415 protein-coding genes, 16 tRNA genes and 4 pseudogenes (2 of these 435 cut by a window edge) are annotated in these 461,373 nt (G+C 44.0%); 245 read left to right on the forward strand and 190 right to left on the reverse strand.

Going from position 1 to position 461,373, the window contains the following annotated elements; genetic code table 11:
• A protein-coding gene (locus IPL34_RS09015; protein ID WP_296840889.1) for an RtcB family protein crosses the window boundary here: on the reverse strand, positions 1–1,021 show its 5' portion. The gene continues 209 nt to the left of window position 1, outside the view; the window shows 1,021 of its 1,230 coding nt (coding positions 1–1,021); the start codon lies at positions 1,019–1,021; its stop codon lies off the left edge, out of view.
• A gap of 269 nt (positions 1,022–1,290) precedes the next feature.
• On the opposite strand from IPL34_RS09015, the gene IPL34_RS09020 reads away from it, so the two are divergent.
• Complete coding sequence (locus IPL34_RS09020) at positions 1,291–1,698, forward strand: histidine triad nucleotide-binding protein (RefSeq protein WP_296840892.1); 408 nt, start codon at positions 1,291–1,293, stop codon at positions 1,696–1,698.
• Between the two features lie 12 nt (positions 1,699–1,710).
• Here the strand turns inward: IPL34_RS09020 and IPL34_RS09025 are convergent, their stop codons facing one another.
• From IPL34_RS09025 to IPL34_RS09045, 5 genes are all read right to left on the reverse strand, one after another.
• Positions 1,711–2,856 carry a glycosyltransferase family 1 protein gene (locus IPL34_RS09025; protein ID WP_296840894.1) on the reverse strand — a complete coding sequence of 382 codons (1,146 nt, stop codon included), beginning with the start codon at positions 2,854–2,856 and terminating at the stop codon, positions 1,711–1,713.
• 72 nt (positions 2,857–2,928) lie between these two features.
• Positions 2,929–3,960 (reverse strand): sensor histidine kinase, encoded by a 1,032-nt coding sequence (locus tag IPL34_RS09030; protein WP_296840897.1) that lies wholly within the window; start codon positions 3,958–3,960, stop codon positions 2,929–2,931.
• Positions 3,957–4,622: a response regulator transcription factor gene (locus IPL34_RS09035; protein WP_296840899.1), complete on the reverse strand. Its 666-nt coding sequence runs from the start codon at positions 4,620–4,622 to the stop codon at positions 3,957–3,959. Before IPL34_RS09035 ends, IPL34_RS09030 begins: the two co-directional genes overlap by 4 nt.
• An 18-nt stretch (positions 4,623–4,640) precedes the next feature.
• The gene (locus IPL34_RS09040) at positions 4,641–5,312 is read right to left on the reverse strand and encodes a DUF2202 domain-containing protein (protein WP_296840901.1); all 672 of its coding nucleotides are present in this window, start codon (positions 5,310–5,312) and stop codon (positions 4,641–4,643) included.
• 27 nt (positions 5,313–5,339) lie between these two features.
• Positions 5,340–6,005 (reverse strand): DUF2202 domain-containing protein, encoded by a 666-nt coding sequence (locus tag IPL34_RS09045; protein ID WP_296840903.1) that lies wholly within the window; start codon positions 6,003–6,005, stop codon positions 5,340–5,342.
• A gap of 419 nt (positions 6,006–6,424) precedes the next feature.
• Here IPL34_RS09045 and IPL34_RS09050 point away from each other — a divergent pair, with 419 nt between their 5' ends.
• From IPL34_RS09050 to IPL34_RS09125, 16 genes are all read left to right on the forward strand, one after another.
• Entirely contained in the window at positions 6,425–7,525 is a 1,101-nt protein-coding gene (locus IPL34_RS09050) for a cytochrome-c peroxidase (protein ID WP_296840906.1), read from the forward strand.
• 222 nt (positions 7,526–7,747) lie between these two features.
• A complete protein-coding gene (locus tag IPL34_RS09055) occupies positions 7,748–8,107 on the forward strand; it encodes a diacylglycerol kinase (RefSeq protein WP_296843055.1) in 360 nt (119 codons plus the stop codon).
• Between the two features lie 235 nt (positions 8,108–8,342).
• Entirely contained in the window at positions 8,343–9,788 is a 1,446-nt protein-coding gene (gene ccoN, locus IPL34_RS09060; RefSeq protein ID WP_296843056.1) for a cytochrome-c oxidase, cbb3-type subunit I, read from the forward strand.
• Positions 9,789–9,799: 11 nt separating this feature from the next.
• Complete coding sequence (ccoO, locus tag IPL34_RS09065; RefSeq protein ID WP_296840908.1) at positions 9,800–10,558, forward strand: cytochrome-c oxidase, cbb3-type subunit II; 759 nt, start codon at positions 9,800–9,802, stop codon at positions 10,556–10,558.
• Positions 10,559–10,600: 42 nt separating this feature from the next.
• Entirely contained in the window at positions 10,601–10,816 is a 216-nt protein-coding gene (locus IPL34_RS09070) for a cbb3-type cytochrome c oxidase subunit 3 (RefSeq protein ID WP_296840910.1), read from the forward strand.
• 3 nt (positions 10,817–10,819) lie between these two features.
• Complete coding sequence (gene ccoP / locus IPL34_RS09075) at positions 10,820–11,746, forward strand: cytochrome-c oxidase, cbb3-type subunit III (protein ID WP_296840912.1); 927 nt, start codon at positions 10,820–10,822, stop codon at positions 11,744–11,746.
• A gap of 114 nt (positions 11,747–11,860) precedes the next feature.
• Positions 11,861–13,894, forward strand: coding sequence for a site-specific DNA-methyltransferase (locus IPL34_RS09080; protein WP_296840914.1), 2,034 nt, complete (start codon positions 11,861–11,863; stop codon positions 13,892–13,894).
• Positions 13,895–13,896: 2 nt separating this feature from the next.
• The gene (locus IPL34_RS09085; RefSeq protein WP_296840916.1) at positions 13,897–15,024 is read left to right on the forward strand and encodes a PDDEXK nuclease domain-containing protein; all 1,128 of its coding nucleotides are present in this window, start codon (positions 13,897–13,899) and stop codon (positions 15,022–15,024) included.
• Between the two features lie 6 nt (positions 15,025–15,030).
• Positions 15,031–17,967 (forward strand): DEAD/DEAH box helicase family protein, encoded by a 2,937-nt coding sequence (locus IPL34_RS09090; RefSeq protein WP_296840918.1) that lies wholly within the window; start codon positions 15,031–15,033, stop codon positions 17,965–17,967.
• Positions 17,968–18,200: 233 nt separating this feature from the next.
• Positions 18,201–19,610, forward strand: a complete 1,410-nt coding sequence (gene ccoG, locus IPL34_RS09095) for a cytochrome c oxidase accessory protein CcoG (RefSeq protein WP_296840920.1) — start codon at positions 18,201–18,203, stop codon at positions 19,608–19,610.
• 18 nt (positions 19,611–19,628) lie between these two features.
• Positions 19,629–20,483: a FixH family protein gene (locus IPL34_RS09100; protein ID WP_296840922.1), complete on the forward strand. Its 855-nt coding sequence runs from the start codon at positions 19,629–19,631 to the stop codon at positions 20,481–20,483.
• Positions 20,462–22,882: a heavy metal translocating P-type ATPase gene (locus IPL34_RS09105; protein WP_296840924.1), complete on the forward strand. Its 2,421-nt coding sequence runs from the start codon at positions 20,462–20,464 to the stop codon at positions 22,880–22,882. The genes IPL34_RS09100 and IPL34_RS09105 overlap by 22 nt, the downstream gene beginning before the upstream one ends.
• 126 nt (positions 22,883–23,008) lie before the next feature.
• A complete protein-coding gene (ccoS, locus tag IPL34_RS09110) occupies positions 23,009–23,215 on the forward strand; it encodes a cbb3-type cytochrome oxidase assembly protein CcoS (protein WP_296840926.1) in 207 nt (68 codons plus the stop codon).
• A 261-nt stretch (positions 23,216–23,476) separates the two neighbouring features.
• Positions 23,477–24,409 carry a LysR family transcriptional regulator gene (locus IPL34_RS09115; protein WP_296840929.1) on the forward strand — a complete coding sequence of 311 codons (933 nt, stop codon included), beginning with the start codon at positions 23,477–23,479 and terminating at the stop codon, positions 24,407–24,409.
• A 113-nt stretch (positions 24,410–24,522) separates the two neighbouring features.
• Positions 24,523–24,903: a Crp/Fnr family transcriptional regulator gene (locus IPL34_RS09120; protein WP_296840932.1), complete on the forward strand. Its 381-nt coding sequence runs from the start codon at positions 24,523–24,525 to the stop codon at positions 24,901–24,903.
• Positions 24,904–24,917: 14 nt separating this feature from the next.
• Complete coding sequence (locus IPL34_RS09125) at positions 24,918–25,994, forward strand: AI-2E family transporter (RefSeq protein WP_296840934.1); 1,077 nt, start codon at positions 24,918–24,920, stop codon at positions 25,992–25,994.
• Positions 25,995–26,146: 152 nt separating this feature from the next.
• Here IPL34_RS09125 and uvrB read toward each other — a convergent pair whose 3' ends face one another.
• Positions 26,147–28,156: an excinuclease ABC subunit UvrB gene (uvrB, locus tag IPL34_RS09130; protein ID WP_296840937.1), complete on the reverse strand. Its 2,010-nt coding sequence runs from the start codon at positions 28,154–28,156 to the stop codon at positions 26,147–26,149.
• A gap of 144 nt (positions 28,157–28,300) precedes the next feature.
• On the opposite strand from uvrB, the gene IPL34_RS09135 reads away from it, so the two are divergent.
• A complete protein-coding gene (locus tag IPL34_RS09135; protein WP_296840940.1) occupies positions 28,301–29,476 on the forward strand; it encodes a pyridoxal phosphate-dependent aminotransferase in 1,176 nt (391 codons plus the stop codon).
• A 5-nt stretch (positions 29,477–29,481) separates the two neighbouring features.
• Positions 29,482–30,240: a hypothetical protein gene (locus IPL34_RS09140; protein WP_296840944.1), complete on the forward strand. Its 759-nt coding sequence runs from the start codon at positions 29,482–29,484 to the stop codon at positions 30,238–30,240.
• Positions 30,241–30,286: 46 nt separating this feature from the next.
• Here the strand turns inward: IPL34_RS09140 and IPL34_RS09145 are convergent, their stop codons facing one another.
• Positions 30,287–30,889 (reverse strand): hypothetical protein, encoded by a 603-nt coding sequence (locus tag IPL34_RS09145; RefSeq protein WP_296840947.1) that lies wholly within the window; start codon positions 30,887–30,889, stop codon positions 30,287–30,289.
• On the reverse strand, positions 30,890–33,442 hold the full coding sequence (locus IPL34_RS09150; protein WP_296840950.1) for a penicillin-binding protein 1A: 2,553 nt from the start codon (positions 33,440–33,442) through the stop codon (positions 30,890–30,892).
• Positions 33,443–33,742: 300 nt separating this feature from the next.
• Between IPL34_RS09150 and pilM the strand changes: the two genes are divergently transcribed.
• Genes pilM through IPL34_RS09190 form a run of 8 tightly spaced genes read left to right on the forward strand, consistent with a single transcriptional unit; the run spans position 33,743 to position 41,800 of the window.
• Positions 33,743–34,795 carry a type IV pilus assembly protein PilM gene (pilM, locus tag IPL34_RS09155; protein WP_296840953.1) on the forward strand — a complete coding sequence of 351 codons (1,053 nt, stop codon included), beginning with the start codon at positions 33,743–33,745 and terminating at the stop codon, positions 34,793–34,795.
• Positions 34,796–35,368 (forward strand): PilN domain-containing protein, encoded by a 573-nt coding sequence (locus IPL34_RS09160; protein ID WP_296840956.1) that lies wholly within the window; start codon positions 34,796–34,798, stop codon positions 35,366–35,368.
• A complete protein-coding gene (locus tag IPL34_RS09165; protein ID WP_296840958.1) occupies positions 35,365–36,048 on the forward strand; it encodes a type 4a pilus biogenesis protein PilO in 684 nt (227 codons plus the stop codon). Before IPL34_RS09160 ends, IPL34_RS09165 begins: the two co-directional genes overlap by 4 nt.
• Positions 36,049–36,058: 10 nt before the next feature.
• Entirely contained in the window at positions 36,059–36,601 is a 543-nt protein-coding gene (locus IPL34_RS09170) for a pilus assembly protein PilP (RefSeq protein ID WP_296840961.1), read from the forward strand.
• 29 nt (positions 36,602–36,630) lie between these two features.
• Positions 36,631–39,000: a type IV pilus secretin PilQ gene (locus IPL34_RS09175; RefSeq protein ID WP_296840964.1), complete on the forward strand. Its 2,370-nt coding sequence runs from the start codon at positions 36,631–36,633 to the stop codon at positions 38,998–39,000.
• 48 nt (positions 39,001–39,048) lie between these two features.
• Positions 39,049–39,600 (forward strand): shikimate kinase, encoded by a 552-nt coding sequence (locus IPL34_RS09180; protein WP_296840967.1) that lies wholly within the window; start codon positions 39,049–39,051, stop codon positions 39,598–39,600.
• Entirely contained in the window at positions 39,581–40,657 is a 1,077-nt protein-coding gene (gene aroB / locus IPL34_RS09185; protein WP_296840970.1) for a 3-dehydroquinate synthase, read from the forward strand. The genes IPL34_RS09180 and aroB overlap by 20 nt, the downstream gene beginning before the upstream one ends.
• Before the next feature lie 3 nt (positions 40,658–40,660).
• Positions 40,661–41,800, forward strand: a complete 1,140-nt coding sequence (locus IPL34_RS09190) for a deoxyguanosinetriphosphate triphosphohydrolase (protein ID WP_296840973.1) — start codon at positions 40,661–40,663, stop codon at positions 41,798–41,800.
• A 30-nt stretch (positions 41,801–41,830) separates the two neighbouring features.
• Here IPL34_RS09190 and IPL34_RS09195 read toward each other — a convergent pair whose 3' ends face one another.
• Positions 41,831–42,799, reverse strand: coding sequence for a hypothetical protein (locus tag IPL34_RS09195; protein WP_296840976.1), 969 nt, complete (start codon positions 42,797–42,799; stop codon positions 41,831–41,833).
• Positions 42,800–43,098: 299 nt separating this feature from the next.
• Here IPL34_RS09195 and IPL34_RS09200 point away from each other — a divergent pair, with 299 nt between their 5' ends.
• Positions 43,099–43,638, forward strand: coding sequence for a cytochrome b/b6 domain-containing protein (locus IPL34_RS09200; RefSeq protein ID WP_296840978.1), 540 nt, complete (start codon positions 43,099–43,101; stop codon positions 43,636–43,638).
• A 75-nt stretch (positions 43,639–43,713) separates the two neighbouring features.
• Here IPL34_RS09200 and IPL34_RS09205 read toward each other — a convergent pair whose 3' ends face one another.
• From IPL34_RS09205 to IPL34_RS09215, 3 genes are read right to left on the reverse strand one after another with little or no spacing between them, the layout of a single operon-like run.
• Positions 43,714–44,802: a BMP family ABC transporter substrate-binding protein gene (locus IPL34_RS09205; RefSeq protein ID WP_296840980.1), complete on the reverse strand. Its 1,089-nt coding sequence runs from the start codon at positions 44,800–44,802 to the stop codon at positions 43,714–43,716.
• 35 nt (positions 44,803–44,837) lie between these two features.
• Complete coding sequence (locus IPL34_RS09210; protein ID WP_296840982.1) at positions 44,838–46,202, reverse strand: 8-oxoguanine deaminase; 1,365 nt, start codon at positions 46,200–46,202, stop codon at positions 44,838–44,840.
• Positions 46,199–46,777: a chorismate lyase gene (locus IPL34_RS09215; protein WP_296840984.1), complete on the reverse strand. Its 579-nt coding sequence runs from the start codon at positions 46,775–46,777 to the stop codon at positions 46,199–46,201. The genes IPL34_RS09210 and IPL34_RS09215 overlap by 4 nt, the downstream gene beginning before the upstream one ends.
• Before the next feature lie 135 nt (positions 46,778–46,912).
• Here IPL34_RS09215 and IPL34_RS09220 point away from each other — a divergent pair, with 135 nt between their 5' ends.
• From IPL34_RS09220 to IPL34_RS09250, 7 genes are all read left to right on the forward strand, one after another.
• Positions 46,913–48,463 carry an ATP-binding protein gene (locus IPL34_RS09220; protein ID WP_296840986.1) on the forward strand — a complete coding sequence of 517 codons (1,551 nt, stop codon included), beginning with the start codon at positions 46,913–46,915 and terminating at the stop codon, positions 48,461–48,463.
• 272 nt (positions 48,464–48,735) lie between these two features.
• Complete coding sequence (locus IPL34_RS09225) at positions 48,736–50,118, forward strand: TIR domain-containing protein (RefSeq protein ID WP_296840988.1); 1,383 nt, start codon at positions 48,736–48,738, stop codon at positions 50,116–50,118.
• A gap of 138 nt (positions 50,119–50,256) precedes the next feature.
• Complete coding sequence (locus IPL34_RS09230) at positions 50,257–50,940, forward strand: SDR family oxidoreductase (RefSeq protein WP_296840990.1); 684 nt, start codon at positions 50,257–50,259, stop codon at positions 50,938–50,940.
• Positions 50,941–51,279: 339 nt separating this feature from the next.
• On the forward strand, positions 51,280–51,708 hold the full coding sequence (gene tnpA / locus IPL34_RS09235) for an IS200/IS605 family transposase (protein WP_296839491.1): 429 nt from the start codon (positions 51,280–51,282) through the stop codon (positions 51,706–51,708).
• Positions 51,709–51,898: 190 nt separating this feature from the next.
• Positions 51,899–52,213, forward strand: a complete 315-nt coding sequence (locus IPL34_RS09240; RefSeq protein WP_296840992.1) for a YceI family protein — start codon at positions 51,899–51,901, stop codon at positions 52,211–52,213.
• Positions 52,210–52,491, forward strand: coding sequence for a YceI family protein (locus IPL34_RS09245; RefSeq protein ID WP_296840995.1), 282 nt, complete (start codon positions 52,210–52,212; stop codon positions 52,489–52,491). The genes IPL34_RS09240 and IPL34_RS09245 overlap by 4 nt, the downstream gene beginning before the upstream one ends.
• A 207-nt stretch (positions 52,492–52,698) precedes the next feature.
• Positions 52,699–53,274, forward strand: a complete 576-nt coding sequence (locus IPL34_RS09250; protein ID WP_296840998.1) for a hypothetical protein — start codon at positions 52,699–52,701, stop codon at positions 53,272–53,274.
• Between the two features lie 474 nt (positions 53,275–53,748).
• On the opposite strand, the gene IPL34_RS09255 is transcribed toward IPL34_RS09250, so the two are convergent.
• From IPL34_RS09255 to IPL34_RS09280, 6 genes are all read right to left on the reverse strand, one after another.
• Positions 53,749–54,303 carry a YidB family protein gene (locus tag IPL34_RS09255; protein ID WP_296841001.1) on the reverse strand — a complete coding sequence of 185 codons (555 nt, stop codon included), beginning with the start codon at positions 54,301–54,303 and terminating at the stop codon, positions 53,749–53,751.
• A gap of 32 nt (positions 54,304–54,335) precedes the next feature.
• Positions 54,336–54,794 carry a peptidoglycan-binding protein LysM gene (gene lysM / locus IPL34_RS09260; protein ID WP_296841004.1) on the reverse strand — a complete coding sequence of 153 codons (459 nt, stop codon included), beginning with the start codon at positions 54,792–54,794 and terminating at the stop codon, positions 54,336–54,338.
• A 149-nt stretch (positions 54,795–54,943) separates the two neighbouring features.
• Positions 54,944–55,699 carry an NlpC/P60 family protein gene (locus IPL34_RS09265; RefSeq protein WP_296841007.1) on the reverse strand — a complete coding sequence of 252 codons (756 nt, stop codon included), beginning with the start codon at positions 55,697–55,699 and terminating at the stop codon, positions 54,944–54,946.
• A gap of 313 nt (positions 55,700–56,012) precedes the next feature.
• Positions 56,013–57,077, reverse strand: a complete 1,065-nt coding sequence (gene arsB, locus IPL34_RS09270; RefSeq protein ID WP_296841012.1) for an ACR3 family arsenite efflux transporter — start codon at positions 57,075–57,077, stop codon at positions 56,013–56,015.
• A gap of 4 nt (positions 57,078–57,081) precedes the next feature.
• Positions 57,082–57,492: an arsenate reductase ArsC gene (locus tag IPL34_RS09275; RefSeq protein WP_296841015.1), complete on the reverse strand. Its 411-nt coding sequence runs from the start codon at positions 57,490–57,492 to the stop codon at positions 57,082–57,084.
• A 284-nt stretch (positions 57,493–57,776) separates the two neighbouring features.
• A complete protein-coding gene (locus IPL34_RS09280; protein ID WP_296841017.1) occupies positions 57,777–58,421 on the reverse strand; it encodes a hypothetical protein in 645 nt (214 codons plus the stop codon).
• Positions 58,422–58,579: 158 nt separating this feature from the next.
• On the opposite strand from IPL34_RS09280, the gene IPL34_RS09285 reads away from it, so the two are divergent.
• The gene (locus tag IPL34_RS09285) at positions 58,580–59,362 is read left to right on the forward strand and encodes an alpha/beta hydrolase (protein ID WP_296841019.1); all 783 of its coding nucleotides are present in this window, start codon (positions 58,580–58,582) and stop codon (positions 59,360–59,362) included.
• Between the two features lie 121 nt (positions 59,363–59,483).
• Here IPL34_RS09285 and IPL34_RS09290 read toward each other — a convergent pair whose 3' ends face one another.
• The 13 genes from IPL34_RS09290 to IPL34_RS09350 all read right to left on the reverse strand — a co-directional run bounded on the left by IPL34_RS09290 (position 59,484) and on the right by IPL34_RS09350 (position 77,064).
• On the reverse strand, positions 59,484–61,379 hold the full coding sequence (locus IPL34_RS09290; protein WP_296841022.1) for a propionyl-CoA synthetase: 1,896 nt from the start codon (positions 61,377–61,379) through the stop codon (positions 59,484–59,486).
• A gap of 22 nt (positions 61,380–61,401) precedes the next feature.
• A complete protein-coding gene (prpF, locus tag IPL34_RS09295; RefSeq protein WP_296841025.1) occupies positions 61,402–62,589 on the reverse strand; it encodes a 2-methylaconitate cis-trans isomerase PrpF in 1,188 nt (395 codons plus the stop codon).
• A gap of 134 nt (positions 62,590–62,723) precedes the next feature.
• A complete protein-coding gene (gene acnD, locus IPL34_RS09300) occupies positions 62,724–65,333 on the reverse strand; it encodes a Fe/S-dependent 2-methylisocitrate dehydratase AcnD (protein ID WP_296841028.1) in 2,610 nt (869 codons plus the stop codon).
• 138 nt (positions 65,334–65,471) lie between these two features.
• Complete coding sequence (gene prpC / locus IPL34_RS09305) at positions 65,472–66,620, reverse strand: 2-methylcitrate synthase (RefSeq protein WP_296841031.1); 1,149 nt, start codon at positions 66,618–66,620, stop codon at positions 65,472–65,474.
• 11 nt (positions 66,621–66,631) lie between these two features.
• Entirely contained in the window at positions 66,632–67,522 is an 891-nt protein-coding gene (gene prpB, locus IPL34_RS09310; protein WP_296841033.1) for a methylisocitrate lyase, read from the reverse strand.
• The gene (locus tag IPL34_RS09315; RefSeq protein ID WP_296841036.1) at positions 67,519–68,202 is read right to left on the reverse strand and encodes a GntR family transcriptional regulator; all 684 of its coding nucleotides are present in this window, start codon (positions 68,200–68,202) and stop codon (positions 67,519–67,521) included. The genes prpB and IPL34_RS09315 overlap by 4 nt, the downstream gene beginning before the upstream one ends.
• A gap of 227 nt (positions 68,203–68,429) precedes the next feature.
• The gene (locus IPL34_RS09320; RefSeq protein WP_296841039.1) at positions 68,430–69,314 is read right to left on the reverse strand and encodes a caspase family protein; all 885 of its coding nucleotides are present in this window, start codon (positions 69,312–69,314) and stop codon (positions 68,430–68,432) included.
• A gap of 37 nt (positions 69,315–69,351) precedes the next feature.
• Positions 69,352–69,804, reverse strand: coding sequence for a hypothetical protein (locus IPL34_RS09325; RefSeq protein ID WP_296841041.1), 453 nt, complete (start codon positions 69,802–69,804; stop codon positions 69,352–69,354).
• A gap of 18 nt (positions 69,805–69,822) precedes the next feature.
• A complete protein-coding gene (locus IPL34_RS09330) occupies positions 69,823–71,163 on the reverse strand; it encodes an SUMF1/EgtB/PvdO family nonheme iron enzyme (protein WP_296841044.1) in 1,341 nt (446 codons plus the stop codon).
• Between the two features lie 23 nt (positions 71,164–71,186).
• Positions 71,187–73,160, reverse strand: a complete 1,974-nt coding sequence (locus tag IPL34_RS09335; protein WP_296841047.1) for a caspase family protein — start codon at positions 73,158–73,160, stop codon at positions 71,187–71,189.
• 311 nt (positions 73,161–73,471) lie between these two features.
• A complete protein-coding gene (locus IPL34_RS09340) occupies positions 73,472–73,642 on the reverse strand; it encodes a hypothetical protein (protein WP_296841050.1) in 171 nt (56 codons plus the stop codon).
• 236 nt (positions 73,643–73,878) lie between these two features.
• The gene (locus tag IPL34_RS09345) at positions 73,879–75,231 is read right to left on the reverse strand and encodes a sigma-54 dependent transcriptional regulator (RefSeq protein WP_296841053.1); all 1,353 of its coding nucleotides are present in this window, start codon (positions 75,229–75,231) and stop codon (positions 73,879–73,881) included.
• 3 nt (positions 75,232–75,234) lie between these two features.
• Positions 75,235–77,064 (reverse strand): ATP-binding protein, encoded by a 1,830-nt coding sequence (locus IPL34_RS09350; protein ID WP_296841056.1) that lies wholly within the window; start codon positions 77,062–77,064, stop codon positions 75,235–75,237.
• A 351-nt stretch (positions 77,065–77,415) separates the two neighbouring features.
• Between IPL34_RS09350 and IPL34_RS09355 the strand changes: the two genes are divergently transcribed.
• The 7 genes from IPL34_RS09355 to IPL34_RS09385 all read left to right on the forward strand — a co-directional run bounded on the left by IPL34_RS09355 (position 77,416) and on the right by IPL34_RS09385 (position 85,538).
• Positions 77,416–77,718: a hypothetical protein gene (locus IPL34_RS09355; RefSeq protein WP_296841059.1), complete on the forward strand. Its 303-nt coding sequence runs from the start codon at positions 77,416–77,418 to the stop codon at positions 77,716–77,718.
• Between the two features lie 51 nt (positions 77,719–77,769).
• A complete protein-coding gene (locus IPL34_RS09360) occupies positions 77,770–79,113 on the forward strand; it encodes a hypothetical protein (RefSeq protein WP_296841062.1) in 1,344 nt (447 codons plus the stop codon).
• Positions 79,114–79,190: 77 nt separating this feature from the next.
• Positions 79,191–80,345: a hypothetical protein gene (locus IPL34_RS09365; RefSeq protein ID WP_296841065.1), complete on the forward strand. Its 1,155-nt coding sequence runs from the start codon at positions 79,191–79,193 to the stop codon at positions 80,343–80,345.
• Positions 80,346–80,355: 10 nt separating this feature from the next.
• The gene (locus tag IPL34_RS09370) at positions 80,356–82,917 is read left to right on the forward strand and encodes a molybdopterin-dependent oxidoreductase (RefSeq protein WP_296841067.1); all 2,562 of its coding nucleotides are present in this window, start codon (positions 80,356–80,358) and stop codon (positions 82,915–82,917) included.
• Between the two features lie 12 nt (positions 82,918–82,929).
• Positions 82,930–83,688: a 4Fe-4S dicluster domain-containing protein gene (locus IPL34_RS09375; RefSeq protein WP_296841070.1), complete on the forward strand. Its 759-nt coding sequence runs from the start codon at positions 82,930–82,932 to the stop codon at positions 83,686–83,688.
• On the forward strand, positions 83,681–84,454 hold the full coding sequence (locus tag IPL34_RS09380) for a molecular chaperone TorD family protein (RefSeq protein ID WP_296841072.1): 774 nt from the start codon (positions 83,681–83,683) through the stop codon (positions 84,452–84,454). Before IPL34_RS09375 ends, IPL34_RS09380 begins: the two co-directional genes overlap by 8 nt.
• 10 nt (positions 84,455–84,464) lie before the next feature.
• Positions 84,465–85,538, forward strand: coding sequence for a 4Fe-4S dicluster domain-containing protein (locus IPL34_RS09385; RefSeq protein ID WP_296841075.1), 1,074 nt, complete (start codon positions 84,465–84,467; stop codon positions 85,536–85,538).
• 20 nt (positions 85,539–85,558) lie between these two features.
• On the opposite strand, the gene IPL34_RS09390 is transcribed toward IPL34_RS09385, so the two are convergent.
• The 4 genes from IPL34_RS09390 to IPL34_RS09405 all read right to left on the reverse strand — a co-directional run bounded on the left by IPL34_RS09390 (position 85,559) and on the right by IPL34_RS09405 (position 88,902).
• On the reverse strand, positions 85,559–85,792 hold the full coding sequence (locus IPL34_RS09390) for a hypothetical protein (RefSeq protein ID WP_296837418.1): 234 nt from the start codon (positions 85,790–85,792) through the stop codon (positions 85,559–85,561).
• Positions 85,793–85,838: 46 nt separating this feature from the next.
• Positions 85,839–86,696: an IS4 family transposase gene (locus tag IPL34_RS09395; protein ID WP_296838856.1), complete on the reverse strand. Its 858-nt coding sequence runs from the start codon at positions 86,694–86,696 to the stop codon at positions 85,839–85,841.
• Between the two features lie 205 nt (positions 86,697–86,901).
• Positions 86,902–87,642, reverse strand: a complete 741-nt coding sequence (locus tag IPL34_RS09400) for a hypothetical protein (RefSeq protein ID WP_296841077.1) — start codon at positions 87,640–87,642, stop codon at positions 86,902–86,904.
• Between the two features lie 180 nt (positions 87,643–87,822).
• On the reverse strand, positions 87,823–88,902 hold the full coding sequence (locus IPL34_RS09405) for a hypothetical protein (RefSeq protein WP_296841079.1): 1,080 nt from the start codon (positions 88,900–88,902) through the stop codon (positions 87,823–87,825).
• Positions 88,903–89,085: 183 nt separating this feature from the next.
• On the opposite strand from IPL34_RS09405, the gene IPL34_RS09410 reads away from it, so the two are divergent.
• A complete protein-coding gene (locus IPL34_RS09410) occupies positions 89,086–89,883 on the forward strand; it encodes an NAD-dependent protein deacetylase (protein ID WP_296841082.1) in 798 nt (265 codons plus the stop codon).
• Between the two features lie 6 nt (positions 89,884–89,889).
• On the opposite strand, the gene IPL34_RS09415 is transcribed toward IPL34_RS09410, so the two are convergent.
• A complete protein-coding gene (locus IPL34_RS09415; protein WP_296841084.1) occupies positions 89,890–90,462 on the reverse strand; it encodes a hypothetical protein in 573 nt (190 codons plus the stop codon).
• Positions 90,463–90,692: 230 nt separating this feature from the next.
• Between IPL34_RS09415 and IPL34_RS09420 the strand changes: the two genes are divergently transcribed.
• From IPL34_RS09420 to IPL34_RS09435, 4 genes are all read left to right on the forward strand, one after another.
• Positions 90,693–91,907: a hypothetical protein gene (locus IPL34_RS09420; RefSeq protein ID WP_296841086.1), complete on the forward strand. Its 1,215-nt coding sequence runs from the start codon at positions 90,693–90,695 to the stop codon at positions 91,905–91,907.
• A gap of 34 nt (positions 91,908–91,941) precedes the next feature.
• On the forward strand, positions 91,942–92,742 hold the full coding sequence (locus IPL34_RS09425) for a mechanosensitive ion channel domain-containing protein (RefSeq protein WP_296841090.1): 801 nt from the start codon (positions 91,942–91,944) through the stop codon (positions 92,740–92,742).
• A 264-nt stretch (positions 92,743–93,006) separates the two neighbouring features.
• On the forward strand, positions 93,007–93,648 hold the full coding sequence (gene rnt, locus IPL34_RS09430; RefSeq protein ID WP_296841092.1) for a ribonuclease T: 642 nt from the start codon (positions 93,007–93,009) through the stop codon (positions 93,646–93,648).
• Positions 93,649–93,864: 216 nt separating this feature from the next.
• Positions 93,865–95,916 (forward strand): DEAD/DEAH box helicase, encoded by a 2,052-nt coding sequence (locus tag IPL34_RS09435; RefSeq protein ID WP_296841095.1) that lies wholly within the window; start codon positions 93,865–93,867, stop codon positions 95,914–95,916.
• Here IPL34_RS09435 and IPL34_RS09440 read toward each other — a convergent pair.
• Positions 95,906–96,649 carry a metal-dependent hydrolase gene (locus IPL34_RS09440; protein WP_296841097.1) on the reverse strand — a complete coding sequence of 248 codons (744 nt, stop codon included), beginning with the start codon at positions 96,647–96,649 and terminating at the stop codon, positions 95,906–95,908. The two genes, IPL34_RS09435 and IPL34_RS09440, sit on opposite strands and share 11 nt — an antisense overlap.
• 2 nt (positions 96,650–96,651) lie before the next feature.
• The gene (gene lepB / locus IPL34_RS09445) at positions 96,652–97,557 is read right to left on the reverse strand and encodes a signal peptidase I (RefSeq protein ID WP_296841100.1); all 906 of its coding nucleotides are present in this window, start codon (positions 97,555–97,557) and stop codon (positions 96,652–96,654) included.
• A 214-nt stretch (positions 97,558–97,771) separates the two neighbouring features.
• Between lepB and IPL34_RS09450 the strand changes: the two genes are divergently transcribed.
• From IPL34_RS09450 to IPL34_RS09485, 8 genes are all read left to right on the forward strand, one after another.
• Positions 97,772–100,030, forward strand: a complete 2,259-nt coding sequence (locus tag IPL34_RS09450; RefSeq protein WP_296841103.1) for a KR domain-containing protein — start codon at positions 97,772–97,774, stop codon at positions 100,028–100,030.
• 109 nt (positions 100,031–100,139) lie between these two features.
• A complete protein-coding gene (recA, locus tag IPL34_RS09455) occupies positions 100,140–101,201 on the forward strand; it encodes a recombinase RecA (protein ID WP_296841107.1) in 1,062 nt (353 codons plus the stop codon).
• Between the two features lie 30 nt (positions 101,202–101,231).
• Positions 101,232–101,711, forward strand: a complete 480-nt coding sequence (locus IPL34_RS09460) for a regulatory protein RecX (RefSeq protein ID WP_296841110.1) — start codon at positions 101,232–101,234, stop codon at positions 101,709–101,711.
• Positions 101,698–104,319 carry an alanine--tRNA ligase gene (gene alaS, locus IPL34_RS09465; RefSeq protein ID WP_296841113.1) on the forward strand — a complete coding sequence of 874 codons (2,622 nt, stop codon included), beginning with the start codon at positions 101,698–101,700 and terminating at the stop codon, positions 104,317–104,319. The genes IPL34_RS09460 and alaS overlap by 14 nt, the downstream gene beginning before the upstream one ends.
• 52 nt (positions 104,320–104,371) lie before the next feature.
• Entirely contained in the window at positions 104,372–105,592 is a 1,221-nt protein-coding gene (locus IPL34_RS09470; protein ID WP_296841116.1) for an aspartate kinase, read from the forward strand.
• A gap of 295 nt (positions 105,593–105,887) precedes the next feature.
• On the forward strand, positions 105,888–106,085 hold the full coding sequence (gene csrA, locus IPL34_RS09475) for a carbon storage regulator CsrA (RefSeq protein ID WP_296841119.1): 198 nt from the start codon (positions 105,888–105,890) through the stop codon (positions 106,083–106,085).
• Positions 106,086–106,164: 79 nt separating this feature from the next.
• Positions 106,165–106,257 (forward strand) — tRNA-Ser (locus IPL34_RS09480).
• A gap of 78 nt (positions 106,258–106,335) precedes the next feature.
• A tRNA-Arg gene (locus IPL34_RS09485) sits at positions 106,336–106,412 on the forward strand.
• Between the two features lie 184 nt (positions 106,413–106,596).
• Here IPL34_RS09485 and IPL34_RS09490 read toward each other — a convergent pair.
• Positions 106,597–106,902, reverse strand: coding sequence for a YhbY family RNA-binding protein (locus tag IPL34_RS09490; protein WP_296841122.1), 306 nt, complete (start codon positions 106,900–106,902; stop codon positions 106,597–106,599).
• A 47-nt stretch (positions 106,903–106,949) separates the two neighbouring features.
• Between IPL34_RS09490 and rlmE the strand changes: the two genes are divergently transcribed.
• The 9 genes from rlmE to IPL34_RS09535 all read left to right on the forward strand — a co-directional run bounded on the left by rlmE (position 106,950) and on the right by IPL34_RS09535 (position 116,043).
• The gene (gene rlmE / locus IPL34_RS09495; RefSeq protein ID WP_296841124.1) at positions 106,950–107,570 is read left to right on the forward strand and encodes a 23S rRNA (uridine(2552)-2'-O)-methyltransferase RlmE; all 621 of its coding nucleotides are present in this window, start codon (positions 106,950–106,952) and stop codon (positions 107,568–107,570) included.
• Positions 107,571–107,613: 43 nt separating this feature from the next.
• Positions 107,614–109,542 carry an ATP-dependent zinc metalloprotease FtsH gene (gene ftsH / locus IPL34_RS09500; protein ID WP_296843057.1) on the forward strand — a complete coding sequence of 643 codons (1,929 nt, stop codon included), beginning with the start codon at positions 107,614–107,616 and terminating at the stop codon, positions 109,540–109,542.
• Between the two features lie 164 nt (positions 109,543–109,706).
• Entirely contained in the window at positions 109,707–110,858 is a 1,152-nt protein-coding gene (locus IPL34_RS09505) for an RNA-guided endonuclease TnpB family protein (RefSeq protein ID WP_296841126.1), read from the forward strand.
• Positions 110,859–110,912: 54 nt separating this feature from the next.
• Positions 110,913–111,716, forward strand: a complete 804-nt coding sequence (gene folP / locus IPL34_RS09510; RefSeq protein WP_296843058.1) for a dihydropteroate synthase — start codon at positions 110,913–110,915, stop codon at positions 111,714–111,716.
• Positions 111,717–111,767: 51 nt separating this feature from the next.
• Entirely contained in the window at positions 111,768–113,099 is a 1,332-nt protein-coding gene (gene glmM, locus IPL34_RS09515) for a phosphoglucosamine mutase (RefSeq protein ID WP_296841128.1), read from the forward strand.
• A gap of 89 nt (positions 113,100–113,188) precedes the next feature.
• Positions 113,189–113,947, forward strand: a complete 759-nt coding sequence (tpiA, locus tag IPL34_RS09520) for a triose-phosphate isomerase (protein WP_296841131.1) — start codon at positions 113,189–113,191, stop codon at positions 113,945–113,947.
• A 7-nt stretch (positions 113,948–113,954) separates the two neighbouring features.
• The gene (gene secG, locus IPL34_RS09525; RefSeq protein ID WP_296841133.1) at positions 113,955–114,467 is read left to right on the forward strand and encodes a preprotein translocase subunit SecG; all 513 of its coding nucleotides are present in this window, start codon (positions 113,955–113,957) and stop codon (positions 114,465–114,467) included.
• A gap of 15 nt (positions 114,468–114,482) precedes the next feature.
• Positions 114,483–114,568: transfer RNA gene (locus IPL34_RS09530), tRNA-Leu, on the forward strand.
• A gap of 215 nt (positions 114,569–114,783) precedes the next feature.
• Positions 114,784–116,043, forward strand: a complete 1,260-nt coding sequence (locus IPL34_RS09535; RefSeq protein ID WP_296841135.1) for a hypothetical protein — start codon at positions 114,784–114,786, stop codon at positions 116,041–116,043.
• 37 nt (positions 116,044–116,080) lie between these two features.
• Here the strand turns inward: IPL34_RS09535 and ppc are convergent, their stop codons facing one another.
• Entirely contained in the window at positions 116,081–118,900 is a 2,820-nt protein-coding gene (ppc, locus tag IPL34_RS09540) for a phosphoenolpyruvate carboxylase (protein WP_296841137.1), read from the reverse strand.
• Between the two features lie 78 nt (positions 118,901–118,978).
• Complete coding sequence (locus IPL34_RS09545) at positions 118,979–119,467, reverse strand: hypothetical protein (protein ID WP_296841139.1); 489 nt, start codon at positions 119,465–119,467, stop codon at positions 118,979–118,981.
• Positions 119,468–119,752: 285 nt separating this feature from the next.
• Here IPL34_RS09545 and IPL34_RS09550 point away from each other — a divergent pair, with 285 nt between their 5' ends.
• Positions 119,753–120,370: a phasin family protein gene (locus IPL34_RS09550; protein ID WP_296841141.1), complete on the forward strand. Its 618-nt coding sequence runs from the start codon at positions 119,753–119,755 to the stop codon at positions 120,368–120,370.
• Between the two features lie 186 nt (positions 120,371–120,556).
• Here the strand turns inward: IPL34_RS09550 and phaR are convergent, their stop codons facing one another.
• A complete protein-coding gene (gene phaR / locus IPL34_RS09555; RefSeq protein ID WP_296841143.1) occupies positions 120,557–121,024 on the reverse strand; it encodes a polyhydroxyalkanoate synthesis repressor PhaR in 468 nt (155 codons plus the stop codon).
• Positions 121,025–121,204: 180 nt separating this feature from the next.
• Complete coding sequence (phbB, locus tag IPL34_RS09560; RefSeq protein ID WP_296841145.1) at positions 121,205–121,933, reverse strand: acetoacetyl-CoA reductase; 729 nt, start codon at positions 121,931–121,933, stop codon at positions 121,205–121,207.
• A 405-nt stretch (positions 121,934–122,338) separates the two neighbouring features.
• Here phbB and IPL34_RS09565 point away from each other — a divergent pair, with 405 nt between their 5' ends.
• From IPL34_RS09565 to IPL34_RS09660, 20 genes are all read left to right on the forward strand, one after another.
• Positions 122,339–123,076, forward strand: coding sequence for a poly(R)-hydroxyalkanoic acid synthase subunit PhaE (locus tag IPL34_RS09565; protein ID WP_296841147.1), 738 nt, complete (start codon positions 122,339–122,341; stop codon positions 123,074–123,076).
• Between the two features lie 21 nt (positions 123,077–123,097).
• Complete coding sequence (phaC, locus tag IPL34_RS09570) at positions 123,098–124,147, forward strand: class III poly(R)-hydroxyalkanoic acid synthase subunit PhaC (RefSeq protein WP_296841150.1); 1,050 nt, start codon at positions 123,098–123,100, stop codon at positions 124,145–124,147.
• Between the two features lie 111 nt (positions 124,148–124,258).
• Positions 124,259–124,335 (forward strand) — tRNA-Pro (locus IPL34_RS09575).
• Positions 124,336–124,374: 39 nt separating this feature from the next.
• A tRNA-Arg gene (locus IPL34_RS09580) sits at positions 124,375–124,451 on the forward strand.
• 20 nt (positions 124,452–124,471) lie between these two features.
• Positions 124,472–124,547 (forward strand) — tRNA-His (locus tag IPL34_RS09585).
• 92 nt (positions 124,548–124,639) lie between these two features.
• Positions 124,640–124,724 (forward strand) — tRNA-Leu (locus IPL34_RS09590).
• Positions 124,725–124,799: 75 nt separating this feature from the next.
• Complete coding sequence (gene tig, locus IPL34_RS09595; RefSeq protein WP_296841152.1) at positions 124,800–126,128, forward strand: trigger factor; 1,329 nt, start codon at positions 124,800–124,802, stop codon at positions 126,126–126,128.
• A gap of 38 nt (positions 126,129–126,166) precedes the next feature.
• Entirely contained in the window at positions 126,167–126,778 is a 612-nt protein-coding gene (gene clpP / locus IPL34_RS09600; RefSeq protein WP_296841154.1) for an ATP-dependent Clp endopeptidase proteolytic subunit ClpP, read from the forward strand.
• A 264-nt stretch (positions 126,779–127,042) separates the two neighbouring features.
• Positions 127,043–128,338 (forward strand): ATP-dependent Clp protease ATP-binding subunit ClpX, encoded by a 1,296-nt coding sequence (clpX, locus tag IPL34_RS09605; RefSeq protein WP_296841156.1) that lies wholly within the window; start codon positions 127,043–127,045, stop codon positions 128,336–128,338.
• 135 nt (positions 128,339–128,473) lie between these two features.
• Positions 128,474–130,906, forward strand: a complete 2,433-nt coding sequence (gene lon / locus IPL34_RS09610) for an endopeptidase La (RefSeq protein ID WP_296841158.1) — start codon at positions 128,474–128,476, stop codon at positions 130,904–130,906.
• Between the two features lie 166 nt (positions 130,907–131,072).
• A complete protein-coding gene (locus tag IPL34_RS09615) occupies positions 131,073–131,345 on the forward strand; it encodes an HU family DNA-binding protein (protein WP_020559886.1) in 273 nt (90 codons plus the stop codon).
• A 17-nt stretch (positions 131,346–131,362) separates the two neighbouring features.
• A tRNA-Val gene (locus IPL34_RS09620) sits at positions 131,363–131,438 on the forward strand.
• Positions 131,439–131,446: 8 nt separating this feature from the next.
• Positions 131,447–131,523 (forward strand) — tRNA-Asp (locus IPL34_RS09625).
• A 49-nt stretch (positions 131,524–131,572) separates the two neighbouring features.
• Positions 131,573–131,649: transfer RNA gene (locus IPL34_RS09630), tRNA-Asp, on the forward strand.
• A 45-nt stretch (positions 131,650–131,694) separates the two neighbouring features.
• Positions 131,695–131,770: transfer RNA gene (locus IPL34_RS09635), tRNA-Val, on the forward strand.
• A gap of 4 nt (positions 131,771–131,774) precedes the next feature.
• Positions 131,775–131,851 (forward strand) — tRNA-Asp (locus tag IPL34_RS09640).
• Positions 131,852–131,989: 138 nt separating this feature from the next.
• The gene (locus tag IPL34_RS09645; RefSeq protein ID WP_296841161.1) at positions 131,990–133,873 is read left to right on the forward strand and encodes a SurA N-terminal domain-containing protein; all 1,884 of its coding nucleotides are present in this window, start codon (positions 131,990–131,992) and stop codon (positions 133,871–133,873) included.
• Between the two features lie 97 nt (positions 133,874–133,970).
• Positions 133,971–135,257, forward strand: a complete 1,287-nt coding sequence (gene mtaB / locus IPL34_RS09650) for a tRNA (N(6)-L-threonylcarbamoyladenosine(37)-C(2))-methylthiotransferase MtaB (RefSeq protein WP_296841164.1) — start codon at positions 133,971–133,973, stop codon at positions 135,255–135,257.
• Positions 135,254–135,835, forward strand: coding sequence for a hypothetical protein (locus IPL34_RS09655; RefSeq protein ID WP_296841167.1), 582 nt, complete (start codon positions 135,254–135,256; stop codon positions 135,833–135,835). Before mtaB ends, IPL34_RS09655 begins: the two co-directional genes overlap by 4 nt.
• Positions 135,836–136,153: 318 nt before the next feature.
• A complete protein-coding gene (locus IPL34_RS09660; RefSeq protein ID WP_296841170.1) occupies positions 136,154–136,768 on the forward strand; it encodes a hypothetical protein in 615 nt (204 codons plus the stop codon).
• Positions 136,769–136,776: 8 nt separating this feature from the next.
• Here the strand turns inward: IPL34_RS09660 and IPL34_RS09665 are convergent, their stop codons facing one another.
• The 5 genes from IPL34_RS09665 to IPL34_RS09685 form a co-directional block, all read right to left on the reverse strand.
• Positions 136,777–137,244, reverse strand: a complete 468-nt coding sequence (locus tag IPL34_RS09665) for an EVE domain-containing protein (RefSeq protein ID WP_296841173.1) — start codon at positions 137,242–137,244, stop codon at positions 136,777–136,779.
• 74 nt (positions 137,245–137,318) lie between these two features.
• The gene (locus tag IPL34_RS09670; protein ID WP_296841176.1) at positions 137,319–137,819 is read right to left on the reverse strand and encodes a hypothetical protein; all 501 of its coding nucleotides are present in this window, start codon (positions 137,817–137,819) and stop codon (positions 137,319–137,321) included.
• Between the two features lie 71 nt (positions 137,820–137,890).
• Positions 137,891–138,481: a 5-formyltetrahydrofolate cyclo-ligase gene (locus IPL34_RS09675; RefSeq protein ID WP_296841178.1), complete on the reverse strand. Its 591-nt coding sequence runs from the start codon at positions 138,479–138,481 to the stop codon at positions 137,891–137,893.
• Positions 138,482–138,663: 182 nt separating this feature from the next.
• The gene (locus IPL34_RS09680; protein WP_296841179.1) at positions 138,664–139,257 is read right to left on the reverse strand and encodes an FHA domain-containing protein; all 594 of its coding nucleotides are present in this window, start codon (positions 139,255–139,257) and stop codon (positions 138,664–138,666) included.
• 13 nt (positions 139,258–139,270) lie between these two features.
• Positions 139,271–140,344, reverse strand: a complete 1,074-nt coding sequence (locus IPL34_RS09685; protein ID WP_296841180.1) for a transglycosylase SLT domain-containing protein — start codon at positions 140,342–140,344, stop codon at positions 139,271–139,273.
• A 238-nt stretch (positions 140,345–140,582) separates the two neighbouring features.
• On the opposite strand from IPL34_RS09685, the gene IPL34_RS09690 reads away from it, so the two are divergent.
• From IPL34_RS09690 to IPL34_RS09710, 5 genes are read left to right on the forward strand one after another with little or no spacing between them, the layout of a single operon-like run.
• Positions 140,583–141,371, forward strand: a complete 789-nt coding sequence (locus IPL34_RS09690; protein ID WP_296841181.1) for a methyltransferase domain-containing protein — start codon at positions 140,583–140,585, stop codon at positions 141,369–141,371.
• A complete protein-coding gene (gene rnhA / locus IPL34_RS09695; RefSeq protein WP_296841182.1) occupies positions 141,364–141,819 on the forward strand; it encodes a ribonuclease HI in 456 nt (151 codons plus the stop codon). The genes IPL34_RS09690 and rnhA overlap by 8 nt, the downstream gene beginning before the upstream one ends.
• Positions 141,820–141,821: 2 nt before the next feature.
• On the forward strand, positions 141,822–142,526 hold the full coding sequence (gene dnaQ, locus IPL34_RS09700; RefSeq protein WP_296841183.1) for a DNA polymerase III subunit epsilon: 705 nt from the start codon (positions 141,822–141,824) through the stop codon (positions 142,524–142,526).
• A complete protein-coding gene (locus IPL34_RS09705; RefSeq protein ID WP_296841184.1) occupies positions 142,527–143,201 on the forward strand; it encodes a Fe2+-dependent dioxygenase in 675 nt (224 codons plus the stop codon).
• Positions 143,201–143,824, forward strand: a complete 624-nt coding sequence (locus IPL34_RS09710; RefSeq protein ID WP_296841185.1) for an NAD(P)H-dependent oxidoreductase — start codon at positions 143,201–143,203, stop codon at positions 143,822–143,824. The genes IPL34_RS09705 and IPL34_RS09710 overlap by 1 nt, the downstream gene beginning before the upstream one ends.
• 88 nt (positions 143,825–143,912) lie before the next feature.
• On the opposite strand, the gene IPL34_RS09715 is transcribed toward IPL34_RS09710, so the two are convergent.
• A complete protein-coding gene (locus IPL34_RS09715) occupies positions 143,913–144,158 on the reverse strand; it encodes a GlsB/YeaQ/YmgE family stress response membrane protein (RefSeq protein ID WP_296843059.1) in 246 nt (81 codons plus the stop codon).
• A gap of 233 nt (positions 144,159–144,391) precedes the next feature.
• Here IPL34_RS09715 and IPL34_RS09720 point away from each other — a divergent pair, with 233 nt between their 5' ends.
• The 5 genes from IPL34_RS09720 (at position 144,392) to IPL34_RS09740 (ending at position 147,837) form a co-directional block, all read left to right on the forward strand.
• Positions 144,392–144,985, forward strand: coding sequence for a transposase (locus IPL34_RS09720; RefSeq protein WP_296841187.1), 594 nt, complete (start codon positions 144,392–144,394; stop codon positions 144,983–144,985).
• A 4-nt stretch (positions 144,986–144,989) separates the two neighbouring features.
• Positions 144,990–145,139 (forward strand): hypothetical protein, encoded by a 150-nt coding sequence (locus IPL34_RS09725; RefSeq protein WP_296841189.1) that lies wholly within the window; start codon positions 144,990–144,992, stop codon positions 145,137–145,139.
• The gene (locus IPL34_RS09730; RefSeq protein WP_296835791.1) at positions 145,136–145,420 is read left to right on the forward strand and encodes a hypothetical protein; all 285 of its coding nucleotides are present in this window, start codon (positions 145,136–145,138) and stop codon (positions 145,418–145,420) included. Before IPL34_RS09725 ends, IPL34_RS09730 begins: the two co-directional genes overlap by 4 nt.
• A gap of 345 nt (positions 145,421–145,765) precedes the next feature.
• Positions 145,766–146,722 (forward strand): esterase-like activity of phytase family protein, encoded by a 957-nt coding sequence (locus tag IPL34_RS09735; protein WP_296841190.1) that lies wholly within the window; start codon positions 145,766–145,768, stop codon positions 146,720–146,722.
• Positions 146,719–147,837: a trypsin-like peptidase domain-containing protein gene (locus tag IPL34_RS09740; protein ID WP_296841192.1), complete on the forward strand. Its 1,119-nt coding sequence runs from the start codon at positions 146,719–146,721 to the stop codon at positions 147,835–147,837. Before IPL34_RS09735 ends, IPL34_RS09740 begins: the two co-directional genes overlap by 4 nt.
• Before the next feature lie 60 nt (positions 147,838–147,897).
• Here IPL34_RS09740 and IPL34_RS09745 read toward each other — a convergent pair whose 3' ends face one another.
• Positions 147,898–148,566, reverse strand: a complete 669-nt coding sequence (locus IPL34_RS09745; protein ID WP_296841193.1) for an HAD family phosphatase — start codon at positions 148,564–148,566, stop codon at positions 147,898–147,900.
• Between the two features lie 109 nt (positions 148,567–148,675).
• On the opposite strand from IPL34_RS09745, the gene IPL34_RS09750 reads away from it, so the two are divergent.
• On the forward strand, positions 148,676–149,173 hold the full coding sequence (locus IPL34_RS09750) for an RNA pyrophosphohydrolase (RefSeq protein ID WP_296841194.1): 498 nt from the start codon (positions 148,676–148,678) through the stop codon (positions 149,171–149,173).
• A gap of 79 nt (positions 149,174–149,252) precedes the next feature.
• Here IPL34_RS09750 and IPL34_RS09755 read toward each other — a convergent pair whose 3' ends face one another.
• Positions 149,253–149,684 (reverse strand): CopD family protein, encoded by a 432-nt coding sequence (locus IPL34_RS09755; protein ID WP_296841195.1) that lies wholly within the window; start codon positions 149,682–149,684, stop codon positions 149,253–149,255.
• A complete protein-coding gene (locus tag IPL34_RS09760) occupies positions 149,684–150,187 on the reverse strand; it encodes a TlpA disulfide reductase family protein (RefSeq protein ID WP_296841197.1) in 504 nt (167 codons plus the stop codon). Before IPL34_RS09760 ends, IPL34_RS09755 begins: the two co-directional genes overlap by 1 nt.
• 467 nt (positions 150,188–150,654) lie before the next feature.
• Here IPL34_RS09760 and IPL34_RS09765 point away from each other — a divergent pair, with 467 nt between their 5' ends.
• Both IPL34_RS09765 and erpA read left to right on the forward strand, forming a co-directional pair.
• Positions 150,655–151,218, forward strand: a complete 564-nt coding sequence (locus IPL34_RS09765) for a polymer-forming cytoskeletal protein (RefSeq protein ID WP_296841199.1) — start codon at positions 150,655–150,657, stop codon at positions 151,216–151,218.
• 81 nt (positions 151,219–151,299) lie between these two features.
• Positions 151,300–151,644 (forward strand): iron-sulfur cluster insertion protein ErpA, encoded by a 345-nt coding sequence (gene erpA / locus IPL34_RS09770; protein WP_296841202.1) that lies wholly within the window; start codon positions 151,300–151,302, stop codon positions 151,642–151,644.
• A 74-nt stretch (positions 151,645–151,718) separates the two neighbouring features.
• Here the strand turns inward: erpA and glnD are convergent, their stop codons facing one another.
• Entirely contained in the window at positions 151,719–154,358 is a 2,640-nt protein-coding gene (glnD, locus tag IPL34_RS09775; RefSeq protein ID WP_296841204.1) for a [protein-PII] uridylyltransferase, read from the reverse strand.
• Positions 154,355–155,152, reverse strand: a complete 798-nt coding sequence (map, locus tag IPL34_RS09780) for a type I methionyl aminopeptidase (RefSeq protein WP_296841205.1) — start codon at positions 155,150–155,152, stop codon at positions 154,355–154,357. Before map ends, glnD begins: the two co-directional genes overlap by 4 nt.
• 192 nt (positions 155,153–155,344) lie before the next feature.
• Between map and rpsB the strand changes: the two genes are divergently transcribed.
• From rpsB to IPL34_RS09865, 17 genes are all read left to right on the forward strand, one after another.
• Positions 155,345–156,127 carry a 30S ribosomal protein S2 gene (gene rpsB, locus IPL34_RS09785; RefSeq protein WP_296841207.1) on the forward strand — a complete coding sequence of 261 codons (783 nt, stop codon included), beginning with the start codon at positions 155,345–155,347 and terminating at the stop codon, positions 156,125–156,127.
• Between the two features lie 67 nt (positions 156,128–156,194).
• A complete protein-coding gene (gene tsf, locus IPL34_RS09790; protein ID WP_296841209.1) occupies positions 156,195–157,076 on the forward strand; it encodes a translation elongation factor Ts in 882 nt (293 codons plus the stop codon).
• Positions 157,077–157,189: 113 nt separating this feature from the next.
• Positions 157,190–157,909: a UMP kinase gene (pyrH, locus tag IPL34_RS09795; RefSeq protein WP_296841211.1), complete on the forward strand. Its 720-nt coding sequence runs from the start codon at positions 157,190–157,192 to the stop codon at positions 157,907–157,909.
• 4 nt (positions 157,910–157,913) lie between these two features.
• Positions 157,914–158,471 carry a ribosome recycling factor gene (gene frr / locus IPL34_RS09800; protein WP_296841213.1) on the forward strand — a complete coding sequence of 186 codons (558 nt, stop codon included), beginning with the start codon at positions 157,914–157,916 and terminating at the stop codon, positions 158,469–158,471.
• Positions 158,471–159,211: a polyprenyl diphosphate synthase gene (gene uppS / locus IPL34_RS09805; protein ID WP_296841214.1), complete on the forward strand. Its 741-nt coding sequence runs from the start codon at positions 158,471–158,473 to the stop codon at positions 159,209–159,211. The genes frr and uppS overlap by 1 nt, the downstream gene beginning before the upstream one ends.
• The gene (locus IPL34_RS09810) at positions 159,204–160,016 is read left to right on the forward strand and encodes a phosphatidate cytidylyltransferase (RefSeq protein WP_296841215.1); all 813 of its coding nucleotides are present in this window, start codon (positions 159,204–159,206) and stop codon (positions 160,014–160,016) included. Before uppS ends, IPL34_RS09810 begins: the two co-directional genes overlap by 8 nt.
• Before the next feature lies 1 nt (position 160,017).
• Entirely contained in the window at positions 160,018–161,190 is a 1,173-nt protein-coding gene (ispC, locus tag IPL34_RS09815) for a 1-deoxy-D-xylulose-5-phosphate reductoisomerase (protein ID WP_296841216.1), read from the forward strand.
• 4 nt (positions 161,191–161,194) lie between these two features.
• Positions 161,195–162,562 (forward strand): RIP metalloprotease RseP, encoded by a 1,368-nt coding sequence (gene rseP, locus IPL34_RS09820; protein ID WP_296841217.1) that lies wholly within the window; start codon positions 161,195–161,197, stop codon positions 162,560–162,562.
• A gap of 2 nt (positions 162,563–162,564) precedes the next feature.
• Complete coding sequence (gene bamA / locus IPL34_RS09825; protein WP_296841218.1) at positions 162,565–164,847, forward strand: outer membrane protein assembly factor BamA; 2,283 nt, start codon at positions 162,565–162,567, stop codon at positions 164,845–164,847.
• Between the two features lie 97 nt (positions 164,848–164,944).
• Entirely contained in the window at positions 164,945–165,589 is a 645-nt protein-coding gene (locus tag IPL34_RS09830; protein ID WP_296841219.1) for an OmpH family outer membrane protein, read from the forward strand.
• A gap of 3 nt (positions 165,590–165,592) precedes the next feature.
• Entirely contained in the window at positions 165,593–166,648 is a 1,056-nt protein-coding gene (gene lpxD, locus IPL34_RS09835) for a UDP-3-O-(3-hydroxymyristoyl)glucosamine N-acyltransferase (protein ID WP_296841220.1), read from the forward strand.
• Between the two features lie 14 nt (positions 166,649–166,662).
• Positions 166,663–167,112 carry a 3-hydroxyacyl-ACP dehydratase FabZ gene (gene fabZ / locus IPL34_RS09840; RefSeq protein ID WP_296841221.1) on the forward strand — a complete coding sequence of 150 codons (450 nt, stop codon included), beginning with the start codon at positions 166,663–166,665 and terminating at the stop codon, positions 167,110–167,112.
• Positions 167,109–167,885 carry an acyl-ACP--UDP-N-acetylglucosamine O-acyltransferase gene (gene lpxA, locus IPL34_RS09845; RefSeq protein ID WP_296841222.1) on the forward strand — a complete coding sequence of 259 codons (777 nt, stop codon included), beginning with the start codon at positions 167,109–167,111 and terminating at the stop codon, positions 167,883–167,885. The genes fabZ and lpxA overlap by 4 nt, the downstream gene beginning before the upstream one ends.
• A gap of 16 nt (positions 167,886–167,901) precedes the next feature.
• Positions 167,902–169,053: a lipid-A-disaccharide synthase gene (lpxB, locus tag IPL34_RS09850; protein WP_296841223.1), complete on the forward strand. Its 1,152-nt coding sequence runs from the start codon at positions 167,902–167,904 to the stop codon at positions 169,051–169,053.
• 16 nt (positions 169,054–169,069) lie between these two features.
• Positions 169,070–169,621, forward strand: coding sequence for a hypothetical protein (locus IPL34_RS09855; protein WP_296841224.1), 552 nt, complete (start codon positions 169,070–169,072; stop codon positions 169,619–169,621).
• Positions 169,612–170,178, forward strand: coding sequence for a ribonuclease HII (gene rnhB, locus IPL34_RS09860; protein WP_296841226.1), 567 nt, complete (start codon positions 169,612–169,614; stop codon positions 170,176–170,178). The genes IPL34_RS09855 and rnhB overlap by 10 nt, the downstream gene beginning before the upstream one ends.
• A 76-nt stretch (positions 170,179–170,254) precedes the next feature.
• Complete coding sequence (locus tag IPL34_RS09865) at positions 170,255–171,187, forward strand: recombination-associated protein RdgC (RefSeq protein ID WP_296841228.1); 933 nt, start codon at positions 170,255–170,257, stop codon at positions 171,185–171,187.
• 59 nt (positions 171,188–171,246) lie between these two features.
• Here the strand turns inward: IPL34_RS09865 and msrA are convergent, their stop codons facing one another.
• Entirely contained in the window at positions 171,247–171,861 is a 615-nt protein-coding gene (gene msrA / locus IPL34_RS09870; RefSeq protein WP_296841231.1) for a peptide-methionine (S)-S-oxide reductase MsrA, read from the reverse strand.
• Positions 171,862–171,891: 30 nt separating this feature from the next.
• Positions 171,892–172,812: a cation diffusion facilitator family transporter gene (locus IPL34_RS09875; protein WP_296841233.1), complete on the reverse strand. Its 921-nt coding sequence runs from the start codon at positions 172,810–172,812 to the stop codon at positions 171,892–171,894.
• A gap of 204 nt (positions 172,813–173,016) precedes the next feature.
• Between IPL34_RS09875 and rlmD the strand changes: the two genes are divergently transcribed.
• Both rlmD and IPL34_RS09885 read left to right on the forward strand, forming a co-directional pair.
• Positions 173,017–174,360: a 23S rRNA (uracil(1939)-C(5))-methyltransferase RlmD gene (rlmD, locus tag IPL34_RS09880; RefSeq protein WP_296841235.1), complete on the forward strand. Its 1,344-nt coding sequence runs from the start codon at positions 173,017–173,019 to the stop codon at positions 174,358–174,360.
• Between the two features lie 19 nt (positions 174,361–174,379).
• Positions 174,380–174,604 (forward strand): DUF2798 domain-containing protein, encoded by a 225-nt coding sequence (locus tag IPL34_RS09885; protein WP_296841237.1) that lies wholly within the window; start codon positions 174,380–174,382, stop codon positions 174,602–174,604.
• Here the strand turns inward: IPL34_RS09885 and IPL34_RS09890 are convergent.
• The gene (locus IPL34_RS09890) at positions 174,571–176,523 is read right to left on the reverse strand and encodes a S8 family serine peptidase (RefSeq protein WP_296841239.1); all 1,953 of its coding nucleotides are present in this window, start codon (positions 176,521–176,523) and stop codon (positions 174,571–174,573) included. The two genes, IPL34_RS09885 and IPL34_RS09890, sit on opposite strands and share 34 nt — an antisense overlap.
• A gap of 262 nt (positions 176,524–176,785) precedes the next feature.
• Complete coding sequence (locus tag IPL34_RS09895) at positions 176,786–178,960, reverse strand: S8 family serine peptidase (protein ID WP_296841241.1); 2,175 nt, start codon at positions 178,958–178,960, stop codon at positions 176,786–176,788.
• A gap of 246 nt (positions 178,961–179,206) precedes the next feature.
• On the opposite strand from IPL34_RS09895, the gene ligA reads away from it, so the two are divergent.
• From ligA to IPL34_RS09920, 5 genes are all read left to right on the forward strand, one after another.
• Positions 179,207–181,234, forward strand: coding sequence for an NAD-dependent DNA ligase LigA (gene ligA / locus IPL34_RS09900; RefSeq protein ID WP_296843060.1), 2,028 nt, complete (start codon positions 179,207–179,209; stop codon positions 181,232–181,234).
• 59 nt (positions 181,235–181,293) lie between these two features.
• A tRNA-Gly gene (locus IPL34_RS09905) sits at positions 181,294–181,369 on the forward strand.
• A gap of 34 nt (positions 181,370–181,403) precedes the next feature.
• Positions 181,404–181,479 (forward strand) — tRNA-Gly (locus IPL34_RS09910).
• A gap of 37 nt (positions 181,480–181,516) precedes the next feature.
• A tRNA-Cys gene (locus IPL34_RS09915) sits at positions 181,517–181,590 on the forward strand.
• A 19-nt stretch (positions 181,591–181,609) separates the two neighbouring features.
• Positions 181,610–181,695 (forward strand) — tRNA-Leu (locus IPL34_RS09920).
• A 203-nt stretch (positions 181,696–181,898) separates the two neighbouring features.
• Here IPL34_RS09920 and IPL34_RS09925 read toward each other — a convergent pair.
• From IPL34_RS09925 to IPL34_RS10005, 17 genes are all read right to left on the reverse strand, one after another.
• Positions 181,899–182,075, reverse strand: a complete 177-nt coding sequence (locus IPL34_RS09925; protein WP_296841243.1) for a hypothetical protein — start codon at positions 182,073–182,075, stop codon at positions 181,899–181,901.
• Positions 182,076–183,416 (reverse strand): hypothetical protein, encoded by a 1,341-nt coding sequence (locus tag IPL34_RS09930; RefSeq protein WP_296841245.1) that lies wholly within the window; start codon positions 183,414–183,416, stop codon positions 182,076–182,078.
• Between the two features lie 2 nt (positions 183,417–183,418).
• A complete protein-coding gene (locus IPL34_RS09935) occupies positions 183,419–185,449 on the reverse strand; it encodes a replication endonuclease (protein WP_296841247.1) in 2,031 nt (676 codons plus the stop codon).
• On the reverse strand, positions 185,442–185,627 hold the full coding sequence (locus IPL34_RS09940; protein ID WP_296841249.1) for a hypothetical protein: 186 nt from the start codon (positions 185,625–185,627) through the stop codon (positions 185,442–185,444). Before IPL34_RS09940 ends, IPL34_RS09935 begins: the two co-directional genes overlap by 8 nt.
• Positions 185,624–185,944, reverse strand: a complete 321-nt coding sequence (locus tag IPL34_RS09945; RefSeq protein WP_296841251.1) for a helix-turn-helix domain-containing protein — start codon at positions 185,942–185,944, stop codon at positions 185,624–185,626. The genes IPL34_RS09940 and IPL34_RS09945 overlap by 4 nt, the downstream gene beginning before the upstream one ends.
• Positions 185,941–186,180, reverse strand: coding sequence for a hypothetical protein (locus IPL34_RS09950; protein ID WP_296841253.1), 240 nt, complete (start codon positions 186,178–186,180; stop codon positions 185,941–185,943). Before IPL34_RS09950 ends, IPL34_RS09945 begins: the two co-directional genes overlap by 4 nt.
• A complete protein-coding gene (locus IPL34_RS09955) occupies positions 186,177–186,419 on the reverse strand; it encodes a hypothetical protein (RefSeq protein ID WP_296841255.1) in 243 nt (80 codons plus the stop codon). The genes IPL34_RS09950 and IPL34_RS09955 overlap by 4 nt, the downstream gene beginning before the upstream one ends.
• Positions 186,416–186,781 carry a hypothetical protein gene (locus IPL34_RS09960; protein ID WP_296841257.1) on the reverse strand — a complete coding sequence of 122 codons (366 nt, stop codon included), beginning with the start codon at positions 186,779–186,781 and terminating at the stop codon, positions 186,416–186,418. The genes IPL34_RS09955 and IPL34_RS09960 overlap by 4 nt, the downstream gene beginning before the upstream one ends.
• Positions 186,778–187,518 carry a hypothetical protein gene (locus tag IPL34_RS09965; RefSeq protein WP_296841259.1) on the reverse strand — a complete coding sequence of 247 codons (741 nt, stop codon included), beginning with the start codon at positions 187,516–187,518 and terminating at the stop codon, positions 186,778–186,780. Before IPL34_RS09965 ends, IPL34_RS09960 begins: the two co-directional genes overlap by 4 nt.
• A gap of 418 nt (positions 187,519–187,936) precedes the next feature.
• Positions 187,937–188,224 carry a hypothetical protein gene (locus IPL34_RS09970; protein WP_296841262.1) on the reverse strand — a complete coding sequence of 96 codons (288 nt, stop codon included), beginning with the start codon at positions 188,222–188,224 and terminating at the stop codon, positions 187,937–187,939.
• Between the two features lie 2 nt (positions 188,225–188,226).
• Positions 188,227–188,859 (reverse strand): phage terminase small subunit, encoded by a 633-nt coding sequence (gpM, locus tag IPL34_RS09975; protein WP_296841263.1) that lies wholly within the window; start codon positions 188,857–188,859, stop codon positions 188,227–188,229.
• A gap of 2 nt (positions 188,860–188,861) precedes the next feature.
• Positions 188,862–189,926: a phage major capsid protein, P2 family gene (locus tag IPL34_RS09980; protein ID WP_296841265.1), complete on the reverse strand. Its 1,065-nt coding sequence runs from the start codon at positions 189,924–189,926 to the stop codon at positions 188,862–188,864.
• Positions 189,927–189,944: 18 nt separating this feature from the next.
• Entirely contained in the window at positions 189,945–190,700 is a 756-nt protein-coding gene (locus IPL34_RS09985) for a GPO family capsid scaffolding protein (RefSeq protein WP_296841267.1), read from the reverse strand.
• Positions 190,701–191,317: 617 nt separating this feature from the next.
• A complete protein-coding gene (locus IPL34_RS09990) occupies positions 191,318–191,935 on the reverse strand; it encodes a ProQ/FINO family protein (protein ID WP_296841269.1) in 618 nt (205 codons plus the stop codon).
• A 139-nt stretch (positions 191,936–192,074) separates the two neighbouring features.
• On the reverse strand, positions 192,075–192,338 hold the full coding sequence (locus IPL34_RS09995; RefSeq protein ID WP_296841270.1) for a type II toxin-antitoxin system YafQ family toxin: 264 nt from the start codon (positions 192,336–192,338) through the stop codon (positions 192,075–192,077).
• Positions 192,325–192,588, reverse strand: a complete 264-nt coding sequence (locus IPL34_RS10000) for a type II toxin-antitoxin system RelB/DinJ family antitoxin (RefSeq protein WP_296841271.1) — start codon at positions 192,586–192,588, stop codon at positions 192,325–192,327. Before IPL34_RS10000 ends, IPL34_RS09995 begins: the two co-directional genes overlap by 14 nt.
• A 56-nt stretch (positions 192,589–192,644) precedes the next feature.
• Positions 192,645–193,934, reverse strand: coding sequence for an integrase family protein (locus tag IPL34_RS10005; RefSeq protein ID WP_296841272.1), 1,290 nt, complete (start codon positions 193,932–193,934; stop codon positions 192,645–192,647).
• A 425-nt stretch (positions 193,935–194,359) separates the two neighbouring features.
• Between IPL34_RS10005 and IPL34_RS10010 the strand changes: the two genes are divergently transcribed.
• Positions 194,360–195,007, forward strand: coding sequence for a hypothetical protein (locus IPL34_RS10010; RefSeq protein ID WP_296841273.1), 648 nt, complete (start codon positions 194,360–194,362; stop codon positions 195,005–195,007).
• On the opposite strand, the gene IPL34_RS10015 is transcribed toward IPL34_RS10010, so the two are convergent.
• On the reverse strand, positions 194,991–195,284 hold the full coding sequence (locus tag IPL34_RS10015; protein WP_296841275.1) for a hypothetical protein: 294 nt from the start codon (positions 195,282–195,284) through the stop codon (positions 194,991–194,993). The two genes, IPL34_RS10010 and IPL34_RS10015, sit on opposite strands and share 17 nt — an antisense overlap.
• Positions 195,285–195,513: 229 nt before the next feature.
• Between IPL34_RS10015 and IPL34_RS10020 the strand changes: the two genes are divergently transcribed.
• From IPL34_RS10020 to IPL34_RS10030, 3 genes are all read left to right on the forward strand, one after another.
• Positions 195,514–197,745 carry an N-acetylmuramoyl-L-alanine amidase gene (locus tag IPL34_RS10020; protein WP_296841277.1) on the forward strand — a complete coding sequence of 744 codons (2,232 nt, stop codon included), beginning with the start codon at positions 195,514–195,516 and terminating at the stop codon, positions 197,743–197,745.
• Positions 197,746–197,839: 94 nt separating this feature from the next.
• Positions 197,840–198,568 (forward strand): MipA/OmpV family protein, encoded by a 729-nt coding sequence (locus IPL34_RS10025; protein ID WP_296841279.1) that lies wholly within the window; start codon positions 197,840–197,842, stop codon positions 198,566–198,568.
• A 1-nt stretch (position 198,569) separates the two neighbouring features.
• Positions 198,570–198,719 carry a hypothetical protein gene (locus IPL34_RS10030; protein ID WP_296841281.1) on the forward strand — a complete coding sequence of 50 codons (150 nt, stop codon included), beginning with the start codon at positions 198,570–198,572 and terminating at the stop codon, positions 198,717–198,719.
• Positions 198,720–198,730: 11 nt separating this feature from the next.
• On the opposite strand, the gene kynU is transcribed toward IPL34_RS10030, so the two are convergent.
• A complete protein-coding gene (gene kynU / locus IPL34_RS10035) occupies positions 198,731–199,924 on the reverse strand; it encodes a kynureninase (protein WP_296841283.1) in 1,194 nt (397 codons plus the stop codon).
• A gap of 307 nt (positions 199,925–200,231) precedes the next feature.
• On the opposite strand from kynU, the gene IPL34_RS10040 reads away from it, so the two are divergent.
• The 5 genes from IPL34_RS10040 (at position 200,232) to IPL34_RS10060 (ending at position 204,073) form a co-directional block, all read left to right on the forward strand.
• Entirely contained in the window at positions 200,232–201,089 is an 858-nt protein-coding gene (locus tag IPL34_RS10040; RefSeq protein WP_296837415.1) for an IS4 family transposase, read from the forward strand.
• Positions 201,086–201,370 carry a hypothetical protein gene (locus tag IPL34_RS10045; RefSeq protein ID WP_296835791.1) on the forward strand — a complete coding sequence of 95 codons (285 nt, stop codon included), beginning with the start codon at positions 201,086–201,088 and terminating at the stop codon, positions 201,368–201,370. The genes IPL34_RS10040 and IPL34_RS10045 overlap by 4 nt, the downstream gene beginning before the upstream one ends.
• 143 nt (positions 201,371–201,513) lie before the next feature.
• Positions 201,514–202,143: an RNA ligase family protein gene (locus IPL34_RS10050; protein WP_296841286.1), complete on the forward strand. Its 630-nt coding sequence runs from the start codon at positions 201,514–201,516 to the stop codon at positions 202,141–202,143.
• Positions 202,140–203,402, forward strand: a complete 1,263-nt coding sequence (locus IPL34_RS10055; RefSeq protein ID WP_296841287.1) for an AAA family ATPase — start codon at positions 202,140–202,142, stop codon at positions 203,400–203,402. The genes IPL34_RS10050 and IPL34_RS10055 overlap by 4 nt, the downstream gene beginning before the upstream one ends.
• An 86-nt stretch (positions 203,403–203,488) precedes the next feature.
• Positions 203,489–204,073, forward strand: coding sequence for a hypothetical protein (locus tag IPL34_RS10060; RefSeq protein ID WP_296841289.1), 585 nt, complete (start codon positions 203,489–203,491; stop codon positions 204,071–204,073).
• 51 nt (positions 204,074–204,124) lie between these two features.
• Here IPL34_RS10060 and phoB (IPL34_RS10065) read toward each other — a convergent pair whose 3' ends face one another.
• The 4 genes from phoB (IPL34_RS10065) to tgt form a co-directional block, all read right to left on the reverse strand.
• The gene (phoB, locus tag IPL34_RS10065; protein ID WP_366931096.1) at positions 204,125–204,823 is read right to left on the reverse strand and encodes a phosphate regulon transcriptional regulator PhoB; all 699 of its coding nucleotides are present in this window, start codon (positions 204,821–204,823) and stop codon (positions 204,125–204,127) included.
• A 79-nt stretch (positions 204,824–204,902) separates the two neighbouring features.
• Positions 204,903–206,216, reverse strand: coding sequence for a phosphate regulon sensor histidine kinase PhoR (gene phoR, locus IPL34_RS10070; protein ID WP_296841292.1), 1,314 nt, complete (start codon positions 206,214–206,216; stop codon positions 204,903–204,905).
• 3 nt (positions 206,217–206,219) lie between these two features.
• Complete coding sequence (phoB, locus tag IPL34_RS10075) at positions 206,220–206,915, reverse strand: phosphate regulon transcriptional regulator PhoB (RefSeq protein ID WP_366931097.1); 696 nt, start codon at positions 206,913–206,915, stop codon at positions 206,220–206,222.
• Between the two features lie 98 nt (positions 206,916–207,013).
• Entirely contained in the window at positions 207,014–208,141 is a 1,128-nt protein-coding gene (gene tgt, locus IPL34_RS10080) for a tRNA guanosine(34) transglycosylase Tgt (RefSeq protein ID WP_296841297.1), read from the reverse strand.
• A 111-nt stretch (positions 208,142–208,252) separates the two neighbouring features.
• On the opposite strand from tgt, the gene IPL34_RS10085 reads away from it, so the two are divergent.
• Positions 208,253–209,590 carry an outer membrane protein transport protein gene (locus IPL34_RS10085; RefSeq protein ID WP_296841299.1) on the forward strand — a complete coding sequence of 446 codons (1,338 nt, stop codon included), beginning with the start codon at positions 208,253–208,255 and terminating at the stop codon, positions 209,588–209,590.
• Between the two features lie 63 nt (positions 209,591–209,653).
• Here IPL34_RS10085 and parE read toward each other — a convergent pair whose 3' ends face one another.
• On the reverse strand, positions 209,654–211,552 hold the full coding sequence (gene parE / locus IPL34_RS10090) for a DNA topoisomerase IV subunit B (RefSeq protein ID WP_296841301.1): 1,899 nt from the start codon (positions 211,550–211,552) through the stop codon (positions 209,654–209,656).
• A gap of 254 nt (positions 211,553–211,806) precedes the next feature.
• On the opposite strand from parE, the gene IPL34_RS10095 reads away from it, so the two are divergent.
• The 5 genes from IPL34_RS10095 (at position 211,807) to serS (ending at position 215,928) form a co-directional block, all read left to right on the forward strand.
• Positions 211,807–212,088, forward strand: coding sequence for a hypothetical protein (locus tag IPL34_RS10095; protein WP_296841303.1), 282 nt, complete (start codon positions 211,807–211,809; stop codon positions 212,086–212,088).
• A gap of 200 nt (positions 212,089–212,288) precedes the next feature.
• Positions 212,289–212,798 carry a hypothetical protein gene (locus tag IPL34_RS10100; RefSeq protein ID WP_296841304.1) on the forward strand — a complete coding sequence of 170 codons (510 nt, stop codon included), beginning with the start codon at positions 212,289–212,291 and terminating at the stop codon, positions 212,796–212,798.
• A 240-nt stretch (positions 212,799–213,038) separates the two neighbouring features.
• Positions 213,039–213,527, forward strand: coding sequence for a hypothetical protein (locus IPL34_RS10105; RefSeq protein ID WP_296841306.1), 489 nt, complete (start codon positions 213,039–213,041; stop codon positions 213,525–213,527).
• Positions 213,528–213,662: 135 nt separating this feature from the next.
• Positions 213,663–214,580: a restriction endonuclease gene (locus IPL34_RS10110; RefSeq protein ID WP_296841309.1), complete on the forward strand. Its 918-nt coding sequence runs from the start codon at positions 213,663–213,665 to the stop codon at positions 214,578–214,580.
• A gap of 76 nt (positions 214,581–214,656) precedes the next feature.
• Positions 214,657–215,928, forward strand: a complete 1,272-nt coding sequence (gene serS, locus IPL34_RS10115) for a serine--tRNA ligase (protein WP_296841311.1) — start codon at positions 214,657–214,659, stop codon at positions 215,926–215,928.
• A gap of 63 nt (positions 215,929–215,991) precedes the next feature.
• Here the strand turns inward: serS and IPL34_RS10120 are convergent, their stop codons facing one another.
• Positions 215,992–216,942, reverse strand: a complete 951-nt coding sequence (locus IPL34_RS10120; RefSeq protein WP_296841313.1) for an AEC family transporter — start codon at positions 216,940–216,942, stop codon at positions 215,992–215,994.
• Between the two features lie 333 nt (positions 216,943–217,275).
• On the opposite strand from IPL34_RS10120, the gene IPL34_RS10125 reads away from it, so the two are divergent.
• Positions 217,276–218,742: a DegQ family serine endoprotease gene (locus IPL34_RS10125; protein ID WP_296841315.1), complete on the forward strand. Its 1,467-nt coding sequence runs from the start codon at positions 217,276–217,278 to the stop codon at positions 218,740–218,742.
• A 42-nt stretch (positions 218,743–218,784) separates the two neighbouring features.
• Here the strand turns inward: IPL34_RS10125 and rng are convergent, their stop codons facing one another.
• From rng to holA, 7 genes are all read right to left on the reverse strand, one after another.
• On the reverse strand, positions 218,785–220,299 hold the full coding sequence (gene rng, locus IPL34_RS10130) for a ribonuclease G (RefSeq protein ID WP_296841317.1): 1,515 nt from the start codon (positions 220,297–220,299) through the stop codon (positions 218,785–218,787).
• A gap of 160 nt (positions 220,300–220,459) precedes the next feature.
• Complete coding sequence (locus IPL34_RS10135; RefSeq protein WP_296841319.1) at positions 220,460–221,038, reverse strand: nucleoside triphosphate pyrophosphatase; 579 nt, start codon at positions 221,036–221,038, stop codon at positions 220,460–220,462.
• An 11-nt stretch (positions 221,039–221,049) separates the two neighbouring features.
• Complete coding sequence (rlmH, locus tag IPL34_RS10140) at positions 221,050–221,523, reverse strand: 23S rRNA (pseudouridine(1915)-N(3))-methyltransferase RlmH (RefSeq protein WP_296841321.1); 474 nt, start codon at positions 221,521–221,523, stop codon at positions 221,050–221,052.
• Between the two features lie 13 nt (positions 221,524–221,536).
• Positions 221,537–221,899: a ribosome silencing factor gene (gene rsfS / locus IPL34_RS10145; protein WP_296841322.1), complete on the reverse strand. Its 363-nt coding sequence runs from the start codon at positions 221,897–221,899 to the stop codon at positions 221,537–221,539.
• On the reverse strand, positions 221,900–222,529 hold the full coding sequence (gene nadD, locus IPL34_RS10150) for a nicotinate-nucleotide adenylyltransferase (RefSeq protein WP_296841323.1): 630 nt from the start codon (positions 222,527–222,529) through the stop codon (positions 221,900–221,902).
• Positions 222,526–223,782 (reverse strand): glutamate-5-semialdehyde dehydrogenase, encoded by a 1,257-nt coding sequence (locus IPL34_RS10155; RefSeq protein ID WP_296841325.1) that lies wholly within the window; start codon positions 223,780–223,782, stop codon positions 222,526–222,528. The genes nadD and IPL34_RS10155 overlap by 4 nt, the downstream gene beginning before the upstream one ends.
• A gap of 11 nt (positions 223,783–223,793) precedes the next feature.
• Positions 223,794–224,816: a DNA polymerase III subunit delta gene (gene holA / locus IPL34_RS10160; protein ID WP_296841326.1), complete on the reverse strand. Its 1,023-nt coding sequence runs from the start codon at positions 224,814–224,816 to the stop codon at positions 223,794–223,796.
• A 194-nt stretch (positions 224,817–225,010) separates the two neighbouring features.
• Between holA and IPL34_RS10165 the strand changes: the two genes are divergently transcribed.
• From IPL34_RS10165 to IPL34_RS10180, 4 genes are all read left to right on the forward strand, one after another.
• Positions 225,011–225,538, forward strand: coding sequence for a hypothetical protein (locus tag IPL34_RS10165; RefSeq protein ID WP_296841327.1), 528 nt, complete (start codon positions 225,011–225,013; stop codon positions 225,536–225,538).
• Between the two features lie 161 nt (positions 225,539–225,699).
• Positions 225,700–226,749, forward strand: coding sequence for a peptidoglycan-binding domain-containing protein (locus IPL34_RS10170; protein ID WP_296841328.1), 1,050 nt, complete (start codon positions 225,700–225,702; stop codon positions 226,747–226,749).
• A 48-nt stretch (positions 226,750–226,797) separates the two neighbouring features.
• Positions 226,798–228,273, forward strand: coding sequence for a helicase HerA-like domain-containing protein (locus IPL34_RS10175; protein ID WP_296841329.1), 1,476 nt, complete (start codon positions 226,798–226,800; stop codon positions 228,271–228,273).
• Positions 228,274–228,277: 4 nt separating this feature from the next.
• A complete protein-coding gene (locus IPL34_RS10180) occupies positions 228,278–229,246 on the forward strand; it encodes a hypothetical protein (protein ID WP_296841330.1) in 969 nt (322 codons plus the stop codon).
• 232 nt (positions 229,247–229,478) lie between these two features.
• On the opposite strand, the gene IPL34_RS10185 is transcribed toward IPL34_RS10180, so the two are convergent.
• From IPL34_RS10185 to IPL34_RS10200, 4 genes are all read right to left on the reverse strand, one after another.
• Positions 229,479–230,321 (reverse strand): HNH endonuclease, encoded by an 843-nt coding sequence (locus IPL34_RS10185; protein ID WP_296841331.1) that lies wholly within the window; start codon positions 230,319–230,321, stop codon positions 229,479–229,481.
• Positions 230,322–230,651: 330 nt separating this feature from the next.
• Positions 230,652–230,990 carry a tRNA-binding protein gene (locus IPL34_RS10190; protein ID WP_296841333.1) on the reverse strand — a complete coding sequence of 113 codons (339 nt, stop codon included), beginning with the start codon at positions 230,988–230,990 and terminating at the stop codon, positions 230,652–230,654.
• Positions 230,991–231,818 (reverse strand): urease accessory protein UreD, encoded by an 828-nt coding sequence (locus tag IPL34_RS10195; protein ID WP_296841334.1) that lies wholly within the window; start codon positions 231,816–231,818, stop codon positions 230,991–230,993.
• Positions 231,808–232,008: a hypothetical protein gene (locus IPL34_RS10200; RefSeq protein WP_296841335.1), complete on the reverse strand. Its 201-nt coding sequence runs from the start codon at positions 232,006–232,008 to the stop codon at positions 231,808–231,810. Before IPL34_RS10200 ends, IPL34_RS10195 begins: the two co-directional genes overlap by 11 nt.
• Positions 232,009–232,187: 179 nt before the next feature.
• On the opposite strand from IPL34_RS10200, the gene IPL34_RS10205 reads away from it, so the two are divergent.
• A complete protein-coding gene (locus IPL34_RS10205; RefSeq protein WP_296841336.1) occupies positions 232,188–232,508 on the forward strand; it encodes a heavy metal-binding domain-containing protein in 321 nt (106 codons plus the stop codon).
• Positions 232,509–232,575: 67 nt separating this feature from the next.
• On the opposite strand, the gene IPL34_RS10210 is transcribed toward IPL34_RS10205, so the two are convergent.
• The gene (locus tag IPL34_RS10210) at positions 232,576–233,220 is read right to left on the reverse strand and encodes a hypothetical protein (protein WP_296841337.1); all 645 of its coding nucleotides are present in this window, start codon (positions 233,218–233,220) and stop codon (positions 232,576–232,578) included.
• Positions 233,221–233,504: 284 nt separating this feature from the next.
• Here IPL34_RS10210 and IPL34_RS10215 point away from each other — a divergent pair, with 284 nt between their 5' ends.
• Together IPL34_RS10215 and purU are read left to right on the forward strand one after the other, a co-directional pair.
• The gene (locus IPL34_RS10215; protein WP_296841338.1) at positions 233,505–234,095 is read left to right on the forward strand and encodes an intradiol ring-cleavage dioxygenase; all 591 of its coding nucleotides are present in this window, start codon (positions 233,505–233,507) and stop codon (positions 234,093–234,095) included.
• Between the two features lie 75 nt (positions 234,096–234,170).
• Positions 234,171–235,022 (forward strand): formyltetrahydrofolate deformylase, encoded by an 852-nt coding sequence (gene purU / locus IPL34_RS10220; protein WP_296841339.1) that lies wholly within the window; start codon positions 234,171–234,173, stop codon positions 235,020–235,022.
• Between the two features lie 149 nt (positions 235,023–235,171).
• Here purU and IPL34_RS10225 read toward each other — a convergent pair whose 3' ends face one another.
• The 6 genes from IPL34_RS10225 to yajC form a co-directional block, all read right to left on the reverse strand.
• A complete protein-coding gene (locus tag IPL34_RS10225; protein ID WP_296841340.1) occupies positions 235,172–238,285 on the reverse strand; it encodes an efflux RND transporter permease subunit in 3,114 nt (1,037 codons plus the stop codon).
• Positions 238,282–239,985, reverse strand: coding sequence for an efflux RND transporter periplasmic adaptor subunit (locus IPL34_RS10230; protein WP_296841341.1), 1,704 nt, complete (start codon positions 239,983–239,985; stop codon positions 238,282–238,284). The genes IPL34_RS10225 and IPL34_RS10230 overlap by 4 nt, the downstream gene beginning before the upstream one ends.
• Positions 239,986–240,076: 91 nt before the next feature.
• Complete coding sequence (locus IPL34_RS10235; protein WP_296841342.1) at positions 240,077–241,681, reverse strand: phosphoethanolamine transferase; 1,605 nt, start codon at positions 241,679–241,681, stop codon at positions 240,077–240,079.
• A gap of 69 nt (positions 241,682–241,750) precedes the next feature.
• Positions 241,751–242,698 carry a protein translocase subunit SecF gene (gene secF / locus IPL34_RS10240; RefSeq protein WP_296841343.1) on the reverse strand — a complete coding sequence of 316 codons (948 nt, stop codon included), beginning with the start codon at positions 242,696–242,698 and terminating at the stop codon, positions 241,751–241,753.
• A gap of 11 nt (positions 242,699–242,709) precedes the next feature.
• Complete coding sequence (gene secD, locus IPL34_RS10245) at positions 242,710–244,563, reverse strand: protein translocase subunit SecD (RefSeq protein ID WP_296841344.1); 1,854 nt, start codon at positions 244,561–244,563, stop codon at positions 242,710–242,712.
• A 78-nt stretch (positions 244,564–244,641) separates the two neighbouring features.
• Positions 244,642–244,971, reverse strand: a complete 330-nt coding sequence (gene yajC / locus IPL34_RS10250; protein WP_296841345.1) for a preprotein translocase subunit YajC — start codon at positions 244,969–244,971, stop codon at positions 244,642–244,644.
• A 165-nt stretch (positions 244,972–245,136) separates the two neighbouring features.
• On the opposite strand from yajC, the gene IPL34_RS10255 reads away from it, so the two are divergent.
• Positions 245,137–246,105 carry a hypothetical protein gene (locus IPL34_RS10255; RefSeq protein WP_296841346.1) on the forward strand — a complete coding sequence of 323 codons (969 nt, stop codon included), beginning with the start codon at positions 245,137–245,139 and terminating at the stop codon, positions 246,103–246,105.
• A 41-nt stretch (positions 246,106–246,146) separates the two neighbouring features.
• On the opposite strand, the gene IPL34_RS10260 is transcribed toward IPL34_RS10255, so the two are convergent.
• Complete coding sequence (locus IPL34_RS10260) at positions 246,147–247,013, reverse strand: ion transporter (RefSeq protein ID WP_296841348.1); 867 nt, start codon at positions 247,011–247,013, stop codon at positions 246,147–246,149.
• 303 nt (positions 247,014–247,316) lie between these two features.
• Here IPL34_RS10260 and IPL34_RS10265 point away from each other — a divergent pair, with 303 nt between their 5' ends.
• Positions 247,317–248,324, forward strand: coding sequence for a quinone-dependent dihydroorotate dehydrogenase (locus IPL34_RS10265; RefSeq protein WP_296841350.1), 1,008 nt, complete (start codon positions 247,317–247,319; stop codon positions 248,322–248,324).
• An 18-nt stretch (positions 248,325–248,342) separates the two neighbouring features.
• On the opposite strand, the gene IPL34_RS10270 is transcribed toward IPL34_RS10265, so the two are convergent.
• Positions 248,343–248,774: an Lrp/AsnC family transcriptional regulator gene (locus tag IPL34_RS10270; RefSeq protein WP_296841351.1), complete on the reverse strand. Its 432-nt coding sequence runs from the start codon at positions 248,772–248,774 to the stop codon at positions 248,343–248,345.
• Between the two features lie 183 nt (positions 248,775–248,957).
• Here IPL34_RS10270 and IPL34_RS10275 point away from each other — a divergent pair, with 183 nt between their 5' ends.
• The 3 genes from IPL34_RS10275 to IPL34_RS10285 all read left to right on the forward strand — a co-directional run bounded on the left by IPL34_RS10275 (position 248,958) and on the right by IPL34_RS10285 (position 251,073).
• On the forward strand, positions 248,958–249,350 hold the full coding sequence (locus IPL34_RS10275; RefSeq protein ID WP_296841352.1) for a DUF3461 family protein: 393 nt from the start codon (positions 248,958–248,960) through the stop codon (positions 249,348–249,350).
• A 329-nt stretch (positions 249,351–249,679) separates the two neighbouring features.
• Positions 249,680–250,339: an outer membrane beta-barrel protein gene (locus tag IPL34_RS10280; RefSeq protein WP_296841354.1), complete on the forward strand. Its 660-nt coding sequence runs from the start codon at positions 249,680–249,682 to the stop codon at positions 250,337–250,339.
• Between the two features lie 140 nt (positions 250,340–250,479).
• Positions 250,480–251,073 carry a hypothetical protein gene (locus tag IPL34_RS10285; protein ID WP_296841355.1) on the forward strand — a complete coding sequence of 198 codons (594 nt, stop codon included), beginning with the start codon at positions 250,480–250,482 and terminating at the stop codon, positions 251,071–251,073.
• Here the strand turns inward: IPL34_RS10285 and IPL34_RS10290 are convergent.
• From IPL34_RS10290 to IPL34_RS10300, 3 genes and pseudogenes are all read right to left on the reverse strand, one after another.
• Positions 251,070–251,303 (reverse strand): hypothetical protein, encoded by a 234-nt coding sequence (locus IPL34_RS10290; protein ID WP_296837418.1) that lies wholly within the window; start codon positions 251,301–251,303, stop codon positions 251,070–251,072. The two genes, IPL34_RS10285 and IPL34_RS10290, sit on opposite strands and share 4 nt — an antisense overlap.
• 2 nt (positions 251,304–251,305) lie before the next feature.
• Positions 251,306–251,448 (reverse strand): annotated as a pseudogene (locus IPL34_RS10295) (transposase); the annotation flags it as partial.
• A gap of 47 nt (positions 251,449–251,495) precedes the next feature.
• Positions 251,496–252,206, reverse strand: a complete 711-nt coding sequence (locus IPL34_RS10300; RefSeq protein WP_296841356.1) for a transposase — start codon at positions 252,204–252,206, stop codon at positions 251,496–251,498.
• Positions 252,207–252,302: 96 nt separating this feature from the next.
• On the opposite strand from IPL34_RS10300, the gene IPL34_RS10305 reads away from it, so the two are divergent.
• Positions 252,303–253,922 carry a hypothetical protein gene (locus IPL34_RS10305; protein WP_296841357.1) on the forward strand — a complete coding sequence of 540 codons (1,620 nt, stop codon included), beginning with the start codon at positions 252,303–252,305 and terminating at the stop codon, positions 253,920–253,922.
• A 39-nt stretch (positions 253,923–253,961) separates the two neighbouring features.
• On the opposite strand, the gene pbpC is transcribed toward IPL34_RS10305, so the two are convergent.
• From pbpC to IPL34_RS10325, 4 genes are all read right to left on the reverse strand, one after another.
• Complete coding sequence (pbpC, locus tag IPL34_RS10310) at positions 253,962–256,358, reverse strand: penicillin-binding protein 1C (RefSeq protein ID WP_296841358.1); 2,397 nt, start codon at positions 256,356–256,358, stop codon at positions 253,962–253,964.
• A 217-nt stretch (positions 256,359–256,575) separates the two neighbouring features.
• Complete coding sequence (locus tag IPL34_RS10315; RefSeq protein ID WP_296841359.1) at positions 256,576–262,353, reverse strand: MG2 domain-containing protein; 5,778 nt, start codon at positions 262,351–262,353, stop codon at positions 256,576–256,578.
• 329 nt (positions 262,354–262,682) lie between these two features.
• A complete protein-coding gene (locus tag IPL34_RS10320) occupies positions 262,683–269,141 on the reverse strand; it encodes a hypothetical protein (RefSeq protein ID WP_296841360.1) in 6,459 nt (2,152 codons plus the stop codon).
• Positions 269,142–269,256: 115 nt separating this feature from the next.
• Positions 269,257–270,696 (reverse strand): OmpA family protein, encoded by a 1,440-nt coding sequence (locus IPL34_RS10325; protein WP_296841362.1) that lies wholly within the window; start codon positions 270,694–270,696, stop codon positions 269,257–269,259.
• A gap of 618 nt (positions 270,697–271,314) precedes the next feature.
• Between IPL34_RS10325 and hemB the strand changes: the two genes are divergently transcribed.
• Positions 271,315–272,319 (forward strand): porphobilinogen synthase, encoded by a 1,005-nt coding sequence (gene hemB / locus IPL34_RS10330; RefSeq protein WP_296841364.1) that lies wholly within the window; start codon positions 271,315–271,317, stop codon positions 272,317–272,319.
• Positions 272,320–272,428: 109 nt separating this feature from the next.
• On the opposite strand, the gene IPL34_RS10335 is transcribed toward hemB, so the two are convergent.
• Positions 272,429–273,820, reverse strand: a complete 1,392-nt coding sequence (locus IPL34_RS10335; RefSeq protein WP_296841365.1) for a GntP family permease — start codon at positions 273,818–273,820, stop codon at positions 272,429–272,431.
• Positions 273,817–274,884 carry a patatin-like phospholipase family protein gene (locus IPL34_RS10340; protein WP_296841366.1) on the reverse strand — a complete coding sequence of 356 codons (1,068 nt, stop codon included), beginning with the start codon at positions 274,882–274,884 and terminating at the stop codon, positions 273,817–273,819. The genes IPL34_RS10335 and IPL34_RS10340 overlap by 4 nt, the downstream gene beginning before the upstream one ends.
• 167 nt (positions 274,885–275,051) lie before the next feature.
• Between IPL34_RS10340 and IPL34_RS10345 the strand changes: the two genes are divergently transcribed.
• The 9 genes from IPL34_RS10345 (at position 275,052) to IPL34_RS10385 (ending at position 286,392) form a co-directional block, all read left to right on the forward strand.
• Positions 275,052–275,444 (forward strand): MerR family DNA-binding transcriptional regulator, encoded by a 393-nt coding sequence (locus IPL34_RS10345; RefSeq protein ID WP_296841368.1) that lies wholly within the window; start codon positions 275,052–275,054, stop codon positions 275,442–275,444.
• Between the two features lie 35 nt (positions 275,445–275,479).
• Positions 275,480–276,604, forward strand: coding sequence for a thiolase family protein (locus IPL34_RS10350; RefSeq protein WP_296841370.1), 1,125 nt, complete (start codon positions 275,480–275,482; stop codon positions 276,602–276,604).
• Entirely contained in the window at positions 276,605–278,929 is a 2,325-nt protein-coding gene (locus IPL34_RS10355) for a 3-hydroxyacyl-CoA dehydrogenase/enoyl-CoA hydratase family protein (protein ID WP_296841372.1), read from the forward strand. It abuts the gene before it with no gap.
• 2 nt (positions 278,930–278,931) lie between these two features.
• Positions 278,932–280,722 carry an acyl-CoA dehydrogenase C-terminal domain-containing protein gene (locus IPL34_RS10360; RefSeq protein ID WP_296841374.1) on the forward strand — a complete coding sequence of 597 codons (1,791 nt, stop codon included), beginning with the start codon at positions 278,932–278,934 and terminating at the stop codon, positions 280,720–280,722.
• 12 nt (positions 280,723–280,734) lie between these two features.
• Entirely contained in the window at positions 280,735–281,520 is a 786-nt protein-coding gene (locus IPL34_RS10365; RefSeq protein WP_296841376.1) for an enoyl-CoA hydratase-related protein, read from the forward strand.
• A complete protein-coding gene (locus IPL34_RS10370) occupies positions 281,517–282,335 on the forward strand; it encodes an NAD(P)-dependent oxidoreductase (protein ID WP_296841378.1) in 819 nt (272 codons plus the stop codon). Before IPL34_RS10365 ends, IPL34_RS10370 begins: the two co-directional genes overlap by 4 nt.
• Before the next feature lie 47 nt (positions 282,336–282,382).
• Entirely contained in the window at positions 282,383–284,053 is a 1,671-nt protein-coding gene (locus IPL34_RS10375) for an AMP-binding protein (protein WP_296841380.1), read from the forward strand.
• A gap of 101 nt (positions 284,054–284,154) precedes the next feature.
• Positions 284,155–285,828, forward strand: a complete 1,674-nt coding sequence (locus IPL34_RS10380; protein WP_296841382.1) for an electron transfer flavoprotein-ubiquinone oxidoreductase — start codon at positions 284,155–284,157, stop codon at positions 285,826–285,828.
• 147 nt (positions 285,829–285,975) lie between these two features.
• On the forward strand, positions 285,976–286,392 hold the full coding sequence (locus tag IPL34_RS10385) for a MaoC family dehydratase (protein WP_296841383.1): 417 nt from the start codon (positions 285,976–285,978) through the stop codon (positions 286,390–286,392).
• 107 nt (positions 286,393–286,499) lie between these two features.
• Here IPL34_RS10385 and IPL34_RS10390 read toward each other — a convergent pair whose 3' ends face one another.
• Positions 286,500–287,147 (reverse strand): TetR/AcrR family transcriptional regulator, encoded by a 648-nt coding sequence (locus IPL34_RS10390; RefSeq protein WP_296841384.1) that lies wholly within the window; start codon positions 287,145–287,147, stop codon positions 286,500–286,502.
• Between the two features lie 152 nt (positions 287,148–287,299).
• On the opposite strand from IPL34_RS10390, the gene IPL34_RS10395 reads away from it, so the two are divergent.
• The 3 genes from IPL34_RS10395 to der all read left to right on the forward strand — a co-directional run bounded on the left by IPL34_RS10395 (position 287,300) and on the right by der (position 291,098).
• Positions 287,300–288,838: an FAD-dependent monooxygenase gene (locus IPL34_RS10395; protein ID WP_296841385.1), complete on the forward strand. Its 1,539-nt coding sequence runs from the start codon at positions 287,300–287,302 to the stop codon at positions 288,836–288,838.
• A gap of 152 nt (positions 288,839–288,990) precedes the next feature.
• Positions 288,991–289,611: a Uma2 family endonuclease gene (locus IPL34_RS10400; RefSeq protein WP_296841386.1), complete on the forward strand. Its 621-nt coding sequence runs from the start codon at positions 288,991–288,993 to the stop codon at positions 289,609–289,611.
• A gap of 56 nt (positions 289,612–289,667) precedes the next feature.
• A complete protein-coding gene (gene der / locus IPL34_RS10405) occupies positions 289,668–291,098 on the forward strand; it encodes a ribosome biogenesis GTPase Der (protein ID WP_296841388.1) in 1,431 nt (476 codons plus the stop codon).
• A 3-nt stretch (positions 291,099–291,101) separates the two neighbouring features.
• On the opposite strand, the gene ampD is transcribed toward der, so the two are convergent.
• The 3 genes from ampD to IPL34_RS10420 are packed head-to-tail and all read right to left on the reverse strand — an operon-like array spanning position 291,102 to position 292,439.
• Positions 291,102–291,692, reverse strand: coding sequence for a 1,6-anhydro-N-acetylmuramyl-L-alanine amidase AmpD (gene ampD, locus IPL34_RS10410; protein ID WP_296841389.1), 591 nt, complete (start codon positions 291,690–291,692; stop codon positions 291,102–291,104).
• Entirely contained in the window at positions 291,692–292,030 is a 339-nt protein-coding gene (locus tag IPL34_RS10415; protein ID WP_296841390.1) for a thioredoxin domain-containing protein, read from the reverse strand. The genes ampD and IPL34_RS10415 overlap by 1 nt, the downstream gene beginning before the upstream one ends.
• Before the next feature lie 46 nt (positions 292,031–292,076).
• A complete protein-coding gene (locus tag IPL34_RS10420; RefSeq protein ID WP_296841391.1) occupies positions 292,077–292,439 on the reverse strand; it encodes a lysozyme inhibitor LprI family protein in 363 nt (120 codons plus the stop codon).
• A 375-nt stretch (positions 292,440–292,814) separates the two neighbouring features.
• On the opposite strand from IPL34_RS10420, the gene IPL34_RS10425 reads away from it, so the two are divergent.
• From IPL34_RS10425 to IPL34_RS10440, 4 genes are all read left to right on the forward strand, one after another.
• A complete protein-coding gene (locus IPL34_RS10425) occupies positions 292,815–293,819 on the forward strand; it encodes a TRAP transporter substrate-binding protein (protein ID WP_296841392.1) in 1,005 nt (334 codons plus the stop codon).
• Between the two features lie 132 nt (positions 293,820–293,951).
• Positions 293,952–294,575, forward strand: coding sequence for a TRAP transporter small permease (locus tag IPL34_RS10430; RefSeq protein ID WP_296841393.1), 624 nt, complete (start codon positions 293,952–293,954; stop codon positions 294,573–294,575).
• A complete protein-coding gene (locus IPL34_RS10435) occupies positions 294,572–295,855 on the forward strand; it encodes a TRAP transporter large permease (RefSeq protein ID WP_296841394.1) in 1,284 nt (427 codons plus the stop codon). Before IPL34_RS10430 ends, IPL34_RS10435 begins: the two co-directional genes overlap by 4 nt.
• A 10-nt stretch (positions 295,856–295,865) precedes the next feature.
• Entirely contained in the window at positions 295,866–296,357 is a 492-nt protein-coding gene (locus tag IPL34_RS10440) for a universal stress protein (RefSeq protein ID WP_296841395.1), read from the forward strand.
• A gap of 63 nt (positions 296,358–296,420) precedes the next feature.
• On the opposite strand, the gene IPL34_RS10445 is transcribed toward IPL34_RS10440, so the two are convergent.
• From IPL34_RS10445 to IPL34_RS10460, 4 genes are all read right to left on the reverse strand, one after another.
• A complete protein-coding gene (locus IPL34_RS10445; RefSeq protein WP_296841396.1) occupies positions 296,421–296,708 on the reverse strand; it encodes a type II toxin-antitoxin system RelE/ParE family toxin in 288 nt (95 codons plus the stop codon).
• The gene (locus tag IPL34_RS10450; RefSeq protein WP_296841397.1) at positions 296,708–296,980 is read right to left on the reverse strand and encodes a type II toxin-antitoxin system Phd/YefM family antitoxin; all 273 of its coding nucleotides are present in this window, start codon (positions 296,978–296,980) and stop codon (positions 296,708–296,710) included. Before IPL34_RS10450 ends, IPL34_RS10445 begins: the two co-directional genes overlap by 1 nt.
• An 85-nt stretch (positions 296,981–297,065) precedes the next feature.
• Positions 297,066–297,488 (reverse strand): hypothetical protein, encoded by a 423-nt coding sequence (locus IPL34_RS10455; RefSeq protein WP_296841398.1) that lies wholly within the window; start codon positions 297,486–297,488, stop codon positions 297,066–297,068.
• A gap of 10 nt (positions 297,489–297,498) precedes the next feature.
• Positions 297,499–301,236, reverse strand: a complete 3,738-nt coding sequence (locus IPL34_RS10460; protein WP_296841399.1) for a leucine-rich repeat domain-containing protein — start codon at positions 301,234–301,236, stop codon at positions 297,499–297,501.
• Positions 301,237–301,382: 146 nt separating this feature from the next.
• On the opposite strand from IPL34_RS10460, the gene selD reads away from it, so the two are divergent.
• Together selD and mnmH are read left to right on the forward strand one after the other, a co-directional pair.
• Complete coding sequence (gene selD, locus IPL34_RS10465) at positions 301,383–302,423, forward strand: selenide, water dikinase SelD (RefSeq protein WP_296841400.1); 1,041 nt, start codon at positions 301,383–301,385, stop codon at positions 302,421–302,423.
• Between the two features lie 4 nt (positions 302,424–302,427).
• Complete coding sequence (mnmH, locus tag IPL34_RS10470; RefSeq protein ID WP_296841401.1) at positions 302,428–303,531, forward strand: tRNA 2-selenouridine(34) synthase MnmH; 1,104 nt, start codon at positions 302,428–302,430, stop codon at positions 303,529–303,531.
• Here the strand turns inward: mnmH and IPL34_RS10475 are convergent.
• Entirely contained in the window at positions 303,509–305,146 is a 1,638-nt protein-coding gene (locus IPL34_RS10475) for an alpha-D-glucose phosphate-specific phosphoglucomutase (protein WP_296841402.1), read from the reverse strand. The genes mnmH and IPL34_RS10475 overlap by 23 nt on opposite strands.
• Before the next feature lie 50 nt (positions 305,147–305,196).
• Here IPL34_RS10475 and IPL34_RS10480 point away from each other — a divergent pair, with 50 nt between their 5' ends.
• The gene (locus tag IPL34_RS10480; protein ID WP_296841403.1) at positions 305,197–305,679 is read left to right on the forward strand and encodes a DUF1249 domain-containing protein; all 483 of its coding nucleotides are present in this window, start codon (positions 305,197–305,199) and stop codon (positions 305,677–305,679) included.
• A gap of 310 nt (positions 305,680–305,989) precedes the next feature.
• A complete protein-coding gene (locus tag IPL34_RS10485) occupies positions 305,990–306,499 on the forward strand; it encodes a Fe-S cluster assembly transcription factor (protein ID WP_296841404.1) in 510 nt (169 codons plus the stop codon).
• Between the two features lie 27 nt (positions 306,500–306,526).
• On the opposite strand, the gene IPL34_RS10490 is transcribed toward IPL34_RS10485, so the two are convergent.
• Together IPL34_RS10490 and IPL34_RS10495 are read right to left on the reverse strand one after the other, a co-directional pair.
• Entirely contained in the window at positions 306,527–307,297 is a 771-nt protein-coding gene (locus IPL34_RS10490; protein WP_296841405.1) for a metallophosphoesterase, read from the reverse strand.
• Between the two features lie 150 nt (positions 307,298–307,447).
• Positions 307,448–307,831, reverse strand: a complete 384-nt coding sequence (locus tag IPL34_RS10495) for a DUF423 domain-containing protein (RefSeq protein WP_296841406.1) — start codon at positions 307,829–307,831, stop codon at positions 307,448–307,450.
• A gap of 26 nt (positions 307,832–307,857) precedes the next feature.
• Here IPL34_RS10495 and IPL34_RS10500 point away from each other — a divergent pair, with 26 nt between their 5' ends.
• The gene (locus IPL34_RS10500; protein WP_296841407.1) at positions 307,858–308,394 is read left to right on the forward strand and encodes a hypothetical protein; all 537 of its coding nucleotides are present in this window, start codon (positions 307,858–307,860) and stop codon (positions 308,392–308,394) included.
• A 7-nt stretch (positions 308,395–308,401) separates the two neighbouring features.
• On the opposite strand, the gene IPL34_RS10505 is transcribed toward IPL34_RS10500, so the two are convergent.
• Positions 308,402–309,082 (reverse strand): class I SAM-dependent methyltransferase, encoded by a 681-nt coding sequence (locus IPL34_RS10505; RefSeq protein WP_296841408.1) that lies wholly within the window; start codon positions 309,080–309,082, stop codon positions 308,402–308,404.
• 11 nt (positions 309,083–309,093) lie between these two features.
• Positions 309,094–309,297 (reverse strand): SlyX family protein, encoded by a 204-nt coding sequence (locus IPL34_RS10510; RefSeq protein WP_296841409.1) that lies wholly within the window; start codon positions 309,295–309,297, stop codon positions 309,094–309,096.
• A gap of 176 nt (positions 309,298–309,473) precedes the next feature.
• Here IPL34_RS10510 and IPL34_RS10515 point away from each other — a divergent pair, with 176 nt between their 5' ends.
• From IPL34_RS10515 to IPL34_RS10525, 3 genes are all read left to right on the forward strand, one after another.
• Positions 309,474–309,770 (forward strand): hypothetical protein, encoded by a 297-nt coding sequence (locus tag IPL34_RS10515; protein ID WP_296836435.1) that lies wholly within the window; start codon positions 309,474–309,476, stop codon positions 309,768–309,770.
• Between the two features lie 180 nt (positions 309,771–309,950).
• The gene (locus tag IPL34_RS10520) at positions 309,951–310,751 is read left to right on the forward strand and encodes a transposase (RefSeq protein ID WP_296841410.1); all 801 of its coding nucleotides are present in this window, start codon (positions 309,951–309,953) and stop codon (positions 310,749–310,751) included.
• Between the two features lie 193 nt (positions 310,752–310,944).
• Positions 310,945–311,292: a Uma2 family endonuclease gene (locus IPL34_RS10525; RefSeq protein WP_296841411.1), complete on the forward strand. Its 348-nt coding sequence runs from the start codon at positions 310,945–310,947 to the stop codon at positions 311,290–311,292.
• Here IPL34_RS10525 and IPL34_RS10530 read toward each other — a convergent pair.
• Positions 311,188–312,291, reverse strand: a complete 1,104-nt coding sequence (locus IPL34_RS10530) for a transposase (protein WP_296841412.1) — start codon at positions 312,289–312,291, stop codon at positions 311,188–311,190. The two genes, IPL34_RS10525 and IPL34_RS10530, sit on opposite strands and share 105 nt — an antisense overlap.
• 133 nt (positions 312,292–312,424) lie before the next feature.
• On the opposite strand from IPL34_RS10530, the pseudogene IPL34_RS10535 reads away from it, so the two are divergent.
• Positions 312,425–312,751 (forward strand): annotated as a pseudogene (locus IPL34_RS10535) (Uma2 family endonuclease); the annotation flags it as partial.
• Positions 312,752–312,824: 73 nt separating this feature from the next.
• Here IPL34_RS10535 and IPL34_RS10540 read toward each other — a convergent pair.
• From IPL34_RS10540 to IPL34_RS10550, 3 genes are all read right to left on the reverse strand, one after another.
• Positions 312,825–313,289 (reverse strand): hypothetical protein, encoded by a 465-nt coding sequence (locus IPL34_RS10540; RefSeq protein WP_296841413.1) that lies wholly within the window; start codon positions 313,287–313,289, stop codon positions 312,825–312,827.
• Positions 313,290–313,391: 102 nt separating this feature from the next.
• Positions 313,392–313,802: a ubiquitin-conjugating enzyme E2 gene (locus IPL34_RS10545; protein WP_296841414.1), complete on the reverse strand. Its 411-nt coding sequence runs from the start codon at positions 313,800–313,802 to the stop codon at positions 313,392–313,394.
• A gap of 115 nt (positions 313,803–313,917) precedes the next feature.
• Positions 313,918–315,297 carry a HEPN domain-containing protein gene (locus tag IPL34_RS10550; RefSeq protein WP_296841415.1) on the reverse strand — a complete coding sequence of 460 codons (1,380 nt, stop codon included), beginning with the start codon at positions 315,295–315,297 and terminating at the stop codon, positions 313,918–313,920.
• Positions 315,298–315,421: 124 nt separating this feature from the next.
• Between IPL34_RS10550 and tnpA (IPL34_RS10555) the strand changes: the two are divergent.
• A pseudogene (gene tnpA / locus IPL34_RS10555) lies at positions 315,422–315,849 on the forward strand (IS200/IS605 family transposase).
• A 420-nt stretch (positions 315,850–316,269) separates the two neighbouring features.
• Here tnpA (IPL34_RS10555) and IPL34_RS10560 read toward each other — a convergent pair.
• Both IPL34_RS10560 and IPL34_RS10565 read right to left on the reverse strand, forming a co-directional pair.
• Entirely contained in the window at positions 316,270–316,878 is a 609-nt protein-coding gene (locus IPL34_RS10560; protein ID WP_296841416.1) for a 2OG-Fe(II) oxygenase, read from the reverse strand.
• Between the two features lie 11 nt (positions 316,879–316,889).
• Positions 316,890–319,640, reverse strand: coding sequence for a bifunctional acetate--CoA ligase family protein/GNAT family N-acetyltransferase (locus IPL34_RS10565; protein ID WP_296841417.1), 2,751 nt, complete (start codon positions 319,638–319,640; stop codon positions 316,890–316,892).
• Positions 319,641–319,694: 54 nt separating this feature from the next.
• Here IPL34_RS10565 and IPL34_RS10570 point away from each other — a divergent pair, with 54 nt between their 5' ends.
• Positions 319,695–320,633 carry a histone deacetylase family protein gene (locus tag IPL34_RS10570; RefSeq protein WP_296841418.1) on the forward strand — a complete coding sequence of 313 codons (939 nt, stop codon included), beginning with the start codon at positions 319,695–319,697 and terminating at the stop codon, positions 320,631–320,633.
• A 217-nt stretch (positions 320,634–320,850) separates the two neighbouring features.
• On the opposite strand, the gene phaC (IPL34_RS10575) is transcribed toward IPL34_RS10570, so the two are convergent.
• Positions 320,851–323,121: a class I poly(R)-hydroxyalkanoic acid synthase gene (phaC, locus tag IPL34_RS10575; RefSeq protein WP_296841419.1), complete on the reverse strand. Its 2,271-nt coding sequence runs from the start codon at positions 323,119–323,121 to the stop codon at positions 320,851–320,853.
• 215 nt (positions 323,122–323,336) lie between these two features.
• Here phaC (IPL34_RS10575) and asd point away from each other — a divergent pair, with 215 nt between their 5' ends.
• The 3 genes from asd (at position 323,337) to pyrE (ending at position 325,580) form a co-directional block, all read left to right on the forward strand.
• Positions 323,337–324,185, forward strand: coding sequence for an archaetidylserine decarboxylase (gene asd, locus IPL34_RS10580; protein WP_296841420.1), 849 nt, complete (start codon positions 323,337–323,339; stop codon positions 324,183–324,185).
• Positions 324,186–324,352: 167 nt separating this feature from the next.
• Positions 324,353–324,820, forward strand: coding sequence for a pentapeptide repeat-containing protein (locus IPL34_RS10585; protein WP_296841421.1), 468 nt, complete (start codon positions 324,353–324,355; stop codon positions 324,818–324,820).
• 118 nt (positions 324,821–324,938) lie between these two features.
• Entirely contained in the window at positions 324,939–325,580 is a 642-nt protein-coding gene (gene pyrE / locus IPL34_RS10590) for an orotate phosphoribosyltransferase (protein ID WP_296841422.1), read from the forward strand.
• Between the two features lie 27 nt (positions 325,581–325,607).
• On the opposite strand, the gene IPL34_RS10595 is transcribed toward pyrE, so the two are convergent.
• Both IPL34_RS10595 and IPL34_RS10600 read right to left on the reverse strand, forming a co-directional pair.
• A complete protein-coding gene (locus IPL34_RS10595) occupies positions 325,608–327,074 on the reverse strand; it encodes a cytochrome c peroxidase (protein ID WP_296841423.1) in 1,467 nt (488 codons plus the stop codon).
• Between the two features lie 144 nt (positions 327,075–327,218).
• Entirely contained in the window at positions 327,219–327,470 is a 252-nt protein-coding gene (locus IPL34_RS10600; protein WP_296841424.1) for a helix-turn-helix domain-containing protein, read from the reverse strand.
• Between the two features lie 471 nt (positions 327,471–327,941).
• Here IPL34_RS10600 and IPL34_RS10605 point away from each other — a divergent pair, with 471 nt between their 5' ends.
• A complete protein-coding gene (locus tag IPL34_RS10605) occupies positions 327,942–328,799 on the forward strand; it encodes an IS4 family transposase (RefSeq protein ID WP_296837415.1) in 858 nt (285 codons plus the stop codon).
• Positions 328,796–329,080: a hypothetical protein gene (locus tag IPL34_RS10610; protein ID WP_296835791.1), complete on the forward strand. Its 285-nt coding sequence runs from the start codon at positions 328,796–328,798 to the stop codon at positions 329,078–329,080. Before IPL34_RS10605 ends, IPL34_RS10610 begins: the two co-directional genes overlap by 4 nt.
• Before the next feature lie 778 nt (positions 329,081–329,858).
• On the opposite strand, the gene IPL34_RS10615 is transcribed toward IPL34_RS10610, so the two are convergent.
• Positions 329,859–331,898 carry a cation:proton antiporter gene (locus tag IPL34_RS10615; RefSeq protein WP_296841425.1) on the reverse strand — a complete coding sequence of 680 codons (2,040 nt, stop codon included), beginning with the start codon at positions 331,896–331,898 and terminating at the stop codon, positions 329,859–329,861.
• A gap of 210 nt (positions 331,899–332,108) precedes the next feature.
• Between IPL34_RS10615 and IPL34_RS10620 the strand changes: the two genes are divergently transcribed.
• Positions 332,109–332,801 carry a glutathione S-transferase N-terminal domain-containing protein gene (locus IPL34_RS10620; protein ID WP_296841426.1) on the forward strand — a complete coding sequence of 231 codons (693 nt, stop codon included), beginning with the start codon at positions 332,109–332,111 and terminating at the stop codon, positions 332,799–332,801.
• A gap of 38 nt (positions 332,802–332,839) precedes the next feature.
• Here the strand turns inward: IPL34_RS10620 and pmbA are convergent, their stop codons facing one another.
• The 6 genes from pmbA to IPL34_RS10650 form a co-directional block, all read right to left on the reverse strand.
• A complete protein-coding gene (gene pmbA / locus IPL34_RS10625) occupies positions 332,840–334,186 on the reverse strand; it encodes a metalloprotease PmbA (protein ID WP_296841427.1) in 1,347 nt (448 codons plus the stop codon).
• A gap of 15 nt (positions 334,187–334,201) precedes the next feature.
• Positions 334,202–335,647: a metalloprotease TldD gene (gene tldD / locus IPL34_RS10630; protein ID WP_296841428.1), complete on the reverse strand. Its 1,446-nt coding sequence runs from the start codon at positions 335,645–335,647 to the stop codon at positions 334,202–334,204.
• 89 nt (positions 335,648–335,736) lie between these two features.
• Positions 335,737–336,564: a carbon-nitrogen hydrolase family protein gene (locus IPL34_RS10635; protein WP_296841429.1), complete on the reverse strand. Its 828-nt coding sequence runs from the start codon at positions 336,562–336,564 to the stop codon at positions 335,737–335,739.
• Between the two features lie 106 nt (positions 336,565–336,670).
• Entirely contained in the window at positions 336,671–337,504 is an 834-nt protein-coding gene (ygiD, locus tag IPL34_RS10640; protein ID WP_296841430.1) for a 4,5-DOPA dioxygenase extradiol, read from the reverse strand.
• Positions 337,505–337,623: 119 nt separating this feature from the next.
• The gene (locus tag IPL34_RS10645; protein ID WP_296841431.1) at positions 337,624–337,938 is read right to left on the reverse strand and encodes a hypothetical protein; all 315 of its coding nucleotides are present in this window, start codon (positions 337,936–337,938) and stop codon (positions 337,624–337,626) included.
• A gap of 463 nt (positions 337,939–338,401) precedes the next feature.
• Complete coding sequence (locus IPL34_RS10650) at positions 338,402–340,102, reverse strand: AAA family ATPase (protein WP_366931037.1); 1,701 nt, start codon at positions 340,100–340,102, stop codon at positions 338,402–338,404.
• Positions 340,103–340,233: 131 nt separating this feature from the next.
• Here IPL34_RS10650 and recB point away from each other — a divergent pair, with 131 nt between their 5' ends.
• The gene (gene recB / locus IPL34_RS10655; RefSeq protein WP_296841432.1) at positions 340,234–343,869 is read left to right on the forward strand and encodes an exodeoxyribonuclease V subunit beta; all 3,636 of its coding nucleotides are present in this window, start codon (positions 340,234–340,236) and stop codon (positions 343,867–343,869) included.
• Positions 343,870–343,995: 126 nt separating this feature from the next.
• On the opposite strand, the gene IPL34_RS10660 is transcribed toward recB, so the two are convergent.
• Positions 343,996–344,460: a hypothetical protein gene (locus tag IPL34_RS10660; protein ID WP_296841433.1), complete on the reverse strand. Its 465-nt coding sequence runs from the start codon at positions 344,458–344,460 to the stop codon at positions 343,996–343,998.
• A gap of 89 nt (positions 344,461–344,549) precedes the next feature.
• Between IPL34_RS10660 and recD the strand changes: the two genes are divergently transcribed.
• Positions 344,550–346,289: an exodeoxyribonuclease V subunit alpha gene (gene recD, locus IPL34_RS10665; protein WP_296841434.1), complete on the forward strand. Its 1,740-nt coding sequence runs from the start codon at positions 344,550–344,552 to the stop codon at positions 346,287–346,289.
• An 83-nt stretch (positions 346,290–346,372) separates the two neighbouring features.
• Positions 346,373–346,822, forward strand: a complete 450-nt coding sequence (gene msrB / locus IPL34_RS10670; protein ID WP_296841435.1) for a peptide-methionine (R)-S-oxide reductase MsrB — start codon at positions 346,373–346,375, stop codon at positions 346,820–346,822.
• Positions 346,823–346,965: 143 nt separating this feature from the next.
• Here msrB and IPL34_RS10675 read toward each other — a convergent pair whose 3' ends face one another.
• Genes IPL34_RS10675 through IPL34_RS10685 form a run of 3 tightly spaced genes read right to left on the reverse strand, consistent with a single transcriptional unit; the run spans position 346,966 to position 348,521 of the window.
• Entirely contained in the window at positions 346,966–347,133 is a 168-nt protein-coding gene (locus tag IPL34_RS10675) for an AAA family ATPase (protein ID WP_296841436.1), read from the reverse strand.
• Between the two features lie 3 nt (positions 347,134–347,136).
• The gene (locus IPL34_RS10680; RefSeq protein WP_296841437.1) at positions 347,137–347,436 is read right to left on the reverse strand and encodes a hypothetical protein; all 300 of its coding nucleotides are present in this window, start codon (positions 347,434–347,436) and stop codon (positions 347,137–347,139) included.
• A 44-nt stretch (positions 347,437–347,480) separates the two neighbouring features.
• A complete protein-coding gene (locus IPL34_RS10685; protein WP_296841438.1) occupies positions 347,481–348,521 on the reverse strand; it encodes a metal-dependent hydrolase in 1,041 nt (346 codons plus the stop codon).
• A 157-nt stretch (positions 348,522–348,678) separates the two neighbouring features.
• On the opposite strand from IPL34_RS10685, the gene IPL34_RS10690 reads away from it, so the two are divergent.
• The gene (locus tag IPL34_RS10690) at positions 348,679–348,942 is read left to right on the forward strand and encodes a TIGR03643 family protein (protein ID WP_296841439.1); all 264 of its coding nucleotides are present in this window, start codon (positions 348,679–348,681) and stop codon (positions 348,940–348,942) included.
• A gap of 54 nt (positions 348,943–348,996) precedes the next feature.
• Entirely contained in the window at positions 348,997–349,458 is a 462-nt protein-coding gene (locus IPL34_RS10695; protein ID WP_296841440.1) for a DUF3429 domain-containing protein, read from the forward strand.
• 69 nt (positions 349,459–349,527) lie between these two features.
• Here IPL34_RS10695 and IPL34_RS10700 read toward each other — a convergent pair whose 3' ends face one another.
• The 4 genes from IPL34_RS10700 to IPL34_RS10715 form a co-directional block, all read right to left on the reverse strand.
• Positions 349,528–351,867, reverse strand: a complete 2,340-nt coding sequence (locus IPL34_RS10700) for a VWA domain-containing protein (protein ID WP_296841441.1) — start codon at positions 351,865–351,867, stop codon at positions 349,528–349,530.
• A gap of 13 nt (positions 351,868–351,880) precedes the next feature.
• A complete protein-coding gene (locus IPL34_RS10705; RefSeq protein WP_296841442.1) occupies positions 351,881–352,687 on the reverse strand; it encodes a CbbQ/NirQ/NorQ/GpvN family protein in 807 nt (268 codons plus the stop codon).
• A 90-nt stretch (positions 352,688–352,777) separates the two neighbouring features.
• On the reverse strand, positions 352,778–353,131 hold the full coding sequence (locus IPL34_RS10710) for a ribulose bisphosphate carboxylase small subunit (RefSeq protein WP_296841443.1): 354 nt from the start codon (positions 353,129–353,131) through the stop codon (positions 352,778–352,780).
• A gap of 26 nt (positions 353,132–353,157) precedes the next feature.
• Positions 353,158–354,579: a form I ribulose bisphosphate carboxylase large subunit gene (locus tag IPL34_RS10715; RefSeq protein ID WP_296841444.1), complete on the reverse strand. Its 1,422-nt coding sequence runs from the start codon at positions 354,577–354,579 to the stop codon at positions 353,158–353,160.
• A gap of 272 nt (positions 354,580–354,851) precedes the next feature.
• Here IPL34_RS10715 and IPL34_RS10720 point away from each other — a divergent pair, with 272 nt between their 5' ends.
• The gene (locus IPL34_RS10720) at positions 354,852–355,784 is read left to right on the forward strand and encodes a LysR family transcriptional regulator (RefSeq protein WP_296841445.1); all 933 of its coding nucleotides are present in this window, start codon (positions 354,852–354,854) and stop codon (positions 355,782–355,784) included.
• Here IPL34_RS10720 and IPL34_RS10725 read toward each other — a convergent pair.
• Positions 355,765–356,190: a hypothetical protein gene (locus IPL34_RS10725; protein WP_296841446.1), complete on the reverse strand. Its 426-nt coding sequence runs from the start codon at positions 356,188–356,190 to the stop codon at positions 355,765–355,767. The genes IPL34_RS10720 and IPL34_RS10725 overlap by 20 nt on opposite strands.
• A 3-nt stretch (positions 356,191–356,193) precedes the next feature.
• Positions 356,194–356,535: a hypothetical protein gene (locus IPL34_RS10730; protein ID WP_296841447.1), complete on the reverse strand. Its 342-nt coding sequence runs from the start codon at positions 356,533–356,535 to the stop codon at positions 356,194–356,196.
• A 210-nt stretch (positions 356,536–356,745) separates the two neighbouring features.
• On the opposite strand from IPL34_RS10730, the gene IPL34_RS10735 reads away from it, so the two are divergent.
• From IPL34_RS10735 to IPL34_RS10750, 4 genes are all read left to right on the forward strand, one after another.
• A complete protein-coding gene (locus IPL34_RS10735) occupies positions 356,746–364,332 on the forward strand; it encodes a CshA/CshB family fibrillar adhesin-related protein (RefSeq protein ID WP_296841448.1) in 7,587 nt (2,528 codons plus the stop codon).
• 75 nt (positions 364,333–364,407) lie between these two features.
• Positions 364,408–365,358 carry a thiamine-phosphate kinase gene (gene thiL / locus IPL34_RS10740; RefSeq protein ID WP_296841449.1) on the forward strand — a complete coding sequence of 317 codons (951 nt, stop codon included), beginning with the start codon at positions 364,408–364,410 and terminating at the stop codon, positions 365,356–365,358.
• A gap of 75 nt (positions 365,359–365,433) precedes the next feature.
• Complete coding sequence (locus IPL34_RS10745; protein ID WP_296841450.1) at positions 365,434–366,171, forward strand: SPOR domain-containing protein; 738 nt, start codon at positions 365,434–365,436, stop codon at positions 366,169–366,171.
• Positions 366,172–366,389: 218 nt separating this feature from the next.
• Positions 366,390–368,099, forward strand: a complete 1,710-nt coding sequence (locus tag IPL34_RS10750; RefSeq protein WP_296841451.1) for an AAA family ATPase — start codon at positions 366,390–366,392, stop codon at positions 368,097–368,099.
• Here IPL34_RS10750 and IPL34_RS10755 read toward each other — a convergent pair.
• Positions 368,086–369,501 carry a deoxyribodipyrimidine photo-lyase gene (locus IPL34_RS10755; RefSeq protein ID WP_296841452.1) on the reverse strand — a complete coding sequence of 472 codons (1,416 nt, stop codon included), beginning with the start codon at positions 369,499–369,501 and terminating at the stop codon, positions 368,086–368,088. The two genes, IPL34_RS10750 and IPL34_RS10755, sit on opposite strands and share 14 nt — an antisense overlap.
• Before the next feature lie 132 nt (positions 369,502–369,633).
• On the opposite strand from IPL34_RS10755, the gene udk reads away from it, so the two are divergent.
• The 10 genes from udk (at position 369,634) to IPL34_RS10805 (ending at position 379,762) form a co-directional block, all read left to right on the forward strand.
• Positions 369,634–370,260 carry a uridine kinase gene (gene udk, locus IPL34_RS10760; RefSeq protein WP_296841453.1) on the forward strand — a complete coding sequence of 209 codons (627 nt, stop codon included), beginning with the start codon at positions 369,634–369,636 and terminating at the stop codon, positions 370,258–370,260.
• Positions 370,261–370,291: 31 nt separating this feature from the next.
• Positions 370,292–371,374 carry a hypothetical protein gene (locus tag IPL34_RS10765; RefSeq protein WP_296841454.1) on the forward strand — a complete coding sequence of 361 codons (1,083 nt, stop codon included), beginning with the start codon at positions 370,292–370,294 and terminating at the stop codon, positions 371,372–371,374.
• Positions 371,375–371,621: 247 nt separating this feature from the next.
• Positions 371,622–372,143, forward strand: coding sequence for a hypothetical protein (locus tag IPL34_RS10770; RefSeq protein ID WP_296841455.1), 522 nt, complete (start codon positions 371,622–371,624; stop codon positions 372,141–372,143).
• Positions 372,144–372,382: 239 nt separating this feature from the next.
• Positions 372,383–373,372 carry a BMP family ABC transporter substrate-binding protein gene (locus IPL34_RS10775; protein ID WP_296841456.1) on the forward strand — a complete coding sequence of 330 codons (990 nt, stop codon included), beginning with the start codon at positions 372,383–372,385 and terminating at the stop codon, positions 373,370–373,372.
• Positions 373,362–374,909: an ABC transporter ATP-binding protein gene (locus tag IPL34_RS10780; RefSeq protein WP_296841457.1), complete on the forward strand. Its 1,548-nt coding sequence runs from the start codon at positions 373,362–373,364 to the stop codon at positions 374,907–374,909. The genes IPL34_RS10775 and IPL34_RS10780 overlap by 11 nt, the downstream gene beginning before the upstream one ends.
• Positions 374,906–376,009, forward strand: coding sequence for an ABC transporter permease (locus IPL34_RS10785; RefSeq protein ID WP_296841458.1), 1,104 nt, complete (start codon positions 374,906–374,908; stop codon positions 376,007–376,009). Before IPL34_RS10780 ends, IPL34_RS10785 begins: the two co-directional genes overlap by 4 nt.
• Positions 376,006–376,983, forward strand: coding sequence for an ABC transporter permease (locus IPL34_RS10790; RefSeq protein ID WP_296841459.1), 978 nt, complete (start codon positions 376,006–376,008; stop codon positions 376,981–376,983). The genes IPL34_RS10785 and IPL34_RS10790 overlap by 4 nt, the downstream gene beginning before the upstream one ends.
• An 8-nt stretch (positions 376,984–376,991) precedes the next feature.
• Entirely contained in the window at positions 376,992–377,828 is an 837-nt protein-coding gene (locus tag IPL34_RS10795) for a 2OG-Fe(II) oxygenase family protein (RefSeq protein WP_296841460.1), read from the forward strand.
• Between the two features lies 1 nt (position 377,829).
• Complete coding sequence (locus IPL34_RS10800; RefSeq protein ID WP_296841461.1) at positions 377,830–378,435, forward strand: 2OG-Fe(II) oxygenase; 606 nt, start codon at positions 377,830–377,832, stop codon at positions 378,433–378,435.
• Positions 378,436–378,538: 103 nt separating this feature from the next.
• Complete coding sequence (locus IPL34_RS10805; protein WP_296841462.1) at positions 378,539–379,762, forward strand: threonine/serine exporter family protein; 1,224 nt, start codon at positions 378,539–378,541, stop codon at positions 379,760–379,762.
• 59 nt (positions 379,763–379,821) lie between these two features.
• On the opposite strand, the gene IPL34_RS10810 is transcribed toward IPL34_RS10805, so the two are convergent.
• Together IPL34_RS10810 and IPL34_RS10815 are read right to left on the reverse strand one after the other, a co-directional pair.
• Positions 379,822–380,781: an SH3 domain-containing protein gene (locus tag IPL34_RS10810; protein ID WP_296841463.1), complete on the reverse strand. Its 960-nt coding sequence runs from the start codon at positions 380,779–380,781 to the stop codon at positions 379,822–379,824.
• An 89-nt stretch (positions 380,782–380,870) separates the two neighbouring features.
• Positions 380,871–381,542: a glutathione S-transferase gene (locus IPL34_RS10815; RefSeq protein ID WP_296841464.1), complete on the reverse strand. Its 672-nt coding sequence runs from the start codon at positions 381,540–381,542 to the stop codon at positions 380,871–380,873.
• A gap of 205 nt (positions 381,543–381,747) precedes the next feature.
• Here IPL34_RS10815 and IPL34_RS10820 point away from each other — a divergent pair, with 205 nt between their 5' ends.
• Together IPL34_RS10820 and IPL34_RS10825 are read left to right on the forward strand one after the other, a co-directional pair.
• The gene (locus tag IPL34_RS10820; protein WP_296841465.1) at positions 381,748–382,632 is read left to right on the forward strand and encodes a LysR family transcriptional regulator; all 885 of its coding nucleotides are present in this window, start codon (positions 381,748–381,750) and stop codon (positions 382,630–382,632) included.
• Between the two features lie 57 nt (positions 382,633–382,689).
• Positions 382,690–383,406, forward strand: coding sequence for a gamma-glutamyl-gamma-aminobutyrate hydrolase family protein (locus IPL34_RS10825; protein ID WP_296841466.1), 717 nt, complete (start codon positions 382,690–382,692; stop codon positions 383,404–383,406).
• A 38-nt stretch (positions 383,407–383,444) separates the two neighbouring features.
• On the opposite strand, the gene IPL34_RS10830 is transcribed toward IPL34_RS10825, so the two are convergent.
• Positions 383,445–384,719, reverse strand: coding sequence for a transposase (locus IPL34_RS10830; protein WP_296841467.1), 1,275 nt, complete (start codon positions 384,717–384,719; stop codon positions 383,445–383,447).
• A 242-nt stretch (positions 384,720–384,961) separates the two neighbouring features.
• Here IPL34_RS10830 and IPL34_RS10835 point away from each other — a divergent pair, with 242 nt between their 5' ends.
• Positions 384,962–387,412, forward strand: a complete 2,451-nt coding sequence (locus IPL34_RS10835; RefSeq protein WP_296841468.1) for a COR domain-containing protein — start codon at positions 384,962–384,964, stop codon at positions 387,410–387,412.
• 6 nt (positions 387,413–387,418) lie between these two features.
• Here IPL34_RS10835 and IPL34_RS10840 read toward each other — a convergent pair whose 3' ends face one another.
• Positions 387,419–388,003, reverse strand: coding sequence for a Uma2 family endonuclease (locus IPL34_RS10840; protein WP_296841469.1), 585 nt, complete (start codon positions 388,001–388,003; stop codon positions 387,419–387,421).
• Positions 388,004–388,158: 155 nt separating this feature from the next.
• On the opposite strand from IPL34_RS10840, the gene murJ reads away from it, so the two are divergent.
• From murJ to htpX, 5 genes are all read left to right on the forward strand, one after another.
• A complete protein-coding gene (gene murJ / locus IPL34_RS10845) occupies positions 388,159–389,715 on the forward strand; it encodes a murein biosynthesis integral membrane protein MurJ (protein ID WP_296841470.1) in 1,557 nt (518 codons plus the stop codon).
• A gap of 116 nt (positions 389,716–389,831) precedes the next feature.
• Entirely contained in the window at positions 389,832–391,517 is a 1,686-nt protein-coding gene (locus IPL34_RS10850; RefSeq protein ID WP_296841471.1) for a DUF945 family protein, read from the forward strand.
• A 116-nt stretch (positions 391,518–391,633) separates the two neighbouring features.
• Entirely contained in the window at positions 391,634–392,500 is an 867-nt protein-coding gene (gene trxA, locus IPL34_RS10855) for a thioredoxin (protein WP_296841472.1), read from the forward strand.
• A 121-nt stretch (positions 392,501–392,621) separates the two neighbouring features.
• Positions 392,622–394,862, forward strand: coding sequence for a DNA topoisomerase IV subunit A (gene parC / locus IPL34_RS10860; RefSeq protein WP_296841473.1), 2,241 nt, complete (start codon positions 392,622–392,624; stop codon positions 394,860–394,862).
• 19 nt (positions 394,863–394,881) lie between these two features.
• A complete protein-coding gene (gene htpX / locus IPL34_RS10865) occupies positions 394,882–395,757 on the forward strand; it encodes a protease HtpX (protein ID WP_296841474.1) in 876 nt (291 codons plus the stop codon).
• A 55-nt stretch (positions 395,758–395,812) separates the two neighbouring features.
• Here the strand turns inward: htpX and IPL34_RS10870 are convergent, their stop codons facing one another.
• Positions 395,813–400,039: a hypothetical protein gene (locus IPL34_RS10870; RefSeq protein WP_296841475.1), complete on the reverse strand. Its 4,227-nt coding sequence runs from the start codon at positions 400,037–400,039 to the stop codon at positions 395,813–395,815.
• Between the two features lie 205 nt (positions 400,040–400,244).
• On the opposite strand from IPL34_RS10870, the gene IPL34_RS10875 reads away from it, so the two are divergent.
• Entirely contained in the window at positions 400,245–401,441 is a 1,197-nt protein-coding gene (locus IPL34_RS10875; protein WP_296841476.1) for a hypothetical protein, read from the forward strand.
• Positions 401,442–401,711: 270 nt separating this feature from the next.
• Positions 401,712–402,614, forward strand: coding sequence for an Rpn family recombination-promoting nuclease/putative transposase (locus tag IPL34_RS10880; protein WP_296841477.1), 903 nt, complete (start codon positions 401,712–401,714; stop codon positions 402,612–402,614).
• Between the two features lie 294 nt (positions 402,615–402,908).
• Here IPL34_RS10880 and IPL34_RS10885 read toward each other — a convergent pair whose 3' ends face one another.
• On the reverse strand, positions 402,909–403,076 hold the full coding sequence (locus tag IPL34_RS10885) for a hypothetical protein (protein WP_296841478.1): 168 nt from the start codon (positions 403,074–403,076) through the stop codon (positions 402,909–402,911).
• A 284-nt stretch (positions 403,077–403,360) separates the two neighbouring features.
• Positions 403,361–403,804 (reverse strand): hypothetical protein, encoded by a 444-nt coding sequence (locus tag IPL34_RS10890; RefSeq protein ID WP_296841479.1) that lies wholly within the window; start codon positions 403,802–403,804, stop codon positions 403,361–403,363.
• A 93-nt stretch (positions 403,805–403,897) separates the two neighbouring features.
• Between IPL34_RS10890 and IPL34_RS10895 the strand changes: the two genes are divergently transcribed.
• Positions 403,898–405,057, forward strand: a protein-coding gene (locus tag IPL34_RS10895; RefSeq protein ID WP_296841480.1) for an IS3 family transposase whose coding sequence is annotated in 2 segments (ribosomal slippage) — positions 403,898–404,147 and positions 404,147–405,057 — 1,161 coding nt in all. Because the reading frame shifts where the segments join, the coding sequence is not laid out codon by codon here.
• Positions 405,058–405,398: 341 nt separating this feature from the next.
• On the opposite strand, the gene IPL34_RS10900 is transcribed toward IPL34_RS10895, so the two are convergent.
• From IPL34_RS10900 to IPL34_RS10910, 3 genes are all read right to left on the reverse strand, one after another.
• Positions 405,399–405,758, reverse strand: a complete 360-nt coding sequence (locus IPL34_RS10900; RefSeq protein ID WP_296841481.1) for an ankyrin repeat domain-containing protein — start codon at positions 405,756–405,758, stop codon at positions 405,399–405,401.
• A gap of 59 nt (positions 405,759–405,817) precedes the next feature.
• Positions 405,818–406,261: a hypothetical protein gene (locus IPL34_RS10905; protein ID WP_296841482.1), complete on the reverse strand. Its 444-nt coding sequence runs from the start codon at positions 406,259–406,261 to the stop codon at positions 405,818–405,820.
• Between the two features lie 427 nt (positions 406,262–406,688).
• Positions 406,689–407,075 carry a hypothetical protein gene (locus IPL34_RS10910; protein WP_296841483.1) on the reverse strand — a complete coding sequence of 129 codons (387 nt, stop codon included), beginning with the start codon at positions 407,073–407,075 and terminating at the stop codon, positions 406,689–406,691.
• Positions 407,076–407,312: 237 nt separating this feature from the next.
• On the opposite strand from IPL34_RS10910, the gene smc reads away from it, so the two are divergent.
• Entirely contained in the window at positions 407,313–410,822 is a 3,510-nt protein-coding gene (gene smc, locus IPL34_RS10915) for a chromosome segregation protein SMC (RefSeq protein ID WP_296841484.1), read from the forward strand.
• A gap of 14 nt (positions 410,823–410,836) precedes the next feature.
• Entirely contained in the window at positions 410,837–411,520 is a 684-nt protein-coding gene (locus IPL34_RS10920) for a cell division protein ZipA C-terminal FtsZ-binding domain-containing protein (RefSeq protein ID WP_296841485.1), read from the forward strand.
• On the opposite strand, the gene IPL34_RS10925 is transcribed toward IPL34_RS10920, so the two are convergent.
• Positions 411,474–414,206: a DUF349 domain-containing protein gene (locus tag IPL34_RS10925; RefSeq protein ID WP_296841486.1), complete on the reverse strand. Its 2,733-nt coding sequence runs from the start codon at positions 414,204–414,206 to the stop codon at positions 411,474–411,476. The two genes, IPL34_RS10920 and IPL34_RS10925, sit on opposite strands and share 47 nt — an antisense overlap.
• Before the next feature lie 18 nt (positions 414,207–414,224).
• Positions 414,225–416,285 (reverse strand): annotated as a pseudogene (gene metG, locus IPL34_RS10930) (methionine--tRNA ligase); the annotation flags it as partial.
• 109 nt (positions 416,286–416,394) lie between these two features.
• On the opposite strand from metG, the gene IPL34_RS10935 reads away from it, so the two are divergent.
• The gene (locus tag IPL34_RS10935) at positions 416,395–417,024 is read left to right on the forward strand and encodes a trimeric intracellular cation channel family protein (RefSeq protein WP_296841487.1); all 630 of its coding nucleotides are present in this window, start codon (positions 416,395–416,397) and stop codon (positions 417,022–417,024) included.
• 61 nt (positions 417,025–417,085) lie between these two features.
• Here IPL34_RS10935 and IPL34_RS10940 read toward each other — a convergent pair whose 3' ends face one another.
• The 3 genes from IPL34_RS10940 to IPL34_RS10950 all read right to left on the reverse strand — a co-directional run bounded on the left by IPL34_RS10940 (position 417,086) and on the right by IPL34_RS10950 (position 421,589).
• Positions 417,086–418,234, reverse strand: coding sequence for a glycosyltransferase (locus IPL34_RS10940; protein ID WP_296841488.1), 1,149 nt, complete (start codon positions 418,232–418,234; stop codon positions 417,086–417,088).
• A gap of 72 nt (positions 418,235–418,306) precedes the next feature.
• Positions 418,307–419,842 (reverse strand): hypothetical protein, encoded by a 1,536-nt coding sequence (locus tag IPL34_RS10945; RefSeq protein WP_296841489.1) that lies wholly within the window; start codon positions 419,840–419,842, stop codon positions 418,307–418,309.
• A 106-nt stretch (positions 419,843–419,948) separates the two neighbouring features.
• Positions 419,949–421,589, reverse strand: coding sequence for a hypothetical protein (locus IPL34_RS10950; RefSeq protein WP_296841490.1), 1,641 nt, complete (start codon positions 421,587–421,589; stop codon positions 419,949–419,951).
• Positions 421,590–421,768: 179 nt separating this feature from the next.
• Here IPL34_RS10950 and dsbD point away from each other — a divergent pair, with 179 nt between their 5' ends.
• Positions 421,769–423,679 (forward strand): protein-disulfide reductase DsbD, encoded by a 1,911-nt coding sequence (gene dsbD / locus IPL34_RS10955; protein WP_296841491.1) that lies wholly within the window; start codon positions 421,769–421,771, stop codon positions 423,677–423,679.
• A 376-nt stretch (positions 423,680–424,055) separates the two neighbouring features.
• Entirely contained in the window at positions 424,056–424,508 is a 453-nt protein-coding gene (locus tag IPL34_RS10960) for a TlpA disulfide reductase family protein (protein WP_296841492.1), read from the forward strand.
• Here the strand turns inward: IPL34_RS10960 and IPL34_RS10965 are convergent.
• Entirely contained in the window at positions 424,450–425,340 is an 891-nt protein-coding gene (locus IPL34_RS10965; RefSeq protein ID WP_296841493.1) for a methyltransferase domain-containing protein, read from the reverse strand. The two genes, IPL34_RS10960 and IPL34_RS10965, sit on opposite strands and share 59 nt — an antisense overlap.
• Before the next feature lie 39 nt (positions 425,341–425,379).
• Here IPL34_RS10965 and IPL34_RS10970 point away from each other — a divergent pair, with 39 nt between their 5' ends.
• Genes IPL34_RS10970 through IPL34_RS10980 form a run of 3 tightly spaced genes read left to right on the forward strand, consistent with a single transcriptional unit; the run spans position 425,380 to position 427,693 of the window.
• On the forward strand, positions 425,380–425,598 hold the full coding sequence (locus tag IPL34_RS10970; protein ID WP_296841494.1) for a DUF4266 domain-containing protein: 219 nt from the start codon (positions 425,380–425,382) through the stop codon (positions 425,596–425,598).
• Positions 425,589–426,803, forward strand: coding sequence for a DUF3570 domain-containing protein (locus IPL34_RS10975; RefSeq protein WP_296841495.1), 1,215 nt, complete (start codon positions 425,589–425,591; stop codon positions 426,801–426,803). Before IPL34_RS10970 ends, IPL34_RS10975 begins: the two co-directional genes overlap by 10 nt.
• 2 nt (positions 426,804–426,805) lie before the next feature.
• Entirely contained in the window at positions 426,806–427,693 is an 888-nt protein-coding gene (locus tag IPL34_RS10980; RefSeq protein ID WP_296841496.1) for an FAD:protein FMN transferase, read from the forward strand.
• A 14-nt stretch (positions 427,694–427,707) separates the two neighbouring features.
• Here IPL34_RS10980 and IPL34_RS10985 read toward each other — a convergent pair whose 3' ends face one another.
• The 7 genes from IPL34_RS10985 to IPL34_RS11015 form a co-directional block, all read right to left on the reverse strand.
• On the reverse strand, positions 427,708–428,244 hold the full coding sequence (locus IPL34_RS10985; RefSeq protein WP_296841497.1) for a hypothetical protein: 537 nt from the start codon (positions 428,242–428,244) through the stop codon (positions 427,708–427,710).
• A gap of 10 nt (positions 428,245–428,254) precedes the next feature.
• Positions 428,255–428,596: a zinc ribbon domain-containing protein YjdM gene (locus IPL34_RS10990; RefSeq protein WP_296841498.1), complete on the reverse strand. Its 342-nt coding sequence runs from the start codon at positions 428,594–428,596 to the stop codon at positions 428,255–428,257.
• Positions 428,597–428,664: 68 nt separating this feature from the next.
• On the reverse strand, positions 428,665–429,234 hold the full coding sequence (locus IPL34_RS10995; protein ID WP_296841499.1) for a 3'-5' exonuclease: 570 nt from the start codon (positions 429,232–429,234) through the stop codon (positions 428,665–428,667).
• Complete coding sequence (locus tag IPL34_RS11000) at positions 429,231–429,485, reverse strand: hypothetical protein (RefSeq protein WP_296841500.1); 255 nt, start codon at positions 429,483–429,485, stop codon at positions 429,231–429,233. The genes IPL34_RS10995 and IPL34_RS11000 overlap by 4 nt, the downstream gene beginning before the upstream one ends.
• A gap of 156 nt (positions 429,486–429,641) precedes the next feature.
• The gene (locus IPL34_RS11005) at positions 429,642–430,001 is read right to left on the reverse strand and encodes a hypothetical protein (RefSeq protein ID WP_296841501.1); all 360 of its coding nucleotides are present in this window, start codon (positions 429,999–430,001) and stop codon (positions 429,642–429,644) included.
• Between the two features lie 78 nt (positions 430,002–430,079).
• A complete protein-coding gene (locus IPL34_RS11010; protein ID WP_296841502.1) occupies positions 430,080–430,514 on the reverse strand; it encodes a GNAT family N-acetyltransferase in 435 nt (144 codons plus the stop codon).
• An 11-nt stretch (positions 430,515–430,525) separates the two neighbouring features.
• Positions 430,526–430,939, reverse strand: coding sequence for an ML domain-containing protein (locus IPL34_RS11015; RefSeq protein ID WP_296841503.1), 414 nt, complete (start codon positions 430,937–430,939; stop codon positions 430,526–430,528).
• Between the two features lie 230 nt (positions 430,940–431,169).
• Here IPL34_RS11015 and IPL34_RS11020 point away from each other — a divergent pair, with 230 nt between their 5' ends.
• From IPL34_RS11020 to modB, 3 genes are all read left to right on the forward strand, one after another.
• Positions 431,170–431,514: a LysR family transcriptional regulator gene (locus tag IPL34_RS11020; protein WP_296841504.1), complete on the forward strand. Its 345-nt coding sequence runs from the start codon at positions 431,170–431,172 to the stop codon at positions 431,512–431,514.
• 64 nt (positions 431,515–431,578) lie between these two features.
• Positions 431,579–432,370: a molybdate ABC transporter substrate-binding protein gene (modA, locus tag IPL34_RS11025; protein ID WP_296841505.1), complete on the forward strand. Its 792-nt coding sequence runs from the start codon at positions 431,579–431,581 to the stop codon at positions 432,368–432,370.
• Positions 432,354–433,040 carry a molybdate ABC transporter permease subunit gene (modB, locus tag IPL34_RS11030; RefSeq protein WP_296841506.1) on the forward strand — a complete coding sequence of 229 codons (687 nt, stop codon included), beginning with the start codon at positions 432,354–432,356 and terminating at the stop codon, positions 433,038–433,040. The genes modA and modB overlap by 17 nt, the downstream gene beginning before the upstream one ends.
• Before the next feature lie 28 nt (positions 433,041–433,068).
• Here modB and rep read toward each other — a convergent pair whose 3' ends face one another.
• Positions 433,069–435,066, reverse strand: a complete 1,998-nt coding sequence (rep, locus tag IPL34_RS11035) for a DNA helicase Rep (protein WP_296841507.1) — start codon at positions 435,064–435,066, stop codon at positions 433,069–433,071.
• A gap of 16 nt (positions 435,067–435,082) precedes the next feature.
• The gene (locus IPL34_RS11040; protein WP_296841508.1) at positions 435,083–436,003 is read right to left on the reverse strand and encodes a DMT family transporter; all 921 of its coding nucleotides are present in this window, start codon (positions 436,001–436,003) and stop codon (positions 435,083–435,085) included.
• A 204-nt stretch (positions 436,004–436,207) separates the two neighbouring features.
• On the opposite strand from IPL34_RS11040, the gene IPL34_RS11045 reads away from it, so the two are divergent.
• Positions 436,208–437,461 carry a tetratricopeptide repeat protein gene (locus IPL34_RS11045; RefSeq protein ID WP_296841509.1) on the forward strand — a complete coding sequence of 418 codons (1,254 nt, stop codon included), beginning with the start codon at positions 436,208–436,210 and terminating at the stop codon, positions 437,459–437,461.
• A gap of 77 nt (positions 437,462–437,538) precedes the next feature.
• Here the strand turns inward: IPL34_RS11045 and IPL34_RS11050 are convergent, their stop codons facing one another.
• On the reverse strand, positions 437,539–438,546 hold the full coding sequence (locus IPL34_RS11050) for a hypothetical protein (protein ID WP_296841510.1): 1,008 nt from the start codon (positions 438,544–438,546) through the stop codon (positions 437,539–437,541).
• Between the two features lie 101 nt (positions 438,547–438,647).
• Between IPL34_RS11050 and IPL34_RS11055 the strand changes: the two genes are divergently transcribed.
• Positions 438,648–439,505: an IS4 family transposase gene (locus IPL34_RS11055; protein ID WP_296837415.1), complete on the forward strand. Its 858-nt coding sequence runs from the start codon at positions 438,648–438,650 to the stop codon at positions 439,503–439,505.
• The gene (locus IPL34_RS11060; protein WP_296835791.1) at positions 439,502–439,786 is read left to right on the forward strand and encodes a hypothetical protein; all 285 of its coding nucleotides are present in this window, start codon (positions 439,502–439,504) and stop codon (positions 439,784–439,786) included. Before IPL34_RS11055 ends, IPL34_RS11060 begins: the two co-directional genes overlap by 4 nt.
• On the opposite strand, the gene IPL34_RS11065 is transcribed toward IPL34_RS11060, so the two are convergent.
• Complete coding sequence (locus IPL34_RS11065) at positions 439,775–440,437, reverse strand: SEFIR domain-containing protein (RefSeq protein ID WP_296841511.1); 663 nt, start codon at positions 440,435–440,437, stop codon at positions 439,775–439,777. The genes IPL34_RS11060 and IPL34_RS11065 overlap by 12 nt on opposite strands.
• Before the next feature lie 168 nt (positions 440,438–440,605).
• On the opposite strand from IPL34_RS11065, the gene IPL34_RS11070 reads away from it, so the two are divergent.
• Positions 440,606–441,325 (forward strand): hypothetical protein, encoded by a 720-nt coding sequence (locus IPL34_RS11070; RefSeq protein WP_296841512.1) that lies wholly within the window; start codon positions 440,606–440,608, stop codon positions 441,323–441,325.
• An 8-nt stretch (positions 441,326–441,333) separates the two neighbouring features.
• Here IPL34_RS11070 and IPL34_RS11075 read toward each other — a convergent pair whose 3' ends face one another.
• Both IPL34_RS11075 and IPL34_RS11080 read right to left on the reverse strand, forming a co-directional pair.
• A complete protein-coding gene (locus tag IPL34_RS11075; protein WP_296841513.1) occupies positions 441,334–441,522 on the reverse strand; it encodes a hypothetical protein in 189 nt (62 codons plus the stop codon).
• Positions 441,515–441,829 (reverse strand): BolA family transcriptional regulator, encoded by a 315-nt coding sequence (locus IPL34_RS11080; RefSeq protein WP_296841514.1) that lies wholly within the window; start codon positions 441,827–441,829, stop codon positions 441,515–441,517. Before IPL34_RS11080 ends, IPL34_RS11075 begins: the two co-directional genes overlap by 8 nt.
• 177 nt (positions 441,830–442,006) lie before the next feature.
• On the opposite strand from IPL34_RS11080, the gene IPL34_RS11085 reads away from it, so the two are divergent.
• The 8 genes from IPL34_RS11085 to IPL34_RS11120 are packed head-to-tail and all read left to right on the forward strand — an operon-like array spanning position 442,007 to position 450,031.
• Positions 442,007–442,978 carry a MoxR family ATPase gene (locus IPL34_RS11085; RefSeq protein WP_296841515.1) on the forward strand — a complete coding sequence of 324 codons (972 nt, stop codon included), beginning with the start codon at positions 442,007–442,009 and terminating at the stop codon, positions 442,976–442,978.
• Positions 442,979–443,896 (forward strand): DUF58 domain-containing protein, encoded by a 918-nt coding sequence (locus IPL34_RS11090; RefSeq protein WP_296841516.1) that lies wholly within the window; start codon positions 442,979–442,981, stop codon positions 443,894–443,896.
• Positions 443,893–444,384: a DUF4381 domain-containing protein gene (locus IPL34_RS11095; RefSeq protein ID WP_296841517.1), complete on the forward strand. Its 492-nt coding sequence runs from the start codon at positions 443,893–443,895 to the stop codon at positions 444,382–444,384. Before IPL34_RS11090 ends, IPL34_RS11095 begins: the two co-directional genes overlap by 4 nt.
• 1 nt (position 444,385) lies before the next feature.
• Complete coding sequence (locus IPL34_RS11100; protein ID WP_296841518.1) at positions 444,386–445,366, forward strand: VWA domain-containing protein; 981 nt, start codon at positions 444,386–444,388, stop codon at positions 445,364–445,366.
• Position 445,367: 1 nt separating this feature from the next.
• On the forward strand, positions 445,368–447,173 hold the full coding sequence (locus IPL34_RS11105) for a VWA domain-containing protein (protein ID WP_296841519.1): 1,806 nt from the start codon (positions 445,368–445,370) through the stop codon (positions 447,171–447,173).
• On the forward strand, positions 447,167–448,516 hold the full coding sequence (locus IPL34_RS11110; RefSeq protein ID WP_296841520.1) for a BatD family protein: 1,350 nt from the start codon (positions 447,167–447,169) through the stop codon (positions 448,514–448,516). The genes IPL34_RS11105 and IPL34_RS11110 overlap by 7 nt, the downstream gene beginning before the upstream one ends.
• Positions 448,517–448,560: 44 nt before the next feature.
• Complete coding sequence (locus tag IPL34_RS11115; RefSeq protein WP_296841521.1) at positions 448,561–448,902, forward strand: hypothetical protein; 342 nt, start codon at positions 448,561–448,563, stop codon at positions 448,900–448,902.
• A 10-nt stretch (positions 448,903–448,912) separates the two neighbouring features.
• Positions 448,913–450,031: a hypothetical protein gene (locus IPL34_RS11120; protein WP_296841522.1), complete on the forward strand. Its 1,119-nt coding sequence runs from the start codon at positions 448,913–448,915 to the stop codon at positions 450,029–450,031.
• A 41-nt stretch (positions 450,032–450,072) separates the two neighbouring features.
• Here IPL34_RS11120 and IPL34_RS11125 read toward each other — a convergent pair whose 3' ends face one another.
• From IPL34_RS11125 to IPL34_RS11135, 3 genes are all read right to left on the reverse strand, one after another.
• Complete coding sequence (locus tag IPL34_RS11125) at positions 450,073–450,585, reverse strand: dual specificity protein phosphatase family protein (protein WP_296841523.1); 513 nt, start codon at positions 450,583–450,585, stop codon at positions 450,073–450,075.
• 67 nt (positions 450,586–450,652) lie between these two features.
• Entirely contained in the window at positions 450,653–451,948 is a 1,296-nt protein-coding gene (locus IPL34_RS11130; RefSeq protein WP_296841524.1) for a VWA-like domain-containing protein, read from the reverse strand.
• The gene (locus IPL34_RS11135) at positions 451,941–452,984 is read right to left on the reverse strand and encodes an AAA family ATPase (protein ID WP_296841525.1); all 1,044 of its coding nucleotides are present in this window, start codon (positions 452,982–452,984) and stop codon (positions 451,941–451,943) included. Before IPL34_RS11135 ends, IPL34_RS11130 begins: the two co-directional genes overlap by 8 nt.
• A gap of 357 nt (positions 452,985–453,341) precedes the next feature.
• Between IPL34_RS11135 and IPL34_RS11140 the strand changes: the two genes are divergently transcribed.
• The 5 genes from IPL34_RS11140 to ispF are packed head-to-tail and all read left to right on the forward strand — an operon-like array spanning position 453,342 to position 455,839.
• Positions 453,342–453,689, forward strand: coding sequence for a septum formation initiator family protein (locus IPL34_RS11140; protein ID WP_296841526.1), 348 nt, complete (start codon positions 453,342–453,344; stop codon positions 453,687–453,689).
• On the forward strand, positions 453,682–454,395 hold the full coding sequence (gene ispD / locus IPL34_RS11145) for a 2-C-methyl-D-erythritol 4-phosphate cytidylyltransferase (RefSeq protein WP_296841527.1): 714 nt from the start codon (positions 453,682–453,684) through the stop codon (positions 454,393–454,395). The genes IPL34_RS11140 and ispD overlap by 8 nt, the downstream gene beginning before the upstream one ends.
• A 3-nt stretch (positions 454,396–454,398) precedes the next feature.
• Positions 454,399–454,986 (forward strand): NAD(P)H:quinone oxidoreductase, encoded by a 588-nt coding sequence (gene wrbA, locus IPL34_RS11150; protein ID WP_296841528.1) that lies wholly within the window; start codon positions 454,399–454,401, stop codon positions 454,984–454,986.
• On the forward strand, positions 454,983–455,348 hold the full coding sequence (locus IPL34_RS11155) for a DUF2069 domain-containing protein (RefSeq protein ID WP_296841529.1): 366 nt from the start codon (positions 454,983–454,985) through the stop codon (positions 455,346–455,348). Before wrbA ends, IPL34_RS11155 begins: the two co-directional genes overlap by 4 nt.
• 17 nt (positions 455,349–455,365) lie before the next feature.
• Positions 455,366–455,839 (forward strand): 2-C-methyl-D-erythritol 2,4-cyclodiphosphate synthase, encoded by a 474-nt coding sequence (ispF, locus tag IPL34_RS11160; RefSeq protein ID WP_296841530.1) that lies wholly within the window; start codon positions 455,366–455,368, stop codon positions 455,837–455,839.
• A 51-nt stretch (positions 455,840–455,890) separates the two neighbouring features.
• Here ispF and IPL34_RS11165 read toward each other — a convergent pair whose 3' ends face one another.
• From IPL34_RS11165 to IPL34_RS11185, 5 genes are all read right to left on the reverse strand, one after another.
• On the reverse strand, positions 455,891–456,352 hold the full coding sequence (locus IPL34_RS11165) for a cache domain-containing protein (RefSeq protein WP_296841531.1): 462 nt from the start codon (positions 456,350–456,352) through the stop codon (positions 455,891–455,893).
• 297 nt (positions 456,353–456,649) lie between these two features.
• Positions 456,650–457,822, reverse strand: coding sequence for a slipin family protein (locus IPL34_RS11170; RefSeq protein ID WP_296841532.1), 1,173 nt, complete (start codon positions 457,820–457,822; stop codon positions 456,650–456,652).
• Between the two features lie 306 nt (positions 457,823–458,128).
• Positions 458,129–459,520 (reverse strand): O-antigen ligase, encoded by a 1,392-nt coding sequence (locus IPL34_RS11175; protein ID WP_296841533.1) that lies wholly within the window; start codon positions 459,518–459,520, stop codon positions 458,129–458,131.
• Positions 459,517–460,839, reverse strand: coding sequence for a hypothetical protein (locus tag IPL34_RS11180; protein ID WP_296841534.1), 1,323 nt, complete (start codon positions 460,837–460,839; stop codon positions 459,517–459,519). The genes IPL34_RS11175 and IPL34_RS11180 overlap by 4 nt, the downstream gene beginning before the upstream one ends.
• On the reverse strand, positions 460,839–461,373 hold the 3' end of the coding sequence (locus IPL34_RS11185) for a polysaccharide biosynthesis tyrosine autokinase (RefSeq protein ID WP_296841535.1). 2,477 nt of this gene lie beyond the right edge of the window; the window shows 535 of its 3,012 coding nt (coding positions 2,478–3,012); the start codon falls outside the window, past its right edge; it ends in the stop codon at positions 460,839–460,841. The genes IPL34_RS11180 and IPL34_RS11185 overlap by 1 nt, the downstream gene beginning before the upstream one ends.

Consider the following 461,373-nt stretch of genomic DNA (forward strand, 5'->3'; position numbering starts at 1 on the left):
CCGCGCCGTGGCTGCAACTGCAAAAACTTTCCTCATTACCCAGCCCGCGCACAATGAAGGATTTCGCCCCCATACTGCCCGGAATAATCCCAAGCTGACCCTTTTGCGCACTTACCGCACCTTTACGTGTTACCCACACATCCTTACCGTAGTGGTGTTCGCGGCTAATGTAGTTGTGGTGGCAATTCACCGCCTCCACGTCCGCTGTGAACGGGATCGTCAACACTTCGCGGATCGCCTGTAAAGTACGCGCCATCATCAGCTCGCGGTTGGCTTGCGCGAAATCCTGCGCCCATGCCACCGCTTCCACATAGTCGCGGAAATGCGGGCTACCTTCGGGAATGTAAGCTAAATCCTTATCCGGTAGGTTAATGAAATAGCGTTCCATATCCTTTTTTGCCTGCTCGATAAAGTGCGTACCGATAGCATTGCCTACCCCGCGTGACCCGCTGTGTAACATCACCCATACAGTTTGGGTTTCATCCAAACACACCTCGATGAAATGGTTGCCTGTACCCAACGTCCCCAAGTGCTTTAGATTATTGGTGTTTTTTAGGAAGGGATGCTTCTCGCACAAACGCTGGAAACCTGCACTTAAAGCCAGCCATTTTTCTAATACGTCTGCGGGTGGATCACCCCAGCTTCCAGTATCGCGTTTACCACGAGTCGCCACCCGTCCATGCGGAATCGCTTGCTCAATCTTATTGCGCATGGTTTCCAAGGAATCAGGTAAGTCAGTACCCTTTAAAGTGGTTTTCGCTGCCATCATCCCACAGCCCAAATCCACACCCACCGCCGCTGGAATCACCGCGCCAATAGTGGGAATCACACTGCCAATGGTCGCACCTTTACCCAAATGCACATCGGGCATGGCGGCTACCCATTGGTGAATGAAAGGCATTTTGGCAATATTGAGTAATTGCTTTTTAGAGTTGTCGTCAAAGGGAACGCCTTTTGTCCACGATTTAACGGGGGCGTGACCTTCTTCGTAGAGAACTTCGTAGTTACCAGTAGTAGTCATTATGTGCTCCTTACTTAACGCTGGTTATGCGAGATATATAGCAAGTGGTATGCCAAGGAGTTTTAAAATATAAGATATTGATATTATTATGTATTTTAAGTGTAGTTGGTCTTAATGCTACTAAGCTCTTGGCTAGGAATATCCAAATAAATAAGTTTTTATCCTGAAAAATATTCATTAGCTAGCTATTGAATTGATGCTGGCTTATTAGAACCAGCAATCGTCTCAAGGGTGGTTTCAAGGATTTCCTTTGCTAAGGACTGAGTAATTTGAATATCATTTGCTCTAGTGGTAGTGAACAACGTTTTAATAATAGCTGGGAGCTTAGGATGCAAAATCGCTGTGTATTTTGTCGTATTGTTCAAGGGATTGAACCAGCGCGTATTTTATATCGGGATGAAGAGGTGATTGCGTTTCGTGATATTAATCCTCAAGCGCCTTTTCATGCTTTAGTTATTCCTACTCAGCATATTGCGTCCTTGAATGATATTGAAGTTGCGCAAGATAGGGTCTTAGGTAAGTTATTTTTGGTGGCTAAGCAAATTGCTCATGGCGCAGGCTATACAGAAAGCGGTTATCGAGTGGCGATGAATTGTGGGCGTGATGCGGGGCAAACCGTCTTTCATATTCATCTGCATGTGCTAGCCGGACGTTTCTTAACTTGGCCTCCGGGTTAATCAGCGTTTAGCTTATTGGAGCTTAGTAGTAGCGGCTTGTTGTAATAGCTGATGCAGTTGCTCAGTGACTTGATACCAATCTAAGGTTAAGGCAGTTGCTCGTGCATGGGTGGCTATAGTGGCGCGGTGAGACGCTTGAGCGGCTTGAAGCGTTTGTTCAATAAAGGCAGCATGATCTCCAAACGGCACAACCCAACCATTGACTTCGTGCTGAATATGCTCTTGCGCTGCCGCATAATTAAAAGCCACGACTGGCAAACCACTCGCCATTGCCTCAGTAATCACATTACCAAACGTTTCACTGAGGCTGGGATATAAAAATAAATCACCACTAGCATAATGTTGAGCTAGCGCTACGCCGGTTTGCATTCCGGCAAAGTGTGCAAAGGGATAAGTTTTTTGTAAACGTGAGCGTTCAGGTCCGTCACCGACTACTAAAAACTGGGCGTTAGGCTGAGTGTGTTGCAAGCGTTGAAATGCTTGAAAGGCTAAATCTAAATTTTTCTCATGCGCTAAACGAGCAACTAATACTACTAATAAATCGGTGTTACTCACCCCTAAGCGCTGGCGTAAAGCGTTACTGCGTTGGTTTGGATTAAATAAATCGGCATCAATCCCGCGTGCGAGTAAGGCAAGATTTTTATAGCCTTTGGTGCTCAAGTACTGGCATAGACTTTGGGTAGGGACGAGAGTAAATAGGGTTTGATTATGTAAAGAACGTAGATAGCGGCTGGCTAAGTTTTTGAAAATACCCAGACGATAATAGTCACTGTATTGATCAAAGTGAGTGTGAAAGTCGCTAATCACCGGAATTTTTAATGTTTGGGCTATCCATAAAGCGGCATAACCTAAAGGCCCTTCAGTAACAATTTGTACCACATCAGGGCGTTGTTGCTTCCATAAGCGATACAATAAATAAGCAGCCGGTGCACCTAATCTCACTTGAGGATAAAACGGTAAGCGCCAACTGGCTACTAAATGCTCGCTGAAATCCGGTCTAACACTTGCCTGATCTTGCTGACTTTGACGGGGGCGAATCAGTTGCACGCAATAACCAAACTCGCTGTGGAGGCGATGTACCAATTGAGCAATAGTATGTGCGACTCCATTAATTTCAGGCGGCCAAGTTTCGGTTACCACGGCAAGGGTTAAAGCCATATAAGGTGCTCATTCTCATGGGTGAGTCAGTACCTTAAAGCTTTTAGACTACGAATTTATGACAACTTCAATTTATTTCAGTGCAATAGCTACTTGTGCTTTAAATCCGCCCAATTGAGTGGAGCGCCCCAAGCTCAAATGCCCACCATACAGTTTAGTAATATCTTGGCAAATACCTAAGCCCAAACCATGCCCACTCACACTCTCATCTAAACGTATGCCGCGTTGGGTGAGTTGGGTTAAAGCGACTGGATCTAGTCCAGCACCATCGTCCTCAATCGTAATTAAAATGTGTTGCTCAGCTAGTTCAAAACTCAAATGAATCTGCTGCTTTGCCCATTTAAAGGCGTTATCTAATAAATTACCCAATAGTTCGAGCATATCTTCCCGATCACCAAAGCGTGGTAATGGAGAGGGAATACTTAAAGTCACCTGTTTGGGGTTATGGGAATAAATTTGCTTGAGCACTTGGAGTAGGGGGGGGATTTCAGTATGGGCATCAAAGCGTTGGGCATTATTGCCCATGCCTGCCATACGTGCACGTTTGAGTTCACGCTCAGTCAATTGACGAATGCGCTCGACTTGTAATTCGAGCACTTGACGCGCTAGAGCTGGAATGGATTCTTGATCTAATTGTTGCAGCAATAAATTCAGCGGTGTTTTGAGAGCGTGTGCCAAATTACCCAGTGCGTGACGTGAGCGTTCTAGGCGTTCATGCAGTAAATGAATTAAATGATTAATCTCCTGCACTAAGGGCTGAATTTCACTAGGAACGGCTGTGCTGAGTTGTTGCACCTTACCTGTTTCTAAGTGTTTTAATTCGGTTTGTAACCATTGAAAGCGTTTAAAACTATGGCGAATCACTAGACTTTGCACTAAAAGCACAATACCTATGGCTATCACTGCCATAAAAGGAAATAACCATTGAAAGCGCCGCATGTGAGTGAGAGTACTCACCTCTAGACTATTAAGGCATTGAGTGGCTACAAGCCATTCGGTAGGGCGTGGTAGGGTATAACCAATTAGCCACATTAACCCCATGACTAAGATTAAAGTAATGGCTAATTGCCATTGTAATTGAGCTTGTAAAGATCGAGTCATCATGTGATTAAGCTATAACCTTGTCCACGTTTGGTCACAATTCGGTCTGTACCAATCATGCGGCGTAAATGTCTAACATAGACCTCAATCACATTACTATCACGGTCAGTATCATACTCATACACATGATCGGTGAGGCGGCTTTTGGTGAGGATTTGATTGGGGTGCAGCATGAAATACCGTAATAAGCGAAACTCTTTGCCCGTTAATTCATGGGTCATACCATCAGCCGTCGTTACCGTTTGATGGTCTTCATCGAGCTTCAGTCCACAACAATCTAAGATATTATTAGGTGTCACGGCTTGATGAGCGCGACGGATTAGGGCTTGGATACGTACCAGTAATTCTTCAAAGTGAAAAGGCTTACCTAAATAATCATCGGCTCCGGCTTTAAAACCATCGACGCGCTCATGCCAAGCATCACGCGCAGTTAGGACAATCACCGGAGTAAGAATAGGTTTGGCTCGCCACGCTTTGAGTACTTCAATACCATTTTTTTGTGGCAAGCCTAAATCGAGAATAATCGCATCATAATCGATTTCCTCGCCCATAAACTGACCATCCATGCCATTATGGGCGAGGTCGACGGCAAAACCAGCAGCTTTAAAGCGTTGTTGAAGGAGGGTTGTGAGCTCTTGGTCATCTTCAACAATCAATAAGCGCATAATAGTTTACCTCAGTGATTAATAAGCACCCGCTCCTTGTCCACGCCCCATACCGCGTCCCATGCCTTGACCATGACCCATACCGCCATGTCCCATACCTTGACCGTTACCGCGTTCTTGGGGGCTAGTGAGAATAGCTTGCACCTCATTGTCTAGGAGTACTTGTGCTTTATATAAAATCCCTTGCGCCGCCAGTTGGGAGGCAAAAGCACGTAAATGATTACGTGAGCCACGCATCAATTCTTCATACACTTGACGGCTTTGTGGGTCTTTAGTGTCAGCCAGCGCTTTTTGTAAATCGGCAATATCGGTTTCCTCAACTAGACCACCGACCTGCAAAGCGTCTTGGGGTGATTTAAGACCCTGAGCTAGTAATTGATTATACAAAGCCTGTAGTTCTGGATTATTAAATTTACCTACGGTTTCATTCACTACCGGATTTTGTTTGAGATAGCTTTGAATCAATTGCTTCATGCTATCAAAGTGTCTTTGCTCGGAGGAAGGGATGTTTTTTAAGGGCATTAAGTCCCATTTGGCGCCCAAGCTCAAATACAGGTCACGGGCTAATTTTTCCTCTTCTAACATATAATTAGCGTGTTGTTGTTCAACGCTAGTGGCTGCTTGAATATAGTACGACATACTCATTCCTACCATTAAAGTAATACTGGTGATTAAGGTTTTGAGTTGCATATTAATTACTCCTTAGTGGGTAAAGTCTTAGGCTTTACCGCATTGCTCTTGTGGTTGTTCGAGAATGCTATTAACAGTGGTACTAGGCAGCACTTGAGCGTTATAACTCACCCCTTGTTGGGTTAAGGCAATAACGAAGCTGCGTAAGTGATTGCGTGAACCACACATTAGGCGTTCATAAGTTTGAATTACCGCCGCTTGATTAGTACCTTGTTGTACCTGTTGAATAGCTTGTTGTAAGTCTTGAATATCCAGCTCCTCGATATAGGCTCCAACTTTTAAGCCTTCCGAAGCTGAGATAGCTCCTTGAGTAGTTAGGCTTTGATAGAGTAGAGCCAGCTCGGTATCGGTAAATGCACCGACTGTATTAGCCAATACGGGATCGGCTAGACCCACTGCACTCAAAAGCTTTTGCATGCTATCCATATGTTTTTGCTCGGATTGGGTGGCAATCGTGGCAAAAGGATTAATCTTCCAAGTCTGATCTAAAGTTAAGTACACATCGCGGGCTAACTTTTCTTCTTCACGTATATAGGTGGCGGTTTGAGCCTCATCAGCACTGAGGGTTTGCAGTTGGCTATAGTCAATGGCATTACCACCTTGTCCTTGACCAGCACTTGAGCCATCACTACCGCCACAACCACTTAATGCGATTACGACACTCAACGTTCCTATTAACTTACCAAAGCCCATGTCTACTCCTTACTTTCTTTAGGTTTTACTTTAGTAACTACTGTAAGGCGGCTATCTGAAATGAAGCTGAAAAAAATCATCCAGCCTTAACACCAAAGTGAGTGATTTTTTAATGCTCTAACAGGAGTGAGGCTTAGCCTTAAATGGTTCTTAAGTAGCTCTTAAGTTAGCTCAGTTATTGGAGTACTGGAATCTAATAAGGGTGGCATAAAGGAGGCTGTTGGCTAACGATTTGTTGTTTTTTTGAGATATTGACATCTATTTTAGTAAAGAAAATTGACTTTTTTAAAGGTTGATAAGGCTATCTTTTTGTAAACTAAAACCAGCTTAAATTCCTACTGATTAAGGAAGGCTTTTGTTACTAATCAAATAGTTAGCAAGAGCTGGCGTATGTTATAAGTTTATAAGGGATAAAGACCATGAAACTGGGTAAAGTAGTATTAGCATTGGCAATCGCTTTGGCACTGCCGACTGCTTGGGCAGCCGATGCACCTCAAGCAGAGCGTGATCCATTATTTAAGCCAATCGAGGCTGTCGCTCCTAAAGATCCTGCTAAAGTAGAGTTAGGTAAAAAGCTGTACTTTGATCCACGTTTATCTAAGTCTGGTGCTATTTCTTGTAATTCTTGCCATAACTTAAGTATGGGGGGGACAGATAATCTCACTTCCTCTATCGGTCATAAATGGCAAGAAGGTCCTATTAATTCGCCGACCGTATTAAACTCTAGCCTCAATATCGCGCAATTCTGGGATGGTCGTGCTAAGGATTTACGTGAGCAAGCAGGTGGTCCTATTGCTAATCCTATGGAAATGGCTTCCACCCATGAGCATGCGGTAGCAGTGGTTTCCTCTATGCCACAATATCGAGATGAGTTTAAGGCAGTATTTGGTAAAGACACGATTGATATTGGGCAAATTACCGATGCAATAGCTGCATTTGAAGAAACCTTAGTTACGCCCGATTCAAAGTTTGATCAATGGCTGAAAGGGGATGATAGCGCTCTGAATGAAGTTGAAATGAAGGGCTATCAATTATTTAAGAGCAGCGGTTGCGTGGCTTGCCATAATGGGGTAGCTATTGGTGGTAATAGCTTCCAGAAAATGGGGGTAGTAGAGCCGTATAAAACCGATAATGCAGCCGAAGGGGTGGCGGGCTTAACTAAGAAAGATGAAGATCGCTTCAAGTTTAAAGTGCCTACCTTGCGTAACGTAGAAATGACCTATCCTTACTTCCATGATGGCGCGGCTCAGACCTTAGAAGAAGCCGTCACTATTATGGGCAAATTACAATTGGGTAAAAGCTTTACTGAAGAAGAAGTAGGGCAACTGGTGGCGTTCTTAAAAACCTTAACGGGTAAACAACCTGAGTTTGCAATGCCAGTATTGCCGCCTTCTACTAATGATACACCTAAGCCTGTGCCTTTTGATGTGGTAGAAGTAAAGGCCTCAGATGCTACTTTAGTTCAACCGCCTAAAGAAGAACCTAAGGCAGAAGAACAAAAAACTGAGCCAGCTAAATAAAGCGGATTAGCTCTTAAAATTAACTGAATCCTCTTGGTTTTGCCCCAGCACCGCGCTGGGGCATTGTTTTAGCAGCTTTGATAAATCCACTAGCCCACGATAATAACGCTTCTTATTGCTTAGTAAGTCTGCTATTTTTACGCCCTTTCTTAGTGCCAGATAATCCTCCTCTGCCTGTCCCTGTCTAACACCCTTGGTTGATTAAGGAGTTGAGTAGTGCCTGTGGTTAAAGCAAAACATGGTGTGCAACGATTTACTAATGCCCTGAAATATTCAAGGCAGGGCTTAAGCGCTGCTTGGCGCGGTGAAGCTGCTTTTCGTGAAGAAGTGATTGCTTTGCTGTTGAGTATTCCTTTAGCGCTTTGGCTAGGTGATACGCCTTTAGAGCAGGTATTACTCATTGGTAGTGTTTTATTAGTATTAATAGTTGAGTTATTAAACTCAGCGGTTGAGGCGGTGGTGGATCGTGTCGGTGAGGAGCGTCATGAATTAGCCGGGCGTGCTAAGGATATGGGTTCTGCTGCGGTATTATTAAGCATATGCCTGAGTGCATTGATCTGGTTAGGTATTTTGCTAAATTGATAAAAGTCAATGTCAAGTCATATAAATTTAAACTTGTCAAGTTTCATCTATTCAAGTTGGCATATTAAGATTCTCTTAAATGGGTTTTTGTTGTATCCTTGGCTGTCAGATGTGTGTTTTCACACAGGTCGCGCATAGGTTAGAAAGAACGTTGCCAACGCAAAGATTCCATCCACTGATTACGCTGCCAATAGGAATTCGGTTTTAAATTTTAAGTTAATGTTGAGGGCAAATGATGGCTCATAGTGCAGTAGCTCCATCAGAGCAATATAACTATGAAATCGTAAAGAAATTTGCGATTGCTGCGATTGTCTGGGCTTTGGCAGGGATGACTGCCGGTGTATATATCGCGTCAGAATTGGCATGGCCGTTTTTGAATTTCGATATCGCCCAGATAACTTTTGGACGCTTACGTCCAGTGCATACTAGCGGAGTTATTTTCGGTTTCGGTGGTAATGCGTTGTTTGCAACGTCTTATTATATAGTACAGCGTACCTGTCAGGCTCGCTTAGTCGGTGGTAATTTCTGGCCTAATTTCACCTTCTGGGGCTGGAATCTTGCTTTAGCCGTGGCAGGTACAGGCTATTTATTTGGTATTACTCAAGGTCGTGAATATGCTGAGCCTGAGTGGTATGTCGATATTGCGATTGCAGTCGTATGGGTAGTTTATTTCTTAATCTATACCTTGACTTTAATGCGTCGTAATCAACCTCATATCTATGTTGCTAACTGGTTCTTTATGTCTTTTATCTTAGCAACAGCGTTACTGCATATCTTCAATAACCTTGCTATGCCTATCGGCTTCTTAAGTGTGAAGTCATATAGCTTGTTCTCTGGCGTGCAAGATGCCATGACTCAATGGTGGTATGGTCATAATGCGGTAGGTTTCTTCTTAACAGCCGCGTTCTTAGGGATGATGTATTATTTCGTACCTAAGCAAGCAGGTCGTCCGGTTTACTCTTATCGCTTATCTATCGTGCATTTCTGGGCGTTAAGCTTTATGTATATGTGGGTAGGTACTCACCATTTACACTGGACTGCTATTCCCGATTGGACTTCATCCTTAGCCGCTGCGTTTTCGATTCTGTTATTGATGCCTTCTTGGGGTGGTATGATCAACGGTATCATGACCCTTTCAGGTGCTTGGGATAAATTACGCACTGACCCTATCATGTTATTCTTAATCACTTCATTGTCTTTCTACGGTATGTCTACTTTTGAAGGTCCAATGATGTCATTAAAAAGTGTAAATGCGCTCTCTCACTATACTGACTGGACGGTAGGTCACGTACATTCGGGTGCTTTAGGTTGGGTGGCGATGGTATCGATTGGTTCGTTCTATCACATGATTCCACGTATTTGGAACACTACCATTTACAGCACTAAGCTGATTTATGTGCACTTCTTCTTAGCCACTATCGGTACTATCTTATACATCACTGCTATGTGGGTATCCGGTATCGGTCAAGGTCTGATGTTACGTGCCTTTGATGAGTTCGGTAACCTCTCCTATTCATTTATTGAAACCGTTGCATTCATGCATGGTCCATTAGCGGCGCGTGCTATTGGTGGTATGTTCTTTTTAACAGGTATGATCATCATGGCTTATAACGTTTATATGACGATTGTACGTGCTAAGCAAGAAGCTCCAGTTCCTGTTGCCACTACTGCCAAAGCCTAAGGAGAGCCTAGATGTTTAAACACGAAAGTATTGAAACGAACTCTGGTTTGCTCATTGTTCTAACCCTAGTAGCCATTGGTATTGGGGGGTTAGTGGAGATTGTGCCGCTGCATTACATCAATAACACGATAGAAAAGGTACAAGATCCTGAAACAGGATTGGATATGGTACGTCCTTACACGCCATTAGAGTTGCGTGGACGTGACATCTATATTCGTGAAGGTTGTTATACGTGCCATTCGCAAATGATTCGTCCTTTCCGTGACGAAGATTTGCGTTATGGTCATTACTCACTGGCGGCGGAGTCTAAATATGACCATCCGTTCCAGTGGGGTTCTAAGCGTACTGGTCCTGATTTAGCGCGGGTTGGTAAAAAATACTCGAATGAGTGGCATGTACAACACTTGATCGCTCCACGTTCCGTTGTCCCTGAGTCTATTATGCCTAACTATCCTTGGTTAGCAGAAACAGAACTCGCTTATGGTGATATACAAGAGCGTATGGTAGCTCTCAAGAAAGTGGGTGTACCTTACTCTCTGACGCAAGAAGAGTATCAATCTAATGTGAAACAATTTGGTGAAGAAGTCGCCAAGAAACTAGACATTAAAGCAGCCGAAAAGAATCTGATGGCAGATGCCGCAGCCGGTAACTTTGATGGTCAAGCCAATCGTATTACTGAGATGGAAGCGCTCGTAGCTTATCTGCAAGTACTCGGTACGATGGTGGACTTTACCAAGTTTGATGAAGATTATTTCATCCAATTCCGTTAATTAGGACAAGTTTGTGGTCAGTATAACGCTAAGGAAATTATCATGTTAACGAATGCTTGGTTATGGCTCACTGATTTAGGAAATAGCAAGGTACTCGCTTTACTGATTTTTTTCGTAACGTTTGTAGGTATTGTGCTTTATGTGTATACCAATCGCCAACGTAGTGAGCGTTTAGAATCCTATAAATTCTTACCGCTACAAGACGATGATGCACCTCAAGTTCCTCACGCTGAGCAACAAACTAAAGGTGAGAAGTAAATTATGGCGAATCCTGTAAAAGACCCTCTGACTGGTGCCGAAACTACTGGTCACGTTTGGGATGAAACCTTACAAGAGTTTAATAATCCGTTACCCACTTGGTGGATATGGACATTCTACGGCACGATTATTTTCGCGCTGATCTACTGGATCGTATATCCGAGTTGGCCGATTGCTGATAGTTATACTAAAGGTATCGGTAGCATTGATTATAAAAATGCCCAAGGTCAAGAGACTACACGTCACTGGAATATGCGTTCATTACTCGCTAAAGATATGCAAGAAAGTGAAAGTGCTCTGAAACAAAAAGAGTATCTCACTAAAGTATCGGCGGCGTCTTATGAGCAAATCGCCCAAGATCCTGATATGAGTGCTTTCGTGCGTTCTTATGGTAAAGGCGTATTTGGTGATAACTGTGCTGCTTGCCATCAAACTGGTGCGAATGGTGTGGTCGGTTTATTCCCTAACTTAGTCGATGATGATTGGTTATGGGGCGGTAAAGCTGAGCAAGTCGAGCAGACGATTCTGCACGGTCGCTTAGGTTATATGCCCCCTTATAAAGAGACTTTAAGCGACGCTCAAGCCGATGATACCGCGCAATATGTGATGAGCCTATCAGGCTTAGAGCATAATGCGGATGCAGCGAAGCGTGGCGAGGTGATCTTTAAAGGTGAAACGGGTGGTTGTTACTATTGCCATACTACTGAAGGTAAAGGCTTAACCTCTCAAGGTTCAGCTAACTTAACTGATAAAGTATGGACTATTGCTAATATTCCCGCCGCTACCGATGCTGCCGCTCAAACTAAAGCGATTAAAAATGTCATTCTGAATGGTGTACAACGTCAGATGCCTGCTTTTGGTCAGCGTTTAGATGCTACTGAAATTAAGGTATTAGTCGCTTACTTAGGTCAAATGTCAGCTAGTAAGTAAACCTTACATTACTGCCTTAGCGCGTTATAAAAAAGCCGGATTTGTTCCGGCTTTTTTATTTTTAATGCTTTTGTATTAAACTGAAACACTCCATTACCCCCACGAGGTCAGTGCATGAACCCTATTATTGATGCGGTGGATTTATCTTCTTTGAATATTACCGAGTTGCAAAAGCAAAAGCTTAAAGCGCTTTTTCCAGAGGTATTTACTGAGGGGAATAAAATAGATTTTGACCGCTTAAAGATGACGTTAGGTGAGGTGGTTGAGGTTAATAAAGAGCGTTTTGGGATGAGTTGGGCGGGTAAAGCGGATTGCTTTAAGACTATTCAACAGCCCAGTATTGCCACACTGGTGCCTGCAAGGGATGAAAGTGTAGATTTTGATAGCACTGAAAATGTGTTTATTGAGGGTGATAATCTTGAAGTATTGAAGTTGTTGCAAAAGAGTTATTTGGGTAAGGTGAAGATGATTTATATTGATCCTCCTTATAATACTGGCAGTGATTTTATTTACCCTGATAATTATAGTGAAAATTTAGAGACTTATCTTGAATATACGGGGCAAGTTGATGGGGAGGGGCGTAAGTTTAGTACTAATGTGGAGACGGATGGACGTTTTCATAGTAAGTGGATGAATATGATGTATCCACGTCTTTTTTTGGCAAAGAATTTGTTAAGAGAGGATGGGGTTATTTTTATTTCGATTGATGATAATGAGGCTCATAATTTAAGAGCACTATGTAATGAGATTTTTGGTGAGGAGAATTTTTTAGCTCAATATTTCATAAAAGTTAGGTATGAAGGAAAAACTTTAGTTGAAGATATGGACTTTCAAAAGCTGATTGAAAGTGTTTTAATTTATCGAAAAAGTATGGAGTTTAAACCTAAAAAAATTTCTAGTGAGTATAGTTTAGATAAATTTTGTTATGAAATCGTTGAGATAGGAAGTCCTATAGTAACTGAAATTGGAGGAAAAAAAGTAGAAATATTCTCTCAGGATAAATATAAAATTTTGCCGTGTTCACCATCAATAAAGGGGCTTAAAGAAATATGGGCTTCTGGTAAAATCCTAGATGGTAATTCTTCTGGACGATTTTTCAGGGATTATTTATCAGGTAGATCAGATAATGATGGTTTAAATATACTCTACAAGGTTTATGGAATTGGAGATGACGGGTTAGGTTATCGTTATTTTACTGGACCGAAAAAATTAACGGCTACTAAAGGAAAATATTTTCAAGGTGTACCACTGAATGTTGCGGACAGCTTTGATTCTAGCTCTAAAGAAAGCCCAATAGTTACATATTATGATTTTTCAGATGCTTTTGGTAATTGTAGGCATGAGGGTGGAGTTGATTTTAGAAGTGGAAAAAAACCAGTTAGATTTATTCAAAAATTATTTGACATAGTTGATTGGTCTAGTAGTGATATTGTATTAGATTTTTTTGCTGGTTCTGCTTCTACTGCCCATGCAATAATGGATTTTAACATCCAAGAAAAAAATAATATAAATTATATTTGTGTTCAGTTGCCGGAGGTAACATATGATTTAATAGATGGGTCAAAAAAAGCTAAAAAAGAATCACAATTTGCCTTTGATGCTGGTTATGAGAAAATTTCTGAAATCAGCAAAGAGCGTATTCGTCGTGCGGCTGCCAAAATCAAAGCCGAACAATTAGAAACACAAGCAAAACCCGACTTATTTGATGACGGTACAGCTAATACCGTACTCGATTTAGGTTTTCGCGTATTCAAACTGCAAAAATCCAATTTTAAGGTATGGGATGCCAATACCCCCAAAGACCCCGAAACCATTCAACAAGCCCTTGAATTACACGTTGATCATATAGACCCTAGCGCCTCCCAAGAAGCGATTTTATTTGAATTGCTCTTAAAATCAGGTTTTGAACTCACCACACCCATTAAAAATCTCACCTTGGCTAACAAAGAAGTGTATAGCATTGCGAACAATGCCTTACTCATTTGCCTAGACAAAGCCCTCACCCCTGAAGTGATTAGAGCAATGGCAGAACTCAATCCGTCACGAGTGATTTGCTTGGATGAAGGTTTTCAAAACAACGATCAACTCAAAACCAATGCCGTTTTGATCATGAAAAGCCAAAGCGTAAACGATTTTAGAACGGTGTAAGTATGAGCAATAGTTTTGATACATTGGTGCTTGGGATTGCTGACACTAGCCGCTACTTTCAGCAACAAGCACAAAAACAGGTCAATGTGGCACTTACTCTCCGCAATTGGCTGATTGGTGCGTATTTGGTTGAGTATGAGCAACAAGGGCAAGACAGAGCAGAATATGGTGAAAAACTATTGCCAAAATTGGCTAGCTCGCTACAAAACAAAGGTTTCAAAGGACTTAGCGTGTCTAACTTGAGGTCGTTTCGGCAATTTTATCTAGCCTATCCGCAAATTATTCAGACAGTAACAGAACAATTTGCCATGATAGGCTTTCCTGCTGAAAAACTATTGTTGAACCTATCAAATAAAATAGCCTTATCTACCAGCAAAGCAATTCAACAGACACCGCCTGTTGAATTGCTAACGCATCCTCATACGCTCATAAATTGCTTGAGTTTTTCGCATATCATCGAATTACTCAAAGCCGACTTACCGCTCAAACGCATTTTCTACGAAAGCCAAGCTATACAAAACAATTGGTCAGTACGCGAATTACAACGCGCTATGAATAGTATGTTGTTTGAGCGTACAGGACTAAGTACCGACAAAGCGGCTGTTGTACAAAAACACGCACAAGGCACAGGCTTAACGGCTGAAGATGTATTTCGTAATCCGTATATGCTGGAGTTTTTAGGCTTATCCGAAAAAGCCGAATATAGTGAATCTGATCTTGAGCAAGCGATTATTGATCACTTGCAAAGCTTTTTACTGGAAATGGGCAAAGGTTTTTGTTTTGAGGCAAGACAAAAGAGGATCACCTTTGGCAACACCCACTATCGCATAGACTTAGTGTTTTACCATCGTATTTTGAAGTGTCATGTATTAGTAGATTTAAAGTTGGGTGAGTTTGACCATGCGGACGCTGGGCAAATGAATGTATATCTCAACTATTACCAAGAAAATGAAATGAGTGAGGGCGATAATCCGCCCATTGGTATTATTTTATGTGCTAGTAAAGACTCTCAATTAGTTAAGTACGCTACCACAGGTATGGCGCAACAACTTTTTGTGTCTCAATACCTTATCCATTTACCCAGTGAAGCCGAACTCACCCAATTTATTCAGCAAGAACACCTAAAGTAACGCATTATGAAAATTAAGTTTGATAGCTCCCAAGCCTACCAACAACAAGCGGTTGCTGCTTTTACAGGATTGTTTGAAGGTCAACCACTGAATCAAGGCGATTTTACCGTAACGATTAATGCCCAAAATCAGTCAGTGAGTAACAACTTGAGTTTGTTTGCCGTAGAGTTGGGAGCAATCAGTAATAATATTGCCTTGCATCCAGACGACATTTATAAAAACCTTGTGAGTGTTCAAGAGCACAACGATATTGAACCAATCAGTCGCGCTGAGTTTGATAAAAACGGCTTAAATTTTTCGGTAGAAATGGAAACAGGTACAGGTAAAACTTACGTTTATTTACGTACCATTTTTGAATTAAGCCAAAAGTATGGCTTTAAGAAGTTTGTCATTGTTGTGCCCAGCGTAGCGATTCGTGAGGGCACACTTAAAAATCTCGAAATGACGGCTGAACACTTCAAAAGCCTGTATAACAATATCGAGTTTGAGCATTTTGTTTACGACAGTAAAAAAGCCAGTCGTTTGCGCCAATTTGCCAGTAAGAATATCTTGCAAATTATGGTGATTAACATTGATGCCTTCCGTAAAGATTTTTCGGATAGTGAAGATACCAAAAAAAGTAATGTGATCTTTAAGGAGAGCGACACGCTATCAGGGCGTAAGCCGATTGAGTTTGTTCAAGCCACTCAGCCCTTGGTCATTATTGACGAGCCGCAAAGCGTAGATAACACGCCAAAAGCACAAGAAGCCATAAAAGCGCTCAATCCTGCCTGTATTTTGCGTTTTTCAGCCACCCATAAAAATCCCTATAATCTTGTTTATAAGCTCGATCCTGTTAAAGCCTATGAGCTACGTTTGGTGAAACAGATTGTGGTTGCCTCCGTACAAGGTGAAAATGCCCAAAATGCGGCTTATATCAAGCTGCTGGAAGTGGATAATAAAAAGGGTATTCGGGCAAAAGTACGCATTCAAGTACAAGGCAATAATGAGGTAAAAGAAAAAGATATTTGGGTTAAGCAAAACGATGATTTGTACCTAAAATCCAATGAGCGCTTTATGTATAAAGAAGGCTTTCAGGTATTAGAAATTAGTGCTGAACCCGATAACTCGTATATTGATTTTAACTCTGGGCGCATCATGCTCGGTCAAGAGCAAGGTGGGATTAAAGAGGATATTGCTTCCGTTCAAATAGAGCGCACTATTCGTAAACATCTTGATAAAGAACTGCAACTCAAAGATAAAGGCATTAAGGTCTTGAGCTTGTTTTTTATTGATAAAGTAGCGAACTACCGTATTTATGATGAAGAAGGCAAGGCGCAAAAAGGCAAATTTGCCCAGCAATTTGAAGATCATTATAACAGGCTCATCGCTTTACCTCAGTACAAGGCTTTAGGACTGCATCCCGTCGAAACGCTGCATAACGGCTATTTTTCAGCAGATAAAAAAGGTGTACTTAAAGACACCAATGGCAGTACACAAGCGGACGATGATACCTATAGCTTGATTATGAGGGAGAAAGAAAAGCTGTTATCAATGGATACCCCATTGAAGTTTATCTTTTCGCACTCTGCCTTGCGTGAGGGTTGGGATAATCCAAACGTTTTTCAAATTTGTACCCTCAATGAGACGCAATCTGTCACCAAAAAACGCCAAGAAATAGGGCGTGGTTTGCGCTTGCCCGTCAATAAAGACGGTGTGAGAGTTTTTGACGATACCATTAACAAGCTCACCATTATCGCCAATGAAAGTTATGATGCTTTTGCGGCGAGTCTGCAAAAAGAATACGAAGAAGATTGCGGTGTGACCTTTGGTAAAGTGCCAGTACACGCCTTTAAGAATCTTGTCACGATGGTGGAGGGTGAAGAAAAAGCCTTTGATACCGAACAAACCCAGCAAGTGTTTGCTGAGTTGGTAAAAAGTGGCATTTTGGATAAAAACGGAAAAATTACCGATAAGTTCACTCCTAGCAAACAAGGCTTTACCTTGGGCTTATCGGCTGATTTTGCTCCCCAAGAATCGGCAGTGATAGAAGTTTTACAAAGCTATGAACTATCACGCCACATTCGCAAGGATGAAGAACCGAAGCGAATGCGGCTCAATAAACAAGTCTTTCTTGATCCTGATTTTGAGATTTTGTGGGAAAAAATTAAGTACAAAACCACTTATAACGTGAAGTATGAAACCGCTGATTTGATTAAGGTTTGTGCAAATGCTATTCGTATCATGTCAAAGATTGAGGCGGTAAAGGTCGTCTATCGTGAGGATAGTGTGAGTGTTGAGGTAAAAGGTGTCACGACAACCAATATTCGCAATCAGGATGTGAACATTGAATACACAGGCAGCTTGCCGGATATGTTGGCATACCTACAAAAACAAACCGAACTCACCAGACGGACGCTAGTTGAGATTATTAAGCAAAGTGGGCGCATTGCTGAGTTTGCTATCAATCCGCAACGGTTTATGGATGAGGTTGCCACAATTATTAAAAAAGAGCTGCATAAGTTGATGATTAACGGCATTGAGTACGAAAAGCTCACCGTTGGTGAAACGTATTATCGTATGGGGCTGTTTGAAGACGATGACCTCAAAGAATACTTTGAGCAATGTATTCGTGTACAAAAATCCGTTTTTGAAACAATACCTTATGATTCAGAGATAGAGCGTAAATTTGCCGAAGTTCTTGATGAGCGCGAAGATATTAAGCTGTTTGTAAAGTTGCCCTCTTGGTTCAAAATCGAAACACCCATTGGCACATATAACCCTGATTGGGCGATTGTGAAGAAGGGTGATGAGAAGTTGTACCTTGTTCGTGAGACGAAGGGCGATACCTTTAAAGCCAAAGGTGGTCGTGCTGGGGAGGCTGAAAAAATTCATTGTGGACGCAAACATTTTGAGGCGTTAAGCGTGGATTTTGAGGTGGTGTCAAGCGCTAGCGCGATTTAGAGTAGATTTTTCATGGTTTTATTGGGTTTAATCAAAGTGCTTATAGTCCATCTTATGCTTCACTAAGCGGCTAGGTTTTTGGGTGCTACATGACAAAATAATTTCTTCAGTATTGGAAATTATCATACTTGTAATATTAGAAGATGTTAAAATACCCCTTCTTCTTCACAAAGTAGTCACGGTGCTCACTAAACAACGCCACTACTTTTTTCATTTGGAGCGTAAGAGTCTTCATGAGTAATGAACAAATTATTCAACCCCATACTAAAGTACAACCCCGTAGTGTACAGGGGCGCTTTAGAACCCTTAAAACAGGCATTTTAATCTTTGCTTATGCCATGTTTTTCATTCTACCGTGGTTACGTTGGGAGCGACCTTACGGTCCAGATCAACTGATTTTATTCGATATTCCAGCGCGGCGTTACTACCTGTTTGATCTCGTCATGCATGCCCAAGATGTATTCTGGCTAACCGCCTTATTATTCTTGGCTGCGGTATTATTGTTCTTTGTGACCACCTTACTAGGGCGGGTATTCTGCGGTTATTTCTGCTTTCAGACGCTGTGGGTCGACGCCTTCCGTTTCATCGAAAGCAAAATTCAAGGGGATCGGGTAGCGCGTATTCGTTTGGATAAACAACCTTGGAATGGTGAAAAAGTCCTTAAAAAAGGCGGTACTCATGCCCTATGGTTATTGCTCTCCTTCTGGACAGGTTTAACCTTTGTGCTCTATTGGGGTGATGCTTTTGAATTAACGGCGCAATTCTTTACCGGACAAGCACCTACTGCTGCCTATGGAACTGCATTTATTCTAATGACCACTACCTATTTAGCCGCAGGTTGGATGCAGGAATATGTTTGTATTCACATTTGTCCGTATTCACGTTTTCAAAGTGTGATGTTTGATATTGATACCTTGATTGTGTCCTATGACAAAAATCGCGGCGAGGGTACAACAGGGCGTATTAAACCTATCAAAGATATGCGTGAGCGTGACAACCGTGTGGCACAGGGACATGGTGATTGTATTGATTGTGGTTATTGTGTGCAGGTATGTCCTACCGGAATTGATATTCGAGATGGCTTACAGATTAGCTGCATCCATTGCGCTCTATGTATTGATGCTTGTGACTCCATTATGGATAAACAAGGCTGGCCGCGTGGTCTAGTACGCTATACGTCAGAAAATGAATTGGGTGGTAAGAAAACACAATTCTTAAAACTGCGGACTGTGGGCTATGGTATTGCGACCTTATTAGCATCGGTTTATCTGGTATGGATGATTAGCTCGACTAAGCAGCTAGAGTTATCCATTGTGCAGGTGCGTAATCCACTCTTTGTAACACTCTCTGATGGACGAGTGCGCAATAGTTATGAGGTTAAAATTAATAATAAGGCGATGGCTCCCGCGCGTTATAAGCTCGAATTAGAGGGTTTAGAGGGTGCTGAGTTGAGTTTGGGCAATAATGTCAGTGATATTGTAGTAAAACCGGATAGTAGTCTGCGTCTTTATGCACAGGTGATTTATATGCCCCCGACCACGGGTAGTATTAGCAAAAATCGGGAATTTACCTTTAAACTAACGCCTCTTGAAGGTGAAGTGCAGCAACCTGAAGTGGTTATTTCCCATTTTATGTTGCCTTAAGGTATTGGATAATCAGGCATGGAAAATCAAAGTCTACTTTTAACATTAACACTAGGAACGGGGCTTTCTTTTGTGCTGTTCTTTGTGTTTTATCTAGGGTTAAAGCTCAGTAGTAAGCTCTCTAGTTTATTAACCATTTTAGCGGTAGAAATTATTTATATCCCGCTAGTGGCGCTGAATTGGCCCGGATTAGATGTCTTTGCGATTCATTTTGCCTTTTTTACTATGGTTCCTTATGGCTTGGGGATGATTACCAGTCAGCGCGACACCCAACGCCGTTATGATAAGTTGCAAGGTCGCCCAATGGATACTCCAGCGCAAAAATGGCGTATCCATTGGGTTCCTGCCACTATTGTAGGATTTTTTATAGTTTTGGCTTGTGTGGATGCGCTGATCATTACGCTAGCTAATAAGGGTGCAGATACGAGTTTTATGCAGCGCTTTTTGCCGGAACCTCGCTCTGGGAATGCTCCCACTTCGACCTTTCCGGGGGTGGTTTCACATAACTATAAAGAAAAATATGACCAATTTAATAGCTATATCAATCAATTAAAAGCCCAACATGATCGCGGCTGGAAGCTTACCGAAGGTTGGCAGTCCAAACCCATAGTGGGGCAAGATACTCCTTTTAAAGTGAGCTTAGTGGATCGTGAAGGTAAACCTATCACTCAAGGGCAAGCACAAGTTATTTTTCTTAGACCCTCTAATCAAAAACTAGACCAAACCCTAGATTTAGCAGAAACAGCGCCCGGACAGTATGGCACGCAAGTACAATTACCAGAGCCGGGCTTATGGCAACTGGTGATTAAAATTCAACAAAATAATCAGCTACATGAAGTGAAAGGCACAACGTGGGTTCAACCAGCCTCTTAAATTCGGGATGCTTTCACTGTGGTTTACCGATTCCAGAAGGTACTATTTATAGTGCAGAGGTATTAGGGGAAACGCGTCAATTTTGTTGTATGGGTTGCCAAGCAGTCGCTGAGGCGATAGTCGCTAATGGATTGACCGATTTTTATCGGTTTCGTACTGATGTGAGTACTAAACCAGAGGCGCTAGTACCGGAGGCTTTACGTCAATTACAGATTTATGATGAGCCGGAGCTACAAAAAAGCTTTGTACAGGTTAAAGCAGGCGAGGAGCGTGAGGCGGCTTTAATCATGGAGGGCATTGTTTGTGCTGCCTGCGTGTGGCTCAATGAACATCATGTCAAACACCTCCCCGGTGTATTAGATTTTAGAATTAATTACTCTACCCATCGCGCCACCTTGCGTTGGGACAATTCCCGTGTGGTCTTAAGCACCATTCTCAAAGCCATTTCTGATATTGGCTATTTAGCTCATCCCTTTGACCCCGGACGTATGCAAGCCCTGCAAAAGAAGGAAAAATCCATAGCCCTGCGACGGGTCGCTGTGGCAGGGCTAGGTATGATGCAGGTGATGATGATTGCCGTGGCGATGTATGTGGGAGCCTACTCGGATATGACTGAAGGCATGCGTGGCTTTCTACGCTGGATCAGTCTAATCATGACTATCCCAGTAGTCTTTTATTCTGCGGGGGTGTTTTTTACCTCGGCGTGGCGCGATTTGCGACGTGGACGCTTCGGGATGGATGTCCCGGTATCTATTGCCATAGCCGTTGCTTTTAGCGCTAGTGTGTGGGCAACGCTTTACAATACGGGTGAAGTGTATTTTGATTCGGTGACGATGTTTACCTTCTTTTTGTTGACAGGGCGTTTCTTAGAAATGCAGGCACGACATAAAGCAGGACAAGTCGCTGAAGAGTTAGTCCGCTTATTACCCGCTACGGCGATACGTTTACGTGACGGTGAACAACAAGTGGTGGCTGTTAATGCTTTAGAGATTAATGATCAGGTATTAATCAAGCCCGGCGAAATTGTGCCAGCCGATGGCATAGTGTTAGAGGGGATTAGTAGTATTAATGAGTCCCTTTTGAGTGGTGAAAGCTTACCAACTACTAAGCAAATAGGTGATACATTAGTAGGGGGTACGGTTAATTTAGAAAGCCCACTGGTGATGCAGGTACAAAAAGTCGGGGACAGTACGGTACTCGCGGCTATTATTCGTCTTTTAGAGCGAGCGCAATCGGAAAAGCCACAATTAGCACGGTTAGCTGAAAAAGTAGCTTCTCGCTTTGTGCCGCTAATTCTGATCACTGCGGTAGCCGTCTTTAGTTCTTGGCAGATGCAGGGTTCTAATGAAGCGTTCTGGATTGCTTTATCGGTATTGGTGATTACTTGTCCTTGTGCCTTTTCCTTGGCGACCCCCGCCGCGTTAACAGCCGCCACAGGTTTACTAACCTCACAAGGGGTGCTTACTACTCGTGGTCATGCTTTAGAAACCTTGGCACAAGTGACGCATGTTGTTTTCGATAAAACCGGAACCTTGACCACAGGGCATTTGGTATTAACTGCCACCCAGCCTCTAGGGACGTTAAACGTGGAGGACTGTTTAAATGTAGCCGCAGGTTTAGAGCGTGTTTCTGAGCATCCGATGGCTCAAGCCTTATTAGTCAGTGCAACCAATCCTTCTGCCGTACAAAACGTTCAAGCCTATTCGGGACGTGGTTTAGCAGGGCAGTGGAATCATGCCACGATTAGAATTGGAACGACGGATTTTGTTGCTGAATTGGTGGGCTTAGAACCGCCTAATACGCATACCGATTCTAGTCAATCCATTATTTGGCTAGGGCAACAAGGTATGTGGTTAGCCCAGTTTTCCCTGCAAGATCATATCCGTGCCGATGCTCAACAAGCCGTTCAAGCGTTGCACCAACAAGGTATTAAAGTGTCCTTACTCAGCGGTGATCATCCCCATGTAGTCACCAAGGTAGCTGAGCAATTGGGTATTAAACAAGCCCTAGGTGCACAATTGCCGGCCGATAAGTTGGCGTATTTAAAGCAGCTCCAAGAGCAGGGCGAAATTGTGGTGATGGTCGGTGATGGTGTGAATGATGCACCGGTTCTTGCCGCAGCTCAGGTGTCATTAGCGATGGGTAGTGGTTCACAATTAGCCCAAGCGAGTGCGGATATGGTGTTATTAAGTGAGCATCTGGAGCGCATTCCCTATGCGATTACGACCGCAAAACGTATGCAAACCATTATTAAGCAAAATTTTGCGTGGACGATTGGCTATAATTTAATTGCTATTCCTATTGCAGCCCTAGGTTGGGTCGCTCCTTGGCTTGCAGCTATTGGTATGTCTATGAGTTCCTTAATTGTAGTCCTCAATGCTCTAAGGCTTAAAAATTAATAATCTAGCGCGTGATAAATTGTGATAATTTTCATATAGAAAATTGAATAGCAACGTTTCATTAATTCAAATTAGATGATACATTAATTCTAAACCACTAATCCTAATGAAAGAGAATGATCTACTATGGATGCTCTTTATATGCTGATTCCTATTGCTATAGGAGTCATGTTTGTGATCGTAATCGCTTTTATTTATACGGTGAAAAGTGGTCAATATGATGATCTGGAGGGACCAGCGCATCGTATTTTAATGGATGATGATGATCCCCGTATTCCGCATCAATCTACTGAACCCCAACCAACCAGCCCCTCAGATAAATTGAAAGAGTAGTAGCTGATTTTTGCATTAGTGTTTAATTTTAAGCCTTTTGTCAAAAATTTTGCTATCCACTACGCATAACTGACTGAGATGTCCTATTCTCAGTGGTAGGTTGCTGTATAGAAAGAGTTTATTAATGTGTTGTTTTATCCGTAAACCAAGTGTTTATATCCGGTAAGGGATGACCGGATAGCCGTAACGTCGCACCATAAGCGTTATCAGGATGGGTGGTGTCGTGCTGGCTAAAAATCTCAACAAGGAGAATTGTTTTTTATGTCAGATAGAAGGTTACAGGTCTTTCATGCTGTTGCAAGACTCTTAAGTTTCACTAAGGCTGCTGAAGTATTGCATATGACACAGCCTGCCGTGACTTTCCAAATTCGTCAATTAGAGGATCAATTTGATACCCGTTTATTTGATCGTACCCATAATCGCGTCACTTTAACCGAAGCGGGGCAAATAGTTTTTGAATATGCGGAGAGGATTTTTGAGCTTTATAACGAAATGGAAAATGCCATTCGTGAAATGACGGATGATATTAGTGGTTCACTGACCATCGGTGCTAGCACGACGATTTCCGAGTATATGCTACCGGCATTATTAGGTGATTTTAAATCTAAAAACTCGGATGTGAAATTACGCCTACGCGTATCTAATACCGAGGGTATTGTGTCAATGGTGGAAAATAATGTCATTGACCTCGGTGTGGTTGAAGGACCTGTTTCTAATAAAAACTTATTGGTCGAAGTGTGCCGTCACGATGAGCTGGTATTAATTGTGCCGCCCCATCATGAATTAGCGGGCAAGAGTTCGGTATCTGCCAAAGATATTCTGAAACATCCTTTTATTTGCCGTGAAGAAGGCTCAGGTACGCGTGAAGTCACCTTAGACTATATGAGTGCACAAGGTATTGATAAACACTCCCTCAGTAGTTGCTTAGAGTTAGGGAGTCCAGAAGCCGTCAAAGGGGCCGTTGAGGCTGGAATGGGGGTCTCGATAGTGTCTAGTGCCTCGATTAGTAAAGAGTTACGCTTAGGTAGTTTAGTACCCGTTAAACTTGACCCGCCTTTAGCACGCGATTTTTCGTTTGTGCGTCAGCGTCAAAAGTTCAAAGTACCTGCTATGGAAGAGTTGCTAGAGTTTGCCCGTAATTATTGTCAAAAAGCGCAACAAGAAGATCTGGTCAACAACCCTCCTTTAGCTTAGCTGAGGGATGGTTGTACTGAGTAAGATGAGATTAAATGCAAACTAAACTATCAAAGGGTAAGCAGTTCTAAGATAATAAGCGCAGTTTTATTCTCTTTGAGTAGTTGAGATACATGTTACTAGGTTCACTCGCATCCCAAAAGCTCTCAGCTAGAGAGCAAGAGCTATTAAATCTGTTTCAATCTCTTGAGGACAGTCAGCAAAGCACCTTGTTGGCTTTTGCTAGCTTTTTAGTGAGTCGCCAAGCTCCTGCTCCTGATAAGACTCTGCCCACCCCTCAACTATTACGTAGACCCGAACAAGAAAGTGTTGTTAAGGCACTTAAGCGTCTTAAGGCTAGTTACTTTATGTTAGAGAGCGATGTATTACTACATGCCTCCTCAGCCCTCATGACAGAACACATTATGCAAGGTCGTCCTGCTGCGGAAGTGATTGATGAGCTAGAGCAATTATTTGCTAATACTTATCAACAATTGGTACTTAAAAATAGCTAAAGCTGAGGCATACTGTGCTTAAACTTATTAATGATTGGTATAACCAACACTTTTCTAATCCTCAGGTCGCTATATTAGCCTTAGTGTTGTTAATTGGCTCCAGTATTATTATTTTTACGGGTGATATTCTTAAGCCCATTTTAGCGGCTATTATATTAGCCTATTTACTAGATGGTGGCGTGGAGTGGCTAAGGCAATTAAAAATACCACGCATGATAGCCGTATTCATTATATTTAGTTTATTTCTGTTGTTGGTGACTTTATTGCTTTTTGTTTTAGCTCCAATGCTCTTAAAGCAGGCTTCACAGTTTGTGGTAGCAGTTCCTAATATGATCTCTACAGGGCAACAGGCTTTAATGCTCTTGCCTGAAAAATACCCCAATATTATTTCCGAGCAAGTAGTCTTAGAAATATTGAACTCTATTCGGACTAATGTTACTCAAGCCTCACAACAAGTATTAAGTTTCTCGATTGCTTCAGTATTTGATCTGATTGCTTTGATGGTCTATATGGTGGTAGTGCCGTTATTAGTATTTTTTTTCTTAAAAGATCGCAATACTATCTTGCAGTGGTTTGGTAATTTCTTACCAGCAGATCGTTCATTAGTGTCTAAGGTATGGAAAGAGTTAAATACTAAAATTGCAGGCTATGTACGCGGTAAGTTTCTAGAAATACTAATTGTGTGGGTAATTACCTTTATTACCTTTTTATTTTTTGGCTTGCAATACGCCATGCTCCTATCTTTCTTAGTAGGATTGTCGGTATTGATTCCCTTTGTGGGTGCGGTAGTAGTTACTATTCCAGTAGTGGCGGTGGCTTACTTTCAATGGGGTTATACCAATGATTTTATTTATGTGGTAATAGCCTATGGGATTATTCAGTTCTTAGATGGTAATTTATTAGTGCCCTTATTATTTTCAGAAATGGTTAATTTACATCCCGCCGCTATTATTATAGCTGTATTATTTTTTGGTGCGATTTGGGGTATTTGGGGGGTGTTCTTTGCTATTCCTTTGGCGACCTTAATTCATGCTATTATTAATGCATGGCCAGCTAGTCATGCCAGTGAAAGTGATTCAGTCAGCTACTAAATGAAAAAGTGCTCATCAATATCCAGCTAAAAGTAATCCTGTGTTTATGGAGCAGTCTTGGCGGCAGGAGTGCCGCCTTGAAGCATACAGGGATGTATTTACCGCGTCTGCGGAGGAAAGGCAGGGTACTTTTGGCTCCAGTACTTATAAGTCTAATCTAAACCAAATACTTGAGCGCGTAATGCTGCAATTTCATCGCGCATTTTAGCAGCTTGCTCAAACTCTAAATTCCGCGCATGGGCAAACATTTTATCTTCTAAAACTTTAAGCTGTTTAAGTGCACGCTCCGGTGATAAGGCACGATAATCGGCGTGCGTTTCAGCCACTTTCTTCTCGCCTTTCTTATTACGATGAATAGTGGCATAAGCCCCTTCCATAATATCCGCAATACGTTTTTGAATAGTGGTAGGCGTAATACCATGTGCCGCGTTATATGCAATTTGTTTAGCACGGCGACGCTCGGTTTCGCGCATAGCTGCTTTGATCGAGTCGGTGATTTTATCGGCATATAAAATCGCTTTGCCCTCAGCATTACGTGCGGCACGCCCAATCGTTTGAATCAATGAGCGCTCAGAACGTAAAAAACCTTCTTTGTCAGCATCCATAATAGCGACTAAAGTCACTTCCGGTATATCTAAGCCCTCACGCAATAAATTAATGCCAATCAGCACATCAAATTCACCCTTACGCAGGTCACGAATAATCTCCACGCGCTCCACCGTATCAATATCCGAATGTAAATAGCGTACTCGAATATCATGTTCCATCAGGTATTCAGTTAAATCCTCTGCCATACGTTTAGTCAACGTTGTTACTAGCACGCGCTCATTCTTTTTCGCTCTTAGGGTAATTTCTGACATGACATCATCCACCTGCGAGAGAATCGGGCGTACTTCAACGATAGGGTCAACTAAGCCAGTGGGACGCACCACTTGCTCAGCAATATTATCCGAATGTTCCAGTTCATAAGCGCTGGGTGTGGCTGATACGTGAATCACTTGAGTGAGTAATTGTTCAAATTCGTCAAAGCGTAAGGGGCGATTATCCAACGCAGAAGGCAGACGAAAACCATATTCGACTAATGTGGTTTTACGCGAGCGGTCACCTTTATACATCCCCCCAAACTGTGGAATAGTGACGTGTGATTCATCGACAAAAATAATCGCATTTTTAGGCACATAGTCGAATAAACAAGGGGGCGGGGAACCGGCGGGACGCTTGGATAAATAGCGCGAGTAATTTTCAATCCCAGAGCAATAGCCTGTTTCTAAAATCATTTCAATATCATAAGTAGTCCGTTGCTCTAAGCGTTGAGCTTCTACCAGTCGGTTCTCATTGCGTAATACCTCCAGACGTTCTTTAAGCTCAGCTTTAATATGCTCGACCGCTTCTAATAATACTTCACGCGGGGTGACATAGTGGGTTTTAGGATAAATCGTAGCACGCGGTACTTTACGCAATACCTCACCCGTGAGCGGATCAAAATAGCTTAGCGTTTCAATTTCATTGTCAAATAGCTCAATGCGTATCGCTTCTTTATCCGAGTCAGCGGGATGAATGTCGATCACCTCACCGCGTACTCTAAACGTACCGCGTTGTAAATCTAAGTCATTGCGAGTGTATTGCATCTCGGCTAAGCGCCTTAAAAGTGTGCGCTGATCAATCTGATCGCCACGCACTAAAAGCAGGAGCATTTTCATATACGATTCGGGATCACCCAAACCATAAATCGCTGAAACAGTTGCAACAATGATGGAGTCGGGGCGCTCCATCAAGGCGCGGGTTGCGGCGAGGCGCATTTGCTCGATATGATCATTCACGGCGGCATCTTTTTCGATATACACATCTTTAGAGGGTACATAGGCTTCAGGCTGATAGTAATCGTAATAGGATACGAAGTACTCTACGGAGTTTTGCGGGAAAAAGGCTTTCATTTCCCCATAAAGTTGTGCGGCTAGGGTTTTATTATGTGCCAAAATGATAGCCGGACGTTGAGTGGTCTGAATCACATTCGCCATAGTGAACGTTTTACCTGAACCGGTTACCCCTAATAGCGTCTGATGGAATAGACCCTGATGGAGTCCATCGACTAAAGAGGCTATGGCGGTCGGTTGATCGCCTGCTGGGGCGTATTGCGTCGCTAAAGTAAAGGCTTTTGACATAGGATGCACTTTTTCGTTTATAACTAGGCGTTAGTTGCAGTAAAATGCCCGCCGCTTTGTGAGCGCTCTTGGGGTCAGGGGCGGACATCACAGTATATCATTGATTGCTTTCCCACCTTAATAGTTAATGGTTGTAATAGGAAATTGAATATTCAATTAGCACAACGAGTAGGGCGCGTTAAACCCTCACCCACCTTAGCGATCACCGCATTAGCCGCGCAACTCAAAGCACAAGGGCGCGATATTATTGGCTTAGGCGCAGGCGAACCCGACTTCGATACGCCTGATTATATTAAGCAAGCCGGTATTGAAGCGATTAATAAAGGGCAAACTCGCTATACGGCAGTCGATGGTATTCCGACTTTAAAACAAGCCGTGCTAGATAAATTTAAACGTGACAATGGCTTAGGTTATACCCTGAAACAAGTACTGGTGTCCTCTGGTGGTAAACAAAGTTTTTATAATCTGTGCCAAGCCTTTTTAGAGGCGGGTGACGAGGTTATTATTCCAGCACCTTACTGGGTGTCTTATCCTGATATGGTGCTGTTGGCTGAAGGTGTACCCGTCATTATTACCGCAGGGCAAGAGAGTCACTTTAAACTTTCAGCAGAGCAATTAGAGGCAGCGATTACCCCACGCACTAAAATGTTCGTGATCAATAGCCCCTCCAATCCAACCGGTATGGCTTATACCGCTACTGAGTTGGCAGCGCTGGGTGAAGTATTACGCCGCCATCCACAGGTGTTGATTGCCTCAGATGATATGTACGAGCATGTGTTATTTGCGGGTAAACCGTTTGTGAATATTCTGAATGTGTGTCCCGACTTATACGAGCGCACCATTGTGTTAAATGGAGTGTCTAAAGCGTACTCTATGACTGGGTGGCGCATTGGTTATGCAGCAGGGCCACAAGATTTAATAGCAGCGATGAATACGGTGCAATCACAAAGCACCTCTAATCCTTGCTCTATCTCTCAAGTAGCCGCTACCGTGGCACTCAATGGCGATTTGAGTTTCACGCAAATGATGGTAGCTGAGTTTGAAAAGCGTCATGCCTTTGTATGCAAAGCCTTTAATGCGATGAATGGGGTAGAGTGTTTACCTGCTGATGGTACTTTTTATAGCTTCCCGAATGTAAAAGGCATGATGGAGCGTTTAGCCATGAAAACGGACGCTGAACTATCGAGCTATATACTGGATAAAGTCGGTGTAGCGGTCGTACCGGGTTCAGCCTTTGGTTTGGATAATCATATTCGTATCTCCTTTGCGACCAGTATGAAAAATCTGGAAGGGGCAATGGAACGGATTGCTGCTATTTAATAAGAATGCCTAAACGCCTACTGCATTGCTTACCAGAAGGCTGTAGCCATGTATGGTGGGGGCGCTGGTTAAATGCAGCAGGGCGTTTATTGGGCCTACATGGACGCTCTTTATTTATCCCTCCGAGTGCTAGCTCGACTACTTCTCATTCGTTGCGCCCGTTGGTGCTGTTTATGGGAGGCTCTGCGGATAGTCGGCATAAAGTCTTGCTGAATCAAGTTTTTAAGCGCTACTACGCTGCTCATGCAGCTACTCAATTGCTAGGTTATGGCACTTTTCATCAGGTCCATACCTTTATTCAATACCTCCAAGCCCACTATCAAGTGGGGCAAAAAATCGTCTTAATAGGGCATTCCTATGGAGGGTATGGAGTCATGAGTGTCACACGGCAGCTTAATGCACGGGGCATTCCAGTGGAGCTGTTGATTACGCTCGATCCAGTAGCCTGTTCGATTGTGATTCACGATCCATTATTAGGTGATCCAGTCAGTGCTCGGCAGTGGCAGCCTAGTGAGTTGCTAAACGAGTGGATAAATATCTATGTTGATTATGAGGCTATGCAGCCCTTTGCCAAACAGATCGGTTTGCCCAATATCGTGGCTTTAAAAGGTGGACCATTAAAGGCCTGTCAGTTTGCTACCAGTAATAGCGTTTTACCTATGGAGTGTTTAGGTCAGGAGCGCTATTTATTAGATGCGCATCAATGGGCAGACGCAATGTTTTATGGCATGGGTTTAGAGCAGCGTGTAGCAGAGGTGGTTTAAGTCGTGGTAGCAAGTCATTATCTGCTTTAGTCAAGAGAGATGAAAGTTAATCCATACCCTCCAATAACTCCCGTACCTTATGCGGTTCTGCGCGGCGCATGCCTTTACCTGTAATCGGACTCAGGGCAGCACTGGCAAAGCGTGGATCATCGGGAATCACCAGTAACTCTACCTCCACCTCATCTACGTAGAGGCGAAACAGCGGGTAGTAATCCTGCTTCTTACCATAATTCAGACGGCGTTCTTGGGTCTGAAAGGGGATTTGATGATCGTCTAAATACATCATCACTTCTTCCGGTGCATTAGCGCGTAATTGTAAAGTCACCGCTGATAAAGGTCCCGCAGTGCCTTCTAAAGCAGAACCTACCAATACCGGATGGAAGTCTTTTAAAAAGCTCATTGCCTCTAAAGCGATTTCACGATGATGCCGCAAAATAGCGGGTTGAGTATCGGCTTCAAATAAACGGATATGATCGTGTAGCGCTTCCTCAACTTCCTCATTGGTGGGTTGTAAATAGGACTGTAATTGTCCGAAGCGCTGTGCTGCTTTAGTTTTGGCTACCTTATAATCACGGTAACCCTCATCGTAAATTAAGCGAGCCGCTTCGGCGGCAATTTGGTGGCGTAAGTCTTGAGTATTGCTATACATTTAAAATATTTGTTCAGGTATTTCGACAGCTTCCGAGCGGGGTTGAACTGGGCGCACGGGGCGCGTGGGCTTAGGTCTCGGACGTTCATTATCAACCCTTGTGCGCGGTGTGTAAACCGTAGAATCGACTTCAGGGCTAACCTCGGTTAGTGCTGCGGTGCTTTTATACTCAAAGCGCGGGATGGGTGGAGTATAGCTATTAGGTTGTCCCGCATTAATGACGACTTTCTCGCCCGCATTGAGCGCCGTGGTTGCGTCATTTGGATTAGCATGGAGTATTGGCTCTGCGGTTTTAAGTCCTTCGGGGGCAACCCAAGCAACATCGGGACTATCACCTAACACACTTGCCATCAATTGAGTCCACACTGGCAAAGCGGCATTAGTTCCGGTTTCACCCTCACCGAGTTCTTTCATATCATCAAAACCCATCCAACTCACTGCACTATAGTCTGGAGTAATACCACAAAACCAAGCATCTTTTTGGTCGTTAGTGGTTCCGGTTTTGCCACCAATCGCTTGACGTTTCAGGATTTTAGTAGCGCTTACCGCTGTCCCTTTTTGGGTAACTTCTTGTAAGACCTGCACAGTAAAGTAATGAGTACGCTCATCCATAATGCGTTTAGCCGCTGGTTGCACGCTGGTGGCGAGTAAGGGATGAATATTATCGTTTTGCGTAGTGCAGTACTCCACATTATCGCCACAGGCGCGAGCGGGGCGGGCATTAAATAGTACTTCACCATTATTATTGGTAATACGGGTAATAAAATAAGGCTCAACTTTATAGCCCCCATTAGCAAACGTAGCATAGGCGCTAGCCATTTGTAGTGGGTTAGTCATAGCTGTACCTAAGGCTAAGGTGTAGTTATTAGGTAAGTCTTGAGGGGCAAAGCCAAAGCGCGTGGCATAATCAATCAGGGATTGCACACCTATAGCTTTTAATAGGCGTACTGACACTAAATTACGTGATTTAGCTAAGGCTTCGCGTAAAGTCGTAGGGCCAATATAGCTACCGCCATAGTTTTGTGGAGTCCAATTGCCACTGGTAGTGGGAATAGTAATAGGCGCATCATTCACAATACTATCGGGCGTATACCCTTGGGTAAAAGCGCTGGCATATAGAAAGGGCTTAAAACTGGAACCGGGTTGGCGGCGTGCTTGAGTGGCGCGGTTGAATTTGGATTGTTGATAATCAAACCCGCCGACAACGGCTTTAATAGCGCCATCTTTGGCGTCTAGTAATACGGTTGCACCACTCACTTCTGGGAGTTGGCTTAATTTTAGGCTGCCGTCGTCTTCAGTACTTAAACGTACTAGGTCACCCGCTTTTAAAACCTCATTCACCCGCTTAGGTTTAGAGCCACGCCGATCTGCGGAAATAAAAGGTCGCGCCCAGTCTACTTGTGGCAGAGCTAACGTTATTTCATCATCGGTACTGAGTAATAAACGCGCTTGTTTAGCTGAACTTTCTAATACAATCGCGGGTTGTAAGCCACCCAAAGTCTGATAGTTAGAGAGTTCACTTAATAAAGCTTCGCGGCTTTTAAAATCGCTTAAATTGAGTTTGACCTCAGCCCCTCGATAGCCATGCCGTTGATCATAATCTATTAAATGAGTGCGTACTGCTTGCACGGCGGCTTGTTGGGTTTTGGGGTTTAGTGTGGTGTAAACATGATAGCCTTGATTATAAGCGTCTTGTTGACCAAAACGTTCAATTACTGCTAAGCGTACCATTTCCACAAAATAAGCCGCATCCGCATTCATTTCAGTACGATGCACCGCAGCCGTGTTGGGGCTAGCAAGCGCTTCTTGATAGGCAGCCTCGGTAATATAGTTTTGCTGCAACATGCGCAATAAAATGTAATTTCGCCGCTCCATTGCCCGCGTAGGATTCACAATCGGATTATAAGCGGAAGGTGCTTTGGGTAAGCCCGCAATCATTGCCATTTCTGCTAGTGTGAGTTCCTGTATCGTTTTACCATAATAGGTTTCTGCCGCCGCCCCAATACCATAGGCACGATTACCTAGATAAATCTTATTCAAATACAGCTCTAAAATTTCCTGTTTAGAAAGGTTTTCTTCGATTTTTAGCGCTAATAAGGTTTCTTTCAGTTTGCGGTCAACAGTTTTTTGGCTGCCTAAAAAAGCATTGCGGGCAAGCTGCATAGTAATAGTACTCGCGCCTTGACTCGCACTTCCGGTAGACAATACCCCTTTCAAAGCACGCGCCACGCCTTTAAGGTCTATCCCATTGTGTTCGTAAAAGCGTGAGTCCTCGATAGCAATAAATGCATTGATCAGTTGGGGAGGGATAGCATTAAAAGCAAGAGGGCGGCGTAGCTCATCCCCATACTCGGCGAGTAGCTGTTGATTTTGATCATAAATGCGCATAGGCACTTGTAGCTCAATTTGATGTAGTGCGGCTTTATCAGGTAAACGGGGCGCATAGTATAAATACAATAATACTAAGCCTAATAAGCCAGTCATCAACAGTGATAATAGCGAGCCGAGCCAAGCACTCACTATAAAGGTTAGAAAGCGACCGATTAGAATCATTATTATGCCGAGTCCCTGAATAACATAATGCTTTAGCCAAGTATGCCATGCTGGGGGTGAACCGTTGTTGTACAGCGTGCTCCTTTTTGTTCGGTGGGAGAAAGTGCTTGAGTTATGAGTATTTTTAGTAGCTTTATAAAGTCACTAGAACAGTGTTTGTGCGTTTCCCGCTCATCAGAAAGAGCGGAACGTTTAATAGAGTCAAGGTAGACTTGAGCCTATAAACAGTCGCCCTAATTTAAGCTGGCTTACCCTAAAAGCGCTTAAGGCTAATTTTTAATAATAAGAGCGAGACAACCCGTGTTTTCTTTCTATCGTCGTAAAACAAACTTATTAGGCATTGATATCAGCTCCTCCGCCGTTAAGCTGGTGGAGATGGCACGTAAGGGGCGTGACTACCGTATTGAAAGCTATGCGGTAGCGGCTCTGCCCGAAGGGGTCTGCAATGAAAAAGACATTGTTGAACCGGAACCGATTGGTGATGCGATTCGCAAAGTCATTAAAGACAGCCGTACTCGTTTGCGCCATTGTGCTCTAGCCATTCCTACCTCGATGGCGATTAATAAAATTATCACTATGCCTGCTAGCATCCCGCTGGCTGAAATGGAGACCCAAATCTCTTTAGAGGCGGATCAGCATATTCCTTATGCGATGGAAGAGGTCAATTACGATTTTGAGGTCTTAGGGCCTTCTTTTAATAATCCCAACACCGTCGATGTATTACTGGCGGGTACGCGCACTGAAAATGTCGAAGTCCGAGTCGCAGCGGCAGAAATGGCTGGTTTAACGGTAGACATTGTAGACACCGAAACACATGCCTTGGAGTTGGTATTACGTACCTTAACCGATGAGCTAAATCAGTACGAGTCCGTTGCAGTGGTCGATTTTGGTGCAACCATGACCGGAATTACCGTATTTGAAAAAGGGCGTTTGACTTTTTCGCGTGAGCAGGCATTTGGAGGGCGACAATTAACTGAGCAGATTATGCACCGTTATGGTTTGACTTGGCATGAAGCGGGACTCGCTAAAAAAGAAGGTAATCTACCTGAAAATTATATTTCTGAAGTATTAGAGCCTTTTAAGGAAAATATGGTGCGGCATTTACATCGCTTTTTGCAGTTTTATTATGCATCGAGTCAGCGCGATAGCGTCAATCAAATTTTAATCAGTGGTGGTTGCTCACGTATTCCGGGGGTGGATGAGCAGATTCAGTCAGTAATTGGTACACCCGTTAAAATCGTCAATCCTTTTCAAAAAGTGGCATTAAGTAATAAAGTGAGTCCTATCCGCTTTACTAATGATATGCAAACTTTATTAGTGGCAGCCGGTTTATCCTTAAGAGGGATTGTGTAAATGGCTAGTTTGAATTTATTACCTTGGCGTGAGCGCGAGCGTGAGCGTAAAAAGAAAGAGTTTATAGCTTTATTATTAGGTACGATAGGTTTAGGCGCAGGTTTAATTTTTTTAGCTAATACCTATGTAGAAAATACGATAGAAAAACAAGAGGCGCGGAATAGCTTCCTTCAAAATCAAATTAGTGTATTAGACAAAAATATTGAAAAGATTAAAGATCTAGATACCACCCGTAAGGCATTATTAGATCGCATGTCCATTATTGAGGATTTGCAAGGTCACCGCCCCGCTATTGTCCATTTATTTGATGAAATAGCCACTGCTTTACCGCAAGGTATGTATTTGACTAGCTTAAATCAAACCGGTGATTTAATTCGTCTCACCGGTAAAGCAGAGTCTAATGCACGGGTTTCAAGTTACATGAATCGTTTAGATCAATCACAGTGGTTGAGTTCCTCTAATTTAAATCTGATTAAGATTGAAAAAGAGGCTCAGGATAAAGATGATAATAGTAAATTGCGTGATTTTAGTTTAGAGGTGTATCAAAAAACACGACGCGGTGATAAGTCATGAAACTACAAGATTTTAACTACCTAGTCGAAGATCCCGCTAGTGTGTCATGGTCGGTTAAGCTCATTGCGCTACTGATGGTATTAGGCTTTGTGTTATTTGCGGGCTACCATTTCATGATTGTAGAGCGCGTTGAAACCTTAAAGACAGTGGCTGCTAAAGAGGATGAGCTTAAGCAGACTTTAGAGTCGCGCCAACGTCGTGCCAGCCAATTGGATAGCTATGAAAAGCAATTAGAGGAAATGCAAAATTCATTTGGTAATTTGCTGCAACAATTGCCTAGTAGTACAGAAATTCCGGCTTTGATTGTGGATATTTCTGAAAAAGGCATTACCAATGGCTTAGAAATTGAGTTATTTGAACCCGCAGCAGAAACTCAAAAAGAATTCTATGCGGAAAAACCTATTAAAATTATTGCATTAGGTAGCTACCGCGAGCTGGCTATGTTTGTGAGTGATATTTCTGGCTTACCGCGTATTGTTACTATTCACGATATTAAGCTAGGTTTTGCCGAAGACCCTGATAAGCTTAAAGATAAGAAAAACGATAAAAATACTAATTTGATGGTCAATGAAAAGCCTATTAGCCGCCTAAGAATGGAGGCGGTCATTAAAACTTATCGTTATTTGGATGAAAGTGTTAAGCAAAAGGCTGAAAAGCCTAATAGTGAAAAGAAGAGTTAAGGTGATAGTTATGCCCATTAAACATTATAATAACAGCGGTATCATCTTATTAGCCCTCGCCTTATTAGCAGGATGCTCCAATGATCTGACGGATTTGGAAGCCTATGTCGAAAAAGTTAGAATGCGTGAGCCTGCTCCTATTGAGCCATTACCCACCATAAAGCCTTATGTACGCTTTATTTACCCCAGTCATGAAAATGACCCCTTTAGTATGGCGAATGTGGCTCATGAAAATATAGTAGAGCAGCAGGTAGTAAGCTCGGTTAAAATTGACGAAAACCGTACTCCTGAGTTTTTAGAAAGTTTCCCACTTGACTCATTAAAAATGGTAGGAACAGTACGTCAAAATAATGAACTTTGGGCTTTGATCCAAATTCCGGGTGGGACTATTCACCGCGTACACCGTGGAAATTACTTAGGTTTAAATCGTGGTAAAATTTTAAAAATTGAAGAGGCGCGAGTTAATCTACTAGAGATTGTGGATAATGGTTCTGGTGGTTTTAAAGAGCAGGAAAACTCAATCGCCCTATTTGACCCCAAAAATAAAGGCTAAGAGTGCCGTATAATAAAGGTTAGCTAATAATGAAAACAATGAAGCAACTTTACCTTGTTGCCGTAATGGCGGCCGTACTTGGCTCCACTAGCCCTGTGTTAGCTGCACCCAATCAGTTGCAAGCAGTACAGGCCAGTTTAGTCGGTGGTAAAACCGAGTTGAGTTTACAATTTAATACCCCGATTGCGACTCCTCAAGGGTTTGTGATGGATAACCCTCCCCGTCTAGTGTTTGATTTTCCAGACGTGGCGGTCAATCCGGTAGTACGGCGTAATCAAGTCAGTGCGGGTGTGGTGCGTAATGTCAAAGCGGTCAATAGTAAAGGTCAAACACGAGTGGTGATTGAGTTAGAACAGTTTGCTGACTACGGCGTGGACATGCAATCGGCTAATCGTATGCTGTTAACCTTTAAAGGGGCTGGCCATAGCGCCCCTAATGACTCAACTAGACGGTTTAGAGCGGCTGAAGCACAACCTGCTTTAGACTTAGCGGAAGTACCCTTAGGAGGGGCTAGTAGTTACGATTATTATCAAGATGCTAGCCAATCTGCCCAATTAGCTAGCCAACAGCAGTATGTAGCGCACCAACCCCAACCTGTGAGATCAGCTCCAGCACCGGCGCAATACCGCAATTTACCGCCTGCTCAATCTAAAACTCAGTTCAAGCCCTATGCAGCGGCTCCACAGCATTATAATGCGGCGCAAACGGGGCGTTTTGTGACGACTCCCGCGTTACGTGGTTTGGATTTTAGACGCTCACCGAATGGTGGGGCGCGTTTGATTTTAGATTTACCAAGTACAGAGGCCACTATTCGTGAGACTAAAAGCGGTTCATCTCTGGCTTTGCGTTTAGAGGGCAGTACCATTCCGGGACATTTGCGTAATCGCTTGGATGTCACTGATTTTGCGACACCTATCTCGTATATTCAGGTGAAGCAAGAAGGCGATACCGGAGTGATTACCTTAAGCACCAATGGTATTCCTTATAATCACCGCATTGAGCGTCAAGGTGCACGCGTAACGGTACACATTGAGCCTATTCGTAATAGTCAGGTGAGTACCGCCCAAGTGCAAGTAGGAGGTAATGCTAATAACCCAGAGGCTACTACTAAGAAAAAGAAAGAGTTTACCGGCGAAAAGCTTTCTTTAAATTTCCAAGATATTGAAGTACGCGCAGTTCTACAATTACTCGCTGATTTTACTGATAAAAATATCGTGGTGAGTGACTCAGTAACCGGCAATATTACAGTGCGCTTAAAAGACGTTCCTTGGGATCAAGCTCTGGATATTGTGTTAGAAACCAAGAATCTAGGCATGCGTGAAAATGGCAATGTGATTTGGATTGCCCCGCAAGCCGAGCTAGAGGCTAAAGAAGAGCAAGTATTACAAGTTGCGAAGCGTAAGGTGGAGTTGGAGCCACTGATTACCGAGTATATTCCAGTCAATTTTGCTAAGGCGGCGGATTTAGCCACACTGATTCAAAAGCGCTCAACCGATAAGAATCACTCTTTATTATCGGAGCGTGGCAATGTGTCCGTGGATGAGCGTACTAATACTCTATTGATTCAAGATACTGCTACCCGCGTGCGTGATATTCGTGAATTGATTAAAGCCCTAGATGTTCCCGTGCAGCAAGTATTGATTGAGTCACGCATTGTGACGGCTACCGATGAGTTTGGTAAGCAATTAGGCGCTAAATTCGGGGTCAATCCACAGTGGAAAAATAAAGATAGCATGGGTCTAGGTAGCGGCAATTTAAATGCAGCGGTCGATAAATATAATGGCAAAGAAATAGGTTTAGGTGATCTATTGAGTGTCAATATGCCTGTAACCGGTGCGGCGGGTAGTTATGGTTTTGCCATTCTAGCTAAAGACTTTATGTTGGAATTAGAACTCTCTGCCTTGCAAGCTGAAAGTAAGGGTGAGGTGATTGCAACCCCACGGGTGATTACTTCTAACCAAACCAAAGCCATTATTGAGCAAGGGGTGGAAATTCCTTACTTACAAGACTCTTCTAGTGGTGCGACTAACGTAGCCTTTAAGAAAGCGGTATTGAGCTTGGAAGTCACGCCCCAGATCACGCCAGATGAGCATATCTCGATGGATTTACGAGTCAATCAAGATACCGTAGGTGCGGTTTATGAGAAAATCCCTAGTATTAACACGCGCGAAATTCAAACCCGTGTTATGGTCAGTAATGGTCAAACAGTAGTGTTGGGTGGAGTACATGAGGATATACGCCTCAATACTGTGAAAAAAGTGCCGGTATTTGGTGATTTACCAGTAGTGGGTCAGCTATTCCGTAATACCGATAATAGCAATGAAAAGCGCGAGTTACTGATCTTCGTCACTCCGAAAATTATTGATTCCAGTAAAACTACTGCGATGAATAAGCGTTAATAGGCGTAGGGGCTTGATTCCCGCGCTTAGTGCTGGCATAACTCCACCATGCAAGAGAATATTATTCTGGTGGGGTTGATGGGCGCGGGCAAGTCCACCATAGGTAAACAATTAGCGCGACGGCTAAAGCTGGAGTTTTTTGATTCTGATCGTTATTTAGAGGAAAAAACTGGCGTTAGCATTCCCACGATTTTTTCTATTGAAGGTGAATCTGGTTTTCGTGATCGAGAAGAAGAAGTAATCGCCGAATTGACTGCTAAACGCGGCATTATCTTAGCGACCGGAGGTGGCTCGATTCTACGTGAAGTGAATCGCCAGCGCCTGATGCAACACGGTATTGTGATTTATCTTAAAGCTAATCCTGAACAGCTTTATGAGCGTATTAAACACGATACTTCACGCCCTTTAATGCAAACCGCTAATCCATTGCAGACTTTACGTGATTTACTGAAAGCGCGTGAGCCTTTTTATACAGAAGTGGCTGATTTGATTATCTTATCTGGAAGACAGCGCTTATCAGCAGTCTTACGCGACATTCAAGCAAAACTCCCCCTCGTTGCAGCTAATAAAGGAATTAATCATGCAAACATTGCAAGTTGATTTAGGGGAGCGCAGTTACCCTATTCATATTGGTCAGGGTTTATTGACTCAATCTCATCTGCTTCGACCTCATATTCACGGCAAGCGAGCGGTGACTATTTCTAATACTACCGTAGCTCCTTTATATCTAGACTCAGTACAGAATGCTTTAGAGGGATTCACTACTTCAGCGCATCTTATGCCTGATGGTGAGGAGTACAAAACACTCGATACTTGCAATACTATTTTCACCCATTTACTAGAAAACAAAGCGGATCGTAAAACAACCCTGATTGCTTTAGGGGGCGGAGTCGTGGGGGATATGGTAGGTTTTGCAGCAGCAGCCTATCAGCGTGGCGTTAATTTTATTCAAGTACCTACTACCTTACTCTCGATGGTGGATTCTTCGGTGGGGGGCAAAACAGGGGTCAATCATCCGCTGGGCAAAAATATGATTGGCGCATTTCATCAGCCCCAATGCGTGATTATTGATACCGATACTCTCAATACCTTACCGGATCGAGAACTCAGTGCGGGTATTGCTGAGGTTATTAAATACGGTTTGATTCGTGATACTGAGTTTTTAGCATGGCTTGATACGCATATGGCGCAATTAGTCGGACGTGATCCTGAGGTATTAGCGGAAGCGATTTTCCGTTCATGTCAGCATAAAGCCGAAGTGGTAGCCGCAGATGAGCGTGAAGAGGGTGAACGCGCTTTGTTAAATCTAGGACATACTTTTGGGCACGCGATTGAAGCCGCAATGGGCTACGGTAATTGGCTGCATGGTGAGGCAGTAGCGGCGGGTATGGTAATGGCAGCCGAGCATTCGATGCTCATGGGTTGGATTACCCCCGCAGAAGTACAATGGATTCGTGAGCTATTACAACGCGCTAATTTGCCTATCGAGCCACCCAGTAGCATGACGGGTGCTGATTTTAAACAATATATGTCAGTGGATAAGAAAGTACTCGATGGCTCATTGCGTTTAGTGCTACTGCAAAAAATAGGTAGGGCCATAGTGACTACTGATTTTCACGAAGGTGCGTTAAATCAAGTTCTCAATCGCGAGCTTTAGATCATGATAGCTAATTATGCGGCTAAACCAGAATTGAGTCGGGGGCGGCGCTTCCCAGAGCCTGCCCCTCTCTATCGCAGCGAATTTCAACGCGACCGTGATCGCATTATTCACTCCAAAGCGTTTCGTCGTCTTGAGTATAAAACCCAAGTATTTGTGAATCACGAAGGTGATCTATACCGCACTCGCTTGACTCATTCGCTAGAGGTCGCACAAGTTGCGTGTGCGGTTGCGCGTAATATGGGTTTGAATGAGGATTTAACCGAAGCAATTGCACTAGCACATGATTTAGGGCATACCCCGTTTGGTCATGCGGGTCAGGATGCTTTGAATGGGTGTATGAAACTATTTGGTGGGTTTGAGCATAATTTGCAATCCTTACGCGTGGTGGATCACTTAGAGACTTCTTATGCGGAGTTTGATGGCTTAAATCTCACCTTTGAAACGCGTGAAGGTATTTTAAAACATTGCGCTGTAAAAAATGCCGCGATGTTAGGCGATGTAGGTGAGCGCTTTCTGACTAAAACTCAGCCGAGTTTAGAGGCACAAATTGCGAATTTAGCCGATGAGATTGCCTATAATAATCATGATATTGATGATGGTATCCGTTCGGGCTTAATTAGTATTGAGCAATTCTGTGCCGTGCCTTTATTTTGTGAAACTTATGAAGAAGTGATAGCGCGTTATCCCAAGCTAGAGGAGCGGCGCTTGATTCATGAAATAGTGCGCCGTTTGATTGGTAAAATGGTGATTGATCTCACCGATACTAGCACCCAAATGATTCAACAATCAGGAGTAAATAGTATTGATCAAGTACGCCAACAATCTAGCCCTCTAATTCGTTATAGCAGCGAATTATTAATGCAAAAAAATGCATTAAAAAGCTTTCTGTATCAAAATCTATATATGCACCCTACAGTTTATCGTATGGCATGGAAAGCACAAAAGATCATTAGTAGCTTGTTTACTATTTATATGCAGGATATAAAACTATTACCGGTTAAATACCAAGACTTTATTAAAAGTATGCCCAATGATGAAACCTATAAAGCACGGGTTATTGCTGATTATATTGCAGGCATGACAGATCGCTATGCTATGAAAGAATACGGGCAATTTCATGATTTAAGTCGGCTGCATTAAGTATTATTTAAACTAGCTTAATTTTAGATCCTAATCTAAGAACAGAGCCGATTCATCTTTGCCTTTAACAGCTCGCCATGACATGCGTATTAAATAGGTCATACAAAGTAGCATGATAATAAAAAATACCCACTCATCTCCTGAAATTAACTCATACTCTAAATAACCCTTTAGTGACGAATAAGAGCTATTATGAGGCTGAATAGCTGTAGCAATAATCAATGTGGCAATATAGAGCAAAGTCGCTATGACCACATAGCCAAATAAGGGAATCAACCAAATAGTAGCGACCGCAAAACACACTAAGAAAATAGGCACAAATAAATCTATTTCAAAAGGATAGGGCATTTGAAAAAAGGGTAAGCAGGCGATAATCGTCAACACGGTTCTAAACAATAATGAGCCAATAGGGTTTTTAGTACTATGTTTGGTTTGTTTGTGATTGGGAATAGACGCTTGCACCCTATTTACTGCCGCCTCATAGTTTTCCGGTAGGCAAAAAAGAGTAATCAGGTCACGCCAGCGATTACGCAATGTAATACGATAGTGTTTAGAGTCATAGGTAGCACTATAAATCCTCTCCCATTCAAACGCTTGGCTTTCTTGCGAGGTGGCAATTAAACCTGTACCGACAGCACCGGGTTTAAGGCTAATAAGCCCTAAAAAAATTAAAGTGCGATTTGCCCATTTAGAGCGTCTACTGGTGATATCACATTGTACTTGGCGGGCATTGATGGTAAAGCGCATAGGCATGCGATTACCAAAAAATAATAGCATCACCACTATCATTAAAACCCATAGTCCTAAAGCTGCGAATGTGGCTCCTAATAATAGTGGTGGCAAGGTATCCCATTCACCCGTAGCACCTAAAATAAGGCTGAATAATATAACCATCACTAACCAAGTGAGTACGCTTAATTTAATCGACGCACGAAAGAGATAAGGATTATTCACTAGGGGCACGTCGAGATTCCAAACTAACTCGGCTTTATTTTTCATGCTGATTATCCTCGGTAGTAGTGGCAATGAAATCAATGAGGAGAACTAGGTTGAGTGAGAGCTATAATAGGACTGTTTAGAGTTATTATATCCCTTCTAGTCCTGCAAAATCCTTGGGCAATGTCATTGCAACTCTCTCTAGTTTGCTCTACAACCAAGCTCGCCTCTTTGATGGGGTGATGGTTGGTAGTCGATATGAATCACAGAGTAATGCTTTGGTATAGTTGCGCACTAAACTAATACTTGGTTCAATGCTCAGTGCTTAGCTTTTGTTTGATTGTTAATATAAAGGACTAGAAATGATTTCAGCACCCTCGCGTTATCATCCCTTAGCGGTGACCTTACATTGGCTCTTAGCTGTCATCTTGATTATAGCTTTAGTCATGGGGAGTCAAGTACTCGAAAAAATTCCTAATACTGATCCTGAAAAAATCAACGCCTTACGTGGTCATATGATGGCGGGTGGTTTGATTTTACTATTAACGTTGCTACGTATTTTCGTGCGTTTTAAAACGATTGCGCCTAATCCCGCACCTACAGGCAGTGCGCTCTTGGATAAGGTCGCGGCTTTAGTCCATGTCTTATTAAATTTAGTGGTGATTGTCATGGCCATTAGTGGTATTGCGCTAGCTTTTAGTGCTGGATTGCCGGATATAGTCTTTGGTGGTTCGGGGCAGCCTTTGCCGATAAGTTTTCAGGATTTTCCTGCTCGTGCTGTGCATGGCATTATAGCTAAGGTATTGATGGCACTAATTGTATTACATATCGTGGATGCAATTTATCATCAGTTTATATTAAAAGATAATCTGATGAAGCGGATTTGGTTCGGTAAGCGCTAATTAAATACTTTAGGTTTGAAAAGAAAAAGCCAGCAGTGATGCTGGCTTTTTTGCTTTGAGAGCTTAGATAATTAATTACTTGGGAATATCGCCTTCCACGCCTTCAACATACCAATCCATTTTAGCTAGATCAGCAATACTCATACTTGTGCCTTCGGGTACTTTAACTTCGCCTTTTTGATCTTTAATCGGACCAGTGAAAGGATTATATCCGCCTTTAATATCTTCAATCATTTTATTAGCTTCGGCTTTAATATCTTCCGGTAAAGCTGGATTAAAGTTATTAGAAGTGACTACACCTTCTGCCATACCGCCCCAGAAATCACCCGATTTCCAAGTACCATCCATAACAGATTTAACCACTCCGGTATAATAATCTTCCCAGTTTTGTACCACAGAAACCAAATGCGCTTTTTCACCAAAGCGTGACATATCAGAATCTTGACCTACACCATACACACCACCACGACGTTCAGCCGCTTGCATTGCAGCAGGGCTATCGGTGTGTTGTAGAATCACGTCCGCACCTTGATCCATTAAAGTATTAGCGGCATCGGATTCCTTACCCGGATCAAACCAAGTATTCACCCACACAATTTTTAATTTCGCTTTAGGGTTATAACGATTTAACGCTAATTGCACCGCGTTAATATCACGAATGACTTCAGGAATCGGGAAAGAGGCAATATAACCAATGGTATTACTCTTAGTCATTTTTGCCGCTAAAAAGCCCGCGACATAACGACCTTCAAAACTTTTAGCAATATAAGTACCGAGATTTTTATCTTGCTTATATCCCGTGGCATGCATAAAGGTGACATCAGGATATTTTTTAGCAACTTTAGCGGTGGGATTCATAAAACCAAACGAGGTCGTGAAAATCAGCTTATTACCGTCTTTGACTAAGTTAGTAATAGCACGCTCAGCGTCAGCGCCCTCAGGAACGTTTTCAATATAGGTGGTTTTGACTTTATCGCCGAGATTTTTTTCTACAGCTTTACGACCTAAGTCATGTTGGTAACTCCAACCATTATCACCAACAGGGCCTACATAAATAAAACCCACTTTAAAAGGGTCTTCTGCCTGAGCACCTAAACTGGCTAGCGTTAAACTAGCGCCTGTTAATAAGGCAGCCAACCATTGTTTGACACGAAATGTGCGCATGTATTAATCCTCATGGGGGTGAAATTCTGTTGCAATTAAGCGTAAGCGCAGGCTTTTTGGGCTAAGCGCCGCGCGGCGGCTTGGTGGCGTTGCATTAATTCCTGCAAATCAATATGAACGGGATTACCGTCCACCACAGTCCATTGCCCTGCAATCATCACTCGGTGAGCGCGTTGTGCTCCACATAATAACAATGCCGCTAACGGGTCATGATGACCGGAAAAACGTAGCTCGTCTAGTTTAAATAACGCTAAATCAGCCTGATAGCCCACTGCTATTTGTCCAATATCATTACGCCCTAGGACTTTAGCTGAGCCATTAGTGGCGAAACGATACGCATCTAAGTGAGTCATTCGCGCCGACCCGTAGCGTAGACGTTGCAAATATAGTGCCTGTCTGACTTCACTGATTAAATTCGAGTGATCATTTGAGGCTGAACCATCCACACCAAGACCTACTGGACTGCCAGCTTGCTCTAATTCCAAAGTACGACAAATGCCTGACGCGAGCATCATATTGGAATTAGGGCAATGGCAAATGCCCACACCCGCTTGTCCAAGTCTTTGAATTTCTTCGTCATTAAAATGAATACCGTGTGCAAGCCACGTTTTATTATGTAGCCAGCCGACACTTTCTAAGTAGTCCACAGTACGCAAACCAAAGCGTTTTAAGCAAAAGGCCTCTTCATCTAAAGTTTCGGCTAAATGGGTATGCAGATGGACATTATAAGTTTGAGCGAGTTGGGCGCTGGCTTTCATCAGGTCAGTTGTGACCGAAAACGGGGAGCAAGGGGCTAGAGCTATTTGGATTTTTGCACCCTCATGAGGCTCATGATAGTCACGAATCAGGCGCTCGCTATCGTCCAATATCACTTGCTCCGTTTGTACGGTAGATTGAGGCGGCAAACCGCCTTGATCTTTGCCTAAACTCATAGAACCGCGTGTGAGTGTCACGCGAGTTCCTACTTTTTTTGCCGCCTCTACTTGAGTATCAATGGCGTACTCTAAGCCTTGTGGAAATAAATAATGATGATCGGCGGCGGTAGTACAACCGGAAAGCATTAATTCTGTTAGCGCCAATTCGGTGGCAACTGTGAGCATCTCTGGCTCTAAACCAGCCCACACTGGATACAGGGTTTGCAGCCACGGGAATAATTCTTTATTTAAGGCGGCTGGATAGGCACGGGTCAGGGTTTGGTAAAAGTGATGGTGAGTATTGATCAAGCCGGGGAGTATGACGTATTCGCTGGCATCGAAAGTTTGATCTACTGGCGTGCTAGGGGTTTGATTAGGCGAGAGTACTTCAATAATTTTATTGTCTTGGATAACAACTCCAGCACTGTTTAATTCATTCAAACCATCAAATAGTGCCAAAGGATTTTTGAGCCAAACGATACTCATGTGGGCTTGCTCTCGTTGGGTTGAGGGTAGTTAAGGAGCGCGGGTAGGAAAAACTCACTCACGACCAAGGGATACAATGCCCCCGTAAATAAGGTTTGTCGACCCCAGAGGGTTGCGGTGTTTTTCACTGCCTGTGGAATATTAGCAAAAAATGCTAGCTCACTAGGCAGTTCGGCGTAATACATGAGGGCACGTTTTAACACGGGTTCGGCGAAAATCCAATGACCCAAAGGGCGAGCACCGAGTTCACGTAATTCGGCATAGTGATCGACCAATGCAGCTTCGGGCAAGATGGAGCTGGCGAAAACGAGCGGAGTCTCACCGTCGCATAAAAGCACTTCGCGTTGCAGGACTGATGCATAGGGCAGTAAGCCGAGGGCTTGGCTCATGAGTGCGGAACAAGTAACGAATTGGTGCTTGAGTACTTGTACCTTAAATTCGCGTTGGCAAATGGCTTGAAGTTGAGCTGTGAGTGATCCGGCGACGCATAGCCATGCTTGCAACCTTGCGGGCGCAGCTTGAGGCTGGGTTTCAGTATTAAAAGCATGCCAATCCACGCCAATCAGAGAATCCATGAGATACCTAAAAATCAATAACAGCGGCGCGATATTCTAGTACTAAGGTTGGGGTTTAGTAAGAGGTAGTTAACAGAATGCTGGTTTCTAAAACATGCTAGACTAGAAGCACTGGAACGCAACATAGCTATCATCATGACTCAGCCACGACTCCCACGTAAAAAACTCCCTATTGGTATTCAAACCTTGAGTCAAATTCGTGAAGGGAATTATTACTATGTCGATAAAACTCCCTTAGCATTAGATTTGGTCAATAATGGAAAATACTACTTTCTCTCGCGTCCGCGTCGTTTTGGCAAAAGTCTATTTTTGGATACCTTAAAAGAATTATTCGAGGGTAATGAAGCCTTATTTAAAGGTTTAGCAGCGGAACAACACTGGGATTGGTCGGTTAAATACCCTGTATTACGTTTTAGCTTTGGCGGTAATAATTACAGTCAGCTAGGTTATCTAGAGTCTGATTTAAAAGAGCAGTTAACCACACTCGAAAAACAATACAAATTTACTACGGATGGTGTTACCTGTGCGGGACGTTTTAAAAGTCTCATTTTGCATGTAGAGCAACAATTTAAAAGCTCAGTAGTAGTGCTCATAGACGAATATGACAAACCTATTCTAGATGCTCTATTAAATCCTGAGGTGGCTAAAGCGAATCGTGATTTTCTGCGAGGTTTCTACGGTACGATTAAAGACTATGATGCGCATATTCAGTTTAGCTTTTTAACCGGAGTGAGTAAGTTTTCTAAAGTCAGTTTGTTTTCAGGCTTGAATAATCTGTATGATCTAACCCTAGATCCGGTTTACTCTGCGATTTGTGGTTATACTGATCAGGATTTAGATGAGCTATTTGCACCAGAGCTAGAAGGCTTAGACCGAGAGCTGATTCGTGAGTGGTATAATGGTTATCACTGGCTGGGGGAAAGTGTCTATAATCCTTTTGATATTCTGCAATTATTTAAGCGCCGCCAATTTGACAATTACTGGTTTGAAACGGGGACACCGACTTTTTTAGTCGAGCTATTATTCAAACGTAAAGTACCTACTCTGCATCTTGATCATATGATCAGTAGCAGTAGTGTAATTTCGAGCTTTGACATTGACAAAATTGCTACCGAAGCACTGTTATTCCAGACAGGTTATCTGACGATTAAACGTAGCCAACGCGCTGGCGGGCAGACCTTTTATACTTTGGGCTATCCGAATAAAGAAGTGTATCAAAGCTTAAATGAAAGCCTATTAGCCGTGTTAGTGAACACCTCTGAACAAAGCCAGAATACCTTACGCCTGTATGAGTTACTGCTGCAAAACGATTTTGCGGGTCTAAAGCAACTGTTTCATAGCTTCTTTGCCAGTATTCCATATCAATGGTATAGCAATAACTCGATTCAGCAGTATGAGGGCTATTATGCCAGTGTGTTTTATTCGTATTTTGCCTCGCTAGGTTTAGACGTAAGAGTCGAGGATAGTACGAATCTAGGGCGCATTGATATGACCCTATTGTTTAATCAGCAGGTTTATTTATTTGAGTTTAAGGTGGTGGAGTTTGCGCCGGAAGGTAAAGCCTTACAGCAAATTAAAGCCAGAGGCTATGCGGAGAAATATAAAACACTTCAGCAGCCTATTTATTTAATTGGCGTAGAGTTTAGTAAAGAGAGCCGTAATGTGGTGGATTTTGTGGTGGAGTGAGGTTCTTGCTGATTTCATGCTTTTAAAAAAAGTACTTAGCTATCCCCCAAGACTTGCGAATGAACGGTTGTCGGTTCTGAGTTGGGTGTTGTATGATTGCTGACCATAAATGTCGCTACCAGATGAGTTTTTTCCTATGCTAATCCCAGACTATACGGAATCTCGCCAAAAAAAAGATAAAGCCGCATTTTTCCAGACTAGGCGGAGTCTGGAATAAGATGTTATACCGAGATTATGTATAATAAACTGTTAGATTTTTCAATTACACATACATGAAAAATATTAAATATGACATAGCTCTATCTTTCGCAGGAGAAGACAGAGATTATGTTCATCAAGTGGCTGAACAACTACGAGCTGCCAACATACGTGTTTTCTACGATTTATTTGAGGAGGATAACTTATGGGGGAAGAATTTATATGATTATTTGAGAGAGATTTATTGTAACTTAGCATCTTATACCGTAATTTTTATATCAAAAGAATATTCAAAAAAACTTTGGACTAATCACGAACGAGAGTGTGCTCAAGAAAGAGCTTTTAAAGAAAACAAAGAATATATTCTTCCGGCAAGATTTGATGATACAGATATTCCTGGGCTAAAAACAACAATTGCATATATTAATCTTAATAATAAATCACCGATACAGTTTGCAGAACTCATTTCAAGAAAAATAAAGAAAGGAGAGTCTTATTTTAAAAAAGAAAAAAAAGAAAGCAATATCTTATATAAAAACTTATCATTTCGCAACAAAACATTAATTGGATTGGTTCTAATTAAAGGGATTCGTTCTTGGTGTTTTTCGACAGGAAAAACAGAAATCAATGAAAATAGCATAATTTTAAATGAAAATCTAAGCTATCAAATAAACACGAAAGAAGCTTATAAAGAAAAACAAAAAAATGCTATTCAAATATTAAAAGATAATGAAGATATCTTTTCCAGCATTGGAAAACAATTAGGGGCGCATATATGTTTAGTAAATCCTCTAACAGTCAACGACTCAATATATGAAAGATTTAATAATTTTGATAAATTTCATTACTTGAAAAGTGAGACTGAACTTAAAAGTTTCTCTTATCCAGTAACAAACTTACAATTTTCCTATATAATATCTTTGGATAATAATAAGAAAAATAAGATTAGAGTTTATAGAGCGCCTTTCTCTTATATGTCTAATAACTTTGGCATCGAGTCAGTGTTGGAAAAAAATGAAATTAGAAAAACTTTAGTAATAAAAGAAGAGGTGTTTAAAAGAAATTCAAAATATATCTCTATAGATATAGGCTCATGTCATATAATTAATACTATAAATGTCGGTGCAAATTTAGAAACAGAAATCATCAATGCGATAGATCAAGATGAAAGCCTGAAACTAAAATCCATGCTAATAGCAAAAGGCATAGACACTAAAGAAAATTTTGAATTAATTACTTATTTATCTAATTCTTTCAATAAACTGACTTTAAAAGAAAAAAGTTTACTACCATTTCTTATTTCAGGAAGACCAATGAAACAAGCTCCTGAGGTGCTTGGAATTACTCAGCCTTATGCCCAAGCTTTAATTAGCAATATAAGAAAAAAATTTGGTGACATTCCAACGACAAAGCTAGCTGCCTATATTGGAATGATGATGGTCTATAATCTTTTATAAACTTGCAATAAATCTAACGAGTGTCGACGATGGAGGCAATGACAGCTAAAATGTCGACTGATCAAATCATGGGTCTTCCTAATCACTCCACTTAATATACACTTACCTCGTTATCATCAGCTTTTCGAGGGACTTAGCATGACCCGTGAATCTCTAAAAGGTAAGCGCGTGCTCATTACGCAGGCGGATGTGTTTATGGGGCCTATGCTCTGTGAAGTGTTTGCTGAGCACGGCGCGAATGTAATTCCCAACACCGACAGCCTACTTACACCCGAAGCCCCCACTTCCATTATTTCGGCGGCGGGCGAGATTGATGTGCTGGTTGCCAACCTTGCTATACCTGCGCCCTCAACTGCCGCTATCGAAGTCTCTGAAGAGGAGTGGAGAAGTACTTTTGCGGCTCTAGTCGATCCACTGCCTCGGCTTTGTCGCGCCGTCCTGCCCTTCATGATCCAGCGGCGTTCTGGCAAGGTTTTAGTAATGGGTAGTGCTTCCGCGCTGCGTGGTATCAAACGGGCGTCTACCTATAGTGCGGCTCGCGGTGCTCAGCTTGCCTATGTGCAGGCGTTAGGGGTAGAGGTAGCCGCTTATAATGTGCAAGTTAACGCGATTGCACAAAACTTTGTTGATAATCCCACCTACTTTCCTGCTGAAATCCAAGCCAACCCTCGCTTTCAAGAGCGTTTAAAGCGTGAGGTTCCACTAGGTCGTTTGGTCGGAGCAAGAGAGGATGCCGAGTTTGCGGCTTATTTATGTAGTGACCAAGCCAATTGTTTTGTGGGGCAAGTTTTTCCGGTGTGTGGGGGTTGGGTACAGCGTTAGTTATATAGCTTATCCAGACGGATCGCTTCAGCCTATGAGTTGAAATCCCTCGCATCGCTGAATTCAACTGTAAAGTAACAGCAATTCAAGTCTGAACTTCAGCATATAGGACAGGTTTTGCCGATTAGTAAAAGTCTATTTTTAGAAAACTTAAAAGAGTTATTCAAGGGCAATGAAGTATAGTTTAAAGGCTCAGAGCCGAGTCACAACAGGCTTGGTTGGTTAAATACTCTGTGTTACGCTTTATTAGTCCGTCTTCAAGGTTAAAACCACCGTCTTTAGACGGTCAGATTTATCTGCGATACTAGCTGGATGAAGGTTGGCATGAGGTCGTGAGAGATGGAGTATCGGTATGGAAGCCACACCGTCTACCGGATTGAGTATCACTTTGTATTTGTGACGAAATACCGCTATCCGGTACTGAAAGGGGATGTGGGGTTAAAGATACGGGAGTTGATCCGTCAAACCTGTCAAGCCTTTGAGATAGAAATAGTGAAGGGGGTGGTGAGCAAGGATCATGTGCATTTGTTGTTATCGGTGCCACCGGAGCTAGCACCGAGCGAGATCATGCGCCGAATTAAGGGTCGAAGTGCGGCAAAAATCTTTGAAAGCTACCCGGATTTAAGAAAGCGGTATTGGGGACAGCATTTTTGGGCGCGGGGTTATTTTTGTGCGACTTCAGGGGAATTGAGTGCTGAGATGATTAAGGCGTATTTAGAGCATCACTTTGAACCGAGGTTAGAGGATAACTTTAAGACAGAAGGCTAGACGGGTCTATTCGACCCGTATCCGGACTTTAGTCCTTTTAGCGAACCCTTCAGCTTTAGCTGATGGTTGTTAAGTTCGGGTAGCGCTAATTATAATAATATACAAAGCTTGAATAAGGTAATGATGAGCTGTTTAAACCAGCTTAACTTCTAAATGCTCATTCCTACGATACAATCACTAGGAGGTTTTTATGAAAAAAATTCTTTGCTTCGCACTATTAGCATCTCTGGGATTGCCTTTAAATGCATTGGCTAAGCCTGATCAATTCTCTGTGGCTGCTGCCAATAGCGAAATCAACTACGAAGTCAGTTATATGCAATATAATACCAGTAAAGGGCGCTTCAATGATTTCGTGGGCGTTATTGTCTGGGATGCTGAAAAGCCGGAAACTTCGAGTGTTAATATAACAGTGCAGGCTAAGAGCGTTGCTACAGGTTATCCCAACATTGACCGTATGTTGCAGGGGCCAGATTTATTTAATTTAATGTCGCTAAATACCCCATGATGTCTTTCAAGAGTACTTCAGTAAAGGCTAAAAGCACTAATGCTCTGACGATTACAGGTGACCTAACTTTATGTGGAGTTACTAAGAGTATCACCTTTGATGTTCAGCTTCTTGGAGTTATGGAACTGGGTGATGGCAAAGCTAAGGCTGGTTTCCAAGGTGGCTTTACCGTTAGTCGTCGGTATTTTTCTATCGGCGTGCACAGTAACGTCAATAATATGTTGGGTGATGATGTTTCGGTCAAGGTACACTTAGAAGGTGATCGTGTAGCCAACTGATTCCCCTATGCTTTGTTTGATTTTCGTTATAGAACATTCACCTATGTATCGTTAGTATGAGTCAATGTAGTGGTTTATTATGTTACCAGTTTATAAAAACACTCACCAAAAAAATATAGCCTCATTTTCTCAGACTAGGCGGATTCTGGAATAAGAGGTTATACTGAGATTCTGTATAATAAACTATTATATTTTGAGAGGTAATTAGTGCTATCACTTGATCTGTTAGATAAGCACATTGCGGAATGCAGAGAGTATGTTGATGCTGGAAAGGAAGAGCAGAGTACTCTTGATTTTTTTCTAAATCTTAAGCGAGATTTAGAACATTCGACTGAAGATGATTGGAAGGCATATAATGAACTGGTAAACCGTCTACCTGATAAAGATGCTGACCCAGTTCTTATAATACTTAAGGGTCAATTATTGATAGAAAAACAAGTTAGAAAATTCATTGATTCTAGGCTACCAAATCCCGACGCACTGGAAAAACAACAATTCAGTGCAGCACAGTGTATTGCTCTCGCTGAAAGCATGTGCCTAGATCAAGATGAACCAAGGTGGTTATGGGCACAAATTAGAGAACTCAACTCTATTAGAAATAAAATGGCACATTCACTTGAGATTGAAAGTCTCGAAACAAGAATAAATAATTTTGTTTCTACTATTAGCAATGCACAAAAATTAGAAAATAAATCACTTATTAATGCTATTGCACGGTTATATGGGATGCTTAAAGGATTATGTGATTTGTCATTTTCAGATCAATTTAAGATCAATAAATAATATAACTTGTCGCTCAATACCGAGCACATAGCCTGCGCCATTAAAAAAAGGGCAAATTATTTCTTAGTCACAGACATTGGTATAATTAAAAAAGCCAACCTTGTACAAACCATTAAGATAAAAGACCCAATTGATTTTATCAGTGAGGTTCTAGCATGATGACTAATACAGAGATAAGAGTAAAAGGTGCTCAAGTTCTTGCTCAATATTTAGGTGATATTGAGATGTAGAGATTTATATCCTTTATTCAAAGGGCGCCGTTTGATTATACTAAATGGCGACAAAAAAATAGACGATGAGGGTATTGAGAGCATTAGCAAAAAGGCAATGCGATTAAGAGGTAATAAGATTAATTAAAATAACCTAACGCGAAAACATCGACTACAGACGCGGTAGCAAACCACGGTTTTGTGCAGCAAAAATAAAAAAAGCCATCACAAGGATGGCTTTTTCACGCTAACTGAAATTAATCCATTAACGACCGAGGATTTTACTCGCTAAACCAATAGCACCGGATACCCCACCCACTGAATCGAGTAGGCTACCCAGATCTAATGAACCACTAGGTGTCGCTTTATCCACCATCTGTGGCAGGGCTTGTTGTAAACCTTTTACCGCTTGATCAGGGCTGATACCTAATTGCTGCGCAAACGCAGAAATTTGGTCTTGACCCACTAACTGAGTGATTTGATCCGCATTTGGCGCTTGATTCGGACCGGTACTAATCCAAGATTGCACCATCGACATCAAACCACTATCAGCTTGAGCAGGAGCAGCAGGAGCGCCACTACCGAGTAATGACGTTAGACCACCTAATAAGCCGCCACCTTGAGCAGGAGCTTGCTGAGCACCTCCTACCATAGAGGCTAAACTACCTAATAAGCCACCTTGACCTTGATTATTACCGCCACTCATTAAACCCATCAGCGCGGTCGCAATTTCAGTCATTTCCAATTGTCCATCACGGTCACGATCCAATTGTCCTTGGAACAATTGCGCACCGAGCTGAACCATAGTACTCATATCCATTGGTTGTTGCCTTTTAAACTAGAGGTGACACATTAGATGTTTTTAGGAATACGGATTTTTTGACCTACGAAGATTTTGTCTGGATCTTCGATAACTTCACGATTAGCTTCAAATACTTGATTATATAAATGACCTTTGCCATAAGCACGCTCAGCAATTTTCCATAATGTGTCACCTTTCTGGATGATGTAATATTCATCATCAGATACAGCGACTTGAGCTTGTTGAGCTGGATTACCCGCTACAGTCATATTATCCGCTTTAACTTCCTGAATACCCATCGCATTACCGACCATCAGTACTGCTTTTTCAAGTGCTTCTGGAGAAGATGCATTACCGCTCACAGTGGCAACACCGTCTTGTACTTGAACTTGTAAGTTCTCTACGCCAGGGTTATTTTGCTCAACGTGTGCTTTTAACGCATCCGGTGCTTCTTCTTCGCTGCCGAAAATTCTTTTACCAATATTGCGTGCAAAATCAAATAAACCCATTTTGATACTCCTCTGATTTTTAAAATGAAAGACGCAAGTCAAGTATAGCTAGATTTGCCTGAATTATCGAAGCTCATCTGTAGGCTGAGTCTCACCGACTCGCCATTAAGTTCATATTAATACCATTAAATATACATGTAATCAGTAGATTAGCCTACAAAAGTACCATATTTAACAATACGTTTTTGCCAATAACTCTTACTTAAATTATCTACCATCACTCGCCCACCACCAGAAGCTGCGTGGATAAAGTTACCGTTTTTTACATAGATGCCCACATGGCTCACGCCTTTACCTAAGGTATTAAAGAAGATTAAATCCCCCGGACGCAGTTCTTTACGTGAAATAGTGCGGCTAGCACGACTTTGCTCGGCTGCGGTGCGGGGAATAGAGCGTCCTAAGGGTTTATGAGTCAATTGAATCAGGGCGCTACAATCTAAGCCTTCACGCACTGAGTTACCCCCATATTTATAACGCACCCCTAGCACTTGATGGGCACGATCTAAAATAACGCGCCGTTCCGCTGGCATAGGCTGTTGTTGTGGGGCTTGTATCATAATGCGCTCCACAGGTGGAGCATATTGCGCACTTTGTTGAAAGGGGAGTAGGCGTCTAGGTGGAGGGGCATACTGAGGAGCAGGGATAATTTCAGCCGGATAATCCGCTTGATAGCCTACGGGAGGGTAGTAGGGTTGCTGGTAGTGCTCAAAACGTTGGACAGGACGGCGTACCCCATAGTTAGGTTGTGGAGTATAACGAGGTTGCACGGGATAACTAGCGGGTTGAACATAAACAGTTTGCTGATAGTGCTGTTGATGACCATAAGGGTTAGCATGAGCACTAGGGGTAGTCATCATAGACACTAAAGCACTCAGCCCAACAGGGAAGATCGATAAGCGCAGCATAACATATAGCCTTTATTATAGTTTTTATTATAAATGAAGGACTTATTTAGTCTCTTCACACTCAATTGGAGCGTTTTCGATGTTAATGCAGGTCACTATAACGAGCTTGTTTAGCGTGTGCTAAAAAAAAGGTATAAGGGGTAGTGTGTTATTTATGCAACAGTTAAGCTTAAATGCAATCAAACTAATTAAAGGTAAGGCAAAATAAGCAGTTAACGAGCTGCTTGCTAAAGATTGTAAAACGGCTGTCGTATTTTCGCTAAGGGTTAAAAAAACATTAAGGCAACTTTTTAACCATTAGCAATTAGCCTATTTATTGCTTATTTTCATACCAATGTTTTGAGCGATTCACAATAGCGACGACGGACAGCATGACGGGCACTTCCACCAATACCCCAACGACCGTAGCTAAAGCCGCCCCCGAATTAAAGCCAAATAAGGCAATCGCCGTAGCCACTGCTAATTCAAAAAAGTTACTCGCTCCAATTAAAGCAGAGGGTGCAGCAATACAGTGCGCAACTCCTAGTTGGCGATTCAACCAATAAGCCAACATCGAATTAAAATAGACTTGGATTAAAATCGGAATAGCGAGCAGTAGAATAATGAACGGTTGAGCTAAGACTTGTTGCCCTTGAAAGCCGAATAGTAATACCAAGGTGATTAATAAAGCGGCTAATGACCAAGGCTGAATAGTTTTTAAAGTACGGTCTAAGTGCCCTTGTGCTAATAGCCAGCGGCGCAACACTTGGCTCACGATGACTGGAATGACAATATAAATGAGCACCGATAAAAATAACGTATCCCACGGCACAGTAATAGCATAAATACCCAGCAAAAACCCTACTAAAGGTGCAAAGGCAATAATCATAATTGCGTCATTAAGCGCAACCTGTGACAGTGTAAAATGCGGTTCACCGTCTGATAAGTTGCTCCACACAAACACCATAGCGGTACAAGGAGCGGCGGCTAATAGAATCAAGCCCGCAATATAGCTATCCAATTGGTCGGACGGTAACCAATCGGCAAACAGTACCCGAATAAATAACCAACCTAGTAAAGCCATAGAAAAGGGTTTGATGAGCCAATTAATGAATAAAGTGACACCAATCCCTTTCCAATGCTGGCTAACTTCCTTTAACGCTTTAAAGTCGATTTTTAATAGCATGGGAATAATCATCAGCCAAATCAACACCGCGACTGGCAAATTGACTTGTGCTACTTCGAGCTTGGCTATGCCTTGAAACAGGCTAGGAAATAAAGCGCCTAACCCGATGCCTAAACCGATGCAGAGTAATACCCATACCGTTAAATAGCGCTCAAACAGTCCCATCGGTTGACGTGTCTGTGACTTAGCCACTACTTCACATTGTGCCGACATATAATTAGCCCTCTAAACCTAATGCGCCGCGAACCGCTGGCACTAAGCGAGCGCGAATATCATCTCGAACAGCTATAAAGCTGTCTAAAGGTTCGCCGTGTGGATCATGGAAGGGCATGTGTATGGTTTTAACAGGACGCGGGAAAATAGGGCAAGACTCTTTAGCGTTGTCGCATACGGTGACTACTAAATCGATAGGCTCATTTAGAAACACATCGACATCTTTAGGATATAAGCCCTTAGTGGGTAAACCTGCTTGCTCTAAAGCAGCGAGTGCACCTTCAGCGACTTTAGGTTGAGGACGAGTACCTGCTGATACAGTGCGCACTTGTCCGGCAAGCTCGTGATTCAATAGTGCTTCAGCCATTTGCGAGCGACAGGAGTTACCTGTGCATAAAATCAATACGGTGAACATAAAAAGCTCCCTCTATCTAGTCAATGGGGCTGGAGCTTATCATATTCGTTTAAATGAATATATGAAGATTTGAATACAGTTTGAGCCACTAAGTCTCTAGCTAAAAGTAAGCGTGCGTTTTTGGAGCAGTCTTGGCAGCAAGGATGCCGCTTTAAAGCGTACAGGAAGGTAGTTACAGCGTCTGCGGAGGAAATGCACGCTTACTTTGGCTCAAGTACTTAGGTAGCTATCAGGGCTTTAGTTTTGTGCTAACTTCACTAAAGCCCCCGTTTATTAAAAAATTATTAGCGATTAGGATTATCAAATGAGGTGGTCAATGCACAGCCCTTTTGTTTACCAATGACAGACACATCACGATAAACCGTGTAGCTGCTATCATTGAGTAAACGATTGCGTTGTTCTTTTGCCCATGCAGTGTTATTGGATTTAAGTTTTTGATATTGTGAGTCTTTTTGCTTAATGGTGGCGTCGAGTTGATTGAGTTCGGTTTGTAATTGGTCGCAGGACATCGACTCATAATCTTTTTTAGGCATCACTTTTACAAAGCTCACATTAGCTTGGGTCAAAGCCACTGGACTATTGGCGACATCGACACAGTTACGCTGCCCCATAGTTAAGTTTTCGCCTGCACTAGAAAGCGCTACTTGGCAGGTAATGCCGCGTGTATCGGTAATCGTGCCGACTAAGGTAGTGCCTTGCAGGGTGAGAGGATAGGACTTATTGCCTTTAAACATGATCAGGTTTTCACCATAGACTTTAAAGACCGCAGGTCCACTGGCTGAGCGTCCCCAATTGCCTTGGAGTGTGCTTAAGGTAGGATTGCTGCTGATAAAGGGAGTGCTAGTATCAAGGTCACTCATAGAGGTAGTACCACAGGCACTTAAGGTTAAAGTGCACAAGAGAGTCAGTGAAATATAGGGTTTCAACATAACTAATCCTTTAGTTGTATTATCCAATGTGCACAGTATAGACCATTCTAAAAAGCATCCACAGAGGTCAATAAAACCAGACTAAGTGTGTATTGTAGCGGCTAGATTAACGCGTTAGGCTATACTGTATACAACACAATAAGCGGGAGGAGAGTGCAATGACCTTAGGTTATACCACCATTGGGCAAGGCTCGGAGTATGTCTTGGTCTTTCATGGCTGGACGAGCGACCATACGGTCTGGAGTCCTATTTTTCCTGCTCTGGATACCCAAACCTTTACTTATGTATTTCCCGACTATCGTGGCTATGGTAAGTCAAGCCATCTCACGGGCAGCTATACTATGAAAGAAATCGCTGCCGATATGCTTGAGCTGATCGAGCATTTAGGCTGGATGCGCTTTCATATGATCGGTCATTCGATGGGGGCGATGGCGATGCAACGTGTGCTAGTAGAGATTAATGACTGGCAACGGATCAAGTCTGCAATAGCCGTTACACCAGTGCCCGCTAGTGGTGCGCAATTAGATGAGCGTAGCTGGGCCACCTTTGAAGCCTCTATTACTGATGATAATAGTCGCTATACCATTATGGATTTCACTACAGGTAAACGTCTTCCTAAAACGTGGCTGGATAAAATGGTACAAGAATCCAGAGCGACCACCACTGAAGAGGCTTATGCGGGTTACTTAAAAGCATGGGTCTATGAGGATTTTTCCGAGCTAGTGGTGGGGCTAAATACCCCTATGCTAACGTTGGTCGGAGAATGTGATTATGCGATTACTGAGCCGAGTATGTTAGCCACCTACCTAAAATGGTATCCCAATGCGACTTTAGAAGCATTGTGTAATAGTGGGCATTATCCTATGCAGGAAATTCCGCTCTCGTTTGTTGCGGCTATAGAGCGTTTTATGAAACGTTTTATGTTAGTGCCTACTTTCTAATACATGCGTACTTCAACCAGTACAAAATAGAGCTTGTGCTGTTATCGATAGGATAATCATCTAAGCAGTACCCGATCTTTATAGGTCGAGTACTTTATTGAGCGACTACACTAAAAAGTGATTAAGAGCCGACTTTAGCGCCCTTGCTACTTAAGAGTGCTTCCAACTCTGGCATGATCGCTGGATCATCAATAGTCGAAGGTACAATATATTCCTGACCATTAATCATTTGGCGCAAATTCTTGCGTAAGATCTTACCAGAACGGGTTTTCGGTAGACGTTGCACGATATAAGTGTCTTTATAGCAAGCAATCGCACCGATAGAGGCACGGATCATTTGAGCCAGTTCTTTGCTAAATTCAGCCTCATTGATTTGTGCGCCTGTTTTGAGCACCACTAAACCGATGGGGATTTGACCTTTGAGATCATCATCACGCGCAATGACCGCGCACTCTGCCACCGCAGGATGACTACCGACTACCTCTTCCATTTCACCGGTAGAGAGACGATGACCTGCTACGTTCATCACATCATCTACGCGACCCATGACGAATACATAGCCATCTTCATCGATATAGCCACCATCACCTGAAGCATAATAGCCTTCAAACATGGACAGATAGCTTTCTTTGAATTTCTCTACACTGCCCCATACGGTCGCTAAACAGCTAGGGGGTAAGGGGAGCTTGAGTGCAATATAACCTTGTTGACCACGCGGTAACTCTTGGCCTGACTCATCCAGAATTTGCACATTAAAGCCCGGTGTCGGCACAGTGGAAGAACCCAATTTAATCGGCATAGGCTCTACCCCTTGCAGATTGGCGGTAATCCCCCAACCGGTTTCAGTTTGCCACCAGTGATCAATCACCGGTTTACCACTCTTATCCATGAGCCATTGCTGTGACGGTGGATCTAAGCGCTCGCCCGCCGAGAAGATAGTAGTCAGTTTGCTCAAATCATATTGCTTGAGGAATTCGCCTTCAGAATCTTCTTTCTTAATCGCACGGAAGGCGGTTGGAGCCGTGAATAGGGCTTTTACCCCATATTCGGAGCACACACGCCAGAATGCACCGGCATCAGGCGTCATAATCGGTTTACCTTCATACACAATCGTCGTGCAACCGTGTAAGAGAGGCGCATACACAATATACGAGTGACCGACTACCCAGCCCACGTCTGAAGCGGCCCAGAATACATCGCCTGCTTTGAGGTTATAAATCGCATCCATACTGTAATTCAGGGCGACTGCATGACCACCGTTTTCACGCACTACGCCTTTAGGTTTACCCGTAGTACCGGAGGTGTAAAGAATATACAACGGATCAGTGCCTTTAACCGGAACCGGAGCCACAGGTTGGGCATGTGCCATTAATGCAGACCAATCATGGTCGCGTCCAGCAGTTAAGGGCGCAGTGCATTCAGGGCGTTGGAAAATAATGCAGCTTTGAGGCTTATGGCTAGAAAGGTTAATGGCTTTATCGAGTAAGGGTTTATACTCAATAACGCGCTTAATCTCAACGCCGCAAGAAGCTGAGATCATAATCTTAGGTTGTGAGTCTTCAATACGCACGGCTAGCTCAGGTGCAGCAAAGCCTCCGAATACTACCGAGTGAATCGCTCCTAAACGCGCTACTGCCAACATGGAAATCACCGCTTCGGGGATCATGGGCATGTAAATAATAACGCGATCACCTTTGGTTACACCAAGGCTAGCCATCATGCCCGCCGCTTTTGCGACTTCATTACGTAGTTGGCTATAGGTGTAAGTAGTTTTGGTATTGGTAACAGGTGAGTCATAAATAATGGCAAGCGTGTCACCACGACCTTGTTCAATATGGTAATCCAAAGCCATATAACTGGTATTTAACTCACCATCAGCAAACCAGTGATAAATACCATCAGAATCTTGAGAAAGAATCGTTTCAGGAAATTTAAACCAAGGTAAGGCTTGGGCTTTTTCACGCCAAAAGCCTTCAGGATCGTTCATCGACCGTTGATATTCTGCTTGGTAGCTCATGTTTATCTCCTCCTGCAAATAATTAAAAACTGTCACCCGGAACACGCACCCAACCTTCCATCAGGATACGTGCACTACGACTCATAATCGCCTTGGTAACTTTCCATTCGCCATCTTCCAATTTAGCTTCCGCACCGACGCGTAACGTACCAGACGGGTGTCCGAAGTTGACCGAAGTACGCTCACCACCACCCGCTGCTAAATTGACTAAAGTCCCCGGAACTGCTGCTGCTGTACCAATCGCTACCGCTGCCGTACCCATCATGGCATGGTGCAATTTGCCCATAGACAGAGCACGTACTAATAAATCCACATCGGACGCATTAATTTGCTTGCCGCTAGAGGATTTATAGTCTTTAGGTTTAGAAACGAACGCAACTTTGGGGGTATGTTGACGAGTAGCGGCTTCTTCGGGGGTTTTGATCAAACCCATGCGTAAAGCACCTGCAACACGGATTTTCTCTAAACGTGCCAAAGCTTTCGCATCGTTATTAATCGCTTCACGTAATTCGGTTCCGGTATAGCCAATGTCTTCGGCATTGACAAATACGGTCGGAATACCCGCTGTAATCATGGTGGCGGGGAATGTACCCACGTCAGGCACTTCTAGCTGATCGATGAGGTTTCCAGTGGGGAATAGGCTACCCCCGTCTTCACCATCATCAGAGGGATCTAGAAACTCTAATACAATCTCAGCCGCTGGAAAGGTCACACCATCGAGTTCAAAATCACCCGTTTCTTGTACCTGTCCATTAGTAACAGGCACATGGGCAATAATGGTTTTGCTGATATTCGCTTGCCAAATCCGCACGGTGCAAACGCCATTATCTGGGATACGTGACGCATCCACATAGCCAGCATGAATCGCAAATGCGCCTGCACCTGTGGATAAATTACCGCAGTTACCACTCCAATCCACAAAATCCTTATCAATCGAAATCTGTCCGTACAGATAATCAACATCGTGATCCGGTTTGCTGCTTTTGGATAAAATAACGCATTTACTGGTGCTAGAAGTCGCACCTCCCATACCATCAATATGCGCACCATAAGGGTCTGGACTACCAATCACACGTTGAAATAGTTTATCTCGTGCTTTGCCCGGTACTTGTGCTGATTCGGGCAGGTCTTCAAGGCGGAAGAATACGCCCTTACTCGTACCACCGCGCATATAAGTCGCGGGGACTTTGACTTGAGGAACATTAGACATAGTTAGCCTCGTTTTTTTCCCTCACCCCAACCCCTCTCCCGAAATGGGAGAGGGGCTAAGATAAGATGTAACAAATGTTTTGAGTCTTATTCCCCCTCTCCCATTTCGGGAGAGGGGGCTAGGGGGTGAGGGTTCTAAGCGGCGTTCGATTCCAAGAAATCTTGGGCAAAACGTTGCAGTACACCACCCGCTTTATACACTCGTACTTCCGCAGCGGTATCTAAACGGCATTTGACCGGAATACGCACGGTCTCGCCATTTTTGCGATGCATGACTACGGTTAGGTTAGTGCGTGGGGCAATTTCGCCTTCTACATCAAAGGTTTCTGTACCGTCGATGTTGTAAGTTTTGCGAGTTTCGCCCGCTTTAAATTCCAGCGGTAATACGCCCATACCGACTAAGTTAGTCCGGTGAATACGCTCAAAACCTTCCGCCACAATCGCTTCTACACCCGCTAAACGCACGCCTTTAGCTGCCCAGTCACGGCTGGAGCCTTGACCGTAGTCAGCACCGGCGATAATGATCAGGTTTTGCTTGCGATTCATATAGGTTTCAATCGCTTCCCACATACGCATCACTTGACCGTCTGGCTCAACACGGGCGAGTGAACCTTTCTTCACTTGACCATCAACAATTGCCATTTCATTGACTAATTGTGGGTTAGCAAAAGTAGCGCGTTGTGCGGTTAAGTGATCACCACGATGCGTGGCGTAAGAGTTGAAGTCTTCTTCCGGTAAGCCCATTTTTGCCAAGTATTCACCTGCCGCACTGTTTAGCAGAATGGCATTAGAAGGTGATAAATGGTCAGTGGTGATATTGTCTGGCAGAACCGCTAATGGACGCATACCTTTTAAAGTACGCTCACCCGCCAATGCACCTTCCCAATAAGGGGGGCGACGGATATAAGTCGACATAGGGCGCCAGTCGTATAAAGGACTAGCCGCTTCTTCCACCTTGCCCAAATCAAACATCGGAATGTAAATTTGTTTGAATTGCTCAGGTTTAACGGATTTCGCAACAATTGCGTCGATTTCTTCGTCAGACGGCCAAATATCTTTTAGCTTAATGGAATTGCCTTGGGCATCAGCACCTAGCACATCATTTTCAATATCAAAACGCATCGTACCGGCAATGGCATAAGCGACAACCAAGGGCGGTGAAGCTAAGAACGCTTGTTTCGCATAGGGGTGAATACGACCGTCAAAGTTACGATTACCTGACAACACCGCAGTAGCGTATAAGTCGCGGTCAATGATTTCTTGCTGGATCTTGGGGTCTAATGCGCCCGACATACCGTTACAGGTGGTGCACGCAAACGCCACAATACCAAAGCCTAACTTTTCCAGCTCAGGTAGTAAACCTGCTTCTTTCAAATACAACTCAGCCACTTTAGAGCCGGGGGCAAATGACGATTTCACCCAAGGCTTACGCACTAAGCCTAGTTCATTAGCTTTCTTAGCTAATAAGCCTGCTGATACCACGTTGCGAGGATTAGAAGTATTGGTGCAGGAGGTAATCGCCGCAATAATTACAGCACCGTCTGGTAATAAACCTTGTGCTTCTTCTTGCTTCGCAGACGCTAATTTAGCCTCATCCGCAATACCGCGCTCTTGTAAAGCTGAAGTCGGTAAGCGCTTGTGTGGGTTAGAAGGGCCTGCCATATTACGCACGACGGTAGAGAGATCAAACTCAAGCACGCGTGGATATTGGGCATTTTTCAGCGCATCTGCCCACAAACCAGTGGTTTTGGCATAGTTTTCAACTAATGCTACTTGCTCTGGTTCACGACCAGTCAGTTTCAAGTAGTCAATGGTTTGTTGGTCGATGTAGAACATCGCAGCCGTCGCGCCATATTCAGGGCACATATTAGAAATGGTCGCACGATCACCAATCGAGAGGCTATCCGCACCGTCACCAAAGAATTCTACATAAGCACCGACCACGCGCTCTTTACGTAAAAACTCGGTCAACGCTAATACGATGTCGGTCGCGGTAATACCGGGTTGACGTTTGCCCGTGAGTTTCACACCCACGATGTCAGGTAGACGCATCATGGAAGGATGACCGAGCATAACGGTTTCGGCTTCTAAACCACCCACGCCGATGGCAATAACGCCTAATGCATCAACGTGTGGCGTGTGTGAGTCAGTCCCTACGCAAGTATCGGGAAAGGCAACACCGTCACGCGCTTGAATCACCGGAGACATTTTCTCCAAGTTGATTTGATGCATAATGCCATTACCGGCTGGAATCACGTCCACATTTTTAAACGCGGTCTTAGTCCACTCGATAAAGTGGAAACGGTCTTCATTACGACGATCTTCGACTTCACGATTTTTGCGGAATGCTTCGGGATCAAATCCACCGTACTCAACCGCTAATGAATGGTCGACAATTAATTGGGTAGGTACAACAGGGTTCACCTTAGCAGGGTCGCCACCTTTATCGGCAATCGCATCACGTAAGCCCGCTAAATCGACTAATGCCGTTTGACCTAAAATGTCATGGCATACCACACGAGCGGGATACCAAGGAAAGTCTAAATCTTGGCGACGTTCAATTAATTGCTTTAAAGAGTCAGTCAGCGCTTCAGGTTCACAACGACGCACTAATTGCTCGGCTAGTACGCGTGAAGTATAGGGTAGGGTGTCATAAGCCCCTGCTTGGATAGCTTCGACAGCAGCACGGGTATCAAAGTAGTCTAAGTTCGTGCCCGCTAGCGGTTTACGGTAGTTTGTATTCATAGGTATTCAAATTCTATTAGGTTTTAACCCCTCCCTAGCCCACCCTTTATCAAAGGAGGAGAGCGGGAGATCTAGCTTATACACTTCAAGCTCCCTGCCCCCCTTGTGGGGGAAGGGCTGGGGAAGGGGGGAAATAAATTACTTGCGCTCGTTCAGTGGAGTCCATGTCAGGTTTTCTGGCCCTACATAATTCGCACTAGGACGAATAATCTTGCCGTCTTGACGCTGTTCAATCACATGTGCTCCCCAGCCTGTTACCCGTGCAATCACAAAAATCGGGGTAAACATATCGGTGGGAACACCCATTTGGTTGTAAGACACAGCGGAGAACCAGTCGAGATTCGGGAACATCTTTTTCACGTCCCACATCACGCTTTCTAGGCGCTCAGCCACATTGAACATAGTCATATCGCCATTTTCTTCTGACAGGCGTTTGGCTACGTTTTTAATCACCACATTGCGCGGGTCAGCAATGGTGTATACCGGATGACCAAAACCAATCACGATTTCCTTATTGGCGACGCGCTCACGAATATCAGCCTCGGCTTGATCGGCTGAGCGATAGCGGCTTTGAATACGGAAGGCTACTTCATTAGCGCCCCCATGTTTTGGGCCACGTAATGCACCAATAGATCCGGTAATACAGGAGTAAATATCCGAGTTAGTCCCTGCAATCACGCGGGAAGTAAAGGTTGAGGCATTAAATTCATGCTCAGCGTAAAGAATCAATGAGGTGTGCATAGCACGTACCCACGACGCTTTAGGTCTGACTCCGTGCAGCAAATGTAGAAAATGTCCGCCTACGGTTTCTTCTTCACTTTCCACCACAATACGTTTGCCATTGATAGCAAAGTGATACCAGTAGAGCAGCATGGAGCCAAAACTAGCCACTAAACGATCTAATATATTGCGTGCTTCTGCTTCGGGGTGATGTTCGTGTTCGGGTAAGCAAGTGCCTAATACCGAACAACCGGTGCGCATAACATCCATCGGATGCGCTGAAGGAGGTAACGCTTCTAAGGCAGCTTTCACGGGTTGAGGTAAACCACGTAGGCTTTTAAGTTTGGCTTTATAAGCTTTCAGCTCAGCTGCATTGGGTAGTGCACCATGAATAATCAGATAAGCAATTTCTTCAAATTCGGCTTGGTCAGCAAAATCGAGAATGTCATAGCCACGATAGTGTAGGTCATTACCCGTGCGCCCTACCGTACAGATAGCAGTATTACCTGCTGCTGTACCGGAAAGAGCTACTGATTTTTTAGCTTTAGGGAGTACTTGTTCAGACATGGTGAGACCCTTTATTCAGCCCCTTGTTTGGCAAATAATTCATCGAGTTTTTGTTCGTAAGCGTGATAACCGATGGTGTCATATAGCTCCATACGGGTTTGCATAGTATCGACTACATTCTTTTGTGAGCCGTCTTGCAGAATATGGGTATAGACATTCTCTGCCGCTTTAGCCATAGCGCGGAAAGCAGACAGTGGGTACAGCACTAATTTCACGCCCACACTAGCGAGTTCCTCAGTGGTATAAAGGGGGGTCGCACCGAATTCAGTGATATTCGCTAATACCGGAACATTTACTGCTTTGGTGAATTCAGCGTATTGCTCTAATTTGTTCATGGCTTCGGGGAAAATCATGTCCGCGCCCGCTTCCACACACGCCATCGCACGATCAATCGCGGATTGCATCCCCTCGACCGCTAAGGCATCAGTACGCGCCATAATCACAAAGCTGGCATCATGACGTGCATCAACCGCTGCTTTCACCCGATCCACCATTTCAGACAGGCTCACAATGGCTTTATTAGGACGATGACCGCAACGCTTTTGCATCACTTGGTCTTCAATATGAAAGCCGCCTGCGCCTGCTTGAATCACTTCACGAGTAGCACGCGCAATATTGAATGCACCGCCCCAGCCGGTATCAATGTCGACTAATAGGGGTAGAGTAGTAACCGCAGTAATGCGCTTAATGTCTTCAACCACATCGTGCAGGGTGGTAATGCCAAGATCGGGAATACCGAGTGAAGAGGCTGCTACACCACCACCGGATAAATACAGGGCTTTGTGTCCTACCTTTTCAGCAATAATCGCACTATTAGCAGTAACCGCGCCTACGACTTGCAGGGGATTATTGTCAATGACCGCTTGGCGTAATTTTTGACCGGGAGTAAGTTTCTGTGTCATGGCTTGTGCTCTTCCTCATCCATCAGTTCACTAATACTTTTCCACGCACCGCTGATGTGGCGACGCATGAGTAACTCTGCGAGTTCGCCATCGCGGTTGGCGATAGCGTCTGCAATCTGGCGATGTTGCTGTAGTGCGGGTCTGGTACGTTGTGCCATACGGCTAGTGCGATAACGGCACATGCGTAACAGGTGGTAAAGCTCATGGGCAAGTAGGTCAATCAGCATTTGATTCCGACTGCCCAAGGCGATGTGGTAATGAAAGTCGAAGTCGCTTTCACTTTGTATGTATTGTGTACTATCACTAGCGGCAATTTGTTGTTCATGCCGATCTAGTAATTCATGCAGGAGGCGAATTTCGCCTTCACTCATATGTTCAGCGGCCATGCGGCACGCCATCCCTTCTAAGGCTTCGCGCACACGGTAGAGCTCACCCATACGGGTTTTATTGAGCTGGACTACACGTGCTCCGGCGTGGGGGATGCGCTGAACTAAACGCATACCTTCTAACTGACGTAGTGCTTCACGTAAGGGGCCACGACTAATGCCGTACCGATTAGCTAAATCGGTTTCACTCAGTTTTTGACCCTGACTGAGCTCTCCTGTGATGATGGCTTGAGTCAAGCGTAAAGACGCACGATCAGATAGCGTTCTTTCCTCATCTAGCGGTTTGGTGCTCATTGATAGGTCGCCTATTCTATTGTTGACAATCCTGCGCTAGAGCATACCATTTTCTAACATAAATGGAAGAAAAAATATGTTTTTGTTAACAAAAAAGGTTTGTAAGGGAGTTTTTGAGCAAATATTACTGAACTATAAAGAACTAGCCCCTTGTAGTGAGGATGGAATCAACTACAAGGGTAAGATTAAGTGAACCATGAGAGCTTAGAAGTGATTAGTAGTTAGGATTAAATAGTGAATGGTTTTTGTTGCTCAAATATTGGATTACTAGCCCCTTCAAGGAGGTATTGGGGCGTTTGATCCCAATTTTGAGGAATCAATTGAGTTATTTGATTCAAGAGTTGCTGATAAGTGCCATTAAAATGACCGTTGTTCCAGACCTGTAGTAATCTTTTAGTAAATACGCCTGATGGATGTGGATCATCAGGATAGGCATCGCCAGAGAGTTGAGTATCTTGACAAGCAGCGAGTTGAATTAATGAGGCTTTAAGTTTGTTGTTCGCTTTGACAAAGTCACGATTCTTGTACCAAGCTTCATCATAATCTGTTTGGTTTAGTTGGGTGATTTGCATAGCTTTGTCTAAACCTAAGCCACGCGCTGGGGGCATGGTGGTTTCGAGTGCTTTGTAATTAGATTCAGCATGGCAACAATCAGCTATATAAAGAATACGTACTCCCTCGGCAAAGTGAGCGAGTTGTGCAAATAACTCATCATCCCAATACATGCGATCATATAGACATAGGGTTTCATCTTTGGGACCTTCTGACCAAAATAGGTCTATTTTGGTTTTAGGATCTTGTCCTTGGTAGCTAACCCCTTCTTTGGTAGGTTCGTCTACGCTTTTATCCCATATCTGTGCGCCGTGACCGGAATAGCTTAGGAGAAAAATGTCACCTGCTTTAAGCTGATTAACAGCGTGTTTGATGGCGGCAATGACATTGCGAGTAGTAGCCTCCTCGGTCAGTAATAGAGTGCTGCTAAATCCTTTAGCCTTAGCTATCGCTTGCATAGCTTTGGCGTCGTTCTCGCAACCGTAAAGTTGTCCATCTTCACCGTAGTGGTTAGGATCTATGGTATTTAAACCAAGGTGTAGCGATATTCCTTTTGGCATGATGTGCTCCTTTTATTAGAAAAATTTTAAATTACGTTTAGCAACAAACATAAACAGGCTGATCTTCTGGGCAGTTCTTACATTTTTTTCTCCCACCATTACAAGGGTTACTTGTTAATTGGCGCGTAGATATAATAGCTGTAGATAGGTAGAGATTATCGATAACATCTTTGGGAATAATTGGATTGTTCGTTTCAGGGTTAGTATACTGGGCATAAATAAATTTTTTTACTCGGTTTTCTGTTTTTTGCATTATTTCTGAAAGAGCAGTAGAAAAGTCATCAGTAGTGATAAAACTTGGAATTTTCAAATGAGTATTAAATACTTTATCATTATAGTATATTTCTTTAATTCTAAACTTTTCTAAAATTTCTGGATATTTGTCATACTCCTTCACGACTTGTTGAAAGGTATCATTGGTATATAAAAATATTTCTGTCCAATCTAATTTATCTAAATTAGCTACATCTTCAGAACAACAGCTAGACATGCTTATTACTCCTTTACTCTATGATTGGTCACTAACACATCGAAATCCAATAAATAATTCAGCCGCTTCATTTGTAATACCTGCTTCAGTACTACATTGCTCATATCCGCCTTGATAGTTTCCTCCTTTTAGAATGGTGGTTTTTGAAGAGGAACTATCTTGTAGTGGATATAAACTCTGTGTCCATTCTGACAGGTTATCATTGAGATTAAATATTTCTGGTACTGTATTGCTAAAATAACTACCTACTGAGCTTAAAGAGCTACAATGATAATTAGATTTTTTTTCATTTTTTAAACAAGCTATTTCCCATTCCTCAGCCGTTGGCAAGCGCTTACCCAAAGATTTACAATATTTATCTGCATCTTCCCAGCTAACTTGTGATACTGGAAACATCATTAGGTGCGGTGCAGGCTTTTCATTTATCCAATCACTAGGTAAGGATTCTGTTTGTCTAATTTTTTCAATATATTTTAAGTATTGCTTGTTTGTTACTTCATATCTATCCATTAAAAAGCCTTTTATATTTATAACGCGTAGGGATTTTCCTAGTTTACCTATTTGGTAGTTACCCGGTTCAATTTTGAAAACCTCTTTATCTAAATCTAATTCTTCATGTATGGCTATTTGTGTATCAGGGCAGCCCGTTCTTTCTATATAATCATGCCAAAAGTATAGTGGTATTATTATGAGCATAGTTAAAATTGGTACTGCTAGTGTGATTTTTGAGGAGAGAAAGTTATAAAGTAAAATTGAAAGGTTCTTATTTCCTATAAATATTTTTGCTATGCTTTTATGTGGCTCTTTCGGCTTTATATTTAAGCTTCTAAAGTGCTTCTTTTTGTCAGAGGCTAGATCTATGGCATTATTACCATAATAGAAAGCCTTTTCAAAGTTATAGTTATGAGATAAATAAGTATAAAAACCTTTGGAAAAAGCTAGTGCCAATTCATCAGCAATAGTACTCTCCATGCCTATAACATAAGGAATATGATTAGTTAAACTTTTAGCTATATCCTCAGAAAAACAAGAGTTCAAAATAACACAATGTATGGATTTAGTGGCAAAAATTAAGTTTGCTAATCCTAAGTTTGAAATAAATTTTGAGTTACCATAGTCATCTTCCACATATATACCGTTTTTTTCACTATGACCACTAAAGTGTATAATATGAGGTTTTTTGCTAATTAATAGCTCTCTTAAGTCTTGTTCACGAATGGCTGACCTACTGATAACAATAAATCCTCTTCTATAATTGCCCTTATCTAAAGTTTCCTGAATCTCTCTAAACTCCTTATCAATACGTAATCCGCTAGTGTCCTTGGGGTTTGCAGAAATCAGAAGTATGCGTATTTTCATATTTTACTACTCAAGAGTTTATTTTAATTTTTATTACCGCGTTTTATAGTTAAACTGATCAATTGTGTTGTCCAATCAGGAGCAGATTTGGCAGATAATGCTAGAGAGCGATTATGTGTATTACTCGCCAGCTGCTCCAGAATATTTCCAAAAGCCCCTTGGTATTCTGATCTATTATCTGAAAGCATTAGACCTTGTTGTATTAATAAACTAGAATCAAATTCTTCTTCGCAAATAATAAGCTTAATAAAATCATTAACCTTTTGGATCCCAGCAGCCAATAGTTCGTCTTTAATATTGATTGGTATCGATCTACCGTCATAAGCTTTGATATTAGGCTGCTTTTTAAAGTGACCTTCTTTTTCAGAACCAGTATGACTAAGCCAACTACCGCTAGCTAAAATATTAGATATTTCCCCTGTACTTCCATCAAAGTAAAGTAAAGCAAAATATAATCTGGGTTGGTTTTCTTTAAGTTTTAGCTCTAAATTGAAAGCAGGGCTATGCCACTTATAACCATCAAAGATATAGTTAAACTCCACATCTTGATTGCTAAAGCGCTCATTATTATAAGTAATTACTATATCGATAGGATTGTTTAAACGACTACTTGGATTATATAGCGCAAGTTTCTGATGCCAGCGAGCCATAACAGCCGCCTGCTGTAATACATCGAAAGCATTATCAACCTCTGGAAATAATATCTGAGTATCATAAGCTTTCGTAATTGTATAGCTGTTGTTATGAAAATGGATGGTATACAAAGGATTTTCGGCGCATTCCTTTAAAAAATGACCTGCATCTGAAATGGTTTCATCTTGAATAAGCAGTTCTTTTAAGGGTTGAATCCCAGTTAGGTTACCCTCAAGCTTTATAGGCATTTTCGGCAGGTTACTGTGTATAAAAATGGCAGTATAGGATGACTGCTTAAGCAAATTTGTATTCTCAATACTAAGGCTGCTTTGGAAGCTTTCAATATCAACTATTTTAGCAATGCTAGTGTTAACTTTTATATGGATAAGATCAGCATTATTTTCAAATAGTGCAACTTTATCTCCTAGATGGAGACCTTGTATACTACCTGCGTTAAGTTTCCAGTGTCCCTCGTTATCTTTAAACGCTAATAATCTTAAAGGTAATAATTCAGTGCCAAAAACAGCTTGGTTAATTTGAGCACCATTAATTGCTTCAATTTGTGGGCTTTGGTTTAAAGTACGCGCTTGTATTTTTTGATAAATACGATTGCGCAGCTCTTGATAACTAATAGAATATTGTAAAGTAGATAAAGCCTCACAGAGTGCGACAGTAAATAAACCATGTCGTCCTAAATGAGCATTGATATTAGCTTCTATTGAAAACTGATAGTCTGAGCAAGCAGCGATTAGAATATGCTTTCCATTTGCAGATCGTACTTGCTCTAGTAATTGATGATTATAGTCAGCGTTTCGTATGAGGGATTTGCCAAATACATAATTGTTTAATGCATAATGGTTAATATCAGCCGGAGCTTGTCTGATACCAGCTATTAATTCAGAGGGGCGACTACCATGACCACCATGACAACAATCTAGTAAGATGACTATATGAGCACATTTTGGTGCGAGCAGGGCAATTAAATAGTGTAATTCTTTATCTAGTAAATCAGGTGTACCTCCTACTCTACTATCATGACAAACTAATGATTCATTAAAGCGATCAGGTTCTAAATCCCAAAATATTTCAGGTGCAATAGATTGTGCTCCATGACCAGAAAAATAAAACATAGCAGTATCATTGGGTTGCCAATTACGCTCTATTAAGTAATTTTGAAAGGTGTCAATGATGTTTTGATGAGTTGCCTCTTGATTAAGAAGAGTTACTAGATTGTCTGAGTGAATATTAAAGCGCTCACGTAAGGTTTTTGAAAGCAGTTCGACATCGTTCACACAGCCCATGAGCGTAGGCACTTCAGGGGCTAAGTAATGATTAATACCAATCAGCAGACCATATATTGCCATGCTTTTTGCTCCTAGTAGAAAGCAAAGACATTACAGGCTAAACTACATTGATGCCTAATTAGGTAACCCAATACCGAGAGAGTTTTATTGACTAAAGCCTGCTTACTAGCTTTTAAATTAGGTAGACTATTAAGGTATTTAATAGTTCAGGAAATTATATGATTATTCTTAATAAATAGGAAAGCATATTTCACTAGCCTATTTATTTGAATTTTCTATGGATATATTGATTTTTATTATGGTTTTTATGCCTATAGGAATAAAAACTATAGACATAAGCTAAAAAAGCAAAGAACAAAATTTAAAGGCACTTAATTACAATACTTAGCTGTCGTTGTAACCGATTTCACTTCTACCTTTGCGCCTTTATCAATCACAAACTCACTAAAGCCAATCGGATTATTCGGCTTACCCCAATCATAGGTATAACCTAAACGCGTCCAAGGATAGCCTTTGTCACCATACGAACTGTCCTTAAGCAAGTTAAACCTATATCCTTATACACAAGTTGCCAACCTACTGTAAACTTAGCTATTTTTATCAATGAACTGGTCATCTACTGAATTTAACGACCTAGATTTGGGAGACAATCGCCTCAAAGTCCGCCGTAAAGAGGTCGTGTGGTCAATTAGTCACCGCCAGCGATGGTTGGTTAGGAGAACACTTATATAGATGGGCGCTGTGGTTGATAGAAGTGTTTTAAATGAGCGCTATAGCCTCAAGGTAATGCCTCATACTTCTTAATCAAGCGATACACATTGCGCTCACTAATGTCCATGGCACGCGCTACTTTGCCTCGATGACCTTGATACTGATCCAGTAATAGATTCACATATTGCTTTTCTACTGACTCTAAAGTAGGAATTTCATCAAATTGCAGACAAAAACTTTTACGATTAGGAGGGGGATAAACACTATGCTCAGCACTCAAAGTAAAATGCTCAGCCATAATCTGCTCTGCATTGCCCGACAAAATAATCGCGCGTTCTACCATGTTTTTAAGCTCGCGGATATTACCGGGCCAAGAATATTCTAATAGCTTGTCGAGTGCTACTGAGGTGATTTGTTTATTTACACGGCGCGAGAAATCGTGATTATGAATAAAGTGATTAACCAAGGCGGGTATATCTTCTTTACGCTCCCGTAAAGGAGGCACATAAATAATAAAAGCATTAAGACGATAAAATAAATCCGCTCTAAACGAGCCATCCTGTGACATAGTAAGTAAATCACGATTGGTCGCTGCGACTACGCGCACATTAGCACTCAAATCACGCGTACCTCCTAAGCGCCTAAAGCGTCCAGTTTCTAAAACACGGAGTAATTTCGCCTGAATCGCCGGAGTAATTTCACCAATTTCATCTAAAAATAACGTTCCGCCCTCAGCACTTTCAATCAGCCCCTTTTTTTGTCGATCGGCTCCGGTAAAAGCGCCTTTTTCATGCCCAAATAACTCAGACTCAAATAAATTTTCCTGCATGGTGCAGCAATCTAAAGCAACATAACCCTGTTTGGCGACTTGGCTGCGCTCATGAATTTCACGCGCCACTAATTCTTTACCGACGCCACTTTCCCCCTGAATCAACACAGTCATCATGCTAGGAGCGACCGCACTAATTATTTTCTCGACTTCTTTAAGGGCTGGACTATTACCGATCATAAACGAGCGCGGTTTAGTCACATGCTCTTTAAGATAGAGAAACTCTTGGCGCATATTATGCGTATCAAGCGTTTTGCGAATGACCAGTTCTAGCTCATCAATATTGACAGGTTTTAATAAGTACTCCGCTGCTCCGGCCCGCATCGCATTGACCGCATCTTTAACATTGCCATAGGCTGTTAAAATAATGACGGGATAATCGGGTGTTAATAAAGGCAATAAGTTAGTACCGCGTGCATCCGGTAGGTGGCAATCTAAGAGCACTAGATGCGGGTCATGTTGTTGCAGATAGACTTGAGCTTCGGCCCAAGAGTGTACGCCCATAGCACCATAACCCATTTTATTAAGCTGCCCCACGATCAAACGATTGAGGGTGACATCATCATCAATGACTAATAAGAGGGGTAACATAACTTAATAGTCCTCAGCTTTATGATCTGCATCGGGAAAGGTTAGACGAAACACCGTGTGACCTGCTTGATGGGCAATGAGTTGAACGCTTCCATGATGTTGAGTGACTAAGCTACGCACAATCGTTAACCCTAAGCCAGAACCCATTTGCCCGATGCGCCGACTAAAAAAGGGATCAAAAATACGTGAGACAATTTCTGCATTAATACCAACCCCCGTGTCTTGCACTTCAATCAGCACCTGATTGTCGAGTATTTCAGTGCGTAGAGTCAAAAGCCCTCCTTTAGGCATGGCATGAAACGCATTTTGTACCAGATTTAAAATAATCATGCGTAGATCATTATCGGCCGCCAAAATACGTGGCTGTTGAGGAGCAAGCTCCAATACCTGTTCAATCTGCTGTTGTTCACGCTCAAAATGCAATAGGGATAGGGTCTCAATAATAACGCTATTCACCTCCACTAATTCGATATGATTACTAGAGAGTGTACCCAGTTTCATGAGCCTACGGGTGACTTTTAGACATTGATCTACTTGTTCGTCCACTAAATGCAGATAGTCTTTAAGTTCGGTGATGGTTTGTGGAGTATTGTCATCTTGATTTAATAAAGTATCGCTCGCTTGCAGTGCGATACGTACCGAGGCTAGAGGATTATGAATTTCATGCGCGACTCCTGCCGCTAGCTCGCCTAGGGCTGAAAGTTTTTGTTCGTGTGAATAATGCACTGCCTGTTCTAAGTCTCGAATCGCTTCAACTACCCAAAGCGCATTGGCGTGTTGAGCAGGTGCTTTGAGACGTGCTGCATAGACCTCTGTATTTAGAATACTACCGTCAGGGCGTTGAATCGTTTCAATAAATTTGAGGCTAGGTTGCTCATCACTCAAAGCCGCTAAGGGGCAAGTGCGTAATGAGGGCGGGCAGGGGCTATCGCGTTGATAGGTAATAGCATAGCAATAGTGTTGGCGTAGTAGTTGAGCATCAGGGTATCCCGTTTGTTGGGCATAGGCTTTATTAGCCACAATAATTTTATAATCCTGATCAATTACACGTACCCCGTCTGGCACACCGTCAATAATGCCCTGCAAAAACTGTTCACGATCTTGTAAGGCAGTATGGCTGGTTTGTAAGTGCTCGGCCATATGATTGAAAGTATGGGCCAGTTGCGTCAGCTCATTATGACCTTGGACGGTAACACGCGCTTGTAAATTGCCTTGTGAGAGCAAAGTACTGGCTTGATGTAATTGCTGAATCGGGTTCAATACATGGCGGCGCATAAACCACCAGCTTGCACCCGCACTAGCCGTGAGCGCTATAAAACCAGCCCCTAGTAAAAATAATAAGATTTGCTCGTTTTTTTGGCGTAGAGCATTCACCTCATGATCCACGACTAAAATGCCATTAACGGGGTGCTGGGTTAGCTCACCATGACAGCCTATACAAGCAGGTTGGTTAGGTACAGGATGAAAGGTGCGCAAACGCGGCTCTTGATTAGGCAAGGTAATAAATTGACTAATCGGTTGCAGCGGCAGGTCTTGAACCCGACAGTGAGAGCAAAAATGTTGAATAATATCCGCGCGTTGTTGCCCAATTAGCTCCTTATCAGAGGCAAAGCGTACCTCACCTTGAGGGTTAAGAATCAATACCTCTCTAATTTGGGCTTGAGCGCCTAAATCAGTCACCGTTTCCTGTAGTCCTACTAAATCACGCCGTAGCATGGCGCGTTCTAAAGCCGATTTTAATAATAAACTCACTGAAGCGGAGGCTTGCGTGCGCTCTTCAGTCAGTTGGGCTTGATAAAAATAGAAAAACAACACCAAAAATAAGATTGACACGCTTATCAAAATGCTCAGCAAAAACGTAATAAACCGCTTACTGAGTGTTGAGCTAGACGAGGTGTTAGCCATTGAAAAGGGTAGAGTCATAGGACAGGTTATCCCGCGCTAAAAAGCTACAGATAATTCTTAAGTATAATCCTATTATGACATTTTGTCTGAATTTTAAATGTCATGCCATTTTGACATATTTATTATGACAAAATGGCAGCATTTGAAGGGCTTATATAGAGCCAGCGCTTGGTTACTTTTGATAAAAATTAAATTAAAACAATAATTTATAGTGATTTTTATTGTTTGGCATAGTTGGTGCAGCGTAAGGGTGTACGCGTCATGTAAAGGATCAGGATTATGCCAATACGTGTGTTAATGAATAGAGTCTTAGTAGGCTTGTGGTTGTTTTCGAGTTCAACATCGATGGTCAATGCAGTTGATTATATTGCAGGTCTTCAGCCCTCTCAGCGTCCTGATCAAGCACCATTACTAACTGAAGTACAAAAAGAGGCTACTTGGTATGCCCACGCTCTTAAAGGTGTGGAGCCGCCTTACCCCTATTCCTTGCGCTTTTTGGAGGATCAAGGTTATTGGTTTACTCCCTTCAATCATGCAGGTATGACACCGCCCTACGATTTACGTGCTTGGCATTCTAAGTAGCTAGTCTGAATTCTTTATCTTTGCTGTGACCCCATCTTTTAGGAGAGATTTATGAAAGCATTATTAAAAAAAGTATTGCCTTTAATGGTTAGTGCTGTGTTGCTTGTTCCTGCTGTGTTTGCTGATCAACAAGGCATGTCAGGCATGGGTGGAATGAATGGTATGTCGGGAATGGGCGGCATGTCTGGCATGCAAGGGATGCAGGGCATGGGCGGCATGTCTGGTATGCAGGGCATGGGTGGAATGAGTGGCATGCAAGGGATGTCTGGTATGGCAGGACAGCCAGCAGGAATGGTGTGTGCTAGATGGGTACCTGCTCAAGCAGGGATGCAAGGCATGCAGGGTATGGGTGGCATGAATGGCATGTCGGGCATGAGCGGTAATCAGCAAGGTATGTCTGGAATGCAGGGCATGGGTGGCATGTCCGGCATGAATGGCATGTCAGGAATGGGCGGTATGAATGGAATGTCTGGAATGAACGGTATGTCAGGAATGGGTGGCATGAATGGCATGTCCGGCATGGGCGGTATGAATGGTATGTCCGGCATGGGCGGTATGAATGGTATGTCTGGAATGAATGGCATGTCAGGCATGGGCGGTATGAATGGTATGTCTGGAATGAATGGCATGTCCGGCATGGGTGGAATGAACGGCATGTCAGGAATGAGCGGTAATCAGCAAGGTATGTCGGGAATGCAGGGCATGGGTGGCATGAACGGTATGTCCGGTATGAATGGTATGTCTGGAATGGGTGGAATGGGTGGAATGAACGGCATGTCTGGAATGAACGGTATGTCAGGCATGGGCGGTATGGGTGGAATGAACGGCATGTCAGGAATGAGCGGTAATCAGCAAGGTATGTCGGGAATGCAGGGTATGGGTGGCATGAACGGTATGTCCGGCATGAACGGTATGTCAGGAATGAATGGTATGTCAGGAATGAACGGTATGTCAGGAATGAATGGCATGTCAGGAATGAACGGTATGTCAGGAATGAACGGTATGTCAGGAATGAACGGTATGTCAGGAATGAACGGTATGTCAGGAATGGGTGGCATGAACGGTATGTCTGGTATGGCAGGCGCTCCGGGCGAAGGTTGGGTTTGTGCTGAATGGGTTCCTGCACAGCAAGGCATGGGTGGTATGTCCGGCATGCAAGGCATGGGTGGCATGAATGGTATGTCCGGTATGGGCGGAATGTCCGGTATGCAAGGCATGGGTGGCATGAACGGTATGTCAGGAATGGGCGGCATGTCTGGTATGCAAGGCATGAATGGTATGTCAGGAATGGGCGGTATGTCTGGTATGCAAGGCATGGGTGGCATGAACGGTATGTCCGGTATGGGTGGCATGTCCGGTATGCAAGGACAAAATTGGACCCCTCCTAAAAACTAATGGACTGTTACTCATAACCTATGAAGCTACAGACACGTACCTTGGTGTCTGTAGCTCTTGATTAAGGGAGTGTTATTATGCATTCAGGTACGGAAAGGTGGGCTTTACTGTCCTTATTAGTGGCGATGCTTTTGGGTGTAGGAGGTATGGCGGCTATTGGCATAAGCCTAATAGTGGGCGAGAACAAGACACCAGAAGTCTTAATGAGTCCCGCCTCTAGTTCGTCATGGGTCACTTCTACACCTAGTCTTCCTATTGCATCAAGTACACAGACCAATAGCGCTACAGTAGCTAATACCGCTAATGCTACAGCTACTGTGACCACTACGCCTAATGCAACGGTAACACCTCCTACTACCCCAGTTGCAATAACTCCTGCTACGACTACACCAATTCAGACTCCAGTAGCTAGTAATACAGTGGTTAGCCTCTCTCCTGAAGAGGTAGCTCAACAGACCCAAATAGCTACCGATGCTCTATTAGCCTCAGTGCCTAAAGAGCCTATTACTATGAATTATGATCAGGCACATTATGATCCTATCCACTTTAAGCCTGCTATCGATCAAGCGACTAATGCGGATTGTTTGAAATGCCATCAAGAAGTGCTTACCACTAAAGTTCGTGATAGCTCGCCAGCGGGATTAAAAAAGGACGCTGTTCTTGCGTGGTATCAAACCCTAGATACTTATCAAGGTGAGCAAATGACCTTTCACCAACGCCACCTGACCGCCCCTTTTATTAATAAAGTCGCCAAAATGCGGTGTACTACTTGCCATCAAGGTAATGATCTCCGTGAAGAAACGGGAACAGGTTCAGCAGACGGACAAGGGAATTTAACAATGCGTAAAATGGTTAGTCCGCAAGTGTGCTTAATGTGTCATGGTCAGTTTCCTAATGAAATTATGGGATTACCCGGACCTTGGCATCAAAGCGGCGCCACCTTCCAAAATAATTGTTTATTATGCCATGCCACCATTCGCACCACGCGCCATCAAGTCAATTTTTTACATCCTGATGTGATTGAAAAAGAAGGTGCTGCTAATAGTGATACTTGTTATGGCTGTCATGGTGGACGGGCTTGGTATCGCAATAGTTTTCCTTACCCGCGTCATCCTTGGGCAGGTAGCGGTAATGTCATCCCTGATTGGGCAAAAGACCGACCTACTGAATCCGATTATCGCTTTGTAATTCAAGGTATGGCTCCATTACCCGCTACTTCAACTAAACCCTGAGAAGCCAGCCATGACTATTTTAGATTGGAAAGATAAATTAAAAGCGGCTTTACTAATGGATCGCCGTACCTTTTTAAAGACTTCTGCTTTAGGTTCTGCTGCGATTGCAGCAGGTGGATTAACGGTAAAACCTAAAGAAGCTCAAGCCTTTGCTTATGCGCCATATCCTCGTGATGATGATTTAACTACAGTAGTCACCAGTTGTGCTCACAATTGTGGTTCACGGCATATGCTCGTGGCGCATAAAAAAGGCGATGTGATTGTGCGTCTCTCTACCGATGATGGGCGCTATCAAAAAGGCGGTGAGGTTGGTAAGGACACCTTTGAGGAGCCGCAAATTCGTGCCTGTTTACGTGGGCGTTCTTATCGAGCACGGCTTTATTCTCAGGAGCGTTTACTTTACCCCATGATGCGAGTGGGTCAGCGTGGGGAAGGAAAGTTTAAGCGTGCTTCATGGGATACAGCGTTGGATTTTGTAGCGGGTAAGATGGAGGAGCTGAAGGCTAAATATGGTCCAACTGCGCTGCTTGATCAATCTTATGCCGGAGCTTCTTATGGGGTACTGCATAAATCGGATCAAATTGAAGGTTTATTAGGACGCTTTTTGGGCATGTATGGTTGCCGTACTAGCTCATGGTCGGTTCCTTCCTATGAGGGTACAAAGTTTAGCTCGCGCATTACCTTTGGCACGATTGAAGATGGTAATGAGGACGATGCGTTTGCCCATTCTAAGCTCATTATTATGTGGGGCTGGAATCCGGCTTATACCTTTCATGGCGGTAATACCTTTTATTACATGCGCATGGCTAAGCAAAAAGGCTGTAAGTTTGTTTTAGTTGATCCCCAATATACTGATTCAGCCGCTGCGTATGATGCGTGGTGGATACCGATTCGCCCTAATACCGATGCAGCAATGATGGCAGGTATGGCACATTATATCTTCACGAATAATCTGCATAATCAAGAATTTATTAATAAATTTGTGCAGGGTATGGATGAAGGCACTATGCCAGACTGGGCAAAGGGTAAAGAGAATTTTAAAGATTATATTTTAGGTAAATACGATAACACTCCCAAAACCCCCGAATGGGCTTCTGCTATTTGTGGCGTATCGCCTGAAGATATTAAAAAGCTCGCTGCTCTCTACGCTAATACTAAACCTGCGGCACTAAAAGCGTCATGGGCTCCCGGTCGTAATGCTTATGGTGAGCAGTACAATCGTATGGCAGCGGCTTTGCAGGCTATGACGGGAAATATTGGCGTACTAGGCGGTTGTTCTGAAGGGATTGGTAAAGCATGGCATGCTGAAGGGGTGGCCTATCCTTATGATGAATTTGCCAATGTGTTTTATGAATCGATTAAATCAGATCGTTGGGCGCATTGTGTCCTCAACTACCCCAATGTGAAGCGCGAAGAGATTGGTTTATGGCCAGGTGGACAAGCAGGGGATGGAGTGATCCCCAATATTCGCGGTATTTTCTGGCAAGGTTCGGATTGGTTTAATCAATTAACCAACATTAATAAAGAAATCGAAGCCATGAAAAAATTGGAGCTAGTGGTGTGTAATGATTCCACTATTACTCCATCGGGTTTATATGCCGATGTACTGCTACCCGTATCCACTCACTTTGAGCGTCATGATGTAGCCTTACCTTGGTATAAAGGTCACTATTATATTCACCGCCCTAAAGTCATTGAGCCAATGGGTGAAAGTAAAACCGATTTTCAAATTTATACCGAGCTTGCATGGCGCTTAGGGGGTGAGCCGTTTGGACGACGTTATAACCCTAAAGCTAATCGTGATTATTTTCAAAATCCTGATGAAGTCGATGAAACCTATCTACGTGAATGGTGGGAGCATAAAGTTATGGTACATCAGCACGTTGACATGTCTTGGGAGGAGTTTAAACAACATGGTGTGTATAAATTCATTCTGCCTCGCCCCCATGTAGCCTTCCAAGACAATGTAGAAAAAGGCACACCTTGGCCCACTGCTTCCGGCAAGATTGAAATTTTTTCTGGTCAACTAGCTCAATATGATGACTGGACTAAGACGGCCTATGGTTATGAAATTCCGGCGATTCCTAAATGGGTTGAGCCTTGGGAATACTTAGGCGCTAAGGATAAAGTAGAGCGACATCCTTTCCATTTAATTTCTCCCCATCCGCGTTGGCGTACTCACTCGATTTTTAACAATATTGGTTGGTTACGTGAGACTTACTCTCAAGAAGTCACTATTAATGCCTCTGATGCTAAAAAGCTAGGCATTAAAACGGGTGATACGGTGGAGGTGTTTAATGATCGCGGTCGAGTGGTTGTGCCTGCTTATGTGACGGAGCGTTGTATGCCCGGAGTATTAGTGATCCATGAGGGGGCTTGGTTGGATTTAGATGAGAATGGAATTGATCGTGCAGGAAATCCAGACTTTTTAACCCTAGATAATCCTAGTCCAGCGGGGGCGTTTGCCTATAACACCGTGCTCGCCAGCATTAAGAAAACCGATTTATCTCATAAACCCGGTTGGGATCAATTAGCGACTTCGCGTAGCCACGTATTTCGGCGCGATCTTTAAGGGAGAATGATCATGGCAAATGAAGTAGTTAAAGATCAAGGCGCTATTAAAGAAGCTATCGTCCGGCGCAAAAAGGAGGTGTATACGCCTGTCAAGCCTGCTCAACAATTTGGCTTTATTCATAATAATGTCGATTGTATTGGGTGTCGTGCCTGCGAAATTGCGTGCAAGGACAAAAATGGCTTGCCTCCCGGTCCGCGTTTTCGGCGGGTAATGTATGTGGAAGGTGGGACTTATCCGCAGGTGTATGCGTATAAGGTCAATATGTCCTGCAACCATTGTGCCGAGCCTGCGTGCTTACCGACTTGCCCCACAGGTGCGATCTATAAGCGTGAAAAAGATGGGATTGTGGATATTGATTCCAGCCTTTGCATTGGTTGCCGTCGGTGTGAGGCGGCTTGCCCATTTGGTGCGCCTCAATTTATCCCTGAACAGAATATTGTGTCTAAATGCAATATGTGTGTGGATGAGATTGATGCAGGGCGTAAACCGTATTGTGTGCAAGCCTGTATGATGCGGGTATTGGATATTGGTCCAATTGACCAATTACGTAATGGTACTTATGCGACGAAAGCGCGTGCCGAGCATGAGACTGTAGTCGGACAAGTGAAAGGTATGGCTGATCCAGAGTTGACCCATCCCTCGATTGTGTTTGTAGCACACAGCCAAGGTATAGTGCAGGGTACTGCACCACTAGGTAATGCACCTACGACACCTAAAGCAACCCCTGTTACTCCTGCCATACCTACCGTAGGTAAAACTAATGGTTAATCATTTAGAGGATGAGTGGGTACAGGGGCAGTTTTGTCAGGTGGTAGCCACTGATTTACGCCTATTAGCTGATTTGCATGCTAGTGAATTAACACCTGAAAGCATGTCGGAGTTACGAGCCATCGGCTTCCCTGAGTTATTGGCTTTAAGCAGCTATGATCATGCCTTGATTTTAGCAATGCAGCAATTAAGTGCCAGTATTGACGCATGGCCGATACCCACTCCCGACCATGTAGTGGATGATTTGGCTGCTGATTTTGCGGATATTTATCTTAACGGTAGTTTACATGGTTTACCCAATGAGTCGGTTTGGTTAGATGATGAGGAGCTGACCTGTCAACAACCGATGTTTGAGGTGCGTGAATGGTATGCGCGTCATCATTTAGCAGTTCCGAACTGGCGTAAATTACCGGATGATCACTTAGTCAATGAATTGCTATTTATAGCGTACTTACTGGATAAAGTGGCGTCAGATCAAGACAGTGATGTATTGGCTGAAATCGCTCAATTTATGGATGAGCATTTACTGCGCTGGTTATTGCCTTTTGGCAAACGGGTAGCCGCTCGGTGCGCTACCCCTTTTTATGGCACATTAGCGCTAGTGACGGCTTTATATGCCGAGCAATTACGAGAGCTGATTGCCATGATTTTAGGGAGTGCTCGCCCTAGTCATGAAGAGCAAGAGTTACGCTTACGAGCGCAAGCATTAGCCGCTAGTGAGGTCCAACCCTTACGCTACTATCCGGGTAGCGCCCCCAGTTGGTAAGGATAGTCTCATGGTGTCATTGACTTGGTTGCGACAGCTTCAATCTGAATGGCACATTCCCGATATTATCCCTGAGCGTTGTGTGCATCAGCATTGTGAAATAGCCCAATGTACCCGCTGTGTTGATAGCTGTCCCTTATCGGCTTGGAGCTTAGATAAAAGTGGGCTAAAGCTTAATGTGGCGACTTGTGATAGCTGTGGGTTATGTGTAGCGGCTTGTCCACAACAAGCATTAGCACAAGCTCAATACCCGCTACTAGGTTTAATCAATCAGCATAAATCATTAATAACCTATTGTGAGCGTTATGAGGGTTTTAAAGCAGGTAAGGGACTCGTTCCTTGCCTGCATGCTTTAAGTTTGAGCACATTAGCGCATTACTATCACCTAGGTTATCGGCACTTATATGTTTTAAGCGGTGCGTGTGAAGCGTGTCAGCGTTTCGGCAAGACGCCTACTTTGCAGCAAAATGTTAATACCTTGAATCAATTGCTAGAAAGTCGGCAGAGTGAGCCTATCCAGCTTCAACTAATCGATCATAAAACACTCAAATCCTACCGTAAGCAACTAGAGTCTGTGCAAGCTGATCAGGCTGCTATTAGTCGTCGCCAGTTTTTTCGTCAAGCCGTGAGTGTAGTGGTGGAAACGGTAGAACAAGGTGAGCTACCTTCGGAAACCTTGAGTGCTGCGGTGATCTCTTGGGTAGAACTACTGCCTAATAATGCACTCAAGGGAGTTCTTTTCCCCTATGTACCTCGTATTGAAGCGCAGCGCTGTAATGGCTGTGATGCGTGTGTGAGATTGTGCCCACAACAAGCTATCACACTCCATAAAGAGTCAGATAGCTTAGCCTATGAAATGAAGGCAGAGCGCTGTACTGATTGTGGACTTTGTGTACAAGTATGTGATCAGGGGGCGATAAGGTTAGAGTACTTACAACCAGCGCCTGAAAATACTCTCTTACAGACTAACTATTGCAAGGCTTGTGGCAGTCCCTTTCATTATCCTGCCGATCAAACCGAGCAGGATTATTGCCGGATTTGTGCTAAGAAAAATCATCATCGCCTATTATTTCAAGTGTATTAGCTCTGTACACGACAATTCGCTTAACTCATTGAATCTTTTTCAAAAGAAAATCGCCTGAGTTTCATCCGTCCATCCTCGATCGCCATGAATTGTGGTGGACAAAGGAACAGAAGCAGCAGCCTAAGCCTATCCACTTTTTCCCGTACCCTTCCATTCAATAAATCGGTCAAGTAGTCCAAGCCGTAACGGAAGACACTTTGCTCTTTGCGTCCATGTTTTTCGTCTTCAAAGGCTTGACGGCTTTTTCCTTCCATTCGCCGACTTTGTGCGCCCAACAGAAGCCAATGGCAAGCAACGCCATCATCTTTTTGATGCGAGGGGTTTGGTGAAGTGAGTGGCTTCCATGTGAAAACCACGCCCTTTCAAGCATTGGAACAGGTTTTCAATTTCCCAACGTAGCCGATAAGTGCCAATGGGATCAGCCGTGTAGTGGTTGCTGGCGATAATCAACAACTCACCACTGGGCAGCTTTGAGCCACTGAGCCAAACCCATTCCCCGCTAACGTCGCGACGGTGACGGAGAACGCGCCGTTTACCCGGCTTGAGGTTGGCAAACAGCGAGCGGACATGCGCCTCTTTTTTGTGTTTGTCGGTCATCAACTGATTACCCTTGATACGAATCAAGTAGGGAATCTCTTTGGAAGACAACCACTTCCACCATTGACCACCAATAAACTCACGGTCAGCCAACACACCCAAGATGTTGTTGCGCCCGAATTGGCTGATAAATCGTTGCAGCAGGGCAATACGTTCACGTTGGTTAGAATTACCGCGTTTGTTCAACACCATCCAGTAAACGGGGATAGCCGCACCTTGGTAAACAACCGCCAAAGTCAGGAGATTGAGGTTGGATTTGCCCCATTTCCAGTTGGTTCTGTCGAGTGTGAGGTAGTATTGTTGACCACTAAAGGCGAACATTCCCATAAGAAAATGGGCAATGTCATTGTAATTAAAGAACACTTGGCTAAAAAAGCGTTGCATCCGTCGATAGCGGGAACCAATGTCGGTGTCAGAATCTATGTGTACCGCCAACAACGCCAAATTCATTTGTCGCGCACTCAGCAAGGCCTGCAGCATTCCCACAAAACAATCCAAACGGGGCTTGCCCCAACTCAAGTGGGCTTTTAAACTGTCACGTAGTCCATCGCTCAGATCCATTTTGCTCTCCTGTGTGGTAACTAGAGAGTAAAACATAGGAGCGGTGGACTTTCACCATCTCCATGACAAACATGCTAAATCAATAAGTTAGTGGTTTTGTCGTGTACAGAGGTGTATTAGGCTCAATGTCTGCGCAAATCCATAGCTAAGAATTTGGCACGAAAGGGTAGACACTTAGGTCTACCCCTACAGTACGGATAGGTTTTTAAGGCTTGCAATAATCAGCAGTGGTTTTAACCGATTTCACTTCTACCTTTGCGCCTTTATTAATCACAAACTCACTAAAGCCAATCGGATTATTCGGCTTACCCCAATCATAGGTATAACCTAAACGCGTCCAAGGATAGCCTTTGTCACCATACGAACTATCCTTAAGCGAGTTAAACCACTTAATATAGGCGGGGCTTAAGGTGTAATTGCGATTAGGGGGGCGGAACTCTAGTTCGGCTACCGTATCAGTGATTTCAGGATCAGGCGCGGGGCGGAATAAATCAACCGGATTCACCCAAAACTCAACAAATTTAGTCTTATTACCATCGGGCGGTAAGCCTAATGCCTGCTTGAGACGTAGATCAACATTCGCTATACCTTTACAAAAGTTTTGCAATTCCGGTACAGCAGTTACCCAGACTTCACGCGTGATCGGAATGGTTTTGCCTATGTCTTTATCGTAACCATCGTAGTTAGTCCACGTCACCATCAGCACTTTATCGGGCGTTTTAGCCGCCTTTTTCCAAGTGATTGCTGAGTTATACGGGGTGATAGCAATCAAATTAGAACTAATGCGTGCAGGGTCACTACGTGCAGCATCTTTGACCGCTTTCAGATAAGCCGTTTGTAGATTAGCCGCATCCGTAGAGGTGTCTGTAGGTGGGGTGGTGGCACAAGCGCTAAGTAATCCAGCCAATAGCAGTATACTACTGGTTTTCAAGTAGTTATTGAGCATATAAAACCTTTGAGGTCAGAGGGTTACAGGAAGATTCGCAAGTTGCTGATGAAATAGTAACCTATAACCAACTGAATGCAAGGCTAAAATGCAGCTAATGAGGCTGCAAGTGCAGTGAGGGCAAGCTTAGTGCTGTAGGCTAAGCCCGATAGAGCTTAGCCACCGAGGAATGTTAAGTGCTTATTTAAAAGGGTATTTAGTACTGAATAGACTGGTTTCAGGTTCTGAAAGTGCTTTTTTGAGATTGGCTTGTTTTTCTAATAGCTCCGCTTCCATCAGCAGAGTATCTAAATCATCTTGCAGCGATTTACCACTTAACACCTCTTCATCTAAATCAAATGAGCTAGGAGGATTCAGCATAAAATCCAAATGCTTAGCTTGAGAACTAATGTCTGTAGTACCAAACTTATTAAAATCTAATTTTTCGATAGGAGTGTCATTGATGGGGGTTTTTGGCTCTATCTTAAGCAGTGCTTCTAGCTCTGGTAAGGTGCTCTCACTAAGTGGTTGGGCTTCAACCTCGGCTACAGTTGGCTCCTCAACCGTTTCATCCATCGTTGCAACATAGGCTGCTTCTGGCGCATCTTCACTGGTGGTGTCATCAACTACAAGGTCAGTGCTAACGTTTTCGCTTTCCTCTAGTGTGGCTGGAGCTGTTGCGCTTGCGACATTAGGAGCAGTAGTGCCTGTGTCTGTCTCAACACTGTCAGCAGTGGCTGAAGCCTCAGCGACTGAAGTTTCAGTGACCTGACTTTCAGCGACTGGAGTCTCAGTGACTGGAGTGGCTGGTGTTAATGCACTTACCGGCAGATCAAGTGCCGCCGCAATTTTTTGTAAGCGCGAACGCACCTGCTTTTCTTGCTCAAAATCATTAAGTAGTAGCTCTAATTCATACACATAATGCACGCGAGCATTAAGGAGCTGGCCGCGTGTGAGCAAGGGTTGGATTAAGTCCAATGCGGCTTTAGTATTTTTTTGGCTGATATGATCACTAATCGTATCAATCGAGGTCACTAAGGTCTGGCAGTCTTGTTGTACGGCAGTAGCACGGGCTTGTTCGAGTGTGGCGGGCGAATCGGCTGCTTCTACCTCCCCCTCAGAAGCAGGTGCAACTAGGGAATTAATGTCTTGTTTAAATTGTTGAATTCTAGTTTGGCGCTCCAGAATACTGTGGGTATTTGCTCTAGATTGTGCCATTAAGTCATTAATAGCCTGCTCAATCGAGGCTTGGAGTTGTTGTGAGTAGGTTGGATTAAACATAGTTGCCCCTAAGCTCAAGTAGTTATAATAGTGTTATAGCGAGTGAGGTATACCTTACATAGTTTGGGTATCATACGGGTTGCAAATTAATTAAGTATTAATGTTAGCTTTTGGCTTTAGTTTATTAGAATACACGATCACTTTTAAGTGATTATTTAGTTAGCAGTAGTTAAAGGAATAGCGTTGATTTTAAATCACTTTATCACCAAACATCCTAAATGGGTGGTGCTCACTGGAGCGGGAGTGAGTCTATCGTCGGGCATTCCGACTTATCGAGATGAAAAAGGTGAGTGGCAACGCTCAAAACCTATTCAACATCAAGAGTTTATTCAAAGTGCCTATGTACGTCGGCGCTATTGGGCAAGATCGTTATTAGGTTGGTCGACAGTGGCTTTAGCCGAACCCAACCCTGCACATTTTGCCTTAGCGGAATTAGAGCGGCGGGGTCAGATTGAGCTATTAATCAGCCAAAATGTTGATAATTTGCATCAGCGAGCCGGTAGTCAAAAGGTGGTAGATCTACATGGTAATCTGAGCCGTGTAGTATGTTTAAGTTGTGGCACATTAAGCAGTCGAGCTGAGTTACAAAAAATTATGTATGAAGCCAATCCCCATTTTGCAGAGTTAGTGGCTGAGACTCGCCCCGATGGTGATGCTAATGTGGAAGGTGAGATTATCGAGCAATTTAAGCCCCCTTATTGCGCGGTTTGTGGTGGAGATTTAATGCCCGACGTGGTGTTTTTCGGTGGCACTGTTCCTAGCGCAAGGGTTGAGACCTGTATGCAGGCATTAGAACAAGCGGATGCTTTAGTGGTGATCGGTAGTTCGCTTAAGGTCTATTCCGGTTATCGTTTTTGTGTCAAGGCAAAGGAGCTGAATAAGCCTATTGCCTTAATTAATCCGGGCTGGACGCGAGCCGATGACTTAGCACAATTAAAAATTACTGAACCTTGTGCGGCAGTATTAGAGTCACTGCTTTAAGCATTTTTAAGCATTAGAGTTACTGGTGCGGTTTTTAGGTAAAAGTACGGTTTTAGGCTGTTCAGTCAGTAGTACAGCCGCTTCGTTTTCTTTAGCGAGGCGCTGTTTTTCGTGGCGCATACGTAATACATAGCCGCCTGCTGTACCGCCTGCGGTTGCCAACAGCATAACCCCCAAAGTCAAGAACTGAGTCATTAATAAAAAAGCACCAAAACTGGCTACTCCTGCGACCGCTACCCCAACTTTAAAATTAGCTCTAGCAGAACTGCGAGTTAGCTCACGACTCATTTCTTTAGTGATCTCTTTTTGAGTATCTTTAACAGCACGGGTTTTGGCGCGTTCAGCATTAACTCTTAGACGCTCACGTTCCTCAGCGTGTTGCTCTTTGAGGCGCATAATTTCATCTTTATGATGATGTCCCTCTACCGCATTAAACCAAAAAGCAGTAAGAACACCGACGACTAACATGGGAAGCAGTACCCGTAACCATTCCCACCCCTGAGGATTGGCTGGAGTGAGGAGTACCAGTGCTACAGTTACGATTTGTAATAATAAAATGCCGGGTAGAAATTTAAGCACACTGTAATCCTTATTTTGAGCAATAGTATTAGAAGCCTAATGATAAAACTTAACTCAGTCATTGAGCAGGTAAGCTTAAAAGATCTAGTGTTTAAAGCGCCTAAACCATGTTAAGGTGACCACTCATTTTAAGTCAATCCAGTCGTATTCGTCACAAGGTTTTTACTCCTAGCCTAGTAGAACAGAGTGTAGATTGACAGAGCTTAGCTATCCCTTGGGTAATCAGCAAGATGAGTCAATTAGACCCCAACTCACCCCCTTTATGGGATTATGTTTATTATACTGACTATCAGGTTCCTTCCGCTGCCGTGCTGCAACATGTCAATACGTGGGTATCCGTACTGAAGCGCTTAACGACCCCCTTTAAGCTGCATGATAGCTCACGCTTTGAGGAGGATACTCCCCTTGAAGCTTTGCCCACAGCAGAGCTAGAGCGTTTAGTTCCTGCCATTGATTGGAATAATGCCAGCCATACTTTACAGTGTCGTATTACTGACTGGTTAGCCAACCCCAACGAGCGTTCAGTCGTGGTGGTGGTATTACCACCCTTTATTGAGCAGCAAACTTTGCTGAGCGCTTGGGCTAGTCAACAGGGTTGGGATATTATTCAGCCGCCTAGCCCTGAGCAGATTCTTGCAGGCGATTTATCATGGCTGGAGCAATTAAAAGCTAATCAGAAACCTTGGGTTTTGCCCGCTTTAGAAGATTGTTATTTGCGGCATCCACAAGGATTAAAATTAGTCCGGCATTTTCTAAATGCTGCCTATTCAGGTGATTATGGTCAGGGATTAATAGGCTGTGATAGCTGGGCGTGGATGTTTTTACGCTATGTATGGCAGGGACGCACGCCGATTACCTTGACCTTGCAAGCCTTTGATGCGGCTAAGATCACTCACTATCTCGAACACTCTTTTAAACAACAGCACTTAAAATTGCGCGAGGCTAAAACCCAACAATGGGTGATTAAGCCCTCTACAAAAACCAATGCTGAAACCGAGCAAGAAGATAAAGAAGAAGATAAGGTCAGTGCTTTTTTGGCTCATCTGACGGCTTATAGTCGTGGCAATATCGGGGTTGCTTTGTCCCTACTACGTTGTAGTTTACGCGATGAACCCGATCAAAGTGATACGAGCGTAGAGGCACATGATGATACCTTTTGGGTACAGCCGTGGTTTGAGTTGCAATGGCCTACATTGCCCACTAATGCTAGTCATGCTGAGGCGATGATTTTACATACCTTACTCTTACATGCGGGGCTGGATTTTAAATTACTCACCCAGCTAGTGCCGCTACCACCGACCCAGATTAGCTCTATTTTAGTGCTATTAGAGCAATATGACTTAGTGCAAAGGACTGCTAAAGAGTTTTGGTATGTAACACCACAAGGTTATCCGCAGATTAGATTATTTTTGCAGAATTTAAATTATGCCGTGGATACCTTTTAATAGCCAAGGATTATCTTAAGGCGAGGTGATTAAGTTGAGTGAAAAAAGCCTATTGCAAAAACTAACCTTAGAAAATATAGCGATTGCACTGCTTATTATATTAATAGCGTGGGCAATTATTAAAGTCAGTCAGTATGTTATTCATTACTTAGCTCAGAAGGTTTCTAATCGTTGGCGTTTACGCTTTTTAAGTGCCTTACCTATTATTCGCTTGGTTGTTATTATTGAGGCTTTAGTCCTTATTATTCCTAAGTTTATTACTCCCACGGTTGAAAATGTAATGGCAATGTTAGGCGCCTTAGCGGTTGCGATTGGGTTTGCATTTAAAGATTATGTGAGTAGTTTGATCGCAGGTCTTGTGACATTGTATGAAAGACCGTATCGCCCCGGCGATTGGATAGCCCTAGATGGGCATTATGGTGAGGTGACACGAGTCAATACGCGCTCCGTTGAGTTAGTCACGCAAGATGATAATTTGATCATTATTCCACACCAAAAAATCTGGACTGATAGTATTGTGAATGCCAATGGCAGTACAAATACGGTGATGTGTACCGCTAATTTTTATCTCCATCCCGATCACGATGGCGCGTTAGTCTATCAGACTCTCTATGATGTAGCGCTCACCAGTGCATTATTGCGTTTAGATCTGCCTATTAAAGTAGTGGTTAAAGAACACGCTTGGGGAACGGAATATGCATTGCGCGGCTATGTATTGGATTTATGTCAACAAGGTGCTTTCATTACTGATTTAACCCTGAGGGGTAAAAGTGCTTTACGCTCATTAGGTATACAGTTTGCTGCCATTGAACCAGAGCCTGAGACAGCCCATTAGATTATAAATTAATCATTTCAAGCTAGTCGCGCTGATTTTGCAGAGTAAAATAGTAAAAATTGAGTATTTATTGTTGCACTTGCAACAAAGTCAGGCATACACTTGCATCCATTGATACAGGCTCCCTTGGTATAAAGGCTAATTATTGGCTATGAGAATAGTAATAGTGTCTATTTGGTCTTTAGTTCACAAATACATAATTAAAAGTTTAAAAATAAAAGTCATACTATTTATTTTTAACTTTATCCGGTAAGCTTTTGCGCCATGACTTCAGAAATAGATATTGTACCCATTGGTGGTCGTTTTCGCGGTTTTTTACCCATTGTAGTGGATGTAGAAACTGGCGGCTTCGATAATCGCCGTGATGCCTTGCTTGAATTAGCAATGGTTGTTTTGCGTATCGACGAAAAAGGTGAATTACGTCGCTATCGTACTTATAACTGGCATATTGAGCCTTTCCCTAATGCTAATTTGGACCCTAAATCATTAGAAGTAAACGGTATTAAGCCTTTTAGTCCTTTACGTTTAGCCGTGCCTGAAGAACAAGCTATGGAAGAGTTTTTTCGCCTAGTACGTAAAGAAGTCAAACTCAATCAATGCAATCGAGCTATTTTGGTGGGGCATAATGCGCCTTTTGATCTCGGTTTTGTGCAATCAGCCGCGCATCGTGTAGATAGTAAGCGCAATCCTTTCCATCCCTTTAGTACGCTAGATACCGTGACATTAGGTGCGGTAATGTATGGGCAAACCGTATTAGCTCGCATTGCACAGGCGGCGGGCATGGGGTGGGACGCTTCACAGGCGCATTCTGCGGTGTATGATGTCGAAAAAACGGCTGATTTATTTTGCCATTTTGTCAATACTTGGCGCACCTTAGATGCTGCTTTTAAAGCAGTACAATCTTAAGGGTATTTAGTTCGTTCCAGTGTAGTAGTCATTAACTTATTTAAGCCATTTAAGGGTTATTGAGTTTATTATTCTTGCACTGCACAATAAGTTGTGTCATATGCTTGCAATCAAGACGGAAATGCACGTAGAGTATGCCACCCGACTTAATTACCAGCATGGGACACCTCCTGTTGCTAGTCCCTAATCTAATTTGCTTTTGCAGGCACACGTTACATGTCAGATATTTTACCTACCAATGACCAACCCATCACGTTTGAGCAGTTTGAGCTAGCCCCCGCGATTTTAACCGCGATTAAAGAAGTGGGTTATGAAACTCCTTCAGCGATTCAAGCTGCCAGTATTCCGCCGTTGTTAGCGGGACGTGATTTATTAGGTCAAGCCCAAACGGGCACGGGAAAAACGGCAGCTTTTGCTTTGCCGTTATTGAGCCGGATTGATCCGCGCTCTAGTCAAACACAATTATTAGTCTTAACGCCGACACGCGAGTTGGCGATACAAGTTTCTGAGGCCATGCAGAAGTATGGTCATCATTTAGAAGATTTTCATATCCTCCCCATTTACGGTGGGCAGGGGATGGGCACGCAATTACGTATGCTCAAACGCGGTGTACAAGTGGTAGTAGGGACTCCCGGACGTATCCTAGATCACTTATCGCGCGGTACTTTGGATTTATCGCATTTAAAAGCACTGGTACTCGATGAAGCCGACGAAATGTTACGTATGGGCTTTATTGATGATGTGGATGAGATCTTAAAGCATACGCCCGAAACGCGCCAAGTAGCGTTATTCTCGGCGACCATGCCAGAGCAAATTCGCCGTATTGCCTTAAAGCATCTCCATGATCCCGAAGAAATTAAAATTGCGGCTAAGACCACTACAGTGGAGGCAATTAGCCAACACTACTGGATCGTGCGTGGGATTAATAAGTTAGATGCGTTAACGCGTATTCTAGAGGTGACTGATTTTGACGGCATGATTATTTTCGTGCGTACCAAGATTAGTACTGAAGAGCTAGCAGATCGTTTAGCAGCACGCGGTTTTGCCAGTGCCGCCTTAAATGGCGATATGAATCAGCAACAACGCGAAAAAACCGTCGAAAATTTACGTCAGGGCAAACTGGATATTTTAATTGCTACCGATGTGGCGGCTCGTGGTTTAGATGTACCACGCATTAGCCATGTGGTGAATTATGATATTCCGCACGACATTGAGTCGTATGTGCATCGGATTGGTCGTACCGGACGTGCAGGACGTAAAGGTGAGGCGATTTTATTCGTAGCCCCGCGTGAAACGCGTATGTTGCGTGCTATTGAACAAGCCACCCGCCAAAAAGTAACGCTGATGCAGTTACCGACTAAGAGTGAGATTGTTGATCGTCGCATTGAGCAATTTAAAAAGTCTTTAATAGAAATGACCCAAGCAGAAGGCTTAGATTTCTTTAAAGAATTACTCAGTAACGTGGCCGAAGAAACGAGCTTATCTCATGAGGATTTAGCCGCCGCTTTAGCTTACTGGGTGCAAAAAGAGCAACCACTCCAGCCCGATATTCAAGATATTCCCGCCGAGCCAGAGCGTCGTGAACGCGAACGTGGTCGTGCTGAGCGTGGTGACCGTTTTGAGCGCGGTGGTGATAGAGGGGAACGCTTTGAACGTAGTGAGCGGGGCGAGCGTTCCGACCGTGATGATCGTTTTGAGCGTAGTAGCCGAGCGCGTACCCCTTCAGCCGATATGGTGCGTTACCGTATTGAAGTAGGTCGTGAGCATGGTGTCCAGCCTAAGCATATCGTGGGTGCTATTGCGAATGAGCTAGATATGGATAGTCAGAATATTCAAAATCTTGATATTCGTAATACCTTTAGCTTGGTAGACCTACCTCAAGGCTTAAGTAAAGATGCGTTTATGCATCTGAAAAAAGTACGTGTTTGCGGGCGTAAGCTGGAGATTACTGCTGATGCGGGAGCACCAGCTAGTCGTGGTTCTTCTGGCACAGGTCGGCGTTTTGAAGAGCGCGGTGATCGTCCTGAGCGTGAACGCGGCAGTTTTGAAGGTCGTGAACGTAGCGGTGATCGCCCGGAACGCGAGCGTGGCAGCTTTGAAAGTCGTGAGCGCTCTGAACGTGACAGCCGCAGTGAACGCTTTGAGCGTAGTGATCGTCCTGAGCGTGGAAGCTTTGAAGGGCGCGAACGTAGTAGCCGTCCTAAAGAGCGCACAGGTGAGCGTCGTGTGAGTGGCGATGCTCCACGCAAACGTCGTTTTAACGATTAGTTTTTAAGTCGTTATTGTTAGTCGTTGGGGCCTGTATTTCTTGAGGAAGAAAACGTGCCCCAATGATTTGATAGGTTTCCCGACTTATCAAGGTATCCCAGAATTGTTGCGCACTCGGTGTGCTATACCACGCTAATGCAGTAGCGATAATCATTATGCCGGACTTAAGCGGTTTGTTGCGGTCTAGTAGCTTTAAGGCAGTGCCAAAAGAGCGCTTAATACGTCGATTAGAAAAGTCCACGCTATACAGTTCATCTAATACTAAGTGTAAAATAAAGCCTAAAAATACAAATAGGCCTAGTAACCACGCCACAAAAGCATTCTTACCTAACCAATAATGGGCAACAGAGGTAACGACGAAGGTAGCAAATAACGCTGCTATGAGCGAATGAATCGAACCACGGTGTGTGGTGTATTGATGAAATACTACCCAAACTGGATAACGAATCGCGGTAAACACACACAAGCCCACAAACCACATTTCTAAAATAGACAGATCCCGATCCATCGTAAAAATGACCGCAAATGCCATCGCAATGCCCAAGAGCGAAAACATGATGCTACTCGGATAAGAATGTTGCAGATCAACATCCGGTAAAATGCCCCCTAATGTACCTAGAAAGGCTAGAAATAGTGCTTCATTAGGCGTCACAAAACCTACTTGTAAACATAAGACTGAAAGTAAACCAGACGCGGCCGCCGCATAGGAAATGTGTGTGGTAAAGTTTGCCATCGTTATTGAATCCTATGTCCAATCCGTTCCCAATTCAGTTGGCGCTCTTTCAGATTAATCGACATCCAAATTAAATCCGCTTTACCTACCACATCGCGCAAAGGCACTGTGCCAAAAAAACGTGAGTCATTACTAGAGGAGCGATTATCACCTAGTACAAACACTTGCCCAGCAGGGACTTTAAAATTGACTTGCGGGGGAAGGTTGGGTTTATCGCGCCACACTACAGTCCAACTATGAGTGTCAAATTGCTCTTCGATGGTGAGTGTTTGTCCAGTGCTATCAGCATTTAAGGTTTTGAGTAGACTTTTATTATTAATACTAATATCGGCATTTTTAATTACCACTTGATCCCCAGGCAGGGCAATCACGCGCTTAATAAAAAATTGAGTACGATCATTAGGATAGATAAAAATGACTACATCGCCACGTGCTACTTTAGTTTGGCAACCGCCGCAGTTATAGCGTTTATTAGCAAACAACATATCACCTGCGTAGATATTAGGTTCCATGCTTTCTGAGGGGACGCGAAACGACTCTACATAATAGTGGCGCACATAAAATTTAGTGAGTGGAATTAACACTACATAAGCAATGACTAAAAGTCCGAGATAAACGCCGCTATTTTGCCAACTATATTCAAACGTAGCACCACGCCACGCCACCCAACCAGCGCCCAATACGGCATACAGCCATAACACTAACATGGCTAACACCCAGAGTAATAAACCATCCATGCGTATATCAGGATTCATAAAGTGGATAATGCCTACAAAAGCAGCCGGAAACAGAAAAATATAAATCAGCATTAGGTAAATAGCTTTGGTGAGTTGACCGTTATACCACTGACCTAAGCCCGGTAAAAAGGCTGATAACAGCATGGCACTTAAAGGATGTGTTTTAGTCATGACTGATTGGATTGATTATTATCATGCGTTGTTTGAAGTGTAGGCGGTTGTACTCTTTATCGAGTAAATCGTCAATCTCATTGCGCTGATCAGATCATCCTACCTCCAGTCTGTAAGTTCATAGGTTATAGCATAGCTTTATGAATTAAAATTATTTATGAGATTTATAAGTAAATATAAGCCACCACCTTAATTTAGATGCAGGTTAATACTTATGTATGCCACTCAGTCCACCCGCTCAACACAGGATAATTCATCGATGTATTACCGTTTACAAGCTATTCCTTGTGTTAAACCTGTGCTTACACCCGCCCATTTAGCGCGTGCTCAACTCATGATTGTATGTGAGCGTGAAGATATTGAGTTAGGGCAAGTATTATCAGGCAAATTAAAAGGTAGCGCTCTTAAAGTGAGTGCAGTGTCTTATAAAACATTACGTATTCAACCTTTATTTCTCCGCGAATCTCAGCCGCAGATGGTGCTAGTGGTATTACCGCGTTTATTGACGGTAGGAGCAGAGGAAACAGAAATACGCCAAGCCGTGACCCGCCTCTATACCTTATTGAATAGTTTGCAACATTATCAGCCAGAACGTTTATTAGTCGCGCAATTTAGTGATGGTCAATTTGGTTTAGATCCCAGTAGCACTCAACATTTGGAGCAGGTGGGCTGGCGCAGTGTATTAGCCCAATGGTCTACTCAATACCCACATAGCAAGGCTACTCTGATTGATTGTGATAGTACTACCGCCTTAGGTACATGGGGTGATTTAGTACTCAGTACTCTACAAGCTCCGCAATCTTTCCAGACCCTCGCTAAACGCCACGATGCGTATTATCAACTGAGTCCCCTGCACCATGAGTTACCTAAAGCACCACCAGCTTTGCCGCTTAGACCCTCATCAGTATTAATGGTATTAGGGGTGCAATCGCCCTTGGTCACTATTTATGCGGCAACCCTTGCTCAACAAACCGGAGTTAGTTTGGCGCTGGTAGGACGGGATGCCTTAGCTAACAATGTCACCATGCAGCGTGTGTTACATCACTGTCAGCAAGCCGGTGTAAAAGTGCAGTATTATGCTTGTGATGTAACGCGTGAAGCGGCGGTCTTAGCAACAGTACAGCAGATTGAGCAGGATTATGCCGCTCCTATTGAGGGTGTGATTTATGGCGCTTTAAGTGCTAATGAAGCCAGTCCTAATCCCACACAGACCACCGATCAAATCTTAAGTGTGGTGTATCTCACGCAACATCTGCCTCAATTAGTGTGGTGGTTATCCATCGTACCGGCGAGTGCGTTATTGGGTACTAAACAGGACTATTGGTCGGGCTATACGTTTGAGTTAATCAATACCTATCTGCTAAATCAGCAAAAAACACGGGCAGATTTACGCGTGCAATTGGTAGGTATGGAGGATATACCGATTAATAAGGGGGTTGCTGCCTTACTGCCTTTAGCTTATGGGCAAAGCGTCAATACTTTATTCATCGGAGAGTATAAACAAGCACCCGTTTGGGGCGCAGTAGTTGATAATAATCAGCCTGAGCCTGAGCCTGAGCCTGAGCCTGAGCCTGAGCCTGAATTAGTATTGGAGTCGAAAGATCAGGCGCAGAACAATGACTCTTTAGATACGACAGATACGAAGATCAATACAGCAAATCTGTTGCCAGCTAATAATGAGCTGCCTAGTGCACCAGCACCAGCACCAGCAGCAGCTACAGAGGAGTTCAAGGGTGTAGAGCAACCTAATGTTATTGTTGATCAGATGAAGGGAAGCAAGGATGCAGTTAGTGAGGTGGTGAGCTTAGTGCAGGAGGGTAGTGTGCTAATACACGCTGCTCCGGTAGTCGTTGCTGATCCAGTAGTGAGTAGTCTACCTGAAGTGCTAGTTGAATCAGTTTCTACACCTCCAGAACCTGTGTTTGATGCACCCAGCCCTAGAGTAGCTGTAGCTAGTGTCGCTCATGAGACTCAAGTTCAGACAAGTACCCAGACCGAGCCTAGGGTCTTAGAACCAGCAACTACAGCACCTAATCCTGATCAACCCTCTAGCGAGCCTGCTCCTATATGGTTGGAGCGCAATTTTACTCATCAAGCGTTGCCCACAACAGACTATTTAACCATTCATGAATTTGGGCGTTGGCAAGCCGAGTTGAGTCTGGAGACTTTACGACCGATAGTGGCAGGTATTTTAAATGCAGAACTGCGAATTTTAACTAATCACGTCGACTGTTTAGATCTTTTAATGGATGGTCATCAACAGACCACTACCCGCGTGTATATTGATGACTTCACCACGAACCGCTTGGTACTCAAGTATGAGCATTGGGGCAAACAGACTTCAGGTGCGTACTATCAAGCGGCTCAAGGAAACGTCATTTTAGGGTATGGAGTGCGCTGTTTAGAACGTTGGTTAGAGCTGCCCTTTCCAGTAGAAATGGTGGAAAAAATCCGAGGTTTTTTAAATAGTTAAATAAGTATCGAATGACCTTTTATTAAGGTGTTTTTGTGTGCTTATTAACCCTAAGTATGCGATAATTAACCCTCTTAAATTCGCTTAAACAATAGCAGGAGTCATCTGCATGGATGAGAACAAAAAGAAAGCATTAGCCGCCGCTTTAGGTCAAATTGAACGCCAATTTGGTAAGGGCGCGGTGATGCGCATGGGGGATAATAGTGCTGCACGCGATGTCGAAGTGATTTCAACGGGATCGATTACTTTAGACGTGGCATTAGGCATTGGTGGGCTACCACGCGGTCGTATTGTGGAGATTTTTGGCCCTGAATCCTCCGGTAAAACCACTTTAGCTTTACAGGTGATTGCTGAGTGCCAAAAGAAAGGTGGTACAGCGGCTTTCGTAGATGCTGAGCATGCACTCGACCCCATTTATGCACAAAAATTGGGTGTAAATGTCGATGATCTTTTGGTATCTCAACCGGATACGGGAGAGCAAGCCTTAGAAATTACCGATATGTTGGTACGTTCTAATGCAGTGGATATTGTGATTGTTGACTCGGTAGCTGCCTTAACCCCTAAAGCTGAAATTGAAGGTGATATGGGTGATTCTCATATGGGTTTGCAAGCTCGTCTAATGTCACAAGCCTTACGTAAACTCACAGGCAATATCAAACGCTCTAATACTTTGGTGATTTTCATCAACCAGATTCGGATGAAAATTGGCGTGATGTTTGGTAGCCCTGAAACCACTACGGGCGGTAATGCACTCAAGTTTTATGCTTCAGTACGGATGGATATTCGTCGTATTGGTGCGATTAAAAAGGGCGATGAAATTATCGGTAATGAAACGCGCGTTAAGGTCGTTAAAAACAAAATGGCGCCCCCTTTCAAGGAGGCCGAATTTGAGATTTTATACGGCGAAGGGGTTTCTAAGTTAGGTGAGTTGATTGAGCTAGGTGTCAAGCAAGGCTATGTTGCTAAAGCGGGTGCTTGGTATAGTTATAAAGGTGAAAAGATTGGTCAAGGTAAGGATAATGCCCGCCAATACTTAAAAGATCATGCAGAACTCGCCGCAGAGATTGAACAATCAGTGCGGAATGATTTACTCTCCAAAGCCGTAAGTTCGAGTGGCTCAGGCGAGGAAAGTTTTGACCACGATGATGAGGATGTCTTGGTTGAGGATTAATCTTCAACCACGTTCCTAAGAGAACGCCCCATGACTGCACAAAGTGATACTGTTTACCGCCGTGCTTACCACACGGCGGTAAATTTATTAGCGGTACGTGATCATTCAAGTGTTGAATTAACACGTAAATTACGGCAACGTTATGCCGATTTAACTACGGACGACTTAGAGCGGGTTTTTGCTGAGCTAGAGCGCAGTGGTTATTTAAGTAATGAGCGCTTTGCGCAAAGTTACGCTCGTTCTTTGGTAAACCGAGGACAAGGGCCATTAAAGATTTTATACGGGTTACGCGAAAAAGGTATTCCTGATGAGTTAGCTAAAGCAGCGCTCGTTCAAGTAGAAACCGATGAAGCCATTGATTGGACTCAAGTAGCTTCTGAGTTGCGTGCTCGAAAGTTTGGAGAGCATCTCCCCAACGATTTTAAGGAACGCGCTCGCCAGTCACGATTTTTGGCGGGGCGTGGTTTTAATTTAGATTCAATAAATGCGGTTTTCCATGAAAAGTGCTGAGGTAAGACAGAAGTTTCTAAGCTTCTTTGCGGATAGGGGACATACCATTGTACCTTCTAGTTCATTGGTTCCGGGTAATGATCCTACATTACTGTTTACCAATTCGGGAATGGTGCAGTTTAAGGATGTATTTTTAGGCATTGATAAGCGTCCTTATTCGCGTGCCACGACGGCACAGCGTTGTGTTCGCGCAGGTGGCAAGCACAATGACTTGGAAAATGTTGGCTATACCGCACGTCATCACACCTTCTTTGAGATGTTAGGTAATTTTAGCTTTGGTGATTATTTCAAGCGTGATGCGATTCATTATGCATGGGATTTTTTAACCAATGTGATTCAGTTACCTAAAGCTAAATTATGGGTGACGGTTTATGCCGAAGACCAAGAGGCTTATGACATTTGGGTGAATGAAATCGGCGTAGACCCACAACGTATTTCACGCATCGGTGATAATAAGGGTTCACGTTACGCTTCCGATAACTTCTGGCAAATGGGTGATACTGGACCTTGTGGCCCTTGTACCGAAATTTTCTATGATCACGGCGAACATATTTGGGGTGGCCCTCCAGGTTCACCAGAGGAGGATGGTGATCGCTATATTGAAATCTGGAATGTGGTTTTCATGCAGTTCGAGCGTTCTGCTGATGGCGTAATGACACCACTACCTAAGCCCTCAGTGGATACGGGGATGGGGCTAGAGCGTCTATGTGCCATTTTGCAGGGTGTACATAGCAACTATGAAATCGATACCTTCCAAGCACTGATTGGTAAAATTGCTGCATTAGCAGGTATGACAACCGACCTAGACAATCCGTCTTTACGAGTCATTGCTGATCATATTCGTTCTTGTTCCTTTATGATTGTCGATGGCGTATTGCCGGATAATGAAGGGCGTGGCTATGTTTTACGCCGTATTATTCGTCGTGCCATTCGTCATGGTCATAAATTAGGATTAGATACCTTATTCTTCTATAAAATTGTCTCTACTCTAGTGGAGCAAATGGGGCAAGCCTATCCCGAACTAGCTAAAGCTCAAACACAAGTAGAAGCTGTGCTTAAACGTGAAGAAGAGCTATTCGCTAAAACCTTAGCTAATGGTATGCGCTTGATTAGTGAGGCAATTGAGGGTTTAAAAGCGGGCGATACTATTGATGGTGAAACCGCGTTTAGACTCTATGATACCTATGGCTTCCCGCTAGATTTGACCGCTGATATTGCACGCGAACGTGAGCTTAAAGTAGATGAGGCTGGTTTTGAACGTGCTTTAGACGAGCAACGGAATAAATCACGCGAAGCGGGTAAGTTTAAAGTCGATATGGCGGGTAAGTTGGATGTCAGTGGCGCTACTGATTTTCATGGCTATGATGAGTTAGCCGAGCCAGCTACTATTGTTGCCTTATTCCATGAGGGCAATGCGGTTCAACAATTGAATGCAGGTCAGCACGGTCAGATTGTTCTGAGTAATACGCCCTTTTATGCTGAGTCCGGTGGTCAAATTGGTGACCAAGGCTATTTGCGCTTAGGTGCAAGCGCTTTCAAAGTACACGATACGCAAAAGCAGGGTAGTACCTTTATTCATGACGGTGTATTGGAATCGGGTAACCTATCACTAGGCGATACGGTACAAGCTGAAGTCGATCAAGAGCGCCGTCAAGCCATTATTCTCAATCACTCGGCTACCCATTTAATGCATGCAGCATTACGTCAAGTACTGGGTACTCATGTCGAGCAAAAAGGCTCATTGGTAACGGCCGAACACTTACGTTTTGACTTCTCACAACCTGAACCTGTCACGGCTGCTCAAATCGCTGAGGTTGAAGCGCTTGTTAATAGCGAAATTCGCCGCAATAAGGCTACCTCTGCTCAGGTGATGAGTATGGAAAAAGCGCTGGAAGCGGGGGCGATGGCGCTATTTGGCGAGAAATACGGCTCGGAAGTGCGTGTGCTGCAAATTGGTTTTTCTACTGAGCTTTGTGGTGGCTGTCACGTCAATCGCACAGGTGATATTGGCTTGTTTAAAATCGTGAGCGAAAGCGGTGTCGCGGCGGGAATTCGTCGTATTGAGGCAGTAACCGGTGCTAATGCGCTTGCTTGGCTCAATGATACCGTAAACCGTCTTGATCAAGTGGCACGCCTATTAAAATCTTCTAGTAATGATGTTCCTGAGAAAGCGGAAGCATTGGTGGCTAAAAACCGCACCCTAGAAAAAGAGCTGGATCAATTAAAAGGTAAATTAGCTTCACAAGCCGGTAATAGCCTGATAGATCAAGCCGAGGTGGTAGGTGATCTCAAGGTACTAGCGGTGAATTTGGGTGATGTTGACTCCAAAGCACTGATGGATACTTTAGACCAGCTTAAAAATAAATTAGGTAAAGCAGCGATTGTATTAGCTTCTGTACAAGGCGGTAAGGTTGGCTTGATTGCAGGTGTTACGGCAGGCGAGACTAAGCTGATTAAAGCAGGTGATTTAGTCAATCATGTTGCTAGCCAAGTGGGTGGTAAAGGCGGCGGTCGTCCAGACATGGCGCGTGCTGGTGGCACTAATCCAGCAGCTTTAGAACAAGCATTAGCTTCGGTAAAAGCATGGGTTGCCGCACAACTCGGATAGAATTTTGCATTAAAACGCTATGGTGACATAGCACAAGGGTAGGTGTAGTTAAATGGCATTAATCGTGCAGAAGTATGGTGGTACTTCGGTAGGTAGTCCCGAACGTATAGCCGCAGTAGCGGATCGGGTGATTAAATGGCGTCAGCAAGGCCATGATGTAGTCGTAGTGGTATCGGCTATGTCGGGGGAGACTAATCGCTTAGTAGGGCTTATTAATGCGGTGAATTCTCGTGGTTCTGAGCGTGAGAAAGACGTGATCTTGGCAACGGGAGAGCAGGTAACGATTGGTCTTTTGGCTTTAGCTTTAGAGCAAAAAGGTCAACCTGCGCGTTCTTATACCGGTGCTCAAGTACGTATTCTAACCGACAATGCCCATTCTAAAGCACGAATTATGGCGATTGATGATGTACCGATGCGTCGTGATTTAGCTGAGGGTAAGGTAGTAGTCGTAGCAGGTTTCCAAGGCGTCACTGAAGATGGCAGTGTAACGACTTTAGGTCGTGGCGGATCTGATACTACAGGTGTGGCGTTGGCAGTGGCTTTAAAGGCGGATGAATGCCAGATTTACACAGACGTGGATGGGGTTTATACCACAGATCCACGTATTGAACATAAAGCTCGTCATATCCCGCGTTTAACTTTGGAAGAAATGTTGGAAATGGCGAGTCAAGGCTCTAAAGTCTTACAGATTCGTTCAGTTGAGTTTGCTTATAAATATGATATGCCCATCAGAGTATTGTCTAGCTTTGATGATGAGAATGGTAAAAGTACCTTAGTGACGCGTGAGGAAGAGGTCATGGAACAAGTTTTAGTTCGCGGTATTGCGTTTAATCGTGATGAAGCTCAATTGACTATACGCGGTGTTCCTGATCGCCCCGGTATCGCACATAGCATTTTAGGCCCTATTTCAGATGCTAATATTGAAGTCGATATGATCGTGCAGAATGTAGGTTCGGATGGTTCTACCGATTTTACCTTCACCGTGCATAAAAACGACTACGATAAAGCCTTTGGTATATTACGCCAATTAGCTGATCGTATGGGGGCTAAAGAGTGTAAGGGTGATGATACGATTGCCAAAGTCTCTATTGTCGGAGCAGGAATGCGTTCTCATGCTGGCGTGGCTAGCAAAATGTTTGCAGCCTTAGGTAAAGAAGGTATTAACATTCGTATGATCTCAACCTCTGAAATTAAGGTTGCGGTCGTTATTGATGAGAAATACTTAGAGTTAGCAGTACGCGTGCTCCATGATGCATTTGGCTTAGCAGGTTAAATCGCTGTCCTCTACGTCATACATTAATTTGCTTAAAAAAGCCCGTGTATTTGCTAGAAACACGGGCTTTTTTATTGGCTTTATCTCATTGATCATAATCATAAATACGCCTTGATAAATAAGACTGTTGTTTTTTGTCACTTAATGGTAAAAATGCAACATTGATTGTGAAAAGTTCAGGTTAAGTTCAGTCATTTTGTGTGATTGTTGGTCATGCTGTGCTGGCGGCTGGATAGTTCACCCAAGTTGTTGACTTTAGTGGGCATAATAATACAGCGATATGGAGATTTGCGTTATGTTGATACTGACTCGGAGGGTTGGAGAGACTCTCATGATTGGGGATGAGGTAAGCGTTACGGTATTGGGAGTTAAGGGTAATCAGGTTCGTCTGGGTATCAATGCGCCAAAAGATGTAGCGGTTCATCGTGAAGAAATTTATGAACGTATCCGTCACGAGAAAACTGATCCTATTTTAGTGAACGAAGAAAATTAAAAATCAAAAAAATAGTAATAAAAAGCTTTACATTGGGAGTTTTATCACTATAATTCCGTGCTTCAAATAGTTGCATACTGGAGAGATGGCCGAGTGGTCGAAGGCACTCCCCTGCTAAGGGAGCATAGGGCCAAAATCTCTATCGAGGGTTCGAATCCCTCTCTCTCCGCCACTAGCAAATAGTCAAAAAAATAACTAATATTTGATTGACCTCAGCTAAGTAAATATGCATAATATGCACCTTCTCAGAGCGTCCGTAGCTCAGTTGGATAGAGTACCTGGCTACGAACCAGGTGGTCGGAGGTTCGAATCCTTCCGGACGCGCCAATTTATTCGATAAAAAGCTGTAAGCAAAAACTTACAGCTTTTTTTTTATCTATTGTTTAGGCTTAACTACGGCAAACTTACTGGTGCAAGCCAAGCGACAAAATCACTCTATTGTCGCTTGTAGCTCTAGAACAATCAGCAGAAGCTAAGTGGAGTAGACTACCTCAATTTGAGTAAACTGATTTTATTCAATGAACTCAGCTTTTAATAAGTCAGGGTGCTCTTTATTACGGCGATATAAGACGGCGACATTCCCCACGCGTTGAATTAACAGAGCTTGTGAGTGTGCTAATATTTCTTCAATCAGTTCATCGCGTAATTCACGATCACCCACACTGAGTTTTACTTTAATGAGTTGATGATGATCTAGGGCAATATTAATTTCTTCCAAGGTCGTGGGTTTTAAACCGTGTTGTCCAATCAATACCACCGGATTTAGGGCATGAGCGAGAGTACGCAAGCGTTTTTTCTGAGTTTCTTTTAGTTCCATGATAGTTTTCCGATAAAATGCAGCGAAGTGTAATGAGTTATTAGAACATGGCAAGAAGTAAAAGCAGTCAACGTTGGTTGAGCGAACATTTTAGTGATCCGTATGTGAAAAAATCCCAACAAGAGGGCTATCGTTCTCGCGCGGTATACAAATTAAAAGAAATTCAAGCAAAAGACCATGTGATTCGTGCTGGCGATAAAGTCATTGACTTAGGTGCTGCTCCGGGAGGGTGGAGTCAATATGTCGCTGAAATAGTCGGTGAGAAGGGTAAGATAGTAGCGAGTGATATTTTGCCGATTGACCCATTAGCCTTTGTTGAATTTATTCAGGGTGATTTTCGGGAAGAGGCGGTATTAAATGAAATCTTACAGGCATTGGGTAGCGACCAAATTGATGTAGTCGTTTCAGATATGGCTCCTAATGTGAGCGGGATGGAAGCAGTCGACCAACCACGAGCTATGTATTTATGTGAGTTAGCATTAGACCTCGCTTGTAAGGTTTTACGCCCAGGGGGGCATTTTCTTGTTAAGATGTTTCAAGGTGAGGGTTCGGATCAGTTTCTCGCTGAAGTGAGAACCCATTTTAAGGATGTCAAAATCCGTAAACCATCAGCGTCAAGACCACGCAGTCGTGAGGTTTATGTGTTGGCTCAGCGTTTTGTGGTGTAAGATTTAGGACAAGTTTACAGGTAGATTACTACCTAAATTTGTGATGTGGAGAAGTTCTTTGAACGATTTGACTAAAAATTTACTGATATGGGTGGTCATCGCCTTTGTACTAATCGTGGTGTTCAGTAAATTTAGCACCACCACACAACCCGGTGCCGTATTATCTTATTCTGAGTTTATTCAAAACGTGCGTAATCATGCGGTGCGTGAAGTGGATATTCGCGGTCAAAAAATTACGGGCATCACGGTGAATGGTGAGCGTTTTGTTACTTATAGCCCGCCTAATGACCCTAAAATGGTCGATGACCTATTAGCTAATAATGTAAAGTTTAAGGCAGCTCCCCCAGAAGAGCGCTCTATTCTTTGGGACATTATTATTAGTTGGGTTCCGTTTTTACTGATTATTGGGTTATGGATTTACATCATGCGCCAAATGCAAGGCGGTGGTGGACGTGGCGGCGCGATGTCATTTGGTAAAAGCCGCGCACGCATGATGACTGAAGATCAGGTCAAGGTGAACTTTAATGATGTGGCTGGCTGTGATGAGGCTAAGGAAGAAGTCGGTGAATTAGTCGAATTTTTGCGTGACCCCGGTAAGTTTCAAAAATTGGGTGGCAAAATTCCGCGTGGCGTATTGATGGTGGGTTCTCCGGGTACAGGTAAGACACTACTGGCTAAAGCCATTGCAGGTGAAGCTAAAGTACCTTTCTTTAGTATTTCAGGTTCCGACTTTGTGGAGATGTTCGTAGGGGTAGGTGCATCACGGGTACGTGATATGTTCGACCAAGCTAAAAAACACGCTCCTTGCATTATCTTTATTGATGAAATTGATGCGGTAGGTCGTCAACGTGGTGCGGGTCTAGGCGGTGGGCATGATGAACGTGAGCAAACCTTAAACCAACTACTCGTTGAAATGGACGGCTTTGAAGGCTCAGAAGGTATTATTGTCATTGCGGCGACTAACCGTCCCGACGTATTAGACCCAGCGTTACTGCGTCCCGGTCGTTTTGACCGTCAAGTTGTTGTACCTTTACCCGATGTACGTGGGCGCGAGCACATTCTAAAAGTGCATATGCGTAAAGTGCCTTTAGGCGATGATGTACGTCCAGAATTGATTGCGCGTGGTACACCCGGTTTCTCTGGAGCGGATCTAGCTAATTTGGTCAATGAAGCTGCTTTATTTGCTGCACGCTCTAATAAGCGTACCGTGAATATGCACGAATTTGAAAAAGCCAAAGATAAAATCATGATGGGCGCTGAACGCAAGTCCATGGTGATGAAAGAGGAAGAAAAGCGTGCTACCGCTTATCATGAGGCGGGTCATGCGATTGTCGGTATGAATGTACCTGAACACGATCCAGTGTATAAAGTTAGTATCATTCCACGCGGTCGCGCTTTAGGTGTCACCATGTATCTGCCTGAAGAAGATCGCTATAGTGCTTCTAAGCAACGCTTAGAAAGCCAGATTTCAAGCCTCTACGGTGGACGGATTGCGGAAGAGCTTATTTATGGTCCAGAAGGTGTGACTACAGGTGCGTCTAATGATATTGAACGGGCAACCAGTATTGCTCGTAATATGGTCACTAAATGGGGCTTGTCTAGTCGTATGGGGCCATTAGCCTACTCAGAAGATGAGGGTGAAGTGTTCTTAGGACGCTCAGTCACTCAGCAAAAGCATATGTCCGATGACACGGCGCATGCTATTGATGAAGAGGTGCGCAAGGTTATTGATCGCAATTACCAACGGGCCAAAACCATTCTGACTGATAATATTTCGGTGTTACATGCCATGGCTGAAGCATTAATTAAGTACGAAACCATTGATCGTGCACAAATTGAAGCTTTAATGAGCGGTGATGAACCTCCACCACCTGCCGATTGGACAGATAGTGATTCAGGTAAAAAAGTGGGTACTCCGCCTAAAAATACCGATACTGGTAGTACAGGGGATACTCCCGTGCCAGCGGCCTAGTTTGTCTTAAGTAGTTGTTAAAAGCGCGGTTAATCCGCGCTTTTTTTATCCACCACGCCGAAAAACCCCGTCCGTTCACGGCGGGGATGTAAGGCGTTAGGCGATAGCCTTAAGGATTAAATTGGTGTAAAATCATTAATATTTTTAAATAGTTAAAAACTTAAATGCCCCTAGTCAAACGAGCCTATCACTACCGATTTTACCCCACCGATGAGCAAGTCCAGCAACTCGCTCACACGTTTGGGTGTGCTCGTTTCGTCTACAATTGGGGCTTAGCGACTAAAAGTGCTGCTTACGAAACGGACAAGACCCAAATCAACTATGTCACCTTATCCTCAAAGCTCACCGAATTAAAAAAAGCGGGTGAGCATCACTGGCTTAAGGCAGTCTCTAGCGTAGTCCTGCAACAAGCCTTACGCAACCTAGATAATGCCTTTGGTAACTTCTTTAAAGGCTTGGCTAAGTACCCTAATTTTAAGAAAAAGCATCATAAGCAATCTGCCACTTATGCCGCGTCCGCTTTTCAATATAAAAACGGTCAACTCTTTTTAGCCAAACACAAGCAACCGCTGAATATTCGCTGGTCACGCCCTTTACCTTCAGCACCTACTACCGTAACGGTGTCTAAGGATGCGGCGGGTAGGTACTTTGTTTCTTGTTTGTGCGAGTGTGAAACTCCATTACTTCCCCTTTCACCTAAAACAGTGGGAATTGATTTGGGTATTAAGTCCGTACTCACTACCGATACAGGTTGGGAGTCGGGCAACCCAAAATATACCCAGCGTTATGAACTCAAACTCGCCAAAGCTCAACGAGTGTTGGCTAAGAAACAACTAGGCAGCCAAAACCGCTTAAAAGCGAAGCGCAAAGTAGCTCGTATTCACGCCAAAATAGCTGATTCACGCCGTGATTTTACCCATAAACTAACGACCCAACTGATTAACGAAAACCAAGTCATCAGCATGGAAATGTTACGGGTTAAAAACATGGTGAAGAATCCTAAGTTGGCTAAAGCAATTAGTGATAGCCATTGGGGTGAGCTGGCTCGACAACTACAGTACAAAGCCGACTGGTACGGACGCACTATAGTTAAAATCGACCAATGGACACCTAGTTCTAAAACCTGTTCGTGTTGTGGTTTCAAACTTGATAGTTTGTTGCTTTCAGTTCGACAATGGACATGCCCACAGTGCCATACCGTCTATCATCGTGATCAAAATGCAGCTAAAAATATTAAAGCCGAGGGACTCTCGGTGTTAGCCTTTGGAGAGCGTGTAAGTGGTGTCGGGCTAGCCCCAACATCCTGTGCTCGATGAATTAGGAATCCCCCATCCCTTTAAGGTGGGGAGGATGTCAATGGTATAAAAATGATGTTACTACCAAGCAATACCTATGTGATGGGTATTATTAATGTCACACCTGACTCGTTTTCAGATGGTGGGCGCTTTAATCATATTGACCATGCTTTAAAACATGCCGAGCGTTTATTAGAAGAGGGTGCTCATATCTTAGATATAGGCGGAGAGTCGACGCGCCCCGGAGCACAAGCAGTCAGTGCTGAGGATGAATTAAAGCGGGTGATGCCTGTTTTAGAGGCTTTAAAAACTCATTTTCCAGAGGCTTTATTATCGGTTGATACTTGTAAAGCTGAGGTTATGCAAGCTGCGATTGACAGAGAAGTGGCGATGATTAATGACGTGATGGCATTAAGAGCACCTCAAGCCTTAGAAGTATGTAGCCAAGCAACCGTCGCGGTATGTCTGATGCATATGCAGGGCGAGCCGCGTACTATGCAACAAAAACCTTACTATAATAATGTCATGGCAGAGGTAAAAGCGTTCTTGTTAGAGCGTGCAGCAGTATGCGAACAGGCGGGTATAGCACAAGAGCGTATTTGGCTAGATCCGGGGTTTGGGTTTGGTAAAACGCTAGAGCATAATGTCACATTATTACAACAGCTTGAGCAATTGACGCTTACGCCTTATCCCGTTTTAGTGGGACTATCACGTAAATCAATGATTGGTGCATTGTTAGGCAATCGTGAAGTTTCAGATCGGATGATAGGGAGCGTAGTCGCGGCGGCTATTGCTTTATTGAAGGGTGCTAAAATACTACGGGTTCACGACGTGAAAGAAACCGTAGATGCTTTAAGAATTGCTCAAGCACTACTCTGATAGTGTAGTAGTTATTTAATTATTTAATAGATTTAGTATAGGTAGGTCTCTATGGCTAGACGTTATTTCGGTACGGATGGCATTCGCGGTAAAATTGGCCAGCGTCCCATGACTCCTGATTTTATTCTTAAATTAGGTTGGGCGGCGGGTAAAGTATTAGTGAATAATAATCACCCTCTAGTATTAATTGGTAAAGATACCCGTATTTCAGGCTATATGCTGGAATCGGCTTTACAAGCGGGATTAGAAGCCGCAGGGGTGCATGTACGTTTACTAGGCCCTATGCCAACGCCCGCTGTCTCTTATCTCACTCGTGCATTTCGCGCCTCAGCCGGTATTGTCATCAGTGCCTCACATAACCCTTATGATGATAATGGTGTGAAGTTCTTTTCTTCCGACGGTATGAAGCTACCTGATGAAGTGGAAGAGGCAATCGAAGCGTATTTAGAGCGTGATTTTTCCTGTGTGGAATCCGCACAATTAGGACGTGCAGTGCGTATTGAGGATGCGGCAGGGCGCTATATTGAGTTCTGTAAGCGTGCCTTACCAACCGAACAGTCACTAGCAGGACTACGTATCGTTGTGGATTGTGCTAATGGTGCGACTTATCACATTGCACCGCATGTATTTGAGGAGCTAGGGGCTGAGGTCATCAGTCTGGCTAATAAACCTAATGGTTTGAATATCAATGAGGAGTGTGGTGCTACTCATTTGACGGGCTTAAAAGAGGCGGTGCTAAAGTATCGCGCTGATTTAGGGATTGCACTGGATGGTGATGGTGATCGTTTAATGATGATTGACCATAAGGGTGACACCATTAATGGGGATCAGGTCTTAGCCATCATTACGCATGCACGCGCTAAAGAAGAGAATTTAGCTAAAGGTGTGGTAGGGACTTTAATGAGTAACCTAGGTTTAGAACAAGCCATACAACGCTTAGGATTGCCTTTTTATCGTGCTAATGTCGGTGATCGTTATGTGCTGGAAATGATGACGCAAAACCAATGTATCTTGGGGGGCGAATCGTCAGGGCATGTGATCGTGCGCGATATGATGCCCACCGGAGATGGTATTATTTCTGCTTTACAAGTGCTGAGTGCTCTTGTGGGTAGTGGTAAAACCTTGTCTGAGTTAAGTGAGGTGATGCAGCAGTATCCACAAACCTTAGTGAATGTGCGTGTGCAACATAAACTCGATCTAAAGCATGCGCTCATTCAATCCGCAGTGCATGATGTAGAAGCGACTTTAGGTGCACGCGGGCGAGTATTGTTACGGGCTTCAGGCACTGAACCCTTAATTCGAGTCATGGTAGAGGGTCAAGATCATCTTGAAACCGAGCAATTAGCGCAGCAAATTGCATCAGCAGTACGAGCAGCGGCCTAAATAGCTAGGTAAATTTTACCTAGCTGAGGGATTGATTTTCCTAAAGTGAGCGGTTACGATTCCGCCCCACAGAGGAGAAGGAGCAGCATATGAGGACATCATTTGTCGCGGGGAATTGGAAGTTAAATGGTAATCAAGCCAGCATTAGTGCTTTGGTAGCCAATATTAATGCGGGTTTAGAGAGCTTAAATCAAACCACAGTCGCGGTATGTGCACCTTGCGTGTATGTTCCTTTAGTACACACGTTAACACAAAATAGTACCCTGAAATTGGGTGCGCAAAATGTGTCAAATTACGAAACAGGTGCTTATACAGGCGAAGTATCAGCACCGATGTTGAAAGAGTTTGGCTGCGAGTATGTTATTATTGGGCACTCTGAGCGCCGTGCGCTGTTTGGGGAGTCTGATGAGATATGTGCGCAAAAGTTTGTCAGGGCACAGCAAGCAGGTTTAACGCCTATTTTTTGTGTAGGTGAAACGCTAACTGAGCGTGAAGCAAACCAAACCGAAGCAGTGATTAGTCGTCAATTACAGGCGTTACTGGCTATAATTGACGTACAAGATTTAGTAAATAGCGTGGTTGCCTATGAGCCGATATGGGCAATTGGCACAGGTAAAACAGCAACGCCTGAACAAGCGCAAGCAGTGCATGCTTATATTCGCCAGATGATTGCAAATTTAAATAAATCAGTTGCAGAAAAACTACAAATTCTATATGGTGGCAGCGTCAAAGGCTCCAATGCTGCTAAACTATTCGCAATGCCAGACATTGACGGTGGTTTAATTGGTGGAGCAGCGCTAAACGCAGATGAATTTTTAACGATCTGCCGAGCTGGAAATAAGGCTTAAACACAGTATGTTGTATAACATTTTATTGATTGTCCAAATTATTGTATCGGTTGCTATTATCGTTTTAGTGTTAATGCAACACGGTAAAGGTGCTGATGCAGGAGCTGCTTTTGGTAGTGGTGCGTCAGGGACAATCTTTGGCTCACAAGGTTCTGGTAACTTTTTGAGTCGCACAACCGCTATTCTAGCGACCGTATTTTTTGTGAATTGCATTGTATTGGCGATGTTAGTTTCTAGCCAAAACCGTAGCAATTCTTTGACAGGTAGTATTATGCAAGGCTCAGCGGTAACTGCTCCAGCAAATTCCGAAGTGCCTGCTGCACCTGGCTCAGCTCCAAAACCTGCATTGCCCGGTGTTCCGGCAAACCCTGAAGTTCCAGCAGCTCCTGCTGCTTCAACCTCAGATGTGCCAGCCGCACCGGCTGCAACTACTGCTCCGGCAGCTACTCAACAGCCCGCAGCACCTGCGGCTAATACGGAAGTACCTGCTGCGCCAGTAGCTCCTGCTCAACCACAGTAGGGGATAACCGCTAATGCCGACGTGGTGGAATTGGTAGACACGCTATCTTGAGGTGGTAGTGGCTTACAGCCGTGCGAGTTCGAGTCTCGCCGCCGGCACCAAATCAAAAAGCTCACCCTAGTGGTGAGCTTTTTTTATTTCTCCACAGACACAACGTTGAGAGGTAACAAGGAGCGCTGATTTCTATCGCCAGCTAGTTCCTTAGTTACATTTATACCAATGGATATGTCAAAAAGTAATGCAAAACTACTCACGTTAATTGGCTTAGTTATTTTCGTGACAAGGCATATGGAACGCTCTTATAGAGGGTTAGTGCATGGCTGGTAGTCTCCTTCTAGCAATGGCTTTATTGCATATTGCCAATGCTTTCATTTCTAGCATTCCCCTTACCCTGAGCGGATTATACGGCTGGCTAGTTTTAATCTGGTTACTCTATAAATTACCAGCTCAGCAATTTATCCAGTTTTTTATATTAGCTGGTGTAGGCAGTTTATTGCTAATTATCGGTTATGCTCGTGGCGCTACCATTTCAATCACTGAGCTATTAACCCAAAACAATGCTCTCTTAGTTATGCTCTATGGTGTAAGTTTTTTAAGACTCAGTGCCCTGCCAAAAGCGGATATTAAGCAACAACAGGGTAAAAGAAGTTTATTAGGTAATTTCTTTGGGATTCAGTCCTTGGGCGCGGTGATTAATCTATCTATCTTAGTATTAGTCGGTGAGTATTTTAAATCGCACCAACTGTTAAAACGTTTACAGATTACTGTAATGAGCCGCGCTTTTGCGATTGCTGCGTTTTGGTCGCCTTTTTTTGCTTCGATGGGGGTAGCTTTAACCTATGCACCTCACGCGAGTTTATTAGGAGTGCTAAGTTTAGGTCTAGGTGTGGCTTTAATAGCTAGTTTGATTAGTTTGGTCGAGTTTAAATACTTGGCTGGTAATAGCTTGAATACCTTTCAAGGTTATCCTTTAAAATTAAATAGTCTAGCTTTGCCATTTAGCTTAGCCTTGAGTATTATTTTACTGCATTATTTAGCGCCTCAATTACCGATTTTAACCTTAGTAGCATTATTAGCCATGTTATTCAGTGCTGCTTTATTAGTAGTAAAACGATTACCAGTAAAAGAACGCTTTGCTGAGCATGTACAGGCCGCACCCTTACGTATGGCACGGGAGTTAGCGCTGTTTTTAGGTGCAGGGGTATTGACGATAGGCTTAAAAGTGTTGTTGAGTACGTTTCCTAATGTAGCTTTATTTACGCAATTTACGGGTTTAGAAGCATCGTTGTCATTAGGTCTAGCCATTATAGTGTCTTTAATGGGTATACATCCTTTAATTTCTATTGCACTCATTGGTCCTATGGCAACGCCATTAGTGGCTGATCCTAATATCTTGGGATTATTATTTTTATCGATTTGGAGTTTAGGTGTCGTTGCTAGTCCCTTATCGGGTATGAATGTTATGATGCGTGGACAATTAGGTATTGCAGGTAAAGATTTATTACGCTGGCATATTGGCTATGTGATAGTAATGTGGGTGTTGTTATCTGTCTTATTCACGTGGCTATTGGGCTAGTTTAACTAACCCAATAGCGAGTAGAGATTTAAATCCATTAACCGGTATTACGCATACCTGCTGCAATTGCATTAATAGTACGTAATAAAGCACCCAGCCAAGGCGAATCAGCTTGCCCAGTACTCGCCACATAATCACGGTGACGTTTAATAAGCGTAATCTGAATATTATTCAGCGGATCTAAATAAGGGTCACGTCTTTTAAGCGAGTATTGTAAGAAGGGTGATTCTTCTAAGAGTGCCGGAATTTGTGCTACCAGTAAAATCTCCTGTTTAGTCAACTCATATTCTGTGCGAATAGTCTCGAAAATAGTCTCAGCATTAGGCGTAGTGGCTAATTGCGCATACGCGTGTGCCGTACCCATATCAGCTTTATACAATGCCATTTGTACATTACTGAGCAGCGCACGGAGGGCGGGCCAGTTTTGATACATAGTGCGTAATATTTCTAAGCCATCACTTTGGGTAGTGCGGTAGGTATGTAATGCAGTTCCAATTCCATACCAAGCAGGCAAAGTATGTCGTGCTTGTGCCCAACCGAATACCCAAGGAATAGCTCGAATTGAGCTTTTATCGCGCACAGTTTGTTTGCGGTGCGAGGGACGCGAGCCGATATTGAGCCGCCCAATTTCTTGCACCGGAGTGGCTTCATAGAAATAATCCATAAAACCCGCTGTACGGTCGGTCAGTTCGCGGTAGGTATCCTCACCATACCCTGCAATAGTTTGCATGGCGGTTCTAAAGCTATCGGGAATAGTGCGGAATTGATGAGTAACGATATGCGTACTCGCTTTGAGTAAGCCTGTTGCGCCTACGCTCAGTTCATAGGCAGCGGTTTCGATATTGCTATATTTCGCGGCGAGTACTTCACCTTGTTCGGTGAATTTAATTTGCCCGTACACTGTACCCGAAGGTTGTGCCACAATCGCCTCGTGAGTGGGACCACCGCCACGTCCTACCGTACCTCCGCGTCCGTGGAATAAGCGGCATTTCACTCCATACTGATTGGCTAGCGCAATGACCTGACGTTGAGCATTATACAGATTCCAGTTAGAGGCTAAGATACCGCCATCTTTAGCCGAATCCGAATAGCCCAACATCACCTCTTGAGTATTACCCGATGCTTGCAGTAATTGCTGATAAATCGGATTACTCAATAAATCGGTGAGTACTGAGGCGATACGCTTGAGATCGTCAATGGTTTCAAAGAGTGGGGCTACCTGAAGATGGCAATAGAGTTGCCCATTTTGATAACCAATTAAGCCCGCTAAACGAGCTAAGAACATAACCTCTAAAATATGGCTAGCATAGTGCGTCATAGAGATAACATAAGCGCCAAAAGTATCCTCGCCTGTTTCTAAACGCATAGCGAGCATAGTGTCGAACACGGCTAATGTTTCAGCACTTTGAGCGCTTAGGGTGGGGCGTTGTGGCAATGGCAAACGCGGACGAGTAATCAGCTCGGCTAACGTAGCAATACGTTCTTGTTCACTGAGATTAGTATATTCAGGAACGAGCTGAGTTTTTTGCAGTACTTCGGCCACGGTATTCGTGTGAATAGTCGATTCTTGGCGCACATCCACCTGATACAGACTAAAACCACAGGTTTCAACTAAGCGAATCAAGTCTTTCAGTTCACGCCCCGCAATTAAATCATCATGATGGCTACGCAATGATTCATTGATCACATTCAGAGCGGTTAAAAACTCGGAGGCATTGAGATAAGCATGGGGCGGTAACACGGCTTGATCACGTTCCATGCGTATCTCGACCGTTTCCAAAGTGTGTTTCAGCCGTTCAGCCATGTAGTTGAGCAATTGTCGATACGGCTCTTCGGGATAGGGGCTTACGACATCGGGGTCATGCTGTTGGAATAGGGCGTGTTGAGTCGCTAAGTAGTCGCTAAAAACAGACGAGGGAGTAATAAAATGAATGCTATGGGTCAGAACACTACTAAGTTCATGTACCCGCTTTAAATACTCCTCCAATACCGCCTGCATATGAAGGCGAATCGCTTGGCGTGTAATGTTCGCAGTCACAAAAGGATTACCATCCCGATCACCGCCAATCCATGAGCCAAAGCGTACAAAGCTAGGCACATTGACTTGATGCAAACCATAAGCTTGGCGTAGAGCACGGTCAAAATAACGATAGAGCAAAGGAATAGCAGCAAATAGACTCTCACGGAAGTAATACAAACCATAGCGTACCTCATCGAGTACGGTGGGTTTGTGATTACGTACTTCATTAGTGCGCCATAGTGCTTGTAGCTGAGCACTCAATTGCCTACGTAAAGCTTGTTGCTCTTCTGGCGCTAAATGAGGGTGGGAGAGTTGGTCAATCGAGACGAAGAGACGCCGTTGAATGGTCATCAAGGTACGTCGCCGTGCTTCAGTGGGGTGAGCAGTAAACACCGGAATATAGCGTAATTGATCTAATAACGCTTGTACCTGTTCGGCATTTAAACCGGATTGTTTAAGCTCGCTAATCGTACCTTGCACCGAACCTTTCCAAAGTGGCGCATCACGGTCTTGTATCAATAAGCGCCGCCGCCGATGTTGGAAATCTTCCTCGATATTATTAGCAAGTACGTAAAAACTATTGAAAGCACGAATGACTTTTTCCAAGGTGGGAATGTCAAGTTGCTCAATAATGCCCATTAATTGCTGACGTAGTGCCGGATCCTCTTGCTGTCTCAGTTGAATATACCCTTTGCGTAAGGTCTCAACGGTTTCAAGGAGCGTGACACTTTCCTGATTTTTCAGAATGTCACCAATTAATTCGCCATATTGGCGCACATCAGCCTCTAATTTAGAGACATTCAGAGCGGCTGGGCTAGTAGTGGGGACTGGGTGCATAGTGTGAGGCTCCTACAGATGAAGAGAGCCTCAGTATACTAGGTCTAAATTTTAAACCATAGTCATCTTAGCAATGCTTTATTCTAAACCCGCACAAGCCTTGTCAACATTAGCCGACCATTGTTCAGCCATTTGGCTATTTTTTTCACCCGTTGTATTTAAGCCTTGTACCAAGGCATTCGCTTGATCGGCAGCTTGGTTCAGTTGGGCGGAGGATTGTGCTTTGAGCGCTTGGTCACGCAGTTTTGGCATCTTAGTTTGCGCAGTCACTAATTGTTGACGCATGGTGGTGACTAGCTTTTTAGTACCAGTAGCACGAGTCAGCATCGAGTTAATGCATTGTCTTTCCTTAGGAGTAGGATTGTCACGCAAATAGCCTTGGAGCGTTTGCTCGTTTTGAGCAAGGGCTTTGAGATTTTTATCCATCTTAGCAATAGATTGGCTCAAAGCACTGAGGAACTGTTGGGTTTTAGCATTAAAATCTTGCTTATTTTGAGCAAGATCTGCCCACGCAGTATTACTAATGAGAGTACCCAGCAGTGTAATAGTGATTAGCCATTGTTTCATAATAATAATTTCCCTTGTGAATAAGTGGAGCATGACTTGCTCTAATGGGATTCTAACCAATCTTGATAGCAAATAAACCTTTAAATAGTTAGCCCATGAGGTTAGTGCGTTAACTCTAGCTATTAGTTTCCATAGTGCTTGAAATATGACAGATTTATATTATTTTGTGCGTTGCACAAAATTCTTGTTGACAGCATGCCCTAAAAAAGTTATTGTGCACTGCATCAAATGGTGCATTGCACCAAAGTTTAGTAAACCCACTCTCACAACCGCGAGGATACAGCAATGACTAACGAAATTATCGACGTACTAAAAAAATTCAGTGAAGACTCTTTAGCAACTGCGCAAAAATTAGGTGAGTTAAACCTCAAAACGTTTGAAAAGTTAACCACTAAGCAAGCGGCGTTAATGAATTCTTATGTAGAGTCTGGCGTGAAAAGTGCTGAGCTAGTAAGCAAAGTAAAAGATCCTAAAGATTTAGTAGCAATGCAAAAAGAAGCTATTACTCAATACAGCACACAATGGGTAAACAATGTACGTGAAGCGGCTGAAACTTTAACCGCAGCTCGTGATGAGTTAATGACAATTCTTGAACAAGCCAAAGGTTATACCACTGAAAGCGCTGAAGAGTTGGCCAAACTCAATAAGCAATTCATGGCTGATTCTATGACTAAAGCCACTGAGCAAGTTGAAAAAGTAACCAATCAAGCGGTTGAAGCTGCTCAAGAAATGGCTAACTTAACTAAACAAGCCACTGAAAAAGCAGTAAAAGCGGCTCAAGAAGCGACTGAAAAAGCAGTAAAAGCGACTCAAGAAGTAACTGATAAAGCGGTTGCTGCTACCCGTGATGCTGCGGCTCAAACCGTTGCTGCTAGCAAAAAAGTAACTGACAAAACCAATTAATCGATATTAATCAGTCGCAGTAGCCTACTCTAGACTTAGTATGATGATACGAACAATGCTGAGTCTAAGGCTTTTAACGATTGAGTGACTGTACTGTGTCCTCTCTCCTAATCGCTCCACAGTGTAGTCTTATTCAAGCCCGCCCAGCAGCGGGCTATTTTTTTATCTAGAGCTTTTTAAGCAGAATTATTCCGATTTATCGGCAGATTTTTGCGTAAACGATTTCAAAATATTACGTTGCACTTGATTCCACATTTGCATATTTTGCTCGCTCATTTTGAGCCATGTATCAAGAGGCGTGCCTTTGAGTACCTTATGCATTTGCTCACTAACCGCTTTTTGCTGAGCTTTAAAAGTACTCATACTGTGCTCCATAAACTCAGTAAAACCTTGATGAGTGCTCAAGCTATAATTACGGATAAATTGCGCTAAAATTTCGGCGCTGAATAAAGGTTGCCCTCCCGACTCTTGCTCCATAATGATTTGTAATAAAATGCTGCGGGTAATGTCTTCGCCTGTCTGGCGATCTACTACTTTGAAAGGGGTCTCGCTCATGACTAATTCGCGTACTTCGTTCAAAGTGATGTAGCTACTGAGTGTGGTGTCATAAAGACGACGGTTAGGATATTTTTTGATAATACGGGCGTCAGGCATGTGTCTCTACCAGTGTCATGATTAAACCCTATGATTCCAATAAGATGGGGTATTATAAGTATAACTATTACACTTGATTCCCTGTGCATTTAGCAAGGAATAATGCTTAGCTAAGGTGTAATCACTACACCTTAACATAAAACATGGCACAATATTAGTGCGGTGTTTCACCACACCGTATTAGTGCATGTATTGACCGCCATTCGCAGAGAAATCAGCGCCTGTAATAAAGGCAGCGTCATCTGAAGCTATGAAAGCAGCTACAGCAGCAATTTCTTCTGGCTTACCTAAGCGTTGCATTGGAATCTGAGCGACGATTTTTTCACGCACATCTTCACGAATAGCCATCACCATTTCAGTGCCGATATAGCCCGGAGAAATCGTATTAACCGTAACACCTTTACGTACTACTTCTTGAGCTAATGCTTTAGTGAAACCATGTACGCCTGCTTTAGCCGCGCTGTAATTGGTTTGACCCGCTTGACCCTTTTGACCGTTAACTGAGGAGATATTAACAATGCGTCCCCAGCCACGTTCCATCATGCCATCTACGAATTGATGGCTTACATTGAATAAGCTATCTAAATTAGTAGAAATAACCGCGCGCCACATATCAGGAGTCATTTTGGAGAATTTGGCATCACGAGTAATACCCGCATTATTTACAATCACATCCACATTGAGACCGTCTGCTTCGATAGCCTGCTTTAATTGGACGCAAGACTCGTAATCGCTAACATTGCATGGGTATAAACCTACTTCAAAATCTTGTTTAGCAGCCCATGCTTTGGCTTGCTCTTCTGGCTCAAAGTAAGTACTGATTACTTTAAAACCGTCAGCAGCTAAACGTTTACAAACTGCGCTACCGATACCACCAGTACCACCGGTTACTAATGCCACTTTGCTCATGTGTCATATCCTTTACGAGAAGTTAGTACGGGAAACCCCGTTATGGACTACAGTTTTTAACTAGCTAAGCTAGTTGAGTTTGTAGACCTAATTGGACGAGTTCCTAACATTAAAATGATGCTTTAGCCAAAACTAGAAACAACATTGAGGGGGCGGAACCCTGATTGCCACCCAAGGTTATAACTTTTAAAGCAAAAGCTGTAACCTAAATACTGTGCTAATGTGGATGGATCTTATGGTCTTTTATCTACAGTCCAGAGCGAACTATAATGCCTGCAAAGCGCTGCCACTTTTAGATTAAACCATCTCAGGAGCAGGAGTGATGTCATGTACTCGGACGCAATGCTGCGATGCACAAAATAACATGACCCTGTACTTGGTACAACCCCCCTTAAAGGATTGCTTATGACTTCTCCAATAGATACGCAAGTTTTGTGGCAACAATGGCTTAATCAACAAGCAGAGTGGAGTCAAGTGATCCAACAGCAAACTACACCCGTAGTCAAAACCACGTTAGAGCGGATTCAAGCCGCTAGTACCTTATATCAAACGGTGGCGCAGAAAATTTTACCTAATACTTTATCCACAGCGCCTAAACCTGAGGTTATTGAGCAGTGGTTAAACGCTATCCACGACACCATGAGTCAGTGGGCGCTGCGTCAACCTTTAGCTGGGATGGTGGATAACACGACTCAAACCTTCCAAGCGCAAGTGCAGCAATGGGAGCAAGTGCAACAGGCTATTAACCATTATCAGCAGGTAGCGACTCGCTATCACCAACAGTTAGAGCAGTTAAATCAACAGACCTTTACGACCTTTAAGTCCGCTGTATTAGAAAAATCCATCGATATTACTTCTTTACAAGGATTAATGGAGCAGTGGGGTAAAGCTTACGAGCAGGACTATGCCGCTTGGACGAGTAGTGAGGAGTATCAAGCTTTATATGCTGAGTTGGTGAATGCGGGGGTGAGTTTGAAGGCTGCTTTACAAAATCATTTACAACCTTTACTACAATGGCTCAATGTGCCGAGTCAAAAAGAGCTGCACTTAGTAGCGGAGCGTTATCATGAATTGCGGCGTGCTCATCAAGAGTTGCGCGAACAGTTTGAGCATTTAGCACAGCAAGTAGCTGATTTAAAATAAAAAATTTTAGGAGCTGCACGGATGCTATTATTCACTACACAACAACTCCTACAAGAAATTGCTCAAGTACAGGATCAGCTTTTTCAAGGTAGTCGAGCTTTAGGGCGTTTACCTTTGGCGAGCGGGGTAACACCCTATGAAGTTGTTTACCAAGAAGATAAATTGCGCCTCCTGTATTATCGACCCGCGACTATTACTGCATCTGTCCCTTTGCTCATGGTTTATGCCTTAGTTAATCGTCCCTATATGACTGACCTACAGCAAGGACGCTCCTTGATTCAAGGCTTATTAGGGCAGGGGCAAGAGGTGTATTTAATTGATTGGGGTTATCCTGATCAGTTAGATCGGTATTTGACACTAGATGACTATATTAATGGCTATTTGCAGCGCTGTGTAAAACAGGTATTAAAACGCCACGCGCTTAACCAGCTCAATTTATTAGGTATTTGCCAAGGGGGTGTTTTAAGTCTGTGCTACAGTGCTTTGCATCAGGATCAGGTGAAAAACCTTATTACGATGGTGACGCCAGTTGATTTTCATACGGTTGATAATCAATTGAGCCACTGGGTACGCAAGATAGATATTGATTTGTTAGTAGACACTTTGGGCAATGTGCCGGGAATAGTATTGAATGGTGTATTCGCTAGATTAAAACCCTATCAGCTTCAGCACCAGAAGTACTTTAATATGATTCAGTCTTTAGATAAGCCCAGTGCTTTAGCAAGCTTTGTCTTAATGGAGCAGTGGATTAATGATAGTCCAGATCAGGCAGGCGAGGTATTTCGCCAATTTGTGAAGCTATTTTTTCAGGAAAATCAATTAGTAGTGGGTGAAGCTTTAATAGGTAAGCAACAGGTTGATCTAAGTAAGCTAACTATGCCGCTATTAAATATTTACGCGACTGAGGATCATATTGTACCACCTAGTGCTACACGACCTTTAGGACAGTTGGTAGGGAGTAGGGACTATCAAGAGTTGAGTTTTAACGGGGGACATATTGGTATTTATGTGAGCGCTAAGGCACAAGCTCAGATACCCAAAGCCATTACTAATTGGTTGTCCGTACATTAAACCCAGCTTAGTGCATCAGTTTGAAAAAAGTGCTTGACGCTCTAAAAGGGCTTCAGTATTATTCGTCACCTCGATGCAGTGCAGAGTCACGTTGTAATCGTAATCAAATGTCGGGGTATAGCGCAGCCTGGTAGCGCGTCTGTTTTGGGTACAGAATGTCGGGAGTTCGAATCTCTCTACCCCGACCACTTCTTTTGATTATATTAGTTTTTCTTTGCCATCCTACTGCTCCCGTAGCTCAACCGGATAGAGCAACGGCCTTCTAAGCCGTAGGTTGCAGGTTCGAGTCCTGCCGGGTGCGCCAGCACAGCAGGTTATTCTATGGTGGCTGTAGCTCAGCTGGTAGAGTCCAGGATTGTGATTCCTGTCGTCGTGGGTTCGAGTCCCATCAGCCACCCCAAAACTTCAGATACAACATTATACAAATGCAATTGAGCTATGTATAATCGCCTCCTTCCTAACTGAGCCTAAAGGTTAAGGTTAGTGTTATATGCGAGAATGGCGGAATTGGTAGACGCACTGGATTTAGGTTCCAGCGGGGTGACCCGTGAGAGTTCGAGTCTCTCTTCTCGCACCACTTAATTATCCACAACATTTCAAAGATAACGTGCCTGTTAATTAGAATTAACATAGGTACATGATGAGGTATGGCATGCAAGTTTCTGTTGAGACAACTGGTAATATCGATCGCAAAATGACCGTGACTGTTCCTGCGGAACGGATTGGTACAGAAGTTGAAAAACGTTTACAAAAGCTCTCTAAGCGTGTACGTATCGATGGTTTCCGTCCGGGCAAAGTCCCTATGAATGTTGTACGCCAACGCTATGCTCAAGCCACTCGTCAAGAAGTTATCGGTGATGTGATTGAGGACTCACTGCGTAATGCTTTGAATCAAGAAAAATTACGTATGGCGGGTTTGCCCCAAGTTGATGTGCAAACGTTTGGTCACAATGAGCCTTTAACTTATGTGGCAGCTTTCCAAGTTTACCCTGAATTTCAACTAGCCGATGTTTCAGGGCTAGCGATTAAGCGTCCGGTAGCGAATGTGACCGATGCGGATATTGATCGCATGATCGAAACCATTCGCAAACAACAAAAAGAATGGCAAAACGTAGAGCGTGCCGCTCAAGCAGGCGATTTAGTGCGTTTGAATTTTGTAGGCACATTAGACGATGTACCTTTTGAGGGTGGAAGTGCAGAAAACTTTGCCGTTGAGTTAGGTGCGGGGCGCATGTTGCCAGATTTTGAAGCCGCTTTAGTGGGTATGATAGTAGGTGAGGAAAAGGTAGCCGATGTTAAATTCCCAGAAGATTACCAAGCTGAAAATCTAAAAGGTAAAACGGCTCAATTTAAGTTGAATGTGACTAGCGTTCAAGAAGGGGTCTTACCTGAAATCAATGAGGCTTTTATTGAGCGCTTTGGTTTAGAAACCACTACCGTTGAAACGTTCCGCGCCGAAATTAAGAAAAATATGGAGCGTGAGCTAAGTAATGCAGTTAAAGCCCAACTCAAGCAGCAAGTGATGGATGGGTTAGCAGCCTTACATACCTTCGATGTGCCTAATGCATTAACCACTGAAGAAGCCAAACAGGTTCGTCAAGAATTTATGCAAAATATGGGCAATCAAATGCCTAATGCTGATTTACCGGATGAACTATTCAAGCCACAGGCTGAGCGTCGCGTTAAATTAGGTTTGATCGTAGGACAACTGATTCGTGAAAATAATATTCAACGTGATGCTAAGCGCGTTGATGAATTATTAGCTTCGCTATCGATGACCTATGAAGATCCAGCCGCCTTGGTAGAATACTATCGCACTAATCCTCAAGCGATGCAGACTATTGAAGCTGCTGCAATGGAAGAGTTAATTGTGGATTGGGTCTTGTCTAAAGCACAGGTGACTGATGAAGAGCGTTCTTTTGAACAAGTAATTGGTCGTGCGCAAGGTAATATTGACACTACTGAGTCAGCAGCGGCTTAATAGCTACCATCCGTTATCCATTAGAGGATGTATTACGAATGAATAGTGCCCTCCATACCCAAGCACTCAATCTAGTGCCTATGGTAGTTGAGCAATCGGCTCGGGGTGAGCGTGCGTATGATATTTACTCACGCTTATTAAAAGAACGCGTTATTTTTTGTGTTGGTCCAGTAGAAGATTACATGGCTAACCTGATTGTGGCGCAATTACTCTTTTTAGAATCAGAAAACTCTGAAAAAGATATTTACTTATATATTAACTCTCCGGGTGGAGTAGTGACTGCGGGTATGTCTATTTATGACACGATGCAGTTTATTAAACCTAATGTGAGTACGCTGTGTATTGGTCAAGCGGCTAGTATGGGGGCAGTACTTTTAGCAGGTGGAGCTGCGGGTAAGCGTTTTGTATTACCGCACTCACGGGTGATGATTCATCAACCCCTAGGTGGATTTCAAGGTCAGGCCTCTGATATTGAAATTCATGCACGCGAAATTTTAAAAATCCGCTCCGAGCTAAATACTATTTTGGCAAAGCATACCGGACAATCACTAGAACGTATTGAGAAAGATACGGATCGCGATAACTTTATGACCGCAGAAGATGCTAAAGCTTATGGTCTAGTAGACGGGATTCTAACTACGCGTGCTTAAGGTAGCGTAGGGTATTTTTTGCTATTATTGATAGAAACAGCCTGCTTAGTCAGGCTGTTTTTATATTAAATACCCTGCAAATCGGGTTTTAACCACTCAAAAACAATTAAATACTCCCAAAAAACACAGCATTCTTGTGTTTCTAAGGGTAAATTATAATAATGAGACTTGAAAAATGCCGAGTTGGTAGAATATTGTCTTTGTAATACACATAGCACGATTAAAAGCAGATCGTCAGGTGGTCTGACGTAGGTAGAGGTTCTGATGAGTAAAGATAAAAAGGGTGGTCAAGAGAGTGGCAAGCTTCTGTACTGTTCCTTTTGTGGAAAGAGTCAACATGAAGTGCGTAAGCTCATAGCAGGCCCTTCTGTTTTCATCTGTGATGAATGCGTTGATCTTTGTAATGATATTATCCAAGAAGAAATTCATGCAGCCCAGACCGGTGAGGAGGAGCCACATACTCTACCTACCCCGCGTGAAATTCGCGCTATTTTAGATGATTATGTGATTGGTCAAGACTCCGCGAAACGTGTGTTATCAGTAGCGGTTTATAACCACTACAAGCGTTTACATCATAAAGGGACTAACAATAATAAGGATGAAGTTGAATTAGCCAAGAGTAATATTCTACTGATTGGTCCTACGGGTAGCGGTAAAACTTTATTAGCCGAAACTTTAGCCCGTTTACTCAATGTGCCGTTCACCATTGCTGATGCGACTACTTTAACCGAAGCAGGCTATGTGGGTGAGGATGTTGAGAATATCATCCAAAAGCTGTTGCAAAAATGCGATTACGACGTTGAAAAAGCGCAAACGGGTATCGTGTATATCGATGAAATTGATAAAATTTCACGTAAATCTGATAACCCCTCTATTACCCGCGATGTATCTGGCGAAGGCGTTCAACAAGCTTTATTAAAACTGATTGAGGGCACGATAGCCTCCGTACCTCCCCAAGGGGGGCGTAAGCATCCACAACAAGAGTTTTTACAAGTCGATACGCGTAATATTCTGTTTATTTGTGGCGGGGCATTTGCAGGTTTAGATCGTATTATTCGTGATCGCACCGAAAAAGGTAGTATTGGTTTTGCTGCTAATGTCAAAGCACCTGATACTAAGAAATTATTCGGCGAAGTGATTAAAGACATTGAAGCCGAAGATTTAGTGCGTTATGGGTTAATTCCAGAGTTTGTGGGACGCTTACCTGTGGTTGCGACTTTAGATGAATTAGATGAGCAAGCTTTGGTGTCTATCTTAAGTGAGCCTAAAAATGCACTGATCAAACAATATTCTAAGTTGTTTGAAATGGAAGACGCTGAATTAGTCATTCGGGATGATGCTCTTCATGCCATTGCACGTAAAGCTATGGAGCGCAAAACCGGAGCGCGTGGACTACGTACTATCATGGAACGTATTTTACTCGATACTATGTATGATCTGCCCTCTGAAAAAAATGTCAGTAAAGTGGTCGTGGATGAGTCGGTAGTCAATGGTGAAGCACCTCCTTACCTTATCTATGAAAATATCGAGCCTAAATTGGTAGCTTCTGCTGCCGAATAAGGGCTAAGTCCAATGGTGTTACAGATACTAGGGTATCTGTAACATAGTTAGTAATACCTTATTCTTATAAAGATTTTTCAATAGGATACCTAATTGACTAGCGTGCCTAGTTAATGCCTGCACGGGAGTTTCGTGATGTCTGAATCAGAGTTAGCACCGGATATTATTGTTCCAGTGTTGCCGCTACGTGATGTTGTAGTTTATCCCCATATGGTCATCCCTTTATTTGTGGGGCGTTCCAAGTCTATTCATGCCCTCGATGCGGCCATGGATACCACTAAACAAGTGCTTTTAGTTTCACAAAAGAATGCGGATGTTGATGAACCCAGTTTAGAGGATGTTCATCCCTTTGGCACTTTGGCGACTATCTTACAATTATTAAAGTTACCGGATGGTACGCTCAAAGTTTTAGTTGAGGGGGTAGAGCGTGCTGAGATTGTGGCGATTGATCAAGGGAGTGAGTATTTTGCCGCTCGTGTGGAGATCCGTAATTCAATCTTTGATATTGAGGAGCGCCATGTTGATATATTGAGCCGTTCCTTAATTAACTCGTTTGAGCAGTACGTTAAACTCAATAAAAAAGTTCCTCCCGAAATATTGTCTTCGCTTTCCAGTATTGATGACTCGGCGCGTCTTGCAGATACTGTAGCAGCACACCTCAATCTAAAAATACCCCAAAAACAAATCATTCTTGAAATGCTCAGTATTGAAGAGCGCATCAAGCATTTGATTGAATTGATTGAAGGTGAGCTAGACTTACTACAAGTAGAGAAAAAAATTCGTGGGCGTGTGAAACAGCAAATGGAGCGCAGCCAACGCGAGTATTATCTCAACGAACAAATTAAAGCCATTCAAAAAGAATTAGGTGATATGGATGAGGCTCCCAATGAGATTGAGGAGCTAACCCGTAAAATTGACAAAGCTGGTATGAGTAAAGAGGCGCTTACTAAAGCGCGTGCTGAACTCAATAAACTCAAATTGATGTCACCTATGTCGGCGGAAGCCACTGTGGTACGCAACTATATTGATTGGTTAGTTAATTTACCGTGGAAAAAACGCTCGCGCGTATTGACTGATCTAGCCGAGGCGGAACGTATTTTAAATGCGGATCACTATGGTCTTGAGGAAGTTAAAGAACGCATTATTGAGTTTTTAGCAGTACAACAACGTGTTAAAAAAATTAAAGGTCCTATCTTATGTTTAGTAGGACCCCCCGGAGTTGGTAAAACTTCATTGGGGCAATCGATTGCCCGTGCGACGGGGCGTAAATTTACCCGTATGGCATTAGGTGGGGTCAGAGATGAGGCAGAGATTCGTGGTCATCGACGTACTTATATTGGTTCTTTACCCGGTAAAGTGATTCAAAATTTAAGTCGGGTGGGGACACGTAATCCACTCTTTCTCTTAGATGAGATCGACAAAATGTCGACTGACTTTAGAGGTGATCCCGCCTCGGCTATGTTAGAAGTATTAGATCCAGAGCAAAATCACGCCTTTGCAGATCACTATCTAGAAGTCGATTTTGATTTATCGGATGTCATGTTTGTGGCAACTTCTAATAGCATGCGTATTCCAGAGCCACTCCTAGATCGTATGGAGGTGATTCGCATTCCGGGTTATATCGAGGATGAAAAGCTCAGTATTGCACGTAACTATTTAATTCCTAAGCAACTGGAAGCGAATGGTTTAAAGGCTGATGAATTGGTGATGAATAATGCTACGGTATTAGAGATTATTCGCCATTATACGCGTGAAGCTGGGGTGCGTGGCTTAGAGCGTGAGATGTCTAAAATCTGTCGTAAAGTTGTTAAACAGCACCTATTAGAAAAGAAAACGAAAACCACGATTACTTCTAAAAATTTAGCTAAATATTTAGGAGTGAAAAAGTTTGACTACGGTAAAGCGGGCAAAGCTAATCAAGTGGGTCAAGTGACGGGTTTAGCATGGACTTCAGTAGGCGGGGACTTGCTCACGATTGAAAGTGCCTTACTCCCTGGTAGTGGGATGATCAAAAGCACTGGACGTTTGGGCGAGGTGATGAAAGAGTCAATTCATGCGGCTGAGACAGTCGTTAAAAGTCGCTCAAGACAGTTAGGCATTACGCGCAAGTTTTTACGCAAACATAATGTGCATATTCATGTGCCAGAAGGTGCTATTCCTAAAGATGGTCCTAGTGCAGGCATTGGCATGGTCACTGTGATGGTATCGGCTATGACGGGTATTCCGGTGTTAGCTGATGTGGCGATGACCGGTGAAATTACTTTGCGTGGTGAAGTATTGCCGATTGGTGGATTGAAAGAAAAACTACTAGCAGCGCATCGTGGCGGTATTAAGCAGGTCTTGATTCCGAAAGATAATGAAAAAGACCTCCCTGAAGTACCCGATTCGGTTAAGGATGGTCTAGACATTAAAGCGGTCAAATGGATTGATGAGGTATTGGCTTTAGCACTAGAACGAGCGCCCATTGCTTTGCGTGATGATGAAGATTTAGACGATGATGCAGAAATACCACCGCCTCCAAGCCCTATACTATCAGAGGAAGAGGTCGAACCAGTACGTACTCATTAAAAATTGTTGTATTTTCGTCACTTCTAGCACTTAGGTGCGTTGACTTGTTTCAGAAGGGGCTGGTATAACAGACGTGCGATAAGATTAGGTAAATTTCATAAGGCATTTACCTAGTTTTGAGAGTTTATTGGTTTCCTTTACAACAAATTTACAAGGATCGCTTTTTATGAACAAATCAGAGCTCATTGATGCCATCTCTGCTAAATCTAATCTGACTAAAGCAGAAGCGGATCGTGCTTATAAAGCATTGGTCGCTACTATCTCTGAAGAGCTTGCAAAGGGCGAGCAGATTTCTTTGATTGGTTTTGGTACTTTTTTAGTACGTGAACGTCAAGCTCGTTCAGGTCGTAATCCAAAAACTAAAGAAACTATCGAAATACCAGCGTCAAAAATTCCTGCATTTAAAGCTGGCAAAGCGCTAAAAGATGCAGTAAACTAGCGCCCTCTTAAGCAGTTGGGTGATTAGCTCAGTTGGTAGAGCAACGCCCTTACAAGGCGTGGGTCGGGGGTTCAAGTCCCTCATCACCCACCAACTACTGTGGAGCGGTAGTTCAGTCGGTTAGAATACCTGCCTGTCACGCAGGGGGTCGCGGGTTCGAGTCCCGTCCGCTCCGCCACTCTATTTTGCAGTGGTAAAACATTTAAAAAATATGTTCTGCATACCACGGAGTGGTAGTTCAGTCGGTTAGAATACCTGCCTGTCACGCAGGGGGTCGCGGGTTCGAGTCCCGTCCACTCCGCCATCATGCAGAACATTCATCGTGCTTAAAGTCGCTGTAATCCTCAGCGGGTGATTAGCTCAGTTGGTAGAGCAACGCCCTTACAAGGCGTGGGTCGGGGGTTCAAGTCCCTCATCACCCACCACTACGGAGTGGTAGTTCAGTCGGTTAGAATACCTGCCTGTCACGCAGGGGGTCGCGGGTTCGAGTCCCGTCCACTCCGCCACTATTTATCTTTTACTCATTTAGTTCTTTCGGTATGATGCACCCCTATACTTAACGGGGCTGAACCTAAGTCATCATTCAGGTGCTGGGTACGTCTTCATTCTTATTCTTAAACTTAATATAACGACTACGTATAACCATGCTGCAAAAAATTCATGATAAAGCAAAAGGCTGGGTTGCATATGCAATCATTGGTTTAATTACTATTCCCTTCGCCTTATGGGGCATTAATCAGTATTTCGAGGGAGGCGGTAAACGTGTTGTTGCCGTAGTCAACGGTGAAGAAATCTTAGAGCCTGCCGTGCGTGTACAGTTAGAACAATTAAGACAACGTATGCCACAGCAATTAGCCAATAATGAAGAACTCATTAAGCCAATGGCCTTGGATGCCACTATTAATCAAACACTGTTAGATCAACTGATTAAAGAGTTTGGTTTTAGAGCCAGCAATGCAGAAGTCAGTAATGCCATTATGCAAGTGCCGCAGTTTCAAGTGAATGGTCAATTTGATACCGCGACTTATCAGCGCCTATTAGAAACTCAAGGTTTAAGCCCAGCGCTATATGAGCAGAATGTGCGAGCAGAGTTGACCCAAGCACAGTTACAAGATGGTATTAATTTAACGGGTTTTGTACCTCTCAGTGCGGCTAAAGCCTATCAGGCGTTACAAGGTCAAGAACGTGAAATCGAAATTTTTACTCTAAAAGCCGATAATTTTAAAGCACAAGTACAAATACCAGAAACGGCGATTAATGAGTATTACGAAAAAAATAAACAGGCGTTCATGACCGAAGAGCGTGTGAAATTAGCTTATATTGAGTTAGATCGTAATGAATTATTGAACTCGATTGAGGCTAATGACGAGGCTCTCAAAGCTTATTTTGAAACCAATAAAGATCACTATGCTATACCCGAAGAGCGTATTGCGAGCCATATTTTAGTCTCTATTGCAGATCCACAAGGGGATGAGCAAGATAAAACGGCTAAAGCACGTATTGATGCTATCTATGAGGATATTAAAGCGGGTAAAGTGACCTTTGAACAAGCAGCGCGTGAACAATCCGATGATAAAACCGCCGCCGCACAAAACGGTTCCTTAGGTACAATAGTGGCAGGTGACTGGGATCCCAGTTTTGAAAAAGAGGTATTTAGCTTAGCCGCAGGTGCTATGTCCGCCCCGATTAAAACACCGAGCGGTTATGAAATTATTAAAGTAACCGAAATTAAGCCCTCACAACCTCGTAGCTATGAGCAAGCCAAAGCGGATGTAGAGCGTGATTATCGCCGGACTACCGCTGAGCAAAAAGCAGGTGATCTAATCGATCAACTAGAGAAACTAGCCTTTGAAAATAGCGGCGATTTAGCCCCAGCAGCGACTGCGACAGGGCTAGTGGTTAAACAGTCGGATTGGATCACCCGGACTAAGGGGGAGGGTGTATTCGCCGATGAGAAAGCACGTCAGGAGGCATTCTCTGATGATGTGCGTAATGGTCGTAACTCTGGCGTTATTAACTTAGGCGAGAGTCGTGCGGTAGTGATTCGTGCAGTATCGCGTGAAGAGGCTAAGCAAAAGTCCTTAGCCGAAGTTAAAGAAAATATTATTCAAATACTGACGGCTGAAGAAGCGCGTAAATTAGCAACACAAAAGGGTGCTGAGTTAGTCAAACAATTAACGACTACTAAAAATTGGACAGTATTAGATACCAGTGGTCTTGGTGCTAGTACCGAGGTTGCTAAGTCTGGTTTTATTAAGCGTTCCGGTAGCAATATAGCACCTGAGGTTGCGCAATATGTATTTGCAATGACGAAACCAGAGGCTAATGCGAGTACTTGGGATGGAGTGGCATTGGCTAATGGTGATTATGTGGTGATTCAGCTCAAGCAAGTCAAAGAGGGTGCTGCTAAAGAAGATCTCCAAGTGACTCAAAATTTTGGTCGTAATGTGGCGCAGAGCGAATTGAATGCAATGTTCCAAGCCTTACGCGATGCCGCTAAGATTGAGCGTTTTCCTGAAAAGCTCTAATAGTTAACACGTTTAATAAAAATGCTACCCAGACTAATACGCTGTGGTAGCATTTTTCTTTTTAGCCCCTAGTGTTTTACTCAATAATTGTGCTGCTATGAAAATCCATCTCAAAGCCCTTGGCTGTCGTCTGAATGAAGCTGAATTAGAACAATGGTCAACCTCCTTTCAACAAGCAGGGCATCAGGTGATGGCTACCCCAGAGCAGGCTGATGTGGTGGTGTTAAATTCTTGTGCGGTTACTACTGAGGCTTCGGCTAAATCGAGACGTTTGCTCAGCCGACTTTATCGTGATAATCCGCAAGCACGCTTAGTCGTGAGTGGTTGTTATGCGACTTTACAGCCGAGTGAGGTAGCTAATCTGATGGGGGTGGATTTAGTAGTGCCCAATAGTACTAAAGACACCTTACCCCAACAGGTCATGGAGCAGTTTGCAGTACCTACTATGCCCTTATTAGCCACGGATCCGGGCGAAAATACTCTATTTATGCGCGGGCGGCAGCGGGCTTTTATTAAAATTCAAGATGGGTGTCGCTATCGCTGTACTTTTTGCATTGTGACGGTCGCTCGTGGTGAGGAGCGCAGTCGTACTGAGACTGAAATTATTGAGGAAATTAATGCTTTATTTGCACAAGGAATTCAGGAAATAGTACTCACAGGGGTGCATGTGGGAGGCTATGGTAGTGATATTAATAGCTCACTGTATCAATTGGTGCAGCGTATTTTGGCTGAAACCGCTATACCGCGTATTCGCTTTGCCTCAGTAGAACCTTGGGACTTACCGCCCGAATTTTTTGCCTTATTTAGCAATCCGCGCTTAATGCCTCATATGCACCTACCCATTCAAAGTGGCGCTGATTCGATCTTAAGACGTATGGCACGACGCTGTAAAACCACCGAGTTTAGCGAATTAGTACAACAGGCTCGCCAATCAAATCCACTGTTTACGGTGACGACCGACATTATTGTAGGTTTTCCGGGTGAAACTGAGGCGGAGTGGCAGGAAACACTGGATTTTGTGCAGAGAATTGAGTTTGGGCATATTCATATTTTTAGCTATTCAGCCCGTGAGGGTACTAAGGCGGCACGTTTACCTGATCCTGTACCTGAAATCATTAAAAAACAGCGTAGCCAACAATTGCATCAGTTGGCGGAGCAGCAAAAATCTCACTGGCTAGCTAAACAGCATAACCACGTCGTCGATGTACTTTGGGAGCAAGCACAAACTCGTGATGGTAAACTGATTTATAACGGCTATACCCCTAACTATTGTCGTGTCGAATTACAAAGCACTAGGGTAGGGCTAGATAATCAGATTATACCAACTCGACTTATGCAGCATCCCAGCGAGACGGGTTTGCTATTAGGAGTACTAGAACCATGAAAGTAGTCATGCGTTATATAGGTAGTGGGTTATTACTCTTACTGCTTTTAACGGGTTGTATCGGTGAGGACAGTAAGGACCCTAAAGCGATTGCTAATCAATTTTGGAGTGCAGTGATTAGCAATGATATGGAAACGGCTAAAAACCTCACCACTTGGGAAAGTGTGCAGTATTTGTCCTATTTAAAAACAGCCCAATTAAACCCACAACGCTATGAGTTGGGTGAAATGAAGTTGATTGAAAATAATACTAAGGCTGAAATTCCTACGGTACTTCATGGCGGTGAGCTGGGCAATGTGGCTATTCCAGTGCGCACTATCGCCGTTAAAGTGAAAGAGCAATGGCGTATTGATGTGCAAACCACTCTAGGGTCATTAGTTCAAGGGACCATGGGAGCGGTGGTGAATGAGCTAAATGGCTTATTACAACAAGGACTAAAAGGACTTGATGAGACTTTGAATAAAACCCTCGATGGTTTAGGGAAGCAGCTAAATGAAGGGCTGGATAAGATTCAAAAGGATTTGCAGATTCCGCCTCCTGTTGATAATCAGCCTGCCCCTAAAGAAGAAAGAATTTGAATAGTGTTGGGTGTTAAACAACGCATTATTTTTGATTAGGCTGTCCTTGTGGCAGCCTTTTTATTGGAATCCTATTTGCTTGATAATTAAGCTGTTTAAATTAAACCCATTTGTCATAATCTGCTATTATTAAATCAGTTCGGAATAGGTTTAGTGGCTCATCACTAGGGATAGTTAGGCTATTAAACAAGAAAATACCGACTAGGTAGCAAATCCTTCATTTTGTCAAAAAGCTTATAGAACAGCTAGTTAGCTTCATGATACTGTGAATGGAGTGAGTGTCCTTTGTTCCCAATGCTTATATTGCGAGTGAACGCTATGCCTAAGCTAATTATTAGACAAAATACCCCAAAAACATTAACCACCTTAAAAATTACTTGGGTAGCAGTACTAGGTTTAATTTTAATGATTGCCGGTACTTTATGGTGGTTTCAACCTCGGCAGGAAAATTTATTACCTTTATTAAGTACGGCGGATAAAACCATCCAAACTCAATATCAAGCTACACAAACTAAACTGAATCAACTCATACAAGGCTTTAATCAGCGCTTTGGTCAAAAACAAGGCTCAAAAAACTATCATGAACAGGCTATAGCTCAAGCTGATGCGATTTTAGAGCAATTAAATCAACTGGATGAAATAGTCGAGCAAGCGAATTTACCCAGTGAAACTTTGAAAACCCTTAATACCGCCCACCAATATCAGCGTGATTATTGGGATACACAACGTCATTTTCAGGAGTTGCGTTTAAGTCGTTTTGAGGATGAGGCTATTTTAGCAAGTAGCCCCGTCCATCATGAGTTAGCTGTTGAGGCTGAAGCAGATGCAGTAGCGCCGACCGCTAAAAAGTTTCAATTTGCTACTCCACCAGCAGGTGTCGAGCTACCGGCCGATTTTTGTGTACCCGGTGCGAGTACTTGTAAGGCACAATAAATTTATAGCTAGCTCTCTACGAGGGCTAAAATGTAATGCCATTGTTCTGGAGTAACAGGTGTAATAGAGAGACGATTGCCGCGTTTGAGTAACGGTAAATCGGTCAATGGTTCGCTATGTTGGCGTAAGGTCGCTAAAGTGATGGGGCGCGTGAGCTTATGCACCAGTTGCACATCAACTCGTAACCACGGCAATTTTTCAGAGGTACTTTTAGGGTCAAAATAAGGACTGCTGGGATCTAGAGCACTGCTGTCGGGATAAGCCGTAGTGATAATTTGCATAATGCCCACAATGGCAGGTTCTTTACAGCTAGAGTGGTAAAAAAAGGCTAGGTCGCCGATCTGAAAGTGATCACGCAGTAAGTTGCGTACTTGATAATTGCGAATACCGTCCCACGGAGCACTATTTAGCCTTACTAGGTCATCAATACTAAAGACATCCGGCTCAGACTTCATGAGCCAATAGTGCTGTTCCATCAATTAAAGCCCTATCAAAACAAAAGCCCACTAGCTTAGAGCAGTTAGTGGGCTTTGTTAAGCTGAAAGCTGTTTTATTGCTTAGCAGGACCTGGTGTGCCTACAGCAGGTGCTGGAACAATAGGAGCAATCGGCGCTAAAGTGGGTGCTGGAGGAATAGCTAGTGGTTGCTGCATCGGTAGCTGTGGCTGCATGTTCATAGGAGCTACTGGATAGGGTTGGTAATAAGGTTGTGAATTATAACCCCAGTTAGGCATACCCATATTCATCATTGGGCCATTAAAGGGCATAGAGTAACCGTTACCAAAACCGTTACCGAAGCCATTATTAAAACCATTATTGCCAAAGAAGGGCATATTAAAGCGATTACCATTAAAGCCATTGTCATTGTTATCGAAGCTATCGAACATCTCTTCCATCCAATACATTGGCGTCCATTCTGGCCAATTACTTTCTTCGTAGTAAGGACCATAAGGGCCCATTTTCCATTCACCATTATTACTACCGAAGAAATTGTCGGCTTGAGTAGTGCTAGTAACAGCCAAAAGCGCTAAGGCTAACAGGGTACGTTTCATAATCTCTCATCCTCCACGGGGGGTAACTGAATATATTTTTAGTATATCAGTATATTCTAATATAAGGCAAGTTATATAAAATGGCGCATCCCACATTCGGTCACTAAACTGTTGAGCCTTACATCCCAAGAGGCTGATTTTAAATCAGTAATTTTTTGAAACTCATAGCCTATCCCTATTAGTATAGGTTTTAGAGGGCGGGGCTTGCGATGGAGGAAAGCAAAGCTACGATCATAAAAACCGCCCCCCATGCCTAAACGTTGACCTTGCTCACCAAAGCCTAGTAAAGGCACTAAGACACTATCTAGCTGTGAGGAAAGCAAACTACGGCTTCTGCCTACTAAGGGTTCTGGAATATTAAAACGATTATTTTTAAAGCGAGTAGTGGGTGTCCATAATAACCAACGCAAGGTATGACGGGGGCGTTGGGCCAAAATGGGTAAATAAAGCTTCTGATGCGGTTTTAATGCGCTGCGAATGAGGCACGGGTCTGCTTCTCCGCGAACAGGCCAATATACACCAATCGATTGAGCGTGTTGTAAACGTGGGTGATAAGCCAAACGCTGAGCTAAACGTCTGGCGTGTTGGTGTTGTTGCCAAGGCGAAAGCGTCGCACGACGCTGTTTTAGCTGGGTGCGAATGAGTTTTAAATCAAGCTGCATAGAGTATCCTCTTAAGAATAACTCTATGTTAATTAATAGGTGCTAAGTGTCTAGCTAAAAGTAATCGTGTGTTTCTGGAGCAGTCTTGGCGGTAGGGATGCCGCCTTGAAGCTTACAGAGCCGTATTAATAGCGTCTGCGGAAGAAGTGCACCATTACTTTGGCTCAAGTACTGAATAGGATCTAGCCTTTCTTCTCACAGAGTTTAAAGCTGGTTTGGTCGAGGCTAAAAATATCTCCAGCATTGAGTTGGCTAGTCTTTTCATCACCATTGCTGAGAATAGAGGTAAGTAAATAGGCATTAGGCAACATGCGTAATATAAGCTGTTCGCCTTCCTCGCCATAAAGCACGAGCGCATCGGGGGCCGGTTTGAGCGCTACTCTAGAACCACCATGACGCCCATTCATAATTTCTAGCCATGCTTTGTAGCTAAGATCGACTAGGGCTGGGCTGGTTTTAAGATGTGTCAGTTGCTCATTAATACGTGATTCGGCACTGTAACTAATAGTATGTCGACCGAGTTGAATAATATCCCCATCTTGCAGCCAATATTCCTGAATCGTGCGCTTATTGACATAGGTACTATTCGTACTGCCTAAGTCCTCTAATAAATATTTAGCGGCGCGTAAGGTAATACGTGCATGCTGATTACTAACAGTTTTATCCCCTAATACCAAGTCACAACTCGCATGACGCCCAATGGTATAAGTATCTTGTTGCAAATTAACGCGTTTAATAATTTGATTATCCGTTTTAACGACTAGCTGCGGCATCATAGGCTCCTAGAATCTAACGCCATAAAGCTTGGGGATACTGATTCAGCGCTACACGCCCCCCATACGCAGGCGGCATAGTTTGAATAATCTGCACTAAATTCGCTGCCTGTTGGCGTGGCAAAATAATACGGTTGGAGTATTCAGGCGTAGTCACACCTAAGCGGAAATAGGGATTTAGATTGGTCAAGGTCTGAGCAGGCAATCCCGCACGGATAGCGGCTTGGCGCAAATCGATAGGCTTATTAATACGCATCTGTGCCAGTACGGGGGCATCTGGTACATAGGGCAAATGAATGCCATAACGCTCTGGGTGGGTAATAATTTCCTTAAAAGCCAAAAGGCGCGGGATATACTCAGCCGTCTCTTTAGGTAAACCTAAATTCCAATAACTCAAACGCTGACCGGAGCGCCGCAAAGGACCTAGTGCAGTATGAATACGATTGGGCCCTGCATTATAAGCCGCTAAAGCGAGCATCCAATCCCCCTGAAATTCTTGGCTTAGGGATTGTAAGTAATTCAATGCTGCTCCGGTGGAGGCAAAAGAATCTAAACGCCCGTCATAAACTTCATTGCGAATCAGTCCATAAGAGTTACCAGTGGTAGGCATAAATTGCCATAAACCCGCAGCACCCGCATGCGAAGCCGCATCCGGAGTAAAACCACTTTCCACTAAAGGTAGGAGCGCAATTTCAGAGGGAATACCACGACGCTCTACTTCTTCAATAATCAGATGCAAATAGCGACTGGCTTTGAGAATTAAAGTATTCATCGCCTTAGGGTTGGCCGTGTATTGGCGAATAAAGGGTTGCACGCGTGGATTGAGCGCATGATCCCCTAATTGATAATTGCGCCCAATGCGTTGCCAAATCGAATGAGGTTGATAGTGTTCAGGTGGTTGCATCTGGGGTGGCACAGGTTGCCTATTCAGAGATGCGGGATTAAAGCTCGCTCGATGTACCCATACGCCTTGTGCTCCATAAGGTTGAAAGTGTTGGGGTTGCTCATAAGCAAAGCTAGCCGTATTGGCGCCTAAACTCACTGTGGTGGTGAGTGAGCTAATAAGTAAAGAGTTAAAACGAATGGTCATATAGTCTTCCCCGTTAGTTATTATGGTTATAAGGATGACCCAGTGATCAATGCCTGAAGGCTCTCATTGGCTTAAGGGTAAAGGTGCATAGCCCTCTAACTCCTGATATGCTCTAGCGGGTTCCAAGTGAGACCTTTAGATACCCTATACTGTACCGAGCTACGCTTAACTAGGCATTGATAAGTTACTTTGTTGTTAGTATTGCAATTAATGCCAGACTATAATCGCTACTAGATTCATGAACAAGCAAAAACCGTTAAATGACATTCCGTCTCTACCTTCAGCGACGACGGTACTACAAAGCTGGTATGAATCCCATCGCGGGCAGGCTACCTTGCAACAGCTCAATATTCCGCTCCAACGTATGACCGCTGATATATTTGGTTACTATGCTTTAGAAATGGGCTTATTAGCCCCTCATCAAACCTTTCTCACTGAATCACGCATTAGTCACCATATTCGCTTAGGGCGCACTGATTTAACCTCACCTTTTATTGATTTAATGAGTACTTGGGAGGCATTGCCCTTTGAATTTGGAACGCTTGATTTAGTACTCAGTACCCATAGCTTGGAGTTAACTCAGCAGCCTAAATTAGTCCTAAGCGAAATTGAGCGGGTATTAATGCCAGAAGGTCATTGTATTTTGATAGGTTTTAATCCTTTTAGTGCCTTGGGCGTGCAGCAGTGGTTAGCCAGTCCAGCGCCAAAGCAGTCTTTTCCCTCACCGTGGCAAATCAATCAATGGTTGCAGGATCTGGGGTTTGAGATAATAGAAACGAAATTATTGAGTTATCGTCCCAATTGGGGGGAGATGCGTTTTTGGCACTATACCCGTTGGTGGGAGCGGGCGTGCCAAAAAATTCAATTACCGCTCAGCAATTTATACATCATTCATGCTTGTAAAAAAGTGACTCCTTTAATTCCGTTGGGTGCTAAACGTAAATGGTGGCGTCCCTCGGTTTTGCGCCCTGTGGGTAGTATTGCGGTGAAACAGACCACTTCCACTAAAAGAGCCTCCTATGACTGAAGATACTCGACCTGTAGTGCACGCTTTTACTGATGGAGCGTGTCGCGGTAATCCGGGTAAAGGGGGCTGGGGGGTATTATTACGTTTTGGTGCGCATGAGAAAGAACTGTATGGCTATCAAGCCGAAACCACTAATAATCAAATGGAACTTATGGCAGCGATTCAGGCTCTTGAGGCTTTAAAGCGCCCTTGTAAAGTAATTCTAACCACTGACTCGCAATATGTACGCCAAGGTATTACGGAGTGGATAGTCGGTTGGAAGCGTAAGGGGTGGCGTAATGCCAAAGGGGATGCAGTCAAAAATAAAGAATTATGGCAACGTTTAGAGCAAGCAACCCAAGCGCATGCGCATGAGATCGATTGGCGTTGGGTAAAAGGGCATAGCGGTCATCCTGATAATGAGCGCGTTGACCAGTTAGCGAATCGTGCCATTGATGAAGGAGCTTAATAATGCGTCAATTAATTCTCGACACCGAAACCACCGGATTAGATCCCCAACAAGGGCATAGGCTCATTGAAATTGGTTGTATTGAATTAATCGACCGCCAAGTCACTGGGCGCAATTTTCATTATTACCTACAGCCAGATCGTGAAATTGATGCAGAAGCTATAGCCGTTCACGGTATCACCAATGAGTTTTTGCAAGATAAACCGCGCTTTAAAGAGGTTGTCCCAGAGCTTATGGAGTATTTAAGAGGCGCAGAACTCATTATTCATAACGCTCCCTTTGATGTCGGGTTTATTGAAAATGAATTACGTCTGGTTGAGTTTCCCACTACACGTTTAAGCGAGATTTGTAGCGTTACTGATACCCTAGTCATGGCGCGGAATATGTATCCGGGGCAGCGTAATAGCTTAGATGCTCTGTGTAAGCGTTATGAAATTGATAATTCAGACCGTCATTTTCATGGTGCATTACTAGATGCGCGGATTTTGGCTGATGTGTATTTAGCCATGACGGGTGGGCAGGTAAGTATGGTATTAGAAACTACCTTAGATTCATGGGGTGGTGGTTCAGCAGCAGGCAAAGGTTTAAGCCATTTAGATTTAAGTCAATTGCGCGTGGTGAAAGCCAATGCTGATGAATTAGTAGCACATGAAGAGCGTTTGGTGGCGATTACTAAATCGGCTGGCAAATGCCTGTGGGTGGTTTAAATGTTATTACTGATTAAAAACGTACTCGATCAACGCCAACTCGCTGAAGTACAAAACCTATTAAAAAGTGCTGAGTTTGTAGACGGTAAACTATCCGCAGGTTTAGAAGCATCGGCGGTTAAGCATAATCAAGAACTAGCCCCACAAAGCCCCCTCCATCGTCGCCTCAATGCTGTAGTGATGGGCGCTTTAGTACAAAATTCCCACTATCAACAAGCGGTGTTGCCTTTACGGGTAGCGACTGCATTTTACGCTCGTTATGAGGTTGGCATGGGCTATGGTTTTCATGTCGATGATCCAGTAATGGGGCCTATGGCAGGGCGTTATCGCAGTGATGTCTCCACGACCATTTTTTTAAATAATGTGGGGGATTACGAGGGGGGCGAGTTAGTCATTCAAACTAGCTTTGGTGAGCAGCGTATTAAAGGTAATGCAGGGGATGCCATTGTGTATCCTTCTAGTAGTTGGCATAAAGTAGATCAGATTCAAGCAGGTACGCGCTTAGTGGCGGTTACATGGGCACAAAGTATGGTCAAAGACCCCAATCAACGCGAGTTGCTCTATCAATTAGCACAGGCGCGTGAAGGTTTAATAGGAAAATTGCCGCAATCAGAAGAAACCGCTAAGGTAAGCACCGTTTATGCCAATTTAGTACGCTTATGGAGTGAAGTATAATGAGTACCTTTATGCAAGCGCTGGATTTTCGCCATGCCTGTAAAAAATTTGATCCTACTAAAACCATCCCTACTGAGCAGTTTGAGCAAATTTTAGAATTTGGACGCAAATCGCCGTCTTCATTTGGGCAAGAGCACTGGAAATTTTTAGTAATCCAAACCCCAGCATTACGTGAGCAAGTGAAAGTTGCCTGTTGGAATCAGCCTCAGATTACCGATAGTAGCCATGTTGTAGTGATTGTCGCTAAGACTAAGGATGTAGAGCCTTATAGTGATTATATGGTGAATTTGTTTAGGCGGCGTGGTTTGCCAGAAGAAGCATTTGATGGCTATTTACAACGCTATGCTGCACACATGGAAAACGAAATTCACCCTGTGATGAGTACCTTTGCATGGAGTTCTAAGCAATGCTATATCGCTTTGGCGAATATGATGACGGGAGCTGCTTCATTAGGCATTGACTCATGCCCTATAGAAGGCTTTGGTAAAAGGGATTTAGAGCAAGTACTGAATATTGATACTGAGCGTTATGGGGTAGCGGTGGTGGTAGCGTTTGGCTATCGAGCCGGTGAGCAAACTAAACAACTGCGTCAATCATTAGATCAGGTGGTTGAGTATCGTTAAGAAGTTTTTAGAGATTTTAGCTGCCACTCAGCGCTTGTATAAAGCAAACGCTGAGTGACAAAGCGATAAGATAAAGCACGTTAAAACATTAGACGCGCTTAATAATTTTAACGATGAATAAAGCAATCACGGCTCCAATCGTCGACCAGATTAAAGAGCCTAACCAAGAGGGCATACCTGCAAGAGCTGGAACAGCACCTGTGATGATGCCACCCACAAAGAAACCAATAAATGAACCAATTAAGCCAACAATAATATTGCCGATTAAGCCAAACCCGCCACCGGCCATTAAATTGCCTGCTAGCCAACCAGCCACCGCACCAATCGCCAACATAATCAGAATTTGCTCTGTACACGACAAAACCACTAACTTATTGATTTAGCATGTTTGTCATGGAGATGGTGAAAGTCCACCGCTCCTATGTTTTACTCTCTAGTTACCACACAGGAGAGCAAAATGGATCTGAGCGATGGACTACGTGACAGTTTAAAAGCCCACTTGAGTTGGGGCAAGCCCCGTTTGGATTGTTTTGTGGGAATGCTGCAGTATTGCTGAGTGCGCGACAAATGAATTTGGCGTTGTTGGCGGTACACATAGATTCTGACACCGACATTGGTTCCCGCTATCGACGGATGCAACGCTTTTTTAGCCAAGTGTTCTTTAATTACAATGACATTGCCCATTTTCTTATGGGAATGTTCGCCTTTAGTGGTCAACAATACTACCTCACACTCGACAGAACCAACTGGAAATGGGGCAAATCCAACCTCAATCTCCTGACTTTGGCGGTTGTTTACCAAGGTGCGGCTATCCCCGTTTACTGGATGGTGTTGAACAAACGCGGTAATTCTAACCAACGTGAACGTATTGCCCTGCTGCAACGATTTATCAGCCAATTCGGGCGCAACAACATCTTGGGTGTGTTGGCTGACCGTGAGTTTATTGGTGGTCAATGGTGGAAGTGGTTGTCTTCCAAAGAGATTCCCTACTTGATTCGTATCAAGGGTAATCAGTTGATGACCGACAAACACAAAAAAGAGGCGCATGTCCGCTCGCTGTTTGCCAACCTCAAGCCGGGTAAACGGCGCGTTCTCCGTCACCGTCGCGACGTTAGCGGGGGAATGGGTTTGGCTCAGTGGCTCAAAGCTGCCCAGTGGTGAGTTGTTGATTATCGCCAGCAACCACTACACGGCTGATCCCATTGGCACTTATCGGCTACGTTGGGAAATTGAAAACCTGTTCCAATGCTTGAAAGGGCGTGGTTTTCACATGGAAGCCACTCACTTCACCAAACCCCTCGCATCAAAAAGATGATGGCGTTGCTTGCCATTGGCTTCTGTTGGGCGCACAAAGTCGGCGAATGGAAGGAAAAAGCCGTCAAGCCTTTGAAGACGAAAAAACATGGACGCAAAGAGCAAAGTGTCTTCCGTTACGGCTTGGACTACTTGACCGATTTATTGAATGGAAGGGTACGGGAAAAAGTGGATAGGCTTAGGCTGCTGCTTCTGTTCCTTTGTCCACCACAATTCATGGCGATCGAGGATGGACGGATGAAACTCAGGCGATTTTCTTTTGAAAAAGATTCAATGAGTTAAGCGAATTGTCGTGTACAGAGCAGAATTTGTTCGAGACCCATGGTCTTACTCCTAATTGTGGTTTTATCTGATTTGATAATAGGTAGTTTTATGAGTTTTCACTACCCTGAAGCTATTTTTAGCTATGCTGCTAGGGGTTAGCTTCTTCCCTTTCAAAGATATAGACCATAACTTCAAATTACGGACTATTTATTTGCAATAATTATAACTGTTTAAGCATTAGCTATTCATTTATAAACAGCAGTAGTGTGAGGCATAGCTGGCTATAAATGGTCGACTATCTGTTTTATAAACGCCACTTAAACTTCTATTATGAACCCTAGTGTGGGAATCGATAACGCTCATATGATGAAATTATTATTTGATATAAAGGTTGGTTTAGTCTGCTACTGGGTTTTGATAGGGTTGTTGCTCAATAGTCCCGTGGCTCAGGCACAACAACCTCATTTAACGTACCTCAATAGTATTGCTGTACCTGCCTTTGAGGTGGATGGAGTCAAGGTTAGTGAATTATCAGATTTAGCATGGGATGAGGATGAGCAGATACTCTATGCTGTTTCGGATAAGGGAGTGTTGTTTCATTTTGAATTAGAGATGAGTGCTAATCAGATTCACCTAGTAACACCTATTAGAGCTATCACTTTATTAAATCAAAAAGGCAAAAAGCTCGATTGGCGTGACTCAGAGGGCTTAGAAGTACTCAACGCTAATAATGGTATTAAAGGTGATACAGAACTGGTCATTGCTCTAGAAGGTGTACCGAGGGTAGGGCGTTTCACTACGCAAGGGCAATTAATCTCAGAATATCCTTTACCTAAAATACTCCAAAATCATAAAAATTATCGGGGACGTAATAACAGCTTAGAATCAGTGACATGGCATCCTCAGTGGGGCTATATCACAGCGCCTGAGTTACCACTAAAGAAGCAGCCTGTTACAACGCACACTATTTATAGTCTCAAAAAGCGTTGGTCTTTTCCTGCCTACCCTGCTGCTAATAGCTCCATTACTGCCTTACAAACGTTGCCTAATGGTAATTTATTAGTACTAGAGCGTGCTTGGTCGGGGGTGATGAATCCTTTAGTGATTAGTTTGCGGTATTTAGATTTTAAGCGTTGTAATAAAAAGGGTCAGTGTCCTATTGAAAACGTAAGTATTCTCTCTAGTCTATTCTTAGTGGATAATTTCGAGGGCTTGACCGCCGTGCGTGATAATCTATATTTGATGGTCAGCGACGATGGTCAGAGTCAGTTTCAGCGTACCTTATTAACCCTATTTCGTTTGGAGTTACCAACACTATGACTGCTTTTAAGATGTCACCTTATCTGCTACGCCTAGTTGCAGGCGCTATTATTGTTTGGGTGATAGCGATGGTATGGATGGCATGGACTAAGGACGTGCATAGTGAAGGGGTTCGCAATATTACAGAGCGTGGTAAGTTGACTTCTGATGAGCAAAATACGATTGAGGTGTTTGAGCGTAATAGCCCCGCAGTGGTTTACATTACCACCACCCAAAAAGTGATTAATCCTTGGACACGTAATGTGAACGAGGTCCCTAGCGGTACGGGGACTGGTTTTATTTGGGATGATAAAGGTCATATTGTCACCAACTATCATGTGATTGAGGGATTTAATATTGCTAAAGTGCGCATGTCTGATCAGCGCTTATACGACGCGCAATTGGTGGGGGCGAGTCCAGAGCATGATTTGGCCGTGTTACGCTTGGCTGAGTTGAAAGATTTACCTAAGCCTGTGCAAATTGGTACCAGTCACGATTTGAAAGTAGGGCAAAAGGTGATGGCGATTGGTAATCCTTTTGGTTTAGATCATACCTTAACCTCAGGCATTGTTTCAGCTTTGGGGCGCAGTATTGATGGTGATAACAATCAATTAGATGATTTGATTCAAACGGATGCGGCGATTAATCCGGGGAATTCCGGTGGCCCTTTACTGGATAGTGCGGGGCGTGTGGTGGGCGTGAGTGTGGCGATTTACAGTCCTTCTGGGGCTTCGGCGGGTATTGGCTTTGCTATTCCAGTCGATACCGTGAACCGTGTCATTCCCCAGTTGGTGCGTTCGGGGCATTATGAACGCCCAATTCTGGGCATTAGTATGAAGGATGAAGTGAATGCAGCGGTCACGAGGCGCTTAGGTGTTAAGGGTGTGTTGGTACTGCAAGTGACCCCACGTTCGCCCGCCGAAGCAGCCGGTATTGTAGGTACACAATTAGACAATGAGGGTGGCTTAATTTTGGGGGATATTATTCAGTCTATTGATGGTAAGCCCGTTACCAAAGTGGCGGATGTCTCACGTATTCTAGATACCTATAAACGCGGTGATACGGTGAAGGTTAAATTATTACGCGATGGAACTGAGCCTGTGGAGGTGAGTGTGAAGCTCACTCAGACGCGCTAACATTATTTGTCCTCTTTCACATTAGTGGGCTAGTTACAAAGCTAGCCCACCCGCAAGCTCTTAATCCAAACCACGATCATGTAAATCAATAATCGGCCAAGCTCTCTCCTTAGCAACGGCATTCAATCTGGGATCAGGATTGACTACAACGGGATAAGTCACCATCTCTAATAAAGGTATGTCGTTGTGTGAGTCACTATAAAAATAGCTGTCCTCTAATGTTTCTGTGTGATTTTTCAGCCAGTCTTGTAAACGCGTCACTTTTCCCATTTGAAAAGAAGCCACCCCATCTATATCGGTGGTATAGCGTCCATTCACCCGTTTAGGTTCGGTGGCAATCAAATGCTCAATACCAAATGCCTTTGCAATCGGACGCGTCACCACGCTATTAGTGGCGGTAATCACCATCAGCGTATGACCTTGAGCACGATGCTGATTTACTAGATCAACCGCTTTAGGCGTCATTTTGGGTCGAATGACTGTAGCCATATATTCTTGATGTAACGTGTTTAGCGCCTCATCATCGAGCTTACTAATAGGGGTGAGCGAAAAGCGGGCAAAATCATAAATATTCAATATACCTGCTTTGTATTGTTCGTAGAACTCTAAGTTTTTAGCAGTGTAAGAGGGGCCATCCACTAAACCCTTACGTACTAAAAATTGCCCCCATTCATAATCACTGTCGCCATCGAGTAAGGTATTGTCTAAATCAAATAATGCCAGCGTCACGATTGCTATCCTATTGTGCTTATCAAAGTGCGCCATTGTAGCGGGTTAAAATTGCCGAATCATGATGAATATGAAAGAATCTTATTAAACATTTTTTAGGAGTGATGTCGTGATTGATGAGGAAGGATTTCGTGCCAATGTTGGCATTATCCTCTGTAATTGCGACGGCAAGGTGTTTTGGGGAAGACGTTTTGGACAAGATTCCTGGCAATTCCCTCAAGGTGGCATTGATCATGGTGAGACGCCTTTGCAAGCGATGTTTCGTGAGCTATTTGAAGAAACAGGCTTACAAGCAAATCAAGTGGAAGTCATTGGTCAGACACGGGGGTGGTTGCGGTATCGTATCCCCCATTACATGATTCGCCGTCGTGCGAAACCGCTCTGCATCGGACAAAAACAACGCTGGTTTTTAGTGCGTATGCTGTGTCGGGATAAAGAGGTTAATTTAGCGGCGTGTTCCCATCCTGAATTTGATCATTGGGAGTGGGTAGATTACTGGGCGCCTGCGCGTAATGTGGTGTTTTTCAAGCGTCGTGTGTATCAACGCGCACTCTATGAACTCGCACCGTATTTAGAGCAAGATAGTTCGGTAGTCGCTTTAGATTAATTGATGGCAAAGGGGCAGTGTTAAAACTGCCTCTTTTTTTAATTGCCCACCTTGTTAAACACCTATTCTCAGTTAGCGTTCAAAAAGGCTTCACGACGGCTAGAATCACAATCAGAATTAATAATAGGCTAGGGGCTTCATTAAAATAACGATACCAGCGATGCGTGCGCTCATTCGCATCAGCTCTAAAAGTGAGCATTAAACGATAGCAAGCATAGTGATAGGCGAATAGTAAGACTAAGAACAACAGCTTAGCGTGAAACCAACCCATCTTAAATAAAATCCAGTTCCCTAGTACTAGCAGAGTTGTACCAAAGACTAAAGTCAGTGCCGCCCCTATAGTCATCATAATAAATAGACGCCGCTCCATGACCTTAAATAGCTCAAAGCTACTCTGATTCTCTGGCATGGCGTGATAGACATAAAGGCGTGGCAAATAAAACAAGCCTGCAAACCACGTCACCATAAAAATGATATGCAGGGCTTTAATCCAAGTGTATAGGTTATCCATTAGCCCGCCTTGAGTTCAGCCACACGCTTTTGTAAATCTTGCAAACCTAGATTACCCATTTTAGCCAGCACAATTTTACCCTCAGCATTAACTAAGAAATTGGTAGGGGTCACTTTGACGCCACCAAACGCTTTAGTGAGCGCACCATCTTGATCAAAAGCAATACTATAATTCATTTGCTTTTGTTCACGCATGGTACGAATGGCAGCGATATTGTCATGAGGCATCGCTATAGCAATGACGGGAACGCTGTTAGTAGCAGGGTCTTGTTTAAATTTGATTAAATCAGGAATTTCCTCCACACACCCCGGACAGTCAGTAGCCCAGAACACTACTAGATAAGGATTACCCTTTAGGCTCGCCAATTCAATTTTCTCACCATCAATAGTGGTCACAGTGGCATTAGGTGCGGCTTGTAAGCCCCCAGAGGGCATAAAGAAAAAGAAGGCAATAGCAGCAGTGAGTACACCCAGTGCAATTAAGGCTTTAATATCGATTTTCATAATGGAGTCAGTAGTTGTCCCAAGAAGAAAGACGTATTATACATGACATTTTTTCCAAAGCAGGATTTACAATAGCTAGTCCAGTAAATAGCACCTGCTCGACGCGGGCGCGGTAAACTCTTGGCTTAAGCTCGTTGCAATGCTTAACAGGTCTGTGGTTTTTAGTCTAAAATCTATGCAAGCACACATTAAAACGTAAACATTATGCGTCAAATAATGCTAACCTTGCACACCATAACACTAGCTTTAAAATGGGCTAGGATGTAGTCGGAAATCCTCAACTTGTATTTTAGGTGGTAAGTGTTTTATCTACCTCATTGCAAGCGTGGCGAGAAAAATATAGCCAAAATCTAGATTACTTAGTCGTAGTCGATATGGCTCATTAACTTATAGTGGACATAGCAAAGAGGTTATTTAGCCGTAAATCTTAGGCGGCTAGACCAGTAACTAATTAGGAGTAAAAATTAATGTTTGGTAAGAGTTCTAAACCCGCCCCAGCGCCTGCCCCCATGCCCCTTCCAGCCGCTCCGCTGAGTCCTTCACCTACTTTAAGTGCTCCCCTGCCAGTGAATACACAACCTCAAGAGCCTAAGGTACGCAGTGCCCGTGTTGATACCTTGATTGGTCGTGGTACTACCATTGATGGTGATTTACAGTTTTCCGGTGGTTTACATATTGAGGGAACAGTTAAAGGTAATCTCATTGCTGAGAATGATGAGGCAACCCTCATTCTGAGTGAGCAAGGCCGTATTATTGGTGAAGTGCGTGTACCGAGTATGGTATTAAATGGCTCGATTGATGGCGATGTGTTTGCTCATGGCAAGGTTGAATTATTTGAAAAAGCGCGTATTTGCGGTGATGTGTATTATAACCTGCTAGAAATGGCAGTAGGTGCTGAGGTGAATGGTAAATTAGTGCGCCAAAAACCTGATGCTAACAAAACTAAACCTGTAGCTCCTGCTCTCCCCACTATTCCAGCTCCAACACCTGCTTTAGAGTCTCCGGTTGAGAACAATAATTCTGCTAATTAGCCTCCACCTAAAGGGCATATTGCCCTTTATAGGTTAGGGTGTTAACGTCTTAGTATACTTTTTTAGTAGGAGATTTTTAGAATGACAGTTGAGACCGCATCTCCTCTGCTTTTTACAGATGCAGCCGCTGCCAAGGTAAAGGCCTTAATTGCTGAAGAACGCAATGATGCACTCATGTTACGGGTATTCGTAACAGGGGGCGGTTGTTCAGGGTTCCAATATGGCTTTACTTTTGATGAAAGTGAAAATGAAGGCGATACTGCTGTGGAGAAAAATGGGGTTAAGCTTTTGATTGATCCTATGAGCTTTCAATACATGGTAGGCGCTGAAATTGATTACACTGAAGGATTAGAAGGAGCACAATTTGTGATCCGTAATCCTAATGCCACCACGACTTGCGGTTGTGGCTCATCTTTCAGCCCCTAAAGCCAGCTAAGCATATAGTTCCTTCATATCTCATTAGGTATGAAGGAAGCCGTATAAAAAAATTAAGTCAATAATTATAGTTTCAATGCTTCAGTAATACGCGCCCGAATATACTCTTGATCATAAGTCTCCGTAATCGGTTCACCATCGCGCCAAGTAATATAAAATACGTCTTCTGCTTGTTCGCCTAATGTCGTAATCAACGCATTACGCACCGTTAAATCTAATTCATAAAACACTGCTCCCAAACGTGATAATAAGCCGGGCATATCACCCGTTCTTAATTCCATTTCAGTGAGGTGGCGCTCGCTATTCTGACGGAAATAAACCCGTGTAGGAATATCGAAATTACGCAGAATACGCGGACGGTGATGTTTGCGCGGTACGATCTCTGGAATAGTTAAATTATGCTTTAGGGTTTGAATCACATACTCTTCATCGTCTTTATTAATGAGCTGATTATTAGATCCTAATACATGCAGAGTATATAAATCATGGTCGTCAATTGATACTAGGCGAGCTTGTACAATATTAAGATTTAATTGCTCCATCGTGGCAGCCACACGGAAAAATAAATCCCCTTTGTCATGTCCGTAAATAAATACTAGATTAATATTACCTGATGCGGTTTCACTTAATTGCACTACGGGTAAATTTTGTTCTGAATTGGTTAATAAACATTCTGCATGCCAACAAATGGATTCAACGGAGTGCTGTAATAAGTATTCCTCACCTAAACGATCCCATAGACTTTCACATTCATCAACTGAAAAACCTTCCTTAGTTAAACGTTCTAGCGCGGCACGTTTTTTCTCACTCACTAATGAATCAGTCTGACGCGAGTGCGGTATACGCGCTTGTAAATAGCGGCGCGTAGCATGATAAAGCTCATGTAATAATGATTCTTTCCAGCCATTCCAGAGCTTAGGATTAGTGCCACGAATATCTGCGATAGTGAGTAAGAATAAATAATCTAAGCGGCTTTGTTCGACAATTTGATCGGCAAAATCAGCAATCACTTCGGGGTCACTAATATCTTTACGTTGTGCGGTAACACTCATAATTAAATGATTGCGTACTAACCAGCTAACTATTCCCGCATCATGTAAATCCATATTATGTTCACGGCAAAACTCATACGCATCTTTTGCGCCTAACTCAGAGTGATCGCCATTACGCCCTTTGGCTATATCATGGAATAAACCCGCTAAATATAATAACTCTGGTTTTTGTAAATTGCGAAATACTTGGCTGCAAAAAGGCATCTCTTTTTCGCCTTTAGGGGTGCTGTAATTGCGTAAATTACGTAGTACCCAAAGCGTATGCTCATCCACAGTATATACATGGAATAAATCATATTGCATGCGCCCGACAATACTAGCGAAGGCAGGTATATAAGCGGCTAAAATACCCAAGCGATTCATCAGGCGCATCACAAAGGTAATACCGGTTTTTTGCTGGAGAATTTGGCGGAATATTTGCCGATGACGCGCTTGTTGCCTAAAGCTATTATCAATCCGATGCACATTGCGCCGAATTAAACGAATGGTATCGGGAGTTAGGCTAGTAATGCCTTGGGTAATTTGCATCACTAAAAAAATTTCTAATAATGCAGTAGGGTAAAGAATAAAGGTATCTGGCGAGTTAACCGCTAAATAACTTCCATAACGTTGATAATGCTCCCCTAACATCACAGGCGCAGGATAAGTTAGCATTAAGACTTTATCACGTAATACACCAATCAATACTTCAGTTAAGCGCTCCAGCTCGGTAATGGTACGGTAGTATTGGTGCATAAAAGCTTCGACCGCGATATTACGATTAGGGTCGTTATAACCAAAGGCCTGAGCAAGCGTATACTGATAATCAAATAATAAACGATCTTCTTTGCGCTTAGTGATTTCATGCAAGAGAAAACGAATACGCCATAAAAATGCCCGTCCGCGTTGTAAGGTACTATATTCACCCGGTTCTAATAATTGGTGCTCATGTAATTCTTGTAGAGATAATTGACCGTATTCGCGTTTAATAATCCAAGTGATCATTTGAATATCGCGCAATCCCCCGCGCCCTTCTTTTAGATTAGGTTCAACACGATAAGAAGTATCACCGAATTTAATATGACGTTGTTTTTGTTCTTCTAGTTTAGCAAGGAAAAATTCTTGACTAGACCACATATTCTCAGGCGCGATGATTTTATTGAGGGCTTCAAATAAATCATGGCTCCCTGTGACATAACGAGATTCAATTAAATTAGTAATAATGGTTAAATCTTGGCGAGCTACTGCCTCACATTCTGGCAGGGTGCGTACACTATGCCCCACTTCTAAACCAATATCCCACAGCATAGTAATAAATTGCCCTAGCTTTTCACTACAATGGGGATCAGGTGTGGCTTTAAGTAAAATTAATAAATCAATATCGGATTGAGGGTGTAGCTCACGTCGCCCATAGCCCCCCACCGCAATTAAAGTAGCATTTAAATTAGCGGCTTCAGGTAAAATGTGCTCCCATAAATCTTTGAGCAAATTATCAATCACATGGGTATGAGCGTGCAGTAGGGTGCGAATATCCAAGCCAGCATTAAATTGCTGACTGAGTAATTCACGAGCTTGGTTTAAATAGTGGCGATAGTGTGGTGGACGCGAAGGCTCTGTTTTCAAAAAGGCTTGATATTGTCTAATAAATGCGTCAGTTTGCTCAAATACACTCATTGTGCCATGCGTTCCTGCCAACCCTGTTCTTCTTGTCTTAGGGTAAGAATTTCAAAGCCCGTGTCAGTGACTAATACGGTATGCTCCCATTGCGCGGATAATTTATGGTCTTTAGTCACCACTGTCCATTGATCAGGCAACACTTTAATATCGCGTTTGCCTTGATTGATCATAGGTTCAATGGTAAAGATCATCCCCGGCTCCATAATCACTTTATCATTATCAGCATTGTAATAATGTAATACTTGTGGGTCTTCATGGAATTTTGCCCCAATGCCATGACCACAAAACTCCTGAACTACACTACAGTTTTGACTGTGAGCATACGCTTGAATCGCTTTGCCGATAGCACTAAGTTTCACGCCCGGTTTGACTTGTAAAATACCTAAATACATGCAGCGTTGCGTAATGAGCGCTAAGCGTTTACCTGCTACGGTAGGTTCACCGACGGAAAACATTTTACTGGTATCGCCGTGATAGCCATCCTTTAGGACTGTAATATCAATATTGACTTCATCACCTTTTTTGAGGCGTTTATCGCTTGGAATACCGTGGCACACCTGATGATTGATAGAGGTACAGATGGATTTAGGGAAAGGCGGTCGACCATAGTTTAAAGGTGCAGGAATCGCTTTTTGTACATTCACAATATAATCATGACAAAGAGTGTTTAGCTCATCAGTACTCACACCGGGTTTTACATGCGGCTCAATCATCTCTAATACTTCGGCCGCGAGTCGCCCAGCAATTCGCATTTTTGCAATTTCTTCAGATGTTTTAATGGTAATAGTCATGTGGCCGTAGGTTCCGGTAGCGCTATAAGGGGAATCATGGTATAAAGCGCCCGCGAATTTCGCAAATACTTGTTACTTTAAATCCACACATACATCTGAAACCTGCCATTCAGGGTGCTCTAGATCACAATAGTCTGATGATTACTAGGGTTGAAGGTAGGGGTGTATGGAGGCATAACCCAGGAGTTAATCATGCCTAAAGTTACCATGCGTCAAATGCTGGAAGCCGGTGTTCACTTCGGACACCAAACTCGTTATTGGAATCCTAAGATGGCTCCGTACATCTTCGGTGAGCGCAATAAAATTCACATCATCAACTTAGAGCAAACTCTGCCTATGTTTAATGATGCGCTGAACTTTATCGGCAAATTAGCCTCCAAAAACGGCAGAATTTTATTCGTTGGTACTAAACGCTCTGCTCGTGAAGCGATTCAAGATGCAGCACTTTCTTGCAGAATGCCTTATATCAATCACCGCTGGTTAGGCGGTATGTTGACCAACTTCAAGACTGTTAAGCAATCGATTCGTCGCTTAAAAGATCTGGAAAAGGGTATGGAAGAAGGCGCGATGATGCGCTTGAATAAAAAAGAAATCTTAATGCAACAGCGCGAACTCGAAAAATTAGAGCGCAGCTTGGGCGGCATTAAAGAAATGAAAGGTTTACCTGATGCGATTTTCGTGATTGACGTGGGCTATGAAAAAATCGCCCTGCAAGAAGCGAGAAAATTAGGTATTCCAGTGATTGGGGTAGTCGATACCAATAACCCCTTAATCAATGTTGATTATCCCATTCCCGGTAATGATGACGCGATTCGTGCTATTCAACTTTATGTCACAGCCGTAGCCGATACTATCAACGAGGCTCGTGCCACTATTACTAATCATAGTGGTGCAGCAGAAGAGTCTGCGGAAGAAGAAGTTGAAGAAGAAGTCGTAGTCGCTGCTGATTTGGATGATGAAGCAGATCAAGACTAATCAGTAATGAATGTGCTCTGCGTGTTGGGTGTTGAACCCAATACGCATCCAACATGAGGATCAAAAAATGGCTATTACCGCTAAAATGGTACAAGAACTGCGTGAGCGTACTGGCGCAGGGATGATGGATTGTAAAAAAGCGCTGACTGAAACCAATGGTGATATGGAAGCAGCGATTGATTTAATGCGTAAAACAGGCGCATTAAAAGCTGAGAAAAAGTCTGGACGGATTGCGGCTGAAGGTCGAGTCGTTATTAAAACCACTCCTGATAGCAAAGTAGCTGCTTTAGTAGAAGTGAATAGCGAAACCGATTTCGTTGCTAAAGATACTAACTTTGTAGAATTTGCTGAAGCAGTGGCAGATGCACTATTAGCTAATCGCCCCGCTGATTTGGAAGCTGTAGCCGCTTTGCGCTTAGCTAGTGGTCAAACAGTGGAAGAAGCACGTACCGCATTAGTAGCTAAAATTGGTGAAAATATCCAAGTACGTCGTTTCCAAATTATTGAAGCCACTGAGGGTTCAATTGCCACTTATCTGCACAGCAATAATAAGATTGGTGTCGCGGTGAGTAGCACAGGCGATGCGGAATTAGGTAAAGATTTAGCTATGCACATTGCTGCTGCTCGCCCCGTGTGTGTGGATGAGTCAGGTGTACCTGCTGATATTGTGGCGCGTGAACGTGACGTACAATTAGACATTGTAATGCAAAGTGGCAAAAGCCGTGAAATTGCTGAGAAAATGTTAGAAGGTAAGATGCGTAAGTTCTTAGCTGAACTCACATTATTAGGTCAAGCTTTCGTTAAAGATCAAAACCAAACCATCGCACAACTGTTAAAGGCAAAAGGTGCTACAGTGGCAGGCTTCGTGCGTTTAGAAGCAGGTGAAGGGATTGAGAAGAAGCAAGAAAACTTTGCTGATGAAGTAGCGCAAGCGGCTCAATCGGTCTAATAAGTAGCTGAGCTAAGCAACAAAAAGGGGCAGTTATTGCCCCTTTTTGCTATCAGACGTATCCAGACCTTTCAGGTTGTTTTACACTTACTAGCTGTTGTAAGGAATTTAGTATGACTTTGCGCACTCAACCCCAACGTATCTTATTAAAACTCAGTGGCGAAGCTTTGATGGGGGAGCAAGACACGGGTATCGATCCGGTGATTTTGAATCGCGTAGGACGTGAGATTTTAGAAGTACAAGCTCAAGGCGTGCAGGTTGCCTTAGTGATTGGCGGGGGCAATCTGTTTCGTGGTGCAGGTTTAGCCGCAGCAGGTATGGATCGGGTACGGGGTGACCAGATGGGCATGCTAGCGACGGTGATGAACGCTATTGCTATGCAGGATTGCATCGAGCAACTAGGCGGACAATGTGATGTAATGACTGCTATGACGCTTGAGGGCATGACGGAACGTTTTAATGCTCATGAAGCCAGAACACGTTTACAGCAGGGTAAGGTTGTGATTTGTGCGGCAGGTACGGGCAATCCTTTCTTTACTACCGATACGGCTGCTAGTTTACGGGCGGTGGAGTTAAAAGCGGATTTGCTCTTGAAAGCCACTAAAGTCGATGGCATTTATACTAAAGATCCTAAAAAGCATGCTGATGCCGTGCGTTATGAGCACTTAACCTTTAATGAGGCGATTGAGCAACAGTTAGGTGTGATGGATTTAACCGCAATGGTAATGTGTCGCGATAATCGACTACCCTTGTGTGTGTTTGATATGTTTGCAGCTAATGCCCTCACCGCTATTGTGCGTGGAGAGGCAATGGGTACTATGGTAGAGGTTTAAATACATGCTAAACGATATTAAGAAAGACGCTGAAGTACGAATGCAGAAAAGTATTGAAGCGCTTAAAGCCGCTTTTGTAAAAATTCGCACGGGACGCGCTCATCCTAGTTTATTGGATCATGTGACGGTTGATTATTATGGTTCGCCAGTGCCCCTAAGCCAAGTGGCTAATATATCGGCTGAAGATGCTCGTACTTTGACAGTTACACCGTGGGAAAAACCTATGGTGGCAGTGATTGAAAAGGCTATTTTAAATTCCGACTTAGGCTTAAATCCGAATAGTGCCGGAACGACTATTCGTGTGCCTTTACCTCCTTTAACCGAAGAGCGGCGTAAAGACCTAGTGAAAGTAGTACGGGGTGAGGCAGAGGGGGCACGAGTCGCTATTCGTAATATTCGCCGTGATGCCAATGACAAATTAAAGACCTTACAAAAAGATAAGCAAATTTCTGAAGATGAAGAGCGCCGTGGTCAAGAAGCGGTGCAAAAGGTAACTGACCAATATATTAAGGAAGTGGATGTCGTTTTAGAACGTAAAGAACAAGACTTAATGGCGGTGTAATGACTCAATCCCAACTACCCCGCCATGTGGCGGTTGTGATGGATGGTAATGGGCGTTGGGCTAAAGCACGCCTGCTACCTCGTTTATTAGGTCACCAGCGGGGTGTAGAGGCTGCCCGCAAAGTTATTCGCGGTTGTAGCCAAGCGGGAGTTGAATGTTTAACGCTATTTGCTTTTAGTAGTGAAAATTGGAAGCGTCCGCCAGATGAAGTGTCAGGCTTAATGTCACTATTTATGACGGTATTGGATCGTGAAGCAGAGGGCTTAGTGCGGTACAATATCCGCCTCCACTTTATTGGTGATCGCCAAGCCTTTTCCCCCTCGCTAAAAGAAAAAATTACTCAGACCGAGGCTAAAACAGCCCACTGTCAGGGTATGCGCTTATTGGTCGCCGCTAATTACGGCGGGCGTTGGGATATTATTCAGGCACTGCAAGCGTACTTAACAGCGCATCCTAATAGTGATCCCACTACCTTGTCTGAACATAGCATCGCCCCTTATTTAAGTACTGCTCGGCTAGATGTACCAGAGCCAGACTTATTTATTCGTACAGGGGGGGAGTATCGGATTAGTAATTTTTTATTATGGCAACTAGCCTATGCCGAATTTCATTTTTCCGAAAAATTGTGGCCAGAGTTTAATGAGCAAGATTTAGCACTTGCCTTCGCTGATTTTGCCAAGCGTCAGCGGCGTTTTGGGATGACGGGTGAGCAAATTCAACAAGGAGCAGGTCATGCTTAAAGAGCGTGTCATAACAGCTATTATTCTAGCGACTATAGTGTTGCTCGCCCTCTTGTTGCTACCCTCCACGGTGTTTGCTGTGCTTGCGTTAATCATTATAGTCGGTCTAGGGAGTTGGGAGTGGGCTGCCTTGGTAGGCTATCGTTTTATGCCCCAGCGTCTCTTAGCGATGTTACCCACTTTAGTTTTGGCGCTTGCGCTCTTAGTCTTGCAGCCTCCTTTATTGCCAGTATTAGTCGTAGGCGTGGGATTGTGGGTCGTCATTTTAAGTCTGTTATGGCGCTATCGTCAGCATACGCGTTTTTACCGTGAGCATCTGTGGTTATTGCCTATTTTAGGCATGCTGGTATTAGCGATTGCTTGGTATGCGCTCAGCCATTTAAATGCTCAATCCGTGGGCTATGTCTTATATATTATTGGTTTGGTAGCAGTGGCTGATATAGGCGCTTATTTTACCGGAAAACGCTTGGGTAAGGTGAAGTTAGCTCCAGAATTAAGCCCGGGTAAGACGCGTGAAGGCGCTTATGGCGCGTTAGTGTTAGGCTCAGTCTGGGCTATAGGAGGCGCTCTCGTGTTTCAGCTTTCGATGGGACAGAGTTTAGCCTTTGTTCTGCTGTCGTTGGTCGTGGTAGTGATGTCGATTGCTGGGGATTTATTTGAAAGCATGGTGAAGCGCGAGGCGGGAGTCAAAGATAGCGGACAGATATTACCCGGACATGGGGGTATTTTGGATCGGATTGATGGTTTACTCGCCGCATTGCCGATTTTTACATTAGGTTTGTGGTGGATAGTAGCAGGGGCATAAGATGAAAAGCGTCACCCTTTTAGGTGCAACCGGAAGCATTGGGGTCAGTACCTTAGATGTGATAGCACAGCATCCTGAGCGTTTTAGTGTGTTTGCTCTGTCCGCTTGTCGCAACGTCGAGCGTTTATTTCAGCAATGTCAAACCTTTAAGCCCCGTTATGCAGTACTCACCGAGCCTCAAGCCGCTGAGCAATTATATGCACTGTTGCAACAAGTCGATTTACCCACTCAGGTTCTAGTGGGCGAAGATGCCTTATGCCAAATTGCTTCTGATCCTGAAGTGGATTATGTCATGGCGGCTATTGTGGGTGCGGCTGGTTTAAAACCTGCCCTCGCCGCAGCCCAAGCAGGCAAACGTGTATTACTAGCGAATAAAGAAGCACTGGTAATGTCGGGTCAGCTCTTTATGGATGCAATACAAGCATCAGGAGCAGAATTATTACCGATTGATAGTGAGCACAATGCTATATTTCAGTGTTTACCGACGCAAAATAGACAGCAAGGTGTACAAAAGCTAGTGTTAACTGCATCGGGTGGACCGTTTAGAACATGGGCTAAGGAGCGTTTAATCAATGTCACTCCGGCTCAAGCGGTGGCTCACCCTAATTGGAGTATGGGACAGAAAATCTCAGTAGATTCAGCCACCCTAATGAATAAAGGGCTAGAGACTATTGAGGCGTGTTGGTTATTTAATGTGTCGATGGAGCAGATTGAGGTGGTAGTGCATCCCCAAAGTACTATTCACTCGATGGTCACTTATTGTGATGGTTCCGTATTGGCGCAATTAGGTAATCCCGACATGCGTACTCCGATTGCGTATGCGTTAGGGTATCCAGAGCGCTTATTATCAGGGGTTAAGCCCTTAGATTTTATCCAGTTGGCGCGTCTAGACTTTGAGCGTCCTGATACAGAGCGTTTTCCGTGTTTGCGCTTAGCATCTGAGGCGCATCAAGCCGGAGGCTATGCCACCATTGCCTTGAATGCAGCGAATGAAGAAGCCGTGCAAGCGTTCTTAAAGCAGCAAATAGGTTTTATGGATATACCTCGATTGATTGAGCAGGTAGTGGTTCAGGCACGAGCTGGGACCCCAACGACTTTAGAAACCATTTTTATTCAGGACAAGGACAGCCGTGAAGCCGCACTATCTTGGATAAAAACTAAAAAAATGCAGTAACACCATGGACTTGCTAATTATTATTCCCGCCTTTTTAGTCACTATTGGTATCTTAGTCACTATTCACGAGTTTGGGCACTATTGGGTTGCGCGTAAATTAGGTGTGAAGGTATTACGCTTTTCAGTTGGTATGGGCAAACCCTTTTGGTCAAAACGTGGTAAAGACGCTGATCAGGTGGAGTATGCACTAGCCCCGTTTCCGATTGGAGGTTATGTGCAAATGCTCGATGAGCGTGAAGGAACCGTTGATCCTAGTGAGGTACACCGCGCTTTTAATCGCCAGCCTGTTTGGAAACGTTTTGCTATTGTAGCCGCAGGACCTATTGCGAATTTCTTATTAGCCATCTTTTTGTATGCATTGATGTTTGGCATTGGAGTGCCGGCTTATCCGCCCCTCGTAACGGCTCTTCCTAATACGCCTGCGGCTGAGGCTGGTATTCAAGCAGGCGATAAAATCGTAGCAGTGGCGGGTCATCCGGTAGTGAGTTTTCAAGATGCACGCCAAATGATCCTAGAGCAGTATCTGGTTGACCCTATTGTGAGTCTTGAAGTCGAAACTCAGCAAGGACAACCCGCCACGCGAACAATGGATTTAACCGATATTGCTATGCTGGCTGATGAGCGTGATTATTTGCAAAAAGCTGGTTTACGTAATTGGGCGCCACAATTAGCCGTGTATGCCGCTGGAGTACGCCCCAATAGCCCCGCTGAGGCAGCCGGTGTCAAGCCTAGTGATAAAATAGTGGCTATTAATGCTGTACCGATTCAAACCAGCGATGATGTTATGCGCTTGGTGCGCCAAAGCGAGGGCAAAGCATTAATCCTTAAATTAGAACGAGCTAACGAGGTGCTTAGTCTGAGCGTTACGCCCCAATGGCAAGAAGTTAATGGTCAGCAAGCATTGATTATGGGTATAAGCCTTACCGAGCGCAGCCCTCCGGAAGTCATTCAGCAGCTACAATTTACCCAACGTTATGGTTTAGTGGATGCTTTAGTACGTGGTATTGAAGAAACCCGCCAAATCACTGTAATGTCAGTTAAATTAATGGGGCGGCTGGTGACGGGTGAAGTATCGCTCAAAAATATTAGCGGTCCTGTAACCATTGCGCAGTTTTCAGGGGAAGCAGCCAAGTCTGGACTGACCTACTTTATCGGTTTTTTAGCTATTATTAGCGTGAGTTTAGGTATTTTAAACCTACTACCTATTCCGATGTTGGATGGCGGGCATTTGCTGTTTTATATAGTGGAAATGATAAAAGGCTCACCTGTCTCCCAACGGGTAGAGGAATTGGGCATGCGTGTCGGCTTGACAGCTATTGGTAGCTTGATGGTTTTGGCCTTGTATAACGATTTAATGCGGTTGATCAGATAATCATGAATAAACAACTAATTCGTCTTTCCGTCGCCAGTGCCTTGGTGGCTAGTCAGTCGGTGTGGGCTGCAAGTTTTGTAATCCAAGGAATTGAAGTACAGGGATTACAACGCCTCACGCCCAATGCCGTGATGCAATATATCCCCGTGCGTGCGGGTCAGCGTTTTGATGAGGCTCAAGCTAATGAGTTATCGCAAATTGTTTATCAGACTGGATTATTCGAGGATGTACAACTGGCACGACGCGGTAATGTCCTGATTGTTAAAGTCATTGAGCGTGAAGCGATTGGCGAAATTAATATTACGGGTAATAAAAAATTACCTAGCGCCAATATCCTTGAGTTTCTAAAAAAATTAAATATTGCTAAGGGCAATGGTTTAGATAAGCAAGCACTAATCAAAGCAGAAGAAGAGCTGGGTAAAGCCTATCAAGGTCAAGGGCTTTATAATGCTAGTGTGAATATCAGTACACGCTCTTTAGGTCAAGGTCGTAATGCAATTGATATTAAAATTAATGAGGGCGGTAATACTCGTATTCAAGGCTTAGAAATTGTCGGTAATCAAGCATTTTCAGATGCGGTTTTATTAGGGCAATTCGAGTCTGGAGTAAAATCTGGTATTTCTTTCTTTAGTACACGCGACCAATATTCGCGTGAAAAATTGGCAGCCGATTTAGATAAGTTAGCCGCTTTTTATCGTGATCGGGGTTATATCAAATTTGAAGTGGTTTCAGTTGATACTCTGCCGGGGGCGACTAAGCAGGGTGTGCAAATTAAAATCACCATCAAGGAAGGACCACAATATCGCTTAGGGCGAGTCAGTGTAGGGGGGAATACTAAACTCTCTCAAGCTCAAGTGGATCGATTGGTAGCACTGAAAGCCGGACAAGTATTTTCCCAACGTAATCTAGAGCAAACGCGCAAAAATATTGAAGACGCTTTGGGCAAACAAGGCTTTGCCTTTACTCGTATTGGTTTAGAGCCACAGATTGATGAGGCTAATCGTATTGTCAATTTACAATTAGTGATTGATCCGGGTAAACGCGTCTATGTCAGACGCATTAATATTCGCGGTAATAATCGTACTAAGGACGAAGTGTATCGGCGTGAAATTCGTCAACTGGAAAGTGCCCCTTTATCCAAAGATTTAATTGAGCGCTCCAAAATACGCTTACAGCGTTTGGCTTATGTAGAAGAGGTGACGATCACACCGGAGCCAGTAGCAGGAACACCCGATCAGGTCGATTTAAAAGTTGAAATTACCGAACGCTCTTCTAATCAATTCCGTATTGGGGCGGGTTACTCACAATCCGGTGGTTTCTTATTTAATACCGAATTAAAGCAAGATAACTTTATGGGTACGGGTAAAGAGCTAGAAATTGCATTTGATAATAGCTCGGCGAATCGTAATTTCCGTATTGGTTATAATAATCCTTTCTATACCCATGAAGGTGTCAGTCGTGGTTTTAATGTTTACTATAATAAATATGATGCCTCGAAAGATGATATCTCCAGCTATGTGTCCAATCGCGTCGGTGCTGATTTAAGCTATGCCATTCCTTTAGGTGAAAATGATGCAATTCATTTTAAAGTCGGCGGGGAAAAGCGTGAAATTGTTTTAGGCACTGATCCAGCAACTCATATTAAAGAATTTACCGACAAACATGGCTTTGATTATCGCCAGATACCAGCGACTTTAAGTTATGTACACGATACCCGTAATCGCGTGTTATTCCCCACTTCAGGGCAACGCCATCGTGTGTCTTTACAAGCGGCTATTCCGGGCAGTGATTTGCAATATGCCAAATTAGGCTATGATGGCGCTTTATATAAAGAAATTAATAAAGATATAACGTTTGCGCTTAAAGCAAAAGTCGGAGTAGGGAAAGGGCAAAAAGGCTTAGATAGCCTACCGTTTTTTGAAAAATATACCGCAGGTGGTATTGGTACTGTACGTGGCTATGACTCGAATAGTTTAGGTCCGAAAGATAGTAAAGGCGAGTCAAAAGGAGGCGATGCACTCTTTGCCACTACCGCAGAGATTTATTTCCCAGTACCTTTAGCCACTGATGTTAAAGGCTTGAAAATGAGTGCCTTCGTGGATGCGGGTAATGTATTCGACGATACTAATTCGTTTAAGGCTAAGGAGTTACGGGCTTCAGCAGGTCTAGGGATTATTTGGGTTTCGCCCTTTGGTCCATTAGAGGTCAGTGTGGCGCGTCCATTAAATGCTAAAGATGGCGATAAGAAGCAATCTCTACAGTTTAGTTTAGGCGCTAATTTCTAAGCATATTTTTGCCCACTGCGGATCTATAACACTCCAAGCCAGCTAGCGACGGTTTGGAGTGTGGCGCTTACAACTATTAGCCAAGGGAGTGAGGCTTGTGCGTTTATTTATTGTCACTTTACTGTTCTTAATCAGCACCTTACTGATTAGTGTACTTAATGTGCAAGCAGAATCTGAATCGCCTACTCCTCCCACTACTAAACCTAGCACGCTTAATCCAACGACTCCCCCTCCCAAAGTAGCTATCATGCCCTCGCGTACTGTGGTGGCGACAGTCAATGTTAGTTTATTACTCAATCGAGCGCCGCAATCCGCAGCCGCGACCGAACAGCTCAAACAAAAATATGCCCCGATTGAGGCTGATTTAGGGCATGAGCAGCAGGCTATACAAGAAGTGCAAGATCAACTAGCACAATTACCCGAAGATGAGCGGTTACAAAAAGATCGTGATTTACGGAGTCGGCAACGTAATTACGAGCGAGCCGTTGAGGATTATCGAGCTGAATTACGTTTAGCCCGTGATGAACAATTGAGTCAGGTACAAAAGCAAGTCATTGATGCTATTAATGCTGTGCGAATTCAAAATAAAATCGATATTGTTCTAAAGGAAAATGACTATATTGCAGCGAGTAGTCAAGTCGATATTACGAATCAAGTGCTCGATTATTTACAACAGCAATTTAATACCCAAGTTAATAGTTCTAATCCAAATCCTCTGAATACTAATACCAAGGAACCTTAGCTTATGTCCCATTCGCCTATTCAAGCGTATAACCTAGCAGCTATTGCAGATTATTGTGGTGCGATATTAAAAACTCAAAACCCTGATAAGTTGATTCAAGGGTTAGCAGCGGTTGATTTAGCACAGGCTCATGAATTGAGTTATATCCGAGGCGGACAGTATCAGAAATTCCTCACTAGCACTCAAGCGGGAGCTTTAATTTTAACGGCGGATTTAGCCGCTAATTATGCTGGGGATTGTTTAATTCATCCTGACCCCTATTTAGCTTATGCTCAGGTGGTGAGTTTGTTTTATCCCAAAAAGTCTTTGACCTCTGGTATTCATCCAACTGCAATCTTAGAGAGTGGGGTAACAATAGCTGAGGGCGTGCACATTGGCGCTTATGTGGTTATAGGCGCGGGAACTGAGATTGCAGCTAATGTGATTATTGGGGCGCATAGTGTCATAGGTGCGGAGTGCCGTATTGGTGCTGATTCTTTATTGCATCCTAATGTCACACTAGCTGATCAAACGGAAGTAGGTGAGCGTTGCATTATTCACTCAGGTGCGGTATTGGGGGCTGATGGTTTTGGTTTCACCCCACAACGTGATGGTTCTTGGTACAAAATTCCTCAAGTAGGTCGAGTAGTATTGGGTAATGAAGTGGAAATTGGTGCTAATACGACTATTGACCGTGCGGCGCTGGGTGTCACACGCATTGGAGACGGTGTTAAGCTCGATAACCTCATCCAAGTGGGGCACAATACGGAAATTGGGGCATATACCGCCGTAGCAGCCTGTACAGCGATTGCAGGAAGTGCCAAAATTGGGCGCTTTTGTCGGATTGCGGGGATGTGTGCGATTGGTGGTCATTTAGAAATCACTGATCATGTCACTATTACTGCAACCAGTATGGTGACTCACTCTATTCACCACGCAGGTGTGTATTCAGCAGGTACGACCATTCAAGAAAATAGCCAATGGCGCAAAAATGCGGTGCGCTTTCATCAATTAGATAAAATGGCACGGCGTTTAGTGGAATTAGAAAAGCAAATCGCTGCATTGCAGCCTAAGAATTAAGGGATCTTAACAGCATGTCGAGCATGAATGTCAACGAAATCAAAAACTACTTACCGCATCGTTACCCGTTTTTATTAGTAGATCGAGTATTAGAGTGTGTAGAAGGTGAGCGTCTGACAGCGATTAAAAATGTAACTTGTAATGAGCCATTTTTTAATGGGCATTTTCCTAGTCAACCTGTAATGCCCGGTGTTTTGATTATTGAAGCTTTAGCTCAGGCAACGGGATTATTAGGCTTTAGAACCATGGGCGAAGAGCCGCGTGCGGGTGTGCTTTATATGTTAGTAGGGGTAGACAAAGCACGCTTTAAGCAGCAAGTGGTTCCGGGGGATCAACTGGTATTGTCAGTGGAGCTTAAGAATCGCAAGGGTATTATTTGGGTTTTCGATGCCAAGGCGACTGTTGATGGCAAGGTGGTAGCCTCTGCCGAACTCATGTGTGCCGCCAAAGAAGGTGCTATTTGAGCTTAATCCATGCGACTGCTGTGATTCACCCTAGTGCTGAATTAGATTCTGAGGTTGAGATCGGACCCTATAGTGTTATTGGGGCTAAAGTAAAGATTGGACGTGGGACAAAAATTATGTCTCATGCCATGATTGATGGGCCTACTACTATAGGTCAAGATAATCGTATTTTCCCCTTTGCATCACTCGGCGCTGAGCCTCAAGATAAAAAATATGCAGGCGAAGCTACTGAGCTGATTATTGGTGATCGTAATGTTATTCGTGAATGCTGTACCTTTAATCGCGGCACTGTGCAGGATAAAGGTAAAACAGTATTAGGTAATGACAATTGGATCATGGCGTATGTGCATATTGCACACGATTGTATGGTCGGTAATAACACCATTTTTGCTAATAGTGCCACGCTAGCAGGGCATGTCACGATTCATGATTATGTGATTTTGGGTGGCTTTACCTTAGTACATCAATTTTGTCATATCGGTGAGCACGCTTTTACTGGGATGGGTAGCGCCATTAGCAAAGATGTCGCACCCTATACTATGGCTTATGGCAGTCCAGCCGAGCCACGTAGTATCAATACCGAGGGGTTAAAACGCCGTGGTTTTACTCCTGAAGCCATTTTGCGTATTAAAAATGCTCATCGCTTGATCTACAGACAGCAACTCACCTTGAATGATGCTTTAAGCCAGATTGAAACCGAGATGGGACAATTCCCCGAAATTCAATTATTATTAGCCTTCTGCCGCCGTAGTGAGCGCGGTCTGATTCGATAAGTGTGTAAGTAACTCAATGATCAAACGCATAGCCATTATCGCGGGTGAAACTTCTGGCGATATTTTGGCGGCTAGGCTTATTAAAGCACTCCATATTCATAATCCAGATTTAGTTTTTGAAGGTATTGCCGGCCCTGAAATGCAATCTATGGGCTGTAAATCGCTTTACCCAATGGAAACTTTATCAGTCATGGGCTTAGTAGAAGTCCTTAAACACTTACCTACCTTAATCAAAGTTCGGCGTGAATTAATTCAGCGCTGGACTCAAAATCCACCGGATTTATTTATTGGAGTCGATGCCCCCGATTTTAATTTGCCCTTAGCTAAGCGCTTACATGCTAAAGGTATTAAAACCGCTCATTATGTCAGTCCTTCAGTATGGGCTTGGCGTCAAGGGCGCGTAAAAAAAATGCAGGATGCTATCGATTTAATGCTAACCCTATTTCCTTTTGAGGTAGAGTTTTATCGCCAACATCAGATTAAAGCGGTATTTGTAGGTCATCCTTTAGCAGATGAAATTCAGTGGGAGGGTGACCGTTGGGTGGCGAGACAAGCATTAGGGGTAACTTCAACTGCATCAAAGGTGATAGCACTTTTGCCCGGTAGTCGTTTGGGAGAAATTGAGCGTTTATTGCCGCCTTTTTTGCAAGCAGCTGAGCAATTAATTCAACGCTATCCCGAATGCACTTTTATTATTCCGGCTGCCCATACCAAAGCGCGTATTGCGATTGAAGCACTTTGTAAGCAATATAGTCCAGAATTACCCATTACTTTGGTCAATGGACAATCGCGTACTGTGATGCAAGCGGCTGATTATATCCTATTGGCATCAGGTACTGCGGTATTAGAAGGAATGTTAAGCGGGCGTTTAATGGTAGCAGCTTATCAAGTAGCGCCTTTAACGGCATGGTTATTGCGTACTTTTAAATTATTAAAGGTGAAATATGTTACTTTGCCCAATAATTTAGCCAATGAGCGCTTAGTACCCGAACTACTGCAAGAACAAGTTAATGCCGAAAATATTGTAATTGAAATGGAAAAGCTAATGGCTCTAACACCGACGGAGCGTGATTATTGCCTAGGCCGATTTAAAACCCTGCAACAGCAACTCCAGCAACAAGCCAGTACGACCGCTGCGGCAGCCATTGTGCAACAATTTAATATCTAAAAAAAGGAACATGAGTATGGCTTATATCACTAAATTTAAGGATGTTGGCTCGATTATTAGCTCAACTGATCAGTTTGGGGCCAAAATGTTTGAAGTTGCCAGTACTCATTTTGGATCTTATGCGCGTGGAGTATTTGTGGGAACAGGTAGTGGAGTAGTAGCACAGTATTTCATTGATGCGGATATTCCCTTTGGTTTTGTAGAAAAACATCCTGATTTTGTTGCCCTTTTTAAAGAGCGTTTTGGACGCAAAACCGATATTTTAGGCGGTGACTTTTTTGATTTGCCCTTAGATGACAGCCGTTATGGTTTAGCGAATAGTTTGATAGTGTCGTGTATGCCGGTGACAGGGCCGTTTTTTTCTGAACGGCTCGTAACACAATTTGCCGCTGCTTTAGAGCAAGGCTCTACGATTATTCAAATGAGCTATATTCCTTTGGTGAGTAAAATTGAGCTATTCCAAAAACTCAGAGCCAAAGGTTTTCATATTGAGCGTAGTGCGACCGTGTTTTTTAACCTTCCTCCTGCTTCTATTTTTACTTTGCGTCAGCCCGGCACATGCGTTTAATTGCGGGAGTCGATGAGGTGGGGCGTGGTCCTTTAGCAGGGGCGGTAGTGACGGCTGCGGTCATTTTAGATCCCTCACGTCCGATTCAAGGATTAGCCGATTCTAAAAAGCTCTCGGAAAAAAAACGTTTAATGCTCGCTGATTTAATTAAAGAGCGAGCTTTAGCGTGGTCATTGGGACGCGCTGAAGTTGAGGAGATTGATCAACTCAATATTTTGCAAGCCACCTTTTTAGCGATGCAACGAGCGGTGGCAGGTTTGAGCTTAAGACCTAACGAAGTATTAGTGGATGGTAATCAATACCCAGAGTTTTACTGTCCTACCCAAGCTATTGTTGGCGGTGATGCCACAGAACCCGCGATTAGTGCGGCCTCGATTTTGGCTAAAGTGACTCGTGATGCTGAACTGATTGAGTTGGATAAGCTTTACCCTGAATACGGTTTTGCCCAGCATAAAGGCTATCCTACTAAGGCTCATCTAGCGGCTATTGCTCAACACGGTATCTTACCCATTCACCGTAAAAGCTTTGCACCCGTGAAGCGTTATTGCACTGGCTAAAATATTCACCTTGGTCGTGACTTGACCAAGGCATTGCGCCATAATCGCCGCTTTTGTAGCCCCTGAGGTTAAAGTTATGTGGTTTAAAAACCTCTATCTGTATCGTTTGCCTACTGAATTTACGCTCAATGTGGATGAGTTACCCGATCAATTAGCAGGAAAAGCCTTTCAGGGGTGCGGCAGTGATCAGCATGAAAGTACTGGCTGGGTTTCTCCTTTGGGGCGTGATGCTGAGCAACTAGCACTGGTGACCAATGGCTATGTATTGGTACGCATGGCGCATCAAGAGCGTATTTTGCCTTCCTCCGTGATTAAAGAAGAACTCGAAGAGCGCGTGCAACAACTGGAAGAGCAAGAAAATCGCAAAGTCGGTACACGCGAGAAAAAGACCTTACGTGAGCAAATTGAGTTTGAATTACTCCCTCGTGCTTTTACTCGTACTCGCCAATTAGATGCGTGGATTGATACCGCTAATGGTTGGATGGTAGTGAATACGGCTAGTCCTAATCAGGCGGAACGCTTGACGAGCCTATTGCGCAATACCATTGGCAGCCTACCGGTCACCCTTTGGTCAGCGGGCAATAAGCTACCTGTCTTAATGACCCAATGGATTAAAGACAATCAAGCTCCCGCGCCCTTTTTATTAGGGGATGAGTGCGAATTGCGTATACCGGGGGAGGCGGGCGCGGTAGCGGTATTTAAAAAACATGAACTCAATACCGAAGAGGTCATGAGCAACCTTAATGCGGGTAAAGTAGCGGCGAAATTAATGCTCACTTGGGCAGATAAGATGAGCTTTATTCTCACCGATAATTTACAGATCAAGCGTGTTAAGTTTCTCGATTTATTGACCGAACGTTTAGATGAAAATAATGCTGAAACCTATGCCGAGCAATTGGATATTGAGTTTGCTTTAATGACGGGCGAGGTCAGCCTATTGCTGAATGATTTAGCGCAGTGTTTAGGGGGTAGTGATACGGCAAGCCCCTCTGTAGCTAAAGCAGCTTAATCCAGTCTATTCAGGCGGGAGTACTTTGCCTGTTACAAAGTACTCTGCTAAATCAATGATTATTGGGACGCTTTACTCGCAACCGATCCCCAAAGCTTTTCAATCGTTGTATCGCGCCCACAATTCCAGCGATAGTACTTATAGCGCACTGGATTCGTTTGGTAATAATTTTGATGGTAACCTTCCGCGACATAAAAAGGCTTAGCAGGCAATAGTTGTGTCACTACAGGGGCTGCAAAGGGTTTAGTAGCGTTCAGCTCTTGCAGTGAAGTTTCAAAGACTTGTTTTTGTGCCTCAGTCTGATAAAACAAAGCAGTACGATAGGTGCTACCCTTATCACAAAATTGCCCTTGAGGATCGGTCGGGTCAATAGTGCGCCAATAGTAATCAACTAACTCTTTGAGACTGACTTTGCTATCGTCAAATGAAATTTGTACCGCTTCAAAATGTCCAGTCTCAGTATGCGACACTTGTTTGTAGGTAGGATTCGGAGTAGTGCCACCTGTATAGCCTGAGACCACATCCAGCACCCCCGTTTTACCTTCAAAATCGGATTCGACACACCAAAAACAGCCGCCTGCGACTATGAGGGTATCCGTTTTAGCGTGGGCTAACGTACTAAAGCTAGCTAAGGTAACACTGGCGACTAATAATACTGTTTTAAATTTAAACATCGCACGTACTCAAATGGGAATAACAAGCTTTTAGACTGGATGAATACCATCTGGTTCGACATGGACGGTCACATCAGAATGGGGGAGTAATTGCTCGACTACCTGTTCAATTTCTTCAGTGAGGGCGTGGCTATCTTGTACCGTCATCTGTCCGGGGACGGTGATATGCATATCTACAAACCAACGTCCGCCTGATGAACGAATACGCAAAGCATGTGCATTAGTAATACCCTCTAAGCGACACACGGCTGCGATAATTTGCTCTTGAATGCCATTTTGGGGCGCTGCATCGATTAATTCATGGATGGCTTTTAAGCCTAATTCACCACTGACAAATAAAATAATAAATGCCACGATGAGAGCGGCAATAGCATCGGCTTTTTCCAGCCAAGGCACATTAAATGACATACTCGCCCATACTAAAATAAGCCCTAAAATCACTACGCCTGACGACCAAATATCAATACTAAAATGTAAAGCATCGGCTTCTAAAGCTTGAGAGTTATGTTTTTCGGCGGCTTTTTTAAGCATGCGTGAGCGTGAATAGTCCACCACTATAGACACGCCCATCACAATAAACGCCCAAATCGACAGTTCTATATGCGTACCCGGATGTATCAGACGGTCAAATGACTCATAGATAATCCAGCCAGCGGTCACAATCAGAATCAGGCTTTGAATTAGGGCTGAGATGTTTTCTAGTTTGCCATGCCCGAAGGGGTGTTCTTTATCAGCAGGCTTGTCCGACACGCGCACAGTGAAATAGGTAATGAGCGCTGCCATGAGATCTAAAGCAGAATGAGCGGCTTCCGCGAGTATACCCAGCGAATTGGTGAGCAAACCCACCACAAATTTCATGGTAGTCAGCCCTAAAGCCGCGATCACCGAGGTCGCTGCAACCAAGGATTTTTCTTGCTGAGCAGCACTAGAATGTGAGTGTGAATGTGTCATGGTCATTTTAATTGATATAACAGAGCCTTAGTATAAAAGACTTTTAGATTGAAATTCAGTGAAGTTTAGATTGCCGAGTTGAAGTTTCGGAAAACACGTCAGTATGGTGCACCATACTGAGTTGAATCTTAACTAGATTTGCACACCTTGCAGCTTAGTCGCATAATAGCGCCCTTTTTGTCAGTACTATGGATGAAAGTGCTAATGGCTCATCGTTCACGTCGTCAACCCCCAAAAGTTGATCATCTACCTCCCGTGGAGTTAACCATTGAATCAATGACTTTAGAGGGTAAGGGGGTAGCCCATTTAGACGGCAAGGTTATCTTTGTTGAGGGGGCGCTACCCAGTGAAAAGGTAAAAGCTCGCTATACCTTGCAAAAAAAGAGTTTCGATGAAGCCACTACCATTGAAGTATTAGAACCATCGACCGAGCGTGTTACCCCTAAATGTGTGCACTACAGCCTATGTGGTGGATGTACATGGCAGCATTTAGCTCCAGAAGCGCAAATCCGTTATAAGCAACAAGCTATGCTGGATCAGCTCAAGCATGTGGGTAAGGTAGAGCCAGCAACTATCCTTGAACCCCTACATGGTGATCTTTGGGGCTATCGGCGTAAAGCGCGTTTAGGGGTGCGCTATGTGCATAAAAAAGAAAAAGTGTTAGTAGGGTTTCGGGAGCGCGAAGGCTCATTTTTAGCGGAACTCAACCGCTGCGAAGTCTTACATCCGAGTGTGGGCGAGCATTTGACTGATTTACAGGCTCTGATCAGCAGCCTGTCACAAAAAGAGCGTATTCCACAGATTGAAGTAGCGGTCGGGGATAATGACACCGCTTTAATCGTGCGTCATTTAGAGCCATTAACTCAGCAGGATATTGAACAGCTACGCGCCTATGGGCAGCGTATGAATCAGCACATTTATTTGCAACCTAAAGGGCCTGATACCGTACATTGCATTTGGCCCGCTGAGCCAGTTTTATATTACGAGCATCCTAGTTTTAATACGCGCGTCGATTTTGGACCACAAGACTTTTTTCAAGTTAATCAATCCATTAATCGCTTAATGGTGCAAAAAGCGCTGGAGCTATTAAACCCGCAAGCAGATGAAACGGTATTAGATCTTTTTTGTGGCTTAGGTAATTTTACTTTGCCCTTAGCGCGTCAGGTGATGCAGGTGACAGGTGTAGAAGGGGATGCAGTGATGGTAAAGCGAGCTAAGCAATCGGCTCAGCTTAATGAGATTCATAATACGGATTATCATGCTTGCAACCTAATGGATGATGAGGCGTTAAAGCAACAGCCTTGGATTAAACGTCATTATGACAAGATCTTATTAGATCCACCTCGCGCGGGAGCGATTGAAATCATGCCCTATATAGGGCGTTTAAAAGCACAACGTATTGTGTATGTATCGTGTAATCCTGCAACCCTTGCAAGGGATGCACATGAATTAGTACATACGCATGGCTATCGTCTTAGCAGCGCAGGTGTGATGGATATGTTCCCTCATACCTCGCATGTCGAGTCAATAGCTGTATTTGATAAGTGATCGTGAATTAGGATTTAAAATGCAAACTAAACCACCTTTAAAGGTTCGCTTGTTATTCGCTTTGTTTATGTCATTTTCAATGGCTTTGATTATGACTTTTATTATTGTGGCGCTAAATACCGGATTTGATAATGGTTTCTTAATCCGTTGGGGAAAGAGTTTTCTGATGGCTTTCCCCATTGCGTTTGGGGCGGTGTTGGTGTTAGCGCCTCAAGTGCAGAAGTTAGTAGCACGTCTGACATAAACCAAAGCTAATAGTAAGCTCAGGATTAGCCAAGAACTACTCCCGCCCCCGCCACTGGATTGGTGGGTACTAGGTGTAGGAGCTGCGACAACCTCTGACGCTACAGGGTTCGCTTGAGTCGGGGCTGGGGTAGGGATGATAGGTTCGGGTGAAGTGGATAAAATGACAGGTGGTGTACTAGGGGGCGTAGTGTGTGCAGGTGTACTCGGAGTACTAATAGGGGTAGTAGGGACAGTAGGCGTTGGTGTAGTAGCTGTTTTGATAGATACACTGATTTCAGTACTAGCACTTAGTCCTACATCATCTGTGACAGTGAGTTTAAAGCTTAATGTTTGAGGTCGGCTAGGTGCTTTAAAGGAAACTTTAGCTTGATAGGAATGGCTAAGCACTACCGTTTCGCCACTGATTTGCTCCCAATGATAGGTTAAGCCTTGAGTATTGTAGACATCATCACTACTGGCAGACGCATCTAGGGTAACAGTTTTTTCACTCAATGCTTCTGAGGTTTTGACGACTACGGTAGGTGCTGTACTGACGGCACGAACGGCATTAAACGCATCGGCTAAGCCAGCTCCACATTGATGAGTGCATAGTGCTTGAGTACCGAAACTAAAGGGACGCGTGCTTTGTTTGAGTTTGCTTTCTATGAGGGCTGGGATTGATTCAGGTGCTAGTTGTCCATTAGTGAGATTAGGATTAGCGGCTAGCATTAACGCGCTAATGCCACTTACTAACGCAGTCGACATACTGGTTCCAGTCATACTGAGGTAGGTCGCTGTTGAGGGGCTGTCATAGCCAGTATTATAAGTCGCTAAAATATCGACCCCAGGCGCTAATAAATCCACCCCACCCCCACGATTACTAAAACTCGCCAATTGACCATTAGCATCAGCAGCTCCAACCACAATCACATGCTCACAATTAGCAGGCATTTGTTGGCTTACTGGAATAGCAGCATTACCAGCTGCTACCACTACGACAACCCCTTTACTTTGAGCGGTATCCAGTGCTTTTTGGAGTGTAGGGGAGCAAATTGTACTCCGTCCACCCAAGCTTAAATTTAAAATCCGCGCAGGGTTTTGGTTCGTAGGAGCATTCAATACAGGTTCGCCAATAGCCCAATACACAGCATCGATTAAATCAGAAGTGTAGCCCCCATTCGCTCCCATCACGCGTACATTGAGTAGGGTACTTTGAGGACTCACACCGCTAATACCCTGTCCGTTTTGACTGGCAGCAATCAGACCAGCGACATGAGTACCATGCCAACCCGTAGTGTCTAGCGTCCCTTGGTCGGTGGGGTCACTATCACGGGCATCATTATCGCGGGCGATGCTAGCACTACTAATAAAATCATAACCAGAGGTGGCAGCATGATGACCGATAATATTAGGGTTTAAATCAGGATGTTCAGTCACTCCAGTATCAATTACCCCCACCACAGTAGAAGCTGTGCCTTTGGTGATAGACCATGCAGCCGTAGCATTAATGGCGCTTAAGTAATTCGTTTTAGGTGCAAATAAATAAGATTGTTGAGAATAAAGAGTATCACTAGGTGCAAGGGTATGGGGATGAATCGGAATATCAGGCTCGACACTCGCCACACCGGGTAAAGCCTCTAAGGTAGCGGCGTAAAGTTGTGCGGCCTCAAGAGTCATACTTTGCTTAGAGATTAATACATCTGCTCCGGTAGCCAGCGTGCGAGCATGCTTTAAATCTAAACCAGTGAGGTTTTCAGCACTTTGAGTGATGAGGCTTTGATGTTCTATTTGATGACTAACACTCATCGCTCCTAAGGTAGGTAAATAATTAATAATAAAACGATCTGTAGTAACTGTATCTTCAGACCATCCTAAACTAGGTAATACTAACCCTGCACAGAGTAAAGCTGTGCCCCATCTATTAAGAGTGATGAACATAATAAGCAACCCGTAAAGCGATAAGGGTTAAGTTACGAATTTGGTTCAAAGAACCCAATGAGAGCAGGTATAAGGGGTCGCAAGTATAAGATTAATAATATTAATGGATTTAAGCAGAGGATTAGTGGTAGGGGATTAATGAGTCTTAAAATAGACGAGCGCAATTATCCAAGTATTTCTAGTACTTGGATAATTCTGTGACTCTGAGCGAGTTAAGGAGCGCGTTTAGCTTTTCTCATCCATGCCGCAGCGCCTAATAAAATCAGTAGAGCAGGATTGAAATTGCCGCCTCCCCCCCCTGATGATTCTGGAGTAGGAGTAGGAGTAGGAGTAGGAGTAGGAGTAGGAGTAGGAGTAGGAGTAGGAGTAGGAGTAGGAGTAGGAGTAGGAGTAGGAGTAGGAGTAGGAGTAGGAGGAGTAGGAGTAGGAGTAGGAGTAGGAGTAGGAGTAGGAGTAGGAGTAGGAGTAGGAGTAGGAGTAGGAGTAGGAGTAGGAGTAGGAGTAGGAGTAGGAGTAGGAGTAGGAGTAGGAGTAGGAGTAGGAGTAGGAGTAGGAGTAGGAGTAGGAGTAGGAGTAGGAGTAGAGTAGGAGTAGGAGTAGGAGTAGGAGTAGGAGTAGGAGTAGGAGTAGGAGTAGGAGTAGGAGTAGGAGTAGGAGTAGGAGTAGGAGTAGGAGTAGGAGTAGGAGTAGGAGTAGGAGTAGGAGTAGGAGTAGGAGTAGGAGTACTTGCGTAAATCGTGACGGTATCGGCTGCTGAGGTAAGCCCTACATCATCTGTCACGGTCAAGGCAAAAGTATAAGTGCTAGGTGTGGCAGCGCTAGTAAAGCTGGGTAAGGCCGAGCTGGCATTACTTAAGGTAACACTAGAGCCAGCCGTTTGTACCCACTGATAACGTACAATACTACCGTCATCACTACTATTTAAGCCATTCAGAGTGACCTTGGTATTAGGGGTGGTATTTTGATTAGTACCTGCATTCGCAGTAGGGGCTGTGCTAACTGCTTTAACCGCTGCCCACACATCTAAGATCCCCGTGCCTCCCGCAGGGCAGGTAGTATTAGTGCTACCTACGAGACAAGCAGGTTGGGCAATATTACTAAATGCACGGGTTGATTCGCGCAATTTCATCTTAATCAGTGTCGGTATAGTCGTTTTGGCAACAGTACCATCAGTGAGTTTACTATTAGCCGCTAACATGAGGCTCACGGTTCCTGAGACTAAAGGTGCAGCAAAGCTAGTACCATAACCGTAAGCATAAGCATCGCCAGAGCCACCTAAAATGGGGGTTTGAGCGCCTAGATTAGTGAGGCTATAAACGGTTCCGGGGGTGCTCAGATCTACTTTAGTACCATAGTTACTATAAGAGGCGCGTGCACCGTTATTATCTAATGCACCCACCACAATCACGCCCTGACAATTAGCGGGAGTAAATTGACTGGTATCGATATTTTGATTACCCGCTGCAACCACAACTACGACTCCTTGAGCTAAAGCGTCGTTAATAGCACTTTGCTCCGTCGCACTACAGGTTCCTACCGTACCCAAACTAAGATTGATTACCTTAGCGGGGTGAGTATTAGTGGGCACATTCGCCGCGCTTAAACCAGCCGCCCAACGCATCGCATCAGCAATATCAGAAGTTAAACCCCCACCTTTACCTAAAACGCGCACATTGAGTAAACGTCCATTCCAACTAATTCCCGTCATCCCTAAGCTATTATTGCCTTTAGCACCAATAATGCCTGCGACAAATAGACCATGCCATGAGCTAGAACCATCACTAACGCTTTGATCCCCTTCGTCAAACGGATTGCTATCTCGTCCATTACCATCAGCGGCCTGTGTAGGATCAGAGATAAAATCATAGCCAGAGGTTGAGACCTGCTGTCCCCAGACATTGGTCAGAATATCACTGTGATCTACCAGACCTGTATCTAAGACGGCTACCGTAATATCGGCGCTACCCGTGGTAATTTGCCATGCACTGGGCAGATTCAGACCGACCACTGAGCTACTATAGTCTTGTAAATAAGTTTGGCGATAAAAGTTAGGATCATTAGGTGTAATAGTAGCGGGATAACGTAAGGAATCTGGTTCAGCGATTTCCACTTCTGGATTCAGCGCAATTTGTTGCGCATAGAGTCGAGCTTCTTGCTCAGTGAGTGCTTGGGGTAGCTTTAAGATATGCCACTGCTCATTACTAGAGCGCACCCAGTTGAGGGGCAGCCCTGTAATCAAGCTCGATTGTTGAGTTAAGATCTGACCTATCTGACCTAATTGCGTGCGACTAAGCTGAGTACTTTGAGCGTTCAAGGGCGCACGTAATTTAACAATTACCTGCTGTACCAAAGGCGCTGCTTTCGTAGTTTGACTATAAGCAGTGCTACTTAAAGCCAAAGAAATACAAAAAAACAGAGGTTTAATAAGTAGTTTCATAATGAATAGGGGGTTCGTTTATTATTGTGGTTTTAATATAAAACCAGTTTATACGTAACTATAGTTAGTATAGGTAAAAATTCCGACTACTTGTATTTTTGTTAATTTTTTAATAAGTAAAATATGCAACATAATCTCTATATAGTGGCCGCTCAATTTCGACGCTTACTTCGGAAGCGAACCTGCTCCATGCGTCAATTACGCCTGCTTAAAATAGCTAGGCATCATTTAGAGCAAGTGAGGCAAATGTATGTCGAGTCGTACCGATTAAGGTATAAGTTGCGTTATCACAACCACCGCTATTATGTATTAGATGATCCCGAAATTTCAGATGCAGAATATGATCATTTATTCCGCGAATTGCAGCATTTAGAACAAACTTTTCCAGAGCTAATAACCCCCGACTCTCCTACTCAACGCGTAGGGGGCGAGGTCGTGGGTGGTTTTGCTGAGGTGAAACATTTACGCCCGATGTTGTCGTTGGCTAATGTGTTTAATGAGGCAGAACTACTAGCTTTTGATAAGCGTATTCACGAACGTTTGAAACTCGATGCAGAGTTAGCATTGGATTATGTCGCTGAGCCTAAATTAGATGGTTTAGCGATTAGCTTAGTGTACCGAGAAGGGGTTTTAGCGCGGGCGGCTACACGCGGTGATGGTGAAACCGGAGAAGATGTCACCTTAAATGTGCGTACTATCAAAACCTTACCATTAAAGCTATTAGGTACAGGTTGGCCGCAACTCTTAGAGGTGCGTGGTGAAATTATTATGCCACGCAAGGGGTTTGAAACTTTAAATCAAAAGCTCAGTGCTCAAGGGCAAAAAACGTTTGTCAATCCGCGTAATGCTGCCGCCGGAAGCCTGCGTCAATTAGACCCGCAACTGACCGCTCAACGACCTTTAGCTATTTATTGTTATGCCGTAGGGATAGTAGAAGGAGGGGCTATGCCCACTACTCATTGGCAACAATTAGCGCAATTAAAAGTATGGGGCTTACCCGTGAGTGATTTGATTGAGCAAGTGCAAGGGGTAAAGGGGGGTGAAGCTTACTTCATGGCTATGAGTGCTAAACGTGCCAATCTGCCTTTCGATATTGATGGAGTAGTTTACAAAATCAATGATTTAAGCTTGCAAGGCGAGTTGGGTTTTGTCAGTCGTGCGCCGCGTTGGGCGATTGCACATAAATTTCCTGCCGAGGAGCAAACCACTACCATTTTAGAGGTGGAGTTCCAAGTAGGTAGAACAGGTGCTTTGACTCCTGTTGCTCGTTTAGATCCGGTATTTGTCGGAGGTGTTACGGTGAGTAATGCAACCTTGCATAATATGGATGAAATTGAACGTAAAGGGATTCAAATTGGTGATGTGGTTGTAGTGAGACGGGCTGGAGATGTGATTCCAGAGGTCGCAAGAGTATTAACCGATCAGCGTAATAGTGCTAATCCTACCAAGACGATTGAGTTGCCAATGGCTTGTCCGGTTTGTGGGTCTCATGTGGAGCGTGTTTTAGGCGACGCGGTCGCACGTTGTACCGGAGGCTTATATTGTCCAGCTCAAGTCAAAGAGGCGATTAAACACTTTGCTTCACGTCGTGCGATGAATATTGAGGGTTTGGGTGATAAGTTAGTGGAGCTGTTATTTGCTCAGGGTTTAATTAAGCATCTTGATGATATTTACCGCCTAGAGGTCGAGTCGATTGCTGCTTTAGAGCGTATGGGTAAAAAATCGGCTGAGAATCTGATTGCTGCGATTGATAAAAGTAAACAGACGACACTGGAGCGTTTTATTTATGCTCTAGGTATTCGTGAGGTAGGGGAGTCTACCGCCAAAGCGTATGCGAAGCATTTAGGCTCTTTAGAGGCTTTAATGCAATCAGATGAGCTAGCTTTGCAGCAAGTTCCAGATGTGGGACCAGTGGTTGCAGCTCATACCGCCAAATTTTTTGCAGAACAACACAATCGTGACACTATTCAACAACTACAAGCTTTAGGCGTGAGCTGGTCAAATTATGAGGTGAATACCAGACCAGCAGGTGTGTTAGCAGGTCAGGTGCTGGTACTCACGGGAACCTTTAGCCAAGTGAGCCGTGAGGGGGCGAAAGAGCGTTTGGAAGCATTGGGGGCAAAGGTGGCAGGTAGTGTTTCTGCCAAAACAACTCTAGTGTTTGCTGGAGAAAAAGCCGGATCGAAATTAGCGAAAGCTGAGAGTTTAGGTGTGCCGATTGCGGATGAGGAGGCTTTGTTAAAAGTACTGAAGGAAGGGCTAGAAAATGAATAATTTTTTAAGCAGGAGCTTGACAGGTTAGGAGTGCTTCTCTATTATTCGCAGCCTGTTCAGCGGGAATAGCTCAGTTGGTAGAGCATAACCTTGCCAAGGTTAGGGTCGCGAGTTCGAGTCTCGTTTCCCGCTCCAAATTAAATTGGACTGGACATTTAACACATTCTATGCGGGAATAGCTCAGTTGGTAGAGCATAACCTTGCCAAGGTTAGGGTCGCGAGTTCGAGTCTCGTTTCCCGCTCCACTTAAGTGTTTTATTTAAGTAGATAGTTCTGTGTTGCGGCTGAATGGCAGAATGGTCATGCAACGGATTGCAAATCCGTCTATTCCGGTTCGATTCCGGACTCAGCCTCCAATCAATAATGCCCCTCAATGCCCAGGTGGCGAAATAGGTAGACGCAAGGGACTTAAAATCCCTCGGATGGTGACATCCGTGCCGGTTCGACTCCGGCTCTGGGCACTCTCATATTCAAGCACTTATCTTAATATCCCGTCTTAATCGTCAAGTTTTCTATTTTGACTAGATGCGCAATTTTGCCAGACGAAAACCGCTTTATGCTTTAGGTTTTATTCCTGCCTATACGAACCAAATACGAACTAAGCAGGCAATAAAAAAGGCAAGATTGCTCTTGCCTCTTGGTTTGGTGTCGATAGGTAGCCTAGTTAATATAAACGTTTGGGATTAACCTCTATTACCTTATTAGGGTAGTGAATTTTAATCTCGATTAAGTCTTTCGAGTAGCGGAATATATCCACTAATGCGCCCTTTGAATTAGCCTCACGTTTAATCTGGAGTGCTTCTAGATCACTAATATTTAAGCGTAGTGTTTCAGTACTCATTTAAGCCACCTTATCCAAATGAATCACCCCACTCTGTTGATTGTTGGCTAATTTATATTTAGAAACGCCGTTTTTCTGTATCGGGTTTAATTCTAAGATACCAATATTATAAGCACGGCTTAACCATGAATCGGCAAGCGCTGCAATTAACTTAATTCCATTAGCCAGTTTATGCTCACTAATAAATAACCGTGTTTGCTCGGTACTCGGTTTTAATTCCCCTGCTCTTAGTTTCATAACCCATAGGTCGAATAGCTCATCTTGTTTATCAGTAGGAGCAAGGTTAGCGTCACTCAGTGCAGGGTCATGACTACCCTGTGTAGGCACTGCACGGGTTGAACCCTGTGTAACCCTGTGCACAGGGTTAGAAGGGGCTTGCACAGGGTCTAGTTGCACAGGGTTAGACACAGGGTAGGCAGGGTTAGCTTGCACAGGGTTAAGAGTGGGTACTACGCCACCAAAACCGACTTGAGGTGCTGAATAAGGCAGGGCGATAATATCCGGTGCTGGTGAGTTTTCAAGGCTTAGGTTAGCAGTATGATGCGGGTTTACATTCCAGTTCAGGGTTTTATTTTCATAGCGCACCGCTGAAAGTAGGGCATCGTTTTGTACATAAAGCACCTGATAAATAACCACGCCAATAATACTAAGCTCTAATACTAACGCCATAATAAAAGCAATACTTTCGTGATCGAATCCAAACGCAATTTTTAAATCCGGTGCTTTGTCCTTCATTAATTGCGCCATGCGGCTATATTCATTCGCGGATAGGGTAGAGGCATTCGCTTGTGCAGTGGCGACGGATTCACTATTTAAATAACCATATTTATCGGATTCCCGCGCTTTTAATTGTGCGGCTAATACTTGAGCCTGTGCGCCTTCTATTCTTTGCTTAGACGCTAATTCCTCATATTGATAATACTTTTTAATATCATCGTGTTTATTTAAAAAGGTTTCGATGACAGAACTACCAGCGGTCAATGAATAGAGCATTAGCATTAATACGGTAATGATTCCAATACCGCCTACTAGAATATTATTGTGCCTAAAACTATTCACAGTCGAGCGTAAAATGTAGCCTTCAGATAGATTGAAGAAGATGACTAGCACCGCTGCCACAATAGCCAACAGTGCAGAAATAGGGCTTAGGAGCTGGTAGGCAAAAAAGCTACCCATAGCACCCGCGCATAGGAGTAGGGCAATTTCGACTATTTTTATTCCGGTTGCGCCTTTAGCTTTGCGTTTAAGCGCGTTTAGTTTGTCGGTATTGCCTTGATTGATCTTGAGCCATACCAAAGCACCCACGGCTACTAGAAAGACGATGAATAATAAATCTTCCATGATTAATCCTCCTTACCTTGACCGATTGCCTGAGCTGTGGCGTTAAATTCATCCTCACAAGCGAGGCTATACAACCAGAGTGCTACCTGTTCTTGACGTGTTTCATAGTCTTGAGTAGTGGAACGGTCAAAGCGCTGCATACAAGCCTCTACATAATCCGCCTCTGACTCATAGTGTTGGTGTGCCCATGAGTCTAAATAGGGCTTTGTCTGGATTTTTCGCCACATAGCAGCGGCTTCATAGCGCCATTTTTCAGTTTCTTGATAGGTGGGTGCTGGTGGAAAATCAGGCTCTCTACACTTATTTCCAGTACACCAAGGGTTAGCGCGAATAGCGCTAACCAATGAAGAAAGGGAACTATCCGGGTAAGACGGGAAGGTCTGTTGCACGGTCTGGTTTAGGTCAAAGTCGGGCTTATACGTAATTTCAGCACCCTTGAGTACGTCATTAAACGTATTGACCGCCTCGGCTTTGGTTTCGATGCGCCATGTATGGACACGGGTTTCGATAGTAGGGTTTGACCATAAACTAATGCCCTTCACCTTGGCGACTATTTCACCGTATTTATTGGTCATAACTTCGCCCGTTTCCTCATTCACACGGGAGAGGGTATAGAGCTTTAAGGGTCGTTTTTTACGTGGAATACATGCGCCACCTTGTGCCACTAGATAACGTTCCCAATCGCCGCTATCGGCTGCACGGTAGGCTTGCTTTAATAGATCGTGCTCAAGGTCGTTTTCATCTTTGACTCTGCGTAGTTCACGCCACACACCGACGGATGCGCCGCCTATTTGCTGGAATTGACGAATACCCCACAGAGACGCCCATGCACGCACACGGGAGGCTGAATCATTCGCAGACGTGCCACTCTCAAAATCTTCATCGACTCCAAAACCATCGATATTTTTTGAGACGTATTTGGCAATGTATCCGGTAGCACTGCCTTTTGTGGTGTCGATTTTGACCGCCTGAAAACGGTATTTAAATGCCCCCTTTTCGTGTCCATCCTCAGAGAGTGCATAGTCACGCATGATGCGAGTGACCTCATAGCGGTCGTTTTTGGGCATGAATAACAATAAATGCCAGTGTGGTGTACCGTCGTGGTGCGGTTCTGCAATACGGAATCCGTACACGTTCAGCTCATAGTAGTTAAAACTGGCACGAATACGCGCCCATAATTTTGTGAGGTACGCTTGTGCTTGGCGTGGATTCGCGCCGTTATAGGTGGGGTTAGGGATTGCCTTACCCTTATTTTGCGTTTGAGCGTGATATTTAGAGGGACAGGTGAGGGTATAAAAGACCGCCACATGACCTTGTGCCTTAGCATAGTGTTCATAACCGCGCATCCGTACCATCAATTCAGCACGTCTTACGTCAGGATTTGCTAGAGAACCCTTAAGAATCTGCATCATCTCGATACGCTCGCCCGTTTCTTCACAGACGGCTTCTAGGCGCTCCATCGCTTTGTAGGCATTTTTGATGCGGTTGGTAATGCGGGTATGGAGCGGATTCGACAAATAAGCACCTCTACCACGTCCGACTGCACCGCTGGCAATCATGAAGTGCTCTTCCTCACGATCTTGGGTCACGGTCAAACGTTTACGCCAAAACTGCTCATCTTGTACTCTGGCGATTAATCCGGCTGGCGATTGATCACCTACTGGCACACCTTGACTCTCCAATAATTCACAAGCGACTTGATAAGCTTGTGCTTGACCATCCTCACTTTTGCCTAAGGAACGAATGGAACGTCTAGCCAAAAGGCTTAGACGTTCTGCTTTGAGTTTTATTGCTTCATCAGAGAGGGAGCTATTGCGCTCACTATTAGGTTTTATACGTTTGGCGGTATCGACTGCCTCTAATAGGCTGTGATTCGCATTACGTCGGGCTTCTGAGGCTCTAAGTGTGGTATCGGTAAAAGCCTGTTCATAACGCTGAATAAGCCAGTCTTGAGCGAGTGTAGGTAATTCCGCTAGACGCTCAGTAATCCACATCGCATCCTCACGATGATGCGAGGGTAGTGAGTTAAACATGGCTCACCTCACTAGATGCGTTGGTAGGTAGATTTTTAGCTAGCCAGCTCACCCATAGACGCGCTCGCATGGCGTATTGATTTGCAGGTTGTTTTTGAGCGATACGCCGTTCAATTTCGGTCTTGACCTGTTGCAGGCGCTGGTCAAAGCTCACCGGAATAGGTAGGGTAGGTTTCATTTTTTCACCCCGCGCCCGTCGGTGACTTCACACTGAGTCAGATAGTGATCTAGGGTAGAACGACGATAGCGCACCGCTTTACCTAATTTGAGATAAGGCAGGCGGTCTGGATAATGACAACGCCACAAGGCTAGGGTGCTAGGGGCTAAATGCAGATAAGCACCCGCTTGCTCGGTGTTCAATAACGGGTCATCTTGCAGGGCAAAGGCGGCTACATTTTGGATAATTTTAGCGCGTTTGGCTTGCTCACGATCACGCCGCCATTTCGGGGCACGTTTGGCGGTAGGAGTGAAGAGGTTAGAGCGGTAGTTTTTCATGCTGCTACCTCCACACGGGATTCTAAGTAGGTTTCTAGGCGATTTTCGAGGGTTTCAAGGGTTTGAAATGCTTTCCATAGGCGGTTCGCTACATCTTGACCGACTAACACACTAGGCTCGGTTTCGCAGGCGGCTACTAGCTTGATATTGTCGTGAACCAGTTGGGAGAGGCTTTGCAGCATTAATAATTCATGCTTAAGCTCGTTGATTTCATTCACAAATTGACGGGTGATCATGCTGTCACCTCGCTAGCTTGTTGCAGTGCAAGCGTTTCAATCGCTTGTACATGGGCTTCTATGTGGCGTAAACGATCAACCACCGCATCTAAATAAGAGACTTGCAAGCCATTGCTGAGTGACCAAAAGCCCTCGTCTTTGTCATCGGGAATAGCGAGTAGTAGCGCTTGAGCTTGCCATGTGGTGAGTTTAATAGCATCGAGTGCATCAAGAACGGGTTGCCTAGCTAGAGTGCTCATGCTGCTACTCCTTGCGTCTGTGCTTTGGCTTCTTGAATGAGCTTAAACAAGGTGGCTTTTTCATCCGCACTGAGTTCTTGAATGAGGTTGCCTAATACGTCTTGATCAACTGGCTTAGGGCTAGCGCTTGCTTTTAATTGCCGCTCAAGGTCGCTTACCTCGCGCTCAATATCGGTGATCTGGTCGCTAATGCCTTGCACCAAACGTTCAAGACCCGACAGGATGCTGAAATATTCATTCTGTTCACCACAGGCGTTAGCGGCTACCGCACCTAATAAGGCTTGCACTTCATAAACACGGCTATGGGCTTCACATACGCTACGAAAGGCACTTTTTGATGCACCAACAGATAGACTGATCATGCTGCTACCTCCACCGCTGGACTGGTAAAGGGGTTATTGGCTTTGAGTGTGGCTTTATTGAGCGGCTGTGTGGGTTGTGGCGTGGCAAATAGGCGGATTAATTCCGCTTTTTGGGTGATATAGGGTAGGTCACTGAAGATCACCTCTAGGGCTTGAAGCGCTTGTTCTAGGCTGTCGGCTTCAAAAGTTTCTAAATTCACACCATGATAGGTGGCACGATAATACACCACATCGACAAAGCGGCTGGTATGGGGTTGGTTATTGAGTTGTCCCTTATGAAAACCTAGGACAATCCACGCGACGGGTAGTCCGTCTTGGTAGGCGATTACGCCCGTTTGAGTATCTAGATAGGTGAGGTTAGCAGGGTAGGCAAAAGCCTTGCTAGTACAGGCACTTAAGGCGGTCATGATCGTTACTCTGTCAAGTTTCAACTTACATCCAGAATTGTCAGGTGTAGTTGTCGCTCCAGAGGACACGATGCGTGTATTTCGGTCTAAGCCGTGTTGTAGTCTACGCACACCCGACATTCCGCCGTTTGGGTAGCTTACAGGCTTATGACCACCGCCTGCGTGTTGGCGGTTATGGTCGCCTCTGTCATTACAACTACTTGCAATTTCTGCGTTTATGCCTAACTCAATAGGCATGGGTGCATCATAGCGTGGTGTAGTGCTTTTGCTCAATTCAATAAAATTGAATGATTGAAGGCTGATTGTTTGATTTTTTTGAACGGTAGGCATACTATTACCCCTGTTAATGTTAGCTTTACCGCGTTACGTTGTTTTAGTTGTCGTCACGCGGTAGGTAAAAGCTCCAAAGCCATCCCAGACAGGTGGCTTTTTTTTTGCCTTGTAAAAAGCAGGCGACTTACGCCGCCTCAACTCAACACAGGGACTCATAAAAACGCTGAAGCTGTTACGGGTTATCTTGTCGAGTACGTGGCTAACTTGCCACGAGTGCGCGGCTGTACTGGTGCAGGTACAGCCTTCATCTGGTTCAAACGTCACAAAATGCTTGCCTTTGGGTTTTCCGGCATAAAAAAAGGCGGTCAGGGGTGAAATGACGTTGAACCACCCGACCGCCTGAAAACATCCCACTATGAGTAATTACCGCTTAGGGACAATCAGGGATGTTTTTCCCACCTGAGAACGAAAACGTTTAACGCTTGACCTGATAGCGTGTCATAAACTCGCACACATCATGCAGCCGATAGCGGCATAATGGCTCTAGGACAAGCTGGGCATTTTTATGCTTACGCGGTACTTCCACAGCCGTTAAGGGCAAGCTATCCACGGAACGCGAATTTTTATAGCCCAAGGCTCTAGCGACTTGGCTTTTATTCATCCACCCGTTGCGATGTTCTAACACCACACCATTAGCAGCGGTGTGCTTATCCAGTAGATAGGCGCGTGGCGTTCTTTTAGGTTTGGCAGTTGGTCCGGTCATGGTTAACTAACCCCTTCTAATTGTTTAAGCAGCGCTTTGATTTTACGTGTAACCGATTGACCATACTCATGGGCTTTTCGGTACAGTACTAAGGCTCGTGCTACATCGGTACTTTCTAACGCATAAGCATAGGCTTCATAGGCTTTACCCCGTACCGAATCAGTGATGCTATCAGTGGCAGTCAGTTCTAATAATTGCGCGATGTAGTCCACCATCAAATAAGGTTCAGGATGTTTGAGTATTTCGTGCGCCATATCCCTTAAAAACACTTCGGGCAAGGGACTTTTAAAATTTTGAGGCGCGTTCATCCCTTGTTTGAGTGCGTATTCCGCTAGAGGCATAAATAACGCCCAATCGTGCACATCACTCGCCCAAATACACAACACTACAAAACTTTCGTTATGACCTGAGCGAGGCTGTATTAGGCAGTTTTGCAAGTACTCTCGATACTTAGGCAACCATTGGCGTTTTAAGCTGATACGATCACGCAAACTACGCTCTAACTTTAACCGTGCTATATCCGCTTCTAAACTCGCAATCATTAAAGCTTTTTGTGGAATAGCACCCACCTTAGCCATAGGTGAGGCGTTGACCACCTCACACTTTGCCCGATGCTGTGACGCGGGACTGATCACCACTACACCCACGCGCCATTGTGTTTAAGCTGAATGGCACTAGAGCGCATCGCAGCAAATTTGCCGTAATCCTCCACCACATAGGCATCATTAGAGCTTAAATATTCCTCTACACGATCCCGCTTAGGATTATCAATAATGGCGCGTCTTACCCCACCCGTCTGATAATAAATACTCAGATTGTCATAGGACGTGACCACTAGACCGCGTTGGGGAAAGAAAGGCGGACAAATGGTGGGCAATCCTGCAATGGCTTGCGTGGCAAACCATGTTTGTAACGCATTGCGTTCGGTCGCTGCACGGCTGTCGTTATACAGATTTAAGCCATGATTCACCCATAGTTCACGCCCTAGCATGAGTACTAGGTCATCACTGCCCACATGCCACGCATCTAATAGACTTGCCATGACATCAAAGACCGCCGCGTCTAGGGTTTGGTATGTGCCACCCTCACCAATTTGATAAACATCACTGGTGGCTTGACCGGTGGAGTCATAGCCCATAAAACGCTGTGGCGCATTAGCGCGTACTTTTTCCAACCATCCGGCATTCACATCTTGCAATAAGGGATAAGTGGCACGGTTGGTCTTTTTGGCGGCATGTGTGCCATTCCATCCGGTCATGATGCGGTCGAGTGCCATACGTTTAAGGGTAGCTTTACGATACAACACCCCAAAGGTTCCAACAGGGTCAGTTCCGCGTGGTTTGGCAATTGCCCACGCATCCATCACCCGATAATCAAGGTGCGTGTCAAAGTTGGTTTGCATACACTCATAATCATCGGGATTGACTTCACCCACATAGGCGGTTTCTCTTTCTTCATCCTTGGTGTCGGTACGGCTGGCAATCGGATTGCCTACCCCGATTCCGAGCTTTTGCCCTTTTTGTTCAGTGACACCGATGATGTTAATTTTACTGAGTAAATCCGCGCTTTCGGTCATTTGCTCGGTCAAGCGCTGTTCTACTGAGGGGGATACCGTGAACTTTTCGGCAACATCCTCCACCCCATTATCATGGGCGACCGCTTCACGGACTTTATTAAATAGTTTTCTAGTTTGAGTTTGCATAATTCTGGTTTAAACCTCTTAATAACTAACGCGGTCATGTTCCGTTTGATAAGACGCGCCACCCGTGGCAGGTCTACGCTTAAAGCGCCCTTGACTGCCATTACCTATTTCTTCAATGATGGTGTGCGTCTCTTTAGCCTGTTGCTTTAGCTCGCTAAGCTGTTGATTAAATTGATTAGTCATGGCTTGCAATTGTTGATTAAGGGACATATGCAAAGCCTGCAAAGCACTAAACCACTGATTGTCCAGCGCCGCACCTGCACCTACTGCGCCCTGATTCATCATTAAGGGAATGGTGGCTTCTAAAGGGTCTGAAATGACCTGCGCTTGGCGCATCGAGGCAGAAAATTGCATCATTCCTAGCCCTAAACTGGCTGGGCTGTCTGTTACGGCAATTCCGGTTAAATAGGTTTTAGGGGTATCGGTCGCATTGATTTTAAAATCAGGGGTTAGCTCGACTGAGAAATAAAGCTTTTGCCCATTGCGTACCATTGCCACTAATTCAGGGGCTGGGGATACTTTGACATAAAGGGCTAACTTGCCATGCAGTGCGCTTCCATCCTTAATCACTTCAACCTTGACCGCCTCGACTCGACCTAGGTTTTTAAAGTCGCTGGCTGGCGATAAGCCTCTAATATGCTCATTAGAAATAGAGGCGGCATATACCGCTAGTGAATAGGTTTCAACCACTTCATTTAAGTGTTGCTCGGTAATTTCGCGCCCGTCGATGGTCATACTAGCCACCGCTGCACGTATCCAATCGGTTATTAACATATGTTTTTCATCCAGTTCTCAAGTTGGGTTTCAACACCACCATGATGCAAAGATTCAAACATTCCGGCTATTGAGGCACGGCTGACCTGTCAACTGCTCAGCCGCACTGCTTACACTTTGTTTACTGTTTAAAGAGTTTTTCGAGTGTTTGCCTGTCGTGTTGGTCTTGCTTAGGTAAGTGCTAAGGTCTTTAGCATCGGGCAAAACAGGCAGGTGTGACTATAGCGGCACGGCTGTACTTGCTACAGTACAGCCACAATCTTTAAAGAGTGCTGTTTAGTTAAAGAATGGCTGAACGCGGGATAAATGCGGGTTTTGTAGCGTTTTGTAGCTTTTTGTAACAGTGCTACAACAGGCTAAGACCTCAATAAGGCGCTAACCCGCACTAGCAAGGGCTTGGTTAACCCTATCAGTAAACTTATTTAACGCTTTTTTATTTTTCGGCAGGTGTGGGGGGGTGCGCGTGGCGTACCCTTAGAAGTTAGGCACACCACTAGCCTAGTCAAACGATGGACATTCAAGGCAATGTACGCGGACATCACCCTAAATGTCCGTATACATCGGGCTAACTACACATGAAAAGCTAATTACTGGCTAATTTCCGCTTAATTTCCGGCTCACTTCTTACGCTTAGCCAGCTTATTGAGTGCATGGGCAATCTCATACTCTTGGATAGTGTCCGCCTCGCTTCCATCCAGATTAAAACGTTTACCGCCTTCAGCGACCGCTTGCAGGTAGAAACGGTTAGCGGTATGCCATTCTAATAATTTCAGCACCACGCGCTTAGATGCACTCAGATGATGCTTGCCCACATGCTGAAACACTTGACGCTCAAAGTTCAAAGCCAGTGGTTTACGTTCACGCCACATCGGGAAGGCATTTAGGCTAGCGTCCAGCTCTTTAGCGCGTATGTCACTCGGTGGCTTAATGTTTTTTTTCTTAGGTGGCTTAGGTTTGGCGGGTTTCTTAAGCGCGTTGGTCGTGGTGGGCTTAGTGCCTGTAGGTGGGGCTTGGTCTGCTGTTGAGTCTGGCTTAGGTTTGGGTAACTTCTTGGCACGGTAAAAGTCTGTGCCTTTTTCCGGCTTGACTTCCTGTAGTTTGTCCTTAGTCAGTACGCGCTTGCCGCTGCGTTGAATCGGCTGTTCTGGTACTGGCTTAGTAGGTTCTGGAGGTGGAGTAGTTGCAGGCGCAACTCTACGAATAATCTTAAGCGTCTTTTTGGGTTGGTCTGTCATATTAGTACTCGCATCGATTGCAAGATTTTCGCTACTGGCTTTTATCTTCAAATGTTACGAATTAAGAGTACTGCTATTTCGTAACATCCCAAGGCACTGAGGCTCGGTAGCGTGTTGTAGGGCTAGGAGTAAAAGATCACTACAGGTCTAGCTCACTATGACTACCTAAACGCACTAATTGCAGCGTTTGAGCGTCTGGCTTGCGGTAGATTAACAATAAATCAGGGTGAACATGACATTCTCGAAAGTCTACCCAATCGCCTGTCAAGGCATGATCACGGTAAGACTCTGGCAACAGTTCATCATTGGATAACTTCCAAAGTACTTCGATTAACGCACTATCTAGCTCACCATGCCGTCTAAAGTCACGCTTAAACGCATTGGTACGTTCAATCTTTCTCATGTAAGTCTGCCATCAAGTCATCAATACTATTAAAGGCTTTTAATTGACCTTTCCGCGCTTCTAACATGGCTTGCACGGTTTCGGCATTAGGTTCACGCAATTCAAAGGGAAAACGATGTTCACGCGCAATCTTGGTAAGCATTAAGCGCACCGCATCGGATACAGTCAAGCCCATAGTAGCCAGTACTTGAGCGGCTTCTTGCTTGATGGATTCATCAACGCGAGTAGTAACAAGAGCATTAGCAGTCATAAAATGTATATCATCTGATTAACAATAATAGCCAGTCTAGCATAGTTCACACCATTTTATAGATTACCTTGCTCTAACAAGGTATCCGCAATCCAATTAAGCGGCTCTTTCTTAGTCTCTACGTCACTAATCACATAGCCTAGGGTCACGTCGGAGCCGTCGGTATGATTCAATAAACGCTTGATAATATACGAATCCATCCCGCCGCTATGCGCCAGCGTGCTAAAGGTGCGCCTTAAATCGTGTAGCGCCCAATGCCTACCGGTACGCTGCCTAATCGCCTTCACCACGGCATCAATATGCTGCAAAGGTCGCTCACCATCGGTCGCACGGAATACCAAACCCGCTTGATAAGGGGTCTGCTGTTGCCAGACTTGCAATAGGGTCTTAGTCGCTGGTGTGAGGGGCAAAGTATGGCGCTTGCCGTTTTTAGTCTGTTCTAGGGTGATCGTGTCGCGTTCAAAATCAATCTTGTCCCACGTCAACAAGCTGCATTCTGTACGCCGATAACCATTAAACAGCACCAATAAGAAATACACCCTAGCCACGGCTGCCAATTTGCCGCCGTACCATTGGGGCAAGGTATTAACCGCCTCTAGCCACTGTTTGAGGTCATGTTCTGAGAGATAAGTTTCTTTACGTGGAACCTTATTCCATGATCGTGTATGGCTCAAGTGCTCGACCGGATTTGAGGTAATCAAGGGTTCATGATGCACATTTTTATATTCGCGCTTAGCAAAATTGAATAATGATCGTAATACCCGCGCTTCATTGTCCGCCCGTGCCTTGGATTCCTGAGAGCGTTCAGCGTGGCGTTGTTCTACCTTTTTTTCATTAATCGCCGTAATAGGTTCAGACAACCAGTCGGGAAAGCCCACTCGCAAACAGCGTTCATAGTCATCAATCGTGGTTTGTCGGAGCTTGCGCCGTGCTTTGAGATAATCATGAAATACCTGTTGCAGGGTTGGAACCCATACGGGGCTAGGTATTGGGCTAGGAGCTGGGTTAGGAGCTGGATTAGGAGCTGGATTAGGTATTGGGCTAGGAGCTGCACCTAATGCCCTCGCTATGACAGGGTGCTGAATTTGCTCTTTCACTAACTCACCTAGTACTAAAATAGCCAGTTCACGCGCTTGCACCGGTGTCATTATCGGGTACTCACCTAGATAGACCGCCTTGGTTTCGCCATTAATGGATTTTCTAACCTTGAATATTTTTTTACCTTTGGGTGATACCACCACCAATAGACCATTGACCGCCGTGTCGTAGACATTGCGAGGCTTGCCGTTCTCACTAGGCTTTAAAGCGTCTAACGTGCGCTTAGTAAAATTGATTTTTTCAGGCATGGCTTAAAGTTCGGTATTAGTTCGCCTTATATCATAGCCTTGTTTTACGGTTTGTCAGTAGTTTGACGTAAAATTGACAGTCAATGAATTAATAATACACTTCTTAAGTCAGGTCTTGAGGTTTATGTGTGATTAAGTAGGCTTAACATTATAAAGGAATAAATAGCAGTAAAATCAGTTGCTTAAAATCCCTCGGATGGTGACATCCGTGCCGGTTCGACTCCGGCTCTGGGCACTTCTTAGTATTCCTCTTAAGCAATTAACGTTTTTTAGTGATTTGTTTGTATATATAGCTATTAGCTTCACAACTTCAAAAATCAAACCATCTACTTTTGCCCTCAATTAAATAACATTTTACTCTAGTCAAACAAACAGTTAAGCGTTATAACAAGCACTTAATATAACTTATCTGCTGGGAGAGTGCTATGAAGAGGTGGGTTGATGCCCTCATTAAGCCTTTTTGGGTGAGCAGTTTTTTATTAATTTCAGTGCTACTGTGTATTTTCACAGCGATTATTGCTCTGTATCAAGTCATTTCAATAGGTCAACACTCTCCTCAAGAATCAATTGTTAAACCTAACGGTAATTTTTCACTTTATAGTTTAGAAGCTTATATTAATGAAAATACGGTAAAAGAAGATATTCTAATTACTACCATCAGCATTTTATTAATAGTTATAGTGTTATTATTGGTTATTGTAATGGCACAGCTTTATTTATGGTCATTAGATAAAAACAAACTCACTAATTTTAAAGAGTCTGGTATTGTATTTGAGCGTTTAGAATTACTAGAGGGTAATAGAGTAAGAGTAGACAATGTGGAAATTTCCCTAAATAAATCACAAATGCAGACCTTAAGTCAGCTAATAAAATCCAGTAAAGAGGGACGCTTATTACATGCGATTGATATTAATAAAGATAATGGCGCTGTTATGATTAAGCGTTTAAGAGATGAGTTAGGAGGACGTTTATTAGAGAAAACGCTTATTATTAATCAACATGGTCAGGGGTATCGTATTAATCTAAAACCGCATGCAGTAGTTATCGATCATTGCACTACGGAGTGGGTTTAGAGAGTTGCTTAAATTCCTTTTCACTAATCACTTTCCAACCTGATTTAAGAATAGTATCTAAGGCATTAGCTTTGCACTTTTCTAGGTTTTTACCTTGATCTTGATGTTTATCCTCTTTGAGTTCCACGCGCTCAATCGTTCTAATCCAATTACGTTCAGGATAAATTTTTTTAGCAATATAAATTAGCTCACACCTGACCCCCTCGTTATTAGCCACTAAGCTAGGGTGATAGATTAATAATAAAAAAATCATTGCCCTTAATACTAAACTATTCATATTCACTAATACTTTGATTATTTTATAGGCTCTCATTATAGTGATTTGGCTCTTGTTAGTCTATAACAACCGTTTAGCTTGCCTAGTTAGCAGATAATATCTAGCTGTTAGATAGATAAAGCTTCGATTAAATAGTATAACAATAGTCCTCTAGTTCAATATATCTATTACTCAGTGATCTTATTAGACAGTGAGGAGTTCAAAGCAATTAACTTGGGGAGTAGATAAAATGGGCTTTGAGAATGTAGGGAAAACATGGCTAGTAGAAGAGTTACAAGATTATCTAGTTTCTTTAGGGGTTAAACCTAGTTGGTGTAAAGCTATTACTTTACATCATACTTATGCACCTTCTTTAGCACAGCGTCCTAATGGTTTAACCACTCAGCATATTAATAATATTCAGCATTTTTATGAAACCGATTGTAATATGAGTAGTGGCCCGCATTTTTTTGTGGATGATAAAAGGATTTTAGGTATGAGCGATCCCTTAAGAACAGGTGCTCATGCAAGGAGTTTTAATGGTTTTTCTTTAGGTATTGAAGTTTTAGGTAATTATGATACTGAAGATCCTTTAAATGGTCGTGGACTAAATTGCTGGCTCAATGCAGCACAGTTAACTGCCATTTTAGCCAATTGGTTAGGGCTTAGTATTACTGAAACGACTATCAAGTTTCACAGGGAAGACCCTAAAACTCAAAAAACCTGCCCCGGCACTAAAGTCAATAAAGCATGGTTTATAGATTTGGTACGTCAAAGTACTCTATCTAGTACACAACAGCTTGAAAAACCTGATGTTGGTATGCCTTGGACTGAGTGGGATTTTCGTGGTGAGCGTTGGTGTGTGCCTTTATACCGTTTTCTTACCGCAAAAACGGTTCAGTCTAATAGTATTATTGCCAAATTAAAATTTGAGGATGGTAAGTTTTATTATGGTGAGGAGTTATTAGAAGGGGCTTATTATCTCGATGCTCGTAGTGCTGTGCAGCCTAATCAATGCACTTGGGTTCCTGCTTATGAGGCATTAGATTTAGTCCGAATCGAGTTAAATAGCTCTTCGACTATAGGTGCACGTTCATTGATGCGCTCCATGAGCAAAGCCTCTTATTCGCAGGATTTAGGCGCAATACTACTGCTAGATGCGAGTTTAGGATTAGCTCATAAAGGACTATTGCAGGAGGATTTATTACCAGCAAGATCTATTGAGCTTATTGATACTCCCCCTGAGACGGATGAGAAACCAGCGCCCCCAGAAATAGAGTCATTTTGTGATATACCAGAGGGCGAACAGGATATTGAGCCTGCATATCATTTAACTGATATGCCTACTGCCAAAGGCATGCATATGAAAGCCTATACAGCAGAGGCTTTAAGTAGGAGCAGTACTAATATCTTTCAGGGTAATGGTCAAGATAAAGTTATTAGGTTGACTGATATTAATACTACTACTCATCCTGTCAAACTTTATTTGGTAGGTCAATTTGGTAAATTAACTTTAGATGGTTTAGTGATTACAGGTAAAACTATTACTATAGAGTCTTATCAAAATAATTTTGTTAATCTTAAAAGACTTGAGATTAATAATTCACAAGGTTTAGTGATAAATGGTTTAAATAAAATCTTGGTTAGTAGTCAAGCGGCTCAAGCCAGTGAGGTAAATTCCCCATTAGTTGCTGTAAATAGTAAGAACTGTACTGTAACAGGATTAATAGTACAGTCTGTTAATACATCAGCACAGTGGCAACCTAGAGATTGGCGCACCAAAGCGAAAAAAGGTATTATCGTTGCAGGTGAAAACTGTTTGATTAGTAAAAATGCTATTACTAATGTGCGTGTAGGGATAGAGGCTTTAGCCGCTAATACAAAAATAGTGGATAATAAAATTCATAATTTTTGTGATGATGGTATTAGACCTTTAGCAGATGGATGTAGTGTGACTAATAACGATATTCGTTATGCTAAAAATAGTCAGGAAAATAATCATTGTGATGCTATCCAAATGTGGAAGTATAAAGCAGCCGATTTAAATACCTCTATTTTAAAAGGCATCACGATTAATAATAATACGATTTATAATATTACACCTAGCTATCCTGATGATATAACTTTCTTCATGCAGGGCATTGTATGCTTTAATGGGCGCTTACAAGATAGTGTTATCAAAGATAATTTGATTATTAATGATCATGAGCATGGCATTAGTGTGAGAAATGCTAGAAATTGCCAAATCATCGGTAATAAGATTTTAAGTAGTCGTCCTACTATTGTACAAAACTGGTTAATGTTAGGTGTGCCATTAGCGGCTCAAGTAGCTAGTTGTGTTAATAATAAAGTAGTGGACAATAAAGCGCTGACTTATAGACTGACTACCTCTATGGTGAGTCAATCAGCTAATAATGAAACGCTGACCTTAGATCAAGTTGAGGAATTATTGGAGGACTTGTTAGAGGAATTGCCTGCTTAGTGTGTAGTTAAATTTCTGAAATCTTAAGAGGTTTCTAGGCAAGTGTTGAGTACCGCGTCATCCTTGGTTTAGTGATAAAGCAGGAGCTAATAAGATGACAAAGTACTCAACGTTTTTAGTGTTAGGTTTTAGTTTGCTGAGTGCTCAGTGGGTAGCGGCTGAGGATGAGTTGTTTTTAGGGGCTGCTCTACAGGTGGAGCCTTCGATTTACAAAGACGGCAAAGATCAAGTCAAATTCAGTGGTTTTAGATTGGATCGTGAGGGTTTTTATCTCCCCGGCCCTTCGCTCAATGTCTACCGTTCCTCGACTAACCGTACCTATATCGGTGCAGGCTTAGATGAGTGGGATCATAAACGCGGTAAAAGCAATGTGACTTCAGGCATGGATAGCCTTGATCGTGCTATCAATTTGCGCGCGGGCACTGCATGGAAAGGACGTGCGGGTGTAGTGGGGTTGGATGTCACGCATGATTTTAATGCGCATAAGGGTAATCAGGTGCGGCTGCGTTATGTTAAGCCTATACCAGCGGGTCGAGCCTTATGGTTGCCGCAAGTATCAGTGCAGTGGCTAGACAAAGATGTGAGTAATTACTACTTTGGGGTGAAAGCGAGTGAGTCCACTGCAACACGCCCGACTTATCAGCTCGGTTCTACTCAAGTACTCAAAGCGGGTGTCGATGTTGAGTTTCCTTTGTCGCGTAATCTTGCCATGATCAGTGGTGTGGGAGTCACGGCTTATGATAGCGCTATTAAAGATAGTCCCTTAGTGGAAAAAGGCTCTGCCCCTTATGCCAAAATTGGGTTGGCTTATAAGTTTCGTTGAAATGAATGAGAGTAGCTTAGAGCTAGCCCGTTGGGTATGTTTTTGGAAGAGTCTTGGCGGCAAGGATGCTGCCTTGAAGCCTACAGGGATGTACTTGCGGCGTCTCTGGAAAAAACGTACCCAACGGGCTAGCGTTAGTTCAAATACCTGAGTTAGTACAAGTTAGGTCACAGCAGCCCGCTTTTGGTATTCAGGTCTATCCCATAGGTTTTTATTAATCACTTCTTCCAATACAGCAACGGCTTGCAGCACATCTGACTCATCGATATATAAAGGTGTAAAGCCAAAACGCATAATATCGGGTGCTCTAAAATCCCCAATCACTCCCCTTGCAATGAGTGCCTGCATTGCTGCATAACCGTGCTCGAAATGGAAGGATACTTGTGAGCCTCTTTGAGTCGCATCACGCGGGCTAGCTAAAGTTAAACTAGGGCAACGTGCTTCCACCTCACGTATAAATAACTCGCTTAATTGAATAGAGCTAGCTCGCACTTCCATCATATCCACACCCTCCCACGCATCGAGTGCGGCGTCTAGGATAGCTAGGGCAATAATCGGAGGTGTACCCACGCGCATACGCTCCACCCCTTGTGCAGGGCGATAATCTAAATCAAAAGCAAACGGTGCATCATGCCCCATCCAGCCCGATAAGGCAGGCCAAGGCTTATTAGCATGCTGAGGCGCTACATAAATAAAAGCGGGTGCACCTGGGCCACCATTTAAATATTTATAGGTACAACCGACGGCAAAATCGGCTTGAGCCTCTAGTAGATGTACCGGAATGGCGCCTGCTGAATGGGCTAAGTCCCACACCGTAATAATGCCTTTAGCATGCGCTAGTGCAGTCAAACGCTGCATATCATGTTTGCGTCCAGTGCGATAATCGACTTCAGTTAGCATCAAGACTGCCACACTTTCATCGATTAGGCTTTCTACCTCATCAGGCTGGGGAACTTTTAATGTATAACCCTTATCCAGCAAACGTACTAAACCATCGGCAATATAGAGATCCGAAGGAAAATTACCACTATCTGACACAATCACACGCCGCTCAGGATTGAGTGATAAAGCCGCTGCTAAGGCTTGATAGACTTTGATTGAAAGAGTATCACCCATCATCACCGAACCCACAGGCGCACCTATTAAACGTGCCACTCGATTAGCGACTCGATTAGGTAAATGCATCCAATCCGACTCATTCCAACCTTTAATCAGTTGTTGTCCCCATTGATCAAAAATGACTGTTTGAGCGCGAGCCAGAGCAGCTTTGGGTAACATACCTAATGAGTTACCATCTAAATAAATCACGCCATCGGGAATATGGAACAGGGTTTTAGTGGTGGCAAAAGAAGTCATAGCGCTTTCCTAGTGGTGAGGTGTAGCGGTGATGCTAATGCTTTAGAACGGGTAGTACAATTCCAAAACATAAACATAGTCTATCGATTACGCTTGTACGGGAAATTGCTATCAGTAGCGGAACTAATGATTGACAGCTTCAGTCTGACCGGATATTGAAAGCCATTTGATTCACTGCAAACTATAAGACTCACCCCTCTGTACACGACAAAACCACTAACTTATTGATTTAGCATGTTTGTCATGGAGATGGTGAAAGTCCACCGCTCCTATGTTTTACTCTCTAGTTACCACACAGGAGAGCAAAATGGATCTGAGCGATGGACTACGTGACAGTTTAAAAGCCCACTTGAGTTGGGGCAAGCCCCGTTTGGATTGTTTTGTGGGAATGCTGCATACTTTGCTGAGTGCGCGACAAATGAATTTGGCGTTGTTGGCGGTACACATAGATTCTGACACCGACATTGGTTCCCGCTATCGACGGATGCAACGCTTTTTTAGCCAAGTGTTCTTTAATTACAATGACATTGCCCATTTTCTTATGGGAATGTTCGCCTTTAGTGGTCAACAATACTACCTCACACTCGACAGAACCAACTGGAAATGGGGCAAATCCAACCTCAATCTCCTGACTTTGGCGGTTGTTTACCAAGGTGCGGCTATCCCCGTTTACTGGATGGTGTTGAACAAACGCGGTAATTCTAACCAACGTGAACGTATTGCCCTGCTGCAACGATTTATCAGCCAATTCGGGCGCAACAACATCTTGGGTGTGTTGGCTGACCGTGAGTTTATTGGTGGTCAATGGTGGAAGTGGTTGTCTTCCAAAGAGATTCCCTACTTGATTCGTATCAAGGGTAATCAGTTGATGACCGACAAACACAAAAAAGAGGCGCATGTCCGCTCGCTGTTTGCCAACCTCAAGCCGGGTAAACGGCGCGTTCTCCGTCACCGTCGCGACGTTAGCGGGGAATGGGTTTGGCTCAGTGGCTCAAAGCTGCCCAGTGGTGAGTTGTTGATTATCGCCAGCAACCACTACACGGCTGATCCCATTGGCACTTATCGGCTACGTTGGGAAATTGAAAACCTGTTCCAATGCTTGAAAGGGCGTGGTTTTCACATGGAAGCCACTCACTTCACCAAACCCCTCGCATCAAAAAGATGATGGCGTTGCTTGCCATTGGCTTCTGTTGGGCGCACAAAGTCGGCGAATGGAAGGAAAAAGCCGTCAAGCCTTTGAAGACGAAAAAACATGGACGCAAAGAGCAAAGTGTCTTCCGTTACGGCTTGGACTACTTGACCGATTTATTGAATGGAAGGGTACGGGAAAAAGTGGATAGGCTTAGGCTGCTGCTTCTGTTCCTTTGTCCACCACAATTCATGGCGATCGAGGATGGACGGATGAAACTCAGGCGATTTTCTTTTGAAAAAGATTCAATGAGTTAAGCGAATTGTCGTGTACAGAGGACTCACCCATCATGTAACGCGCTTAAATTGATATTCACATTATAAAAATCACCGTATTGCTAGGTACTTAGACGCTACTAATCTAAGCAATGCTGTTATGAATGCTATTTAGGATGATGGTTATGCGTTATATCAAATACCCGCGTACCCCCCATTTGCCTTGGTCACGTTCGGTGACGGCTGGTGATATTTACTCGCTCGATTTAGATCATTTCGTTGGGCGTGAGGTGGTGATTACAGAAAAAATGGATGGTGAAAATACCACGCTTTATACCGATCATATTCATGCCCGCTCGTTAGATAGTCAGCATCACCCTTCGCGCGATTGGGTGAAGCGTTGGCATCACACGATTGCGCATGAAATCCCACAGGGGTGGCGCATTTGTGGGGAAAATATGTATGCCCAACATTCCATCGAGTACTTTGAGCTGGAAAGCTATTTTTACGGCTTTTCAATATGGAATGAACGCAATGAATGTTTGAGCTGGATTGAGACTAAAGAGTGGTTTGCACTACTAGGTATTGTCGCACCCCCTGTTTTGCATCAGGGCATTTGGGATGAAAGCTATTTGCGCAGCTTAGTACTCGATACCCAAAAGGTTGAGGGTTATGTGGTGCGCTTAGCAGCGAGTTTTCATTATGATCAATTTGCTCAGTCTGTCGCCAAGTGGGTCAGACCGCGCCATGTGCAAACCGATCAGCATTGGATGTTTGCAGCTGTGCAACCTAACCATTTACGAGGTGATGTATGAAACGTGCTCAATGGTTGCAACAACTTGCACAAGCAGCGACACCCAATTTAGAGGAGTGTATTGAGTATTTAGGCTCGACTTGTGAGTGGTTGTATGAGTTTAAGCATACTCCACAGGATGCTGAGTGGCACGCTGAGGGTAATGTCCATATTCATACTCAAATGGTGCTGGATGAGTTGTATCAATTACTCAAAACACAGGCTAGGCATATCACCGGAGAGCGACGCCAAGCACTCATTTTAGGCGCTGTGCTCCACGATATTGCTAAACCCGTACAAACCAAACCTATGTTATTACAAGGCAAGGAGCGCATTGGAGCACCCCAACATGAAACAGTGGGGCGTTCCTATTTAGCACCGCGCATCATGGAGTGGGAGTTACCTTTCAATGTGCTGTGGCAAGTACTGCATTTAGTGGGCGAACACCATATGCCCAAGCATTTAGCCTTAAAAGAGTCTCAAGTTGCTGCCTATTGGCGCTTAGCGCGTCAGGTCGATCTAGAGTTGCTCTATTGGCTAGAGGTCGCCGATATGCGCGGGCGTATTTGTCCCGATCTAGAGTGGCAACTCATGTGTTTGGATGAGTTTAGAAATCAAGCGCAATGTTTTGCTTGTTGGGGTGATAACCCTCTACCTAAGCATATTGCTACGCGGATGAATAATCTAAGCCCTAAAGCACAGCGCTATGTCTATGCCTATAGTTTGGCAGCCTTGGAGCAGGGTGAGTTGCGCATGGTCGAGGAGGTGATTAGTAAAACCTATGCGCACCGTGAACACTATGCTCATTTAGTTATGACGGTGGGGTTAAGTGGTTCGGGCAAATCGACTTGGCTAGAACGACATTATCCCGATTATGAAGTGATCTCGTTGGATGAGTTACGCGAGCAATTTAATGGTAAACGTAATAGCCAAAAACACAGTGGTCAGATTATTCAAGCCGCCAAAGCGCAGCTCAAAGCAGCCTTACGAGAAAAACGCGGTGTGGTGTGGGATGCTACCAATTTAAGAGCTGAGTTACGGGCGCAGATTTTAGACTTAGGGCGCGATTATCATGCCTTAATCACTCTGGCGGTATTTTTATTGCCGCTTAAAGTGCTTGATAAGCAAAATAATCAGCGTGAGTATGGTGTGGCTCAAAGTGTATTAGAGCGTCAGATAGAGCAGTTTCAATTACCCAACTTAACGGAAGCCCATCAGTATCAAGTGATAGGCGAGAATGGAGTACTCTTATATGAATCAGGGAATTGGAGTACGCTCTAGCTATTAGGAGTACTGATGTACTCCTAATTTTACTCTTGGTTAAGGCATGATTATTTTTTGCAAGTTATCAATAGCGAGGTATGAGTATGTTACGAATCGTATTAGCGAGTGCAGTAGTGAGTTTAGGTTTAGCGCTTCAGAATGTACAAGCGGCGGATGAAATGGTTAGAGCGGGGGATGTGATTGATGCGCTCACCGCCGATTGGAATGATGATGGCTCAATGGATCGTGCGATTTTAGTCACCAATAAAGAAACGGACCAAGCTGATTTATACCTCTATGTAGGGGGCGAAGCGGCGAATGAGTTTAAGCTGGATCTAGTGCGTAAAGATGCGGTTTGGGTGGGGGGTATGTGGGGTACATTACCGAGCTTAGAATTATCGAAAAAGGGTTCGTTATTAATCAAATCTGCCAATGAAGCCATTGGGCGTAATCGTTGGAACCAGACTATTACTGTAGCCTATCGTAATAATAATTTTGTAGCAGCAGGGTTTACGTATAACGACTATGACACTTTAGAGCCTAATGCCGCAGGCACACAGTGCGATGTGAATTTATTAACGGGTAAGGGCACACTGAATGGCAAAGCTATTACCGTTAAAGATAAAGCACCTTTACTCAAGGATTGGCAAATGGATGGTCTATTAGATGCGTGTAAAGTGGGGGGCTAGTCATCTAATCTGGTAAGGGTGAGGTTTAATCACCCTTATCGATTTAGACTTTTAAACCGGTGTAGTGGGTGAAAAACGATAGCCTGCACCCCGTACTGTTTGGATAAAATCGTCATAGCCAAAAGGCATGAGGATTTTACGTAGACGCAAAATATGTACATCCACCGTGCGCTCTTCCACATATACACTAGGGCCCCACGCTTGTTTTAATAGCTGCTCACGACTATAAACGCGCTCTGGATGTTGGAGGAAAAACTTTAATAAGCGAAATTCAGTCGGGCCTAAATCTAAGGTTTCGTGACCAATATACACCCGATGACTGTGAATATCTAAAGTCAAATCACGACAAGTCAAGGTGGCGGGTGGCAATTGCGGCTGCACTCTTCTCCAGACGGCACGCATGCGAGCCAGTAATTCGGCAGGAGAAAAGGGCTTACTCATATAGTCATCTGCACCGGAATTTAAGCCAGCAATTTTATCCGCTTCGTCGGCGCGAGCGGTGAGCATAATAATCGGAATATGGCTTAAATTAACATGGCGCTTAAAACGACGGGTGAGTTCTAAGCCCGTTAAATCCGGCAACATCCAATCCATTAAAATCATATCCGGTTGTTGTTGCGCTAAAATCTCTTGGGCAGCGCGTCCACAATCCGCTTCTAATAAGGTATGTCCTACGCGCTCTAAGGTGTAAGCCACTAATTGGCGGATCGGTGCTTCATCTTCAATGATTAACACAGTATTCATATTAATCTTTCTCAGCTTTGAATGATTCAGCTATTAGAGCGCAAACATATAACACAAAGATGACAAAAGTCGCTAAAATACGTGATTAGCTTTGATTTTCTGAAACAATGGGGGCGTGGCGAGCAGGGAAGCTAGCTTGGAAAATGGTTTCACCCACACGGCTTTTAATGGTTAAGTAGCCTTGATGATTTTGAATCACATGCTTCACAATCGATAACCCCAAACCGGTACCCCCCCGTTCACGCGAGCGTCCGGTATCCACGCGATAAAAGCGCTCGGTGAGATGCGCAATATGTTCTTCGGGAATGCCAGGGCCATTATCAGTTACCGTCAAGGCAGCATAATCCTTATTCAGTCGTTCCCAACGCACCACGATATGAGTACCAGCGGGGGTATGCTTAATCGCATTATCCATTAAATTAGTAATAGCGCTGGTGAGTTCACTCTCAACGCCCATAATGGTGAGATTAGGTTCAATATAGGTTTCTAAGGTATGTGATTGTGCCGCTAAAGTATCGGTCAGGGCTTGGCTGGTATTTTTAAGAATGTCCGGTACATTGACCTCGCGTAATGGAATATGGGTACGTTCCATAGTTTCTAATTTAGAAAGGGTCAGCATATCGCTAATGATTTGCTGCATACGCAAGGTTTGTTCACGGGATTGCTGGATTGCCATAGCTAAATGCTGGGGAACCTCAGGATCTTCCTGCATGAGTTCGAGATAACCACTGACTACGGTCAAAGGGGTGCGCAATTCGTGTGAGGCATTGGCAATAAAGGCTTTGCGCGTATGTTGCAATTGAATACGTTGACTAATATCGCGCACATTAAGCAGCCATAGACCCCGCTCCACAGGCAAAATACGCGCTTGTAATGTAGCTTGAGCATTACGGGGCGAAATAAACTGAATCGCGTCCTCGGTATCCATAGTATTAAGCGCTTTGGCAATCTCTGGGGCGCGTAATAGATTATCAATGCGTTGCCCAACATCGGTTTGGTCGTTAATACCCATCAGTTCAAATGCCATATTATTCGTCCATTGAATAATATGTTGATCATCAAACAAAATGACCGCATCGGGTAGGGCGGAAATAATATTATTAAGGCGTTGCAAGAGTTCTTCTTGTTTTTGCTTACGCTTAATACTTTTTTGGCGCGAGCGATTGATCAAGGTAACAATTTGTTCCCAAGCTCCGTCACTATCCGGTAACTCATCGGGTTTGAAATCATGCACTAGCCATAATTGTAATTGGCGCAGCTTATATAAAAACCACGCGATATAGCCTAACGCGGTGGCTAACAACGAGATTAACCAGTAGCCAGTGATGAACCCCAGCATAAGAGCTAGCACCACGCCACCGATCAGACGGCGTATTTCAATCGACCAATAGGCTTGCATAAGTTAGGTATTGTCCTGTTCAAACCGATAGCCAGCGCCACGCACCGTTTGAATATAGTGATCTACTTCGTAGGGTTTTAAGGCTTTGCGCAGGCGCAAGATATGTACATCCACCGTGCGCTCTTCTAAGTACTTACTCTGCCCCCAAACAAAATCTAAGAGTTGGGCGCGTGAATAGACTCGACCGGGATGCTGCATAAAGAATTCTAACAAGCGGAATTCTGTCAAGCCAATAGCCACAGGCATTTGATCAATACGCAATTGATAAGACGCTTGATCTAAAGCGAGGCGACCTATGCGTAATACGGTTTCTTCATTAAAACCAATGCTACGGCGCAGCAAGGCTTTAATACGGGCGCTAAGCACCTTCATAGAAACGGGTTTAGTGAGGTAGTCATCCGCGCCATGATCAAGCCCCTGAATCATATTTTCTTCATCCGCCTTGGCGGTCAACATAATAGCCGGTACATCATGCGTCAGTTCCTCAGCTCGCAACCGTTTAATCAGTTCAGGACCTGATAAATCCGGCAGCATCCAATCCACTAACATTAAATCAGGTACACGTTCGGCAATTAAAGTACGTGCCTCTTTAGCATTCGCGGCTTCAGAGATTTCATAGCCCTCGCGCTCTAAAGCAAATTTCACCATCTGGCGAATCGGGGCTTCATCTTCAATGAGTAAAATATGTTTCTTCATGATAGGGGAGTGTAATGCTGAATTATGACAGTTTTATGTCATTAAACTGTCATAAGGCTGTGGATGCGACCTAAAATAGGCTAAAGATGAAAGGTTTAAGGTTATTCCTCAGTTTGCCCCTTAGACGAGGCACGTTGGGCATAGAAATCAGTAACAAACTGTTCAAACTCACCTTGATCTAAAGCAGCACGCATACCACGCATCAGTTCTTGGTAATAGTACAGGTTATGAATAGTATTGAGACGTGCTCCTAAAATCTCATTACATTTATCTAAGTGATGTAAATAAGCCCGCGAATAGTGTTGGCAGGTATAGCAACCGCATTGTTCGTCAATGGGGCGAGTATCAGTCTTATTCACGCTATTACGAATTTTAAGCTGTCCGTAGCGGGTAAACAGAAAACCATTTCGTGCATTACGTGTAGGAATCACACAATCAAACATATCAATCCCGCGCCGAACCCCCTCGACAATATCCTCAGGTTTGCCGACGCCCATTAAATAGCGGGGCTTATCGGTGGGAAGTAAAGGAACGGTTGCTTCTAAAATGCGATCCCGATCTTCTTTAGGCTCACCCACTGCCAAGCCACCTACGGCATAGCCATCAAAATCTATAGCTTGCAAACCTTTGGCTGAGATTTTGCGTAAGTCCTCATAAACACCACCTTGAACGATACCAAAGAGTGCAGAAGGATTACCCTCATGAGCATTTTTACTGCGTCGCGCCCAGCGCAGTGATAATTCCATTGAAGTTTTAGCTTCCTCAAAGGTCGCAGGATAGGGGGTGCATTCATCAAAAATCATCACAATATCTGACCCTAATTCGCGCTGCACTTGCATAGATGATTCAGGGGTCATGAGGATTTTATTGCCATTAACCGGAGATTGGAAATGCACCCCTTCCTCGGTGATTTTGCGCATTTGTGCCAATGAGAACACTTGAAAGCCACCCGAATCGGTCAAAATCGGTTTATCCCAGTGCATAAACTCATGTAAATCACCCTTGAGGCGCACTATTTCCGTTCCGGGGCGCAGCATTAGGTGAAAGGTATTACCCAAAATAATTTCCGCGCCTAGTCCTTTGAGTTCTTCGGGGGTCATGGCTTTTACCGTGCCATAAGTTCCAACGGGCATAAAAGCAGGGGTTTGTACTGTACCGCGCGGGAAAGTGAGCTGACCGCGACGCGCAGCACCTTGAGTGTTAAAGAGGGTAAATTGCAAGTGCGACATTGCTAGCTTCCAAGCACTTAAAAATAAACGCGCATCATACCTAATTTAGGTAGCACTAGGGGTAGTGTTGAGTAAATTTTACCTAATCTGGCTAGGTTTTGATGAAAATCAATGCCTATCTCTCTAGTGGGGCATTGTGGTTTTAATACTACACTGTCAGGATGGATTCATACCTTAAATTTTGTAGGTTTTCTAGGAGGAAAAATAACGATGTTAAATGCTCGTCTCGTGAGTCTATCACTCTTAATCTCAACTACCTGTTTCTCTTCAATAGCTTTTGCCACTAATGGTTTAGCGCCTACTGGTTTAGGTATGGCACACCGTTCTATGGGGGGAGCAGCGGTCGCTAATCCTATTAATACTACCAGCATGGCCACTAACCCAGCCGCTGCCTCATTTATTCCCGATGGGTATGATGTGGGGTTGGAGGTGTTTAAGCCTAAGCGTTCAGTAGTAGATCGTACTACTAATACAGAGTATAGCGGTAATAAAAAGTCCACTTTTTACGTACCTGAAGGTGGTTATAAGCGTTCGCTTAGTAAAGGTATGGCAGCTGGTATTGTTATCTACGGTAACGGAGGAATGAATACAGGTTATGCTAATCTTAACTCGCCTCCTTTTATGTCAAGTGATGTAGGTGTGGATTACCAACAACTTTTCGTGTCTCCTACTATAAGCTTTAAAATGGGTGAGACTCAGGCTGTAGGGCTTTCGTTAAATGGAGTTTATCAAAAGTTTAAAGCAGAGGGATTAAGCAGTTTCACAGCTCCTGGTTTTAGTGTCGATTCTAATTCGGTCACGAATAACGGATACGACTCTTCGACGGGTGTGGGGGGCACAATTGGGTGGCAGGGGCAATTAAGTCCGCGTGTAAGTGCGGGTATTTCATATCGTAGTAAAGTAAAAATGGGCAAGCTTGACAAGTATAAGGGGTTATTAGCTAATGGTGGAGAGTTTGATGTACCAGCTGCTACTACAGTAGGCTTAAGTTTTAAGGCAACCCGTAAAACAACTGTAGCAATGGATATACAGCACATTGAGTATAATAAATTAGCTTCTGTAGGTAATACGTCCACAAGTTTTGGGTCTGCCCAACTAGGTTCGAATGGAGGCCCAGGATTCGGCTGGCAAAACCAAACTATTTACAAGTTGGGTGTTAAACACCAAATGACCCCTACTACTGCTCTAATGGCAGGTTATAACTACGGTAAGTCACCGGTTAAAAGTACCGAGACTACTTTTAACGTTTTAGCACCTGCTACATCAGAGCGACATTTATCTCTGGGAGCAGAATTTAAATTATCACCTAAATCAGATCTGACAGTAAGTTACGTTCATGCCTTTGAGAAGGAAATTCAAGGTGCTGGCGTCTCGCCAGTAGGTTTAGATATGTATAATTTAAAAATGGATCAGAACATACTTGGGTTTGCCTATAGCCGCCGTTTCTGAGAAATTTTTTTAAAAACTTTACTGTAAAAAGCCTGCTAAGTGAGCAGGCTTTTTATTTTAAGCTTACACTGTGGCTAGATTGCCCTTAGTTTCTAGCCACTGCTTACGATCCGCCGCGCGTTTTTTCGAGAGCAACATATCCATAAGCGTATCAGCCGTTTCAGCTTCTTCCAGAGCCAATCGCACTAAGCGTCGTGTATCGGGGGTCATAGTAGTTTCACGCAGTTGTAGCGGATTCATTTCACCCAAGCCCTTAAAACGAGTCACGGTAATCGTACCGCGCTTCTTCTCAGCCGCTATTACTTCAAGCCGTGATTGTTTTTCCGCATCATCCAAGGCGTAATACACTTCCTTACCTATATCAATGCGATACAGGGGAGGCATAGCGACATATACATGACCTGCTGCAACAAGGGGACGGAAATGCTTTACAAACAAAGCACATAATAAAGTAGCAATATGCGCTCCATCCGAATCCGCATCGGCGAGAATACAAATCTTGCCATAGCGTAATTGTGACAAGTCGGTACTGCCCGGATCGACCCCTAAAGCGACTGCTATATCATGCACTTCTTGCGAGGCTAGTACTTGTTCTGCATCGACCTCCCACGTATTAAGAATCTTACCCCGCAGCGGCATAATAGCCTGAAACTCACGATCTCGTGCTTGCTTAGCCGAGCCTCCGGCTGAATCACCTTCGACTAAAAATAATTCAGTACGCAAAATATCTTGTGAGGCACAATCTGCTAGTTTCCCCGGTAAAGCAGGACCGGCGGTCACGCGTTTACGTACCACCTTTTTGCTAGAACGTTGCCGCCGATTGGCATTACTGATAGCGAGTTGGGCTAATTGCTCACCTACTTCAGTATTTTGATTGAGATAAAGCGCAAAGGCATCCTTTATAGTCGCAGCGACAAACCCAGCCGCCTCCCGCGAAGACAGACGCTCTTTCGTTTGTCCCGCAAATTGGGGGTCTTGCATTTTAAGTGACAACACATAGGCAATATTTTCCCACACATCATCAGGTGTCAGCTTTAATCCACGTGGAAGCAGGTTACGAAATTCACAAAATTCCCTTAGCGCATCGGTCACACCTGTGCGTAAACCATTGACATGAGTACCGCCTTGCATCGTAGGAATCAGGTTGACATAGCTTTCTTGAATCGCTGTTCCCCCTTCGGGAAGCCATGTTAGTGCACAATCCAAGGCTTGAGTGGTAGCTTTGAGCGAGCTAGTAAAGGCTTTTTCAGGTAAAGTAATAAATTCACTTACAGCCTCCAGTAAATAGTCACGTAAGCCATTTTCATAGTGCCATTCAGTCGTTTCGGGTATCGTTTCTGATTGATCAGTGAAGCGTACTTTTAGACCCGGACATAATACAGCTTTGGCTTTTAGAGTATGACGCAGACGACTTACACTAAATTTGGCACTGTCAAAGTATTGAGCATTAGGCCAAAAATGAACCTTAGTCCCCGTATCTTTTTTAGTCGTTGCACCTGTGACCATTAGCTCACTGGCTTTATAGCCATTGGCAAAGTTCATGTTATAGACTTTACCTTCACGCTTAATGGTGACTTGTAAGCGTTCAGATAGGGCATTGACGACTGAGACACCGACACCGTGTAGCCCACCAGAGAATTGGTAATTATCGGTAGAAAATTTACCGCCTGCATGTAAGGTACATAGAATAACTTCCACTCCCGGAAGTTTTTGCTCAGGATGAAGGTCAACCGGCATACCACGCCCATTATCAGTGACTGATAAAGAGCCATCGCTGTACAAGATTACATCAATAAAGTTGGCATGACCCGCTAGCGCTTCGTCGACGCTATTATCAATAACTTCTTGTGCAAGATGATTAGGACGGGTAGTATCAGTATACATGCCCGGACGTTTGCGTACAGGATCTAATCCTGTTAATACTTCAATAGAAGCAGCGCCATAAGTAGTAGTGTCGGTCATAGGTGTTATAGTGCTTTTTAAACTATTACAATAATTATCAATCAGCTAATTAAGCTGGAGAAGTGGTGATTATTATTCGATTGAGTAAAGTTAGTATACGCTTTTTACTCTAAAAATACCGAAAAGTAAAAAATTACACTAAAATTTTTGGGTTAACTTAACCACCTCTTAATCATTACTTGTTATACTAGAATTAGTAGAGTGTTTTTTTCACCCTGCTATATGAATGAAGTACTTTCAGAAGGAAACTATAGATGACTATGTTAAAAAAACTAGGATTATCATTAGCAGTTGCTTTGTTTGCCGTGACTAGCACTCTAAGCACAGCACAAGCGGCTCCTGCTCAATTAGATAAAACTGTTAAAGTTCAACCCATTAAAAAGGGTAAGCAAATTACAGCGATTAAAGGTCCACGTTTAGGTGGTGCTGCTGGAGCCGGTGCTGGCGTTGGTATTGGTTTAGCAATAGCGGTAGTAGTCACTGTTGCTATCGCTGCTGATATTAGTGGCGATGAGCCTTGCAAAAGCGGTTGCTAATAAGACATTACTAACTAACTGTTGGTTGTTTAAGAAGCCCTGAAGTTGTTTCAGGGCTTTTTTATTTAAAGTGAACCTATGGTCTACAACCCACGCTAATAAGTAAAAAAAATACGTTTATCGGACTTTTATGATCTTTAATGTGGTAACACTCTAAAGTTAAGCCTTAGTAATCAACTATCTATTACTGAGGTATTGCCATGAATCCCACCACTATAATGACTACTTTTCTGGGTGCTACGGCTCTGGTGAGCACTGCTACCGCATCCGCACAGGAGTTAGGTCATATTGCTAGCGTCGCTGGGCGCGTCATCGTTCAAAAAGCTAACGGTTCACAGGTATTAGCTAAAGCGCGTATGCCGCTCTATCACGGTGATCGCGTTATGGTAATGCGTAAGTCACTAGCGACCGTAGCTTATGCCGATACTGGCTGTATAGAGCGCTATGATCAAAATACGCATATTAAAATTGTGAAAGGCAATGGTTGCACAGGAAGTGCCGTTACCGTGACTAAGGGACCTGCACGTACCATCACTAAAAAGTTAGTCACTACTCATAATTTACCCACTTATGTAGCTCCTAATGTAACTACGAGTAGTGGCAGCTTTGCTGGAGTAGGAACAGGATGGGGGATATTAGCGGCTGGCTTAGGCATTGCAGGCGTAGTGGCATTAGTGGACGATGATGACGGCTGTGTAAGTGGTTGTTAATTTGAAATCGTTAGGTTCATTAGTTTTTTTAAATTAATGAGCCCTGTTTTTAGATATTTTTTTCATTAAAAAAAGCGAGTTTTAACTGGTTCCAAATAAAAGCACACGGCATAATGTGTCAAATGAGTGTGAAAGACTAAGTTTAATTATCTTAATAACATTAGTAATTTACAGGTTTTTGATGGTTTTTAATCAAGAAAGTCTGTTGGTTAATAAATAACAAACTTAGAGGAAATTTATATGAAAATGCTAAAAATATTGACACTATCTAGCTTAGTAACTTTAAGTCTAGCTTCAGTTGCCCAAGCTGCCGTAGTTAGTGGTGTAGAAGGTAGAGTAGTGGTAGAGCGAGCAGGCAAACAGTCGTTAGTAACCAATGGGACTGTGTTGCAGGAAGGTGATCGTATTATTACTACTGGCAATGGCAAAGTTAAAATTCAGTTTGATAGCTGCCCTGCGAGATTTCCTGACAGTAGCCGTGTGTACGGAAGTAGTGAGGCGTTAAACATTTCAGCAGCGAATCCGTGCGGAAACTCTCAAAAAGTACGCCTAAGAACTGAAACAGTGACCGATGGCAGTGGTTTTAATAACCGTCCCGTTAACTTACCTTCCACGGGTAATGTTCCTGTTAGCGGTTTCGGTGGTGCTGCTGGGATTGCTGCGGGTGTTATAGGCGCAGGTTTACTAATTAACGAAATCAATAAGGATGATTGTGTTAGTGGATGCTAAGCCAGTCGTTTAATTAATCATATCTTTAAAAGAATAGTCATCTGCCTCTAGTTGCTTAACAGCAATTAGAGGTTTTTGCTTTTATGCGAGGACTATCTTGCTAGAATAGAGCTAACCCATATCTTGGATAGCATAATGTCCCTACCCACCTATCAAACATTAATGTTGCCATTATTGCGCTTAGCTTCGGATCAACGTGCCCATCGTTTACGGGATGCAGTTAATCAATTAGCCAATGAACTGCAACTAAGCATAAACGAGCGTACTGAGCTATTAGAAAGTGGTTCTCAAACCGTTTTTATGAATCGGGTCAGTTGGGCGCGTACTTATTTAAAGCAAGCGGGGGCTTTGAGTACGCCCGAACGGGGTGCTTTACAAATCACTGATCGCGGTCTAAAGCTGTTAGCTAATCATCCAGAGGGTATTACCCTAGCCTTATTACAACAGTTTCCTGAGTTTCAAGCTTTCAAAGAGCGTAAACGCCCTAAAGATCCCGAACAGCATATCAACTGGGATACAGACCTCATTTTTGATGACACACCGGAAGATATTCTAGCTTCTGCTCATCGAGTGATGAGTGAGAGCTTAGAGCAGGAATTATTAGAAACCGTGAAGCAAGCCTCACCAGCCTTTTTTGAGCGTTTGGTAGTCGATTTATTGGTTAAAATGGGTTACGGCGGTAATCGTTTGGATGCAGGTCAAGCCTTAGGTAAAACGGGCGACGGTGGGATTGATGGGATTATTAATGAGGATAGGTTGGGTTTAGATGTGATTTATATTCAAGCAAAGCGCTGGGAGGGGACAGTGGGGCGACCTGATATTCAACGTTTTGCGGGAGCCTTACAGGGGCAACGGGCTAAGAAGGGTGTGTTTATTACCACGTCTAATTTTTCGCGTGAAGCCAAGGAATATGCGTCTTTAATTGATACACGAATTATTTTAATTGACGGTGTGCGCTTGGCTGAACTGATGGTGGAACATAATATTGGGGTATCTACGGTTGAGACGTATGAAGTGAAAAAGCTAGATAGTGATTATTTTGAGGCAGGCTAGGCTGCGCTATGCTATGCTTTTGCGTTTACTAATTTTGATCAAACTAACCATAACGATAAGGTATTTGAGGTAAATCATGCTTGATCCAAAGCGTCTCAGAAACGATTTAGAGGAGGTTGCGCAGCAATTAGCGCGACGCGGTTTTAAACTCGATGTAGCTCGTATTCAAGAATTAGAATCCCAACGCCGTGAATTACAAAGTGCTACTCAAGAATTACAAAACCAAAGAACTCTACGTTCCAAAGCGATTGGTCAAGCAAAAGCACGCGGTGAGGATATTCAGCCTCTTTTAGCCGAAGTCGATGGCTTAGGTGAGCGTTTAGTGCAATCTGAACAAGCTTTAGCTGCTCTACAAGAGCAAATTCAGACTATAGCCTTGAATATTCCCAATATTTTGGATGCATCAGTACCCGATGGCAAAGACGAAAATGATAATCTCGAAGTACGTCGCTGGGGTTCACCCCGTCCATTTGATTTCACGCCTAAAGATCATGTTGATCTAGGTGCGCCGAATGGTTGGATGGATTTTGATGCAGGCAGTAAGTTAACAGGTTCACGCTTTGTGGTGCTACGGACTGCAATGGCGAAATTACACCGTGCACTCATTCAGTTCATGCTCAATACTCATACTGAGCAGCATGGTTATAATGAGGTTTATGTGCCTTATATGGTCAATGCCGATTCTTTGCGCGGTACAGGGCAATTACCTAAGTTTGAGGAAGACTTATTCAAGCTTAATAATGAGCAAGGCTACTACCTGATTCCGACCGCTGAAGTCCCGGTGACGAATCTAGTGCGTGATGAAATCGTGCCTGAGAGTCAATTGCCTTTAAAGTTTATTTGCCATACTCCTTGTTTTCGTTCAGAGGCGGGTTCTTATGGTAAAGACACGCGGGGTTTAATCAGACAACATCAGTTTGAAAAGGTGGAAATGGTATGGGTGGTAAAACCCGAAGACTCATGGCAAACCTTGGAAACTATGACGGGACACGCGGAGGCGATTTTACAGGCGCTTGAGTTACCGTATCGCGTACTAGCGTTATGTGCGGGCGATACTGGATTTTCCTCTGCAAAAACCTATGACCTAGAAGTATGGTTACCCGGTCAACAGAAATATCGTGAGATTTCTTCTTGCTCCAATATGGTTGATTTCCAAGCACGGCGTATGATGGCGCGTTATCGCCCAGAAGGAGGCAAGCCTGAGTTGGTGCATACCTTAAATGGCTCTGGTTTAGCAGTAGGTCGTACCTTGGTAGCGATTTTAGAAAATTATCAAGAAGCCGATGGTCGTATGCGTATTCCTAGAGTACTCCAGCCTTATATGAATGGTGCTGAGTACCTAGCTTAAATTTCCCTAAACTCGTCTGATTTTTACGCCCTCCCTTGATAAGGGGAGGGTTGGGGTGGGGTTTCACATTAGTTCCAATCCCTTCAAAATCGTAATGCCTAAGCTGGTCGTCAAGATGGAAGCTAATGTAGTTAATGCAATAATATTAGCCGCTAATACTGCATTCCCACCCATCGCTCTTACCATAATATAACTAGCAGCGGCGGTAGGGGCTGAAGTCATTAAAAATAAAATCCCCAAACTCATCCCTTTAAAGCCTAATAATGCGCCGATAGCCGTGATCAGCAAAGGGACTATGACGGCTTTCATTAAAGTAGCTAACAGAGTGTTATGAGACTCCAGACGCAACGCTTTGAAACTTAAGGCTCCGCCAGTACAAAGGAGTGCTAGGGGCAAGGCCATTTTTGCCAAATAATCTCCGGTTTGTACCAATAAGGGTGGTAATTTCCACCCTAAGCCCGACACCATTAACGCGAGTACAATCGCAATAATAAAGGGATTTTTGGCAATACCGGTTAAGGTTTTGCTTAAACCACCCTCACGTTGCAAAGAGCGGCTCAAGGTAATAACGGCTAAGACATTAAAAACAATCGTCACTAATCCTACATATAGGGAAGCCGCAGCTACTCCAGCCGTTCCATAAGCATTTAAACAATAAGCTAGCCCAATAATCCCCATATTAGAACGAAAAGCGCCTTGTACAATCACCCCACGATCCGCAGGTGGCTGAATCCAATAATGAGCTAATACTTCCAACAGGATATAAACCGTAAGCGTGGCTAAGGTCGCATATAAGATTAAAGCTAAATCATGCGCCTGATCGGTAGGTGTTTGCACAATGCTGGTAAACAGTAAAACAGGTAGCGCAACCGTAAAAACAATTTTAGAACCAGATTCGATAAACGCATCTGTTAAGATATTTAACTGCTTTAATAAAACCCCTAAGGTCAAAAGAATAAAAATAGGAGCGGTAATAGAGAGCGCAAATTGCAAATTAGCGAGTAATAAAGTCATAGTAATCAGTTGGTTGTAATAAGCTTAGGTGGTTACAGAAAGCGTTGAATGGTGATAGTTATTGGACGGTTCTTGCTAGGTTAAACTTGTTTTCTGCCAAAAAGCCCCCACTTCTTAATGCAGAAACGTGAAGTGGGGCTAAACGGAGGAAATAAGTTAATTTTAAATCGATTTAAGTACTTTTAGCTAAGAAAGTAAAGAGCTGGTATTCAGGAAAGTGCTGATGAATAAATCCCATAAAAACACGATGTTTCCACAATCCGTGCACCATCCTGTGCCACTATTACTCCAACCCGATAAGTGGCGATAGGAAGAATAATCAGGAGATAACCTATGCAACAGTTTAGTTTAACTACAGGTCGTAAATTATTATTAAGCGCTATTTTAGCTACCGGTTTAGGTTTAGGGGCGGTTTCAAGTGGGGCTGATACCACAACGCCTCCCGCACCTCCCGGATTAATGGCAGCGCCTATGGCGGCTGGACTTCCTGAACTAACAGGATTGATTAAAGCGAATAGCCCCGCAGTGGTCAGTATTAGTGTAGATGGTAAAGCAGACGGTATGGGGGCTATGCCCGATGGTTTTGACGAGTTACCTGAGGAATTACAGCAATTCTTCCGTCAATTACCGCGTGGACCGCGTGGCGGTGGGCGTGCCCCACAAGCCTTTGGTTCTGGGTTTATTATATCCTCTGATGGCTACGTCGTAACCAATGCGCACGTCGTGGATGACGCTAAAACAGTCACTGTGCGCCTCACCGATAAGCGTGAATTAGAAGCTGAAATTGTAGGCTCAGATAAGCTTAGTGATGTCGCCTTACTCAAAGTGAAAGCGGATAACTTACCTACTGTGCAATTGGGTGACTCCGATAAATTAGATGTAGGTCAATGGGTCGTAGCGATTGGTGCACCGTTTGGCTTAGATCATACCGCGACTCAAGGGATTGTCAGTGCTCTATCCCGTAGTTTGCCGACCGAAACCTATGTGCCCTTTATTCAAACCGACGCCGCTGTGAATCCGGGGAATTCGGGTGGTCCCTTATTTAATCTCCAAGGTCAGGTCATCGGAGTAAATTCGCAAATCTATAGCCGTAGTGGGGGCTATATGGGGGTATCGTTTGCTATCCCTATTAATGTAGTTAAAAACGTCACTGATCAGCTCAAAACCAGTGGGCAAGTCAGTCGCGGTTGGTTAGGGGTTGAGATTCAAAATGTTGAGCCTAAATTGGCTCAGTCGTTGTCATTACCCCAAACTAAAGGCGCATTAGTGGCGAGCGTATTGCCAAGCAGTCCCGCTGATAAAGCAGGTATCCAAGCAGGTGATGTGATTACTGGCTTTAATAATCTGATCGTGGAATCAGCTAATACTTTACCACTCTTAGTCGGTAATACTGCGATTGGTAAATCGGTTCCCGTGGAAGTATGGCGTGCGGGTAAGGCGGTTACCGTCAATGCTACGATTGAAAAACTACCGAGCAAAGAGGGTACAACCTTAGCTGAGTCCAAAGCTACTAAAGGGGCTTTAGGTGTTGCAGTCGCTGAATTAACTCAACAAGAGCGCGACAAAAATAGCGCTTTAAAAGAGCAGGGTGTGGCAGTGCGTGAAGTACAAGCTGATAGCCCAGCCGCTGAAGCCGGTATTGAGGTTGGCGATATTATTCTATCAGTAGATAATACGGCTATTAAGGATTCGGCTACCTTGCGCGAAATTATTAATAAAGCCTCAGCCGATAAACCCTTGGCGGTGCTGATTTTACGTGATGATCGCACGCGCTTTGTGGCTGTTACCATCAAGAAGTAACCCTGTGCTTATATACGCTAGCGACATAAGCTCGCTAGCGTGCTAAAGCAACACCACGTCGAAGTGTTCTTGGGTGTAGAGTGCTTCGACCTGTAGGCGTATCGGAATCGATACAAACTCCTGTAATTCCGCCAAGCTACTCGATTCCTCATCTAGCAATAGATCAATCACTTCTTGCGAGGCGAGTACTAAGAGTGACTTAGCATCGAATTGGCGTACTGCACGTAATATTTCACGGAAAATCTCATAGCACACCGTCTCAGCGGTTTTGACATAGCCGCGCCCATTACAGGTAGGGCAAGATTCACATAGTACATGCTCTAGGCTTTCACGCGTGCGTTTACGCGTCATTTCCACTAAGCCTAAGGGCGAGACATCACAAATATAAGTTTTGGCATAATCTTTTTCTAACGCACGTTCTAGTACTTTCATAACTTGTTGGCGGTGCTCACCTTCCAACATATCAATGAAATCTAGAATAATAATCCCACCTAAGTTACGTAGCCTTAGTTGTCGGGCGATAGCTTGGGCCGCTTCTAAGTTAGTACGAAAAATGGTTTCCTCTAAATTACGCGTACCGACAAACCCACCAGTATTGACATCAATCGTGGTCATAGCCTCAGTTTGATCAATGATTAAATAGCCACCGGATTTAAGCGGTACTTTACGCTGTAGTGCTTTTTGAATTTCATCTTCCACGCCATGCAAGTCAAAAATAGGGCGCTCACCCGCATAGTGCTCAATCACAGGAACTAAGTCTGGTATATATTTTTCACTAAAACTAAGTACTTTGGAGACGGTCTCACGCGAATCAATTAATACGCGCTCAATACGCTCACCGACCATATCGCGTAAGACACGTAATACTAAGGGTAGGTCTGCATAGACCACAGAGTTTTTTAAAGGCGTACTGGAGGCCATCCCATTCGTACCGTTATGCGTACTTTCAATGTTTTGCCATAAATTACGCAAAAAACGCATATCGCGGCGCAGTTCATCAATACTAATGCCTTCCGCAGCGGTACGTACTATATAGCCATATTGATCATTAAATTCCTCACGTAAAGCCAGCATCAGTTGACGTAGCCGCTCACGCTCTTGAGGGCTTTCGATTTTGCTGGATACCCCCGTATTCGAGCTATCCGGCATGAACACCAGATACCGCGAGGGGATAGTAATATAAGTAGTCAGCCGTGCGCCTTTGGTTCCTAATGGGTCTTTAATCACTTGCACTAGCAGCTTTTTGCCCTCATGTAAAAAACTACCAATATGAGGCATAGGAGTAGGAGTAGGGCGCGAACCATCCGCATTAATAAAATCATCTAAATTTGGCATGGTTAAATCAGAGGCGTGTAAAAAAGCCGATTTATCTAGACCAATATCAATAAAAGCAGCTTCCATGCCGGGCAAAACCCGCGATACTGTACCGCGATAAATATTACCCACAATTCCGCGTTTAGAGGAGCGTTCGATCAAAACCTCTTGCAATACTCCATTTTCCAAGAGGGCTACCCGCGACTCCTGCGGGGTAACATTTATTAATAATTCAGCACTCATCTTATCTCTCTTATTATAGAGCGCCGTAAATGGGTTCTGACGACGCCTGTGGTTAATCTTAAATAAGCAATACCTTATGATAATAGCAAATCAATGCGTAATAAGTAGTTAATCTATTAGGCTAAATGTTTCAGTATGTACACAACGGTTAAGCACGCGCTTAACTAAGTACTGAAATACCGTGTGCCTGCAATAACTGCGCTGTTTCAAATAAAGGTAAACCCATGACTGCCGAATGCGAGCCTTCTAAACGCTCAATAAAAATCGCAGCACGTCCTTGAATACCATATGCACCCGCTTTGTCTTGTGGCTCACCACTGGCCCAATAAGCGGCAATTTCAGCCTCAGTAATGGCTCTAAACCAAACACGACTGTGATTCAAGCGTACTGTTTGACCTTGCGCAGAACATAAAGCAACGGCAGTTAAAATATCATGCTCACGATTAGATAAGGATTTTAGGATGCGTTTTGCATCGGCAAAATCGAGGGGTTTTAATAATAATTCATCGTCTACAAAACCTAGTGTATCGGCGCCTAATACGGGTAAGGTTTTATCACTACGCTCCCATACGGCTTGGGCTTTTTCTAACGCAAGACGTTGCACTAGCTCAAAGGGCGATTCATGGGGGCGTGGTGTTTCGTCAATATCAGCGACTTCAACACGATAGGTAATCCCAATTTGGGTCAATAGTTCCCGCCGACGCGGGGATTGCGAGGCTAAAATAAGATGAGGTTGCATAAGTTATTAAGCTAATCAGCGCGATGATAAGGATGGTTGGAGAGAATACTCCAAGCACGAAATAATTGCTCGGCTACCATCACTCGAACTAGAGGATGGGGGAAGGTTAGAGGTGAGAGTGACCAACGTATTTCAGCGCGATCAATACAAGCTTGGGATAATCCCTCCGGGCCTCCCACTAACAGGGCTACATCACGCCCGCCTACCATCCAGGTATTGAGGTTTTGTGCCAGTTGTTCCGTTGACCATGCTTTGCCCAGAACGTCTAAAGCAATGACTAAACTACCCGCTGGAATAGCAGTGAGTAGTTTGTCACCTTCAAGTTCACGGATTTTTTTTAAATCGGCGGTCTTAGTACGTTTTTCAGCCGCTATTTCATGCGTGATCACACGACAATGTGGGGGCATACGCCCAATATACTCGTCGGTAGCCGTATTAACCCAATCAGGCATTTTGCTACCGATAGCGAGTAGATGAATCCGCATAGACTAACTAACCTTAACCAGCCAAGGCTTGCGTATAGGCTTGGTCAAAGTTGCTATTCACGCCCCAGAGTTTTTCGAGATTATAAAAATCACGCGTCTGAGCGGTCATAACATGCACAATAATATCGTTCAGATCGACTAATACCCACTCAGAGCCACCGCTACCTTCTTCGCCTAAAGGCGCATGTCCAGCTTCTTTGGCTTTCATTGCGACCGCAGAAGCAATAGAACCTACATGACGGCTAGAAGTACCCGTCGCAATAATCATGAGGTCAGTAATGGTGGATTTGCCGCGTACATCGAGTACGGTGATATTTTGTGCTTTTAGATCTTCAAGGCTGTTAATTACCAGCGCTTTTAAGGGTTCTAGTTCCATTTATACCTTGGATTTATACAGTTGTTGAGTCTGAATCATAGACCAGACAGCATCGGGAGTTAAATAACGTGGACTTTGACCACGCGCGATAAGGTTGCGTAATTGAGTCGCTGAAATGTCTAAGCCTTGAATATTAAGTACTAATACTTTACCTACTGTGTGCTTAGTGAGATCAGCTAACGAATCAACCAAGTAAGGCTGAAACCATGTGGTTTCAGAAGTAGTTAGAGCATAACCGGGGCGACCTACCACTATAAAGTGTGTTAAATCAAATAAAGTTTGCCATTCATACCAGCTTGTGAGCTGTAAAAAAGCATCAGCACCTATAATGAAAGCCCATGATTGATGAGGAAATTCTTGATGCAATGCTTGCAGGGTGTGCACAGTATAGGAAGTTTGCTCTTGACGCAACTCTCGATCATCCGCCACAAAACGCGGTTCGCCTTGAATAGCGCTTTGTATCATCGCTAAGCGCTCTGCACCAGAGGCTAGCGGTTGGCGACGATGGGGCGGTACACGATTAGGAATAAAGCGCACTTGCTCTAAATCGAGTGCGTCCGCTACTTCAAGCGCTATCCGCAAGTGACCAAAATGAATAGGATCAAATGTACCGCCCAACAAACCTATCATATGCGTACTTGACCATGTCCCAGGACAATAAATTTCTGCGAGGTTAGTCCTTCCAATCCGACCGGTCCACGCGCATGAATTTTATCAGTACTAATACCAATTTCAGCCCCTAAGCCATATTCAAAACCATCGGCAAAACGAGTAGAGGCATTCACCATCACCGAACTAGAGTCCACCTCACGTAGGAAGCGTCGAGCTTTAGTGTAGTTATTGGTCACTATGGAGTCGGTATGTTGCGAGCTATAGGTATTGATATGGTCAATGGCTTGATCTACGCCGTCCACAATACGAATTGATAAAATCGGCGCTAGATATTCAGTCACCCAATCTTCATCAGTGGCAGCTTTAATCGCGGGTAAAATAGCACGGGTTTTTTCACAGCCGCGTAGTTCAACTTGTTTAGAGTGATAGAGATCAGCGAGTGGAGGCAGTACTTTATCGGCAATGCCTTGAGCGACTAATAAAGTCTCCATGGTATTACAAGTACCGTAGCGATGAGTTTTAGCGTTATCCGCGATTTTAATCGCCATAGGAATATCGGCTTCATCATCGATATACACATGGCAAATACCGTCTAAGTGTTTAATTACAGGTATCAATGACTCATTACTAACCCGCTCAATTAAACCTTTACCACCACGCGGAATAATCACATCCACATAAGCCTTAGCTCGTAATAATTCACCCACCGCAGCGCGATCTGTGGTTTCAACCACTTGCACGGCATGAGCGGGTAAGCCAGCCGCTTTTAAACCTTGTTGCACACAGTGAGCAATCGCTTGATTAGAATAAATGGCTTCTGAGCCACCGCGTAAAATACAGGCATTACCCGATTTTAAGCAAAGCGCTGCTGCATCGGCGGTTACATTGGGGCGTGATTCATAAATAATGCCCACCACGCCTAGCGGTACACGCATTTTGCCTACTTGAATACCAGAGGGACGATAATTCATATCGGTAATCGTGCCTATCGGGTCGGGCAAAGCCGCTATTTGACGTAAACCCTCTGCCATAGTCGCAATATATTTCGGGCTTAAAGTTAAGCGGTCAAGCATTGCCGCATCTAAGCCTTTAGCTCTGCCTGCGTCTAGATCTTTGGCATTTTCAGCGCGTAAAGCAGCTTCATTGTCTAATAGGGCTTGAGCCATGAAGGTTAGAGCTTGATTTTTAGCATTAGTGTCGGCTTTAGCCAGTAGGCGTGCAGCCGCGCGGGCTTGCTGTCCAACTTGTTCCATATAAGCGGCGATAGTCACGTTTTAATTACCTATTGAGTGCTGATAGTCATAAGGTTAATGCTAATACCTGCACACCATAATGCAAGTGTTATTGCTTCATCCCATAGACGGTCGGTATTGCGCGGGGCATCGATACCCACTCCTTTGGCATGTTGTTCTAACCGTCCTAGAGCTTCAAAGCCCACCGACCAGTGCAGTTTTTGTAAATGGGGGCGAGCGCGTTGTAGGGCTTCACGTCGCATCGGTGTCACAGCAGGAGGCATATTACCGTGTACCACTTCATAGCCTTGGCGCATGACTTCGCCAACCGCCCAAATAATTAAGGGCATAGCCGTATCTTCAGCTTGGAGCACTTTAAATACGTGCAAGAGACGCTGTTGATCGCGCTGCAAAATGGCATCACCTAAATCAAAGGTGGTATACCGCGCATTATCGGCTACCGTGCTAGCAATGTGTTTGACATCAATTTCTTGTTCGCCAAACAGTAATTTAAGCTTTTGAATTTCTTGCTGGGCGGCGAGTAGATTACCCTCCATACATTCGCTTAAATAGCGTAAGGCTTCGGTGCTCGTTTTTAAACCCGCTTGCTGAGCACGTTTAGCTACCCATGCTTGAGTTTTTGCAGGCGTTAATTCCCACACATTCACGATCACGCCCACTTTATCCAAGGCTTTAAACCATGCTGAGCTGCGCTGACTTTTATCCAAGCGCTCCGATTGTACTAATAGGATTTTATCGCCAGGTAAGGTGCTCAAATAATATTGCAATGCTTTAGCACCATTTTGCCCCAGCTTGGCATTATATAGGCGCAGATCAATTAGGGTTTGCTGGGCAAAAAGCGATAAAGCACTGGCAGATTCAGTTAATAGCCCCCAATCAAATTGAGCATCCACACTCAGTAACTGTCGCTCAATAAATCCACGTTCCTGAGCTTTGGCTCGAATTAATTCAGCCGTTTCCATCACTTGTAAAGGCTCATTACCCGTGACCCAATACACAGGTAATAATTGGCGAGTTAAATGATCGGCGACTTGTTCAACGGCTAATTGCATAGAAGGTTAAAGTTCATCTATATAGAAGGTGTGATGGTAGCAGTTTTCTACTTTATGACTCTAGTTAAAGCCTAATCAAGTGCTGATACCGCTTATCCATTAATCCTTAGTTCATGTCTAGGCTGGGTAAGCAAAGTTGAAAGTTACTTACCATACTCTAGTTATCACCTTTGCTTGCTGACTAGGGACTGGTTATGGCTTCCAATCATCTCGCCTTTCATGACGCGACGGCGCTCCAAAATGCTCAGGCGCTCTCCGCTTCACATTATCAGTTTACCAATCATAAAGCAGTGGTACTGAGTTCTTGGGCTTTAGCCTATCGAGTAAATGCTGAAATAACGCGTACTCGTATCGCTCCGATCATTCAAGATATAGCGCCTATTGAAATGCATCTTGAAACTAAAGCCTTGCCTAAAGCGCCTATTATTGTCGATACTTCGATTCACTACGGCAAAGTGGAAGTCCCCGCAGTGGCGGCTACCAACAGCGCCACGATTGCCAAAGAGCGCATTCTCGCAGCTAGAGCCTATAACCCTACTTTAACTCCTGTTACTACCAGCACAGCGCCCAAAACTAGCACTAAGTCTTCTAATGTAGTGAGCCATAAAAAACCGACTTATGTATGGAAGCCCGGACACGGTGCTATTGAGAAGGTAGATCGTCGTACTGGAGAAATTTTCCATCTTTGCGAGGTGGGCTACGAAGAACAAGCCGCTGCTTAATCTTGAAGGAATAGTAACTCTCACGTTCCTGAGCATAGAGGTTAATAAGTATAGTACCTAGGTTATAAATGCAGAGTGTTATAACATAACCATTTTGAATACTTATCAGGCGAGGGTGTGTAACTATGGTACGAACGTGCAACCTAATAGGGGTTGTAGGCATGAGCCTATGGTTAATGGGTTGCCAAAATGATGTGGTCTATCTCGATAAAGCCTCGCTTGATAAGCTCAACTCTGCTAACACTCTTTCCGCAGTTGCCAGCTCCCAGTCTCCTCCTTCCGAAACACCTATAGTCGTTAGATCAGTCAGTCACCATAGCGCTACAGTCGAGCGTATTCAGAAAGCTTTTCAAGCCCCTTTAGCTTGTCAGGCAACGGTATTACAGCCAGCCCTTTTTAAAGAGAAAAATACCAAGGTATTAGTGCGTGAGGGCGTGAGAACCTACACCAATAAAACCGCTGTGACTAAAATCAATAGTGTAAAAATTCAGACTATGCCCGCCCGTTTTGCGGAGGAAACCCTACCTGCCGTTTACAAAACAGTAGTTGAAAAAATACCGGTTAAACGTGAGCGTTATGAGTTAGAGGTAGAGCCTGCTCAATATCGTACTGTAATTCATAGGCAAGAACTTAAACCGGCTCATTTAAGCTGGCGCGAGGGCTGTTTTGCTTACACGGATCGCGCTAATCCAGCGGCTACCGCAGTGGTGGATAATAATCCTTGTCTCATCTCACAAGCTGCACAGGTCAAGGAAATTAAGCAGCAATTGGTTGATGTTCCGCCGCGCTTTTCGTGGCGTTTAGTACCCGCCGAGTATGTGGAAGTGGAGCGTAAAGTGCTGCTGAAAGCAGGGCAGGGGCGTGGCTTATTACCAGCGGAGTACCGCACGGTAGATTTACATCATGTGGTGGAAAATTGGGTCGTCGATGCCGATAGCTCCTCTGCTACTAATCAATATGAAACTATAGTCACACCAGTATTAGAACGCGCGGCGCGTGCCCAGACTCAAGTCAGCCTGTGTGAGGCTCAACTGACCGAGCGTGATATTCAGCTTTTGCAAGGTCAATTAGCACGGGTAAGCGGACAAGCTTTAATAGTCAGTGGTAAGATGGATAACGCGACTAAAAATGCTTTATTGCATTACCAGCAACAAAAACGCTTAGCTCAAGGGGCTATTACTTTAGAAACCCTACAAGCGTTAGGATTTTAATAGGTTATCTTCATCTTCATTAGACTATTACAAAAAGTGGGAGCAGCCATGACCGAAACAGCCGGTATTTTATTGGGTAAAGGCGATGAGCCTGTTTATCTCAATCCACGTTTTGCCAATCGGCATGGTTTAATTGCGGGGGCTACTGGAACAGGTAAAACAGTCACTTTACAAGTCTTGGCTGAAAGTTTTTCACGCTTAGGCGTGCCCGTATTTATGGCAGATATTAAGGGCGATCTGACGGGTATCAGTCAACCCGGCAAACTCAATTCTAAAGTAGAAGAGCGCTTAAAAGTATTAGGCATTAAAGACCATACGTTTGAGGCTCACCCTACCGTGATTTGGGATTTAACCGGAGAACGGGGGCATCCAGTACGCACCACCATTTCTGAAATGGGACCTTTATTACTGTCACGCTTATTAGAACTGAATGATACCCAAGAAGGTATTTTAAATATTGCCTTTAAACTCGCCGATGATGAAGGCATTTTATTGCTGGATATGAAAGATCTGCGCTCTATGCTGCAATATTTAGGGGAAAATGCCAGCCAATTTCAAAATGTCTATGGCACGATTAGCTCAGCCTCTATTGGTGCGATTCAACGGCGCTTATTGGTGCTAGAGCAACAAGGGGGCGAAAAGTTTTTTGGTGAGCCTGCTATTAATCTCATGGATTTTATGCGCAACGATGCACGGGGGTATGGACAGGTCAATATTCTTGCCGCAGATCGTTTGGTGAATAGCCCGAAACTGTATTCCACCTTTTTGCTGTGGATGCTATCAGAGTTATTTGAAATGCTGCCAGAGGTGGGCGATTTAGATAAGCCTAAATTAGTCTTCTTCTTTGATGAGGCGCATTTACTTTTTACTGATGCACCCAAAGCCTTAGTGACTAAAGTTGAGCAAGTGGTGAAATTGATTCGCTCTAAAGGAGTCGGGGTTTATTTTATTACTCAGACACCGTTGGATATTCCTGAATCGGTATTAGGGCAATTAGGCAATCGGGTGCAACATGCTTTACGCGCCTTCACACCCCGCGATCAAAAAGCCGTAAAAACGGCTGCTGAAACCTTTAGAGCTAATCCCAAACTCGATACGGCTCAAGTCATTATGGAAATGGGGGTAGGTGAGGCATTAGTGTCTACTCTGCAAGATAAAGGCATTCCGAGTATTGTGCAGCGCACGCTCATCGCTCCGCCACGTTCACAAATTGGACCAGTCGATGATGCAACATGGCAAAGTTTATTGCGTTCTAGCCCCTATGCAGGGCGCTATGATGTGATGATTGATCGTGAGTCGGCGCATGAGGTGTTACAAGCGCGTGCTCAGCAAGCTACCTTAGAAGCACAAGTCACGAGCGAACAAAAAGCCACACGCCGCTATGAGCCTAATAATAAAAACGATTCTATGATGGATAGTTTGCAGGATGTGGGGACTGCCTTTGCTAAAAATCTGGCGCGTTCGGTGGGTTCTAAATTAGGTCAGCAAATAGTACGCGGTATTTTAGGTTCGTTGTTTAAATAATCTAATGCCTACCGTCACCCTGATTCTTCCCCAAGCTTTACAACCCCTAGCTTTATGGGAGCGTGATTTTGGTTTTAAACCACATGCTCCTAGATTCAAGTCGTTGTTTAATCCAAAGCTTAAGCAAACTCTTTCCGTGCAAGGGATAGAAAATACAGTTTTGCTTTTAGCAGGTTTAACTGCTGAGTCTATTTCACTGGCAGCATGGCGCTATGCCGCTCAAGAGGGGCAGTTGCCTACACAAGCGGTATTATGTGCAGACTTGGTGCAATTAGAATCCGGTTTAGATTGTGTGCGTTTATTGCCTGATTTGCCTGCTGTGAGTGAGGCTGAAAATGAGCAGGTAGCACAATTATTAAATTCCTTTTTAGCTCAGGATGGTTTGCATTGGCAGGGAATAGGTAATTATGGTTATCTCTTGCTAAATCAACCTCCTAGTATGAATACTACGCCTCTATCATCAGTAGTGGGGCAAAATATTTTCTCCTATTTGCCACAAGGTGAAAAAAAAGAACGCCTATATTGGCATCGATTATTAAATGAAATCCAAATGCTATTGCATACCCCACAATTAGGTAATAGTGGGTTTAAGCATTTTAATGGCATGTGGTTATGGGGGAATGGAGAACGTATTGAACGCTTGACCACATCTATTAAACAAATAATCGGCAAAGGCTTAAATACTCAGACCCTAGCCTATGGTCTAAATGCTCATTATCAGGAATTACCTAAAAGCTTAAGTGAGTTAGATCTAAGTTTAGGTGATACCGTCATTATCCTAGATGATTTAGTGCTACCTTCATTAAAAGACGATCCCGCTAATTGGCAAAATACCTTATCCCATTTAGAGCAAAATTGGCTCGATCCATTAATTAAGTTGGCTCAGCAAAAAAAGATTAATTTGCAAGTGAGTACTGCTAATGGCGAGTTATATTCAGTAGCTAATAAACCTTTTTGGAAATTTTGGAGTTAGGACTAAGTTTGGGTAGTGAGTTAAATGTGTTGAAAGTATCTGTAGAGATCAGCAAGAATTTTGTTTGAGCCTAAATTACCCCAGATAATATGAAATTTCAACTCTTTAATTATACTTCTAATTTTTTATCGGTGCTTTATTGCTGTGTGCAGATAACGTTGCGCGGCGGGGAGTCGAATGGGCGGAGTCGCGGGCTGTCACCGCGTCCGTCGTCGATGTAATTGTTAGATTTTTATTTTATTTTTGTTTTTAACTCACGTATTGTAATCGGTGGAGTCTGCCGGTGAAGCATACGATGGCAGTTTGAACAAACAGCTACAAGGTCTTTTGTTGAAACTTCTTGACTGGATTTGAAACTTGATACTGGTTTTTTATGGTGAGCTTCAATAAAATCTTTACCTATTGAGCCATATGTTTTTTCAAAATCAAAACCGCAAACCGAACATTCAAAACTAATAAGTGATTTCTTAAATTCTTTTATTAGTTTTATTGATCTTTCGGTTTTTATGTGTGTTTTTAATATTTTTTTGCCTTCTTTGTCTTTGAAATCTACTTCAGCAGGGTCATAGAAATCAGTATAGTCATCTGACGAGTCAAGATAATTAATAACATTTTCTTTGATTTTTAAATCTATGTCTTTATACCATAGGTATCTAAATTTCTTGTTAAAGTTAAATGTTCTATGCTCTTCAGGTAAAAGAGTGCAATCTTTTATTTTTGCCTTGAAAAAATAACTATATGTTAATGGATCAGGTCTGGTTTGAAGTTCAGAGTATACAGTCGCATTTTTGTACCAACCAACTATTTTGCTCCCACCATTTGGGTCAGGTGCAACCCACACTATTGTAATATTATCAACAAAGCCATCTTTTTGTTTTGAACCAAAGTTGGTTAAATCAATTTTCCATTTATTTGCAGTCGCATAGCCATAATAATGACCTTTAAACTTTTTGAAGTTTAGCCATTCTCCATATTCATTATCCTCTTTTTCTTGCCAATCTGCTCCAGTGTACGGCACTGGATATTTGCCATCATATTTTGGATGCCAAGCAATACGTGAAAATATTATATTCAAAACACTCTCCAAAGATTCGATAATGGTTGTACTAAACCTAACATTTTATTAGACGCAATCTCGGTATAATATCTTATTCCAGAATCTGCCTAGTCTGGGAAAATGAAGCTTTGTCTTTTTTTGGCGAGAATCTGTATAGTCTGGGATTGACATAGAAAAAACTCCATCAGATAGCGAAACTTATGGTCAGTAATCATAAGACATACAACCCAGAGTATACAAACTTTTATCCTCAAGCAAATTTGGAATAACTAATGCTCTTTCTCTTTTAAATGATGGAGTTAGCAGAAAATATGTAAACGGATTTATTAGTACTAATTCTTAAACTATTCATAATAGCTTAGTGCCTAGTGGTGCGTCTTTATCGGGTACACATAAAGCCACTTCGCCCTGCTCATTGTGAAAGCCCGTAATCAAACATTCTGACATAATAGAGCCAATTTGTTTCGCTGGGAAATTCACTACACCCACTACTAATTTGCCGATTAAAGTTTCTGGTGTATAAAGCTGGGTGATTTGAGCGCTGGATTTTTTAATGCCTAGCTCCGCACCAAAATCGACATGCAAAATATAAGCAGGTTTGCGTGCTTTAGGAAAAGGTTCGGCATGGATAATGCGCCCGACGCGCAATTCAACTTGTGCAAATTGCTCCCAACTAATCAGCTCCATTTAAGTACTCCAAATCCGAGGGGGAGTGGCTATTTTACCCATAATAGTGGGGCGAATCGTAGCCCAAATGGTGCGCCATAATTGGTGTGCAGCGGCAGTGCTATTACCCAAATAGCGCACCACTAAGACTTCACGCATTAAGGTAGCACCCGCTATCCCTTCTGGTAGTTCAGCGCATAAAGTTTGTACGGATTCCATTAAGTCCGCTGGACAGGGAGTGGCTATGAGGGTTGCAAACACAGGGTGCGAGCGTAAGCCTGCTGGGGCGGTGACATCGGCTAATTGATGAATGCGTTGTTTATCCATCAAGACTAATTTGCCATCCCGCATCAGACGCATACTCACCGTCACTTGTCCGGCGTCGAAAAGTTCATTAATTACCGGACGCCCAAGACAATGGATTTCCCAACCAATAAATCGTGCATCTCCCCGTAACTGAATGTCAGTACTTAAAGTGCTCAAGGTCTGGGGAAAATAAATCGATTCTTGAGGCAACCATTCCAATGCACCTGCATTCACTTCGAGTAGTTGATGTTGGTGTGCCTGTAATCCAGCAGAGCGATAAAATTTGGTAGCGCCCGGAGTGGTCAGCAATGCATGAGCTTGGGGGCATACTTGTACATTAATGTTCAGCTTATCTCCCCCAACCACTCCCCCCGGAGGATGCAAAATATACCCATGACACACCTCACCTTCGGGATAAAACGGACGCTGTAAGGCTAGAGGTCCTAGTTGCTCGCGCTTACTTAATACCGTTTTGTCCGATTGCTGGGTAAAGGTGAGCGCTAAACGTGCTTGCCAGCCTGATAGGGGTGGATTAACGCTCATTACGCTGGCTATAGCGCTGCCATACTTTAAAACCGATCCACGCAGCAATAAATACAGGGAGCGCAAACAGTGCATGCACTAAAAGGTGTGCTACTTCGTGGTGCATTTCGGCGTGAGGAAAGGGTGCATTATGCGCATATGCACTCATACTAAAGCAGGTCAGTAATAAAGCTAATAGTGATTTAGACATAAAAAGACTCCATTTAATCTATGAAAGGTTTTAGGCATTTAAGCAGCTTTTGTGCCAGCTTTTGAATCAGAATGATAAGGTTAGCGGGTTAATCTACCTCTGGCTAGGTTGTTTTATTAGTCTATAGCGGTTATCACGTAGACTAGGAAGCACTACTAATAAACATAAGGATGCAACGTATGCTAGTGACTACTACACCAAATTTAGAGGGAAAAGCCATTGTTAAATATCATGGTATTGTCTCTGGTGAGGCAATTATGGGAGCGAATTTTGTCAAAGATATTTTTGCTCAAGTGCGCGACTTTGTAGGCGGACGCTCAGCCACGTATGAGCGTGAAATGCAAAATGCTCGTGAGATAGCACTCACTGAGTTACAAGAGCGGGCGCGACAAATGGGAGCTAATGCCGTGGTGGGGGTCGTATTTGATTACGAGGTTATTGGTCAAGGTGGCAGTATGATCATGGTGGCAATCAGCGGCACAGCCGTCACTGTCAATTAAAAATTATTCAATTTTCTATTCAACCTCAGTTTCAAGACTGAGGTTATAAAATACTGCTTTAAATGACTCAACTATTAGATTTGGTAGTAGTGCCAGCACTAATAATCTGCCCATAATCTACTTCATCAATAATAGTCATTTCACCCTGATAACTCGCTGCTACAAACGTTTTACGTATAGGCTGAGCATAGTATCCTTCTTGAGTATTAAAACCGCGCTCACTATGACTGATTTTTAGAGTCGTATAAGATTTGTCTTGATAATGGATTTTTACAGGTTTGTCATGATGCTTATTAGCGCGATGATCTTTTTCTTTTTCATAGTCCGTTAGCAATATATTGCAAATAGCTTTATATAAAAACGGATTATCTTTTAGGTCAGTATCATTAGCATTACTAGGTAACAGAGTAGAACGCATAATAGCGCTACTAGGATTAGGGGTGGCAGATTTGGTTTTAATAGGTTGGCTTAAATAGTTGAGCGCCGGAGTGTCATAATTAGTGTTTTTAGTCAGATTCGCTATTAAATTATTAGAAATATTTAAGCGAGCGATGAGTTGCTGTTGGAGCTTAGTAATGAGGCTTAATAGCTTAGTGAGGTCGATATTAATCGAATTAAATTGAATAGGGTTTGAGCTGGTAGTGTTATCAGAGGGATTAGATTCAGAAAACACTACATTCGAGCTAATAGATTTAATAGATACACTACTCATAGGGATCACTTTACTGTTTTTAGGTTACTAAATAAGTATTCAACAAATACTTGCTAGACCCTTTAGTGTTTTGACTAAGCTTGAAATAATTAGAGGTTGTTTTAAAAACAAGGGATTAGCTCATTATTTAAAGTATCTTTACTCACTTGCCGATAGAAAACGGATGAGTGGCTAGCTTTAAGGGATAAAATTAGTAGGCGGATATTTCCCTAAGCAGAGTGGCGCTTTATTTCACGGGTAGCAAAGTATGCTAGCTTGAAGGACTCACACAAATGGGAGTTATCATGATGAATCAGTTGAGCAATGAGCGACGTTACTTATTAAAAAGTGCTGTGGCTTTAGCAGGTATGGGACTAGCACCCACCTTATTAGCCCAAACTCCATTACCCCTAACACCAAGCTGTGGACGAGGGGAGGAGCTGACTTTAGCGCAAACTGAAGGGCCTTATTTTACCCCTAATACCCCACTTAAACATGATTTCAGCGCCGATGATCGCCGAGGAAAGGCGTTTATCTTACAAGGGCGAGTATTGAGTCAAAGTTGTGCGCCACAGGCTAATGTGTTGATTGAGTTATGGCATGCCGATTCTCAAGGCTATTACGATAATGAGGGTTATCGTTTACGCGGTCATGTTTTCACCGATGCACAAGGGCGTTTTCAATTCAAAACCGTCATGCCCGGCATTTATCCGGGGCGCACCCGTCATTTTCATTTAAAAGTACAGCGTCGCAATGGTCGCGTGTTGACTACGCAATTATATTTTCCCAATGAGCGTTTAAATGCGGTCGATGGTATTTATGATTCAAATTTGGTCATGAGGCTAGGTAATGCTAATGGGATAGTCAGTGGACATTATCAGTTTATTGTGGCGTAAGCGCTTGCAAGGCTAGCGAGTCAAGGGCTGAGTTGCTACAGTTTAGACCATAATAATAGTGAGTCAAAAACGGTTATGAGCGAATTTATTTTAAAAGCAACCAGTCCAGCAGCTAGCGGCATCATTGCCAAAGTGACCTCTTACTTATTTGAGCATGGTTGCTATATTAGCGAGTTAGCCCAATTCGATGATCAAGACAGTGGGCGATTTTTCATGCGAGCTGTGTGTCAGATTCGTGAGGGTAGTGACACCTTAGCGAGTATCAGATCAGGGTTTGAGCCTATAGCCAACAGTATTCAAATGACGTGGCAAATGGTAGATCGTACTGTGCCGATGAAAGTGTTGATCATGGTGAGTAAATTTGATCACGGTTTAGCGAATTTGCTCTATCGGTTGCATAAAGGTGAAATTCCTATGCAAATCACAGCGGTGATAGCTAATCATCTGGATTTACGCCCTATGGTGGAGCGTGAAGGGATTCGCTTTATTTATTTGCCTGTGACCAAAGAGAATAAGCGTCAGCAAGAGCAAGAAGTGCTGCGCGTACTTGAGGAAACGGGTACTGAATTAGTGGTACTGGCGCGTTATATGCAGATTTTGTCGGATGAGCTATGCCAAGTATTAAAGGGGCGGGCGATTAATATCCATCATTCATTCTTGCCCGGATTTAAGGGGGCACGACCCTATCATCAAGCCTATGAGCGCGGTGTTAAACTCATTGGAGCTACCGCGCATTATGTGACCGCCGATTTAGATGAGGGGCCGATTATTGAGCAAGCGGTACAACCCGTGGATCATACCTATAGCCCCGAAGCATTGACTGCGGTAGGACGCGATACCGAGACCGTCGCTTTAGCGCGTGCAGTAAAGCTGCATGTGGAGCATCGGGTGTTCTTAGACGGCAATAAAACAGTAGTTTTTAAATAGCGGTTATTTAGTATTAAGTACTTGGGTCAAAATAATCGTGCATTTCCTCCGCAGCCGCTGTGAATACGTCCCTGTACGCTTCAAGGCGGCATCCTTGCCGCCAAGACTGCTCCAGAAACACACGATTACTTTTAGCTAGATACTTAACGCTAAACTTCTTTGGTGATAGGAGCCGTCGCTGCTGGTAAAACCGCAGCAGTGGAAACAGTTTTGAGTCTAAATAGGCGACGTAACAAGTTTTGCAAGTCATCAATCACAGTAAAAATAGCAGGGACAACTAATAAACTGAGTACGGTAGACGCAATTAAGCCCCCAATCACCACAATCGCCATGGGTGCACGGAAACTAGGATCGACCCCTAAGCCTAAAGCAGTAGGTAACATTCCCGCTCCCATAGCAATAGTAGTCATGACAATCGGACGCGCCCGTTTATGACACGCATCAACTAATGCATCAAAGCGCGACATCCCTTTTGCATGCCTTGCCATAATTGCATATTCGACTAATAGAATAGAGTTTTTCGTCACTATCCCCATCAGCATCACAAGTCCAATGACGGAGGGCATAGAGAAGCTATTATGTGTAACTAATAGCGCTACAAATGCGCCACCTAATGATAAAGGCAGAGCTGCGAGAATAGTCACGGGTTGTAGGAAGTCATGAAAGAGCAGCACTAAGACTACATAAATAAACATCACGCCAATAAACATGGCGATTCCAAAGCTGGCAAATAGTTCTTGCATGCTCTCGACATCACCCGCAGCGGGGCGCTCTACCGAAGGTGGCAGATTTTTAAAGACGGGTAGTTCATTCACTTCATTAGTGACCTCGCCTAAGGTGCGCCCGCCTAGCTCCACATCAATACTCACATTACGTTTTTGATCATAGCGATTAATTTGCGTAGGACCAGCGCCCATTTCGACTCGAGCGACCGTGGATAGTGGCACATTGCCATTACGTCCGGTGATGCGTAACTGCTCAATGGCTTGTAGATCAGAGCGTACCGATTTATCCAAACGCACGCGCACCGGAATTTGGCGTTGGGGTAAATTAAGCTTGGGTAGGCGTGATTCAAAGTCACCTGAGGTCGCAATTTGGACGGCATTGGATAGAGCTTGGGTACTAATCCCCAACTCAGAAGCACGGGCAAAGTCGGGGGTAATATGGATTTCAGGGCGTTGTAAACTAGCACTAGAAGTCACATTACCAATACCTTTTAAAGTACGTAAATCACGCTCTACCGCTAGTGCGGCACTTTGTAAGGCTGCGGCATCATTACTAGCCAGCACTACTTGCAATTTTTCCCCAGAACCGCCAGCACCTACTTTAACTCGTGCTCCGGGCAAACCTTTTAAAGCCTCACGGATCTGATTTTCAATCACTTGCTGATTAATATCGCGCTCAGTGCGGTGAGTGAGTACGGCGGTTAATGTCGCTTTGCGACTATCCATACTGCCGCCGCCACCCACCGGGCCACCTTCGCCTGCTTCATAGCCTACTAGGGTCAGTATGCGTTTAACATCTGGTACGGTTTGCATCATAGCCCTAGCTTGCTCAGCAACGCGGGTAGTGTCTTCTAAAGAAGAGCCGGGCTGAAGTTCAATAGTAACGGAGGTCAGGCTTTGATCACCCGGAGGAACAAACCCTTGAGGGAGTAATTTGAGCAACTGCACTGAACCAATAAAAAAGGCAACTGCTAAAACCACCGTAATCCAGCGAAAACGTATGCACCACTTCATGAGCTTTAAGTAGTTACGCATAATCCAGCCGTCTTTTTGTTCCCTTTCAGGATGGGGTTTTAAGATATAAGCCGCCATCATAGGCGTGAGTAAGCGAGCGACTACTAAGGAGAAAAATACCGCGACCGCTGCTGTAATACCAAAAGGCTCAAAGAATTTACCCGGAATTCCCCCCATAAAAGCGGTTGGTAAAAACACGGCAATTAAAGTAAAGGTCGTGGCTATGACGGCGAGTCCAATTTCATCGGCTGCATCAATCGCCGCTTGCAGTGGGGTTTTGCCCATATTGAGGTGGCGCACAATATTTTCTACTTCCACAATGGCATCATCGACCAAGACCCCCACCACTAAAGCCAAAGCCAGTAAGGTCAGAATATTGAGCGAATAGCCAAAATAGTGCATGGCTGCAAAGGTGGGAATAATAGCTAAGGGTAAAGCAGTGGCCGATACAATAGTGGCTCGCCAATCTTTTAAGAACCAGAGCACTACAATAACCGCTAAGAAAGCCCCTTCATACATCAGCAGCATCGAGCCTTCATAATTATCCTGTACGGGGACTACAGTATTATAAGCTTCTTCGATGGTAATATGAGGATGCTGTTGGCGCAGCTTGTCCACCGTAACCCGTGCTACCTCAGCGGTGCTCACTTCACCTGCACCTTTGGTACGAGTCACTTGAAAGCCCACTACAGGTTGACCATTCAATAATGCCGCAGTAGAACGCTCAGCATAAGTATCTTCAACACGGGCAATTTGATCTAAACGCACATAGCGCCCACCTGAGAGAGGTATGGGTAGGGCTGCTATATCATCAGCCGTTTCTACGGCTCCTAAGGTGCGCACGCTTTGTACTCCGCCACCTATATCGCCGCGTCCACCAGAAGCGTCTTTTTGCATATTACCAATCGCGCTAGAAACATCGGCGACGGTTACACCTAAGCCATTCATTAATTTGGGATTTAAGTTAACCTGCACCTCACGGTCTACTCCGCCAATACGTGATACACGTCCCACACCAGGCGTGGCTAATAAGGCTTTAGAAACTTCATTATCGACAAACCAAGAGAGCTGCTCTTCATCCAAATTGTTAGAGGCTACAGTGAAGGTAACAATCGGATTACCCGATGTAGTCACTTTACTCACAATCGGATCATTCATATTGGCGGGTAGATCAGCCTTAATACTATCGACCGCATTTCGTACTTCACTGAGTGCCGTTTCAATGTCTTTTTCAATTTCAAATTCAGCGGCAATAGTGGCTGAGCCATCACTCACCGTAGTAGTAATATGCTTCAGTCCAGAAAGTGAGCTAACTTGTTCTTCGATCTTGCGTGCGACTTCAGTTTCTAATTGAGCCGGAGCAGCTCCTTCTAAACTCGCTACAACAGTAATAACGGGTAATTCAATATCGGGGAAACTTTGGATCATTAATGAGCGAAAGCCCATTAAGCCCATAAAAGTGAGGATCACAAACAGCAATAAGGAGGGGACTGGACTACGTATTGCCCATGCTGAAACGTTCATGGCTTGGGAGCCTCCGTGCTAGCAGCAGGTATAGGGGTGGCACGTTGGATTAAATCGCCATCATTTAGAAACGCCCCGCCCGTGGTGACTATTTCATCGGTCAGGCTAATACCTTCTAAAATTTCGACATTGCCATTGAGGAAACGTCCTATTTTGACCTTCATTTGCTTGGCGCGATTATCACTATCCACACTAAACACATAGCGCGATCCATCACGTAAAATAACGGCTGATTGGGGCAGGGTTATAGCGTCTACCGTGCCACTAAGTATATCGCCACTAGCAAACATACCCGCTTTAGCCCCACTACCATTCGGTAAGGTAATAAAAACAGTGGCATTACGCGTGTTGGCGTCTAAGGTGGGGCTAATCATGCGTACCTGCCCTTCAATGTTTTCCCCCGTAGGTAGATTGACCTGAGCCGGTTGACCTTCACGAATTTTACCTAACTCTTGCCCGGTGACTTCTGCTCGCCATTCTAGTTTGTCTTGACGAATCAGGCGAAAAAGCTCTGTGCCTGCTTGTACTACCGAGCCTAATGAGGCGGTTCGCGCTACTATCGTGCCAGAGTCGGGGGCGGTAATGGTGGTATATTTCAAGCGTAATTGTTGATTGAGCATGGCTGCTTCTTGGACGGCTTTAGCGGCTTTTTGGGCATTGAGTGCTGCTTTTTGTACTTCAACCCCTGCTTGCTGTGCTTCCACGCCAGCCGATTGAGCATCGACCGCAGCGAGTTGGGATTTAATTTCGGATTGTTTAGCAGCCACAATAGCCTGTTGCGCTTCTACAGCGGCTTGTTGTGCTTGTACTTCGGCTTGCTTGGCATTGACACCAGACTTTAGGGCATTAAAAGCGGCTTTTTGTGCCTCTAGAGCGGATTTTTGCGCGACTAAGCCCGCTTTTTGGGCTTCTAATGCAGCGCGTGCAGTTGCCGCACTGGTGGTATATTGATCGGCTTCTTGTTGAGCAATCGCGCCGGTAGCACGTAAACGTCGTGCACGTTCTAAATTAGTTTGGGCTTCAGCTAAAGTAGCCTGTGCTTGATTCACTCCGGCTGCTGCTTGGCTAACTTGGGCGGTGACTTGATTAATCGTAGCTTGGGATTGGGCTAAATTAGCATTAGCTTGATTAACGCCTGCCCTTGCCTGTGCCACACCCGCCTCAGCTTGCAGCACGCCTGCTTCGGTTTGGGCAACAGTGGCGCGTACTTGTTCTACCCCTGCTTCGGCTTGAGCCACGCCTGCTTTAGCCTGATTCACATTGGCTTCAGCTTGTAGAATACTGGTTTCGGCTTGTAGTACAGCGGCTTCTGCCTGAGCAATGGCAGCTTCTTGTTGGGCAATATCGGCTTTAACAGATTCCTGCGCGAGTTTGGCTAGGGTTTGTCCTTCACGTACTGAATCACCAATATCTACTAATAGATCAGTAATGCGTAGACCATTGATTTCTGAAGCCACGACTGCTTCTTGCCAAGCGCTAATCGCTCCACTAGCCGCAATACGCATATCCCACGTTTCTTTGCGAGGTAGGGTGGTATTAACGGTTAAGGTGGGCTTGGGGGCGTTGAGGCTTGGAACGTTGAGACTGGTATTTTCGGGTGCTTTTTCATCAGCAGCAAAACTAGGGTTCGCTAAACCTATTTGAAGCGTACAAACAATAATAAAACTTAAGCTAAGGGGGCGGGATGTAATAGTTTTCATACAGCATTATTGGCTAAAAGATTTTGACGCAAGTGTAGTCTATTGCAGTGCATCATGTCGATTAGCACCCATTAGTAGGGTGTGGCTACAACTATAGGCAGGCTGCTAGGTCTAATTCGGGTTGATAGGCAGTGGTGGTGATATTAAATAGTCCTAATAGGGTGTGGAAAACATTGTCATGGGATAGGCGTTGTTGGGTTTTAGCAGCGGCGCATTGTACTTTATTAGGATACTGTGTTTTATAGCCTGCTGAAAACCATAATAACAGGGGTATCTGTTTTTGTGCATCGGGTGCAATCATATAGGGAAGACCATGTAAATAAATGCCATTTTCGCCTAGGGATTCACCGTGATCAGAGACATAAAATAAGACCGAGTTAAATTCAGACTCATGTTGTTTTAAATACTCAATAGCCTGTTTCAGCACATAGTCGGTATATAAAATGGTATTGTCATAAGCATTGACAATAGTACTGCGCTCACAATTTTGGGGTGCATTATCTTTGCATTCAGGGGTAAAGCGAGCAAATGCTTGTGGGTAGCGTTGATAATAGGCCGGACCATGACTGCCTTTTTGATGTAAGACAATAAAAGTGTCTTTAGGTGCTGCTTGAATTTTTTCGGTTAAGCCTTGTAACAGGATTTCGTCATAACACTCACCTTTATTACAAAATTGTGGATAAGCTTTAGCTAAATCCTCAGCGCTTTCATTGTGAATACGATTACATACTCCCTTACAGCCAGTATTATTATCACGCCAATAGCCACTAATACCGGTATGTTTCAATACATCGGTAATATTTTGATATTGCCATGCTTTACGCACACTAAAATTGGTTTGTAATAAATGCGAATAAATACAAGGCAGTGATTCAGCCGTAGCAGTACCGCAAGACCACACATCTTGATAGAAAATAAGATCAGTATATTGTTTTAATTCTGGATTAGTTTGCCGCCCATAACCCGCTAGTGCAAAATGATCACGACGCGCTGTTTCACCTAAGACAAATAAAACCACGGTTTTTTTGTTGGTGTTGGTACTTTGTAATTGAGCATCTTCTGCGATAGGTGTTAAAACCTTGGGCACACCATAGGCAGTATTATAAAAATAACGGAAGGTAGAGCTAAGCGTATAATAGGGATTAAGGTTCATACGCAAATCACGTTGTTCACGCCCGATCAGTGCTAGGTCTTTATAACTAAACCACACGATGATCAAAGTAACTAAAGTTAATACTAACCATGTACCCAAACGCTGCAACCAGTCACGCCAATAGCCTGTAGTTTTAATAGGTAGCCAAATAATGATTATGGCTGGAATGAGTCCTAAACCTATTAAATAGATGAAGTATTTTAGGGATAAAAATTCAGTCGCTTCTTTAGTATTAGTTTCTAATAAGCTTTGAATCATTGCCTCATTAATTATCACACCCATCTCATTTTGGAAATAACTTACCACGGCACTGATAATCAGAATGAGCACTAGAATAGGCTTTAGAAGGTATTTCATTCCTAGCAACAAGAGTAAGCTAGCTAATATCCATACTAATAGAGCAAAGAAACCTAATAAGGTAGACCAGCCTTGGAGTGTGGCTAAATCTAAGAGGGGTAATAGCTTATTCCAAAAAATTAGATTAGCGCTAATGACTACGAAAATAGTCACTAATAAAATAAGGCGTGATGAGGTAAAGGACATGCAAGCAATCGATAGTAAGTTGGCTAGTAGTAGGGTATTACATACTAGCCAGCTTAAGGAGGGCTTAAGTTAGACAATAGAACCGTCAGGGTTCATGCCTTCTAAGGTTTTAGTCTGTTGAATCATATGCTCACGTTTCAAACCAAAGAATAATAACAAGGGTGAGGCTACTAATACCGAGGAATAGATACCAAACATAATGCCGATAGTTAAGGCTAAGGCAAAATTATGTAAAGCTTCGCCACCAAAAAACAGCATGGCTAATACCATGATTTGGGTAGAACCGTGGGTGATAATAGTGCGTGACATAGTAGTGGTAATAGCGCTATCAATAATATCCGCTATAGATACGTCACGCATAGTACGAATATTTTCCCGAATCCGGTCAAATACAACGACTGATTCATTCACCGAATAACCTAGTATGGCTAGGACACCGGCTAGAACGGTTAAGTCGAATTGCCATTGGAAAAAAGCAAAAACGCCTAAAATAATGACCACATCGTGTAGGTTTGCAATAATAGCAGCTACCGCAAAACGCCATTCAAAACGGAAGGCAAGATAGATAATAATACCTGCCGCCACTAATAATAAGGCTAGACCACCATTTTCATAGAGTTCTTGCCCTACTTGTGGACCGACAAACTCTTGGCTACGTAATTCAATATTAGTATCTTGGGTCTTTAAAGTATTCAGTACGGTTTCACTGACTTGTGCACCCGTCATACCTTCTTTAACGGGTAAACGAATCATTACATCACGGCTAGTACCTAAGTTTTGAATTAATACCTCTTCAAAACCAATGTCTTTAACCGCTGTACGGATTTGTTCGATAGGAGCGGCTTGGCTGTAGCGTAATTCCATTACAGTACCACCCGTGAAATCTACCCCTAAATGCAAACCTTTAAAAATGAGTGCTAATACAGACAAAGTAAAGGTTAATAGTGAAATAGCTGTCGTGATTTTCCCATAGCGCATAAAGGGTATGGGTTTTTTAAAGTGGAAAAACTCAAGCATTATGCGCATCCTTAAATGGAAACATGGGTTAAACGTGGTTTAGAACCATAGTATAGATTTACCATAGCACGCGAAACGGTAACAGCACTAAACATGGAGGTTAAAATACCCAAACATAATACCACCGCGAAACCGCGCACCGGTCCTGCACCTAGTAAGAATAGTGCTATACCTGCAATCAAGGTGGTTAAGTTAGAGTCGATAATAGTGCCCCAAGCACGCTCATAACCCGTATTAATGGCTACTTGTGGAGGCGCACCACTTCTCAATTCCTCTCGAATGCGCTCGTTAATCAAGACGTTAGCATCAATCGCCATACCTAGGGTTAAGGCAATAGCCGCCAAACCGGGGAGGGTAAGCGTCGCTTGTAACATCGATAAAATGGCAAAAAGTAAAAAGCCATTGATAGCTAGGGCAATACTGGAAATGACACCAAAAACTCGATAATACACGATCATAAAAATGACTACGGCAATAAAGCCCCAAATATTGGAGTTCACACCTTTAGCAATATTTTCAGCCCCCATACTAGGACCAATAGTGCGTTCTTCTACAATATATAAGGGAGCTGCTAATGCACCCGCACGCAATAATAAGGCAAGATTAGTGGCTTCTTTAGTTGAGTCTAAACCGGTAATTTGGAAGTTTTTACTGAGTTGTGTTTGAATTTGCGCGACATTAATGACTTCTTGAGTAGTATTACTTTTTAGTTCTACCTTACCATTAACTTCTTTACGCTCTAGTTTAGTTTCAATAAAGACCACAGACATTAAGCGCTTAACATTTTCGCCCGTGACTTTAGAAAACCGATTAGCCCCTTTGCTATCTAAAGTAATATGTACCGCTGGACGATTTTGTTCATCAAAGCCTGCATTAGCATCCACAATATATTCACCTGTGAGCATCACTTGGCGTTTTAAAAGAATCGGATTGCCATTGCGTTCATAATAAAGTTGTGAGTTTAAGGGGATACGTTTAGTTTGTTGGGCTTGCAGAGGATCATTATCTTCATCTACTAGCTTGAATTCGAGAGTCGCGGTCGCACCTAAAATATCACGCGCTTGATTAGGATCTTGAATACCTGCTAATTGCACCACAATACGCTCAGCGCCTTGTTGCTGAATGACTGGCTCGGCTACCCCTAATTCATTAACCCGTTTGCGTAGCGTGGTAATATTTTGTTGTAGGGCATTTTTCTTAATCGTTTGTAATTCAATCGGCGTCATAGTCGCCTTAAGATTATTCGTATCAGCACTCGGTTCGATCAGTAATTGAGTAGGATATTCAGTGCGTAGTGCTTTTAAACCTGCATCGCGTAAAGCGCTATCCTCAAATCTTACATGAATGACCTCGCCTTCTCTGGCCACACCTTGATATTGAATTTTTTTATTGCGTAGCACATCACGAAATTCATCTTCATAGCGCGTTAGGTTTTTATCGAGTGCCGCTTTCATATCCACTTCCATGAGAAAGTGTACGCCACCGCGTAAGTCCAAACCTAGATACATAGGATTAGCATTTAAAGCGCGAAGCCATGCAGGAGTGGAGCTGACTAGGTTTAAAGCACTGGAGAATTGATTGCCTGCGGTTTCTTTAACCACTTCAAGCGCTTGTAATTGTTGGTCAGTATTTTCAAAGCGGAAAGTGGCTTGAGAACCCTTGGCACTGGTGGCGGTAGGCGTTAAGCCTTTAGTTTGCAGGGCTTGTTCAAAGCGTTGCAGTGTAGCTGTATCGATAGTTTCATCTAGCTTGGAGCTAATTTGTACGGCCGGTACAGCAGGGAAAAAGTTAGGAATGGCATAAATCACACCAATTAGCAGAATCAAGCCAATCAGTAGATATTTCCAAAGCGGGTATCGATTCATTATTGTAAGTTCCGTAACAGAAAATCCTCCTGCTGCCCCTGCCACAGGAGGATGGGATGGGTGAAATTAAGTCTAGTCTTATTCGCCCTTAAGTGTGCCTCTAGGCAGTACACTGGCAATAGCGTGTTTTTGTACTTTTACATTCACATTATCCGCTACGCTCATTTCGACATAGTTTTCAGTGACTGCGGTAATTTTGCCCATTAAACCGCCACCTGCTACCACTTCATCGCCTTTAGTTAAGCCATCAATCAGGGCTTTGTGCTCTTTAGCACGTTTTTGTTGAGGGCGAATAATCATGAAATACATAATGGCAAAGAAAATAGCCATCATAATGACCATTTCTATTAAGCCACCGCCCGCAGGGGCTGGGGTTGCAGCGTGGGCATCAGCAATCAAAAAGCTCACTTAAGATTCTCCTTTACTTTTAGGTGGCGTTATTATGCCACTGATCATCCAAAACTAATAATTGAAAACGCGCCTACTCTAGGGGCAAGCCTCAGACTTTTCAACCAACGCAGCGTTATAATGGGAATAGATCTAGTGTTATCAGCAGTCTAAAAGAGGTGAGGTATGCAACAAGTAGTAACTTTTATTGCTAGTCTACTGATGTTGAGTAGTGCACAGGCTTTTATGAGTGATTATTTGCCTATTCCTAATAAGCTCCTACAACCATCCTTTAAGCTAGAGCCACTCGATTTTGCCCTGCAAAGTACGCAGCTCAGCAAAGACATCAAAGTAAGCTATCCTAATGAGGACGATCTGGTATTAAGTGGTGTAGGCACACTCAATAAACCTTGGTCTTTACGCATACCACAACGCTCTTATAGTGCTTATCAAGCGGATTTGGATAAGAACGGCACACAGGACTTAGTGCTCAGTTTCCCTACGATGGGCAATGGTCTTGCGCCCCATACTCATTTGATTACTCTGGCTTTTGATCAACAAGGTCTACCAGTCGTTTCAGAAATCGAGGGCTATTTTGAGGAGGATAAGCGCGGTATTCCCGATTTAGTGGATACTGATCGAGATGGTAAGGCAGAGTTGGTCTATATGACTTTTGATGAGGGTTATTGGCTTACTGCCTTATATGAGTTGAATGATACACGCTGGGTTTCAGTGTCACAGGCGGCAGGTTTGACTTATCCGCTTTATACACGCTTTACCAATAAACCCAATCATAAAGCTGTCAAGCCCAGCGCTAAACGTAATCCTCAAGCGCCTAAAATGGGCAATGCTCAACCCTATCTCCAAGGCGAGTTGCTTAAGTTCAAATGGGCTGAGGTTAATCTGTCTGAAGACATTGAGCTAATCCTACAAGCGTCTAAAACTGTTAGTTCTTGCAAACCTAGCTCATGGCAAAGTACTTTAATGCTCATAGTGGATGATGCTAAAGGACGCAGAATGATCAGCTTAGCGGTTGAAGAAACAGCCTTTAAAGCCTTATTAACCGAAGTACGAGATCGAAAATTAGCCGTCACCTTGTACGGTCAACGTGATGAGGGCTGTAGTCCAGAACTGATTTGGGCGCAAGCCCACTAAATAGTGTACAGAATTTAGTGAGCTGTTAAGCTTTTAAGCTATTAGGATTTAGCGTTTGCTGACAAGGTTTGTCGCAATAAACGAATTTCTTCTCTTAAACTCTGCACTTCCTCACGTAGGGCATGGGTATCTTGTAATACCGGTTCGGTTTCTTGGTGTAGTACCTGCTCAACTGTTTGTTTATCAGTATGCTTTTGATCCTCTTGAATGGTTTGCATCGCGTTGACAATCAAGGCGATAAACAAATTCAGCATGGTAAAAGTAGCAATCAAGATAAACAGTACAAAGAATAAACCTGCCCATGGATAGGTTTCCATAATCGGGCGTGAAATCCCCATTGACCAACTTTCTAAGGTCATGACTTGGAATAGGGTATATAAGGTTTTACCTAAAGTACCAAACCATTGCGGATGCGTTTCGCCAAATAGTCCGGTCGCAATAATGGCAAACACATAAAACACTATGAGCAATAAACCTAAAATCGATAAAATCCCCGGAATTGCGGCAAATAGTGCTTCCACAATAAAGCGTAATTTAGGCACTAACGATACGAGACGCAGCAGCCGTAGTACACGCAATACCGCTAAGGGACCTGAGGCAGGGACTAGAGAAATGGCAATTACTAGAAAATCAAAGATATTCCACGCATTACGGAAGAATTGCGCTCGATACACATAGAGCTTGGTCACTAGCTCGATCACAAAGACCGTGAGTAACACTCGGTCGAGTAAATGTAAAAAGTGTCCCATACTCGCCATTAAAGTCTTGGAGGTTTCCAAGCCTAAAATGAGCGCATTGATGAGAATTAAACCAATAATCACCTGCTGAGTACGGGGCGCGGCGAGTATTTGGGCAGCTTTAGTTTGCAATACCGAGTTATAAGTGGTTGGAGAAGTAGATGTTGTCATATCCAGTCAATTGTTATTAATCATAAAGCCAAGTGCCTAAGCTTATATCCGCGCCTAGGTCATAGGTGGGCAATCATAGCATTGCTAATGTTACGGAGTAGTTAATCCAAAAGGATGGGGGTTATCAATCAGGTTTTGCATGGTTTAAAGCTTGAATCTAAGCATACGCTATGCACCGCTTCGCCAGTAAAGTCGTTAAAGAGAGCGGCTTAATCATCATAATCTTTTTAGACAATCGCCTACAGGACAGCCTAAAGTTCGGGCATAATACGCGTCTTTCTAGCTGATTGTAGGGGCGTCTGAGTGTATCGCTTAATCCGTGACTTATTGTTTTTATTACCTGCCGAAACTTCCCACCATTTCACTCTTAATAGTTTAAAGTTCGTTACCCAACTAGGCTTAAGAGGTAAACCACAAGCACTACAAGGACGCGCTGTCAAAGTCATGGGCTTAACCTTTCCTAATCCAGTCGGATTAGCCGCAGGTTTGGATAAAAATGGTGATTATATTGATGGTTTAGCTACCTTCGGTTTTGGTTTTATTGAGATAGGTACGATTACCCCCCGCCCACAACCCGGCAATCCTAAACCACGCCTATTTCGCCTAAAACAAGCCGAAGCGATTATTAATCGTATGGGTTTTAATAATGAGGGTGTAGAGTATTTAATTAATCAGGTCAAACAAAAAAAATACTCCGGTATTTTAGGTATTAATATTGGTAAAAACTTTGATACTCCTGTTGAAAATGCGCTGAGTGATTATCAAAGGGCGATGCAAGCCGTTTACCCCTATGCTGATTATATTACCGTTAATATCTCCTCGCCTAATACGCCCGGATTACGTACATTGCAATATGGGGCTGAATTAAAACAATTATTAGAGCCTTTAAAACACACACAATTGCAATTAGCGGATCAAACCGGACGTTATGTTCCGGTGGCGGTGAAAGTAGCGCCTGATCTAGAAAAAAGTGATATTGCTGGTATTGCGGAAGTGTTATTAAGTACACAAATGGATGGTTTGATTGCTACCAATACCACTTTAGATCGCACCAAGGTTCAGGGTATGTCTTATGCCGAAGAAAAAGGTGGCTTGAGTGGTAAACCTCTAACGGAACGCTCCACTGAGGTGATTGCCGAGTTTTATCAGCACTTAAAACATGAATTGCCGATTATTGGAGTAGGCGGTATTAGCTCTGGAGCAGATGCTAAAGCTAAATTAGACGCTGGGGCTAAACTGGTGCAAGTGTATAGTGGGTTGATTTATCAAGGCGCTCAGCTAGTGAAAGAGTGTATCGCTGCTACGCGTTAGCAGTTGAGAAGTACTCGGCTAAGGACAGGAGCCGAGTACATCCGCTAGTAGAGGGTAGGTTTTAATACTACTTACCTCGGACCACGCGCTGATTTCATCTCGAATCTGACTTAAGCGCTCCATGCTGGGCGCTTCCACAAAAATCAATAAATCCAAATCCCCTGCCACAGAATGAGCGTGTTTAACCTCTGGATAAATGCCTAGACGTTTGCCATAAGAGCGACAATTAGGCGTTTGAAAAATAGCGATTAAATAAGCACGCACGGCACTAGAAGATAAGCTCAGTGCAGCATGATAGCCCGTAATAATGCCAGTCTGTTCTAGACGTGTCATACGTTGACTCACGGCACTGCGCGATAAGTTGACCTGTTTAGCGATTTCAGAAATGCTCAGGCGTGCATTTTGGCGCAATAAAGTCAGTATGGCATGATCAAACGTATCCAGTGTCATAGGTCAAAATCTTAAAACAGGTTCAGAATTAGGCGCTAGTGTCGCATGCTTGCGCTAAGCAGCGTAGGGCTAGTATATCAAGGATGAAAGCCTATATTTCAAGCGTTGGTGGTGGGCATTCCCGAAAGGAGTGGCGAGTGTTATAGTTCTGCGTCCACAATTAGCAGAACAAGGTTAATCCTAATGATAAGTAAATATCCACATTTAGCGCAAATGGGCGTACAAAATCCGCAAGAGATTACAGGCTATACTCTATATCATGTAGCGCCCGCTACCGATGTATTGAAAATTAAATATCAACGCCCTAAAGGTTCGCTGTTACCGATTACGCGTAGCTATAGCATTGGTCGTTCGCCCCATGTACGGGTGATTGATAGTGGTAGCGGTAAAACCGAGGAGTTTTATGAGATTTCTCCTATTCTTTCTCAAGCGGTAGCTGAGTTGGATAGTATTGTAGACAATAAGGCTTCAGCGGATGAGTTAAAACAACAAATCTTAGCTGAAATTGAACGTATGCAAATAGAGTTGACTACTGAAATTAATGCACTGCGCCAGTTGGTGAATAAAATTAAATAGTAGATTTATAATTTGGTTTTTATGAAGTTGCCTTTAGTACTTGCTAACTTATTAGTGACTAAAGGCAATCAATTATGGCAGTTGTTATCCGCTATTTTCACTCATTAATCGTTCCTTGGTAGCTAAAAATACTTCGTATAGACATCCAAGTGTCATAAAAGCTTACTAACATGAGTCTTTGAAATTTCCTTGCGTTTTTGCATGTAATCTTCATCTATAACCATTATGCACTAAACTCATAGTTACTAGCTCAGTAATGAGCTATATGATTACTATAATGGATACAAGTACTTAAGCGCTAACTCATACCTTCTAAGGACAATAATATTATGAAAAAATTACTCTTATTAGCACTCACCTTAACCACCAGCACCAGTGTATTAGCAGGTGGACTAGGGGGCGGTGGTGTCGCTTATCCTCAAGCACGCTTTGGTGTGGTCTTTACCGGAGGTGAAGCAAAACAAAATGCAAGTATTGATACCGCTGCATTAACTTCACAGGGCTATACCGGTATCACTACCTCGGTAGGCAAGACTAAAAAATCTAGTGGGCGTTTAGCGCTGCAATATCATTTTACCCCGCGTTGGGCGCTGGATGTGGGTGCGGTAGATTTTGGTAATACCGACTTCAACGCTACTCTAACTGCACCTGCGGGCAAAAGTTCTGCTCAAGTAGCTCAAGATGTCGCCAATGCAACCACCAAACGCGGTAATGATCGTGCTTATACCGCAGGTCTGCAATACCGTATGCCTATAGCTTCACGGGCTAGTGTCAATCTAGGGGTAGGGGCTGTGGCATGGAAAGATAAGCAAAATATCACGGTGAATGGCACTAGCCACCAATTCAATACGGATGGAACAGATCCCTATGTGCGTGTGGGTCTAGGCTATGATGTCACTCGCAATATTAGTCTGTTAACCAATGTAGAGCGTTATGATCTAGATAAACCCGTGAATCGTTGGGATGTAGGAATGGCAGTACGCTTTTAATGGTCAATGAATAGTCGTTAGGGGTGCTGGTTATAAGCACCCTTAAATTTTATTCAGCCTTTAGTCTTTTTCAAGTTAAAATAAAATCATAAATAGCATTAATATAGTTGATACCCAATTTATAAAAATACAGGTCTCCTATGATGCTAGCCTTTTTTTCAAGCGTTAAACATCGATTACCTAGCTTATTAAGCCTAATAGTCGTGTCAATCCTAGCCAGCGGCTGTGAAGATCAATTAGATAAAGCAACGCATAGCAAAATAGAACAACAGTTTGCTAATACCTTTCCGCAGGCTGTTGCGGGTCTAGACCAAACAGTGTTAGCTAAGTCAACTGTGCTTTTAGACGCAAGTGCTAGTCGAGATAATGAAGGTGCACTCATTCAATATTACTGGCGGCAGCTCTCAGGCAGTCCAGTCACTTTACAAAATAGCCATACTAGCCAAGCCAGTTTTACGGCTCCTGATTTAACCGCTAATACCATACTAACTTTTGAGTTAGTAGTCACCGATAATCAAGGCTGGCCAGCGTCCGATACTGTTAATGTATTAGTGACGCCTAGCCCTATTGCAGCAAAAGTATTGACGGGAACCTTTATTGCCTCGCCTCAAGGAGTCAGTGGCTTAAGTTATCAAACCGCCACTCAATCGGGTATGACCAATACAGCAGGTGAGTTTAAATATCTAGAGGGTGAAAGTGTTAGTTTTAATCTCTGTACACGACAATTCGCTTAACTCATTGAATCTTTTTCAAAAGAAAATCGCCTGAGTTTCATCCGTCCATCCTCGATCGCCATGAATTGTGGTGGACAAAGGAACAGAAGCAGCAGCCTAAGCCTATCCACTTTTTCCCGTACCCTTCCATTCAATAAATCGGTCAAGTAGTCCAAGCCGTAACGGAAGACACTTTGCTCTTTGCGTCCATGTTTTTCGTCTTCAAAGGCTTGACGGCTTTTTCCTTCCATTCGCCGACTTTGTGCGCCCAACAGAAGCCAATGGCAAGCAACGCCATCATCTTTTTGATGCGAGGGGTTTGGTGAAGTGAGTGGCTTCCATGTGAAAACCACGCCCTTTCAAGCATTGGAACAGGTTTTCAATTTCCCAACGTAGCCGATAAGTGCCAATGGGATCAGCCGTGTAGTGGTTGCTGGCGATAATCAACAACTCACCACTGGGCAGCTTTGAGCCACTGAGCCAAACCCATTCCCCGCTAACGTCGCGACGGTGACGGAGAACGCGCCGTTTACCCGGCTTGAGGTTGGCAAACAGCGAGCGGACATGCGCCTCTTTTTGTGTTTGTCGGTCATCAACTGATTACCCTTGATACGAATCAAGTAGGGAATCTCTTTGGAAGACAACCACTTCCACCATTGACCACCAATAAACTCACGGTCAGCCAACACACCCAAGATGTTGTTGCGCCCGAATTGGCTGATAAATCGTTGCAGCAGGGCAATACGTTCACGTTGGTTAGAATTACCGCGTTTGTTCAACACCATCCAGTAAACGGGGATAGCCGCACCTTGGTAAACAACCGCCAAAGTCAGGAGATTGAGGTTGGATTTGCCCCATTTCCAGTTGGTTCTGTCGAGTGTGAGGTAGTATTGTTGACCACTAAAGGCGAACATTCCCATAAGAAAATGGGCAATGTCATTGTAATTAAAGAACACTTGGCTAAAAAAGCGTTGCATCCGTCGATAGCGGGAACCAATGTCGGTGTCAGAATCTATGTGTACCGCCAACAACGCCAAATTCATTTGTCGCGCACTCAGCAAGTCCTGCAGCATTCCCACAAAACAATCCAAACGGGGCTTGCCCCAACTCAAGTGGGCTTTTAAACTGTCACGTAGTCCATCGCTCAGATCCATTTTGCTCTCCTGTGTGGTAACTAGAGAGTAAAACATAGGAGCGGTGGACTTTCACCATCTCCATGACAAACATGCTAAATCAATAAGTTAGTGGTTTTGTCGTGTACAGAGAGTTTTAATATAGGAGGTATTCAATTAGGTAAAGCACTAGCCAAAGCACAATTATCACCTTTTGATTTGGTAGGGCTTGAAAAGCCGCCTGTGAGTGAAGCTGAAACGAGTAAAGTATTACGGTTTATAGAAAATAATAATTTACCCATGCCAGAAAATAAGGCATTACCTATTCCATTTGAGGCGGCTACCAATATTGCAGCCTTTTTACAAGCCTTGGATGAGGATAGCAATGCCACTAATGGGGTGACTATTCCTGCGTTATTCAACACGCTAGCGCAAGATAAACAACTTGATTTTAAAACTCACTCCAGTCGCTATTTTAATTATCAGCCAACCTTTAGATATTTAATCGGTCAAGGGCGCATGAAGGGTTTATGGGGAGATAGTAAACCTTTAATGAACTATGCTAAGGTTTTGGATTACTTATACAATGGCTTAGGTCTAAAGCCGACCATCCCTAAAGTAGCGAGTGATTGGCGCGATTATACTGATAGTAGCACCTTAGCTCGCAGCACGGCTGAAGTATATGATTTCGATGAAACTAAGCAGCAACTGATTAAAAAGATACTCTTTTATCGCCTACTCTCAGCGTTGCCTACTGATTTCGATATGAAAATAATTAGCTCTTACAATCCACTAGGCTCACTAGCAACTAAGCAGGAGTTTATTATAGATTATGATGTCAGTGGAGATAAAATAACTTTAGATCTGAAAGCAGATTATAATCAGAATAATTGGATCACTTATTTTAGCCACAAAGATATAGACCCAGAGCAAGGTGTTGTTCAAAAGTATGCAGAAAACTACGATTATAACTCTTATGGTTATTTAACTTCAGTTATCTATAGTCATTCTAACTCTTCCTATGTTGAACCAACTCTGATCATGAGTCGATCTCATGATTACTCCTATACTAACAAGACGTTATCAGAAATAGTGACAAGGGAAAAATTGACTGATACTACGCACTATTTATATGATGCTTTAGGTCGATCATTAGGTTATTCCACTGAAACTAAAAATGACTTAGGTAAAATAGTCGCTCAATCTAGCTCAACGATGGATTGGTCTAATCTCACTAAAACTATCACCTTTAAAAACCTTTCTGAGCAAAGTAATGAATTAGTTATTACAGAGCAGACCTTATTAAAATATGATCCCCAATGGCGAGTGATTGATAGTAAAAAATTTAAAGATACCAATAGCGATAAAGTTTGGGATGCAATGGAGGCTTACCAAGCCAACTATGACAATGCAGGGAATCGCACTTATTATGTACAACAATTAGATAATAATGGCGATGGAAAAGTCGATCAAAATAAGCGTGAAATCCTAATAGCCAGCGCCAATAAAATCACCATTACTCAAGAACAGGATACCAAGGGTGGTGGTGTTTATAACCTCCTAAGTAAGGAAGAACGCGCTTTAGACAATAATGGTAATTGGATCAGTAAAACGCTGAATAAAGCCGATGCGACAACGACTTACCAAGAGCGTGGTTATAAAAACTATTCTAATTGGTTTCCGCTTTATACCACCGGAGCAGAGCCGGATAAGCAGCTAATTATTCAAGAGTTCTTTATTAATAATGGAGTTTTCTAATAAAGTAACTTCACTAATAAGGCTGGTTTAATACTAGCCTTATTGTTGTTCGCCATAGAGTACTTGAAAGTTTTGCTCCACTCGATTACCTATTTCATCCACCACCGCAACCTTGTGCTCACCTACCGGAACAGTCATGGCTTGACTATGAAAAGTTTGAGTCGTACCCACAAACTGGTCATCTAAATGCCAATACAGCAAGGTTTCAGGGCGACGCGGTACGGCGCGAAATACCACTTGATTACGTTTACCATCTAATTCGCGCGGGAGGTAAATCTGCGTATTGGGGCGCGGGTAAACTAGAGCAATCGCTTCACTTTGAGTGGTATCCAACCCTTGGCAATCAGCTCGAAAGGGAGGCAGGGGCTGATAGTTTGCATGATGTTGGCGGTAATAATAGGCTTGATCAGGCGGCAAAATAAACCAATTGCGCGTTTGCATTTGATACACCGCTTCACAGTCACTGGTGACGCGCCACTGTCCGGTACTATCTAAATGAATACGTTGATGATACGGACTTAAGCGAGTAAAGCGTCCACTATTAGGCGCATTGACTAGCTTGGTTGCGCACTGACCATTGCTTAGATAACCATCGTCTTGACACACAGCAACTTTACTTAATTGCCATTCGGGTTTAGTAAACCAGTCAGGACTTTGGGGTAAGAGATTAAACGTATTAAATAGTAGCGGCGCAGCACTCAATGTTCCAGTTAACCCATTACGCCCTTCACCACTAGCATTACCCGCCCACACACCAACCGTATACAGAGGAGTAATACCAATCGCCCACGCATCACGATGACCATAACTCGTTCCGGTTTTCCATGCTACTCGTTGGCTACTACTGAATTTTTCCCAATAGCCTTCATCACCCGGACGCGCTACCTCGACTAATGCTTCCAAGGTAAGCCATGCGCTAGCAGTAGAGAGGCTAGCAATACGCCCTGTATCTGTGCTTTGTGTGGATAGCAGTTTTGCTCGTTGCCAGTGACGCGGGGTGGTATAGGGTTCTTGTGCAGCTAAATAAGCAAGATTGGCATACAAATGAGTAATATCCCACAGTGACCCTTCCGCACCCCCTAGAATGAGGCTCAAACCATAATCGCGTGCTGAGCGTTTGAGATGCTGCATGCCGATTTGCTGGAGAAAAACCTGAAAGGGTTGCACACCGTGTTGGCTCAACATATTCACCGCCGGAATATTGAGTGAACGCGCTAGCGCTTCATGTGCAGGCACAGCCCCCCGATAAGCGCGATCATAGTTTTGCGGCGTAAATCCGGTATAGCTAATCGGTACATCCGCAATCAGTGAGTCCGGCACAATCATGCCTTGCTCTAGCATCGAGGCAAATAAGAGCGGTTTTAAGGTGCTGCCCGTACTGCGCGGGCGTTGAATCAGATCAATCGCATGTCCATTTGCACGCGTATCTACATTAGGACGATTACCCATATAGGCACGCACTTCAAAGGTTTTATTATCAATCACTAAAACGGCTAGATTATTCACCCCTTCAAGAGCGAGTTGTTCACCTGTGCGTTGAGTAAGGTTTTGTAATTGGCTTTGCAGTGTGGCATCTAAAGTGGTGTGAAAGCGCTGTCCTGCACGTTGCTTTAAAGACAGTGTGTCTAATAAGTGTGGTGCTAACCGAGGTAAAGCATGGGGTGCATCGGGTAAAGGCTCAGCTATTGCTAGCTTATAATCGAGTTCAGCTAGGTAGTGTTGTTCGTAGAGTTTTTTTAATAAGGCATTGCGCTTATCTAGCAGGCGCTGACGATTACGATTTAAGTGCACCAGAGCGGGGTTATTAGGTAATACCGCTAACATAGCGCTTTCAGCCCATGAAAGTTGATCTGGATCACGCCCAAAATAACGCCAAGCCGCCGCTTCTAAGCCGACCACATTGCCACCAAAAGGCGCATGGCTAGCATAGAGTTTTAAAATATCATCCTTAGTCAGAAGGCTTTCTAAGCGTAAGGCTCGTGCCATCTCCAATAGTTTCTCGCCTAAAGTACGCGGTGGATTGTGACGTGATAGGCGAATCACTTGCATGGTAAGGGTACTACCTCCGCTCACCACGCGGCGCTGACTGAGATTGAGATAAGTAGCACGCAAAAGCGCAATAGGGTCAACACCCCAATGAGTATTAAAACGTTTATCCTCAAATTGAACTAAAGCCGTCGCAAACTTATCGGGTACATGATCAATATCAGGAAAGCGCCATTGTTCATCCTCGGCAATTTGTGCACTGAGTAATTTGCCATTGCGATCTAGCACCACATTGGAGGTGGGAGCAGCAAATAACTCATCCGGTACAGCGAGCCAGTACCACCAAGCACTAAACCCCATCAGTACTACAAGCAAAGTAGGTAAAGCTATTAGCCAATAATGGCGTCGAGGTGAGGGCTGAGATGCTTTAGGTGAGTTGCTATTAGACATTAGGCTAGTCATAGGAGTTTAGGCAGGAGTAGGGCAGGAAAGTACTCGTACTAAATTTAGTATGAGTACTTTGTTATCAGATAAGTCGGGGTACTATAAAAGTAGGCATGTGTTTCTGGAGCAGTCTTGTCGGCATGGATGCCGACTTGTAGCGTACAAGGATGTATTTACAGCGACTGCGGAAGAAATGCGTGCCTACTTTTATTTCTCCATTTACCTAATTAGTTAACTCCGTTCCGGCAGGTGCAGCAGGTGTGGGTGCTGTACTGGCTGGAGTCGGTGCGTTAGTTGCAGCAGGTGCAGGTGCTGCGGGTACGGGTGTGTTGACTGTTTTCACAATCTGCACCGGTAATCCCGCAGTACGCCCACGCTTATTAGGTTCATACATCACCTCAGCACTCACCGCTGGGAAATAGTACTCACCTAAGAAAGCAGCATTAACGGGTACAGTAATAGTTTTCTTTTCACCTGCTTTGAGGTCAAAGTAGCTCAATACCCGATCATCGCGCACATCTTGATAGCTCAAGCCCACTTTGGCAGCCTCAGCCGGTGTACCAATTTCCACGCCGGACGGTACAAGCGTACTTAAGGCAACGCGCTTCACTGCTTTAGGCGTACTATTCGTGATAGTGACTACCACGTTATAGTCTTGACCTTGAGCTAGTTGCAGTGGGGTAGCACTCATAGTCTGACTACTCCAAACCACTTGTTTAGCACTATTCACCACTTCCATCTGTAAAGTTAGACCTTTACTTTCAGGCGCTTCATTGCCTGCTGCGGCAATCCCTTTGGTGTATACGGTAGCATACAGCTTGCGCTCGCCTTCATTGCGTAGATCGACCTTAAAGGGTTTATCTCCTGTAGCTAGCGTTTGAGTGAGTAGAGATTGTGCTGCGTTTAATGCGCTTGCTGCTGCACCATCAATACTCAATTGCCCCTTAAGCGCTTGCCCTGATTGAGACAGATAATGTGCAATCGACATTAACGCCCAAGACAGATCGTGAGTATTGGCATTTTCAGCAATAGCTAACTCAATCGCCATTTGTTGAATGAGTGCATCAGCGTCCTGAGCTTTATTGAGTGCCAAGAGAGTCTCTAATTGAATCCCTAAATTACCCAATTTACCGCTAAAAGTTTGTTCAGGAGTGGGATTAGCAGCTTGAGCAGCATTTAACCCTTGAGTGAGTTGGGTCGCTGCTTCTGCTTGACCGACTTGCTGATAAGCAGCCGCTAGCAACCAACGCGCTTGAGTATTGGCTTTGCCAGACTCACGTAAGCGGTTCATGGCTCCTAACTGAGGTTTACCACCCAAAGCCAATACATATAAACGATAGGCTTGGATATGGCTGGTGTCTTCATTAGGGGTAGCCGCAGCAGTCCACTCTTGAGCTTGATTGGTTTGATAGAGCATCCAACTGGAAAGCAGGGTAGTAGGTACGGCATAACCTTGCTTTTGCGCTTCAATCAGGAAATTACCTGCATAGATACTAGCCCAATCATTCGCTTCATTTGCACCGGGCCAGTACATGAGATTGCCACTAGCGGCTTGATAGCTCCCCATTTTGTCAATCGCATGTTTAATATGGCGCTCAACTTTTTGCTGCTGTTCAGGTGGCAATTGTAAGAGCTTAGGCAAATACAATTGTGGGAAAGCAGCAGAAGTGGTTTGCTCTAAACAGCCATGTGGATAGTTAATTAAATAATCCAAATGTTGATCAAGATTCAAACCCGGAATCGCAGAAACTTCTAAAGTACTTTGATTAGTACCCGCTAAACCGTGAGGTGTAATGGTAGCTGACCAAGTGCCTTGTGGTTCAATCGTAGACATGACGGAACGAATACTAGGTAAGTTGGGCGCTTGGACTGCAATATTAACCTCGTGTTGGCTGGTTTCAGCTCCACTACTGGCAATAAATTGCAGTTTACCCGCCATCGGGGTATTACCTGTTTTGACAGGGACAGAGACTACTTTTTCGCCCATATCCGCAAAATCAACGGTAATAGGAGTTGGAATAGAAGCAAATGCACCATCACCTTTGACTTCAATCTTGACCTGCTTCACCTCTGGTTTACCGACAAACACAGTGAGTGGGATTTGTACTGTTTCATTGGTTTTGAGAGTACGTGGCAGTGAGGACAACATCATCACAGGTTGACGCACAAACACGGGCTTTTCAGCTTTGCCATAGGCTTGATCTTGTGCAGCCACTAGCATAATGCGCACCGCCCCTAAATAAGGTGGCAATTCCACCGTATGCTCTTGTGTTTTACCTGCCTCTAGTGTGAATGCACCTAAGAATTTCACCACCGGAGGGAAGCGTTTAGGCTTGTTGGCGGCATCGTCAATTTGTGCTTCATCGCCACCACCGAGGGCTAGCATGCGTTCTAATTGACCACCATAAGCACCAATCACATCATCAAATAAGTCCCACGTTTTAATGCCAAGGGCTTCTTTGCGATAGAACGATTTGTGCAAGTCTGGCGTTTCAAACTTAGTCAGACCTAATAAACCCTCATCTACTACCGCAAGGGTATAGTTCATCGCTTTACCACTTTGCTCACTCACGGTGAAGGTTTGTGGGGTAGTGGGTTTCCATTCCTCGGCTGCGGTGATCACAGGTTGTAATAGAGTACTAGGATTTTCTACTTTCAAAGGAATAATGCCGTACAGACGAATCGGACGGTCATTGCCTTTGTTTTGATGCGGTTGCAATAGGGCAATACTGACGTAGACATTGGGCGCCATTTTATCAGTAATAGGCACTTCAACTTGAGTACGTTCACCCGTTAGTTCTAACCAGCGTTGATCAAGTATTTGTGAGCTATTTTCTACGGTTAAGAGTGCACGACCTTTAGTCGCTTCAGGGAGTTGAAGCTTAGCAGTTTCGCCCACTTTGTAAGTGTCTTTATCACTAGCAAAGCGCAACATAGCCGCCGCTCCTGATCCTTCTTCTTGTGCACGACCTGCCCAACCCGGCCAATCAACATAGACGGTTTTGCCTGTGCAGTGTTTGCCTGTTAGATCACAAGCGCGAATTAAATAGCGTCCCCAATCAGGGTAGTTAATTTGAAAATTCCAAGTACCACGTCCATTGGTAGTACTCACCACCGCTTGTTGCAATTTACTGCTATGGCTAGAGTCCGAATATTCAGCTAAAGATTCTGGCGTTTTATCCCACCACCATTTCCATTCAATTTTGTATAAAGTGACTTCTACTTGAGGAAGTGATACTTCTTTACCGTCTGCATTTACGCTAGCGATTTCAACGGTGTGTTGTGTATCGGTCAGCAACATACCACGCTCAGCATCACCTTTAGGAAGCTTAATACCGACGTAGTTTTCAAACGGATAATAATCAAGATTTTGCTTGGTAATGCTAAAACCGCCGCCTTCTTCATGCACGCGACTGGTAAACCACGCACTGAGCATACCGGGGGCGGGTTCTTCAGGTTGGAAGGCTTTATTAAAGGTTAAATAGCCATTAGCGTCTAAACGACCATCGACTAATTGCTGATCTTCGCTATCCATACTGCGAGCGGGATCATCAAAAGCATAATCATTAAAGCGCCCAAACTGAGTGGTTTTCTCGCGTAGGCGTACACTCACATCGGCTTTGAGATTGCTAGCTTTGCCACCATGTAACCATTGAGCAAACAACTTAGCATCGGGTAAGGGTTTATAGCCATGTAAGGCTTCAGCGCCATAGCTCAGATCGATTTTGAGGCGATTAGGACGTACCATTTCGACTTTAATAGTCTTATCAAAGGTACTCGCGCCTAAATTAGCTTTGACTAACCAGTTACCTGTAGGATCGTCTTCATCGGTGCGTAATTTAAAGGTATAAAAAGGACCAGTTGGGGTTTTATTGGTTTGTACCTGTTTGACTTTACCCATTGGATCAAATAGTTGCACGGTCACAGGATGATTAGTCGGTAGGGTTTTAGCGCGATCTTGTAGGGCAAAGGTCATATAAATATCATCGCCCGGACGCCATACCCCGCGCTCACCGAATAACACGCCTTTTAAGCCTTTTTGTAGCTCTTCGCCACCGACATCAAATTGGCTAATAGACAGAGCACTATTAGCATTTAATTTTAAATAGCCCGTATCAGCGCCTTGTTTGGCGACTAATAGGAAGGGCGTGCTTGGGGTTTGAATAGAGGCAAAGCCTTTGTCATCGGTTGTCGCAGTCCCTAAACTACGTCCTTGGAAATTGCGGATTTCTAGCTGCACGCCTGCCGCCGAAGTAGCTGTGCGTAGGTCGGTAGCAATCACATGCACCATACCATTACCTTCTTGCTTAGCCATTAAGCCTAAATTGCTGGCAAGGAAATTTTGCCCACCCTTAGTTTTATCATCGTTGTAATAATAATAACTATCGTGGCAAGGATTATTGCGTTGCTCCCAATCATATTCTTGCTCGCTATTGGCATTGGCGTAATAGTCGGCAATACCATCCCAGCCACTGGCTTGACGCTCGCCATCATCCTCATAGTTTTTCAAAGGCGCATCAGCTTTAGTGGGTGCTGTGGTAGTGGGAGGACATTGAAACGCAGAATGGCGGCGATCTACCGAGAGTTGTAGACGATAAAGTGTACCGGGTTTAGTTTTCAGTAATTCAGTGGCATCTAAGGTAAAGCGACTCCATTGATTCGGATTAGCTACTTTCAAAGGAATAGTTTTACGCCATAAGTAACGCCCTACGCGCCCCGTATCGTTATCGCCATGAATATCATTGGTTTGTAAAAATTGCGGAATATTATCAGGATAGATCTCAAACGCGGTGATCTGTACCGCATTCACTGCTTGTACCTCAATCGGAATTTCTAAAGTTTGATTGTCGGGTAAAATACTGCCTTTACCCACAAAGCGTACTGCTGGCTTAGGCGGCTCTAAGCGAATCGTTTCTACTAGGGTTGCGGGTAATTTACCTAAACTTGCGTTAGCCGCTTGAATACCAGAATTAATGATGAGTTTGTGTTCTCCTGCTTCCAACTCGTCGCTAGGGTAAACAGAAATGCGATTACCAATAATTTGAGTGCGAATTTTGTCGCTATCGAGTTGTACTAAACCTGTTAAGTCTTGGCTGGGATTTAGCAGATCTGAAAAGGTCGCACTAATATAAGGTTTGCCACCCTCAGTAGAGGTTTCGGTTTGAATGCGAGTGATATTAAAGGTTTTTTGGCTAGGGATAGCTACGGTTTTTTGACCCTTAGCCTGCGTACCACTGGCATTCAGTCCAGTACCATCCCAAGCAAGCGCTAATTCAGTCGCAAAGGTTTCGCGTGGAATCGCATTCACGGTAAAGCGATGTTCAGTGCCTGCACCGTTGTGTTCCCAACTAATCGGTAAGGTCTTATTTTGGACGGTGGCTTGAAGAATTTTCTCAACAGTTAAGTCTTCTGCATAGTCAGAAGTATAAACCGTGCCATTGAGCTGCATCTGATTTTGAAATTGAGTGCTAGGCACTAAACCATCGGTTTGCACATCAAGTTCTAAAGCAGGTGTTTTAAAACTAAGTTCAATAGGTGCGAGATCAGCAGGAATATTGAGTAAACCATTGGATTTTAAAGCTACGGTATAGGCTTGCCCTGAGTTCAATGCTTTTTCAGGTATAAAGGTAATACTGCTATCTGTATCGAACGTAGCTTTGCCTGTAACAGCTGGGCTGATACTGATATACGTATCGGCTGCTTTACCTACTTGATCGGCGGCCACAATAGGTTGGCGGAAGGTGATTAAGAGGGGTGTAGTGCGACTTAAAATACCTTGAGGATAAGTCTTTACCCATTCCGTCCAAGGCTTTAAATCGGCGGCATTTGCCGTATTAGTATTACTGGTTGCAGCCGTTGCCGCATTAGCAATCGCTGTATTGGTGTTAGCAGTCGCATTAGAGGTGTTAGTGTCATCTTGACAACCCGCCATTAAACCCGCCAAGGCTAATAGCAAGAGCAGACGATATAACCAAGATTGAAGCATTGTTCTAGTGTTCATATGGGTGTTTCCCCAAGGTTTACTTGGCAAGTCTGAAAATTGGGTTTTTCGTTCCGTAGTCTAATTAATGACTATGTTATTTGTGAGTAGTTCATAGGGAGAAGCTGTGCAAGTGCAATTAAATTAACACGTTCTTAGTAAGTCTGTATATGGTTTGAGAAGCAATTAAAATAGATTTTGTTGATTTAATGGTGTGTGAAAATCAAGCAGCAAACTAATGATTTTTAAGTTGATTTTTTAAAAAGCAAATCTGTCTACTGGTCTAAAATGAATAAAGGGAGCTAATCATGAAATTAGCTCCCTTTAGCTAGGTAAAAGATTCTAACGAGTTATTTTTTATCGTTGGAGTCTTTGTCATCAAGGCGTTGAATACCTTCTTCTAGCTTGTGTACTGCCTTTTGAGCAAAACCACGCGCTTTGTCGAACAGACTTAAACCTTGCTCACTCAGATGCTCAGCCTTTTTAACTAAGTCTGGGTTTTTCTCCGCAAAACCATGCAGGGCTGATTTTGCCTTACCTAATAGTTCCTCACCTTTAGCGACTAAATCATTAGGCGTTTCAGGTGTTTTGTTAGGATTGGTTGAGAGGTGCACACTGATGGTGGGCATTTCATTAGGTGTAATAGGCGTGTTAGTAGGCTGCACACTATGAGGATTAATGCGGAAACTCGGCAGGTCTGGGCTAAAGATTTTTTTATCATAGCCAGATACCATAGTTTCTGTACCAGAGGCTTTTATACCAACAGTAGGAGGAACAGCGCTGCGAATATCAGCAAGTTTATCACTGGCTGCATCGGTGAGATTTCCAGCCTTATCAGCCACTGCCTCACCTGCTTCAACGACAGCTTCCTTAGCATCAGCAAGTGTATCGGTTGTGGCATCGACTACCTTTTCTGCTGTATCCACTACCGCATCTTTCGCATCAGCAGCCTTGTCGCTAGCGGCTTCAACTAAGTCCTCTGCTTTACCAACCACAGCTTCGCTGGTATCAACCACAGTTTCTTTAGCATCCGCGAGTGTGTCGCCTGCGGCATCGACTACGTTTTCTGCCGTATCCGCTACCGCGTCTTTTGCATCAGAAACCTTGTCACTAGCCGCTTCTACTAAATCTTCTGCTTTCTCAACCACGACTTCGCTAGTGTCAACGACAGCTTCCTTAGCATCTGCAAGTTTATCGCCTGCGGCTTCAGCCAAGTCCTCTACTTTCTCAACCACGGTTTCCTTAGCATCTGCCACTGTATCAATAGCTACCTCAGCAGCATTTTCAGCCTTATCCGCAACCGTGTGACCGGTATCGACCACGGCGTCTTTGACCTCCACTGCTTTATCGACTACCGCATCTTTAGCATCTACGACTTTATCGACGAACGTAGAACCCACCCCAAGCGCTACTGCACCTGCTGACGCTAAACCTGCTTTGAGTGAGCCAAACAGTGAGCTAGAGGTATCTTCCACAGATTCCGCAGTTGCCACCGCTTTATCGGCTACCGCGTCTTTCACATCAGCAACCTTGTGGCTAGCCGCATCAACTAAGTCTTCTGCTTTCTCAACCACGACTTCGCTGGTATCAACGACAGCTTCCTTAGCATCAGCAAGTGTATCGCTTGCGGTATCGACTACGTTTTCTGCTGTATCAGTAGCAGTTGCTTTCGCATCAGCCAGCTTATCGTTAGCCGCTTCTACTAAGTCTTCTGCTTTATCAACCACGACTTCCTTAGCATCTGCCACTGTATCAGTAGCATTTTCAGCCTTATCTGCAACCGTGTGACCCGTATCGACTACGGCGTCTTTGACCTCTACGACTTTGTCGACTACCGCATCTTTAGCGTCTACGACTTTATCGACGAGCGTAGAACCCACGCCAAGTGCTATTGCGCCGGCTGAGGCTAAGCCTGCTTTGAGTGAGCCAAATAATGAACTAGAGGTATCTTCCACGGATTCCGCCGCCGCTTCTGCTGTATCCACTACCGCGTCTTTTGCATCCACGAGCTTTTCAGTGGCAGTTTCTACTAAGTCCTCTGTTTTATCTGCAACAGAGTCACTGACTTCAATAGCAGCTTCTTTTGCATCAGCAACCTTGTCGCTAGCCGCCTCAACTAAGTCTTCTGCTTTATCCACCATGACTTCGCTAGTATCAACGACAGTTTCTTTAGCATCTGCCACTGTATCAATAGCTACTTCAGCAGCATTTTCAGCCTTATCCGCAACCGTGTGACCGGTATCAACAACGGCATCTTTGACCTCCACGGCTTTGTCGACTACCGCATCTTTAGCATCTACGACTTTATCGACCAGCGTGGAACCCACGCCAAGCGCTACTGCACCTGCTGAGGCTAAGCCTGCTTTGAGTGAGCCAAACAGTGAGCTAGAGGTATCTTCCAGGGATTCCGCCGCCGCTTCTGCTTTATCGACTACCGCGTCTTTCACATCAGCAACCTTGTCACTAGCTGCTTCAACCAAGTCCTCCGTTTTATCGACTACAGCCTCTTTAGCATCCGCAAGTTTATCGCCTGCGGCATCGACTACGTTTTCTGCCGTATCCACTACCGCGTCTTTCGCATCAACAACCTTGTCGCTAGCCGCCTCAACTAAGTCTTCTGCTTTATCGACCACCACTTCGCTAGTGTCAACGACAGCTTCCTTAGCATCAGCAAGTGTATCGCCTGAGGCATTGACTACGTTTTCTGCTGTATCGGCAGCGCTGTGACCGGTATCGACCACGGCGTCTTTGACCTCTATGGCTTTGTCGACTACCGCCTCTTTAGCGTCTACGACTTTATCGACGAGCGTAGAACCCACGCCAAGTGCTACTGCACCTGCTGAAGCTAAGCCTGCTTTGAGTGAACCAAACAGTGAGCTAGAGGTATCTTCCACGGATTCCGTTGCTGCCTCTGCGGTATCGATTACCGCGTCTTTTGCATCAGCAACCTTGTCGCTAGCCGCTTCAGCTAAGTCTTCTGCTTTATCCACCACAGCTTCGCTGGTATCAACGACAGTTTCCTTAGCATCAACAACCTTGTCGCTAACCGCTTCAACCAAGTTTTCTGTTTTATCTGCAACAGAGTCATTGACTTCAATAGCAGCGTCTTTTGCATCAGCAACCTTGTCGCTAGCCGCCTCAACTAAGTCTTCTGCTTTATCCACCATGACTTCGCTAGTATCAACGACAGTTTCTTTAGCATCTGCCACTGTATCAATAGCTACTTCAGCAGCATTTTCAGCCTTATCCGCAACCGTGTGACCGGTATCAACAACGGCATCTTTGACCTCCACGGCTTTGTCGACTACCGCATCTTTAGCATCTACGACTTTATCGACCAGCGTGGAACCCACGCCAAGCGCTACTGCACCTGCTGAGGCTAAGCCTGCTTTGAGTGAACCAAATAGTGAGCTAGAGGTATCTTCCAGGGATTCCGCCGCCGCTTCTGCTTTATCGACTACCGCGTCTTTCACATCAGCAACCTTGTCACTAGCTGCTTCAACCAAGTCCTCCGTTTTATCGACTACAGCCTCTTTAGCATCTGCTAGTTCATCGCTAGTAGCCTCAACTAAGTTTTCTGTTGTATCCGCAACGCTTTCACTGGTGTCAACAACAGCTTCCTTAGCATCCGCAAGTTTATCGCCTGCGGCATCGACTACGTTTTCTGCTGTATCTACCACGGCATCTTTTACATCAGCAACCTTATCGCTAGCCGCTTCAACCAAGTTTTCTGTTTTATCCACCACAGCTTCGCTAGTATCAACAACAGCTTCCTTAGCATCAGCCAGCTTATCGCCTGCGGCATCGACTACGTTTTCTGCTGTATCGGCAGCGCTGTGACCGGTATCGACCACGGCGCCTTTGACCTCTACGGCTTTGTCGACTACCGCATCTTTAGCATCTACGACTTTATCGACGAGCGTAGAACCCACCCCAAGTGCTACTGCACCTGCTGAAGCTAAGCCTGCTTTGAGTGAACCAAACAGTGAGCTAGAGGTATCTTCCACAGATTCCGTTGCTACCTGTGCTGTATCCACTACCGCATCTTTCGCTTCAGCAACCTTGTCACTAGCTGCTTCAACTAAGTCTTCCGTTTTATCAACTACGGCTTCGCTGGTATCAACGACAGCTTCCTTAGCATCAGCAACCTTGTCACTAGCCGCTTCAACCAAGTCCTCTGCTTTATCAACCACAGTTTCCTTAGCATCTGCCACTGTATCAGTAGCTACCTCAGTAGCATTTTCAGCCTTATCTGCAACCGTGTGACCGGTATCGACCACGGCGTCTTTGACCTCTATGGCTTTGTCGACTACCGCATCTTTCGCGTCTACGAATTTATCTACTAAAGTAGAGCCGACCCCAAGTGCTACTGCGCCTGCTGAGGCTAAACCTGCTTTGAGTGAGCCAAACAGTGAGCTAGAGGTATCCTCCACGGATTCCGTTGCTACCTGTGCTGTATCCACTACCGCATCTTTTGCATCAGCAACCTTGTCGCTAGTCGCTTCAACTAAGTCTTCTGCTTTATCGACAACGGCGTCTTTTGCATCAGCAACCTTGTCGCTAGCGGCTTCAACTAAGTCTTCCGTTTTATCAACTACGGCTTCGCTGGTATCAACGACAGCTTCCTTAGCATCAGCAACCTTGTCACTAGCCGCTTCAACCAAGTCCTCTGCTTTATCAACCACGGTTTCCTTAGCATTTGCCACTGTATCAATAGCTACTTCAGCAGCATTTTCAGCCTTATCCGCAACCGTGTGACCGGTATCGACCACAGCGTCTTTGACCTCCACGGCTTTGTCGACTATCGCATCTTTAGCGTCTACGACTTTATCTACTAAAGTAGAACCCACGCCCAGTGCTACCGCGCCTGCTGAGGCTAAACCTGCTTTGAGTGAGCCAAACAGTGAGCTAGAGGTATCTTCCACGGATTCCGCAGCCGCTTCTGCTTTATCGGCTACCGCGTCTTTTACATCAGCAAGCTTGTCACTAGCCGCTTCTACTAAGTTTTCTGTTGTATCCGCAACGCTTTCACTGGCGTCAACAACAGCTTCTTTAGCATCCGCAAGTGTATCGCCTGTGGCATCGATTACGTTTTCTGCTGTATCCACTACCGCGTCTTTAGCATCAGCAACCTTGTTGCTAGCCGCTTCTACTAAGTCTTCCGTTTTATCGACTACAGCCTCTTTAACATCTGCTAGTCTATCGGTAGTAGCCTCAACTAAGTTTTCTGTTGTACCCACCACAGCTTCGCTAGTATCAACAACAGATTCCTTAGCATCAGCAAGTTTATCGCCTGCGGCGTCGACTACGTTTTCTGTTGTATCAACAACGGCGTCTTTGACCTCTACGGCTTTGTCGACTACCGCATCTTTAGCGTCTACGACTTTATCCATCAGAGTGGAGCCAACGCCGATAGCGACTGCTCCTGCTGAGGCTAAACCTGCTTTGAGTGAGCCAAACAAGCTAGAAGAGTCAGTGACTTGATCAATAATCTCTTTGTCACTTGATACACTACTGAGGTTAATTGCTTCAGAGCTATCAGCACGGGTATGAGTAGTGGCTACGATCTCAGATAAAGTAGGTAATTCTTTAGCAGTAAAATGTGCCCAATAGGGAACGCCATCTGGAGTATCTTTGGCGGTAAAATGTGCCCAGTAGGGAACGCCGTCTGGAGTATCTTTAGCAGTGAAATGCGCCCAATAGGGAACGCCGTCTGGAGTATCTTTAGCGGTGAAATGTGCCCAATAGGGAACGCCGTCTGGAGTATCTTTAGCGGTGAAATGTGCCCAATAGGGAACGCCATCGGGAGTATCTTTAGCTGCAATGTGTGCCCAAGCAGGTACGGCTACTTCAGGTGCAGCAATAGGTGCTGCTATTTCAGGCGCAACAACAGATACGGCTACTTCAGGTGCTGTGACTGTACTTGCTGCACGAGGTTGTACTACCCAATCAGGTGTATCGATGCTAGGAGCACTAATCCCAGCTATTCCGCGCGTAAGCTCAACATGCGCATTAGGTGCTGTAATATCTGGCAAGCGAGTATCGAGAGAGGGCGTATTAAGATTAATTTCTGGAAGTTTTATATCATGACCAGCGAAATCTGGAGCAGGCATGTCTAAATCAATCTTATGCCCAGAGACTGGCGGTAATTCCAGATCAACTGTTGGCTTGCTCAGATTAAGGTCAGGCACATTCACACCGACCTCAGGTAAGTCCAGTGTAACCTCTGGAATACTAGGTGCGTCTATTTTAGGAGCGCTAATATCTAGATTAACATCAGCGATATCTGCTTTTTCTTTGTCACCTAATAATTTACTACCAATTCCCACGGCCGCAGCACCTGCTGTGGCTAAAGCGGCTTTACTCAAAGCATCGGTATTCAGTCTAGGTTGTCTTACTTCTGGATTCGGTAAGTCTAGCTCAGTGGTGAAGGTATTCACCGCCATTTTAGGCGTATCAATGTCTAAATGAGGGGGATTTAACGTGGTATTAGGTAAATCGGTATTGAGTCGAACTGACTCGGTGGCAACGCCACGACTAGCAGGCGAAGGGGTGCGCTGATCATTGTCATTAGTGACCACACGAGCGCTACTCACCGTCGATAGACGCGTTCTCTCTGCATCTAGGGCCGCATTAGTACGAGGTGTGTCATCAAGATTATAGGGATTACCTGTATAACTCTCCTCAACCTTCACAGCGTGTTTAGTGCGACAAAAGAGGCTAGCTAACCAACGTCCAATTAAGTACCCCAATAAGAGTGCAGCTAATAATAGGGCTAAAGACTCAAGATGAAAGAAATTGAAGTTCATGAACGCTCTCCACGCCGTTTACGAGGGAAGAACCAGCCTAGAATTAGGCCGAGTACGAATGCCAGCAGTAGCCAAGGCCACAAATTGACTAATAAATAGTGCATTACGTTGTCCTTTACTTGAGTTTAAATTCAATACGACGGTTTTGAGCGCGACCTTCTCTTGTTAGGTTGGACGCAACAGGACGGGATTCACCGTATCCTCTAACTGTTAACAACGCTGTATCGACACCTTTTCTCACTAAGTATTGTTTCACTGCACCAGCGCGTTGCTCGCTCAATAATTGATTATAGCCCTCATCACCGTCACTGTCGGTGTGTCCACCAATTTCAACTTTTAAATTACCTAAGACACCCGCACACTCCTGAGCAATCGCAGCTAGTATATCGAGTAAAGGATAACTACGTGGGCTAATCACAGCTTTATTTACATTAAACTGAATGGTTTTATCCCCCATTTCTTGGCTAAAACGGTTTTGGCACACTTGTTGTTTGTCATCTAATACCACAACAGGTTCTGGTTCAGGGACTACCACAGGTTCAGGTGTGGCGGTAGCAGTAGTATTAGTAGCAGTAGCAGTTCCTTCTGAAGTAGGTGCTAATGCTTGAGCATTGTTAGCCTCAGCAGCCGGAGTGGATGCAGTAGGGGTATTGAGTTGAATGGGCTCAGAGGAAGGAGTTGTCGTGGTATTTGCATTACCAGCCGTGCCAGCAGCAGGAGTAGGTGTATTCGTGGTGGTATTAGTGGCAACGGTTGGAGCACTAGCTGGCGTAGTAGGCTCTGTAGTCACGGTTGCTTCAGGTGTTGTTGCACTAGCAGTCGCTGGTGTTTGAGTTGTTGGCTCGGTTGCTGTAGTAGTGGCTACAGTACTAGGCTCGTTTGTTACCGGAGCAGGAGCATTACCATTGGCATTGCCCTCTGGAATACCCGGAGCAGCCATTGTACCTGTTGCATTAGCATCAACCGCAGCCGTGGTAGTAGCTAGAGCATTAGCCTCTGGAGCATTGGGAGTAGACGCAGTATTGGTTGCTGAGGTAGTTGCTGGAGTAGTTGCATCCGGTGTGGCTGTAGTAGTTGTGTTAGCAACACTAGCCGTAGTATTGGCAGTAGCAGCGTTTTGATTAGATTCTGCGCCTGCTGTGATCAGACCAGACGCTGTGCCTACCGCTAAAGTTCCTGCACCAGCAGCCGTATTATTAGCAGCAGTGGAGGTATTAACCACCGGATCACCTGCCACTTTTAAGCCAGAAGCATCTACCGTGCGCACACCATAGAGATTTTGAACGTTTTGAATAGCCTGAGTGCGGCTAGCCTCATCAGGGGCAATACCAGAGAGATATACGTCACGTCCTCGCTGATCGACTACCGGTTTTACCCAATCGTAGCCGAGCTTAGTCAAGGTTTCAGTAGAGCGTTGAGTCAAGTCTTGTTCGATAGGGTTTTGTTTATTCGCTATCATCCCTAGGTAGAGCAATCCAGCCCCTAATAGAGCGAGTAACCACCACCAAAGTGCGGGTAGACCGCCGCAACAGCATTTACGTTGTTCAGTTTTCATAGCTTGAAGAATACCTTATCTATCGTTAGGGATTACAAAACATGGCACGAGTCAGCCAATGAACTAGGGGTAAGCTATTGTTGACCCTCATTTGATCCATCGGTCGTTGATTGGCTGAGTTGTGTTCACTAACCTATTCAATAATGATGTTAGTTGATCCAAATTTAAACAAGTTAGGTGCTGAGGAGCAGGGCTAAACCTCAACAACACTAAACGAGTTTCCTATGATCTTTAGAGCAGATAGTGATAGGCTAATAGTGAATAGGGTCTGTGGCTTTTAAATGAACCTATTCAATCATTTAGCAGTTTTTTATCTACTTAAAACCTTACTTTAATAACAGTATGCTAAATTAATCTAAGTGATGAATACGCTAAGTAACAGATAAAATAGCTATCTAGTTTGATTTTACGTATTACAAAACCGAGTTTCTGATCTAAGTGTAGTGCTTATTTAACCAACCTACTGCTGTGTTTAGAGTAGATTATCAATATGCTTATTAATAATCCTAATCATAGCTCAGTTCTTTTAGAAAGGCTGTATTAAGCGTTGGATTTTTAAGACGGGCGATGCAAAATAGGGTTTATTCTTTGATTAAGTGTCTATAAAGCAGGGCATTCATGACTTCATATTTGGGAATGTATCCGTATACCCGTAAGCGTCGTATGCGTAGAGATGATTTTTCACGGCGTTTAATGTGTGAAAATGTATTAACTAGCAATGACTTAATTTGGCCAGTCTTCGTGTTAGAGGGCAATAATCGGCGTGAAGCAATTGCTTCTATGCCCGGCGTGGAGCGCTTAAGTATTGATCTGATGGTGGAGCAGGCAGTAGAGGCACATGACTTGGGTATTCCCGTGATGGCTTTATTTCCGGTCACACCCCAAGAAGCCAAGTCCGAGCGTGCTGAGGAGGCATGGAATCCCGAAGGTTTAGCGCAACGTGCCGTGCGTGCGATTAAACAAGCAGTGCCTGAACTAGGTGTTATGACTGATGTAGCTTTAGATCCGTTCACTACACACGGTCAAGACGGTTTGATGGATGAGTCGGGTTATATTCTCAATGATGAAACCGTCAGAGCTTTAGTCAAACAAGCCTTATCCCATGCCGAGGCTGGTGCGGATATTGTGGCTCCCTCCGATATGATGGATGGGCGTATTGGTGAAATTCGTGATGTATTAGAGCAACACGGTCATCTTAATACGCGCATTATGGCGTATTCGGCTAAATATGCATCGAGTTTTTATGGTCCATTTCGTGATGCAGTCGGTTCAGCAAGTAATTTGAAAGGTGGCAATAAGTACAGCTACCAAATGGATCCAGCGAATAGTAATGAAGCACTGCACGAAGTCGCTTTAGACCTGCAAGAAGGCGCGGATATGGTGATGGTTAAACCCGGAATGCCGTATTTGGACATTGTGCGTCGCGTAAAAGATGAGTTTAAGGTTCCAACTTATGTATATCAGGTCAGTGGTGAATACGCCATGCTCAAAGCAGCTGGTATCAATGGTTGGATTAATGAAAAAGCGTGTGTACTGGAGTCACTACTAGGTATGAAGCGAGCGGGGGCGGATGGTATTTTGACCTATTTTGCTAAAGACGTGGCTCAGTGGTTGAAAGCATAAATCAGCGATACCTTAATAGGTTTACATCGCGTTAGCAGGAACAAGTATCTTTGGTAATCTTGCTCATGGCTAGGTATAGGGCTTGAGAAATTTTCAAGCCCCGTTGCTATTAAAAAGAACCAAACAGCGTTCCCAGTATAATTAATAAAATCAATGCAATAATGGGGAATAAAACAGCAACCATAAAAATGTCTTTATAGGCTTGCTGATGTGTGAGACCACAAATAGCTAATAAAGTGACCACTGCGCCATTATGCGGTAAGCTGTCCAGCCCCCCTGTAGCAACCGTAGTGACACGGTGTAATAGTTCGGGGCTAATGCCTAAAGTTTGTGCTAATTGTAAATAGTCAGTACCTAGTGTTTGGAGCGCAATACTCATTCCACCCGAAGCTGATCCCGTGATACCAGCTAAAATATTGGTGACAATAGCCAAGGAGATGAGGGGATTACCCGAACCGATATTGTCTACAAAGGTTTTAATCAATTCAAAGGCAGGTAATGCCGCAATCACTGCACCAAAACCGACTAAGCTAGCCGTATTAAAAATAGGCAAGACGGAATCATTAGCTCCTTGTGCAATGGATTTCATAACGGTCTGAAAGCGCGACCAAAAAAGCACTAGGATTAATAGACTAGCGAGTGTGAGCGATACAATAATAGACCAAACGCCGCGCACCGCTTCTACTTGAGTAGCACCATAACGTGCCTCACTAAGATAGCCAGTATCCATGGCGGGTATCCAATAGGTGCTCACTAAGTAGTTTAATGCAATCACTACCATAATAGGCAGTAAAGCAAGGTAGAACGCAGGTAAGAGTGCAGCATCGCGCTGTTCAACCGATTGAGGCTCTGAGTGTTGTCCATAACCCTCACCTTGAGCGCGTGCTAAAGCGGCTTGACGATTGAGCCACCATTGGCCTAAGCCGAACATGACTAAGGCAGTGATAATGCCTAATCCGGGGGCGGCAAAAGGTGTTGTACCAAAAAATGGCATAGGAATAGCATTTTGAATTGCAGGTGTTCCGGGTAATGCGGTCATAGTAAAGGTAAAAGCGCCTAGCGCAATGGTGGCGGGTATCAAGCGTTTAGGAATGTCTGCTTGGCGAAAGAGTGCTGCGGCTATAGGGTAAATAGCAAAGGCGACCACAAAGAGCGATACACCTCCATAAGTGAGTACCGCACAGGCTAATACCACCGCTAATAAAGAGTGCTTAGAACCTAAGCGTTGCACCATACCTTGAGCAATTGATTCAGCGGCTCCACTATCTTCCATTAGCTTGCCAAATAAAGCGCCCAATAAAAATAGAGGAAAGTATTGCACCATAAATTGCCCTAAAGAGGACATAAAAACTTGCGTATAGGTAGCTAATAACGGAGTACCTACGGCAAAGAGTGTGGCAAATAAGGCCATGGCAGGTGCTAAAACTAAAATACTCATGCCTTTATAAGCCAGCCAAATGAGTAGCCCTAATGCTAATAATACGCCTAGTAAACCCATCATAGACTCACTCCTTTGGTGGTAGCATTAGAGCCAGTAAAAGATTGTACGGTATCTTGAGTTAGCCAATCAGGTTCAAAAGTCGAACGCACACCTAAGTCATCCCACGTTTGAGCCAGCCACTGATCCGCCAGTTGGCGTCCTTTATCGCGTAAATAGCTTAAATAAGCCCACTCAGCATTGAGCTTACTAGAAGCCTCTAAATCTAATAAAGCCTGATCCCCATGAATATTATGTAGGCGCATTTCACGATAGCGTTGGTCTTCAATACCCGCCTGCTCAATAAAATCACGGAGTAGCAAGATCATCCTTAGTTCTTTCAATAAACTATTATTAAACGTAATTTCATTGAGGCGATTGAGAATATCGTGAGCGGTTTTAGGTACATCTGGCCGCACAAACGGGTTAATTTGCACTAATACTAAATCGCGGGCCGCGCACTCATCAACTAAAGGAAATAGAGCAGGATTACCGGTATAGCCACCGTCCCAATAAGCTTCTCCTTCAATCTCAACGGCCTGAAACATAGAGGGCAGCGCAGCAGAAGCCATCAGCGTATCGGCATTAATGTCTGGTTGGCGGAATATTTTAGGACGTCCCGTGCGGACATTTGTAGCGGTCACAAAAATTTTAATAGCACGACAGGTATTGACACGCTCAAAATCTATAATAGTGCTCACTAAGTCACGTAAAGGATTGATATTTAGTGGATTAAGTTGGTAGGGTGAATACATGCGCGACAGATGATCTGATAAGATATAGCCTAACGAGTTTGCTAAGCTCCAAGTGCCACTTAAGCGAGACCAAAAGTCGCGTTGAATAGGGCTGTTGAGAGCGGCTTTACTAACATTACTCCAAAACTCGCTCAGCGCTTGCCGTGCTCCTTCTCGTCCTCCAGCTTCTAATCCATCAGCCAGTACTACTGCGTTCATAGCGCCAGCACTGGTTCCGCTAACACCCTCAATGGTCAATTCAGACTCTTCTAAGAGACGGTCTAGTACCCCCCAAGTCAATGCACCATGAGCACCACCACCTTGTAAGGCAAGTTCAATCGTTTTTTGAGCCATGTTTTTAATCTTTAAGATAACGAATATAGCGATTATAGTGCGGTGCAACAAAATTAAAATTTATCTTTTTAATACTGTGTCAATAACCCTATATTGTTGCAGTGCAAGTTGACGTTAACGTTATGGTATTCTAGTATCGGTGAAGTTCAATTACTGATGCACCCAATATGCAAAACAAACTTTGGACTATTTCTGAATTGGCTACTGAGCTAGGTATGACAGCACGAGCTATTCGCTTTTACGAGGATAAAGGCTTACTCAATCCTCAGCGCGTCGGGCTTAATCGTGTGTATAACTATCAAGATCGTGCACGCTTGAAACTCGCCTTACGTGGTAAGCGTTTAGGGTTTTCATTAGATGAGATTCGTGAGTTTTTAGATTTATATCAATTAGATATGACTAAAGTTACCCAGATGCAATTCCTATTAACACGCGTACAGGAAAAAGCGGCTCAATTGCGACGCCAGCAAGAGGATTTAGCCGCTATGTTGCACGAACTAGAGTCAATTGAGGCAGACTGTCAGCAGCATTTAGCTCAGACACCAGTCACCAAAGCATAAGTAATAGTTAAAATTAATTACGTTAGGAGCGTTTTATGAAACCAGTTGTGATAGCAGGTTATACCCGCACGCCTTTTACTTTGGCTAAAAAAGGTGGGCTAGTCAAAGTAAGACCTGATGATTTAGCCGCTGCCGCTGTGCAGGGTTTAATCGCTAAAACCGGAATTGATCCTAATCATATTGAAGATTTACAGCTCGGCTGTGCCTTTCCAGAAGGCGAGCAGGGACTCAATATAGCCCGTTTAGTGGTGTTACTGGCTGGGCTACCTCTCTCCATTGGTGGTGTGACCATTAATCGTTTTTGCGGCTCCTCTATGCAAGGCATCCATCAAGCCGCTGGTGCGATTCAATTAGGCGCAGGAGAGGCGTTTATTTGTGCGGGTGTGGAATCTATGACTCGCGTCAATATGGGTGGCTTTAATCCAGCACCTAATCCGAAACTATATGCCAACATGCCCGGTGCTTATATGAGCATGGGTATCACCGCCGAAAATCTCGCCAAACTCTATAATATTAGCCGTGCCGAACAAGAGCAATTTGCGGTCGCTAGTCATCAGAAAGCCTATACAGCACAACAAGCAGGCAAATTAGCCGATGAAATCGTTGCAGTCGGCTCAGTGGCTGAAGATGGTTGCATTCGCCCTGAAACCACTTTGGAAACCTTAGCGGGTTTGAAACTAGCGTTTGATGAAAACGGTACTGTTACCGCCGGCACTTCTTCACCGTTAACTGATGGCGCATCCGCCACTTTAGTCTGTAGTGAAGAGTTTGCTAAGGCACATGGCTTAGCTATTTTGGCACGGATTCGCAGTGTGGCTATTTCAGGTTGCGCACCTGAAATTATGGGTATAGGCCCAGTACTTTCCACCCAAAAAGCACTCAAACGTGCAGGTTTAACCGTCAATGATTTAGATATTATTGAACTCAATGAAGCGTTCTCTGCTCAGTCTCTCGCCTGCATTCGTGACCTCAATTTAGATATGAACAAAATCAATCTTGATGGTGGTGCGATTGCACTAGGTCATCCTTTAGGTGCAACCGGAGCAAGGATTACTGGAAAGGCAGCGAGTCTCTTGAAACGTGAAGGTAAGCAATTTGCTCTAGCCACTCAATGTATTGGGGGCGGTCAAGGGATTGCGACTATTCTGGAGGCTGTGTAAATGGACATCCGTAAAGTTGCCGTTATAGGTGCGGGCGTCATGGGGGCGGGGATTGCTGCTCATATGGCTAATGCACAGATTCCTGTTGTCCTGCTCGATATAGTGCCTAAAGATGCGACTAACCGTAATGTGGTCGCTGAAACAGCCGTCGAGAAAATGCTCAAAGCCGACCCTGCCCCCTTCATGAGTGCTCGTAATGCCAAACTCATTACAACGGGCAATATTGAAGATCATATGAGCCTATTGGCGGATTGTGATTGGATAATTGAGGCGGTTATAGAGCGCTTGGATATTAAGCAAAACCTCTATCAAAAAATTAATGCAGTGCGCCGTACCGATGCCATTGTGTCGTCTAATACCTCCACTATTCCCTTGCAGGATTTAGTGGCAGGTTTACCTGATAGTTTTGCCGAGTATTTTTTAATTACGCACTTCTTTAATCCACCGCGCTATATGCGTTTATTGGAAATTACGGGTGGCGTCAAAACTAAAGCTGAAGTACTCAATACTATTCGGCAGTTTGCGGATGTGCGTTTAGGTAAAGGTGTGGTTCCTTGTAAAGATACCCCCGGATTTATCGCGAATCGTATTGGTATCTACTGGATTCAAACCGCTATTTTAGAAGCTGTTAATTTAGGTCTGACCGTAGAAGAAGCCGATGCGGTCGGTAGTAAACCGATGGGTATTCCTAAAACAGGGGTATTTGGCTTATCTGATCTAGTCGGTATTGACCTTATGCCGCATTTAATGGAAAGCATGAAACGTACTTTAGCTCCAGAGGATGCTTTCCACGCCAAAGCCATTATCCCCGATTTTATCCATACCATGATTAAAGACGGTTACACCGGACGTAAAGGCAAAGGCGGGTTTTACCGTATTAATCGTGCGGGTGGGCAAAAAGTTAAAGAGTCGCTCAATCTTAAAACAGGTGCATATGCTCCTTCGGTTGAAGCCAATTTAGATAGTTTAAAAGAATCCAGAGCAGGCTTGGCTACTTTAGTGGCGCATGCTGATAAGGGTGGTCTTTATGCTTGGAAAGTGCTTTCTCAAGTCTTGTCCTATGCAGCGTCTTTAGTGCCTGAAATTGCTGACCAAATTCCTGCGGTCGATGAGGCTATGCGCTTAGGCTACAACTGGAAATATGGTCCTTTTGAATTGATCGATCAGTTAGGTGCAAAAAACTTTGCGGAGCGCTTACAAGCAGAAGGATTACCCGTTCCCGCTTTAGTGGGGTTAGCAGCCGAAAAAGGTAGTTTCTATCGGGTTCAAAACGGTCAATTAGAGTATTTAAACACCGATGGTACGTATCAAGTATTAGCGCGTGCAGAGGGTGTGTTACTCCTCTCTGATATTAAATTACGCTCTAAACCTGTCCTTAAAAATGGTTCGGCTAGTGTCTGGGATATTGGCGATGGGGTACTTTGCCTAGAATTCACCAGCAAAATGAATTCAATGGATCCGCAAATCATGGACATGATTGGCAAAACCATTACTTTAGTACAGCGCAGCTATAAAGCCTTAGTGGTCTATAACGAAGGCTCTAATTTCTCAGTCGGTGCGAACCTAGGTTTGTTGTTGTTTGGCGCTAATATTGCCACTTGGGATCAAATCGAGGCGATGGTCAAAGGCGGTCAAGATACCTATAAAGCACTGAAATATGCGCCTTTCCCGGTAGTGGGTGCACCTTCGGGTATGGCACTAGGGGGGGGATGTGAAATTTTATTGCATTGTGATGCAATTCAAGCCCACGCTGAAACCTATATGGGTTTAGTTGAGGTGGGTGTCGGTTTGATTCCGGGCTGGGGAGGATGTAAAGAAATGCTCACACGCTGGGTCACTAATCCCAAACGTCCGGGCGGGGCTATGCCTGCGGTAGCTAAAGTATTTGAAATGATTAGCACGGCAACAGTAGCTAAGTCGGCACAAGAAGCACAAGAGCTATTGTTCTTACGTCCAGCCGACAAAATCACTATGAACCGTAATCGCTTATTAGCCGATACTAAAGCGCGTGCTCTGGCTATGGTTGAGGGGTATCAAACTCCCGCACCTGTTGAACTCAATCTTCCGGGTAAAACCGCTAAAGTGGCGATGCAAATGGCGGTTACTGACTTCCGTAAAATGGGTAAAGCCACCCCGCACGATGAAGTGGTATCTCTGCAATTAGCTGAAGTATTAAGCGGTGGCGATACTGATATAACCGAAACAGTAAGCGAGGATGAGCTACTAGAGTTAGAGCGTTCTGCCTTTATGACACTCGTCCATCATCCCGATACCTTAGCGCGTGTTGAACATATGTTAGACACTGGTAAACCCTTGAGGAACTAATCATGCCTACTTATAAAGCACCCTTACGCGATTTACAGTTTGTCTATCAAGAATTATTTGATTCAAGCTCGCTTCAATCTCTAAAGGGGTTGGAAGAGGTCGATGCTGATTTAGTCGATAGTATTTTAGAAGAAGCAGGACGGTTTTGTGAAACCGTACTGCAACCCTTAAACCAGTCGGGTGATGAGGAAGGTTGTCATTTTAATAATGGTGCGGTGACTACTCCTAAAGGTTTTAAAGAAGCCTATCAAGCCTTTTGTGAAAATGGTTGGAGCGCAGTCACGGCCGATCCTACCTATGGCGGTCAGGGTTTACCTAAAACTCTTGGCATGATGGTTGAGGAGATGATTTGCAGCTCTAATATGTCATTTGGTATGTATCCGGGCTTGACCGAAGGCGCTTATAACGCCTTAGTCAAATTCGGCACAGATGAGCTGAAAAATACCTATCTCCCTAACATGGTCACCGGTGAGTGGAGTGGCACTATGTGCCTTACCGAGCCGCATTGTGGGACTGATCTAGGTTTAGTGCGTACTAAAGCAGAACCTCAAACCGATGGTTCTTATAAAGTGACCGGTACTAAGATTTTTATCTCAGCCGGTGAGCATGACTTAAGCACCAATATTATTCATTTAGTGCTAGCCCGTACTCCCGATGCGCCAGCGGGAATAAAAGGCATTAGTCTCTTTATAGTCCCTAAGTATTCAGTCAATGCTGATGGTTCGGTAGGTGCACCTAATGGTGTGAGTTGTGGTTCGATTGAGCATAAAATGGGGATTAAAGCCTCAGCGACTTGTGTGATGAACTTTGATGAAGCCACAGGCTATTTAGTCGGTACTCTGAATAAGGGTATGCAGGCGATGTTCCAAATGATGAACACTGCTCGTTTAGGCGTGGGGATTCAAGGCTTGGGCTTGTGCGAGGTGTCCTATCAAAATGCCGTAGCGTATGCGCGTGATCGTCTACAAGGTCGTGCTTTAAAAGCACCCTTCCAACCTGAAAAACCTGCTGACCCTTTATTCGTACATCCTGACATACGCCGCATGTTATTGACCATGCGGGCCTATACCGAGGGTAATCGTGCTCTGGCCATTTGGGTAGCGCGTAAATTAGACGAATCGGTACGAGCCACTGACCCCAAACAAAAGCAAAGTGCAGATGATTTTGTAGCCTTAATGACACCGATTGTGAAGGCTTTCATGACTGACTGTGCTATGGAGGTGACTAATCTTGGAGTGCAAATTTATGGTGGTCATGGGTTCATTCGTGAATGGGGTATGGAGCAATTTGTGCGGGATGCACGGATTACCCCTATTTATGAAGGTACTAATGGGATTCAAGCCCTCGATTTAGTGGGGCGCAAAATGGCACAAAATACCGGACGCTTATTACGCCCCTTCTTCCACGAAGTGAGTGAGTATTTAGAGATCAAAGCCTCTGACAGTAATGATGAGTTACAAGTGATGATTGGTGGGCTAATGAAAGCCTTCGGACGTTTACAACAAGCGACCGGATTTATTGCCCAACAAGGCTTAAAAGATCCCGATGAAGCAGCAGCAGCGGCTACTGACTACTTACGCTTATTTGCTCTAGTAGCGCTAGGGTATATGTGGTTACGCATGGCTGAGATTGCACTGGCTAAACGTGGACAAGGTGAAGCCGAGTTTTATCAGGCTAAACTAGATACCGCTCAGTTTTACTTTGCAAAACTGTTACCGCAAACAGGAGCGCTGCTATCGGCGATTTTGTCGGGTAGTCAGACTTTAATGCAGTTTAACCACGAAGCGTTCTAAGGAGTCCTAATTATGGAAATCGTTGTTAAACCGCATTTACATGAAAATATATTGACTCTGACGCTCAGTCGCCCAGCCTTTTTAAATGCCTTGACACTGGATATGGCGCGGCAATTAAAGGCCGAACTGTTACAAGCACAAGATAATGAGCAAGTACGCTGTATAGTCATTAAAGGTGATGCAGGTCATTTTATGGCGGGGGGCGATTTGGTGTATTTCGCGAGCACCTTGACTATGCCAGAGGATGAGCGCCACCAAACTGGATTGGAGGCTATTGCATTAGTGCACGAGACCATTACTCTCATTCGCTCGATTCGTAAACCTGTGCTGGCTTCAGCACAGGGAGCGGTGGCAGGTTTTGGGGTGAGTTTATTAGCAGCCTGTGATCTAGCCATTGCGGGCGCTGATTTAAAACTGACTTCCGCTTATTGCCAAATGGGATTATCGCCCGATGGTGGTTTTACTTACTTTTTGCCGCGTATGATTGGCGAAAAACGCGCTAAAGCCGTGACGCTATTAAATGATGTGTATAACGCTGAGCAAGCGCTACAAATGGGTCTAGTCAATCAAGTAGTCCCTGTAGAGCAATTACCCGAAAATACCTTGCTATTAGCACAACGTTTAGCTCAAGTCCCTCAACACGCATTGGCACAGGCTAAAGGCTTAATCAATCAATCCAGTGGTCATTCATTAGAGCAACAACTAACAGCAGAGCAACAAAGCTTTGCGGGTTGTATGTTAACGCCCGATTTCGCCCAACGGGTGACTGCATTTGTGAATAAAAGGAAAGCATCATGAGTACTTTACAAGGTAAAACCCTTTTCATTACCGGAGGCAGTCGCGGGATTGGGCTAGCCATTGCACTAAAAGCCGCCTCCGAAGGTGCTAATATTGCTATTGCCGCTAAAACGACTGAAGCCCACCCTAAGCTCCCCGGCACGATTTACAGTGCCGCCGAAGCGATTGAAAAAGCAGGCGGTAAAGCCTTACCTTTAAAGGTCGATATTCGTAATGAAGATGAAATTGCTGAAGCAGTAGCTAAAACGGTCGCTACTTTTGGTGGTATCGATATTTTGGTCAATAATGCTAGTGCGATTAATCTAACCGGCACGCTAGACACACCAATGAAGCGCTATGATCTGATGAATCAGGTCAATGCTCGCGGCACATTCGCTACCTCACAAGCCTGTTTGCCGGAACTGTTAAAGGCTGAAAATCCCCATATCTTAATGCTTTCTCCTCCCTTAGACATGAGTCCTAAATGGTTTAAACATCATACCGCCTATACCATAGCTAAATATGGCATGAGTATGTGTGTCTTAGGTTTTGCAGAAGAGTTTAAGGGTAAGGTTGCTGTCAATGCACTATGGCCACGTACCGTGATTTACACCGCTGCGATTCAGATGTTAGGTGATAGGGTTAAACCGGAGTACTGCCGTAAGCCCGACATTCTAGCGGATGCAGCCTGTGCTATTTTTAAACGTGATAAGACAGTGACCGGTCACTTCTATATCGATGATGAAGTATTGGCTGAGGAGGGTATCACGGATTTAACGTCTTATGCGGTAGCACCCGGACACCAGCTATTGGGGGATTTGTTCCTTAATTCTTGATAATCCGTATACTGATAACTATTACAACGCTAAGAGGAGGACGCATCATGGAAAAAGTGTGGTTAGACCATTACCCTGAGGGTGTGCCAGTAGATATTGACCCAGACCAATACAGCTCAATAGCCGATTTATTTCGCCGCAGCACTCAGCAATTCAGTCAGTTACCTGCCTTTAGTAATTTAGGTAAAACTTTAAGTTATAGCGAAGCGGATCAGCTTACGCGCCAATTCGCTGCTTATTTAACTCAAGAGGCTAAATTAAAAAAAGGCGACCGCATCGCCATTATGATGCCCAATTTATTGCAATATCCTATTGTATTATTTGGTGCATTACGTGCAGGCTTAATTGTTGTTAATACTAATCCTCTCTATACAGCCAATGAATTAGAGCATCAACTTAAAGATTCTGGTGCTCAAGCCATTGTCATTGTAGAAAACTTTGCTCATGTACTAGAAAAAGTGGTAGCACGTACTGAGGTCAAAACCATTATTACCACTGAGGTGGGTGATTTAGTCGGTGGCTTTAAATCCTTACTGATTAATTTTGTGGTGCGCTATCTTAAGAAAATGGTTCCAGCTTTTTCTTTGCCACAAGCAGTAAAGCTAAAGCAGGTTTTGAAAATAGGTAGCCAGCGTCTCAATAGTTACCAAGACCCCGTACTCAATAATCAGGATATTGCCTTTTTACAATACACGGGGGGTACTACGGGGGTTGCTAAGGGGGCGGTATTAACCCATCGCAATATGCTATCCAATTTATTGCAAGCCTCTAGTTGGACGACGCATTATTTAGAGGAGGGCAAAGAGGTTTTCATTACCGCTTTGCCGCTCTATCATGTGTTTGCTTTAACCGCGAATGCTTTATTTGCGATTAAAATCGGTGCGCATAATATTCTTATCACTAATCCGCGTGATGTCCCTACCTTCCTTAAAGATTTAAAGCGCTATCCTTTTACCTTTATTACGGGTGTCAATACCTTATTCAATCTGCTCTTGAATGCCAAAGGTATTGAAGAAGTCGATTTCTCAAAATTAAAAGTCGCTTTAGGGGGCGGCATGGCGGTACAAGAAGCCGTCGCTAAACGCTGGAAAGCGTTAACGGGAGTGGTGTTATTAGAGGCCTATGGTTTAACTGAAACCTCACCTGCGGTCTGTATTAATCCGGTCGATTTGCAAGAGTATAACGGCATGATTGGTTTGCCCCTATCGTCTACTGAAGTATCCGTACATGATTTAGAGGGTAATGAATTAGGGATAGGTGAAGCCGGAGAGTTATGGGTACGTGGTCCACAAGTCATGCGTGAATATTGGCAGCGCCCCGCTGAAACTGCCAAAGTTTTAACCGCTGAGGGTTGGCTTAAAACCGGAGATGTCGCGGTGATTAATGAGCACGGTTATGTGAAATTAGTGGATCGACTCAAGGATATGGTTTTGGTATCGGGCTTTAATGTCTATCCTAATGAAGTTGAGGATGCTCTAGCCTCCCATCCTAAGATTTTAGAGTCGGGAGTGATTGGGGTAAAAGATGAACATTCGGGTGAAATCGTCAAAGCTTTTATCGTTAAAAAAGACCCTAGTTTGACGGTTGAAGAGGTTCAGGAGCATTGTCGTCAATTATTGACTAGCTATAAATGCCCAAGACAAATTGTCTTTGTGGACTCTTTGCCTAAGAGCAATGTAGGCAAAATTTTACGCAAAGAATTACGTAATTTATCATAATAAATACTACGTTTAGCGTCACTTTTTAGTTGACGCTAACGTAAACTTACTGCCATTATCAAGCCCACAGCCCATCGTGAGGCGAGCTAGAGAGATCAGATATGAGCGCAATTGAACGGGATTCAATGGAGTTTGATGTTGTTATTGTCGGTGGTGGACCGGCGGGTTTAGCGGCGGCGTGTCGCTTGAAACAATTAGCCAATGAAGCAGGGCAAGAGCTAAGCGTTTGTTTAGTCGAAAAAGGCTCAGAAATAGGTGCTCATATTCTCTCTGGTGCAGTGATTGAGTCGCGTGCCTTAGATGAGTTATTTCCTGATTGGCATGAAATGGGTGCACCACTCAATGTAGCGGTGACGGAGGATGAGCTTTATTTGCTGCATAGTGCAAAGGGGGCGGTCAAATTACCCCATCTGTTTATTCCTGCGACTATGCACAATCAGGGCAACTATATTGTCAGTCTTGGAAATGTATGTCGCTGGCTAGCTGAACAAGCAGAAGCATTAGGCGTGGATGTATTCCCCGGCTTTACCGCGAGTGAAATTCTTTATCATGACGATGGTAGTGTGCGCGGTATTCAAACCGGTGATATGGGCATAGGTGCAGACGGTGAGCCTAAAGATAGTTTTACGCCCGGAATGGAGTTAATTGCTAAATATACGCTCTTCGCTGAAGGCAGTCGGGGTCATTTAGGTAAACAGCTTTATCAACAATTTAAGCTTGATGCAAATGCTGATGCTCAACATTATGGTTTAGGTATTAAAGAGTTATGGGATGTTGATCCAGCTAAGCATCAGCAAGGCAAAGTAGTACATGGCTCTGGTTGGCCTTTGGAAAAGTGGGCTATGCCCGGTGGTACAGGCGGTGGTTTCTTCCTCTATCACGCCGAAAATAACCAAGTCGTAGTCGGTTTGATTGTTGATTTAAATTACTCCAATCCGTATCTAAGCCCCTATGATGAGTTTCAACGCTTAAAGCATCATCCGGTCATTGCCCAAACCTTAGAGGGGGGTAAACGCGTCGCCTATGGTGCGCGAGCGATTACTAAGGGCGGTTTTAATGCTTTACCGAAAATGACTTTCCCCGGTGGTCTACTCATTGGCTGTAATGCGGGTACGCTGAACTTCTCCAAAATCAAAGGTACACATACCGCAATGAAAACGGGCATGTTAGCGGCTGAAGAGGTTTTTACAGCCCTACAGACAGGTGATGAAGGTGGCAGAGATTTAACGGGTTATGCCGAGCGTTTTAAACATTCATGGGTTTATGAGGAATTAGAGTCCTCGCGTAATTTTGGTCCCGCATTGCATAAGTACGGAGCGCTATTAGGCGGTACGGTTAATTATTTAGATCAAAACTGGTTCAAGGGTAAATTGCCTTTTACCTTGCGTGATAATCATCCCGACTATGCTCGATTGAAACCTGCTAGTGAATGCAAACCGATTACCTACCCTAAACCCGATGGTAAGTTGAGCTTTGATAAATTGACCTCGGTCTTTTTATCCAATACCAATCATGAAGAAGATCAACCTTGCCATTTACGTTTAAAAGATCCAACCATTCCGATTCAGTCTAATCTGCCGAAATATGCTGAGCCTGCCCAGCGTTATTGTCCGGCGGGGGTATATGAAGTGGTAGAGGATGCGAGTGGGGTACGGTTCCAAATCAATGCGCAAAACTGTGTGCATTGCAAAACGTGTGATATTAAAGACCCCGCACAAAATATTACTTGGGTGACACCAGAGGGCGGTGGTGGCCCTAATTACCCGAATATGTAAAAGAATGAACTAAAAGCAGTGGGGTACTTCTGGAGCAGTCTTGTTGGCATGGATGCCAACTTGTAGCGTACAGGGATGTATTTACAGCGACTGCGGAAGAAGTGCCCCACCGCTTTTTAGCAACGAATCAGTTTAAGGAGTAGAGTCATGCCTAGAGAGTTAAAAGTCGGTGATAAAGCCTCAGTAACCCGTCAATTCACGGATCAAGATGTGCGCTTATATGCTGAACTGTCTACCGACCGCAATCCGGTGCATTTGGATGAGGCATTTGCAGCGACCACGCAATTTAAACAACGCATTGTGCACGGTATGTTAGTGGGCAGCATGTTTACTGGGTTAATGGGCGAGGAGTTACCCGGTAATGGCTCGATTTACATGACGCAAAATTTGAATTTTAAAGCTCCGGTTTATTTAAATACCGATGTGACTGCAACGGTTGAAATTACTAGCATTCGTGAAGGTAAACCGATTGTGACCTTAAGCACTATTTGCACGGATAACGACGGCAAAGTATTAGTGCAAGGTGAGGCAGTGATGTATGTGCCTTGGCTGAAAAAGGCTTAAGTTATTTAATTTGTCGAAGTTTTCAGAGGCAAACATAGCTGTTTGCCCGTTATATTTAGCCTATTTACTATCTTGCCGCAAAATCCCAATAGCGTGTAATGACTGACCTAAGACTGGACAAAAATAAGCTCAATAAAAGCATCAAATAATGCTTCAGGTTGCAATTGCCGATCTAAAAATAGCCCATTCCAAATAATGCTTAGCAGACCGGGTGAGAGCATCAGCATAGGGTACTCTATCAAAGCTTCAGATTTTATTTCCCCCCTAGCTTTGGCTTGTTTAGCTAAGGTTTGAATAGCGGATAAAACAGGTTCCAATACAACTCGTTGATATACAGCAACCAAACTGGGAAACCGAGGGCCTTCGGTAATAATTAAGCGCAACAAATCAGCCTTATGTGATTTTTGTAAATCAGCCATAAAGGGGCGTATAGCTTGGCGCAGAATTTCTTCAATACTTCCTGTAGGTTCTAAGTTCGGGTTTTGCAGTGTCTGTACAGTACTGCCAAGAGCTTGCACGAGTACACCTTCAAATAAAGCCTCCTTAGTTGGATAGTAGCGATAGAGGGTTCCTTTGCCTAAGCCCGCTTGTTGAGCCACATCGATCATGCGAGTGCCTTCAAATCCACCGCTAATAAATAACTGAAAAGCAGCTTTGACAATTCGAGTTTGAGTTTCGGCCGTTTTAGCCGGACTGAGACCACGCCCTCGCCGTTGCTTTTGAGCTTGATGTTCGTGATTGCATTCGTTTTCCATATAAACATGATACCGCAGATTGAATCAATGGTTTTTTATGACTATAGGGTCACTTTTATTTACATTAGTGACCGGTGAGTCTATTATACATGGAGCAAGCAAAATTGCTTTTCATATGAGCTTCTTATGTAAATAGGTGGTGGAGATTAGCTATGACTACTCATTTAGCCAAAGATAAACCTAAGGTATTAGTGGTGGGTGCAGGTCCAACAGGGCTATTGCTCTCTTTAGTGCTAATGCGGCAAGGTGTGCAAGTTCGGTTGATTGATCAAAAGTCTGGTCCAATAAAAGAATCGCGTGCTATGGGAGTACAAGCAAGAACGCTAGAGTTTTATCGTCAATTGGGTTTAAGCGAAGCTCTGGTTAAGTTGGGTGTGCAAACTGAAAACACTCATCTGGGGGTTAATGGACGTAAAGTTGCTCAATTTTCATTGAAAAATATGGGTCAAGGATTGAGTCCCTATCCCTATCTGCTGACCTTAGCTCAAGATGTACATGAGTCGTTTTTAGTAGAACAATTAGCTGCTTGTGGTCTTTACGTGGAATGGAGTACCACTTTAAAGACTCTCGCTCAGGATGGAACTACCGTTAAAACCATTGTCATTTTGCCGGATGGCTCAGAGGAAGAGATAGAGACATCTTACTTAGTTGGCTGTGATGGTGCTCGGAGTACTACGCGACAGGCTCTTGGTATAGCTTTTGGCGGTGGTACGAGCGAGGGATTATTTTATGTGGCAGATGTAGATATTGGTCGCAACAATCAAGACGTGCATGTCGGAATTGCACCAGACACCTTAGCGTTAATGATGCCAGTACGCACCAGTGGTATGCAGCGTATTTTAGGAATTGTGCCTAAAACCATTGCCACACAAGCAAATATTTCGTTTAACGATGTTAGTCAAGATAGTGCTCATTTACTGAATATTAAAGTGAAAGCTGTCAACTGGTTCTCAACCTATCGAGTTCACCATAGGGTAGCTGAGCGTTTTCGAGAGGAACGGTGTTTTATAGCGGGAGATGCCGGTCATATTCATTCACCTGTTGGAGGTCAGGGCATGAATACAGGATTAGGTGATGCGATGAACTTAGCTTGGAAACTGGCTCAAGTGATTAATAATAGAGCAGATGCTAAACTATTAAATACTTATGAGCCTGAGCGCATTAAGTTTGCAAGGCAATTGATTAACACGACGGACGGCATGTTTCAAAAAATGACTGCTGAAGGGTGGTTCACGCGCTATTTAAGAGTGAGCATTGTGCCATCAATAATAAAGCTGTTAACGCGTTATCCAATAACTAAACGTAGTTTATTTAAAACAGTGAGCCAGATTCGTATTGCCTATACCGATAGCCCCTTGAGCCAAGGTAAACAGGGACGTATTTCTGCTGGTGAACGTTTACCTTTTGTCCCTGAAATTGATAATCACCAGTCTCTCAATTGTCTCGATTGGCAGCTTCATATCTATGGAGAACCCTCAAAGTCTCTGACTGAGCTAGTGGCAAAACTTGGATTAACTATTACCCTTTTTCCTTATAGTCCTGCTGTGAGAAAGGCTGGTTTTGCTCGTAATCAAGCTTATTTAATTCGTCCAGATGGTTATATTGCACTCATTATGACTAATCAAAACTCAACTCAGCTCGCCGATTATGTGCAAACTTGGGGACTAAAATTTTCTCCTCAGAATGGGTAGCGTTAAGATCCTAGAGTTGCTACTGCCGTTTGGTATGACGCAATGCGACAATGGCTTCCTTATCTTTGTTAGGGGTGATTAGCCTGAATTTAACCTAAGTCAATGGTTGCAGTATGCTATAGTCAAAGCATCTGGCCAGCCGAGGTTTACCGATGTCAACCGCCGAAAAATTAGTACAAACTTATACCTATGCCGACTATCAAAACTGGTCTGAGGATGAGCGTTGGGAATTAATTAATGGCATTGCTTATGCCATGACAGCGCCTTTGCGTATTCATCAAAGTGTGGTTTTTGAAGTAGGGGGACAAATTCGTGACTACCTCAAAGCACAACATGCAGAGTGTAAAGCGTATGTTGCTCCCTTTGCTGTGCGTTTGCCCAAGGCTAATCAATCCGATGATAAAACCGATACAGTGGTTGAACCTGATATAGTGGTGGTGTGTGACAAAACCAAACTAGATCGGCGTGGGTGTCGTGGTGCGCCTGATTGGATAATTGAAGTACTTTCTGCCTCTACCGCGCTTAAAGATATGAATCTCAAACGCGATTTATACGAAAAACAAGGTGTTAAAGAATATTGGATCGTACATCCTGAAGAGCGCTGGGTGATGGTTTATACTCTGAATGATCAGAACAGCTATGGCAAACCCTTAGTCCTGAGTATGACTGAGGCTAGTACGGTATTGAGTTTTAATGGTTTAAGCATTGATTGGGGATTTCTAGCAGAATTTGATGAGCCAGTAGAGCAAGACTCAGATAGCGTAATGCTTTAACTCTACTTTGTGGTATCCTTCCGCGCTTAATGTTTTACTGTAAATAAACCTCTGTCATGAAACCAGTTCTTGCCTTGATCGGTCGCCCTAATGTAGGGAAATCTACCTTATTTAATCGTTTGACGCGCTCGCGTGATGCTTTAGTAGCAGACTTTCCGGGGCTGACGCGTGATCGCAAATATGGCTTAGGTGAGTTAGATGAGCGTGAATATCATCTGATTGATACAGGCGGCTTGAGTGGCGAAGAAGTTGGTATTGATGAACAGATGGCCAAGCAAAGTAAAGCCGCTATTCAAGAAGCCGACGCCGTACTGTTTATCGTCGATGGTAAGCACGGGCGCACGGGCGCGGATGAAATGATTGCTGACCTGTTACGTGTGAGTAATAAGCCCGTATTTTTAGTGATTAATAAAATCGACCGTATTGATGCGGATCAAGCCGCCTCGGAGTTTTATGGCTTTGGTTTTACGAATGTATTTACCATTGCAGCGGCACACAATCGGGGCGTGACCTCCATGATGGAGGCTATTCTGGAAACCTTCCCGCTAACCTCTGCCGAAGAAGAGACTCCGCAGCTCTTTGATGAGGAGGGTAATGCTATTGAGCAAGAGGGACGAGTTAAAATTGCCTTTGTGGGGCGTCCTAATGTAGGTAAATCTACCTTGGTGAACCGTATCTTAGGCGAAGAGCGCGTCATTGCATTTGATCAACCCGGCACTACCCGCGACAGTATCTACATTCCTTTTGAGCGCGATGGTCAGCAATATACGTTAATCGATACGGCGGGTATGCGTCGCCGTAGCCGCGTCAGTGAGACGATTGAAAAATTCAGTATTATTAAAACCATGGAGGCTATTCAGGCTGCCCATGTCGTGATTATGCTGGTGGATGCTCATGATGCTATTACGGATCAGGATGCAACACTTTTGGGGATGATTATTGATGCAGGACGGGCATTAGTACTCGCTATTAATAAGTGGGATGGTTTGGACAATGAACAGCGCGACCTCATCAAACATCAATTAGAGCTGAAATTACCCTTCCTAGATTTTGCGGATAAACATTTTATTTCAGCTAAACACGGCACAGGCGTCGGTTTATTATTTGGCTCGGTCTTAGAGGCCTATGATTCGGCGATGCTTAAAGTGCCTACTTCACGTTTGACCCGTATTCTAGAAACAGCGATTCGCCTGCATCAGCCGCCTATTATCAATGGTCGGCGGATTAAATTACGCTATGCACACCAAGGTGGCAGCAATCCATTTTTAATTATTATTCATGGTAATCAAACCGAGCGTGTGCCCCCTAGCTATGAAACCTATTTAATTAACTACTTCCGCAAAAGCCTGAAATTAAAAGGCACTCAAGTCAAAATCGAATTTAGAACGGGTGAAAACCCCTATGAAGGTAAGCGTAATACGCTAACGCCACGTCAAATTCATAAGAAAAAACGCTTGATGAAATTCATTAAGAAAAGCTCTAAATAAATCCTAAGCAAACTGCCCTAATACATTGCCTGCATCAGCAGGCAGTTTGACGCCTAAGCGTTCAGATAAACGTTGCCAATCAAAATAAGGTCCCGGATCGGTTTTACGTCCGGGGGCGATGTGTTCGTGTCCGGTAATATGCTCAAGGCTTAACGTGGGATAGGCTTGCACTAGCTCAAGCAGTAAGCGTTCTAACATCTGATATTGTGCTGCGGTGAAAGGCTCAAAATCGGTACCTTCGATTTCAATACCAATCGAAAAATCATTACAACGCTCACGCCCTTGATAGCGCGATACTCCTGCATGAAACGCACGTTGATGAAAGGGCACGTATTGCACGACCTCACCCTCACGACGAATCAGGATATGACTCGCTACCCGTAAATGTTGAATAGTGGCAAAAAAAGGATGTGCCTGAGGATCGAGTTGATTCGTAAACAGTTGATCGATCCAATTACCGCCAAATTCATAAGGTGGCAGAGTAATATTGTGTAGCACGATTAAATCCGGCACACAGCCTTCAGGACGCTGATCGCAATTGGGCGAGGGGCATTGACGTGCTAAGGTGTATAAGCCTGTTGTAGTGTCAATCATTAAGGCGCTTCCTCAGCAGGTTGGCTCAATGCGTGTGTAAGCGCCGCCTGAATGGCATTAGGCAGTGGTTCAGTGCGTAATTCAGCATGAAATTCACCCGCGACATAAAGAAATAGAGCTGGCAAATGAAATACCTCCAGCTCTTGCACAATACTAGGGTTTTGCACCGCATCTAGCTCAAATATAGTAATAGTATCAGTGAGTTGTAATTGTAAAAGTGCCTGCTTTAACACCTGACAAGCACCACAATTGGGTGCTGTCACCAGTATTAACGTTGGCTCAGGATGTTCAGCCAATACCGAGTAAAAGCTTAAATCAGTGATGGTAGAAAGTGCCATTATCTAACCTAAAAAAGTACGAAAGTGCCTTAGTATAAAACAGCTTTTATGGCATTTCTCTTAACTCGCTAATACGTTTTAAAGTCAGCTTTACCACACAACGCTGTGCGGTGCGTAAAGGGCCGCGCCCTGATTGAGCGTTATAGCCTGCTAAATCACATTGCGCGTCGCGTAAAGCTAACCAAGCAATTTGCATATTTAAGAGCGCGGTTGATTTTTCCTTACTGGATTTATAGCGTTTTTGTAATTGCTCGTAATGTTTATTGAGTGCGTCGTTGGTTTGTTTGAGACATAAATCAATCGATTTGTCGTCATCGGAAAATTTGTCAATATTGCTACAAGTGGGATTAGCCGCCCAGGTAGTAGAGCTTATGGCTAAGAATAATAAACCACCTAATATAATCCGCATGGTTGCTCCTATTAATAGGTATTGTAAGGTCTTTTTCGGGGACTCGTAAGGATGCCAAATCGCAGCATCACTGAGATTAGTAGTAAGTCTAGATTAGGGTGTTTAAAATTTAAACACATAATGATGATTATTTTAGATTTTTTCCATAAATTATCTTCAGACTTGGCGGAAATCCGCCATAGCTTCTAGTGTCAATTGGCGGAAATCCGCCATTTTTCGCGAAATGGGAGAGCCTTCCTGAAGCTCAGATTAATTAACTAATTGATTATTAAGGTATTAAATAAATTTAGTCTCAAGGCTAGTCAAAGGTGTAGCTTTCCCTTAATAATGAGCGAGTTAAGTAATTGACGTGAACCGTTTAAATTGGAGAGAGTGATGAAACCATTTGTGAGTTTGGCTGCGGCTGTTGTATTCGGTATAGCGACTTTATCTGCTCAAGCAGCTGATCCGATTGTCATTAAATTCAGCCATGTGGTTGCACCGGATACCCCCAAAGGTAAAGCGGCTGAGAAATTCAAAGAACTAGCTGAAGCTAAAACCAATGGCGCAGTTAAAGTCGAAGTATATCCCAATAGCACCCTGTATAAAGACAAAGAGGAAATGGAAGCCCTACAAATGGGTGCGGTGCATATGTTAGCGCCTTCTTTAGCTAAGTTTGGTCCACTGGGTGTGAAAGAGTTTGAAGCCTTTGACCTGCCCTATATTTTCCGTGGCTATGAAGACTTGCATAAGATCACTAAGGGCGAAGTAGGCGCAGGCTTATTAGCCAAACTAGAGCCGAAAGGGGTTAAAGGTCTGGCTTATTGGGATAATGGTTTTAAAGTGATGAGCGCTAATAAGCCATTGAAAATGCCAGAAGACTATAAAGGCTTAAAAATGCGTATTCAGTCCTCTAAAGTGATTGAAGCGCAAATGCGTGCTTTGTCTGCTATTCCGCAAGTCATGCCTTTCTCTGAGACCTATCAAGCACTACAAACAGGCGTAGTAGATGGTACTGAAAATCCACCTTCTAATCTCTACACCCAAAAAATGCATGAAGTGCAAAAGCATGTGAGTTTGACCAATCATGGCTATTTAGGCTATGCAGTGATTGCGAATAAAGGGTTCTGGGATAAATTAGCGCCTGAAGTACGCACGGGTTTAGAGGAAGCTTTAAAAGAATCGACTGATTTTGCCAACCAAATTGCTAAAGAAGAAAATGATAAAGCCTTAGAAGCAGTAAAAGCATCCGGTAAGTCTGAAATCTATACCCCGACTGAAGATGAAACTAAAGCATTACAAAAGGCTTTAGCCCCTGTGCATGCTGAAATGTCAGAGCGTATTGGTAAAGAGTTGATTGAGTCCATTTACGCTGCCACTGGTTTTGATCCCTCCAAATAAACACTTCGCTTAATAATGACGCCTCTAGTCGCCAGACTAGCGGCAAATAGCTTAGCTATTCCTTCCCTTCCTTACTGAGGTTCTCTGAGTAAGGGGGGGAAGTCTCCAAACGCTGTCATGGAGGAGGCCAGTATGAAATGGCTGGATCGTCTTGAGGAAATTCTCATTGCAAGTCTAATGGCCGCCGCAACGTTAGTGATTTTTGTTGCTGTGGTACATCGTTATTTTTCCGGTTGGTCTTGGCTAGGACCGATACAAGATTTTTTACTTAGCATCCATATGAGTTGGGCGACTGAGTTGTGCATTATTTTATTTGTGTGGATGGCTAAATTTGGTGCAGCTTATGGGGTGCGTCAAGGCATTCATGTGGGAGTGGATGTATTAGTTAACAAACTGTCGCCAGAAAAGCGGCGCATTACGACCTTGATAGCATTAGGGGCGGGAGCCTTTTTTACCGCTTTAGTAGCCGTTTTAGGGTTTAATTTAGTTTGGCATAACGGTATGGCGTATGCAGTACTCAGTACTTTAGGGATGGACACGGGGGCGTATTATGAAGGGCCTACGACACCGGATTTAGAATGGCGCACTTGGGTGGTGTATTTAGCAGTACCTCTAGGTTCGGCTTTAATGTGTTTCCGCTTTTTACAGGTCTTAGTGAAATATTGGCGCACGGGTGACTTACCGCATCATGACCACGGTCATGTAGATGGCTTAGAAGAGACTGATCCTTATCCGGTAGTGGAGCAAAAACCATGAGTGCCTTAATTATCTTTACGCTGTTGATGGTGTTGATGCTGACAGGCATGCCGATTTCGATAGCTTTAGGTCTAACCGTCATGACCTTTTTGTTTACTATGACCAGTGTTCCGGTGGAGTCGGTAGCGTTAAAGCTGTTCACGGGGATTGAAAAGTTTGAAATTATGGCGATTCCCTTTTTTATTCTCGCGGGTAATTTCTTGACCCACGGTGGGGTAGCTAAAAGGATGGTCAATTTTGCCACCTCGATGGTAGGGCATTGGTATGGTGGCTTAGGTTTAGCGGGTGTTATGGCGTGTGCCTTATTTGCGGCGGTGTCAGGTTCTAGTCCTGCTACGGTGGTAGCAATTGGCTCTATTTTATTACCTGCGATGTTAAAAGCCGGTTTCCCTAAGCAATTCGGGGCGGGGATTATTACCTCATCAGGTGCTTTGGGGATTTTAATTCCGCCTTCCATTGTGATGGTCATGTATGCCGTAGCGACTAATGCTTCCATTGGAGCGTTATTCATGGCAGGTATTATTCCGGGGCTGATTTTGACTTTCTTCCTAGGTGCGGTTACTTGGTATCGTGCGTATAAGTTTAACTATCCTCGTCAGCCTAGAGCTTCGTTAAAAATGCGCGTGCGTGCCTTTTTAGATTCGGTCTGGGGTTTATTGCTGATTGTGGTAGTAATGGGCGGGATCTATACCGGCATCTTTACGCCTACTGAAGCGGCAGCCATGAGTGCGGTCTATGCCTTTGTGATTGCAGTATTTGTCTATAAGGATATGAGCTTAAAAGATGTACCTAGAGTGTTGTTAAACTCGGCCAGTATGTCGGCGATGTTGCTCTATATCATTACTAATGCGGTCTTGTTCTCATTCTTGCTCACTAATGAAAATATTCCACAATCTCTAGCCTCTTGGATGACTGGCATGGGCATGGGAGTCATAGTCTTTTTAATTGCCGTGAATATTATTTTGTTGATCGCGGGTAATTTTATGGAGCCGTCCAGCATTATGCTGATTTTTGCTCCGATTTTCTTCCCGATGGCGATGGCACTAGGCATTAATCCGATTCACTTTGGCATTATTATGGTGGTGAATATGGAGATTGGCATGTTGACTCCGCCTGTAGGTCTTAATCTGTATGTGGCGTCGGGGATTACTAAAATGGGCTTGTCTGAATTGACGGTCGCCGTTTTGCCTTGGCTCTTTACCATGTTGGCGTTCTTGATGTTAGTGACCTATGTACCTGCAATTAGTTTATGGTTGCCGGGCGTGATGGGAATGTTATAGGAGTACCACTATGTCAGAGATTAAACCATTTAAAACCATTCTCTACGCGACTAATCTTGGGTCGATTATGCGTCCGGTGTTTCGGCAAGCGATTAATCTAGCACGAGTGCATCAAGCTAAGATTATTATGCTGCATGTGGTTGCACCGCTAGGCTCTACAGGTGAGGCGGTGTTGTCGCTGTATATGCCGGATAAAGATACTACTCAGATTGAGCAGGAAAGTATGAATCAGGTGATTGAGACGATGCGCCAGCGCCTGCATAAGTTCTGCGAGGAGGAGGACGATATTCTGCATGATAAAGATGAGATTATTGACAAAATCGCGGTGAGTGTGGGCAATCCGCCCGATGTAATTAAGCATTATGCAGAAACGCATCAGGTCGATGTGATTGTGATGGGAACACATGCGCATAATACCCACAGCCATATGCTGCTAGGTTCTACGGCTCGCACCTTGACACAACATAGTAAGATTCCTGTGTTGCTAGTGCCGAATAGTTAATAAGCTTATTAGGTCTATTGAGCGTAGTGAGTGATTCAAACTGGCTACGCTTTTTTTATGTAACTAATCTAAACGTAGTAAACGCTCACTACGCCATACTCTAACAATGCAGTAGGTATTTTCCTCAATAGAGTAAATAATACGATAGGGGGGGCGAATCAGTTCGCGTAAGTTAGGGTTTGCATATTCAGGTACTACGCGCCCACTGAGAGGGTGATCTTTAATCTGATCGACTTGTTGCAAAATAGTATCCACCAAACGCATACCGACTTCTGGAATACGCTCTTGTTGATACCAGTCCAAAATATCCTGCAAATCATTTAAAGCAGAGTCTGAAAGAACTATCTCCATTATGGATTAAGCCCTAATTTTTTACGCACCTCATCTAAAGGTGTAGTGCGTCCCTCACGTATATCGAGTAGACCTTGGGTAACAGCTTTTAAAAATTTACGCTCTTCTTCTGCGGCTTCAAATTCTTGTAGGCTTTGTACAACGGCAACACCTCGCCCACGATTGGTAAGCAGAATGGGGCGATGAGTTTTGTTAGTCTGATTAACGACTTTGCTAGGGTTGAGCTTTAAGTCCGACAAGGGAATAACGTCTTCTGAAAATAAAGTTTGCATAAAAGTGCTCTTAATAGGTCTTTTAATGGCTCTAATCATAGCATCTTTTAGAGCACTACAACAGCTTAAGTATAGGTCTTTATTCTTAGTTAATGAGTATTAAGACCAACATAATGCCGATGAATAGAGGTAAATGTAGGCTAATCAATGAGGCGCTATAGAGTACTTCCCATAGGGGTTCAGTTTGGTCTGCGAAGGCTTTTGCATTCATATTGAAATCGGTAGGGGTGTCTTGTGGTTGTTGCCGATAGTGATCATAGAGGGCGCGAAATTGGCGTTCTTTGTGTAGGTAGATCGCATCCAGTAGCCAAAATGCAAGGACTACCAAAATAGCTGCCCAGCCGATGGGATCTTTTGCCTCTTTCGCAATAAAAAGTAGTAGGGCAGAAGTCAGGGTAATGCTCCAGCCTTTGATTAAAAAGGAGTTACCTGCAAGGCGATTGATGACTTGCTGAATCATTTCTAGGTGTTTTAGGCGTCCGGCATTAATGGAAGCGTCTTGAGACATAGTGGATTCCTTAGGCTTTATCAATTAGATTTTGCATGGTGCGTTGCAATTGGGTTTGGACTTCGCCCCAAAAGTCGTCGGGGTCTTTGTAGTCTTTTAACGGTGTGCCAAATTTAGGAATGGCGGTGATTTTTCCAATTTTGCATTTTGTCCAATGGGGGGTGTTGCGGATAATAATCGGCACAACAATATTCTGCTCATTGTGGTATTGCTCTAGGGCAATATCGACCTCATGATTAAAGCAGTAGTCGGATGCCATAAAGTCAGGGCTAATGAGTAGTATGACTATATCAGCAGTTTTAAGCTCTTGGTAAATCACGTCATGTACAGACGAGCCTGCAAGTAGATTGTGATCACTCCAAGGTTCATTAGGGATGTCATAGCCAATAATTTTGAGGCGCTTTTTTAGTTCTGTTAGATACTTTTCATCTTCATGTGAATAAGAAATAAAAATTTTGATTTTTTTGTCCATAGTTTCCTGCTCAGTTATTTCCTCTGATTCTTCTAATTCGGGTAGTGGTTTAGTTTTACCTTGTTGAGTTAAATACTCTTCATAGCGATTGTGAGGACTGATGTTTTTGATCAGTTGGCGTAACTCTAGTACTAGGGCATTTAGTTGTTGCCCTCGTAGTTTAAATATGACTTTGCCTTTATTAGAGAGCTTGGCATTGTCAATCACGGCTTCCATGAGTAGTTGACCGTGCGGGGTAATGCAATGCGTGCCATGCAGCCAAGGGCTACTTTGATCTTGATAGTGTTCACCCAACTTTATGATTAGGCGCTCAATAATACTGCGATGCAGAAAAGAGTAATGGACAGTCAAAAGCCAATCATGCGCTTGATCATTGCCCCAAATAGCTTTAGCGGAAGTAGTTTCGGGTAGTAAGGCGGGAATAATAAATTCGTATTGGCTTAGGGGTTTCGGATTTCGATAATCGTAGTTTTTTACATAGCCAATTTGACAGCTTTTCATAAACTCTAAATAGGTTTCTCTTTTAGCTTCATCCTCCTGATGCCAAATATCTTTAATATCATCAGGCGTTAAAAGACCGCTAGCGCGTTTAATGCGGGCGCGAAATTTATCATTGGGATCAAAGACTTTATATACGGCTTCAATCGCCCAGTTTTGATCGAGAATTATTTGATCTTGAAAGTTGCCTTTGCTGTAAAAGAGTACTCCAGTGTCGTGCAGGTATTTTAAAAACCATGTCGCATCGCTCACCCCGTGTTTAATACAAAGCTGTTCAAAGTGGGCAAAAGGGATGGTTTTTTTAGGGCGTAGGCGCTCTAATTCGTCTTGAACAGCAAGCCATGAGTCGGGGAGGTCTAGGCAGACTTTATATGCTAATTCGCGGATGATGTCTGCTAGTGCCCCACGTAGGGTATTTAGTCCTATATATTGGTAGGCAGAAATTTTGACCTCATTTTTGATTTGATCATAGCCAACACAATCACTGGTGAGTTCGGGCGGGCTGACACCACCTTGATCAGCTTTGTCAATTTGGTTTTTTACAAGAATGACAGGGCATTTTTTTCCTAAATCATTAATCGATTCGAGCCAGTAGCTGATAGGGTGGCGGATTTCGTTTTCATGCTCTTCGGTATCTTCTGCCCAGAGTAGGAGATAGACGCAATCGCTGGATAGGAACAGGCGGTGGGTAGCGTGATAGATTTCTTGTCCACCAAAATCCCAAAGATTCAACGTGACGGGTTGGTCTAAACCCTCGACAGGTAGGTCAATATTTTTAATCACAATGCCATGTGTGGAGGAAAAGTGTTCAGTAGGGGCTTTTTTATGTTCGAGGGTATAGGCGAGGGTGCTTTTTCCTACCCGTCCATTGCCAACTAACTGGACTTTGAGTTGTTGGACTCTAGTAGCGCCTTGGGCTAGGTCTTGCCAGTAGTGTTTGAGGGATTTGAGGCAGTCATCTGGATAGTTAGAGCCAAAAATAGCAGGTGGGATATGTTTAATAGGATTGCTGTACAAGGATAGGCTTTTAAGCTGGTTTATCAATCCGAGGGTTTGAAGAGGCTCTATAGAAGTAAGTTGATTGTTGTAACAGAATAAGAATTGCAGTTGAGGGGTATGTTCTAAGTCCTGCAAGGACGTGAGTTGATTGTGGTCACAGTCTAAGGATTGCAGTAGAGGGAGCGTGACTAAGCCCTGTAAGGAAGTGAGTTGGTTGTAGCTACAGTCTAAGGATTGCAGTAGAGGGAGCGTGACTAAGCCCTGTAAGGAAGTGAGTTGGTTGTTGTTACAGTGTAAGGATTGCAGTAGAGGGAGCGTGACTAAGCCCTGTAAGGAAGTGAGTTGGTTGTTGTTACAGTGTAAGGATTGCAGTAGAGGGAGCGTGACTAAGCCCTGTAAGGAAGTGAGTTGGTTGTTGTTACAGTGTAAGGATTGCAGTAGAGGGAGCGTGACTAAGCCCTGTAAGGAAGTGAGTTGGTTGTTGCTACAGTCTAAGGATTGCAGTAGAGGGAGCGTGACTAAGCCCTGTAAGGAAGTGAGTTGGTTGTTGTTACAGTCTAAGGATTGCAGTAGAGGGAGCGTGACTAAGCCCTGTAAGGAAGTGAGTTGATTGCCGCCACAGTGTAAGGATTGCAGTTGAGGGGTATGCACTAAGCCCTGCAAGGAGGTGAGTTGGTTGTAGCTACAGTCTAAGGATTGCAGTTGAGGGGTATGTACTAAGCCCTGCAAGGAAGTGAGTTGATTGCCGCCACAGTGTAAGGATTGCAGTTGAGGGGTATGTACTAAGCCCTGCAAGGAAGTGAGTTGGTTGTAGCTACAGTCTAAGGATTGCAGTTGAGGGGTATGTACTAAGCCCTGCAAGGAGGTGAGTTGGTTGTAGCTACAGTCTAAGGATTGCAGTTGAGGGGTATGTACTAAGCCCTGCAAGGAGGTGAGTTGATTGCCGCCACAGTGTAAGGATTGCAGTTGAGGGGTATGTACTAAGCCCTGCAAGGAGGTGAGTTGGTTGTAGCTACAGTCTAAGGATTGCAGTTGAGGGGTATGTACTAAGCCCTGCAAGGAGGTGAGTTGATTGCCGCCACAGTGTAAGGATTGCAGTAGAGGGAGCGTGACTAAGCCCTGCAAGGAGGTGAGTTGATTGCCGCCACAGTGTAAGGATTGCAGTTGAGGGGTATGTACTAAGCCCTGCAAGGAGGTGAGTTGGTTGTAGCTACAGTCTAAGGATTGCAGTTGAGGGGTATGTACTAAGCCCTGCAAGGAGGTGAGTTGATTGCCGCCACAGTGTAAGGATTGCAGTAGAGGGAGCGTGACTAAGCCCTGCAAGGAGGTGAGTTGATTGGAGCTACAGTCTAAGGATTGCAGTTGAGGGGTATGCACTAAGCCCTGCAAGGAGGTGAGTTGGTTGTAGCTACAGTCTAAGGATTGCAGGTGGGGGGTATGTTCTAAGCCCTGCAAGGCAGTGAGCGGATTGAAGCTACAGTCTAAGGATTGCAGGTGAGGAACATATTGTAACCAGCCCAAATCATTAAACTGATTAAAACTAATAGTTAATGTAGTGAGCTGAGTTAATTGAGCAATTTGAGCAGGAATAGAGCGTAAACTACCACGACTCTCCCAATCACCTGAAACATCTAACTCTTCCAACCATTCCAGCTCAAACACCATCTCTGGTATTTCAGCCAAATCTAACTCACTCAAATCTAACTTGGGCGAGCGCGTCCGTCGACACTCCTCAATCCGCTCTAACGCCATCTCTTTTAGGGTTTTATCCAATGCCATCACCACTTCACACCAACAGCAACCCCCGCATCTTAACCCAAAAGCGAAATACCTTCACCTCTAGCACCCCTGCCCGAAAAAACACTCGATAAGCCCCCTAAACCCCATTACCATAATGCTCCTTTCAGCTAGTGCAGATGAAAACCATGAGTACTTCACCCATCCGTATGACCGAATATAGTCACGGCGCAGGCTGTGGCTGCAAAATTGCCCCCGCTGTGTTAGATGTCATGCTCCAGAGCCAACTCCCACACGCTCAATTCCCCGCACTCCTAGTCGGCAATGAATCGCGTGATGATGCAGCTGTGTATGACCTAGGCAATGGTACGGCGGTGATTAGTACCACAGATTTTTTCATGCCCATAGTCGATGATGCCTTCACCTTTGGGCGCATTGCCGCCACTAATGCCATCAGTGATATTTACGCAATGGGGGGTAAGCCCTTATTAGCCATTGCGATTTTTGGCTGGCCGCTCGATAAATTACCGCCTGAAGTTGGGCAACAAGTAATCGAGGGCGGGCGCAAAGCGTGTCTTGATGCAGGAATTCCATTAGCAGGTGGGCATAGTATTGATTCACCTGAACCCATTTTTGGTCTAGCGGTGACAGGTTTAGTCAATACCGCTGGTTTAAAACGCAATGACACCGCCCAAGTAGGCAATAAACTCTACATCACTAAGCCGCTAGGGATTGGCATTCTCACCACTGCACAAAAACAAAAAAAATTGCGCCCCGAACACGAGGGAGTCGCCGAGGGGGTGATGTGTGAGCTTAATACCTTTGGACAGCATTTGAGTGAGCTAAAAGGGGTAACAGCCTTAACGGATATAACTGGATTTGGCTTAGCCGGACATTTACGTGAAATGTGTCAGGGTAGCAGGGTGCAGGCACGGATTCAATTCACTCAGATTCCTTTGCTCCCTCATATCAAAGAATATCTGGCTATGGGCTGCTCACCTGGGGGCGCTAAGCGTAATTTTGCCAGTTACGGTTGCTTTTTAGGTGAATTGACCGAAGAGCAAAAGCTGATTGTATGTGATCCTCAAACCAGCGGAGGCTTACTCATTGCAGTTCAACCAGAGAGCGAGGCAGAGTTACACGCATTAGCCCAGCAGCATAATCAAGCCCTTTATCCTATTGGTGAACTCTATCAAGACGCTAATCAGCCGCTGATCGTGGTGGAGTAGGTTGATGGAGCTGCCCGTACTCACTGATTTTAAAGCACTACTGTTAGCCGATACCCCCCTGATCGATGTGCGAGCGCCGATTGAGTTTCAGGAGGGAGCTATGCCGAGTGCTACTAATTTGCCCCTAATGAACAATGAAGAGCGTGCAGCAGTAGGAACCTGCTATAAGCGCAAAGGGCAACAAGCCGCGTTGCAATTGGGACATACATTAGTTAGTGGTACAGTCAAAACCGAGCGCGTCGCGGCGTGGAGTGAGTTTGTTCATCAACATCCCGATGGGGCTTTATATTGTTTTCGGGGTGGTTTGCGCTCACGCATTAGCCAACAGTGGCTTTATGAGAGTACGGGGCTACTCTATCCACGAGTGTACGGCGGCTATAAAGCCTTAAGGCGTTATCTATTAGAGGTTTTACAGTCAACACCTACAAGCTTAAAGCCTCTAGTACTCAGCGGACGCACCGGAGCAGGTAAGACAGAACTCCTAAAGCAGTTCTCTAATACGATTGATTTAGAAGGCTTAGCGCGACATCGAGGGTCTGCTTTTGGTCACTATCCACAAGCGCAACCTGCCCAAGCGCAGTTTGAAAATCAGTTAGCGGTACAGTTGCTAAAGCATCCATCTAATCAACCTACTTTATTTGAAGACGAGTGCCGCACGATTGGCTCGGTGCATACCCCTAGCCCCTTATTTGAATCCCTGACTCAAGCATCTTTGTTGGTTTTACAAGTCAGCGATCAAGAGCGTTTAGAGCGTACTTACCAAGAATATGTAGTGCAGCAATCTGCACTATTGCAAACCTTAGCACCGCATAATCCAGAGCAAGGTTTGCAAGCTTTTGCAGCTTATCTATGCAAAAGTATTCAAAAAATTGAGCGGCGTTTAGGCGGGGTGCGCTATAGCCAAGTATCCAAACTGATGCAGCAGGCTTTGCAACATCAGCGACTGACGGGCGAGTTAGACGCTCATCGGGCTTGGGTCAAAATAATACTATTCGACTATTACGACCCTATGTATGACTATCAACTGAGCCGTAAACAACAGCGCGTGGTGTTTAGCGGCTCAGTGCTAGAGGTGCTGGAGTATATTAGGTCACTACATCCGGTTTAGCGCGTCCAGTGAGCTCCTCAATGCGTGCTAGTGCTTGGGCAGCATTAGCAATATTCGCCAGCGCATCAGCAGGATCGAGATCGTGTTTAGTTACGTCCGGTTCATAGCGCTCTAAATATACCCGTAAGGTTGCGCCCTGAGTACCAGTACCAGAGAGACGAAACACTAAGCGCGAACCGCCTGCAAATTGAATCCGAATGCCTTGATTAGCGCTAGTAGAGCCGTCAATCGGGTCGGTATAAGCAAAGTTATCGGCGGCTTGGATATTCATCCCGCTCACAGCAGTTCCGGCTAAAGTGGCTAAACTAGCTTTAAGATGATCCATCACCGCATTAGCCGCTTGGGTAGGAATGGCTTCATAGTCATGACGCATATAATAATGACGCCCAAATTTAGCCCAATGCTCGCGCACAATACTTTCTACTGAAACCCGTTTTTCAGCCAATAAATTGAGCCAGAATAATACCGCCCAAATGCCGTCTTTTTCGCGTACATGATTCGAGCTAGTACCAAAGCTTTCCTCACCACAAAAAGTAATACGCCCCGCATCGAGTAAATTACCAAAGAATTTCCAGCCGGTGGGTGTCTCGAAATATTCAATACCTAAATGTTGGGCCACTACATCCGCCGCTTGGCTAGTGGGCATAGAGCGCGCTACACCACTAATACCATTGCGATAAGCGGGAATAAGCGTGGCGTTGGCAGTGATCACCGCAAGGCTATCACTGGGCGTGACAAAGAAATAATTACCTAAAATCATATTGCGGTCACCATCGCCATCGGAGGCTGCACCAAAGGCAATCCCGCGCTCAGAAAAGAGCTGCTCCATTAATTCGGTGGCGTGTGCTTGATTAGGGTCTGGGTGTCCACCGCCAAAATCCGCTAGAGGCACACCGTGCATAACTGTTCCAATCTTTGCGCCTAATTCCTGTTCAAAAATACGCATAGCATAAGGACCAGTCACAGCATGCATGGCATCAAAGCGCATAGCAAAACCGTCCGATTGAATAAGGGCGCGGATTTTATCGAAGTCAAAGATTTGCTTCATCAGAACTAGGTAATCATCCACCGGATCAATGACTTTCACCTTCATACTAGCGAGTTGATAGTCGCCGACCTTATCGAGTGGAATCGGTTGTAAGTCTTCGATCTTATAGTGAGTGACCTTGCAGGCTTCTTCATAAAACGCTTCGGTGAGCGCTTCAGGAGCAGGGCCGCCATTGCTACCATTAAATTTTATGCCAAAATCCCCTTCAGGACCGCCCGGATTGTGGCTGGCTGAGAGTATAATGCCTCCTAATGCTTTATACTGACGAATCAAGTTAGAGGCTGCGGGTGTGGAGAGGATACCGCCCTGACCAACGATCACTTCAGCGACTCCATGAGCGGCGGCCATGCGTAGGATGATTTGGATCGCTTCGCGGTTGAAATAACGCCCATCACCCCCCACAATTAAGCGAGCTTTTATGAGTGCGGTGTCGAGCGTGTTAAAAATAGCTTGGACAAAGTTTTGTAAATAGTTAGGCTTTTTAAAGTGCTTAACACTTTTTCTCAGCCCTGATGTTCCGGGTTTTTGATCATCAAAAGGTGTGGTGGATATAGTTTGCATGGTCATAGAACGGCAAGCCTTAATTGTTGTTACTCAGTCACATAAATGAAGAAATTATGCTAGTTAAAGAACAAAGTAAATCCCTTTTCCCGCCCGTACCGCAGTCATTTGGTGCATTAATGGAAATGTATGAGTTGAACTATATTCAGCTCCGTTTGCTCTTGGGCGACTTTGATGCTTTACCCGAATATGCAGTGGCTGAAGTCAAGGGACACGTTCCGGTAGCTTTAACCATTACTGAACGTTCCAAGCATACCACTACTTTGATTTTAACCTATTGTTTTAATTCGGAGCATGAGGGTAAGCGTGCTTATGATCTACAACTGCGGGTTTATCATGATGCACGACAAGTCGAGGTGCTAGGGCAAACTTGTGGGTTAAAAGCGCGGTCATTTTTACGCGGTGCGGCAGATAGTATGCTATTATGTCGTTGGCGCACTAATCGATTTTTATATAAATGGATACGACATTTACGTCGCTATCAGTACCAATTTGCGCTACCCTCTAAGAATGCTTCACTGGTTTTGCCGTCTATTTAAGCATTATGTTAATCTATAGTAGTAGGGCTAAGGTTGATGTGAAGTAGCTTGTGTTTGAAGCTGGGTAAATTAAAATCAAGCGGTATAAGGAGAAACCTAGGTGCTTATGGATGAGCGAAAGGAAATCCCTAAGACGATGTATTAGCTGAGGCCAGCACTGCGAGAGTGGCCGTAAAGTTCAGTGTGATTTTAACCTAGTCTAGTGAGTATTATTGTTGATTAAATTACTAGGTTAATATTACAATGATTCCTCAATAAAAACCCACAAGTCCTTGCTAATAAAGCTAAGGATTCATTTTAGGAATGCGCCATGAAACTTTCCACAAAAGGTCGGTATGCTGTCACTGCCATGCTTGATTTGGCACTACATGATCATAAAGGGCCAGTGACGCTTGCGGATATTTCTAATTGTCAAGGTATTTCCTTATCGTATCTAGAGCAGTTATTTGCTCGGTTACGTAAAGAGGGATTAGTAGAAGGGGTACGTGGTCCGGGCGGAGGCTATCGTTTGGGTCGCCCTGCTAATCAAATTACCATTGCGCAAATTATTGATGCGGTCGATGAAAAGATTGATGCGACTCGTTGCCAAGGGGGCCCTGGTTGTCATGGAGGTGAGAAATGCCTCACTCATCAGCTCTGGGCGGATTTAAGTGATCAACTCTATAAATTTTTAGATGACTTAACGCTCGCTAATTTTGTGAGTCGTCCAGAAGTGCGTCAAGTGTCACAACGTCAGGATACTATTGCTAATCGTATTGCCACTATGTTCCCGCCGCGTGTGATAAATTCAACAGTTCGTGCTAGTAGCACTGCCCACTAAGTCCTCAAGGTACAAGGTAGATGCTAGTTAATAGCTAAGAGCCGCTTGTTTAGCATGAGCGGTTCTATCCTGTACTTTAATACCTAAACTATAAGCTTTAATACCACGCCCTAACTCCAATAAGGTTAAGTGCCCTAAGTCAGGTTCTTGTGGATAGCAGGCTCCCGTATCGATGTAATATACATTAGCTTGGTGTACCACACGGGTGACAGGGGTGTGACCAAAAATCACTAAATCAATTTGACTAATGGGCATAGTGCGCCCCATCAATTGTAATTGCTTAAAGCGTTGTCTTGACCACAGTGCGTATTCCACCACCGCTTCATCAGTACTTAGATTATTAATAAATTGTCGCCAATTAAAGCTTTGGGGAATATCAGCATGCACAATGCCGACGCGCCCTAACTCCGTATCAATTTCAAACGCAATAGGTAGATTGCCAAGGATGCGCCGCAGACGCGGTTTTAAGGGGGAGGGGATCTCATGCCACCAAGCGCCACCATTGTATTCAATCCAGTTTTGTTTCACCGCCATATTGTGAGCTGAATCTAGAAGCATGCGTTCATGATTGCCCATCACAGCATGAAACCAAGGATAGTTCAGAAACTCAATGACTCGATGCGATTCGGGGCCACGATCAATCATATCGCCGACTGAAAAAACTCGATCTACTGCGGGGTTAAAATGTACGCGTTGCAATAAATTTTCCAAAGCCGAAAAGTAGCCGTGAATATCCCCCACGACGAAATCGCGTCCACGACTATTGCGACTGAAAAATTTAAAAGCTTGATAGGGCATATCAACAGCAACGCCAGTAGTTAAAGGAAATAGAGATTAGTAGAACTGTCTCTAGAATAATCTTATTTAATCGCAGCCGAGCGTCTAAGAGCGAGTTACCTCAGATAAAAGCGGGGGTTTTAACGTTTACCTGAGCTGATCCCACCTAGGTTAGGTTGTCCAAGCAGTATACAACATCAACGCCCACCCAGCGATAAAAGCTATTCCACCCAAGGGAGTGATCATACCAAAGGTCTTAATACCACTGAGAGCATACACATATAGACTACCTGAAAATAAAATAATTCCTAGCGTAAACAGCAAACCCGCATAGCTCAGTAGTTTACTAGGAGCTATTTTAAACCACAGTCCTACCCCTAATAAAGCAAGGCTATGATAAAACTGGTATTCTACCCCAGTGTGATAGCGCTTGAGCAAGGCAGGATCCAGTATTTTTTCTAAGCTATGTGCACCAAACGCACCTAAGACTACCGCTAGTAAGCCCAATAAACTAGCCAGTGCTAACCAAATTGAGCGAGTATTTTGTACAGACATCAAAAACATTCCAAGGTAAGAGCAAGATGGATTCAGCAGCTAAACGTCAATTATATCGGGTTCTGATTAAAAGTATGGTAATGCTCGGTATTGTCGTTCTAATAGGTGTTCTAGTGCGTAGTGTTATGAGTACCCCAGAGCCTGAGACTCAACATGCGAGCCTAGTATTAGAGCAAAAATTTACCGTGCCGCTAAACGTACATTCGGGCAAGGTGCAATTAATACGCTGGGGGCAACAGGAAGTAGGCGTATTACATTTGACCGATACTATGAAAGCTAGCCTCAAGCTTGCTACCGATAAGGACACAGAGCCTAACCTTAATCCTCAAACTCGTGCGCGTCATCCCGACTATTTTGTGTATATCAATAAAGGTTCAGGTGTAGGTTGTCCTATTACCTTAGTGACTACTCAACAAGCATTATTGCGCGACACTTGTACTCAAGCCACTTATGACCTAGCAGGTCGCCCCTTAAATGCAACCTTGCGCCTCCCTGTTTTGACCGTACCACCGCATTACTTTAAAGAAGGCAAGATTACCTTAGGCGCTTGGGAAGAACAGTAGTCATACGTCAAGTGTTAGAAGGATAGGGCAAATACACATCAAAGCGAATGGCTGCCTTTGCACCAATCACAAAAGCAGGTTTATTATCACCAAGCCAAGGCGCTTTGTGGGGGCGTTTGACCACCACGCGCTTATGTACTTTGTGCCGCGCTAGGTCGACTAATTCCGCATCATCTTCATCATTCCCGACTACGGTATGAAAAAAGCGCATTTCTTTTTGCACTAATGCCGATTTTTGGCGCTCTGGGAACATCGGATCAAGATAAATCACATCAGGGTAATGATCAGGTGTGAGTGTGCTTAGCCAAGACTGCGCAGAGTTACGCTCTAAACTCATGCGTTCGATAATGGTTTGCAGAGGCTCATCCGTACAGGCTTGCGCTCGTTTTAAGCCATCTTCTAATAGGGCATATACCGTCGGATTGCGCTCTAGCATCAATACCTTACAGCCTAAACTGGCTAAGACAAACGATTCACGCCCTAAACCTGCTGTGGCATCGACTACATAAGGATGAGCATACTTATTCAGCCCTATCGCCTTGGCAATATCTTGCCCTTTACCGCCACCAAATTGCAGCCGATGTTGGGCTTTACCGCCGATAAAGTCGACATACACCGCGCCCATCTGTGGGTCTTGGGTATCGTGTAGTTCTAGGCGCTCAGCCGTTTGCACGAGTTGGTAACGCATAGGTGAGTAGTCTAATAGTGAGGCGGTGGGGTTTCTTCGGCAGGGCTAGCAATAATAGAGGTATTCAACCCTTTGAGGCGCTCTTTAAGGTGATGCAATTCTAAGCGTAATTGCGCAATTTCTTTTTGTTGCACATACACTTGCTCACTCAAACTGTCTAAGGTTTGCTCTTGCTCCATAAATAGCATTTCTAAGCGCTCTAAGCGTTGTTCCATAAATGATCCTTAAAGTGAGGAGTTAGGCTTGCTCTACGGCAAAACCTGCAATATTACGTGATACTTTACTAACAATACTTCGGACAGTTTGGGCATGATTGAAAAATAGGCTGGAAGCCTCCAGTGTGGGAAGATGTCGTCAACCACGATAACAACCCCTCACCCCAGAAGCTTCCATGTCCACAATAGAAACGATTCTGAGCCAAATGTCCAGTGTGGCGAAACCGCAGCGCCAGTTTTTGCTGACCTTGTTCAATGCGCTGATGTACCTGCCCAGCCGTGTCAACTTCCGCAACCTTGGACGTTACAGTGACTGCCATGAAAAGACTTTTTCACGCTGGTTTTCACGTTCCTTTGATTTTCTAGCGTTCAACCTGCTGATCTTACAGGATGTCCTGCATGGCAAGGGGGAACGTATTGCGGCTATTGATGCCAGTTTCGTGCCTAAAAGCGGGCGCAAGAGTTATACTTAGACTGGTTTTGGAACGGCTCACAGGGGCAGGCGCAACGCGGACAAGAATTATCCTTGTTAGCGCTGGTGGACGTGACCCACAACACAGTACTACACCTTATCCGCCCGCCAAACGCCTACGTTGCCGCGCTCAACCCGCAAGGGTCAAAGCCAACCCGCCAACACCAAAGACAAAACCAAGGTGAAACACCCACCCTTCGTTGGTGCGCCGCTCCCCACGCGGATGGATAGCTACCTTGGACAGCTTCAACACGCCATCACAGTCCTGCTGGGGTGTGGCATCCGTTATCTCGTCGCGGATAGCTTTTATGCCAAAACTAAGTTTGTCAGTGGCATCAGGGAACTCAACTTGCATTTGATCAGCAAGTTACGTCAGGACGCCGACTTACGGTGGCTGTACACGGGCGCACAAAAACCCAAGGGTCGTCACCGCCAGTACAGCGGCAAAGTCAGTTTTGACGACTTATCACGTTTTGAACGGGTCGGAGAGCTGGACGGGCAGCGTGTTTACACCGCTACTGTTAACAGCCCGACGTTCAAACAGATAGTGCGCATCGTCTATCTGGTGCGCGAAGCAAACGGCAAGACCGCTAGCGCACTGCTGTTCAGTACCGACACGGATTGCCCTGCATTAGACATCCTGCGTTACTACCAAGCGCGTTTCCAGATAGAATTTTTGTTCCGGGATGCCAAGCAACACACCGGGCTGTGTGACTGCCAAACGACCCGCAAAGAAAAGCTGGATTTCCACTTCAATACCTCACTGACGGCACTTAACCTGCTCCGGCTGGAAGATCGCCAGCAGAACTGGGATGCCGGGGGCAACGGGCGCAGTGTCCTCTCCGTTGCCAGTGGGAAGATCCGCCACTTCAATGCCCATCTGCTCGAACGCTTTTCTCGCCACTTAAAACTCGACTTCAGCGCCATAAAATCCAGCCCAGCCTTCGCAGACCTATGTAATTATGGTGCTATCGCCGCGTAAACTGTCCGAAGTGTTATTACTAAATTCTACTGCAATTAAGTAAATAGGTTGTTGGAGGGCACGGTATTTATCAGCATAGCCTCTAGTTTTTAATTTTAAGCCTTGATTCAATGCCGAGATTCTTGTGTGAGGTTCTTGCGTGTCCTAATTTAGGCTCCTATGATCAAGGGATAGGTTTTTATAAGGTGATGTTATGCCAGCAGTTATACCAGTGTCTGGGTATATTTCCGAACAGGATTACCTTGAGGGTGAGAAGCTTGCGAAAGAGCGGCATGAATATGTCGATGGGCAAGTGTTTGCAATGGCGGGGAGTAGCAAACGGCATAATGATATTGCAGTGAATATGGTTAGTTTACTACACGGTGCTGCACGCGGCTCTCCTTGTAAGGTGAATGCTTCTGATGTCAAAGTTCGCATCGTTGACATCCTCCCCGCCCTAAAGGACGAGGATTCCTGCTGCCAGACGCTCATGTCCGAGCGCGAGAAGGTTCTTGGCGGCATTGACATCTCTGTCGTGCAGCGCCCCACACTCAGGGCATGACCATTCTCTGATTCGCAAACCTGCTCTACCTTTCGGACTGTTGGCGGAAATGCTTCCGCAACACGAACAAGTTTGGGTAGTGTACGATTCATTGACTTCGATAAACACCCCTGACCGCGCACTCGCTTTGTATTTCAGTTGTGTCTTGAGCATATGCCACCCTGCATCCAAGACCGATTTAGCCATCTTGGTTTTGGCTAGGGCGGAACTACTCACATTGCCAATGATGATTAAGCCGTTATCTTTAACGACTTGGGTAGTGAATTTGTGGATAGTATCTAAGCGACGGTTCTTGATCTTAGCGTGAATGGCTTTAACCCGCTTCTTCTGCTTAGCGCGTTGGGCCATGCCTAGTTTTGACTCTAGCTCACGATAGAACTGCTTAGATTCCAGCTTTAAGCCATTGCTACAGGTAGCCGTATCTTTCAGACCTAGATCAATACCCACTTGCCCTTTAGCGGTGGTATCCATGCAGAGGATTGGGATTTCTACCACGATATTGAAATACCAACGACCTCTCGCATCTTGGGAAAAGCTACCTGAACGAAACTCGTATTGAGACAGTCCGTAGCTATCCCATACTTTGAAGTAGTGACCTGCAAAATAGACTTGTCCCGTTTTCCACTTGGCTGCCCCCGCTTTAAAGGGTATCCAGCCTAATGAACGTTTAGAACCACTAGAGATTCTCCAACGCAATTTATCCGTTTTGAATTGGCGACGCGCTTTATGGTGAGCTGCGATAACTTCTTGAGTAGTGGTGGAGTGAATGATGAAGCCCCGTTCCGCTTTCATGCCTTTTAACTGCTTTTGCAGGTCAAAGGCGGAAAAGGTGTTGCGTATCCAGCCCACTTCAGGAACAGGGACGTAGGAATAAAGGGCGGTGATTTCGTTAGCCGCGTTCCAGACTTGATTCACCTCAAACGCCATGCGCTCAAGAATAGGCGCGTGCTTATCCTTGATACGTACTTTGAGGGTTTTGAGGTGGGTAGTGGGTTTCATGTGATTGATTATACTATCAAAACAACACTGTGTCTTGCCTATGGCACTGCATTTCATCGGCTTCGCCGATAGCCTTATATCCCTCACCTGAAGGAAGGAGCTTTACGGCTGTTCCGGTAAGCGTAAGAGTTTTTATTATCCTGATGTGGTCGTTGGCTGTGCTATGGATGATCAAGATGATTACTATTTGGAGCAACCTTGTTTATTGGTAGAAGTGACTTCTAAAGCGACTGAGTGGAAAGATTATAATGAGAAATTGCTTGCTTATCAGTCGATTGCTTCGGTGAAAGGCTATTTAGTAGTGTCACAAGATAAACCATATGTGAGCTACTTTTATCGTGATGCAGACGGTGAATGGTGGGTGGATACGTTTACGGAGCTGAGTCAGGTAGTGAGGCTACCTTGCCCAGAGGTGGAGGTGAGTTTGGCGGAGATTTATGAGGAAATTGGGTTTGAATGAGGTTGATGAATGGAGCTAGTACAGTTGGGGTTTATTGCTAACCCCAATCTATGTCTCGATTTTAAAGCGGCTTTCAAATACTTTTCGCGTGCGCAACCGCGTCTAAGCAGCTTTTATAGGTAAGATCCTCAAGAGAGTTCGCAGTAATCTTTAACGAAAAATCAGGGCAACCTTTTTCCACGACTGATTTATTAGAGGTTATGGTCATTTTAGTTTTTGCTGGACCATTGTCATCTACATAAGTGAAAAAAATAATCTTCTTACTAGGACCATTAGGTGTGTCAATGGGGAGGATATAAAATGCATATCCAGAACCTTTCTCGATCAAATGATCAACCATGTAATCATAGGCAGGATGCTGCCGCTGGCTGTATTTAGGGGTTGTAGCTGAATAACCAAAGTTAGGACATAGATCAGGCACGATGTTGAGTCCATCCAACCTCATGATCAGAAAATCATATTTTGGTTTTTCTACGTTTTTAAATTCGTTGAACATCGTCACGCAGTCAGGGCGAAGTCTTGCAATGCTGTCAGTCATTTTGTTCTCCTAGTCTCAGTGGGTTAGATGAATATATTCTATGCTATGGCGCGTGCACGTAAAGCCCCTCGTTCCTTAGCACGTCTTATCGGGCTTACCTAGCTAAAATTCAGAGCCTTCGGGAGGCTGGTGATTGACACGATTGGAGATCATTTCATTCTTCAATCCTACTAAAATACTTTCGATAGTAGAGGTGTCTTTCCAGTTATGTAGTACGGAAAATACAGATGGATTCACCACACCAGTATTTTGATCAACAGAGGGTATATTGATCTTAGTAATAAATTGAACTGTAGGAGGTTTTGTCGGGTAATTCTCATCGCAATGTAAAGTTAAATTGTATATACGGTTCTCAAAATTTGTTTTATAAGGTCCAAGAATAGTTGCATCCCAGTCACTTAAGCTCATATCGTTCTGATTAGCTAAGCCAAAGCTTATAGACGGGTCTCCAAGACCTTTTTGACCGTATTCCAATTCTTCAAGTAGGCGAAATTTGCGATTAATAGTGGTCATAGTTATGTGTCCGTGTGTCAAAGTTTAAGGGTAAGAGAATCCACAGTATCGGAGCAAATAGTTTCCTGTTTATGTGCTTACGTCAAATATGACGGGCGCGGCGGGGAGTAAGTAGTTAAGAATCGCGGGCTGTCACCGCGCCCGTCGTCGATATGCTTGTTAGAATTTGTTTTTGAATAGGAATATATGTATCGTATTCATCTAGCCTTCCCAAGTGAATTTCAAGCTTTTCACCTAATGCTGGCGATAAATCCTCAATTTGTTTATAAACTTTAGATATTAGGTACTCGAAATCATTATCACGAATTACACAGACCAAATGTATTTTAGATAAGCTTTCATATTCTGGCAAATATGTCCAATGCTTTAGTTGTCTATCAATAATCATTCGAATCATGCTGTAGATGTTTCTTGGATGAATTGACTTTATTTCAATACCTATATTTTTTGAGTCTTTTGATACAATGAAATCAAACCCTCTGTCATATCTTGTGCTTGGCATTGAGAATATTTCATAGCCAGATTTGACGTAATATTCAGCTACGGCTTTTTCTGATAAGAACCCAATTGCGCTAGGAGACTCGGAGTGATAGGAGTAAATTATCAGCTCTCTATCTTCTTCATTTAAATCGATTTCACCTAGCTTTGAGGTGGCTTTATTGATAATTTCTTTAATGTCATTTGAAAGTCCTTTAATTTTTTCAAATTCGGACTTTTTCACATTACGATTGTGAGCTACTTTGTTTCTTAGTTTGTACAGCATTTCCCATTTTTTCTCAAGACTTTTATCTTTTTCTTCGATTAAGGATGAGAAGTGTTTCTCCCAATTTGAGCGCGGCACATATTTAAGGATTTTTTCTTTATCTTCTTCGGTGAATTTTGTTTTTATTAAAATTCTATCTATTTCTTCGAGGGAAATATCTCTTTTTTTCTCAAATAAAACTTGACTCAAATGAATAAAGTCAAGCTTATATAGATCATTCAAGTAAGGCTCTTCATCTTGGAAGTTTTCAATTTTCTTGAATAGTTCAGGGTTTATTGCGTCTTTTGACCAATTCATTCCAACTGTGATCAACATGAATTTGGCTATTAATCGCCTCATTAAGTTTTCTACTTCATTGATGATCGGGTATGCTTTTTCAGCATATAACCGCCCCACACCATCCCAAAGAGTATTAACAGCAGTAGCACCTGGAGAAATACGTTCTGAAATTAATTTTAATCTATCACAAAGCTCAGAAAATTCATCAACTTTAGTATGATCATCACACTCTAACGCTAGAAGAAAATATCGTTCTTTTTGAGATTTCACCTTGTCTGTCTCTACCCGAAATTTTGCAGAGACTATATCTCTTGATTTTTGTGATTTTTTAAAAGATATTTTTTGACCCGAAATGGAAATTAGAGCATCAACCTTTAGAAAGTCAATAAAAGATTTTTTGCTTATGCAAAAAGCTTCATCATCAGGTATTAATATCAAAAACTCAGTTTTCAAGTATATTCCTTTATGCTCGTGGATGTATTTATTAGTCCGTCTTCAAGGTTAAAACCACCGTCTTTAGACGGTCAGATTTATCTGCGATACTAGCTGGATGAAGGTTGGCATGAGGTCGTGAGAGATGGAGTATCGGTATGGAAGCCACACCGTCTACCGGATTGAGTATCACTTTGTATTTGTGACGAAATACCGCTATCCGGTACTGAAAGGGGATGTGGGGTTAAAGATACGGGAGTTGATCCGTCAAACCTGTCAAGCCTTTGAGATAGAAATAGTGAAGGGGTGGTGAGCAAGGATCATGTGCATTTGTTGTTATCGGTGCCACCGGAGCTAGCACCGAGCGAGATCATGCGCCGAATTAAGGGTCGAAGTGCGGCAAAAATCTTTGAAAGCTACCCGGATTTAAGAAAGCGGTATTGGGGACAGCATTTTTGGGCGCGGGGTTATTTTTGTGCGACTTCAGGGGAATTGAGTGCTGAGATGATTAAGGCGTATTTAGAGCATCACTTTGAACCGAGGTTAGAGGATAACTTTAAGACAGAAGGCTAGACGGGTCTATTCGACCCGTATCCGGACTTTAGTCCTTTCAGCGAACCCTTCAGCTTTAGCTGATGGTTGTTAAGTCTAACAGTTTATTATACGGAATCTCGGTATAACATCTTATTCCAGACTCTGTATAGTCTGGGAAAACGAATCTATATTTTTCTGTTGGCGAGAGTCTGTATAGTCTGGGATTGGGATAGAAAACCCCTCCACTCTTTAAAAAATGCTTAATATATGTACAGACACTATACGACATCTAGACGCGAAATTACAACCGTTTGCCAAGGCTGATGAGGTGGTTTCTCTTTTAAAGTAGGAACTTATGAACATTGATAGATATATAAATAAATTAAATTGCGGAGCCTACCAAACAGGGTAGCCATTCCGCCTAATCACAAATGCTATACAGAGTTCAGCTTTAACAGCTCACCCCTGATTAACCCGATACCAGCCCGTTAAACTATAGCGCTCTTGCTGAGTCGTTGCGACTTCATGCGGAAACTGCTCACTCAAAAAAACCACCACGCGCCCAAATACCGGCTCCACCCGAACTAAAACACCGCTATTATCCGGCTGATACATAATCAGCTCACCCCCCGCATCAGGCATCCAATCAGGATTTAAATATAAAATCGTAGTCACCATCCGATTACGTTGCGCTTTAAACGCATCAATATGCTTACGATAAAAAGCCCCAGCAGGGTAATAAGCATAATGACACTCATAATCAAACAAACCCAAATACAGATAACGATTCAACCCTAACCGTAATTGCTCCACCCAGTCAAAATAAGGAGCCAGAATAGGATTATCCTGCTCTTGCCAAATAATATGATCCGAACGAATTTGCTGATTCTGTTGATGCTGAGACGCTCGACCAATACCCGCTAATTTAAATTGGGCTTGGTCGAGACTTTTATAGTGCGCCAATAACGCTAAATTGACCTCATCACTCAATACCTGATCGAGAATACAATAGCCTTGATCCGCTAAAGCATCAGCAATAGTCATAATAATATTTGAGTAATCAGGCAATCGAGCCTCCTTTAAAACGCATCATCGGTTAAACGTTTAGTCACGGTGACCACACCTTCCTCGACACGCGATTTTTCAAACCCTAAGCGCGTCATCAAGCGAATCATATTGCCATTATCCGCCAATACTTCGCCCATAATCATAGTGCAACCTTTATTACGTGCTGACTCCATCAACGAGCGCATGAGTAAGCCGCCTAAACCCCGACCTTGCCAATCATCCGCCAGCACAAGCGCAAATTCACAGCTAATTTTATCGGGATTGATCGCATAACGCGCTACACCCGCCTCAACATCCTTACCATTTTGCCGCGCTAGGGCAATAAACGCCATTTCACGGTCATAATCAATTTGCGTAAAGCGCACCAGCATTTCAGGAGTAAGCTCGCGCAGGGCTTGCATAAAGCGCATATAGCGCGACTCCATCGAAAGATTACGCACAAACTCTTGTTCCATTTCCGCATCTTCGGGGCGAATGGGACGAATGACAATATCAGTACCATCAGCTAATTGAAGTTTACGCACTAAATCAATTGGATAAGGATGAATGGCCATATGACTATATTTCCGTCCAGCCCCTGAAGGGTAGCCCACTACAAAACGCGCATCCACTGCCATCACGCCATTTTCATCCGCTAGCAGCGGATTGATGTCCATTTCCATGATTTCAGGGAGTTCGCTTACCATTTCAGATACGCGCAATAATACCTCAATCAAACCCTCACATTTAATCGCTGGCATATGACGGAATTCACCCAGAAGCCTTGCAATACGCGTGCGTCCAATGGTTTTGCGAATAATATAGTCATTTAATGGCGGTAGAGCGACTGCATGGTCACGATGGATTTCCACCGCTGTCCCGCCTGTACCAAAACTAATGACCGGCCCAAACACCGGATCACGCGCCACCCCAATCATCAGTTCACGCGCCGTTTTACTAGAGTGCATTTTTTCAATCGTCACTCCTTCTAAACGGGCTTCGGGGCGTTGCTTTTTAACGCTATCCATTAAATCTTGATACACACTGCGTACCGCTTGAGCACTAGAAATATTCAGGCGCACCCCGTGTACATCCGATTTATGAATAATATCGGGTGAGCTGATTTTCATCGCTACGGGAAAACCAATAGACTCGGCGACTACTAAAGCTTCAGGGGCACTACGTGCCAAAATAGTGGGCAAACGGGGAATATGAAACGCCGCTAGAATCGCTCTTGATTCAGTAGTAGACAGCACCTTGCGTCCTTCGGCGAGTACGCTTTCAATGATGAGCCGCGCCCCGATAATATCAGGTTCGCCATATTCACTACTTTCAATCGAGGAGGGCATTTGTAGCAGCATTTTCTGGTTTGCACGGTAGGTCGTGAGATAAGAAAACGCTTCAATTGCCGATTCAGGTGCAGGGAAGTGTGGAATACCCGCATTAAATAACACTTCTCGACCCGCTTTAACTAAGGCACTTCCCATCCAACACGCCAAAATAGGTTTTTTAGTATTAGCCTTTAGGCGTACTAACGCTTCTGCCACTCCCACAGGATCAGTCATAGCTTGTGGGGTTAGCATTGCCAAAACACCATCAACCTGTTCATTAGCAAGACATAATTTTAATACAGCTTCGTAACGCTCAGGAGTAGCATCGCCTAGCATATCAATCGGGTTATTATGCGACCATTGCTTAGGTAGCACTTTATTCAGCGCGGTCATTAGACTGTTTTCGATGGGAGCTAAACGAATGCCTAATTCTACGGCGCGGTCGGTTGCCATAACACCAGGACCACCGCCATTAGACACAATAGCAAGGCGATTTTGTTGCAGGCGCATACCGGAGGCGAGCACTTCAGCGGCGGCAAATAATTGCGTAATCGTATTAACCCGCACTACCCCCGCACGATCCAGTGCCGCATCAAACGCATCATCTCTCCCTACTAAGGCTCCGGTATGCGAAGTGGCAGCTCGTGCACCATCTTCATAGCGACCTGCTTTGAGTACTACTACGGGTTTCATGCGCGAGGCAGCCCGTAAGCCACTCATAAAGCCACGCACATGATGAATGCCTTCAATATAGAGCAAAATACTATCTGTTAAAGGATCGAGTGCTAGATAATCCAGTACATCTCCAAAATCAACATCGGTTGCATCCCCTAAGGTAATGACATTAGAGAAGCCCAGATTGCGTGGTTCAGCCCAATCGAGTATGGCAGTACACACAGCACTTGATTGAGAAACCAGCGCTAAATTACCGGCGCGTGCTTGATTACGGCTATAGGTGACATTTAAGCCACGACTAGGACGTATCACCCCTAGACAATTGGGGCCAATAATGTGCATATTGTAATGGTGAGCCGCTTCCATAAAGTTTTGTTCTAGGCGCTTGCCTTGAAGCGTGTCACTAAAACCACCTGATAAGATAATAGCGCCCTTAACACCATGTGCACCACATTGCTCAATAATACTCGGTACGGTATCAGCGGGACTGGTAATAACCGCCAGTTCAACGTGTAAACCACTGTGCTGTAAAGCAGCCTCTAGAGTGGGATAACAGGTTAATTCTTGGGTTTTTTCGCACTTTGCATTAATGGGAAGAATCTTGCCCTTAAACTGTGCTTTGATGAGATTAGACAGCACTAAAGAACCAATCGATTGTGGTTCTTCGCTGGCGCCGAATACCGCGATGGTATGAGCAGCTAATAATTGATGTAAGTAATGGTGTCCCATGATGGAGACCTCTAGATTTTTTTTAGTAACAAAATATAAGGTTGTCATTATAACCTATTTTGTGCATTGCAACATATTTTTCTAGTGGGAGTGTATATTACTATGACGATTGCGCTAATCACCCACCCCAGTTGTGAGTTACATGACAATGGAAGTAGTTTGCATCCAGAGTCAGCAGAACGTTTGGGGGCGATCAACAACCGCTTAATAGCCTCAGGGGTGGATTGGGTATGCCATCATTATGATGCACAGGAGGCTGAGTGGGAGCACTTAAGACGTGTACATCATGTAGACTATTTAGAGCAGGTAAGAAAACTAGCGCCCTTGGGCGATGAGCTGGTAAACCTAGACGGTGATACCGCCATGAATAAGCACACCTTGAGTGCGGCTCGTCATGCGGCAGGAGCGGCCGTTCAAGCGGTTGATTTAGTGATGAGTGGTAAACATCGGCATACGTTTTGTGCGATTCGCCCGCCCGGACATCATGCCTATCCTGATCACTCTGCGGGCTTTTGTATTTTCAATAATATTGCGATTGCTGCAAAACACGCACTAGATCATCATGGCTTAGAGCGGGTCGCCATTATTGATTTTGATGTGCATCACGGTGATGGTACGGAAGCCTGTGTGATTGATGATCAACGTATTCTGTTTTGCTCCTCATTCCAGCATCCTTATTACCCTTACAAAGGCGCTGATACCGATGCTCCCAATGTAATCAATTTACCTCTGCCCAAAGGTACAAAGTCGGCACAATGGCGCTCAGCGGTTTATGAACGTTGGTTACCTGCCTTAGAAGCATTTCAACCTCAATTGATTTTAATTTCAGCAGGATTTGACTCGCACCTAGAAGATGATATGGGTGACTTTAATTTAGTAGAAGCGGATTACGTGTGGATCACTAAGGCACTGTGCGGTATTGCGCAACGCTATGCCGAGAGTCGCGTAGTGTCTTGCTTAGAGGGGGGCTACGATTTGTCGTCTTTAGGTCGCAGTGTGACTGAGCATGTACGTTGTATGGCGGAATACACCGGATATTAAGCAGTCTTGTGATTAGTAAGCCGTGTTGTAACGGTGAGGAGGTCTCTGTAAAGAGACCCCCTAATAATACCTAACTCAATACTAAGCTTAAGTAGCCATTCAAAAGTTATCGAGCATTCCTTCCGCAGTCGCTGTGAATACATCCTTGTACGCTTCAAGGCGGCATCCCTGCCGCCAAGACTGCTCCAGCAATACCCGATAACTTTCACTCAAGTACTTAGCTATTTTGCTCTGGAGTAGTGTTGGTATTAGGTGTGACTTCCGCTGTTGTGTTAGTCACTTCAGCCGGTGCTGGAGCAGGATCAGCAGCGGCAGCCGGTGCTGTTTCTACCACTGTAGGTGCTGGCATAGGTGGCTCTACCGGTGCTGCTTTAGGTTCAGTAGGTTCAGCCACTACCGGTGCTGTAGACTCCTCATTCAGTTTAATCTCTGTTTGTGGAGCGGGAGCAGGCTTCTGAGCTTTAGCGGGCGCTTTTTTTGCCGCCGGTTTAGCCTCAGCTTTAGGGGCTGGTTTTTCGGCTTTAGCGGGTGCTTTTTTCGCGGCTGGTTTAGCCTCAGCCTTAGGCGCGGCTTTTTTTGCCGCCGGTTTATCTTCTATTGGAGCCGGTTGACTCTCAGCTTTAGGGGCTGGTTTTTCGGCTTTAGGCGCAGCTTTTTTTGCTGCCGGTTTAGCCTCTAATTGAGTGTATTCTAATACAGGTGTTGGATCGCCCATCCGTACTTTGACATAAGTGCCGGGGGCATCTTCGAGCGCTTTGAGCTTATTCGCGCCGGGTTGACGCGCTGCCACTTCTTCAGGCGCTAGGGTTTTTACCCAACGATCCCACTCTGGCCACCATGAACCTGCTTTGACCTCATGTTGCTCTAACCAACTTTTAGCATCGGGGGCCGAATTATCACCGACGCGATAGCCGTATTTATTAGCATTCGGTGGGTTAATAATGCCCGCGATATGACCGGAACCCCCTAAAATAAAGGTCACATCACCGCTAAATAATTGCGCACCCGAATAGGTAGAGACCCAAGGTGCAATATGATCTTCAATCGTGGAGATGAAGCAAGCGGGTATATCAATAGCACTAATATCTAAGGGTACGCCATCAATGCTTAATGCTTTCGGTTTACACAGATCATTTTTGAGATAGAGATTGCGTAAGTACCAAGAGTGCATCTTAGCAGGCATACGGGTAGAGTCTGAGTTCCAATATAATAAGTCAAAGGGACGCGGATCATTACCCAGTAGGTAGTTATTCACATAGAATGACCAAATCAGATCATTCGCCCGCATGAGATTAAAGGTTCCGGCCATATTGCTGCCTTCGAGGAAACCTTTTTCATTCATCTTAGACTCAAGCCCTTGAATTTGCTCTTCGTCAATGAATAGTCCTAATTCTCCCGGATTAGAGAAATCCAGCATAGTCGTGAAGAAGGTAGCGCTAGCAATACGATGATCATTCTTACCCTTGAGGTACGAAATAGTCGAGGTCAGCAGTGTTCCACCAATACAATAACCAATCGCATTAACTTCTGTTTCACCCGTATCGTATTCAATCGCATCTAAAGCTTTCACTACGCCATTGGTGACGTAATCATCGAAACCAGTATTCGCATAAGTCTCATCAGGGTTAACCCATGACATCACATAAACGGTATGACCTTGATCCACTAACCATTTGAGTAATGAGTTTTTGGGTTGTAAGTCCATGATATAGAACTTATTAATCCAAGGCGGAACCACTAATAAAGGACGCTTCACTACTTTTTCAGTCGAGGGTGTATATTGGATTAATTGGAACATGCGGTTTTGGAAAACCACTTTACCCGGAGTGACGGCGACATTCTCACCTAATTTAAAGGCGCTAGTGTCGGTCATCCGAATACGTAATTCGCCTTTGCCCGCCTCAAGGTCTTCCAACATATTTTTCAGACCGTGTACTAAGTTTGCACCCTTAGTTTCTTTGATTTTTTCTAAAACAGCCGGATTAGTCAGTGCAAAGTTAGTAGGAGAAAGAGCATCCAACATGCGTTCAGTAAAAAATTTAACCCGTTGAGCAGTAGAGTCATCCAAACCTTCTACATCAGTCACCAGATTACGCATCCATTGTGCTGTGAGCAGATAGGATTGTTTAATCATGTCGAAGGCGGGTTTTTCCATCCAATCTTCATGGCTGAAACGACGATCTGATTTCTCAGGTGCAATCACAGGTTCGGTTTTTTGTCCCATCATTGATAGCAATGCTTGTTGGGACAACATGAACGATTTTTGCCAAAACTCTAAATTGGCTTGAATAATTTTCTGTGGGTCGGCACTTAAAGCATTCCACCAGTCTGTATAGACTTTTTTGAGATTAAAAGGATCTAAATTCATCCCTTCATACGATTTGGCTAAACCTGCCATTAACTCTTCTACCTGCTTAAAATTATTTTGCAGTTCTCGGGCTGCGGAAAAGCCCAAGGCATTAATTTCGCCTTGTTCAACGTTCGACATACTAAGTCTCCTTGCGAGCGTAATTACAATCGTCCGGTTAGTTCAACTCTGTGCTTCTGGGTGCTGGGATGATTATTATAGCGAGGGATTATACTGAATCTTGCTCGGTAGCGTGATCATATAGCACATTCGCGCAATTCGGAATAAAGGTTGAGCGTAATTCTCAGAATCTTTAGTATCACGCCCTTTCAGTGCAAGCCTTTAAGAGTACTATTATGCTGCTAGATTATCTAAAAAGTTGGCCCTTATATGTGTTACCGCATCATGCTGTATCGCGTATGGTATTTCGCCTGACGCGTGTTCAATGTCCGCGTGTAGTACCTGCGGCGATTCGTTTATTTGCTAAAATATTTAAAGTGAATCTGGCTGAGGCTGAATATACTAATCCCGAAGATTATCAAACTTTTAATCAGTTTTTTACGCGCAGTCTCAAAGCAGGTGTTAGGACTATACAAGGTGGGGAAAAGCACTTGGTCAGCCCCGTAGATGGGCGTATCAGTCAAGTGGGTAAGATCGAGAATGGACGCATTTTTCAGGCTAAAGGGCATGAGTATTCCGCATTAGAATTATTAGGCGGTGATGCAGAGCGGGCTAAGCCGTTTATGAATGGGCAGTTTATGACCATCTACCTCTCGCCGCGTGATTATCACCGCATTCATATGCCTGTGAGCGGTCAATTAATCGAGCAAGTCTATATTCCCGGACGGTTATTTAGTGTGGCGGGGCACACAGTACGCACTGTGCCGCGCTTATTTGCACGTAATGAACGGGTAGTAGCGCTCTTTGAAACCAATCACGGTTTAATGGCAATGGTATTAGTGGGGGCGATTAATGTGGCGGCGATTGAAACTGTTTGGGCGGGTTTGATTACTCCACCGACTAAACCTAGCGTGCAAACCCAAACCTTTGATGCTGTTCACTTAGAGCAAGGTGCGGAAATGGGGCGCTTTAATATGGGATCGACCGTTATTCTATTATTCGCTAATCCCAATCTCACTTGGACAAAGATCAGTCAAGCGGATCAAGCATTACAGCTAGGACAGCTATTAGCGCAGTTTAATTAGCGCTTCCCGATAATTGGTAGTAAGGCAGGGCTTGAATGTTGGGTAAAGCGTTCTACTAGATTCTACACTCTAAAGCACAACTTAATCTGAAAGTCAGAATCCGCAAAGGGTGAGTTGATCTCAAGCGAGCGGGTTCATAGTCATTAATAACAATATAAGGAGTTACTATGCCAGACTTATTAGAAACTTTTTTGAGTGGTTTGCTGCTGATGCCCACACCCAGTGCTCCAGTAGAAAAACCAGTGACCTTAGCCACTCAGCCTAAGGCTCCTGTGTATCGCGCTGAGACTAATGTGATGCAGCGTAATTTTGAGGGCGCTAATTTAAGCTTGGCTAATTTTAGTGGCAGTAATGCGACGGGTTCTAATTTTCGCTATGCCAAACTGGATTATGCCAATTTGAGTCTGGCGCAATTAAAGGATGCGGATTTAACGGGGGCGAGTTTGAATTATGCCTTGATTCATCTCACTGATTTACGCGGGGTCAGGGGATTGACTAAGGAGCAATTGGTGCAAGCCTGCCTGATGTCTACGCAGGATCAGGATGGGTTACGAGCCATTGAGGGCTTTAGCTGGCGACATTATCATCTGCCTGAAGGTTGTCAGATTTGGGAGCAGACTTTGAACTTGTCTTAGTCTTAGCTAGGGTGTTAGGGCAATGGAATGCTCGCTTATCTCTTTTCTTCATGCGGTCACAATGTCAAACTATGCCCCCCATTGAATTTGAACCCATTTGAGCCAACAGGAGCGCTTTATGAAAGATTACCAAACAACCTTTATCCAATTTGCCCTCGGACAAGGTGTGCTGAAGTTTGGTGAATTTACGCTCAAGTCCGGTCGTATTAGTCCCTATTTCTTTAATGCAGGCCTATTTCAGACAGGTGCAGCACTCAGTCAACTAGGGCGTTTTTATGCTCAGGCCATTATCGACTCTCAGATTCAATTTGATATGCTCTTTGGTCCTGCCTATAAGGGGATTCCACTCGCCGCCGCCACCGCTATTGCTTTATATGAACAGCATGGGCGCGATATTCCCTATGCCTTTAACCGTAAAGAAGCTAAAACGCACGGCGAGGGGGGATCGATTGTGGGTGCACCGCTGCAAGGTCGCGTATTAGTGATTGATGATGTTATGACCGCAGGAACGGCGATTCGGGAGTCTGCCGTAATTGTGCAACAAGCTCAAGCTCAATTGGCAGGAGTCGCTATTGCATTAGATCGACGTGAGCGTGGAACCGGAGCACTATCAGCGGTACAAGAGGTGGAACAAAGCTTTAAGATTCCAGTAACAAGCATTGTGAATCTAGAGCATATCAGTCACTACATCCAACAGCATGTCCAAGATCCTGTATTAATGCAGCGGATTCAAAGCTATCGCGCTGAATACGGGGTCTGAAGGTGCGAGCAGTCGATTAAAGCGGATTCAATCAGGCAGCCACGGCTTTAAGCAAACCGGATCTTTAATACACGGGTCTGTCAAAGTATGTAAGAAGGCTAGTAAGGCTTGTAATTCTTTTTGCGAGTATTTTTGGCTGGTTAAATCAATGCCTTGGAATAGCATGGTATTTATACCTTGCACTAAATGATCTGCTGCTAGAGCAGCCTCGGTTAATTGCGTAGCATCATATTGACTCGCCTCAGCCACCGGATCAAGCATATGGCGTACCATAGCGCTTAAAGTCACATAAGCGCCATTATGTCCCCAAGGACCTGTTTCAGTGACATTGAGCAAGCTCGGTGTCCTGAATGAGAATTTGTCTTTATCCTCACGGGTAATAAACCAGCGCCCATAATCTAGCTCATCTGGCAAAGCACGTAGCGGGTGTTTGAGGTGCAAGGTGGGTATCAAGGTGCGATATAAGTTTTCATCGGTGAACGTGTCGCCACTATGACAGCGGGCGCAGCCAAAGCCTCCTTGTTGCGGATTACGAAAAAATAGCAAAGCGCCTTGCTTAGCGGTTTCGCTAATGGCGTTAGGATCCCCTTCCAGATAGTGTTTCCAAGGGTTATTAATAAAGACTTGGGAGCGCATATATGCGGCTAAAGCCTCAGCAATTTTGTCATGTGTGACTAATGTGAGGGGGAGTCCGTCGGGCGTATTAAAGCCTTGCCTAAAACGACTCAGCCACAGATTAGCGTCTAGGGAAAAACGTTGCTGCTCACGGTCTAGGTGTTGATCAATGCTAAGGGTATAAGGATTAGGTAAAGATGCTTCATTTGAACTCGCTTTTTGTAGTATCAGTGAACTGCGTAATAGGGTCAGTTGTGCGGCAGCTTGAACCAAATTGCGCCCTGCTTGGGGATCAGGTTCGGCAACTGAGGTGTTGGGTGTACTAATACCGCCCGTACTGCCATTCGCGCCCTTATTAGGTTTTAAAGCCTGTACCCGTCCATCATGAAACATCATCACATCCCATAAGCTCATATTAAAGGTAGTAGGCGCATTACGCGCAGGTACTACACTACGTCCACGATGAAATAAATAGTCTGGCACTACCTCCCTGCTGTTATCTGTTTGGGCTAAGCCAGTAGCAAGAGGCTGGCGTAGGGTTCCACCTTGGAGGGGATCATGGCATTGCGCACAGCTAAAGCTAGCACCCTGAGCTTTATAGGGTTGAAAAAACAATTGTTTACCAAGCTGAACCAATGAGTCTTGCGCGGGTGGGTAAGTACGACCTTGACTAGGATCACCCGTGAGTTGTAGTTCGCTCACCAAGGGGAGTAGTTCACGGTCTAAATCAGACAGACTAACAGAAGAATCAGAGATTGTTGTGGTAGGGGCTGAAGGAGTTTGAGATTGAGTCGTCTTTGTTTCACAAGCAACAAGACTAAGACTCAGTACTAATGCAATTAATCCCTGTAGTATGGGCTTAGTAGGGTTAGTACTCATTATCTGTTGATCCCAACGCTTAACTATAAAACAGAGTATTAAATAACGTGATTTTAGCTAGATTAGATTTTTTTATAATATTAGTAGTAAGAGTCGAGTAGGCGTCTTAGTAACGCCTACTACCTAATAGGCAAGCTGAGCTACTTAGAGTAAATTATGACGTTTTAATTTAGTTCTCAATGTAGCGCGGTTAATGCCCATGCATTGGGCTGCTTTAGATTGATTGCCATGGGTGTAGCGCATCATAACTTCCATCATAGGACGCTCTACTTCATCCAGTACCAAACGATAGACATTACTAGCTTCTTGGTCGCCTAAGTTGTCCAAATAGTCCTGTAATGTACGGCGTACAGTTTCAGATAATGAGGCATCTAAAGTGCGAGAAGATGTATTCATATTTGTGCATACCTTAATTAGTTTTTGTTGGTGCAAATAAAATAGGGGTTGTAAAAATGCACCTAGTTGTTTTTAGGAGCAGGTGATTGCAATCCATTTAAAAGGTAGAGTTGGTTTAACCCACCTATACCCTAGTTGAGGCCGATATACATCCAAGCTGTAAACAGTCAGCTTTTACACTGAAACATTTAATTAGTGGCAATGTTGCAGTATATTGATTAAGAATAATGCACAATGATTTACAAATAAGCACACTTTTTTAGATGAAAGGGCAATTCATTTGCACGAAACGTCACATTATTAATCAAGCCTAAACTACTTGAAGTATCATCAGACTACTTTAGGTTTGTCATCACCTTCCTCTGTACACGACAAAACCACTAACTTATTGATTTAGCATGTTTGTCATGGAGATGGTGAAAGTCCACCGCTCCTATGTTTTACTCTCTAGTTACCACACAGGAGAGCAAAATGGATCTGAGCGATGGACTACGTGACAGTTTAAAAGCCCACTTGAGTTGGGGCAAGCCCCGTTTGGATTGTTTTGTGGGAATGCTGCATACTTTGCTGAGTGCGCGACAAATGAATTTGGCGTTGTTGGCGGTACACATAGATTCTGACACCGACATTGGTTCCCGCTATCGACGGATGCAACGCTTTTTTAGCCAAGTGTTCTTTAATTACAATGACATTGCCCATTTTCTTATGGGAATGTTCGCCTTTAGTGGTCAACAATACTACCTCACACTCGACAGAACCAACTGGAAATGGGGCAAATCCAACCTCAATCTCCTGACTTTGGCGGTTGTTTACCAAGGTGCGGCTATCCCCGTTTACTGGATGGTGTTGAACAAACGCGGTAATTCTAACCAACGTGAACGTATTGCCCTGCTGCAACGATTTATCAGCCAATTCGGGCGCAACAACATCTTGGGTGTGTTGGCTGACCGTGAGTTTATTGGTGGTCAATGGTGGAAGTGGTTGTCTTCCAAAGAGATTCCCTACTTGATTCGTATCAAGGGTAATCAGTTGATGACCGACAAACACAAAAAAGAGGCGCATGTCCGCTCGCTGTTTGCCAACCTCAAGCCGGGTAAACGGCGCGTTCTCCGTCACCGTCGCGACGTTAGCGGGGAATGGGTTTGGCTCAGTGGCTCAAAGCTGCCCAGTGGTGAGTTGTTGATTATCGCCAGCAACCACTACACGGCTGATCCCATTGGCACTTATCGGCTACGTTGGGAAATTGAAAACCTGTTCCAATGCTTGAAAGGGCGTGGTTTTCACATGGAAGCCACTCACTTCACCAAACCCCTCGCATCAAAAAGATGATGGCGTTGCTTGCCATTGGCTTCTGTTGGGCGCACAAAGTCGGCGAATGGAAGGAAAAAGCCGTCAAGCCTTTGAAGACGAAAAAACATGGACGCAAAGAGCAAAGTGTCTTCCGTTACGGCTTGGACTACTTGACCGATTTATTGAATGGAAGGGTACGGGAAAAAGTGGATAGGCTTAGGCTGCTGCTTCTGTTCCTTTGTCCACCACAATTCATGGCGATCGAGGATGGACGGATGAAACTCAGGCGATTTTCTTTTGAAAAAGATTCAATGAGTTAAGCGAATTGTCGTGTACAGAGATCACCTTCTATTGAGAGCTTTGCTTTATAGGCTCAATAGCTCCTCTGTTCACTGTTAATGGTCTTAATTTCATGTGCATCTTCAACACTACTTAGTCTCTAGCATTAAGGCTAAGTTAGGTTGATTTTTAGCCAATATTTGCTTTAAGACAGGAGCAAATATTAGTTGGATTAGTGACGAACATGTTTGCCTATAAATGAATCTGCGCCTGCAAATTCCAGTGCTCTGTTGACGCAGTTCCTAAGCTCTAGGTTTTATAGCCCCGTAAAAAAAGAGCTATAGCCCACTAGATTTAAAAAATGTATTTCACCCATTTTTTCTAAACTATATCAAAATCATTCTAAACCATACTGAGTTCTAAAAGTATTAGAATGGATGACTACGTTTGCTACATAACTATACCGAATGTATGCTCAATTTGTATTCATAAAATTAAGTGAAAAAATTCACAAAATATTAAAACCAAAACCTATCCTCGGTACGGTTGGATAAGTTGGCAAACATTCAAATAGAAGTTATTGATTTTCTAACGTATAGCTTGAATAAAAAGCATACCACAGCCTGAAAAAACACCATCTTGCTAAGTAAGACGAAAGGGCAAGAACCTAGACAAATGGCTAAATTTTGAATCAGCGCTACTATTATACGCTAATAATGATCTAACCCCAATTTTAACTAGCCCCTAATAAGGGGCTAAAACTAGAGCTAAATTTAACCGCTGATCAAAAAAATAGCATTTTAAGGCTAGTTTGATTAATTAATTATCATTAGTTAGCGGCGTGGTGATATTTCCATCAGATATATTTTTACGGATAGTTTTGGGTCCGTGTTTGAGATGCCGTTCTATGGCCTGAAAATTGGATACTTTACCTTCTAACACTAATACATCTCCTACTTGTAATAGGGTATTAGGGCTAGGATGGTCGCCTTTTATGCCGGAGCGGCGGATCGACTTCACACTAATATGAAAATTTTCCAGCTCTAGTGCTTGTAGAGTCTGATTAACAGCATAAAAGGTGTCAGTAAGCACCACACTATATAAAAAGGTTTGGGTAGGGGTGGCTGCCTTAGTACCTTCACCATGGAAAAAGCTTTGTAAGGCTCGATAGCCATCAGCACGAATTTTTTCCGTCAAATACAGAATATCAGTAGGTGCAATACCCATCTTGCTGAGTACACGCTCGGTAATCATAAGGCTGGCCTCCAGTGACTCAGGCAATACTTCAGCACCTTTTGCCTCTAAAGAGGCCATATAAGTATCGTCGGGTGCGCGTACTAAAATCGGCACATTAGCATGTTTCTTGCGCACAGCATCAACAATTAAGCCGGCTATTTCCATATTACTGACCGTTACAATCACGATCTTAGCGCGATATAAACCCGCTGCGGTTAAAATTTCAGGACGTGCTGCATCGGCATAATAAACGCTTTCACCCGCTTCCCACGCCTCTTTCACAATACGCGAATCTAAATCGAGGGCAATATAAGGAATATTTTGCTCATGTAATAAACGACCAATACTTTGCCCCACACGCCGATAGCCACAAATTAATACGTGATCCTCGATTTCTTTAACTTCACGGCTAAAACTATGAGCTTCTTTGTAACGTTGACGCAAATAAGTATCAGCAAATAGTTTTTTAGTTACTTGATCATTATAGCGAATAATAATAGGGGCTAATGCCATACTAATAACCGTTGCGGCTAATATCGCTTGTACTTCTTGAGTATTCAACAATTGATTACTTAATGCCAACGCTAATAAAGCAAAGCCAAATTCTCCGCCTTGTGCTAATACTAATCCGGTTCTTAATGCAGTACCATTATCAGCGCCAAAAAGACGTGCGAGTAGATTAATTAATAAAGCCTTACCTACGGTTACGCCTAATACCAAAATTAAAATAGGTAACCATAAACTAGGTAAGGCCGTTAAATCTAATTTGGCGCCAACCGTAATAAAAAATAAACCCATTAAAATATCACGATAGGGGCGTACTTCGCTTTCAATTTGATGTTTATATTCGGTCTCAGAGAGCATCATGCCCGCAAGAAAAGCCCCTAGTGCTAGCGATAAGCCTAGTGATTGAGTCGTCCACGCAGCCGTTAGTGCGACCAATAAAATAGTAATATTAAATAATTCAACCGATTGGGCACGAGCAATATAGTGAAACAGGGGACGTAGGGCATAGTGACCTAGTACCAGCGCGATGCCCAATACGCCTACACTCATAAGCACTTCAAGCCCTATACTGCTTAACTCCAAAGGCTGCTGCGAACCCATAGTTAAGAGCGGGATTAGAATTAAAAAAGGCACAACGGCTAAGTCTTGAAAGAGGAGAATACCAAGGGCTAATTGACCGTGTTTCACCCGCATCTCGCCTTGATCGGTTAGTTGTTTAACCACAATGGCTGTTGAGGACATAGCGAGTGCCCCTGCTGCAATTAAGGCGCCTTGCCAATTAATGCCTGCATAGTAGAGCAAAATAAAACCACTCAGCGTGGATAAAACGACTTGAGCACCCCCTAAGCCCAATACGGTGTGCCGCATAGCTAATAACTGGGAGACTGAAAACTCTAGACCTATGGCAAATAATAAAAACACCACACCAATTTCACCCATAAAGGCAATCGATTCATTAGTGGGTAGAATATGCAAAGCATGCTCACTCGTAAGAGCGCCAACCGTTAAGTAGCCTAAAATAGGGGGGAGGTTAAAAGTACGTACCGTTGCAACAGCACTGACTGATAATACTAATAAAATTAAAATAATCGGTAATAAACCAGTTCCATGCTCCATCGCAAAGCCCTCTGAGTCGCGTTACATACTAATGCTATTGTTGTTATATAAAAATTAAGGCGCTAAGCGCTAACGGTGGTCGCGGATTAAGTCTATACTGTATTAATAATTTATTGTGGAAAAATCAAGGTGCTTTATACAAAAAGCTTTTGAGTTTTAATTATTCATCTTAAAATCAGCACCCTTTACGCCGAATGAGCTATTAACCGTATGCTAACCCTATATCAATTTAATGCCTGCCCGTTTTGTTGGAAAGTCAAAGCCATGCTTCACCTTACCCATACACCCTATCAGGTAGTTGAAGTAACACCGTTTGGTATGCCAGAACTAGACTTCACTGAGCATAAAAAGGTTCCGGTATTACGCGCTAATAGTAAAATTATCCTAGAGTCGGAGCAGATTGTGCTCTACCTGCAAGCGCATTATAGCCAGTTACCTAACCCTACCCAATCAGATTACGACTGGCTGCATTGGGTGGATCAAACGCTGGTGCATTATTTGCCCCCTTTGATTCATCCCAATATACGCACCTCGTTTAAGAATTTTAAGCATATTATGGTGGCAAACCAGTTTAAGCCTTTAAAACAATGGGGGGTGAGAGTAGCGGGTGCATTAGTTATGCCAAGGGTTGCGCGTAAAATGCAGACTAAGCATAAGATTACTGAACCCCTTAAAGAGTTTGAGGCGGCCTTAAAACAGTGGACGACACAGGGATTAAAAGGGCAGAACTATTATGCAGGAGAGCAGGCGGGCTTGGTGGATGCTGTGGTATATGGCGTGCTGAAATCAGGCGCTAAAATGCCTTTTTGGCAAGGCGTTTTAAATAATAATCCCACGTTACAGGCTTGGTATGAGCGTTGTGATGCTCAATTAGCCGCCCCAAAAGCAGTACTCCAAGCCTAGGGCTGGAATACTGCTTGAGCAGTAACGGAGTGGCTTGCTTAGTTCGATCCAGCAATGGTCATGCGATTAATTAAAATCGAGCCAGAGCGAATATTACCGCGCATATCCACATCATTACCGATGGCTTGGATACCGTGATACATGTCTTTGAGATTACCGGCAATGGTGATCTCTTCGACAGGGTATTGAATCACACCATTTTCAACCCAAAAACCGACCGCACCGCGTGAGTAGTCACCGGTCATGCCATTCACGCCGCCACCAAATAACTCATTGAGCAATAGCCCTGTGCCTAATTGTTGCAGTAAGTCTTCAAAGCTTTGTCCGGTACTTTGCAAGATCAGATTATGATTGCCCCCTGCATTACCAGTCGTAACCATACCGAGTTTTTTAGCTGAATAAGTACTGAGGAAATAACCTTGTAGTACACCATCCACCAAAATATCACGCGCTTGAGTCGCAACACCCTCACCATCAAACCCACGACTCCCTAAAGCGCGTGGAATAAACGGATCTTCACGCAATTGCACAAAATCAGGAAACAGCTTTTGCCCCATAGCGTTAAGCAAAAAAGTAGCTTTGCGATATTGTGCTCCCCCTGTGACGGCGGATACTAAGCTACCGATTAATCCGCGTGCTAAGGTGGCGGGAAAGAGCACAGGTACTTCACAAGTGCTTAAAGTACGTGCATTGAGGCGGCGCAAGGTACGCTCAGCGGCTTTGCGCCCAATCAGGTCAGGGCTTTCTAATTCATAGGGTGAGCGAGCCACACTATACCAATAATCGCGCTGCATCGAGTCACCGTCTTGTCCCACCAACACACACGAAGCGGAATGATGCGTACTATGTACCGTCCCACAAAAGCCATGCGAATTAGTATATAAGCTCAGACCCGCATAGCTCTCTACACTAGAGCCATCACTATTGGTAATACGCGCATCGGTTTCACGCGCAATCGCTTCGGTTTCCTTGGCACGATTAATAGCCGTTTCAGCGTCTAGTTCCCAAGGATGATAGAGGTCTAAATCAGGCCAACTCTTTGCCATTAAGGCCGCATCGGCTAACCCATTAAATTCATCCTCAGCGGTGTATTTAGCAATGCGACACGCTGCATCGACTGCATCGGTTAAGGCTTGTACTGATAAATCACCACAGGACGAATAGCCCTTACGATTACCAAAATAGACAGTAATCCCCGCCCCTTGATCACGGTGGTATTCTAATTTTTCCACCTCGCCCATGCGTACTTCCGTCGAAAGCCCAGTACCTTTATCAATATTGACTTCAGCCGCTGTTGCGCCGCGTTGTTTAGCGACCGCTAAGATTTGTGTGGCTAAGTCTTGTAGTTGAGCCGTGAGGGCATCTTTATTATCCAGTTCGATCATATGTTTTCCTATTCTTTAGCTCGCTGTGCCGCCCACCGTTAAACCATCCACACGCAAAGTCGGCTGACCGACACCTACGGGAACACTTTGACCATCCTTACCGCACACTCCAATACCATCATCCAGATTCATATCATTACCTACCATACTGACACGGGTGAGGACATCAGGACCGTTACCAATCAGCGTGGCGTTTTTAATCGGATAAGTCACTTTGCCATTTTCGATCATATAGGCTTCAGAAGTAGAAAAGACGAATTTGCCGGAAGTAATATCCACCTGACCGCCGGAGAAATTCACGGCATAAATACCTTTTTCTACTGAGGCAATAATTTCTTCGGGGGCATATTGTCCAGAGCGCATATAGGTATTCGTCATGCGCGGCATCGGTAAATGGGCATACGATTGACGCCGCCCATTACCAGTAGGTTTTTGTCCCATGAGTAGGGCATTTTGCCGATCTTGGATATAGCCGACCAAAATCCCGTCTTCAATTAAAGTAGTACATTGAGTCGGAGTGCCCTCGTCATCTACCGTTAAAGAACCACGACGTAATTCTAAAGAACCATCATCGACTACGGTAATGCCTTTAGAGGCGACTGGCTGACCGATTTTTCCAGTGAAGGCGGATGTACCTTTGCGATTAAAATCACCCTCTAAACCATGCCCAATCGCTTCGTGCAATAATACTCCGGGCCAACCTGAACCTAATACTACAGTCATACTACCTGCGGGAGCGGCTTTAGCATCGAGATTAATTAAGGCTTTGCGCACGGCTTCTTCAGCGTAATGCAGGGCGCGATTATTCGTAATAAAGAAGTCTAAATCAAAGCGTCCGCCACCGCCTGCGGTCGCACTTTCAGATTGACCTTCACGCTCCACAATCACCGATACATTAGTGCGTACTAGGGGGCGAATATCCGCTGTCATGCGTCCTTGCTCATCAATGATTAAAATGGTTTCGTGTACCGCTACCATATTCGCCATGACTTGTTTCACATAAGGACTCATGGCGCGAGCATGAGTATCGATTTGTTTCAGTAACTCAATTTTTTCTGATTCTGAGAGTGATAGCAGCGGGTCTTGTGTGCCATACAGCGGTTGTGTTGCACTGCGTACTTGAAAGCCTTGGGGTAGCGTACCGACCGTACCCTGACTAATCGCGCGTGCAGCTTTAGCAGAGTCTAATAGGGCTGGCAAACTGATTTCACCGCTATAGGCAAAGCCTGTTTTTTCGCCGCACACTGAGCGTACACCGACACCCCGATCAATACTAAAACTACCGCTTTTAACAATCCCTTCTTCTAAGCTCCAGCTTTCATAGCGCGAAGATTGAAAATACAGATCCGCAAGCGTCGTATCACGAGTCAATAAGGTGGAGAATACTTGGTCTAAATGAGCATGAGTTAAGCCGCTGCTGGTCAAGAAAATATCGGTAGCATTGTCAATTGCCTGTTTCATAAGAATCCTTTGCTTTTTTATATTAGCTAAACCCCATTAGTTACTCTCACTGGGGACAGGCTATGCAAGCACTAGCCTGTTAAATACCGTTAAATCATCTCAACATCAGGTGAGCAACGATGTGAAAGTACTGGAAAGTGACGGCGGGTGCGTTCTAATTCCACCAAATCCAATTCCGCCATTGCAATACCTGAGCCTTTTTGTAAGGTTGCACAGATTCGACCCCAGTAGTCAATAATCATGCTATGTCCATAGGTTGTTCGTCCATTCACATGATAGCCACCTTGAGCGGGGGCAATGACATAAGCAAGATTTTCAATGGCGCGTGCTCTCAGCAATACCTCCCAATGTGCTTTGCCGGTGACATCGGTAAACGCTGAAGGCACTACCATGACTTGAGCACCCTGTGAAGCCAGACAGCGATAGAGTTCTGGAAAACGTACATCATAGCAAACCGTCAGACCCAAACGTCCAAAGGGAGTATCCACCACTACAGGGGTTTTGCCCGCTAAATTGGTGTCGCTTTCGGCGTAAACCTCTATCTCATCATCGAGCATGACATCGAATAAATGCATCTTGTCATAACGAGCGACACACTCACCTTGATCATTAAATAAGAGCGAGGAGGCATAGGGGCGCTCTGGCTTATCAGAGGCGAGTGGGATCGTTCCACCTACAATCCAAACCTTATGCTTTTTAGCTAAGCGACTCAAGGTATCTTGAATTTTGCCTGAGCCATAGGTTTCGGTGAGTGCAACACGGTCTTGATCACGTAAACCCATAATAGCGAAGGTTTCAGGTAGCGTGACCAACTGTGCTCCTTTGTCAGCCGCTTCTTTGACGAGGCGTGAGGCCTCCATCAGATTAGCTTGTACTTGCGGACCCGAAGCCATTTGGATTGCCGCTACCTTGATCATGATGACTCTCCCATCGTCTTATTATGGATGTACTAGGAAACGATTGTCGGTGCTTCAGGGCTAAACATCAACACTAACTGAGGAAGGGTGCTTATTCATTCAGCATTTAGTTGCCACTAAACACCATGGAGCGCATTGAAATAGAACCTAAATCCAGTGACTCATTAAAATACCAAACCCGTTCGGTCTCCAAGCGGCTACCTAGGATATAAAGCAAAGGCCAGTAGTGTTCCAAAGTAGGATGAGCTAATGCGGTACTGGGTAATTGCTCAATGTCTAGTAGGGCTGGCAGGTCGTTTTGTTCAATCCATTGGGCTAATGCAGTATCATATTGTTGTGCCCAATCATAGCCCTGATAAGGCATTTTAAAATTCATTTGACGCAGATTATGCACCAAATTGCCACTACCTATGAGCATTACCCCTTGATGGCGTAGCGTTTGTAATTGTTTGCCTAGGTCATAACGTTGTTGCGGGGTGCTATGAATGTCTAGGCTGAGTTGCAGCACGGGGATATTCGCCGCTGGAAACATCGGCTTTAAAACACACCATGCCCCGTGATCTAAGCCCCATTGCTCATCGCCTGAGATAGGAGGATTTTCGATCATTTGTATGATCTGTGCGGCAAGATCAGGCGCACCGACGGCGGGGTATTGAATGCGGTGTAAGGCTTCGGGAAAGCCGTAGAAGTCGTGAATAGTGCGGGGGTGGGCATTGGTGACAATGTGGGTTGTGCCCTCAGTGAGCCAATGTGCGGAAATGACTAGGATGGCTTTAGGTTTAGGCAGGTGTTGCCCTAATAGTTGCCATGTTTCTGTGTAGTCATTGTTGGTAATGGCATTCATGGGGTTGCCATGACCTACGAATAGAGCAGGCATGGGGGCGTCAGGCGCTAGTTGGCTGAGATGTTTTTGTAGTTCAGGAGAGAGGGTAGTTGGCATAGGCTAAATACTCGTTGCTTGGGTGGTTTAGCCTAGTAATATGGAGACAAATAGTTAAAAAACAAGGTGTAGGTAATTTTTTATTTATTGGTTTAATTTTACAATACAGTGTATAGATACTACGCTAATCCTGTAACAATCACCATATTATTAAATGTAAATAATAGTTTCTTACTTTCATTTATTCTATAAAGTAGTTCTTTAAGCTCTTCATTAATAGGAATACCATAAATATCTTTGCATTGGTTCAAGAGCCATAGCTCTTGTTGTAGCCAAATAAACCCACCTAAAAAAATGAAGTTGTCTACACTCATTTGACATGTTGGGTCTTCCTTAAGCAGCATGTCTTCGAGAAGATTAAAAATTGTCTCATACTTTTGTAGTATCCCCTCAACTAAATTGTCTAAGGTAGCATCGAATGCTTGAAGCTTCATATCTTGACATAATTTAAAGTATAAATCCTGCTCTAATGTTGTTTTCGGCACGACTTGAGATTAGTTGCTGTAGACAAAGCAATTGTGCTTGTTAGGTTGTCTTTTTATATCTAATCTATAGTTTTCATTTTTTAAATGATGATTAGCCCAATAAGAGTCAGGGTGAGCTATTGGAACTTGGTAAGACCATAAGCAAGTCAAAGTGTAGTCAATATTTTTTGACCAATTGTGAAATTCATCAAGCGCGTCTGTAACTGTTCTAAATTCGAGAATTATTCTAGGCTCAGGTTTGCAGATATATTTATATATCTGTTGTATTAAATAGGTGGTATTCAAAAATATTCCTTTTTAAGTGGAAGTTAGATTAAGTGTATTTTTTATTTTTATACAAAGATGGTTTTTATGCATGAAAATTTTTTTAGTCTATTAAAGCAAAAAGCTTTATGCTGGCTTATTTTTATTACTAGCTTCGATAAACTTTCTCTACTACTACCTCCTCTCCATCTGTTAACATCACCCAAGCGGATAGTTTCGGACGATCTTTCAAGTCAGGTAACTGCAAATAGCTTTGTACTTGTGCTAGACCTTGTTCTCGTTTTTCATCCCATAACTTAAGATGCTTCTTACGCTCTGACTGCTTACAAAATTTCAATTCAATCAAATGCTCATATTTAACTGCAAAAGGGCTGCGCTCTAATAATAAAATATCAGGGTATTTTTGATTAATCTCTGGCTCACTTTGAATAAAATAAGCGGCTGATTGATAAAGCAAAGTCACTAGCAACATTTTAATGTGCTTTTCATCAAATTTCAGAAAATCACGATTAGACAAAGCTTTGAGTACACGCTCAGCCTCTAAACGTAATGGCTCAATATCATCATATAAAGCTAATGCAATCACTGCTTTTTCAATAGTTCGATTAGAAATAGCAATCTGATTTCTACGCTCAATCTCAATCTTAAAATACTCGAAATAGAGCACCTTAATCACATAATTAGGAATCACAAAGCGCTGTTGAGTCAATTCATTACCATCAAAAGCAATAAAACCCATATAATATAATAAGCTCACAAAGTCATCTCGATCAAAGCCTTTGTCAAAATCGAATTTGCGTCGTGACTTGGCAACTACGAAACCATCATTAAGCAGCTCTTCTAGTACCTCATAATTATCATCTCGATGACCAATATTAAACATTGCTAAAATCTTGCCATAATCAGACGCAATATTTTCATCTAGCATATACTCAGGATAAGAACACGATCTTTGATCAAAACGCTTAATAAAATACAGCACCATATCTGAGTTATACATAGCACTCACCTCTTGAGCAAAGTGGTAGCCGTTATACCACTGGGTAACGGTTGTTATTAATGAGTCTAAACTTAAGGGGCAGAGTTGAGTTAAAGGTTTTAATAATGACTCTGTTTCAACACGAGTAAAACCGATTGCTTCATTAAATTTAGGATTTAATGTCAAATTATCTACGACATTAAAACCTGAGGTTAAGCTATCAAGCACAATGGGTGTTACACCAGTAATAAATAAGCGATCTATAACTCCTTTTTGAGTACCTGTTTTAATAGCTTCATAAAAAGCACGTACAAAACCACCTTTACCCATAATGCTACGAAAATGATCCAAATCATCCGCTAATAAAGCATTAGCAAAGTGATCATATTCATCAATTAATAAATAAATTTTTTTGCCTTGAGTTAGACGTAATAAAGTATCGATTTTGCCAGCAGGTGTGCTCGCTTGAATAATAGCTGGATGTAGTTCTGAAGCATAACCATATTGCTCTAAAAAAGCTAATAGGGCATTGGTGATTTTTTCTGAGAAAGCGGTATAAACACTCTCATGATTATCGATTGCGATTCCACTAAACTCTAAAAATAGTATTTGATACTGATTATGTTTAGGTGTGGGGTTTTGACCAATGGCTAAATGTCCGAATAGAGTATTAAAATCATTAGCACTATTAATATCATAGTAATAATATAGCATAGATAAAAACAAGCTTTTACCAAAGCGGCGCGGGCGTAGTAATACATTATGTCGCCCTTCATCTTCTAAAGTGCGAATAAAAGAAGTTTTATCGATATAGGAATAGTGCTCTTTAATAACTGTAGCAAAATTGCTTAAACCATAAGGAATTTTCATACCCATTCTCACCGCTTTGCTCATGAGGCTAGCATAGCATGAAATAGTATAGCATTGAGTGTGAGCTTGGTTAATGCCCTGCTTAGGGTTAAGCTACTGTCACACTTCGGGCTAAATAGTTAGGATAAACGATGAACCCCCTTGACCCTATGACGGTTCCCCTAGAAAAACGTCTATTAATCGAAGCCAGCGCTGGAACGGGTAAAACCTATACTATCTCTTTGCTTTATTTACGCTTATTGCTCGATCAAAGTTTAACAGTAGATCAAATTTTAGTAGTGACCTATACCCATGCTGCCACGGATGAATTGCGTTCGCGTATTTTATTACGCCTAAAAGAAGCGGTTGCTGCCTATGAGCAGCCCGAAACGGCGAGTGCAGAGTACCTACGTTTATTAGAACAGTATCCTAGTGATGCCGAGCGGCTTTTAATTTTAAAACGCGCTTTGCTCAATTTTGATGAAGCGGCGATTTATACTATTCATAGTTTTTGCCAACGTGCCTTAAAAGAAAATGCTTTTGATGTGGGCATGCCCTTTGAAAGTGAACTCATTAGCGATGAGCAGGAGTTATTAATTAGTTTAGCCGATAACTTTTGGCATCGTTATTTGTTACATCCAGATCCTTTACAAGAAGCAGTTATTCGACATCGAGGCTGTACGCCAGATGATTTACTAGCCGTAGTCAAACCTTATATTGGTCGACCTTATTTAGATCGCCAGCCTAAGGGATTGTTAACCGCGCAAGAATATGTACAGCGTCAAACGCTTTTAGTTAATCAATGGCAGACTATTAATAAACAATGGCAACAAGAAGGCAACCAGGCGCTGCAACTGATTATTCAAGCGATTAGCACAGAGACACTCAGTAAGACTCAGTATAAATCAGTAGAAGCCATTTATAATGCAGAAGCTATATTGCTTAAGGTGTTTCAAGGAGAGCGTCCAGAAGGTTGGGCGAATGCTTGTAATTTATTCACTAGCACTAAGTTAGTACAGGGCACTAAGAAAAATAAAATTACACCAGAGCATACTCTATTTAAGCAAATTGAGCAGGCTATACTAGAGGATCTAGAGTTAGCAGATGCACTAGATAAAGGATTTGATCAGCTATGTTATGACTTAATGCTATTTTTGCGTGAAAAACTACCTCAGCGCAAAACCGCTTTAGGCGTATTAGCCTTTGATGATTTATTAGTGAATTTGCAGCAAGCCTTATGTGAGCGCCCTGTATTAGCGCAGCAATTAGTACAGGATTATCCGGTAGCCCTAATTGATGAGTTTCAAGATACTGATCCTATACAATATGAAGTATTTAGTCGTATTTATGAAAAAAAGGGTATTTTGGTTTTTGTAGGTGATCCTAAACAGGCCATTTATGCCTTTCGTGGGGCGGATATTCACACTTACCTACGTGCTGCACACGATATAGATCAAAGTTATCATTATACACTAGATCGTAATTTTCGCTCTACACCCGCATTATTAGATGCATTTAATTATTTTTTTAGTCGCTCGCAAGATCCTTTTAGAAATGAATTAAGTGTCGCCTATGAAACAGTCCAAGCAGGTAAAAGTAATTTAATCTTTCAAGCACCCCAGTTACATGCTCCTTTACGTTTTTGGACTTGGGAGAAACAGGATCAAGAGACGGAGAGCAAAAATAAATACTCAGCTCGCCAACTCGAACAACTTATTGCTAAAGCAGTTGCTAGTGATATAGCACAATTATTAATGGCTGCAAGAAAAGGCGAGGTTTTGATTGGCGAGGGCGAACCTAAAGCTTTGCAAAGTCGAGATATTGCTATTTTAGTGAGGAGTCATAAGCAAGGTAAATTAATGAGTGAGGCTTTACAAGCTCATCATATTGCCAGTTCACAACGTTCTAAAGAACCTATTTTCGCTACTCCAGAGGCACACGAATTACGTTTATTATTAGAGGCCATAGTCGAACCTACGCATGAGGCTAAATTGCGTCAGGCTTTAACCACGGAATTAATGGGAGGAACGGTTCAAACATTATTAGATTTAGAGCTAAGCAAGGAAAGTGATAATCGCTTATTAGAAGGTTGGATAGAGCAATTCACCCGCTGGCATTTATTATGGGTCAAGCAAGGTTTTATGGTGATGTTTCAGGATTGGTTACAATCGCCTAACTTATTAGCACCCGATTTAACACAACAGCAGCATCTACTCAGTTTTATTAATGGCGAGAGACGTTTAACTAACTTATGGCATTTAGCTGAATTGCTTTATAATGAATTACGCCAAGGTGCTAAAAGTATGCAGGCTTTAGTCCGTTGGCTAGTAGAGTGTTCTGAATATAGTGGTAATGAAGATAGTGAGTTACGCCTAGAAAGTGATGAGGCTTTAGTGCAAATTGTCACGATTCATAAAAGTAAAGGGTTACAATATCCAGTCGTATATTGTCCTTTTTTATGGAGTGAAGCCAATAGCCCAGCACATTATTGGTTTAATTATTATGATATAGCTACGGGTAAAACCTCTTTATTTGCCTCACGTTTTAAAGATAATGAGCGTGATAATGCTTATGCCTGCTTTAAAAAAGAGGCTCAGCAGGAATCGCTACGTTTAATCTATGTCGCTCTGACGCGGGCTATTTATCATTGTTCTATTGCTTTACCCATTGGTAAGTTAGATGGGTTTAATTATGATACTGCTTTATATTGGTTGCTTTATGGGCATTTACCCCAAAGTGAAGCGTTATTAAGTACCGCCTCATCCGAGGTGGCAAAAAAGGCTAAAATTACTCCAGAAGATCGCACTCAAATTTTTAAGCAAGCCTTATTGGATTTAGTAGAGGTCAGCCAAAACACGATGAGTTGTGAGCCTTTGCCTCCAGTAGTAGATGAGCTAAAACTTAGCTCAATGCAAGAGACTTTATTAAAACCTATCCGTTATTTTAAGGCGACTCCTGCGAAAACTAAACGAGTTGATAGCTTTAGTAGTTTAAGCTCTGGTAATCATTATGAAACCCCTGATTATGATAGTGACTGGGGGAGCACGCCTAGTATAAGCACTGACTATAATCAATTTCCAGCAGGAAAATTAGCAGGAGTGTGTTTGCATAAGCTGTTTGAGGAGTTGGATTTTAAATTAAGCCTTGAAGCACAAACCGAGCAAATAAAAAGTACCTTATTAGCCTATGGCTTTGATGAGCGCTATTATCCTGCTGCGGTACAGTTAATTGATAATACTTTAAATACTCCCTTAAAAGCTAATACTGAACTAAAATTGATTAATATTGCTCAAGAGCAACGTTTAGATGAGCTAGAGTTTTATTTTCCTATTGAATACTTAAGTGTTAAAAAACTTCAGCAAACCTTAGAGCGCTATACACCAGCTAGTAAAATAGCTCAACATCAAGCGATTAAGCGCTTAAAGTTTCAAGAGGTACAGGGCTTTATGAAGGGTTTTATTGACTTAGTATTTGAGTATAAAGGGCGTTATTATATTATTGATTATAAATCTAATCGCTTGGCGAATACTCCAGAAGAGTATACTAAGGAGCGTATGGAGGAGGCAGTCGCCGAGGCTCATTATTATTTACAATATTTAATTTATTGTGTGGCTTTACAACGCTATTTAACAGTACGCTTACCTAGTTATAGTTATGATACTCATTTTGGTGGCGTGTTTTATTTATTTATGCGTGGTATGCAGCCCACTGAGGCAGGCGGAAATGGCATTTACGCCACCCGCCCTAAAGAGGATTTTATTAATGCTTTGGATGCATTAATGAATTAAGTATCTAGCTAAAAGTCATCGTGTGTTTCTGGAGCAGTTTTGGCGGCAGGGATGCCGCCTTGCAGCGTACAGGAATCTATATACAGCGCCTGCGGAGGAAATGCACGATGACTTTGGCGTCAGTAGTTAAGGCGCGGCATGTTTATAATCAGGTTTGGGTAAAGGTTTAGGGGTAAAGGTGCTGACTATAATCGCGCTAAGTGCCTTAGGGGGTAATGGTTTGCTGCACATTAATTGCAAATCTTGCGCTTTGGATAAAGACAATACCGCTAGACTGCGTTTCGGAGCCTTAGCTTGATTGACTACCACCCATAAATGTTCATCCTTTTTAGTGCGGCGTTTGGCGATACCCGTCTGGCGATTGTAATATTTAGTGGCACTCGCTATCGAGTCAACCGTAGTGGCACTGACCCATTGAATCGTGCCACGTTCACCTTTAACCTCACCACTGCATTGATCGGTTTGATTGGGGTAACGCTGGGTGGCAAAACTAAGCGTCGATGACTGAGTTTGGGGTTGGGGTGGCTCGGTATAACTAGCAGCACAGCTACTGAGAGTCGTTAAACTGAGCATTAAAAACACTAAACGCACAGTACCTCCCTTATACGTATAAATGACACATCATTTTATCCTAAGTACTAACAAGTACTTATAACTAATTGGGGTTGTTGGGAACCATTATGACAGTATTTGAGCACTATGATCCATTTGCACGACAATTGGCAGATTTGCTAGTACGTCTAATGCCTGATACACCTTTAGACGTGCTAACCGAGTTGCGCCGCTTGGTCTATTTCCTAGCCGAACAGACTCAAGCGGGCATTATTGCTGCCCCTTTAAATGATTTAAAGCCGGAACTCAATAAAGCACTGATAGAAAATCTGCCTGTAGTAGGTAAACCCTCTGATAAAAAGCCACTCATTGTTTCAGACACCCATGCTTGGTTTTACCGCTATTGGCAGTATGAACACGAGTTAGGTCAAGCGCTTAAACCCTTATTACAACCCATTATTGCACCAGCTCAACTCAAAGAGGCATTAAATAAGCTCTTTAATACTACGCAAACGGATTGGCAAAAAATAGCGACGGCTTTAGCCTTAAATCAGCGTTTTATGATTATTTCTGGTGGACCGGGTACGGGTAAAACCACTACCGTGACACGCATTTTAGCTTTATTACTCCAATTACCTGATATTAACCCTAAACGTATTCAATTAGCTGCCCCTACAGGCAAAGCAGCTATGCGCTTACAAGAGTCTATTCAATTAGCTCAGCAGCGTTTAAATGTGTCAGGGTTAATTCGAGAGCAATTAAAAATTCCGAGTCAAACGCTGCACCGTTTATTAGGGTATAGACCCGCTACGAATACCTTTAGTTATCATCGTGAGTGCCCTTTACCCGTGGATGTATTGGTGATTGATGAAGCTTCCATGATGGATATTGCCCTCATGACTAAGGTATTAGCGGCTTTGCCCAATACGGCGCGGCTGATTTTATTAGGTGATAAGGATCAATTAGCGGCGGTAGAAACGGGATCAGTCTTTAGAGATTTATGTGCACAGGCTAATAATCACTTTTCACCGAAAATAGCGCAGCTTTTAAAGCCTTTTGATATTCATTTACCGAGTCATTTGGGAGTAGAGGGATTAAATGACCATATTGTGATATTAGAGCAAAGCTATCGCTTTAATACTACAGCGGGTATTGGTCAATTAGCCCAAGCGATTAAAACCGCTAACCTCAAACAATTATCTGAGGTACTTCATGGGACTGATGAAGCATTAGAATGGATCAATCAGGATTCCCTAGCCAGTGAAGAGTTAATCGCAGGGTGGCAAGATTATTTTGAGGCGGTAGAGCAGGGTGATGTCGAGGCTTGTTTTCAAGCGTTTAACCGTTTCCGCATTTTAGCCCCTATGCGCCAAGGTGTGCGTGGCACAGAATTACTTAATAATAAAATTGAACAGTTAGCCAGTAAACGTTTACCGAATACTTTTGGTTCCTTACGAGCACAAGGGTGGTATGTGGGGCGTCCGGTAATGGTGACTAAAAATGATTATGTGCAGCATTTATTTAATGGGGATATAGGTATTGCGCTCAATGATGCGGCAGGACAATTGCGTGTGTATTTTCCTGATACTCAAAGCGGCAAGTATCGCTCTATTACTCCGGTAAGGTTGCCGCTGTTTGATAGTGCGTGGGCGATGACGATTCACAAAAGTCAGGGGTCGGAGTTTGATGAGGTGCTGTTGATCATGCCCGATAGTACTGAACATAGCTTATTAGGGCGTGAGTTGTTGTATACCGGAGTGACGCGGGCGCGTCATAAGTTGCGTTTGTTAGCGAGTTTAGAAGTGTTAGCCGTGGCATTGCAGCGCTCCACTCCGCCTTCATCGCGTATTTTAGATTGGTTGAAATAGGGAGTTGTGTGCTGTTATTCGCCTTGAGGTGGTAAATCGACTAAATTGAATTCCTAATCTTGTATATTTGCTAGGAGCGAACCATGTTGAAATGGCGTGATGTTTTGCAATTTGCCCGTACCAGTAACCCGATACCTGAGCGTAAAGTGGTTAAAACCCCTGATGAGTGGCGCAGTGAATTGACGCCTGAGCAATATCATGTGACCCGTCAACACGGCACTGAACGCCCGTTTAGCTCGGAAATGTGCTCGCTCTTTGAGCCGGGGCTATATGCTTGTGTGTGTTGCGGAACCTTATTATTTGATGCTTCGCAAAAGTTTGAATCTGGCACGGGGTGGCCATCCTTTACTCAACCGATTAAGGACAATGTGATTGCTTATCACGAGGATAATTCCTATGGGATGCAACGGGTGGAGACGTTGTGCAATACCTGCGATGCGCATTTAGGGCATGTATTTCCTGATGGCCCAGCACCGAGTGGGTTGCGCTATTGTATGAATGCAGTAGCGTTGGAGAAGGTGCAAGGGAGCTAGTAGTTAAAAGCCTAGTACTACGCTCTACTAGGCTTTTAATTGGGGCGATTTAGGGATTAAGGGCTGGTGTGTTGTGGCGGATATAGTTAAGCCCTGCATCTTCATCTTGTTCAATAGCAATTTCTACCGCACTTTTGGCAACTTCAAAATACTGCTGCTCCATAAAATCCACCAAAAGCTGTAAATCGTAAAAATAATAATTGCTCACCTACTTGTTCCAAATCACTCAGTGCCATCGTTCTATCTAGATACAGATAGCCATGAGTGCGCAGGCGCTGGAAATTACTAATGCCATAGGGGAACTTGAGCATGACCTAATCATCCTCGCCTAATTCGGCATTCCACCCTTGAGCGCGTGCGGCTTGAATCGCAGCTTGGTGCACCGTTGCATGACGCGCTTGAAGTTCAGGCGGCAAACGACTGGGTAAATGACCGTATTTTTCCCATTCTCGATGCACTTGTTCATATAAATTTTGCAACATACCTACATCCCAACCCGTACAGTCTTGTGTCTCTGGCAATAAGCCAAATATCCAAGCATCACGAATCATAGTGCCTGCTGGGGTCATACCAAATTGCGGGTCTTGATTAAGTCCGGCGTATTTTCCACTCATAATAAATCCTTTGGGTCACGCGCCATCACAGCACGGTAAAAAGCTTATAGTGGTTCTAATGACCTAGGCGGGTCAATATCCACTCCCCACATACGTTGCCAGAGCCAGCGTAGAGCTAGAGTGATATTGGCTTGGGGGCGTCCACCTATATTGTGAGTGGGCACCGCTTGCCATTGATTATCGTTCAATTGTGCTACCTCAAATGAAAACACATACATCGGTTCTTGACCCATGCGTACATCACTCAAAATAGCCTTATCCCCTTGGCGTCGGACGATGTAAAAGCCATGCGTGAACCACACCATACGTTGCACCTGCGGTAGGTCTTGGAGCGCGTGTGCAAGAGAAGCATCGTGCGTAAATGCTTGAAAGCGCACAGGTCTAGAGCCATCGAATAGGGAGTAAAACCCCTCTTGATAATCGGTGTCACTGCGCAATACCACACGCCACAATACCGTATTAAAGGGTGCGGGTGTCACCATCACGCTATAAGCTTGCTGCTGTTGTACAGTAAGTTGCTGCTCAACCTGATGCTTAACATAAGTTTGTGCTCCCACACTCCAGAGAATATAGGCAGTGCTTAAACCTAGCCCCCACGCATTAGCGCTTAGGGTGTTATGCCCTGTATCTTTACGAGAGCGCCATAGCGTAATGATTAATCCGACCAAGAGTGGCAAAGTATAGAGGGGGTCAATAATAAACAAACTGCCCAAACCAAAGGGTGTTGAGGTAAAGGGGCGTAATAGCTGAGTGCCATAAATAGTAAAGTAGTCCAAAAGCGAATGGGTCAGGAGTGCTAGGCTCATGGCTAGCCACCACCAACGCCACTGTGCGAGTGTGCCACTCAGCCAACTCACTACACCTGCTAATATGGGGGCAAATAAAGCCAAATAGAGTAGTGCATGGCTATCAGCACGGTGGCGTGTCATATTGTCCACAGCATCGGTGTAGTGCACTAGAGTATCTAAATCAGGTAGTGTGCCCGCCACTGCACCGGCTAAGGCAGCCTTCCACGGTGCAACACGGCGGCGCATGATAGCCACACTCAGTGCTGCCCCTAATGCCATTTGGCTAAGTGAATCCATGCTTTACCTTAATAAGTTTAAGTTGTTATGCAAGAGATTAACAATAACGTAAGCGCGTGTAACTTTGAATTGACTATCTAAACCGCAGTTGATTCGTGGGTTTTCAGCAATATATCGGTGTAATGCTATGATCAAAGCCTCTTACCGGATTGTTTAGATGAAACTATATACGCATACCCTTAGTGAGGCTGATATTAGCCGTATCGTAGAAATGGCATGGGAAGATCGCACGCCTTTTGATGCTATTTATGCTCAGTACTGTTTAAATGAGGCAACGTTAATAGCACTCATGCGTTCGCACTTGCGGTCTTCTAGTTTCAAAATGTGGCGTAAACGCATAGCAGGACGCACTACCAAGCATCTTAGTAAGCGGGGCTTTAGAGTGGGACGGTTTGTTTGTCCGTCACAGCGCACACGCTAATAAGCGTTTAAGTCGATCAACTAGATCTGAGTCTGTACTCTTGAAGGAGCGCATATGAAAGTATTACCAACCGTGGCATGGGTACTCGGCTATGGGGGACTCATCCCTTTTTTTGTATTAGCAGTACTGGTGCTACTAGGGAATGAGTTTTTGCCACAAGATATAACCACTTCACAGCTTGCTTTATGGTTGGCGGCTTATGCAGCGCTTATTCTCAGTTTTTTGGGAGCGGTTCATTGGGGCGTAGTATTAGGGATGCAAGATAAACTTAGCGATGTTGAGGCACGTACTCTGTTGATTTATAGTGTCACTCCCTCACTACTCGCATGGTTTTGTTTGTTGTTACCTATCAACACAGCACTGCTAAGCATGGCTCTCCTTATCGTTGCTGCCTACTTAGCAGACCGTTTGTTATTACTGCCTAAGCTTAACTCTAATTATGCGGTCTTGCGCCTGCGTCTAACGATAATCGTGAGCTTGCTTTTAGTGGCAGCCTCCGTTGGGCAAATCGTTTAGGCAACATAGCTAGAAGCAAGACCCCGTAATGTATAAAGGTAGCGAGCTAAACGACAATCAGTAGCAAGGCTATTTTGTCAAGCTCGCAAACAATAACGGCAATTGCTCTGGCAGGCGCTGCACATGGTCGATAATGGTGTAATTATTCTGCCCAAAAATACGCTTCACATACTCATCAGCATTACGATCTAGCGTTAGGCAATAGCTCAATACTCCTTTGCTGTATAACTCCTCCACTGCCTTTTTAGTATCAAAACGCAAATGTTGTGGATCACGTTCATCAATATCCGCAGGTTCACCATCGGTCACTACTAATAATAATTTGCGGCGTTCGGGTTGTTTAAGTAAATGTTGTGCAGCATGGCGCATTGCAGCGCCCATGCGAGTAGAGAGTTGTCCGGTCATACCCGCGAGACGCGCTTTAGCCTCATCATCAAAATGATCTTTAAAATCCTTAAAGCGGAAATATTGCACATCATGGCGTCCATCCGAGGCAAAACCATGAATCGCAAACGGATCACCAATCCCATTAATCGCAGTCGCCACTAATGCCGCCGCTTCACGGGTGAGTTCCAATACCGTTTTATCCGAACCCTCCATAGCCTCATTCGTCGATTGCGATAAATCCAACAATACCACTACCGCTAAATCTCTATTTTTAATCACATTGCGCATCGTAATACGTGTATCGGGTTGCGAACCCATACGTATAGACACCATCGCATCAATCGCCGCATTAATATCAATCTCGTCTCCATCCTCTAAGCGGCGCATGCGTTGCACCCCTTCGGGTTGCAGTAGATCGATGATTTGTTTAATGCGAAAGGCTATCGGTCGATGCTCGACTAAGATGTTATCAATGATTTCAGGATCGGCTTTTTTAGGGCGGCGCTCGTATAAAGTAACCCAATCAGGGCGGTGTAATTGCACCTGATAGTCCCATTCCTGATAGTGGAAAGGGTCGGAGATAGGTTCTTTACCCCATAGTTGGTTATAGCTTATGCCCGTATCTTCATAGGGGAAAAACTCAGTGGCACAAGTCCAGATCTCCTGCGCATCATCGCCCGCTAGTTCACAATCGACTTCATTTGCCATATCAATTGCGGAGACATATTTGCGTACTTGCCTTTGACTCGAAGGTAAGTAGTCCGCACCACTTTCCCATGCAAATTCCTCATACTCCCAGATCAAGCGATTATCATCACGGTAGGGAAGGCGAATAGCTTCCAAAATACGTAAACTCGGCACATCGCGGCGAGCTGCAAAAATTTGGAATAGCTCCATACCGATATGCCATGAAAACTGATTATTCAGCGCATTAGCGGCAATATGGGTATGAAATTTACTCACAATAGCATCGACGGCTGCATCATGGGTGCTGATAGAAGCATCCAGTAAAGCATGAGCCGTTTTTTCTAAAGTGAGCAGGGTAGGGTGCTCAACGGTTGATTCATGCTGTAAACCTAAGAGACTGCCCCATAGTTTTTTTAAGCCCGGAAAGGCTTGGATAGCATTATATTCAACTCGTGCATCCTCGATTAGTCCGATAAAAAATAGTTGAGCAGGTGACAATTCTTGCATACTGAGGCGTGAGCGTGTGTACATAATATGTGCGGCTAGATGCGCAGCAATGGCGCGAAATAGCTCTAGTCCAGCAATGCCACCTATCTCATCTACTGCATCCGGTAGATGCAGAATATGCGCTTGAATATAAGGGCGAAAACCTCCTACATCGGATGCGGCGGGTCGTAGGAAAAAGTCGCGTCCCCACAGTGCACGCAGATAAAAATTGAGCTTACGCTGTACATCAATAAATAATGTCCCGCGCCGCTCTTTCTGAATCATGGCGAGTGAGTCTTGCGTGTCCAAATTAAAATAACGCGTTAGATTATTCAGATCACGCCGATAGGCTTCAGCTCCAAACAGTGCCCAACGTTTTAAGCCGCCTAAGGTTAACTTACTCAATAGCTCATCAATATGATTAAGCATAGGGCGCAAGCCACGCGGTGCTTTAGCCGAGACTTGATGTAGGAGTTGCAAATAGCCACGCACTAATTGCACATCGCCTAAACGTCGGGCTGCTGTGGGGAGGCTCGCAAACATGAGCGCTACTACCTCACCTGATACCATCGAGGACAGTTTGAGTGCCGCACTTAACGCATCGCGTATAATATCGTCACCACATTCTTTGACCACCGCAGGCATATTTTCTAAATAGCAAGCGACTAAATCAGCACCCCGTCCTAGATTGCATAAGCCCTTACCTCCTTCTAAATAATCACTTAAGCCAGCGGGTGACATGACCCGTGCGGCGTCATGAAAAACGGCCTCTAAGGTATGCACGCGTTCGGGGGGTAATTTAGCAAGGCAGGCTTGATAGGCTGGATGGTCTTGGAAATGGATGCTCATAATCGTCTCGCTCTTAGCTAAAGAAAGTAGTTACGGCGGCATCTAAGGTATCGCGCATATCAGGATCATCCGTGAGCGGACGCACTAAAGTCATAGAGCAGGCTGCAACAGGATCTACCCCTTTGATAATCAATTGTCCGGCATAGACTAAAAGACGCGTAGAAATCCCTTCATCTAAACCGTGACCTTTGAGGTTACGAGCGCGGTGCGCAATTTGAACGAGTTTCTCCGCCGTTTTGCTATCCACTCCGGTTTCACGCGCCACAATATCCGTTTCAATCTCAGCCGCAGGATAATCAAAATCGAGTGCAGCAAAGCGTTGTTTAGTCGATTGTTTTAAATCCTTCATTAGGCTTTGATAGCCCGGATTATAAGAAATTACTAATTGAAAATCGGGATGAGCGGTGACCATTTCGCCTTTTTTATCTAAAGGCAATTGGCGGCGATGGTCAGTCAAGGGGTGAATCACTACCGTAGTATCTTGCCGCGCTTCAACCACTTCATCGAGATAGCAAATCGCACCTAACCGCGCTGCTAGAGTCAGTGGACCGTCTTGCCATTTAGTGCCATCTTTATCTAGTAAAAACCGCCCCACTAAATCTGAGGCAGTCATATCCTCATTACATGCGACAGTGATGAGGGGGCGACCTAGTTTATACGCCATATATTCTACAAAACGTGATTTACCGCATCCGGTCGGACCTTTAAGCATGACGGGCATACGCACACTATAAGCGGCTTGATACAGCTCGACCTCATTAGCGACTGGACGATAAAAAGGTTCTTGTTTAACCGTATATTGTTCAATTGGATATTGCATGCTGATATTCCTAAAACCCATAAAAAAACCCCCGCCGTTGCCGGACAGGGGTTTAATCCGGTCACACCGGCTTAATGTAAGAGAAGTACGTTACATTTTTCCGCGATAGATAACCATTGCCGCACCCTGTGATTGCGCAAAGTTATCATAACCGACTAAACGCACATGATGAGTAGGGTGTGCTTTATGGCAAGCTTCCGCTTCGGCCAAAATCGCCTCTACATCGGTTGCACCAAACATAGGAAGCTTCCACATATACCAATAGTGGTCAAAGGCGTTTTCCACTTCAGTATGTTCAATCGCTGGGTTCCAGCCTTTATTCACAATGTATTGCACTTGCGCCTTGATCTGATCAGTGGTCATAGCCGGTAAATAGGAAAAGGTTTCAAATTTACGGCTAGCGGGATCAGAAAGTTTGCTATTGTAGTCTTGCATTTCGCTCATGGTTAAGCTCCGAAAAATCCTAAAAATTACTTATGGGCTACGTCTAGTTTATCGACGGTATCAAACTCGAATTTAATCTCTTTCCAAGTTTCCATCGCAATACGTAGCTCTGGACTACTCTTCGCTGCTTCTGTCAGAACCGCTTTGCCTTCTTTCTCAATCGCTACACCACGGTTACGTGCTTCTACGCAAGCTTCTAATGCTACACGATTCGCCGCAGCACCCGCCGCATTGCCCCAAGGATGACCGAGTGTACCACCACCAAATTGCAGTACTGAATTATCACCGAAGATGGTTACCAGAGCAGGCATATGCCATACGTGAATACCACCGGAAGCTACTGCAAACGCACCGGGCATTGAACCCCAATCCTGATCAAAGAAAATACCGCGTGAACGATCTTCTTTAATATAACTTTCACGCAGTAAATCAATCCAACCTAAAGTAGAAGCGCGGTCGCCTTCTAATTTACCCACGACGGTTCCGGTATGGAGATGATCACCACCGGATAGACGTAAAATCTTGGTTAACACGCGGAAATGAATACCGTGATGCGGATTACGGTCGAGTACTGCATGCATCGCGCGGTGGATATGTAACAACATACCATTATCACGACACCAGTTAGCTAAACCTGTATTCGCCGTCAAACCACCGGTTAAGTAGTCATGCATAATAATCGGAGCGCCGATTTCTTTAGCGTACTCAGCACGTTTGTACATTTCTTCTGGAGTCGGCGCGGTAACGTTTAGGTAGTGACCCTTACGCTCACCGGTTTCACGTTCTGCTTTATCAATCGCTTCCATTACGAAGTCAAAACGCTGTCTCCAACGCATAAACGGTTGAGAGTTAACGTTCTCGTCGTCCTTGGTGAAGTCCAAGCCACCGCGTAAACATTCATAAACAGCACGACCATAGTTTTTACCGGACAAGCCGAGTTTAGGTTTAATAGTGCAACCTAAGAGTGGACGACCGTATTTGTTCATTACGTCACGTTCTACTTGGATACCCAATGGAGGGCCGCCGCAAGTTTTAACGTAAGCAATGGGGAAGCGTATGTCTTCTAAACGTAAAGCGCGTAACGCTTTAAAGCCGAATACGTTACCGACTAACGAGGTTAGTACGTTAACGACTGAGCCTTCTTCAAATAGATCAATAGGATAAGCAACAAAAGCATAGAAACAGGTATCATCACCGGGGACATCTTCAATGGCATAAGCGCGACCTTTGTAGTAGTCAAGGTCGGTTAAAAGATCCGTCCATACGGTTGTCCAAGTACCTGTTGAAGACTCAGCCGCTACCGCTGCTGCCACTTCTTCGCGCGGTACTCCGGGCTGTGGGGTGACTTTAAAGCAGGCCAATAGGTCAGTATCTTTGGGGGTATAGTCTGGCGTCCAGTATGTTTCACGATACTCTTTTACACCCGCATTATAGGTCTTAACTGCCATGAAACTCCTCCGGCAAGTTGAATCAAAAATAATAAATTAAGTACGTTCGCCTAAAAAGGCTTTGCCCTTTTTGCTAGCACCTTAGAGTTAGGCTACAAGTTGGTATTAGTTCCGCCAAGACTACTCTAGAGATACTTACCTTGCTACAAAGGACTATTTAAACCCGTTAGGTAACGTTGCGTTGATGAGAGTATGGCAAAATACTAATATAATTAAAACTCAATAATTTAAGATAAAAATATAAGTAAAACTTATGTTTTTAAGGAGCAGTAATGGCGTATTCACTGAGTCAACTACGAGTATTTGAGGCGGTTGCACAATATGAAAGTTATACCCGTGCAGCGGAAAAGTTATTTATGACACAGCCTGCTGTATCCATGCAGATCAAGCAATTAGAGGAGGATAGTGGGCTGGCATTATTTGAGCGGCAGGGTAATAAAATGATGCTCACCGCAATAGGTAAAGAGGTGCAGCATTATGCGCATCGAGTATTGCAAGCACATAATGATCTATTAGGCGTGATGAAAGAACTCAAGGGAGTGAAAGGAGGGCATTTGGTGATTTCGGTCGCTACTACTGCCAATTATTTTGTTACTCAATTATTGGCTGAATTTTCGCGTTTACATGAGGGGATTAATATCACGCTGGATGTGACTAACCGACAGGCTTTACTCGATCAATTAGAGCATCATGAGCCGGATATGGTGATTATGGGGGAGCCACCTAAAGGCTATGGTTTGCAATCTGAGCGCCTAATGGAAAACCCCTTAGTAGTGATTGCCGCACCGCATCATTCTTTATTAAATCACTCTACACCTATTCCTTTAAAGGTGGCTTTAGCCGAGCGCTTTGTGATTAGGGAAAAAAGTTCTGGTACACGTAGTGCCTTAGAGCGCCATTTGCGTGAGCATCAAGTGTCCTTTCAGCAAACTTTAGAAATGCGCAGCAATGAGTCCATTAAACATGCCGCCGAAGCGGGATTAGGGTTGGGAGTCGTATCACTGCATACGATTCAACCTGAACTAGAGAGTGGGCGCTTAACGATTTTAGATGTAGAACATTTTCCCATCCAGCGCTATTGGCATATTGTGATGCGCAAGGGTAAGCGCCTATCACCCATTGCTCAGGAGTTTAAGCGTTTTGTATTAAAAGAAGCACCGAGGTTTGTGGAGGAGTGGCAATTACCTAATCGGGATAAAGGCTAATAATGTTGTTGTTATCCTTAGCTTTTATTGGCTCGGCTTGGCGCATACGCTCAGCTAGTAATTGCACATGCTGATAAAATTCGACTTGAGCACGTTTCATCGTTTCCAACGCTTGAGCCTCATAATATTCAAAGAGATAGGGCACTGGCTCGGTTAAGCTGCTGCGCACTTGGGGGCGAAAATAGCGCCATGCAAACTCAATATCCACTTTAACTTGTGAGTCAACGAAAATAACCTCTTCGTGATCAATTACAGCCATATATTGCAGAGTGCGAATCGGCACAAAGACACAGGGCTTGCCGCTAAAATCCAGTAACAAACGCAGTGCATTATAATGCTCAGCGGGCAAAGTACGCGGCTCTGCGCCTAAAGGTTTACCACGATAAAAACTTTCGTATTGCGGCATTGTTTAACTCGCTAATAGTTTTACTTCAGCTTGTGCGGTGTTTAGATTAATCACTAACAACACTTCACAATATTCGCCTTGTTCACATATAGGGCTAGGGTCATCAGAGCAGCAGCTTCCAGCAATGATGCCACTATATAGAATGCCTAGCTGAAGTTGTAAGTAGTGCTCGGTCGCATGTGCTTTTAACACTAAAGCTGTCAAAGGAGTATCACTCACATAGCTGCTGTGTGTTAAGCCTTGCTGAAGGGGGAGGTGGGCGCGATAGTGCTCTAACGTGTTATTCAATACTTGAGCAAAATTTGCTTGTCCCCAAGCACTTAAAAGGTCTGGAAGGTTTAACATATATAGTCCTAACAGCTAGTGATATATCTTAAATAAAGTGCACATTTATGCATTTTTAATACCCCCCTATTTTGCAAGCCTCTATTTAGGGATAATAAAAACTTATAATTCGACTTGTGTTTTAGCATCTTTTACCAGAAAATATTGATAATCTAGTGAGACGCCCTATTTCATAGCCATAGTCAATATAAAATAATAATAGGTTAATCTATGCTGACCCTGCCTAATATTTGCCGGTTAAAAGGTATATTTTTAATTGGTAACTTTTTGATTACTTTATTTATTTCTCTATTTATTTTGCTGTTTGGCTCAACGTTAAGCTTTGCAGCTAGTGTTACTTATAATGCTACACCTGCTCTCAATATACCGGATAATGGTTGCCCTACCTATAGCACTATTACGCTTCCAGTGACGGATAACTTCATACTTTCCGATGTCAATATAGGCGTTAATATTAATCATACTTATCAGTCTGATGTGCGTATTCGGCTGACCTCGCCTCAAGGTAGCACGATTTTCTTATCCGATGGTTCGGGTAATGGTAGTGATAATTTTGACATTATGTTTGATGATGCCGCCGCTAGCAGTATCACTGCTCTCAATGCCACGCATAACACCAGTACTCCTTATTATGAAAACTTGTTTCGCCCTACGAATGCCTTAAGTGCTTTTAATGGGCAGAATGCTCAAGGTAACTGGATAGTGGGGGTATGTGATAAAGCATCAGCCGATATAGGTTCAGTGAGTCGAGTGCAATTAGTGCTAACGGGTAGTGATCCCTATCCCAGCGATGCGGGAGTAGCTGTTTGTCGCTCAGCAGCTAATCAAAGTTTTATGCCTATTCAGCACCAAGTGAGTTGGACACATAATGAGCCGATTGGCACGTTGAATCCCACTATTTGGAGTACCAAGGTCGCTAGTGCGCAAGCTTTATTACCAGCAGCGGGATTAACCTATGTACAGGCGGAAGCCTTTGCTACCGATTATGTCGTCAAGCAAGCCGCTACTGCGAATGCACAGGCTGCATGGGCGGCGAGTGATTATTTGACTTATACCTTTACAACCTCAGGCAGCGTGGAGTCGTCAGATTTCTTCGATGTCTTAAGTTACGGGCTTTATTCTATTCGCACTTTTGGGCAGCGTATTACAGTATTAGTGTCTGAAAGTGCTACTTTTGCTACAGCAACAGAAATATTGAGTAATCATCTAGTATCACCGCCCACGGTTGCAGGTCATATTCAAATCAATATACCCGTCCAGAAGCGCATTTATGTTAAACCCTCAACAACTTATTATGTGCGAGTGCTATTTCATAATCTACCCGATTCGGTGGCTGGAGCACATTGGGATGATTTTGCAATTGGCTTTGCTAATTGTGCCGATTATGGCGATCTGGATGCTAGCTATGGAGCCGCTCGACACAAAATGCCGCCTAATGATGGGCTGCGCTTAGGGGCGCAAGCTCCTGATGCTGAGGACGGCACATTACCTGCTCTCAATGCGAGTGGCGATGATACGAATGGGACTGATGATGAAGATGGCATTACCCTTCCTATTTTTACCCAAGGTCAAGCGGCTACCATTACAGCGGCGGTTGCGGGTGCGGGTGGCTATTTACAGGGCTGGATGGATTGGAATGGTAATGGTGTCTTTGATGCTGCTGAGCAAGTAGCTACTAATCTACAAGATAATGGAGCGGGGGACACCAACTCAGCAGCAGGTACAATTACTTTTAATGTGAATGTGCCAGCCAATGCTACGACTACACCCACTTATGCACGTTTTAGGTGGTCGAGTACAACAGGATTGAATAGTACGGTGGTAGCCAATAATGGTGAAATTGAAGATTACAGGCTTACCATAACAGCTAGTAGCTGTACCCCGTTATTAGCTAGTGATGCTTATAGTGATGAGTTTGTACAATGGATGCACAACGCTAATACACCTGTAGGAGCACCTGCTAATAACTTAAAAGCCTATATTCGCCAACCCATTTATGCAGCCTCGGCAAGTGATGAAGGTTTTAATAATCTAACCGCCGCAGTACCTAATACAGAGAGCCATATTCAGACTACAAGTATTCCCGCTGCATGGGATACAAGCCGCTATATCAGTTATAGCTTTACGACCAGCGCTTTTTTAGGCTCCGCTACTTTATATGGTATAGGTCTTGGGGTTCATGGAGATGCTCGACCTACTTATGACAAGCGTTCTGGTGCATATCGCTTAAAGGTATTAGTAGATACTGATCCTAACTTTGGTTCGCCTACCAATTTAATTAATGGTATTCGCATTGATGATACTCAGCCCAATTTAGATGCTAGTGTCAGTTGGCCTGCACAGGATTTAGGCTCAAGTCGTTATTATTTCAATCATTATCAGGCGACACAGGCAGAGCTGTTAGCGCCCAACACTACTTACTACGTGCGTGTTTACCCCTATAGTGCTACGCGTTCGGGCTATGATGTCGCCTATGGTAGCAACGATATTATTTACGATGATTTTACCCTGAAGCTAAAAAGTTGTGCCTACGATTTGGGTGATGCACCTGCTAGTTATGGTAGCCCTAATCATCTAGTCACTAGCACTACCTACTTAGGAGCTAATGCGCCAGATGGTCAAGATGCTTTTGCAGGTGCGTTAAATGGAATGAATGATGATACGACGGGGATTGATGATGAAGATGGCATTATCCTTCCTACTTTTATTCAAGGTCAAGTAGCTACTATTACAGCGACGGTTGCGGGTGCTGGCGGCTATTTACAGGGCTGGATGGATTGGAATGGCGATGGTGATTTTGCCGATAGTGGTGAACAGGTAGCTACTAATATTCAAGATAATCTAGTCGGAGATAGTAACAATACTGCTGGCACAATTGCTTTTAATGTCACAGTACCTGCTAATGCAGTAACCACACTTACCTATGCGCGTTTTAGATGGTCGAGTACGTTAGGACTCAATAGTACAGCAGCGGCTAGTAATGGTGAGGTCGAGGATTACGCTATTACGATTGCTACTCCTGTGATTGTGAATTGTCCTCCAGAGGCCGCAGGGTCTGGCTCCGGTTATGCCAGTAGCGGTACTGGGTTATATAAAAATAATATTTTCTGGTTGGATTGGTCGTGTGGTGGTGTTACCCAATTTAATCCCGGCACTATTGTCAATAAAAGCTGGATATTGACAAATGGTCTACAAATTACAGCAAACCTTAGCAACATTACCGCAACCCTTGCTCCTTACAATACGGGTGATTGGGGGGGCGATTTATTGGATGATCTTTACGGTGGTTTGAATCCTATAGGCTTAAGTAATAAGGTTTTCGGCGAAGACCCTACCTATGATATTAGCTTTTCTGCATCTCTGAATGGCGTCAGTTTGCCTACCGATGTAGTAATTGCGAATGCTGAAGATACAGGCGAAATGGGTGAACCCATGGTGGTGACTACCGATGGCTCTCCCTTCCAACCGATTGAAACTACAGGCAATGCAATAGTGCAGTTCTCGAATGGCGCTCGTACTGTGACTACCGACAGCCCGGGCATTAGTAGTGGTGATACCCTATTGCTGCTGACGGAAAATATGACAAAACTCAATGTAAACATGTCTGCTGGGGGTGTTCAGGCGCTTGCTTACGGCTTTTTCGTGCCTTTTGATTTTGGGGATGCGCCTAGTGGCTATCCGCTAACAGATGGTCATTACCTAAATCCAAGTGCCAGTAGCGGTTCGCAACCGACTAATCAGACTCAATACACGAGCTTGACTATGGCAACACTGACCTTTGGTGAGCAATTCTATCTTGGTAGCCTAATGACTGATGCCGAAAACACTTCACAAGTATCGATGGCTGCAAATGGTGATGACAATATGGGTACAGATGATGAAGATGGTATTAACCTTCCTACATTAACTCGCGGTCAAACCGCCACTATCAACGCAACCGTAAATGGAGCAGGTGGTTATCTACAGGGTTGGATGGATTGGAATGGAGATGGTGATTTTGCCGATAGTGGTGAACAGGTAGCTACTAATCTACAAGATAATGGGGCAGGGGATACCAATAATGCTGTTGGTACGATTGCTTTTACGGTCAATGTACCTGCTACAGCCGTAACGACCCCTACTTATGCGCGTTTTAGATGGTCGAGTACTTCAGGACTCAATAGTACAGCGGCGGCTAGTGATGGTGAGGTGGAAGATTACGCTATGACTATTAGCCCCTCAGGACCACCTGCACCTCCACCCAACATCACCATCGGCAGTTCAAGAATGTGCGGTGCTATCGGTTCCGATAAGGGGAGTAACATCGTGAATGAGTGCCCGAATGGAAAAGTAGTAGTTGGAGTGCGGCATACTGACCGTGCGGTTGGAGCACCGAATAGCGCTGATGGTATGACGGTTGATATTGACCTACTGTGCGCGAGTGTCAATACCGATGGGACTACAGCAAGTATTGTGGTTGATGGAGCGTATACCGATTTCCCCAGCTTTGATCAGCAGGGAGCCGTGACTACTGCAACTTGTCCAGTAGGTACAGTAGCCCAACGTATGGGAGGTTGGGATCGCATTACTACTAATGGTTGGCCTTGGACCAGTGCGATTCAATTAGGTTGTCGCCCCCTCAAAGTAGATGCTTTGGGGCGTGTCCAAATAAATACCAGTGCTCCAGAAACCCTAGTGAGTGCAGGTAACCTTGAAAGTAATGGTACACATACACTACGCGGTTTGTTTGGGGGAGTAGATGCCTATGATGTTATTAAAGGCTATCGTCCGCAAAATGGGGGCGAGGGTTTTGATGGTGTCAATATTTCGTGTGCACCCTTACAAAACTATGACTATGGGGATGCGCCTAGTGCTTTAGGTGGTCCTAAGCATTTGGTCAATGCGAGTACTCTTTATCTAGGGTCTGGCACACCGGATGCTGAAACCATAACACTCAATGCGGATGTCGCAGGCGGTAGTAATGGTACAGGCGATGACCTCAATCGTAATGATGATGAGGACGGTGTGATGCTTCCTGTTTTGAGTCAGGGTCAAAGTGCCACAATTAATGCGACAGTGACGGGTGCGGGCGGCTATTTGCAAGGTTGGATAGATTGGAATGGCGATGGTGACTTTGCCGACAGTGGTGAACAGGTAGCTACTAATATTCAAGATAATTTAGTTGGGGATAGTAACAATACTGCTGGCACAATTGCTTTTAATGTCACAGTACCTGCTAATGCAGTAACAGTCCCTACTTATGCGCGTTTCCGCTGGTCTACCACTCAAGGCTTAAATGCAACGACAGCGGCTAGTGATGGTGAGGTCGAGGATTACGCTATTACGATTAGAGCAGCGGTCAATACGGTGATTGCTACCCCTGCCTCTTATACGGTTTGTAAAACCACCAGTGTTGAGCAATTGGATGCTTTTCAATATGCCACAGCAACCGGAACAGGGCTTGCGGGTATTCCTAGTTTGAATTATACCGCACCTGCTGGGGCGAATCGTTTAATGGTCGCGGTTTTGACCCTTGAGCGAGAGCATTTACCTACACCACGCGGTGATAACTTTGAAAGCGTACCCGCTGCGACTTTCCCTGTAGTGAGTTTTGGGGGTGTAGCCATGCAGCGTTTGGCTCATTCCGTACACTCCAATGGCAGTAGTAGTATATTTGGTAATGCGGAGCTATCGCGCAGTTATTATTTCTATGTACTGTTTGATCTAAGTATTCCTGTGGGTAGCAATGCAGTCCAAGTATCTAATATTAATACGCCACTCAGTATTGGAGATGACGCCATCTTAGCGGTGGCTACTTTTGCTAATGTGGGGTCAGTTGATCCAGTCACTAATTTGGCGGACGATTCTGCCCCCTTTAGTATAACCATGACCGCCGCACCAAGTATGGCTAACCCCGCTGATCAACCTCCGGGCACGACTGGAGCGGATAATTTACTAATGGCGTTTGGTTTATCGACTCGCCCCGAAAATTTAACCATTGGGGCAGGTTGGAGCAAATTAGCTGAAATTCCCGTGATGAATAATGCCGGAACTTATGCGACTTCAGCGGAGCGTTCGGGTAGTGTGTATTCAGAAAGTGATGGTCATACCCTATTGGTGCAGGCGATTAAAGGGGTGACAACGGATCAAACGGTGCAAGTCTCTAGTGCATTTAATGATCTGGCGATGCTTAACAGCCACGTATTTCGCTTGAGGGCACATGCTTGTGATTATGGGGATGCGCCTGCTAGTTATGGTGAGGCTTATCATGCGCAAAGTTGGAGTCGCCGCCTAGGGGTACAACGAGGTGACGCAGAAGCGACAACGCCTTTAGCCGCTAATGCATTGGGCGATGATAGTCACCATCTCGCTGATGAGGATGGTGTGACCTTTGCCAATTTAGTGGCAGGGCAAGTCAGTACTATCAGTGTGAATGTTGCAGGTAGTGCCTATTTAAGTGCTTGGATAGATTGGAACGGCAATGGTGTATTTGATGCCAGTGAAACAATAGCGAATGACTTAGCTGATAATGGAGCAGGTGATAACGATACTACGGTTGGTGTAATTACTGTTAGCGTAAATGTGCCTCTTAATGCAGTTAGTACACAAACCTATGCACGTTTTCGTTGGTCTATAAATACAGGGGTAGGAGCAACTGGGTTTGGTTCGTATGGTGAGGTGGAAGATTATGCTCTCACTATCTTGGCTGCTAATGCAGCGCCCATTATTACCAGCAATGGAGGCGGGGATACCGCCAGCATTACCCTACCCGAATTAACCACACTGGTTACTACTGTCACCGCAACGGATGCCGATAATGACGTATTAACTTACTCCATTAACGGTGGAGTTGATGCTGCTCGTTTTACTATTGATGCTAATACCGGAGTGCTGAGTTTTATTACAGCGCCAGACTTTGAAGCACCTAGCGATGCGGATGCTAATAATAGCTATCTGGTTCAAGTAGCAGCGAGTGATGGTAAGGGTGGTGTGGATACGCAGCTAATCACTATTACTATTACCAATCTAGGCGAGGGGGTGAGTTTAGCGGTGAGAGGGTTATTACAAGGACCCTATGATGTGTCTACACAGTTGATGTTAGATCAGTTGCGCCTAATGAATCTCCTGCCTACCAACCAGCCTTATAGTCGTTATCCAAGTTTTAATTATCAAGGTAATGAAACGGTTAGTAGTGCACGTCTTACCGTAACAGGCTTTGCAGCAGTAGTCGATTGGGTGTTAGTAGAATTGCGTAGTGCCACTAATCCGAGTATTACCGTGGCACGAAAAGCAGCACTTTTAACACGCGAAGGTATAGTCGTTGATGCAGTAACCAATAGTGAGCAGCTCTTCATAGAGAGTGTTATTGAGGGGAGTTACTATGTGGTGTTACGCCATCGTAATCATTTAGCGGTCATGACGCAAAACCCCATAGTATTAGCCACTACTACCAATACCCTAATCGATTTTCGCTTAAGTACTACACCTACCTATGGGGCACACGCTCAGGTGATTAATAGTGGTAATAGGGCTTTAATGCGAGCCGGAAATGCTAATGTAGATAATAGCATTATTGCCAATGGTCCTAATAATGATGCCACGGTGATTTTAATGGCTATTCTAATGGCAGAGGGCAATGAAACATTAAATGCTAATTATATGTATCGAGGTTATTTGAATACCGATATTAATATGGACGGCTATACGATATTTGCAGGGCCTAATAATGAGTTAAATTTCTTAATAGGTAATATTATTTTTCATCCAGCGAATAGTACCGTCTCAGAAAATTATGTGGTGTTAGGTAATGTGCCATAGCCTGAAAAAGCCTTTGTCTATCAGCACTAGAAATAGTTTAAGCTACGTGCAGTAGTGGCTAAGGTAAGTATAGGTATGTCTGAGTTTGAAATTATTAAGCGTTATTTTCATTGGGAGAGTCGTGATCCTACCGTAGTGGTGGGTAATGGTGATGATGGTGCGCTGGTACAAGTGCCTGCTGGATTTGAGTTAGCCGTCGCGGTTGATACCTCGAATAGTGGTGTGCACTTTCCTAGCACAACTCCGGCGCATGCGGTCGGCTATAAGTCGTTGGCAGTGAATATTAGTGACATGGCGGCTATGGGAGCGACAGCGCGTTGGTTTACTTTGTCCTTGTCTTTGCCAGAAGTGGATGAAGCATGGTTAAGAGATTTTAGTAGCGGCTTAAAAAGTCTAGCAGAGTCTGAGCATTTAAGTCTGATTGGGGGCGATACCACACGCGGCCCATTGAGTATTAGTGTGCAAATTCTAGGTTTAGTCCCCCAAGGTACGCGCCTATTGCGCTTGAATGCTCAAGTGGGGGATGTGGTTTGTGTAACGGGTTTTTTAGGGGATGCGGCGGCAGGTTTGGCGCTGGTGCAAGAGCGGCTTAGTTTGCCCGAAGCAGAGGCTCAATATTGTATTAAACGCTTAAATTACCCTAGTGCACGTACTGTGGTGGTGGATTTTTTGATTCAACATGCGCACGCCTGTATTGATATATCCGATGGTTTATTAAGTGAGGCTTGGCATTTAGCTCGACAGTCAGGTGTGACGATTGAGTTAGATGCTAACTCTTTGCCTTATTCTCCCGCTTTAAAGCTATTACCTTTAGAGCAGCGTCAAGCGTTTGCATTAACGGGAGGAGATGATTATGAGCTGTTGTTTACCCTGCCCGCTGAAAAAATAGGTCTATTAGATCAGTATTTTAGTCAAATTCATCTACCAGTCACCATTCTTGGTTTAATAAAAGAAGCTAAGCCCGCAGTGCGGGTGCGAGGTGCTGAGAACTTTCAGACAAGCGGGTATGATCATTTTAAATACTAACCTTGTATAAAGAACTTTGCCCTAATAAGATAGTCTTATAAAGTGATAACTAAATAAAAAAAGGGCTTAGAATATATGACTAATCAGTTAAAAGTAGGTGTAATGTCAACTCTAGTAGCGCTAGCCTTAAGTGCTTGCTCTACTGCACCAGTTGAGGAAATGGATACTAATGCAGTTGCCTCTATTCCAGAGTCAGGGCCTTTAGTACAGGGAAATAACACTACAGTTGCTACTACACCAGCACGTCCTCAGCAGCCTAATACACAAGCTCATTATCAGCCCGATTATGATGCGAATACTTACGTGCCTGCTCCTGCCTACACACCTGCACAACCTCAATATCAAACAGAGACTCAGGGTTATGCTGATGAAAGTACTACGTATGAGGAAACCACTCCTGTAGCTAATTATGGCACTAATACCGCGAGCGGTAGTGTGGGCGGTGGTGTTGATAGTTCCTATGATATGTATGACAACTACGGTCGCCCTAAAGCTCAACCTAAGCCTTTATATGATTATTCAGGGTCAGAAGGTTATTCTGATGTTTACGCAGGAGGTGGTGCAGCAGTGGGGGGCGCTATTGGTAGTAGCGGTGGTTCGCATGCGGTACAAGTATTAGCATCGGGCAGTAGTAGTAAAGCTCAACAGATGCGTAGTCAAATGCAGTCTTTAGGCTTAAATGCAGTGGTGGATAATGTTGGTGGTTTGTATAAGGTACGGATTCCTTTTGCCAGCCGCGATCAAGCTAGCGCGAATTTAAGTCGCGTGCGTAGCTTATCTGGCGAGTCTGGTGCATTCATTACTACTCGTTAATTAAACGGTTTTGGTTGCTTTCTCTTTCTCTTTCGTGATTGAAGCCTAATCCGTAAGGATTGGGCTTTTTTATCTCTTTCAACCTCACTTGATCTGCTGGCTTTGAGTCACTGTTGAATAGTTTGCGCTAGGAGTAGGCTTAGGTCACATCGTAGCTGATACGCTATAATCCTTGAGCATAACTCATCAAGCTTCGCTAATTATTTGAGCTAACTACTATGACCCTTAAAATCCCCTACGGCGAAAGTAATTTTCAAAAAGTCATTAAAGAAGGCTTTGTCTATATCGACAAAACGCAATACATCCCTATGCTCGAAGTCGCAGGTAGTCATTTGTTCCTGTTGCGTCCGCGCCGCTTTGGTAAAAGCTTATTTTTGTCGATGCTGGAGTACTACTACGATATAGCCTATAAGAGCGAATTTGAGACCTTATTTGGGCAGTTAGCTATCGGACAAGCACCTACCCCCACGCGTAATAGCTATCAAATAGTGTTTATGGATTTTAGTGGCATTGACACTGATGGGGGACATGATGCGATTTTTCAACGCTTTAGCAGTAAGCTTGAAATGCATTTGCAGACTTTTTTGCGCCGTTATGCTTATCCCGATAGTTACCAAGAGGCGTTAAGAAGCAAAATATCCCCTGCGGATAAAATGCAACAATTTGTTGAACTCTTAGGTGAGCAAAAATTTCTACTGCTGATTGACGAATACGATCATTTTGCGAATAGCATCTTGGCGGATGATTTAAAATTATTTCAGCGCATTATGGGCAAAGGAGGCTTTGTCCGCAGCTTTTATGAAGTGCTCAAAACCGCAACGCAACGCGGCACACTAGATCGACTGTTTGTCACAGGGGTCACCCCCATCATGCTTGATAGCATGACTAGCGGGTTTAATATCGGTAAGAATTTATCATTGCATGAAAAATTTAACGAAGCGATTGGTTTTACTGAAAGCGAAGTGATGAGTTTGCTGCAACCTTTGGTGGATGATTGTTCGTTAGATATAGGCGATTTACTGTTTGATACTCGTCGCTGGTATAACGGTTATCGCTTTAATTTAAAAGCGACCGAAACGGTCTACAACGCCAATATGCTACTGTATTTTGTGGATAGCTTTGATCGTGAGCGCTGTGAATACCCTGAGCCGATGATGGATGAAAACATCGCCTCGGATTATGGCAAGATCATGAAAATGTTCAGCATAGGCAATCGAGACACCAACTTTGAAGTACTCGACGAGCTAATCAATACCGGAGAAGTCCACGCTTTACAACGACGCAAATTTGAATTTGACAAAGGCTTTGACCGCGACGATTTCATTAGCTTATTAGCCTATATGGGCTTTGTGACCTTAGGGCGTAAAACCCTATCGGGTGAAGTGTTCGTGATCCCTAACTATGCCATTCAAGAGTTTTACTTTCACTATTTCAAAGTAGAACTAGAGCGGCGTAATCAGTTTAGTATTCCGAATCATACCTTACGCTTAGCGGTAGAGCAGCTAGCGTTGTATGCCGACTTTCAACCGTTACTCGCTGAAATGGTGCGAGCTTTACAATTACTCTCGAATCGTGATGCGATGGGTATGGATGAAAAGCATGTCAAAGTCTTATTACTCACCTTGCTCTATCAAACCCAAATCTACTTTATCCAAAGCGAGCGTGAACTCAATCGTAAGTACCCGGATATTTTATTATTAGAGCGTAACCCTATTGCTGTACCGTATCAGCATTTAATTGAACTCAAATACAGCAAGAAAAGTGATAAAGAAGCGGGCTGGGCAGCCAAAAAGCAAGAGGGCATTGAGCAAGTACAAGGCTATTTGCAATTGCCCGAAATTGCCAAACTTAAAGACTTAGTGGCGTGGGTATTAGTCACCGATGGGGAGCAGATTGAGGCGCTGAGGATACAGACTACCTCGCTTTGATCGCATCAAAGGCTGCCAAGGCTCTGGCTCGACTCGCTGCTAAATCGACCATAGGCAAAGGATAATTATAATTTTCCCCTAACTGACGCGGTGCGTGAATCACCTTAGAATTACATCCTTTTAGTTCAGGTACATAGGTCTGAATATACGCACCATCAGGATCAAATTTTTCGCCTTGGGTTACAGGGTTGAAAATCCGAAAATAGGGGGCGGCATCCGCACCACTACCCGCCGTCCATTGCCAGCCCAGCACATTATTGGCTAAATCTGCGTCTACTAGCGTGTCTCGAAACCAAGCTTCACCCTCTTGCCAAGGGATGAGTAGATTTTTAGTTAAAAAGGACGCGACTATCATCCTTACCCGATTATGCATCCAACCCGTTTGCCAGAGCTGGCGCATGCCTGCATCAACCATTGGAATACCCGTTTGACCTTGTTGCCATCGTTTAAGGTCGGCTTGATAGTCAGTAGGTGCACGCCACGGAAAGTTGTTAAAACGTAAATCTAAAGGTTCAGTAAGCGTATGCGGGACATGAAAAAGTAAATAATAGCCAAATTCACGCCAGCCGATTTCACGCTCAAAAGTTTCAATCCCTTGGCTGTGACTAGGATGAGTATTTTTCCATTGCGTAGTAGCGTGTAGCACTTGGCGTGGACTAATAGACCCAAAGTGTAAATGAGGAGACAGTTTAGAAGTGCCTTGCATAGCAGGACAATCTCGTGCAGTGGCATAGTCCTTTACTGCAAACTCTAGGAAGTGGGCTAGTTGTTGTTGGGCGGCTGATTCGCCTATTGACCAGCCTTGCATCATGCCTATATCCCAACGCGGTTTTTTAGGTAATAGGTTTAGTTGTTCTAGTGCTAATGAATGAGGTTGTACCTTAGGTGCTGTTAGGTGCAAGGGTACGGGAGTGAGCGCTTGATCAATACCTTGCTTTAATACTTGTTTCCAATAGGCAGTAAAGACTTTAAACGGGGTTTGATCCGCTTTGAGGATTTGCCAAGGCTCATAAAGCAGACTGCCATTAAAGCTTTGAACGCTCACCTGAGTACTTAAGGCTTTTTTAATGACCGTATCACGTTCAAGACTAACGGGGTCATATAAACGATTCCAAAAGACATGGGTCGCTTGTGTTTCTTGGATCAATGCCTGTAACACCGCCAAAGCTGGACCTTGGCGTAGAATAAGCTGTGAGCCTTGCTGGGCGAGATCGTGTTGTAAGTGAGCAAGGGTATGATGTAACCATACGCGGCTAGCTGACCCCAATTGGCTAATCGTACTAGGGGTCGGATCATCAATAAAAATAGGAATAATAGTATGGCATAGTTGGCTTGCAGCGTAGAGTGCTGGGTTATCGCTTAAGCGCAAGTCGGCTCGTAACCAAACAATACCAATGCTCATATAACACTCCAAAGGGGTGAAAAGATAAAAGACTATACGAAGAATAACGGAGTGAGTGCAAGGCAGAGGTGCTGTTAGCGGTGAGCTTTGTTATAGTGCGTCGTCGGATTAGTTGGAGCGTTCATAGACGTGATGAAGCAACCTCCTCGTTTTATTGGTATTTGTGGTGGTAGCGGTAGTGGCAAGAGTACTTTGGCCCAAGCAGTGGTGCATCATGCTGCTATTGCTACGACTTTAATTAGTTTAGATGCCTATTACCGCCGTAAGAGTGAGATTCCTAGCACCCTAAGAGGTAATTATGATCATCCCGATACTATTGATAGTGCGTTACTGAGTGAACATCTACAGTGTTTACGGCGTGGTCAAGCCATTGAGTTACCGCATTATGATTTTACGATACATGATCGCGTTAATGAGAGTCAGGTTTTAGCACCGACGCCCATTATTATTTTGGATGGTATTTTATTATTTGCTTTGCCAACAGTAATGCAGCATTTAGATTTATCTATTTATGTTGATACTCCCGCCGATATTCGTTTAGCACGTCGTATGCAACGCGACACCCGTGAACGTGGAAGAACCATGGATGATATTTTAGAGCAATATTTTGCGACCGTGCGCCCGATGCACGAGTGTTATGTAGAACCTTATCGCTTACAGGCTGATGTCATAGTAGCAGGGGATGGCGAGCTAGAAGTCGATACTGTATTGGCAGCCATACATAGTTGTTTACATGCCACGACTTCTATTTACCCCTAACTAATCCCCACCCTATAGAGCATGGATCAGCATGAATTTCAGTAACATTAAGTTTAATTGGCATTGGTTAATCGCTTTACTCACCTTAGGTGTTTTTACATTAGCCATTACTAGCTTGTACCACATGCTGCATGACTTGGATGTACAAGCAGTCAAAGCGGCCTTAAAAGCCATTCCTATCACGCATTTATTAGGAGGCTTGGTGGTAGTGGGGTTAGGGTATTGGATTTTAGCGCTCTATGATTTATTAGCCTTGCGTTATTTAAAGCTCAGTGTGCCTTATTCTAAAGTGGTGTTTACCTCATTAACGGCTTATGCGGTGGGGCATAGTGTGGGGCTTGCGGTGGTATCGGCGGGATCAGTGCGTTATCGTTTATATTCAGCGGTGGGACTTACCCCATTGCAAATTGCAGCAGTGATGGTATTGGTATCGGTCACCTTTACCTTTGGGATTAGTTTTATGGCGGGGGTAGTGTTGTTACTGCGCCCTGAAATGATGACCCATATGCTTAATCAAATGCTAGGTTGGCATTTGGCGGTAGGTATCGTGCAAGTAACGGGAGGACTATTAGTAGCAGGGATTATAGGCTTGGCATTGTGGGCAGGACCTTTGGGTAGACGTTTGCAGTGGCGACAATGGCATGTGGATATGCCTTCATCACGCATGTTATTGATGCAGACAGGTGCGTCTGTATTAGATATTGTGACGGTGGCACTAGCGCTTTATATCTTATTGCCCTCAGGAGTGAGTTATCTCGAAACCCTCACTGCCTTTGTGATGTCGATGGTGATTGGTATTTTAAGCCATGTGCCTGGGGGTTTAGGTGTATTTGAAGTAGTGATGCTGAATACCTTGACAGAATTACCTAAGGCTGAGTTAGCAGCTACCTTATTGATCTTCCGTATTTTTTATTATTTATTGCCTTTTGTAATAGCGTTGTTTTTATTATTGGGCAATGAAGGCTTTGAACAGCGTAATTTAATTAGAAATAGTATTGAGCTAGTACGTAAACGCCTGAGTCCTTATCTGATTGCGGACGTATTATTAGCTGTTGTGGTAGTACTAGTTGGGTTTTTGGTGTTGGTATCTTTTGCTTTAGCCCATATCGGTTAAAACGTACTTCAGTATATTAGCGCGGGCAGTAATCAAATAGTGCCAGCATTACCCCACCACCTTTGGATGTTTCTATTTATGTGGATACATCTGCGTGTATTGGGTTGGCAAGATGTTTAAAATGTAACACTGGTGAGGAGGGTGCACTATGAATGATATTTTATGACAGTACTTTGCTACAGCACGTTCTAGTCACTATTGCTAGCATCCTGCTTTATACTACAATCTAGACCTCAAAGGTGAAAAAATGGCCATATGGACAGACTTAGTTAGGGGTAGAGACCTCAAAGTTGGTGATATTTATACTCCTAATCGAGAAAGAAACGTATTTTATAAAATTACTGCTATACGATCAACGCTGCCGGGTAAGCATGCCACTATTAAAAGTGTTTACACGGCAAAAGATATTTTCAGGGGAAAGACGCTGACCGGAGAGTTTAAGGATAGCGATGAAAAACTCCATAAAGTAGGGTATATTAAATTTAGTTATGCAGCTATTTATGGGGTTACTGACGATGCATTACTCACTGGGGTATCGAGCGCACAGACTATACCAATGCAACAATTTGAACAGGATAGTGACAGCCAAAAAAGGCTACAAACAGCTCTAGTCGGAAAAAGTTTGCAGGATGGAGAGGCTATCTTGTGTATTAAGTACGTAGACTTATCAGAAAAAGACGATGAGAGCGAAAATACTGAAAAAAATCTGTTGTTTTGGGATTTGGTTTATATAAAGCCTAGTGAGTTGGTGCGATACGGGATTAATTAAGCGCCTTTGTCTAATTTACTTACTACTTGCCATAGGGTTGGGGAGTAGTGGTTTTAGTATCGTTTGCTTTAACTCACTAGGTCTAATGGGGATAGTTAGGTGATTTGACTTTGTGGTTAGGACTAGTGGGTTTTATTGAAAATTGGAAGCGCTTTGAAAATAATACCGTTCTTGATTAAAAACGATTATAGTTTGAATCCAAGCACGTTCTTGCTAACAACCCCCTATAAGGAGCAACCATGAAACGCAGCTTGCTAGCTATTGTCACTACCTTATTAATGCCTGCTTTGGCTTATAGCGCCGATATTAGCCCCGCCATTGTCTATGACCTTGGCACTAAGTTTGATAAATCCTTTAATGAGGGGGTATCTAACGGTGCTAAGCGCTTTACCGAAGAAACTAAAATCGAAGTGCGCGAGTTTGAACCCTCGAATGACTCGCAAATTGAACAAGCGATTCGCAGAATGGCTAAACGTGACTCTAACCCTATTGTATCAGTGGGTTTTAGTCAGGCGAATGCTCTAGGGGTCGTAGCTAAAGAATTCCCTAATACCAGTTTCACTATTATTGATAGCGTCGTTGATCAACCCAATGTGCGTTCTGTTACTTTCCGCGAAGAACAAGGCTCGTTTTTAGTCGGTGCATTGGCGGCTATGGCGTCCAAAACCGGAAAAATTGGCTTTGTGGGTGGTCAAGATATTGCGCTGATTCGTAAATTTGCTTGCGGCTATGAGCAAGGTGCAAAGTACATTAATAAAGATGTAGAGGTCTTCCAAAACATGACAGGCTCTACCGGAGCCGCTTGGAATAACCCCACTAAAGGCGGTGAGCTAGCAAAATCCCAATTTGATCGTGGTGCCGATGTGGTATTTGCGGCCGCTGGTGGTACGGGAATTGGTGTGTATCAAGCCGCTAAAGATAATGGCAAATATGCCATTGGTGTTGATTCTAACCAAAACCATTTACATCCGGGCACTATGCTTAGCTCTATGATTAAGCGCGTTGATAATGCGGCCTATGACACTTTCAAAACCAAAATGGATGGCACATGGACGGCTGGTGTAGTCAGTTTAGGTCTAGCTGAGAAAGGCGTAGGTTGGGCGGTGGATGAGCACAATGAGAAAATTGTGGAGCCTTTTAAGGAAAAAATGGCTGCCATCGAGGCGGATATTATCGCCGACAAAATCAAAATTCATGACTACATGAAAACCAATAGCTGTGAGTATTGATTTTAACGCTCCCTTAGCACTCGAACTGCTGGACGTATCCAAGCAGTTCGGTGCGGTGAAGGCTAATCAGGATATTAGCCTTCAAGTCCTCACAGGCTCAGTACATGGGATTATTGGTGAAAATGGGGCGGGTAAATCGACCCTGATGAGTATTATTTACGGTCTCTACCAACCCGATAAAGGCGACATTCGTGTTAAGGGTCAGACCGTACAATTACGCAATCCCCAACAAGCGATTAGTCTCGGTATTGGTATGGTGCATCAGCATTTTATGCTGGTGGAAACCTTTACTGCCTTAGAAAACATTATCCTAGGTGCTGAAGGTGGAGCTCTATTAGGCAAAAACACTGCGCAAGCGCGTCAACATTTAGAGCAAATTATTGCCCGTCATGGTTTAGCAGTACCTTTGGATGTTCCGGTGGCTGAGTTATCGGTCGGGGTGCAGCAACGGATTGAAATCTTAAAAGCGCTCTATCGCAATGCGCGTATTCTCATACTAGACGAACCCACTGGAGTATTGACCCCACAAGAAGCCGATGAGCTATTTGTCATCTTGCGCCAACTGACTGCTCAAGGTGTTACTGTCTTACTCATTACCCATAAACTGCGCGAAATTATGGCGATTACTGATCAAGTCTCAGTGATGCGTCAAGGTCGTATGGTGGCACATCGTAAAACCGCTGAAACTACTATTGCCGAGCTGGCAGAATTGATGGTGGGGCGCAAAGTACGCCATAGCGTCGAGCGCTCTGAAGCCGCTGTAGGAGCTGAGCGTTTACGGGTTAAGGACTTGGTAGTACGTGATGCGAGTGGAGTAGAGCGCGTTAAAAAGGTGAGTTTCCATTTACGTGCTGGTGAGATTGTGGGGGTGGCTGGGGTGTCCGGTAATGGGCAAAGCGAATTATTGCAAGTGCTCGCGGGTATTATTAGACCCACTTCGGGTGAAATTCATTATGGTGAGCATATCATTACTCCTAAGACCCCCATTGATGCCGCTCAAGTACGCCATTGGGGAGTGGCACATGTGCCCGAAGATCGCCATCGCATGGGTTTAGTATTGCCCTTTGAAGCGTATGAGTCTGAAATTTTAGGCTATCAACGCGAGCCTAAATATAATAAAGGCTTGAGCCAAGACCACAACGCTATGCTCACTACCTATACTGAGCAGGCGGAAAAGTTCGATATTCGCCCCCGTAATCCCCATCTTAAATCCGCCGCATTCTCAGGTGGTAATCAACAGAAAATTGTTATTTCACGCGAAATCAATGCCTCGCCTGAAGTGCTTTTAGTCGGACAGCCTACGCGCGGGGTAGATATTGGAGCGATTGAGTTTATTCATCAGCAATTGATGGAGCTGCGAGCAGCGGGTAAAGCCATTTTATTAGTGTCAGTCGAGCTTGAGGAAATTATGAGTTTGTCTGATCGAATTATTGTCATGTGTGATGGCATGATTACGGGCGAAGTGACGCACGAGGAGGCGAATGAAACCTTGCTAGGTATGCTCATGGCGAATGCGACAGGAGAACAACACGGATGAAAGCGAGTACGGCTGAGCGTTGGTTATCCTTATTTATTTTACCGAGCCTTAATCTATTAACTGCTTTTTTCTTTACCGCCTTAATTTTAATTATTACCAATGTCGACCCTATTGAGGCCGCTAAGTATATGGTGCAAGGGGCGTTTGGTTCACAAGAAGGTTGGGGCTATACCCTTTATTACACCACCAATTTTATTTTTACTGGACTGGCAGTCGCTATTGCCTTTCACGCGGGACTTTTCAATATCGGCGGCGAAGGTCAGGCTTATATCGGTGGTTTAGGGGTAACGCTGGTGGCTTTAGGCTTAAGCCCCTATTTGCCCGCGCTTATTGTGATTCCTTTGAGTATCTTAGCAGGAGCATTATTTGGAGCAGCTTGGGCGGCGATTCCGGGTTATTTGCAAGCTTATCGTGATAGCCACATTGTCATTACTACCATTATGTTTAACTTTATCGCCGCGTCCTTAATGGTGTATTTGTTGGTCAATGTTTTTGCTGTACCGGGTGAAATGACGCCCGCCAGCCGTTCGTTTCCTGATGAGATAAAGCTTTGGCAATGGCATGAGTTTGTAGGTTTTTTTGGTTTAAGTTTTGACTCCTCACCTTTGAATATTTCACTGTTACTAGCTTTACTGTGTTGTTATGGCGTGTGGTTTTTATTGTGGAAAACGCGCTGGGGCTATGAAATTCGCACGGTCGGTGCTAATCCTGAAGCCGCCATTTATGCCGGAATCAATCCACGCAAAATTTGGATGCTATCGATGCTATTGGGGGGTGCACTAGCGGGCTTAGTCAGTGTTAATGAGCTATTAGGGGTGCAGCATCGTTTAGTACTAGGATTTAATGCGGGTTATGGTTTTGCTGGAATCGCAGTGGCTTTGATGGGACGTAATCATCCTATAGGCATTATGTTAGCCGCACTTTTATTTGGTGCTTTATATCAAGGGGGGGCGGAGCTTGCCTTTGAAATGCCTAATGTCACCCGTGATATGGTGATTGTGATTCAGGGCTTAATTATTTTATTCAGTGGGGCGATGGAGTTTATGTATCGACCCTTAGTGCGGCGTGTGTTGTGGCGTTGGGTGAGGGAAGGGGTATGAATGAGATTTTAACCTTTATTACCTTAGCGCTCGATGCCACTTTGCGCGTGGCGACTCCCCTGATCTTGGCAGCACTAGCAGGTTTATTTTCGGAGCGTTCTGGTATTGTGGATATTGGTTTAGAGGGCAAAATGCTGGTGGGGGCGTTTGCCGCTGCCGCAGTGTCCTATTGGACTGGCTCAGCGTGGCTAGGTTTGGGTGCTGCGATACTGGCTTCGATAGCCTTTGCGTTATTGCATGGTCTAGCCTGTATTACTTATCAGGGTAATCAAGTGGTCAGTGGGGTAGCGATTAATATTCTCGCGTCTGGACTCACTACTATTTTAGGGCTAGCGTGGTTTCATCAAGGAGGCTCTACCCCGCCATTGGTGGGTGCTCAACGCTTTGGTGAAATTACTCTTCCGGCAGCAGAAGCTAGCAAAAGTATTCCGATCTTGGGTGACTTCTACGCTAATGTGCTCTCTGGGCATAATATTCTGGTCTATATCGCTTTGTTATTAGTGCCGTTCTGTGCGTGGGTATTGTATAAAACGCGCTTTGGTCTACGTATTCGTGCAGTGGGTGAAAATCCTAAAGCAGTCGATACGGCTGGTGTATCAGTCACTTTTTTACGTTATCGAGCGGTAATCATTGCGGGCGTATTATGTGGTATTGCGGGGGCTTATTTATCTACCGCACAAAATGCGCAATTCATTCGTGATATGACGGCGGGACAAGGTTTTATGGCTTTAGCCGCATTAATATTTGCTAAATGGCGTCCTTGGCCTATTTTGGCGGCCGCTCTATTATTTGGCTTTTTAGATGCGCTAGCCATTCGTATGCAGGGCGTGAGTTTACCGCTCATTGGTCAAGTGCCCGTGCAACTCATTGAGTCCTTACCCTATATTTTAACAGTCGTATTACTGGCTGGATTTATTGGTAAAGCGCTGCCGCCTAAAGCCTTAGGATTACCCTATCTCAAAGAACAACGTTGATATTAGTTATGAACTTATTAACCGTCGATTATACTGCCCCCGATGCACCCTTACAGTTTGTGGAATCATTGCGTGAGTTTGGTTTTGCAGTATTGGCGAATCATCCACTTAAAGCAGAGGGTTTAGCGCAGATTTATCAGGCATGGCAGAACTTTTTTAATAGCCCTACTAAATATCACTATGGTTTTAGTCCACGCTTTGATGGTTATTTCCCGCCAGACGTGTCAGAAACCGCAAAAGGGCATCAGGTTAAAGATCTCAAAGAGTATTTCCATTTTTATTATCCTTGGGGGCAATGCCCACCGGAATTACTCGATATTACGGTGCAATACCGCCAGCAAGCGAATCAAATTGCTGAGCAATTATTAAATTGGATTGAGCAATATTCACCGCCTGAAGTAGCCGCACATTACTCTGAGCCTTTATCCGCTATGATTAAAGGTAGTGATCAGACTTTATTACGGGTTTTGCATTATCCCCCCTTGAATGGCGATGAAGAGCCGAATGCGATTCGCGCAGCAGCGCATGAGGATATTAATTTTTTAACTATTTTACCGGCTGCCAATCAACCCGGATTACAAGTACTTACTAAAGAAAATCAGTGGCTAGATGTGCCTTGTGATTTTGGTTTATTGATTATTAATATTGGCGATATGCTACAAGAAGCCTCCAATGGTTATTTTCCTTCAACGACGCATCGAGTGATTAATCCATCCGAGCAAGAGCGCAATAAATCACGTTTGTCATTACCTTTATTTTTACATCCACGCCCTGAAGTGGTGTTATCACCCCGTCATACCGCACACAGCTATTTACAAGAACGTTTAAAAGAATTGGGTTTTTAGTATGAGCAGTGTTCCTCATCTCACTACTTTAAAAGAGTTAGTGCCTAATAGTTTTATATTTGCTAAACACAATGCACTGCCTGATTTTTTATGTGACAACATGGTAGAGCGTTTTGAGCAAGCCCATCAGGATCAATATGCTGGGCGTATTGGGCAAACTATGGGTAGTGATCAAAGCATTAAAAAAACTACCGATATATTTGTCAGTGGCGATGATAAACCCCATTGGAAAGATGTCGATAATAACTTACACCGTTCTCTGGCTTTAGCGTTACGTGAGTTTCGTGAGGTTTATCCCTATTTTAAGGGCCCTTTTAAAGATATGGGCTATAATTTGCAACGCTATCAAGCGGGTGAGTATTATCATTGGCATATTGATGGTGGGAGTCATCAATTTGCACTGCGTCAATTAGTGGCGCTGTGGTATTTAAATGATGTGCCCGTAGAAAATGGCGGAACAACTGATTTTCTATTTCAAAAACTCAGTGTGCAACCGGAAAAGGGCAAGTTAGTCTTATTCCCTCCCTTTTGGACACACGAGCATCGTGCAGGGCTGATTAAGTCGGGTGTGAAATATATAGCGACGACTTGGATTGTATTTGCCTAGCTAGGCCAGGGGCTTAGTACTTTTGTAGTATCCGCTAGACATTACGGAACATTCTAGCAATCATGCACCACTAAGCACCTTTCCATCCTAATTGAGTCATGCTATGACCAAGATTGAGTTAAATCGTATTCGGCGTTTTGTGCTGCGTCTGGGTAAGACCTTGCATGAATATGGCACACCTGCGCATCGTTTAGAGGGAATCTTAAACGATACTACACGCCAATTGGGTTTAGAGGGTGACTTTCTGGTGACTCCGACCAGTTTGACCTTTGTGTTTTGGGAACAAAACTCTGAGGATGAGTTTACCCATGTCATGCGCGTGTGTCCTGGGGGTATTGATCTTAATCGCTTAGCTGCTACGCATCAATTGGTCGAGCAAGTACTGGCAGGACAAATCACTTTAGATCAAGGCTTTGAGCGCCTAGAGCAGATCAGTCAACTACCTAGCCCTTACCCTGATTGGTTGGATTTTTTTACTTGGGGTAGTACCTCTTTGTGTTTTGCTGCGCTATGTGGTGCAGATGCGCTCACAACTATGTGCGCTATGTTTGCAGGTTGGCTAGCGTATTGCTTAACGTTGTGGGCTGGGCGCTCCAAACGGGTAGAAGAAATGCTGGAGCCGCTCTCGGCGTTATTAATTGCGCTGTTGGGTAGTGGTTTAACGGCATTGGGTATGCAGTTAAACGTACCTATTTTAGTATTATCCGGCATTATTATTTTTATTCCCGGATTATCGCTTACTATTGGTCTAAGAGAATTAGCGGCACGCCATTTAATGTCAGGAACTGCACGAATTATGGATGCCTCCATGACCTTATTTAAATTATATTTTGGAACTATTTTAGGGCTAGCACTAGGTGGTTTATGGTGGGGCAATACTAATTTACATATGCCTTTAGGTAATTATAACGAATTACAATATTTAGCGGTCTTAGGTTTAGCCTCTTCTTTATTAGTCACCTTTAAAATTAGCCAACGCGATGCAATTTGGGGCTTGCTTTCAGGGTGTATTGCTTATTTAGGAGCTATGTTAGGTAATTATTGGTTTGGGGCGAGTTTAGGTGGGTTAGTAGGCGCTCTAGTAGTAGGGGTCTATGCGAATTTATATTCATCTATCCGTAAAGTGCCGTCGAGCTTAGTCTTATTACCCGGCTTAGTATTATTAGTACCGGGGAGTAAGGTGTATGTTGGATTAAATAGTTTGGTTTCAGGTGAAAATATTTTGATTAGTACTCCTACTGGAGTGCAGGTGTTTTTAACCTTTATGTCTATTGTGGCGGGACTGATGTTTGCTAATGCTATCGTCCCACCTAAACAACGTTTATAGTTCTTATCATGCTTCTTACACTCTAAGTAAGAAGCTAAATAGTTGGCTCTAGAACAAACTTACTTCATAGCCTGCATTTGTTTGATATAATTGCGGGCCTTGGTTGCTTCTGGAGTAGCGGCTAAAGGTTTTAATACGGCTGACCACGCTTTTAAATCGACATCACTGCTATCTTGTTCAGGTTTTTTCCAATCATCTACCATATATTTGAAATTCTCATTAAGATTAGTCAGTGCTGTTTTGACATATTTACCTTTAGGATAACGTTTTAAATACTCACCCTCAGTGCGTAGTAAAGCCACTGACATACACCCAATAAATCCTTCGCATTCTCCCCCTAAACGCTGTTGAGCCGCTTGCCAAGTAACAAAATCACCAATAGGGTCACGTTTATAGTGATCAGCTAATTTCCAAAAATGCTCACCATTAGCGATATATTGTCCTGAAACCTCATCATAAAAAGCATTTTTCTGATCGTGCTGTTTTACCCACGCTTTATACGGGGCTTTATCTAATTGATCTACCGGAACACTATCAAATGACTTTTGCAAGGCTATAAGTTTATATATCTCTAATTCGCCTTTAGCATTACGACTTTTGGCCTGAGCCGCTGCTTTATCAGCTAAGTGATATAAAGCTACAGCATTAGCAAAGGGAATAGATTCGTCTTTTAATTTAGTGCGTAATAATTCCAACACACCGGATTCATAATTTTGGGTGGGAATTAAAAAGCTGCCAAATACCCAACCTGTACCCTGATCGGTTTTGACTTGATACCAATGCGCGGTTTTACCAGCAACGGTACTTTGGCTAGGCGTTTTTTGTAATGGAGTGACGGCTGTACCTAGGGCTAATTTGCCTAGTTCTTTAGCCGAGGTGGTTGGTTCAGCGCGAAGTCTGACACCATCACCATTGACAATATAGTTAGCAGTCGCAACCACTTCAGAGCGGGCATAGCTCGGTGTGCTAAGGGTAATAGTACCCAAAGCTAATACACTGATTAATAATAACTGACGCATGTGAAACCCCTCGTTTGTCTGGAAAAACCCTACTCTACACCAAGGGGCAAACCTACCCAACACTTTGTATCAAGTAGGTTTTTATTTGTCTATTCTTCTAGCAATGTGCCCATATGATAGTGTTCTAAGACATAGGTGTTGGCTTCTGTACGCGCACCTGCTAACCAGTCCTGCATAGCGGGAAGGGCATACATAGCTTGTGCCCAACGCTCAAAAGCAGGCGACACGTTTAAGCCATAATTACGCACCCGCCACATTACTGGTGCATACATGGCATCGACCGCGCCAAATTCACCTACTAAAAACTCACCCGCAGGTTTATTGGGGGCTTGCTCAAATAAGGCCCAGATTTCGGCTAGACGCTTGAGCACTGCTTGCACTTCTTTAGAGACTTCTATACGGCGCTGCTGGCGGCAATTCATCGGGCATTCGCTGCGAATGGCTTGAAAGCTGCTGTGCATTTCGGCGGCAGCACAACGAGCTAAGGTTCTTAACTGTTTATCTTCGGGCCAAAAGTGTTGGTCTGGGTAGGTTTCATGTAGGTATTCCATGATAGCGAGGCTATCCCAAATCACTTGCTCACCCACTATGAGCTGTGGCACTTGGGCAGGCGTTTTGTGCTCGGCTGCAAATTGATTGAGGCTGTCGTCGTGGTAAAACGGAAAGAATAATTCTTCAAAGGCAATGCCTTTTACCTTCATAGCAATCCATGGACGCAGTGACCAAGATGAATAGTTTTTATAGCCGACGCAGAGTTTCATGTTTAGTCCTTAGTGAGTGGTAATAGAGAACCCCCTCCCTAACCCTCCCCCGCAGGTGGGGAGGGAATAAGACCAACGTTTGTATCAGCCTCCTCACCCATTTCGGGGGAGGTTGGGAGGGGGTCTTAATAAATACAAGCCTAACAGCGTGACATATGCATAAAAAGCGAATAATTTAAAATAAACCATTCGGAGATTTTGCATAATGCACCCACGTCAAATTCAAAGCCTGCTGAAAGTGGTGGAACTAGGCAGTGTGAATCGTGCTGCTGAGGAGTTGTATCTGGCGCCTTCGAGTATTTCGGCACAGCTTAAAGAGTTATCTAGTATTTTGGGGGTTGAGCTGTTTGAAACGGTAGGGCGTGGGATTGTATTGAGTCCAGCAGGGCGCGAGCTGCTGCCGATGTTGCAACAGTTTCATAGCTTAGTGGAGGATATTCACCAACAAGCTCAAACGATTACAACCGAACCTTCAGGGGTGTTGAAACTGTTTGCGCCAAGTTCGATGTGTATTTATCGCCTACCGTCTTTGATTGAGCGCTTGCAAGCGTTAGCGCCACAATTAGAAATTCATCTGACCCACGAGCCTTTTGATTATCAACGTGCTTTGCTACAGGCTGAGATTGATGCGGCGATTGTGGTGAATGAAAGTGTGAGTGCAGAATGGCAAGCGCATCAATGGCATAGGGAGGAGGTGGTGTATGTGTGCCATCCCAAGCGCCATCAAGAGCAGGTATTGTCACTGGATCAGTTGTTAGAGCAACCGATTATTACGACTGAAGCGGGGTGTACCTATCGAGTACGCGCTGAGCAGCATTTTAAGGCTAATGGTCTAGTGTTAAAGCCGCGTCAAGCCTTTGCCAATGTGGAGGTCATTAAGCGTTGCCTATTTGCCAATATGGGTGTGGGTTTATTGCCCTTGTGTGTGGTGGCGGATGATGTGGCAGAAGGACGCTTGAAGGTGCAGGCGGTGCAGGGGACACCTTATCCCTTTAGTTCGTGGCTGATTTATCCGAAAAATCGGCATGTATTGCCTAAGTTACAAGTATTGGTGGAGTTGGTGAGGGGGGATAAGCTCAGTGATCAATGACACTCTTCCTAAGTGCTTTTATACTGTGATCACAACAGCACATCACGGAGTAGCAGTATGTTAATTGGTATTTTGGAAACGGGGGTGGTGGCGAATGAGCTGGCTCCTCAACATGGTTCGTATAGTCTGATGTTTCAACAGCTTTTGGGGGGCGTGACTAGCGATTGGACGTTTAAGGTTTATAAGGTGCTGGATTTGCAATTGCCTGCTGCACCCCAAGAGTGTGATGGTTGGTTGATCACGGGGTCGCGGCATGGGGTGTATGATAATTTGCCTTGGATTGAGCCTTTGAAGGGGTTTATTCGGGAGATTCATGCGGCGAAAAAGCCTTTGATTGGGATTTGTTTTGGTCATCAGATTATTGCTGAAGCGCTGGGCGGTAAAGTGATTAAATCGCCTAAAGGTTGGGGCTTGGGGCTGCATGAGTATGAGGTGAAATCGACATTGCCGCATTTGCCAGAGAGTGAAGCGGTGGGGCAATTAAAGATTCATGCGATGCATCAAGATCAGGTGGTGCAGTTGCCGCCGGATGCGAAGGTGTTGGCGAGTTCGGAGTTTTGTGAGTATGCGGGGCTGGTGTATGGGGAGCATATTTTTACGCTTCAGGGTCATCCTGAGTTTTCGCGTGAATTTGAGGAGGCGTTGATTCGGTTGCGCACGGGGGCGGTGTTTCCTGAGAGTATTGCGCAGGAGGCGGTGGGGAGTATGACGGTTGATCCTGATACTCAGGTGTTGGCGCAGTGGATGGCGGGGTTTTTTCAGGCGCAGCGATAGCCCCCTCCCTAGCCCTCCCCCGCAAGGGGCATAAGTATCTACACATTTTTATGCATTACCGAACGGAGGGTCTGGGAGAGGGTTTGAATCTCTGCGGGTGAATACGAGTCCAGTAGCTGGACTAACGCCAGAAAAGTTTCTAACCCAGCTAATAAGGCTGGGTAAGTAAAGGTGACCTTAGAACGCATCTGTCGACCACTCAAGCGAATCAACAACTGCCGAAGTTGCTGTACTTCCGGTTGAGGACTCACGGCAATCGCCCAGACGGTGACACAGGCCATACTCGTGACCAAAAGCCGTTTCGCGACGGCTAGTGCAGACTCCTGTTGCCACGCTTCGAGTTGATGTCCGGCGGATTTGAGTAGTTTAAAGAAACTCTCAATCTGCCAACGCCAGTAGTACCACAAGACCAGTGTGTCGGCGGTGGGGGCTGTGAGGGTAGTGAGCAATAACCACTGAGCGATCATGTCCCCTTGTTCATTGAAGAGGCGACTGACCACCAAGCGTGCCATCACCGGCTCCCCCGCGACCGAGGGTTGGACCTGCTTTTTACAGCTCGGTTTAGACCGACGGGTTACACTCACCGGTATTTCGCCCACGTATTGTTCATGGGGTTTACCCTGAACCTGTACGGTTCTGGCTCGATGGTAGGTGAGCTGCTCTGCTAGGGTTTTACTGGCTAGAGCCGACCCTTGATAGGTCAACTGCGGGTTGTCCCGAATACGAACCAACCACTGAATCCCGGATGACTGCCAACGACGGTAATGACCCACCGAATCCCCTTCGCGATCCATCAGATGAACCAAGGGACGGGAAAACCCTAAGCCCTCCAGATGCTCCATCGCACGGCTCACCTCATCCAAATGCGTACGAGGCGTTAACACCTCCTCCTCATACGTGGCCTGACGACCCACTCCACTCACTAGGCATTGCGCTACCGGGGCAATCGGTTCACCGGTTTGATCACTGATGACTAAACTACTTTGTAAATCATAGCCTTGATCGCTGGCATGCGTAATCGCATAACGATCTGCCTTATTCGCATGACGATACGCTAACCGCGACCAATCGTGGATACACAACGCATACGAACCACAGCGCTCCGTAATGCCCTCATGAGCCGCTGCCGTTAACGGCGCTTGCAGCACTGACAAACTCACCACCGGATTCGCATAAAAACGCCACGCCGCTTGTGTGTGGGCAAAACTGCTCACCCCATCGTTCAAGGCTTTCATACCTGCACTCAGCGGCTCACTGACCTTCATGTAACTCTGAACCATGCGTTCATAACGCAAACTCAGGCGGGCATCCACACCCGCTAACTTTTTTTATATCCATACCGTTATCTTCTCATCATCACTTCAACTTGTGTAGATACTTATGCCGCAAGGGGTGGAGGGAATAAGATTTCAAATTTCAAAACCTGCGTTCTTACTCTTTCTTACTCCCTTCCCCCATTTCGGGGGTAAGGGTTGGGGATGGGGGCTTTTGGGCTGAATGTTGTTTTTGAATATGCCAGAATAGTGTTTTTACCCTAATTTGAATCGGGCTGGGTATGAGTGAGGATTTACAGCTTCCTACAGTTGAGGAGTTAGAGCAGCTTTATCGTGAGAAAGGAAAAGATGCTTTAGTTTGGTTTGCATGGCGCTGTGCATTGAGAGCATCTTTGGTGTTGGGAGCTAAACCACTAGAAACTATTTGGGAAAAAAACACTATAGGACATGCTTACTCAATAATAAGAATATCTTTTATTTTATCAGATTTTGTTAAAACTTATTTTATCTTTGCCGAAGCTGCCGATGTCGCCGCTGATGCTGCTACTGACACCGCCGCCAGAGCCGCAGCCGCTGCTGCCAGAGCTGCGATTGATGCTACTGACTATGCCAATTATGCTATCAAAGCAGTTGCTGCTGCTACCAGAGCTGCTGCTGAAGCCGCCTTAGTGGTCAATTATACTGTCTACGCCACTAGAGCCACCAAAGTCACCATTGATCCCACCAAATTATCTATAATAAATGATTATCAATGGGCATTAAAACAAGATGACTTTAAGTGGCAACTAATACCTTTTTGGGATAATAAGCCTACTATCGTAGGTAAGTGGGAATCCAACCTTTTAGACAATTTAAAAGTATTAAAGCTTGATTTTCTTGCTGATGATTTAAAGAAAGTGTGGGAAGGTGAGCCGATTGGAAAACATGGCAAAAATTATTTAAAAAAATTATCAGATACTATTACTAATGACCCCATTGCTCTACGTCGTGCTATTCTCGGTGAAGAAACCGAACAAATCCAAGCAGTACGAGTACTTTTACTAGGCTCAGGCGGCGCAGGAAAAAGCTCATTAGTAGATCGCTTGCAAGCTAATCCTATAGAACATGTGAAGCCTAGTACCAAAGGAGTTGATTACCTAAATCACCAGTCTCTAAAGTTAGAGCAAAAGCATCCTGATTTTAAATTAGAAACTAATGATCTAGACTTATACCTTTGGGATTTTGGCGGTCAAACCATTTTTCACGGTTTACACAGTGCCTTCCTCCACGAAAACTGTGTTTATGTCCTAGTAGTTGATAGCCGCCATGAGCAAGCCCCTGATGAATGGTTGCATCAAATCCGCCACTTAGCAGGCAATCAAGCCAATGTCCTGCTAATCACCAACGAATACGAAAACTGCAAAACCCAGCAAAACCAAAAACGTCTACTGCGTGAATTTCCTGATTTATTAAATGAGCAAAGCTTTTTTTATTTTTCCTGTCTTACACCAGACCTAGCTACTTTTAAAAGCTTCCTCAAAAAATTAATTCAAGTAAGCTCAGAAAGTAGGCGAGCTATATTTAAAAGTACGCTAGACATACGTGATGAGCTAAGCACTCGTTATCAATCCGAAGTGTTTTTAAATCTAGATGAAGTTGAAGAGATTATTGCTGATAAGGTAGAAATTGAGGATTATAGACCTAGCACTTTAACGCAATTAGAACAGCTAGGTTTTATTATTCCAGCTAAAGGTGAAAAATATTGCCTTAATCCAGTATGGGTAGTCGATAATGCCTACAAATTACTGTATTCCGATGAAGTGAGAAATAATCATGGCATTATTAGCCTCAACGCTATTCGTAAAACTCTCAATTGCTCAGATAAATATCAAGCTGAAATATTAGTCCGTGATTTATTACAAGAGCGTGCGCTATGCTGTGCTATTTCTAAGAATGAATACTTCTTCCCCGACGCAGCGAGTACTGATGAGCCAGATCAAGCCACCGAAATAATTAAAAATCCTATTTTAACCCTACGCTTTGACGTGCCCTATTTACCGCTAGGCTTCCACGCCCGCCTAGTCCATAAGCTCTACAATCCCACTAAAAGCGTCACGATTCAAAACACCGAGGATATTTGGCGACAAGGCTTTATTCTCAAAGTCATCGAGCAAAAGCAAACCAAATCCCAAGCGGTCATTCATTATCTACTGCGTAAAAGTGCGATTGAAATGATATTTAATGGCGAGGTCGCGTATTTTGCTACCCTACTAGATGAATTTTATCCTCAACTAGAAGCAGCACTAGATACCAGTGCCGCCCAGCAAAAAATAAAGATTCAAACTCTAGTCAGTGACGATGCACAAAATCTACTAGCTATTCCCTCAGGCTATAAATTGATTGATGCTCTGAAAAAAGCTAGTACTCCTAACGAAATTGCCGAACAGGTAAATAAAATGACTAAAGAAAACGCTATTAATATAACAGCAGGTGCAGGCAGCCAGATTATTATCGGTGATGGCAATAAACAAAAAGCCAACTCTAATAATACTCAGCAGCCTGCTAGTGTCGCTGGTAGTAGTTCTAATACCGCAACCGTTACGCCTGATACTATAAAAGCAGAGCGTCGCCAACGTTTATTAACGAAGCTGAGCGATTTATATAAGCAATATGACTACGAAACGCGAGCCGAAGAAAAAATGCGTATTAAAGTGTTACTTGATGACACACAACAAGAGTTAAACAGTTTATAAGAGCAGTCACCCAGCACGATCTTGTAAAAATCCCCACTCAATTGCTAGATCGGGAAATAATCCCACCGCGACCGGATCAGTGAGAGGATACATCCTAGGATGGTTTGCATATGTACCACTAGCACCTAAGGTATACACCATCAACCATGTATCAGTGGGGTGGATAATCCAATATTCCTTCACACCATGCCGCTCATACAAACGCCGTTTAATATCCATATCTTTCAACGCAGTTGAAGGGGATAACACCTCAATAATCCAGTCAGGCGCACCGCGACAACCCTTATCGTCTAGCTTATGCGCATCACAAATAACCGCCAAATCCGGCTGTACTGTGGTCTCGATCAACTCATCGGCTTCATTATTTGCCGGTAAGCGCACATCAAAGGGGGCAGCATAGATACTACAAGACTTACCAGAGAGATAAGAGCGAATCTGAAAGCCTACTTCAAAGCTGACCAGTTGATGCTGACGTGAAGGCGCTGTCATGGCATAGGGGACACCCTCAAGTAATTCCCATTGTTCCTCACTAGGCCAACTCGCATAGTCACCATAAGTAAACACCAACTCTGGTTTGATAAGTGCGCTCATTATGCTTATCTCTTAATATGATCTGACCCTAGTATAGCAAAATCTCCTCATACACCTAAGCCCTAGACTCTCCACACCATTTCCTTATCCACTACGTGACCTCTGCATTGCTTTAATGCACACTATGGCGCTTTCTTGTCTGGACAAATACTAGAATGAGTCGATTATTGCGTTCTGGCGCGGTGATTAGTGCTATGACTATGATTTCGCGCATTATGGGGCTAATACGTGATCAGGTCGTAGCACGCTATTTCCCTGTGGATGGGGCAACGGATGCGTTTTTTGTAGCCTTTAAAATACCTAATTTGCTGCGGCGCATGTTTGCTGAGGGTGCTTTTTCGCTCGCCTTTGTGCCTATTTTGTCGGAATACAAAGAAACCAAAAGCCGTGAAGCATTACAAGATTTAATCGATCATGTGGCGGGGGCATTAGCGCTAATTTTATTTGTGGTAACACTCATCGGTATAGTCGCAGCGCCCTTATTGATTTGGGTTTTTGCTCCGGGCTTTGGTTCACAGCCAGAGGCTCAACCTGAGTTAGCTGCCGATTTATTGCGCATTACTTTTCCGTATATTTTATTTATTTCATTAGCAGCCCTAGTTACGGGTATTCTCAATACCTTTAGCAAATTTGCGATTCCAGCGCTCACTCCGGTATTGCTGAATATTATTATGATTATTGCCGCCATTTGGGCAGCTCCTTATTTTGAGCAGCCTATTATGGCATTAGCGTGGGGGGTATTTTTTGCAGGTATTGCCCAATTAGTGTTTCAATTGCCCACGCTTTATAAACTTGGTCTTATGCCTAAATTTAAATTTAAGCGGGTGCATGAAGGCGTGTCACGCATTATGAAACTGATGCTACCCGCTATTTTTGGCTCTTCCGTAGCGCAGCTTAATTTGCTCCTGAATACTATTATTGCCTCTTATTTAGTGGTGGGGAGTGTGAGTTGGCTCTATTTTTCGGATCGCTTTGTCGAATTACCGCTAGCGATTATTGGTGTTGCGATTGGCACGGTGATTTTGCCTAGACTTTCGAGTAATCATGCTACCAAAAACGAGAGTGAATTTCGTCAGACCTTAGATTGGGCGTTAAAATTGGGGCTGATTATTGCTTTGCCTGCGACCGTGGGTTTAATTTTATTAGCTGAACCCATTTTAGCCACAGTGATGATGTATGGCGCTTATACTTGGCGCGATGTAGAAATGTCAGGATTGAGTTTAATGACCTATGCCTTGGGTTTGCCCGCTTTTATTTTGGTCAAATTGCTCGCACCCGGATTTTATTCGCGCCAAGATACTAAGACTCCGGTGCGTATCGGGGTGATTGCAGTCGTGTCGAATATGGTTTTTAACTTAGTGATTGTACTGCCGTGGTATTGGTCGGGTTGGGTAGGAGCGCATGCGGGTTTAGCTTTAGCGACGGCCTTAGCAGGGTTTGTCAATGCGGGTTTACTCTATCGGGCGTTAAGACGCGATCAAGTACTGAGCACCTCAACTGGATGGTCTAAGTATTTGGTGCAATTATTAGCCGCTTGTGTGGTCTCAGGCTTAGCCGTGTGGTTACTAATGCCTGTTGAAACGTGGTGGCAAAGTGCTTCTGCGTTACATCGCATTGGAGCGTTGAGCGGATTAGTGGTCGTTTCATTAGTCAGTTATGTTCTGACATTACAGTTAGTTGGCGTTAAGCTCAGGCAGATGTTAGCCCGCTAATGACCAGAGAGTCTGCTATACTAGCGCAATCTATCAATTTAAAATTACCTTAAATAAAGTTGTGTCTAATGATCATGTGGATCTAGACCAACACTAAACATTCAGTGGAGATATAAATGAGTAAAGCAGCCTATTTGTTAGCGCTTCCAGTAGTGGTCGCTGCCGCTTGGGGGGGAAGTACATGGTATGTGGGTCAACAAACCAAAGGTGTCATGGACGAGTTCATTAAAAAGAATAATGAATTAAATAGCGTACATGGTTTGCAACAAGAAGTAGTTAGTTATGATCAGGGCTTTTTAAACTCCAAAGCAGTGATTAAATTAAATATGACTCAGCCACCCTTTAATGAGTTGGTCAAAGATTTAAGGTTTAATGCCGAGATTAAAAATGGACCGGTATTAATGGGAGATGGGGGAATTGGTACAGGTTTATCTCGTTGGATTATTACGCTGGATCAAGAGTCGATTCAAGATGCCACTATTAAGTCAGCAGTGAAAGAAGCCTTTGGGGGTAAAGATCCGTTTGTAGGCACGATGGATATTGGTTTTGGTAATAACTACGACAGTAAAGTCGTGGTAAACCCCATTAGTTATAAAGCTGATGGTAATGATTTAAGTTTTGCGGGCGCTACCATTACAGGTACAGGTAATGCAGATGAGTACACTGGTAAAGCTAAATTAGAAGGCGGCGAGTTTAAAGCGACTTTAGAGGATGGCACGGTCATTACCGCACCTAAAACGACCGCTGATGTGGATATGACTGGATTGGTGGGTTCTAGCCTATTAGGCACTATGCAGTTTAAATCCAGCCAAGTGAGTTTTAAAACTAAAGATATGCCCGAAATTAGTCTGGATTTAGGTGTTGATACTAAGTCCGATAAAGTCGATCAGGTACTTAATGGTACAGTAGGGTTTAGTGCTACCAATATTAAAGGTGTGCCTGAGGACATGCTCAGCAATGCTCGCTATGACCTCGCTTATAATGATTTTAAGGTTGAGGGTATTGAAGAGTTAACAAAGCTGCAAAATGAATTGCAGAATGTGCAGTCTCAAATTGATTTTAATGACGCCAATACCGAAACGCCCGAAGGTCAGAAAAAGACGATGGAGCTATTTGGTAAGATTCAAGAAATTGGCGGCAAAATGATGGAAACGGCATTTACCAAAATGCTGGTGGCAGATAAAAGCCGTCTGACACAAAAAATTGCTCTCGATAATCCCAAAGGTAAAACCCAATTAGATATTGATCTCACCTATCATGGCGGCGATAAAGTCCCCACTATGAATGATCTAATGATGCAAACCTTTAGTGCTGAACAATGGGCGAATTTAGTGCGTGGCTCAGTGATTCTCAATGCAGATAAAGCTATGTTGCCCCCCATTGCCGGAATGATGCTTATGCAGCCAGTGGAGCAAGGTTTACTAGAGGATAGCGCTAATCAATATAAGCTCAATCTCAAACTCAATGGTGAGCAAGTAGAACTTAATGGCAAGGCTATGCCTATTATGGAGTTATTCACCAAAGTAGTAGGCGGTGCTGGAGCGGCTCCTGCGGCTGAAGGGGAGGAGGAACTTCCTGAGATGTCGAGTGAAGGGGTAACAGCCGCTGAGTTAGAGTCTTTAGGCGTGCCTGCTGATATTGCCAAAGAAATGGAGGCAAATGGTTTAACCCCAGAGATCATGAAGAAGCTAGAGGATAATAAAGATATTAGCCCTGAAGTGTTAGAGATGATGCGCCAGTTACAGCAAATGCAACAAGGCACAGAAGGGACAGCGCCTGACCAACCCGCTCCGGCACAATAATCTAGTTAGCCAGTTCGCTTGAGGTCGGTTTGCTTTAAACCATAAGGGTGCTTGATTTTAATCATAACACCCTTATCTTATGGGGAACTCTTCACACTTACAGGATTAAGGACGTTATGGCGGATTCACCTTTTATTTTTGAAGCTAATGAAAGTAACTTTGAGCAGGTAATGCAACACTCGCATCGAGTACTGGTGTTAGTCGATTTTTGGGCGGAGTGGTGTCAGCCATGCAAAACCTTAATGCCTATTTTGAGCAAGATTGTTAATGACTTACAGGGGCAAGTCATTATGGTTAAGGTCAATAGTGACCAAAACCAAAATCTAGCGGCACAATTTGGCGTGCGTAGCATCCCGACTGTGAAATTCATTAAAGGTGGCAAGGTTGTTGATGAGTTTATGGGCGTGCAACCCGCTGAAAAAATTCAGCAAATGATTAAAAAGCATCGTATTCGCCCCACTGAACCTTATCGCCAACAAGCCTTAGCCCTTTATCAAGCGGGCGAGGTCGATAATGCCCTTAACTTACTACAACAAGTGTTACAGCATGAGCCAGATTTTGCTGAGGCTAAAGCCGATTTAGCTACTATGCTACTAGCCCAAGAGCAAATAGACGCTGCTGAAGTGTTAGTGAGTGACATTCCCGAAGGTGAAATTCCAGCCGATCAACTCAATCAGCTAAAAGCCGATATTCGTTTAGCTAAATTGCAACAAGCCGCTGATAATCTAGATACCTCAGCGCTAGAAGCACGGATTCAAGCGAATGCTCAAGATTGGGACGCCTATTTAGAGTTGGCCCAAGTTTTAATTGCGCACGGTGAGTATGAGCAAGGATTAGAAAACTATTTGGTTGTGATGCGTAAAAATCCGACTTATAACGAAGGCGCAGGGCGTAAAGGTTTATTGAGTACTTTAGAGCTATTAGGTCCTAAAAATCCTTTAGTGAAAAAGTATCGCAGTAAAATGTTTTCATTATTATATTAATGTTTGATTGCCTAGTTGGAGTGCCTGCCTAGGTGCTCCAAGGCTAATACTCACTCTTTAAGTAATCTACTATTCCAGCCTGTTTCACTAGAGCACTATCCAGCCGCATGCAAGGATCATTATGAATTACGAAGGTATTGAAACGCTGCCATTGCAGGTATTCACGGAAAAAGCCTACCTTGACTATTCCATGTATGTCATTTTGGATCGGGCCTTGCCACATATTGGCGATGGATTAAAACCCGTACAGCGGCGTATTGTTTATGCCATGTCCGAGCTGGGACTGAATGCGACTGCTAAATATAAAAAATCAGCGCGTACTGTGGGGGATGTATTAGGTAAATTTCATCCACATGGTGATTCCGCCTGTTATGAGGCGATGGTGTTGATGGCGCAACCGTTTTCCTATCGTTATACCCTTGTGGATGGGCAGGGCAACTGGGGTTCACCAGACGATCCTAAGTCCTTCGCAGCGATGCGCTACACTGAGTCGCGTTTATCACCTTATGCCAAGATCTTATTGCAAGAACTAGGGCAGGGGACGGTCGATTGGACACCTAATTTTGATGGTACTCTAGAAGAACCGAGTTTATTACCCGCTCGTGTGCCTAATATTTTATTAAATGGTGCAACGGGTATTGCGGTGGGGATGTCGACCGATATTCCGCCGCATAATCTGCATGAAATCGTACAAGCCTGTGTGCATTTATTAGATTACCCCGATGCCACGATTGAGGAGTTATGCCAGTACGTATTAGCGCCCGATTTTCCTACTGAAGCTGAAATTATTACCCCCAAGCGTGAGCTAATTCAGCTTTATGAAAAAGGCTATGGCTCGTTACGCCAACGGGCTAAGTGGGAACTAGAGGACGGCGATATTGTGATTACTGCGCTGCCCTATCAGGTATCGGGGAGCAAAATATTAGAGCAAATTGCCCAACAAATGCAGGCTAAAAAGCTCCCTATGGTCGAGGATTTACGCGATGAATCGGATCATGAACAGCCCACGCGTTTAGTCATAGTGCCGCGCTCGAATCGAGTCGATGTAGAGCAATTAATGCTACATCTGTTTGCGACCACCGACTTAGAGCGTAGTTATCGCGTTAATATGAATATGATTGGTTTAAGTGGTCGCCCTGAAACCAAAAACTTATTAACTATCTTGCAAGAATGGCTGCAATTTCGCCGTACTACCGTCACTAAGCGCCTTAATTGGCGTTTAGATAAGGTAGAAAAACGCTTACATATTTTAGATGGCCTACTGATTGCCTTTTTGAATATTGATGAAGTCATTGCGATTATTCGTAAAGAAGATAATCCCAAACCGGTTCTAATGAAACGCTTTGAGCTAAGTGATATCCAAGCCGAAGCTATTTTAGAGCTGAAATTACGTCATTTAGCTAAACTGGAAGAGGTCAAAATTCGCGGCGAGCAAAAAGAGCTGGATAAAGAACGCAAACAACTTTTAAAACTATTAGGCTCAGCTAAAGAGTTGACTAAATTAATTCGCCGCGAATTAGAAGAGGATGCCAAGTTATACGGCGATGAGCGCCGTTCTCCACTCAATGTCTCTAAAGCAGCACAAGCGCTGGATGAGGCGGCACTGACTCCTTCAGAACCTGTGACCGTAGTACTGTCAAAAATGGGTTGGGTACGTGCTGCCAAAGGGCACGAGATTGATCCTAGCACTCTCAGCTATAAGCAAGGCGATGAGTTCCTGACCTCAGAACGCGGACGCTCTAATCAAACCGTAGTATTTTTAGACAACACAGGGCGTACCTATTCGGCTCCAGCCCATACTTTACCCTCAGCTCGAACTCAAGGTGAGCCATTAAGTGGGCGCTTTAGTTTTCCTCCACAAGCTCAAGTGATTGCCGCACTGATGGGGCGAGATGACGATCACTATGTGATGTACTCGAATCACGGCTATGGATTTGTGTGTCCTTTGAGCGAGCTATATAGCAAGGTCAAGGCCGGTAAAGTAGTAGTCACCACAGGTGAGGGTGCACAAGTCTTACCTCCTTTGAAGATAACCGATTTAGCCACGAGTCGTTTAGCTCTTGCTACCTCGGCTGGATATTTATTGATAATACCGCTTACTGAGTTACCGCTATTAAATAAAGGTAAGGGCAATAAATTAATTAATATCAATCCAGAAGCGTTAAAGTCGGGTCAAGAAACAGTCATTAAAGCGTGTTTATTAGCTGAACATGAAACATTAGTGGTACAGGCAGGGGCTAAATTTAAAACAATAAAACCAACGGAACAGGTGGAATATCAAGGTGCTCGCGGGCTGCGTGGTAAGCTACTAGCCCGTGGATACCAAAGTGTTACTGCTTTGGAGATCGTCAATAAAGGATAACAAATTAGTCGAGGTTTCGATGAAGCGGATTATTTTATTAGCACTGACTAACTTTGCTGTAGTAGCAGTGTTATTTATCACTTGGAATATTATCAGCGCAGTATTCGGTATTCGTGTCCAAGGTGGCTTTGGCGGTATCGCTGTCATGGCGGTTATTTTTGGCTTTGCTGGTTCGCTTATTAGCTTGCTCATGTCTAAATGGATGGCTAAGCGTAGTATGGGGGTGGAAATTATTGAACATCCTCGCACCTCACAAGAACGCTGGCTAGTTGAAACCGTGCGTCGTCAAGCGGACAAAGTGGGCATTGGTATGCCTGAAGTGGGTATTTTCCACTCACCTGATCCTAATGCGTTTGCCACCGGAGCTAATCGCAATAATGCCTTAGTAGCGGTGAGTACTGGCCTATTAGAACACATGAACGCGGATGAGGTAGAAGCTGTATTGGGGCATGAGATCGGTCACGTTGCCAATGGCGATATGGTGACACAAGCCTTATTACAGGGGGTAGTGAATACCTTTGTTATTTTCTTTGCCCGTGTTATCGGTATGGTGGTAGATGGTCTATTCCGAGGCAATAATGACAATAGTGGCCCCGGATTTGGTTATTACATTGGCTCGATAGTCGCGGAAATCTTATTAGGTTTCTTGGCTACTATGATTGTGATGTGGTTCTCACGCTATCGTGAGTTCAAAGCCGATATTGCCGGTGCTGATTTAGCCGGACGCCAAAAAATGATTGCTGCTTTACGCCGTTTACAGCGGGTACATGAGCCAAAAGATTTGCCCGGTGAGTTAGCAGCCTTTGGTATTAGTGGTGGCGGTGGCTTGGGGCGCTTGTTTATGACTCACCCGCCTTTAGAAGAGCGTATTGCTGCTTTACAGGGTATGCAATAAAAAAAGGCTGTCCTTTGGGACAGCCTGATCATTGAGCTTTAAAACCTCGTCTAATTTAGGAAGATGTCGGTGAAGTAGGGGTAGCAGGATTAGGTGCTATCCCTGCTTCAGTCGCCGTGGGTGTTTTGTTTGGTACAACAGCACTCAGAGGAGCACGCGCTACCGGTGCTTTTTTCGGCTCACTTTTCCACAAACCTCCGGTACTAAATGCCTCCCAACCCCAACGTAACCAGCCTAATACCGTAATGGCTAACCATAAAGCCCACAGCAACATCAGTAAGCGGTAGACCCATAACGGTACACTTAGCACGAGCGGTTGAGGTAACTGAGTTCCTGTGCGATCTTGATACCAATTGAGTTGACTAGCATTAGAGCCATAGCCAGTAATCTGCATATCAGGATGCCCTAATAAACCATTAGCAACCGCGCCGATTAACGCTACTAGAGCTAAGAAGGTCAGTGCAATCAAACCCACCTGCATACTATTGAACGTCCACACTGATAAAATACGAGTTAAATTAGCGCGTTGGGTTAAAGCTATGAGCCAAATGACCATCAACACTAATAAATACGAGCTACTTTGACTCAAACCAATGGCGAGTAAAAACCATTGCCACGTTTTAAGCGGGGTGAGCTTAGAGCGCCCTAAAATAAGCGACACAATCAGCAGTGCGAGTAATACGCCCCAAAATAATACCGCTGGACCTAAATCAGGGCCATTCGCCCACAATACCCAACGATCCGCTGCCATCTCGATACTTAAACTGCTATTGACACTATTCACACCTACATCAATCGCGGGAAAACGATAGAGCGTATCGAGGGGCGTATTATCTTGCCAAGTGAGCGCTATAGTTTGCTCAGCCGGATTTAAGGGCACAATAAGCTTATCACCTTGCTGTTGAATCGGACGTTTTTCGCCATTAATGGTTAGGTTCTTAACTTCCACCCCAGCAGGTAAAGTCAGTGTATGTTGTGTGCCTCGGCTGCTACTAATATTCAGAGTTAACTCAATATCTTTAGCGCGTTTACCCGGATTGATTTTTACTTTGCTGGATAAAATAGTCACGGTTTGCCCCGCAACTCCTTCAGGGCGAGTAATCGTTAAATCGAGTGCTTCATTAGGCCAAGGTTTCCAGAGTGGAATACTAATCCCTTCTTCTTCGACAAAGGTATTAATGGGTATACCACTCGCTTGCACATTCCACACGGGACTGGCGGCGACTTGCCATTCCTCTAAATAGTCGGCATTAGCGGCGGCTTTTAAAGTGAGTTTATCAGTAGTATTCAGGCGTGATGACCATGAGAGTTCATCTTGTTGAGCGCGGAAATTAGCCTTAATTTGCCCATCTTTTACAGTCAATTGCTCACTCATAGGTTGCTCACCTGTGAGTAAGGGCAGGCTAATGCTTAAAGGATTAGTGCTATCGGATAAGCGTGTGACGGTAGTCTCAATATACCAATCCAGACCCAAATTGAGGCGGCGCTCAACTTTAACAAAGGTCGGTAAAGTGGTGGCATCTTGATCTAAATTAGCCGCTGCTTCAGTGCCAGTAGTGCGTACTAATTGTAGCTGGCCTTCAGGTACACCATTGTCACGAATCCCATCGACGGACCAATCGGTTGCTTGCCATATAACGCGATAAGGCTTTAAAGGTAAATTGAGGGTGAAGTTAGAGCGCTTAGGTAAAGCACCTTGGAGTACAACATCGTGCTGACCTGCATCCAATACGATCCAAAGTTGTTGATCAGTGTCACGTTTGAGAGCAGCGCTGGGACTACCATTAATAAAGACCTGTTGGGGCAGCCAAGCACCTTGTGCAATCGGTAGAGGAATGGCGGTCTGATTCGCAGCATGCACCCGTAAACGTAATTGCAAACTATCGGCTTGAATCTGGGCATTCATAGACTCCATTTGGGCACATTGCGGCAGGCAGTCAGGCGCTTGTAATAAGCGCTCTTTTAAAGCTTGCAGCATTTCAGCGTTGGGTATATCGGCAGCCAGACTAGGTTTAGGACTTAGAGTGGTAAGCCCTACTACCGCACATAAGGCTAAGCCCAGCGTGAATTGCGCTTTGATGCTACTCCAAGGGTTTTGCTTGAATTGTTGCCAAGCGGCTTGTGGCGTATTGGGTTGATGAGGATCGCCTTTAGGCCAAATTAAACGCCACGCCAACACCAATAACAGGGCAATGCCTAAAAATTTCCACAATGCAGTCGTTAATGGATTAATAAGCATCAGATAAATACTCTCGTCTGGGCGAATAGGGCCAGACCATGAAAAGTTCACACTCGACCATTGCCAATTCGGTAAACCAGGGCCGGTTTGAATCATGCTATTAGGATCAAGTGCTTGCAGATCGACTTTAGATTTTTTGGCTTTGGAGTACGAGCCTATATTTTGTGCCATTTCTCTGGATACACTTTGCTTACGTTCTTCGGCTATCTCTTGTTGTTGAACCATGGCAGCATTATCTTCCGTGGCTGCTACAGTGGCTTCGGGTGCTGGTGCTGCGACAGGGGCATAATCGGCTGATCCGGCATAATAATCACTGCCATAGTAGTCCCGTTCTAATTGCGGATAGAGTGCAGTGCGAATGGTATCAATCATATAGGGCACGACGATGAGCGCGAGTATGACCAGACTCAGCAGGCGATAGTATTTGAGTAGATCTTTAATCAAGCCATTCGGGACTACGCGCAAGAGTGCAATCACCGCTAATAAATTGAGCCAAATAATGCGGGGTGCATCATTCTCATGCCAAATAAATACTAAGGCAATCAAAGCAAAGACGCCCCAAAGCGGTTGATATAAGTAGCCCACGGCGAGTGCAATAATCAGCACAAGAAATAAATCCAATAATGACCAACTTAAAAACCAAGTATCGGGGGCATTGTCCATGCCACTAGCATGTAGCAAGCGCCAACCCGGAGGTAAATACAGCTCCGTGTTCACTTGCTGAAGTTCTTGCTGCCAGCCATTAGCAGGCGGAGTACTGATTGAACCTTCATAACGGCTATCAGCGCTAAGATTTAATGTGCTTTGTCGGACTTCCACCCCTATATTGGGCGGATTCGTATCACTTTGCTGTGTAATTAATTGAGGCGCACCATTAATAGTGACCCGACCTAATTTGAGTTCTGGCGTGGTATTAAGACGAGATTGCTCGGCTAATGTGCCTTGTAATTGATCCTGAATGCTGTAGCCCGTCCCCGCAAAATCAAGCCAAAGAGTACGTTTGAGCGCGAGTTCATTGCTTTTATTCACTGCCATACCACGATGCTGTTCGGTCAGGGTCAATGTATCGCCACTATTCATTAAGTAAGCAGGTAGGCTATTCCAGTCACTCGGTAGTTTAGTTTGATTAGGGTCAATACTGGGTACACCACTAACCTCGACTTGGCGCAAAGTGTGATCTGCTTCAAAGACCCAGACTTCTTGATTAGGCCAAGGTTGTTGGCTAGTCGGTAAGGTAAAGCTGGTTAAATTATTCGGTGCACGGCTCGTAATATCAATCGTCCATTCGCCCGGACGCAATTGCACTTGTAAATGCTGATTACGCTCAATGCGGCTAGGTAATTCACTCTCTAAAGCCAGTGGTATAAAACCTTCCAACAGCACGGGGCTAAGATCGGTATTACGCTGTTTACCTGAGACGCGTAGTTGAATACGAGTGAGTATTTCGATGGGGTGCGAATCGGTGATTTTACGAAAGACTTGAATATCTAAATTATCTTCGCTGCTGGCTTCGGTATTTTGTGTGAGCCATAAACGCCCTTCGTTATTAAATTCTGGGTTGGGAATACTTGTGCCATTCACAGTGAGCTGAATTAGCCCCGACTCAGGGCTAACAAACACGGTCTTAGGGAGCTTATCCCATTGAAATTGACCACGAATAATATAAGTACCTTGGGCGAGTTTTACCGTAGGGTAGTCGTTTTTGGGCAATACGGTAAGCGCTACATTTTGATCCGTTTGTACATTGGTAGGCCAATGCTGAGCATCTCCGGGGAGGCGTATGGTACTTTCTTGATAGATTTGCCAGCGTTGGGTAAACGTGCCACCTTGCTCATTGAGATTTAAATCTAAGGTACTAGGCCAAGCGCAGTATTGTTCGGTAGTCGAATAGGCGCGGGGGCAAATGCGTTCAGGCGCATCTTGCAATACCCAGTCGATCCAAGGTTTAAGAGGCTCAGGGACTTTTTCAGGAGTGAGCGGAGCTGCGAAAGCCGCTGACAGATGAAACAAAATAAATAACAGCACTAAACGAAGATGGCGCATAAATCAGCTCGCTTTTATGAATTTAGTATAGCTTCAGACCACAGTATAGGCACAATTTATCCCGAACAACATGCACCTCATTGAATTAAAAAATAGCAAAGATGAAAGGAGTTAAATAAACGATTAGCGCTTTAAAGTGAGGATTCAGGTCAATAGGTTTAAGCTAAGTGTTTAACATCTCTAACAATAAAATATAGGGGCTGCTATGTCGAACGATTACCAATCGTCCAATAAACCGTTTCCAGATAATCATATGGCGCAAGCATTTACCCCTGACGGTATGCCTAAGCCTGCATTTGATGTTGATTTAAATTTAGCTGATTTGGATGTGGATCATTTAGATGAGGAAATTGATGCACTCGCGGTATTAGAAGCTTCTAGTCATAAGCCAGTGGTCACTGTATCACCGCCACCCGTCACAGCGCCTACTTTGCCGAATTCACCTGTTTTGCCTAGTTTTCCAGAGTTTAATACGCGTACAGAACCCGTAGTGAGCCAAGCGCGGGCTATGCCTGATTTAGCCACACTTGCACCGAGCGTAACTGCCCCTAATACGGTTACTATTCAACAGCCTCCTATGGTGGAGGCTCCTGCTGTGATTCCTACGCCAGTGATTCCATCAGCAGAGCAACCGACGCATACTCCCGCACATACGCCTATTGCTCCTACTGAGCAACGTTTTATTTCTAATCCCCTCCCTACAATTGAGCAAAATAATAATAATATGACTGATGGTGTAATCGGCACAGCGCGAGTAGTGACTCAACCTAGTGCACAGCCTTTTAATCACTCGGCTGTTTCAGACAATACAATGGGCAATGCACGAGCAGCCACTGCTCTTAATAAGGCTAAAGTAGGTGATAATGGTAAGGAACCCTCTATTTTAGAGGAACCAGCGGTTAATGTGCTGCAAAAGGTTATTAATGCTTATAACCTGTTAGAACAGCAAATGGCGACTAATAAAGCAGAGCTTGAAGATGCCTATAGTAAGTTACAAACCGTTAAAGAGAAAAAATTAGCTTTAGAAGCAAAGCTGCATGAAATTACTCCCCCCGGATTGCCTGCTCCCTTACAGTCTTTAAATGGTAATAAAGAATCTATTTTAGAATTAGATTCACTGTATCAAGAGGTTAAAGAGAGCAAAATCAATACCCAGAATCGTAGTTGTGATACGGTAATTGAGTACGCTAAGAGCATTCGTAAGCATATTGTCGGGGACTCCTCAAAAGCAGAAGAGTTTTTACGCCCCTTAACGTTATCCTGTGAAATATTAAAAACCAATATTCAGCATGTGCGGACTTTAGAGCAGGTGGTGGAATTAATGGAAATTAAGAAAAACCTTACCCATAAGCGTAATGAAGTGCATAGGACTATTAGTTTGTTGATGGGGCAGATTGCTTAATTAGACCATACTATAAGTGAAAGTCAGTTAGTTCATTTACGTGGTAGCAATAAAGCCTAACTGAATTAATCTTGGTTAGGCTTTTTGGTCATGATTTAGAAGAGTTGAATAGGTGATAAAACCGTTTAGTCTAAGCGCCTTTCAGTGACCGGTTAAGTAAGGTGATGGTAACCGTACTCTTCTAAATCATGACCCTGTGGCGGATAGGAGTAAAACGATTTTTAGACTATACTGTGGTTCTAACTTGCCCCGCTCTACAGGCTGACGACCATGACCGATGTTTACCTCAACCCCCTGACGGACTTTGGCTTTAAAAAGCTCTTTGGTGAGGAGCCACATAAAGACTTGTTGATCAGTTTCCTCAATACCTTATTGCCGGAACATCATCAAATATCCGAGTTGACCTATACCAAACACGAATATCAGGGGCTGAGTGTGTCGGATCGGAAGGTCATTTTTGATCTGAATTGCAGGAGTCCATCAGGCGAGCGTTTCATTGTCGAATTACAACGGGTCAAACAAATCTACTTTAAGGATCGGAGCTTGTTTTATTCCACCTTTGCCATTCAAGAACAAGCTAAACAAGGGAGTTGGAATTATAAACTGGAAGCAGTCTATACGATTGGGATTTTAGATTTTCTGATGGACGATGATGAGCAAGAGGTGATTTATTATGCCCAACTCAAAGACCAACATAATCGCCTATTTTACGATAAATTGAGTTTTATTTATTTAGTACTGCCCCGTTTTAATTTACAGCAGCATCAATTAGTCACTTTACAGGATAAATGGCTTTTTGCTTTTAAGCATTTACAAGAGCTAGACCAGATTCCGGCTGCGTTACATGAGAGGGTGTTTCAGCGATTATTTACGATAGCCAAGATAGCGCAATTACCCCCTGAAGAGAGACAGGTCTATGAAAACAGTTTAAAGGATTATCGAGATTTCATGAGTTCTCAGCAAACGGCGCATTGGGATGGTTATCGGGAGGGGATTGAAGAGGGTAAACAGCTAGGGTTAGAGGAAGGTGAACAACGGGGCTTAGAGAAAGGGGCTTTAAAAAAGGCTCAGGAAGTGGCGCGGAATTTACTCCAGTTAGGTGTGTTACCGGTTGAGCATATTGCTCAGGTGGCGGGGCTTTCGGTGGAAGAGGTGGTGAGATTAAAAGAGTAATGCTTATAAAGCATTGTATTTCCATCGCTTTATAAGTAGGAGACAAGTTGTACATGAAGGGTAGGGGAAGAGCCGCCATCTTTAATTTGGGTAGAGCAATTAAAGAGTTGAAACGTTTTTGCATGACCATCAATGAGACTAGAGTTTAACAAAGTTCTTTGCTGACTGATCTTTTGATTTTTAACACAGTTAATGCATTACCCCAGTTTTAAACGTATCAAATCTGCGAACCGATCACTGGCAGCCGTAGCCGCCAATGATCGGTTCGCTAGTACATCAATCAATCGAGTGTGATTAAAACTGCTTCACAATAATATAAATGATGAAAGCCAGCAAAATTGAACCTACAATAATCGCAGCCCATTTTTGACGGCGTGTTCTTGCTTTTGTTAAACCACCTATTCCCGGCATATAATCACCATTTAATTCCTGAGTAACCCTGATCAATTGTGTAACCACCATTAATACTACCTATATTACTTGTATCCCCCATGGTTTTCCCTGCACCGATTCCAATAACAGTTGCAGTAGCACCACCTGATGAAACAACAATTCCGTATACTATAGAGTTATATGACCTACTAACAATTACCATTACTAATCACAAAGTGAGGCTTGAGGTATTTTTCTAAAAAAGTGCTTGTACCACCTGATGAAGAAAAAAACCTAGCAAGAAGAGTACCCCAATGAAACAAACTATTTTCTGTTTTTTGGTTTTTGGGGATGAAGAAATACTAAACATAATATTACCACGCTATTCCAGAATAACCTTGATCGATAGTATATCCGCCATTGATGTTGCCAGCATTATTTGTATTTCCAGCAGTTTTGCCAGCTCCAAAACCAACCACTGTAGCAGTAGCACCACTAGATGAGATCACTATGCCACCTCCTAGGCCTGCATATGAAACTGTACCACTACCTGCATAACCTGAAACAAAGTTATTGGTATCTCCCGGAGACACTGTAACTTGGTTAAGCCAGCCGCCTCCTATACTTGCGCTTGTCCCAACAGAGTTTGAGACGGCTTTGTTCAAACCTCCACCGACAAAAGAATTTCCATCTCGTGAAAAAGGACCCCATACACTGCCTACGTAGAAGTCTATTTGAAAATTAACAAAATCAGGAGTACGCATTAGATTACTTAACCCCACACAATCATTAATTGAGTGATTGAATGCCCAGTTCATAAACTGTCCTACTTCTGCATAAGCACTGGGTGTTCTGGTCTAATACCCCCTGACACAAAGGAATAGGATAAACTGTCCTAAATCGAGGTGTCTATGAATCAGAAACGAGTCTACAAGAATTACTCGGTAGCCTTTAAAGAAGAAGCGATAGCCCTAGTGACCGAGCAAGGTTATAGCGTAGCGGACGCAGCAGCGTCACTAGGTATTCGTCCCAATCAACTCTATGACTGGAAAAAGAAACAGGAAGCGGCATCGGGTGGTACGGTATTGAGTGCCGATGAGCGTGTAGAGCTATTGCAGCTACGTAAGGAAAACAAACACCTACGGATGGAGAAAGAGATCCTAAAAAAGGTCAGTGCCTTCTTTGCCAGAGAAATGAGATAAAATATCGTTTTATCAAAAGCTTACCCCCGAGGATACCGATTCGACTGGCGTGTCGGGTGATGCAAGTAAGCCACAGCGCTTACTATGACTGGCTCAACCGTCCGGCTCGCCTCATTAAGGCAGACGAGTTGACCTTGTATCGACGAATCAAGCATCTCTTTAAAGCCAGTCGGGAGAGTCTAGGGTCTAGAGAACTGGTCAAACGGTTACGCAAAGAAGGCTTTCAAATCGGTCGTTATCGGGTACGTCGACTGATGAAGCGTTTGAACTTAGTGGTGATTCAGCGACCAGCGTATCGGGTGACGACTCAGCGCAATCCTCGTCATGGAGTAGCCGCGAATCGGGTCAATCAGGACTTTAACCCGTCCCGTCCTAATCAGGTCTGGGCGGGTGACGTGACCTATTTAAGAACCCCAGAGGGCTGGATGTATTTAGCCATCGTCATGGACTTATACTCCCGCAAGATCATTGGCTGGGCACTGGATCAACGGATGACCACGGCTTTGGTCGAACGGGCGATGCAGCAAGCAATCACCTTGAGAAATCCTCCGAACGGGCTGATTTTTCATAGTGATCAAGGCGCTCAGTACACCAGTCAACGCTTTGGTAACTTATTGAGGCAGCACGGTATTCAAGCCTCAATGAGTGGAGTCGGTGCCTGCTGGGATAATGCGGTGGTGGAGCGTTTTTTTGGCAGCTTGAAGAATGCGTGGTTATTAAAAGTCAATCATCTGACCCGACAAACGATGAAGCAGGATGTGGATGCGTATATTCGTTATTATAACCATGAGCGTTTACATACAGCGAATGGTCATCAATCTCCAGTAGAGTTTGAGTTGTCTCAAATTAATCTGTCAGGGATTGCTTGACCAGAACAGGGTGAAACAGATTCCCAAAATAACCCTTTTGAGTCTGTGAAACGTAGTAGACTCTTCCCGATATACCCAAAGGTATTTAGTTCACCGTCCAACCCAATCGGATCAGAGCTAATATAGCGCCATAATACCGATTCCAATTATAATGTTGCTCTTGAGCTGTAGCGTTGTAGGGACTATTTGTATAATGATGAGGGAAACCATATCGCCCTCATCATTATACAAATACAAGGACGAGTTATTTGGATGTTATCATTTACAAGGGGCATATCACTTCAATTGAGTAAAAATAATGCCACTAATCTAGTGTGACACATAGCAGCACTTTTAATGCACTAGCTAAAAAGCGCAGCTATAGTTTCATTGCCTAGTAATAAGGCTAAGTCAGCAGGTGAGCTACCATCATCATTTTTAATCATAACATTTGCACCATGTTTCAAAAGCAACTCAACTATGTTTTTATGCCCTTGCTCAATAGCTTCATGCAAAGGTGTATAGCCATGCTCGCCTTGTGAATCTATGTCTGAACCATTAGTGATTAAGAGTTTTACCTCATCAAAACTGCCACGAGTAGCAGCAATGTTAATAGGGTAATTACCAAAAATACTTTTAGAATTTAAAGTAACCATAGATTGGCTAATATACTCAGGTAATTCAGAATAGGACTCTAGTAAGTCAATCAGCTCTTTATTCATATTACATTTCTATCTTTCGTAGATGCTATTAATGCTGTGTCAAGAGAAAAACATAGTATTTAATGCAATTTTTCTAAATTACTATTTATCTCAGTTAATGTTATATTTAAATCTCCATAAGTTTCCTCATCTGCGTCATATAATAATTGATTATCAGCTATATACTGCATTAACTGTTGAAATTCAGAGAAAATATCATTGATTTCAGCTAGGTGTTTTTTTGAATTCAAATAAAATAGGTTAAAAAGGCAATCAACAGCACTTGTTATATCTAATGAGTCTTTAGAGCTTCGTGATTCTATAAATTCTTTTAAACCATAAATATAGTAAACAAGTACATTGATTGGCATATAGTAAAGGTCATAGCAGCGAGCATGAATGTTTTCTTTAAATGCAATTTGCATCTCTTGGTTAGATTTATTGAAAAATATTTTATAAGCATATGCCGTGTCAAGATCAGTTAAATCACCCCAATCTTCTTGTCGTGGTATTATCATATTCATAAGTGTTTACTCACAGAAATCCAAAGGCTCATTTTCACAATCTCAAGAATTTTTATAGTGTGTTATTTCTTTTTTATTCGCTCTCTTCTATCTTTGCAAATATCGCCGATTTCAGGTGGTGGAGTATCGCAAAAATCATGATAGGTTTGACGTTATGCCTCTGCTCTTGCTTCCTCTTCTGCTGTTCGTTCTGGTTTTTTAGGAGTATCTTTAGATACCATCACCCCAAATACTAGATTGAACTGACTCATTAACATCACAGTGATGGGGACGGCGGTGGAAGAGGTGCTGAGATTAAAAGAGTAATGCTTTTAAAGATTTGATAAAGGTGAAACACGCCAAAGTGTATTGGGTCAGTGCGAAACTGGAAAAAAAGATACCTAAAAATGTTAAAAAGTTAGGCATTATAAATGGTAATTGACTATATTTAATCGCTTATCTCTGGGAAAAGTTCTTGATAAAACTCTCCTGTATACCATAGGGGTCTGTCTGTACTTTTCCCATACCAAAAAAATTGATTTAATATTCTTTTGAAATCTTCATCACTCATATTAACTGCATTGTCATAATATAAATTGAAAGGATAATAACCATTTTCTACTGCTATACTCCAATCATTCTCATGGGAAGTGTAGCTTTTCATATCTATAATCCCGATAATTAAGCCATTTTTAGCACCATTACAACCTAAAAAAGGTATCATAATAGAAAAACAACAAGTAGATTCTTTCGTGCTTAATATAAACGGAGAGTAAAATTTTAACCCTAAACGTTCAATTTTTTCCTTAAGAAATATCACTTGCATTAAACCCATACCCGATACTTATATTGATTTATATGGCTATTAAATTGAATAGTTATTAAGTTTGGTATTGATCTATGGATTAAAGTAAGCATTTTATTCCATAAACTATACTTAACCATATGATTAGAGTACCAGAATTTACCATTATATTAAATTCCCAGCTTAAACTTCAGTTGAAAAAAAGTGTGCTTTATATCATCCTTGCGCGTTTTCATGGCTTGGTTTAGCTGAAGGGAACTCGGATTCGTGCGCTTAGTTAAAATCCGCATTGCGGGCTTTAAAAGTTTTGTTGACCCCATGACGCTGGAGTTGCGTAGTCCATTAGTCGGTATTGTAGGGCCTAATGGATGCGGCAAATCTAATACCATCGATGCGGTGCGTTGGGTCATGGGCGAAAGCTCCGCTAAGCACTTGCGCGGACAATCTTTAGAAGATGTGATTTTCAATGGCTCATCAGCACGCAAGCCTGTAGGACAAGCCTCGGTTGAATTAGTTTTTGATAATTCAGCAGGTAAGTTGGGTGGTGAATATGCACAATACCAAGAAATTGCTCTTAAACGAGTAGCGAGTCGTGACGGTAAATCAGCCTATTACTTAAATGGTACGCGGTGTCGACGCCGTGATATTACTGACATTTTTCTCGGCACAGGTTTGGGGCCACGCAGTTATGCCATTATTGAGCAGGGCATGATTTCGCGTCTGATTGAAGCCAAACCTGATGAGTTACGTACTACGCTTGAAGAAGCTGCGGGGATTTCGCGCTATAAAGAGCGCCGCCGCGAAACCGAAACTCGCATTAGCCATACACGGGATAACTTAGAGCGCCTCAATGACATTCGCTCCGAAGTGGCTAAGCAGCTCACTAAACTGGAAAAACAAGCCGCCGCCGCGACTCAATACCAAACCCTACGCACAGATGAACAACACATAGCGGCTCAAGTCATGCTGTTGCAATTAGAAGCATTAGAGCAAGCGGAGCGCGAGCAATTAGCGCAATTAAGTGCTGTTGCAGAATATTATAAAGCCCAATGGCAAGTGGTGCGTGAGCAAGAGCAGTTAGTGGAGCAATTGCGTGAACAGGTCAAGGAGGCTAATCAGCAATTCAATCAAGTCCAAGGTGATTATTACGAGGCAGGGGCAGTGATTGCGCGTTTAGAGCAACAGTTACGCCATCAAAACGAACTCAAAGAACGCCAACAACAATCTTTAAGCCAATTAGAAAGTGCATTAGTCGAGGCGCGTGAGCATCAAGCGGAAGATTTAGCCGCTTTAGCCTCAAACCAATCCGAGATTGAGAGCCTCAGCCCACAATTGCCGCTTCTAGAGCAACGGCGGCAAACATTAGAGGCGGAGTACTTACAGGCTCAGCAAAGATTGAACCAGTGGCAAAAGGCTTGGAATGAGTTACAAGCCCACATTGAAATTCCTACTCGTACTGTACAAAGTGAACAAGCCAAATTAGGGCAATTAGAGCGCCAACAGGTCCAACTACAACAACGCCAATCTCGTTTAGAGCAAGAGCTAGGTTCGTTAAAGCATACGGATACTGAAGAGGAACGTTTAGGATTAACTGAGGAGTGGGAAGAGACTAAGCAACGTCGTATTGAGCTAGAAACCGAGTTAAATAGCTTACAAACGGCTATTCCCGCACAACGTAGCCAAATACAAACCTTGCAAACCCAATTAGCTCAAGTACGCCTTGAATATGAACAGGCTCAAGCGCAATGGAGTGCTTTGACTACCTTGCAACAAGCGCAGCTACATAATGACTCCAACGAGCGCCAGCAGTGGCTTGCTACTAAGGGTTGGAGTTCAGCTCCCCGTTTAGCCGAAATATTGCAGGTAGAAGAGGGGTGGGAAGTTGCTATTGAAACGGTATTGAGCGAGGTCTTAGATGCTGTTTGTATTGAGCAGTTACAGCGGCAAATTGATAGCGGTTGGCCTAAACAAGGTGTGAGCTTAATACAGACTCAGGGGAAGTCTAATGAGTATGAGTTGAAACCATTAGGTGAGCTATTGCCTTTAGCGACTAAAGTATTAGCCCCTATTACTCTGCATGAGCAGCTAGCCGCTATTTATTGTGTTGATTCCTTAGCCGAGGCTTTTCAGCATCGAATGCAGTTAGCAATAGGGCAGTCGATTATTACCCCAGACGGATTTTGGCTAGGGCGCTATTGGCTAAAGTCCCCTAGAGCTGAAGTGCAAGAGTTGAATACTTTACAACGCCAACAGCTTATTACTGAGTTGCAGACCGTTACTCAAGTACAACGCCAGCAATTAAGTGGCTTACAAGCGCAATTAAACACCGCACAACAGCTACAGTACGAGACTGAGCGCCAGCTACAAGCCCTACAGAATGAGCTGAATCAACTCCAGCGCCTTGAGGCTAAGCAAAACCAAGCCTTAAATAATTTACTTCAGCAGCAACAGCAAATAGCTCAACAACGCCAACGCATTGAGCAAGATTTAGCTGAGTTACAGCAATTTAAGGAGGAATATCGTTTTGAAGCAGAGGAAGCGCGGGAGCATCTGGTTACTGCTCAATTAGCTTTAGAAAATTTGAGCACTGAACGTCAAACCTTGCAAGCAGAGCAGGCTAGCTTACAGAATGTCTTAGAGCACATTCAAACACAACGTCATGCCGCACAACATGAGCAGCAGCACTTAGTATTAAAGCTGGACACCTTACAGTCTCAGCTAGGAGAACGCACTAAACAACTAGATCGCGTCAAGCAACGCCTAGCTACGCTAGTGACCCAATATGAGCAGCTGCAAATGACCTTGCAAGCACAAGTTGAACCGCTGCAAGAGGGGCAAAGCGAACTTGAGATAGCGCGTGAGGCTAGAGCTTTGGTTGAAATACGGCTACATAGTGCACGTAAAGCAATGGAGCAGGCTGAACAAGCAGTTATAGAGCAAGATCGTAAACGTTTACAGGCTGAGCAGCTATTAGACAAACTACGCTCCGAACAAGAGCAATTAAAGCTCAATTGGCAGGCTTTGCAGGTCAAAACACAGGATTTAAGTGAACAATTTCACGCATTCGGCTTAAAGCGTGAAACGTTACACTATGCTATTGCGACTGAAAATCTGCAAGGATTGCAACAGCATTTAAATCAAGTGCGAGTCGCAATAGCGAAATTAGGTGCGATTAATTTAGCGGCGATTGAGGAGTTTCAGCAATTAACTGAGCGCAAGAATTATCTCGATACTCAGTATCATGATTTGATTGAAGCGCTCGATACTCTCGAAGCCGTGATGAAAAAGATTGATCGCGAGACGCGCACACGTTTTAAAGAGACGTTTGAGCAGGTTAATACCCAACTCAGTCAAATGTTTATGCGTTTATTTGGTGGGGGTGAGTGTTATTTGCATATGACAGAGAACGATTGGCTTACCACTGGAGTAGCGATTATGGTGCGTCCTCCGGGGAAGCGCATTAGTCATATTCAATTACTTTCGGGTGGCGAAAAAGCTTTAACTGCGGTAGCGTTAGTCTTTGCCATCTTTGCTTTAAATCCTGCACCGTTTTGTATGTTAGATGAGGTGGATGCACCTTTGGATGAGGCGAATGTGGGGCGCTTTGCTGAGCTAGTACGCCATATGTCAGCACAAGTGCAGTTTATTTTTATCACCCATAACCGTGTCACGATGGAGCTTGCCGAAAACCTGATAGGTGTTACTATGCGCGAACCCGGAGTCTCACGTTTGGTCGCTGTTGATGTAACCGAGGCAGCACAATTGGCTAATCAATAATAAAGGAAGTTAGAGTGGAAATTGTTAGTCTGGGAATTATGGTATTAGGGCTAATTGCGCTGGTGGCTATTTATTTCATTAGCCGTATGAGTCATAAAGATCAAGCCCCCAAGCGCGATATGCCTGTTACCCCAGTTAAAGATGCCCAAGGCCAAGAAATGTCATCGATCATGGAGGATCATGCTGCTAAAGAGGGCAAACACCCTAGAGCCTATAGCCATAATCTACTCGACAGTGAAGAACCTCTCTATGATGATAATCCAGCCCTTGCTGATGCTAGTGATGAGGAGTTTCAGTTACCTCCGCGTTTGATTCTATTTATTGCCGCTCCTGAGGGCCAAATGTTTGAAGGTGCAGCGGTATTAGAAGCTTTGGATAATGCGGGTTTGCATTTTGGTGATATGAAGATTTTTCACCGCATGGTATTGACGGAGTTTGGTGAGGTAAGTCTATTTAGTGTGGCGAATGGTGTGCCACCTTGGACTTTAGAGCCAGATGAATTAAAGCTTGGAGCTACACCGGGTTTATCTTTGATTATTAATTTACCTAGTCCCTTGGATGATAGCGAAGCGATTCATGACTTTATATTCACCGCCGAGCGTATTAATCAATCACTCGGCGGTGTATTAAAAGATCAAAGACAGGAAGTTTTCACCCCTGAGATGCGGGATCAGGTCTTACGTTTTCTGGGGGTATAAGACCTTGCTGAGTTTTAAGCGCATGGATCGCGGCTTGAATACGCGGTTGTTGTTCCGTATAGGCAGTCTGATCCAGCATTAAACGATACCATTGTTTAAATAACTTAAACGCTTGTGGCTCGACTTGGCGCGAGTCTTTGCGACTAAGCATGCTCTCAGACATACGCCCAATTTGGTAATTCATGCGCTGCTTGTGATAAGCCTGCGGGGTTTGTAGCCCTAACAAGATTTCTAAATCAAGACAAATTAACTCGCCTTGTTGCCGGATAGAGTCGGAAGCATCCTCATTGACAACTTGATTAGCAGCAATTTGCTCTAACTGTTTCCATTGTTGCAGTTGCGCTACTTGTTGAGCACGTTTTTGTAAGGCTTTTTCAGCCGCCTGCCAGCGAGATTCCAGTTTGGTATGCACGGACTTAGGCAGATTACGAATAGCTTGTAAGTCTGCATACAATTGTTGCTGACGCGCTCCTACACTAGACCACGCTTCTTCACTGGTTTGCACTAGGGCTTCAAATTGCTCGCATAAGCTTACTTTAGTATCAATGGATTGCTGTAATTCACTGCGCTCAGCTTGGCGTTCGGTTTTTAAGCGCTCGAATAAAGCATCAATGGGGGCGCGGAATTGTTTCCATAAACGTTGCTCTTCGCCTTGACGTGCTGGAACCGTAATATGCCATTGGGTTTGCAATTGCTTAGCCGTTTCAGTCGCTTGCGCGAGATCATTACTCTCTACTAAAGCTTCAGCTTGCGCGATTAAAGCTAAGCGCTCATTCCAATTACGTTTACGCTCAGTCTCTAAATGAGTATCTAACGCTTCCATCGCTGCATTAAAACGTGCATTAATTGGTTGCCAGTCTTTATGACTGACTGTGCCACTGTCTTTCCAGCGTTGACGTAATTGCACAATTTGCTTTTGCAATGCTTTCCAGTCTGGGTGAGTCCAATCCGTGGTTTGATTGAGTTGCTCTAATTCAGCACAAAGGGCTTCGCGCTGGCTAAGGTGTTCTTGGCGCAAGCGTGCTTGTTCAGCAAAATGCTGTTTGCTAGGTTCATAAGCGGCGGTGACTTTACGATCAAATTCACGCCACTGACGTTGCGGTTGATTAGGATTAAGAGCCGCTAGGTTACGCCATTCATTGCGCAAGGCTTTAATACGTTTAGCCCGTTCTTGTGGATCAAGCTCCGTGAGCTGCAAATGTTCAGCCGATTCAATCAAATGCTCCCGCGCTTGATTTGTACCCCAATTACGCCAATCTTCTAGTTCACGAATCAGCGGGTACATGGCTTGTAAACGGTCACGAATCGGTTTGGCATCGTGAGTGCTAAGCACTGTTGCACCTTTCAATTGATGCTGTAAGGTATGATGTAATTCAATGGCTTGGCTATAATGCTCTTGCTCTAAAGCTTGTTCTAAGTGATGAATTTGTTGCTCAAAGTCAGCTTTTAACTCTTCACGCTGTTTCGCTTCGCGCACTAGACGCGCATTCAATTGCCCAATCAGATGATGGAATTGTTGCTCTAATTCACTCACCCGCGCCCGTAATACATGAGGACGTGCTGCGCTAGTCCATGTGCTTTGTAGAGTAGTGATTTTACTCGCGTGCAAACCTTGAGAGCTGTGTAATAGCTGATCGGTTTGCTTCAGGATCTGAGTTAATTCACTTAAAGCATTAAAATCTTTTTCTAGGCTGTGACGCACTTGCTGAATGCTATCGAGTTCTTCCTGCCAAGACTGATTGAGTGGTGTTTGTTGCTCAGGAGGTAGGGTAGGTAAGTTCTGCCATTGTTGGGGAGCGGTTTTAAGGAATTGATCTAACTCATCAATAGCCACATATTCAGGCTGCTCTCGCACTTGGCGATGCCAATGTTTAGCTTGCTCTAATAATTGGACAAATTGCTCACGCATAGGGCGTAAGCTAGCGGCTTGATTTTCATGAGCTTGCAAACGCTGTTTAAAATCAGCTTCTGCGGCATTAAAGCGCTCAGTGAGAGAAACGGGAATATCGGCAAACTGTTTCCAACGTTGTTTCAGTACCAGTAGCTGGGTTTTGTCTTGCTCCCAACGTCCACTATTACCTAAAGCCTCTACTTCAGCACAGCAAGATTCTAATGCTTGAAGGATAGCTTGAGCGGATTCATGCTCAGCTACTCGATCTTTAACGAATTGGCGTAGGCGTTTGTTATTTTTACCGTGCCGCTTTTCTAAGGTTTGGAGCTGGTCTAGATCACTCAGTAGGCTGGCCGCCAGTGCTTGAATGTCACGCGACTCATCTTCATAAGCGATGCTATAGAGTAGCGCTTGATCATCAATGGTCGGTATAGCGCGTTTACGTAGTTCCAGTAAGCGCTTAGGGTCACGAGCAATACTACTTAGTAGCTCAGGTTGTTGCTCTAACCATTCAAAATGAGCGAGGAGTTTGTCGTCATATTGCCCATCAGTAGTGGCTAGTAGCATCATACGTTGACGCGCACGCTCAGCTAATTCGTTAGTGCCTTCCGCCAATTGGAGTAAGGTAGGCATATGGCTCAAACGCCCAATAGCTTCCAAACGTACCGAGGTATCAGGATCAGACTGAGCCAGTTGAATCAATTCTGGTGCATCTGCCCCTAAAGCACTCAGCCCTTGTAAACGTACTTTGGCATCTTTATGTTGCCATTTGGGTTTGAAAAATCTTGCGAACATAACAGTATTGCGTCCTTATTATTTTACCCGCATACCCGGCTCTGCTCCTTGATCAGGAGTCAGAATGAAAATACCACTCCCTGCTTGCGCAGCGGAGGCAGCTAATACCATGCCCTCTGAGACACCAAAACGCATTTTGCGTGGTGCTAGATTGGCAACCATGACGGTGAGACGACCTTCTAAATCTTTGGGATCGTAAGCCGATTTAATGCCTGCAAAAACATTACGGGTCTCATCGCCTAAATCGAGAGTCAATTGTACTAATTTATCCGCTCCTTCAACCGGAGCCGCTTTAATAATTTTCGCTACCCGTAAATCCAATTTGCCAAAATCATCGATTTGAATAGTGGGGCTAATCGGATCAACACTTAAATGACTCGGTGGAGCTGTTTTAACAGGTGCTGGAGCGGGAAGTGCTTTTTTATTATCTTCCAGCATCGCGGTAATTTTGTCTGGCTCAATTCGAGTCATTAAGGGTTTAAAGGTTAATACCGTATGATTCAGTAGTGGTGTTTTAATACTATCCCAAGTCAATGCGCCTGCATTTAAAAACGCTTCCGCCTCTTGAGTTAAATTAGGCAATACCGGTTTTAAATACGCTACCAATACTCTAAATAATTGCACGCCCTGACTATAAACCGCATGTGCTTGTTCACGAGTACTAGGATCTTTAGCTAAGACCCAAGGTTTTTGCGCATCAATATACTGATTGGCTTTATCCGCCAACGCCATAATGTCACGAATAGCTTGATTATAACGGCGCTTTTCAAAGCTTTCGGCTATCTCAGTACCAGCCTCGACAAACTCTTGATATAATGTGGCATCGTGTAATTGAGCTGCTAATTGATGATTAGCTGATTTATTCACAAAGCCCGCGCTACGTGAAGCTAAGTTGACAAATTTATTTACTAAGTCGCTATTTACGCGTTGAGTAAAATCTTCTAAATTAAGATCAATATCATCAATCCCATTACTCAATTTACTTGCAAAATAGTAGCGTAGAGCGTCAGGTGGTAAATGCTTTAAATAACTTTCAGCTTGAATAAATGTGCCGCGTGATTTAGACATTTTCTCACCATTAACAGTGAGAAAGCCGTGACAATTCACTCCAGTAGGGATACGGAAATCACCACTATCTAATAAGGCTGGCCAAAATAGCGTATGGAAATAGGCTATATCTTTGCCAATAAAATGATAGACCTCAGCATTAGAGTCTTTAGCCCAATAGTCATCAAAATTAATACCTTGCTTTGCGCAGAAGTTTTTGAAGCTCGCTAAATAACCAATCGGTGCATCAAGCCACACATAAAAATATTTATCCTCGGTATCAGGGATTTTAAAACCCCAATAGGGCGCGTCGCGTGATACATCCCAATCACTTAAACCCTGATCCGACTCAAACCATTCCATTTGTTTATTGGCTATTTCTTTTTGTACCGCACCACTATTTAAAAAGTCTTTGAGAAACTGCTCAAAATCACCGAGCTTAAAGAAATAATGCTCGGTTTCTTTTTCAATCGGTTTAGTACCTGAAACGGTAGAAATCGGATTTTTTAAATCTGTTGGTGAATAAGTTGCACCACAAACTTCACAATTATCACCGTATTGATCGGGTGCTCCACAACGCGGACATTCACCTTTAATAAAGCGATCCGGCAAAAACATATGAGCCGTCGCATCATAAGCTTGGCGAATAGTGCGCTGGGTAATATGCCCTTTAGCTTTAGCTTTTTTATAAATGTATTCGGCAAAATACTGATTTTCAGATGAATGCGTGCTGTAGTAGTTATCAAAGCTAATATTAAAGCCCGCAAAATCGCGCTGATGTTCAATTGCCATACGCTCAATCAGTTGTTGTGGCTCAATACCCTCAGACTTAGCGCGTAACATAATCGGCGTACCATGCGCATCGTCCGCACACACGTAGTAGCAAGTATTGCCACGCATGCGTTGAAAACGTGCCCAGATGTCCGTTTGAATGTATTCCACCATATGCCCCAAATGAATCGGACCATTGGCATAAGGCAGGGCGCTAGTAATGAGGATTTTTCTGGTCATATGAGTCTGGCTTGAGCTGTCCTGAAATCGGTCAGATAAAGTAGCAGGTTTAAGGGGTTTGTGCTACCTCAGTTCCGGTTAGTATCATTGTGGAGTTGTGAACCATCGATCAATAGTAAACAGGTTAGTCATGCACTTTGATTTATTTATTCAGGTTTTGAATGTGATTGCCACGGTGACGTTGGCCATCAGCGGTGTTTCTCAGGCAGCGCGTCACCAGATGGATTTCTTTGGAGCACTGGTTTTAGCCTTGGTATGTGCACTAGGGGGAGGCACTTTGCGGGATATGATGATTGGTGCGACTCCGGTATTTTGGCTAACCGACCTGAGTTATTTATGGATTATTTTAGCAACCACTTTACTAGCCATTATATTAATAAATTTTATTCCAACGGGACGCGGGATTCGTGCGCGTTTGTTAGATGTTGCGGATGCAGCGGGATTAGCTTTGTTTGCAGTTTTAGGGGCGCAGAAAGCGCTGCAATACGGTTTACCCGAACCAGCAGCGGTCGCCATGGGAGTAGTGACCGGAATTGCAGGCGGAATGATCCGCGATATACTCACACCGACCACCCCGTTTGTTATGCGCGGAGAGGTCTATGCTATTGCTGCCATTAGTGGGGCGATGGTGTACACCTTATTGCGTGTCGTACTGCCAGAAGTCACAGCTATTTTAATGGGGATGGCAGTAGTGTTTTTATTACGGCTAGCGGCGATTTTTTGGCAGCTTAAAGTACCGATGCTCAAATTCCGAGAGTGATCGAGTCTAAAGTTAAGGAAATACTCAGTCCCCCATTTATTGAATGGCTTTATCCTCAAGCTTAGCCGGTTGTTAGTCGACTAAATAGCACCTGATAACTATCCACTATCGATTGCAATGTATAACGCTCTAATACTTGTTGGCGAGCGCGTAGTCCACAAGCTCGGCGGGCGGTATGACTCATTTGATAATACTCGCCCCATGCCGCAGAAAAACATTGTGGCTGAGCATGAGGAACAAGAGTACCTGTCGCATTCACTAACGGATTTAAGGCTTTAACCTCAGTAGCAACCACTGGAACGGCATAAGCCATCGCTTTGATTAAAAAAGAGGGTAAATAGTCTAAACGACTGGCTAGGGTGGCTAAATCCAAAGCAGCGACTAAATCGTTCAGCTCACTATCGGATTGTGCCCCTAATAAAAACACATGTTGCTCTAGACCATAGCTTTTAATTTGTTGATAAAGCAGCTTATTATCATAATCCAAACCTGTTCCTGCCCAAATCCAACGCATATTAGGGTAATGTAAACTGGCTAAAGTAGCGGCTTGTAATAAGGTTTGATAATCAAAACTCGTCTCAAAACGTGCCACACAGCCAATTAAAAAGGTATTGTCGGGTAGATGCAGGCGTTTAAGTAGTACTTGGCGTTGGGTATCGTGATGCTGGGGATAGAGTTCGGGTAAATCTAGCGGGTATTTCGTCAATACTTTGGCATAGCGTACTCGATATCCGAGTGCTTGGTGGTGATTTAGGCTTTCAATATTTTTAAATAAAATACGATGCGGTTGATTGGAAAGCCATTGTCCTAGTTTCAACATTAATTTAGCTGACCAACCGGATAGTTGAGAAGTTTGATGATGATAGAGTGCCCACATTAAATGCGCTTGTCTCCCGCTCAAGCGCCACAATAAGGTTGCCAAAATATTACCAGCATAATCCCAACCATGAATTACTGCGGGCGGTTGTGTGCGCCAATAGTGGATTAAGGCTTGAAGTACAATACGTGCTTTGCGGGGTTGATTACGCTCTATAATACAAACAGGCACACCAATCTGCTCAAATTGTTGTTTTAGTTCGTAGTGTAGGGGGGCAAAGCACACGACTAGCGGTGAATATTGATCACGTAACGGGGAGTCGAGTAATTTAATCAACTCGCGCGTGCTGGTGTCAGTCCTTGCATTAGTTATGACATAAATACTTGCTGCCATAATTACTATCCTTAGTATCTGGGTTCTAAGTAAAGTGCTTGGGTCTACTCACTTAGAATAGTCGCTTTAAGCCTATAAAGTCAGCCTTTCCAATATAGGCCCATACAAATAATTGACCTCAGTGCCCGAAAATAAATTCATCGATGCAATATCGCTAATGCCATCTACCAGTAAGGGTACTGAGTGCGTTTTTAATGCCAATAATAAATGATTAAGTTCATTAGGTAGTGCGCGTTCAATAGCTATTCTAGCGCCAATATCTGCCTCTAAAAGCACTAATACGACCTTAAATAATGAGAAGTAGTCGGTTAAACGCACACTGTCAAAATTAACCTCTACCAGTGCAAAGCGCAGACCACTGGCTTTTAATAGCGGAGCTGCCATTTGCACCGTATCGGCATAGTGAGTTAATTCAGAATAACGTAATGCTAGTAATAGCTGTGATGACCACTGACTAGCACTTAATTGATGCAGTAATTGATTACGCAACTTAGCACTACGCCAAAACCAAGAACCGATTTCTAGTAACACTTGCGGTGCGCTAGATAAGGGCTGTTTTTGATTTAACGTGGGTAAGCGTTGAATAACTTGCTGTAAATTCCAGTGATCTAATTCAATACGTTTACGCGGTTCCGCTAAATACGCTAGTAGTTCGCTACGTGGTACTGCGCGTCCTTGGCGGGTCGTGGCTAGATTATCTGCAATGTATAAGCTCGGTAAGGTTTGGGTTTGTAAACTGAGGGTTTCATGGAGTTGTAAGCGTAAAAGTGACTTTTTCGGTTCCTCTTGCAGGAGTGCGAGGGCTAGGTTTTGTTTTTGCCACGGATTAGCGTTACTCACAGGCTCATCTTCCAGCAGTAGAGGTTGAGCGATAGGGGTCACTTGTAATTGGGCGCAACGTTGTCCGTGATAGACGGCTGGGGTAAAGCGTATCTCACAACGCATGGCTGGCTTACCGATAGGGCGCAAAGACGCAATAGTGCGTTGCGAAGGCATCGCTAAATATTCCGCCTGTTCACTTAACGGCATTACTAAGCCTTGATCAGCAACGGGCACAAGGCTGGATAATTGTGTAGCTTCCGCCTCTTGTAGGGAGGCGATATTCATTAACTCTAAATAGGCAGCATTAGCATACACATGTTGATTATGAGCAATATAGGCAAAGGCTTGTTGCGCATTTTCTACCAGCCACTGACTACGTAATTCGGCTAAAGACAATAAATGCTTAGCATGGCGAAAGTTTTGTTTTAATTGCGCGTAATGCAGCACAAACTCAATCTGATGATGGAGTATGGTCTGTGGATCGGTCGCAATAGTGAACACGTCAATGCCTTGACGGGTTCGCATCGGTTTATGCCACTTGTTTGGAGTGACCCGAATTAAGCAACTATCCGAAGAATAGTGCGTTAGGGTATTAGCGAGTAGTTTGCCACGAGATTTATGTTGATCGGCTGCGTAAAAGACTAATTGCGGGGCACGGGCGAGTGCCTTAATCAGTACCTCACGATTATTAGCAATAATGAATTCAACAGGAACACCCGTCTCAACCAGTACACGCTCCAAAAGCTCAGTAGGCAGCTCCCCGACCGCAATCATTAAACAAATCATGGTATGCCGCTTCATAAAGCGGACAATACCAAGGGCTTAGACAGAATTCAGGAAACAAGGGATTTTTTCCGATTATCGCTTTTGACTATAAGATAAAGTGTTGGGGCTATAAATCATCCCATAGTGAGCTAAATTCTTCGGTTTCTAAGTTGCTTTTGAGAGTGGTTTCTAATGTCTCAAATCTAAAGTGAGCAAATGCACCTAAGGTTTCATCCAGTAAGGTTAAGCGTACCCGTTCTTCCCGTCCTGAAAAGCGCACCACGACTTCATCAGCAGGTTGGAAAATATAGGCGGGCAGAATAAAAATAGGATCAGGACGCACTCCCTCAATACTAGGTAGCATTAAACCTTCGATAGGCAATTGTTGAGTAAGAGGACGATTGAGCACGCGTAAAATAGTCATAGGCATCACTTTTGAGGATAATACTTCAACCCCACAACACAATCCGCGTTCACGGCTTTGCTCCATCCATTTAATCGCCCCAATAATCCAAGGATTGCGCTCTTGACTAGGATCACGTAGACCAATTAATTCACCTACGCGTGCACCAGATAGCTCTCCGTGTGGCCACTGTAAGCCATAACCACTCACACTGCTATTCATGACCTGCCAGTATTGCACATTGACTTCAGCCTCATATTTGATCACTTGCCCAATAGGACGAGTTTTTAGGGTTGAGCCAAATAATAGATCCTCATCATTGCGGGTTTCTTGGGAGTGCTCTGGAGTACTACGTGATAACACACTCAATATTTCGGGTAGGCGTGTGACCATGGTAATGGGTTCGTTTTTAGGAAAACGATTAAAACTACGATTGCATACGGTGGTGTAGTGTTGAATCAGACGTTGGGCTAGATTACGGCTTAGCCCTTCTTTGACAATCACACTAGCAGGGCTGCCTTGACTCAGTGCCATAATGCCTTCTAATTCTTTAATTAATTGAGTCAGATCTAATACTCTCACCGTCGGAGAATGGGGCAGATCGCTTAAAGGCATAATAACGGCGGGTTCATCGGTATTGAGCACTATCGTATGCACATAGTCTTTAGCCTCACGGGGCGGGTCTTGACTCAGTGTCATACGTACCGCATCAGATTCTAAATAGCGTACCACTTTAAAAATTTCATCTTGGCGTAGACTATAGGGTCGTGCTAATGCTAGTGCATTCATTTGCATATAACGGGCAGCAATAGTGCGTGCGCTAGGGTGTCCCGCAGAGAAAGTGGTGTGATCAATCCCTTGCTCGCTAGCCACCAAATAGAGCTGGTGAATATCATGCCAGAGTGTGTCACGAGTACGCACATAGACTGCATAGCTACTCAATAGCACCAGCCCCATGTAATCTAAGGCGCGATAGATAGCGATCTGTAAACCCTTTTTAGATATATCATCTCGCGTCAACATATCCAATGCAGCTAGTTGATAGGAGCCTGCAAACTCCAGTAGTAATGCTTGGTTGAGTTCAAAAATGCGTTGTCCCTTTTTAGGTAAGGGAAAGGTGCGATAAGTTAAATGGCGTTGTAGATTATTAAGCGCTAAATCCACCACAGGGCGAAGTATTTCACTCAATTTAATCCGCGTTAGGGAGGGTAAGACCCGATGGTTCAGGTCAACTAATCCATTATATAAGCGCTTAGTCGTTTCACCTATATCGGTAAGGGGTAAGAGTTGTACCCATTCCCGCGCCTTAGATTCGGAGGTGGGAATGACATAAAGCAAAGCTTGCTCAGCCTGTGATAGCGCCATAGCATTGAATCCCTATTTTTTATTATCAGTAGAGTTTAAGTGTAGCATAGGTGCTTAATCATCAGTGACAAGGAGGCGACAATCCGTGTTGTTAAAAAAGGTTTTAAAACACCGCCAATGATTTTTTAACAGTGAAAGGCTAATTTAACTCATTCTCTCATTAACTAATGGAGTTACGCATGTTAACCACCCTACGCCTGATATTATTTACCCTATTGTGTATCGTAGGGACTAATTTAGCGGCGAATAATTTATTTTCTAATGGTTTATTTAGCAGTAATACCGTAGGTGATGAGGTTTTAGATGTTGATCAAGCCTTTAAAATTAAACCACCAATTTATGATGGTAAGAAAATTATTGTAGGCTGGGACATTGCACCTGAATATTATTTATATCGAGAAAAATTTCAGCTTAATCTTTTAGAGGCTAAAGGATTTAGTGCCGGTGAACTGGCTATACCAGAAGGTAAAGTTAAGCAAGACCCAGCGTTTGGTACAGTACAAGCTCTGTATAATCAAGTAGAGATTAATCTGCCCCTCAATCGTGTTGATAATCAGGCCGCCAGTTTTTTATTAGAGGTAATGTGGCAGGGCTGTTTTGAAAAATTAGGGGTGTGTTATCCGCCGGAGCGTAAAGGTTATTTAGCGACAGCACCTGCATTACAAGCCGGTCAAACGATGGATGCGAATGATTTAGTATTTAATGAAACCACTTTGCCTGACCCTAATGCTGAACCTACGCGTGCCTCTGCAAGTACCACGCCAAGTGCTACAGATAGTACCAATACCTTAGCTACTCCCATGCTATCTGAAACCAATCGGATTGCGAATCTATTAGCTGATGGCAAAATTCCGTGGATTATGCTGAGCTTTTTAGGGTTTGGTTTATTACTTAGCTTCACCCCTTGCGTATTTCCTATGATTCCGATTTTGTCGGGTATTATTGCGGGGCAAAAAAATCTAACCACGCATAAAGCCTTTTTACTTTCGCTAACTTATGTATTAGCCATGGCGAGTACCTATACAGTAGTCGGGTTGTTAGCAGGGTTGTTTGGCGGTAATTTACAAGCAACTTTTCAGAATCCGTGGGTAGTCAGTGCCTTTGCTTTAGTGTTTGTATTATTAGCCCTTTCCATGTTTGGTTTCTATGATTTACAAATTCCTAATAGTTGGCAAACTAAAATTAATCAGCTTAGCAATCAACAGCAAGGCGGTACTCTAATCGGGGTGGCGATTATGGGTATACTCTCTGCTTTAATTGTAGGGCCTTGTGTCGCCGCACCCTTAGCAGGTGCTTTAATGTATATTAGTCAAACGGGTAATGCCTTATTAGGGGGATTGGCTTTATTCTCGCTCAGTATAGGTATGGGCATTCCCCTACTATTAATCGGTACGTCGGCAGGTAAATGGCTACCCAGAGCCGGTGCATGGATGGATGCGGTTAAAGCTATTTTTGGTGTATTGCTATTAGCAGTCGCTTTATATTTATTAGAGCGTGTATTACCCGCAACCGTATATATGCTTCTTTGGGGCTTATTATTTATTATTACTGCGGTTTATATGGGAGCAGTAACACCTTTAGCTAATGTGGTTTCTAATTGGGCAAAACTTTGGAAAGGGCTGGCCATAGCTTTATTAATGCAAGGAACTTTGATTCTCATCGGCGGTGCTTTAGGTAGTAATGATATAGTCAATCCCTTACGCCAATTAACTTTAGCTCAAGCTCAGCATAATGAAGTAAGCTTTCAACGCGTCACTAATTTAGAGCAGTTTAATCAAGCACTAGCGAGTGCTAAAGGTAAACCAGTATTATTAGACTTTTATGCAGACTGGTGTATTTCGTGTAAAGAAATGGAAAAATATACTTTTACCGATCCCAGTGTACAGGCGCAATTAGCTAATTTTGTTTTATTACAGATCGATGTGACTAAGAATACAGCGGATGATAAGGCTTTTTTAAAGCATTTTAAGTTAATGGGGCCTCCTGCTATTTTATTTTTTGATAGCAATGGTAAAGAGCATCGTGAATGGCAACAGATTGGGTTTATTAAGCCACAACCCTTTGCTACCCATTTGGCACAAATTAAGTAGGATGTCTTAGTTAAGAATGGCTATTGAGTGTTTTGAAAAATAGGGAGGCGTCAAGAGGACGCTCCCTATTTGGCGATCTAAATACGCTATTTTATTACGTTTATTTTTGTGAAAAATTTCACATACCTCATAGATAAGCTTGAGCTTATTAGCAAATTATTAAGCAGTAGCGCTGCTACTGTATATTTTGTGAGCAAAATAAATTATTGATTTTGTAAGATATATTGAAGTTTGAGCTTAGGTCTCTTATTTGTCTCAGTCATAGATTAATAATGAAATAGCAAGAGTTCGTAATGCGCATTAATGTTTGAGTACTTGACTCAGGCGGATTTTATGGTGAGATTGAACTTATGCTAAGTGACTCAGGAATTTAAAGATGCGACTGTTCAAATTATTCAATTTCATGCCTTTGTTACTGCTGGTGACATTAGGCAGTGCTCAAGCAGCAGGTAAGCCCCTTGATCTTAGGCCGTATAAAGGTAAGGTGGTGATGGTAGATTTTTGGGCTTCTTGGTGTCCACCCTGTAAAAACTCGTTTCCTTGGCTTAATAAAATGGTACGGGAAAAATCCGCTCAAGGCTTAGTAGTAATTGGAGTAAATGTGGATGAAAATTCTGCGGACGCAAAACGCTTTCTAGCCCAGATTCCAGCTAAATTCCCGATTATTTATGATCCTAAAGGTGAATATCCTAGTTATTACAATATTCCGGGCATGCCCAGTACCATTATCTTTGACCGTAATGGTAAAAAGGTTTATATGCACCAAGGTTTTAGATTAACCAAAGTGATGGAATATGAGGCTGCACTGAATCAGGCATTAAAGCGATAAAAGCACTCATAGGTCGACCATCATTCAGATAAATAATGTCATCTACAAGAATAGTAGCAGGGTGAAATAGGCTAGCTAATTCACCTTGCTTTAATAAAAATTTAGGGTTACGTGGTCCACCTAATAATTCACAACCTTCCATAAAGGTTTGATATAAGAAAACACCTTTAGACTGGAGTAATTTCTGCATCGCTGGAAATAAAGGACGATGCAAATAGCGCACACCATAAATTAAATCAAACGAGTGAGCAGGTAAGTTAGCTAATGGATTATCAGCCGTTTCTAAATCTATTTGTAAGGTAGTAACGGTTACTTGATTATGTACAGCTAAATCTTGAGTACGCTGTAATGCACCGCTTAAATGATCAATCCCCGTCATTTGCCAACCATGTTTAGCTAAATACACTAAATCGCGTCCTGCCCCACAACCTATATCTAAACCTTGACCTGCTTGAATCTGATAGCGCGGCATAATGTCTTTAACAAAATGCTCAATTAAAGGGGCTGGCTGCCATAAATAAGTGCGAGCGGCTCCTGTTTCGAGTTGGTTATTAAGCGCTAATTGTTGTGCTAGTGTTTCAGTCCAAAGCATAGTTTGAATAATGCGATAACCTTTATCCGTTAAAAAAGCCTGAGCTTGTGCTTGAGTACTAGCATCAACCCATAATGCTAAAGGCTCCGAACGCATGGGTAATTCATGCATACGTGCAAATAACTCAGGCGCTGGAATAGAAATAGCCCCCGCTTTATGACCAGCTAAAAAGGCCTCCTCACTGCGACAATCGATGCTTGCTAGCACTCCACTGGAGGTGGATTGTGATATACTTGGCATAGTGTTTTGAAAGCCTCTTATGGATGAGTGTTAAGCCCTATGCTAATACGAATTGGTTTGCCTGTGTTGCTAGTTTGTAGTCTTACTGCATGTGCTAACCCTGCGGTCAAACCGTGGGAGCGTGGTGTATTAGCCGAACCTGCAATGACGTTTGGACATGATGCGCTCAAGGACAGTATTGCGGATCATGTGTATTTTTCTAAAGAGGCGACCAGTGGTGGACGCTCTATTGCCGGAGGAGGCTGTGGATGCAATTAAGCACTTGGCAATCATTAGCACTCGCCGCCGCTAGTTTAGTAGGCACATCGAGCGTGCAAGCCGCCCAATGGGAGCATGATGCAGCCTTATTATATTACGGTGAATCCGATGAGCGCGTGCAGGCAGGTAGTATTAAATACCAAGGCAAACGTGGAGCTGATGAAGATGATAAATTCACCGTTACCGCTGGGGTAGATGCTTTAACCGGAGCTTCGCCTTTAGGGGTTGCACCGAGTTATAACGCCCAAACCATGACCAGCCCTTCGGGTAAAACCATTCAAATTCCCGCCGGACAACTTCCCCTCGATGATAGTTTTAAAGATGTACGGGTATCCGGTGCATTGCAATGGGATAAAGGCATTAATGAGCAGTGGCGGCATAATAGCGGTGTGACTTTTTCCAAAGAGTATGACTATTTACACACGGGAGTAAACAGTACCCTAAGTCGTAATGTTAATAATAAAAACACAACGCTCAGTGCTGGAGTGGCCTTAGGTTATGATCAAGTACAGGCTATTGAGGGTAAACCGGTTCCTTTAACGCTAGCAGGTAGTGCGCGCGCGGGCGATGGGACAAAAAAGAATGCTGAAGTGATGCTAGGGGTGACTCAAGTTTTGTCTAAACGAGCGATTGCCCAGCTTAATTACAGCTATAGCCAAGCCTCTGGTTATCTCAATGATCCGTATAAATATATCAGTATTACCACCCCAGCGGGTGTAGTGAACGAGAACCGCTATGAGGCTCGCCCTGATACGCGCAAAGGTCATACTGTTTACGCAGCGCTCAAATATAAAGCGAATGATAAAACCACACTCACCAGTAGTGTACGCTTACAGCAAAACGATTGGGGTACGGATTCATTCACGGCTGAACAAGCAGTGCGCTTTGATTTAGGCAATGAGCGCAGTATTGAGCCAAGCGTGCGCTTTTATCATCAGAAAGCGGCTGATTTTTATAAGCCACAACTCTTAACTACGGAAGCATTACCGCACTATGCCTCAGCCGATTATCGCTTGGCTGAGTTTAATGCTTATACGGTGGGAGCCACCTACCGCTGGAAAGGCAGCAAAAACAAAGAGTGGCGCATCACAGGTGAGTACTATAAACAAAAGCCTAAAGCTGTTGCCTTGACAGCAGGACAAGCAGGTTTGAATGCGAATCCGGGGTTTGAGGCGGTCATGGTATCGCTAGGTGTGAAGTTTTAAAGGTGACTTTGCAGCTACAAGCAACTGAGCACGGTTGGGCTGGCTATTTTCAGGCAATGGCTAGCCCTTGTATGATTTTACTAGAGCAAGCTCTGCCCTATGAGCAGGCTTATCAAAACCTAATGCACCTCGCTCAAGAGGTGTGGCGCATTGAGCATAAATATTCACGTTATCAATCTGATTCGGTATTAAGCCATATTAATCAAAATGCAGGTCAAGTGACGGCTATTGATACTGAAACCTATCAACTCCTGTTTGTAGCTCAACTATTATGGCAATTAAGCGCGGGGCGTTTTGATGCTACCAGTGGCGTATTGCGTCGTGTGTGGCGCTTTAAGGGACAAAACTCTATCCCCACTCAAGAGCAAATTAATGAGCTATTGCCTTTTGTTGGCTGGGATAAGGTCAAATTAACTACCGAGCATATTAAGTTACAAAGGGGTATGCAGCTTGATTTAGGTGGGGTAGGGAAAGAGTACGCCGCAGATCGCTGTGCTCATTTAGCGGGTGAGTTAGGTTTAGACCATTGTTTAATCAATCTGGGGGGAGATATTGCTACTGATGGTCGACGTGCTAATGGCGAGGCGTGGCAGATTGGGATTGAAGATAGTCAGCAAGTGGGGAAAGTAGGGCAAACTGTACCGCTCTTGCAAGGCGGAATGGCTACCAGTGGTGATAGTTTTCGTTTTGTCGAAGTGGGGGGACAGCGTTATAGCCATATACTAGATGCACGCACGGGCTGGCCTGTAACGGGTGCACCGCGCTCAGTCACAGTAGCTGCTCCTAATTGCACCGAGGCGGGCATGTTAAGCACTTTAGCGCTATTACATGACGCAGCAGCAGAGCCTTTTTTAAAGCAAAGCGGGCGTCCCTTTTGGTTGCAGTGGTAGCGCTTAGGATTGCTCTAAGATTGTTCTAAACAGGGATGCTCCGCATTAAAGGCTTTGACAGGTTTTTGCGGTAATTGATTGAGAGGCCAATGTTCTGGAAAGGTATAACCCTCACCACTGAGTTGTTTGCGTTCTTCCCAAATCTTTTTACCGCGACTGGAAAAATAAATACGGTATTCATAGGTAGTATTATTCACTGCACTCGCTCGCACAAAGGCAAAGCGTAGACGGCTTTTGATGTCATAATATAAATCAGTCTGTACCACCGAATCATCTGAGCCACCAGCAAAAGTATATAACTGTGCTATGCCTTGTGAGTTGCTATATAAATGGCGCTCACCGTCAGCGTGAGGTTGACAGTATTCAAAAATCCGACTTTTTTTATTAAGTTGTCCCGCCTGTTTAGCATTTTGAATACTATTAAAAATGCCACGTATGGTGACAATATCAGGATGATTAAACCAATTATTAGCCGTAATAGGCTCCGCTTGAATAGTTAAGCTCAAGCTCATTAGCAACATACCGCCACTGATTACTGCTAAAGGTTTCATAGTGTCGTCTCTACGCTTTCTTCACAAACTCTGATTTTAATTGCATTGCGCCGATGCCTTCAATCTTGCAATCAATATTATGATCGCCTTCGACTAAACGAATATTTTTTACTTTAGTACCCACTTTCACTACTAAAGACGAGCCTTTGACTTTGAGATTTTTAATCACGGTCACGCTATCGCCATCTTGTAGGGGATTACCATTTGCATCAATCACTTGCAACGCTGCGTCACTGGTTTCAACCGGTGCGTCTTTTGACCATTCGTGTCCACATTCAGGGCAAATGTATTGATTGTTATCCTCGTAAGTATAGGTCGAGTGGCATTGAGGGCAGGGTGGAAAATCATTCATCTTAAATCCTTCAGGGGCTAAAGCAGGCAAAAATGGGGCGAAGTGTAGCAGATAACTTGATTTAGACGTTAAAGAGTTTGTTGTCCTAAAATCCAAGGCAGTAATCTCGCCATATTACGCGCATCATCAATACCGCGATGATGAGTGCCTTGTAGCGTTAGTCGCGCTAACCTTAGCGCATAATTCATCCCATACGCTTTAGGTAATTGCTGAGTGGTGGAAAAGAGCTTTTTAATATTTACATGCGGTGCGTCTATGGGAAAGGGTAACTGATGATACTCACTATCTTGTCTTAATTGGTTATAGTCGTAATCACCCCAAGAACAAAATACTATATTTTCATAAGGTTGCAACCAGTGCTGCAAGGTTTGAATCGCTTCAGGATAGGTGGGGGCGCTATCCACATCGGTTTGCTCAATCGTGGTTAAGGTGGTGCAAAACGGTGTGAGAATCGGGTGGCGCATAGGCTTAATAAAGGTATTAAACTCAGCGACTATTTGTAAAGAGGAGGCGTCAACCATCACTGCACCGATCTCAATGGTTTCCATCGCTTTGCGCGGCACAGTATTTTGATCGCAACAAGTGGCTTCTAAATCAATGATTAAGTAATAAGAATAGGGGGATAAAGGATGTGTCATGTACGTTGTATGTGTTTACCTAGTTTATAATCTACGCTGGTTTGCCATGCATCTTGTTCTTGTGCGATTAAGGCAGGATTAGCATAGCGTTTTAAGCTACCTCGTAAACTTTTCTTATGAACAATAGTTGGCATAATTTTTTGGGGAGCTGTGAGTACAATAATTTCTACTTCTTGCCCCCAAAACTGTTTAGGTAGTTGGAGATGGATTTCTCCATTAGCTACGGTTTGAATGCTGCGTAGGGCTTCCATTAAGCAATGCCTCTCTAGATAAGTTAGTGCAAGGATAGCATTATGAGTTCAAGATAGGAGTGATATTCTGAAAATAAGAATATCGGAATAGATACTAAAAAATACCCTGTAAAAATATGTAAAGCTATCCTTATCACTAATCAGCCAGTATGGGCATTAAGCGAGCGCTGCATTCACCTTTTGTAGGAATACATTTTCACGGCTATCTTCGCCATCGGCTTTGACGACCGCTTCAAGCATTTTGATACAGGAGTCTTTTAAATCAGTACCTTTAAAAAATGCACATTGAGTGGTAATAAAGGTATCAAAGGTGGTCTCGCTTTCAATAGCTTTACGGACTGAGGCGGTTTCGCGCATAGCGAATAAACCGATTTCTTTCATTGAGTCCCATTTCAGAGTATTGAGCAGCTTTTTAAACGCTTCTTCTTCGGCGAGTGATAGACGTTTATCTTGATAGCGTGCAGCGAGCATGAGTTTAACAAGTGCTTCGTTTTGAGCTTGAGTGAGTGTAGTCATGATTCAGCATTAGCCCTTTATGGATGTGGCAAAAATAACACACAATGTAGCTTTGCTTAGCTGAATCGCACCTTGACATTAGGTAGCTTTTGGCAGGCGTTGAATATACTTATAGGAAACCCGTTCAAACCCTAAATGTTCATAAAAAGCCTGTGCATCAGCACGTTGCAGACCAGTGGTGAGTTCCAATACTTGACAATGTTGCTCTAGAGCCTTTTGTTGTGCCTGTGCCATTAATGCTTTACCTATCCCCCACCCGCGCAGTGCTTGATCCACGACTAAGGTCATAATACGACAGTAGCGTTCTGCACTAGGTAAGTAATCAAAGTAAATTAAGCTCATGACCCCAACCACTTTATTATCTAATATGGCAACATAAATAGCGGGATCATGAGCGGGGTTTAATAGCGGTTTAAGTTTATCCGCAGGGGTTTGATAGCCTAGTTGAGCCAATAATAAGGAAATAGCGGTAGCATCTTTAAGAGTGGCGGTGCGAATTGATAGAGGCAGCATGTTTTTAACGGTCAATACTTTTTATTCATATCTACAGTGAGCTTCGCAGAAGCTAACTCATCTTCATCAAAGGTAAAAGCCGATAAATTGATAATAAATTTTGTCAGTGGTATTTCTTTTGGAAGATCCATCTGCCAGACAAGATCAAAATCACCTTCTGGTTGAGGTAGTGGCTTGCCAATTTTGCCCAAAACTTCATTTAGATCATAGGTTTTCTTCCAAATACTAACCGAGCCAAGTTTTACTATGACATCTGCATAAGCACCTTCTTCCAGCGATCTTAAGAGACTACCTTGCAGTCTGCACTCAATCGTTTGTCCTGGATTAATACGAGTAGTTGAAACAGAAAACGAAGTAATTTTTAGCAACTCACAGGAGGCATCGCTAGTAATTGTATAAGACCAATTGCAAGTTTCTTGGGGCATAATAAAGTTCTTCAGGGGGGTGAAAAGCTTAAAAATATAACAAACCTTAGACCTTTACAAGTAGAGACTGGAAGGCGTCAGCGTCCTTAAAGGTAGTAGTGCGAATCGATAGAGGCAGCATAAGATTAGTACTCATACACAGTGATCTCACTATAGTAGCAAAGTAATAGAGTCATTTTTAGGGATAGAGTACTTGTGTGAGCGCTATGTTTAATGCTACATAACGCTTTATGAAACAGAGTCCTTATTTTTTACGCGGTCGTTTTTGGATTGAAAGCCCTACCGGAACCTTTCTAGGTCAGGGGCGTGTGGTGCTATTGGAGCATATTCGTACTTATGGTTCGATCAGTGCGGCGGCACGGGTGATGAATATGTCGTATCGTCAAGCATGGCAATTAGTCAATACTATGAATAGTCATAGTACCGCGCCTTTGGTGGAAAGTGTGACCGGAGGTAAAGGTGGGGGTGGCGCTATATTAACCGCCACCGGTGAGCGAGCGATTAGTCTTTATTACGCGGTTAAACAAGATTTTGAGCAGTTTTTAGAGCAGCGTTCACAACAGTTAGACTGGTAAAAAATTTTTGCTCTGCGCTATATAAATTTGGGAATAACGTAACCTACTGAAAAGGAATTAATTAATGAAAGTATTATCCTATGCTTTATTGGCACTTACGCTAGGTTTGAGTGCAGTGCAGGCGGCTGAGGTACAAGTCGCAGTTGCCTCTAATTTTACTAAGCCGATGGAAAAGATTGCTGAGGCGTTTAAAACCAAAACCGGACACGATGCTAAATTATCCTTTGGTGCTTCGGGGGCATTTGTGACCCAAATTAAAAATGGTGCGCCGTTTGAAGTGTTTTTATCAGCGGATGATAAAAAAGCAGCGCCTCTAGTAGAGGAAAAGTTAGCGATTGCGGATACCGCCTTTATTTATGCCCAAGGTAAATTAGCGCTCTGGTCAGCACAGGATAAATTCGTCGATGATCAAGGTAAGGTTTTAGAAGGTGATACGTTTAAACATATCGCTATTGCTGATCCTAAACTAGCCCCCTATGGTACTGCGGCTATGCAGGTTCTGGATCAATTAAAGCTTACCGATAAAGTGAAAGCTAAAATCGTTCAAGGTGAGAATATTGGTCAAACCATGCAATTTGTAAGTACAGGTAATGCCGAATTAGGGTTTGTCGCTTTGTCTCAAGTTATCGCTGAACCCTCACAAACAGGCTCAGTGTGGATAGTGCCAGACGACCTATATGCTCCGATTAATCAGCAAGCGGTATTACTCACCAAAGGCGAAAACAATGAAGCTGCTAAAGCCTTAATGGACTTTTTAAAGTCCAATGAAGCCGTTTCGATTATTGAAACCTTTGGCTATAAAGTACCTGCTACAGAAACACCTAGCACTACAACGCCTGATGCTCCTAAGTCCTGAGGATTGGTCGGCTATTGGGCTGACCTTACAGTTAGCCCTTGTCACCACTGTTATTTTATTAGTGATGGGTACACCGATTGCATGGTGGTTAGCGACTACGCGCTCGCGTCTTAAAGTGCTAATCGGTTCAGTGGTGGCGTTGCCCTTGGTATTGCCGCCTACGGTATTGGGCTTTTATTTATTAGTGTTTCTGAGTCCACAAAGTACCTTAGGGCAATGGATGCAAAGTATCGGGCTTAATACTTTGCCTTTTACCTTTGCGGGAATGGTGGTGGCCTCAGTTATTTATTCCGCTCCTTTTGTGATTCAGCCCTTACAAAATGCGTTTGAAACGGTGAATCGTCATTATTTAGAGGTAGCCGCTACGTTGGGCGCGTCTAAGCAGCGCACTTTTTGGCAGATTGTGTTGCCTTTGTCGCGGCATGGGATTTTAACCGCCTGTGTGTTGGGGTTTGCGCATACGGTGGGTGAGTTTGGGGTGGTACTCATGATCGGGGGTAATATTCCCGACCGTACTCGTGTGGTATCGATGCAAATTTATAATCATGTTGAGGCGCTCGAATATGAGCAAGCGCATACCTTAGCGTTAGGTATGGTGATATTCGCCTTTGTGGTGCTAGTGATGATGTATTGGCTCAATCAATATACTGCGCCACGTAAGAAGTATTGAGAACTTTGCTTGATCGCCAAGCCTTTGCTCAGTCCCCTAATAAAGCGCTTAAGCTTGCTACATAAGCACTCGCTGTAGCTTGTCTTTGTTCGGGGGTAATGACTTTCTTATCTTGCCATTCAATATGTTCAGTCGGTAATTCATCTAAAAATCGGCTGGGATCACAGGTTTCTGTTTCACCGTATTTAGTGCGCGTTTTGGCATAGCTAATGGTTAAATGCTGCTGGGCGCGGGTGATGCCTACATAGGCTAAACGCCGCTCCTCTTGAATACCTTGCGCATCTTGGCTATTCAAATGCGGTAGCGTGTCATCTTCCATACCCACTAAAAACACTTGAGGAAATTCTAGCCCTTTTGCAGCGTGCAATGTCATTAAAGTCACTGCATCTTGCTCGGCTTCCTCACTATTGCGCTCTAATAAATCCACTAAGCTCATATGAGCGACCATTTCGCTAATCGACTCTTTACCCTCACCATCGGCATAGAGTTTGTCCATCCATTGCACGACTTCATGCACATTTTCCATACGCTTTTCAGCAATTTTGGGTGAATTGCTGCTTTCATGTAACCAATCCTCATAACGCAACTCGCCCATTAAACGCTTCACCATTTCAGGAGGGGGCGTATTATCCGCATCACGACGTAATTGATTTACCCAGCCAGTAAAATTATCTAAGCGTTCTGAGGTTTTATTTCCCACCCGATCCGCAAAACCCATTTCTTGAGCAGCGGTAAATAAACTTACATGGCGTTGATGCGCATACTCACCTAACTTTTCTAAAGTGCTCGTACCTATTTCGCGGCGCGGGGTATTAATTACGCGCAAAAAGGCTGTGTCATCATCGGGATTACTCAGTAGGCGCAAATAGGCTAGGGTATCTTTTACTTCAGTACGCTCAAAAAATGAAGTACCACCCGTTAATTTATATGGGATTTGATTTTCTCGTAAATACTTTTCAAATAGCCTACTTTGATGATTGCTTCGATATAAAATAGCAAAGTGTTTAAACGGTATTCGATCTCTAAAACGACGCTTTAGCATTTCGCCTATGATCATTTGTGCTTCATGATCAGCAGTACGACAAGGCATAATTAAAATCGGCTCACCTTCACCCAAAGTACTCCAAAGCTGTTTTTCAAATAGGTGTGGATTATTGCTAATGAGTTTATTGGCACTTTCTAAAATACGCTTAGTGGAGCGATAGTTTTGTTCTAGTTTAATTACTTGTAGTGTTGGATAGTCGCGTTGTAATTGAATAATATTTTCTGGACGTGCTCCGCGCCATGCATAAATCGATTGATCATCATCCCCCACTGCCGTAAATGCACCGCGAATACCCGCTAATTGTTTAACTAATTGATATTGGCAGGCATTAGTATCTTGATATTCATCCACTAATAAATAGCGCAGTCTATTTTGCCATTTTTGTAGTACTTCAGGATGTTTCTGAAATAAGCGCACTGGTAAAACGATTAAATCATCGAAATCAACGGCATTATAGGCTTTAATTTGGCGCTGATAGTGCTCATAAAGTTTAGCGGCTAATAATTCATCTTCATTAATGGCTTGCTGTAAAGCTTGTTCTGGATTAATAAAATTATTTTTCCAGCGTGAGATAGCATGACGAATACGCTCTACATCACCCGCTTCAAATTTTTCGGCTAATTCGACTAATACGGATTGGCTATCCTGTGCATCTAAAATACTAAAACCATTTTTATAGCCTAGACGTTTTACTTCTGATTTAAAAATCGAAAGTCCTAAGGTATGAAAGGTGGAAATGGTTAAGCCTTTACCTTCACCTGCGCGTAGTAATTTACCAGCGCGTTCTTGCATTTCGCGTGCAGCTTTATTAGTAAAGGTAATCGCGGCAATACTTTTAGGATCGTAATTAGCTTGGCGAATGAGCCATGCAATTTTTTCGGTAATAACCCGCGTTTTGCCACTACCAGCTCCGGCTAGTACCAGTAAAGGTGAGCCTAAATGCGTTACCGCTTCGCGTTGTTGAGGATTTAAGCCAGTCATGTAATTGTTACCTATTTTACCGATGTGTCCACAAACCCAATAGCCAGTTTTTACCACTTACTAATAAAATACCCAACAGCACTAAGGCAGCACCCATAATAAAATTAATTTCCAGCGGTTCATGCAAAATCAATACACCCGCTAAGACGCCAAACAGCGGAGTCATAAAAGAAAATACTCCCAATTGTGCGGCAACATATTTTTTAAGTAAGGCGAACCAAGTTAAATAGCTAAAAAAGGACACAATTACTACTTGAAAAGCTAAGCTACTGAGCGCTACCGGAGTAGGGTTGAAGTGCCATTGTCCCAATAGCCCCGCAGTGGCTAAGATCATGATAGCGCTGATAGTGAGCTGATATTGTAGCGTCTGTGTGGCGGGTGCTTGGGCGAGTGTCGAGCAGCGCACGGTGACGGTGGTCGCCGCCCAACTCAGTCCAGCCCCTAAAGCGAGTATATCCCCCCAGAGTTGTTGAGGTAGTTGAGTCACAGTGGGCGTGTTTTTACCCAAAAATGCTAGAGCTAGACCAATAAAAGCCAAACCAATGCCGGCCCATTGCAATAAATGTAAACGCTCGCTCGGCAGAGTCCAATGCAAAGCAAAGGCGACGAAAATAGGGGCGGTGTATAAGAAAACGACGGTATGGGAGGCGGTGGTATAGCGTAATGCTTCACCCACTAAAACAAATTCTAACCCAAAAAATAACCCTGCTAATACGCCGCCTCGCCAAGTGTCAGCGGTAATAAAACGTTCGCGCCTAACATACATCACTAAACCCACTAATACCGCAGCTAACAAGGAGCGCAAGCCAATTTGAAAAGTAGGAGTGAGATCGGGTGCAGCGAGTTTGAGACTAATTTGTTGCCCGCCCCAAATCATACAAAGGAGTAGCATGGTTGCCATAGCTTGAGCGTCTAGTGAGCGGCGTGTATTCATCATGGTTAAAGTTAATAGCACAGTGAGTAGGCGGCGGATTGTAAACTAGGCGGTAGATTTTTGCTGCTGCCATTGTGATTTATAAGGCTTAGGCACTAACTCAGCCTCGATTCAGCATTGGTTAGGCAGTAGCTCAATATGGTATTACTATTCAGCTCGTTGTAAGCAGCTTATTGGTTGCATAAATAAAATAATTAGAGGCTTGGCATGAAAACTATTGCGTCATTGACATCATTTAAACGGATTACTACGTTAGCACTGTGTTCGAGCATGGGGTGGGGATTGATCTCCGTAGTAGAGGCTAATGAGCGCTTGCAGGAAATTGCACCCCCTTGGATGCAGCCCCAAACCGTCGCCCCCCAAATGGTCAGCACTCCAGCACCTGCTACCGCGGCGATTAATAATGTGCTGAAAGCGGCACAACAAGGACATCCACGCGCTCAATATGATCTGGCTTTGATGTATCAGACAGGGCAAGGGGTGAAAAGCGACTTAAAGCAATCTACTTACTGGCTTAATCAAGCGGCTCAAGGGGGTGAGCCTGAGGCTCAATATTTATTAAGCCAATATTATCACCAAGGTACACTGGGTCGTGCGGATATAAAACGTGCTTTGCATTGGGCAACAGAAGCGGCTAAACGGGGGCATGTGGAAGCACAATATTGGCTGGGTGTGACTTATGTCAATGGGGATGGGGTAAGAGCGGATGTAGATCAAGGGCGCTATTGGCTCAAACAGGCAGCACAACGGGGCTTCAAAGAGGCTCAAGTCGCTTTGCAATCAGTTGTAGCACCAGAAGCTCAAGCAGTAGTTTATAAGCGCCCACCTTCTTCAGCCTCGCCTGTAGAGTTAGCTTTAAATAGCCCTAATATTGAACCCACTACTCCACCTGATTATCCACCCGCTGCGGCTCCTATGCCTGTACAGTTACCAGAACCTGATATGGAGGCTATGTTGGCTGCACCTAATACACCCATTCCATCAGCGATTCAGCGTCAAGTACAAGATCAAGCTGAGGCTAGTGGCGGGGCGCGGATTAATCTGAATGGTATGAACCCCAATGATATTTTAGAGCTAGCCAATTCAGGGGATCGTTATGCACAGTTTTTGATTGGCGCTTTATACGAGGAAGGTTCAGGCGGCTTTAGTCAAAGCTATCGTGAGGCGGCGCGTTGGTATCGCAGGGCAGCACGGCAAAACTACCCAAAGGCACAATATAATTTAGCACTGATGTATGAGGATGGACGTGGTGTAGAGCAGGATTATAAACAAGCAGGGCAATGGTATGCTCAAGCCGCTAAAGGTGGCTTTACTAAGGCCAAGAATAATTTAGGTATTTTATATGTGACGGGGCGAGGGGTGCGCAAAGATCGCAAAACAGCCGAGTATTTATTCAAACAAGCCGCCCAAGAGGGAGATACCGATGCGGCTTATAACTTATCACGCTTGGTGAAGGGGTAGTGGTTCCTTCTTAAAATCACGAGGTTACTTGGTAGTTAAACCCTAATATGTTTGAACTAAGTGTAAGTGGTTAGGGTTTAACTGTTTTGTAATAGTTGGGCTAAATCAGAGCGTTTAATTTGGTTTAATGCAGTCGATAATTCACTTAGTTGCTGACGACATTCTAACCATTCCCATACGCCCTGAGGTTCTAACCCGTGTTTGAATCGGCGGCGATCAGCAACGGGAATTTCAAAAAGATCGGCTAATTTTATCCAGTCATCTTGCAAGCGTTCACATAGCTGTATTTTGGCTAAACCACTGTAGTTGAGTGTTTGTTGTACAGGGGAGTTTACCCCGATTTGAACCTCAATAACGGTTCGAGTCTGAGCAGCAATGACTTCATCTTCTTGAAAAGCACTGACCAATAAAGTTTTCTTACCGCACTCAGAACAAGTGACTTGAAAATACTTGGGTTCTGTGTTCTCACCACGTTTCAAAAGAAATACATAAAAAGGTGGAGTAATTTTACAGTTATCACCCGATGCTTCTACTCGGTAGCGAATGATAGTTTCACTTTCGGGACGGTAAACGTGTCCCAGTGCAGATTGAGCTTTGGGTAAGTCTGCTAATAGAGTGACAGGTGAATTTGGCTGTTTAATTGAAACAGCTAGGTCAAATGCCTTATTAATAAAAACTTGTTCTGGACTAGAAACATCTAAACGTATTTTTTCTTCGGGAAAGTGATAGTTATTTTTTATAAATTTATTTGCTTTCTGTGATCCTTTGAACTTATTAAATAGCCAAGAGATAGGGCTGATTGAGACTTGCATAATAGCAGAAATAATACTATGGGAAGGTGTGGTGGGATTTTGAATAGTAATAGCATCAAATTTTGTACCTTGATTTATAGAGATTTCCTCAGAGGAAGCAGCATTAGAACTAATGAGCTCCGTAGATTCCTTAATAAGATCAGCAGATTCCTTTAATGGGGGGTTTTCACTTCGAGCTTGAATGAGTGTTTTCTCAGTCTCAGCAATGATCGCCTCCAAACGCATTTTTTCCTCAACGCGAGTTTCTAAATCATAGCTTTTATCTCTGTACACGACAAAACCACTAACTTATTGATTTAGCATGTTTGTCATGGAGATGGTGAAAGTCCACCGCTCCTATGTTTTACTCTCTAGTTACCACACAGGAGAGCAAAATGGATCTGAGCGATGGACTACGTGACAGTTTAAAAGCCCACTTGAGTTGGGGCAAGCCCCGTTTGGATTGTTTTGTGGGAATGCTGCATACTTTGCTGAGTGCGCGACAAATGAATTTGGCGTTGTTGGCGGTACACATAGATTCTGACACCGACATTGGTTCCCGCTATCGACGGATGCAACGCTTTTTTAGCCAAGTGTTCTTTAATTACAATGACATTGCCCATTTTCTTATGGGAATGTTCGCCTTTAGTGGTCAACAATACTACCTCACACTCGACAGAACCAACTGGAAATGGGGCAAATCCAACCTCAATCTCCTGACTTTGGCGGTTGTTTACCAAGGTGCGGCTATCCCCGTTTACTGGATGGTGTTGAACAAACGCGGTAATTCTAACCAACGTGAACGTATTGCCCTGCTGCAACGATTTATCAGCCAATTCGGGCGCAACAACATCTTGGGTGTGTTGGCTGACCGTGAGTTTATTGGTGGTCAATGGTGGAAGTGGTTGTCTTCCAAAGAGATTCCCTACTTGATTCGTATCAAGGGTAATCAGTTGATGACCGACAAACACAAAAAAGAGGCGCATGTCCGCTCGCTGTTTGCCAACCTCAAGCCGGGTAAACGGCGCGTTCTCCGTCACCGTCGCGACGTTAGCGGGGAATGGGTTTGGCTCAGTGGCTCAAAGCTGCCCAGTGGTGAGTTGTTGATTATCGCCAGCAACCACTACACGGCTGATCCCATTGGCACTTATCGGCTACGTTGGGAAATTGAAAACCTGTTCCAATGCTTGAAAGGGCGTGGTTTTCACATGGAAGCCACTCACTTCACCAAACCCCTCGCATCAAAAAGATGATGGCGTTGCTTGCCATTGGCTTCTGTTGGGCGCACAAAGTCGGCGAATGGAAGGAAAAAGCCGTCAAGCCTTTGAAGACGAAAAAACATGGACGCAAAGAGCAAAGTGTCTTCCGTTACGGCTTGGACTACTTGACCGATTTATTGAATGGAAGGGTACGGGAAAAAGTGGATAGGCTTAGGCTGCTGCTTCTGTTCCTTTGTCCACCACAATTCATGGCGATCGAGGATGGACGGATGAAACTCAGGCGATTTTCTTTTGAAAAAGATTCAATGAGTTAAGCGAATTGTCGTGTACAGAGAGCTTTTATATAGAGCACGTAGTTTTTCTTCGAGCCGTGCTCGGCGCTCAGCATTGATGCTAGTCAGTGCACTAGAGCTATTAGGTGCTGGCGGTGGTGAAGTGTTGTTTTGATTAAGAGTGCTGCTAGAAGTATTGCCTAAAGGTGGGAGTACTTTTTTCGAGCCTAATGGTGGTGGTATATAAGCAGGTTGTTTAGTCAAATAGCGGTATAAATTATCGTAATCATCGGGTAGGCGGTAACAGTTATAGGCTTTCAAAGGCAACGGAACATGATCTAGGTTGCCCTCATGTGGAATCACCGGAATAAATTTATCGTTACTCTGAAACGCATCATATAAAGTTTGTGAAATCACCACACCTTCAAAACTTACACCTCGACCCTTTTCTAAGTCCTGCCCACGATAGCGCTGCAAATAAATCGGGGTACACATCAGCAAAACAAAATCAGCCGTTTCAATCTGCTGCTCCATCCATTTAATCCAACCTTCACGGGGTGAGCCATTAAGGTATTGATCAATTAAAGCCTCAATGCCATCCGTGCGTAACTGATCCGCAATAGAGCGCACAAAATCACGGTGAGCTGGTGAGTCATGGCTGTAACTAATGAATACTTTGGGGCTAACAGTCATAAACAGTACCTAGTTAGGGGATGCTAGCTAATTATACATAACTTTAAACCAATAGTGCCTTATATAATCCCTAAAAGAGTCAATAGAGTAGGTTTAGGTAACTGTTAGAATGGCATTGTATAATCTAAGACAAACACTATTTTGACGAGTTGCTTAGGAGCCTATCCCATGAAAGCCGTTGCTTCACTGCGCTATGGAGTGATTTTCAAAAAAGCCTTTTCTCGACCGGAGATTTTCAAAGCCTTTGTCAAAGATATTCTAGGGATCGAGCTACAAATCGATCAGGTAGAAACAGAAAAATCCTTTGAGCGTCCTATCGGCTCTGTTGATAGCCGTTTTGATCTATTTGCCGAGGATGAAGATATGCTCCAAATCGAATTCGACCCTAAAAATCGTCATGGCAAAGGAGTCGGCGAAATTCCACATAAAATCCTCTATTTATGCCCCAAGTATGTCAACGACGAAACGCCTGAAGCATGGCGCGAATGGCTTTTAGCGATTAATGATAGCCTTGATGGGGAGGTCAACGAAGCTGATTACCAAAATGCTTGCGTGCAACGTGTCTTACAACTTATTGAAAAAGACCATATCACCCCTGCTGAATATGCGCGTATGAAAGATGAATACAGCGAGGAACAATTACGCATCAAAGAATGGGAAGAAGCGATAGAGAAAAGCAAAGCTGAAGGTATGCAGCTTGGAGTGGAAAAGGGTAAGAGTGAGGAAAAATATGAGGTAGCACGACGTATGTTAGCTAAAGGTTTGGATGTTAGTTTAGTCGCAGAGCTAACGGGTTTGGAGTTGAGTTTGTGCAGGCATTGGTGTAATGAAAAAGTACCCTCTGATTATTTACAATCAGAGAGCATTTTGTCTTTAATGCGGTTTTAGGTGGTGTGCTAACGCGCCTCAGTCTTGGTCACGCCGCAGCGCTTACATTTATATAAGGTAATGAGTCTACCCAAGCGTACATCAAATTGTTTTTCTTGCACCAGTTCCCATTTGTGAAACTTGCTTTTGCACAGCATTAGCCCTTCACCTTGATCAGCGTCGACACTTTTGCGACGAAACGGAAGTACTTCACCCATGTTGAGAGCCTCCCATACATAAAGGCGAATCGGCTACCTTGCCCGCACGAGCAAAATACTCCTCCGGTGTTAAAGTGTGCAACGCTAAAGCGTGGATTTGGGGCAATTCATCCCTTAAAGCTTGATTGACAAGTCGGTGTCGAGCTACTAATTTCTTGTCTGCAAATTGCTCACTCACGATAGTCACTTTAAAATGCGACTCCGAGCCTTGCGGGACATTGTGCATATGGCTTTCATTGTCCACCTGCAAAAAGTCAGGAACAAAGGTCGCTTGTAAAGTTGACTCGATCTGAGCTTGGATGCGCATAATTAACCTCTGAAAACTTGCATATCAATCAATAGTGCGTATATTCCATCATACACATTTAAATGGCTTTTGAGCATGTTTCAATCTACGTCCATCAGGGCGAATTTGGAAGAGGTTAAAGCTCTCCCCAGCCAGTATATCCCCCTAAAGTGACGGGGTTCAACCAGAGAATTTCTGATGAATCAAAAACAAAATTTTGACAATTTGGCCCATTATCTCAGCAGTAAAATCATCGGTCAGAGCCAACTCATCAATCGTTTGCTCATTGCCCTCTTAGCCGATGGGCACTTATTAGTAGAGGGTGCACCTGGGCTGGCTAAAACACGAGCCATTCAAATACTGGGTCAGGGCATAGAGGGGGATTTTCACCGTGTGCAATTTACTCCCGATCTATTACCCGCTGACATCACGGGAACTGAAGTATTTTATCCCAGTGATAGCAGCTTTAAATTTCAAAAAGGTCCACTTTTTCATAATCTGATTCTGGCGGATGAGATCAACCGTGCGCCTGCTAAGGTACAGTCTGCCCTTTTAGAGGCGATGGCGGAGCGGCAGATTACGGTAGCCGGTACTACATGGAAGCTACCTGAACCTTTTTTAGTCATGGCCACTCAAAATCCAATTGAGCAAGAGGGTACTTACCAATTACCTGAGGCGCAATTAGACCGCTTTTTAATGCATGTATTGGTCGATTACCCAAACGTGGATGAGGAGTACCAAATACTGCAATTGGCTCGCCAAGAAGCGCTCCAGCAAGTACGTCATGACACTAAAGTAAAGCAAGTACTGGTGACACAAGCGGATATATTTGCAGCACGGCAACAAGTATTGAGCCTCTATATGGCACAAAATGTAGAGCAATATATCGTGCAATTAGTCATGGCAACCCGTAAACCCGGACCTTATGGTGGATTGCTTAAGGGTAGTATTGCCTTTGGAGCGAGTCCGCGTGCAACTCTAGCCTTAGATCGTTGTTCGCGTGCCTATGCGTGGCTCAAAGGACGTGATTTTGTCAGTCCTGAAGACGTTCAAGCAATCGCTCACGATGTGTTGCGTCATCGTATTATTATGACTTTTGAAGCTGAAGCCGACGGTATGACACGCCAAGGCTTAGTTACTGAATTACTCAATGTGGTGGCAGTACCCTAAATGCAAGCGGGTGACGGTATTGTTTATAGCTCTTTAAACACCCTTATTCGTTTAAAAGCACAGGTCGCAGCCTTACAACGCGCTAAAAAACACGCTAAGGCGAGTACGTCGGGTGGGTATCGCACGGTATTTAAAGGGCGCGGGATGGATTTTGCTGAATCACGCCCTTATCAAGCAGGCGATGATATTCGTACCATTGATTGGCGCGTGACAGCCCGTAGCGGCAAGGTGCATACCAAAGTCTTCCAAGAGGAGCGTGAACGTCCGGTCATGCTCTGGGTGGATATGCGCCCCTCGATGTATTTTGCTACGCGGGGACGGTTTAAAAGTGTCTTAGCCGCTGAGGTAGCCGCCTTATTGGTATGGAAAACCATTGAAGCGGGTGATCGAGTCGGGGGCTTTGTGCAAAGTAGTCACCACTGCGGAGAATTAAAGCCTAGTCATACGCGGGGTGCGGCCTTGCATTTATTGCGCAGTATTGCGGATACCACCCAATTACAGCCCACTGCTCAGACGGCATTAAATCTATTAGATGATAGTTGGGGGCGTTTAAGGCGAGTGGCTAGTGCTGGTACTCAAGTACTGATCATTAGTGATTTTAGACAGACTACTCCGGCTGCTTTACGTCAATTAGCTTTAATGTCACAGCATTGTGAGCTAGGTTTGATTCATATCCAAGACCCCTTTGAAGCACAAATGCCCGCTAATCTGAATGGTAAACTACGCCTCACCGATGGGCGTAATAGTTTATGGATGTTATTGCAACAACGTTTTCGGGAACGTTATGCTGAGCGCTCTAGTCTACAACTCAAGCAATTAAAACAATTTGCTAGACGGTATCGTATGAGCTTTTTGACGTTAAGTACTGATATGAATACTACCGAGCGCCTACGTTTATTAGCGCGGGGTATTGCATGACCCCCAATACCGCAGAATTACCGCTACGCCCGATTCATTTTCCTGATCCCGTGGGTTGGTGGCCTCCTGCAATGGGGTGGTGGTTACTATTGGCTTTAATACTGGTAACTATCGGTGCTTTGTTGGTGTGGTATTTCAAGCGCCAACACAACCAGCAACGCTTGGCTATTCAACAGGCACTTAAAGAATTAGACACCATTGAACAACACTATCAAAACGATAAGCGTCAATTAGTACAGCACATTTCAGCCTTATTGCGGCGGGTCGCTATGCAGCAATATGGACGTACTGCAACGGCGGGTTTAGCGGGTACGGCTTGGGCAACCTTTTTGCAGCAAGCAGGCAAGCAAGGTATGAATCCTGATTTAGCCAAAGCATTAAGCGAAATGCCCTATCGCCCGGTGGAAGATGTCAATACTAAGCAATTAGTTGCGCAAGTACGTAGTTGGATTAATGCCCAACTCAAACCCCATTTGAGGAGGGCGTAGTATGTACGAACTCTTATGGTGGTGGGCGCTGGCTTTATTACCTTTGCCGCTAGTGGTGTACTGGTTGTTTCCCAAAATTAGCGCGGACAATACGCTAGCCTTAAAAGTGCCGAGCTTGACTGAGTTTGAATTAGGGGAGTGGGTGGAGCAAAGTACATGGAGTAGTCGCCTAAAATTATTATTAGCAGGCATGATCTGGGGCACTTTAGTGCTCGCATTAGCGCGTCCGGTTTGGATTGGAGAACCGGTGTCATTACCGTTTAGTGGGCGTGATTTAATGCTTGCAGTGGATCTGTCTGGCAGTATGCGTGAAGAGGATTTTGAACTAAATGGTCGAGTGGTAGATCGATTAACAGCGACCCAATGGGTAGCTAGTGATTTCATTCAAAGGCGCCAAGGCGACCGTTTAGGACTGATCGTATTTGCAGATCAAGCCTATTTACAGGTTCCGCTCACCTTTGATACCGCAACTGTTAGACGTTTAATGCGTGAATCCTTTATTGGTTTAGCGGGCGAGCGCACCGCGATTGGCGATGCGATTGGTCTAGCCCTCAAACGTTTAAAAGATAATCCTGAAAAAAATCGTGTGCTGATTCTAATGACGGATGGAGCTAATACCGCAGGCTCGGTTAATCCGGCGGAGGCATCTGATATGGCGGCAAAGTCGGGATTAAAAATCTATACAGTAGGTATTGGCTCCGAGGCGAATGCAGTGAGAAGTGCGTTTGGATTTTCCTTAACTAATCCTTCGGCTGACTTGGATGAGGGCTTATTAAAGCTGATTGCCAGTAAAACCGGAGGGCAATATTTCCGTGCACGCGATACCACCGAATTTGAGCGCATCTATACTGAACTAGATCGTTTAGAGCCGATTGAGCAAGAAGGCAAACAATGGCGACCGCAGCGTGAGTTATTTACTTGGCCTTTGGCACTAGCCTTGTTTCTAGGTGTGGGTCTATTAGTGTGGAGGCGCATGGAATAAAGTGGACTGGTCTGAATTGCACTTTTTATATCCTTGGTGGCTGGTGTTATTAGTAGCACTCCCTTTAGTGTTATGGCTGATCTATGCGCCTAAACAAACGCAATGGCAACACTGGATCGATGACAAACTAGCGCCCTTTGTGCTCACTGGAAAAATGGCAGAGTCACAACGCTGGTCACTAATACTATTAGGTTTAGCTTGGGTATTAGCGGTAGTAGCTTTAGCGGGTCCTACTTGGCAAAAGCGTGAAGTACCCGTGTATAACAATCCGCATGCGTTAGTGATTGGTTTAGATTTGTCTATTTCGATGTGGGCTAAAGATGTAGCGCCAGATCGCCTGAATCAAGCCCGTTTTAAAATATTAGATATTTTAAAGCAGCGCAAAGACGGACAAACCGCTTTGATTGTGTTCGCAGGTGATGCGTTTGTGGTAACACCTCTGACGACTGATACCGTCACTATTGCGGAACAAATTAAAAATTTAACGCCCGATATTATGCCCGCATTAGGTAGTCGTTTTGCCCCTGCCATTACCCAAGCGCAGCAATTACTCACTCAAGCCAATGCGCAACAAGGCGATATTTTATTAGTGACGGATGGCGTTGATGATGCAGCACTGGCTGTAGAGGCAGCACAAGTCGCACGAAGTGCAGGTTTTATGGTATCCACTTTAGCGATAGGCACTGAAAAGGGCGCACCTATTCCTATTCCGAATCAAAGTTTTCTTAAAGATGATCAAGGTCGCACCGTCATGGCTGAAGTCAATAAAACGGCCATTGCAGCAGTCGCTACGGCAGGACAAGGTTTAGCCTTAGAAACCACGATTAATGATAGTGAAATTGCGCAACTACAAGCTTTCTGGGAGCAGCATATTCAAGCTCAAGCGCCGCAATTACAAAATCAACAGGTAGAAGTTTGGTTAAATGCAGGCTATTGGTTTCTGATTCCACTCATTCCATTAGTGTTGGGTATTTTTAGGCGTGGTTGGCTAGTGCTAGCGGTGGCTTTGCTACTAAGTGCTCGTCCAGAACCAGTGTTGGCTGTGGAATTGGCGCATTTATTTCAAACGCCAGATCAACAGGCGATGCAAGCCATGCAGCAGCAGGATTTTAAACAAGCCGAGCAACAGTTCGAGCGTCCCGATTGGAAAGCTGCCGCAGCCTATGAAGGAAAAAATTGGGCAGCAGCAGAGCAATATTATAAAAACCAGACTGCGCTTACAGATCGCTATAATTATGCTAATGCTCTAGCCAAGCAAGGTAAGCTGCAAGAAGCCTTAAATGCTTATGATCAAGTATTAAACCAAGATCCTCAACATCAGGATGCACTGTATAATCGTAAAGTGGTTGAGGACGAGTTAAAAAAACAGCAACAAGCCCAGCAAAATCAACAACAGAATCAGAACCAACAAGAACAGCAGCAAAACCAAAACTCATCACAGTCCTCTGACCCTCAATCAGGTGCATCTGATCAACAGCAGAATCAAAACGCGGAGCAAGCCGGAGACAGTCAAGGGCAAAGCGACCAACAGCCTAAATCTCAAGACCCAGCCGCAGCTAAGGACACCCAACCAGAGGCTGCTGAACCAGAGCCAAAAGAGACGCGACCAGAGTCACAACAGTCACCTAATACCGCTCAGACTAATAGTGCTCCTACACCCGAATCCAGTGAGCAAAGTCGCGAGCAACAACAAGCGACCGAGCAATGGTTGAGACGGATTCCCGATGATCCGGCAGAATTATGGCGACGTAAGTTTTTATATCAATATCAACAGCGTGCTCCACAACAGCAGGGTTCACAATGGTAAAGCGTATTATAATAGTTAGCTTATTATGGCTAATGATGGTTAATCTGAGTTGGGCGACGGTCAGTAGTAGTGTCGATCAAACGGAATTGACTTATGGAGATGCGTTACAACTCACCATTACCGCCAACCACGGTACAGGGGTTGCGCCTGATTTGTCGGTGCTGAATGATGATTTTGAAATTGCCTCGCAGCGCCATGAAAGCCAGTTTAGTTTAATTAATGGGACTAGCTCGCAAACCTCACGCTGGATTTTATCTCTCTATCCACGCAAGTCTGGAAAATTAGTGATTCCCGCTATTACGGTGGGAGCAGAAATAACAGATCCGATTGTGCTCACCATTAATGACGATACTACCCCCAACAGCACTAATAATGATAAAGGCAAATCTACCTCAGCGGATGTGTTAATCGAATTTGAAATAGAGCCAAAAAATCCACTAGTACAGCAGCAAATTATTTTAACTCAGCGCTTATTAGCGAGTGTGCGTCTGGATAATACCCAAGCTTCCTTAACGCTACCACAAATTGAGCAGGGTAAAGGTCTAGTACGCCAACTCGGTTCACCCACAGCGCATAATAGGGTAATACAAGGTAAGCGCTATGATGTAATTGAACGTAAATTTGCTTTAATGTCCCAGCAAAGTGGCACTTTAACCATTGGGCGTACTATTTTTGATGGGGTGATTCCAGATGCTAATGCTAATAATGACCCATTAGGACACTATTTTGCTTTTAGTTTGGGGGGGAAGAGCGTCCGGCGTTTTTCTAAACCGTTTGATATTACCATCGCCCCACAAGATCCGAATTACACCGGACAATATTGGTTACCCGCTAAAAATATTAGTTTAAATGCTTCATGGGATAAACCTTTAGATCAGCTCAAAGCGGGTGAACCAGTCACCTTAACCATTGCGATTATGGCGGAAGGTTTAGCGGCAGAGCAGTTACCTGCATTGACTATTCCAGTGCCAGTAGGTATGAAGGCATATAGTGATCAGCCCTTATTCAATGACCAAGTGCGCGACGATGGAGTGATTGGTATTCGTCAGGAGAAATGGGTATTTATAGCCTCTGGTGGTGGAGAGTTTACCATTCCTGAAATTACTTTGGATTGGTGGAATACTAAAACACAACAGCAAGAATTGGCGCGTTTAGATGCTACACAATTTAAAGTAGGGGGCGAACCTTTGGTTGTGAATACTCCCGATCCTGCTACAGTCGCCAAACCTGAACCTCAACATAGCGCCCAGCTCCCTAGCGCACAACCCTCAAGCGACACCAGACCTCAACACACTATGCCTTGGTGGTTGTGGGCGGTTTTATTAGTGTTAATGGGGGAGTGATTGCAGCACTTGCCTATCGCCGAGGTAAGTATAAGGCTCAGTCTATGAGTAGTATGCAGGAAAGCTTGCAGCGCGGTAGTTTAAATCAACTCATTAGCGCCTGCGCTCAACATGATAAACAAGGGGCGCAATTAGGCTTAACCGCATGGGCACGAGATGTCTTAGCTGTGCCGAGTCCGCAATGGGTGAATCTGCGTGCCATAGCCACCCCTGAATTAAAAGCAGCTATGGATAGTTTAGAGCAAGCCCTGTATAGCAAAGACGCCTCCAGCAAAAAGTGGGATGGATCAGCACTGATCAAAGCCGTAAAAGCCTTTAAATATCCACTGAATCGGCATGAGACAACAACGCATTTGATGCCTTTATATCCTTTAGCAGATAAATAAGAGTTTTTATATGCAACTTGCTCATGAAGATAATTTGCGCCTCAATGTGCTTTTCGCCCAGCCGGTACAGGCTATTCGCATCGATGAATCCAACCTAACCTTGTATGCCCTGACGCCTAAAGGTGAAGCCAAAATCAGACTAAACCCCACGACGCGTGATGAACAGTATTTGCGCTGGATACGGGAGTGGTTGTCGTTAAAAGTGACAGGTTCGCCCGGCGGCTATCCGGTGTTTTTACGTCGTTGGACGCGCACCGGACATGCCCGCAATAATCTAGAGCAGATGCTGTTATTGGGTGAGCCGGAGGCTATTGTAGCAGTCGTGCATAATCCAGAGTTAAGTCATGATTTAGCCCGTCGTGCATGGTGGGCTTATCCCAATGCTGATACAGCACGGCGTTTATTGGAAAAATCGGTAGTAGTGCAGGGCGAGCTGGGTAAGGAATTAGTAGCTTATTTGATTGAATTTTTGCCTTTTGAAGAGGTGGCGTTAGATATAGTCGATACGGTGCGTTTGTGTTTACAGGGCGAGTTATTAGACGGTAGTGAGCGCGAAAAGCTCTGGAATCGTGCTAAGCGCAAAAATGCATTTTATGTTGGATTTCTTCATGCCGATGCAGCCCACATTCCGCTCCCTGTGCCAGCGCACCCGTTAGCAGTAAGTATTAGGGAAAGCTTGAGTGAACTATTAGCAGCTAATAATCCTTTTGCTAATGTGTTAGAGCATACATTAAGTGAGGGCGGACAAAAGTGGTTACAGGCATTACTGCTAGCTTTAGATAAGCCCACCGATCAAGAGGTGGTGATTTCGCTATTTCGCGCGATTCAGAAACGTTTTAATGTGCCATTTCCTGAAGCTAGAGGGGTGACTATTGAGGTGGCATTGATGCGGGCGGATGAGTATTGTCAAGGGGTGGGGACACCGGAGGCATTGGTCGAGGTATTGCAGGTATTGCCTCGTGAGTATCAGGAGTATCTGCGCTCTATTTTGGTGTTAGCACAGTTGGGTGAGGATAGTTTGAATCCGATTTTTGGCGGGAGTGATGCGGTGGGTTCGGTGATGCGTAAGCATTTGGAGCCTTTGACGAAGATGATTCAACAAGCGGCTAAGGCTTTGCTAGGCAAGTAAGTTAATAAGCTATAGAAATTGTTAGTCTTACCTAAGAGATTTTAAATTTGATTGCTTTGGTTTCTTTCAAAGATATATTTTTTAACCCAAGCGATTTGCTCCTCTGTATCAGGGACTACAATATTTCGGGCTTTACTCAGTATAGGGAAGATATTTTCAAAGGGAGTGTTCAATTGATGTAAAAGGCAAGCTGCAAATAATCCTGATCGACCTATTCCTGCACGACAATGAATAGCAACAGATTTATTTTGCATAAGCACATCATAAGCCTGATCAAGTATTAATGAAAATTCATTAATAGATGTCGGAGTGCCTCTATCAGCGATAGGTAATGAGAGAAACTTGATATTCACCTCGGCGCATAAATAGGGTTCTTGTTTTAACTCTAGCTCTCTAACCTCCTGCGGTTCAAGTAATGAAACTACGCAATCAATAGAGTTAGCTTTCCAAGCCATGATTTCTTCTTTTAACCACTCACCACCTTTTGGACGTGGCATAATAGCTAAGCGGAGCGGTTGAATATCGTTAATCCAATAGATAGAGGGAGAAAACACTATTTTTAACTCATAATAGTAGGTCTTTAAGAAAAATATACTGCTTATAGGCAGCATTTCAAAGTATTCAATTCAACTGCACCCTAATTCCCCAAGGTACTCCCGCACTTCCTTTTACCAACCACAACACTGGATAATGCGGTACTATCTGCGGGAAAAAGCCCTGTGCATCAGTAAAGTAAATTACTATATCCGGCATGCGATCCTGTCGATTTACCCATTCAAACACTGGACGAAAATCAGTTGTTCCGCCCCCCGCAATCTCCGCAGGCAATACCACTTCCTCCCAAGGCTCAAATTGACGCGGAAACCCCGCCACTATCTCAGCATCACACGCAATCAGCGTAATTCCCGCCCGAATCTGCCCCTTTAGCGCATTAAGCTCGGCTAAACATTCCTGCAATTGCTCATGACTAATCGAGCCACTCACATCTACCGCTACCACTGCATTAATCTGCTGACTTTTGAGACTCGGAAAAATCGCTGGATTTCCGCGCCGTGTCGAGGGACGAGTATAGCTATAGTCATCTCTCGCCATTCCGGTTAGATAATGCGCTAACACACTGCGCCACGGTAAACGCGGTCGTAGCATCTCCTCAACTAAACGCTTCATCACTCCACTAAGCTTTCCGGCTTGCTCGGCTTGTTGAGCCGCTCCTGCTAGACGTTGTTGCCATTGCAGCGCCAGCTCTTCTACCTCGGCAGGGGTTAAAGGCGGTGGAGGATTGCCACCTAATGCCGAGGGATCAAATTCAGGCGGTTGTTGCGAGCGTGCCGAGGGTGGATTAGGTTGTTCACCTTGTTCAGTGTCTTGCTTAGAAGGTGTTTGAGGTTTAGGTTGAGTATTGCGTTGATCGAGTGGATTAGATTGTGAGTGTTGACCCCCTTCATTAGGATTATCCTCTTTATCGTATAAATGCTGATCTAGCGTCTCAGACCTATCGTTATCGGCGATACAGGGATAAATCTCCTCGGCGGTCATTCCCACATATTGCTTAAGCATGATCATGCCGGGGGGCGGCTTTAAACCTTCATCCAGTAAAATCGGATTGAGTGCATAATCACACGCTAAGTCCCAACGATGCTTCACGCGATGCTGGCGTCGTGCAAAATGCCCTAAAGCACAATGCAAGGCTTCATGCGCTAGCACAAATTGCATTTCATCGGGGCGCAGCTCGGCAATATAGGCAGGGTTATAATAAAACTTACGTGCATCGGTTCCGGTGGTGACACACCATGAAGGATCGGCTGCTTGTAAGGGCAGGCGTAGCACTAAAGCACCTAAGAAGGGTTTATCTAAAATTAAACGGGTACGCGCTGCGACGATTTTGTCTTCAATGGCTTGGGGGGTGAGATCAGTCATAGAGCATGACATCGCCGATGGTTTCAGCCCATTGTGCAAAAGCAGGCACTGCAAAAATGCTATCACCCACTGCACGGAACATATCAGACACCAACATCACCCCCATTTCACGTAAAGGTAGGGTTTTAGCATAAGTCAAAATATGTCCGTAGACTTCCAGCGCTGAGCTACTCCCTTTAGCGCGAATCGCTCGCCCCACTAAAGCCGATGCAATGGCATATTGTAAATCAACCTCTTTAGGCGTTTTTACCGTTTCGCCGCGTAAAATAGCATCAAGATTGGGCATATGATCAAGGTGATCAATAAAGGCTTTGAGTTCAATTCCAGCCGCTTGACCAATACAAGCTTGTAGAGTGGGGAGTAATAATTGCGGCGAGTGGGCAAACTTTTGTAAAGCGCGATGCGCAAATTCCCACGAGCGCGGGGTAGGGAAGGCTACGGGATTTTGGGCTGGATCAAATTTAAATAGTAATTCAGGGCGAAAACGTAAAAAGCCAATAATGCGTTCGTCTATACCACTGTGATACGCCCATGCCACCCAATCATCCAGATTAATATCCACTTCAAAATGTGAAAAACGATTAGCGAGGGGGGCGGGCATAGTATAGGTCACACCTCTATCACCCTGACGATTACCCGCCGCAAAAATAGCCCAACCTTCCGGCACAGTATAATCACCTAAACGTCGATCTAAGATTAGCTGATAAGCGGCGGCTGAGACACTCGGTACAGCGGAAGTAATTTCATCTAAGAATAAAATACCTTGTGCACCATGACGTTGTGTATTAGGGAGCATGGCAGGAATTGCCCATTCCACTAGCCCCTGCTCACGAAATGGAATACCCCGCAGATCACTAGGCTCCATTTGTGAGAGACGAATATCAATCACAGCCACCTGATGGCGCTGTCCCACTTGTGCTACGATTTGCGATTTACCTACGCCGGGCGGTCCCCACAGCATCACCGGAGTATGACTACCGTGCAGGGTGGCCTCAAATTCTTTATCAAGTACTGCACTGAGCAATAATGGGCGCATGAATAATCCTTTAGCGAGTGGTCGGTAGCAGGTTTGAAGTTCGAGTATAAGCGTTGAGGGACAACGGTTGAAGTAAGCCCTTGGTAGAGTGCTCTATCCATTAGAGATAGTAAGTTTGAGTTAAAAGTAATCGTGTGTTTTTGGAGCAGTCTTGGCGGTAAGGATGCCGCCTTGAAGCGTACAAGGACGTATTTACAGCGTCTGCGGAGGAAATGCACGATTACTTTAGCTGGATACTTAGAAACAGTGTAAATCTATTGATCCAAGCTTTAAATAATGGACTTTGCCTGCAATATGTAGTGTGCTTTGGTATGCTTAATAGCGCTAGGCGTTAGAGCCTTTGTTTTAGGATCGAGAATGAAGCTAACACCAATCATATTATGGGTGTTGGGGATTGTGCTGTTTGTATTTAGTATTCGGATTTGGGTAGGGTCGGGAAGCTATCCTGAAATCTGGGAATTAGAGCAGCGTATTCAAACCCAACAAGATGAAAATCAGCAATTAGCCGAGCGTAATCGCCAATTACAAGCCGATGTCACCAGTATTACGCAAGATAATGACACGATTGAGGATTATGCACGCAGTGAGTTAGGGATGGTTAAACAAAGCGAAACATTTTATCAGGTGATTCTTAAAAACCAGCCTGAAACCCCAATGTTAGCGCCTGCTCCTACCAATACCACTACTGGAGTACGTGTTGAGTAATACTAAAGCATGGGTAGTGATTCCCGCTGCGGGGGTCGGTAAGCGTATGCAAGCGGATCGTCCCAAACAATACTTAACCCTGCGCGGCAAAACGGTGCTAGAGCACACACTCGATTGTTTTGTCGAGCATGCAGTCATTGCCGGAATCGTGGTCGTGGTCAGTGCGGATGATCCGTATTGGGGGCACTTAGAATTTGGGCACACCATTACACCGATTTTTCGTGCTGAAGGCGGTAAGGAGCGAGCCGATTCAGTGCTAAGTGGTTTGCGCTATTTAAGCGAGGTATTGCATCTAGAAGATGAAACCCTAGTATTAGTACATGATGCGGCACGTCCTTGCTTGAGCCAGACCGATCTCAATCACTTGGTAGCAGTAGCACAGCAAAACCCAGCGGGTGCATTATTAGGCTATCCAGTACGTGACACTATGAAGCGAGCGACAGAGCAGAGTTTAGTAGTACATACCGAACCTAGAGACAGACTATGGCATGCTTTGACCCCACAAGCCGCTCCTTTAGGGGTAATCAAACAAGCATTGGAACAGGGCTTAGCGGCGGGAACAGCGATTACGGATGAAGCCTCAGCGCTAGAGTCTTTAGGCTTAAAGCCCCAGCTAGTGGAGGGCGATGCTTGGAATATTAAAATTACTCGCCCTAGTGATTTAGCTTTAGCAGAAATATTGCTGCAATTAAGAGAAGGGGACTAAGGCGTGAAGAGCGTATTGATTTTGTATTACAGCCGTCAAGGTAATACCGCAGCTATGGCGCACTCTATTGCGCGTGGGGTGGAGTCTGTCGCTGGGTGTGAGGCTAAACTGCGTACAGTGCCAGAGGTATCGACGGTGTGTGAAGCAGTGGAAGATACTATTCCCGCTTCAGGTGCACCTTATGTCAGTTTAGAGGATTTAAAGCACTGTGCTGCGCTAGCTCTAGGTAGTCCGGGGCGCTTTGGCAATATGGCAGCCCCCTTAAAGTATTTTTGGGAGCAGACCAGTAGTTTATGGTTAGCGGGAGCCTTGATCGATAAACCAGCCGCTGTGTTTACCTCAACTTCTAGTTTGCATGGTGGACAAGAAAGCACTTTATTATCCATGATGTTACCGCTATTGCATCATGGTATGGTGATTTTGGGTTTGCCGTATTCTAATGCGGATTTAATCAGTACCCAAAGCGGTGGTGCGCCCTATGGTGCTACTCATGTATCGGGGGGCGATAGTAAGCGTCCTTTAAGTGATGAAGAAAAGCGTTTATGCACCGCTTTAGGTAAGCGCTTAGCAATAATGGCAACGAAATTATGATTAGTATTCCTTGGTATTGGAAAGCCTTAAGTTTAAGCGGCTTATTAGGCTTAATAGCCTTAATATTAATTTGGAATACTCAATTAGCTACGGTGCAATATGTACCTCTAGCGTTGGAGTTGAGTCTATTATTAATTCCTTTAGTAGTTTTAGTACGTGGTGTGATACAAAACTCCGGTAAAGCTTATGTCTATGCTATTTTAATTTCCTTAGTATATGTAACCTTAGGCTTTTTGAGTACTGGAGCCGAGCCTATATACGGTTATAGTATGATTGTATTGAGTATTGTTTTATATGGTGGCAGCTTTATGTGTGCCAAAATGATTAGCCGTCATAATAAAGCCTTAGCTTTACAACAATAGCAAGATGTAGGTGCAGTATGAGAATAGGACATGGTTATGATGTACACGCTTTTAGGGAGGGAGATTTTATTGTCTTAGGTGGGGTGCAAATACCCCATACTCATGCTTTTAAAGCACATTCTGATGGTGATGTATTAATTCATGCCATTTGTGATGCTTTATTAGGAGCTTGTGCTTTAGGGGATATTGGCAAACATTTTCCTGATACCGCGAGTGAATATAAAAATATTGATAGCCGTATTTTATTACGCCATGTGTTTAGTTTGGTACAGGAAAAAGGTTATAAGCTAGGTAATTTAGACGGCACTATTATTGCCCAAGCCCCTAAAATGGCTCCGCATATTAATGCTATGCGAGAGAGTTTAGCGGCTGATTTGCAATGCTCGATTGAGCAAATTAATGTTAAAGCTACTACGACGGAGCGTTTGGGATTTGAAGGACGGAAGGAAGGTATTTCAGCTCATGCAGTGGTTTTATTATTAATCACTTGAGCTATGGAATGTTCTACCTAGTTGAATAGATAGAACATTCAATCAGTGTGATTATTGAGCCGCGTAAGCGCCTACACCACAGAAAAAGCCTTTATCGTTTTTCATTACATAGCTTTTCTTAGCTTTTAGGTCTTCAGTTCCGGGATAAGGCCATTTGTATTCAACCCAGCCTTTGCCCGCTTCGGATTTAGCCATATCGATCATATTGAGGAACAGTTTATCGCCGTATTTATCGAAGTCTTTCATATTTTGACCGACTAATTCAGGCTTTACTGCATGAGATAACATTTTGCCTTCTAAATCCATACAAAATACGTATAGATCTTTTTCTTGATAGCCACCCGCTTTATCAGCGAATACAGTGAAAGCTTCTTCACCTTTTTCATTCACTAATGTAGCGGCTTTTTCACTCATCGCTTGCGCTTCAGCTTCCGTACCCATTTCATCCGCAGCTAACACATTAAGACTGAATGCAGTTAATGCAACACCTAAAACATAGGTCAGTTTTTTCATTAGAAGGCTCCTCCTTCAGTTAATCAATCCTACTAGCAGCACTACACCACTACAGTGCAATGCCTAAAAAACTCTCTCTCAAGTCTTGAACAGAGTGTAGCGTAGTTTAGATTTTTTTAAAGAGGAATTACCTGAAATAGTCGACAATTTTATTAATTGGTTAATTATTAAAACCTATGGAAGGGCTTTGGAAAGAGCTTAGTTGATTTTGCAAGGGAGTACATCAAAAATATTGTCAACAATAACCGTAACTATTGAGACAAGAGCTAGTCCTCAAAGTAGGCTAGCTCCTGAGTTTTACGGTGTTTTGGTAGTGTCAGTCAGATGCACCATTTGATGCATCACACTATCTAAGCCGCCATACACATTAAGATTTTGCACATTCGCGGTAATTTTTTCTAAAATTTCCAGCTCTTTCAAGCGCAATAGAATCGGATTACCTTCCATGACTTTGGCGGTGTTATGCAAGGAGCGCGTAGCCTGAGTTTCTTCACGACGTTTAATTAAATTAGCCTCAGCCTTTTTCTGTGCTTCCACTACTTCAGCTAAAATCGCTTTCATATCACCGGGTAAAATAATATCGCGTGCCCCAACACTTTTTAAGTTAAGACCGTACTCAGTGCATTTACTGCTGGCAATAGTGAGCACCTGTTGATTTAATAGATTTTTATCTTCTAATAACTCGTCCAAAGTTTGCGTTGATACCACACTGCGCAAAGCTAATTGCAATTCACGATATAAAAAGTCATGGACGTCAGCTAAGGCGGTTTTTACCAGCATAGGTTCTTGGATTAACCAAGTAGCTGATAAATTAATGCGTAAGCTCACTCGATCCTTAGTCAAAATTTCTTGACCATTGATTTCCATATTTTGCAGGCGCAAGTCCATTTGTTGCACTACTAAGCGTCGATTGAATGTCCACCATGCATGTTGACCACTCTTGAGAATGCTATATTGTTGTCCGTCAACCTCCAAAAATCCCATGTGACCTTCTGGAATAATGGTGGATTGCACAGCCATATTAGCGGCACGCATGACTATAGTATCTTTGCTACTTAAAATCAGACGCGCTAAAGAGGGCGGAATAGTAAATTCATCTGTAATATCCAACCATTCAAAGGTTATAGGCTTATTAGGTTTCCAATAAGCGCCTTGACGTGCGGGAGGCAATAAGTCTTTCAGTACTTTATTTTGATACACTAGCCCTACTTGGTGCATAGTGGTTGACCACTCAACCACATAATCTTTGAAAGCACTAGGGTAGTGAGCCATCAGATCTAACACTTTTTCATCCGTAATCGGCTTTAAAGCTCCGCTAGTATCATAGAGTTGCAGGCTATAGTTGCCCTCCCAGAACCAAAAACTATAAACGCCAGACGTTAAAATACGTTGAAATTGTTGATCACGATACAAAAGACCTAACTGTCCTTCCGGCACAGTTACCTGTTGTTTTAATTGTAAAAAGCTCATGTTTGATTCCTTAACAACACTTAGGCAAGTTTATGTTTGTCCTAGCTGTAAAATAATAATGTTTGAAGGAATATAAGCAGATGTCGTGCCAATGGTTATTGGTTAGTAATCATAGACTGATAAGTAGTTGTTTACTTAGGGTATATTTATTTGTATGGGAAAATGATTAGGGTATTTTAGTGCTAAAGACTATTAGCAAGAAAGCTTTAAGCTATCTTAAAAGATAGCAGCTATTTGAAAGACCATAGAAAGGACAGGTGAGAGGAGGAGAGCAAGAGTATAACTACAAGGTAGCGCAAAAACGCACTACCTGTCGTCGTCATCATGATGATGGTGATGGTTAGAGGCTAGTTGAGCGCGACTGGGTAATTTTAAAAATAGCCCCGCTAAAAAGGCTAAAAACATAGCGTTAGCAGGCGTATGAGAGGTGAATTCTAAAATAGCATGCAGCATGAATAACAAAATCCCAATACCCGCCGCCACTTTAATAATTCGCTCCCGATCCCAGCGAGTACCCCACATAGCCACCCAGCCCATGATATACACCACTAAAGTGAGCAAGAGTAAGACAATACCCAAAGCACCTATCTCTAGAATTAGCTCCAGATAGTCATTGTGAGCATGGTTAATAAAATGTAATTGTTCGACTGGCTGGAAACTACGATAAATTTCTTGGAAAGTACTAGGCCCCGATCCTACTGGAAAGAATTCTTTAATAGCCTTAATAGTAGTTGCAAACATGCGCCAGCGCTCATCTTCTGCGGGGCTAGCTACAATAAAACGATTTAGGACTGGAACTAGACCTATACTAGCTAATAAAGCTGATCCTAATCCCAAAATACTAGCCACTACTCCAAAAGTTTTGCGTCCCCCCATATGAGGTGCAAAGGTAGGTAGGGTAATTAGAAGAGCCAAAATAGTAAGTAGTACACCTGCACGAGAACGCGTAAATACCGCACCCACTAAAATAATTAGTAATAAAACTAAATAAAATAGGGTAGTGCTGATACGCCATTCATGAGTTTCTCGATGTTCATGATCTCTAGTTTTAAGCCCAATACTATAAATTGTCAGCCCTATTGCGATGGGTAAGCAGATGACCAGAAAGGTAGCTAGATGATCACGGTTACGATAAGTACCTTGTGAGCTGCGGCCAGTATCGGCAGAGAGCCATTTCAATACCTCTGCATTAGGATTGGTATATTGCATAAGTGCAAGCACAGCTTGGAAGCTAGCTAGTACTAACAATAAGATAACTAAATAATAACGTTGTTTGGCATTTAAGGTAGTAGTAGCGACTACAATAGCTATTAAAGGGAGCATAGCTAAAAAAGCATGCACTGTTTTATAAGGTATAACACTAATAGCTAAATAAGGCTTAAGATTGGCTTGTTGAGTTAACCATTGTAATGATGCTTGATAACGTTCTCTACCTGGTAGCTCTATCCACCACTCATAAGGCAGGGGAATTAAATACACCAAAGGTGTAATAAAAATTAAAAACAATAATAATAGGCTTAGTTTACTAATATGAGTGCGCCAATTATTCGTCCAAAATACCAGTAGTAATAATATTAAAGCCGCCGCTTCTAGAATGAATAATGACTCTAAAGTGCGGCCACTATATAAAATAGGAATAGCTAAAAATAGTAAGGTGATAATACCGGTAGTTAGCCATTGGGTTTTAGTAACACTCATTCTTGGGGAATTCCATTAGCATCTATAGGCACTATACTTAAATCGTCGAACCAAAGAGTACCATTAAACGTCTGTTTATTAGCATAGGGGCTAGCTGCTTCTAAGCGAATCAGTTGAGCTTTACAGGTTTCCTCTTCAGGAACAGTAAACCTTATACTCAAAGTACTCCATGCAGTCCGATCTTTAAGTGGAGTACTTTCTCCTAGCAAAGTTTGTTTAGCGTCCATACAGCGAATACGCCAACTTAAGCCCTCAGCCGTATCAAGTTTATCTATTTTATAAGCGAGCTTCAGCTCATAAAGCTTAGGTTCTAATACTAAAAACTGACTAATATGTTGAAATTTTATCGGCTCTACCGAGTTGCGTAGATTAATCCTAAGGGCTTTGGAACCCTTCATACCCTGTGTAATATTAGGTTCTATAGTAAATAATTTATGTTTTACTATACGCCAGTAAAATCCCCCCTTGTTATAATTACTATCTTCAAATCCACCATCGTATATATTACCGCCTAGTTTTACCTGATAATTCACTAAACTTTCTGTCCAAGCGAGTTTTGCTTCAGGCCAAAAGCCGTCTTTTATTAGACGCTCTACATAAATACTTAATTCGCGTACTGTCAAAGCACTGTCTGAGGTGCGTCGAGTTTCAAATAATAGATCTAATAAATCACCATGCTCTGGCGATTGAGCAACAAAAGCAAAAAAGCGCTCCCACCAAGGTGGTGGCTGTTGTATAAATGGTAAAAGCAAATGTTGAGCATTAGGATCGGCTGCTATTTGGAGTAGCACGGGGAATAGTTTTTTAGACAGATTAGGATCGCGAATCAGTAAAATATTCCATTCTTGGAGTAGCTTTTCTAAATTATTGCGCCTAGTCCAATAATCCGCTAGGTAAGCACGGTTTTGTGGATGAGCAGGCCATAATGCTGAAGCTATATCGGCTAGTTGGCTAGCGGTATCCATATCTTGTAGCTTTTCATAAATCCCTAGTAATTGAGCAAATCCATTACCAAAAGTGATATCTTGCTCTAGGGCTTTTAGGGCAAGCGTTTTAGCCTGCACTAATTGCTCGTCATTGACCGTTTGATTAATGTCGCCACTATAAAAGGTACGTGACTGCTCCCATAACGCTTGGCTACGTTGTACTTGCCAAGACTCTATCGGAGGAAATAAACCTTCCATCCCTTTGAAATCGGTTTCAGTATAGTCTGGATAAGTAAAATCATTAGGTCCTACCCCTCCTAGGCGATAGGTTAATATTAAGTAGCCTAGACCTAAAAGGATTGCAATGAGAAAACTACGCCACAGCCAAATCATTAGGCATTACTCGGCAAACGTTTACGACTGCTCTTAGCACCATAACTGTAATAATAATCATAGTTATAACCGTAACTAGAGCCTGTTTTCATCTTAGTCATAATGACACCAATCAAATTAGCATTCGCCTGACGTAAACGCTGATACGCATCTTCCAATGGACGTTTTTTACTTTGCGCATGTGCGGCTACTAAGATAGTAGCACTAGCTCGGTTGGCAATAATCAATGCATCCGCTAGACCCATAACAGGGGGGGAATCAATGATAATCATATCAAAGCGATTAGGGGCTAAAGCAAAGAGTTCATCCATACGTTCACTGGAAAGCAGTTCAGCAGGGTTCGGCGCAAGTGGTCCTGCAGTAATAGCAAAGACGCCTTTCATAGGAGTATCTTGAATCACTTCTTCAATGGTAGCTTGATGAGTCAAATAAGTACTCATTCCAATGCTATTATCAAGGCTCAAGCGCTTATGTAGGGTGGGTTTACGTAAGTCACAATCTACCACTAGGATTTGTTTACCAGATTGAGCAAAC

This window comes from Thiofilum sp. (assembly GCF_016711335.1).
Lineage (GTDB): Bacteria > Pseudomonadota > Gammaproteobacteria > Thiotrichales > Thiotrichaceae > Thiofilum.

Excerpts from the sequence above, each read along its gene's own strand:
- lon (WP_296841158.1), top strand. The coding sequence starts at position 128,474 with ATGTCTGAATCAGAGTTAGCACCGGATATTATTGTTCCAGTGTTGCCG.
- IPL34_RS09990 (WP_296841269.1), bottom strand. The coding sequence starts at position 191,935 with ATGACAGACCAACCCAAAAAGACGCTTAAGATTATTCGTAGAGTTGCG.
- IPL34_RS10045 (WP_296835791.1), top strand. The coding sequence starts at position 201,086 with ATGATGGCGTTGCTTGCCATTGGCTTCTGTTGGGCGCACAAAGTCGGC.
- IPL34_RS10820 (WP_296841465.1), top strand. The coding sequence starts at position 381,748 with ATGCACCCACGTCAAATTCAAAGCCTGCTGAAAGTGGTGGAACTAGGC.
- IPL34_RS10195 (WP_296841334.1), bottom strand. The coding sequence starts at position 231,818 with ATGAGCGTTAATCCACCCCTATCAGGCTGGCAAGCACGTTTAGCGCTC.
- IPL34_RS10085 (WP_296841299.1), top strand. The coding sequence starts at position 208,253 with ATGCCTATCTCTCTAGTGGGGCATTGTGGTTTTAATACTACACTGTCA.
- IPL34_RS10430 (WP_296841393.1), top strand. The coding sequence starts at position 293,952 with ATGAAATGGCTGGATCGTCTTGAGGAAATTCTCATTGCAAGTCTAATG.
- recD (WP_296841434.1), top strand. The coding sequence starts at position 344,550 with ATGACAGTATTTGAGCACTATGATCCATTTGCACGACAATTGGCAGAT.
- IPL34_RS09755 (WP_296841195.1), bottom strand. The coding sequence starts at position 149,684 with ATGGATAACCTATACACTTGGATTAAAGCCCTGCATATCATTTTTATG.
- ispF (WP_296841530.1), top strand. The coding sequence starts at position 455,366 with ATGAGAATAGGACATGGTTATGATGTACACGCTTTTAGGGAGGGAGAT.
- IPL34_RS11040 (WP_296841508.1), bottom strand. The coding sequence starts at position 436,003 with ATGATGAATACACGCCGCTCACTAGACGCTCAAGCTATGGCAACCATG.
- IPL34_RS09720 (WP_296841187.1), top strand. The coding sequence starts at position 144,392 with ATGAATTTGGCGTTGTTGGCGGTACACATAGATTCTGACACCGACATT.
- IPL34_RS10210 (WP_296841337.1), bottom strand. The coding sequence starts at position 233,220 with ATGAGTAGTGTATCTATTAAATCTATTAGCTCGAATGTAGTGTTTTCT.
- rpsB (WP_296841207.1), top strand. The coding sequence starts at position 155,345 with ATGCCTAAAGTTACCATGCGTCAAATGCTGGAAGCCGGTGTTCACTTC.
- IPL34_RS09080 (WP_296840914.1), top strand. The coding sequence starts at position 11,861 with ATGAACCCTATTATTGATGCGGTGGATTTATCTTCTTTGAATATTACC.
- IPL34_RS10215 (WP_296841338.1), top strand. The coding sequence starts at position 233,505 with ATGATGAATCAGTTGAGCAATGAGCGACGTTACTTATTAAAAAGTGCT.
- IPL34_RS10975 (WP_296841495.1), top strand. The coding sequence starts at position 425,589 with ATGCAATTAAGCACTTGGCAATCATTAGCACTCGCCGCCGCTAGTTTA.
- IPL34_RS11170 (WP_296841532.1), bottom strand. The coding sequence starts at position 457,822 with ATGAGCTTTTTACAATTAAAACAACAGGTAACTGTGCCGGAAGGACAG.
- IPL34_RS10515 (WP_296836435.1), top strand. The coding sequence starts at position 309,474 with ATGTCCACAATAGAAACGATTCTGAGCCAAATGTCCAGTGTGGCGAAA.
- IPL34_RS09970 (WP_296841262.1), bottom strand. The coding sequence starts at position 188,224 with ATGACCGGACCAACTGCCAAACCTAAAAGAACGCCACGCGCCTATCTA.
- IPL34_RS10350 (WP_296841370.1), top strand. The coding sequence starts at position 275,480 with ATGAAACCAGTTGTGATAGCAGGTTATACCCGCACGCCTTTTACTTTG.
- ispC (WP_296841216.1), top strand. The coding sequence starts at position 160,018 with ATGAAAAGCGTCACCCTTTTAGGTGCAACCGGAAGCATTGGGGTCAGT.
- IPL34_RS09045 (WP_296840903.1), bottom strand. The coding sequence starts at position 6,005 with ATGGGCTTTGGTAAGTTAATAGGAACGTTGAGTGTCGTAATCGCATTA.
- csrA (WP_296841119.1), top strand. The coding sequence starts at position 105,888 with ATGTTGATACTGACTCGGAGGGTTGGAGAGACTCTCATGATTGGGGAT.
- IPL34_RS10610 (WP_296835791.1), top strand. The coding sequence starts at position 328,796 with ATGATGGCGTTGCTTGCCATTGGCTTCTGTTGGGCGCACAAAGTCGGC.
- phaC (WP_296841150.1), top strand. The coding sequence starts at position 123,098 with ATGCTATTATTCACTACACAACAACTCCTACAAGAAATTGCTCAAGTA.
- lpxB (WP_296841223.1), top strand. The coding sequence starts at position 167,902 with ATGATCAAACGCATAGCCATTATCGCGGGTGAAACTTCTGGCGATATT.
- IPL34_RS09865 (WP_296841228.1), top strand. The coding sequence starts at position 170,255 with ATGTGGTTTAAAAACCTCTATCTGTATCGTTTGCCTACTGAATTTACG.
- IPL34_RS10440 (WP_296841395.1), top strand. The coding sequence starts at position 295,866 with ATGTCAGAGATTAAACCATTTAAAACCATTCTCTACGCGACTAATCTT.
- IPL34_RS10510 (WP_296841409.1), bottom strand. The coding sequence starts at position 309,297 with ATGGAACAACGCTTAGAGCGCTTAGAAATGCTATTTATGGAGCAAGAG.
- kynU (WP_296841283.1), bottom strand. The coding sequence starts at position 199,924 with ATGACTTCTTTTGCCACCACTAAAACCCTGTTCCATATTCCCGATGGC.
- IPL34_RS09315 (WP_296841036.1), bottom strand. The coding sequence starts at position 68,202 with ATGAGCACCAAACCGCTAGATGAGGAAAGAACGCTATCTGATCGTGCG.
- IPL34_RS10735 (WP_296841448.1), top strand. The coding sequence starts at position 356,746 with ATGCTGACCCTGCCTAATATTTGCCGGTTAAAAGGTATATTTTTAATT.
- IPL34_RS09875 (WP_296841233.1), bottom strand. The coding sequence starts at position 172,812 with ATGACACATTCACACTCACATTCTAGTGCTGCTCAGCAAGAAAAATCC.
- IPL34_RS09945 (WP_296841251.1), bottom strand. The coding sequence starts at position 185,944 with ATGAAAAACTACCGCTCTAACCTCTTCACTCCTACCGCCAAACGTGCC.
- IPL34_RS09965 (WP_296841259.1), bottom strand. The coding sequence starts at position 187,518 with ATGCCTACCGTTCAAAAAAATCAAACAATCAGCCTTCAATCATTCAAT.
- IPL34_RS10170 (WP_296841328.1), top strand. The coding sequence starts at position 225,700 with ATGAGCCTATGGTTAATGGGTTGCCAAAATGATGTGGTCTATCTCGAT.
- IPL34_RS09040 (WP_296840901.1), bottom strand. The coding sequence starts at position 5,312 with ATGCAACTCAAAACCTTAATCACCAGTATTACTTTAATGGTAGGAATG.
- IPL34_RS10985 (WP_296841497.1), bottom strand. The coding sequence starts at position 428,244 with ATGAAACCTTTAGCAGTAATCAGTGGCGGTATGTTGCTAATGAGCTTG.
- rlmH (WP_296841321.1), bottom strand. The coding sequence starts at position 221,523 with ATGCGGATTCATCTACTCGCTATCGGTAGCAAAATGCCTGATTGGGTT.
- IPL34_RS11065 (WP_296841511.1), bottom strand. The coding sequence starts at position 440,437 with ATGACTGTTAGCCCCAAAGTATTCATTAGTTACAGCCATGACTCACCA.
- IPL34_RS10485 (WP_296841404.1), top strand. The coding sequence starts at position 305,990 with ATGAAACTTTCCACAAAAGGTCGGTATGCTGTCACTGCCATGCTTGAT.
- IPL34_RS10055 (WP_296841287.1), top strand. The coding sequence starts at position 202,140 with ATGAAACGTGCTCAATGGTTGCAACAACTTGCACAAGCAGCGACACCC.
- IPL34_RS09205 (WP_296840980.1), bottom strand. The coding sequence starts at position 44,802 with ATGCGCACATTTCGTGTCAAACAATGGTTGGCTGCCTTATTAACAGGC.
- uppS (WP_296841214.1), top strand. The coding sequence starts at position 158,471 with ATGACTCAATCCCAACTACCCCGCCATGTGGCGGTTGTGATGGATGGT.
- IPL34_RS09375 (WP_296841070.1), top strand. The coding sequence starts at position 82,930 with ATGGCAAATGAAGTAGTTAAAGATCAAGGCGCTATTAAAGAAGCTATC.
- IPL34_RS10040 (WP_296837415.1), top strand. The coding sequence starts at position 200,232 with ATGGATCTGAGCGATGGACTACGTGACAGTTTAAAAGCCCACTTGAGT.
- IPL34_RS09150 (WP_296840950.1), bottom strand. The coding sequence starts at position 33,442 with ATGATTCTAATCGGTCGCTTTCTAACCTTTATAGTGAGTGCTTGGCTC.
- IPL34_RS10810 (WP_296841463.1), bottom strand. The coding sequence starts at position 380,781 with ATGCGTCAGTTATTATTAATCAGTGTATTAGCTTTGGGTACTATTACC.
- IPL34_RS10715 (WP_296841444.1), bottom strand. The coding sequence starts at position 354,579 with ATGGCAGTTAAGACCTATAATGCGGGTGTAAAAGAGTATCGTGAAACA.
- holA (WP_296841326.1), bottom strand. The coding sequence starts at position 224,816 with ATGCAATTAGCCGTTGAACAAGTCGCCGATCATTTAACTCGCCAATTA.
- IPL34_RS09440 (WP_296841097.1), bottom strand. The coding sequence starts at position 96,649 with ATGGCAAACTTTACCACACACATTTCCTATGCGGCGGCCGCGTCTGGT.
- IPL34_RS10020 (WP_296841277.1), top strand. The coding sequence starts at position 195,514 with ATGGGCTTTGAGAATGTAGGGAAAACATGGCTAGTAGAAGAGTTACAA.
- phoR (WP_296841292.1), bottom strand. The coding sequence starts at position 206,216 with ATGCAAGCCTATTGGTCGATTGAAATACGCCGTCTGATCGGTGGCGTG.
- IPL34_RS10490 (WP_296841405.1), bottom strand. The coding sequence starts at position 307,297 with ATGCCCTATCAAGCTTTTAAATTTTTCAGTCGCAATAGTCGTGGACGC.
- htpX (WP_296841474.1), top strand. The coding sequence starts at position 394,882 with ATGAAGCGGATTATTTTATTAGCACTGACTAACTTTGCTGTAGTAGCA.
- tpiA (WP_296841131.1), top strand. The coding sequence starts at position 113,189 with ATGAGGACATCATTTGTCGCGGGGAATTGGAAGTTAAATGGTAATCAA.
- IPL34_RS09255 (WP_296841001.1), bottom strand. The coding sequence starts at position 54,303 with ATGGATATGAGTACTATGGTTCAGCTCGGTGCGCAATTGTTCCAAGGA.
- frr (WP_296841213.1), top strand. The coding sequence starts at position 157,914 with ATGCTAAACGATATTAAGAAAGACGCTGAAGTACGAATGCAGAAAAGT.
- IPL34_RS11155 (WP_296841529.1), top strand. The coding sequence starts at position 454,983 with ATGATTAGTATTCCTTGGTATTGGAAAGCCTTAAGTTTAAGCGGCTTA.
- IPL34_RS09420 (WP_296841086.1), top strand. The coding sequence starts at position 90,693 with ATGAGTCAATTAGACCCCAACTCACCCCCTTTATGGGATTATGTTTAT.
- IPL34_RS11015 (WP_296841503.1), bottom strand. The coding sequence starts at position 430,939 with ATGCCCCAAGAAACTTGCAATTGGTCTTATACAATTACTAGCGATGCC.
- IPL34_RS10365 (WP_296841376.1), top strand. The coding sequence starts at position 280,735 with ATGGAAATCGTTGTTAAACCGCATTTACATGAAAATATATTGACTCTG.
- IPL34_RS10015 (WP_296841275.1), bottom strand. The coding sequence starts at position 195,284 with ATGAATAGTTTAGTATTAAGGGCAATGATTTTTTTATTATTAATCTAT.
- IPL34_RS10730 (WP_296841447.1), bottom strand. The coding sequence starts at position 356,535 with ATGTTAAACCTTCCAGACCTTTTAAGTGCTTGGGGACAAGCAAATTTT.
- fabZ (WP_296841221.1), top strand. The coding sequence starts at position 166,663 with ATGTCGAGCATGAATGTCAACGAAATCAAAAACTACTTACCGCATCGT.
- IPL34_RS09180 (WP_296840967.1), top strand. The coding sequence starts at position 39,049 with ATGCAAGAGAATATTATTCTGGTGGGGTTGATGGGCGCGGGCAAGTCC.
- IPL34_RS11135 (WP_296841525.1), bottom strand. The coding sequence starts at position 452,984 with ATGCGCCCATTATTGCTCAGTGCAGTACTTGATAAAGAATTTGAGGCC.
- IPL34_RS10945 (WP_296841489.1), bottom strand. The coding sequence starts at position 419,842 with ATGATTTGTTTAATGATTGCGGTCGGGGAGCTGCCTACTGAGCTTTTG.
- selD (WP_296841400.1), top strand. The coding sequence starts at position 301,383 with ATGAGTACTTCACCCATCCGTATGACCGAATATAGTCACGGCGCAGGC.
- IPL34_RS10400 (WP_296841386.1), top strand. The coding sequence starts at position 288,991 with ATGTCAACCGCCGAAAAATTAGTACAAACTTATACCTATGCCGACTAT.
- IPL34_RS10480 (WP_296841403.1), top strand. The coding sequence starts at position 305,197 with ATGCTAGTTAAAGAACAAAGTAAATCCCTTTTCCCGCCCGTACCGCAG.
- IPL34_RS11010 (WP_296841502.1), bottom strand. The coding sequence starts at position 430,514 with ATGCTGCCTCTATCAATTCGCACCGCCACTCTTAAAGATGCTACCGCT.
- arsB (WP_296841012.1), bottom strand. The coding sequence starts at position 57,077 with ATGTCGGCACAATGTGAAGTAGTGGCTAAGTCACAGACACGTCAACCG.
- IPL34_RS09730 (WP_296835791.1), top strand. The coding sequence starts at position 145,136 with ATGATGGCGTTGCTTGCCATTGGCTTCTGTTGGGCGCACAAAGTCGGC.
- pmbA (WP_296841427.1), bottom strand. The coding sequence starts at position 334,186 with ATGATCGAACTGGATAATAAAGATGCCCTCACGGCTCAACTACAAGAC.
- IPL34_RS09265 (WP_296841007.1), bottom strand. The coding sequence starts at position 55,699 with ATGCTGCGCTTATCGATCTTCCCTGTTGGGCTGAGTGCTTTAGTGTCT.
- modA (WP_296841505.1), top strand. The coding sequence starts at position 431,579 with ATGAAAGTATTATCCTATGCTTTATTGGCACTTACGCTAGGTTTGAGT.
- asd (WP_296841420.1), top strand. The coding sequence starts at position 323,337 with ATGCTGCTAGATTATCTAAAAAGTTGGCCCTTATATGTGTTACCGCAT.
- IPL34_RS09550 (WP_296841141.1), top strand. The coding sequence starts at position 119,753 with ATGACTAACGAAATTATCGACGTACTAAAAAAATTCAGTGAAGACTCT.
- IPL34_RS10280 (WP_296841354.1), top strand. The coding sequence starts at position 249,680 with ATGAAAAAATTACTCTTATTAGCACTCACCTTAACCACCAGCACCAGT.
- IPL34_RS10445 (WP_296841396.1), bottom strand. The coding sequence starts at position 296,708 with ATGGAGATAGTTCTTTCAGACTCTGCTTTAAATGATTTGCAGGATATT.
- IPL34_RS10125 (WP_296841315.1), top strand. The coding sequence starts at position 217,276 with ATGCAACAGTTTAGTTTAACTACAGGTCGTAAATTATTATTAAGCGCT.
- IPL34_RS09940 (WP_296841249.1), bottom strand. The coding sequence starts at position 185,627 with ATGAAACCTACCCTACCTATTCCGGTGAGCTTTGACCAGCGCCTGCAA.
- IPL34_RS09220 (WP_296840986.1), top strand. The coding sequence starts at position 46,913 with ATGACTCAGCCACGACTCCCACGTAAAAAACTCCCTATTGGTATTCAA.
- IPL34_RS09810 (WP_296841215.1), top strand. The coding sequence starts at position 159,204 with ATGCTTAAAGAGCGTGTCATAACAGCTATTATTCTAGCGACTATAGTG.
- IPL34_RS11020 (WP_296841504.1), top strand. The coding sequence starts at position 431,170 with ATGAAACAGAGTCCTTATTTTTTACGCGGTCGTTTTTGGATTGAAAGC.
- IPL34_RS10275 (WP_296841352.1), top strand. The coding sequence starts at position 248,958 with ATGATAAGTAAATATCCACATTTAGCGCAAATGGGCGTACAAAATCCG.
- IPL34_RS10375 (WP_296841380.1), top strand. The coding sequence starts at position 282,383 with ATGGAAAAAGTGTGGTTAGACCATTACCCTGAGGGTGTGCCAGTAGAT.
- IPL34_RS09935 (WP_296841247.1), bottom strand. The coding sequence starts at position 185,449 with ATGTTTAACTCACTACCCTCGCATCATCGTGAGGATGCGATGTGGATT.
- ccoP (WP_296840912.1), top strand. The coding sequence starts at position 10,820 with ATGGCGAATCCTGTAAAAGACCCTCTGACTGGTGCCGAAACTACTGGT.
- IPL34_RS09160 (WP_296840956.1), top strand. The coding sequence starts at position 34,796 with ATGGCTAGTTTGAATTTATTACCTTGGCGTGAGCGCGAGCGTGAGCGT.
- IPL34_RS09165 (WP_296840958.1), top strand. The coding sequence starts at position 35,365 with ATGAAACTACAAGATTTTAACTACCTAGTCGAAGATCCCGCTAGTGTG.
- IPL34_RS09100 (WP_296840922.1), top strand. The coding sequence starts at position 19,629 with ATGGAAAATCAAAGTCTACTTTTAACATTAACACTAGGAACGGGGCTT.
- pbpC (WP_296841358.1), bottom strand. The coding sequence starts at position 256,358 with ATGTCTAATAGCAACTCACCTAAAGCATCTCAGCCCTCACCTCGACGC.
- acnD (WP_296841028.1), bottom strand. The coding sequence starts at position 65,333 with ATGAATACAAACTACCGTAAACCGCTAGCGGGCACGAACTTAGACTAC.
- IPL34_RS10200 (WP_296841335.1), bottom strand. The coding sequence starts at position 232,008 with ATGTCTAAATCACTATTAGCTTTATTACTGACCTGCTTTAGTATGAGT.
- IPL34_RS09565 (WP_296841147.1), top strand. The coding sequence starts at position 122,339 with ATGACTTCTCCAATAGATACGCAAGTTTTGTGGCAACAATGGCTTAAT.
- mnmH (WP_296841401.1), top strand. The coding sequence starts at position 302,428 with ATGGAGCTGCCCGTACTCACTGATTTTAAAGCACTACTGTTAGCCGAT.
- IPL34_RS10225 (WP_296841340.1), bottom strand. The coding sequence starts at position 238,285 with ATGAACGTTTCAGCATGGGCAATACGTAGTCCAGTCCCCTCCTTATTG.
- IPL34_RS09660 (WP_296841170.1), top strand. The coding sequence starts at position 136,154 with ATGCCTAAGCTAATTATTAGACAAAATACCCCAAAAACATTAACCACC.
- IPL34_RS10840 (WP_296841469.1), bottom strand. The coding sequence starts at position 388,003 with ATGAGCGCACTTATCAAACCAGAGTTGGTGTTTACTTATGGTGACTAT.
- IPL34_RS09960 (WP_296841257.1), bottom strand. The coding sequence starts at position 186,781 with ATGATCAGTCTATCTGTTGGTGCATCAAAAAGTGCCTTTCGTAGCGTA.
- IPL34_RS10060 (WP_296841289.1), top strand. The coding sequence starts at position 203,489 with ATGTTACGAATCGTATTAGCGAGTGCAGTAGTGAGTTTAGGTTTAGCG.
- IPL34_RS11005 (WP_296841501.1), bottom strand. The coding sequence starts at position 430,001 with ATGACTACACTCACTCAAGCTCAAAACGAAGCACTTGTTAAACTCATG.
- IPL34_RS10950 (WP_296841490.1), bottom strand. The coding sequence starts at position 421,589 with ATGGCGCTATCACAGGCTGAGCAAGCTTTGCTTTATGTCATTCCCACC.
- map (WP_296841205.1), bottom strand. The coding sequence starts at position 155,152 with ATGACTATTACCATTAAAACATCTGAAGAAATTGCAAAAATGCGAATT.
- IPL34_RS10940 (WP_296841488.1), bottom strand. The coding sequence starts at position 418,234 with ATGGCAGCAAGTATTTATGTCATAACTAATGCAAGGACTGACACCAGC.
- IPL34_RS09325 (WP_296841041.1), bottom strand. The coding sequence starts at position 69,804 with ATGTCTAGCTGTTGTTCTGAAGATGTAGCTAATTTAGATAAATTAGAT.
- IPL34_RS10110 (WP_296841309.1), top strand. The coding sequence starts at position 213,663 with ATGTCCCTACCCACCTATCAAACATTAATGTTGCCATTATTGCGCTTA.
- hemB (WP_296841364.1), top strand. The coding sequence starts at position 271,315 with ATGACTTCATATTTGGGAATGTATCCGTATACCCGTAAGCGTCGTATG.
- IPL34_RS09710 (WP_296841185.1), top strand. The coding sequence starts at position 143,201 with ATGAGTACCTTTATGCAAGCGCTGGATTTTCGCCATGCCTGTAAAAAA.
- IPL34_RS09490 (WP_296841122.1), bottom strand. The coding sequence starts at position 106,902 with ATGGAACTAAAAGAAACTCAGAAAAAACGCTTGCGTACTCTCGCTCAT.
- IPL34_RS10180 (WP_296841330.1), top strand. The coding sequence starts at position 228,278 with ATGCCTACCGTCACCCTGATTCTTCCCCAAGCTTTACAACCCCTAGCT.
- IPL34_RS10935 (WP_296841487.1), top strand. The coding sequence starts at position 416,395 with ATGCACTTTGATTTATTTATTCAGGTTTTGAATGTGATTGCCACGGTG.
- IPL34_RS09390 (WP_296837418.1), bottom strand. The coding sequence starts at position 85,792 with ATGGAAGGAAAAAGCCGTCAAGCCTTTGAAGACGAAAAACATGGACGC.
- IPL34_RS09330 (WP_296841044.1), bottom strand. The coding sequence starts at position 71,163 with ATGAAAATACGCATACTTCTGATTTCTGCAAACCCCAAGGACACTAGC.
- tsf (WP_296841209.1), top strand. The coding sequence starts at position 156,195 with ATGGCTATTACCGCTAAAATGGTACAAGAACTGCGTGAGCGTACTGGC.
- rlmD (WP_296841235.1), top strand. The coding sequence starts at position 173,017 with ATGGCTCATCGTTCACGTCGTCAACCCCCAAAAGTTGATCATCTACCT.
- IPL34_RS10825 (WP_296841466.1), top strand. The coding sequence starts at position 382,690 with ATGTTAATTGGTATTTTGGAAACGGGGGTGGTGGCGAATGAGCTGGCT.
- parC (WP_296841473.1), top strand. The coding sequence starts at position 392,622 with ATGAATTACGAAGGTATTGAAACGCTGCCATTGCAGGTATTCACGGAA.
- ygiD (WP_296841430.1), bottom strand. The coding sequence starts at position 337,504 with ATGCCAACTACCCTCTCTCCTGAACTACAAAAACATCTCAGCCAACTA.
- IPL34_RS09145 (WP_296840947.1), bottom strand. The coding sequence starts at position 30,889 with ATGTATAGCAATACTCAAGACTTACGCCACCAAATTGCCGCCGAAGCG.
- IPL34_RS10255 (WP_296841346.1), top strand. The coding sequence starts at position 245,137 with ATGCAACAAGTAGTAACTTTTATTGCTAGTCTACTGATGTTGAGTAGT.
- alaS (WP_296841113.1), top strand. The coding sequence starts at position 101,698 with ATGAAAAGTGCTGAGGTAAGACAGAAGTTTCTAAGCTTCTTTGCGGAT.
- IPL34_RS10030 (WP_296841281.1), top strand. The coding sequence starts at position 198,570 with ATGAATGAGAGTAGCTTAGAGCTAGCCCGTTGGGTATGTTTTTGGAAG.
- IPL34_RS10390 (WP_296841384.1), bottom strand. The coding sequence starts at position 287,147 with ATGGAAAACGAATGCAATCACGAACATCAAGCTCAAAAGCAACGGCGA.
- IPL34_RS10805 (WP_296841462.1), top strand. The coding sequence starts at position 378,539 with ATGACCAAGATTGAGTTAAATCGTATTCGGCGTTTTGTGCTGCGTCTG.
- IPL34_RS10970 (WP_296841494.1), top strand. The coding sequence starts at position 425,380 with ATGCTAATACGAATTGGTTTGCCTGTGTTGCTAGTTTGTAGTCTTACT.
- IPL34_RS09890 (WP_296841239.1), bottom strand. The coding sequence starts at position 176,523 with ATGTTCATCACTCTTAATAGATGGGGCACAGCTTTACTCTGTGCAGGG.
- IPL34_RS09070 (WP_296840910.1), top strand. The coding sequence starts at position 10,601 with ATGTTAACGAATGCTTGGTTATGGCTCACTGATTTAGGAAATAGCAAG.
- IPL34_RS09335 (WP_296841047.1), bottom strand. The coding sequence starts at position 73,160 with ATGGCAATATATGGTCTGCTGATTGGTATTAATCATTACTTAGCCCCT.
- IPL34_RS11045 (WP_296841509.1), top strand. The coding sequence starts at position 436,208 with ATGAAAACTATTGCGTCATTGACATCATTTAAACGGATTACTACGTTA.
- IPL34_RS10680 (WP_296841437.1), bottom strand. The coding sequence starts at position 347,436 with ATGAGTGGAAAATACGCCGGACTTAATCAAGACCCGCAATTTGGTATG.
- IPL34_RS11165 (WP_296841531.1), bottom strand. The coding sequence starts at position 456,352 with ATGAAAAAACTGACCTATGTTTTAGGTGTTGCATTAACTGCATTCAGT.
- IPL34_RS10615 (WP_296841425.1), bottom strand. The coding sequence starts at position 331,898 with ATGGAGCATGGAACTGGTTTATTACCGATTATTTTAATTTTATTAGTA.
- IPL34_RS09380 (WP_296841072.1), top strand. The coding sequence starts at position 83,681 with ATGGTTAATCATTTAGAGGATGAGTGGGTACAGGGGCAGTTTTGTCAG.
- IPL34_RS10600 (WP_296841424.1), bottom strand. The coding sequence starts at position 327,470 with ATGAATACATCTTCTCGCACTTTAGATGCCTCATTATCTGAAACTGTA.
- IPL34_RS09025 (WP_296840894.1), bottom strand. The coding sequence starts at position 2,856 with ATGGCTTTAACCCTTGCCGTGGTAACCGAAACTTGGCCGCCTGAAATT.
- IPL34_RS10880 (WP_296841477.1), top strand. The coding sequence starts at position 401,712 with ATGACCGATGTTTACCTCAACCCCCTGACGGACTTTGGCTTTAAAAAG.
- prpB (WP_296841033.1), bottom strand. The coding sequence starts at position 67,522 with ATGACACAGAAACTTACTCCCGGTCAAAAATTACGCCAAGCGGTCATT.
- IPL34_RS11055 (WP_296837415.1), top strand. The coding sequence starts at position 438,648 with ATGGATCTGAGCGATGGACTACGTGACAGTTTAAAAGCCCACTTGAGT.
- IPL34_RS10325 (WP_296841362.1), bottom strand. The coding sequence starts at position 270,696 with ATGAAAACTGAACAACGTAAATGCTGTTGCGGCGGTCTACCCGCACTT.
- IPL34_RS09115 (WP_296840929.1), top strand. The coding sequence starts at position 23,477 with ATGTCAGATAGAAGGTTACAGGTCTTTCATGCTGTTGCAAGACTCTTA.
- IPL34_RS11085 (WP_296841515.1), top strand. The coding sequence starts at position 442,007 with ATGAATCAAAAACAAAATTTTGACAATTTGGCCCATTATCTCAGCAGT.
- IPL34_RS10585 (WP_296841421.1), top strand. The coding sequence starts at position 324,353 with ATGCCAGACTTATTAGAAACTTTTTTGAGTGGTTTGCTGCTGATGCCC.
- IPL34_RS11110 (WP_296841520.1), top strand. The coding sequence starts at position 447,167 with ATGGTAAAGCGTATTATAATAGTTAGCTTATTATGGCTAATGATGGTT.
- lpxD (WP_296841220.1), top strand. The coding sequence starts at position 165,593 with ATGTCCCATTCGCCTATTCAAGCGTATAACCTAGCAGCTATTGCAGAT.
- IPL34_RS10700 (WP_296841441.1), bottom strand. The coding sequence starts at position 351,867 with ATGAGCATCCATTTCCAAGACCATCCAGCCTATCAAGCCTGCCTTGCT.
- IPL34_RS10635 (WP_296841429.1), bottom strand. The coding sequence starts at position 336,564 with ATGATCAAGGTAGCGGCAATCCAAATGGCTTCGGGTCCGCAAGTACAA.
- IPL34_RS10340 (WP_296841366.1), bottom strand. The coding sequence starts at position 274,884 with ATGGCTCAAAAAACGATTGAACTTGCCTTACAAGGTGGTGGTGCTCAT.
- IPL34_RS09505 (WP_296841126.1), top strand. The coding sequence starts at position 109,707 with ATGCCCCTAGTCAAACGAGCCTATCACTACCGATTTTACCCCACCGAT.
- IPL34_RS09210 (WP_296840982.1), bottom strand. The coding sequence starts at position 46,202 with ATGAGTATCGTTTGGCTCAAAAATCCTTTGGCACTATTTGATGGTTTG.
- IPL34_RS10355 (WP_296841372.1), top strand. The coding sequence starts at position 276,605 with ATGGACATCCGTAAAGTTGCCGTTATAGGTGCGGGCGTCATGGGGGCG.
- IPL34_RS09320 (WP_296841039.1), bottom strand. The coding sequence starts at position 69,314 with ATGCCAAAAGGAATATCGCTACACCTTGGTTTAAATACCATAGATCCT.
- IPL34_RS09460 (WP_296841110.1), top strand. The coding sequence starts at position 101,232 with ATGACTGCACAAAGTGATACTGTTTACCGCCGTGCTTACCACACGGCG.
- IPL34_RS10380 (WP_296841382.1), top strand. The coding sequence starts at position 284,155 with ATGAGCGCAATTGAACGGGATTCAATGGAGTTTGATGTTGTTATTGTC.
- IPL34_RS10285 (WP_296841355.1), top strand. The coding sequence starts at position 250,480 with ATGATGCTAGCCTTTTTTTCAAGCGTTAAACATCGATTACCTAGCTTA.
- IPL34_RS11000 (WP_296841500.1), bottom strand. The coding sequence starts at position 429,485 with ATGGAAGCCCTACGCAGCATTCAAACCGTAGCTAATGGAGAAATCCAT.
- IPL34_RS10815 (WP_296841464.1), bottom strand. The coding sequence starts at position 381,542 with ATGAAACTCTGCGTCGGCTATAAAAACTATTCATCTTGGTCACTGCGT.
- IPL34_RS09930 (WP_296841245.1), bottom strand. The coding sequence starts at position 183,416 with ATGGAAGATTTATTATTCATCGTCTTTCTAGTAGCCGTGGGTGCTTTG.
- IPL34_RS10500 (WP_296841407.1), top strand. The coding sequence starts at position 307,858 with ATGGATTCAGCAGCTAAACGTCAATTATATCGGGTTCTGATTAAAAGT.
- phaC (WP_296841419.1), bottom strand. The coding sequence starts at position 323,121 with ATGTCGAACGTTGAACAAGGCGAAATTAATGCCTTGGGCTTTTCCGCA.
- IPL34_RS10525 (WP_296841411.1), top strand. The coding sequence starts at position 310,945 with ATGCCAGCAGTTATACCAGTGTCTGGGTATATTTCCGAACAGGATTAC.
- IPL34_RS10135 (WP_296841319.1), bottom strand. The coding sequence starts at position 221,038 with ATGCAACCTCATCTTATTTTAGCCTCGCAATCCCCGCGTCGGCGGGAA.
- IPL34_RS10385 (WP_296841383.1), top strand. The coding sequence starts at position 285,976 with ATGCCTAGAGAGTTAAAAGTCGGTGATAAAGCCTCAGTAACCCGTCAA.
- IPL34_RS10785 (WP_296841458.1), top strand. The coding sequence starts at position 374,906 with ATGAAAGCGAGTACGGCTGAGCGTTGGTTATCCTTATTTATTTTACCG.
- IPL34_RS10960 (WP_296841492.1), top strand. The coding sequence starts at position 424,056 with ATGCGACTGTTCAAATTATTCAATTTCATGCCTTTGTTACTGCTGGTG.
- phbB (WP_296841145.1), bottom strand. The coding sequence starts at position 121,933 with ATGAGCAAAGTGGCATTAGTAACCGGTGGTACTGGTGGTATCGGTAGC.
- IPL34_RS09365 (WP_296841065.1), top strand. The coding sequence starts at position 79,191 with ATGCATTCAGGTACGGAAAGGTGGGCTTTACTGTCCTTATTAGTGGCG.
- recB (WP_296841432.1), top strand. The coding sequence starts at position 340,234 with ATGAACCCCCTTGACCCTATGACGGTTCCCCTAGAAAAACGTCTATTA.
- IPL34_RS09950 (WP_296841253.1), bottom strand. The coding sequence starts at position 186,180 with ATGATCACCCGTCAATTTGTGAATGAAATCAACGAGCTTAAGCATGAA.
- IPL34_RS10995 (WP_296841499.1), bottom strand. The coding sequence starts at position 429,234 with ATGACACATCCTTTATCCCCCTATTCTTATTACTTAATCATTGATTTA.
- IPL34_RS10925 (WP_296841486.1), bottom strand. The coding sequence starts at position 414,206 with ATGTTCGCAAGATTTTTCAAACCCAAATGGCAACATAAAGATGCCAAA.
- IPL34_RS09955 (WP_296841255.1), bottom strand. The coding sequence starts at position 186,419 with ATGAGCACTCTAGCTAGGCAACCCGTTCTTGATGCACTCGATGCTATT.
- IPL34_RS10835 (WP_296841468.1), top strand. The coding sequence starts at position 384,962 with ATGAGTGAGGATTTACAGCTTCCTACAGTTGAGGAGTTAGAGCAGCTT.
- IPL34_RS10645 (WP_296841431.1), bottom strand. The coding sequence starts at position 337,938 with ATGAAGCTTCAAGCATTCGATGCTACCTTAGACAATTTAGTTGAGGGG.
- IPL34_RS11075 (WP_296841513.1), bottom strand. The coding sequence starts at position 441,522 with ATGGGTGAAGTACTTCCGTTTCGTCGCAAAAGTGTCGACGCTGATCAA.
- IPL34_RS09715 (WP_296843059.1), bottom strand. The coding sequence starts at position 144,158 with ATGTTGGCGATTGGTGCGGTGGCTGGTTGGCTAGCAGGCAATTTAATG.
- IPL34_RS10345 (WP_296841368.1), top strand. The coding sequence starts at position 275,052 with ATGCAAAACAAACTTTGGACTATTTCTGAATTGGCTACTGAGCTAGGT.
- pyrE (WP_296841422.1), top strand. The coding sequence starts at position 324,939 with ATGAAAGATTACCAAACAACCTTTATCCAATTTGCCCTCGGACAAGGT.
- IPL34_RS10775 (WP_296841456.1), top strand. The coding sequence starts at position 372,383 with ATGAAACGCAGCTTGCTAGCTATTGTCACTACCTTATTAATGCCTGCT.
- IPL34_RS10230 (WP_296841341.1), bottom strand. The coding sequence starts at position 239,985 with ATGAAAACTATTACATCCCGCCCCCTTAGCTTAAGTTTTATTATTGTT.
- IPL34_RS09050 (WP_296840906.1), top strand. The coding sequence starts at position 6,425 with ATGAAACTGGGTAAAGTAGTATTAGCATTGGCAATCGCTTTGGCACTG.
- IPL34_RS10100 (WP_296841304.1), top strand. The coding sequence starts at position 212,289 with ATGAATCCCACCACTATAATGACTACTTTTCTGGGTGCTACGGCTCTG.
- IPL34_RS10425 (WP_296841392.1), top strand. The coding sequence starts at position 292,815 with ATGAAACCATTTGTGAGTTTGGCTGCGGCTGTTGTATTCGGTATAGCG.
- modB (WP_296841506.1), top strand. The coding sequence starts at position 432,354 with ATGCTCCTAAGTCCTGAGGATTGGTCGGCTATTGGGCTGACCTTACAG.
- IPL34_RS10540 (WP_296841413.1), bottom strand. The coding sequence starts at position 313,289 with ATGACTGACAGCATTGCAAGACTTCGCCCTGACTGCGTGACGATGTTC.
- IPL34_RS10750 (WP_296841451.1), top strand. The coding sequence starts at position 366,390 with ATGACCCTTAAAATCCCCTACGGCGAAAGTAATTTTCAAAAAGTCATT.
- IPL34_RS09240 (WP_296840992.1), top strand. The coding sequence starts at position 51,899 with ATGAAAAAAATTCTTTGCTTCGCACTATTAGCATCTCTGGGATTGCCT.
- IPL34_RS10720 (WP_296841445.1), top strand. The coding sequence starts at position 354,852 with ATGGCGTATTCACTGAGTCAACTACGAGTATTTGAGGCGGTTGCACAA.
- IPL34_RS10545 (WP_296841414.1), bottom strand. The coding sequence starts at position 313,802 with ATGACCACTATTAATCGCAAATTTCGCCTACTTGAAGAATTGGAATAC.
- rnhB (WP_296841226.1), top strand. The coding sequence starts at position 169,612 with ATGCGTTTAATTGCGGGAGTCGATGAGGTGGGGCGTGGTCCTTTAGCA.
- dnaQ (WP_296841183.1), top strand. The coding sequence starts at position 141,822 with ATGCGTCAATTAATTCTCGACACCGAAACCACCGGATTAGATCCCCAA.
- IPL34_RS10395 (WP_296841385.1), top strand. The coding sequence starts at position 287,300 with ATGACTACTCATTTAGCCAAAGATAAACCTAAGGTATTAGTGGTGGGT.
- IPL34_RS10300 (WP_296841356.1), bottom strand. The coding sequence starts at position 252,206 with ATGGATCTGAGCGATGGACTACGTGACAGTTTAAAAGCCCACTTGAGT.
- IPL34_RS09690 (WP_296841181.1), top strand. The coding sequence starts at position 140,583 with ATGAACAAGCAAAAACCGTTAAATGACATTCCGTCTCTACCTTCAGCG.
- IPL34_RS10905 (WP_296841482.1), bottom strand. The coding sequence starts at position 406,261 with ATGAATATGATAATACCACGACAAGAAGATTGGGGTGATTTAACTGAT.
- mtaB (WP_296841164.1), top strand. The coding sequence starts at position 133,971 with ATGAAAATCCATCTCAAAGCCCTTGGCTGTCGTCTGAATGAAGCTGAA.
- IPL34_RS10570 (WP_296841418.1), top strand. The coding sequence starts at position 319,695 with ATGACGATTGCGCTAATCACCCACCCCAGTTGTGAGTTACATGACAAT.
- tig (WP_296841152.1), top strand. The coding sequence starts at position 124,800 with ATGCAAGTTTCTGTTGAGACAACTGGTAATATCGATCGCAAAATGACC.
- IPL34_RS09170 (WP_296840961.1), top strand. The coding sequence starts at position 36,059 with ATGCCCATTAAACATTATAATAACAGCGGTATCATCTTATTAGCCCTC.
- IPL34_RS09670 (WP_296841176.1), bottom strand. The coding sequence starts at position 137,819 with ATGAAACGTACCCTGTTAGCCTTAGCGCTTTTGGCTGTTACTAGCACT.
- recA (WP_296841107.1), top strand. The coding sequence starts at position 100,140 with ATGGATGAGAACAAAAAGAAAGCATTAGCCGCCGCTTTAGGTCAAATT.
- IPL34_RS10320 (WP_296841360.1), bottom strand. The coding sequence starts at position 269,141 with ATGAACTTCAATTTCTTTCATCTTGAGTCTTTAGCCCTATTATTAGCT.
- IPL34_RS09120 (WP_296840932.1), top strand. The coding sequence starts at position 24,523 with ATGTTACTAGGTTCACTCGCATCCCAAAAGCTCTCAGCTAGAGAGCAA.
- msrB (WP_296841435.1), top strand. The coding sequence starts at position 346,373 with ATGTTGAAATGGCGTGATGTTTTGCAATTTGCCCGTACCAGTAACCCG.
- IPL34_RS11180 (WP_296841534.1), bottom strand. The coding sequence starts at position 460,839 with ATGATTTGGCTGTGGCGTAGTTTTCTCATTGCAATCCTTTTAGGTCTA.
- IPL34_RS09985 (WP_296841267.1), bottom strand. The coding sequence starts at position 190,700 with ATGTTAATAACCGATTGGATACGTGCAGCGGTGGCTAGTATGACCATC.
- IPL34_RS10565 (WP_296841417.1), bottom strand. The coding sequence starts at position 319,640 with ATGACAACCTTATATTTTGTTACTAAAAAAAATCTAGAGGTCTCCATC.
- IPL34_RS10000 (WP_296841271.1), bottom strand. The coding sequence starts at position 192,588 with ATGACTGCTAATGCTCTTGTTACTACTCGCGTTGATGAATCCATCAAG.
- IPL34_RS09760 (WP_296841197.1), bottom strand. The coding sequence starts at position 150,187 with ATGAAAATCGATATTAAAGCCTTAATTGCACTGGGTGTACTCACTGCT.
- IPL34_RS09735 (WP_296841190.1), top strand. The coding sequence starts at position 145,766 with ATGATGAAATTATTATTTGATATAAAGGTTGGTTTAGTCTGCTACTGG.
- IPL34_RS10435 (WP_296841394.1), top strand. The coding sequence starts at position 294,572 with ATGAGTGCCTTAATTATCTTTACGCTGTTGATGGTGTTGATGCTGACA.
- IPL34_RS10725 (WP_296841446.1), bottom strand. The coding sequence starts at position 356,190 with ATGCCGCAATACGAAAGTTTTTATCGTGGTAAACCTTTAGGCGCAGAG.
- tnpA (WP_296839491.1), top strand. The coding sequence starts at position 51,280 with ATGGAGTATCGGTATGGAAGCCACACCGTCTACCGGATTGAGTATCAC.
- IPL34_RS10095 (WP_296841303.1), top strand. The coding sequence starts at position 211,807 with ATGACTATGTTAAAAAAACTAGGATTATCATTAGCAGTTGCTTTGTTT.
- IPL34_RS09435 (WP_296841095.1), top strand. The coding sequence starts at position 93,865 with ATGTCAGATATTTTACCTACCAATGACCAACCCATCACGTTTGAGCAG.
- IPL34_RS10595 (WP_296841423.1), bottom strand. The coding sequence starts at position 327,074 with ATGAGTACTAACCCTACTAAGCCCATACTACAGGGATTAATTGCATTA.
- ampD (WP_296841389.1), bottom strand. The coding sequence starts at position 291,692 with ATGATTGACACTACAACAGGCTTATACACCTTAGCACGTCAATGCCCC.
- IPL34_RS10900 (WP_296841481.1), bottom strand. The coding sequence starts at position 405,758 with ATGAATAAAGAGCTGATTGACTTACTAGAGTCCTATTCTGAATTACCT.
- IPL34_RS09705 (WP_296841184.1), top strand. The coding sequence starts at position 142,527 with ATGTTATTACTGATTAAAAACGTACTCGATCAACGCCAACTCGCTGAA.
- lepB (WP_296841100.1), bottom strand. The coding sequence starts at position 97,557 with ATGACTAAAACACATCCTTTAAGTGCCATGCTGTTATCAGCCTTTTTA.
- ftsH (WP_296843057.1), top strand. The coding sequence starts at position 107,614 with ATGTGGAGAAGTTCTTTGAACGATTTGACTAAAAATTTACTGATATGG.
- tldD (WP_296841428.1), bottom strand. The coding sequence starts at position 335,647 with ATGAAACAGGCAATTGACAATGCTACCGATATTTTCTTGACCAGCAGC.
- IPL34_RS10790 (WP_296841459.1), top strand. The coding sequence starts at position 376,006 with ATGAATGAGATTTTAACCTTTATTACCTTAGCGCTCGATGCCACTTTG.
- IPL34_RS10290 (WP_296837418.1), bottom strand. The coding sequence starts at position 251,303 with ATGGAAGGAAAAAGCCGTCAAGCCTTTGAAGACGAAAAACATGGACGC.
- IPL34_RS10370 (WP_296841378.1), top strand. The coding sequence starts at position 281,517 with ATGAGTACTTTACAAGGTAAAACCCTTTTCATTACCGGAGGCAGTCGC.
- IPL34_RS10175 (WP_296841329.1), top strand. The coding sequence starts at position 226,798 with ATGACCGAAACAGCCGGTATTTTATTGGGTAAAGGCGATGAGCCTGTT.
- IPL34_RS10270 (WP_296841351.1), bottom strand. The coding sequence starts at position 248,774 with ATGACACTGGATACGTTTGATCATGCCATACTGACTTTATTGCGCCAA.
- IPL34_RS10690 (WP_296841439.1), top strand. The coding sequence starts at position 348,679 with ATGAAACTATATACGCATACCCTTAGTGAGGCTGATATTAGCCGTATC.
- IPL34_RS11140 (WP_296841526.1), top strand. The coding sequence starts at position 453,342 with ATGAAGCTAACACCAATCATATTATGGGTGTTGGGGATTGTGCTGTTT.
- IPL34_RS10965 (WP_296841493.1), bottom strand. The coding sequence starts at position 425,340 with ATGCCAAGTATATCACAATCCACCTCCAGTGGAGTGCTAGCAAGCATC.
- IPL34_RS09470 (WP_296841116.1), top strand. The coding sequence starts at position 104,372 with ATGGCATTAATCGTGCAGAAGTATGGTGGTACTTCGGTAGGTAGTCCC.
- IPL34_RS09680 (WP_296841179.1), bottom strand. The coding sequence starts at position 139,257 with ATGATGCCGCAGCTAGTCGTTAAAACGGATAATCAAATTATTAAACGC.
- IPL34_RS09645 (WP_296841161.1), top strand. The coding sequence starts at position 131,990 with ATGCTGCAAAAAATTCATGATAAAGCAAAAGGCTGGGTTGCATATGCA.
- IPL34_RS09980 (WP_296841265.1), bottom strand. The coding sequence starts at position 189,926 with ATGCAAACTCAAACTAGAAAACTATTTAATAAAGTCCGTGAAGCGGTC.
- IPL34_RS10475 (WP_296841402.1), bottom strand. The coding sequence starts at position 305,146 with ATGACCATGCAAACTATATCCACCACACCTTTTGATGATCAAAAACCC.
- IPL34_RS09925 (WP_296841243.1), bottom strand. The coding sequence starts at position 182,075 with ATGAGTACTGAAACACTACGCTTAAATATTAGTGATCTAGAAGCACTC.
- IPL34_RS10650 (WP_366931037.1), bottom strand. The coding sequence starts at position 340,102 with ATGAAAATTCCTTATGGTTTAAGCAATTTTGCTACAGTTATTAAAGAG.
- secG (WP_296841133.1), top strand. The coding sequence starts at position 113,955 with ATGTTGTATAACATTTTATTGATTGTCCAAATTATTGTATCGGTTGCT.
- IPL34_RS10870 (WP_296841475.1), bottom strand. The coding sequence starts at position 400,039 with ATGCGCCATCTTCGTTTAGTGCTGTTATTTATTTTGTTTCATCTGTCA.
- IPL34_RS11130 (WP_296841524.1), bottom strand. The coding sequence starts at position 451,948 with ATGACTGATCTCACCCCCCAAGCCATTGAAGACAAAATCGTCGCAGCG.
- IPL34_RS10885 (WP_296841478.1), bottom strand. The coding sequence starts at position 403,076 with ATGGTGGTTACACAATTGATCAGGGTTACTCAGGAATTAAATGGTGAT.
- erpA (WP_296841202.1), top strand. The coding sequence starts at position 151,300 with ATGACAGTTGAGACCGCATCTCCTCTGCTTTTTACAGATGCAGCCGCT.
- clpP (WP_296841154.1), top strand. The coding sequence starts at position 126,167 with ATGAATAGTGCCCTCCATACCCAAGCACTCAATCTAGTGCCTATGGTA.
- IPL34_RS10120 (WP_296841313.1), bottom strand. The coding sequence starts at position 216,942 with ATGACTTTATTACTCGCTAATTTGCAATTTGCGCTCTCTATTACCGCT.
- IPL34_RS10450 (WP_296841397.1), bottom strand. The coding sequence starts at position 296,980 with ATGCAAACTTTATTTTCAGAAGACGTTATTCCCTTGTCGGACTTAAAG.
- IPL34_RS10695 (WP_296841440.1), top strand. The coding sequence starts at position 348,997 with ATGAAAGTATTACCAACCGTGGCATGGGTACTCGGCTATGGGGGACTC.
- IPL34_RS10010 (WP_296841273.1), top strand. The coding sequence starts at position 194,360 with ATGAAGAGGTGGGTTGATGCCCTCATTAAGCCTTTTTGGGTGAGCAGT.
- IPL34_RS09285 (WP_296841019.1), top strand. The coding sequence starts at position 58,580 with ATGACCTTAGGTTATACCACCATTGGGCAAGGCTCGGAGTATGTCTTG.
- IPL34_RS09140 (WP_296840944.1), top strand. The coding sequence starts at position 29,482 with ATGCCTAAACGCCTACTGCATTGCTTACCAGAAGGCTGTAGCCATGTA.
- IPL34_RS10745 (WP_296841450.1), top strand. The coding sequence starts at position 365,434 with ATGACTAATCAGTTAAAAGTAGGTGTAATGTCAACTCTAGTAGCGCTA.
- IPL34_RS09245 (WP_296840995.1), top strand. The coding sequence starts at position 52,210 with ATGATGTCTTTCAAGAGTACTTCAGTAAAGGCTAAAAGCACTAATGCT.
- IPL34_RS11090 (WP_296841516.1), top strand. The coding sequence starts at position 442,979 with ATGCAAGCGGGTGACGGTATTGTTTATAGCTCTTTAAACACCCTTATT.
- glnD (WP_296841204.1), bottom strand. The coding sequence starts at position 154,358 with ATGAGTGTATTTGAGCAAACTGACGCATTTATTAGACAATATCAAGCC.
- serS (WP_296841311.1), top strand. The coding sequence starts at position 214,657 with ATGCTTGATCCAAAGCGTCTCAGAAACGATTTAGAGGAGGTTGCGCAG.
- IPL34_RS10235 (WP_296841342.1), bottom strand. The coding sequence starts at position 241,681 with ATGTCCTTTACCTCATCACGCCTTATTTTATTAGTGACTATTTTCGTA.
- IPL34_RS09345 (WP_296841053.1), bottom strand. The coding sequence starts at position 75,231 with ATGTTACCCCTCTTATTAGTCATTGATGATGATGTCACCCTCAATCGT.
- IPL34_RS09225 (WP_296840988.1), top strand. The coding sequence starts at position 48,736 with ATGAAAAATATTAAATATGACATAGCTCTATCTTTCGCAGGAGAAGAC.
- glmM (WP_296841128.1), top strand. The coding sequence starts at position 111,768 with ATGGCTAGACGTTATTTCGGTACGGATGGCATTCGCGGTAAAATTGGC.
- aroB (WP_296840970.1), top strand. The coding sequence starts at position 39,581 with ATGCAAACATTGCAAGTTGATTTAGGGGAGCGCAGTTACCCTATTCAT.
- ligA (WP_296843060.1), top strand. The coding sequence starts at position 179,207 with ATGTATGTCGAGTCGTACCGATTAAGGTATAAGTTGCGTTATCACAAC.
- IPL34_RS10460 (WP_296841399.1), bottom strand. The coding sequence starts at position 301,236 with ATGGCATTGGATAAAACCCTAAAAGAGATGGCGTTAGAGCGGATTGAG.
- thiL (WP_296841449.1), top strand. The coding sequence starts at position 364,408 with ATGTCTGAGTTTGAAATTATTAAGCGTTATTTTCATTGGGAGAGTCGT.
- IPL34_RS10755 (WP_296841452.1), bottom strand. The coding sequence starts at position 369,501 with ATGAGCATTGGTATTGTTTGGTTACGAGCCGACTTGCGCTTAAGCGAT.
- IPL34_RS09615 (WP_020559886.1), top strand. The coding sequence starts at position 131,073 with ATGAACAAATCAGAGCTCATTGATGCCATCTCTGCTAAATCTAATCTG.
- IPL34_RS10850 (WP_296841471.1), top strand. The coding sequence starts at position 389,832 with ATGAGTAAAGCAGCCTATTTGTTAGCGCTTCCAGTAGTGGTCGCTGCC.
- rep (WP_296841507.1), bottom strand. The coding sequence starts at position 435,066 with ATGACTGGCTTAAATCCTCAACAACGCGAAGCGGTAACGCATTTAGGC.
- ccoN (WP_296843056.1), top strand. The coding sequence starts at position 8,343 with ATGGCTCATAGTGCAGTAGCTCCATCAGAGCAATATAACTATGAAATC.
- dsbD (WP_296841491.1), top strand. The coding sequence starts at position 421,769 with ATGTTAACCACCCTACGCCTGATATTATTTACCCTATTGTGTATCGTA.
- IPL34_RS10795 (WP_296841460.1), top strand. The coding sequence starts at position 376,992 with ATGAACTTATTAACCGTCGATTATACTGCCCCCGATGCACCCTTACAG.
- IPL34_RS10620 (WP_296841426.1), top strand. The coding sequence starts at position 332,109 with ATGCTAACCCTATATCAATTTAATGCCTGCCCGTTTTGTTGGAAAGTC.
- IPL34_RS10710 (WP_296841443.1), bottom strand. The coding sequence starts at position 353,131 with ATGAGCGAAATGCAAGACTACAATAGCAAACTTTCTGATCCCGCTAGC.
- IPL34_RS09085 (WP_296840916.1), top strand. The coding sequence starts at position 13,897 with ATGAGCAATAGTTTTGATACATTGGTGCTTGGGATTGCTGACACTAGC.
- IPL34_RS09885 (WP_296841237.1), top strand. The coding sequence starts at position 174,380 with ATGCAAACTAAACCACCTTTAAAGGTTCGCTTGTTATTCGCTTTGTTT.
- IPL34_RS10005 (WP_296841272.1), bottom strand. The coding sequence starts at position 193,934 with ATGCCTGAAAAAATCAATTTTACTAAGCGCACGTTAGACGCTTTAAAG.
- IPL34_RS09190 (WP_296840973.1), top strand. The coding sequence starts at position 40,661 with ATGATAGCTAATTATGCGGCTAAACCAGAATTGAGTCGGGGGCGGCGC.
- IPL34_RS09195 (WP_296840976.1), bottom strand. The coding sequence starts at position 42,799 with ATGAAAAATAAAGCCGAGTTAGTTTGGAATCTCGACGTGCCCCTAGTG.
- IPL34_RS10800 (WP_296841461.1), top strand. The coding sequence starts at position 377,830 with ATGAGCAGTGTTCCTCATCTCACTACTTTAAAAGAGTTAGTGCCTAAT.
- IPL34_RS09450 (WP_296841103.1), top strand. The coding sequence starts at position 97,772 with ATGTATGCCACTCAGTCCACCCGCTCAACACAGGATAATTCATCGATG.
- IPL34_RS10770 (WP_296841455.1), top strand. The coding sequence starts at position 371,622 with ATGGCCATATGGACAGACTTAGTTAGGGGTAGAGACCTCAAAGTTGGT.
- IPL34_RS11060 (WP_296835791.1), top strand. The coding sequence starts at position 439,502 with ATGATGGCGTTGCTTGCCATTGGCTTCTGTTGGGCGCACAAAGTCGGC.
- IPL34_RS10990 (WP_296841498.1), bottom strand. The coding sequence starts at position 428,596 with ATGAATGATTTTCCACCCTGCCCTCAATGCCACTCGACCTATACTTAC.
- rsfS (WP_296841322.1), bottom strand. The coding sequence starts at position 221,899 with ATGGAACTAGAACCCTTAAAAGCGCTGGTAATTAACAGCCTTGAAGAT.
- IPL34_RS09275 (WP_296841015.1), bottom strand. The coding sequence starts at position 57,492 with ATGTTCACCGTATTGATTTTATGCACAGGTAACTCCTGTCGCTCGCAA.
- IPL34_RS10495 (WP_296841406.1), bottom strand. The coding sequence starts at position 307,831 with ATGTCTGTACAAAATACTCGCTCAATTTGGTTAGCACTGGCTAGTTTA.
- IPL34_RS10890 (WP_296841479.1), bottom strand. The coding sequence starts at position 403,804 with ATGAACTGGGCATTCAATCACTCAATTAATGATTGTGTGGGGTTAAGT.
- IPL34_RS10165 (WP_296841327.1), top strand. The coding sequence starts at position 225,011 with ATGGCTTCCAATCATCTCGCCTTTCATGACGCGACGGCGCTCCAAAAT.
- IPL34_RS11080 (WP_296841514.1), bottom strand. The coding sequence starts at position 441,829 with ATGCGCATCCAAGCTCAGATCGAGTCAACTTTACAAGCGACCTTTGTT.
- rnt (WP_296841092.1), top strand. The coding sequence starts at position 93,007 with ATGACTTCAGAAATAGATATTGTACCCATTGGTGGTCGTTTTCGCGGT.
- uvrB (WP_296840937.1), bottom strand. The coding sequence starts at position 28,156 with ATGTCAAAAGCCTTTACTTTAGCGACGCAATACGCCCCAGCAGGCGAT.
- IPL34_RS10050 (WP_296841286.1), top strand. The coding sequence starts at position 201,514 with ATGCGTTATATCAAATACCCGCGTACCCCCCATTTGCCTTGGTCACGT.
- msrA (WP_296841231.1), bottom strand. The coding sequence starts at position 171,861 with ATGTTTAAATTTAAAACAGTATTATTAGTCGCCAGTGTTACCTTAGCT.
- IPL34_RS11095 (WP_296841517.1), top strand. The coding sequence starts at position 443,893 with ATGACCCCCAATACCGCAGAATTACCGCTACGCCCGATTCATTTTCCT.
- der (WP_296841388.1), top strand. The coding sequence starts at position 289,668 with ATGAAACCAGTTCTTGCCTTGATCGGTCGCCCTAATGTAGGGAAATCT.
- lysM (WP_296841004.1), bottom strand. The coding sequence starts at position 54,794 with ATGGGTTTATTTGATTTTGCACGCAATATTGGTAAAAGAATTTTCGGC.
- IPL34_RS09200 (WP_296840978.1), top strand. The coding sequence starts at position 43,099 with ATGATTTCAGCACCCTCGCGTTATCATCCCTTAGCGGTGACCTTACAT.
- IPL34_RS09675 (WP_296841178.1), bottom strand. The coding sequence starts at position 138,481 with ATGCAGCTTGATTTAAAACTCATTCGCACCCAGCTAAAACAGCGTCGT.
- IPL34_RS09280 (WP_296841017.1), bottom strand. The coding sequence starts at position 58,421 with ATGTTGAAACCCTATATTTCACTGACTCTCTTGTGCACTTTAACCTTA.
- IPL34_RS09545 (WP_296841139.1), bottom strand. The coding sequence starts at position 119,467 with ATGAAACAATGGCTAATCACTATTACACTGCTGGGTACTCTCATTAGT.
- phaR (WP_296841143.1), bottom strand. The coding sequence starts at position 121,024 with ATGCCTGACGCCCGTATTATCAAAAAATATCCTAACCGTCGTCTTTAT.
- IPL34_RS09360 (WP_296841062.1), top strand. The coding sequence starts at position 77,770 with ATGAAAGCATTATTAAAAAAAGTATTGCCTTTAATGGTTAGTGCTGTG.
- IPL34_RS11115 (WP_296841521.1), top strand. The coding sequence starts at position 448,561 with ATGAGTAGTATGCAGGAAAGCTTGCAGCGCGGTAGTTTAAATCAACTC.
- IPL34_RS10105 (WP_296841306.1), top strand. The coding sequence starts at position 213,039 with ATGAAAATGCTAAAAATATTGACACTATCTAGCTTAGTAACTTTAAGT.
- clpX (WP_296841156.1), top strand. The coding sequence starts at position 127,043 with ATGAGTAAAGATAAAAAGGGTGGTCAAGAGAGTGGCAAGCTTCTGTAC.
- IPL34_RS11120 (WP_296841522.1), top strand. The coding sequence starts at position 448,913 with ATGCAACTTGCTCATGAAGATAATTTGCGCCTCAATGTGCTTTTCGCC.
- IPL34_RS10360 (WP_296841374.1), top strand. The coding sequence starts at position 278,932 with ATGCCTACTTATAAAGCACCCTTACGCGATTTACAGTTTGTCTATCAA.
- prpF (WP_296841025.1), bottom strand. The coding sequence starts at position 62,589 with ATGTCTAATGTTCCTCAAGTCAAAGTCCCCGCGACTTATATGCGCGGT.
- IPL34_RS10415 (WP_296841390.1), bottom strand. The coding sequence starts at position 292,030 with ATGGCACTTTCTACCATCACTGATTTAAGCTTTTACTCGGTATTGGCT.
- rseP (WP_296841217.1), top strand. The coding sequence starts at position 161,195 with ATGGACTTGCTAATTATTATTCCCGCCTTTTTAGTCACTATTGGTATC.
- secD (WP_296841344.1), bottom strand. The coding sequence starts at position 244,563 with ATGAATCGATACCCGCTTTGGAAATATCTACTGATTGGCTTGATTCTG.
- IPL34_RS11100 (WP_296841518.1), top strand. The coding sequence starts at position 444,386 with ATGTACGAACTCTTATGGTGGTGGGCGCTGGCTTTATTACCTTTGCCG.
- IPL34_RS10420 (WP_296841391.1), bottom strand. The coding sequence starts at position 292,439 with ATGCGGATTATATTAGGTGGTTTATTATTCTTAGCCATAAGCTCTACT.
- IPL34_RS09765 (WP_296841199.1), top strand. The coding sequence starts at position 150,655 with ATGTTTGGTAAGAGTTCTAAACCCGCCCCAGCGCCTGCCCCCATGCCC.
- rlmE (WP_296841124.1), top strand. The coding sequence starts at position 106,950 with ATGGCAAGAAGTAAAAGCAGTCAACGTTGGTTGAGCGAACATTTTAGT.
- tgt (WP_296841297.1), bottom strand. The coding sequence starts at position 208,141 with ATGTCGCACTTGCAATTTACCCTCTTTAACACTCAAGGTGCTGCGCGT.
- IPL34_RS10315 (WP_296841359.1), bottom strand. The coding sequence starts at position 262,353 with ATGAACACTAGAACAATGCTTCAATCTTGGTTATATCGTCTGCTCTTG.
- IPL34_RS09355 (WP_296841059.1), top strand. The coding sequence starts at position 77,416 with ATGCCAATACGTGTGTTAATGAATAGAGTCTTAGTAGGCTTGTGGTTG.
- IPL34_RS10260 (WP_296841348.1), bottom strand. The coding sequence starts at position 247,013 with ATGACAACATCTACTTCTCCAACCACTTATAACTCGGTATTGCAAACT.
- IPL34_RS10605 (WP_296837415.1), top strand. The coding sequence starts at position 327,942 with ATGGATCTGAGCGATGGACTACGTGACAGTTTAAAAGCCCACTTGAGT.
- IPL34_RS11175 (WP_296841533.1), bottom strand. The coding sequence starts at position 459,520 with ATGAGTGTTACTAAAACCCAATGGCTAACTACCGGTATTATCACCTTA.
- udk (WP_296841453.1), top strand. The coding sequence starts at position 369,634 with ATGAAGCAACCTCCTCGTTTTATTGGTATTTGTGGTGGTAGCGGTAGT.
- IPL34_RS09395 (WP_296838856.1), bottom strand. The coding sequence starts at position 86,696 with ATGGATCTGAGCGATGGACTACGTGACAGTTTAAAAGCCCACTTGAGT.
- ccoS (WP_296840926.1), top strand. The coding sequence starts at position 23,009 with ATGGATGCTCTTTATATGCTGATTCCTATTGCTATAGGAGTCATGTTT.
- IPL34_RS10190 (WP_296841333.1), bottom strand. The coding sequence starts at position 230,990 with ATGGAGCTGATTAGTTGGGAGCAATTTGCACAAGTTGAATTGCGCGTC.
- ccoG (WP_296840920.1), top strand. The coding sequence starts at position 18,201 with ATGAGTAATGAACAAATTATTCAACCCCATACTAAAGTACAACCCCGT.
- IPL34_RS10910 (WP_296841483.1), bottom strand. The coding sequence starts at position 407,075 with ATGGGTTTAATGCAAGTGATATTTCTTAAGGAAAAAATTGAACGTTTA.
- IPL34_RS09895 (WP_296841241.1), bottom strand. The coding sequence starts at position 178,960 with ATGAAACTACTTATTAAACCTCTGTTTTTTTGTATTTCTTTGGCTTTA.
- ppc (WP_296841137.1), bottom strand. The coding sequence starts at position 118,900 with ATGCACCCAGTCCCCACTACTAGCCCAGCCGCTCTGAATGTCTCTAAA.
- IPL34_RS10765 (WP_296841454.1), top strand. The coding sequence starts at position 370,292 with ATGAATTTCAGTAACATTAAGTTTAATTGGCATTGGTTAATCGCTTTA.
- IPL34_RS09655 (WP_296841167.1), top strand. The coding sequence starts at position 135,254 with ATGAAAGTAGTCATGCGTTATATAGGTAGTGGGTTATTACTCTTACTG.
- rng (WP_296841317.1), bottom strand. The coding sequence starts at position 220,299 with ATGAGTGCTGAATTATTAATAAATGTTACCCCGCAGGAGTCGCGGGTA.
- IPL34_RS10875 (WP_296841476.1), top strand. The coding sequence starts at position 400,245 with ATGTCGAACGATTACCAATCGTCCAATAAACCGTTTCCAGATAATCAT.
- parE (WP_296841301.1), bottom strand. The coding sequence starts at position 211,552 with ATGACCGACACTACTACTTATGGCGCTGCTTCTATTGAAGTATTAACA.
- purU (WP_296841339.1), top strand. The coding sequence starts at position 234,171 with ATGAGCGAATTTATTTTAAAAGCAACCAGTCCAGCAGCTAGCGGCATC.
- IPL34_RS10335 (WP_296841365.1), bottom strand. The coding sequence starts at position 273,820 with ATGATGGGTTTACTAGGCGTATTATTAGCATTAGGGCTACTCATTTGG.
- prpC (WP_296841031.1), bottom strand. The coding sequence starts at position 66,620 with ATGTCTGAACAAGTACTCCCTAAAGCTAAAAAATCAGTAGCTCTTTCC.
- IPL34_RS09385 (WP_296841075.1), top strand. The coding sequence starts at position 84,465 with ATGGTGTCATTGACTTGGTTGCGACAGCTTCAATCTGAATGGCACATT.
- bamA (WP_296841218.1), top strand. The coding sequence starts at position 162,565 with ATGAATAAACAACTAATTCGTCTTTCCGTCGCCAGTGCCTTGGTGGCT.
- secF (WP_296841343.1), bottom strand. The coding sequence starts at position 242,698 with ATGCTTGAGTTTTTCCACTTTAAAAAACCCATACCCTTTATGCGCTAT.
- IPL34_RS09740 (WP_296841192.1), top strand. The coding sequence starts at position 146,719 with ATGACTGCTTTTAAGATGTCACCTTATCTGCTACGCCTAGTTGCAGGC.
- IPL34_RS09230 (WP_296840990.1), top strand. The coding sequence starts at position 50,257 with ATGACCCGTGAATCTCTAAAAGGTAAGCGCGTGCTCATTACGCAGGCG.
- IPL34_RS10505 (WP_296841408.1), bottom strand. The coding sequence starts at position 309,082 with ATGCGTTACCAACTCGTGCAAACGGCTGAGCGCCTAGAACTACACGAT.
- IPL34_RS09685 (WP_296841180.1), bottom strand. The coding sequence starts at position 140,344 with ATGACCATTCGTTTTAACTCTTTACTTATTAGCTCACTCACCACCACA.
- IPL34_RS10675 (WP_296841436.1), bottom strand. The coding sequence starts at position 347,133 with ATGCTCAAGTTCCCCTATGGCATTAGTAATTTCCAGCGCCTGCGCACT.
- IPL34_RS09090 (WP_296840918.1), top strand. The coding sequence starts at position 15,031 with ATGAAAATTAAGTTTGATAGCTCCCAAGCCTACCAACAACAAGCGGTT.
- IPL34_RS10685 (WP_296841438.1), bottom strand. The coding sequence starts at position 348,521 with ATGGATTCACTTAGCCAAATGGCATTAGGGGCAGCACTGAGTGTGGCT.
- IPL34_RS09535 (WP_296841135.1), top strand. The coding sequence starts at position 114,784 with ATGGCTGGTAGTCTCCTTCTAGCAATGGCTTTATTGCATATTGCCAAT.
- IPL34_RS09665 (WP_296841173.1), bottom strand. The coding sequence starts at position 137,244 with ATGGAACAGCACTATTGGCTCATGAAGTCTGAGCCGGATGTCTTTAGT.
- IPL34_RS09995 (WP_296841270.1), bottom strand. The coding sequence starts at position 192,338 with ATGAGAAAGATTGAACGTACCAATGCGTTTAAGCGTGACTTTAGACGG.
- ccoO (WP_296840908.1), top strand. The coding sequence starts at position 9,800 with ATGTTTAAACACGAAAGTATTGAAACGAACTCTGGTTTGCTCATTGTT.
- IPL34_RS09175 (WP_296840964.1), top strand. The coding sequence starts at position 36,631 with ATGAAAACAATGAAGCAACTTTACCTTGTTGCCGTAATGGCGGCCGTA.
- IPL34_RS09215 (WP_296840984.1), bottom strand. The coding sequence starts at position 46,777 with ATGGATTCTCTGATTGGCGTGGATTGGCATGCTTTTAATACTGAAACC.
- IPL34_RS11070 (WP_296841512.1), top strand. The coding sequence starts at position 440,606 with ATGAAAGCCGTTGCTTCACTGCGCTATGGAGTGATTTTCAAAAAAGCC.
- trxA (WP_296841472.1), top strand. The coding sequence starts at position 391,634 with ATGGCGGATTCACCTTTTATTTTTGAAGCTAATGAAAGTAACTTTGAG.
- IPL34_RS10530 (WP_296841412.1), bottom strand. The coding sequence starts at position 312,291 with ATGAAACCCACTACCCACCTCAAAACCCTCAAAGTACGTATCAAGGAT.
- IPL34_RS09370 (WP_296841067.1), top strand. The coding sequence starts at position 80,356 with ATGACTATTTTAGATTGGAAAGATAAATTAAAAGCGGCTTTACTAATG.
- IPL34_RS10025 (WP_296841279.1), top strand. The coding sequence starts at position 197,840 with ATGACAAAGTACTCAACGTTTTTAGTGTTAGGTTTTAGTTTGCTGAGT.
- IPL34_RS10205 (WP_296841336.1), top strand. The coding sequence starts at position 232,188 with ATGCTAGTGACTACTACACCAAATTTAGAGGGAAAAGCCATTGTTAAA.
- pyrH (WP_296841211.1), top strand. The coding sequence starts at position 157,190 with ATGACTTTGCGCACTCAACCCCAACGTATCTTATTAAAACTCAGTGGC.
- folP (WP_296843058.1), top strand. The coding sequence starts at position 110,913 with ATGTTACTACCAAGCAATACCTATGTGATGGGTATTATTAATGTCACA.
- rnhA (WP_296841182.1), top strand. The coding sequence starts at position 141,364 with ATGACTGAAGATACTCGACCTGTAGTGCACGCTTTTACTGATGGAGCG.
- murJ (WP_296841470.1), top strand. The coding sequence starts at position 388,159 with ATGAGTCGATTATTGCGTTCTGGCGCGGTGATTAGTGCTATGACTATG.
- IPL34_RS09035 (WP_296840899.1), bottom strand. The coding sequence starts at position 4,622 with ATGCGCTTATTGATTGTTGAAGATGACCAAGAGCTCACAACCCTCCTT.
- IPL34_RS10705 (WP_296841442.1), bottom strand. The coding sequence starts at position 352,687 with ATGCAATATCCAATTGAACAATATACGGTTAAACAAGAACCTTTTTAT.
- IPL34_RS10455 (WP_296841398.1), bottom strand. The coding sequence starts at position 297,488 with ATGTCTCAAGACGCTTCCATTAATGCCGGACGCCTAAAACACCTAGAA.
- IPL34_RS09405 (WP_296841079.1), bottom strand. The coding sequence starts at position 88,902 with ATGTTTAATCCAACCTACTCACAACAACTCCAAGCCTCGATTGAGCAG.
- IPL34_RS09030 (WP_296840897.1), bottom strand. The coding sequence starts at position 3,960 with ATGATGACTCGATCTTTACAAGCTCAATTACAATGGCAATTAGCCATT.
- nadD (WP_296841323.1), bottom strand. The coding sequence starts at position 222,529 with ATGATAGGTTTGTTGGGCGGTACATTTGATCCTATTCATTTTGGTCAC.
- IPL34_RS09855 (WP_296841224.1), top strand. The coding sequence starts at position 169,070 with ATGGCTTATATCACTAAATTTAAGGATGTTGGCTCGATTATTAGCTCA.
- IPL34_RS09290 (WP_296841022.1), bottom strand. The coding sequence starts at position 61,379 with ATGAGCTACCAAGCAGAATATCAACGGTCGATGAACGATCCTGAAGGC.
- IPL34_RS09400 (WP_296841077.1), bottom strand. The coding sequence starts at position 87,642 with ATGCTCAATAACTACTTGAAAACCAGTAGTATACTGCTATTGGCTGGA.